This is a genomic window from Sphingosinicella terrae (genome assembly GCF_003347635.1).
Lineage (GTDB): Bacteria > Pseudomonadota > Alphaproteobacteria > Sphingomonadales > Sphingomonadaceae > Allosphingosinicella > Allosphingosinicella terrae.
In genome coordinates, this window is the sequence record NZ_QDFY01000004.1 from 1 (window position 1) to 384,849 (window position 384,849).

A 384,849-nucleotide genomic window follows, 5' to 3' on the forward strand; every position below is an offset into this window, starting at 1 on the left:
CCGCGGCTGCTCGTCGCCAAGATGGGCCAGGACGGCCATGATCGCGGCGCCAACCTCGTCGCCTCGGCCTTCGCCGACCTCGGGTTCGAGGTGGTGCCGGGGCCGCTCTTCCAGACGCCGCAGGAGACGGCGAAGCTGGCGATCGATACCGGCGTCGACATGGTCGGCGCCTCGAGCCTCGCGGCCGGTCACAAAACCTTGGTGCCCGAGCTGATCGGCCACCTGCGCGACATGGGCAGGGCCGACATCAAGGTCGTGGTCGGCGGCGTCATCCCGGCGCAGGATTATGACATGCTGCGCGAGGCCGGCGTGCAGGCGATCTTCGGACCGGGCACCAACCTCGTCGAGGCCGCCGGCGAGGTCCTGAAGCTGCTCGGACACAATATGCCGCCGCTCGAGGAGGCCGCCGAGTGATCGAGGAGGAATCGAAGCTTCCGCTCGCGGCGCCGGACGACCGCTATGGCGAGGGCCTGCTCTACGATTTCTCCAAGTTCGTGACGACCTTGTCGCTGGTCGCGCTGGGCGGCGTGCTGAGCCTCACCGAGGCCTCGCGGGCCGACGGCGCGGCACCGGTCAAGCTCGCCATCGTGCTTGCCCTGATCGCGACGAGCGGCGTGATCGCAGTGTCGATCGCAAGCTCTCTCGCGGGATCGCGCTCGACGGGAAGAGAGCCCTCGCGATGGCTGCCTCATTATCTCAAGGCGGCGACGGCCCTGCTCGGCATCGGCGTCGGCGCCTTCATACAAACCTGGTGGAAGATGCTCGGATGAACCTACGCACCGACTGGACCCGTGAGGAGATCGCCCATCTCTTCGATCTGCCCCTGCTCGACCTCCTGTTCGAAGCGCAGCAGGTCCACCGCCGCTTCCATCCGCGCAACGCCGTCCAGCTGTCGACCTTGCTGTCGATCAAGACCGGCGGCTGCCCCGAGGATTGCGGCTATTGCAGCCAGTCGGCCCATGCCGGTTCGGGTCTCAAGGCCGAGAAGCTGATGGACGCGGATGCGGTCCTCGCCGCCGCCGCCGAGGCCAAGGCCAACGGATCGGGCCGCTTCTGCATGGGCGCCGCCTGGCGCGAGCCGAAGGCGCGCGACATGGACGCGCTCTGCACCATGGTCGCCGGCGTCAAGGCGATGGGCCTGGAGACCTGCATGACATTGGGCATGCTCGACCGGGACCAGGCCGAGCGGCTGGCCGCGGCCGGCCTCGATTATTACAACCACAATCTCGATACCTCGCCCGAATATTATCGCGAGGTCATCACCACCCGCACCTATCAGGACCGGCTCGACACGCTCGATCACGTGCGCGCGGCCGGCATGGCGGTCTGCTGCGGCGGCATCGTCGGCATGGGCGAGAGCCGCGATGACCGGGTCGGCTTCCTGCACGCGCTGGCCACCCTGCCCGCCCATCCGGAGAGCGTCCCGATCAACGCGCTGGTTCCGATCCGCGGCACCGTGCTGGGCGACATGCTCGCTGATACGCCGCTCGCCCGTATCGACGATATCGAGTTCGTCCGCACCGTCGCGACGGCGCGGATCCTGATGCCGCAGTCGATGGTGCGGCTGTCGGCCGGGCGCGAGAGTATGAGCGAGGCGACACAGGCCCTCTGCTTCCTGGCCGGCGCCAATTCGATCTTCACCGGCGACAAGCTGCTCACCGCCGGCAATGCCGGGGCGGGCGCCGACGCAGCCCTGTTCGAGAAGCTCGGCATCCAGGCAATGACGGCTCCGGCTGAGGTCGTGGCGGCGTGACGCGCCCGGATCCGGCCGCCGCGAGGCGGATCATTCCCGCGCGGAGCCGCGCATGATCGTCGAGATGATGATCGCCATTCTGGTCCATTCCGCCCAGCCGGCGGACATGGCCGAGGAGGAGACGACCTTCTCGGAGCGGCAGCCGGTACGTCTCGCCCCCGTGCCGGCGGCGCGGGCCCTGGCGACATTCCGGGAGGCCTGCATGGCGACCTTTCCGGACCCTGTCGCCTTCGACCGGGCCGTGGCGGCGTCCGACCTCGGCTTCGCCCTCGTCGACGAGCCGGAGCGCGGCGCGCGCGAGTGGAGCAGCCGGCACGGACAGATCCTGCTCCGGCAGGCGGAACATCGTGAGCGCGACGCCCGCCGCGAACGGCGGCAGGGACGGACGCCGCGCCTGCGCTGGGATACAAGGTGCGATCTGTGGGTCGCGATCGAGGAGCGGATGGAGCCCGAGGCGCTCGTCGCCATCATCGGCGCGGCACTGGCGCCGCAGGCGAGGCCGGTCGAGGAAATACTGGGCGCCTCATGGGACCTGCCCTCCGATCCGGCGGCGCCGATCAAGCTCTATTATCTGCCGACGCTGGAGGATCCGCGGATCTTCACCCTGTCGCTCCAGCGCTTCGCCGCGCCGGCGCCGCGGCCCAGATGATGGTCGGGAGCCACACTTGAAAATGCACAGATGCTGGGTCATCCGGCTGCGTCCAAGCGAGGGAAGATGTTCAAGAAGATCCTGATCGCCAATCGCGGCGAGATCGCCTGCCGGGTCATCCGCACTGCGCGCAGGATGGGCATTGCCACGGTCGCCGTCTATTCCGACGCCGACGCGCGGGCGCCGCATGTCGCGATGGCGGACGAACGCGTCCGGCTGGGACCGGCGCCGGCGTCGGAATCCTATCTCGACGCCGAGCTGATCCTCGACGCCTGCCGGACCACGGGGGCCGATGCGGTCCATCCCGGCTACGGATTCCTTTCCGAGCGGGAGAGCTTCGCGCGCGCCCTCGCCGAGGCGGGGATCGCCTTCATCGGCCCGCCGCCGGAGGCGATCGCGGCGATGGGCGACAAGATCCAGTCGAAGAAGCTGGCCAAGGAGGCCGGCGTCAACGTCGTGCCCGGCTATCTCGGCGAGATCGCCGACACCGACGAGGCGGTGAGGATCGCCTCGGAGATCGGCTTTCCGGTGATGATGAAGGCCTCGGCGGGCGGCGGCGGCAAGGGCATGCGCCTCGCCTGGTCCGAAAAGGACGTCCGCGAGGGCTTCGAGGCGACCAAGCGCGAGGGCCTCGCCTCGTTCGGCGACGACCGCGTCTTCATCGAGAAGTTCATCGAGAGCCCCCGCCACATCGAGATCCAGGTGCTCGGCGACCGCCACGGCAACGTCGTCTATCTGGGCGAGCGCGAATGCTCGATCCAGCGCCGCCACCAGAAGGTGGTCGAGGAAGCCCCTTCGCCCTTCGTCACGGCGAAGATGCGCCGGGCGATGGGCGAGCAGGCGGTCGCGCTCGCCAGGGCGGTCGGCTATTACAGCGCCGGCACGGTCGAGCTCATCGTCAGCGGTTCGGACCCGACCGGGGAGAGCTTCTACTTCCTCGAGATGAACACCCGGCTCCAGGTCGAGCATCCGGTCACCGAGATGGTCACCGGTCTCGACCTCGTCGAGCAGATGATCAGGGTCGCCGCCGGCGAGCCGCTCGGCTTTGGCCAGGACGACGTCACCCTCACCGGCTGGTCGGTCGAGAACCGGGTCTATGCCGAGGATCCCTATCGCGGCTTCCTCCCCTCGACCGGGCGGCTGGTGCGCTATCGCCCGCCGCCGACGAGCGACAAGGTCCGGGTCGACGACGGCGTCGTCGAGGGCGGCGAAGTGTCGATGTTCTACGACCCGATGATCGCCAAGCTGGTCACCTATGGCGATACGCGAGAGGAGGCGATCGACCGCCAGATCGAGGCGCTCGACGCCTTCCTGATCGACGGCATCGGCCACAATATCGACTTCCTCTCCGCCCTGATGCAGCATCCTCGCTTCCGCGAGGGGGCGCTCACCACCGGGTTCATCGCCGAGGAATATCCCGAAGGCTTCGCCGGCGCGCCGGCTGACGCCGACCTGGTCCTCGACCTCGCCATCGTCGCCGCTCTGGCCGGCTATGAGACGGACCGCCGCAGCTGCGCGATCTCGGGCCAGCTGAGCGGCCCGGTGCCGGCGCCGGAGCTGCGGGTCGTGCGCATCGCCGGCGCGGAGCATCGGGTCCGCTTCGGCCCCTATGAAGGGGGCTGCCTCGCTTATGTCGACGAGGGCGAGCCGCACGACGTGATCGGCCAGTGGCGGCCCGGGCAGCTGCGCTTCCGCGGCGCGATCGACGGCCGGGTCCGCACCGTCGCCATCGCCCGCCAGGGACGCAAATGGCGGCTGACGACGCGCGGCGCCTCCCACGTCGCCGAGGTCCTGCCCGAGCATGTCGCCCTGCTCAGCCGGCACATGATCGAGAAGGTGCCGCCGGACCTCTCCAGGTTCCTGATCTGCCCGATGCCGGGCCTGCTCACCGCGCTTCGAGTCAGCGAGGGCGAGCATGTCGAGGCGGGACAGCCGCTCGCCGTCGTCGAGGCGATGAAGATGGAGAATATCCTGCGCGCGGAGAAAGCCGGCACCGTCCGCAAGGTCAATGCCAAGCCCGGCGAAAGCCTCGCCGTCGACGCCGTCATCCTCGAGTTCGAATGATCCGGATCGGGCCCTATCGCCCGGACCAGTTCGCCGGCGTCGATGCGCTTTGGCGGGAGGCGTTCCCGGACGATCCGCCTCGGAACCGGGCCGAAATCTCCATTCCGGCCAAACGCGCCGTCCAGCCGGAGCTGCTGCTGGTCGCCACCGATCATGACGATGTCGTCGGTAGCGTCATGGCCGGATATGACGGTCATCGCGGCTGGATCTACTCGCTCGCGGTGCGTTCGACCCACCGCGGCCGCGGGCTCGGCGCCTCCCTGATCGGGGAAGCCGAGGCGCGGCTGAAGGGCCTCGGCTGCCTCAAGGTGAACTTGCAGGTGCGCGTCGCAAACCAAGCGGTCGTCGGCTTCTACAGCGATCTCGGCTATCGGATCGAGGACCGGATCAGCATGGGCAAGGCTTTGGACGGATGATGCGTCGGGACGGACGATGGAGCGCATCGAAATTAATATTGCTCCCGCAACGAAGATCGGCTCAGTTCGTTCGCGCACCCATGACCCGACGCACCCCCACCCTTGCCGCCCTGATCGGCTTCGCCGCCTTCTCCCTCGCCACCCCCGCTGCCGCGCAGGACGGGGAGGAGCGTGGGTGGACCCTGACCGTCGGCGCCGGCGCCCAGGTCTATCCGAAATATCCCGGTGCCGACTCGCTTGGCGTCAATCCGCTGCCGATCATCGACTTGCGCCGCGAGGGCGACCCCCTCAGCTTCGAAGCGCCTGACGAGGGTTGGGGATTCGGCTTCCTCGGCAATGACAGCGTCTTCAATTTCGGTCCGGCTATCGCCTTCCAGAACAAGCGCAAGGATGAGGATGTCGGCGCTGCCGTCGGCAATGTCGGTTTCACCGTCGAGGCCGGCGCCTTTGCGGAAGTGAATATCAGCGAGAATTTCCGGCTGCGCGCCGAGGGCCGACGCGGCCTCGGTGGCCATGACGGCTGGATCGGCGACATCTCGGCCGACCTCGTCCTGCGCGACCGGGACACCTACGTCTTCTCGATCGGCCCGCGCGCGCGGATCTCGGACGACAATTACCAGGATTCCTATTTCAGCGTGACTCCCGCCGTCGCGACTGCGACCGGCCTGCCCGCATATGATGCGGGCGGCGGCTTCCACGCCGTCGGCGTCGTCGCGGGCCTCACCTACATGCTGAACCGCAACTGGGGCCTGTACGGATATGCCGGCTACGATCGGCTGGTCGGCGACGCGGCCGATTCGCCGATCGTGCGGACCTACGGCTCGCGCAACCAATATTCGGCCGGCCTCGGCCTCTTCTACAGCTTCAACGTCGGCAAGCTGTTCTGAGGCATTGCCGGCTCAGCGGTTGCTGCGGCCCTGCTCGGACCCGGCGCCCTGACCGAGCGACGCGTCGTTCTCGGTATCGCCTTCGACGGTATTCTCGCCGGCGATAAGATCGGAATCCTCGCTGCCGGCGCGCGCGAACAGCCCCTTGCTCTGGCCGATCCCCGGATTCTCGTCGACATCGTCGGGAAGATCCACGGGCTGGTCGGAAGGGGTGGGGTGCTTGTTGCTCATGACCATCTCCTTTCCCGCGTCAACGCGCGGCCGGCCCTTCGGTTCGGCTTGACAGAGGTCGCGGCGCCTGTGGAATGGGGCGGGTCGTCGTGAAGGAGCCCCTGATGAAGTCTTTCGTCCTGCTCGTCTTTCTCCTGCTGTTCCTGCCGGCGCCGGCGGCCGCGGAGCTTCGGACGGATGAGCGGCGAATGGCGCAGGCGGTGGAGCAGGAGCGGGAACGTTCGATCGCGCTGCTCCAGCGCCTCGTCGACCAGAATAGCGGAACGCTGAACCTGGAGGGCGTCGAAGCGGTCGGCACGATGGTCCGCGCCGAGCTCGAGCCGCTCGGCTTCGACGTCCGCTGGATCGACATGCGCGAGACCGGCCGCGCCGGCCATATCGTCGCCACGCGCCGGCCCGCCGGTGCCTCAGGCAAACGGCTGCTGCTGATCGGTCATCTCGACACCGTGTTCGAACCGGATTCTCCGTTTCAGGCCTTCGTCCGCGACGGCGCCAGGGCCACCGGTCCCGGCATCGGCGACGACAAGGGCGGAATCGTGGTCATCATCGCCGCATTGCGCGCGATGCGTGATGCCGGAATCCTCGACGGCGCCGACATCACCATCGTCCTGACCGGCGACGAGGAGCGGCCCGGCGCGCCGCTCGCCGCCGCGCGCCGGGACCTCGTCGAAGCCGGCCGCCGTGCCGACGCCGCGCTGGAGTTCGAGAATCTCGCGCGGGAGGGAGAACGCGATTACGGCACCGTCGCCCGGCGCAGCTCGACCAGCTGGACGCTCCGTACGAGCGGACGTACCGGCCATTCGAGCGGCGTTTTCGGCGAGAATCTCGGCTTCGGCGCGATCTACGAGATGGCACGGATCCTCGACCGGTTCCGGCGCGAGCTGGCGGAGCCCAATCTCACCTACAATGTCGGCGTGATCGGCGGCGGCACGCCGGCCGAGATGGACGAGCAGGGATTGCGTATCGCCGCCGCGGGAAAGACCAACATCGTCGCCGAGACGGCGATCGCCCGGGGCGATCTGCGCAGCCTGACCGCCGATCAGGACCGCCGCGCGCGGGAACGGATGCAGGCGATCGTGGTCGAGCATCTCCCAGGCACGGAGGCGGAACTGGTGTTCGCGGAGGACGGCTACCCGCCGATGGCGCCGACCGAAGGCAATCGCCGGCTGCTGGCGACGCTCAACGCCGTCAATCGCGACCTCGGCCTTCCGGAAATGCCCGAATATGATCCGGCCCGGCGCGGCGCTGCCGATTCGAGCTTCGTCGCCGCCTCTACGGACGTGCTCGCGGGACTGGGCACCGCCGGCGGCGGCGCCCACGCGCCCGGCGAGTGGATCGACCTCGACAGCCTCGTTCGCCAGGCCCAGCGGGCCGCGATCCTGATGACGCGACTAAGCCGCGAGCCGCGCGGCGAGTAGAGCGATCGCAGTCGGACATTGTCGTCTGACGACTCGAAAATCGTGGCCATCGGAGGCGCTAGGCGTGGCGCGCCCGCTTGGCCGTCACCAGATAGTTGAGCGAGACATCCTCGGTCAGGCAGAATCCGCGCGTGAGGCTCCAGCCGAGCCCGGTCACGTCGATCACCGCGAGCCCAGCCTCCGCCAGCCTCGCGCACAGTTCGTCGGGACTGAGGAACTTGTCCCAGTCGTGGGTGCCGCGTGGGATCCGGCCGGTCCCTTCGCCGATGGTGATCATGAGGAGGCGGGACCAGGCGGTACGGTTGGGAGTCGACAGGACGAGCAGGCCGTCCTCGGCCACCGCGCCGGCGAGACCGCCGACGAAAGCCGGGACGTCGGCGACATGCTCGACCACCTCGAGGCTGGTGACGAGATCGTAGCGGCCGTCGAGCGCCTCGACGCCGCCGACGCGGTAGTCGATCTCGAGCCCCTGGCCGAGCGCATGGACGCGCGCCGCCTCGATATTCTCCGGCGCCGCATCGACCGCGACGACCTCCGCGCCGAGGCGCGCGAGCGGCTCGGCGAGCAGGCCGGCACCGCAGCCGACATCGGCGGCGCGGCGGCCGGCGAGCGGCTTCAGATCGCGCTCGTCGAGTCCCCAATGCTGGTCGAGCCGATCGCGAATGTAACCGAGCCTGACCGGGTTGAGCTTGTGCAGCATGGCCGACGATCCGCGCGGGTCCCACCACTCGGCCGCCATCCGCCCGAAATGTTCGGCTTCCGCCGGATCGATCGTCGTCGCTGCTGGTCCCTGCGCCATCGCCTCGCCCTTACAGGCCGGACCCGGCCTTCCCAAGCCGAAACGGCGATCCCGCGCCGAAGTGCCGCGGCGGCTTGCATGCGGCGGGGCGCTATCCCTATCAGGGCCCGCTTCCTTTTCCGGAAGCGACCAGACCTCTCGACGGCGGAGCTCGATGGCCCGGATCGTGATGAAATTCGGCGGAACCTCGATGGCGGGCATCGAGCGCATCCGTCACGTCGCCGCCACGGTCGGTCGCGAGGCCGAGCGGGGCAATCAGGTCGCCGTCGTCGTTTCGGCCATGGCCGGGGAGACGGACCGGCTCGTCCAGCTGTGCCGCGAGGCCGCTTCGCTCTACGACCCGCGCGAATATGACGTCGTCGTCGCCAGCGGCGAACAGGTGACCAGCGGACTGCTCGCCATCACCCTCCAGGGCATGGGATTCAACGCACGCTCCTACATGGGCTGGCAGCTGCCGATCCGCGCCAGCGGCCACGCCGCCGCGCTCATCGACCATATCGAGGCGGACGTGCTCGAGCGGGTCTTCGAGCAGGGCGGGATCGCCGTCATCCCCGGCTTCCAGGGGGTCACCGCGGAAGGCGACGTCGCCACGCTCGGCCGGGGCGGCTCCGATACGTCGGCCGTGGCGCTGGCGGCGGCGATGAAGGCGGATCGCTGCGACATCTACACCGACGTCGACGGCGTCTACACCACCGATCCGCGCATCGTGCCGCGGGCGCGCAAGCTCGCGCTCGTCACCTACGAGGAGATGCTCGAGCTGGCGAGCGTCGGCGCCAAGGTGCTGCAGACCCGCTCGGTCGGCCTCGCCATGCGCTACAACATGCCGCTCCAGGTCCTGTCCTCCTTCGAGGACAAGCCGGGAACCCTGATCGTCGGAGACGACGCCATCGAGGACAGCCACATGGAACGCAATGTCATCACCGGCATCGCCCACGACAAGAACGAGGCGATGATCACCCTGACCGGGCTCCCCGACGTGCCGGGAACGGTCGCCGCGATCTTCAGCCCGCTCGCCGCGGCCAATGTCAATGTCGACATGATCGTCCAGAGCGTCCCGGTCCGCGGCGATACCAGCGGCCTCACCTTCACCGTTCCGCGGGCGGCCCTTGCGCACAGCGTCGCCGAGATCGAGAAAGTGAGGGAGAAGGTCGGCTTCCACGCGATCCAGACGGATACGAACATCGTCAAGGTCAGCGCCGTCGGGGTCGGCATGCGCTCCAATGCCGGCATCGCCGCGACGATGTTCCAGACGCTCGCCGATCGCGGCATCAACATCCTCGCCATCACCACCTCGGAGATCAAGGTTTCGGTGCTGATCCCGGAAGAATATACCGAGCTGGCCGTGCGCGTCCTCCACACCGCCTACGGGCTCGACACCGACGCGGCCGCGGAGGAAGCGGAATGACGAGCGAGGTCGTTCGCGAGGCCGCCATGGTCGCTGCCGAAGGGGTCGGCCACGATCGCCTCAAGCGATTGATGAAGCGCGGCACCGATTTTCTCGGCTGCGAATGGGCGCTGCTCGGCGGAGCGATGAGCTGGATCTCGGAGCGCAACCTCGTCTCCGCCATATCGAATGCCGGCGGCTTCGGAGTCATCGCCTGCGGGGCGATGACTCCGGATCTTCTCGATACCGAGATCGCCGAGACGAGGCTGCGCACCGACCGTCCCTTCGGCGTCAACCTGATCACCATGCACCCGGCGCTCAGCGACCTGATCGACGTCTGCGCGCGCCATGAGGTGAGCCACGTCGTCCTCGCCGGCGGCCTCCCGCCGGGCGGCGCCATCGATCGGATCAAGGGGAGCGGCGCCAGGCTCATCTGCTTTGCCCCGGCGCTGGCGCTGGCCAAGAAGCTGGTGCGTTCGGGCGTCGACGCGCTGGTGATCGAGGGAATGGAGGCCGGCGGCCATATCGGCCCCGTCTCGACCTCGGTGCTCGCCCAGGAGATCCTGCCGCCCCTCGCCGCCGACGTGCCGATCTTCGTCGCCGGCGGCATCGGCCATGGCGGGCTCGTCGCCGGCTATCTCGAAATGGGGGCGGTCGGCGTGCAGCTCGGTACGCGTTTCGTCTGCGCGCACGAATGCATCGCGCATCCGGCGTTCAAGAAGGCCTTCATCCGCGCCTCGGCCCGCGACGCCATCACCTCGGTCCAGATCGACCCCCGCCTCCCGGTCATCCCGGTACGCGCGCTCAGGAATCGGGAGATGGAATCGTTCGCGAGCAAGCAGCGCGAGGTCGCCGACCTGCTCGATCGCGGAGAGGTCGAGATGGCAGAGGCCCAGCTCCAGATCGAGCATTATTGGGCCGGCGCGCTTCGACGCGCGGTAATCGAGGGCGACGTCGAAACCGGATCGGTCATGGCCGGCCAATCGGTCGGCATGGTCAAGGAGGAGCAGGGCGTCGCGGACATCGTCCGCCAGCTCGTCGGCGAGGCCGCTCAGGCGCTCGAGCGTCGATCCGTGCACGGCTGAACCTTCGCCGATGAAGCTCAGATCTGACTGGGCCTCGATGACTGCCGGGCCGAACAGCCGACGAATCGGTCATGAAACCGCGCGAGTTGCCGGACGTCGACGAACAATGTAGCCTGCGGCTCTCCGAACGAAGATTTTCGCCGATCCTGCGACTGTTCGCGGCACAAGGGGGGCGGCATGGCGGAGAAGGCCCAGGAATCGGTCCCGCCGACAGAAAAGGCCAGACGCGGCCGCTTCGGATCGGTCATCTCGACGCGGCCGCTGCCCATCGGGGTCGAGCGGCCGCCGCCCTGGAACCGCTGGCTGTTTCGGGCCGTCCATTACTGGCGATACGGCTATTCGCATCCGGACGAGGACCTGCTCGGCGTCATCGACGCGGTCGGGGACGCCCTCCACGTCCAGGTCATTTCCGCGCGATCGGTGCTGACGGGAGAAAGCGCGCTCGAAGCGGACAGGATCAAGGCGGAGCTGGAGCTGGAGCTCGACAAGCGCCCGCCCGACTTCTCGACCCTGCTCGGCTTCGAGGCGCGAATCAATGCGCTCTACCCGCCGGCGCTGGCACGATTGCGCCGCTGGGCGATCCGTGAGCGATTCGAAAGGATCGCGCCCGCCGGGGCGCTCCAGCATTGGGGTCTGGCGCGGATGAGTCGAGCGATTGCCGGCCCGCCGCCCGGGGTCCCTGGCGAAGACGCCCCGGCGACGGGCGGCACGGGCGGCACGGGCGGCACGGGCAGCGCGGGCGGCCCCGGCGATCCCGGCGGCGGCGGCTCGGGCGGCGGCCAAGGCCAAGGCGGCGGTCCGCACGAGCCGCTCCCGGGCGAAGGCCCCGCCGCAGGAGGCGATTCCGACAGCCAGGCCCTGCTCAACTATATCCACACTCACTATCTGATGACGATCGGCCGGGAGAAGGCGGTCCGTGACCTCAAGCGCTGGCTGCTGATGCGCTTCTGGCTCTTTCTGGTCGTCCTCGTTCCGATCCTCTTCGGGATCTGGATCGTCCTCTGGCTCAACGATGTCGGCCAATATTGGGGGCTGCTGCTCGGGCTGTTCCTGATCGCGGCAGCCGGCCGGGCAGGCGCGACGACCAGCATCATCAGGCGGCTTCAGCACGCGATCTCGACCAACGTCCTCGCCGCCGATCCGATCGTCGAGCTGACGGCGCTCCGGACGGGCAAGAACGAGATCAGCATGGCGCTGACCAGCAGCTCAATCTTCGCGCTGCTGATGTGGGCGTTCTTCGCGTCCGGCGTGCCCGAGCTGATCGGATTGGAGGGCGGACTGTTCCCGCGCGCTTATGCCGCGGCGCCGGCGTCGGAAGACGCGCCGGACAACAAGGAGCCGGCCGCCGCGCCGGCACCCGGCCCCGCCCCCGTCGGTGCGATCCCGCCCAAGCTCGCGCCGGGAGCGGTCGACGAGCCGCCGGCTCCTGCCGCGACGGCGCCCGAGCCCGAGCCCGTCCTCCCGGTCGAGCCGCAAGCGTCGGCGGCCGGGCCGGTGCCTGACGGCGAGCGCGCGGCGGCGACCGTGCCTCGTCCCGTCGAGGACGAGGAACGCGTGGCGGGCGAGGAGCGCGCCTTCCGCGCCGAGGTGGCGGACCTGCGCGCCGCCACCGGGCTCGACGACTGGTTCGAGCGCCGTCGCATCCGCCAGCGGGCACGCCTCGCCATCGAGCGCGCCCTCGCCGCCCAACAGGAGGTGATCGCCTATTACGAGGCGCGCAAGCGCGCGGGCGACCCGAATGATGCCAAGGTGCAGGATGCCGAGCGCGCGCTCGAGGCGGCAACCCGCAAGCGGGACGAGCTCGAGAATCTCGCGACGAACCTCGCCCACGGCGGCATGGGACCGGAGTCTCCCGGCCTCACCTGCCCCCCGGGCAAGACCTGCAACCCGTTCGCGCCGCTGGCGACCAGCCTCCGCCTTCAGGGTGAGGCCGACTTCTTCAAGATGCTGCTCTGGGCCTTCATCGCGGGCTTCGCCGAGCGCTTCGTCCCGGACATGCTCGACCGCGTCGTCCTGCGAGGCCGGGGCGCCGCTCTGTCGGACAGCGGCATCGTGCTCGCCACCGAGGCCCGCAGCATGGCACGGGGCGGCGTGCCGCCGCCGGCCCCGCCAACGCCGCCCGCGCCGCGGGCGCGCGACCGCGGCGGGTGAGCCGGGCCGGAGCTTTTGGCTTCTCGACCACCGTCGCCCGCTCCATAGCAAGGCCATGATCACCGGGCCCGCCCCATCCGGCTACCGCGCGCTGCGCGACGTCCGGATCATGCTCGCGCCGCGAGCCGATGGCGAGCCGATCCGGCTCGATAAGGCATTGGGCGCCACCCGCGCGGCGGAAGAACCCACCCCTTCCTGGACCTGGCCCTCCCGATGACGAGACGCCCCATCACGCGTGGAAAGGAAGCTGAAATGCTGGCTCTCGGACGACGCGCCTTCATCGCCGGAGCCATCGGTTTCGGCGCAGCCGCCGGACGGGCCGCAGACGCGCCGGCCGGCCGCGCGCTCCACGGGCTGATCGGGAAGATGAGGGCCGTGCCGGGCCAACGCGACGCGCTCGTCGCGCTATTGCTCGAAGGCGTCGATGCGATGCCCGGCTGCCTGAGCTACGTCGTGGCGCGCGATCCGGCCGATCCCGACGCGATCTGGATCACCGAGGTCTGGGACAGCCGCGACAGCCATCGCGCGTCGCTGCGCCTGCCGCAGGTCAGGGAGGCGATCGCGCGGGCACGCCCGCTCATCGCCGGCTTTGACAGCAGCGTCGAGACCGAGCCGGTCAGCGGCTTCGGTCTGCGCTGACCCGCGTCCGAGCGTCCTCGGCCTCTGCTCAGCGGCGCCCGCCGGCTCCGCCAATGCCCTCGCGAAGCACCGCCGGGATCGGGCAGCCATCCACCTCGCGATGAACCGTCAGCTCGAGCCGTCCGGGCGGAAGGTCGCCCAGACGTCGAGGCTGCGCATCGTCGGCGGGACCGACCGGCCGGGGACGCAGATCCGGGCACTTGTCCGCTTGCGCGGCGGCACCGGCGAGCGCCTCGGGCACCGGGGCGGACGCGGCCGCCACCGCCGGGAGCGCAGCGAAAAGGATCGTCAACAGCATGGCATCCTCCTCCCGCCCGATAATAGCAGAGGAAGGCCATGGATGCACCCGCCGGTTGGAAGCGCACCGCCTTTCTGTTAGCCGAATTGCATGCCCGTCGCCTCCGCCACCGCCGCACGTGAAATACTCACCGGCCTCCACGAAGTGATGGCTTCGAAGGCGAGCGCACAGGCGAAGCTCAACAAGGTCGTGCGGATCATTGCCGAGGCGCTGGCGAGCGAGGTCTGCTCGATCTATTTGCTTCGCGACGGCTTGCTGGAATTGTTCGCGACCGTCGGCCTCAACCAGAATGCGGTCCACGTCACCAAGCTCGCTTTGGGGGAAGGACTGGTCGGAAGCATCGCCAAGGAGGTGGCGGTGCTCAACCTTGCCGAGGCCGCCAGCCATCCCGAATTCGCCTATCGCCCCGAGACCGGAGAGGAGCTGTTCCACAGCTTCGCCGGCGTTCCCATCGTCCGCAAGGAAAGGTCGATCGGCGTCCTGGCCGTCCAGCATGCCGAGCCGCGGGCCTATGACGAGCTGGAGATCGAGGCGCTGCAGACGGTGGCGATGGTGCTGTCGGAACTCATCGCCAATGCCGGCCTCGCCGATCGTGCCGCGGCCGGGGCCGTCGAGAGTCGCGACGCCGGCATGGCCCGGCTGACCGGGCAGCGGCTGGTCGTCGGCATGGGTCAGGGACATGCGGTCTTCCACCAGCCCCGCATCCTCATCGAGCACACCGTCGCCGAGGATATCGAGGCCGAGCGCCACCGCGTCTATGCCGCCTTCGCGCGGATGCGCGAGCAGATCGATACAATGATGGGCCATGCCGAGTTCGGCACCGTCGGCGAGCATCAGGAGGTGCTCGAGACCTACAAGATGTTCGCTTATGACGAGGGCTGGTCCCGCCGGATCAACGAGGCGATCGACAGCGGCCTCACCGCCGAGGCGGCGATCGAGCGCGTCCGCCAGCGCATGCAGACGCGAATGCGCCAGATCGACGATCCGCTGCTTCAGGACCGCATGCACGATCTGGACGATCTCTCGAACCGGCTGCTGCGGATCGTCTCGGGCCAGCTCGGCACCGCCGCTCAGGCCGGCCTTCCGCAGGACGCGGTGCTGATCGCCCGCAACCTGGGGCCCGCGGAGCTGCTCGAATATGACCGGCGCAAGCTCAAGGGCGTCATCCTCGAGGAGGGCTCGCTCACCGCGCACGTGACCATCGTCGCCCGGGCGATGGGCGTGCCCATGATCGGCCGCGCCCGCGGCGTGCGCCGAACGGTGAACGAAGGGGATCTGGTCCTCGTCGACGGCGGCGACGGCCTCGCCTTCATCCGTCCGACGGCCGCCGTCCACGAGGCCTTCGAACGCAAGCTCGATGCGAGCCAGAAAAGGCGCGCGGAATATGCGGCGCTCAGGGACGTGCCGCCCGTGACCCTGGACGGCACCCGCATCTCGCTCATGGTCAATGCGGGCCTTCGCGACGACGTCGCCGCGCTCAGCCTGACCGGCGCCGACGGCATCGGCCTGTTCCGCACCGAGTTCCAGTTCCTCGTCTCGGCTTCGCTGCCGCGGCGGGAAAGCCAGCAACGGCTCTATCGCTCGGTGCTCGAGGCGGCCGGCGACAAGCCGGTCATCTTCCGCACCGTGGATGTCGGCGGCGACAAGCAGCTGCCCTATCTGCACGCCTCCGAGAATGGCGAGGAGAATCCGGCGATGGGCTGGAGGGCGCTTCGCCTCGCGCTCGACCGGGACACGCTGATGAAGGCGCAGGCGCGCGCCCTCCTCGAGGCGGCGGCAGGCCGGGAGCTCGACATCATGTTCCCTATGGTATCGGAGCCGTGGGAGTTCGATCAGGCCAAGGCGCTGGTCGAGGAGCAGAGGGCCTGGCTCGCCGGCCGGAAGAAGAGGCTGCCCCGGCAGGTCCGTTATGGGGCGATGCTCGAGGTGCCGGCGCTCGCCGAGACGCTCGACATCCTGCTGCCCAAGCTGGACTTCATGTCGATCGGCACCAACGACCTCACCCAGTTCCTGTTCGCCGCGGACCGCTCGAACCCTCATCTCGCCGAGCGCTATGACTGGCTGTCGCCGGCCATCCTCCGCTTTCTCAAACGGGTGATCGCCGCCGCCGACGCCGCCGGGGTTCCGGTCGGCATCTGCGGCGAGATGGGTGGCCGCACGCTCGAGGCGCTGGCCTTGATCGGGATCGGCGTCAGGCGGCTGTCGATCACGCCGGTCGCGGTCGGACCCGTCAAAGCCATGATCCGGTCGCTCGACCGCGACGCGGCGATGGCCGTCCTCGAACGGCTCCTCGAGCGGCCTCCGGCCGACATGCGCGCGACGCTCGGTGCCTGGGCGCAGGAGAAAGGTGTCTCCCTTGCCTAGAATATCGGGCCGGTCGGTTGACATTGCCCGGCGACTGAGATGATGGCGGCCCCGGGGAGGGTGGCGACAGGTTCTGCGGCGAAAGGAGACTGAAAGGGCTGATGGCGGAGCAGGGTTACAGCGAACAGCCCGAATCTCTCTCGATCGGGGACCGGCTACGGCAGGCCCGCGAAGCGAAAGGCCTGACCCTCGAGGACGTGGCGAGCCGCACCCGGATCCCCATCCGGCACCTCCAGCATATCGAGCGCGAGGAATGGGACGCGCTTCCCGCGATCACCTACTGCATCGGCTTCGTGCGATCCTACGCCAACAATGTCGGCCTCGATGGCGCCGAGCTGGGCCGGGAAGTGCGCGACCGTCTCGGCGGCATACGCTCGCGCGCACCGGCGCCGGAATATTATCAACCCGCCGATCCGGCGCGCGTGCCGCCGCGATCGGTCGCGGTCGTCGTCGCCATCCTCGTCGTCGTCCTGCTGCTCGGCTATCTCTACTGGCGCAGCACGCTCGACGACGCGCCCGAGCCCACGGCAGGCGTGACCTTGCCCGTGCCTGAATCGAAGGCACCTTCCCCGCGGCCCGCCGCCCCGGCTCCGCTGCAGCCGCAGTCCGTGACCGGCCAGCCGGTGACCCTGGTGGCGAGCGAGGAGGTCTGGGTGAGGATCGAGGACGCTGCCGGCGGCGGATCGCTGTTCCAGGGCATCATGACCGCCGGCCAGCGTTTCGCGGTGCCGCCGACGGCGCAGCGCCCGGTGATCCGGACCGGCCGGCCGCAGGTGCTTCGCGTGGCGATCGGCAACCGCGAGCTCGGACCGCTCGAACCGGCGGAGCGGACCGTTTCGAACGTCAGCCTGCGGGCCGAGGACCTCGCCGCGCGCTTCCAGTCCGTCGCGCCTGCCGCTGCCCCGGCGACAGCGCCGGCGCCGGCCCGGCCGCAATGACGGGATCGTCCGCTTAAGGGTGGCGACAGGCAGCTTCGTTCAATAATGTACCCGCGATTTCAATCATGCGGGGATTTTCAATGCGTTTTCATCTGATCGGGCTGGTCCTCCTGGCGAGCGTCGCGTCCCCGGGACTGGCGCAGCGCGCCGATTCGGTGGAACGGCGGGTCGACCGTCTCGAACAGGAGCTTCGAGCGGTCCAGCGGCGGGTCTTCCCCAACGGCCGCGCTCAATTCGTGGAACCGGAGATCCAGCCCGAGGCCGGCGGCCAGCCGCGCCCTGCCGTGTCGGGCGACGCGCTGTCCAATCTCGCCGCCCGTGTGGATGCGATGGAGACCCAGCTGCGATCGCTGACCGGTCAGGTGGAGGAGCAGGGATACCGCACCCGCCAGATCGAGGAACAGATTTCCCGCTTGCGCACCGACGTGCAGGGCCGTCTCGACCGTCTCGAGCAGCCGGTGCAGCCGGTGGAGACAGCACCGCCGGCCAGTCGGCCGGCCGCACAGCCCGAACCGTCGACGGCCGAACCCGCGCCGCCCAGCGCGGCGCCGGCCGCCGACCCCGCGGAAGAGGCCTATAATGCCGGCTATCGACTGTGGGATTCCGGCCGCTTCGCCGAGGCGCAGCAGGCGCTCGAGACCGCCGCCACCACCTATCCGAACAGCCCCTGGACCAGCTGGATGCGCAATCTCCAGGGCCGCGCCTATCTCGACGACGACAAGCCGGCGACGGCTGCGCGGGTCTTCCTGGCCAATTACCAGGACAATCCTCGCGGCGCCCGAGCCGCGGACAGCCTCTATTTTCTCGGCCAGTCGCTCACCCGCCTGAACCGCCGCGCCGAAGCCTGCCGTGTCTATAACGAGCTCGAGCAGGTCTATCCGAGCATGCGCGATTTCATCCGGCAGCGGCTGCCGCAGGCGCGCACCGACGCCCGCTGCGAGTGATCGGAGGCTCGAGCCGCGGCCGAGGCGATCCTCGCTTCGGCTGGGGCGCGGGCGGTAAGTAAGCGAGAGCCTGTCCTGGCCAGGCGGAGGTGCCGGGCGACCGCCTCCGGCGGCGGGCCGACACGGCGCTTCCACCTGACCAGCACAGACTTTAGGCTGCGAGTGCGATGCGGCCGCTTCCCCCCGAACTCGTCCAGCGCTTCAGCCGCGACCTCGCGTCGCTCGCCGGGGACGTCCCGCTTCGGATAGGCGTCGCCGTTTCCGGCGGCCCCGACAGCCTCGCTTTGCTGCTGCTCGCCCACGCGGCACGTCCCGGCGCGGTCGAAGCTGCCACGGTCGATCACGGGCTCAGGCCCGAGGCTGCAGCGGAGGCCGAGCATGTTGCCGCCCTGTGCGCCCGGCTCGACATTGCTCACGAGACCCTGCGCCCCGCCTCGCCGATCCGCGGCAACGTCCAGTCCGGGGCGCGCGAAGCGCGATACCTTCTGCTCGAAACCTGGCGCGCCGGCCGCGGACTCGACTGGCTGCTTACCGGCCATCATGCCGACGATCAGGCCGAGACCCTGCTGATGCGGCTCAACCGCGGCGCAGGCATCGGCGGTCTCGGCGCCGTGCGGGCGGTGAACGAGCGGGTGCTGCGGCCACTGCTCGGCTGGCGACGCGCCGAGCTGGCCGCGATCGCGCGGACGGCAGGGGTCGATCCCGTCGAGGATCCGAGCAATTTCGATCCGCGCTTCGACCGGGCGCGGCTACGCTCGCGTCTTGCCGAGGCCGAGTGGATCGATCCGCTCGCGATGACCCGCAGCGCGCAAGCGCTGTCGGAAGCCAACGCGGCCCTCGATTGGGCGGCTGACCGGCTGATCGAGGAAAGGGTCGCCCCGGGGGACGGGGCGCTCGATCCGACAGGCCTTCCGTCGGAGTTGCGCCGTCGCCTCGTGCTGCGGATGCTGCGCCGGATCAATCCCGCCGCAGAGCCGCGCGGCGACGCGCTGACCCGTCTCCTTCAGGCGCTCGATGCCGGCAAGGTCGCGACCCTGGCCGGTGTCAGATGCCGCGGCGGCGCTCGATGGAGTTTCGCGGCGGCGCCGGCGCGGCGCAGCGGATGAGGCGATCCAGCGTCAGGCAGCCCGCAGCGGAAACCTGAGCAGCCGGTCGGCCACCGGCACGAGCGCCTCGGCAGGCCCGCCGGCGGCGCGGACGATCTCGGGATGGCCCGCATCCAGGCCGCCGGTCAGGGCCCCGAAGGCGGGGAGGATCAGCTTGTGCGGCGTCGCGACGAAGCATCGGCGTGAGACGAGGCGCCCACGATGGCTGATCCGCAGCTTCGGGTGGAAATGCCCGGACAGCTCGGGCCTCGCCTCCTCCGGCTCGGCCTCATGACGAAGCACCATGCCATCGACCACGGCTTCCGCCACGACCTCGCCGCCGCAAATATCCGGGGGCGAGGAGGCGCCGGAGGCGATGCCCGCCGCGTCCATCGGCTTCGTCAGCGGATCGTGATTGCCGACGATCCAGGTCCAGCGGGTCCGGGCGGTCAGCCCGGTCAGCAGCGTCCGGGCGCGCTCGGGAAGGCGTTCGCAGCCGTCGCGGTCATGGAAGCTGTCGCCGAGGCACCAGACCTCTTGCGCGCCGGTGCCGTCGATCAGTCCGGCCAGGTCGGTGAGGGTCGCTATCGAATCGTAGGGCGGAAGCAGCTGGCCGAGCCGGGCAAACCAGCTTGCCTTCTCGAGGTGGAGATCGGCCACCAGCAAGGCACGCCGGTCCGGCCAGAAGAGCGCGCCTTGCGGCAGCGCCACCAGCATCCGACCACAGAACGAAAAGCGAACCATGCGCCCGCTATAGAGAGCGGGAAGGTCCGCGTTCAAGCGCTCAACGCGCGGGCAACACCGACTCGACCGGATTGCCGCCCGAGGCCGAGGCCTCGAGCGAGGCGGGGTGGGTCGCGAAGAAGAGAATGCCGCCCAGCACGAAGCCCTGACCGACCAGCATGAACGGATTGAGCAGTTTCTTCCTGAGCTTCATGACACGTCTCTACTCTCGACCCTCAAACAACCCGGCCGGCGCGAAAGCGCGCCCGTTACACATCCGAAAGGAACGTGCCAAGCGGATTGCGAATGGCCGAGTGCGGGTAAATGGGGGCTGAACGAGCCTCTCGCCGGGCAGGAAGGGCAGGATCCGGCGCCGGCTGATGGGGCGCCGGATCCGCTGAGGTCAGGCGGTCTGTCCCTGTTCGACCCTGTGATCCTGCACCGCCTCGCCGGCGGACTCGGCCTCCAGCGTCGGCGCGGCGCCGGTGCTGATGTCGACCTTGCGCGGCTTCATCGCGTCGGGGATCTCCCGCACCAGGTCGATCGACAGCAGTCCGTCACGCAGCTCGGCGCCGGTGACGCGGACGAAGTCCGCCAGCTCGAACCGCCGCTCGAAGGCCCGGGTCGCGATACCGACGTGCAGGAAATTGCCGTCCCGATTGCGGCTCTCCGCGCGCCGGCCTGCGATCACGACCATGTTCTGCTGCGCCGTGATGTCGATGTCGTCGCGCCTGAAGCCGGCCACGGCGAGTGTGATCCGGTAGGAATCGTCGCTGATCTTTTCGATGTCGTAGGGTGGATAATTGTCCTGCTCGGCCCGGCTCGCATTTTCGAGATAGTCGAAAAGCCGGTCGAAGCCGACCGTGGACCGCCGATAGGGCGTGAAGTCGAGTCCTCTCATGTTCATGTCCTCCTCGAGCAACATGGAGCGGGACTCGCCCTGGAGCAGGCACGGGTCCCGCGGCGGCCGGGCCGGGAAGGCTCCGGCCATCCGGAATCTAGGAGGCGCGAATGCCCCTTCAAGGGCTTCAGGCGGTCTCCGCCGCCGGCGCTCCGCTCAAGGCGTCGCGCACCAGGTTCGAGAGCTCGTTGAAGCCGAAGGGCTTGCGCAAAACCGGCACGTCCGAACCGAGATTGTGCTCGATCTGGTCGCTCTCGGCATAGCCGGTGACGAAGACGACGGGCAGGTCGGGATGGCGCTCGCGAAGCGCGCGGGCGAGCTGCGCTCCGTTCATTCCGGGCATCGCGAAGTCGAGCAAGGCGAGATCCGGTCGGGGAAACAAGTCCCCCGCGAGCGCCTTTTCGGGCGATTCGAACAGGGTCACGCTATGGCCCATTTCCTCGAGCAGATCGCCGAGGAACTGGCGGACGTCGCCATCGTCGTCGACGATCAGGATCCGGGCCGCGGCGCCGGGCTCGGCCGCCTCGGCGGGCCCGTCCTCGGCCTGCGCGGCATCGGCCGCCGTGTCCGCCCTCGGCAGGAGCAGGCGGACGGTGGTCCCGTGCCCCTCCCGGCTGTCGATCCGCATGGTGCCACCCGATTGCCGGGCGATGCCGTAGACCTGGGCGAGGCCGAGGCCGGTGCCCTTGCCGAACGGCTTCGTGGAGAAGAACGGCTCGGCAGCACGGGCGGCAACCTCTGGAGTCATCCCGATGCCGGTGTCGGCGACGGTGAGGCAGACATAGTCGCCGTCGTTCAGGTCGGGCCCCGCCGGCTCGGTCCGCAGTTCGACCCCGATGACCAGGGTGCCCCCTTCGGGCATCGCGTCACGCGCGTTGATGGCCAGGTTGAGGATCGCATTTTCGAGCTGATTCTCATCGCACAAGGCGTGCGCCGCCTGCGGGCAGGGGCGAAGCTCGACCGCGACCCGGCTGCCGAGCGTGTGGCGCAGGATCGGCCGCAGATTGTCGAGCACCCGGTTCACCGCCACGGGCGCGATGCTGATCCGCTGCATGCGGGAGAAAGTGAGCAGCTGGCCGGTCAGCTTCGCGCCGCGGCGGCTGGATTCGAGCGCGCCCGAGGCGAGTCGCTTGAGTTTCGGATCGTCGAGACGGGAGACCAGCATCTCGAGTCCGCCGATCACCGGAGTCAGCAGATTGTTGAAATCATGCGCGATGCCGCCGGTGAGCTGACCCACCGCTTCCATCTTCTGGGCCTGGCGCAGCGCCTCCTCCGCCCGCTCGCGCTCGGCAATCTCCTGCCGAAGCCGGTCGAGCGCGGCCCTGAGATCTGCCGTCCGCTCCTCGACGCGGCGCTCGAGCGTCTCGTTGACGTCGCGGAGCGCCGCCTCCGCTTCCTTTGCGTCGGTGATGTCGATCGCGACTCCGATGAAGCCGGCATGCTCGCCGCCGGGGCCCCAGCGCGGCTGCGAGATCGACCGGACCCAGCGCCACGCCCCATCATGCCGACGATAGCGCGCTTCCAGGGTGAAAGCCTGCAACGAGGCCTCGCCGGCGATCGACTCGCGAACGACGCGGGCCTGGTCGTCGGGATGGAGGACGGTGCGCCAGTCGAAGTCGACCGCTTGCTCGTAGGTGATGCCGAGAAAATCGACATAGGCGCGGTTCACGAAGCTGCGCTTGCGGTCGAGCTTGGTCACCCACATCAGCGCCGGGGCCGAGTCCGCTATCAGCCGGAAGCGCTCCTCGCTCTCGCGCAGCCGGCGCTCGGTCCGGGCGTCGCTGCTGACCGCGGTAACGACGCCGAACAGGCCGCAGATCGCGCCGCTTTCGTCGCGCAGCGGGCTCGAGCTGAAGGTCAGCCAGGCCGTCTCGGCGCGGCCATGGCGGTGCAAGAGCCGAGGCACGGCCTCCTCATAGACGGTCTCGCCGCTCAGCACCCGCTCGACGGTGACCCCGACCACGTCCCATTGATCGGCCCAGATCTCGGCAAACGGCTTGCCCTGGGCGGGGCGGCGATCGCCAAGCAAGTCGCCATAGCTCTCATTATGGACCACCCGGAGGTCCGGGCCCCAGGCGACCAGCATCGGGATGTTGGATCCCATGACCAGGCCGGCGACCGCCTTGAGATCGGGCGGCCATCCGCCAGGCGGACCCAGCGCCGAGGCCGCCCATTCCGGGGCATCCATCCACTCGCCGGTCAGTCCGGAAGCCGCAGGCGGCGCCGCTGGATTGCTCGGCGGCGGGTCGGAAGCCATTGGACGCGAACTCCAATCCACTGTCCCCGCCCCGAATCCGAGACTAGCCGGGCCGCGGTTCGGACGGAAGCCCCCGCCGCCGACGTCCAGATCCGGTCTCAGTCCGCAGCCGCCGCCACCGCCTCGACCCGCCGAAGCACCCTCAGCAGGTTGCCGCCCATGATCTTGGCGATGTCGGCTTCGCTGAATCCTTCGCGGCGCAGGCGGGCGGTGATCCGCGGCAGCAGGCTCACATCCTCCATGCCGATGACGCCGCCGCCGCCGTCCCAATCGGCACCGAGGCCGACATGGTCGACGCCCATCACCGCGATCGCGTGCAGCAGGCTCCGCATGAACAGGTCGAAATCGGCCGTCGTATAAGGACGCCGGGCGTCCAGCGCGGCTCGGTCCCGCAGCAGCCGACGGCGCTCGTCCGCGTCGAGGCGTTCCCAATTTTCGTGCCGATCGTTGATCGCGTCGCGTTCGGGCGATCCGTCATAGGGTACCAGGAAGACACTGTTGATGAACATGACGCCGCCGGCGCGCGCCAATCGGCGCATCCGCGCGTCGTCGATGTTGCGCGGATGGTCGAAGATCGCCTTCGGCCCGGAATGAGATAGGACGATCGGAGCCCGGCTGAGCTCCAGCATCTGGTCGAAGACCGCGTCGGAGGAATGGCTGCCGTCGACGATCATGCCGAGACGGTTCATCTCCGCCACCCATCGACGACCGAGGGGCGAGAAGCCGTTCCAGCGCGCCTCGCCGGTCGTGCTGTCGGCCAGCTGGTTGGTGCGGCTGTGGACGGGGCCCGCCATCCGCACGCCGAGCCGGTGGAAGGTCTCGAGCAGCGAGAGATCCTCGCCGAGCGGCCAGCTATTCTCGATGCTGATGAAGCCGAAGCGGCGGCCTTCGGCATGCATCCGCACGGCATCCTCGGCATCGAGCGCGAGGCCGATTCGGTCCCGGTTCTCGCCGAGCACGCGATGGATGGCGGCGAGCCGAACCAGCGCGGCGTCGCGCGCCGCGCGAAAGCCCTCGGGCGTAACCTCCCCCTGAGAGGTGTAGATGACGAAGAAGCCGCCATCGAGTCCTCCGGCCGCCATTCGCGGCAGATCGGTCTGGCTTCCGTCCCACTCGTAGCGGTGCAGTTCGCCGAAATCCCATTCGCCGTCGTCCCAGCGCGCCGGAACGTCGAGGTGGGTATCGATCACGAGCATCTGTTCGTGGACGAGCCGATCCTCGGCGGTGACGTCGGTATCCGTCTGGGCCGAAGCGGGGACGGCGAGGACGAGAGGCAGAGCAAGGCAGGCGAGAAGGCGCATAAGCTGGATCCATCGGCTCGGGGAGGGTGGCCGCATTGAAGCCGCCGCTCGCGCAACGGTCAAGCAGGACGGGACCGCCGGTTCGGAACGCGGCTAGGCCGGCGGCGGATCGCCGATCCGGTCGAGCTGGTTCCGAAGCGCCTCGGCGGAATGGGCTTGGGCCTGGCCGATCATCTCCGCCTTGAGCTCGGCGACGCTGCCGAGGCGGTCCGAGCAGTCGTTGCAGACGATCGGCGCCTCGTCCGCCATCCCCGCCGGCAGGCTGTAATTGGCACTGCCGCAGGTGCCGCAGTGAACCTCGACCGATATGTCCAACGCCATAGCCGTCCGTTTCGCCATTGCCTTCCGTTTCGTCAGCCAAACGAGCCCGGGCGACGAACGATCCTGCTTCACGATCGATCCGGGACAGGTGCTTGTTCCCTCCCCTGGCCGGCAGCCATCCGGCCTTGCCTTTGGCAGCGCACGCGCGCACATCGCGCGCGCACATGAACGCCAGCCTGCACGCCATCGGCTCCAGCCGCACGCCGTCGCTCGACCCAATGGTCCAGCTCGTCGCTGCCGATCTCAACCAGGTCAATGCGGTGATCCTGGACCGGATGCAGAGCGAGGTCGCGCTCATCCCGGAACTGGCCGGCCATCTGATCGCCGGCGGGGGCAAGCGAATGCGGCCGATGCTGACGCTCGCTTGCGCGCGTCTGCTCGATTATCCCGGCATGCGCCATCACAAGCTCGCCGCCGCGGTCGAGTTCATCCACACGGCCACCCTGCTGCACGACGACGTCGTCGACGGCTCGGGGCTGCGCCGCGGCCGGCGCACCGCCAACATCATCTGGGGCAACCCGGCCAGCGTGCTGGTCGGCGACTTCCTGTTCGCCCGCGCCTTCGAGCTGATGGTCGAGGACGGCAGCCTCAAGGTCCTGCGCATCCTGTCGCGCGCATCGAGCGTCATCGCCGAGGGCGAAGTCAACCAGCTCACCGCCCAGCGGCAGGTCGAGACGAGCGAGGACCAATATCTCGACATCATCAGCGCGAAGACCGCCGCCTTGTTCGCCGCCGCCTGCCGCATCGCCGGCGTGGTCGCGGAGCGCGAGGAATCGGTCGAGGAGCATCTCGACGCTTATGGCCGCAACCTCGGAATCGCCTTCCAGCTCATCGACGACGCCATCGACTATGCCTCGGATTCGGCGACCATGGGCAAGGGCGTCGGCGACGATTTCCGCGACGGCAAGGTCACCCTGCCCGTTATCCTCGCTTATGCGAGGGGCTCCGACGCCGACCGCCGCTTCTGGCGCGAGGCGATGAGCGGAGGCCGCGTCGAGGACGAGGATCTCGCCGAGGCGACGCGCCTTCTCCGCGGCTCGGGCGCGCTCGACGACACTCTGGAGCGCGCGCGTCATTACGGTCAGCGGGCGATCGACGCGCTTGGCCCCTTCCCCGGAGGCCGGGCGAAGTCGGCGCTGATCGAAGCCGTCGAGTTCGCCATCGCGAGGGCATATTGAGCCTCCCGATCGAGAGCCTTCTTCCCGAGCTTCTCGATACCCTCTGCAGCCATAGCCGCGCCGTCCTGGTCGCGCCGCCGGGCGCCGGCAAGACGACCGCGGTCGCACCGGCCCTGCTCGACCAGAACTGGTGCACCGGCGAGATCCTGCTGCTGTCACCGCGCCGGCTCGCGGCGCGCGCGGCCGCCGAACGGATGGCCGAACTGGCGGGCGAGCGCACCGGCGGAACGATCGGCTATGCGACCCGCCTCGACAGCCGCCGATCGGCGAGGACGCGGATCCTCGTCCTCACCGAGGGCATCTTCCTCAAGCGGATCCAGGCCGATCCCGAACTGGCCGGTGTCTCCGCCGTGCTGTTCGACGAGGTGCACGAGCGCAGTCTCGATTCCGATTTCGGCCTGGCACTGGCGCTCGACGCCCAGTCGGCGCTCCGTCCGGACCTGCGGCTGATCGCCATGTCCGCGACGCTGGACGGCGGGCGCTTCTCGGAACTGATGGAAGGCGCGCCGCTGCTCGAGAGCAGCGGCCGATCCTTTCCGATCGACATCGTCCATCTCGGCCGCTCCCCGGAGAAGAGGATCGAGGAGGAGGTCGCTGCCGCCTGCCGGCGCGGGCTCGACGAGGCGGCAGGCAGCCTGCTCGCCTTCCTCCCCGGCGTCGCCGAGATCGAACGCACGGCAGAGCGGCTCGACCGGCTGCCGGCCGATGTCGACCTGCACCGGCTGCACGGAAGCCTCGACCCGGCAACCCAGCGTGCGGCGATCGCGCCGGCCGCGGCGGGCCGGCGCAAGCTCGTCCTCGCCACCTCGATCGCCGAGACCAGCCTCACCCTCGACGGGGTACGGATCGTCGTTGATTCCGGCCTGGCCCGCCGCCCCCGCTACGATCGTGCCGCCGGACTGACCCGTCTGGTGACCGAGCGGGCGAGCCAGGCGGCGGTTACCCAGCGCGCCGGCCGCGCCGGCCGGCAGGCGCCGGGGCGCGTCTATCGCCTGTGGGAGGAAGCGGCGACGCAGGCCCTGCCCCGCTTCGATCCGCCCGAGATCATCGAAGCCGACCTTTCGCCGCTCCTGCTCGATTGCGCGATCTGGGGGATCGCCGACCCGCGCCAGCTGCGCTGGCTCGATCCGCCGCCTGCGGCCGCTGTCGACGAGGCGCGCCGGAGGCTGATGGCGCTCGGCGCGCTCGGCGAGGACGGACGGCCGACGGCCCATGGCCGCCTCGTCGCGGCCCTGCCGCTGCCGCCAAGGCTCGGCCATATGCTGATCGAAGCGGACAGGAGAGGCTGGGGGACGACGGCGGCGGAAGCGGCCGTCCTGATCTCCGAGCGCGGCCTCGGCGGCAGCGACGCCGACCTGGACATCCGCCTGCAGCGCTGGAGGAGCGATCGCAGCCCGCGCGCGCAGGCGGCGCGGCGGCTGGCCGAGCGCTGGCTCGGCTTCCTTCCCTCGCCTCGCGGCGGGCACGGCGAGATCGGCGCGTGCATCGCTCTGGGATTCCCCGACCGGCTGTCGAAGCGGCGCGGCGCCGACGGCGTCGAATGGCTCAGCAGCGGTGGCCGCGGCTTCAGGCTCGACCCGGCCTCGCCGCTCGCGCGGGAGACCTGGCTCGCCGTGGCCGAGGTCAGCGGCGCGGCCGGCGGCGCGCGCATCCTCGCCGCGGCCGCGATCTCGCAGGAGCAGGTGGAGACCCTGTTCGCGGAGCGGATCGAGACCGGCGCGCAACTCGCTTTCGATCCGGCGAGTGGATCGGTCCGCGCATCGCACGGCCGCCGCCTCGGGGCGATCCTGCTTTCCGGCGGCCGCGACAGCCGGGTGGATCCGGCCGCGATCGAGGCGGCCCTGGTCCGGGCGGTGCTCGAGCATGGGCTGGACCTGCTCCCGTGGAGCGAGACCGCGCGCTCGCTGCGGGAACGCGCCGCCTTCGCCCGCCGACTCGACGAGTCGATCGCGGATCTCGGCGACGAAGCCCTGCTCGCCGACGCCGATTCCTGGCTTCCTTCGGTGCTCGGCGGCCGCCGCAGTTTTCGCGACGTCGATCCCCAGGCGCTGAACGGGACCCTCGAGGCGAGGCTCGGCTGGGAGGGACGAAAGCGGCTCGACCGGCTCGCGCCCGCGCAGCTGGAGACGCCTGCCGGCAGCCGGCACGCCATCGACTATCGCGCCGAAGCGGGACCGACGGTGACCGTCCGGGTCCAGGCCTTGTTCGGCACGACCCGGCACCCCGCAATCGGCGATGGGCGCGTGCCGCTCGTGCTTGCGCTGACCTCCCCGGCCGGGCGGCCGATCCAGACCACGCGCGACCTGCCCGGCTTCTGGCAGGGAAGCTGGGCCTCCGTCGCCAAGGAGATGCGGGGCCGTTACCCCAGGCATCCCTGGCCCGACGATCCCGCAGCGGCGGACCCGACCCTGCGCACCAAGAAGGCGGCCGCCCGCCGCTGAGCCGTCCGGGCGCGGACACTTACTGTCCGCAGGCGGACACGACGGCGCCCAACAGGTGGCGGGAATCGCCAAACCCTGGCGGCCCAGGAGCAGCGCCCGCGCCAACCCTCTAGCTAAGTATTTGAAATCGCGTCGGCGAGGTGTTTGGCACGCTTAATGCACCAATACAGCTGCGGACGGGCTCACCGCCCGCAAGTCGAGATTGATCAATGAAAGGAACCATCGAATGACCCGGACTTCTTTCCGCCTGAACCGCATCCTGGCCGCCTTCGCCGCCACTGCGCTGATGGCCGGCTCGGCCGCCCCCGCCTTCGCGGCCGCCAATAACAGCAACAGCAACAGCAGCCAGACCCAGGCGGCGAGCGCCGAGGCAGCGCCGCAATCCACTCAGGCGAGCCGCGGCGCCGGCAATCGCCGCATCTGCGTCGTCGGCGACTTCACCGGGTCTCGCCTGCAGCAGAGGGTCTGCAAGACCGAGCGGGAATGGGAAGCGGCGGGCGGCGTGCCGACCGCGGAATGACGTCGCCAGGGGGCGAATCGAACGGAGAGAAGGGAGGTGGTGCCGAGGGGATGGGCGCCACCTCCGATCGCCGTCGATCGTGACGAGGCCTTCCCGCGCAATCCTGGGTTCAGCTAGGGACCGCCACAGCCCGATGGGGGCCGGCGAAGGGAAAAGTGGATTTGACGTTCAAGGGCCGGCCGGTTCTGATTGGCTTCGTGCTGCTGGCGCTCCATCCGGCCGCAGCTTTGGCGCAGGCCGATCCTCCCGAGCGCGAGGAGAGCATCATCGTCTATGGCGACGATCCCTGTCCGCAGTCATCCGACCCGGAGGAGATCGTCGTGTGCGCGCGCAAGCCCGAGGAGGAGCGCTTCCGGATTCCGGAGCCGTTGCGCCGCTCCAGCCGCCCACCCGAGACCTCGTGGGGGACGCAGGCGGCGATGCTCGAGGACGCCCAGCGCGACACCCGCCCGAACAGCTGCTCGGTCGTCGGCAGCTACGGCCAGTCCGGCTGCACCCAGCAGATGCTGCGCGAGTGGGCCGCCGAACGGCGCGCCCGGCCCAGCCGCGGCTATTAGAGCGATCCCTCGTCGGATGGGCTCGTCCGGCGACAAGTAGGCCACATCTGGCAGTCCGAGCTTCGCCTCGGCCGGCCGAATGGCTCTGGCGCAGCCTTGCAGGACTGATGGCTGCCCCTGAGCCGGCCACCGCAGGCCGCGGCCGCCGCCGCCTGGATGTGATCAGGCGCTGAGGCGGTGCTGGATGCCGTGGACGAGCTCGCTCGCCCGGTCGAATTCCATCGGCCTGCCGAACAGATAGCCCTGGATCTGGTGACAGCCGAGATCCCGCATCCGGGTGAAGTCGTCGGCCGTCTCGACGCCCTCGGCAGTGACGGTCATTCGGAAGCTCTTCGCCAGCTGCACGATCGACTGGATGATCGCGACCGTCTCGCGATTTTCGGCCGCCTCGCGAACGAAGCTGCCGTCGATCTTGAGCTTGTGGAAAACGGCCTTGTTCAGGTAGCCGAGCGACGAATAGCCGGTGCCGAAATCGTCGAGAGCGATGCCGACGCCGAGCGCGCGCAGCCGTTTCAGGACGTCGAGGGCGTTCGCGGAATCGCCCATGAAGACCGATTCCGTCACCTCGAGCTCGAGCCGGTTGGGCTGCAGCCGGTGACGCCGGATCGATTCGTTCACGGTGTTGGGCAAGGCCGGGTAGATGAGCTGCTTGGCCGAGATGTTGACGGCGACCGTGACCTGCTCCGGCCAGCAGGCGGCGGCGCGGCAGGCCTCTTCGATCACCCAGTCGCCCAGTTCCATGATCAGACCGGATTCCTCGGCGAGCGTGATGAACTGGTTGGGCGGGACGATGCCGCGGGTCGGATGGTGCCAGCGGATCAGCGCCTCGAAGCCCATCAGGCTCTGGTCGGCGGCGCTGATCAGCGGCTGGTAGAGCAGCCGGAACTGGCCGGTCTGGATGCCCGCCTTCATGTCCTGCTCGAGGCGGAGCCGGTCCTCGGCCTCGTTCTGCATGTCGGCGTTGAAGAAGCAGCAGGTGCCGCGGCCCTTGGCCTTGGCCTGGTACAAGGCGAGGTCCGCCTTCTGGATGAGATCGTCGACGGTCTGGCCGTCGACCGGGCCGAACGCGCAGCCGATCGACACGCCGATCCGGATCTCGGCCTTGTCGAGATGATAGGGCTCGGCGATGGAGGCTATCACCCGCTCCGCAAGCGTCTCCACCGACCGCCGGCTCTGCGCATCCTTGATGACGATGGCGAACTCGTCGCCGCCCATCCGGCCGACATGGCCGAACGAGCCGACCTCGCGCACGAGCCGCTGCGACACGCTCTTGAGCACCGCGTCGCCCTTGGGATGGCCGAAGGTGTCGTTGACCGGCTTGAAGCCGTCGAGGTCGAGAAACATGATCGCGCAGGGCGTCGAGCCGCCGCTCGACCCGGACAGCGCCTCGCCGAGCAGCTGGCGCACGCGGCCGCGATTGGGCAGGCCGGAGAGCACGTCCATGTTGGCGAGGTTGGTCAGCCGCTCCTGGGTCTTCCTCACCTCGGTAATATCCTGGCCGACGCCGCGGAAGCCCTGGAACTGACCGGTGACGTCGACGATCGGATCGCCTGCCAGGCTGATCCAGCGCGTGCCGCGACGGGTCTTGAGCTCCATCTCCAGGTTAGAGAAAGGCTGGCGTGCGAGCAGGGTCCGGCCGAGGGCGCTGCTGCCGCCCAGCGCCGCCGGCAGCGAATGGCCGATCAGCTGGGTTGTCGACCGGCCGAGCAAAGCGGTCATCCGCGACGAGATGTAGACGACGCGGTTCTCGGCATCGACCTGCCACAGCCAGCCGACGCCGCGATGCTCATATTCCTTGAGCAGGAGCCGGATCGATTCGGCCTGGGTCGTGGTACGGGCGATCGCCTTCAGCTGACCGAACGTCCAGCGGGTGAGCAGCGAGACGCTGAACGCGCCGGCGCCGGCCACCAGCAGGAAGGCAAGGCCGATCTTGAGGTCGAGCGAGCCGCCGCCGAGCAGGTAGGCGACGCACAGGCAGGCGGTCAGAGTGGCGATCCAGGCGATCGCCGCGGCGGGAATGGCCGCCAGCGCGATCGCGGTCGTGATCATCGCCGCCATGGCGCCGCCGATCACCACCTGGACGAGCGCGGCCTGGGTCGCGAAGGCATAAGTGGGCAGCGCCGACCAGAGCAGAGCGAGCCCGACCGCCTCGGCGATCGCGGCCCATCGCGATCCCGGCCGGGCGGTGCGGCTGCTGCCCAAGGCGGCCGCATCGCGCGAGCGCCGGAAGCAGACCCAGTTGGCGAAGGTGACGAGCGCCACCCAGCCGACGACGAGCTCGATCCGTTCCGAGCCGATCAGCGCCCACGCTGCGATGAGCGCCGCCAGCACGGCGGTGATGGCGAAGAAAGGCGCGAACAACGCCCGCGCTTCGACCTGGCGATTGTGGAGGTGCGCCGCCCGCAGGCGCTCATTGGAAGCGTCGAAGGCGAGCGTGTCGATACCGACATCCGCCGCCTCTTCTCGAATGGGTTCGGCATCGGGGGAGACGGGGGCCTGATACATGTACATCCATGCCGATCGGGAAGTGGTGCTCCCTCGTACAGGCAGAGGTTTGATGGATCGTTAAGCAACGACCGGCGGCCACGACAAATTCGTGGCGCGTCACGGGCTTAATCTGGATCAGTCGCCGCTTGCAGGATGCGATCGACACTGGCCGTCGTCACCGGATGATAGCCCTTGCGCGCCCGCGCATAGAGCCGCTCCGCAATCGGGCGGCCCCAGTCGCCTTCGCCGACCAGGGTCTCGAACAGGGGCGACACGAACTTGCGCCGGCCCATGCCGAGCAGGAACCGCTCGGCGGCAGGCACGGCCGGCTCGTAGCGGTTGGCCAGCGCCAGCTGCAGCCAGGCGAACAGCACCTCCGAATTGCCGCTTTGCGAAAGATCGAAGGCGCGATCGAGCGCGCCCAGACGCTCGATTGAAAGGTCGCGCGGCAGGGCGTTGACGAAGCGGATCCGCTCCGCCGTGTTCCAGCCGGCATAAGGCAGATCGGTCTCGCTGCCGCCGGCGGCATAGGCGCGGACCGCGCGATCGACCTCGGCGAAGGCGGCCGGATCGGGGCGCGCGGCATTGGCGGGCAGGCCGGGCCGGTAGACCCAGTCGTCGAGGGCAAGAGCGCTTTCCAGGCCCGCATCGCCGCGAACCAGATGCTCGCGAAGATCCCCGAGGAAACGCGCCGACGTCATCGGCTGGAAGGCATGGCGGTCGAAATAGCCGCGCAGATAGGAATCGAACCGTTGCCTGCCGACTGCACGCTCGATCGTCCGCAGGAAGATGGCGCCCTTGTCGTAGACGATGCCGCTGGCGCCATCGCCTTCGTCGCCGGGATTGTGCAGTCGCGTTCCCGGCGCGTCCGGGCCGAGCTCGGCGAGCGCCCGCTCCATCTCGTCCCAGCTCAAGGCCGCCTCCTGCGCGGCGCGTTCCTCGCCGTACAGCGCCTCCATGATCCTGTTCTCGAAATAGGTGGTGAAGCCTTCGTTGAGCCAGCCGTCGGCCCAGACCGCGTTGGTGACGAGATTGCCCGACCAGCTGTGGGCAAGCTCGTGCGCGACGGTGCCGACCAGCGACTTGTCGCCGGCAATGAGGGTCGGGGTCAGGAAGGTGAGCGTCGGATTCTCCATGCCGCCATAGGGAAAGGCCGGCGGCAGGACGATCATGTCGTAGCGGCCCCAGCGATAGGGGCCGTAGAGCGCCTCGGCCGCCTCCATCATCCGCTCCGTATCGGCAAGCTCGCGCGCCGCCGCCTCCAGCATGGCGGGCTCGGTCCAGACCCCGGTACGGGGGCCGAGCGGGCGGAAGGCGAGGTCGCCGGCGGCGATCGCGATGAGATAGGGCGCGACCGGCCGGTCCATCCGGAACCGGAAGGCCCGCCGCCCCGCTCCCGCGGGCCCCTCGGCTCCGCTCGGGACGGGCTCGCCTTCCGGGGTCAGCCGCTCGCCCGACATCACCACCGTGAGCGGCTCGGGCGCGGTGATCCGGGCCTCCCACGTCTGGCGGATGCCGGGGCTGTCCTGGGTCGGGATCCAGGTCCGATTGAGGATCGATTGGCCCTGGCTGAACAGATAGGGATGGCGCTTGCCGGCGGTCTGGGCCGGGCTCAGCCATTGCAGCGCATCGGCCTCGGGCGCCGAGCGGTAGCGGATGACGATTCGGCGGGTGTCGCCGAGGCGGACGGTGAGCGGCTGCCCGCGCCTCGCGTCGCCTTCGCCCAAGCTCCAGGGCAGTGGCCGGCCGTCCGCATCGAAGATGCCCTCGATCTCGAGACCCTTGCTGTCGAGGACGATCTCTTCCGCGGCCGCTACCGCCTCGATATCGAGCGTCGCGGTTCCGCTCAGCCGCTTAGCCTCGAAATCGGCGTCGAGATCGAGCGCGACATGGACGACCCGGGCGATCTCGGGACGCGCGAAGCTGCTGTCGTCGCGAGCGTCGTCGCCGGTCAGGACCGGCGCGACCGGCCGATCGCCGGAAGCTTGGCCGAGCTCGCGCGGCCCGCTGCTGCAGGCGGCGAGGACGAGGCAGACGGCAGCGATGAGACGATGCATGAACTTGCTCCACGAGGTTGGGCCGCCGTTAGTCCAAAAGCCGTGGTGACGAAAGCCGCCGGGGTCGAAACAGCGCTCTGGATCGAGGGACGGCGCGATCCTATGTCATTACCGGCGCTTGCCTTTCCCCGTTCCATCGGCCTGGCGGGGGGAAAGTCCGGCGGCAATCCGTGGCTCCCCTGCACCGGCTCGCCATCGCGGCCGACTTCTGGCAGATTGTCGACGAAGGCAAGAATGACGATGCGCCCCCGCGTCCTCTCCCCCACCATCGCGCTCGCGGCGGCCTTGCTCGCGGGCTGCACGACCGTATCGGCCGAGTACGCCCGCGATCCCGAACTCGACCGCCAGGCGCTGGCCACGGCCGCCTCGCAGGTCCGCCGCTGCTATCGCACCCCGCGCGTGAGCTTCGCCGGCCGGCAGATCGTCACGCGATTGCGCGTCCGGGTGACCGCGGACGGTCAGGTGGCCGGTCTGCCCGCCGTCGTCGAGCAGATGGGCGTCAATCCGGACAACCAGCCTTATGCCGGACGGATGGCCGCGGCGGCGATCGGCGCCGTGATGCGCTGCGCCCCGCTCCAGCTTCCCGCCGCCTTCCTCCAGGCGGACGGCGCCGAATTCGACCTGACCTTCAGTCCGCTGGCCCGGGGCTAGCCCACCTCAAAGCGCAGGACGCCTTCCATGACGGTGACGCATCGGCCGCCGAGAATCACACGGTCGCCGGCGAGGCGGCCGGTGAGGCGGCCGCCTCGCCGGCTCGCCTGGAAAGCGGTGAGGCCGTCGCGGCCCAGCCGCTCGGCCCAATAAGGCACGATCACGGCATGGGCGGAGCCGGTAACCGGGTCCTCGTCGATCCCTGCCCCGGTGGCGAAGACGCGGCTCACCATGTCCGCGTCGCGGCCGCGGGCGGTGACGATCGTCAGGACGTCGCCTTCCTCGGCCAGTCCCCGGAAATCGGGCCGGACGGCCAGCACTTCCTCTTCGCTTTCGACGACGACGACGCCGTAGCGGTGAGGATGCCACAAGGTCTCGACGGCGCGGCAGCCGAGCGCCGCGACGATCTCCGGCAGGGGGCGCGGCTCCGGCTTCCAGGCCGGCAGCGACATCTCATAGCCCTGGCCGGCAGGATCGCGCGACACCTCCAGCAGCCCGGCACGGCGGGTGCGGAACCGCACCCGTTCGCCGCCGATCAGGACATGGCCGCTGGCGAGCGTGGCATGGCCGCACAGCACCACCTCGGTGGTCGGCGTGAACCAGCGCAGCTCGTAATCGGCATCGCCCGTGGCCGGGATGGTGAAGGCGGTCTCGCTGAGATTGTTCTCCATCGCGATCGCCTGGAGGGTCTCGTCCGGCAGCCAGTCGTCGAGCGGCATCACCGCCGCCGGATTGCCGGTGAACGGGCGGTCGGCGAAGGCGTCCACCTGGACGAGACGCAGCTCGGTCATTCTCGAAGTCCTTCCGTTTCGTCGCGTTCGGCCAGAGGATCGTCCGGCCGATCGACCTGTCCTTCCGGATCGAGGTGGATCAGCACCTCGACGCCGGGAAACTCGCGCGCGAGATCCGCCTCGATCTCCTCCATGACGTCGTGGGCGCGCGCGACCGTCATCTGCGGGTCCACCCACATGTGGAACTGGGCGAATTCGTGAGCGCCGCTGGTCCGGGTGCGGAAGTCGTGGATGCCCCGTCCCTCCGGATGGCGGGCGGCGACGGCGACGAAGGCCCGCCGGCGCGCGTCGGGCCACTCCTTGTCCATCAGCTGGTCGAGGGCATGGCTCGAGGCGCGCCAGGCGCCGATCAGCAGCCAGGCGGCGATGCCAAGGCCGAACAGCGGGTCGGCGCCGGCGAAGCCGAGAAACTGGTCGAGGACGAGCGCCGCGACGACCGCGAGGTTGAGCAGGAGATCGCTCTGATAATGAAGCCGGTCGGTGCCGATCGCCACCGAGCCGGTGCGCCGCACGACCGAGCCCTGATAGGCGACCAGCGCCAAGGTGGCGGCGATGGCGACCAGGGAGACGCCGATGCCATATTCGGCGTGGCTGGTCTCCGCGCCCTGCATCAGGCGCTCGACGGCGCGCCAGCCGATGGCGAAGGCGGATACGGTGATGATCCCGACCTGGACGAAGGCGGCGATCGATTCCGCCTTGCCGTGACCGAAGCGGTGATCGTGGTCCGCCGGCATGGCCGCCACCCGGACGCCGAACAGGGTGATGAGCGAAGCGGCGACGTCGAGTGCGGTGTCGGCGAGCGAGCCGAGCATCGCCACCGATCCGGTCTTCCACACCGCGAAGAGCTTGAGCGCGAGCAGCAGGAAGGCGACCGCGACGCTGGCGAGCGCCGCCCGCGCCGTCAGCGAGGCATGCGCGTCATGCCGCGCATCGGTCATGGATAGAGCAGGCTTTCCGCCCACCCGCCGGCGGTGCGGGTGAAAAGGCGGCGCTCGTGCAGCCGATGCGCGCGGTCGATCCAGAACTCGATCCGCTCGGGCGCGATCCGGTAGCCCCACCAATGCGGCGGCCGCGGCACATCCCGGCCCTCATAGTCGGTGACGAGCGCCTGGTAGCGGCTCTCGAAAACGCTGCGCCCGGCCATCGGGCGGGACTGATCCGACGCCCAGGCGCCGAGCTGCGATTCACGCCCGCGGGTGGCGAAATAGGCGTCGGCCTCCGTGTCCGTCACCGGCGCGACCGGCCCCTCGATGCGGACCTGCCGGCGCAGCGCCTTCCAGTGGAACAGCATGGCGGCGCGCGGGTTGGCGGCGAGCTCACCGCCCTTGCGGCTGCGGCTGTTGGTGTAGAAGACGAAGCCGCGATCGTCGTGCCCCTTCATCAGCACCATGCGCACGGAGGGCGCACCGTCGGCATCGGCGGTGGCCAATGCCACCGCCTCCGGATCATTGGGCTCGGACAGCCTCGCCTCCGCGAACCATTCGTCGAAAAGCGCGTGCGGATCGGCAGTCATGCGGCCGATCTACCGGGACGCGGGCGCCGGGTCGAGTGCCGGCCGGTCCGGCCGCCGCCATCCGAGCCCGAGCAGTGGGCGGAGCGGCCCGAGCCGCAGCGCCAGCGCATAGGCCAGCCAGCATCCGGCGGCGGTCGCCGCGATCAGCAGCGGCGCCTCAAGCCAGACCGGCAGGCGCAGCGCCTTGAGATGGTGGCCGACGACGACGATGACCGTCTGGTGGGCGATGTAGAAGGGGAAAACGGCGACGGTCAGCGTCCGCAGCAGCCGGCTGTCGCGGTTCAGGTGGAGCGCTCCGAAGCCGAGCAGGGCGACGATCGCCGCCCATTGGTCGACGGCATAGACGATCCGCATCAGCCCGCGCAGCGCCTCGGGGGGCACGGCCCCTTCGGCCCGCCAGGCCCAGGCATAGGCCGCAAAGGCGATATAGGCAGCGGCGAAGAGCCAGAGCGCCTTCCAGCGCAGCCGGACGAACGCCTGGACCGCCCGTCCGTCCTTCGCCACCAGGAAGCCGATCAGGAAGGCGGCGAAGGAGACGGCATGATTGTACCAGTCTCCGACCAGCGCGTGGGTGATCTCGAACCGCGGCAACAGGATGAGACGGGCGGCGGCGAGGTAGAGGATCGGCAGGACCATCAGCGCCCAGTCGGGCAGCGCGCCGATCCGCTCTCCGAGCCGCGAAAGCGGGGCGCGCAGGAAGGCCAGCAGCGCCGCGAGAAGGAGCGTGTAGACGAGCAGATAGACGACGAACCAGAGATGGTTCCAGGTCGGCAGGGCCAGACAGTCCTCGCCACGGCAGAAGCTACCGTCGGCGGCGAGATAGCGGCCCCAGAAATCGAGATAGCTGCCGGAATAGCCGAGTTTCTCGACGACCTCGTAATAGCTTTGCGGCGGCACGATCAGGATCATGCCGGCCAGGAGCGGCAGGAACAGGCGCAGGGTGCGCCTGCCGGCGAGGGTCGCGACTGCCATCTTGTCGGCCATGAACCGGGTCGCCGCCCCGGAAACGAGGAAAAGCAAGGTGAGCCGCCAAGGGTTGGTAAGCAGCATCAGCGGCTCGATCGCGTGGCCGGAATGATCGCTCTTCACGTGCCAGTCCCAGGTCACGTAGAACATGCCGACATGATAGAGGATCAGCAGGCCGAAGGCGCCGACGCGCAGCCAATCGAGATAGACCAGGCGGCTTGGCGAGGGGGCAGGATGGTTCATGGCTTGGGCTCCGCAGGACGGTTACGCCCGCAAGGCTGCCCGCGCCCTTCGCGGCGGCGCAACCGCCCCGGGGCGGGCGGCCGCCCTCTGGTGACGATCGGAACGAGACGGTGACGAGCGGCATCCTAGGCGGGACGAGCGGCCCGGCGCTGCCGCCGCATTGGCGGGTCGCCTATGTGATCATCGCGGTCTCGATGGTGCTGATCGGCACGGTGAACGTGCTGAGCGTGCTCGACGAGCGCAGCTGGATGGGCCGGCCGATCGACTGGTGGGAGCCCGCCGTGTGGGAGGGGTCGAGCGGGATCGTGCTGCTCGCCCTCGCCTGGATTCCCGGCCGCGCGGTGCACGCCTTTCCGCCTTATGGGCCGAAGGCCGCTCGCCATCTCGCCATCCACGTCGCGCTCACGATCGGCTTCTCGCTCGCCCATGTTGCGCTGATGATCGTGCTTCGCCACGGCGCCTACATGCTTGCCGGAGAGCGCTATGCGTTCGGGTCCGATTGGGACCCCTGGCTGTACGAGTATCGCAAGGACTTCATCTCCTACGGCCTCTATGCCGGCATCTTCTGGCTGGCCGCCCGGGTGATGGGCGACCGCCCGCCGACGCTGGCGGATCCGGGCGCCGGTCCCGCGCCCGATGAGGCGGGCATCGTCATCGACGAGGGCCAGCGGGTGCTCAAGGTCGCGCCGCCAGAGGTGCTCGCCGCCCGATCGAGCGGCAATTATGTCGAATATTGGCTGGCCGACGGCCGGCGGCCGCTGATGCGGGCGACTCTCGCCGGCGCGGAGGAGGCCCTGGCCTCGAAGGGGTTCGTGCGCACCCATCGTTCCTGGCTGGTCAATGCGCGCCACGTCGCCGCGATCGAGGCCGAAGGCTCCGGCGATTATGGCCTCACCCTCACCGACGGCAGCCGTATCCCGCTATCTCGCCGCTACCGGCCGGCGCTCGAGACGCTTCGCCGCCGCTGATCCCTTGCCGAAGCGGCGGCGCTGCACCATTTCAACGCATGTTGCCGACCGGCAACAGTGGACTTTTCGAGCAGGGTGAAGAAGGAACCGGCATGGCCGATCTCTATTCCACGCTCGGTGTGGCGCGCGGCGCGAGCGAAGCCGATATCAAGAAGGCGTATCGCAAGCTCGCCAAGGAGCTGCACCCCGACCGCAATCGCGACAATCCCAAGGCGTCGGAGCGCTTCTCCAAGGTCACCCAGGCTTACGACATCCTGACCGACAAGGACAGGCGCGCGCGCTACGACCGCGGCGAGATCGACGAGGACGGCAATCCGCGCTCGCCCTTCGGCTACGGCACCGGCGGCGAGGGGCCGCAGTCGGGTCCGGGCGGCTTCCGCCGCAGCACCAACGGCATGGATTTCGACCTCGGCAGCGGCGAGACCGCCGACCTGTCGGACCTGTTCGAAGGCCTGTTCGGCGGTAACGGCAAGCGCGGCCGAAGCGGGGGGTTCGGCGGGTTCGGCCGGCGCAGCCCGCCGCCGCAGAAGGGCGCCGACGCCGCCTATCGGCTCGAGGTGCCGTTCGAGGATGCCGCCGCCCTGAAGCCGCAGCGGGTCCAGATGGGCAGCGGCAAGACGCTCGACATCAAGCTTCCCCCCGGCGTCGAGGACGGCACCCGGATCCGTCTGGCCGGCCAGGGCCAGGCAGGGCCGGCCGGCCATGGCGACGCGATCGTCACCATCGCGATCAAGCCGCACCGCTTCTTCCGCCGCGATGGCGACCATATCCGCCTCGACCTGCCGGTAGCGATCGACGAGGCGGTGCTCGGGGCGAAGGTGCGGGTGCCGACGGTGGACGGAGCGGTCATGCTGAGCATTCCGAAGGGATCGAGCTCGGGCAAGGTCCTCCGGCTCAAGGGCAAGGGATTCACCGCCCGGGACGGCACGCGGGGGGACCAGCTCGTCACCCTGATGGTCGACCTGCCCGCCGACGATGCCGAGCTCTCGTCCTTCCTCGAAGGCTGGAGCGGCAAGGGGCGGGGAAACCCCCGCAAGGGCCTGGGAGTATAGGCTCCGCAACAGCAACGGAGACCGATCCAGCCCGTGCGTGACCTCTCACCCGAATCGCCGGAAGCCCGGCGCAAACGGCTCGCCAAGACCAAGGCGCGGCTCGGAACGTTCAGGCACTCCTTCCGGGCCGGGTCGCGATCCTGGGAAGTGACCAAGCGGGTGGCGATCGGCGTCTATTCCGACGGATTCATCCACGCCGGAAACCTCGCCTACCTCGCCTTGCTCTCGATCTTCCCGTTCGTCATCGTCGCCGCGGCGGTGGCGCGGCTGTTCGGATCGACCGCGGAGGGCATGAGCGCGGTCAATGCCCTGCTTTCGACGATGCCGCCCGACGTCGCCGACGTGTTGCGGCGGCCGATCCGGGACGTGCTCGAAGCCCGCTCCGGCAACCTGCTCTGGCTGGGCGCGCTCGTCGGCCTGTGGAGCACCGGCAGCTTCATCGAGACGATTCGCGACATCATCCGCCGCGCCTACGGCGTCACCTACAGCCGTCCTTTCTGGGAATATCGGCTGGGATCCGCCGGCATGGTCATCGCTTCGGTGATCATCGCGATGATGGCCTTCGCGCTTTCCGTCTTCCTCTCCAGCATCCAGCAATTCGCCGTCGGCCTCATCCCCGGCGCCGACGATCTGGTCGGCCTCCTCACGCTGCTGCGGGTCGTGCCGGCACTCGTCCTGTTCGGATCGCTCTACGTCCTGTTCTACGTGCTGACGCCGAAGCGCTACCGCAGCGGCTGCCCGAAATGGCCCGGGGCCGCCTTCGTCACGGGCTGGTGGGTGCTGACGACGGCGTTGCTGCCCATGGCGCTGTCGACCCTCGGCGGCTACGATCTCACCTACGGCAGCCTCGCCGGTGTGATCATCGCCTTGCTCTTCTTCTTCGTCATCGGCCTCGGCCTGGTCATCGGCGCGGAGCTGAACGCCGCGCTTGCGGAGACGCCGGAGCCCAGCCAAGAGGACGTCGTCGCGGCCGTGACCGAGGAAGCAGCCGAGGAAGCGGAGAAGAAGGCCGAAGAGAAGGTGGAACAGGAGGAAGAATGAGCGGCTTGATGCAAGGCAAGCGCGGGCTCATCATGGGCCTCGCCAACGATCGCTCGCTCGCCTGGGGCATCTCCAAGGCGCTGGCGGCGCACGGCGCGGAGCTCGCCTTCACCTATCAGGGCGACGCGCTGGAGCGACGGGTGCGGCCGCTCGCCGAGCAGCTCGGCGCCGATTTCCTGATCGAATGCGACGTCGCCGACATGGCCAATCTCGACCGGGCGTTCGAGACCCTGGCCGAGCGCTGGGAGGCGATCGACTTCCTCGTCCACGCGATCGGCTTTTCCGACAAGAACGAGCTTCGCGGCAAATTCTTCGACACCAGCCTCGACAATTTCCTGCTGACGATGAACGTCTCGGCCTACAGCCTCGTGGCGGTGACCCGGCGAGCCCGCGCGATGATGCCGAACGGCGGCAGCATCCTCACCCTGTCCTATTACGGCGCCGAGAAGGTCGTGCCCCATTACAACGTCATGGGCGTCGCCAAGGCGGCGCTCGAGACCAGCGTCAAATATCTGGCGATGGACCTGGGCCCCGAGAATATCCGGATCAACGCCATCTCAGCGGGCCCGATCAAGACGCTGGCGGCGAGCGGGATCGGCGACTTCCGCTACATCCTCAAGTGGAACGAGCTGAATTCGCCGCTGCGCCGCAACGTCACCATCGAGGATGTCGGCGGCGGCGCGCTCTATCTGCTCTCCGACCTTGCTTCCGGCGTGACCGGCGAGATCCACCATATCGACGGCGGCTACAACGTCATCGGCATGAAGGCGGAGGACGCGCCGGACATCGCGCTCGCCTGAGGCGAGCATGGCCGGTCGCGCCAAGAGGCTGCGCATCCACGGCCGGGTCCAGGGCGTCTTCTACCGCGCCTGGACGGTCGAGACGGCGCGCGGCCTCGGGCTCGCCGGATGGGTCCGCAACCGGGCGGACGGGACGGTCGAGTTGGTCGCCCGCGGCGAGGCCGAGGCGATCGAGCGGCTGATCGCTTTGTGCCGGGAAGGGCCGCCGGCGGCGCGGGTCGAGCGGATCGTAGTGGAGGCGGCGCCGGACGAGCCGGCGCCGGAGCCGTTCGAGAAGAGACCGACGGCCTGAGGCGGCGGGCGAGCGAATATAATAATCGAATCTAATCGCCTCCGGGGCGGTTCACAGCGTCTCGGACATTGAACGCTTGACTTTGTTCTCCTTTTGTGCCAGTTTCCGAAATAGTAGAGGTCCGAACCGCGCCCGGGGCTGCCCGATGGCGGGCGGTATCGGTATGCGTCCGGGAGGACATCTTCCGAGTGGGTAAGTGCGCGGGCGCTGCAGGACGTTGCGGGGCTGCCTGATGTGCGACGGCCGACGCTGCGGCCGGCTCGAGCACGGCTTTTTCCCACGCGAAGGCGCGAAGGCGCGAAGGAAGTCTCGGCCCCTTCCCCGTCATCCCAGCGAAAGCTGGGATCTCCCTGACTTTCTGAAGAAAAACGAGATCCTGGCGTTCGCCAGGATGACGAAGGGGGCGCGGGCCTAGCCCCCTCTCGGTCATTCCGGCGGAAGCCGGAACCCACGAACACGGGGCAGGCAGGCGGACACGGCGGTGCACATCCACAAAGAGCGGTGTTCGTGGGTACCGGCCCTTCGGCCCGCTCAGGACAGGCTTTCGCCGGATGACGCCTTTTTGGTGGCCCTTCGCGCCTTCGCGGCTTCGATCAAAGGGAGCGGCCGCGCGCACCTTAGGGTTCGGAAGGGCGCCCCTCGCCACACAGCATTCACGAGAAAGGACAGAGCATGGCCAAGGCACAAAGGGGGCGGCCCAAGGGGGCGCGCAACCAGGTCACCAACGAGGCGAAGGCGGCGATCCTCGAGGCGTTCGAGAAGCTCGGCGGGGTCGATCGGCTGGTGAAATGGGTGGAGAAGAGCGAGGGCAACGAGACGCTCTACTGGACGAAGATCTTCCCCAAGCTGCTGCCGCGCCAGCCGGTCGAGGCGCCGCCGGCCCCCGAGGAGCTGCCGCCGGTCAAGGGCGCCCTGATCTGGCGGACGCCGGCCTGGGCGAAGGCGGCGCAGAAGAAGAGCCAGCTTCGCGCCGGCACGGCCAAGGCGGCGGCGACGACGCCGCGCCCCAAGGCGGAGGCGCGGGCCAAGACGGCGGAGGAAAAGCTCGCCGAGATACCCTGCGGATGGGACGATTATTAGACCAAGCGAGGCAAACTCCCCCTCCGTGCTCACCGGGGATTTGGAGGAACGCGGCGGTCGCATGAATTCCTCTCATGCCTCTCCCGAAATAACGTCCTTTGCGCCTGCGCCGCACGATCTCTACCCCTCCGACACTGCCGAGCAAGCGCAAGGAGGGGCCGGGTGCGACGAGAGCTCAGGCGTGCAGCCTTGGCCGGTGCTGTCGCCTGGAGCGCGGTCGTCTCGGCCCAACCGGATGCCGGGCGACTTCCATCGCCTCCGGGCACCGAGCCCCGGAACGACGACATCGTGGTGGAGGGCCGCAGGCGAGGCACGACCAGGACGATCGAGGGCACCGTCCATGACGTCCGCGACAATCCTGCCGCCGGCGCGGGAAGCGCGGCCGACATGTTGAACACCATCCCCTCGGTCAATGTCTCGCCCGATGGCGCGGTGACGGTCCGCGGCAACGGTAATGTCCAAGTCTATATCGACGGCCGCCCCTCGGCGGCGCTGAGCGGGGAGAATCTGGCCGCGTCGCTGCAATCGATGGCCGGCGGTTCGATCGCCAGCGCCGAGGTCATCACCAATCCATCGGCCCGTTTCGATTCCAACGGCGGCGCGATCATCAACCTCGTACTGAACCGGGCGCGCGACGACGGCCTGAGCGGCACCGTCACCGCCAATGCCGGCGACCATCGCCGCGCCAACGCCGCGTTCAACGGCACCTATCGTGAAGCGGAATTGTCGGCGAGCCTGAGCGCGAGCCTGCGCGACGACGTACGCTTCACCCATATCTTCGACGTCCGGCGACGGCTCAGCGCCTCCGGATCGGAGACCGGTCGCTCCGTTTCCCGCTCCCGCTACACCCCCACCCATGCGCGCTCGGCGAATGTGCGCGCCTCGATCGGCTACCAGCCGACCGACGCGACCGAGCTCGGCGCCGACCTTGTCGTCACCGCCGGTAGCCCGACGAACCGGGTCGATGAGCGACGCCTGGATTACCGGGCTGACGGCGAGCCGCTGTCCGTCCAGAACCGTGTGCGTGGCGGGACCTATGTCCAGAACAGCAGCGAGATTTCGGCTTATTATCAGCGGCGCGGATCCCCGACGAGCGCAAGCCTGAAGCTTGCGGTCCAGCACGGCACGACCGGCCTCCGCTCCAACCGGACATTCTCGACGACCAGGCTCTTTCCGGTTCCAGACCGGACCTTCGAACGCGTCCTGAACCGGACCGAGAGCCGGACGGACCGGCTGGCGCTGGATTATGAAAGGCCGATGGGCCGCGCATTGCGCCTGAGCGTCGGTTCCGAGTGGAAGCGCGAGCGCAACCGCTACCACAACCAACGCGATCTCGAGGAAGGCTCGCGCGATACGGCGGTCGATCCGGTCGCCCCGAGCCTTTTCGAAGGCGTGCAGCGTACCGCCGCCGGCTATGTCACCCTCCAGGCGCTATCAGGCTCATGGACCCTCCAGGTCGGCGCTCGGATGGAGCAGATCGCCATCGACACCGGCCTTTCCGCCGATGCCGTCCGCCGCCTCAGACACCTTTCCGGCGTGAATCAGAGCGCCGCCATCGCGCGCACGTTCGGCGACGATCAAATGGTCGTGCGATATTCGCGGACCCTCCAGCGCATCGACACCAGGGACCTCAACCCTGCTATCGTCTATATCGATGCCCAGAACTGGCGCGCCGGCAATCCCTCTCTCCTGCCCCAGCGGGTAACGGCGATCGAGGCCGAATATGCCTTCCACCGCGGATCGATCGACGGGTCTGCGACACTCTATTACCGCCGGACCGACGACACGATCGCCCCTCGCTCCGAGTTCCTCGACGACAATGTCCTGTTGACCACAGCGCGGAACGGCGGCCGTTCGCACTCGGCCGGGATCGAGGCGACCGCGAGCCACGGCATCGGAGACGGCCTCCGATACAGCCTGACCGGCAATCTGTTTCGTGCCGATCTATCGGCCCTGGACCCGAGCGGGCTCGTCGACGCCTCGAGTCTTTCCTGGTCGCTGCAAGGCTCGCTCGACTGGGCGGTCACGCCGGCCGATCGCCTCCGCCTGGACGGGAACGTTCAGGGACCTGGCCTCGTCCCGCAGGGTCGCCGATCAGGCACCGGCGCCCTGAACCTGGTGTGGCGGCACACGCTTTCCCCCGACCTCAGCCTGTCGCTGACCGCGCAGGGCATCCTGCTGGACACCCGCGTTCGCACGTCAATCAGGACGGCAGCGGCGATCCAGCTGGTCGAGCGGCAGAGCGGCGGGCGGGCGTTCCTCGTCGGCCTCTCGTGGAAGATCAGGTAGGACATCCCGGCGTCGGGAGGAGCAGACGCGGTTCAACGCCCGCGGCGGTCCTGGACCGTCACGAAAGGATGATGGTCGCCGGCGAGGATGTTCTTCTCCTCGGCGCGGAACATGCGGTGCTGCTTGAGGACCAGCTCCTGCGGCCGCCAGTCGCGGTCGCGCTCCTTGTCGGCGAGATCGCGGTCGATGACGACGTAGCGCGCGAAGACGCCGCGCGGCAGGTTCTCGAGGACGCGCATCCGGTCACCGCGGTCGAGATTGGTGGCGTCGAGAACGGCGAGCGCGCCCGCCTCCAGGCGCGCGCGGATCAGTCCGTGGGCGAGCTTCCAGACACGGGCGAGCGCCTCGGGCGAATGGCCGAGATCGCCGTAGAGCTGCATCCTCAGGGCGTCGGTCGAGATGACCTCGTGGGACAAATAGTGCCGCTCGGCATAGGTCGACTTGCCGGCGCCGCAGGGACCGACGAGCATGTGGAGCAGGGTCTGGCCGGCATAGGGGCTCGCGCCGGGCTCGTCGGGCGCACATTGGAGGGTGACGATGCCGTGGTCTCGCCACATCTTCACCACCTGCGGGCGATCGTCGACGACGAGAACGGGCTCGTAGCCGTCGTCGAGGATGCGCTGGAGCATGTCGCGCTTGACAAGATGGTCCGAGCGCATGTCGCCCTCGGCGCGCATGTAGATCGCGCTGTAGGGGATGTCGTGGGCGGCGAGCCAGTCGAGCGTGGTCTGCCGCCAGTCCGGCCGCGCCGGGCGAGCAGTGACGATCAGCACCGCGTCGACATCGCGCCGGTCCTGGGCGTTGTGATGGAGCATCCTCGCCAGGCGGGCGATCGGCTCGACCGGGCTGTCGTCGATCATGTCGCGGAAAAAGGCGTTCCAGTCCTTCTCGCCGTCGAGATGGTGGAGGCGATGGGCGACGTCGGCCAGGGTGCCGTCGATGTCGAAGATCACGGCGCGCATGACAGGCCTTCCCGGAGCTGGTTGGCGACGACCGGTCCGTCCATCCAGTGGCGGTCTGTCTGGACATGTCCGCGCCGCACCCATTTGGCGACCGCGGCGAAGAAGCGGCCGGAATCGCCCGGTCCGTCCGGATAGGGGATGCGGTCGGCGATGCGGACGACGAAGCCCTCCTGGCAGAGCGGATCGATGGACGAGGCGATCCCGGCGAGAGCCTTCTCGCTGAAGGCGCCGTCGTAAAGGACGGGGACCGGCGGGATGTCGAGCAGCTCGAACATCTCGAGGGTCGCATCCCAGTCGAGAAGGTCGTTCGACGCGTCCCAGATGCCGAAACCGAGGAAGTAGCCGGGAAGCGCGTTCCCGAGCTCCCGCGTATAGGCGACGGAGTGACGGGCGAACATGTACTCGCCCGAGATCCGCCAGCCCTCCGGTATGTCGTGCGCCTTGCGCGCATGGTGTGCCTTCATCCAGTCGCGCGAGGGATGATGGCGCCCGTCCGGCGAGCGCGGATAAGTCCTGACGCGCGTCATCGTCGTGCCCTCGCCGTCCATCTTTTCGGTGACGACGATGCGCCGCCCGACGAACGGCTCCAGGCTGGGGAGGCGGCGATCGTCATTCTGCAGGCCGGGCGAGCCGGGCAGATGATAAGTGCGCGGATATTTGAGATCGGTCGTCATTATGCCCCCGGTCCGGGGGTTAAGGGGCGCGGCTGAACGGAGCCTGACAGGCCTCCCCCGTCCCTGCGAAGGCCGGGGCTTTCATCGGCGGGCTATCCGTGCCGCCGGCCGATCAAGGTCCCCTTGGTGCCGCTCTTGTCGAGGCGGAAGTCGAAATCGGGGCGAAGCTTGCGCCAGCGGCGGGCGACGACGCGCTCGCCGGGGCGCGCGGCATCGTCGAGCATGACCGTGCCGCCGGGGGCGATGTGGTCGAACAATGAGGCGGCGGCGCCGCGGGTGAGCGGGTGAATCGTCCAGGGCGGACCGTCGATCAGCATCAGGTCGATATTGTTGGGCAACGGGCCGTGATCGTACCACAGGCCGGGCCAGCCGTCGGGCGAGGGCGCCAGCGGCGCCGATCGCAGTTCGGCCTCAAGGCCGTAATCGTCAAGCCACTGGCGGGTCGCGTCGACGAAGTCGGGATGCTGGTCGAAGCTGATCAGGGTGCCGCCGCCGGCGAGCTTGAGGGCGCGGGCCAGCACCAGCGTCGAAGCGCCGGTGCCGAACTCGACCACCAGCCGCGGCTTGTGCTCGAGGATGTGCTCGACGAGCAGCCGCAGCAGGCCGGTATCGGCCTTCCAGCTGCCGAGATAGGGCAAGGCGTCGTGCGGCAGGTCCAGCCGGTCGAGCAGGGCATGCTTCTCGGCGAGCGTGCCGCCATGGAGGCTGCGTAGCAGCCATGGCCACTGGATGGCGCCGAAGGCCAGCACCGCCGCCCAGACGGAGGCGGAACGTGTATATTCGCCGATGACGGCCGTGTCGGCGCGTGGCAGCAGGCTGGTGGCTTCGCGTGTGGTCATGCTTCCCGTCTGTTACGCCAAGGGAACGTCAATCCGCAAACGGATCGCGAACGAGAATCGTATCTTCCCGTTCCGGGCTGGTGGACACCAAAGCGACGGGGCAAGCGATCAGTTCCTCGATGCGGCGGATGTACTTGATCGCCTGAGCGGGGAGCTGCGCCCAGCTGCGGGCGCCGGCCGTCGACTCGCGCCATCCCGGGATCGTCTCGTAGATCGGCTCGACCGATGCCTGGTCGGCGGCATGGGCGGGCAGATGATCGAGCCGCTCGCCAGCCAGGGAATAACCGGTGCAAATGCGGATCTCGTCGAGCCCGTCGAGCACGTCGAGCTTGGTCAATGCGATCCCGGTCACGCCCGACACGGCCATCGACTGGCGGACCAGAACGGCGTCGAACCAGCCGCAGCGGCGCTTGCGCCCCGTCACGGTGCCGAATTCGTGCCCGCGCTCGCCCAGGCGGCGGCCGATCTCGTCGTCGAGCTCCGTCGGAAACGGCCCCGAGCCGACGCGGGTGGTATAGGCCTTGACGATGCCGAGCACGAAACCGGCGGCGGAAGGACCGAGGCCGGTGCCGCCGGCGGCGGTTCCGGCGATGGTGTTGGACGAGGTCACGAACGGATAGGTACCGTGATCGACGTCGAGCAGGACGCCCTGCGCCCCTTCGAACAGGATCCGGTCGCCCGCGAGCCGCGACTTGTTCAGGTCGATCCAGACCGGCGCCGCGAACTGGAGGACGAAATCGGCGATCTCGCCAAGGTCCGCCTCGAGCCGCTGGCGGTCGATCGGCGGCTCGCCGAAGCCGGCGCGCAGCGCGTCATGATGGGCGCAAAGCCGGTCGAGCTGGGGACCGAGCTGGCCGAGATGGGCGAGATCGCAGACGCGGATGGCGCGGCGGCCGACCTTGTCCTCGTAAGCGGGGCCGATCCCCCGCCGGGTGGTGCCGATCTTGCCGGCACCGCTGGCATCCTCGCGAAGCGCATCGAGATCACGATGGAACGGCAGGATGAGCGGACAGGTGTCGGCGATGCGCAGGATGTCGGGCGTGATCGCCACGCCCTGCTCCCGAAGCCGGCCGACCTCGTCGCGCAGCGCCCAGGGATCCAGCACAACGCCATTGCCGATCACCGAAAGCTTGCCCCGGACGATGCCGGACGGAAGCAGCGACAATTTATAGGTCTGATCGCCGATGACCAAAGTGTGACCGGCATTGTGACCGCCCTGGAAACGGACGACGACATCGGCGCGGCTGGAGAGCCAATCGACGATCTTGCCCTTGCCCTCGTCGCCCCATTGGCCGCCGATCACGGTGACGTTCGCCAAGACGCATCCTTCTTCGATGAGACGGGCCGCCTCTAGGATGCGCCATTCTCCGCGTCCAGCGGCTTGCGGCGGCGTGAGCCGATCGTTGTTTTAGGTTAATGAAACCTCCGCTCCGGCGGGGGCGTTCAAGGTCCAAGATTCTCTCAGAGGAGGAAGTCATGCGTACACTCATTCTCGCCGCTTCGGCGACGGCGATGGCCATCCCGGTGAGCTTCGCGCTGCCGAGCATGGAGCCGGCCCAGGCGCAGAGCCGCTATTATCGCGACGGCGCCTATACCGGCCCTACCTGGCGGGGTCGCGATGGCCGGTTGCGCTGCCGCCGGCCCAACGGCACCACCGGCCTGATCATCGGCGGCGCCGCCGGCGCGCTGATCGGCCGCGAGATCGACGGCGGCCGCAACCGGGCGACCGGCACGATCCTCGGCGCCGCCGCGGGTGCCCTGATCGGCCGCGAGGTCCAGAGGGGCAGCAGCCGCCGCTGCCGCTGATCGGATACTTTCCCGATGCCTGAAGGGGCGCCGCGATGCGGCGCCCCTTTTTGCTGACCCAGATGAACCCGTCCAACTCGCCGTCGGCCGCGCCGTTTGCCTCCCGCAGGAAGAAACCGGATGAGGTCCCACCCCATCAATTGCGGCAACGATTGCCCGGCCGTCCCCCAGGGACTCGCCCCGCGCCGCCGATCAGCGGGGACGGATTCCGGCGATCGTCTCAGCTGCCGGTCGTGCCGCCTTCGCTGCCGCTGCCGTTCCCGCCCTTCGATCGGCTGCGGCCGCCCGTCGTCTTGCGGCCGCCGCTGCCGGTGGACTTGCGGCCTGTCGCTGCCTTGGCGGTGCCGCCCGAACGGGAGGCGCCGCCCGCCGACTTGGCGGCGGACCGGGTGCTGCGCGCGGCGCCCGAACCCGCCGAAGCACCGGCCGTCCTTGCGGGAATCTTCGCCGCGGAGGACTTGCCGCTCGCGTTACCGGCCTTGGCCGGCCGGGAGGCGCCGGAGCGGGAGGACTTGGCCTTGGTCGAAGTCGTTCGGCCGCCGCCCGAGGACTGGCCGCCGCCGCTGGCCGAGGCACCGCCGCCCGAGCCGCCGACGGCCATCATCCGCCGCACCGCCTCGGTCGCGGCGTTGATCATAGCCGCGCCGATATTGCTCGCGCTCTCGGCCGCCGAGTCGGCCGCGGCCTCGGCCGCGTCCTGTGCCTGGCGCGCGCTGCGCTTGGCGCTGTCGCGCACCGACTTGTTCGCCGCCAGCGCCGCCGCGGCCGCGACCAGCCCCGCGGCGAGCAGGCTCTTCGCCATCGGATTTTGGGCGAGCTCCGCGGCCCGCCGCCCCGCTTCGCGCAGCGCGTCCGGAATCGCGTCGGCCGCCGAACTCCGGCTTTGCTTGTTCTCGCCGCCGCCAGTCTGCTTGCCGGAAGATGCCTTCTTCGCCATTACGCCTCTCCTGCCATTTCGTACCTGAAACTAACAGACACTCGGCGGCGCGAACAGTTCCGTCGATCAGGCGCCGCGCGGCGCGGCGCATCGAAAATCCTGCGCATCGGAACGCTGGCTTGCCGGAGCGTCAGCGCTCCTCGACCTCTGTTTCCGCATCGCTCTGGCCGCGATCCTGGTGCGCGCGCTGGTCGCGCTCGAGATCGGCGCTCGTCACCGTGACGGAATCGGCGCCGCGGCCGCCGCCCTGCGCCTCGTCGAAGCGTTCGCCGCGACCGAGGCCCTCGTCGGCGCCGCGGACGCCGACGCCGGAATCCTGCTGGCCCTGGTGAAACTGCTGGTTCTGGGCCTTGCCATAGCCGCCGGAGCCGCTGCTGCCGCCGGGGCTCGCCATGTCGGACGCACCGGGGCCGCCGCCGACCTGGCGTCCGTGCGCCGCGGCGCCGCTTTGCTCCTGATCGCGCGGCCGTTCCCCGCCGAGATCCTCACGCGCCTTGTCCGCCATCTCATCGTCCTTTCTTGCTGGTGTCCGGCCCGCGGCCGAGATCGTCGTAGCGATAGGGCTCGCCGTCGGGGGCTACCGCCTCGCCGGCCGGCTGGACGACATCCGCGGCATCGTCACCGCGACCCTTGTCGCGTTCGAGATGCTCCGGGATCTCGCCATGCCGCGCCTCGTCGCTCCCGGGGAGCGGGTGGCCCTTGCCGCTCATGGCCGGGCCCTCCCGGCGACCGCCTGCGCGCCTTCCGCCGTGTCGTCGCCCTGAGGCGCCGAGACCGGATCGAGGCCGCCGCCGGCCATCGGGTCGCCGTCATAATCCTCATCGGGATTGCCGCCGCCGCCGGCGCCGGAACCGCTGCCGTGCACCTCGCCGGTGCGCCGGTCGAAGCTTGCCCGCTCGCCGCGTTCGTCCTTCTCGACTGCCATATCGATCCTCCTCCCGGTTGAACGAACCGGGAGCGGACGGCGTTCCTGGATGGGCTGTCCCCGAACGAGCGAAAGGCCGCCGGACATTGGTCCGACGGCCCCTCGACATGGTCAGCGGCCGGAAGTCTCCAGCCCGGAAGACATTGGAAAGCTTAGGCTTTCATCTCCCGAACGGACTTGACCGACCTCTCTGCTGAACCATGAGACATCGGATCACCTCCTTTCGCTTGTTGAACACGACTCGGAATATGAGTCCCTCCGAATCGCCGATCAAGTCTTGAAGAAATTTATTTTGACGATAGGATTCCATGCTTCGCGCGGCGCCCCGGCTCGGTTCGGCGGCGCCTTTTTCGCGCCTTCGCCGAAGTGCCGGGCTGCGCCCCCGCCCCGCAATGGACCAAGACGGGATCGTCAGGCCCGGCAATCCTCCACCACCCGCGCCGCTTCCGGCCAGGCCGGGACGATCAACAAGGGCGTGCCCGGCGCGTCGACCGCGAAGCGGCCCCGGCTGAAGGCCATCTGGTCGAGCAAGGGATCGGCCGGTGAAAGGGCGGCGGCGAGGCCGCCCTCCCCCGGCGAAGCCGGCAGGGCGCGGGCACCGTAGGTCGTGCGGACATTGAGCGCGCCGCCGGCCGCGGCGCCGCCGCGAACGAGCGATAACCGGCGCGAGGAATCGCAGCGAAGGACGAGCGCCGGCGCGCCGACGGCGCCGAACACGGCCTCGGTGGCGCCGCCCTGGGCGCGATAGCTCCAGTCGCCCGGGCTGATCGGAGCATCTTCCCAGGCGAGGGGCGGCGGGGCCGGCGGCGCCGGCCGTTCCACCGGCGGCGCCGGGGGCGGCGGCGGCGCCGGGGTCGGCGGGGTCGTGCGCGGGACGCAGCCGGCGAGAGTCACCACGACGGCGGCGAGGAGGAGGCTACGCTTCGACATGATCGGATCCTCAGCGCGGGGCGGGCGCCGCGGGCGCGACCTGGTTGGCGGGTGCCTCCGCCGGCGCGGCTTCATTGGCGGCCGAATTCCCGTTGGCAGGCTCCGGCGGCGCCGTGGTGCCGCTCTCGCACCGGCCGAGGAAGGCGGGAATGCTGGGGCTGGGCGGCAGGACCAGCGGCGGCGTGTCGCCGACACGGACGGTGATCGGAGTTTCGGCGCCCGCCAGCGTCTCGATCAGCGTGTCGCTGGGCGCCAGCGAGGCGCGGAGCATCGGCACAGTGCCGCCGACCGTGGTCACCGCCAGCCGGCGGGTCTCGCTGCCGACGGTGATGAGCATCATCGGCAGGTCACCCGTCGTGATGGTCCCGTGGCGTTGCACGTAGACGCTGCGCCGGGCGTCGCAGCGCAGGCTGAACAAGGGCGGCGTTCCGCTGGGACCGAATTCCAAGGCGGACTGATCGTCCTGAAGCGTCTCGCGCCACGCACCGATCGCGACTTCCTGGTCGTCCTGCTCGGGCGTACGCACCCTCTCCACCGGCTCGATCGAGTTGGGATCGGCGACCATGCTCGCTTCCTCGGATCGGGCACAGCCGGCGAGGAGGAGGAAGGTGACCAGAATCGCGCGTCGGGACATGGGCTGATGCATCCTTTCGGTGGCCTTTCGGCCTCCCCTTACCCCGGTCGGCCGCCGCGTGCATCCCAAAGCGCGGAAAAAACGCGCCGTCCGTGCTTCGCCCATGGCCGGCCGCGCCCGATCGCGGCGGCGGCCGCGGTGCTCGCTGCCTCTACCGAGCGTCGTGGAAAATGATGCCGAGCGTGAGGCGAAGACCCGAGCGAAGCCGGCTGACGCCGTGGCGCATCGCGCGGCGGTGCCAGGTGCGGCTGCCGCTTGCCGGCCGCTCCCTGACCGGAAAGATCACCGCATCGCCGCGGGCGAGCGACACCACTTCGGCGCGCGACTGCTGGCGCGGGCGCTGCTCGACGAGGACGAAGTCGCCGCCGGTGAAATCCTCCTCCGGTCGGGAGAGCATCACCGCGACCTGAAGCGGAAAGACATGCTCGCCATAGAGATCCTGGTGGAGCGCGTTCCAGTCGCCGGCCTCGTAACGCAGAAGCAAGGGCGTCGGCCGGACCTGGCCGGCGGCGCGGCAGCGGTCGAGGAAAGCGGCGTGATCGTCGGGATAGCGGACCGGCTCGCCGAGCCTCTCCGCCCAGAGGTTGGCGATGGCGGCCAGCGGCGGGTAGAGCGCGCCGCGCAGGCCGGCGACCGGCTCCGGGAGAGGATAGGCGAAATAGCGATAGGCGCCGCTGCCGAAGCCGTGGCGGGCCATGACGACCTCGCTTCGGAAGCGGCCGGTATCGTCCCACAGGCCGATGAGGGCGTCGCAGGTGGCGGCCTCGAGGAAGCCGGAAAGGCGGGCGCAGCCGTGGCGGTCGAGCTCGGTGGCGGCGGCGGTCCAGTCGATGGCGTCGGTCATGCGGGACTATTGCCGCGGCTCGACCGGAGCCGCAGCCCGGAACTTGCGACCGAATTTATTCGCCAGAGCCTATTCGAAGGTGTCGTGCATCGTCGCTTGCTCTTCCAGCGCCTCCTCGCGCCGGTTGTATTGCCAGAGCATCACGGAAAAGGCGATCGCACCGCCGACGACATAGGCGATCCCGCCCGGCAGCGGATTCCACGGCCCCCCATCCGCATTGCCGAAACCATAGAGGATGATGGCCAGGATGGCGGCGAACCCGACCGACAGCCCCTTTCCAAGCTCGGGGGAGTCGACGATCCGCTTGAACAAGGCCCATTCGAGCAGGCTGGCGAGAAGGTAGATGGCAAGCGTAGCGCCGACGATCATGCCGATGAGGTTCATAGCGCAATCCTCCCCGGCTCGGAACATTATACGAACACCGAACGTGAGTCGAGTCGGGCCGGCCGTGGCTGTCGCAACGTCCGCTGGCGCGTGCAGGGTCGGGATGACGGGCGGGGGCGGACCGCTCTTCGGACAACGAAACGGCAGCGGTCCAAGAAGCGGGCGTGCCAGAAATACCGAGGCCGCCTTGGGCCCGTCCTGGAGCCGCGGGGAAGCATGGCGAAGCCGCTTTGGCGTCGCGCGAAGACGCGAAGACGCAAAGGGGGAGTCTCGCCCCGGCCATCCGGGCCAAGCCTAAGTTCTTAGGGCCGGCATCGAGGCTTGGACGCCGCCTTTTTCTCACAATGGCAAGGAGGCGCCGCTACCTGTCAGGGCCCGCCGGGAAGACCTTCAGGCAGCGTAGATCGCTGGACGGTAGCGAGGCTCCGGAATTGGCCAGGCTCGTTCGCGCGCCACCGCCAGCCACCCGTCGATCGCGTCACGCACGTTGGCCAAGGCCTCAGAGGGCGTGTCGCCATGGGCGGAGCAAGGCTTCAGGTCGGGGACGTCTGCGATCCAGCAGCCATCCTCCTGAGACCAGAAGAGATTGATGTGATAGCGAGGCTCGCTCATGCCTCGATATGTAGTCCATACTCCTCCACGATATCAAGGAACTGCCTGACCTGGTAGCGCTTGGCTTCCTTTCCGCTCGGCTGCACGGGCAGCGGGCGCGGTACCGCCGGATGGACATATTGGCGATGGCTCCCCACCGTCCGATCCAACGTGAAGCCGAATGCGGCGAGCAGACGCGCAAAATCGCGGAACGACACCTCCCGCTTCGGATCGTCGAGCAGCCGCTGGTAGAGCCGAGCCGCTTTAACCACGGTCAGCGTCGCAGACCTTCGCTGGCTCCGCGTGGAAGCCGCGGGTCATGATTGATCCGACTGCTTATAGACACGAAGCGAATTGAGGCTTCGCCAGTCCTCATCGTCGGGTCGCCTCACCAGCCAGAACAGCCATCCATTCACATTGCGGCCGGTGATCGAATAGGCAGCCTGAGATGGGCTGCTTCGCGATGTGCCAGTGCTCAAATCAATCCACTGAGAGTCGGAAATCAGCGCAGAATACGTCTTCCCCTTGTATGTGGCACGAAGCTCCGTACCATTCGGCAAGAAGACACCCTTGAATAGCGCCCCTGCACCGGCATCCATGTGAAAATGAGTCGCTGAGCGGGTTCGGGGGCTCGAATCCATCGGGGTAGTTCCGGCACCCGCGAGCAGACGCTCAACGACAGCGCTATAGGTGTCGTTCTCATCAATGAGCAACGCAGTCAACGCCTTCCATATGCCGAAGGAAACATCAATCTGCATCGTTAATCCCGCCTCTGGTCGGCAGGCGTTTAGCTAGTTTCCACGCATTTGAGAAGCGAAAAGAGTACTCACCGCCCCCTGCCCCTTTGCCCCATTCGTATCGACTGCTGCTTGCCGAAGCGAGTCTTGCGCGTCCCCGGCTTGCCTTCGTTCGAATGGCCGATCAGCGGGGCGCGCTTCTCGCTGTCGGGAAGACCGAGCTCGTCGGCCTCGAGGCGGCGGATCTGGTCGCGCAGGCGGGCGGCTTCCTCGAACTCGAGGTCGCCGGCGGCCTTGCGCATCCGCCCTTCCAGATCCTCGATATAGGCCCTGAGATTGTGGCCGACGAGGTTGGGGGCGTCCTCGTCGCCGGTATCGACCATGACCGAATCGCGGTTCGAGACGTCGGCGAGAATGTCCGAGATGTTGCGCTTGATCGTCGTCGGCGTGATCCCGTGCGCCTGGTTATAGGCGACCTGCTTCTCGCGGCGGCGGCCGGTCTCGTTCAGCGCCCGCTCCATCGAGCCGGTGATCGTATCGGCATAGAGGATGACCTTGCCCTCGACGTTGCGGGCGGCGCGGCCGATCGTCTGGATGAGCGACGTCTCGGATCGAAGGAAGCCCTCCTTGTCGGCGTCGAGGATGGCGACGAGACCGCATTCCGGAATGTCGAGCCCCTCGCGCAGCAGGTTGATGCCGACCAGCACGTCATAGACTCCGAGCCGGAGGTCGCGGATAAGCTCGATGCGCTCCAGCGTCTCGACGTCGGAGTGCATGTAGCGGACGCGCAGCCCCGCCTCGTGCAGGAACTCGGTGAGGTCCTCGGCCATCCGCTTGGTCAAGGTGGTGACCAGGGTGCGATAGCCCTTTCGCGCCGTCTCCTTCGCCTCGTGGATGAGATCGTCGACCTGATCCTCCACCGGCTTGATCTCGACCGGTGGGTCGATAAGGCCGGTCGGGCGGATCACCTGCTCCACGAAGACGCCGCCGGCCTGCTCCATCTCCCACGGGCCCGGCGTCGCCGAAACGGCGACGCTCTGCGGACGCATTGCATCCCATTCGTTGAAGCGCAGTGGCCGGTTGTCGATGCAGCTCGGCAGCCGGAATCCATATTCGGCGAGGGTCAGCTTGCGGCGGTGGTCGCCGCGCGCCATCGCACCGATCTGCGGCACCGTCTGGTGGCTCTCGTCGATGAACAGCAGGGCGTTTTCGGGCAGGAACTCGAACAGCGTCGGCGGCGGCTCGCCGGGCAGGCGCCCGGTGAGGAAGCGGCTGTAATTCTCGATGCCGGCGCACGAGCCGGTCGCGGCGATCATCTCGAGGTCGAAATTGGTCCGCTGCTCGAGCCTCTGCGCCTCGAGCAATTTCCCTTCCGCGATCAGCTCCTTCAATCGCTCGGTCAGCTCGTGCCTGATCGCCTCCATCGCCTGCTTGAGCGTCGGGCCGGGCGTCACATAGTGGGAGTTGGGATAGACCTTCACATGATCGAGGCCGGCGATCTTCTTGCCGGTCAGCGGATCGAATTCGACGATCTGCTCGATCTCGTCGCCGAAGAAGGCGATCCGCCAGGCCATGTCCTCATAGTGGGAGGGGTAGATTTCGAGATTGTCGCCGCGCACGCGGAAATTACCGCGTGCGAAGGCCTGGTCGTTGCGCTTGTACTGGAGCGCGACGAGCTTTCGGACGATCTCGCGCTGGTCGACCGACTGCCCCTTCTTCAGACTGAAGGTCATCGCCGAATAGGTCTCGACCGAGCCGATGCCGTAGATGCAGGAGACCGAGGCGACGATGATGACGTCGTCGCGTTCGAGCAGCGACCGGGTGGCCGAGTGACGCATCCGGTCGATCGCCTCGTTCACGCTCGACTCCTTCTCGATATAGGTGTCGGAGCGCGGCACATAGGCTTCGGGCTGGTAATAGTCGTAATAGCTGACGAAATATTCGACCGCATTTTCCGGGAAGAAGCTCTTAAACTCTCCGTAGAGCTGAGCGGCGAGGATCTTGTTGGGCGCCAGCACCAGGGCCGGTCGCTGGGTCGCCTCTATCACCTTGGCCATGGTGAAGGTCTTGCCCGATCCGGTGACGCCGAGCAGCACCTGGGTGCGCTCGTCGGCTCCGATCTGGTCGACCAGCTCGGCGATCGCCTGCGGCTGGTCGCCCGCCGGCTGATATTCCGAGACGATGCGGAATGGCTGGCCGCCCTCGGCTTTCTCGGGTCGTTGCGGCCGGTGCGGCACGAAGGCTGCGGTCTCGGGTTCCTCGAGGCTGGTTCGGATCGCGATCGACATCCTCTTCATATGGTCATTCCCGCGGCCCTAGGCTAGCTTTGCGGAGGACCATCACGTCCGAAGCGGAAAGGGGAAATCCCATGAGAGCATTTTTCGTGCCGATGACCGCGCTTGCGCTCGTCGCCTGTGGCGGCACCGGGGGAGCCGGGAGCGCCGGCGGCGGCACTTTCGAAGCGGGCCAGTGGGAAATGACCACCGAGATGATCCGGGTGAACGCGCCCAACCTGCCGCAGGGGACGCAGATGCCGCTGCCGCCGCCGCAGACCGTCCGTCATTGCATGACCGAGCAGGAAGCATCCCGCCCGGGCGCCGACCTGCTGTCCGGCGGCCAGAGCGGCTGCAGCTCGACCAACATGCAGTTCGCCGACGGACGGATCAGCGGGACGGTTCAGTGCAGCCAGCAGGGCGCCAACATGGAGATGACCCTGAGCGGCGAATTCACGCCGACGACGATGCAGATGAACCAGCAGATCCGCACCCAGCAGGCGGGAATGTCGATCGAGATGGAGGCGAGGACGACCGGACGGCGCATCGGCGACTGCCCGAGCACGACCTGAATTCTCGGCCGCGGCCGGCGGCGCGCGACGGCATATGGCCAGGAAGCTTCCAACGCGTTACCCTTCCTCGGACAACAAAGGGGGAGGAAAGAATGCGCTTCATGGCTTTCATTCCGTTGCTACTCGTCGCCGGCTGCGGCGGCAGCCCAGCCGAGGAGAACAAGACGGCGGCAAGGGCCGCCAGCCTGGCGGAGGGTCAATGGGAGCTGGCCACCGAGGTTACCGCCTTCCGGACGGTCGACCAGGGCGAGCCGGCGATCGACACGCCCCAGGGCACCCGAGCCACGGAGAGCGTCTGCGTCCCCGCCGGATCGCAGGCGCCGACCGCCCTGTTCGCCGGTCCCGGCTACGAGTGCCGCTACGACAATTATTATGTGCGCAACGGGCGGGTGAACGTGACGCTGCAATGCACCCGCGAAGGGCTGGCCGGATCGGTGCCGATGTCCGTCAGCGGCGATTTCGAGGACGGTACGCTGGAATATGATCGCCAGATGCGGACGGTGCTCGCGGGCGACGGCGACGTCGAGCTCACCCTGCATGTCACCGGCCGCCGCACCGGCGAATGCGTGCCGGAGGCGGAGGGCGACAACCAGAGCAATGCCCAGACGGCCAACCAGGCAGGTTGAGGGCAGGAGCCGTGCGGCCGGCCGCGCCGTTCCTCATCGCCGCGCTGATTGCGACGGGTGGATGCGGGGACCGGGCCGATCCGTCGGACATGAGTGCCGAGCAAGTGGCGGACCAGCTGGCCGGCATGCGGATCGAGCCGGGCCTGTGGGAGCTGACCAGCGAGGTCGTCGAGGTCAGCGCGCCGGGCCTGCCGCGAGAAGTGCGAAACCGGATGATCGGGCCGCGCCGGCAGATGCGCCATTGCATCACCCCGGCTCAGGCCGAACGGCCGGAGGCGAACTTCCTGGCCGTCCGCGCCGACAGCGACTGCGCCTACCGGCGCTTCACGGTCGAGAACGGGCGCATGCGCGGCGAGATGACCTGCCCCGATGCACAGGCGCAGATGGACGGCCGCTACGGGCCCGAAGGCTATGACCTGCGCATGGTGATGGAGAGCCCGATGCCGGAAGGCGAGGTTCGGATGACATTGCAGATCCGGGCGCGGGGCCGGCGGATCGGCGCATGCGAGGAAGGGAGCGAGGGATGATCGGTTACGTGACGGTCGGAACCAACGACATCGACAAGGCGCGGGCCTATTACGACGCGCTGCTCGGCACGATCGGCGGCAAGCGGCTGATGGAGTTCGACAACGGCTTCACGCTCTACGGCACCGGCTGGGGCAGCCCGGGTGTCGCCGTGACCCCGCCCTACAACCGCGAGCCGGCGACCGTCGGCAATGGCTGCATGGTGGCGATCGTCATGGATGCGCGCGAGAAGGTCGATGCCTTCCATGCCAAGGCGCTGGAACTCGGCGGCAGCGACGAGGGCGGCCCCGGCGTCCGTGGCGGAGAAGGGCCGCAGGCCTTTTACGGCGCCTATTTCCGCGACCCGGAGGGCAACAAATTCTGTTGCTTCCGGATCGGTCCGGCCTAGCCCCTTCAGCGTCATCGGGGAAACGACGCGCGAGATCGTCGCGCTCGGCCGCCGCGCTCGCTATCAGGCCGCATGACCTACATTTCGGACCAGCTTGCCACCTATCTGGAACGGATCGGGTTCGGCGGCGCCCCCCGCCCCGACCGGCCGACGCTGGACGCGCTCCACCGCGCCCACCGTTTCGCCATATCCTTCGAGAATCTCGACATCCCGCTCGGCCGCGGGATCTCGCTCGAGCCGGATCGGCTGCACCGGAAGCTCGTCACCGGTCGACGTGGCGGCTATTGCTTCGAGCAGAACAGCCTGTTCCTGGAGATGGCGCGGGCGATCGGATTCGAGGCGCGGCCGGTGCTCGGCCGGGTCTGGCTGGCCGCGGAAGGCGTCCCGCCGCGCACCCACACGCTGAACCTGTTCACGCTGGACGGCGAGATCCTGCTGGTCGATGTCGGCTTCGGCGGATCGTTCGTGCCGCCGATGCGGCTCGGCGCAGGCGAGCAGGCGGAGACTGCGGACGGCGCCCGCCACCGGGTGATCGAGGATTCCGACCATGGCTGGACGCTGGAGCGCGACGGCGGCGACGGATGGCAGCGCCAGTACAGCTTCGGCCTCGAGCCGGTCTGGCCGGCGGATCTCGAGGCGGCCAACCATTTCACCGCCACCCGGCCGGGGACGCGCTTCACCACCCTGCGCATCGCCTCGGCGCCGACGCCGCAAGGCTATGTGTCGATGATCGACCGGGTGCTGACGACGAGCCGCAAGGGGCGGTCCGAGAGCCGCGAGATCGCCGACGCCGACGATTACCGGCGGGTGCTGGCAGAGATCTTCCGGCTGGACCTCGAGCCGGAGGACGTGGCCGCACTGGGACTGTTCTGAGGGCCGCGCGCGTTCGGCCGGCGATCAGCAGCAAGGCAACCACCGGAAGAGCCGGCGACGCATCTGCGCGGCTTCGATATCAGTCCGCCGCCACCAGGCCGAGCTCGGCGTCCGTCGCGTCCGTCGCCCCCTTCTCCCATTTGCCCCCCTTCCGCGGCATCGGCCGCGCCGACCAGTGCGGATCGAGGGTGAAGCTGGAGATAGTGCGACCCTCCGGGATCGCCCCGTTCCCGGCGCCGCGGCTATAATCGTAATAGAGCTTGATCAGCTCCTCGAAGCCATGGTGCCGCGCGGCCGGATGAGCGACGCAGGCGTCGCGCCAGCGCCGCGCGCGGACGCAGGCCGACGGGATCGCGTAATCCTCATAATATTCGAGGAACCAGAGCCGCTTGAACATCGGCGCGTAGCAGGCCTCGGCCCAGCCGAATTCCTCGAACAGGAAATCGCGGTCGGGGCTGTGATAGCCGAGAAACTCGTCGAGCCTGGCCCAGTGGCCGTCGACCTCGCCACGCATCGCCTCGGCCCTGGCCGGATCTCGGTTGAGGATCATCCGATAGCCGGCACCGGTGACCTGATCCATGGCCACGAGCATCCCCTCGACGGCGCCGCGATAGGGATCGGCCTGCATCACCGGCCGTTCGGGAAAGCGCCGCTCGAGATAGCGCATGATGACCAGGCTCTCCTTCAGCGTCTCTCCATTGTCGAGCTCGAGCGCGGGAAGCGCGGTGGTGCCGCGGGTCTTGGCGAGCAGCCAGTCCGGACGGGGCTTCGAGATGTCGATCTCGACATCCGCCATGATCGCGTGGAGGCCCTTCAGCTCGAGCAGGATCTCGACCCGCTCCGAGAAGGGGCAGCCCGGAATATGGTACATGGTCAGGATCGTCTCGCCCACCGCGCCTCTCCCCGCAGATTTGATATGGTGCGCTTACAATTTTCGTGGTGAATTGGCATCCGTGAATCGCGTCCCGCACGGCGAAAAGCCGGCGGCAGGGAGAGGATCGGGCGATGGCGACGATGGCGGGCGCTGGCGGCGAGATTCCGGTGGACGCGGCCCAGACGGGCGAGCCGCCGGCGCAGAGCTGGCCGTCGCGCAGGCTCGCCTAGATCGCCCTGGTCCTGCTCACGCTGGCGACGATGATGAACTTCTTCGACGTCGCCGTCTTCCAGCTCACCGCCGAGCTCATCAAGCGCGACTTCGGCTTGACCGACGCCCAGCTCGGCCTGCTGCTCGGCCCGGCGGGAATCATGTTCTACCTGGTGGTAGGAATCCCGCTGGCGCGGCTGGTCGACATCTACCGCCGCACGACCGTGCTGGGCTGCGGGTTGCTCGTCACCAGCGGCATGACCGCCGCCGGCGGCGTCGTCCAGTCCTACGGCCAGTTCTTCGCCAGCCGGATGTTCGTCGGCGTCGGCGGATCGGCCCATGCGCCGGGCACCTATTCGATGCTCGCCGACTATTTCCCGCCGAAGCGCCTCGCCCGCGCCATCGCCTTCCTCCAGCTCGGCTTCATCCTCGGCAACGGTCTCGGCGCCATCCTCGGCGGGCTCATGCTCGGCTACGTCGCCGGGTGGGATCCAACCCAATTCGGCCCGCTCGTCATCCGCAACTGGCAATGGGTTCTGATCGCGATCGGCGCGCCGGGAATGCTGCTGGCGCTGTGCATCTTCATGATTCCCGAGCCGCCGCGGCGCGGCAAGGTGAGCGAGAGCAAGGCGCTGCCGATCCGCGCCGTCCTCTCCGAGATCGGCGCCCGGCGCCGCGTCTATTTCCCCTTGTTCCTCGGCCTGGCGCTGAGCGCGCTCGAAGCCGGCGGCCTGGCCGCCTGGCGGGCGCCCTTCATGATGCGCACCTATGGCTGGACGCCCGAGCAGATCGGCGCCTGGAGCGGACTCACCTTCTTCGTGGCCATGCCCGTCGGCGTCATCTTCGGCACCTGGCTCACCGAAAGGCTGTCGAAGCGCCACAGGGACGCGCCGGTGCGGACCACCGCGATCGTCTTCGCCATCGCCGTGCCCTTCTCGGTGCTGTCGCCGTTCATGCCGACGGGCGAGCTCGCGATCGTGTTCGGATCGCTGGCCGGCGTGTTCGGGATCGCGGCGGCGGTGCCGCAGAACGTCGCCATCCAGACGGTCACGCCCAACGAGATGCGCGGCCAGGTCACCGCCCTCTACCTGTTCATGTTCACCGTCTTCGGCGCGCTCGGGGCGAGCTTCATTCCGATCGTCACCGGCCTCGTCGGCGGCGACGCCAACCTGTGGATCTCGATGGCGCTCGTCGCCGGCGGATTGCTGCCACTCGCGGTGTGGGCGATCTCGCGCGGCATGCGGCCCTATGCCGAAGAGGTGGCGCGTCTCGAACGGATCAGCGTGACGCGGGCTGCTTCCGCCCCTTGAGAATCTGCTAAGGCCGCGGCCGTGACCCTCGGCCCGTTCGACCTCAACCTGCGCCATCTGCGCGCTGCGGCGGCGATCCGCCGCTGCGGCAGCATCAGTCGCGCGGCCGCCCAGGTGGCGCTGTCGCAGCCGGCGCTCACCCAGGGCATCGCCAAGCTGGAATCGCAGCTGGGCCTCAGGCTGTTCGACCGCGGCGCATCGGGCATGAGCCCGACCGAGGCGGGTACCCGCCTCGCCGACCGGATCGACATTGCCGGCGCGGCGATGAGCTCCGCCTTCGAGGCGATCCGCAGCGCCTCGCGCAGCGGCTTCCGGGGCACCGAGAATCTGGTGACGATGAGCCAGGTCAGGGCCCTGCTCGCCCTCGCCGCCGCCGGGAGCTTCGTCGCCGCCGCCCAGGAAAGCAAGCTCACCCAGCCATCGCTCCACCGGGCCGTGCGCGACATCGAGCGGCTGAGCGGCGTCACCCTCGTTGAGCGGCGCGGACGGGGCGTCCGCCTCACCGGAGCCGGCCAACGGCTCGCGCGCGGCTTCAGCCTCGCGCTCAACGAGATCGAATCGGCGCTCGACGAGCTCCACGCGCTCGCCGGGATCGACACCGGCCGGATCCGGATCGGGGCGATGCCGCTCGCTCGCTCGCGGCTGCTGCCGCTTTCGATCGCACGTTTCCACCGGCTGCGCCCGAGCGCGCAGATCGAGGTGGTCGAGGGGCCGCACGGCGAGCTGATCGAGCGCCTGCGCGACGGCCGCCTCGACTTCCTGATCGGGGCGCTGCGCCAGCCCTTGCCCGGCCCCGACGTCGAGCAGGAGGCGTTGTTCGACGACCGCCTGGCGATCGTCGCCGGGCGTGACCATCCCCTCGCCGGCGCCGGTCGTCCGCCGATCGAACGGATGATCGAATATCCCTGGATCATCGCCCGGCCGGGCACGCCGCTTCGACAGCTGTGGCGGCGGCTGTTCGAGAGCCGCGGCCTCGCCGCCCCGCCGGCACCGGTCACCTGCGGCTCGGTCGCGACGATCCGCGTGCTGCTCGGCGAAGGCGAGTTCCTCACCTTGTTGTCCCCCAACCAGATTCGCGACGATCTCGCTGCCGGCAGCCTGGTCGCGATCAGCGGCGCGATCGAGGAGACGCGCCGGCCGATCGGACTGACGACCCGCGCCGGCTGGCGGCCGCCGCCCGCCCAGGCCGCCTTCATGGCCTTGCTTCGCGACATGGCCGTCGATTCCACACTAAGGGGAATCGAATAGCCGCTCCGACGTTCGGATTTGCCGCTCCGACGCCCTCCCCGCTAGCCGTTCGGCCATGCCGGACGAAGCCAACAGGATCAGCTTGATCGGCTTCGGCGAGGCGGGAACGGCCTTCGCCGAAGGTCTCGCCCGCACCGTCCACGTCCGCGCCTACGACATCAAGACGACCGACCCCGCCGCCGCGCCGGCCATGCGGGAAGCCTATCGCCGCCTCGGCATCGACGGCGCCGCCACGCCGGCGGAGGCGCTCGCTTCGGCCGACATCGTCATCTCGGTAGTCACCGCCGACCAGGCCATCGCCGCCGCGGCGGAGGCGGCCGGATCGATCCGGCCCGGCGCCCTCTATTGCGACTTCAACAGCGTCGCGCCCGCTACCAAGCGGCGGGCCGCGGCGGTCATCGAGGGGGCCGGCGCCGTCTATGCCGACGTCGCGGTGATGGCGCCGGTGCTGCCCAAGCGGCTGTCGGTGCCGCTGCTGGTGAGCAGCCCCGACGTCGAGGAAATCTGCGCGCGGCTGCAGGCCGTCGGTTTCTCGCCGCGCCCGGCCGGAGAAGCCGTGGGGCGCGCCTCGACGATCAAGATGCTGCGATCGGTGATGGTGAAGGGGATCGAGGCGCTGACCGCCGAGTGCTTCCTCGCCTGCGCCCGGGCCGGCGTGGCGGACGAGGTGGCGGCGTCGCTCGACGCGAGCTGGAAGGAAGGCGGCTGGCTCGATCGGACCGATTACAATCTCGACCGGATGATGGTGCACGGCGTGCGCCGCGCCGCCGAGATGGAGGAGGTCGCCCTGACCCTGGCCGATCTCGACCTGCCCAGCGACATGGCCGAGGCCATTTCGGCGAGCCAGCGGCGTATCGGCGCGCTCGGCCTCGAGGCCGCCGAGGGTTTCGATCTCAAGGCGGAGCGCCTCCTCGGCGCGCTCGCGAAACGCCAGCGGGAGGCGGCATGATCATCGACTGCCACGGCCATTACACGACCGCGCCGGCGCCGCACAACGAATGGCGCGACGCCCAGAAGGCCGCGTTCAAGGCCGGCGCGGCGCCGCCGCCCTATCCGGCGCTGTCGGACGACGAGATCAGGGAGACGCTCGAGAAGAACCAGCTGCGCCTGCTGCGCGAGCGCGGTGCCGACATGACCCTGTTCAGCCCGCGCGCCTCGGCGATGGCCCACCATATCGGCGACGAGAAGGTCTCCGCCGCCTGGGCGCGGCACAATAACGACCTCATCAGGCGCTGCATCGACCTCTATCCCGATGTCTTCGTCGGCGTCTGCATGCTGCCGCAATCGCCGGGCGTGCCGGTCGAGAACAGCATCGCCGAGCTCGAGCGCTGCGTGAACGAACTGGGATTCGTCGGGTGCAACCTCAATCCCGATCCCTCCGGCGGCCATTTCAGCGCGCCGCCGCTCACCGACCGGGCCTGGTACCCCTTCTACGAGAAGATGGTCGAGCTCGACGTGCCGGCGATGATCCACGTGTCGGGGAGCTGCAATCCCGCCTTCCACGCGACCGGCGCCTATTACATCTCCGCCGACACCACCGCCTTCATGCAGCTCATCCAGGGCAATCTGTTCGCCGACTTTCCCGAATTGCGGTTCATCATTCCCCATGGCGGCGGCGCCGTGCCTTATCATTGGGGCCGCTATCGCGGCCTGGCCGACATGCTCGGCCAGCCGCCGCTCGACGGCCACGTCATGAAGAACGTCTATTTCGACACCTGCGTGTATCACCAGCCGGGCATCGACCTGCTGTTCGAGGTGATCGACCTGGACAATATCCTGTTCGGATCGGAGATGGTCGGCGCCGTGCGCGGCATCGATCCGCAAACCGGACACTATTTCGACGACACCAAGCGTTATATCGACGCCCTCGACCTGACCGAGGCGCAGCGCCGCCAGATCTACGAGGGCAATGCCCGGCGGGTCTTCCCCCGCCTCGACCGACAGCTGAAGGAGAGAGGCCTGTGACGCCTCGGAATATCCATGAGTATCTCGCCGAGTTCGACGACATTCCGGGCACCCGCGTCTACACGGCGCGCCGGGCGCGGCAGGGCTATCATCTCAACCAGTTCGCGATGAGCCTGATGAAGGCGGAGAACAGGGAGCGGTTCAAGAAGGACGAGAACGCCTATCTCGAGGAATGGCCGCTGACCGACGACCAGAAGGAAGCGGTGCTCGCCCGCGATTACAACCGCATGCTCGACCTGGGCGGCAACATCTACTTCCTCGCCAAGCTGTTCTCGACCGACGGCAAGAGCTTCCAGTTCGCCGCGGGCTCGATGACCGGAATGACCCAAGAGGAATATGCCGCGATGATGATCGGCGGAGGCCGTTCGCCCGAAGGCAATCGTTCGATCAAGGAGGGCCGCTGAGATGGCGCGCATCACCGCCGGGGTCACCACCAGCCACATCCCCGCGGTCGGCGCGGCGATGGACCTGGGCAAGACGGCCGAGGAATATTGGAAGCCGGTCTTCGCGGGCTATGAATGGACCCGCGAGTGGGAGAAGGAGGAGAAACCGGACGTCGTCATCCTGGTCTATAACGACCACGCCTCCGCCTTCGACATGAAGATCATCCCGACCTTCGCGATCGGCGCCGCCGAGCAATTCCCGATCGCCGACGAGGGCTGGGGACCCCGGCCGATCCCGCCCGTGATCGGCCACCCCGATCTCGCCTGGCACATCGCTCAATGCTGCATCCTCGATGAGTTCGACATGACCATCATCAACGAGATGGCGGTCGATCACGGCCTCACTGTGCCGATGTCGCTGATGTTCGGCCAGGTCGAGCAATGGCCGGTCAAGGTGGTGCCCCTGGCGGTCAACGTCGTCACCTATCCGCCGCCCTCCGGCAACCGCTGCTGGATGCTCGGCGAGGCGATCGCGCGCGCGGTCGACAGCTTCCCCGAGGATCTCAACGTCCAGATCTGGGGTACGGGCGGCATGAGCCACCAGCTTCAGGGGCCGCGCGCGGGCCTGATCAACAAGGCATTCGACACCGCCTTCCTCAACGATCTCACCGCCGATCCGGAGCGGCTGCGCAGGATGCCGCACATCGAATATCTGCGCGAGGCCGGATCGGAAGGGATCGAGCTGGTCATGTGGCTGATCATGCGCGGCGCCCTCGGCGGCAAGATCAAGGAGCTGCATCGCCACTATCACGTGCCGGCGAGCAACACGGCGGTCGGCCATATGGTGCTGGAGCCGGTCGCCTGACCGGAAGCAAGGAGACTGACGTGAAGATTGCCCTGGCCGGTGCCGGCGCGTTCGGCGAGAAACATCTCGACGGCCTCAACAAGATCGACGGCGTCGAGGTCGTCTCGCTGGTCGGCCGCACGCTCGAGGCGACGCAGAAGGTCGCGGACCGATATGGCATCGGCCATGTCTCCACCGAGCTCGGCGACGCGCTCGCGCGAGACGATGTCGACGCGGTGATCCTGTGCACGCCGACCCAGATCCACGCCGCCCAGGCGCTGCAATGCCTGGAAGCGGGCAAGCACGTCCAGGTCGAGATCCCGCTCGCGGACAGCCTCGCCGACGCCGAAGCGGTGGTGGCGAAGCAGAAGGAGACGGGACTGGTGGCGATGTGCGGCCACACCCGGCGATTCAACCCGTCGCACCAGTGGGTCCACAAAAGGATCACCGCCGGCGAACTGGCCATCCAGCAGATGGACGTGCAGACCTATTTCTTCCGCCGCAAGAACATCAACGCGAAGGGCGAGCCGCGATCGTGGACCGATCACCTGCTCTGGCACCATGCCGCGCATACGGTCGACCTGTTCGCCTATCAGGCGGGATCGCCGATCGTCGCCGCCCACGCCGTCGAGGGGCCGCACCATCCGGAGCTCGGCATCGCCATGGACATGTCGATCCAGCTCAAGGCGGCGAACGGCGCGATCTGCACCCTGTCGCTGAGCTTCAACAATGACGGGCCGATCGGCACCTTCTTCCGCTACATCTGCGACAACGGCACCTACATCGCGCGCTACGACGACCTCGTCACCGGCAAGGAAGAGCCGGTCGACGTCAGCCAGGTCGACGTGTCGATGAACGGCATCGAGCTGCAGGACCGCGAGTTCATCGCCGCAATCCGCGAGGGCCGGGAGCCCAGTTCGAGCGTCGCCCAGGTGCTCCCCTGCTACCAGGTGCTGGGACAGCTCGACGAGCAGTTGAAGACGCAGCGCGATTGAAGCAGCTTCGGAACGCGACCGGACGCAAGACCAGACCGGCGCATGGGGAGGGAGGACAGGCCTGATGGATCCGCGTGAAACGATCCTTTCGCGGCCGATGGGCTGGTTCCAGATCGCGGCGGTCACCTTGTGCATCGCCCTCAACGCGCTCGACGGATTCGACGTCCTGTCGATCAGCTTCGCCTCGCCCGGGATCGCGGCGGAATGGGGAATAGACCGCGCCGCGCTCGGCATCGTCCTGGCGATGGAGCTGATCGGGATGGCGATCGGATCGGTGCTGCTCGGCAACGTCGCCGATCGGATCGGCCGCCGGCCGATGATCCTGGGCTGCCTGGTGGTGATGTCGGCCGGAATGCTGCTCGCGGCGACCGCCGACGATGTCGTGATCCTGTCGGCCTATCGCCTGTTCACCGGCCTCGGCATCGGCGGCATGCTGGCGGCGATCAACGCGATGACCGCCGAATTCTCGAGCCGCAAGCGCCGCGCGCTCGCCGTTTCGCTGATGGCGGCCGGCTACCCGATCGGCGCCGTCCTCGGCGGATCGGTCGCCTCGATGCTGCTCGCTTCCTACGACTGGCGGGCCGTCTTCGTGTTCGGCGCACTGGTGACGGTCGCCTTCATCCCGCTCGTCTGGTTCATGCTTCCGGAATCGATCGAGTTCCTGATCCACAAGAGGCCGGCGGACGCCCTCGCCCGGGTCAACCGGACGCTGGGGCGGATGGGTCATCCGCCGGTGGAGCGCCTGCCCGACCCCGAGCCCGATTCGCCCAAGGCCTCGATGGCGCGGCTTTTCGCGCCGGGCATGGCGCGGCTGACGATCCTGCTCACCATCGCCTATTTCCTCCACATCATGACCTTCTATTTCGTGCTGAAGTGGATCCCCAAGATCGTCGTCGACATGGGCTTCGCTCCCTCCTCGGCCGGCGGCGTGCTGGTCTGGGCGAATGTCGGCGGAGCGCTCGGGGCGCTGCTGTTCGGGCTGCTGACCCAGAAGATCCGGCTGCAGCCGCTGATCATCACCTTCCTGGTCATCTCCGCCATCATGGTCACCGTGTTCGGCCGGGTGCAGCCCGACCTCACCCAGCTCGCTCTGGTGACCGCGGTCGCGGGCTTCTTCACCAACGCCGTCATCGTCGGCCTCTATGCGCTGTTCGCCCAATCCTTCCCGACCGAGCTTCGCGCCGGCGGCACCGGCTTCGCGATCGGCACCGGCCGCGGCGGCGCCGCTCTGGGGCCGGTCGTCGCCGGTTTCCTGTTCGCGGCCGGCTACGGCCTGTCCGGCGTGGCGATGGCGATGGCGGCCGGATCGCTGCTCGCGGCCGTGGCCATCTTCGCGCTCCGGATGCCGCGGGCGGAGGCGGCGCGCGCCTGATCGCGGTTTCGATACGTAGCCGAAACTTCCTTTCCCCCGCCGGCTGTGGAAGAGTGGATCCCTCGAACCATCCAGCGGGGGATGACATGAGAACGATCCTGCCATGGCCGGCTCTTCTGCTGGCGCTGCCGGCCTGCGCCACCAATCCGAACGACCGATCGCCGGTGGAGAGCGCGGCGACCCAGCCGCTGCGCGACACGCGCCTCGTCGACGACCGCATCCCAGAGGCGCTCCAGCGAGCCGCCGCCGCCCCTTATTCTGCCCAAGGCCTCGGCGGCTGTGCCCCGATCGGTGCCGAAATCCGGCAGCTGGACGCCGCGCTCGGGCCGGACGCGGACGCGCCCGGCACCGAGCCGGGGCGTGGCGCCGCCGTGGCCGCCGCCGCGACGCGAGCGGCGATGAGCGCCATCATCCCGGGCCTGGGGCTGGTGCGGGTGGTGAGCGGCGCCGACCGTCAGGAGCAGCGCGTCGAGGCGGCGATCCATGCCGGATCGATCCGCCGCGCCTATCTCAAGGGCCTCGGTGCGGCGCGCGGCTGCGCGCCCCCGGCGGCGCCGGCGATCTGATCCCGGCGACCACTAGCGGCAGTGGCAGGCGATGAAGGCGCCGGCCTCGTGCTCGATCCGCCTGCCGCCGATCGACTGGCTATAGTATGAAATCCGCAGCGGAGAGGCTTTGGACGTTGTCCACGAACAGCGTGAAGTCGGCAACGCCGTCGCCGTCCACGTCGCCCTGAACAAGGCTTCGCACGCCGTCTGTCTCGTAACGGAGCTCACCGCCCGTTCCGCTGCCGCTGAACGCCGCGTCGCCGATGAAGGCAAAGGCTTGATCTCCGGCGGTGCCGGCATCGGCGTCGACGCCGGCAAGGTCGATCAGATCGCCTTCCTCCGACGAGAAATCCTGGATGGCGTCACGCAGGATGCCCTGTCCGAAATCGGCTAGGGACTGGAAGAGGAAGGTGTCGGCGCCCGTCGACCCGTAGAGATCGTCGGCACCCGCGCCGCCGGCCAACACATCGTCTCCTGCGTCGCCGAACACGAAATCGTCGCCAGTGCCGGTGACGATGACGTCGTTGCCCGTGCTGCCGGTAATGGAATAATTCTCAACGCTCGCAACCTCGAGGCCGAGATTGCTGTTTGCCGTGCCGTCGCTTTCGACGATGAAGACGATGGCGTCGGAAAGGGAGCCAGCTTCGAGAAGCAGAGTATCGGTTCCCAACCCGCCGTCGAGGTCCAGGGTGATGCCCGGAAGCAGCTCGCGGAATTCCACGGCGAATCGGCTGTCTCCGTCGCTTGCCACGACGGTCACATCCTCGAACTCGCCCATCGAGCTCTGCCCATTGATGAGGCCGGTTAGCGTCCCCAAGAAAAAGATGAACTCGGAATAGTCTTGGAATTCGTCCTGCGTGGTCCCGGAGAAATCAGCGGTGAAGCTGTCCATCCCGGCACCCCCGCCGAAGAACCCGAACGCCGCACCGCTGATGTTGACGACGTCGTCGCCCGAGCCGGTCGTGAGGCTGACCGTCTCGATATTCGTGAGTTGAGTACCGTCGGACAGGGTGCCGGAATTTCCGTCAAAGTTGAAGGTCAGCCCCTCTGAGCTCGCCGCGTCCACGATACGGGTCCAGGCGTCAAAGCCGTCACCGCCGTCGACGACATCCACGCCGCCGCTCGATATCTGGTCGTCCCCCGCGCCGCTGCTCAGGAAGTTGGTGCCGAGTCCGCTGGCAATGACATCGTTTCCTGAGGCCGTGACGATATGGTCATCGCCGTCGCCCGTCCGGACGGTGAAGCTTTCGAAGCTCCCGAAGCTGCCAACATTGCTCGTGACGTTCCCGGCGTCGTCAGCGACGAAATTGATCTGGGCGAATGTCGTGAAGTCGATGTCGAGCCAGTCGTGACCCGCTGCGCCGTTGAGCGAAAGCGTGGCGCCCGAAGCCAGCGCCGCCGGATCGACCACGAAGATATCGTCGCCGGCCGATCCGATATAGGCAAGATGCTCGACGCCGTCGAAGGCCGTGGTGGATTCGCTCGTCCAGAGGCTGCCGATGAAGCGGCCTTCCTCGCTGTCGATGTTGGCGAAGCCCTCACCCTCGCTGAGCGAATAATCCACCGTCAGCGTATCCGTGCCTTCGCCGGCAGAGACGTTCAGGCTCGCCGGGCCGGTAACGTTGATCACGTCGTTCCCGGAACCGAGCGCGATGCCCGCGATCTCGACATCGACGAAGCTGACGCCGTTCGAAATCGTCCCGGCGCCGGCGCCGACGATGACCGTGATGTCCTCGGTGACGGACGCGTAGTCGCCGCTCCAAGTGTCGTAGCCGTCGCCACCATCGATGGTGTCGAGTCCGGCGGAAAAGATGATATCGTCGCCGCCGCCTGCATCGACGAAATTCACGCCGGCGCCGGCGCGAATGAAGTCGTTGCCGTCGCCAGTCTTCAGCCGGTCGTTGCCGTCGCCGCCTTCGATCGTATCGTCGCCGGCAGCGGTGGTCACGACGTTGGCGCCGTTACCGAGAGTCAGCGAGAAGGACTCGAAGTTGCGATAGGTGCCCGGGAGGTTTCCGGAGATCGTGCCGTTCGGAGCGACGATGAACCGCGTTTCTGAAAAGGCCAGGAGGTCGAGAACCAGCGTGTCCGAACCGCCCGCCGCGTCGACCCACAGCTTTGCTCCGCCGAGCAGGGCCGCGACATCCACGAAGACCTGGTCGTGGTCATTACCGGCCGTATAGGTCAGGCGATCAATGCCGCGGAAAGCCGTGAAGCCGAGGTCGAGTCCGGCGACGTTGCCGGCGAGACCGGCCGCGTCGTCGGAACGGATGCTCGAGAAGTGGGACGGCAGGAACTCGTTCACGCCGGTGTTCCGCACGGTCAGGCTATCGACGCCGCCTCCTGCATCAATGAACGCCGAGCCTTGCACGTTGGTCAGCGTGAACCTGTCATTGCCCGAGCCTGTCTCGAGCTCGAGATTCTCGATGCCGGTGAGGTATGCCCCATTGCTGAGCGAGCCGGCGCCGGTGGCGCCGTTGAAGCTGAAGATCAGAGCCCGGCTGGAGTTGGCGAAGCTGCCGACCCAGGTGTCGTTGCCGCTGCCGCCGCGGACCGTGTCGTCGCTTGTCGAGACGAGTATGTCGTCTCCGGCGCCGCCCGCCAACAAGTTGCGGCCAAAGCCGCCGACCAGCCGGTCGTTGCCGCCGCCTCCGTCGAGATGGTCGTTGCCGCCGCCGCCAAGGACGACGTCATCGCCGGCGCCGAGCTCGACCTGGTCCGCGCCGTTCCCCAGCGTCAGCTCGAAATTCTCGAAATCGGCATAGGTGCCGCGGTTACCGACGACGATCGGGCCGGCGACGAGGCGGAAGACCGTCGCGCCGGCGAGCGCGCCGAAATCGGCGACCAAGGTGTCGACCCCGCCATTGCCATCGAGCGCGATGCTGGTCTTGCCGGCAAGCGCGGCCCCGTCGAGCCGGACGAGATTGTCGCCGTCATCGAAGCCGACCCACAGATCCTCAATATTCCGGAACGAGACCTGGTTCGCCGCGCCGCTCGACCTGATCGTGCCATCGAACGATCCGCCGGACGATTCGATCGACGACGTGGTCGGATCGCCTGGCGCGACCATACCATAGTCGACCAGCAAGGCGTCGCGGCCGCCGCGGCCGTCGACTCGATCGTGGCCGAGAAGCGGAATGAAAAGCTCGTCGCGGCCGGTGCCGACGAGTCGGTCGTCGCCGTTGCTGCCCCTGACGGTGCGCAGGCCGGCCCATGCTCCTTGACCGGAAGCGGCATTCGACTTGGACGTCGTCATTTTGAGAATCTCCCTCCCATGTACGGTTTACTTGGCAGGAGCCGATTTCATGCGCAAGCGTGAGAAGCGAGGCGGTCTCGACTTTGGCATGAGTGTGCTTGTTACCGGAAGCATGCACTATTTTGCAATACTTGACTGTCGCGCTCGCAGTCTAGATCAAAGTGTTCGTGACATGAATGCCGAAATATAAGAGACAGAGTGGTCGTTGTTTGGTTCTCTCAAGATCTATTAGCCGGGCGGATCACTGTTCTCTAACTAATGATGAAGCGGCAGGCTGCGCACATCGATACTTGGCTTTGCAAGATGATCACGCACCGATCGCTACAGCGCGTTCATCGGCCGCCGATTGCGGAGATACACGAACAATCGGGTCACAACCGCCCGGGCTGACGACCGCTGGGTCCATCCCAGCCGGCCGTCTCATCGCAAAGCCGGTGGACAGCAAGGCGCTTGCGGCGCGAAACAGACGGACCCGATTTCTCCGCGCTGGCTCATCGAGTCGGGCCTTGTGTTGCCAAAGTGCAACACTACATGCTGGGTGCATGACCAGAAGGGGCTGAGACGAGACCATGAACCTCGAGAAATTCACCGACCGCGCCCGCGGCTTCCTGCAGGCGGCGCAGACCGTGGCGCTGCGGATGAACCATCAGCGGATCGCGCCGACCCACCTGCTCAAGGCCCTGCTCGAGGACGAGCAGGGCATGGCTTCCGGCCTGATCGCCCGCGCCGGCGGCAGCGCCGAGGCGGCGCGCCGCGAAACCGACGAGGCGCTGACCAAGATTCCCGCCGTCACCGGAAGCGGCGCCAGCTCGGCGACCCCGGCGCTGGACGGCGAGACCGTCCGGGTGCTGGATCAGGCCGAGCAGATCGCGTCCAAGGCGGGCGATTCCTATGTCACCGTCGAGCGCATGCTGCTGGCGCTGGTGCTGTCGCCGAACACGGCGGCGGGCAAGGCGCTGGCCGATGCCGGGCTCAAGGCCGACGCCCTCAACGCCGCGATCAACGAGCTGCGCGGCGGGCGCAGCGCCGACACGGCGTCGGCCGAGGACCGCTACGACGCGCTCAAGAAGTTCGCGCGCGACCTCACCCAGGCGGCCCGCGACGGCAAGCTCGATCCGGTCATCGGCCGCGACGAGGAGATAAGGCGCACCGTCCAGATCCTCGCGCGCCGCACGAAGAACAATCCGGTGCTGATCGGCGAGCCGGGCGTGGGCAAGACCGCGATCGCCGAGGGATTGGCGTTGCGTATCGCCAATGGCGACGTCCCCGACAGCCTGAAGGACCGGAGGCTGATGGGGCTCGACCTGGGCTCGCTCATCGCCGGCGCGAAATATCGCGGCGAGTTCGAGGAGAGGCTCAAGGGGGTGCTCGACGAGGTCAAGCAGGCCGAGGGCGACATCATCCTGTTCATCGACGAAATGCACACGCTGATCGGCGCGGGCAAGAGCGAGGGCGCGATGGATGCGTCCAACCTGCTGAAGCCGGCCCTGGCCCGCGGCGAGCTGCACTGCATCGGCGCGACCACGCTCGACGAGTATCGCAAGCATGTCGAGAAGGACCCGGCGCTGCAGAGGCGTTTCCAGCCGGTCTTCATCGGCGAGCCGACGGTCGAGGACACGATCTCGATCCTGCGCGGGCTGAAGGAGAAATACGAGCTGCACCATGGCGTTCGGATCACCGACTCGGCGATCGTGTCGGCGGCGACCCTGTCCAACCGGTACATCACCGACCGCTTCCTGCCGGACAAGGCGATCGACCTGATGGACGAGGCGGCCTCGCGCATCCGGATGGAGGTGGAGAGCAAGCCCGAGGAGATCGAGACGCTCGACCGGCGGATCATCCAGCTCAAGATCGAGCGCGAGGCGCTGAAGAAGGAAACCGATTTGGCCTCGAAGGAGCGGCTGGCGAACCTCGAGACGGAGCTCGCCAATCTCGAGCAGCAGTCGGCGGCTCTGACGACGCGCTGGCAGGCGGAGAAGGACAAGATCAACGCCGAGGCGAAGATCAAGGAGCAGCTCGACGCGGCCCGGCTCCAGCTCGAGCAGGCCCAGCGCGGCGGCGACCTCGCCAGAGCCGGCGAGCTGTCCTACGGCGTCATTCCGGGCCTCGAGAAGCAGCTTGCCGAGGCGGCCTCCGCGAGCGGCGCGGCGATGCTCCGCGAAGAGGTGACCAGCGAAGACATTGCCGGCGTGGTCTCGCGGTGGACCGGAATCCCGGTCGACAAGATGCTCGAAGGCGAGCGCGAGAAATTGCTCGCCATGGAGGAGGCGCTCGGCAAACGCGTGATCGGGCAGAAGGAGGCGGTCGACGCGGTCAGCCGCGCCATCCGCCGCGCCCGGGCCGGACTCCAGGACCCGAACCGGCCGATGGGCTCCTTCCTCTTCCTCGGCCCGACCGGCGTCGGCAAGACCGAGCTCACCAAGGCGCTCGCCATGTTCCTGTTCGACGATCCCCAGGCGATGGTGCGGATCGACATGTCGGAATTCATGGAGAAGCACAGCGTTGCCCGGCTGATCGGCGCGCCCCCGGGCTATGTCGGCCATGAGGAAGGCGGCGTGCTGACCGAGGCGGTGCGGCGCCGGCCCTACCAGGTGGTGCTGTTCGACGAGGTCGAGAAGGCCCACAACGACGTGTTCAACGTGCTCCTCCAGGTGCTCGACGACGGCCGCCTCACCGACGGGCAGGGCCGCACCGTCGATTTCACCAACACGATCATCATCCTGACGTCGAACCTGGGCAGCCAGTTCCTCACCGGCCTTGCCGACGGCCAGCCGGTCGAGGAGGTGGAGCCGCAGGTGATGGACGTGGTCCGGGCGCATTTCCGTCCGGAATTCCTGAACCGGCTGGACGAGATCATCCTGTTCCACCGCCTCGCCGCCGAGCATATGGGCCCGATCGTCGATATCCAGGTCGGCCGGGTGCAGGGGCTGCTCAAGGACCGCAAGATCACGCTCGATCTCACCGACGGCGCGCGGGCGTGGCTCGGCCGCGTCGGCTATGATCCCGTCTACGGCGCACGGCCGCTCAAGCGGGCGGTCCAGAAATATCTGCAGGACCCGCTCGCCGACGCGATCCTTCGCGGCGACGTCCGCGACGGCCAGACGGTGCGGATCGAGGAAGGCGACGGCGCGCTGGTGCTGGGGACGGGCGAGGAGCGGCAGGCCGCCTGACGCGGCGCCCATCCCCCGCTTCTCGCCGGCGCGGGAATGACCTAGTCTCCGGGGCAATGGGGAGCGGGAGCGAGGCAGAGGACGGCTTGGAGGCCAAAGCGGCGGCTGCGATCCGCAGCGGCGATGCCGCCGGGGCGCGGGCCGCCCTCGACGCGCTGATCGCCGCCGGCCGCGCCGATCCATCGACCCGGCTGGCGCTCGCCCGCGCCTGCCGGGCGATGGGCGACGAGCCGGGCGAAGCGGCCGCCCTCGACGCGCTTCTCGCTACCGAGCCGCGTCATGTCGAGGGGCTGCTGATGCGCGCGCAAGCGCATGATCGGCGCGGCGACCAGCGGGCGGCGACAACCTTCTATCAGGCCGCACTCGCCGCCGCGCGGACATCGGGACCGGTTCCGCCTTATCTGGCAGAGCCGCTTCGTCTCGCCGCCGGCCGCGTCCAGGACGCGGGCAACGCCTATCAGCGCTATCTGGCCGACGCGCTGGTCGCCCGCGGCGCGGATCCCGAGCGCTCGGGCCCGCGCTTCCGGGAAGCGCTCGACATCCTGTTCGGCCGCAGACCCGCGTCGCTTCAGCGGCAGCGGCCGTCCGTCTTCTACCTGCCCGGCCTGCCGCAAAAGGCCTATTACGAACGCAGCGACTTCGCCTGGTCGGCAAGGCTCGAAGCCGAGACCGAGGCGATCAAGGCCGAGCTCGTCGCGCTGATCAACGACGGCGCCGACTTCCGTCCCTATGTCGAGCAGGAGAAGGGACGGCCCTTCCGCGATTTTCACGGCATGACCGGCGATCCGCGCTGGAGCGCCTTCTACCTGTGGCGCGACGGCGCGATCGTCGAGGAGAATGCCGCGCGTTGTCCTCGCACCGTCGCCGCCCTCGAATCGGTCCCGATGACGCGGATGGGCGCGCGCACGCCATCGGTCCTGTTCTCGCTGCTTCGCCCGGGCACGCGGATCCCGCCGCACCACGGCATGCTCAACACCCGGCTGATCTGCCACCTTCCGCTGGTCGTCCCGGCCGGCTGCTGGCTCCGCGTAGGCGGTGAGACCCGCCATTGGGAGGAAGGCCAGCTGCTCGTGTTCGACGACAGCATCGAGCACGAGGCCTTCAACCCGAGCGGCGACCTGCGCGTCATCCTGCTGTTCGACATCTGGCGCCCGGAGCTGAGCGAGCCCGAGCGCCGGGCGATGGATGCTCTGTTCGGAGCGATCGACGCCTACGGAAAGGAGCGGGCCAAGCCGGCTTGACCGCGCGTGCCGATCAGATCTCGTAGCCCATGCGCTCAACCCACGGCGCCAGAAGGGGGAGCACCGGCTCCATTTGCTGGCGATAGCTCTGCCAGCGGCCCACGGAGCGCTGGTAGATCGGCTCGGTCACCTGGGCGTAGCTGGCCGTGCGGATATGGTCGCGCCGCGCGGCGGCGCCCTCATTGTCGAGGACCGCGGCGTCCCAGGGCAGGCCGAGGAAATCCAGCAGCGGCCGCAACTCGGCCTCCGCATCCTCGACCAGGCGCTCGTAGCGGACCTCGTGGACCGCGAGCGGCAGCAGGGTGCGCGCCCGGGTCCAATGATCGAAGACGGCGTCATAGGTCCGCGCGGCCTCCTCGAGATCGACGAAGCTGCGCATCGCATAGTTCAGGTCGAAATTGGCCATGAAGCAGCTGAGCACCGCATCGCAGGGATGGCGCTCGCACAGGACCAGCTTCGCGTCGGGGAAGATGCGGTGGATCAGCGGCGCGCGCGCCATCGACAGCGGATATTTGTCGACGACGATTTGGCCCGGTTGCGCCGGGGATACCTCCTCGAGCGCCTCGAAATAGCGGGCGCGCAGCCTCGAAGCCTCGCCGCCGTCGAGCCCGGCCAGCCGCTCGATCTCACCGACCTCCGCCCAGACGGTGCGAAGGACCGGCATCTCCTCCAGCACGTGCAGCTGGGGCAGGTTCATCAGCAAGGTGTCGAGCAGGGTCGTTCCCGACCGCGGGAAGCCGATGATGAAGATCGGCGCCGGGCGATTGCGGTCGACGTCGGCCGGGTTCCAGCTCGCCACCCAGTCCGCGGTCAGCATCCGCGCTTCCGCGGCGACGCTTTCGCGGTAGCTGGGGCCCGGCGGCGGCGGCGTCGCCTCGGCGCCGGCCCGGTTCATCTCGGCATAGGCCCGGAAGGCGCCGTCGGTATCGCCGAGCCGGTCTCGTATCTCGGCCTGCAACTGCGCCCGGCGCCGGGGATTGACGGTCGCGGGGGTCGCGTCCGCCAGCGCCTGAGCCTCGGCGAACCGCCCGCGACGACGAAGCGCCCAGGCCTTGATGAAGCCGATCTCGGCTCCGTCGAGCCCCCGACGCCCGGCCTCCGCCACCAGCGATTCGAGGGCGTCGATGCGGTTCAGGCTGTCGAGAAGTAGGCCGAGCTCGAGATAGGCGGCGGTATGGCGCGGGTCTAGTCGGAGCGCTTCGCGAAACGCCCGTTCGCCGGAAGCGAAATCGCGGGCCGCGACTTCCGCCAGCCCGAGCTCGGTGAACAGGACGGGGTCGGGCGGCGCGGTCTCGGCGAGCGTGCGCATCAATGCCTGGCGCGACTCGTGGAGCTCGGCGCGGCCGAGCATGTCGGAGAGGTTGAGGTACATCTGGGGGACGTCGGGACGCAGCTCGATCGCCTTCTGGACGGCGGCGATCGCGCCGGAAAGGTCGCCGGCGGCGGCGCGGACATTGCCGAGATTGTTCCACGCCTCGAAGTCCGCGGGGTCGATCGCGATCGCACGATCATAGGCCGCGATCGCTTCGTCCAGCCGGTCCTGGCGATGACGCACATAGCCGAGCAGCCGCAGCAGCCGGGGATCGCCCTCGGCGTCCTCGCAGAGCGACCCGGCTTCGTCGAGATCGCCGGCGGCGGCGAGCGCATTGGCCAGGTTGAGCCGAGCCGCGGGATCGGCGGGCGAGATGGAATTGAGACGCCGGAAATAGCCGGCAGCGGCCGCGGCATCGCCGGCCTGGATCGCGAGCAGCCCGGAGAATTCGAGCAGCTCGCGCGAATCCGGCTCCGCCGAAAGCGCCGCATCGGCGGCGGAGCGCGCGCCGGCCATGTCGCCGCGGCGCAGGCAGGCAAGAGCGGGCAAGAGGGCTTCGGGTGGCTGGACGGGGACTGTGCTCAAGTCGTGAACCTCTTCGAAGGGGGAATTGGCTTCGCCGCGCTCATTGCGGCGGGCGGGCGACGTCGAAGGCGACCGTCAGCCGCTCGCCCGCCGGGAACGGGCGCGTGCCGTGCCACATGGTGGAGGGAAAGAGCACGAGGCGGCCGGGCTTGGGCTCGATCAGGCGGATCGGCGGCAGCTCCAGCCCGAGCTCGGTCGCTTCGCCGAGGGTGAGCCAGCCGGCATGCTCATCGCCGCCGAGCCCATCCGGGAGCGCGACATAGAAAGCGGAACTGATCCACCCGGCGGGATGGACGTGGTTGATGTGAAAACCTTCGCCTGTGAGGCGAACAGACCAGGAGCCGGCGAAGCCGATCGGCGCGCGTCGTGCGATCAGGAGCGGATGTCCAGGGCGCGGCGACGGCAGCTGGGCGACATGGCGCTCGACCGTCTCGACGATGATGTCCCGCAGGGCCCGGATCTCGGGTTCGATTCGAGAGAAGAGCGGACCGTCGGTCTGGGTGCCGCCACGCAGCGACTGCTCGAGCGGATGGTGGAGGGCGAGATGCAGGCCGCGCAGCCGCACGGCCAGGGCGTCCAGAGACGGGAGCCGGTCGCCGATGTCGTAGACGCCGACGAAGCGCGGATCGCCTTCAAGCCACGCCCAGCGGCGGTCGCCGGTCAGCCGCCAGGCGGCCGAGAGATAGGGAACGAGAAGATGCCCGGGATCCCGCGCGATCCATGGCTCGGCGAAAGCGGCCGCCTCGACCGGGCGGCCGGCGCGAAGCAGGTGGCGCATGTAACGCGTCGCCATCGTGACATGCTCGATCGGTCCGAGCCGGGCGAAGGCCCCGTCGGCGGCATCGGTCTCGCCTTTCTCGGCAAGGCTGACGGTCTCGAGGGCATCGAGCATAGGATGATCGCCCATACCGGCGCGGGCGCGGCCGACCGCCGCCAGCGCCGGCTCGTAGAGCTCGGCATGCATCAGCGTCTCGACCAGCGCGCGCCATAAGGCGAGGTTGCCGGGATCGCGGACCAGCGCCGTTTCGTAGCTCGCGACGAAACTATCGCGCTCGCCGCGCATCCAGCGCAACCTGGCCAGAGTGGCATGGCCTTCCATCCAGCCCGGCTCGGCGCCGAGTTGCGCCTCGAGCATCCGGATGGCGTCGTCGAGACGGCCTTCGGCGAACAGAGCGGCCGCGAGGCCTTGTCGAATGCCGCCGTCATCAGGGGCGAGCGCGTGCGCGTGCTCGAACGCGTCGATCGCCGGAAGGCCGGCCTCGAGCCGGCTGCGTGCGGCGGCATGAGCGATGGCGGGATCGGCGGGAGCGAGAACCGCTGCACGATCGAGGCCCTCGATCGCCTGCTGGAGATCCTCGGCGCCGCGATAGGCGAGGCCGAGCAGATGCCACAGGCGCGGGTCGTGCGGGTGTCGCGCCGTGCCCGCCTCCCCGATCGGGACCGCCTGCGCGGCAAGACCGCTCTTCAGCGCCGCCTGGATCGCCTTGGCCACCGCAGCGGCGTCGGATGGGTCGGCATGCTCCAGCAGCCAGTGCGCGTGCGCGTTCACAGCCCCTCCGCGGCGTCGATCGGGTCGGTCGCAGCCATCACCGCGGCGACGGCAACGCGTTCGGCCGGGGAAAGATCTGGATGCCAGGTATCGACGATGAGGATGACCCGGAGCGCGCCGCTCGGGTTGGCGGCTTCATGCTCGATGGTGTCGTCGAACACCCAAGCCTCCCCTTCCCGCCACGGCCGGGTCTCGGCGCCAACCCGAAACCAGCAGCCGTTCGGTACGATGAGCGGCAGGTGGCAGACCAAGCGCGTGTTGGCGACGCCGGTATGGGGCGGGATATGCGCCCCCGGCGCGAGCAGAGAGAACATCGCATTGGGCCCACGGCGGGGAATGTCGGGCTGCTCGAGCCGATCGAGGATGGCCATCGTCGCCGGGCAATGGCGGGCATTGGCCTCGATGACGATCCCGTTCTGGACGAGGTGGATCGCCGTCCAGTCGCGACTCCGGTTGAGGGCCGCCCACTGCCGCAAGGGCACGTCGTCGGGATATTGGATATAGGGAACGAGCTCCGCCTGCTCGGCCGTCACGACCCGCTGGAAGTCGTCGCGGATCGCCGCCGTCGAGGCCTCCAGCTCCGCCAGCCACGGAAAGGCCTCGCGCTCGTGAAACTCCCGCTCGCGAAGCCCCGGATAATGAAAGTGGGTCGGCTCGGAATGGTAGACCCGGGTCCGGCGGACGATGTTCGATTGGAAACGGTCGAGCCGCGCCTGCTCGGAAGCTGACAGCCCCGATCCGGCCGCCTCGGCCGCCTGGGCCATTCGCGCCGCGCCCTGCGCGATGTGCGCCTCATGGCGCTGGCGAGCGTGGCCGATCATCGGCTGGAGGTGCGCCGGCACCGTCGCGGGCAACTGGGCCAGGGCATAGCCGTACGTCTCGCCGGCTTCCTCCTGACGCCCGAGATTCTCGAGGATGTTCGCCCTGAGGAGCAGCGGCAGGAAGCCGAGCGGATCGACGCGCAATGCGCCGGAAACCGCCTCCAGCGCTCCCGGAAGGTCGCCGGTCGCGCGGCACATGGCGCTGAGCTTCAGCCAGGGCTCGGGGCGGTCCGGATCGAGCTCGGTCAACCGGCCGAGCAGGCGCCGAGCCGTGGGCGCATCGCCGCGCGCGGCGGCACGGTCGGCCTCCGCCTCGATCGAGCGTGTGTCGGCGCCAGGACTGACTGGGTGGTTCACGTCTGTCTTCTAGCCGGTTCGGCCGGAAAGAAAAATGGCGGGCCGAAACGGCCCGCCATCGAGTTTTTCGAGGTGTCTCCCGCGACTTAGAAGTCGAGGGTGACGCCCGCGAAGATGTACCGGCCCAGCGCGTCGTAGACGTTCGGGAAGGTGTTGCCCGAGCAGAACACGCCGGTGCAGGCGTTGATGACCGCGCTGGAGCCGTTGGCGCCGATGATCGGCGGCGCCTTGTCCAGCAGGTTGTTGACGCCGAGACGGAAGTTGAAGTTATCGCCGACCCGCGAGGTGAGCACGAGATCGAAGTAGCTCTGCGACGAGATCCGCTCGTTGACGGGCGAGAAGGCGCCCTGCAGCTCCGGATCGTCGCTGGCCCGATCCAGGGTCACGCCGCCGAAGTAGCGCCACTGGAAGGACAGGCCGTAGCCGTCCGGATGGCTCCAGGTGAGGCGCGCCTTGTGCCGCCACTCGGGGCTCGGCGTGAGGCAGACGAGACCGTAGAGTCCGGCGCAATCGTAGACCGGCGAGATGCCGGTGTCGAACTCCAGGCGATCGAGCCAGGTGCCGTTCATGTTGAAGCTCAGGCTTCCGAACGAGCCGATCTCGTGCTGGTAGCTGGCGCTGACGTCGATGCCGCGGGTCGAGAAGCCGCCGATGTTGCGGACCCGATCCTCGACATAGCCCTCGGCGGTCCGCCACAGCGACCCGGTCGGATCGCGGTTGATGAGGCCGCAGAATTCCGGATCGAGCGTGGCGCCGCAGACGTCCAGGATGGTGTCCTGGCCAATCTGCTGGATCGCGTTGTCGATCTGGATGTCGAACCAGTCGACGGTGAGGGCAAAGCGCGGCAGGAAGCTCGGCTGGAAGACGACGCCCACCGTCCAGGTGTCGGCGACTTCCGGCGTCAGATCCTGCGAGCCGCCGATCAGACCATTATACTGGCCCGCCGGGTTGCCGGCGATTCCGCCATATTGAGCAGCGGTGACGCCCTGCGCCTGGCACTGCGCGAGGCTGAAGTCCGGATCGGAACCCGCGCAGGGATCGCCATTGCCGTTGAGGACGACCACCTGCGGCGCGAACAGCTCCTGGATGTTCGGCGCGCGGACGGCGCGGTTGTAGGTGCCGCGGAAGCGGATGTCCCGGATCGGCGACAGATCGATGCCGACCTTGTACGTGTCGGTGCTGACGCTGCGCGTTCCCAGATCGTAGTCGGAGTAGCGATAGCCCGCCTCGATCGAGAAGTTGTAGATGAAGCTGTCTTCGACGATCGGGATGCGAACCTCTGCGAAGGCCTCGCGGACGTCGTAGCTGCCGTTGACCGGCAGCGTCGGCGCACCCTGGCCGGCGAGATCGCTCGACGGCAGCAGCTGGAACGCCTGATCCGTCTGCAGATCGAGGCTCTCCTTGCGATACTCCAGGCCGAGCGCGATGCCGAGGCCGTCGCTCGCCCACGGAAGCTGCACGCCCCACTGGCCGAGATTGCCGGTCAGCGACGCGCTGGCGACCGTCTGCTGGTTGGTGCCACGCTGGAAGCCAGGGGTCTGCAGATAGGCGAGCGCTTCCGGAGTCACCTGCCCCGTTGCGAAGATGTCGTAGGGGACGCAGGCGAGGTCGGTTCCGGCGAGACGCGTGCGGCAAACCGCATTGCCCGTCGCAGGATCGGTGACGACGTCGAGCGCACGGGTCAGGCGGGTGACCGAGAAATCGTTCTCGTAGGTGAGCGCATAATTGGTCTGCGCGAAGCTGTAATAAGCGTCGTACGACCAGACATCGTCGAGATCGCCGCGCATGCCGCCGACGATGCGGTAGTTGGTGTGCTGGAGGTCGGCGACACGGCCGCCGCCCTCGACGTTGCGGCGCAGGAACTGGGCGAAGCCGCGATTGTAGACGGCGCCGGTCGTCGGATCGATGAAATCCTGCGGAGCCTCGCCTTCCTCGACCAGCGGGAAACCGGTCTCGTTGACGGTGGTGACGAGATTCTCGGGGGCGCAGATGATGGCCAGCTGCTGAGCCGAGAGCAGGGGATTGTCGCAGTTGAGCGACAGCGTGTTGCCGAAGTTACCGGAGGCGGCGATCTGCGCGCGGGTCCGGTCGTCCATGAACATGACTTCGAGATAGGGCTGCAGAGCCGGGCTGATCTCGTAGTTCGCGAACGCGCCGAGCGTGTAGCGCTCGTCGGGGCGCTGGAAGTAGTTGGTCGGCGCGAAGTTGTACGGCGTGAAGCCCGGGATCAGCGTCCGGTTCGGACCGATCTGGAGCGTGTCGGACGCCCAGTTGAAGATCGTGCCGTTCGCCGAGGTGGCCGAACCGCCGCAGTCGAGGACGGTGGGGTTGGCCGCGGTCGGCTGACGCGCCTGGGAGGCGCAGGCGCTGTAGTCGCGGCGGCCCTGGAGGACCGGATCGATCTTGCGGTAGCCGGCATAAGCGACGACATGGCCGCGGCCGTCGTCGAAGCCCGCGCCCATGGCGACGGAAATGTCGAACGTGCCGCCGTCGGCGACGCTGCCCGTCGGATAGCCGAATCCGCGGCGGTCGAGCGCCTGGTTGAGATCGCGGCTGTCGTCATTGTCGTGCTGGTAGAAGCTGTACTGGGCGTCGAGACGGAAGCCCTCGAAGTCGGTGTCCATCACGAAATTGACGACGCCGGCGACGGCGTCCGAACCGTAGACCGAGGAGGCGCCGCCGGTCAGCACGTCGACCCGCTCGACGATCGAGGTCGGGATCACGTTGATGTCCGGAACCGGAACGGTGGGGTCGCCCGGGACGAGCCGGCGGCCGTTGATCAGGACCAGGGTGCGCTTCGAGCCGAGGCCGCGCAGGTTGACCGTGGCGGTGCCGGTCGCGCCGTTGGCGAGGTTGCCGCCCTGCTCGCCGAAGGATTGCGGCAGCGAGTTGATCAGGTCTTCGGTCCGCGTCGTGCCCTGGAGGCGGACTTCCTGGCTGTTGAGGACAGTGACCGGGCTGGTGGCGGTCAGGTTGGGCTGCGGAATGCGCGAGCCGGTGATGACGATCGCCTGCTCACCCTGCTGCGCGGTCTCCTGGGAAGTCGCTTCCACCGGACCGGACTGGGGCAGCGTGTCTTCTTCCTGCGCCCAAGCCGGCGCGGCGACGCTGACTGCACCACAGAAGATCGTGGTCGCAAGCAGGTTGCTCGTAAAGCGAGTCTTCGTCCTCATTGTCATCCCCTTTGAGTGGCGCACGGCCATGTGTATCGCCGGCCTGGCGCAGGCGTTAACGTGGGCCTGTTTACGGGATGAAACGAATCGGACGCAATTCCCCGCCAGGGACTTGGCCCCCCATTTTCGGCGGGCGTGGCATATTTGTCACAATAGTGCGTCCCTGCCGCAAAGCTTGCGATTCCCTCCGGGCGACCGCAATAGTCGGCCGGAAGTTGCCGGGGATCACAACATGAAGCGCCTCATTCTCTCCGTCGCCGCAGCTGCGGCCGCCGTCCCTGCCGTCGCCCTCGCCGCACAACAGAGCGAGGAGCCGCCGCGGCGGCCCGAACTGTTCGAGGCGCTCGTCAGCTGCCGCGCGGTGACCGAGGACGCGGCGCGGCTGCGCTGCTTCGACGAAGCGGCCGCGAACCTTCAGGCAGCGACGGAACGGCGCGACGTGGTCGTCGTCGACCGCGCCCAGGTGCGTGAAAGCCGGCGCCGGCTGTTCGGCCTCGCCTTGCCGCGGCTGCCGATCTTCGGCGGCAATGCGGACGAGGAGGATGAGGAGGAGGTCGCCTCGATCGACAGCCAGGTCGTCTCGGCCCGGCAGGACGGCAGCGGCCGCTGGGTAGTGACCCTAGAGGACGGCAGCATCTGGGCGCAGGTCGACGACAACATGCTGGCGCTGCGGCCACGCCAGGGCCAGCCGGTCCGCGTCAATCGCGGCGCGCTGGGCAGCTATATGATGCGGGTGAACAACCAGCCCGGCATCCGCGTTCGCCGACAAATGTAGGCAGAGGCGGGACACGGCCCCGGGCCCTGTCGCCTCAATCCTTGCGCTCGGCCTTCAGCGAAGCCTCGGCGGAGACATAGGCCTCCTGCCGATCGACGCTCCAGTAGCGCAGATCGGCGAGCGGGATCGGCGCATGGGTGACCGCGCAGACGACATGGTCCCCCGGCACCAGCACGCGAAAGGTCCCGGGCAGATAATGGAGCCTGGCGACCCGGCCCTTGTTCGACATCAGCATCGTATCGTCATCCTCACCGCCATGTAGGACGATGCGCCGCGCCCTTCAATCACAGCAGCTTGGGCTGTTGCGGCGGAGGGCGCGGGGGGCCGCGGCGCGGTCCGCCGCCGTCCCCGGTGGCGACCTCGACGGCGCCGTCGCTGAAGACCAAGCGCAGCAGCCGGGCCTGCCGCGCCGCGTCCGCAGTGATGAGCGTCTGGCCGGTCCGATCCTCGACCCGGGCATAGCCGCGCTCGAGCGGCCGGTTCGGATGGGCGAGCTGGGCCACCCTCCACAGCGCCTCGAGCCGCTCCCGGGCGCGTCGATGGGCCGCGGCCAGCAGACCCGGCCGCAAGGCGCCACCGGCATGGCCGAGCTCGCCGCGGGCGCGGTCCAGCCGTCCCTTCAGCGCGCGCGGCAGACGCTCCGCGAGATCGTCGAGGCGCTGCTGCTGCGGCGCCAGCAGGTCCTCCCGCTGCGGCCATTGGCGAAGGCAGGTCCGGAGCTGCTCGTCGGCGCGGTCGGCGTAACGCTGGGCGCAGCGCCCGGCGCGAACGGCGAGGTCTCGCACCTGGCCGATCAATTCGCGCCGCACCGGCACCGCCAGCTCCGCCGCCGCGGTCGGAGTCGGCGCCCGCATGTCGGCGGCGAAATCGCACAAGGAGGTATCGGTCTCGTGCCCGACGGCGGAAATGACCGGGATCGCCGAGGCGGCGACGGCACGAACGACCTCCTCCTCGTTGAACGCCCAGAGATCCTCGATCGAGCCGCCGCCGCGAGCGACGATGAGCAGATCGGGCGTTCGGACCGGCCCCTCCGCCGGCAGCGCATTGAAGCCCGCGACGGCGGCGGCGATCCGCGCCGCGGCGCCCTCGCCCTGCACCGGAACCGGCCACAGGATGACGTGGCAGGGGAAGCGATCCTCGAGGCGGTGAAGGATGTCGCGGATGACCGCGCCGGTCGGCGACGTCACCACGCCGATCACCTGGGGCGCGAAGGGAAGCGGCCGCTTGCGGGCGGCGTCGAAAAGGCCCTCGGCGGCGAGCTGGCGACGGCGGCGGTCGAGCAGCGCCATCAAAGCGCCCTGGCCGGCCAGCTCGAGCCGCTCGACGACGATCTGGTAGCGCGAGCGCGCGGGATAGGTGGTGAGCTTCCCCGTCGCCACCACCTCGGCGCCGTCCTCCGGCCGAAAGCGCAGGGCGGCGGCATTGCCGCGCCAGATCACCGCGTCGATGCAGGCATTCTCGTCCTTCAGGGTGAAGTAGCAGTGACCAGACCCGTGACGCTTGAATCCCGAAATCTCGCCGCGGACGCGGACATGATCGAACGCTCCCTCGACCGTGCGCTTGAGGGCGGAGGAGAGCTCGGAGACGCTGAAGGCGGGCGCGTTGTCGCCCGGCGCATCGGTTGCTAGGAGCCCCGGGTCAGTGGGAGAGTCTTCGTTCATGAATGTGTTGCTCATCGGTTCGGGCGGGCGCGAGCATGCGCTCGCCTGGAAGCTCGCGCAATCGCCGCTGATGGGCAAACTCCATGCCGCCCCTGGAAATCCGGGAATAGCCGAGCTGGCGGAGCTGGCGCCGCTGGATCCCGCGGACCATCGCGCCGTCATCGACTTCTGCCGCCGCCATTCGATCGGCCTGGTCGTGGTCGGGCCGGAAGCGCCCCTGGTCGACGGCCTTGCCGACAATCTGCGGGCGATGGGGCTGCTCGTGTTCGGACCCAGTCGAATCGCCGCCCAGCTCGAAGGCTCGAAGGGGTTCACCAAGGAATTGTGCACGCGCGCATCGATCCCGACCGCGCGTTACGCCCGCGCTTCGGACCGGCTGGCGGCCGAGGCGGCGCTCGAGGATTTCGGCTTCCCGGCGGTGATCAAGGCCGACGGTCTCGCCGCCGGCAAGGGCGTGGTCATCGCCGCCTCGCCCGAGGAAGCGGCCGAGGCGCTCGACCTGATGTTCGATGGCGGCTTCGGCGCGGCCGGCGAGGCTTTGGTGATCGAAGAATTTATGGAGGGCGAGGAAGTGAGCTTCTTCGCCCTCGTCGACGGCGAGACCGTGCTCCCGTTCGGATCGGCGCAGGACCACAAGCGGGTCGGCGACGGCGATACCGGTCCCAATACCGGCGGCATGGGCGCCTACAGCCCCGCCTCCATCTTCACGCCCGAGCTCGAGCGGCGAGCGATGGACGAGATCCTGCTGCCGACCGTGCGGGCGCTCGCGCAGGACGGAACGCCTTATTCCGGCATCCTCTATGCCGGGCTCATGCTCACCACCGAGGGGCCGAAGCTGGTGGAGTATAATGTCCGCTTCGGTGACCCCGAGTGCCAGGTGCTGATGATGCGGCTCGAAAGCGACCTGCTCGCGCTCATGCTCGCCGCCGCGAAGGGAGAGCTCGCCGATGCCGGGTCCGTCCGTTTCTCGGATGCCGCCGCGCTCACCGTCGTGATGGCGGCGCAAGGCTATCCGGGCACGCCTGCCAAGGGCGGCGCAATCGAAGGGATCGACCGTGGGATGGCCGAAGGCGCGTTCGTCTTCCACGCGGGCACCCGGGTCGAGGACGGGCGGCTGGTCGCCGCCGGCGGCCGCGTGCTCAACGTCACCGCGCTCGGCAGCACGGTGCTGGAGGCCCAGCGCACCGCCTATCGTGCCGTCGACGCCGTCGACTTCCCCACCGGTTTCAGCCGCCGGGACATCGGCTGGCGCGAAATCGCGCGGATCCGGAGACAGGGCTGAGGCGTCCTGCGGGGGAGGGATTCGAATCCAGGCCGATCACCGGCAACGGCCCCGCCTCGACCGGGTCGCCCATTGCCGGTCATGGGTCCGGACCCTAAGGACAGGCTGAGCCGGCAGGGAGAGTGATGCCTCTATTCGCCAGACTGCTGATCGGGATCGCCGCGGCGCTCCTCGCCGGATGGATCGCCCATGGTCCGGTCGGCCGGGGCGAAGCCTTCGTCGATCGCCTGGAAGCGCAGGCGCTCGCCGTGGTGCGCGAGGCAGAGATCCCCGGAGTGGAGGCGCGACTGCAAAGGAATCCGCTGGCGCGGCGTGCTCTTCTTTCGGGGCCGGCCGACGATTTCCAGCGGGAAGGCACCGGCTATTTTCCGGGTCTCAACGATCGAATCCTCGGCCTGAGCGGACTGGGCGCGATCGGCTGGGCGGACGGACGCGGCGACCGTGGCTGGGCGCTGCCCCTTCTGCTCGAGACCGAGGCGTTGGTGCTTGTCTTCTTCGGCCTCGGCCTCCTTCTCGGCTGGAGGCTGTTCCGGCCGCGCCGCGAGGGCTATCTGTGAGTCGGACGTCCGGATGCTGAGTCTGCTCCAGTTCCACTGGCCGGTGCTCGCCGCCGCCCTGCTGATCGGCATCGCCACGGGCCGCTGGATGTTCCGCCGGCGCCCCCACCAGGAAGACGAGAGGGACAAGAGCTCACCATGACCTTCGACACCACCACGATCATCATCATCATCGCCGTCCTGGCGGTACTGATCCTCGGCTTCCTGATGATGCGGCCGCGCCGCCAGCGGATCGAGCGCGAGCCGCCGCAGCAGGCCGAGACCTACGTGGCCAGCCGCGACCGCCCTTACGTGAAGGCGAAGGGAGAGGAAGGCGACTGGGTGACCGACGAGGTGGCGGCAGCGACCACCGACGTCGCCGGCGAAGTGCTCGGCGTGGATGCCCATCGCGAGCTCAACGCGTCGGCCGGACCCGCCGACGACCTCCAGCGCCTGAAGGGCGTCGGGCCCAAATTCGCCGCCATGCTCGGCCAGCAGGGCATCGTCCGTTTCGACCAGCTGGCTTCATTGAGCGACAATGAGGTCGCGATGCTCGACGACAGGCTCGGCGCCTTTCGCGGCCGCCTCGCCCGCGACCGGGTGCGGGAACAGGCCGACTATCTCGCCCGCGGCGATGTCGATGGCTTCGAGGAAAGGTTCGGCAAGCTCGGCGGCTGAACCGCCTTCAGACGCCGCGCCGGCCGGCGGCGATCTCGCTGGCGAGAAGCTTGTCGATCTTGCGCCCGTCCATGTCCACGATCTCGAAACGCCAGCCGTCGAAGGCGAAGCGTTCGCCGACCTCGGGCAGATGCTTGAGCACCGAGAGGGCGAAGCCGGCGACGGTCGCATAGTCACGCTCCTCGGGGAGCTTGATGCACAGGCGGTCCGAGAGCAGGTCGGCCGAGGCCGATCCGGATACCCACCAGGTGCCGTCGTCGCGTTCCACCAGCGGCGGATCCGTGTCGAGATCCTTGTCCGACGCGAACTCGCCGGCGAGGGCGGTCATCAGGTCCGCCGGCGTGACGATCCCCTCGAAATGACCATATTCGTCGTGGACGAAGACCATCGGCACTTCCGATTCGCGAAGCACGTTGAGCGTGTTCATCGCGTCCATCTGGTCCGGCACGACGAGCGCCGGGCGCACGAGCTCGCGCAAGTCGAGGGGCCGACCATCGATGACGGCGCGGACGACGTCCCGAGCCTGGACGACGCCGACGAGGCGGTCGACCGAGCCCTCCGCGACCGGCAGCCGGCTGTGCGGCGTGTCGAGCAGAGCCTGTCGGATGGTCGCCGGATCGGCATCGGCATCGATCCAGTCCACCTCGGTGCGCGGCGTCATCACCTCGCGGGTCGGCCGGTCGGCGAGCCGGACGACCCCGGAGATGATCGCGCGCTCGCTTTCCTCGAGCACGCCGGCGGTCGTCGCCTCGGCGACGACGAGCTGGAGGTCCTCCGCGGTCACATGGTCGCTCGATTCGCGCTTGAGGCCGAGCAGGCGGAAGATCAGGGCGCTGGTGCGATCGAGCAGCCACACGAACGGGGCCGTCGCCTTTGACAGCCACAGCATCGGCACCGCGACGGTCGCCGCAATCGGCTCGGGCGAACGCAGCGCGAATTGCTTGGGAACCAGCTCGCCGATGACGAGCGAGGCATAGGTTGTCAGGATGATGACGATGGCGAAGCCCACCGTCTCGGCAGTGTCCGGGGCAAGACCCAGGAAGCCGAGCCTTTGCCCGACCGGGCCGCCGAGACTGGCACCGGAATAGGCGCCGGCGAGGATCCCGATCAGGGTGATGCCGATCTGTACCGTCGACAGGAAGCGGCCCGGATCGGCGCCGAGATCGAGCGCGCACTGGGCGCCGCGCCTCCCGGTCTTGGCGAGCGCACGCAGCCGCGGCCGCCGCGACGAGACGATCGCCAGCTCCGACATGGCAAAGACGCCGTTGAGCGCCACCAGGAACAGGATGATGGCGACGTCGAGCCAGGGAAAGGGTTGCAGGGGGATGGGCGCGGGCATGGCGGCGCACGCTTCCTAGCCGCTATCCCGCCGCCCCGACAACTGCTTCCTCGTCCGTGCCGGCACGCCAGGGCCGGAACAATCGCCGCGAGCGCCGGGTTGAGGCTTCCGAATGGGCGTGCCCCATCCCGTTTTCCCCATCGAAAGGACTGCTTCCATGCCTGTGTCCAAACGCGTCACCGCCCTGCTGGCCGCCGCGCTCGCCACGACCACCGCGGCCTGCATCACCGACCCGAATACCGGCGAGCGCCGCATCTCGAGGGCGGCGATCGGCGCCGGGGTCGGTGCGGTCGGCGGCTATCTGCTCGGCGATCTGGTCGGCGGGCGGAGCGACCGCACCGAGCGGATCGTCGGCACCGGCATCGGCGCCCTGGCCGGCGGCGCGGTCGGTGCCTACATGGATCGCCAGGAGCAGGAATTGCGGCGGCAGACGGCGGGCACCGGCGTCGAGGTCGAGCGTCAGGGCGACGAGCTCGTGCTGACCATGCCGTCGGGCATCACCTTCGCCTTCGACCGCTACGACATCCAGCCGCAATTCCGGCCGACGCTCGATCAGATCGCGCAGACGCTGAGCGCCTATCCGCAGACGATGATCGACGTATACGGCCATACCGACAGCACCGGCAGCGACGCCTACAACCAGACGCTCTCGGAAAACCGCGCCGAATCGGTCGCGGCCTATCTGGGCACGCGCGGAGTCCAACGAGTCCGCATCGCCACGCGCGGCTTCGGCGAGAGCCAGCCGATCGCGGACAACAGCACCGAACAGGGCCGCTCCGCCAATCGGCGGGTGGAAATTCGCATCGTTCCGGTCGAGCAGCAGGGCTGACGCAGCCGGATCGAGCCTGAACCGGCTTGAAATGACGCACCGCCTGCTCGCATGAGCGGGCGGTGCCTCCCGCTTCACCCGATCCCGATCCTACCGCCCCGCTGATCGGCCCGGCACCGGATCAACTCGTCCATCAGTTCGATCCGACGAGCGACCGGATCGTGCTGCTCGAGATGAGCGAGGCGGATTATCGCCGGGCCAGCTTCCTCGACCAGCGGGCCGTGGCGCCGGGCGCCCGGATGACCGCCGCCAACTGGACGGACGTGGCCAGCGCGGTGGCGCCGGACTGGCGCCGCGATGCGCAGTTCATCTTCCATATCGGCAATGTCGGGTCGACTTTGATCTCGCGCCTGCTGGGCGAGCTCGACAGCGTCTTCGCACTGCGCGAGCCGCTGCTGCTTCGCAGCTTCGCCGAGATGCTGGGGCCGTTGCCGCCGGCGAGTCCCTGGCCCGAGGACGAGGCCGAGGCGAGGGTCGGCGCCGCCCGTGCGCTGCTCTCGCGGACGTTCCGGAGCGAGCAGCGAGCGATAGTCAAGGCGACCAGCTTCACCAGCGAGATCGCCGCGCGAATGATCCCCGCCGGCTCCCGCGCGCTGTTCCTGTTCGCCACGCCCGACCATTATATCGAGAATATCCTCGCCGGGCCCAATTCGCGCCAGACGCTGGCGATATTGGGACCCTCGCGGCTGGCGCGGCTGCAGACTCGCTGCGCGGGCCTGTCGGTCGACCTTGCGGCCATGGACGAGGCGCGCCGCGCGGCGCTCGCCTGGGCCTGCGAGGCCACGTCGCTGACCGCGAATTCCGCGGGGCTTGAACCCGACGCGGTACTCTGGTTCGATTTCGACCGTTTCCTCGAGGAGCCGACGGCGCATCTCGGGGCGATTGCGGCCCATTTCGGAATCGAGCTCGATCAGACCGGCGCGCGCCGCCTCGTCGAAGGGCCCCTGATGCGGCGTTACTCGAAGGCGCTCGAATATGAGTTCACGCCGGGCATGCGCCGCGAGATACTGGCGCAGTCGCGCCGCGAGCATGGTACCGCCATTTCCGGCGCGCTGCGCTGGCTGGAGGAACTGGCGGGCCGCTATCCTGCGGTCGCCCAGGCGATTCGACGGACCCGCACATGACGCTCTTCAAGGAAATTTCCGACCTTCTCACCTCCGCCCAGGTCGACGAGCTGACGCGGATCGCGAGCACGGCGAAATTCGTCGACGGCCGGATCAGCAATCCGCACTCGAAGGTGAAGCAGAACCTGCAGCTGCATGACGAGGCGGCCTATCAGAAATCGTCCCAGATCCTGATGCAGGCGATGTTCGGCCATGAGGATTTCCGCAATTTCGCCTTCCCGGTCGCGGCGCTGCCGCCGCTCATGACCCGCTATACGCCGAGCATGCGCTACGGGGCGCACGCCGATGCCGCCTATCTCCAGCTCGGCAATATGAGCCTTCGCTCCGATCTCAGCTGCACGATCTTCCTCAATGATCCCGCAAGCTACGAGGGCGGCGCGCTCCGAATCCAGCTCGGCACCCGTGACCTGCGCTTCCGCGGCGCGCCCGGATCGGCGATCGTCTATCCCTCGGACACGATGCACGAGGTCGAGCCGGTCACCCAGGGGGAGCGGTTCGTCGCCATCACCTTCATCCAGAGCCGGATCGCCGATCCCTGGAGGCGCGAGCTGCTCTACGAGCTGAACGAGATCGCCGCGCTCGAGGGGCTGCGCATGGCACCGGAGAATTTCACCCGAATGCAGCTCATCCAGGCGAAGCTGTTGCGGCATTGGGGCGACCGCCCGTGACGGCAGGCTGATTCAGCCCGCCGCCGGCCGCCGCTCGCGGAAGAAGCCGCGCAGCAGGTCGGCCGCCTCGCTCTCGCCGATGCCGGGATAGATTTCCGGCGCGTGATGGCAGGTCGGCTGGCCGAACAAGCGCGGCCCGTGCAGCACCGCCCCGCCTTTGGGGTCGGCGGCGCCGAAATAGAGCCGGGCGATCCGGGCAAGCGCGATGGCACCGGCGCACATCGCACAGGGCTCCAGCGTCACCCACAGGTCGCAGCCGTCGAGGCGGGAGGTACCCAGGGCAGCCGCGGCGCCCCGCAAGGCGACGATCTCGGCATGGGCGGTCGGATCGGCCGAATCGCGCATCCGGTTGCGGCCCAAGGCGAGCAGCTCGCCGCCGCGCGTGACCGCCGCCCCCACCGGCACCTCCCCGGCGAGGGCGGCCGCGCGCGCCTCTTCGAGCGCGAGCCGCATCGGATCGGGAAAGGGGAAGCCCATGGCGTCGCCGCCTAGCCGGCCCGGGCGACGGGCGGAAGGCGGACGCGAGACCTATTGCGCGTTGGCGGCGGCCGGGGCCTGCGCATTGTCTCCCGTGACACCGATGGCCGGCACCTCGACGGTGCGATTCTCCATTCGGACGACGGGAATCTCGACATTGGTGGTGGTCGTGCCCATCTCGACGTCGCGCGTCTGGATCGAGACGGTGCCGTCGCCGCCCTGGCGAAGATTGACCACGCCGAGGGACACCAGGGCGATGGCGATCACGATCAGCAGGACGATGACGAGCAGGATAGTGCGCAGCATGGGCATCCTCGCGGCGTTGGCGTTCGACGGAAGAACGAGAAGATGCGCTTTTGGTTGCCGAGGCGCAACGATCGCGGCTCGCCAAGGCGGTTGACGAATCCCGCCACGGCCTCTATTTGCGCCGGGTTTTCCGGGGCCTTGCGTGCCCCATTCCAGGAAGAGATTGAAATGTCGCGGATTTGCGAGCTGACCGGCAAGGGCCGGCAGGTGGGCCACAATGTTTCCCACGCCAACAACAAGACCAAGCGGACCTTTCTGCCCAACCTGCAGAACGTTACGCTGATCTCCGATTCGCTCGGCCGCCAGGTCAAGCTGCGGGTGTCGACGTCCGGCCTGCGCTCGGTCGAGCATGTCGGCGGCCTCGACAACTGGCTCGCCAAGACCGGCGACGACAAGCTGAGCCTGCGCGCCCGCCGGCTCAAGCGCGAGATCGTCAAGAAGCAGAGCGAGGCCGAAGCGGCCTGAACCGGGCGCGGGGTCAGTCCCGCGCCGGCGCCTCCAGCGCGAACTCGAGCAGCAATGTCCGCTGCAGGTTCATGAAATTGTCGTCGGAGGCGATTCGCACGATCGTCCGTCCGCGTTCGCGCGTCACCGTCAGCGCTTCCATATTGTCGACGGTGAGCGGCGGGGCCAGCTCCGCGATCGTCTCGCCCGCCAGCGTCCGTCCCGCCTCGAGCCGCGTCAGGTCGACGATGACGAGGCTCGCCGAAATCCCCTGGAACCAGTCGAAACGCCGGTTGAGGACCAGGACACGGCCGTCCGGAAGCAGGGCCGCTTCGGTCGGCCGGTAGCCCGGCGCGCGGCGGTAGCGCAGCACCTGCCATCCGGTCGCGGGCTCCGCCGGATCGCCGTCGAAGAGCACGACCGGGCTGAATGCGTCCTCGCTCCTACCCTCCGCGAAGATCAGGAAGCGGCCATCGGCGAGCCTGACCATCGCCTCCGGGCCGGTTTGCCATGGCCAGCGCCGCATCGGCCGCGGCCGGGCGCTCGATTCGCGCCGCCAGTCGCCGCGCCGGAAGCGCATGATCGCGTTCTGCCGCTCGAAGGCCAGCCAGGCCTGCCCGTCGGCGATCAGCAGCGCCTCGGTATCGTGCATTTGCTTGCTCGTGCCCGCGAGCGGCAGGCGCTCGACCCTCAGCCGTTGCCGCCCCTCCCGCCGCGGCAGCGGGAATCGCAGCAGCGTCCCTGAATCGCTGATCGCGGTCACGACATCCCCTTCGAGCTGCATCGAAGAGATGCCGCCGAACCGGAGATCGGGGCTGTCGAGCTCCCATCCCCGAATGAAGACGAGTTGGCCAAGGCGCCTCCGGCGGGGATCATCCTCGTCGAGCGCGACCGGCGTCGCGGTCACGAAGGTATCCGCGGCCGGCGCGAAGGGCGGCAGAGGCGGCACGGGGGCGATCGTGACGAGCAGGACCCAGGCCGGCAGGAGGATCGCCAGCCGCAGCAGGCGGTTGGGCCTGTTCATAATTCCAGCGGTTTTCATGAACGCCTGCTGACGACTCCGTTCAGCGCAAGCTCAATGCGCGCGTGCGACAACTGCCTTGCCGATGCGGTTCCGCCAAGGGGCGCCGGCGACGAGGAGTTTCGAAGATGCTGAAGAAGATCGCCCTTTCCGCCGCATTGGCCGCGACCGCCGCGACGGCGCTCCCCACCGCCGCGCAGGCGCAGGGCTACGGCTATTACGACCGCGGTTACCAAAACGACTATCGCGACCATGACCGGCGATCGTCCGATCGCTACGACCGGCGCTACGACCGTCGATACGATGACCGCTACGACCGGCGCTACAACGACCGCTACGATTCCCGCTATGACAACCGCTACGGCGAACGTCGCTGCAGCGGGACGACCGGCACCATCGTCGGCGCGATCGCCGGCGCCTTGCTCGGACGTGAGATCGACCGCAGCCCGCGCAGCCGCTGGGGTCGCCGCGACAGCGGCACGACCGGCGCCATCGTCGGCGGCGCCGCCGGCGCGCTCGCCGGCCGGGCGATCGACAAGAGCAGCTGCCGCCGCTGAGCGAATATCCTCGGGTAGCGTATCGAGGGAGGGGCCGGTCATCCTCGCGATGATCGGCCCCACGCGCGTCCGGCCGACCGCCGGACGCTCACGGCTTGTCGAAGAGCTGGGCGAGCTGCTCGATCATCGTGCCGCCGAGCTGCTCGGCATCCATGATGGTGACGGCGCGACTATAATAGCGGGTGACGTCGTGGCCGATCCCGATCGCGATCAGCTCCACCGGCGAGCGTCCCTCGATCCAGCCGATCATCTGCCTGAGGTGGCGCTCGAGATAGGTGCCCGAATTCACGGAGAGCGTCGAATCATCGACCGGCGCTCCGTCCGAGATGACCATCAGGATCTTGCGCTCCTCGACGCGGGCGATCAGCCGATTGTGCGCCCAGAGCAGCGCCTCGCCGTCGATATTCTCCTTGAGCAGCCCTTCGCGCATCATCAGCCCGAGATTGCGGCGGGCGCGGCGCCAGGGCTCGTCTGCCTCCTTGTAGACGATGTGACGGAGGTCATTGAGCCGGCCCGGATGGGCGGGCCGCCCTTCCGCCAGCCATTTCTCGCGCGACTGGCCGCCCTTCCACGCGCGGGTGGTGAAGCCGAGTATCTCGACCTTGACGCCGCAGCGCTCGAGCGTCCGTGCCAGAATGTCGGCGCTGATCGCGGCGATCGAGATCGGGCGGCCGCGCATCGATCCTGAATTGTCGAGCAGCAGGGTGACCACGGTGTCCCGGAACTCGGTGTCGCGCTCCACCTTGTAGGACAGGCTGTGCTCGGGGTTGACGACGACGCGCGCGAGCCGTGCGGCGTCGAGCAGGCCCTCCTCCTGATCGAAGTCCCAGCTGCGCGACTGCTGCGCCATCAGCCGGCGCTGGAGCCGGTTGGCGAGCTTGGTCACGGCGCCCTGCAGATGGACGAGCTGCTGGTCGAGATAGGTGCGCAGCCGCCCGAGCTCTTCCTCGTCGCACAGCTCGGCGGCGGCGACCACCTCGTCATATTGGGTGGTGAAGATGCGATAGTCGAAAGACGGGGGCAGATCGCTCAGCGGCCGGTTCGGCCGCACCGGGATCATTCCCTCATCGCCTTCCTCGCCGGGCGCGTCGGAGGCGTCCGACATCTCCTCCTCGGACCAGTCGCGCTCGGCCTGCTCGCCGTCTTCCTCCTCCTCGCCGCGGATCTCGGCTTCGCCCCGGCCGGAGCCGTCGTCCTGCTCGTCCTCCTCGCCCTCGTCGCCGCCCTCGGCCTCGTCGCCGCCTTCGCCTTCGTCGCCCTGCTCGGGCTCCGACGGCGCCTCCGGCTCGCCCTCGACCAGCTCGAGGTCGCGCAGCAACTTGCCGACCAGGGAAGCGAAGGCGCCCTGGTCGTCGAGCGCAAGCCCGAGCGCGTCCAGATCCGCGCCGGCTTTCTCCTCGATCCAGTCGGAGACGAGGTCGAGGCCGGCACGGGCCTCCTCGGGCGGCGGCTCGCCGGTCAGACGCTCGCGCACGATCAGGCCGAGCGCCGAGCCGAGCGGAACCTCGTCTCGATTGCGTGCACGGGTGAGCGGGTCGGTGCGCAGCCTCGCTTCGGTCAGCCGGGCGAGATTGTTCCGCACCCCGGCCATGGAGCGGGCCCCGAGCGCCTCGCAGCGCGCCTGCTCGGCGGCGTCGAAGACGGCGCGGGCGACGTCGTCGGCGGGCGCCGAGCGGGCATGAAGCCGGGCATTGTGGTGGCGAAGTCGCAAGGCCGCGGCGTCCGCGAAACCGCGCGCCTCGGCGACCTCGCGGGCGCCCAATGTGCGGCCCGGCATCGGCGCCTTGACGCTCTTGCCGGTCGTGGAGGGGGCGTCGCTGGTGAAGCCGACCTCTACCTCGGCATCGCCGGCGATCGCGCGGGTCGCGCCGGCAAGGGCGTGGCGGAAGGCTTCGAGGGGATTGTCCTGGTCGGCCGCCACGCGACGATCAAGCCTTCGCCGCGACGCTCTCCGGCAGGTCCTTGCCGAACACGCGCTGATAATATTCGGCGACCACCGGCCGCTCGGCCTCGTCGCATTTGTTCAGGAAGGAGAGGCGGAAGGCAAAGCCGACATCGCCGAAGATGAGCGCGTTCTGCGCCCAGCTGATCACCGTGCGCGGGCTCATCACGGTCGAGATGTCGCCGTTGACGAAGCCGCGGCGGGTGAGCTCGGCGACCTTGATCATCCGCTCGACCTCGGCGCGGCCGCCCTCATGATCATATTCGCCCGACTTGGCGAGGACGATGCGCGCCTCGGTCTCGGCCGGCAGATAGTTCAGGGTGACGACGATGTTCCAGCGGTCCATCTGGCCCTGATTGATCTGCTGGGTACCGTGATAGAGGCCGGTCGTGTCGCCGAGACCGACGGTGTTGGTGGTCGCGAACAGCCGGAAATAGGGATGGGGGCGGATCACCCGATTCTGGTCGAGCAGCGTCAGCTTGCCCTCCGTCTCGAGCACGCGCTGAATGACGAACATGACGTCGGGCCGGCCCGCATCATATTCGTCGAAGACGAGCGCGGTCGGGGTCTGCAGCGCCCAGGGCAGCAGCCCCTCGCGGAATTCCGTCACCTGCTGGCCGTCGCGAAGCACGATCGCGTCGCGGCCGATCAGGTCGATGCGGCTGATATGGGCATCGAGATTGATCCGGATGAGCGGCCAGTTGAGCCGCGCCGCGACCTGCTCGATATGGGTCGACTTGCCGGTTCCGTGATAGCCTTGGACCATGACGCGGCGGTTGCGCGCGAAGCCGGCGCAGATCGCCAGCGTCGTGTCCGGATCGAAGACGTAGGCCGGGTCGAGATCGGGCACGCGCTCGTCGGCTTCCGAGAAGGCCGGAACCTCCATGTCGCTGTCGACGCCGAACAGGTCGCGCACCTTCACCAGCCGGTCCGGCGCATCGAGCACGGTCGCCGAGCGGCTGTCGGGGTTCACGTTGGGAATGTCTGCCATCTGGTGTCTCTCGGGATTCCGGTTCAACCGCGCCGTAATTGCCTCGCCCCCGGGCTGCAACGCTTTCCGCCGTGGTTTCGAGTCGCCGCGGCCATGAATTCCGTCACGGCGGTGGCGCCGCCGTCAGGCGAAGGCGGGCCTTGCCTTGAGTGCGGTATAGGCCTCGATCACCGCCTGCAGGGCCTTTTCATGGCTTCGATCGCCGCCATTCTTGTCGGGATGGTAGCGGCGGACGAGATCGAGATAGCGCTGGCGAAGGGCGCGGCGATCGGCATCGATGCCGAGCCCGAGCACCTTCAGCCACTTGCGGTCCTCGCCGCTGAGCTCGCGGCCGTCCTTGCGTTCTTCGTCGCGCCGAGGACGGAATCGCGCGCCGATCGCATCCAGCGGATCGACGAAATCGGCCCAGCGCGGCGGCGGCGAGGCACCGCGGGTAGAGAAAGCCCGCGTCTCGCGCTCCCAGCCGCCATAGGGACCCTGGGCGTCGGCGATCTCGTCGGGGCTCATCCCCTGGAAGAAGTTGTAGCCCGTATTGAAGGCGCGGACATGGTCCAGGCACATCCAGCGCCACTCGCCGGGGCCGTCGAAGCTGGGGCGCCGAGAGCCGGGCGCGCGGAATTCGCCGGCCGCCTCGCAGCCGGGATGATCGCAGCTTCGCTCCTGATTCTCGACGCGCCCGTGAAACCGGGTCTGTCGCTTGCCCGCGCTCGCCAATCCCAACTCCCTTTCCTTCGCGCTTGGCCTATATAGGGCCGATGCCTGATGCTTTCACCGGACCGGTCGCCGCGGAAATCGAACAACGCCTGCGTGTCGCGCTCGCTCCCACGCGGCTCGCCGTGACCAACGACAGCGACCGCCATCGCGGTCATGCCGGCCATGACGGCAGCGGCGAGAGCCATTTCACCGTCGAGATCGAATCCCCCGCCTTCACGGGCAAGAGCCGCCTCGAGCGGCAGCGGGCCGTCAATGCGGCGCTCGGCGACCTGCTGCGCGAGCGCATACACGCTCTCGCCATCCGCGCCAAAGCGCCGAGCGAATGAGCGAGGGCCCGCCCTACGACCTCTGGTATTGGGCGGAAATACCCGGCCGCGGCGAGTTCGTCCGCCTCGCCCTGGAGGCAGGCGCCACCGCCTATCGCGACCGCGCCCGCGAAGAGGGCAGCGAGACGTTGGCCCGCGATCTCGAGACTCGATCCGGACAGCGCCCCTTCGCCCCGCCCTATCTGGTGGCGGGCGACCTCTGCCTTGCCCAGACCGCCAACATCCTTCTCTTCCTCGGCGAGCGGCACGGCCTCGCTCCGGCCGATCCCGGTGGACGATCGTTCGCCCATCAGCTCCAGCTCACCGTCGCCGATATCGTGGCGGAAGCCCATGACGTCCACCACCCGGTCGCCGTCGGACTCTATTATCGAGACCAGAAGGCGGAGGCGGCGCGGGCCGCAAAGGCGTTCCGTGACGAGCGCATCCCGAAATATCTCGGCTATTTCGAAGCGGTGCTGAGCGATCGGGGACCGTGGCTGCTCGGCAACGACTGGTCCTATCCGGACCTGTCGCTGTTCCAGCTCGTCGAAGGCCTGGACTACGCCTTCCCGCGCCGGATGAAGACGCTGGCCGGCGGCCTGAGCCGGGTGCTGGCGCTGCGCGACCGGGTGCGGGAGATGCCCGAGCTCGCCGACTATCTCGCCAGCGAACGCCGCATTCCGTTCAACGAGGACGGCATCTTCCGCCATTATCCGGAGCTCGACGCCGAATGACCGAAGAATTCATCTTGCAGACCCTGGTCCCGACCACCCACGATCTCGGCGGGTTCAAGGTCCATCGGACCCTGCCGCATCGCGAGCGGACGACGATCGGCCCGTTCATCTTCTTCGACCAGATGGGGCCCGCCAGGCTCGCCGCCGGCAACGGCATCGACGTGCGGCCGCACCCGCACATCAACCTCGCCACCGTCACCTATCTGTTCGCCGGGGCGATCGACCATCGCGATTCGCTCGGTACCTTCCAGACGATCGAGCCCGGTGCGGTCAACCTGATGACGGCCGGCCGAGGCATCACCCATTCCGAGCGCTCGCCCGCGGCCGTGCGGCCGCAGGGACCCGAGCTGTCGGGCATCCAGACCTGGCTCGCCTTGCCGTCGGCCAAGGAGGAGATCGATCCTGCCTTCGAGCATGTCGGCCGCGAGGCGCTGCCGACGATCGAGGGCGCGAACGCGCGGGCACGGGTGGTGATGGGCTCGCTCTGGGGCGAGACCTCGCCGGTCACCTGCCATAGCCACACCATCTATGCCGACATCCATCTCGCCGAGGGCGGCGCCATGCCGATCGACGCGGAGGCGGAAGAGCGCGGTCTCTACGTCGCCGAGGGCGAGGCCAGCCTGGATGGCCTGCGGCTGGAGCCGATGACCCTGTACGTGCTGCGGCCGGGCATCCGGGCGACCTTGCGGTCGGAGACGGGCGGTCACGTCATGCTCTGTGGCGGCGCGGCGCTGGACGGGCCGCGGCACGTCTGGTGGAACTTCGTCTCCTCCGACCGCGAGCGCATCCGGCAGGCTCGCCACGACTGGAAGGAAGGGCGCTTCGCGCTGCCGCCGGACGATGACGGCGAATTCATCCCGCTGCCCGAGGTGCCGAAGACGGTGAGCTATCCATGACGGGCCTGCTGGAGATCACCCGCATCGGGCTTCCGACCGGAGTGACGCTGACCGTGCAGCAAGGCGGGCCGGCCGAGGCCGAGCCGATCCTGCTGCTCCACGGCTTTCCCGAATCGCACCGCACCTGGCGGGCGGTGGCGCCGGCTCTTTCCCGAGACTTTCTTGTCGTCGCTCCCGACCAGCGCGGCTTCGCCGGATCCGACAAGCCGGAAGGCGTGGAGGCTTACAAGATCGACCGGATCCTGGAGGACCTGCTCGCCCTCGCAGATGCTTTAGGCTTGAAACGTTTCACCCTGGTGGGACATGATTGGGGCGGCGCCGTCGCCTGGGCGGCCGCGCTCAAGCATTCCGACCGCATCGCGCGGCTGGCGATCGTCAACGCGCCGCACCCCCTCCTCTTCCAGAAATCGCTGATCGACGATCCGGCCCAGCGCCAGGCCTCGCAATATATCAACGCGTTCCGAAACCCGCTGATGGAGAAGGGGATCGAGGCGATGGGCCTCGACACCTTCTTCGACAAGACGTTCGGCGCCCATGCCGACCTCTCGCAGGTGCCGGCGGGGGAGCGGCAGGCCTATCTCGACGATTGGGGGCAGGAGGGGGCGCTGACCGCGATGCTCAACTGGTACCGTGCCAGCGACATCGCCGTGCCCGAGCCGGGCGAGAAGGCGCACGCGCCGCTGTGGACGAACCTGCCGTTCCCGCATGTGAAGGTGCCGACCCTGGTCGTGTGGGGGATGAAGGACAAGGCGCTGCTGCCGGTCCAGATCGAAGGACTGCACGACCTGGTCGACGATCTGCGCCTCGTGATGGTGCCGGATTCCGGCCACTTCCTGCCCTGGGAGCATCCCGAGCCGCTCGTCACGGCGCTCCGCGATTTCATCGCCGAGACTCCGGCGCGGCCGGATTAGAGGCTTGGGTGCGGCCGGCGACCCGGCTATGCCCCCGCGCGATGACTTCCGCTGCCGCCCGTTCCCGATCGCGCTCCGCCGCCCGCCTCGCCGCCGTCCAGGCGCTCTACCAGCAGGAGATGGAGCAGGTGCCGGTGCCGCGGCTGCTCCACGAATTCCACCATCACCGGCTCGGCGCGACGATCGACGGGGTCGAATATGCCGATGCCGAGGTCGACTTCTTCGACGAGCTGGTGAAGGGCGTCGATGCCCGCCGCGAGGAGCTGGACAGCCTGATCGCGGCCCGCCTGGCGAAGGACTGGTCGCTCGACCGGCTCGACAAGCCGATGCGGCAGATCCTGCGCGCCGGCGCCTATGAGCTCATCGCCCGCGCCGACGTCCCCACCGGCAGCGTCATTTCCGAATATGTCGACGTCGCCAAGGCCTTTTACGACCAGCGCGAGGCGGGCTTCGTCAACGGTCTGCTCGATGCGGTGGCGAAGGATGTCCGCAGCTAGGCCGATTCCCAGGTGAAGGAAGCCGCCTTCATCGAATCGCTGCGAGGGCTGGCGACCGATGCGGCGGCGCGGGGGCTGCTCGACGATGCCGCCGTCCTCCAGGTGGGCGGCGAGGCGCTGATCCTCACCCACGACATGATCGTCGAGGGCGTCCATTACCGGGCGGATGATCCGCCCGGCGACGTCGCCTGGAAGCTGGTCGCCGTGAACCTGTCCGATCTCGCCGCCAAGGGGGCGCGGCCGATGGGCGTTCTGCTCGGCTATGGGCTGGGCGGCGACGATTGGGACCGGGCCTTCGCCGAGGGGCTGGCGACGACCCTGGGCGCCTTCGGGCTGCCGCTGCTCGGCGGCGATACCGTCGCGATGCCGCAAGGCGCCCCTCGCGCGCTCGGCATGACGGCGATCGGCCTCGGCCAGGCTCGCGTGCCGGACAGGAGCGGCGCATGTACCGGCGACGACCTCTGGGTCACCGGGACGATCGGCGATGCCGGAGCCGGGCTGCGGCTGCTCCAAACGGGGGAGGCGGACCCGTCGGACTTGGTCGAGCGCTACCGCCAACCGCGCCCGCGGATCGATGCCGGGCAGGCGCTGGCGCCGATCGTCACCGCGATGATGGACGTGTCGGACGGCCTGCTCATCGACGCGAAGCGGATGGCGACGGCAAGCCGGTGCCGGGTATCGGTCGCGCTCGACGCGATTCCGCTGTCCGACGCCCTGCTCGCCCTGGACGGCGACGGCGAGGCGGCACGGCTGCGCGCGGCGACCGCCGGCGACGATTACGAGCTGCTGTTCGCGGCGCCGGCGGACGCTGCCGAGCCGCTGCTCGCGCTGGCGGAGCGAACCGGCCTTCCCTTCACCCGCATCGGCAGGTTCGCGGGCGGACACGGCCTGGAAGCGACGGCGGCGGGCGGGGCGATCCTGCTTCCCGAGACGCTCGGCTACGAGCATCGAGCAGGCGGCGCGCAGCCTGGCGACTGACGCGGTTCATCGTCGGGTCCGGCCAGGGCCCGACTGTTGAAACCCCTAGACATCCTCCTTAAGGTCCATGACACCTACGGGCGCGCCCGGCCTTGGGCGCGAGCCCCAATCGGCTCGAAAATTCAGGGGAAGGATTTTCATGACAGTCGTGCTCATCGCCATAGGCTGCGGCCTTGTGGCCGTACTCTACGGAATCATTACCAGCATGCAGGTGCTGCGCACCTCCGCCGGCAACGAGCGGATGGTCGCCGTCGCGACGGCGATCCAGGAGGGGGCCAAGGCCTATCTATTCAGGCAGTACAGCACCATCGGGATCGTCGGCGTGGTCGTCGCCGTACTGGTCTGGGTCTTCCTCGACCGGATGGGGGCGCCGATCTCGGCCGCGGGCTTCGTCCTGGGATCACTTCTTTCCGGCGCCGCCGGCTTCATCGGCATGAACATCTCGGTGCGCGCCAACGTCCGTACCGCCGAGGCGGCCCGCACCAGCCTGCAGCGTGGCCTGACCGTCGCGTTCAGCGCCGGTGCGATCACCGGCATGCTGGTCGCCGGGCTGGCGCTGCTCGCCATCTCGGTCTTCTTCTACTTCCTGGTCGGCATCCAGGGCCATCTGCCGAACGACCGGATCGTGGTCGAGGCGCTGGTCGCCCTGGCCTTCGGCGCGTCGCTGATCTCGATCTTCGCGCGTCTCGGCGGCGGCATCTTCACCAAGGCGGCCGACGTCGGCGCCGATCTGGTCGGCAAGGTCGAGGCCGGCATTCCCGAAGACGATCCCCGCAACCCGGCCGTGATCGCGGACAATGTCGGCGACAATGTCGGCGACTGCGCCGGCATGGCCGCCGACCTGTTCGAGACCTATGTCGTCACCGTCGGCGCGACCATGGTGCTGATCGCCCTGCTCGTCGCCACCGGCCCCGAGGAGATGCTGAGCCTGATGAGCCTGCCGCTGATCATCGGCGGCGTCTGCATCCTGACCTCGATCATCGGCACCTATTTCGTTCGACTTGGCGGCAGCCAGTCGATCATGGGCGCGCTCTACAAAGGCTTCTGGGTGACCGCGGCCCTGTCGATCCCGGCCATCTATTACGTGATGACCCAGACGCTGGGCGACCTCAATGCGGTCATCGGCGGCGCCGGCGAAGCGGCCGGCCTCGACGTCGCGCCGGACGTCGCCGCGGGCGCGGTCAGCGACGGCTTCACCGGCATGGACCTGTTCTGGTGCTCTCTGGTCGGCCTCGCCGTCACCGGCCTGATCGTCTGGATCACCGAATATTATACCGGCACCAACTACCGGCCTGTCCAATCGATCGCCAAGGCCTCCGAGACCGGCCACGGCACCAACGTCATCCAGGGTCTCGCCATCAGCCTCGAATCGACGGCGCTGCCGACGGTGGTGATCTGCGCCGGCATCATCGTCTCCTATCAGCTCGCCGGCCTGATCGGCATCGCCTTCGCCGCGACCGCGATGCTCGCGCTCGCCGGAATGGTGGTGGCGCTCGACGCCTATGGCCCGGTCACCGACAATGCCGGCGGCATCGCCGAGATGTCGGGAATGGAGGACGATGTCCGTACCCGCACCGATGCGCTCGACGCGGTCGGCAACACCACCAAGGCGGTGACGAAGGGCTATGCGATCGGATCGGCCGCGCTCGGTGCGCTGGTGCTGTTCGGCGCCTATACGACGGACCTCGAACATTATGCCGCCGAGCTCGGCATCGGCGCCGCGGGAATCGATTTCTCGCTGTCCAACCCCTATGTCGTGGTCGGCCTGCTGCTCGGCGCGCTGCTGCCTTATCTGTTCGGCGCGATGGGCATGACCGCGGTCGGGCGCGCAGCGGGCAATGTCGTGCTCGACGTGCGCGAGCAGTTCCGGTCGAATCCCGGCATCATGGACGGCACGTCGCGGCCGAACTACGCCCGGACCGTCGATCTCGTCACGAAGGCGGCGATCAAGGAGATGATCATCCCGTCCTTGCTGCCGGTACTGACTCCGATCGCCGTCTATTTCGTGATCGCCTGGATCGCGGGCACGGAACAGGGGTTCGCGGCTCTGGGGGCGCTGCTGCTCGGCGTCATCGTCTCGGGCCTGTTCGTCGCCATCTCGATGACCTCGGGCGGCGGCGCCTGGGACAATGCCAAGAAGTATATCGAGGACGGCAATCACGGCGGCAAGGGTTCCGAGGCCCACAAGGCCGCCGTCACCGGCGATACGGTCGGCGACCCGTACAAGGATACGGCGGGACCGGCCGTGAACCCGATGATCAAGATCACCAACATCGTCGCCCTGCTGCTGCTCGCGGCGCTGGCCGGCGGCGCTGGCTGATCCCGCTTCGAACGACCAGGAGAGGAGCCTCGCCGGGATACCGGCGAGGCTCTTTTTCTTTGAGCCTGCCTGCCGCGCGGAGGCGTCACCTTCCCTTTTTCACCTCGGGACGTTATGGCGGCCCGATTTTTTTCGAGGGGAAATGGGATTGGCGAAAGAAGAGCTTCTCGAGATGCGCGGCCAGGTGGTCGAGCTGCTGCCGAACGCGATGTTCCGCGTGCGGCTGGAGAACGGCCATGAGATACTCGGCCACACGGCCGGCAAGATGCGCAAGAACCGCATCCGCGTCCTGACCGGCGACGAGGTGCTGGTCGAGCTGACGCCCTACGACCTGACCAAGGGTCGGATCACCTATCGTTTCAAGTAAGACGGGCCGATGCGGCTCGTCTTGGCTTCCGCCTCCCCGCGACGGCTCGAGCTGCTCGCGCGGATCGGCGTCGTGCCCGACAGGGTCATCCCCGCCGAGATCGACGAAAGCCCGGCCCGCGGGGAGCGGCCCGCCGACTATGCCTGCCGCATGGCTGCCGAGAAGGCCGCCGCCGTTGTCGAGCCCGACGCGCTCGTGCTCGCGGCCGACACCGTGGTCGCGGTAGGACGCCGGATCCTGCCCAAGGCCGAGCAGGAGAGCGAGGGGCGCGCCTGCTTGACCCTGATGTCGGGCCGCCGGCACCGCGTCCTTTCGGCCGTGACCCTGCGCGATGCGACCGGACGCACCCGTCACCGCCTGTCGACGTCGATCGTGACCTTCAAGCGCTTGTCGACGGAGGAGATCGATGCCTATCTCGCCTCCGGCGAATGGCAGGGCAAGGCCGGTGGCTATGCCATCCAAGGGCGAGCCGAAGCCCTGATCCGCGCCCTTTCCGGCTCCCATTCCGGGGTCGTCGGCCTGCCGCTCTACGAGACTCGCGCGCTCCTGCTCGCCGCCGGCTACCCGGTCCTGTGAGCGAGTGGCTCTACGAGGAGGGTATCGGCGAGAATCGCGCCATCCTCGTCGAGGGTAACGACATCATCGAGGCGGCGATCGAGCTGCCCGGAGAGCTCCGGGCCGGCGCCGTGCAGCCGGCGCGACTGACGAAGATATGGGTGCCCGGCCGCCGCGGCCTTGCCTCGCTCGATGCAGGCGGCGAGGCGCTGGTCGAGCCGCTGCCGGCAGGCCTTACCGAAGGCGCGGTCTTGCACGCCGAAATCGTCCGCGAGCCAATCCCCGAGCCCGGCCGGCCGAAGCGCGCCCGCGTCCGCGCGACCGATGCGCCGCTGCGCGAAGGAGCGAGCCTGGCGCAGCGGATCGGTCGATTCGTCCGGCCTACGGCGGCGGGTGCCGACCGGTTCGAGCAGGCCGGATGGTCGGAGCTGCTCGAACAGGCGATGAACCGGGAGATTCCCTTCGCCGGGGGGGCGCTGCGGATGAGCGTCACTCCGGCCATGACTCTTTTCGACGTCGACGGTGGGCTGCCGCCGGCGGAGCTCGCCCGCGCCGGGGCAGCGGCGGCGGCGCGAGCGATCCGGCGGCTCGGTATCGGCGGGTCGATCGGCATCGACCTGCCGACCCTGCCGGGCAAGGCGGAGCGCCAGGCGGCCGCGGCGGAGATCGACGCCTGGCTGCCCCCGCCCTTCGAGCGAACCGCGGTCAACGGCTTCGGCTTCCTGCAGATCGTGCGGCGGCGCGAACGGCCGTCGCTGCCCGAGCTCCTCCAGGCCGATCCGGCCGGGGCCGCGGCGCGGGCGCTGCTGCGCCGGGCCGAGCGAGCGCCCGGCAGCGGCCCGGTGACGATCGAGGCGGCGCCGGCGGTGATCGCGCGGATCGAGGGCGAGAGCGATTGGCGGGAGCGCCTGCGCCGCCTGGCCGGCGCCGAGCTCGTCTTGCGAGCCGAAGCGGCGCTGCCCATATCGGGTGGGCATGTCCAGCGCAGTCACTCCTGAACGCGGCGAATCCTGTCCGCTCTGCGGTCGCCCCTCGGATCCGGTGCACCGGCCCTTCTGCGGCCAGGGCTGCCGAGACCGCGACCTGTTGAACTGGCTCGGCGACGCCTATCGGGTGCCGGGAGCGCCGGCGGCGCCCGACGATTTTGCGGGCGACCAAGACGGGCTGGACAGAGCGCGCTAAGCGCCTCTATAGCCGCGCTTCCGCGGCGACGCATGCGGTAGGCCCAGGTAGCTCAGTTGGTAGAGCACGTGACTGAAAATCACGGTGTCGGTGGTTCGATCCCGCCCCTGGGCACCATCCCCTGAATCGCGGCGCGCCCAAGCAGCTTCAGAACTCGCCAGAGGCGCTTTTCTGCGTTTCATGCGCCGCCTCGGTCGGAGCGCCTGTCATCCGACAGAGCCGATACTCTCGGGGTACGTTCTCAAACCTGCTCCGGCGGACATCCCAATGCCGCTCATCGCGGCGCCGTCCAACGGTTCCGCAGCTTTGCGCACCCGGTTGCGATCTTGCCTGAAAGTTGCTCGGTCGAACCGAGATCGAGGCTGTAGGGCTCGATGATGGCCGTGCCCCGGGGAACGGGCTCAGATTGACCCTCAGGCCTCCGCGGCGGGACCTTGGAAGCCGGGTGGCGGCGTCTCGCCATCAGGATCTCGACCATGCTGCCGATCAAGCCTCCGCATGATCGGCGTCACCGTCAATCCGTGCAGCAGGACCGAGAGCAGAACCACCAGTCCCACGATCGCCCAGAGCCGCTCCGCGCCGGCAATGGTCATGTGGTTCAGGCCGTATGCCAGATAATAGAAGGAGCCGATGCCGCGGATGCCGAAGAAGGCGAGCGTCAGCTTCTCGGATCTGTCCGCCGGAAATCCGGCGAGCCCGAGCAAGCCGGTGAGCGGCCGCACCAGGAGAAGGATCAGCACGGCCGCAACCATATCCACCGCCTGCAGGGAGGCGAACAACCCGCTGACAATGGCGCCTCCGAACAGCAGCAGCACCACCATCATCGCCAGCCGCTCGATCTGTTCGGTCAGGTTGTGCATCTCAAAGTGGAAGTCATGGTCGCGGTGCGCGGCCCGCAAGGTGAGCGCGGTGACGAACACGGCGAGAAAGCCGTAGCAGTTCACGATCTCGGTGAGACCATAAGAGACGAGGGTTGCCGAGATCGCGATGAGGCCGTCGCCGGTCTTGGCGAGCTTCGTCTCCGCCGGCACTTGGAAGGTGAGCCAACCGAAAAGTCTGCCGACCAGCCATCCGCCGACCACGCCCGCGCCGATCTCCCAAAGGACGCTTTGCGTGAACCACTTGCCCGCCCACGCCTCCCCCGTGGCCGCAGCGGCGCCCAAGGCAATGGCGAGGTTGACGAAGGGAAAGGCCAGACCATCATTGAAGCCCGCCTCCGACGTGAGGCCGAAGCGAACCTCGTCCTCCGCGCCGGATTTCGGCGGCCCGACCTGTACGTCCGCCGCAAGCACGGGATCGGTCGGCGCAAGGCAGGCGCCGAGCAGCAGCGCCGCCAGCAGCGGCAAGCCGAGCAGGTAGGTCCCGAGCGCGGTGATGGCCGCGATGCCAAGCGGCATGGTTATGGCGAGCAGCCGCCACGTGACCTCCCAGCGCCGCCAGCTGAAGATTCGGTCGAGCTTGAGCCCCGCGCCCATCAAGGCGACGATGACGACGAACTCGGTGACGCGCTCCGTCAGGGCCGGCCACTCGTACGGCAACGGACTGAGAGGCACCTGTGGTAGCGAGAAGACCGCCGCGCCGATGCCTATGCATAGTATCGGCAGCGACAGCGGCAGCCGACGAATGGCAAGCGGGAGCCATGCCACCAATGCGATGAGCAGCCCGGCTCCAGTGAGGATCAGAATATAGGGATCCGGGGGCCAGGAGAATGCAGGCATCGACGTCAGAACGTCGCGGGCAGACCGGTGTTCAAAAATCGTGGAGAACATCCATACGCTCCTGAGCCCCGATCTCCTCTATTGCGGATGCGAACCGCTCGCGCGGAGCGGGCGCCGGACATCGGTCAAGTCGGGAACCGGCTGTCGCACCACGCTTTCTCGACGAGAGGAGAGCGGCCATTGGAACCGTCCGGGGCTTTGCACATACGGGCTATTCGCCTCGTCGGCGCCACACCCGAGAACCGAAGCAAGCCGCTGCTCGACTTGGCGCTTCTCCTGCTCGTCCTCCTCTTCGCCGGGGCCGGACGAAGCTCGACCGCGACCCGCCGCGAACGCCTGGCGAGGCTCGACGAGGCGGGACGCGGCATCGGCCTCGGCGACCTGCCCGATCACCGGCCTCGCCGGCTGAAGCAGGAGAGAATGGAGGCATGAGCCCCTCTTTGCTCATCATCCTGCTTACGGTCGGGCTTTTCGTCCTGATCCACGTGCTCGGCGGGCGCCTCACGATGCTTTCGACGATCCCGCGGAGCATATGGCTCTCCGGAGCGGGCGGAGTAGCCGTCGCCTATGTCTTCGTGCACCTGCTGCCGGAGCTGGCGGACCATCAGCTAACACTTGGGGCACGCGCTCGAAGGAGTGGCTTTCTCGGATCGATCGAAAGCCACGCCTATCTCATCGCCCTATTCGGCCTTGCCATTTTCTACGGCATCGAGCGTTATGCGAGGTCCGCGTCCCATCGGTCTCCCGACGAAACGGGCGAAGCCGGCTCGATGAGCATTTTCTGGGTCCATCTCGGTGCCTTCGCACTTTACAATGTGCTGATCGGCTATCTGCTCGTGCACCGCGAGGAAACCGATCTGCGAGGCCTCATCATCTACGCAGTGGCGATGGGACTTCATTTCATGGTGAACGACCACGCGCTGCGCGAGCAGCATGGCCAGACCTATCATCTCTATGGTCGCTGGGTCCTGGCGGCGGCGGCGGTTGCCGGACTGCTCATTGGGCTCGCCACGGAAATTTCCGAACTGCTGCTCGGTGCGTTTTTCGCGTTCCTCGCCGGGGGCGTGATCCTGAACGTGCTGAAGGAAGAGCTGCCGAAGGAACGGCAGAGCCGCTTCTCGGCCTTTGCAGGCGGTGCAGGCCTCTACTCGGCCCTGTTGCTGTTCACCGCATGAACGGCGGCATCCGAGCGCGCCTGCAGGCCGTCCGCGCCACCTACTGGTTCGTGCCCGGGATCATGGCGCTGCTCGCCATCCTGCTGGGCGCCGTGATGATCTGGCTCGACGTTCGGCTCGGCAGCGGCTGGATAAAGGGGATCAGCTGGTATCAGCAGATCAGGGCGGACGGTGCGCGCGAGGTCCTGTCCACCATCGCCGGATCGATGATCACCGTCGCCGGCGTCGTCTTCTCGATCACGATCGTCGCGCTCTCCTACGCCTCGAGCCAATATGGGCCGCGCGTGCTCACCAATTTCATGAGCGATCGAGGCAACAAGATCACGCTCGGCACCTTCATCGCCACGTTTCTCTACTGCTTGATGGTGCTGCGTACGATCCGCGGCGGCGATGACGATTTCGTGCCGCAATATTCGGTCGTCGTCGCGATGCTGCTGGCGGTCTGCTCGATCGGCGTGCTCATCTACTTCATTCACCACGTGCCGCAGAGCATCCACATCAACAATGTCGTGGCCCGCATTGGCGAGCAGCTGGTCGCCGACACCTGCAAGCGCTTTCCCGCAATGATCGGCTCCGCCGCAGAGGAGCCGGAGCAAGATCGGCCGCCGGCGCTCGAGGGCACCATCGTGTCCGTGCCGAGCAAGGCCACCGGCTACATCCAGTCCATCGACCAGGAACGCCTCCTGCGTCTCGCGTGCGAGGGCGGTGCTCTCATCCGACTACGATATCGCCCGGGGGATTTCGTCATGGCCGGCCTGATCGTTGCGGACGTGGCCGCGGGCGAGCGCTGGGATGATTCCTGCACGAACGCGCTCGACGGCTGCTTCACCGTTGGCCGCAAGCGCGCACCGGACAGCGACCTCATGTTCCTGGTGAGCGAGCTGGTGGAAATCGCCGCGCGCGCGCTGTCGCCGGGCATCAACGATCCGATGACGGCGGTCACCTGCCTCGACTGGTTGGGTGCGGGGGCGCTGGAAACCGCCTCGCGCAAGCTGCCCCGAGCGGTTCGCGTGGATCCCGGCGGCACGCCGCGAGTGATTGCCCGCCCCGACGATTTCGCATCGTTCATCGCCTGCAGCTTCGGTCGGGTCCGGGACTATGCCGCCCGCGATCCGATCGCGAGCCTTCATTTCCTGCGCGTCCTGGGCGAAGTCGCGACCGGCTGTCGGCTCGAGAGCCAGATCGGCACCATCAGCGCGGAGGCGGCGCGCTTCGCCGAAGTCGCCGTCGGGCAGCTTCGTGGCGCCGCGGCCCGCTCCGTTCAGGAGCGGGCGGAAGAACTGCAGGCGTTCCTCTCCCGCGGCATAGGCCGGATCGATTCGACCCATGTGGAGTGGCTCGGCGGAAGCGCCTGAACGGCCCGCACATCAACGACGATCGGCATGCATGATACGCTGCCATGGAGCGATGATCAGCGTCCAGTACGGCGCGGGGAGCAGGAGACCCCCAGACTCTGCAGCGCCTTCTGCAACTTCGCGCTCGTGTAGGGCCGCTCGACGAAGCCGATGCAGCGATCCAAGGCAAAGCGAGCACGAAGCTCCTCCAGCTCACCCGCGCTCGCGATCAGCAGGGGGAGATCGGCATGGATCGCGCGGAGCTCGGCGACCAAGCCGTCGCCCGTTCGATCCGGAAGTGAATAGTCGAGCACGACAGCGTCGAAACCGCCCTGCGCAGAGCGTATTTTGGTCAGCAACTCCGTGGTGTTCGCCGCTTCGTCGACCGTGTAGCCGGACATTGCCAGCGCCTCGCCAGCGAGGGCTCGCACCGTCGCGTCGGCCTCGGCCACGATCACGCGACCCGTCTTTCCACGGTCGAGCACGTCTCGGACCTTCTGAGCGAGGGCCTGGTATGTGAACGGCTTGGCAATGAGGTCCACGCCGGGATCGAGGCGGCCGCCATGCACAATGGCGTTGCGGGTGTAACCCGAGGTGTAGACCACCTTGAGACTCGGCTGCCGCTCCCGCGCCGCGTCGGCGAGCTCGCGTCCGGACATTCCGGGCATGACGACGTCCGTGAAGAGAAGGTCCAGCGGCTCTTCCTGACGCTCCAGCAGGCGAAGCGCGGAAGGACCGTCATGCGCCTCGATCACTCGGTAGCCGAGCTCGCGCAGGCACTCCACGGTGTAGGCGCGAACATCGTCATCATCCTCGACGACGAGGATCGTCTCACGGTCGCGGCTTACTTCCAGCCCCGGCGTGAGCGTCGCCTCGTCGTCCGCCGCATCGTCACTCATCAGGCGAGGCAGATAGATCTTGACGGTCGTGCCGTGCCCCTCCTCCGTATAGATCTTCACATGGCCGCCCGACTGCTTGACGAAGCCATAGACCATGGAGAGGCCCAGACCCGTACCCTTGCCGACCTCCTTCGTCGTGTAGAAGGGTTCGAATACCCGGGAGGCGACGTCCTTCGACATTCCGACGCCGTTGTCGGTTACCGCAATCACGACATACTGGCCCGGCGCGACCTCGGCGTGATGAGCGACATAGCTGTCGTCCAGGCGGGCATTGGCGGTCTCGATCGTGAGATCCCCGCCCTGCGGCATGGCGTCGCGCGCATTCACCGCCAGGTTCAGGATGGCGCTCTCAAGCTGGTTGGGATCGGCTTCGATCCGCCACAGACCGGGGCTGGTGACGATCTCCAACTTCACCATCTCGCCCAAGGCGCGATTGAGCATGTCCGACATCGACAAGACCAGCTTGTCGACATCGAGCGGCTTGGGGGCGAGCGGCTGGCGGCGGGAGAAAGCGAGAAGACGCTGGGTCAGGGAGGCAGCCCGCTCCGCACCTTTCATCGCATTGTCCAGCGCCCGGCGGGCGCGGGGATCGAGCGACCCCGCCGCTTCCAGAGCGCGGCCCGCCATATCGATGTTGCCCGTCACGACGGTGAGCAGGTTGTTGAAATCGTGGGCAATGCCGCCGGTCAGCTGGCCTACCGCCTCCATCTTCTGCGCCTGCCGCAATGCCTCCTCGGCCTTGCTGCGCTCGGCAATCTCCTCCGCGACACGGGATTCCAGGCGCTCGTTCAGCTCGCGCAGCTCGGCTTCCACGCGCTTTCGGTCGGTTACGTCGACGGCGGTACCGATCACGCGCGTGCAGCGGCCGCCATTGTCGAACAGACCGCGCCCCTTGGCCGCGACCCAACGAACGATTCCATCTTCCTTGCCGATCGTCCGATATTCGACGTCGTAAAGGGCACGGAGCGCCGGGTCGCATGCGGCGGCGAAAGCGGAGCCCGTCGCTTCCCGATCATCCGGGTGCATCCCAAGGTAGAAGTCGTCCATGGAGACCGGCACGTCCGACGATATGCCGAACATCGCCTTCACCCGCGGCGGCCAAATCAGGACGTCGTTGACGACATCGACGTCCCAGAAGCCGACCTCCGCCGCCTCGGTCGCCAGCCGAAGCCGCTCCTCGCTTTCAGCGCGCGCCGCCTCGGCCGCACGTCGCTCGGTCAGGTCGAGCATCGCGCCGATCATCCGCACCGCTCGTCCGTCCGCGCCGCGAAGCACATGTCCTCGGTCCAGAACCTCGGCGTAAGTGCCATCGGCGCGGCGGAATCTGTATTCCGCCATCCAAACCGTGCCTTCGCCGTCGATCACAGCGTGGATCTCGCGATCGACACGCTCCCGATCTGCGGGATGAATGTGCTCCAGCCACCACTCGGCGCGGGTCTCGGTGAACCGGTGGCCAAAGAGAGTTCGAAGGGCCTCGTTCCAGATGACGTGGCCGTCCGCCATGCGCCAGTCCCAGATAGCGTCGTTCGTCGCCTGTGCGGCCAGCCGATAGCGTTCCTCGGTTTCTCGCAGCGTCTCCTCTGCCTTGCGCCGGTCGCTAATGTCGAAGGTGACGCCGGGAAAGCGAACCGGGCGGCCATCGTCGCCGGTGAGGCACCGGCCACGCGCTATGACCCAGCGCGCTTCGCCGTCGCGGCCGATAAGGCGATATTCGGCGCGGAACTCGCTTCCGCCCTCCATGGCTTCGTCGATCAAGCGGCCGACCGCCTCTCGATCGTCAGGGTGGATGCCGTCCAGATAATCGTTGACCGAAAGACCGGCTGTCGCACGTTCAGGGTCGAGACCGTACATCTTCGCGAAGCGCGCGCTCGTATACACCCTGTCCGCCGCGACATCCCAGTCCCAGGTGCCGATGCCGCCGGCTGCATCCAGCGCGAAGCGGAAACGCTCCTCATTGTCCGCGAGCTTGGCTTCCGCCTGCTTTCGCGCCGTGATGTCGATCGACGAGCCGACAAGCCCGACCACCTCGCCCGCCGTGTCCCTCAGGGGAGCCTTGGTGGAAAGCCAGATTGCCCGTCGCCCATCGGGGAAAGTGACCTCCTCCTCGATCTGCTCGGCGATCCCGGATGCCATGACGCGTTCGTCATTCGCCATCACGGCGGCCGCTTGCGCCTCGTCGTCGAGGAACTCGGCATCGGTCCTGCCAATATAGAGCTCCGGCGGCTTTCCGATCAGTTCGGTCGTGCCGCGATTCGCGACGAGCATGCGCCCCTGCCGATCCTTGGCGTAGACGACTCCAGGCACGGCGTCGGCGAAGGTGCGCAGCAACTCGGTTGCCCTATCCCTCTCCGCCTCGACGGCTCGCCTCTCCTCGATGTCGAGAAGAACGCCCGGGAATCTCAAAGGTGTGCCGTCATCGGCTCTTTCGACCCGTCCGTTCGCTTCGATCCAATAATAATGCCCGTCCGTGCGACGCACCCGATATTGGTGAGCATAGGACCCACCTCGAGCGATCGCCTCTTCGACAGCCGCCAGCACGCCCGCTTTGTCTTCGGGATGAATGGTGGCCATCATCTGCTCGAGGTTGAGGCCCTCGCGCCCCGCCTGAGGGTCGATACCGAATGCCTTCGCAAACTGCTCGTCGACGGCGAACTGGTCTTGCTGGATGTCGTAAAACCATGTGCCGATAATCGCGCCGGCGGCCAGGGCCAGCTTCACGCGCTCGGCGTCGGCGTGCGCTCGAGCTTCGCTTTCGCGAAGCTTCCGCTGCGCCAGCACCTGTCCGGTAATCTCCTGAAGTGCGCAGAAGAAGCCAGCTATGTCGCCGTCCTCGGCTCTCACGGGCGTGTAGGAGAAGGCGAAATGCGCTTCTTCTCGGAAACCCCTGCGATTCATCCAGAGCTCGATGTCATCCATCTGGACGGGGTCGCCACCGAAAGCCTGATCGACGATCGGGACCAGATCGTCCCTGATTTCGTCCCAGACCTCCAGGAAATCGCGGCCGATCGCCGCCGGGTGCTTGGACGCGAGAATTTCGCTGTAGCCGTCGTTGTAGAGAAGCGTTCGGCCGCTTCCCCAGACGACGAACATCGGCTGGCTCGCGCCCAGCATGACAGCCATCAGCGTCTTGAACGCGGGCGGCCAAGATTCGGGTGGACCGAGCGGTGTCGAAGACCAGTCATGCGCGCGGATCAGCCGTCCCGCCTCCCCGCCCCCTGCGAGAAACAGCGGAGGTGCTTGAGTGCCGTTGCTAGAGATAGCCATTCGCCGGGAGCTGCTCATGGTGTGACGCGCCAACCCTTATTCGCATGTGCCCCCCGGCGATGGGCCCTTAGCCTTGCCTGCACTGTTTAGCCAATACAGGCTCTTAGCGCCGAATGGGCTTCCGGAAATTCGGAAGGAAGAATGGCAGGCACGGGTTTGGGCGCTCGGCCGAACGGCCGGATGGAAGCGGAAAGTTCGGCAGGGCCATTGCTTCTGCAACCAGGCATTCGGTGACAACCGGATGGCGTGAACGGCGGCCGCCGCCTCAGACAGCGATCAGCTGCCGCCGCACGCTACCAGGGTGCACCGGTTAGCGCATCGAGGGGTGCCGAGATCGACCAAGCCGACGACCGAAAGCCCCGGATCTGCTCACCGAAGGCGTGCCGCCGCCTCCGGCGGCGCAGGTGCGGCGGTCTCTGCCGACGCCGCACCGATTACCGGGATGCTGCCGTCGCCGACGATGGCGAAGGCGGACCAGTAATAAGGGTGGGAGGTGCGCGGATCGTCCATCAAGGCGAGCTGCGACGCCTGCAGCGCCCGGGCCGTCGAGGTCCCCGCCGGCGCGGTGAACAGGCCGGAGATGAGGCGCTGCGTCGCCGAGAAATCGTCCGGCACCGGCCAGTGGCTGGCGAGGACGGAGCGGCCGCCGGCCCCGACGAAGGCGCGCACCAGGCCGTCCATCGCCGTGCCGCCGCCCGACGTGACGCCCGCCGCCCGCGTCGTGGCTTCGGTGGCGCCGCCGGCGGTGTCGCAGGCCGACAGGATGACCAGGTCGGCGTCGATCCTCAGATCGAATATCTCGGCGAAGGTGAGCAGGCCGTCGGAATCGGTCTCGCCGAACGAGGTGAGCAGGGCCGGAAGTGCCGGACATTCCGGACGGGGCGCCGTGACCAGCCCATGGGTGGCGAAGTGGACGACGCGATAATCGTCGATCGAGTCCATTCGGCGGATCTGGCTATCGGTGAAGGCCGGCCCGGTGATCACCTCGCCGCCGGCGCCGCCGTAGCGCGAGATCGCGCTCTGCGCCGTCACCAACTCGTCGGCCGAGATGGGCCGCGCCCAAGTGGCGAGCGGCCATTGGCAGGTCGAGCCGAAGGCGATCGAGGACCGCGTTCCCGATGACGCCAAGATCATGTCCACGGGCTGGTTCTGGCCGAAACCGAGATAGGCGCGCCGCGCCGCCGACGGACGGGCGTTGCGGATGTCCCGGAAGCCGCTGGCCGAGACCGCCGTCGTCACGTCGACACGGCGCCCGAGCCAGCCGATTCCGGTGAAGTCGAACGGATCGCCATTTTCCGCATTCGCCCGCGCTTCATAGGCGGCGACGCTGGCGCGGTCCGTGACCAGCAGGTTGAGCGGCAGGGTCAGCATGGCGCCGTCGGGCTCGAAGATCAGGTGGCGGACCGAAGCCAGCTCGCCGTCGACGGGACCAAGCAGGCGGCCATAGAGCTCCTGCGCACGGGCGACGTCGAAGGGATAAGTGACGTTCTGGCCGTTCTCGATCCTGTTGATCGACTCCCGGATGGCCGTGACAAGGCCGTCCAGCGCCGCTTCATCGAGGCCGATGTCGAAGGCCCGAGCACTGTTCCGACTGACGAAAAGACCGTAGCTGGCGCCTTCGAGGACGACGAGCTTCAGATAGGCCTCGCCGTCGCGCAGCTCGCTCTGGAGCGCGTCGAGCTCGATCGTGGGATCGGAGACGGCGCGGTAGCGCGGATATCGGGACAGCTCGGCCTGCGTCGCGACCTGCAGCGTCTGCAGGGAGGCGAGGCGCTGCTCGAGCTCCGCGATGCGAAGGCTATCGGCGCTGCTTCGCGACTCGCGGCTGGCGAGCTCGGCCAGCACCACGCGCGTGCGCTCGACATCGCGGGCGAGGTTCAGCGAGCGCCGGAACAAGGCGGCCGCCTCGTCGCTGCCGCCGGACAATTCGCGCGCGAGCACCGCCTGGGTCTGGGCGACGCCGGGCCGCACCAGCACCTGCCCCGCCCGGAACATCTCGGCGATGGCGGCGGGATCGGCGCTGCGGCGCGAAAGGATGGCGAGATAGGGTCCGATCAGCCGCTTGAGCGCAGGCGACGGCGCCTGCTCCGCCAACTCCACGACCATCCGGTAGAGCGCCACGGCCTCGTCCTCGCGGCCGGCCCGGGCGAGGAAGCTCGCCAGGAGGGCGCGCGTGGACAGCAGCGCCGGCGAGGCCGGATAGCGGCTTTCGACGAGGGCGACGGCGCTGCGATACTGACGCTCCGCCTCGGCGGCATCGCCTTCCGCCTCTGCGATGGCGGCGAGCTCTCCCATGATCTGCGCCCGCATCCAGGCGACCGAGCCGATGCGGCCGCCGCGGACCGCGGCAAGCCGATCGAGCGCCTCGCCGAGCGCCGCGCGCGCGCCAGCGGGATCGCCGGCCAGCCGATGGACCGCGCCGCGAAGTTGCGACGCCTGGCCATCGAGGGTTTCGGCCCGCTCCGCCGGAAGCAGTCGTTCGCCGACCTGAGCCAGTCCGCCGGCGCCTTCGGCTTCGGCGTTGAGCCGCTCGGCGAGCTCCCGATCGATGGTGAGGCGCTCGAGCTCCGCGGTCTCGAGGCGCGCGGCGGCAGGAAGCGGTGCCGAAAGCACGGCCAGCGCCGCCTGTCCGTCGCCCTGGTTCAGCTGATGGATGGCCTGGTAGTTGCGGCGCATCCGGAGCAGGACCGGATCGGCGGCGATCATCGGCGCCGCCTGCTCGAACAGCTCGTCGGCGCGGGCATGATGGCCGAGATTGGATTGCTGGAGCGCGGCGTTGAGCAAGGCCTCGGCGCTTCCCGGCGTCGGCCCATCGCCGCGGCCCGCGGCGGCGAAGAATTCGGCGGCAGCGGCGAAATCCCCGGCATTGCTGCGGCGATAGGCCTCGGCCAGCGCCGCCTCCGGCGAGAGCTGCGCCGCCTGGGCACGGGCGAAGTCGGCAGCGCCGCTCCCCCGGGTCACGGCAATCTCGACCGGCTGGTCCACCGGGCGATCGAGCAGGATCGTCTGCAAGCCGACGCCGAGCGCGCTCTCATAGCCCGAGACGCCATGCGCGGCGTAAACCCTGTCGTCCCGGTCCAGCAGATAGGCGGTCCGCGCCGGCAGGGTCTCGGTCGCCGCACAATTCAGGACGCGAACCTCTCCGGCCTCCGGCAGCGTCACCGGCGCCCCCGGCGCGCATCGGGAGTCGCGCTGAATGCGCGCAAGGGCCGCCTCCGAATCGCCGCGCAGGACGAACAATTCGCCGACCGGCGCGGTCGCGTCGCGACAGACCAAGGCATAGGTGCGGTCGAACATGCCGTCACCGCGACGGGCCTGAAGCAGCTGAGCCGAGCAGAGGGCATTGGCGCCGACCTGGAAGCTGTCGTCGAGGCTGACCGGGCGCGACTGGGACCAGGCGGGCACTGCCGTCAGCAAGGCGGCGGTCGACAGGACGAAGTTCTTGAACGTCACGGTCATGGCTCCTGCTGATCCTCATCGTCTTCGTCATCCTGATCGGCGCCGGCGCGCCACAGCGCGGCATCGCCGCCGCTCGCGACCGCCTGGTCTATCGCCGCGTCGATCACGAGGTCGGCCGTGTCGATCAGGGTGGGGAAGGCGGCGCCGAAGGCCACGTCCCGATCTTCCTCGCCCGGCTCGAAGGTGACCACCTGCGCGAGCGGCCCCGAAATCACTTCCGAGCCGACGATCGCGCCGCCCTCGACCTGACCGAGCCCAGGCCGGGCCGGCAAGCCGGTGTTGACGAAGAGGCCGTTGAACTCGGAATCGTCGCTGTAGGTGATGGCCGGCGCCTCGCCGAACGCGATACCGTCGAAATAGGCTGAACCGGTGACGACGTTGCCGCTCGCGTCGAGCCCGGCGCCATAGGCGATCACGCGCAGCTGGACCGCTTCGTCATCGTCATCCTCGAGCGCGAAGACCAAGCCGGGCACCCGAGTCGCGACTCCGCCGAAGGTGGTGTCGTCGCCGCTATTCTGGATGAAGACGGCCTTCGGCGGCTCGCCCGGCTCGCCGTCGAAGCTGAAGACGATGGTGGCGGCCTGGAGATAGCCCTCGGGATTGTTCGGGCCGCTATTTTCCGCCAGCGCCTCCGCCAGGCCCTCGAAATCCGGATCCTGCCTGATCCGGGCGGCGAGCTCGGCATCGGCGACGATGGTGGTCGCCGCCTCGATCTCCAGCCGGCCGGCCAGCGTCTCGCCGTCATTGACGCTGATCGAGCCCGTCGGGGTGATCACCTCGAGGACACCGTCTGCCGCGTCGATCGACAGGGTGTCGCCAGAGCCGGCCAGATAGACCAGCGCGCCCTGGACGCTGACATTGTCGGCTTCCAGTTCGACGAAGGACGGGCCGTCATCGGGGGAGCCGGTGATGGTGAGATCGCGCACGACGATGTCGCCGCCGTTGAAGCCGATGCTCTCGCCCTCGATCCGGGCCGCCTCGGCCTGGGTGAGCGTATAGCCTGGCCCCTGTTCGTCTCCACCCAAGGTGACGACTTCGCCGGTGTCGTTGGCGTTCAAGGACAGGTCAAGCGCGCCGATCCGGGCCCCTTCGAGGATCTCGATATCGTCGGAGGCGAGGGAAAGGGTCTGCGCGCCGAGATTGATGATCTCGTCGTTGACGCCGGAAATGGTGATCGCCCCGTTGAGGCTGGAGAAGCTCACGAGGGCGGTCGGCGTGTCGATGTCGGGGCCGCCGAGAATTTGGCCGGATCCCGTCGTGCTTATCTCGATATCGCCGTCGACCGTGAATTGAGCCGTTTCAAGGAAGCTGATCAACCCGCCCGTCGAGACCTGCGAGGCCGCCGGCGTCAGCTGGCCAGGAGTATCTTCGAGAGCGGCGACCTGGATATTCGTGAAAACCGCCTCGCCGACCGGGACCACGAGGTCGACCGTGCCCGGCGTGCTCGTCGCGACGTCGCCCTGCGTGGTGATGTCGCCGTTCAGGCTCTCCACCAGCACGGTGCCGACGCTGCCGAAGGCGCCCGCCGCGGTCTCGACCAGGAGATTGCCGCCGGTCGCCGCCCCGGCGCCGCCGCTCGCCCCCGCGCCGCCCAACGTCCGGACCTGAATGTTGACATCGGCGATTTCGATCGCGCCCGCCGTCGAAAGGCCTGCCTGCAGGCCCGTCGCGTCGCCGCCCGTGCTTCCGGCCCCGCCCTGCGCGTCGGAGATCAGGTCGACATCGTTGCCGATGACGAGCCCGCCGCTCGTTGCGGTCACGTAGGCGACGCCCGAGCTGGCGTCGCCGCCCGCCCCGGCGCCGGCCGGACCTGCGCCCCCTGCGCCGCCGGTGGCGGAGGAAAGGGCGACGGCGGTGTCGAACTGCATCACCGAGCCGAGCAGGCTGCTCGTCGCATCGCCGGTGAACGATCCCAGCTGGGTCGTGCCGCCGAAGGCGGCGCCGCCGGCACCGCCCGCCTGGCCCGCTCCGCCGACACCGCCCGCGCCGCCGGTGCCGACCGCCTCGAGCCGGATGTCGGTCAGCGCGAGATTGGCCTGTTCGCGGCCGGCGAGCACGAAGGCGCCCCCCGAATTGATCGCACCGTCGAACAAGCCGGCCCGCGCTTCGCCGCCGGCTCCGGCCGCGACCGAGCCTCCGTCGCCGGCGCCGCCGGCGCCGCCGGTCGCATTGGCGGTCACCGTCGCGGCGGCGCCGATCAGCCGGCCGATGCCCGGCGACTGCGCCTGCACGTAGGCGGTGCCGCCCTCGGCCGCGCCGCCCTGGCCGCCGAAGCCCTCCGAAGCGTTGCCGCCGACGCCGTCGGCGCTCGCGACGATATCGCCGTCGACCTGGATTTCGCCGCCCAGCGTGATGATTCCCGCATTGCCCGCAATCGCGTCGCCGCCGGAGGTCCCGTTGCCGCCGGCTGCGTCCGCGCTGACGGTCGCATTGCCGAGCGTGAGGTTGCCATTCTCGGCGAAGATCTGAGCATTGCCGCCGGACCCGTTGCCACCCGTACCGGGATCCGAACCCGGGATGCCGCCGATGCCGAACCCGCCCTGGCCGGCGGCGGAGACCGCAACGTCGCCGGCGGCGAACAGGGTGCCGCCATTCACCCCGATCACGGCAAGCCCGCCGGTTCCGGATCCGCCACCGCCATAGCTGTCGGAGCCGCGCGCGTCGGCGGATGCGGTCATCGCTCCATCGATGGTGATCTGCCCGCCCGAGGAGGCAAATATCTGGGCGTCGCCGCCTGTCGCGTCGCCGGACAGGTTGCGGACGCCGTCATTCGCGGCCCGCGCGTTCGCGCTGACCTGGGCGTCTCCCCCGATGGCGATCGTGCCGCCGTCGGCAGCGGTAATGCGGGCGACGCCGCCCTGCGCGTCGAGCTGAGCGGTCACGGCCAGATTGGCCACGGTGAAGTTCTTGATGTCATCCGCCGAGACGATCGCCGACCCGCCGATCGTGATGCTTTCGCCGGCGCCGGCAACGATGCTGGCATTGGAGAAGCCGGCGATCCGGACGTCGGAGTCGAAGTTCACCGAACCTGTGGCCGATGCGTCGACCGTGAAATCGGTCGTGGCGAGGCCGGTGACGCCGGAGGAATAGCCGCCGCCGACGATGCGGACGCTGGCATTTCCCTCATTGTTGCCGGCGCCGCGGAAGGCATCGGGGAATTCCCTGCCGCTGACGTCGAACCCAGCGGAGAGAATGACCTCGCCGTTGACGATGCTGGCGCTGGTCGCCGGGTCGAAGCCGAGATTGCCGGAGAAGACGAGCTGCACCGCCTGGGCCTGGCCGACGCCGACCGCATAGATGGCCTGGTTGGCATCCGTGCCGGTGCGTGCCGGGCCGCCGGTACTGCCGCCATGCTCGATGATCGTTCCGGCAACCGTCGTGCCGGTGGTGACGACGATGTCGAAAAGGCCTTCGACGAGGGTGATGTCGACCGATTCGGCGGCGACATAAGCGGTCGAGCCGTTGATCCGGGCATTGCCGTTCATGACCACCCGCGGCGCGACCATGGCGAGGAAGCTGTTCTCCGCTGTGGCGTTGATCAGCGCACCCGGCTGCACCTCGACCCGTGCCTGGCTTCCCGGCGCCGCCGTCAGGCTGAGGGCGCCATTGCCGCTGCCGAAGTCCTGGAAGCTTCCTGGATCGAGATCGGCCGCGCTGAGGATCAGGTTGCCGACGTCGAAGACGGCGGTGCTGCCGACCAGGAGGCCGTTGGGGCTGTAGAAGGCGACGGTGCCGCCGCGCACATTCCCGGCTCCGGTCTGCAGCTGGCTGATGATATTGCCGTTGAGCTCGACCACCCCGGTGCCGGTCGGCACGATGCGGTTGAGGATGACGAATCCGCCGGCCCCGGGCGTATCCTGGAAGATCGCCGTATTCCCCGCCGGCAGGAAATCGATGAGACCGCCCGGCCCCTCGATGGGAGTCCAGTCGACGATCGCATCATCGATGACGGTGATGGTCTCCTGGCCGGGAATGGTACGATCGAAATTCACCTGGCCGGCGGTCACCGACGGGCTTCCGCTGAACGCCTGCGCAAAAGCCGCGCTCGTCCAGGTGCCGCACATCGCCGCCAAGGCGGCGGCGGCGCAGCCGGCGCGGAGGCCGAGCCTGCCGCGGGCGGACCTCCGGGAGCGGTCATGCAGCATCATCAGAAACTCCAGGGAAGAAGCTTGGTGGTAAGCGAGAAGAGCAATCGGACGTCACCGCGATCCGCCTGCAGGCCGGCGCGCTCGAGCGGGACGGCGAGGGTGACGTCGGCCTGGATGCGGTCGCCCCACAGCGCCCGAACGCCGCCGCCGATCGACATCAGCCGCCTGTCGCCGAACGCCGGATCCTCGTTCCACACCCGCGCGACGTCGAAGAAGGCGTAGGGCTGGAACCGGAAGTCCTCGCGCGTGGCCGGGACCAGGCTGCCGACCCGCACCTCGATGGTGCTGCCGACGCCGCTGTCGCCGAGGATGGTTCCGGGGTCGTAGCCCCGCCCGATGGTGAAGTTGCCGGCGGAGAATTCCTCGAAGGCGAGCAGCGGGTCTCCGGAATATTGCGCCCGCGTCTCCAGCGCGAAGGTGATCATCGGCGTTGGGCGCAGCTCGGCCGTCCCGACGAAGCGGATCAGGGTTCCGGTCGGATCAGCGAGGATCCGGCTGGGCGGCGCCGCTCCCCCGGCGAGGCAGGCGGCGGGGGCGGTGCGGCAATCGGACGAGGCGCCAAGGACGTCGAGGCCCTGGCGCAGCTCGATCAGGCCGCGGCCCGCCCAGCGCGGTTGGGCGGGGGAATAGCCGTTGCCGAACGACAGGCTGGAGGGGTCGACGCTCTCGAAGGCGAGCCGGCCGAACAGCACCCGCAGCCGATCGCGGGTGAGCGGGGCGTCGTTGAAGTCGACATCCTGGTCGACCAGGTCGAAGCCCAGGCTTCCCCTCAGGGAGACGTCCCGCCGCCGCAGGAACGGATAACTGGCCTGCAGCGTCGCAAAAAGCGTCTCCGAATCGACGTCCACGTCGGCGAGCCCCACATCGGGATCGCCCCAGCTCCCGGTGACCTGCGCCGAGACAGCGAGGCCCTCGCTGCCGATCCGGAAATCGTGGCCGAGCTGGAGGGTCTGCTGCTCGCGAAAATCCGCGGTGGTGAAGGCGGTGAGGGTGGTGCGGTCGCCGAGCCCGGTAAGGCCGTACAGCTCGGCGCTGACCAAGCCGCCGATCCGTCCGAGGGCCCGCGATCCGTAATTCTGCACGTTGGCGACAAGGACCGCCGGCGTGCGCAGCACGGCCACTTCGCCGACCAGCTCGCCGGGGCCGGTGCCCGCCGAACGGAGCGTCAGGCGAACGTCGTAGCCGGGCACATCGCCGGCGAGCAGCAGGTAGCGCTCGGCGGTGTTTCGGTTGAAGGCTTCGTCGTCGGCGAGGCGCCGCAGATAGCCGGCCAGTCGCCGTTCGGACGGCCCTGCATCGCCGCGGACCCGGACGGCGACGACGCGGCCAAGCACGACCCGGAATCGCGCTTGTCCATCGCCCAATCCCTGCTCCGGTATCTCGACCACCGCCAGATAGCCGGCGGCGTTGAGCAGCGCCGTCGCGCGGTCGCGAATCCGGCACATGATCGAAACGGGCTGCTCGGCGCCGAGCAGGCCGGAATGCGCGTCCGCCAGAAGCTCCGGCGATACCGAGCCGAGTCCTTCGAACTCGACGGCGTTCAGCGTCACCCGGATGTCCGCGTAGCGCGGGTCGTCGAGCGCGCAAGGCGCGGCTGGAAGGTCGCTTTCGACCTCCAGCCGCGCCCGCCGGTCGGGAACCGGTCGAACCGGGACGCGCTCGACCTCCTCTCGCGTCGGCGGCGCGACCGGAGTCGACTGCGCGAAGACTCCGGTCGCCTGAACCGCCAGCGCGAAAGCGAGCATCAAGCCCGCCATCCTGGGCGCCCCCCGACCCCGGCATTCGTCCCGCGATCGACCTTCGGTTGCCCCCAACATGCCTTCCCCCGCAACGGCTTCGCCGACGGGGCACCCTCGCAAGGGCCACCCCGCCTTGCGCGGCGATTCTACGGAAGACGCTCCTCGCGCCTCATCCCCTGAACAGGGTATGCGGGGGAGAAATTATGGGATTGCGCGGGTTTGCCGCTCCGATCCGAACCGAATGGCGGCACGTGCCGAGAGACCGCAGCCGATTCAGCTATGCGGCTGGAGCTTGGGCAAGGCGCCGACGATCATCACCAGCTCCGACTGACGGCTGCATCCCAGCTTGGCGAAGATCGCCTTGAGTTGAGAATGGACCGTTCCGGGCGCAACGCCACGCTCCTCGGCGATGAGAGCCGGCGGAACGCCCTCGGCAAGACGCACCGCCACATCCGCTTCGGCTGTGGTCAGTCCGTGTAGCTCCCGAAGCCGGCCGGACATGCTGAGGTCCTTTATCTCCGGATCCGCGAGGACGACCACGACCCTTCTCCGCCCCTCCTGGCAAGTGGAGAGGATCGATAGCTCGTACGGGCGCCCGGCGGCACGGTGGACGAGGATCGCCGTGGCTTCCAACTCCGACGGTGCCACAGCCATGTCGATAGCCTGCTGGAGCGCCTTCTGGTCCACGGGCCGAAGCGCGCGCAGCCGGCCCTCCCGGATCGTCAAGCCATCGGCCCGGGCCAATATCGTCTCGGCGGAGGCATTCGCGTGAAGAAGCCGACCGGTCACGTCGAGGGTCATCACGGCATGGCCGAGCACATCGAGTCCCGCTGTTGCATCGTCGGAGAGCTGCTGCGTGGCGACCAGCTTACTGCGGATCGCCACCATCCGACGAAGATGGACGAAGATGTCCTCCACCCAGGCGACCGTCTCCGCATCGAAGGCATCCTGGGTCCGGCCGCGATGGAAGCCGATCTCCGCCCTGAGGGTCTCGGTCCGCAGAACGCCGCCCAAGGCACGGAACGAATCGTCGCCCATCGGCCTGATCCACTCATTGTAGAGTCGGCCGCGGGCATATTGGGCCGGCGCCACGATCTGCTCGAGATCCCAGACCCGGTTCAGCCGATCGGGGCGGTTGACCGCAGCCGACCAGAGATCGGCATCGGCGAAATGGCGATCATAGGCCTCCATCTGCTCGGCGGTGAAATAGCCGGAATAGGAGACCTCCTCGGTCTGCTCCCGCAGGTCCTTCCAATGAAAGACTCCGGAGCGGGCGCCGATCGCCTGCGCCAGGCTCGCCGCGAGCTCGGCGAATGCCCCGTCGTCCGTCGCCGCGTCGTAGATGGATTCGGCCTTGAACGGTTTCACCATGCCTGCGCCCACTTATGCCAAGAAAGTCCTCCCCCGGCCGCCATCGGTGCAACCGTGGACCCGCGCTCCGAGCTTTTCCTTGACAGCCCCACGACCATTCTCTTTTTTTCCTTTAAGGGGCAATAGGATGACAATTGCAAGGGCTGGGGGGCGCCAGCCGAACACCCGGTCCCGTACCGGAACAGTGCCGAAGCGGCGCCGCGGCAACGCGGCGCAGGCGGTCCCGCTTGCGGTATTTGCGGTCGCCGCGGCAACGCCGCCGAGCGCTGCGCGGGCCGAAGAGGCGGATCCTTCCATCATCGTCACCGCACGGCAGATCGCGGAGCCGGTCGAGCAGGCGCCGCTCAGCGTCACGGCGTTCGACCAGCAGGGGCTCGACCGGATGGGCGCCGACACGCTGGCGGACGTGGCGCGGGCGGTTCCGAACTTCACCCTTGCTCCGACCGGCGTGCTCGGCGCCGAGACCCCGGCAATCCGAGGCATCTTCTCCTCGGGCGGCTCATCGACGGTGGGGCTCTATGTCGACGAGGTGCCGGTCCAGATCCGCTCCACCGGCTTCTCTGGAAATGCCGATTTGAGAGCGTTCGACCTTGAACGGATCGAGATATTGCGCGGCCCCCAGGGCACTTTGTTCGGTGCCAACTCGATGGGCGGCACGATCCGCTTCGTCACCCGCCAGCCCGATCTGACGGCGTTCGACGCGGCCTTTTCGGCGGAGCTCGCGGCGGTCGAGAATGGGGGGCTGAGCCACGAGCTCAACGCTGCCGCGGGTGGCCCCATCCTGTCCGGCAAGCTCGGCTTTCGCGCCGCCTTCTACCGTCGTGCCGATGCCGGTCATATCGACCGCGTGTCGCCGGGAGAGGCCGGGCGTATCCGACGCAATGTCGACGGCAGGCGAATAGACGCCTTGCGCGCCGCAATCACCGCGGCCGTGGGATCGCGGATCGAGGTCACGCCGGGACTCTTCTATCAGAGGGGGCGGCGTGACGATCTTCCCTTTTTCGACAGCGGTTCGCGCGGCCGCAGGCAGGCCAACATCCACGCCCAGCCCGGACGCGACGACCTCGTCCTGCCGAGCCTCACCGCCAGGATCGATCTGGGTTTCGCCCGGCTGACCAGCATCACCGGCTTTTTCGATCGCCGCGACCGGCAGGTGAGCGATTATTCCCGGGTTTTCGGCGAGCTGGTGCTGGGTGGCGCGTTCCCCGAGCTGGTTCCGGAGGGAGGCGCGCGCAGCCTTACCCGGGTTTCCCAGGAGAGCCTGACCCAGGAAGTCCGTCTGGCGTCGCCAGAGGGCGGCACGCGCTTCACCTGGGTGATCGGCGCATTCCTTCGCGATGCGAAGCTGGGACTGACTCAGGAGGTGGTCGAGCCGGGAATCGCCGAATTGGCGGAAACCTATCTCGGTGGATCGGTCGAGACGGTTTTCGGGGTCCCGCTCCTGCCGGGCGGAATCAGCTATCGCGGCGTGGAAACGGTACGGGCGCGGCAGGCGGCGGCCTTCGGCGAGATGGTCTGGCAGCTTTCGGAGCGGCTGGCGGCGACGGCGGGCTTGAGGGTCACCCGTTCCGAGCTCGACCTCCAAGTTCTGTCCGAGGGCCCCTATGCCGGCGGCACGCTCACCCAGCCGGCCGAGCGCAGGCAGCGGGACACGCCCGTGACGCCGCGCTTCGGCCTCAGCTATCGTGTCGGGACGAACGATCTGATCTACCTCACCGCAGCCAAGGGGTTCCGGATCGGCGGCGCCAATCCGCCGGTGCCGGCGGCGAGCTGCGCCGAGGACCTGGCGTCTTTGGGCCTCGCCGAGGCACCGGTCTCCTACCGGTCGGACCGGCTGTGGAATTACGAGGCGGGGGTGAAGGCCTCGCTGGCGCGGCAGCGGGTGGGCCTCGCTCTCTCGACCTTCCACATCGACTGGAGCGGGATCCAGCAGCCGGTGACGCTGCCCAATTGCGGCTTCTCTTATGTCGACAATCTCGGAACGGCGAGGAGTCGCGGTTTCGAGGCCGAGTTGACGGTGCGGCCGCTGACGGGGCTGCAGATCCGTGCGGCGCTCGGCTTTGTCGATGCCCGGTTCCGCCGCCGGGTCGAAGGTGGGGCCGGCGGCCCCGGTACTGCGCGCGCGATCATCGTCGACAAAGGCGACCGGGTTCCGTTCGTCCCGCGCTGGAGCGGGCGCATCGCCACCGAATATCGCCATCGCCTGGGGCGTGCCGGCCAAGGCTTCGTGCGCCTCGAATATCAGTTCGCCAGCGCCTACCGGCGGGCGCCGTCGACCGTCTCGGCGGCTTACGATCCCCGCGTCTACTTCGGTCAGTCCTACGGCATGATGATGGTTCGCTTGGGCCTGGAAGCCGGTCGCTGGCGTGTCGGCGCCTTCGTCGACAATCTCCTCGACGATCGCACGATCCTGTTCAACAGCGCCGAATTCGTGCCGGTGACGGGTGCGCCGCTGCGCCAGAGCAGCTTCCGGCCGCGGACGATCGGGCTGAGGCTGGCGCTCCGGCTGTGAGCGAGCCCTGGCAATTGTCGCCAGCGGCTGCGAGTGATAGGATTTTATAAGATAAAAGTGGGGGTGGGGATGATCCGATCGATCGCGGCGGCACTGGCTCTTCTCGCCGCCCCCGCACCGGCGGTGGCTGAGCCGATCGTCATCCGCTCGCCGGACGGTCAGGTCGAAGCGAGCCTCTCCACCGACGACGGCGGCACCGCCCGCTACCGGCTCAGCTATCGGGGCCACGAGTTGCTGGCGCCCTCGCGCCTCGGCCTTTTGTTCGAGCGCTACCAGACTCTGTCCGGTGGCATGACGATGAGGGCGGGGCCGGTGCGGGCGGGCGAGGACCGCTACGGGCTGATCGGCAAGGTCTCCTCGGTTCGCCACCCCTATCGCGAGGTCACCGTCTCGCTCGCCGAGCAGGAAGGCGAGCGCCGGCGCCTCGACATCGTCCTGCGCGCCTATGATGACGGCTTCGCCTTCCGCTATTTCGTGCCCGAGCAGCCGAATCTGACGCAGCTGCGGCTGGCGGGAGAGGTCACCGAGTTCCGCCCTGCCGGAGACTGGTCCTGCCACGGCCTCAATCTCGGCCGCCACGATACCAGCCACGAAGGCGAATATGACCCGGTGCGGATCTCGCAGATCCGGCCACACCATCTGTTCGAGCTGCCGATCGTCTGCGACGCCGGCGGCGCGGCCTTGGCCTTCGCCGAGGCGGACCTGCGCGATTATGCCGGCCTCTATCTGTCCGGGTTGGACGACGGCACCCAAGGACTGCTGGCGCGCCTCACGCCTCGGCCGGACGATCCGGGCATCGCCGTGCGCGCCGAGATCGGACCCGAAGGAATCCATTCGCCCTGGCGGGTGGTCATGCTCGGGGAGCGGGCGGGCGACCTGATCGAGTCGCCCCTGATCACCAGCCTCAATCCGCCGGCGCAGGGCGACTTCTCCTGGGTGCGGCCGGGGCGCAGCGCCTGGGACTGGTGGAACGGCCCGTCCCTGGCCGGCTCGACCCAGGCCGGAATGGACCACGCCACGATCCGGGCCTTCATCGACTTCGCCGCGGAAAGCAGGCTCGACTACATGCTGATCGACGACGGCTGGTACGCCAATAGCGGCGCCGGGGGCACGCTGCTGCCGGGCGCCGACCCGCTCAGCCCTCTGCCCCGGCTCGATCTGCCGGACCTGATACGCCACGCCGAGAGCCGCGGCGTCGGCCTGTGGCTCTGGATCCACTGGCGATTGATCGACGCCGACATGGAGCGGCTGCTCGCCACTTATTCGCGCTGGGGGATCAGGGGCATCAAGGTCGACTTCATGGACCGCTCGGACCAGGAGATGGTCGCTTTTTATCATCGCCTGCTGGAGACGGCCGCGCGGCACCGCCTTCTCGTCGACCTCCACGGCGCCTATCGCCCGACCGGCCTGATCAGGACCTATCCGAACTATCTCACCCAGGAAGGCGTTCTCGGCGCCGAATATAACAAATGGTCGCGGCGGATCACGGCACGTCACAACGTCACCCTTCCCTTCACGCGCATGTTGCTCGGCCCGATGGACTATACGCCGGGCGGTTTCCGCAACGTGGCGCCGGCGGCGTTCGAGCCGCGCAACCTGGCGCCGATGGTGATGACCACCCGCGGCCACGGCCTCGCCATGTACGTCCTCTATGACAGCCCTTTCCAGGCCGTCGCCGACAGCCCGGACGCCTATCGCGACCAGTCCGGCTTCGATTTCATCCGGGCGGTGCCGGCCGCCTGGGACGAGACCCGCTTCGTCGACGGCGAGATCGGGGAGCATGTCGTGCTCGCCCGCCGCAGCGGCCGCGACTGGTATGTCGGCGCGATGACCAACGAGGAAGCCCGGCCGATGGTCGTCCCGCTCCGCTTTCTCGGCCGCGGCCGTTATCGCGCGGCGATCTGGCGGGACGGAGCGACGCCGGCGGAGGTCGAGACCGAGCAGCGAATGGTCACGGCCGAGGACAGCCTATCGATCCGACTGGCCCCTGCGGGCGGCGCCGCGGTGCGTCTCACGCCGATCGATTGAGCGGCGAGCGATCGCCAAGCACGCTTTCTCGTCACGCTCGCTCGGTGCACAATGCGCTGAGGAGCCGAGTCGATGCGACCTTCGATCCCTCTCTTGTCCTTCCTTCTCGTGGCGGCCGGTTGCGCGGCCGGCGACGGGCCGACGACGCGCGCGGCGGAGAGCGAGCTGGCGCAGGCGCTCGCCGGCCGATCGCCGGGCGAGGCGCGGAACTGCGTTCCGATCCAGTCTGGGCGCGCGCTGCGCACGATCGACGCCCAGACCCTGCTCTACGATTCGGGCGACACGATCTGGGTCAACCGGCTGGAGGGCCGCTGCCCCGGACTTCGGCCGAGCGATCCGCTGATCGTCGAGCCGACCGGGAGCCAATATTGCCGCGGCGACCGGATACGTTCGCTCGATCCCGTCAGCCGGTTCCCGGGCCCCGTCTGCATCCTGTCCGACTTCGTGCCCTACCGGCGCTAGACGTCGCTTGCCGCCTGGTGGCGAGAACAGCCACATTCCTCGCGCTATCGATGGAGACACGAGGATGCTGACGCGCCGCCAGATGCTGGCCGGAACCGGAGCCGCGGCCTTGCTGCCCGGGCGTGCTTCGGCGCAGGCGGCGGTCGCCGCCGATTGGCAGGCCTTCGTCGCCGCCTATCGCGTGCCCGACTGGTTCCGCGACGCCAAGTTCGGGATCTGGGCGCATTGGGGGCCGCAATGCGTGCCCGAGCGAGGCGACTGGTACGGCCGCCAGATGTATATCCAGGGCAATCCCTATTACGAGCATCACGTCCGCACCTACGGCCATCCGTCCCGCGTCGGCTTCATGGAGCTGATCGGGCGTTGGCGAGCCGAGAACTGGGAGCCGGAGGCGCTGATCGCCCGCTTTCGCCGGGCCGGTGCCCGCTATTTCATGGCGATGGCCAACCATCACGACAATTTCGACAATTTCGACAGTGCCCATCATGCCTGGAACTCCGTCCGGGTCGGGCCGCGGCGCGACATCGTCGGCACCTGGGCGCGCCTCGCGCGCGAGGCGGGGCTGCGATTCGGCGTCAGCAACCATAGCGGCCACGCCTGGCACTGGTGGCAGACGGCTTACGGCTATGATGCCGAAGGGCCGATGCGCGGGCGGCGCTACGATGCCTGGGCGTTGCGCCGCGAAGATGGCGTCGGCACCTGGTGGGACGGGCTCGACCCACAGGCGCTCTATACCGGTCCGAGCATGGCCCCGCCGGAGGGCATCACGTCGGCCGAGGCGCTGCGCGCGTGGCACGACGCGCATAGCGGCCAGTGGGTCGAGCATGCGCCGCCGGGAAATCCTGCCTATGTCCGCCATTGGCTCGCGCGCCAGATGGACCTGGTCGACAGATACCGGCCCGACATGGTCTATCTGGACCATTACCGCCTCCCCTTTGGACAAGCGGGTCTCGAAGCGGTGGCGCATTATTACAACCGGAGCCACGACTGGCATGGCGACATCGACGTCGTGCTGACGGCGAACCGGCTCTCCAGCTACCAGCGCTACGGCATCGTCGAGAATGTCGAGCGGGGCTTCCTCGAGGAAGTGCGACAGCCGCCCTGGCAGACGGCGACCTGCCTCGGCAATTGGCATTACGACCGGCCGCTCTACGAACGCCGCGGTTACAGGAGCGCGAAGAACGTCATCCAGCGACTGTGCGATGCCGTCTCGAAGAACGGCAATCTGCTGCTCAGCGTGCCGATGCGCGGCGACGGGTCGATCGACGACGACGAGGTCGCCATTCTCGACGACCTGACGCGCTGGTTCGCGGCCAATGGAGAAGCCATTTACGAGACGCGGCCCTGGCGGGTCTTCGGCGAAGGACCCACCCGGACGCCGGAAGGCCATCAAGGCGAGGGGCAGGCCGGGGCGTTCAACGGCCGCGACATCCGCTTCACGACCCGCGGCGACGCGCTCCACGCCTTCTTCCTCGAATGGCCGGAGGGCGAGGCGGTGGTGGAGACGCTCGGTCGGGAGCGGCTGCCGGAAGCCGTGGTCGAGCGGGTCGAGCTGCTTGGTGGCGGCCCGCTGGAATTCACCCGTGACGAGACAGGCCTTCGCCTGAAATTGCCGCGGCCGGACGACGGAGCGTTCGTTCCGGGCGTGCGGATCCTCGGCCGCGGCCTGGTGTGATGGACGGGATCGGCCGCTACCGCAGCGCCACCGACTGCTGGCGGCCATCGTAGCGGACGGTGGCATCGGGCCGCGCGTCGAACTCGAGCGGGCGCGAGCCATCGGGCCGCATCCAGACGATGTGAAAGGTGCGGCTGGCGATCATCCCGGGAAAGCCGCCCTCGCGCGGGCCGAGCGTGAGCGTGCCGGTGCGCTCGTCGTATCGGAGCGGAATCCGCGACCAGGCGCCGTTGTGATACTGCCGACTGGTGCCGTCATCCTCGTAAAGGGAAAAGCTGCCGTCGGCGCCGGTATAGACCCTCAGCGTGATCGGCGCATCGAGCCCTTCGCCACTATGCTGGACCGCCGGCCCCATCGGCACGATGGATCCAGCGCGCACGAAGAGCGGCATATGCTCATAGGGTGCTTCGGCGCGGATGGTCTGCCCGCCCTGCCTCGAGCGACCGCTGTGGAAATCGTACCAGAGCGCGCCGGCAGGAAGGTAGACGTCGCGCTGTCGAGCCCGAAACTCGGTGACCGGCGCGACGAGGAAGGCGGGTCCGAACAGATACTGGTCGTCGATGTTCCAGGTCCGGCGATCGGCGGGGAAATCCATCACCAGCCCGCGCATGATCGTCCCGTCGCGATGATGGGCATCGCCGGCGAGCGTGTAGATATAAGGCATCAGCCGGTAGCGGAGCCGATCATACCACTCCATCGAGCGGTACATGGCCGATCCCTCGGGTGCGATCTCGTAGATTTCGCGCCGCGGCGCCTCTCCATGGCTTCGGAAGAGCGGCGAGAAGGCGCCGAACTGAAACCAGCGCAGGTTGAGCTCGCGCCATTCCTCGACATGGGCGGGATCCTGCCGGGTGAAGCGATCCTCGAGCGCGAAGCCGCCGATATCGTGGGTCCAGTTGGGAATGCCCGACATCGAGAGGTTCACGCCCGCCGAAATCTGGTCCCTGAGATCGTCCCAGCGCGAGGCGACGTCGCCCGACCACAAGGCGGAAGCGGTGCGCTGGATGCCGCCGAAGCCCGACCGGGTGAGAATGAAGGGCCGGACGTCGGGGCGGTACTCGATCATGCTGCGGTACATGCCGTCGGCGTGGACGAGCGGGTAGGAGTTGAAGAAGGCCGCGCCGGGGCCGAGCGCCGTCGGCCCCATCCGGTACGCGCGCTGCTCGATCGAGAGGTTGGAATGGAGGTCCGGCTCGGTCGCGTCCAGCCACCAGGCGTCCACCCCGAGATCGGCGAGATTCTCCCTGATCTGCCGCCAGTAGATCTCGCGGCCGCGGCGATTATAGGGATCGTAGAAGGTGCTGAGATAGCCCGGGCCGACCCAGTCGCGGTCACCCGATTCGACGTTGCGCTCGTAGACGGCGCCGACCCGCTGCAGCTCGCGATAATTTTCGGTCGTCGGGTAGAATTTCGGCCAGACCGAGATCATGAACCGCGCGTTCAGCCGGTGGACCTCGTCGATCATGCCTTGCGGATCGGGGAAGCGGGCCGGATCGAAATCGTGGCTGCCCCAGGCGTTTTCGGGCCAGTAGAACCAGTCCTGGACGATATTGTCGAGCGGCAGTCCGCGGCGGCGATATTCGCGGACCACGTCCAGCAGCTGCTCCTGCGTCTCGTAGCGCTGGCGACTCTGCCAGAAGCCATAGGCCCAGCGCGGCATCATCGGCGCCTCGCCGGTCAGCTGCCGATAGCCGGCAATGACGCCGTCCATGTCGGCGGCGCCGATGAAGTAATAGTCCAGGCCGTGACCGAGCTCCGAGGCGAAGGAGATGGAGTGACGGTCGGGGTCGGGCAGCGGGTCGTTGTGGAGCAGGGCGATATAGCCGGCATTGGGCTCCCACTCGATCCGCACCTCGGCCGGACGCCCGGCGACGAGGTCGAGGTCGAAATTGTGGTACCAGGGGTTCCAGTTCTGGCGCCACCGCTCAAGCACCTGCCGACCGTCGACGAACACCTTGACGTAGCTCGACGAATAGAGCCGGAACTTGTGCCGTCCGGTCGTCTCGGGATGGATCGTCCCGTTCCAGACGACCCGCTGCGTCTGGACGACATTGCCGGCGGTGTTCTGGCCCGAGGTGGCAGCGGCCGTTTCGGCCCGCGCCTCGGCCGGCCAACGCGCCTGGTCCTCGATATATTGATAGTCGATGCTTGCTTCCTGCCGCGTCAGGGCCAGCCGATCGCCGAGATAGTAAGAGGCGGTGAAGCCCGGTTGCCCGCCGGCGCCGGTGACCCGCAGCCGCTCGCCGACGAAGGCGTAAGGCCGCGGATCGCCGAAGCGGGTGATGGAATTATTGTCCCAGAGCAGCCCGTAATTGCGCGTCGAGACAATGAACGGGACGGCGATGTCCATATTGTGCTGGGCGAGCTCCACGTCCTCGCCATTGTAATTCATCTGCGCATTCTGGTGCTGGCCGAGACCGTACAGCCCCTCGTCGGTCCCTCGGTTGAACTGCTGGCGGACGGACAGGAAGGATCGTCCCTCGGCCGTGGCCGGCGCGAAGGCGGCGGGCGCGGTCTCGGCGAGCACGATATTGCCGGCCGCATCGCGGAAGCGGACCGCGCCGTCGGCGAGATCGACCTCGGCCGAGGCGCGAGCGGTGGTGAGGACGACCCGCCCTTCCTCTTCCGAGACGCCGAAACCCCCGGCCTGCGGCTCGGCCGTCACCATCAGGCTGGCGGGAATGTCGATATCGGCCGTCGGGACAGCGGTGACCCGGATGATGCCGTCGCCATAGACCTGAAGCCGCACCCTCCGCTCGGGGCCCCGGTCGGGGGTGACGAGGATGCCGGTGTCGATGCGGCGGTAGCTCCCCTCGGCCAGCGCCTGGCTGCCGGCGCCCGCCATCGAGGCGGCGACGCACAGGCGGAAGGTGGTGCGGCGGATCGTCAAGTCGGCTCTCCTCGTCTCGGTTGCGGCCGGATCATCGATAGCTGCCGAGCCGGACCCTGAGCAGGACCGGCTCGGTCAGGTTCAGGCCGTAATCGGTCTGATCGCCATTCCAGCGGCGGCGCATCGTCCAGCGGCCATTGTCGAACGTCCCTTCCTCGACACTCAGCCACTGGACGTTCTCGCCTTCGGCCGGCGCGGCCAAGGCGAAGCGCAAGCGAAGCGCCGTGCCTGCGAGCAGGAATTCGTCCGGCCCGAGCTGGGCAAGGACGGCGCCGCCGACCGGCCGATCGACAGTCGGGTGCGGCCGGGTCTCGATCCAGGTCCAGTCGCGCTCGCCGAACTGCCAAAGGCCGAACTGGGCGGTGACCTGCCAGCGTCCCATCACCATCGACTGGTCGGCGCCGTCGGGCCCCTTGGCGACGCCCCAGGTCGGATGCTCGAAGGCGATGCGCGCCCAGTCGGAGGCGATCGGGGCGAGCAGCCGATAAGGGCCGGCAAAGGCCTCCATCGTCTCGGCGTCGAGCCGCTCTGCGCCGAGCGGATAGTTGGAATAGCCGGTGGCATCCATGCCGAACGGGGCGAAGCCGATCGCGCCGCGGCCGAGCGCCGCCCAGAGGAAACGCGCATATTCGGCGGCATTGCCGGTTTCCGGCACCATCAAAGGATTGTCGGGCCGGGCGTAGAGATCGAGATAGCGGATATAGGCCGGGTGGCTTCGGTTATAGATGTCGGGCGCGACGAAATCGACGTGCGGCGCCGCCGCCTTCCATATCGCGATGACGTTCCAGTTGGGGCCGCCGCTGGCGGTGTTTTCGGCGCCTTCCTCGGTGAAGGGATCGCTGAGCGAAGCGTTGCAGTACATGGGCAGGTCCTTCACCGCCTGCCCCGCCGCCGCGATGTCGTCGATGTAGCGGGCGGTGTGCCAGGCGTTGAACGCCTGGTCGGCGCGGGGCCCGAAGACCTGGCTCCACGTGCCGCCCCCGCGTCCGAGCGCCCGCGCCAGCTCCGCGGGCACCGGTCCTTCGAACAGGCGCTGTGCCTCCGGCGAGAAATCGCGGGGGCTGCCGTAGCTGCCGACCTCGTTCTGCGGCTGGACCATGATGATCGTGTGCTGCGGATCGATCTCGCGGATATGCTCCATCAGCCGGACGAAGGCGCGCCGGTCGGCCGCCAGCGTCTCGCGCCCGTGGGGCGACAGCACATAATGCGTTCGGCCGTCGCGGCGGATCATGCGCGCGAAGCGGCGCGTATCCGCCTTCACCCATTCCGGCGCGTAACTGGGGCCGGTATTCTTCCAGGTCGCGAACCAGAGCAGGACCAGGCGGACATCGTTCCGGCGCGCCTGTCGGACCAACTCGTCGAGGAAGGAGAAATCGAAGCGCCCTTCCACCGGCTCGACCTGCTCCCAGGCGATCGGAACCTCGACGGTGTTGGCGTGGAGCGCACGGATCGTCGGCCAGACCATCGGCAGCATCACGGGATAGTTGCTGCTGTTGTTCACCTGGGCGCCGAGCATCAGGAAAGGCCGGCCGTCCACGGTGAGCATGTGCCGCCCATCCTGACTGACGATCCGCGGCAGCGGCGCCTGGGCAGCGGCGGGAGCGGCAAGACAGGCGAGGAGGAGCAGAAAGGCGAGCAGGCGCGGCAATGGTCCGGCGCGTCGCGTCATCGGCTCAACCTCCCCTGTCCGGCCCGGCGGCTCCGCCCGCTCGATCCCGCACCTCCATCGTGACGGCGACGGCGCATCCGTCAAGCCGGTCGCGCACATCTGCCCGTTCACGGCGCCGGCGATGCCGCGGATTGCCGTCATCGCCGTCCGCCGTCACTGTGCCTGTCGCAGCGGACGCCGCCGCGGAGGAGGGGGGACGGACATGACCTTGAACGCGATCGATGCCGCGGTCGTCATCGTCTATGCGATCGGGATCTTCGCGCTGGCGCAATATGTGTCGCGAACCCGGCGAGGCGAGGAGACGGACAGCGAGGATTATTTCCTGGCATCGCGATCGCTGCCCTGGTGGGCGATCGGCGCCTCGCTCATCGCGGCGAACATATCCGCCGAGCAGATCGTCGGCATGTCCGGCTCGGGCTACCAGATCGGCCTCGCCATCGCCTCCTACGAATGGATGTCGGCGCTGACCCTGCTCATCGTCGGCAAGTTCTTCCTGCCGATCTTCCTCAGAAACCGCATCTACACGATGCCGCAATTCCTGGCGGAGCGGTACGGCCGCAATATCCGGATCCTGATGGCGATCTTCTGGCTCGCTCTGTACGTCTTCGTGAACCTGACCTCGATCATCTGGCTGGGTTCGATCGCCGTCACCCGCGTCGCCGGCATCGACCAGGATGTCGCCCTGTTCGGCCTCGGCGCCTTCGCGCTCGCCTACCAGCTCCGCGGCGGGCTCAAGGCGGTGGCGCTGACCGACATCGTCCAGGTCACCCTGCTCGTCGCCGGGGGGCTGATGGTGACCGGTCTCACCCTCGACCGTCTCGGCGAGGGTCAGGGAATCCTCGCCGGCTTCGGCCGCCTGACCAGCGAGCTGCCCGGACATTTCGACATGATCCTGTCGCCCGACAATCCCTTCTACAAGGACCTGCCCGGCCTGTCGGTGCTGATCGGCGGCATGTGGATCGCCAATCTCAGCTATTGGGGCTTCAACCAATATATCATCCAGCGGGCGCTGGCGGCGAAGGACCTCAAGGAAGCGCAGAAGGGCGTCGTCTTCGCCGCTTACCTGAAGCTGCTCATGCCGGTGATCATCGTCCTTCCGGGTATCGCCGCGGTGCTCATCGAACCGGGCCTGGCGCGGCCGGACGAGGCCTATCCGTCGATGATGCGGCTGCTGCCGACCGGCATACTCGGCCTCGTCTTCGCCGCCTTGTGCGCGGCGATCGTCGCCTCGACCGCGTCCAAGATCAATTCGGTGGCGACCATCTTCACGCTCGATCTCTATGCCCGCTTCAGGGCCGCGCCCGGCGCCGCCGCGCCCGAAGGCGATGTCGCCGCGCCGCAAATCGATCCGGGGGCGAGCCACACCCAGGCGGCGCGCGAGCGCGAGCTCGTCCGGGTCGGCCGGATCGCGGCGGTGGTGGCGACGGCGATCGCGGTCCTCACCGCCCGGCCGCTGCTCGGCGGCTTCGACCAGGGCTTCCAATATATCCAGGAATTCACCGGGTTCATCACGCCCGGGATCGTCGTGATCTTCCTGCTCGGCCTCTTCTGGAAGCAAGCGAGCGAGGCCGGCGCGATCGCGGCGGCCATCGCCTCGGGCCTGCTGTCGCTGCTCTTCTGGAAATTCTGGCCGGACCTGCCGTTCATGGACCGGATGGGCCTGGTGTTCCTCGCTTCGCTGGCGCTCGCGGTGGCGCTGTCATTCGTCTTTCCGGCGGCAGCCGCGCGCAACCGCATCGTCACCGCCGATGTCGACTATCGAACGGGCGCCGGCTTCAACATGGCCGGGCTGGGCGTGATCCTGATCCTGATCGCGCTCTATGCCGCCTGGTGGTGAGCCTGGAGCGGCCTGAACGGCGATGTCCGGAACCAGAGCTTCTAGGCAATGACGTCGGACCCGATGTCCCCGACCGTGACGCAACCGGTGAGCGTCATCGCGACCTTCATCTCGGCCCGGATCAGCCTGAGCAAATGGCCGACCCCCACTTCGCCGCGACCGGCGAGGGCATAGGCCCAGGCGCGGCCGATCAGGACGCCCTTCGCACCCAGCGCCATCATCCGGACCACGTCGAGGCCGGAGCGGACGCCGCCGTCGGCGAGAATCGTCAGCCGGTCCCCGACCGCCTCGGCGATCGGCGGAAGCGCGCGGGCGGTGGAAAGGACGCCGTCCAGCTGCCGCCCGCCATGGTTGGAGACGACGATGCCGTCGGCGCCGACCGCGGCCGCCTCCCGGGCATCGTCGGGATCGAGAATGCCCTTGATGATCAGCGGGCCGTCCCAATGGGCGCGGATCCAGTCGAGGTCCCTCCAGGTGACGCTCGAATCGAAATTGCCGCTCATCCAGCCGAGGAAGTCCTCGAGCCCGCTCCTCGGACCGAGCAGAGGCGCGATATTGCCCAGATTGTGGGGGCGGCCGTGGAGCCCGACATCCCAGGCCCAGCGCGGGCGCGCCAGCACCTGGCCCAGCCGGCGCAGCTTGCCGCGCAGGCCCGGCGCACCGGCGAGGCCCGAATGGACGTCGCGGTAGCGCGAGCCGGGTACCGGAAGGTCGACGGTGAAGACCAAAGCGGCGCAGCCGGCGGTCTTCGCCTTGGCCAGCATGTCGGCGAGGAAGACCCGGTCGCGAACCATGTAGAGCTGGAACCAGAAGGGGGAGCCGCAGCCGGCGGCGACCTCCTCGATCGGGCAGGCCGAGACGGTAGACAGCGTGAACGGCACGCCCGCCGCCGCCGCGGCGCGCGCCGCCTGGACCTCGCCGCGCCGTGCGTTGAGACCGGCCAGCCCCACCGGCGCCAACGCCACCGGCATCGCCCAGTCCTGGCCGAACAGACGGGTCGAAAGATCGATGCGGGTGACGTCGCGAAGGACCCGCTGGCGCAGCGCTACCGCCTGGAGATCGGCGACGTTGCGGTGCAAGGTCACCTCGTCATAGGAACCGCCGTCTATATATTCGAACAGGAAATGCGGCAGCCGCGCCTTGGCGAGACGCCGATAATCGTTGCCCGATGCCGCCGTCATCCGTCCCTCCCGGTCCGCGGGCGACTATCGGACAAACCGCCGGTGCCGTCGAGACGGAGCTAAGGTCGGGCCATCTTGGGCTTCCCCTCGAGCGTCCGCCGCTGCAATTTGCCGGGAGCGCCTATCGGACGCGAACCAAGCCAACGAGGATGTCCCCGCATGGACCAGTCTATCCCAGCGCCAGACAAGCTGACGGTCCGGTCGCTACCATGAGCGGGCCCAAGCTGATCCTGCTCGACCCGCGCGACAATGTGCTGGTCTGTACCGCGCCGATCGCGGCCGGCGAGGCGCTGCCGATCGATGGCGCGGTGGTGGCCGCGCCCGAGGATGTCGCCGTCGGCCACAAGGTCGCCCGCGTGGACCTCGCCGACGGCGAGAAGGTGCTGAAATACGGCGCGCCGATCGGATCGATGAAGGCGGCGGCTGCGAAAGGCGCATGGATCCATATGCATAACATGAAGAGCGACTATATCCCGACTCATGATCGCAAGACCGCCAGCCAAAGCAGCACCGCATGATTGAAGCCTATCTCCGCGCCGACGGCCGCAAGGGCATCCGCAACGTCGTCGCGGTCGCCTATCTGGTCGAGTGCGCGCATCATGTGGCGCGGCGTATCGTCGACAAGGTCGATCATCCGGACGTCCAGCTGATCGGCTTTCCGGGCTGCTTTCCCAATGCCTATGCCGCGAAGATCATGCGCGCGATCGCGACCCACCCCAATGTCGGCGGGATGGTGATCGTGTCCCTGGGCTGCGAGAGCTTCGATCGCGAGGGGCTGAGGGAAGCAGTCCTGGCGAGCGGCCGTCCGGCCGAACTGCTCGTCATCCAGCAGGAAGGCGGCACCCGCGCGACGATCGACGCGGGGGTCGCCGCTGTCGAACGGGTCCGCGCCGCCGCCGAGGCGCCGCGCGTGGAGATGGGGATCGACGAACTGATCGTCGGCACGATCTGCGGCGGATCGGATGGGACCAGCGGTATCACCGCCAATCCCGCCGTGGGGCGCGCTTTCGACCGCCTGGTCGCGGAAGGGGCGACCTGCCTGTTCGAGGAGACGGGCGAGCTGGTCGGCTGCGAGGGCGTGATGGCGGACCGGGCGGTGACGCCCGAGCTGGCTCGCGAGATCGTCGCCTGCGTCGAGAAGGCCGAGAACTACTACCGGGTGATGGGCTTCGGCAGCTTCGCGCCGGGCAATGCCGAGGGCGGCCTGACGACGCTCGAGGAGAAATCGATGGGCGCCTATTCCAAGTCGGGGGCCTCGCCGATCAGCGGCATCGTCAAGCCCGGCGACCTGCCGCCGCAAGGCGGTCTCTATCTGCTCGACGTCGTCCCCGACGGCGAGCCTCGCTTCGGCTTTCCCAACATCTCCGACAATGCCGAGATCGTCGAGCTGATCGCCTGCGGCGCCCATCTCACCTTGTTCACGACCGGCCGCGGATCGGTGGTCGGATCGGCGATCGCGCCGGTGATCAAGATCTGCGCCAACCCGGAGACGGCCCGCCGCCTCAAGGACGATATGGACGTCAATGCCGGCCGCATCCTCGAAGGCGAAGCGACGCTCGAGGAGGTCGGCGACGAGATCTACCGCCGCGTGCTCGAGATCGCGGCGGGACGGCGCACCGTTTCAGAGGAACTCGGCCATCAGGAATTCATCCTGACCTACAAGGCGTTCGATCCGATCGGCCCCGATTGCCTGCCGCTCTCCGCACGGACGGCCGCCTGAGCGAGCGAACGTTCGCGGCCGCAAAGTCCGTCGGACAGCGAAGCGCCGCTTGGAGCGGCCGCAGGGGATGATAAGATGGGCTCGTCCAAGGGAGACTCGCCATGGCCCCGCTCGTCCGTGCTCTTTCGCTCCTGCTCCTCGCCGCCGCCTCGACAGCGCACTGGGCGCCCGCTCTGGCTCAGCGCACTTCCGAACGCCCCAATGATCTCGCGGCGCAGGTCGAGGGCACCTATCATGGCGACGTCATCTCCGACGCCCGCGGCAGCTCTCGAGAAGGGGTGACGATCACCGTCACGCGGGTCGGGCCGAACCAGGTCGAGGTGAGCAGCGATTACCGGCGCATCCCCACCGTCCGCATCCGCATCGAGCAGGCGATGAGCGCGATCGTCCAGGCGGACGGCGACTACGTCTTCCTGATCCAGCGCGACAGCGATCCCGATATGCTCAACCTGACCATCGACGACGCTTCGCTGGCGGTGCGGCGGCGGTAGGCCGTCTCCCTCAGTTCAGCACTGTCTCGCGCAGCCAATCCGTCATCGCCTCGTGATAGCCTTCGGCCGGCTGGTGCCCGGCCATCGTCAGCATCTCGCGCAGCCCGCCCGTTTCAGCCCGGTGGAGGTTGTGGTTTCCATCCGGGAACGTCCGGATCGTCAGCCTCGCTCTCGGATTGCGACCGATCGTCCTAGCGTAGAGCGCCGCGGTGCTGCGCCAGTTCACGTTGCGATCCTTCTCGCCGAACAGGGCCAGCACGGGCACGTTCACCCGGGAGAGCCTCTCGGCGAAAGCTGGCACATAGACCATCAGACCAGTGCCCGGATCGACCGTGAACGCGCCGCTGGAGAAGCGACGCTGCTCTATCGTGAAGGCGCTCTCGTCGACGGCGGCACCGCCTCCAAAGAGCGCCATGAAGGGGTCGTTTCGCAGGTTCTCCGTCGCCGCCATATAGTCTTCGAAGGTGCCGCCGCGACTGGTGATCTCGAAGCCGCGGCGCCACTCGTCGACCAGTCTCTCGGTCTCCCCCGCGCTTCGGCCTTCGATCGGAAGGTTCGATTCCAGCAAATAGGGGAAGTTCTCGAGAGCGTCCGTGCCGCTTACCGAGATCCAGAAGGCGATGCCCGGATCGCGGGTGATCGCCAGCGGCGCGATCCAGCCCGCACGGCTGATCCCCCAGAGGCCGATCCGTTCGGCGCCGGGCAGCCGGCTATCCCGCAGCTGCCGGGCGGCGTCGATCACCTCCTCGGCGCTGCTCTCGACCGGCTGATTGATGTCGAACTCACCCTCGCTGTCGCCACAACCCGGCTTGTCCCAGACCACGGTCGCGATCCCGAGACGCGTGAAGAGGCTGCGAAGATCGTGATAGGATGTGCGTCCCGCCACGTCGGTGGCGCCATAGCCATGAACGATGACGACCATCGCCCGTGCCGGCCGGCCCGCTGGAAGATCGATGAACCCGACCAGTCGCTTTCCGCCGGAGACGAACTCGAACCTCTGCGTGTCCATCGCCGCCGCACTGTCGGTTTGCGCCGCGCGCGCGGCGCTTCCCGAGCCGACGAGCAAGGCCCAGGCCAGCACCGCACACAGCAGGATCCTGTTCATGGCGCCATCCCCCGACCATCGGCAGCGCGGCGACGCGCGGTCGCCGGTACGAGAATGACCTAAGCGGGCCGGCAAGGGAAGCGGCCGCTGGGCGCAAGGCACTGCGCGTCAGGAGGCGCGGCGAACGGCTTCTCTCGACCGCTTGGACGTCATTGCAAATGCCGCCTCGCGCGCCATGATAGCGCACACAGGGGCGAGGACGGATGCGCGGACAGGTTTTGGGCGTCGACACGCGGACGGGCGACGGCATCGTCGCCGGGAACGATGGCCGCCGCTATCGCTTCCGCCCGGCCGACTGGGCGCATCGCGGCGAGCCGGCGATCGGCATGGTCGTCGATTTCGAGGCCGAGGAGAATCGGGCGCTGAGCCTTTTCCCGGTTCCGGGCGCGACGCCAGCGCCAGTGCCCGCGGCCGCGGCCGCGGCCGCGCTCGCACCGGCGCAGGGTGACCGCAACAAATATGTGGCCGCGGTGATCGCCTTCCTGCTCGGGCCGCTCGGCATCCATCGCTTCTATCTGGGCCGGATCGGAACGGGCGTGCTGATGCTGATCCTCACCTGCACGGTGTTCGGCCTGCTCCTCTCCATCCCCTGGGCCTTCGTCGACATGATCCGATACCTGATCATGTCGGACCGGGAGTTCGAGCGGCGCTACGGGCGCGGCCACGACTGACCGCTGAAGGCCATTCAGCTCGCGGCGAGGCGGCGGCGCAAGCTCTCCGCCCAGCTTTCCGCGCCGGGGCCGGTGAGGAGGTGAAGGCTGAGCGGCGAGGCGAAGGCGAAGCCGCGGGGCGCGAGCGGCGCGAGGCGCTTCCGATCCACCCCTTCGGCCGACGCGAGGGTGAGGCACAGCCTCGTCGAGAGCGCCTCGACGCCAAGGAGATTCGCGCCGCCGCCGAGCGCCTCGACCAGTTCGGCGGATGGCTCCGCCGCGGCGGGACCGGCGGCCAGGACGGCGCGTATATCGCCCGCGACCTGGTCGGCCTCCGGGCCGAGCACGACCTGGACCGCGTTTCCACCGGGCCGGACGAGACCACGTGCCCCCAACGCCTTGAGCCGGGGCTCGTCGACGAGAGCCGGGTCGCCGAGCTCGAGACGGAGGCGGGTGGTGCAGGCGTCGACGCTGCGCAGATTGGCCACCCCGCCCAAGGCGGCGACCAGGGCTGCGGCGCGCTCCGGCAGATCGAGGGCGGCGACCGGCGCCGCTTTGCCGCCAGCGGCATCACGGCCGGGTGTCTTGAGGTCGAAGCGGGCGATGCAGAAGCGGAAGGCGTAATAATAGACCGCGAAATAGAGCAGGCCGACCGGCAGGAGGAGCAACGGCCGCGTCGAGGCGGGGAAGTTGATCAGATAGTCGAACAGGCCGGCGGAGAAACTGAAGCCGAGGCGCACCCCGAGCGCATCCATCAGCACCATCGACACCCCGGTGAGGGCCGCATGGACCAGATAGAGGACCGGAGCCAGGAACATGAAGGTGAACTCGATCGGCTCGGTCACGCCGGTGAGGAAGGAGGTCAAGGCGAGCGAGAACAGCATGCCGCCGACGCTCGCCCTGCGCTCGGGCGGCGCGGCGCGATACATGGCAAGGCAGGCGGCGGGGAGGCCGAACATCATCACCGGAAAGAAACCCGCCATGAAGCCGCCGGCCGCCGGATCGCCGGCGAAGAAGCGCTGCAGATCGCCGGTCGCGCCATTGAAATCGCCAAGGATGAACCAGGCCACGTTGTTGAGGATATGATGGAGGCCGGTGACGATCAGCAGTCGGTTGAGAAGGCCGTAGACGAACAGGCCGAACGGACCCGAGGCGACGACGGCACGGCTGATCCCATCGATGCCCTGCTCGAGCCAGGGAAAGCCGAGGCCGAACAGGAGGGCGCCGACGATGCCGGCGAGGCCGGCGGCGATCGGCACGAAACGCCGGCCGCCGAAGAAGGCGAGATATTCGGGCAGGCGGATGTTCGCGTAAGCGTTGTAGAGTTGGCCGGCGACAAGCCCGGCGAGGATGCCGGCGGGGACATTGAGCTTGGCGATCTCGCGCGCCTTCCACGCGGCGGCGGCGAGGTCACGCGCCGCCTGATCGGCGAATGCAGCGGTCGCCTCCGGCGGGACCGCCATGAGCGTCTTCGCCCCTTCCACCGTGACGAGATAGGCGACTGCGCCGGCGAGGCCGGCGGCGCCATGATTCTCCCGCGCCAGACCGACGGCAACGCCGATCGCGAAGAGCAGGCCGAGATTGGCAAAGATGGCGCTGCCTGCGGCGGCGACGAAGGCAATGTCGAGCAGATCGGGCTGGCCAAGGCGCAGCAGCAGGCCGGCGACCGGAAGCACGGCGATCGGCAGCATCAACGCGCGGCCGAGCGGCTGGAGGCGATCGAGGGCGAGGCGCATCAGGCGGGCTCCTTCCGTCGCGAGTGCAGATGGGGAGCGCAGGGCCGAGCCGAGCGAGACACCGTCGCGCCGCGCCTCGCTCGAGCTGCTGTATTCTTGCACGCTAAGCCGCGAAGACGCGAAGCTATCTCGGCCCGCCACCCGTCATCCTGGCGGAAGCCAGGATCTCCCTTCCCTTCCAAAGGCGCAGGGAGATTACAGCTTTCGCTGGCATGACGCGGATGGAAACACCGCACCCTTTGCGTCTTTGCGTCTTTGCGTGAGAACGTTCGACGTTCGAGCGGGACAACGACTTCGGGCATCACGCTGCCCCCTTCATCGCAGGCTCTACAGCGCCGGCCACGAGGCCACGGACGGCGGCGGCGCTTTCCTGGCGAAGCGCCTCCGCCGCGAGAGTGCGGCAGGCGTCGAGTTTCAGCGGCCGGATGGCGGCCTTGAGCGCCGGGATGGCGGCGGGGGTCGCGGAAAGCTCGTTGGCGCCGAGGCCGATGAGGATGGCGGCAGCGAGCGGATCGGAGGCGACGCCGCCGCAGATGCCGAGCCACTTGCCACGGCGCTGCGCCGCCTCGCCGGCCAGCGCGATCAGGCGCAGGACGGCGGGATGGAGGGCGTCGATCCGTGCGGCCGTCGCCGGATTGTCGCGGTCGGCGGCGAGCGCATATTGGCTGAGATCGTTGGTGCCGACCGAAAGGAAGTCCGCCTCGGCGGCGAGGCCGTCGGCAAGCAGGGCGGCGGCCGGGGTCTCGATCATGACGCCGAGCGGCAGCGGCGCCTCACCTGTCGCGGCCGCGGCGTCCGCCAGCAATTTGCGGACGGCGCGCAGCTCGTCGGCATCGACGACCATCGGCACCATGATCCTGAGATCGCCGGAGCCGGACGCGGCAAGGATGGCGCGCAGCTGCGCCGCCAGCAGGTCCGGCCGCATGAGGCTCAGCCGGACGCCGCGAACGCCGAGTGCGGGATTCTCCTCGGCCGGGAGGGCGAGCCAGGACGCGGGCTTGTCGGCGCCGATGTCGAGGGTGCGGATGATGAGCGGCCGGCCGCCGAGGGCGCGGGCGACGTCGCGATAGACCTCGGCCTGCTCCGCCTCGTCCGGCGGTGCGGTCCGATCGTGGAACAGGAATTCGGTGCGCAGCAGGCCGCAGCCTTCGGCGCCGGCCGCCACGGCGAGGCGAGCTTCCGCGGCCGAAGCCAGATTGGCGAAGATCTCGATCCGAGTGCCGTCGGCGAGGCGGCCCTCCTCGCCGGCCGCCGCCGCCTCGGCCGCCCGCCGGGTGCGCCAGCGGTCGAGCCGCGCCGTGGCCCGGGCGAGACGCGCCGGATCGGACGCGATCTCGACGCTGCCGACATCGGCGTCGACGACCAGCATCGTCCCTTCCGCGATCGCCGCCAGCCGCTCCCCGAGCGCCACCACCATCGGCACGCCGGCGGCCGCCGCGAGCAAGGCGGCGTGCGAGGTCGGCCCGCCGCCGGCCGTGCAGACGGCGCCGAGGCGGGTGAGATCGAGCGCCATCATCTGGCTGGGCAGGATAAGGTCGGCGAGGAGGATGGCGCCTTCGGGCAGGTGGGGCGCCCGTGTTTCGCTCGCGCCGGCCAGCGCCGCCAGGACCTGATGCTCGACATCGCGCAGATCGTCGATCCGCTCGATCAGCAGCGCGTTGCCGGTTGCGCTGAGCGCGGCCTCGCTCGCCCGCACGGCCGCGCGCCAGGCGAAGCCGGCGCCGCGGCCGCTGGCGATGGCCGCCTCGGCGCCGGCGAGCAGCTGTTCGTCCTCGAGCAGCGCGAGATGCGCCTCCGCAATGTCCTGGCCGAGGGCAAGCAGGCGGCCGGCGACCGCGCGCAGCGCGGCATCGAGGGCGGCGCGCTCGGTCTCGGCACCCCGCCCCTGCTCAGGAACGTCGATGGCAGCGCGCCGGAGAGAGAAAGCGGAGCCGATCGCCAGTCCCGGCGCGGCGCAGACGCCGGCGAGGCGGAGGGGATCCGAACCGGAAGATGGCGCGGCGGCCGGCCTCACCTGAACGGATGTCGCCATTTCCTCGGCCTCGACGATCGCGGCGACCGCGGCGACCGCGGCCTCGGCATCGGCGCCTTCGGCGTGGATGGCGACGCTGTCGCCGTGAGCGAGGCCGAGCGCCATCAGTGCGACGGGGCTGCGCGCGCTGGCGCTGCCGCTCGCGACCTCGAGCCGGATCGCGGCATCGTGGCGCTTGGCCGCAGCGGCGATGCGGGCAGCCGGGCGGGCGTGGACGCCGTGCGCCGCCGCGACGATCGCCTGGCGGGTTACGCTCGTCCGGCTGCACGCCGCCTCTCCTCCCGCTCGGACGGCTTCGGCAACGGCCTTCGTGCCGGCGCTCAACTCGGCGACCGTCTCGCCCGCGGCGACCTGCCGGCCAGTACTGACGCTGAGGGCAAACCCCTCGCCGATGACCACCACCGGCGTGACCAGGCTCTTCGCCTGCGCCGCCACCGCGTCCATGTCGAAGCTGATCAGCGGATCCCCGGCCTTCACCCTCGCCCCCGGCGCCACGTGCGTGGTGAAGCCGGCGCCGGCCAGGGCGACGGTGTCGAGCCCGACATGGATGAGCAGCTGCGCGCCGTTGGAGAGGGCCAGGGTCACCGCATGGGCACTGGCGGGGATGGAGATCACCTCGGCGTCGCAGGGCGAACGGACGAGGCCGTCGAGCGGATCGATGGCGAAGCCGTCGCCCATCATCCTTTGGGCAAAGACCGGATCGGGAACCTCGTCGAGCGCGGAGAGCCAGCCGGCCATCGGCGACAGGAGGCGAATAACCGTCATTCGGCCGGCACCAGCTGGATCATGTCGACGGCCCAGAGCGGCTCGACGCCGCGCGCCGTGTAGGTGATGCACAGGTCGCTGCGGCCGGTCCGCGGCGGCAGCGGCGCGCGCAGGCGGGTGACCCCTGGATGGTCCGCTGCCGGCGCGAGCGGCAGGACGGCCATGCGTTCACCTTCGCAGCCGCCAAGACGAACCTCGAACTCGCCCGCCTGGGTCGCCGGCTCGCGGAATCGGATCCGCTCGACGTCCCGCCCGATCTGGAAGTTGAAGGGGAGCTGACCGACGTCGATCTCGATCGCCGAGACGCCGTCGAGCGGCGCATCCTCGTAGATCCAGCAGGGATTCATCACGTCGGTGAGGAACACCGCGCGATCGCCTTGCGCCGGCCAGTCGTCCTCCAGCGCCAGAGCGATATTCTCGCTGCACAGTTTCAGCTGCGTGTCGTCGCGGCGAAGCGCGGCGAGGCGGTCGACGGCGAGGTCGAGTGCGCCGGACAGGAGGCGACCCCCGCGCAAAGCGACCGCGCGCAGGCGCGCGGAACGTTGAAGCCGGATCGGCCCCGAATAGATGGCGGAGCCGGCGCCGGGATCGCTGCCGTCGAGCGTGTAACGCAGCTCGCTGGCGATCTGGTTGGAGAGGGTGGCGATCACCGTCCCGCCTTCCGCGCGGAGGTCCGCCCGTACGCGGAAAGCGCTGTCGGCGGGGCGCAGCCCGAGCGGGTCCAGCCGGTCGAGCTGGGGCAGCAGGCGATCGACGAACCCGGCAAACTCACGCGTCTCCGCGGCTGACCAACCGCGTTCGGCAATGGCGGCGGCGCGCGGAAAGAGCATGTGGGCAGCTCGCTCCTCGGTTCGGACATGCTCGGTCCAGAGATTGCCCTGAAGGCCCAGTATGTGGCGCTGCTGGTCCGGCGTCAGCGAAGCCGGCGCGGGATCGAAGGCATAGACCTCCGCCAGATCGACGAGCCGGCCGCGGCCCGGCGGCTCGGCCGAAGTGCCGCCCTGGCGGTTGTCGAAATAGAGGATGGGCGCGGGCGAGAGCACGGCATCGTGGCCGCTCTGGGCGGCGTGGACGGCGCCGTCGATGCCGCGCCACGACATGATCGCGGCGCCCTGCGGCACGCCGCCCTCCAATATCTCGTCCCAGCCGATCAGCCGGCGGCCACGCGCCTCGAGAAAGCGGCCGATGCGGGCGACGAACCATCCCTGGAGCGCCGCCTCGTCGGCGACGCCGAGTGCGCGCATCCGCGCCTGGACCGCGGGAGAGGCCCGCCACTGGTCCTTCACCGCCTCGTCGCCGCCGACATGGATGAAGGTGCCGGGGAAGAGCTCGAGCACCTCGTCGAGGACGTTCTCGAGGAAGGCGAAGGTCGGTTCCTCGACATTGTAGAGCCAGGGGAACACGCCCCAATCGGATTCCGCGCCCGGATCGAGCGGCATGCCGGTGCCGAGCTCGGGATAGGCACGGATCGCGGACAAAGCATGGCCGGGCATCTCGATCTCGGGGACGATCTCGATCCCGCGCGCGCGGGCATGAGCGACGATCGCGCGGACCTGGTCCTGCGTGTAGAAGCCGCCGATGCGCGGCAGCGGCGGAGCACCCAAGGCGCCGGCGGGAACGCGCCAGGCGCCGATCTCGGTCAGCCGCGGGTAGCGGCGTATCTCCAGCCGCCAGCCCTGATCGTCGGTCAGGTGCCAGTGCAGGCGGTTCAGCTTGTGGACCGCCATCCAGTCAATGAGCCGCATGACGAATTCCGGCGACTGGAAGTGGCGGGCGCTGTCGAGCATCAGCCCCCGCCAGGCGAAGCGCGGGGCATCGTCGATGCGGACGGCGGGAGCCGTGAGACGGCCGTCGCTTTCGCCGGGCGTGAGCAGCTGCCAGAGCGAGACGCCGCCATAGAGCAGCCCGGAAAGATCGGAGGCGGTGACGGTCGCCCCGCCGGGTGCGACTTCCAGCCGGTAGGCCTCGGCGGAGAAGCCGGGGGCGCGGCGGAAGACGATCGCACCGGAAACGGGCCGGTCGGCGAGGCGAAGTCGAATCCCGGCGGTGCGGGCGAGGAGGGCGGCGAACCGCTCGGCGGCGGCGCGGGCGCCTTCGCCCTCGGCGACGATGATCGTGTCGGCGGTGACGGCAAAGCGGCCATCGAGCGGAACGGCGGAGCGGGGCTGGGGAAGCAGAGGGAGGGCATGCGGCGGCGTCGCGGCCGCGGCCGGACTAGTCGCCAGCATCAGCAGAATTGGAGCAAGCAGGGCTCGGATCAAGAGCGACATCCTCCAATGGTTCGTACCGCCCTCCCCTTATTTCCCTCCCCCTCGAGGGGGAGGGTAGGGTGGGGGTGTTCGGCGTCAGAGGTATATCCCAGCCCGCCGAGCCCCCTCACCCCGACCCTCTCCCTCCCGGGAGAGGGGAGAGGGCGGGAGAGCGGGTCTCCAGCCTCAATAGCGCAGCCTCACGCCGAAATAGAATTGCCGGCCATTGTCGTAGATGGCACGTGGGCGGTCCGGCGTCCCGGAGAATTGGACGATCTTCTCGTTGGTGAGGTTGATCGCGTCCGCGGTGAGCGAGATGTTGTCGGTGATGCGCAGGTTGAGCGAGGCATCGAGCGATTCCGTCGCCGATTGGTTCAGCGGCGCGGCGCGATCGATGGTGATGAAGAAGCTCGACCGGTAATTGTAGGAGAGGCGCGCCGACAGCCAGTCATTCTCATAATAGCCGCTGAGGTTGAGCGTATGGCGGCTGTTGCCCGGCACCGGAGCGCCGTCGTCGAGCTTGGCGTCGGAGAAGGTGTAGTTGAGCAGTGCGCCGAAGCCGTTCCAGATGTTGCGCGAGGCCTGAAGCTCGAAACCGAGATTGCGGCCGCCGGCGCCGTTGGCGCGGCGATTCACGTCGAACAGGCAGTCGAACAGACCCGGCGTCGCGGTCGGCGTGCAGCGCGACAAGTTCGGAGTCGTCGTCTGGACCGGAAAGCTTTCCTGGGAGATCGTATCCGTGATGTAGGAGCGGATGTCCTTGTAATAGACGGCGCCGGCGAAGATCGTCTCGCGGTCCGGATACCATTCGAGCGACGCGTCGAACTGGTTGGCGCGGTAAGGGTCGATATTGGGATCGCCGCCGGCGGCGGTGAGCGCTCCGGGGTTGAGATTAACCCGGGGGACGATGTCGGTATAATCCGGCCGGGCCATCACCCGCGCCGCCGCCAGGCGCAAGGTGACGGTGGGCGTCAGGTCGAAGGCCAAGTTCAGGCTCGGCAATATGTCGGTATAGGAGCGCTCGACCGTGATCGGCCGAAAGACGCCGAACGGATTGTCGATGGTGCCAGGGCCCGGCGGCACGCCAAGCTCGTTGCCGCGCGAAGTCTGGTCGGTGGTGACCACGCGCACGCCGGCATTGCCGCGCCAGTCGTCCCCGCCGAAGCGGGCCATGACGTAGCCGCCATAGGTGCGCTCGGTGATCGAGTAGTTTTCGGGCGGATTGAGGACCCGTGCCCGAACGCTTGCAGGCTGGCTGTTGTAGATCGACTGGAGCAGGCGGCGATCGACCTGCCAGAAGCTGTCCAGCGTTCCCGGCCCGGCGACATTGCCGAGGAAGTTCCCCGGCGTCAGATCGCCGCCGAAGAAGTCGGCGCTGGTGCACGGACCGCCGCAACCCTCGCCCAGCAGCGGCAGGAAGAAGCCGCCATAGGTGGTGGCGAGGAAGCGGGTGATGCGATCATGGTCGGTATATTTGAAGCCGACCTTGAACGCATTGACCGGCCCCAGGTCCACCTCATGCTCGTAGTCGGCATAAAGATAGAATTCCCGGTCGGTATTGGTGATCTGGTGAAGCGACCCGAAGTCGAAGACGAGGTCGTCGGGATCGGTCGGATCGACGCCGATGAACGAGACCTGCGGCGTGCGGCCGGTGAGGTCGAAAGTGAAGCCGCCCGGCGCCCCGCCTTCGTAGAAAGGCTGGGACTCGGTGTCGCCATGCGCTTCGGTGTAGCCGCCCTTGAGGTGGAGGGTGCCGCGGTCGCTCGGACGCCAGACGATGTCGACGTCGCCGGACCATGTCTCGGCCAGGGCGTTGCGATCGATCGCGTCATAGACGACGGCGCGGCCGCCCGGCGTGGAGTCGATCCGGCCACCGACGACGGTGCCGTTCTGGACGACCGGGTCGGTGAGCGTGCCGCCGCCGCCCAGAGCCTGGATTCCCCAGGCGAGATAGTTCTGGTTGAAATTGTCGGCCCCGAAGCGGGAATAGAGGCCGGTGATGTTGATCTCGAGGCTGTCAGACGGCCGGAACTGGATGCCGATATTGCCGCCGTAGCGCTCGCGCTCCTGGAGGAAGAGCGCCGAGCCGATCAGCGACGGCACCAGGGCATCGCCGGTCGGATCGCCGGCCGGATTGAAATAGCCGAGCACCTCGACGCCGTCGCGGCGGATGTCGCGCCGCTGGTAGACGCCGCCGACGAGAATGCCGAAGGTGCCCGCCTCGTTGCGCCAGCTGATCAGGCCCGACGCCTGGGGATCGACGGAGTCGCGAAGCTCCGAATAGACGAGCTCGGCCGAGGCCGAGACGGTGAAAGGATCGAGATCGAGCGGATCACGGGTATGGACGTTGATCGTGCCGCCGATGCCGCCTTCCTCGACGTCCGCCTGCGGGCTCTTGTAGACGTCGAGCTGGCCGACAATCTCGGATGGGAGGGTCAGATAGTTGAAGCTGCGGGTGGCGGCGAGCTGCTCGAGCACGAACCAGTCGGCGGTGGCGATGGCGTGGCCATTGACCAGCGTGCGCGTGAGATTGGGCGCGGTGCCGCGAAGCGAGACTCTCTCGCCCTCGCCGAACTCACGGTTGATGACGATGCCGGGGACGCGTTGCAGCGCCTCGGCGACATTGCGGTCGGGGAACTGGCCGATATCCTCGGCCGAAAGGAAATCGGCGATGACGTCCGATTCCTGCTTGGCTTCGATCGAGGCGCGAACCGAACCGCGGATGCCGGTGACGACGATCTCGTCGTCCGATGCCGCGGCGCCCTCCTGGTCCTGCGCGGCGGCAGGCGCGGCAGCGGCGACGAGGGCGAAAAGGCTGGCCGAAGCCAATGCGAGTCGGCGACCGATCATTGTCTATTCTCCCCTTTGCCGGCGCTCCGTTCTCGGCTTCCCCGGCGGCCTGGAATCACCTGACCAATGTGATACCAAACGAGTACCAATATGCAGACCATCTATTACGATATTCGTTACGTCAAGAGCTTAATTGCGCTCAGGCGCAGCTTGCAAGGACGATCAGCATTCGTTACTGGTAAGCAATTGGTATTAGTCCACACGAGCGGGGGCCCCCGATGAACCTGGCCGAACAGATCGGCTTCGATCCCGAGGAGGGCCGCGGCCCCCTCTACCGCCGGCTCGAAGACCGGCTGCGCCACGCGATCGAATCGGGCGTTCTCAAGCCCGAGCAGGCGCTGCCGTCGGAGCGCGACCTTGCCGAGGACCTGGCGGTGTCCCGGATCACGCTGAGGAAGGCGCTGGACGGTCTCGTCGGCAACGGCCTGCTCCATCGGCGCCAGGGCGCCGGCACCTTCGTCGCCGGCCGCGTCGAGAAGAGCTTCTCCAAGCTCACGTCCTTTTCGGAGGACATGGCGGCGCGCGGACGCTCATCGCGCAGCGAATGGATCAACCGCGCGGAAGGGGCCGTCACGCCGGACGAGTCGCTGATGCTGGGGCTGAGCCCGGGCACGCCGGTCTATCGTTTCCACCGCATCCGCTACGCCGACGAACTCGCCATGGCCCTCGAATATTCGACGATCCCCGCCTTCGCCCTGCCGAGCGCGGGAATCGTCCGCGGGTCGCTCTACGAGGCACTCAATGCGGCGGGCACGCGGCCGGTGCGGGCCTTGCAGCGCCTGCGCGCCGTCCTGTTCGACGAACAGCAGGCCGCGCTCCTCGGGATCGAGGCCGGGGCTCCCGGGCTGCTGATCGAACGGCGCGGCTTTCTCGACGACGGGCGCGCGGTCGAAATGACCCAATCCTGGTACCGCGGCGATGCCTACGACTTCGTCGCCGAGCTGAACGCCGTCGGATGATCGATCCCACCTCCACGCGGATGTTCGCCGAGGCGGCCGAGGCCGCGGCCGTCGTCGCGGCGCAGCGGTACGCCAGCGCGGGAGCGGTCCGCGAGATCGCGGCGAGGCTCCGGGCCCGGCCGCCGGCGGCGGTGATCACCTACGGGCGGGGCAGCTCCGACCACGCCGCAACCTATGCCAAATATCTCATAGAGACCCGACTCGGCATCCCGACCGCGTCGGCGGCGCCGTCGGTCGCCTCGGTCTATGGCGCGAGCGCGCGAGCGAAGAACATGCTCTGTTTGGCTTTCTCTCAGTCCGGCCGCAGCCCCGACCTCGTCGCTGCGCTCGAGACGGCGAGAGCGGGCGGCGCGACGACCGTAGCGCTGGTCAACGCCGTCGATTCGCCGCTGGCGGACGCAGCCGAGTACCGGCTTCCGCTCGGCGCCGGCGACGAGACCAGCGTCGCCGCGACCAAGTCCTTCATCGCCTCCCTGTCGATGACGGCCTCGCTGGTTTCCGTCTGGGCGGGCGACGAGGCGCTCGGGCAGGCGCTGGACGAGGTGCCGGTGCGGCTGGCCACGGCCTGGCAGGCGGACTGGTCGCCATTGGGCGAGCGTCTGAAGTCCGTTCGCGGCCTCTATGTCGTCGGCCGCGGCCTCGGCCTGGGCATCGCCCAGGAGGCGGCGCTGAAGCTCAAGGAGACGTGCGGGCTTCATGCCGAGGCGCTCAGCGCCGCCGAACTCCGGCACGGCCCGCTCGCCTTGGTCGGTCCCGACTTTCCGCTCCTCGTCTTTCGCCAGTCGGACGAGACCGGCGACAGCGTCGACGCCCTGATCCGTGATGCGGACGGGCTCGGCGCCGACATATTGGTCGCCGGTCCGGCGGCGGCCGGGGGCCACTCGCTGCCGGTGACCACGGGCCATCCCGCGATCGAGCCGATGCTCCAGATCACGAGCTTCTATCGCGAGGCCGTCCGGCTCTCGACGGCACGCGGCTTCGACCCCGACCGCCCGCCGCATCTGTCCAAGGTGACGGAGACCCTGTGATGGCGACGGCGTTCCTCAACGCGCGGGTGCTGACCGACGGCGGTTTCGCCGAAGGGCTCGCCGTCCTGGTCGAAGGCGACCGGATCGTGGCCCTGGTCGGCGAGCGCGAGATCCCGTCCGGCGCAGGGCGCGTCGATCTCGCTGGCGAAATCCTCGCCCCCGGCTTCGTCGACGTGCAGGTCAATGGCGGCGGCGGCGTCCTGTTCAACGACGCCCCGACCGTCGAGACGATCGCCGCCATCGGCCGCGCCCACCGCGCCTTCGGCACGACGGGTTTCCTGCCGACGCTGATCAGCGACGATCTGTCGGTCGTGCGCGAAGGCATCGCGGCTGTCGATACCGCCATCGCCGCGGGCGTGCCGGGCGTGCTCGGCATCCATATCGAGGGCCCCTATCTCAACAGCAGCCGCAAGGGCATTCACGATTCGAGCAAGATTCGCGAGCTCGACGAACAGGGCCTGAAGGCGCTTACCGGCCTGCGGCATGGTCGCACCCTCGTCACCCTGGCGCCGGAGCGGACGACGGTGGCGATGATCCGGCGCCTGGCCGATGCGGGCACCATCGTCTCGGCCGGGCACAGCAATGGCCGCTACGAGGAGATCCGCGCCGCGCTCGATTCCGGCCTCGCCGGCTTCACCCACCTGTTCAACGCCATGTCGCCGCTGCGCAACCGTGAGCCGGGCGCGGTCGGTGCCGCCCTCGAAGACCGCGCCAGCTGGTGCGGCCTGATAGTCGACGGCCGCCACGTCCACCCCGCCGCGATGCGGCTGGCACTTCGTTGCAAGGGCGCCGAGAGGATCATGCTGGTGACCGATGCGATGCCCAGCGTCGGCCTGGAGGAAAAGGACTTCATGCTGCAGGGGCGGCAGATCCGGGTCGAGGACGGCGTCTGCGTCACCGAGGATGGCACGCTCGCCGGATCGGACCTCGACATGGCCATGGCGGTGCGCAACGCGATCGCGATGCTCGACGTCGACGCGCCGACGGCGCTGGCCATGGCGAGCCTTCATCCCGCCGAGTTCCTTCGCCTCGACCGGATCTACGGCCGGATCGCACCGGGACTGCGCGCAAGCCTGGTCGCACTCGACGGCGAGCTCCACGTCACCCGAACCTGGATCGACGGGGTGGAGTGCGATGCCGGCTAAGGCCCGCAGCCCTGCGTCAGAACCTGAGCGGGTAGACGGTAAGCCGTAGGTGCACGCCGCGGTCCTGGAGGTCGCGCGAGCCGGTCTGGACAGCCTCCTTGAGGGCGTGACCATAAGCGACGCGAAGCGCGATCGCGTCCGAAGGCTGCCAGGCCAGAGCGGCGCCGACGGCCACCAGGGTGCGCGGGCTCGGCTGCGGCCCCTCGGCGTTACGGCCCCAGCCGGCGTCGGCAAAGGCGGCAAGGCTGAACGCGCCCCAGTCGAAAGGGACCGAGCCGGGGGGGCGGCCGGACAGGCTGAACGGCTGGGCGATCTCGGCCGAGCCGATGACACCCTGGTCCGCGAGCAGGAGCGACTCGCGATAGCCGCGCACGCTGGCCTCACCGCCGATCGACAGGCGTTCGGCGGAATAGAGCACGCTGCTCGACCATTGGGCGGTCAGGCGGCCGCGCAGCTCGAGACCGTCTCCGGTCAGCCGACGCGCATAATTGGCCTGGACCAGCAGCGACACGAAATGCCGGTCAGGATCGAGGACGAGGGGAAGACGGGCGCGCGTCCCCCATAGACCCGTGGTGGCGGTCCCGGAAACGGCGAAGACCTGGTCGACGCTGCGCAGCACGTAGTCGGCAAGGATCCGCGCCGCGCCATATTCGGCGCGGCCGTCCACAGATCCGGGGGCGAAGGAGAAAGGCTGGCCGAGCAGGAAGCTGCGCTGGCGGCGCCAGGCGAGGCTGGTGCCGACGGTCAGCACCCGCGACGGAGACCATCGCCCTTCTCCCGCCGGGGTCAGCGGCCAATCGATGGCCCGATGGGTAAGGCTCGCCTCGAGCCCGCGGTCGCGGGTGCGGATGTCGAGCGGCACCAGCGGCCGATCGATCACGGCGGCGCGATTATAGCTTCCGCGCACCGAGAAAGTGGTCCGCGGCGTCAGCCAGGGCGTCGCATAGGCCACAGACAGGTCGAGAACGCCCTCGGTGGTACCGGCTTCGCCGCTGAGCAGGTCGCCGGACTCGATCAGGTTGCGCAGCACCCCACCGGCGGCGATCCGCTCACCGCCGACCGAGGGCGATCGGTTGTTGCCGGCTGTCAGATACAGATCGACCGGCTCGCGCGGCAGCACCGACAGCAAAAGGCTCGCCTCTCCCGGGCGGCCGCCGGGGCGGAGCTGGGCATTGACGGTGCGGATCGCCGGATCGTCGGCAAGTCGGCGAAAGTCGCGCTCGAGCGCGATCGCGTCGAGCGGCCGCCGGTCCGTCGAGGGCATTCGCTCACGAATGAAATCGGCATCAAGCCCGCGGCTGCGCCCGCCCGCCCACTCGACCGCGACTGCATCCGCGCCCGGTTCGGGCGGGACGAGCGCCCCGTGGACGATCCGGATGTCGAGCCGATTTGGATCCGCCGGATCCGCCGCCTGCACCAGCAGGCCCGAATTGACGAAGCCGGCCGAGAGGAAGGCGCGGTTGATCAGCTGCACCAGCGCCACCGCCCGGTCGATCCCCTGGCCGACGACGGCATTTGCCTGGAACTGGCGCCTCACCCATTCGGAATCGAGCGGCTGTCCGCTGATATGCTCCACCACCAGCCCGGAGAGATCGTCCTGCGGCGGCCGCCATTCGCGGGGAGGCACGCTGTCGCCCCCCACGTCGCCATCAAGGATGCGCACGCTGCCGACGACGGTATCGCCGACATCAAGCGCAACTGGAGACGGACGCCCCGACGGAGGCGTGGGAGCGATCGGCGCGGCCGGCAAGGGTTCGCCATAAGCGGGCCGGGGCGGCGGCGGCGCCTCGGGCCCGGTCCGCGGCCGCGGCGCCTCCTCAGGCTGGGCGACGACCGGGGCGGCCGCCAGCGCCAGTAATGCGCAGACGGCATTTCGGGCTCGCCGCCAGGGCCGCCGGCTCAAAGGCAGCCGCTCGGCGCGCGGGACGCCTCGCCTTCGAATGCGCCGTAGGGACCGATCGGCCGCACCACCAGCTGACTGACCTGGCCGGTCTCGCGGACCGCGGCGCACTGGCCACGCAGCACGCCGGAAGCGTCTATGATCGACAGGTTGCGCTCGACCGTGCCGCTGCTGACGTCGCCGACCTGCGCTTCGAGCAGGAAGGCACCGTCGACCGCCACCAGATTGGGCCGGTCGGCGGAACTGATGAAGAAGCGGGTCTGGATCTGGACGTTGGCGCCGCCCTGCTCGCCCAGAGCGAGGATGCTGCCGCCGTTCGAGACAATCGCCAGCGGATTGGCGATGATGATCCGCCCCCCCGTGCCCGGCCCGGACGAGGTGGTGATGAGGCCGGGCGCGCTGCGCCCCTCCAGCCGGAGCAGTCCGGCCGGCGACATGGCGATCTCGATGTCGCCCGCGGCGCCGGCGACGGAGCTCGTCGAGATCTCGGCACCGTTGGCGACGGTGAGCGCCTCCGACTTGATGAGGACGAGGCCGGCATCGCCGCCCTCGCTGGAGAGATTGGCGCTGGAGATGCTCGATCCGGAGCCGTCGAGGGTCAGGCGATCGGCGGCGACCGCGATCGCGCCCGCAGGGCTGGCGCTGCGCGAGATCGTCTCGATGCTGCCGCCGCCGACGATGTCGATCCGCTCGGCATTGACCAGCACCTCGCCGGAGATGCCGCTCGCCTCGGCCTCGCTGCTCGAGCGGACCCGGCCATTGTCGATCAGGATCGTGCCCGCGTCGATGACCACCAGTCCCGCATCGCCGGGGCCGAGGGTGGACGAGGTGATGCTGCCGGCCCGGCGCAGGACGAGTTCGTCTGCCACCAGCTCGATCACCCCGGCATTGCCGCCGGTCGAGAACGTGTCGGCCTCCGATCCGATCACGCCGCCCAGATCGAGCTCGACCCGGCCCGCCTCGATGAAGACGCCGCCGGCGTCGCCCAGCGACGATGTCGAGGAGACGATTTCCGAGAAATTTCCGACGAACAGGCTGTCGGCAGCGATGAGAACGTCGCCGCCGCCGGCGCTGCCGAGCGTCGAGGAGGAGACGAAGGCGAAATTGTCGACGCGGACGTCGCCGCCACGCAGCTCGATCGTGCCGGCCGCGGCCGCGTCGATTCCCGCGCTGGAGACGACGGAGCTGCGCCGGTCGACGCGCAGCGTGTCGGCGGTGACGGCGATCCGGCCGGCGGCGCCGGTCCCGTCCGACCGCGAGCTGAGCAGGCCGAACTCCATCGCGAAATCCCGCGCCCTGATCTCGACATTGCCGCCGTCGCCGGCGGAGCCGAAATCGGCCTGGGTCTCGATCCGGCCGCCGTCGATGCGCAGGCTGTCGGCCTCGATGTCGATCGCGCCCGCATCGCCGAAGCCGCTCGTGTTGCTCGAGATTTCGCTGTCGATGCCGAGGATGAGCGATCCGGAGGCGGCGATCCGGACGTCGCCCGCTTGGCCGAACGGCCCGCATTCCTCGCTGCAGACATAGGCCGAGCTGGTGCTGATCCGGCCATTCCGGGCGAGCGTCAGATCGCCTGATTCGATGTCGATCGTGCCGGCATTTCCGGCGCCCTGCGTCTGCGAGAAGATCTGCGAGTCGCCGACTTCGACGCGCTGGGCCCGGATGGTGATGTCGCCCGCCTCGCCATTGGTGAGGGTCGAGGAGCTGATCCTCGATGCGGCGACGCCGAACTCGTCCCTGGCCCCGGCGAGGATCAGCGTGCCGGCATCGACAATGATGTCGCCGGCATCGCCGGCGCGGCAGCCCGGATCGCCGCAGAAGCCGAGCGCTTCAGCGAAGATGAAGGCGCCGGTCAGTCTGACCTCGTCCGCGGTGATGGAGATCGGCCCGCCATTGCCCGATTCGAACGAGTCGGAGCTGATCATCGAGAATCCGTCGGCGACCAGCCGGCCGGCCATGATCTCAATCGCACCGGCGTCGCCGCTCCCGAATGACGAGGTGGTGATCTGCGATTCGCCGGTCAGCGAGATATCGTCGGCCCGGACGAGGATCGAACCGCCCGGGCCGCTGTCCAGAAAGCTCGACTGGGCGAGGATGCGGCCATTGTCGGAAGCCAGTGCCTCGGTGTCGATCCGGATCGTCCCACCGGATCCCGGGCCGAAGGCGCCGGAGGAAATCTGCGCGCTCTCGATCGTGATCGTCTCGGCATCGATATCGATGGCGCCGCCCGCACCGCTGCCGAAATTGTCCGAGCTGACGCTCGCCCCGTCCGCGAGCACGATCGAACGGACGTCCAGCATGATCTCGCCGCCGCCGCCGTCTGCCCGCGCGTCCGTCGAGATCGCCGATGAATTCCCGGCGGCGGACACTCCGGCGACGCGCAGCCGATCGGCGATGATCATGACGCCGCCCGCGTCGCCGCCGCCAGCGCCGCAATCGCCGGACAAGCAGGCGCGGGATTCGGAGCTGATGCGTCCGCCGCCGCTCACTTCGACGTCCGTCGCCTCGACGAGCACGCCGCCGGCATCACCCGACCCTTCCGTGTCGGAACTGACCGAGCCCGCCTCGGTGATGACGAGCGTGCCCGCGGCGAGGCTGATCAGGCCGGCGGCGCCCGTCGCCTCGGCCGTCGCCAGAGTGGCGATCTGCGAGCCCCCGGCGATCCGAAGCGCGTCCGCTTCGATCGCGATGATGCCGGCATCGCCGCTCGACGCCGTGTCGGAGAGAATCCGGCTGCCGCGGGAAAGCTCCACCGATCCCCCCTCGATCAAGATCCCGCCGGCATTGCCGGTCGAGCCGGGTCGAGCCGCCGAGCTGATGTTGGAGGCGTCCAGCCGGAGGCTCTCCGCCTCGATCAGGATCAGGCCGCCCTGGCCGCTGCCGAAGGCGTCGGCGAGGATGGCGCTATTCTCCGTCATCTCCATCTCGCCCGCCACGATCCCGATCACACCCGCGGCCGAATCGCCGAAGCTGTCGGCGGCGATCACCGATCCCGCCATGACCAGCCGGTCCGCCAGCAGCTGGATCGGGCCCGACACCCCGGTGCCGATGGGTGCGGCGACGATCGAGGTATCCACGAGCCGAAGGGTGCCGGCCTGGACGATGATTTCGGCGGAGGAGGCCTCGCCAGAGGCGAAGGCGGTGACGGCCGAGGCCCGGAACAGGACCGAATCGGCGGCAATTCGGATCGCAGGCGCTGAGGGCGCCTGCGACCCGGACGCGCCGTCGTTGCGATGGACGATTCCCGATTCGGCAACGGTGAAGGTCCCGGCGGCGAAGCCGAGCCCGGCGGCGCCGGTCGCGACCAGTTCGCTGCCGCCCGCGATGGCAAGCCGGCCCGCTGCGCCGGCCATCGGCGGCGCTGCCGGGTCGAAGCGGCCGGCCCCGTCGCCGATCGCCGCCGCGTTGAGGCTGGCCGTTTGCAGCGACACGGCAGAGAAAAACAGATTGGCCGCGGAATAGGAGAGGTCCGCCGTCGCCGGCGCAAAGTCGACGCCGACGCCGCGGACCGCGATGTCGCCCTCACCGCCGACGAAGCCGAACGACTCCGGCGCCGCCATCGAGAAGGTCGAGCCGCCGGGCGTCGTCACGGTGAACGCGGAACCGTCGGCGAAGCGCAGCTCCCTGGCGGTGGAGAAATGGGCCGCGGCGGGGACATCGAGGCGGGCGCCTTCGCCGAGCACGATCCCGGCCGGATTGATGAACCAGAAGTCCGCATTGGGCAAAGCGGTCGAATCGAGCGTGCCGTGGATCAGCGATGCTTCGCCGCCGGTGACCCGGCTGATCACGTTGGCGATGTCGCTGCCGCCGCTTCGGACCCATCGCGCCGTCTCGCCCGCGGCGAGATCGAAGTGCGAGAAACTGTGGAAGAGGTTGCGGCCCGCGAGGGTGCCGCCGTCTATCTCGTGCAGGCCTGCGGCGGAGCTGACGCTGGTGCCGAGGGAGCGACCCGGCAGCGTATCGGCAACGATGCGCGTGGCGACTGGATCCGGAGCGACCTGGGCGGCGGCGGCCGTCGACAGGGAAGCGCCGGCGAGGAGCAGCCGGAGCAGGGGGGTGGCCGGTCTCATCGCCAGGCTCCAAGCAGGGCGAAGGCGGCCCAGATATTCGGGTTGGCGGTCGGACCTCCGGCCCCGATCAGGGTGACCTGCGCGTCGCGCAGCGCGTCGGACCGCGATCGGCCCGAGGCATAGCGGCGGTAGAATTGGGTCATCAATTCGGCCGTGCCGGCGTCGCTTACCTGCCAGAGCGAGCCGATGACGCTGCGCGCCCCGGCCTGCACCGCGGCGCCGGCGAGGCCCATGCTCGCTTCGTCATCGCCGACCGCGGTCTCGCAGGCGCTTAGCACGATCAGGTCGAGCGGCTCGCCGCGAGACCGCGTGCGGCCGATGAGTTCGCGCAGCTCGGCAAGACGGATCACTTCGCCATTGGCGACGATGAAGGCGCGGTCGGAACGGCCGTTGAAGGTGGCGTGAGTGGCGAGATGGAGGACGTCGACCCGGCCGCCATCGAGGGCGGCCTCGAGGTCGGCGCGGGTGAAGTCCGGAACGAAGCGGCCACGATCGGCGAAACGGACGGCCACCTGCGCCTCGGCCGCCGTGCCCGCGAGCTCCGGAAAGTAGCCGACGGGCAGCGTCATCTGCCGCTGGAGCGAGGCGGCGATGACGCTGAGCCTCTCGCCGACGCGCGCTCCCTCGGGTGCCGAATAGGCCAGAGCGGGGATCAGGCTCAGCCGTGTCTGCTGGACCAGATAGCGGCCGTCGGGCGCGAGCAGGGCGGCAAAGGGAAGCGCACGCAGCGGCCCGTCGGGGACGATGGCCAGCATCGAGCCGGGCCCGAGCTGCCCGGCGATGGGAGCGATCAGCAGATCGTGAAGACGGCGTGCCGGCTCCCGCCAGGCTTCGGCGTCGCCGGCGCTCATCGCCACCACCACGTCCTCGACGAGCCGCGCGACCTGGGCGCGGTCGGCCGCGCGATTGGGCGGCAGTCGCCGATAGGTCGGCGCGGCGTCAGCCGCGTCGCCGCCCACGACGTAGATCAGCTCCAGTCGATCGGCGAGCAGCAACGGGTAGAGCAGGATCTCGCCCGGCAGCAGGTCCTCGGGCCGTGCCGCCTGGCGCGGCGGCAGGCATTCGCTTCCGAAGGCGCTCTGCAGCTCAGCCTGGCGGAAAGCCTCGACGATCGACTGGGCTTCGCGGATCCGCGCCGCCTCGTCGCCACGGTCTGCGCCGACCTCGCCAAGTCGGTCCTCGACGGCGGCGGTGAAGACGTCGCGCATGACCAGCGAGAAGAGGGTTTCCTCCGTGACCGGATCGAAGCGCGGAAGCAGCGGACGCAGATTCTCCAGCGCGGCATAAGCGGCACGGACATGCTCGGATCGGCGCCGTGGATCGGCCTCGGCCAGACCCAGATAGTGTTGCGGCAGACGTTCGGGCAGCGGCCGCCGGCTCTCCGCGGCGATCGCTGCCTGAAAGCGGCGCCGTGCCGTTGCGGCATCGCCGCTGGCCAGCGCCAACCGCCCCTCGAGCGCGGCTGCGACCGCCGCCGCCTCCTGGTCGGCGGCTTCGCCCAAGGCACGGACGGCGCCGGCCAGAAGCGGGCTTGGCCCCTCGCCCAACGACAGCGCGGTTTCGACCAGGCGGGCGACGAGGGTGGTACGTCCTTGATCCGCGGACAGCGACAGCGCCGCCGGCAGCGCCCGCGCGATTCGCGCGCGAGCAGCGCCGATCAGCATGCCCCGATCCGCGCCTGGCGACTCCGCCAGCCCCGCCTCGACCCGGCTGAGCCTCAGATTGGCGAGCGCCGTCAGCCGCGAGTCGCCGATGGCGAGCGATCGGTCCGCGGCGCATTCGAGCGCGAGCACCGAAAGATAGGGAAGGCTGACCCTGGCGAGGCGGACGTCGCGTAGCTCGGCGCAGGCGGCAACCGCGGCTGCGGCCGAAGCGGCTTGCGCCTCCGCGTCCGTCGACAAGGCACCGCCGCGCGTGCCTGCGGCGCCGACTTCCGGCCCCCCGACCAGCCCCAGCCGGTAGGCTGCGAGCGCGGCGACATCCTCGAGACCGGCCTCCTCCGCCTTGCGGAAGGCGGTGAGCAGATAGTTCACCGCCTGCGCCTGGCTGCCGTTCGCACCCAGCCGCATCGCTTCGCCCGCTGCCGTGCAATAGCGGGCGATAGCGGCGTCGGCCGGGGGCGCCGCGGCACCCGAGGGCGCGGTGAGCGGCACGCGGTCCGCCGAGGACGGATCGCCGGATCCGCGCAGGCCGGAAATGCTGCGCTCTGCCGCGTCCGCTGCGGCGAGGAGCGCGGCCCCCTCGGGATAGGGGCCCGCCGCAGGCCGGCCGGGGGTTGCGGAGCAGAGCTGCTCGGCGAGGCTCGCCGCCTGCGCTCCGGCAGTCGCAGGCAGTCCCGCGGAAAGCAGCGGCACCAGCAGGGCGCAACAGGCGAAGCGGCAGGCCCGGCGCCGGTCGCTCGCTGCGCGTCGCATGTTCATCCCCCCGAATATCGCAGCCGCGCCACCTCGCCGACCGGAGCCGGCGGCATGATAGTGGATGCGCCCGCGGCGTAAACGCGAAAGCGCTTGACGCCGCACGGGATTGGTTCACGATCGCGAAAAAATCACAACAGCGATAAGGAGGAGCGCATGTCCTGCAGGCACCTCGCATGGATCGCCTCGTCAACGAGAGCCCGGCGCCGGTCGAGACGTCACCTGCCTGCCGCCGCGCACCTACGGCATCAAGGCCGACTATCGGTTCTGAATGGTCGCCTCTCGACACCTGGCGGCAACGGAGTCCAGCCAGCGATTGTCGGGCGGCGAGCCGCAGGCTAGCTGAATCCCAGACCGATCATGTCAGGCCCCGCTCCCTCCTCTCCGGTAAAGTCCGCCTTGCGCACGCTCGACATCCTCGAGCTGCTGGCGGAGCAGCCGCGCCCGCTGACCGCGCAGGAAATATCGGTGACGCTGGGGATTCCGGTCAGCAGCCTCTCCTATCTTCTCGCCACCCTGGTCGAGCGGGCCTATCTCGAGCGCACCCGCCGCCACTACAGGCTCGGCCCGGCGATCGATCGTTTCCGTCGCGGGGACGGCGAATCCGGACTGGCCGAGCGAGTGGCCCCGATCGTGCGCGCGATCACCCGCGATCTCAACGAGACGGCGGCCTTCTTCGTGCTCCATGACTTCGAGATCGAGGCGGTGGCGCGCGAAATCGGCGAGCAGACGCTGCGCTACACCTTCGAGATCGGCCAGCGCGCGCCGCTCCATGCCTTCGCTGCCGGCAAGGCGCTGCTCGCCACCATGTCGCCGGACCAGCTCGACCGCTATTTCGCGAAGGTGGAGCGCAAGGCGTTCACCCCGAGAACGCTCCACGAGGAGAAGGCGCTTCGCGAAATGATCGACCTAGTCCGCCGCGAGGGAATCGCGCGGACCCGCGAGGAGCATACGCCGGGCATCGCCGGCATCGGGCGCGCGGCGATCGTCGACGGCAAGGCTCTCGGCGCCTTCAGCATCGCCATGCCCCTCGCCCGATTCGATCGTTCGATGGAACAGCGGGCGGTCCGGCTGCTCAACCGGGCCGTCAACATTCTTCAGGGCGATCGCGGGCGCGTCCCGACCTGACAAAGCAGCCAGCGGCGGAGCGCCTCGCTGACCTGCTCCGGCGCCTCGACCGGCGCCATGTGACCGCAATCCTCGAAGATGACGAACTCCGCGCCGGGAATGGCCGCGGCGATGGCGCGATTCTGCTCGACCGTGCTCCACGCGTCCTGCCGCCCGACCCCGACCAGGGCCGGACCGTCGAAGCTGCCGAGCAAGGGCCGCGGGTCCGGACGGGCGAGCATCGCCTCGACCTGGTCGCCGTAGCGCTCGGCGCCGCCTGCGGCCAGCATGGCACGAAGGCCGGACATGAAGGAGACGTCGCCACGGCGGCCGGGATGGACCATCGGTGGCAGCCAAGCGTCGACCATCGCCTCGATCCCCTGCTCCCGCGCCGTCGCAAGCAAGGCGTGGCGCCCGGCCGCCTCCTTGTCGCTCGGCGGGTGGACACCGGTGTCGAGCAGCGCCAGCCGCTCCACGCGCTGGGGCGCCAGCCTCACCACCTCCAGCGCCACCCGCCCGCCCATGGAATGACCCGCCAGAGAAAAACGCGGCGGGGCCAGTCTCAGGCTCTGCTCGGCCATGGCGACGAGGCTGCGCGCGCCCGGATAGCCTGGAACCGCCATGGGAGAGAAGTCGGCCAAGGACTCGACCTGGGGTGCCCAAATGGTCTCGTCGCACATCAGGCCGGGCAGGAGGAGCAGGGGCGCGGGCTTGACAGGCATGGCTAATTTTTCACGGACACGAAGCTTTCGCATAGCCGAGCGCAATGGCCGATGCTATCCCTATCGCGAGCCGTATGCCGGACAAACGAAGAAACGGCAGGGGCAAGAGTCGGGAGAGAATATGAGCGACGATCCGGACCTGGCGGGCGCGCGCGTCGACCTGGACGCCCTCGAGCGCGTCTCCGGCGAAGCGCGGCGCGCACATCCCGATCCGGTCCTGGGGGTAAGGGCGGCGCCGGCGAGGCATCAGGCATGATCCGGACCACTCATGTCGGCAGCCTGCCTCGCGGATCCGAGCTGACGCCGCTGCTGCTCGCACGAGACCATGGCGAGCCTTATGACTCCGAAGAATTCGATCGCGTCGTCCAGGAGGCGGTCGACGACGCCGTCGCCCGACAGGTCGCGGCCGGCGTGTCGATCGTCAGCGACGGCGAACTGGGCAAGGTCGGCTATTCGACCTACATGATCGAGCGCCTCGAAGGATTTGGCGGCCACATCGACCGAAAGCCGGCGCTCGACCTGGCGCCGCTGCCCGAGCTCCGCTCGAAGCTCGCCGCCATCATGGGCTCGCAGGAATTCACCCGCGCCTCCTGCATCGGTCCGGTGCGCCTGCGCACGCTCGATCCGCTGCACGACGACATCAGGCGTTTCCGGGCCGCGCTCGACCGGCGCGGCGACGGCGTCTCCGCCTTCATGAACTCGGCCTCGCCGGGGCTGATCACCGCGTTCCAGGTCAACCGCCATTATCCCAGCCACGAGGCCTATCTCGCGGACCTGGTCGACGCGATGCGTCCGGAATATGAGGCGATCGTCGAAGCCGGATTCGACCTCCAGCTCGACTGTCCCGACCTCGCCATGTCGCGCCACACCGGCTACCAGGAAGAGAGCGAAGCGGAATTCCTCAGGATCGCCGAAGCCAATGTCGAGGCGCTCAATGCCGCGACCGCCGCCATCCCACCCGAGCGGATGCGGATGCATGTCTGCTGGGGCAATTATGAAGGGCCGCACGATCACGACATCCCGCTCGAGCGTGTGATCGACGTCGTGCTTCGGGCACGGCCGTCCACCATCCTGTTCGAAGCCGCCAATCCGCGCCACGAGCATGAGTGGATCGTCTGGCGCGAAGCCCAGATCCCCGGCGACAAGCAATTGGCGCCGGGGCTCATCGACACCTGCTCCAACTATGTCGAGCATCCCGAGCTCCTCGCCCAGCGGATCGAGCGCTTCGCCGGCATCGTCGGCAAGGATCGGGTGATCGCCAGCACCGATTGCGGCTTCGGCACCTTCGCCGGCTATGGAAAGATCGATCCGGCCGTGGCGTGGAAGAAACTCGCGTCCCTCAGGGAGGGTGCGGACCGGGCGGCGGCGCGCCTCTAGCGCCGCCCGCCGGGCACGGATCAGGCGTTCGGACGTTCGGCCCCCGCCGCGCGGCCCGGTGTGTTGCGCGCATGGGACGCCCGTCCTTTTCGTCCGACTATTCCGCATGTTCCGATTCGCCGGCCGGAGCGCCGATAATGTTGCGGCAGCGATACAGTGGTCCAATTTGTGTGCCTCACACACATTTCCTCATTGTATGTCACACAAACATATGGAAGCATCCGATTCGGCTCCCCCCGCGACATAAAGAGAGACGGGTGGCCCTTAGGATGGGAGGGGATATGATGAACAGGCTCCGGCTGCGTTCGCGCGCCTCGTTGTTGGTTGCTTCCGTTTCGCTCTTCACCATTGCCGCCGCGACTCCGGCCGTCGCGCAGGACGAAAACCCGGCCGGGACCGAGACCGAGACCGCCGCCGCCCAGGACACGTCCGGGCAGGCGGAGCAGGAGATCCTGGTCACGGCCCAGTTCCGCGAGCAAAGGCTGCAGGATACGCCGCTGGCGATCACCGCCATACCCGCCGAGTTGCTCGAGGCGCGCAGCCAGGAAAGCCTCGTCGAGGTCGCGAACCAGGCGCCGAACGTCACCTTGCGGCAGCAAGGTGCGTCCTTCGGCCCCTCGATCGGCGCGTCGATCCGCGGCATCGGGCAGTTCGACTTCAGCCCCGCCTACGAACCAGGCGTCGGCCTCTATATCGACGACGTCTATTATTCGGCCCTGACCGGCGCCAATTTCGAGCTGCTCGACCTGGAGCGGATCGAGATCCTGCGCGGTCCCCAAGGCACGCTTCAGGGCCGCAACTCGGTCGGCGGCGCGATCCGCCTGATCACCCGGCGGCCGGATGCCGACGGGGGCGGCTATGTCGAGGCCACTTATGGAAGCCGCAACCATATCGGCTTCCGCGGCAGCGCCTCCTTCACCATCACCGATGGGCTCTACGCGCGCATTTCCGGGACCGCGCGGCAGCAGGAGGGCTTCGTCGACCGCATCGACTATGGCTGCGAGAACCCCGGAAGCGGCGTTCCCGCGCAACGTCCGGCCGGCGACTGCCGGGTCAGCCGCCACGGCGGCGTCGGCTACACGGCGGTGCGCGGGCAGCTGCGCTACAATCCGAGCCCCGATTTCGACCTGCTCATCGCCGCCGATTATACGCGCGATCACCGCACCATCGCCCCGGAGGTGCTCGTCGCCGCACAAGACCCGGGCAACACGCTCAACATCGGCCCCGCCTTCGGACCGCAGTTCATCTGCGGCCGCTACTGCAACTATTCCGCCTTCCAGCAGCCCGCGATCGTCTGGGCGGGGCCGGCCGCGCCGGGCGTCCCGCTGATCGCCACCTCGGCGAGCGACGAGAGCACGTTCGAAGGCTGGGGCATCTCCGCCAATCTGGACGTCGGCCTGGCCGACTGGGTTCAGCTCCAGTCGATCACGGCCTATCGCGAATGGAATAACGAGTTCGCGGCCGACGACGATCTTTCCCCGTCGAACATCGGGCTCGGCCAGAACCAGCTCGATTATTGGTTCTGGAGCCAGGAGCTGCGCTTCAACATGGAGCTCGCCGACCGGCTCGATATCACGATCGGCGGCTATTATAACGATCAGCGGACCGAATATTTCACGCTGCAGGACATCCGCTACGCCGCCATCCCGCTGCAATTCACCTACTTCCCGGGGCGGGATCCGGTGAATGCCGACAGCTGGGCGGCCTTCGGCACGGCGATCTGGAACCCGATCGACCCGCTGACGGTCACGGCCGGCATCCGCTACACCGAGGAGCACAAGGACTATACCTTCTACCGCGCCAATCCGGACGGCTCGTTCAACCCGTTCCTGGGAAGCCTCACCGGAGTCGTCGGCTCGTTCGACGGCGACCGCGTCGATTACCGGCTCAGCGTCGACTATCGCTTCTCGCCGGAAGTGCTCGTCTATGCGACCACGGCGACCGGCTTCAAGGGCGGCGGCGTCGGCCCTCGCCCGTTCAATCCGGCGCAGGCGCGCGGCTTTGGTCCCGAGGTGCTGACCAGCTACGAGCTCGGGATCAAGACGGACCTGTTCGACCGCCGCGTGCGGTTCAACGTTGCCGCCTTCTACAGCGAATATGACGGCATCCAGCTGGCCCTCCTGTCCTGTCCGCAGTTCGGCGGGCCGGGGCCCTGCGCGCTGCCGCAGAATGCCGGCGACGCGCACATCCAGGGGCTCGAGGCGGAGATCTTCGCCCGTCCGGTCGACGGTCTTCAGATCGACGGCTCGCTGAGCTGGATCGACTTCGAATATCAGTGCGTCAATATCGCCGTGGTTCGGCCGCTCAATCCGGGCGAGACCGACGAATGCTCGTCCGATCCGTCGATCCTCGGCGGCCTCGGCGAACGTCCGCCGGCCCTGCCCGAGTGGAAGTGGAGCATCGGCATCCAGTACGAGATCCCGCTTGGCGGCGGGACGCTGACGCCGCGCCTCGACATGAGCTATAACGGCGCCACGGCGGGCGGCGTCACCAGCGGCGGATTCTCGCTGCCGTCCTGGACCGTCGCCAATGCCCGCCTCACCTGGCGGGACGAGGATGACGACTGGCAGGTCGCGCTCGAGGTGACCAACCTGTTCGAGGAATATTACTATCTCACGTCGTTCGACCTGCGGGGCGCCGGCGCCGGCTTCGTCAAGGCCCAGCCGGGCCGCCCGCGCGAATGGGCGGTGACGGTGACGCGCCGCTTCTGACGGTCCGCCTTTCGCGGCCTGCGCAGACAGAGGAGGGCCCGGGGCAAGCCTGCTCCGGGCCCTCTCTCGCTTTCGCGTCCGCTGGCGCAGCGAGAGCGCGATCCGTTCAAGGCATTGGCGCCGGCGGACGAGACAAGCGCCGCGTGCCTGCGAGCGGCCGCCCTCGAAAGCCTCGGGTCGACGGCCGATCCGGGCCGCGGTCAGCCGGCGCGGCTGAAATAGGCGATGGCGCGAAATTCCAGGCTCTCGCGCACGTGCGCGCCCGGCCGGCTGGTGTCGTGGAAGGCCGTATGCGGCGCCCGCCAGGCGCGATCGTGGTCGGAATCGTGGAACTTGATGAACACGATCTCGTCGCGGACCATGTCCGGAAAATACCACCAAAGATGCGCGGGATTGTGGCGGAAGATGGTGGCGGCGGCCATGTCCTCCTCGCCCTCGATCGGGGCGAACAGCGCGTCGCCTTCCGGGATGACGTCGACGTCGACCTTGGTGTTGGGGACCCCCTCCTCGTCCCCGACGCTGCCATATTCGCACAGAGCAAGCGGCCAGTCCTGCGGCGGCGGGCTGAAGGTCCGCCAAAGGCTGAAGCAGATGAAGCGATCGAAGCCCGGCCCGCCCGGCACCGCCCGTTCATAAAGGACCTGAGCGATCCGGCGCGCGGTCTTGGTCGTGAAGTCGACATGCGCTTCTGCCGCCGGCGGCTGGACCGTGGGGCCGGTCTGGCCGGAAGAGCGGATCTGCGCGCCCATCGGCACCACGAGATCGCAGCCCGTCAGCGCCTTCGCCACCTGCGCGACTTCGTCCGGATAGAGGCGATTGACCGCCTCGGCGTCGTGGAAATCGGCGATGCCGCTGCGATGGGTCGACAGGCAGAAGCCGTGCCGGTCGAGCGTGAACGGCTCCGGCGCCGTTCGAGCATTGCGCACCGTCACCGGATAGGACTCGTAGATGCCGGTATTGAGCTCGGCGCCGGGCGCCCAGAAGCGCCGGTTCACCCGCGACGTCGGCACCAGATAGCCGATCCGGGTCTCGACGGCGTTGATAGCGCTCGTGATCGCGTCGATCCTGCCCATCATCCTCTCCTCACGCGGCCTTCAGGCCGCTTCCAACATCCTCTCCCGAAGGCGCGGAGCCGGTCCGGCACGCTCCCATCCGATGCGTGGGCGCAGGCTGAAGAAGGGAGTCAACCGGCGCTCCGGAAGCTCAAGCTGCCGCGTCGCTCGGCGAAGCGCCAGCCGTCGCCGGTGAGCACGAACCGATCGCGATAGGTGCCAACCAGCGGCGGCCCCTCGTCGCGAACCGGAAGCCCACCCTCGGGATCGAGGCTGCCGGTGAAGAGAAGGATGACGCTGGACGCCGAGGCACTCGTCTCGCTCTCCACGTCGACCACGATATTCGCGCAAACGTGGCGGCTCGCCCGCGGCGGCCGGCCCCTGAAGCTGGCGAGCAGCGCCTCGCGTCCGACGATCGGCGCATCCGGCGCCGTCGGCCGGGTCATCAGGCCGTCCTCGGCATAGAGCGCGGCGACTTCGTCCCAGCGCGCCTCGTCGTTGAGCAGCGCATAGAGGTTGACGAGGCGCGTGCATTCCCATTCGATCGCGCGGCGCTGTTCCGGGCTCATTGGTTGGCGAATCCTTCCCGGGCGCGGCTGTTGTCGACCTCGATCGGCTTACCGGTGACCGGGTGCGGATAATGGAACGGGACCGTGTCGGTCGCCGGCCACAGCCGCGGCTGCGGTTCGATCAGCGCGTCGGGTCCGAGTGGATCCTCCGGATAAAGGGTCTTCGCCATCGGGATGAAATCGATCGGCGTCTTCGCCCATCCGTCCTCGAAGCTGCCGTGCCAGAAGGGGAAGTAGCGCAGCGCCTTGATCTTCCAGACGCCGCCCTCGCGCACATATTCATTCTCGTAGATGCCTCCTTCCCACCAGGCGCGCTGCTGGCCCTTGGCGGTCTCGTGCAGGCCGGCCTGCATCATCGAGCGGCCGCGAACCTGGGCGGTGCGCCGGTCGGGAGAGACGTGGATGACCATCTGCAGCTGCGGATGATCGAGCAGCCAGCCGTAGCGGGGCCCGTTATGGCCTTCGGTGAACTGGGTCTGGAACCGCTCGATATAGAGGCGGCGCACCCCCGCCTTCCCCTTGTAGATCCCGCCGAGGAACCAGACCTCGCCGTCGTCGGCGAACAGGTCGACCACCTCGTCATATTGCGATTTGTCGATGAAATAGCCGTAGGTATATTGGAGGCGCCGGACGTCGTTGACGTCCTGCTCGATGCCGAGCTTGTGCTCGAGCTCATCGATACGCCTGGCGAGCTGTTCGAGGGTGGGCTGGTCCGACATTCTGAAGGTCTCCTGCTTGGATGAGGGTGATGGCGCGCACCGCGCCTAGCGACCGATCGCCTCGAGACGCTCCACTTCCTCGCGATAGGGGCGGATGCCCCGGTACATGAAGAAGGTCGCCGCCGGCATGAAGATCGCCGCCGTGATCAGGATGGCGAGCCACAGCCGCGCCGGATCGCCGACGACGACGTCGGCGACGAGGCCGATCACGAAGCTGCCGAGGGCGCCGAAGAAGGTGAACATGAACAGGTAGACGGCGGTGACCTGACCTCGCATCTCGTTGGGAGCGATGCGCTGGATCGCGGCATTTTGCGGCACCGCGCCCGCCAGGCCGAACATCGCCGCCCCCGCCATGCATCCCAGGGCCAGCTCTGCGGTCGGCATCAGCGGCGCGGCGATCGACAGGATGGCCGTGCAACCGAAGATCATCGCGGCCGCTCGGATATTGGCGTCCTTGTGGCGCTTGCCGAGCCAAGTCACGAACACGCCGCCGAAGGTGATGCCGAGGAGCATCGCGACGAGCAGCATCGGGGCGAGGACGTTGCCGATCTGGGCCTCGCTCCAGCCATAGGTGCGAAGGACGAAAGGCACGCGCCAGGCATTGATCCCCTGGCTCTCGGTCGCCGCCAGCGCCAAGGCGGCGAACAGAGGGTAGAAGACTCGCCCGCGCATGTTGATCGCGCGCACGGCATCGATCCCGGTGAAGGCGACCAGCTTTCGTCCGAACGAGGCATTTTCCGGGACCAGCCGCTCGACGTCGGGCGACGTCCGCCGCGGCGGCTCCTTCACGAACAGGAACAGGATGGCGACGAGCAGGCCGGGCAGGCCGACGATGATCAGGATCCACTGCCAGTTGAAGATGGTGAGGCCGAGCAGCTCGGACCGCTCCGGCCAGTCGCTCGTCCAGGCGATCAGCTGGCCGCCGCCCCAGGTGCCCAGGGTCATGCCGAGGATGAATCCGAGCTGGAGCAGAGCGAACACCATCGGGATCCGCATCGGCCGGAAGAAGTCGGCCAGCATCGAGTAGGAGCCCGGACCGTGGGCGGAGCCGCCCGCTCCGACGAACATGCGCGTCGCGACGAACTGGCCGAAATTCTGTGCCAGCCCGCCGAGGGCCGTGATCGACCCGATGACCGCGATGCCGGCGGACAGGACATATTTGCGCGGGAAGATGTCGACCAGGCGCGCTAGCGGGATGCCGATGAAGACATAGGCCAGCACCGTCGCCGGCCCGAGCAGAAAGCCCAAGGCGGTGTCGCTCAGCTGGAAGCTGATCTTGATCCGCTCCGCCAGCATCGCGAACACGGTCATGTCGAAAAAGGACAGGAAGGTCGCGAGCACGATGACGAAGAGGGCGTAATAGCCCGCTCTCTCGGACGGCCAGGGCAGAGCGTCGGTAGAAGGAGGGGCCTCGGGCGCCGCCGCCGGCAAGGGCGCCGCCGGGCTCACGCGCCCGCTCCATAGCGCTCGGAATCCATCTTCTGGCGCGCCTCGATGTAACGGGCCATCGCCTTCGCCCTCTTCTCCTGGCCCTCGAGATCGGTGTCGGGCGGCGGCAGCGCGTCGATCACCTGCCGGAACATCGCTTCCAGCATCGGCCGGGCCTCGGGATAGGGGATGATGTAGAAAAGGTCCTGCTCGATCGCGTCCTTCACATGACGGGCCAGCTCCTCGGGATCCATTCCCTGCGAATAGATTTCGTGAAGCGCCTCGATCTCGCGCTGGTCGACGTCGAAGCCGCTGTTCGACAGGTGTGCCGGCCGCGTCTTCACCGATTCCGCGATGTTCGAGCGGATATTGGCCGGGCAGAGCACCGATACGCCGATGCCATGGCCGGAGAGCGCGTCGCGCATCGCCATGCTGAGGCCGTGCACCGCGAACTTGGACGCCGAATAGATGCCGGAGCCGCTGTTCGCGACGAAGGCGCCGAGCGAGGCGGTATTGACGATATGGCCGCCCTGGCCGTGGGCGATCATGCGCGGCACGAAGGTCTGCATGCCGTTGACGACGCCGCCGACATTGACCCCGAAGATCCAGTCATAGTCGTCGTAGGTTGCCCGTTCCATCGGGCCGAAGATCGAGACGCCGGCTGTGTTGAAGAGCAGCTGGACCGGCCCGAACACCCGCACGCTCTCCTCGGCGGCAGCGGCAAACGCCTCGCGATCGGTGATGTCGAGACGGATGCCATGGACCTCGACGCCGCTATCGCGCAGCTCCACGAGCGCCGCGTCGATCGCCTCCTGCCGGATATCGGCAATGACGACGCGGCAGCCTGCGGCGCCGAAGATCTTGGCCTGGCCGAGACCGGCGCCGCTGGCGCCGCCGGTGACGAAGGCCGTCTTGCCTTGGAAGTCCCGCATCCCGCTCCCCCCTCAATAGCCGATCGTGAATCGCGCGCGGCGGTGCCGCGGCTGCTCGATCTCGTCGAGCATGGCGACGGCATAATCCTCGTAACTGATGTGGCTCTTGCCGATCTCGTCGCTCAGCAGCCGATCTGTTCCGAGCTGGAATCGGCCGGTGCGCTCGCCGGGGCCGAAGAAGACCGAGGGCGACAAATAGGTCCAATCGAGCTCGTCTTCCTGGCGAAGGCGCTCGAGCGCCGCACGAGCGGGAATGGCTTCGGGCTTGATGAACTCGGGAAAGTCAGGCGTGTCGACCAGCGCCAGACCCGGCGCGACCTCGAGCGAAGCGGCGCCTCCGACGACGAGGAGCCGCGGTGCGCCGGCACCCTTCACGGCCCGAAGCATGGCCTCCACGTCGAGGCTCCTGAACGGCACCGACAGGATCACCGCATCGTGACCGCGGAGCAGGTCCGCCATGCCGGATTCGTCGGTGAGATCGCCGACGGCAGGTCGGACGCCCGCGACGATCTCGACGTCCGCGACCTTGCGGGCGATCGCCGTCACCGCGTGGCCGCGGCGGATCGCCTCGGCGAGCAGGCGCCGGCCGACATTGCCGGTCGCGCCGATCAAGGCGAGCTTCATGCCTGTTTCCTCCTCTCCGTCGTGACGTTCTCGTTCTTCTTGTCGATTCCGTCACCTCATTTGGTCGCCGCCGGCGGCGGCTGGTCCTCCCTCGCGCCCCTATCGGCACGAGCAGGAAGATCGAGATGACCAGACCGCTCGCGCCGGGCTCGATCGCCCATTCGCGGGCGATGCCCCGCGCCGCGAAGGTGATGGCAAGGACGTCGAAGCCCGTCGAAGGCATCGAGCAGGAAGCAAAAGCCGACGCCGACAACCCGCCGTCCGCCCATCGGCCGGGCGTCATGGATCGCGCGCGGATCTCCTGGCGGCAGCGGAACCGCGCCGCGGCTCATGGCGGCGGGGTGCCGACGGCAAGGAGCGGGTCGCGCGCCACCGGCTGGACGTCAGGCGACCGGCTCGGCCAGGTCCTGCTGCGCCCGCCAGCCGCCATCGGCATAGACCTTTCGCGCCACCTCGGAATAGGGGACCGGGCTCACGATCGCGCGGAGCTCCGTCTGGACGTGGCGCTCGACGGTCGGCTTGCGGGTGCCGCCTTTCTCCTCGCCCCAGACGAAGGTCAGATCGGCGCCGGGCTCGGCATGCTCGGAATCGACCATGGCGAGGGTCAGCATCTTGCCTTCATTGTAGCTGTAGCCGACCCAAGTCGAGAGGCCGACGGTCTTGCCGTCATGGGTGACGCGATCATAGGGATGCATCGAGTAGACGGCCGAGGGGAAATCCATGAACTTCGGCCGGTCGCCTTTGCCGAGCATCGCGCTCCAGACCCGGCTGACATCCTCGTCTTCGAGCGCCAGCGTCACCTTCTTCCGGTGCGGGCCTGCCGCCACTTTCTCGAGGGCGGCGCGGCCGATGAAATCGTGGTCGAACTTGACGAAGGGACCGTAGCCGAGATCCCAGGGTGTAAGGTAGTAGTCCTCAATAGCGTCGGAAACGAAGCTGCCCCCGATCGAGGCCTTGGCGGGATAGCTGTCGGCCGGCAGCCATTCTCGGTACGTCCGCAGGCTCTCGCCCGTATAGACGGCCGGCAGCGGCGACGGGATCCAGCCGGATTCGAGCGTATTGCAGGAATAAGCGCGGCCGCCGACCAGACGCAGGCCGAAGTCCCGGCCGGCCTCCAACAGGGCCTGGCGGACCGCCTCGCCATCGTCCCAGGGGCCGAACAGCTCGAAGCCGGGCTGGCCGGCCATGCCGTGACGGAGCGCCCGAACGTCCTTCCCGGCGATCGTCATGTTCGTCATGTTGAAGAATTTGAGGTCGGGCGGCGTGCGGCCGGTGACCTTCTCGATCACCTTCATCGCATTCGGGCCCTGGACCTGGAACCGATAGGATTTGCGCCGGCTCGGATCCTTGCGCAGCGCCGTGCGCTCGTCGCGCTCGACGGTGACGTTCCAGTCGCCGGTGGCGGCGTGAAACTCGACCCATTCGATCACCGGGGCACGGCCGACGAGGTTGAACTTGTTCTCGTCCAGATAGAAAAGGATGACGTCGCCGATGACATAGCCGTCGGGCGTGACCGGCACGAACTGCTTCGCCTTGTCGACGGTGAAATTGTTGAAGCTGTTGATCCCGAGATGGTTGAGCATCGCGAAGGCGTCGGGACCTTCCACCGCCAGATCGACCATGTGGTAGGACTGGTTGAAGAGCACGCAGCTCTGCTGCCAGGCGCGAACTTCATCGCGCCAGTTGGTATATTCCGCCGGAACGCCCGGATAGACGTTCGGGCCGGTCTGTTGGTTGCGAAGCAGCTCGACGACGTTGCCTGCGGATCGCAGCACCTCCTCCAGATTGCGGGCTGTCATCTAACTCTCCACTCCTCTCGACCTCGCTCGCACGGATTGGAGCGTGGCGAACGCCCCCCTGCCCCGCGCATGATAGATCTTCACATACCCGGCAATTTCGCATTTGAGAAGTCAGTGTCGCCTACAATCGCGCTGGCTTCGCTTCCGACGCGACACCGGTTAATTTCGTCGCGACGACAAAGGAGAAGCGGCATGTTCGTCGCGGTCTATTGGTGGCGGGTGCATCCCGGCAAGGAAGCGCAGTTCCGGGAGGCGTGGCGCCGCGGCACCGAGGCGATCACCCGGATCTATGGCAGCCATGGATCGCGGCTGCACCGCGACCGGGACGGCCGCTTCGTCGGCTATGCCGAGTGGCCGGACGAGGCGAGCTGGCAGCGCGCGTTCGATGCGAAGATGGTCTATGACGATCCCGAGGCGCGGGCGATGTTCGTGGATGCGGTCGCCGAGACTCCGCCGGGCAACCGGCCGGTCTTCACGATGACGGTGACGGACGATCTGCTGACGCTGAGAGGACCGGATGCCAGTGCCGCAAGGGGTGAGCCGCCGGAAAGGGGACGAAGGTGACGGGTACCATGGGCTTCGGCCCCTGCTCCCCGATACGCTCGAATCGACGAACGCTGAAGTCCCAGCAGACGCGGCACTCCTCTTCCTGTCCAAAGATGGACGTCCCCCGACGGCAGAATGATGCGGGGGCTGCTTGACCTACTATAGAACACAACGTGAACGAAGTGTCAAGGATCCGGGCGGATCCGGCGTCAATAGTCCCGCGAATAGCGCAGGTTGACGTTGGTGCTGCTGGTCGAGCCGAACTGCGACAGCAGGCTCAGCGTTCTGGACAGCGAGATTTCGAGCTGGGTGGCGGTGAAGCCGCGTGCATCGGTGATGATCTCCACGAAGATGTCGTCGCTGAGATACATGCCGGCCGCGACGGCGGTACCCCGCCCGGTCGTCTCGTCGGCGCCGAGAACGCGGATGCTGCTGAACCCGGTCGCCGAGCGAAGCAGGCCGAGCGGATTGAGGCCGCCGCCGCCGCCGCCACGCAGGGTATTGAGCGACGCGGCGAGTTGCACCGCCTGGAGCGCCGAAATCTCGGTCACGGAGCTTCCGAACAGGATTCGCGACACGACCTCGTCCTGCGGCAGGTTCGGCGTCGAATTGAAGGCGATCTGTGGATTGGTCGAGTCGCCGGTGACCAAGATCGCCACCTCGACCCCGTCGATGTCGCTGGTCGCCTCGAGATCGAGCTGCGGGTTGATCGGCCGTCCGCCGGTGAAGGTCACGTGGCCGCGCTCGAGATCGAAGCGGCGGCCGGCGAGGCTCAGCTCGCCCCGGATCATGTCGAGCTCTCCGACGAGCCGCGGCGTGGCAGTGGTGCCGGTCACGCGCAGGTCCGCCGACCATTCGGAATCGAGACCCATGCCCGAGACGTAGATCCGATTGTCCGCGCGCAGGCGCAGGTCGAGCTCCCACAGGCTCGGCATGGCATTGTCCGCCACTTCCTGATTGGGCGGCGCGATCGGCTCGCCGCGGCGGCGCACGCCGGCCAGCTCGCGCACCTCGGTCGCCGCCTGGCGGACGAACTGGTAGCGCACCTCGCCGAGCTCCAGCTCTCCGGCAATGCGGGCACCGGCGGGGCCATTGGTGACGGCGAGCTCGCCCGTCGCCCTCGCGCCGATATCATCGCTGCGCGCCAGCTGCGCGTTGGCGAACTGGAGCCGCACGTCCATCGGGAAGCCTTCGGCGGCGGCGAGGCTGATCCGGCCGCGTCCCGAGAGCGTCCCCTCGCCGGCGCGGCCGCTCAGCTGGACGATCTCCAGATGGGAGGCGTCGAAGCGGCCGTTGAGCGCCAGGTTGGTGATGCGGGTTCCATATTGCTCGTTGACGTAGGTGAGGTTGTCGGCCCGGACGAGGCCGACGAACTGCGGCGCCTGGACCCGCCCGCGGAAATCGGCGGCGATGACGACCGGGCCGCTGAGCTGATGCCCGGCAAGGTTGGCGAAGGACATCGGCACGTCCGCCGGGCCGTTGTAGCGGATGCCGCCGTTCAGCGGCGCCGAGAAGAGCCGGGTCGCCCAGCTGCCGGCGCCCGGCGGGAGCGGCTGGAGCGTCGCTTGGGCCCGGCCGACGATGCTTTCGCCGCGTCGGATCACCGCGGCCATGCGGCCGCCCTCCGGCCGCAGACTGCCGGCGAAGGCGATGTTCACCGGCACCGAGCGCGTGGCGATGCCGGTCCGCGTGAAGCCGGCAATGTTGAGCCTGGCTTCGGCGCGCGGGAAGGAGCCGTCCGACGGCTGGGCGAAATCGAGGCTTCCGGTGGCGTTGCCGCCCAATCCCAGGCCGGGCGAGAAGGCATTGAGGATCGAGAGGTCGAAGCGATCGAGCCGCGACTGGACCACGAGCCCGTCGCCCCATTCCCCGGCCAGCCGCACACGCCCGTCGCGCACGGCCACCGTCACCGGATCGAGACGCCAGGCACCGTCGGCGAGGCGGATGCTTGCGGGCTCGGCGAAGCGGAACGGAATGTTGTTGACCTGACCCTGCACGGCGGCGCGGATCAGATCCGGATTCATCTCGGCATTGGCGCCGACGCGGAACGCGACGCCGCTATGACCTTCGGCGAACAGCTGGGCGCGGCCGCTCCCGCCGCGATAATCGACATGGACGCGCGCCCGCTGGACCGAGAGATTGCCGCTGCTGAGGCCGGCGAGCTGGGCATCGCCGACGATCGAAGGCGTCGGCGTGAGGATGGCGGTGGCGCGGATGAAACCGCGCTGGATCAAGATCGGGACATCGCCGGGCGTGCGCGCGCCATTGGCATTGGCGGCCACATCGACCCGCTGATACTGGCCGGCGGCGCTGAGCTGCACCTGTCCGGTCAGGCCCTGCCCCGCCAGGCTGAGGGTGCCGGCGAACGGCCCCGCCGGCGTCCGGACGATCCGTCCCTGGAAATCAATTCCGGCGAAGGTCAGCCGGTTGATCGCAATGGTGAGCGGCCCTCGGTTGCTCGCGATGACGACGTCGGCGGTGAAAGGCCCGTAGGCGGATTCGCCGCTCGCCTGGATCGCCCATCCCTGCGCGGTGGCCCGCACCGTCGCGGTGACGTCGCGCAAGCCGACTCCGAAGCCGGGATTGGCCGCATTCAGCCGGATCTGCGGCGCGGACGGGCTACCGGTCACGCGGACGGTGAGCGCACCATAGCTTTCGCTGATTCCGGCGAGGGTGAGATCGATGGTGCCGTCGGGCCTGTAGATGCCCGTGCCCGAGGTCACCCGCAGCAACGGCGCGGTCAGGCGGACATTGTCGACGCGGACCAGGCCCGACGGCTCTACCGCGACATTGGCCGTCGCGGTCATCGGGCCGCCCAGCAAATCGGCCACCGTGGTGTTGTCGATGCGCCGCGAGCGCGCGGCGATCCGGCCCCGCAGACCGAAGCCGCCGGCCTCGCTGGTCAAATCGAGATTGGCGTTGAGATCGAACAGGCCGACGCCGTCGACGAGATAATTGTTCACCCGTCCCTGCAGACCGGCAAGATATTGCCCGGTCGAAAAGTCGAGCGCCAAGGCGAGCGTGGCGTCGATCCGATCGGAGCGGATCCGGAGATTGTCCGAAACCAGCCGCGTTCCGGCGAGACCGAGCTCGCCGTCGAGACGGACATTGGTGAGCGTACCGCCGGCCACGGCGTCGAAGCCGACGATCCGGCGCGCCTGCGCCGAGATCGGAATGATGATGTCCTCGGCGCGAACGCGCGCGGCGCCCCGGGCGCGAAAGCCCTCAAGCGTGGTGGTGTCGAACGTCAGCCGTGCCGCCTGCAGATCGTAGGCGACCGACGGCGTTGCGAAAGCGCCGTTCAGCACCAAAGCGAGGCGCACGTCGCGCCCGCTGAGGTCGGGCGCGATCGCGCCGGGCTGGATGAGGCGGGTCGCGAGCCGCAGATTCTCGAAGCGGTTGCGGCCGAGATCGACCAGGCCCTCCGCGGCCACGGCGAGGGCCGCACTGCTCATCCGCAACCGCAGGTCGGCGCGGCGGTTCTCGAAGGTCGTGACGAGGTCCACGAGGGTCGTCGGCGCGGTCAGCCGCTCGACCGGCCCCTCCATGAGCAGGCCGGGGCGGATCGGGCCCTGGACGGTGAAGGTGCCGTCGCGGCCGCCGATGCGGAGATTGGCGAGGCCGCGGCCACCGAGCACAGCCTGAAGCCGGCCCTGCCAATTGTCCCAATCCCCCCGGCCGTTCAGCTGGAGGTCCAGCGGCTGATCTATGCCGGAAAGGCCGGCAACGAAACCATCGCCGGGCGCGCGGACGGCGAGGCCCAGCCCAAGCCGGTTCTCGGCCGGAACCGCGTCGAGGCGGAGGCGGACGCGGTCGCCGCCCGGAAGGCCGGGCGCCGCGAGCGCAGCGAGATCGAGACCCACCTGAGCCCGCCCGTCGGCGATTTGGATGGCGCTGTCGATCGAGAGCAGGTGCCGCTGCCCTGTGACTGGCGGATCCACCAGCAACCGACCGATACGAAGCCGCCCGACGTCGATGTCGATGTCGGGGAGCAGCGGCGCGTTCGGGTCGCCGGGCCGCAGTTCGGGCAGACGATGCAGCCGGGCCTGGGGGATGACCAGCGAGCGAATGTCGATATGATTGCGGAAATAAGCGAGTGGGCGATAGTCGAGCTCAGCCGTGGGCGCACGAAAGAAGATCCCGCGCGGATCGCTGAGGGCGAGATCGTGCAGCGTGAGCTCGCCGAACACCGATCCTTCGATCCGCCCGACATGCACCTGAAGGCCCGACGCGGCCTCGAAATTGTTGATCTGGGTGACGATGAAGCGGCGACCCGGATCGCTGTTCAGCCAGACGAGGAAGGCGCCTGCGAGGACCAGCACCGCGAGCAAGGCGATGCCCGCCCATTTCGCGATCGTGACCGCCGGATTGCGCCGCCGGACGATGACGACGCGGCCGTCGTCGCTGGGCGCCTGCGTCGCCATCAGAAGGCCTGACCGATCGAGATATAGACGGATATGCGCGATTCGCCCTCGCGTCGGCCGATCGGCGTGGCGACGTCGAGACGGATCGGCCCGAAATTGGTGTACAGCCGTCCGCCCACCCCGACGCCGAAGCGCATGCTGCTGAAAGTCGGGAACTGGCTCTCATAGACCTGGCCGGCGTCGACGAAGGCGACCACGCCATAATTGCCGAAGCGGTAGCGCCCTTCGAGCGCAAATTCGGCAAGGCTGCGGCCGCCGAGCGGCACGGAGATGGTGGCGGGTTCCTTGTCGGGCTCTTCCGGATCGAAGTCCGGGTTCGGCACGATTTCGCGCGGCCCGAGCTCCTGAAAACCGAAGCCGCGCACCGAGCCGCCTCCGCCGGCGTAGAAGCGGCGCGAAGGCGCCAGCTCGTCGCGCGGAATACCATAGATCGAGCCGAAGCGCGCGCGGCCCGCGATCACGAAGCTGTCGCCCGCCGGGAAGTAGGCACTGCCCTCGATCAGGTTGCGGATGTAATAAAAGTCGCCATTACCGAACGAGGCTTCCGGGTTGACCCGACTCAGCAGCCGAAAGCCCCGGGTCGGATCGAGCAGGCTGTTGGAACGGTCGTAGCCGAGCTGGCCGATCAGGCCGCCGATGAAATAGGCATCGCTGAGCGACAGCCTGGCGCGGCCGACCCGGCTTTCGTTGGTGGCAAGGATTTCGGCGCCATAGGCGTAGGTCCACCTCTTCTGCCAGATCGGCGTCGATTCGCGGGTGACGAGGCCGTGAAGCCGGGCGGTATAGCCCTGGAAGGCCTCGTAATCGCGCTGCCCCGCCTCGATCTGGAGCAGCAAGGCGCGATCGCGCTGATGCCAATTGTTGCGGCGGAAGCGAAGGCTGAGATTCTGCTCGGCGGTGCCGGCGATGGCGGCGATCCTGAGCGAGCCTTCCGGCGGGAACAGGTTGCGATGCTCCCAGGCGCCTTCGAGACGGAGCCCCTCGCCGGTGCTGTAGCCGGCATTGGCGTCGATCGAGCGTGCCGGACCCGCATCCTGGCGAACGAGGATGTTCACATATTCGGTGCCGTCGGGCGCGATCTCGCCGGTCCGAACGGTCTCGGCGGAAACGCTGTCGAAGAGGCGGGTGCTGACCATCGCTTCGCGCAGATCGTCCACCTTTCGCCGATCGTAGAGCTCGCCGCGTCGGAAACGGGCGAGCACGCCGACATGCTCGGCATCGAAAGCGAGGTCGCCTTCAGTCGTGAAGCCACCGAAGCTCGCGCGCGGCCCCAGTTCGACCGGAAGGGTGTAGAGGCCGAGCTCGGTCGCCGGATCGAGCTCGATGTCGCGCAGGCCGACCTCGGTAAAAGGATAGCCCTGTTGCGGCAGGCGCAGCAGGACATTGGCCTCGGCCGCCTCGACCTCCTCGGCAATGATCGGCTCGCCGGACTGGAGCGGCAATGCTTCGCGGGCGAGGCCGGGCGGAACGGTCTGCGCACCGGCGATCCGGATCTCGCCGAAGCGATAGACGGGACCGGGCGCGGCGGTCAGCCTGATCCGCAGGGCACCCGGCTCCTCGACGACATTCTCGATCGCCGAGGCGACGACGGCATCATAATATCCCTCGGAGCGGAGCAGCCGGACGAGAAGCAATTCGTCTTCCTCGGCCCTCGCTTCGATCATCGCGCCGTTGACGGCTTCGCCGCGTGCGTCCTCGAGCGCCGAAAGATCGCGGAAGCGGTCCTCGAGACCGGTTTCTTCCAATCCCTCGACGATGACCGTGTAGCGGATCGGAACGGGCTCCGCCGTCTGCTCGTCCTCGACAGGATCGATGGAGCGCGGCTCGACGTCGGAGACGGACAAAGGCGGTAGCGGTTCCGAGAGTGCGGGATCGCCGAGCGGCGTGTCCTCTACCGGCCCCGGGACAGGCGGAAAGGGCGACGCGTCGGGCTCGATGGCCTCGAGCGGCTCGAGCGGCTCGATGAGGGCCGGATCGAGCGGCGGCAGCGCCTCCTCGAACGCGGAGTCGGGGACGATCGGCTCGTCGTCGCGAACGGCCTGATTATCGGGTGTGGGTTGCTGTGCCTGCACCGCGTACGGCGTCGCCAGAACGCCGCCGGCGATCGCAGCCCACAAGATGCGCGCTTCCGTCAATAGCCCCCGCTCGCCCGCAGGCAGTCAAGTGTCGGGAGCGAAACGAACGATTTTCAAGAAGGTTCAATGGCCTCCGCCGGAAGCGGCGGGAGCGGCGGAAGCGGTTCTTATCACCGGCACCGCCCCATCGCCGACGATGGCGAAGCCGGACCAGTAATAAGGATGGGAGGTCGCCCGCTCGTCCATCAAGGCAAGTTGTGCCAGCCGCAGGGCGCCCGCCGTGCCCGTTCCGGGCGGTGCGGTGAAAAGGCCGGAGATGAGGCGCTGCGTCGCGTCGAAATCGACCGGAACGGGCCAATGGCTGCCGACCACGGTCCGCCCTCCGGCGCCGACGAAAGCTCGCACCAGGCCGTCCAGCGCATATTCGCCGCCGGAGATGCCGGCCGCTTCCGCCGCGGCCCGGCTCCCATGGCCGGCCGTATCGCAGGCGGACAGGATGATGAGATCGGCATCGAGCTGGAGGTCGAAAATCTCGGCGAAGCTGAGCAGGCCGTCCGATTCGCCGTCGCCGAAGCTGGTCATCAAGGCGGGCTGCGCCGGGCATTCGGGCCGCGGTCCCGAGACCAGCCCATGCGTCGCGAAATGGAGGATGCGATATTCGTCGAGGTCGGATCGGCCCTTGATGCCGGTATCGGTGAAGGCATTGCCGACCAGCACCTCCGCTTCCCCCGCCTGCGCCGAGGCGATGGCGGTGCGCGCGGTGTAGAGCTCGTCTGCCGCGATCGGCCGGTTCCACGCGAAAGGCGGCCAGATGCAATCGCCGCCGCCGCGGGTACCGCTGGTCGCCAGCGCCGCAGGCCCGGAAAGCGGGGCATTCTGGCCGAAGCCGATATATTCCGCGCGCGCGTCGGAGGGCCTCGCCTGGCGGCCGTCGCGAAAGGTGCGGGCCGAAACGGCCGTGCTGATGTCTCGGCGCCGACCGAGCCATTCGACCCCGCGGAAGTCGAAGCCGTCATCAGCCGGATCGGCAGCGCGCGCGCGATAGGAGTCGATGCCGGCCTGGTCCATCACCAGCAAGTTGGGAGGCAGCCGCAGCAGCGCGCCATCCGGTTCGAAGACAAGGTGGGATACTTCGCGGATTTCCGCGTCGATCGGCGAGAACATCTGCCGGTAGAGACTGTGCGCGAGCTCCAGATCGAACGGGTAGGTCAGGTTCTGGTTGTTCTCTACGATCGAGATGGTGGCGCGAAGCCGGTCGATCTGCCGTTCCAGCTCGGCCGGGCTGGCGTCGATCCGGAAGGCACGAGCGGCCTGCGGCGTGACGAAGATTCCGTAGGAATCGTCCTCGACCGTCATCATCTTGTAATAGGCCTCACCCGGACGCAGCAGCGCCTGCAGATCGGTGAGGGTGAGGACGCTGCCGGAGACCACCCGATAGCGCGGGAAATCGGCGAGGCGGGCCTGCGTCGCCAGCTGGTCCCGCTGCATCTGCTCGAGCGCCTCGCGCAGCTCGACGGCGCGCTCGGCCTCGACGACGCTACGCGTCTCCGCCGACTCGATCCGCGACAGAGCAGCGCGGTTGCGCTCGATGTCGCGGGTGAGCGTCACCGATTGGCGGAACAGCCGGGCGGCCTCGTCGCTGCCGCCGCTCAGCTCGCGCGCCAGGACCGCCTGGGTCTGAGCGACCCCGGGTCGCACCAGCGCCTGGCTTGCGGTGAACAGGTCGGCAACTGCGTCCGGCTCGCTGCCGCGCTGGACGAGCAGCTCGAACCAGGGTTCAAGGATCCGGCGCAGGGTCGGCGTGCTCTCGCCCCCCGAAGCGACCGCGTCGACGATTCCCCGGAACAGGGTTCCGGCTTGCTCCGGCCGGCCCGACCGGGCGTAATAGCCGGCGAGGCGTCCCTGCGCCGTCAGCAAGGCCGACGATCCCGGATGTTCCTGCTCGAGCAACGCCACGGCCGCCTGGCGAAGGCTCTCGGCCTCTCCGGCATTGCCGCTTCCCTCGGCGATCGAGGCGAGTTCCTCGAGGACCTGGGCGCGCATCCACAAGGTCGCGGCGACGCGGCCGTCACGGATCGCGACCAGCCGGTCGAGCGCTCGGCCGAGCGGCTCGACCGCTTCGGCGTCGCGCCCCTGCAGCCGCATCACCGTCCCGCGAAGCTGCAGCGCCTGCGCATCGAGTATCTGGACCTTGTCCTCGTCGGAAAGGCCCGATGTGCCGGTGAGGCGGGTGGCGCCGGGCGATTCGGCGGTGAGCAAGGCCGCGGTCGGACGGTCGATCACCAGCTGCGCTATGCTTTGCGTCGGCGGCGGCCCCGGGACCTGCCGATCGAGCTCGGCCAGGGCTTCACCGGCCAGTCCCTGATTGAGGAGGTGCATCGCGCGGTAGTTGCGCAGCCGGCGCGCCGTGACCGGCTCGGTACCGCCGAGCGCGGACGCGCGCGCGAACAGGCGCTCGGCCTCGGCGTAGCGGCCGAGGTTTGACTTCTGCAACGCCTCGTTGACGAGCGCCTCGGCCTGGTCCGCCGGGCTCCCGTCGCGGGCCGTCAGGACGGCGAAGAACTCGGCGGCCTCGGCATAGCTGCCGGCATTGTTCCGGCGATAGGCTTCCGCAAGGGCTCGTTGCGGATCCAGGCTGCCGGCCTGGGCGCGCGCGAAAGCGGCAGGATCGCCGGCGCCGGTGAGGGCGACGGAGACCTCTCCCTCGACCTCGCGATCGAGGAGGACGCTGCGCAAGCCGAGTTGAAGGGCGCTGTCATAGGCGTCCAAGCCTTCGGCGACATAGGTGACGTTGCCGCGGCGAACGACATAGACGCGATAGGGGAGATCGGCCTCGTTGAGACGGCAGGCAAACGCCTCGACACCGCCGACATCCTCGATGCCGACGCTGCCGCCGGATGCGCACGTGACGCGCCCGGCGCGCAGGCTCGCCAGCCGCTCGGCCGGATCGCCGCTTCGGTCGCGCAAGGCATAGATCTGTCCCACCGGCAAGGCGGCGTCCCGGCAGACCAGGGCATAGCCGCGGTCGAACATGTCGACGAGGGAGACGTCAGTGACCATCGCCTGGGCCGTGCACAGGACACCGCTCCCGGACCCGATCCTGAAGCTGTCTCGATAGCTCACCGGCTGGGCATGCGCCCCCGTCGCGCCGATGAAGAAAGATGCGACAACCGTCCACGCCGCGGTCCACTTTGTCCCCTTATCCATTGCGGTCGTCTCCGTCGCAGTCGCCATCCCCGTCAACGTCGCATTCCCACAGGATGCTGTCGGCGCCGCTCGTCACCGGCTCCTCGATCAGCGGCTCCCTCGCGAAGCTGGTGTCCACCAGATCGGTGGTAGTGGCCGGCGGCACCAGGAGGGTGAATTCGCCCTCGAGAGGTTCCTCGATGATGTCGGATCCTTCCGGCAGGCTCCCCTCCGGAATCCGTTTCGGACATTCGCCGGTATTGACGATGCAGCGATTGAACTCCGAATCGTCGGTAAAGCCACCCGATCCCTGTGGCCGGGCGAAATCGACCTCGGCGAAGAAATCGTCATTGGTGACGTAGCTGCCGTCCGGATTGATCCGCCGGCCAAAGGCATAGACGACGAGCGGCGAGCTGCCGGTCGGGGTGATCGAGAGGGTGTCGGTAACGGTGATGCCGGCGAAGACGGCGGCCGTTCCGCTATTCTGGACGAAGACGGTGTCCCGGGCGCTCAGCGAGACGTTGCCGGCCTCGATGTAGCCGCGCTCCGCGACGACGCCGTCATTGGCGAGCAAGGCGTCGTTCCGGCCGCTGAAATTCGGGTCTGCGGCGAGCCGATCGATGAGACTGCGGCTTCCGACCCAAATGTCGTTGGAGGCGAGCTCGAGCGACCCGGCCGGACGTCCGTCGGCACCGAGGACCCGGATGCTGCCGGTGGGCGTGATCACCTGGATCCGCTCGTCCGCGGTGATCGAGATGCCGCCGTCGGACCGGACGCCCGTCAATGAGAGGGCACCCGCAACCTCGACGATCCCGCCGGCCAGGAGCTCGAATCGGCCGATCCGCTCACCCGACAAAGAGAGGTCCCGAACGAAGACGTCGGTCGGGCTGCCGCCGGACGAGCCGATCCGCGCGTTTATCCGGAGCGTCGATCCGCTGATCCTGGCCGCCTCGGCATTGGTGAGGGTATAGCCGGGGCCCTGGCTGTCGCCGCCAAGGGTCGCATCCTCACCGTTGGCCACCACCAGAAGGGCCACCAGTTGGGTCGCCGAGTTGCCGAGCGCGCTGCCATCCGCCAGCTCGATATCCGCCGAGGCGACCCGGATCGTCGCGCCCGAGACGGCGCCGGTGAAGCGCCCATTCCCGCCCAGCGTGATCTGGACGGTCTCGCCCGCCACGTCGTTGAAAACGGCGTTTCCGCCGGCCTGGACCGTCACCGTTTCGGCGGTGATGCTCGATCCGGACGTGGTCGAGAAATCACCGGCTGCGCTCGCGACGAAGGCATCGCCCACGTCGAGCGAGCCCACTTCGATGCCGCCGCTGCTCGCGTCGAGCGTGATGTCGCGACCGGCACGGCCGTTCGCGAGCGCGATCGAAGCCGCCTCCACATCGATGTCGAGGAGCGCCTCGAGGATTCCGAGATCGGCGCCGCCGCCGGCGTCGACCGAGATGGACGCGCCGCTCTCGGCACCGGCAATGGCCGCGCCGCCCTCGGCGATCGCCAGGATGGCGCCTTCGGCGAGGAGATTGCCGGCATCGAGGTCACCGCCGGACGTGAGGGTGATCGCGCCGCCGGCCGAGGCATCGCCGATGTCGATGCCCAGCGCTCCGTCCAGGCTGACATCGGTACCGGCGACGAGATTGCCGGCATCGAGGCCACCGCCAGACGTGAGGGTGATCGCGCCGCCAGCCGAAGCATCGCCGATTTCGATGCCCAGCGCCCCGTTCAGGCTGACATCGGTACCGGCAGCGAGACTGTCCGCCCCGAGGACGGAGCCGTCCGAGGAAACGAGCTGTATCCGGGCAAAGGCGTCGCCGCTGTCGAGCCGAAGGTCGCCGGCGGCGTCCACGACGATATTGCCCGCGCCCAGCGCACCCGACGCACCATAGCCCGCCTCGCTGTCGAATCCGTCGCCCGTGGCGATGATCGTGCCGCCGGCGAAGGTGCCGCCGGCAGCGGCGATGAAATCGTCTCCTGCCTGGGCGAAGCCGACATTGATGTCGCCGCTCGCCTCGAGGAAGATGTCTCCGCCGGCGATCGCGCTGTCGATATCGATCGAGACAGGATCGATGATGATGTCGAGGGCCGCTGTCAGCGAACCCAGATCGGCCGCGCCCGCCACGTCGAGATCGATCGATCCGCCGCTGTCCGCAGAGACGATGGTCGCATTGGCCGTCGTGACCGCGACTATCGATCCACCGGCGACGAGGTCACCGGCATCGAGCGAGCCATTGGCCGCTTCGAGGGTGATGAAGCCGCCCACTTCGGCGTCGTTCATGTCGATGCCGAGCGCAGCGACGATGTCGAGATCGGTGCCGGCGACGAGCGTTCCGTCGCTGAGGACGTTGCCGGAACTCGAGCCGAGCAGAATGGCCGTGGCCGCATCGCCATTGTCGAGGCGGAGGTCGTCCACGGCAGTGACCACGATATTGCTGCCATCGGCGGCCAATGTGCTCGGACCATAGCCGTCCTCGGCATCGGCGTCCTCGCCGAGACCGGTGGTGACGACGGTGTCCGCCGTGAAGCCGGTGCCGGCTGTCGCGCGGAAGTCGTCGCCCGCCTGGGCGAAGCCGACGTCGATGGCGCCGCTCGCCGCGAGGGTGACGTCGCGGCCGGCACGGCCGTCGACCATCGCGATCGAAGCCGCATCGACGATGATGTCGACCCCGGCGGTGACCGTCCCAAGGCTGGCTTCCCCGACGGATTCGATCAGCACCGAGCCGCCGGTGCTGCCGCCACCGCCGAGTGCGAGGTCGCCGCCGGCAGTCGCGTAGAGATTCTGAGCGGCGGTGACGGTGCCGGCGACCAGATCGCCGGTCGAGTAGAGATTGGCGAAGCCACCGGCCGTGCCGCTGTCGATCGAGACCGTGGTGCCGGAGAGCGACAAGGTGCCGCCGGCCGAGATGCTGCCGAGGTCGACCTGGTCCCCGAAGGCGCCGAAGAAGCCGCCCGCATCGGCGCTGGCGAGCACGATATCGCCCGCCGCGTTCAATATGATCGCGCCGTCGCTGGAGAAGCTGTCGCCGCTGATGTCGCCATTGACTGCGGTGAGGGCGAAGTCGTTGACGGTCACGACATTGCCAAGAGCAAGGTCGAGCGCCGAAAAGAGGTTGATCTGGGGCGCTTGGAGGGTCCCGTCGCTGAGGATGCTCCCGGCCGAGGAGGTGAGCTGGATCACCCCCGTCGCTTCGCCATTGTCCAACCTGAGGTCGCCGACCGACGAGATGAAGATGTCGCTGCCGACATTGGCGGTGACCGTGCCGCCGGTGAAGCTGCCGCCGGCATCGGCGAGGAAGTCGTCTCCCGCAGCCGCGAACTGAATTCCGATGTCGCCGCTGCTGTCGAGATCGATGTTGGCTCCCGACTCCGCCGAGACGATTGTGATTGAATCGGCGACCACGAAGACATTGCCGGCGGCGCCTACTTCGCCGATGTCGACCAGCGGCGCCGTCAGCGTAGCGTCTCCCCCGGTTGCGAGGATCCGGCTCTGCGGGGAGCCGGTGATGGCCACGGCGGAGTCGAACGTCACCGACTGGCCGGCCACGGTCGCGGCATCGGCCGTCGGGTTGGTGTGCACGAGTTCGATGGTGCCGTCGGTGGCGGCGGAGACCGCTCCCCCTGCGGAGAGGCCGCCGCTGCCCGAAGCAACGAATTCGATATCGCCGGTCGCGTCGAAAGACGCGTCCCCGTCGACGATGACGGGCCCCTGATCGCTGGTGAAGGTCACCGCCGGCCCACTCGTCGCGGGCGCGCCGACCGCGTTCACCGACAGCGAGGCGAAGCGCAGGCCATCGACGACGGTGCCCACATCCTCGATGATGACCCGGCCCGCCTGGTCGCCGGGACCAGGCCCGCCGTCGCCCGTGAGTCCGGTCGCGACGAGGACGGTCTCGCCGAGCGAGGCACCACCCGAGCGATCGTTGCCGTCGGCCACCGAGATGGTCACGATGCCGCCGGTGCCGTTGCCCGCAGTCCCCGCCACCGCCGGCGGGCCGCTGAAATAGGGGCTGTCGCCGGCTCCGCCGCCATACTGCCCGATGCCACTGGCCTCCGCCGTGGTCGCCAAGGCGCTTACCGATCCGCCGGCGACGATTATCGCCACGACGCCGGCCACGCCATCGCCGCCGTCGCCGCCATTGCCACCCGGGCCGGACGCGCTTCCGGACGTTCCGCCGGTGCCACCGGTGCCGCCTGAACCTCGAGCCGCGAGATCCAGTCCCAGAGAAGAGGTGATCCCGATCGTTCCGCCGGCCGCCTCGATCAAAATGGATCCACCGGTGGCGTCGCCGCCGGCGCCGCCGGCGCCGCCCGGATTTTCGCTCTCTATCCCGTCGCTGCCGGCTCCGCCCGTTCCGCCCTGCCCCTCGGCCGAAGCGATCAGGAAGCCGGTCTCGAGCTCGCCATCGATCCCTGTCGAGATGAAGATCTCGCCGCCGGTGGCGGCACCGCCACCACCGCCGCCGACGGGCGTGCCGAAATCGAAGCCTTCGCCGCCATCGCCCCCGCGCCCGCCGGCATCGATATCGAGCCCGGCCGTCGCGAACGTGCCGCCGGCGACGACGATGGAGACGCTCCCGCCGTCACCGGCGCCGCCTGTGCTCGGCGCGCCGGCGCCGCTGCCGCCGTTGCCTAGGGCGTCGAGCTGCGCGTTGCCGTCGATCGTAATGCCGCCGCCATTACCGACCTGGACGATCACGTTCCCGCCCAGTCCGGCACCTCCGGCATAGACGCCGGATACCGAGCTGGAGCCCGAATATTTGCCCCCTGTGCCGTTGGCCGAGAGCCTGACATCGTTGGCGGCGTCGCCGCTGACCACGATGGTGCCCCCGTCGGCGACCAGCGAGGCGGTTCCGCCGGTTCCGTTGCCGGGATTGCCGCCGGCCAGGACGGCGCCGCCGGCGCCCTCGGCCCTGAGCTCGATGTCGCCGCCCACCGCGATGGCGCCTCCGGCGGTGGCCTCGGCATAAGCGGTGCCGCCGAAACCGGCGCCGCCGTCTCCGCCGCCGAAGAAATTATCGCCGCCGGTGCCGTCGGCGTTGATGCTGAGCGTGCCGCCGATCTGGATGGCGCCGCCGTCGGCCAGCACGCCGCCAGTGCCGCCGGTGCCGCTGCCGACACTGCCATAGCCGGCCTCGCCGGTGCCGGTGGCGTCGATCGACAGGGAACCGTCGATGGTCAGCGTGCCTCCGGCCGTGGCGATCGCCAGCGCCTCGCCGCCGACGACGTCGGCACCGCCGGGATCGTCCGACCGGGCGGCGGACAGGAAGACGTTGCCGCCGATATCGATATCGCCCGGACCCGCGCTCAACCGCGCGCGCTGGCCGCCGAACAGGCTGACGTCGCGCGCGAAGCTCAAGGTGCCGCCGCCGCTGGCGGCGGCGAAGGCATCGGCGACGGCATAGCCGCGCACCGACGAGGTGATGTTCGTGTCGGATGCGCCCGCCGAAACCAGGAAGCTGGCGGCGCCGGTCGACGGAGATGCGGTCTGGACCGTGTCGCCGTTGATGGTCCCGTAGCCGGCGGACAGGATGATCTCGCCGTTCGAGACGGTGACGTCGGTCGCCGGCGCGAAGCCGATATTGCCGCTCAGCAGCGCCGTCATCGCCTGGTTCTTCGGCACCGCGACCATGTAGATGCGGTGATTGTCGCCGACGCCGGTGCTGGCCGGGCCGCCGGTCGTGCCGGTGTGGACGATGCCGTTGCCGTCGGTGGTGCCGGAGCTGATGACGATGTCGAACAGGCCGTTGTTGATCGTCATCGTCGCCGCTTCGGCCGCGACGAAGGCGGCGGAGCCGTCGACGTCGATGGCACCGCCATGGACGATGCGCGGCGCGACCATGGCGACGAAGCTGCTTCCGCCGGCGGCGAGCGAGGAATTGAACTGGGACCCTGCCTCCGTGACGATCGCGGCTGCCGGGTCCCCCGTACCGAGCGTCAGGTTGAGTGCATTGGGATCGAACGTCTCGCCGTAACCATTCTCTGCGACAGTCACTGTCAGAGTCGTCAGGACGAGATTGCCGACATCGAAACTCGCGGTCGGGCCTATAAGGATGCCCCCGGGGGACGAGAAGATGATCGTCCCGCCCGGACCGCTGGGGATTCCGCCCGAAGTGACCTCGCCGACGACCTCGCCGTAGAACCGGGCGACGGCATTGGATCCAGCAGGGCCGAAGATGCGGTTGAGTACCGCAAATCCCTCGGGCCCTCGAAAGGTTGCTGTATTGCCCGCAGGCAGAAAATCCTGGCCTGGCCCTGACAATTCCCAGTTGATGATGGCGGAGGGATCGCCGTTGCCCGGCCGAGGGTCGATCGTGATAGTCTCAGTTATGCCACTCGTCAGGTCTCGGGTGACATTGCTACCAAGCTGCGGCGTGTACGTGCCTTGGAACGCCTGGGCGCGCGCTTGCTGTGGCTGGGCGAGGAGCAGGGCGGCGGCGCCCGCCGCGCAGCCGAGCAGGAGGGCGCGGCGCCGGCGGCGCAGGGCGCCGGGCCGGCGGGCGGGCATCGAAAGGGCGTGAGCCGTCATCGGCTGCTCCATGGCCAGAGGCGGGTGGTGAGCGAGACCAGGAGGCGCGGATCGCGATCCGTCTCGAAGCCGGCCCGGTCGAGCGGGAAGGCGAGCATGACCTCGAGCCGGAGGCGATCGCCCCAGGAGGCGCGCACGCCGCCGCCGACCGAGGTCAGCTCCTCATGATCGTCGGCGATGATTCGATCCTCGTTCCAGACCCAGGACTGGTCGAGGAAGATGAAGGGCTCGGCCGTGAAGCTGGTCGCCGTATCGGGAAAGATGGTGCCGTAGCGCAGCTCCGCCCGCAGGCCGAGACCGCTGTCGCCGAGAATGGCGCCGGGATCGTAGCCACGGCCGATGGTGAAGTTGCCGGCCGAGAATTCCTCGAAGCTGAACAGCGGATCGCCGCTATACTGGGCGCGGCTGGCCACCGCGATGGTGAACATAGGATCCGGCCGATATTCGCCCTCCATGGCGGCGCGCATCACCGTCGCGGTCGGATCGCCCTCAAGCCGCGTCGGCGGCACCACGCCGGGCTGCAGGCAACGGACGAAGCCGGGGCCGCATGGTTCGGTCGCGCCGAAGATGTCGAGGCCCTGGCGCAGCTCGGCCGACGCGCCGAGCCGCCAGAGCGGACGCCACGGCGCGTAGCGGGGATCGGCGCCACCCAGTCCGAGCGCCTCGTAGGCCAGCCGGGCATAGACGACGCGTAGCCGGTCCCGGCTTAGGTCGAGATCGTTGAACTGGGTATCCTGGTCGATCAGATCGAAGCCGATCGCGCCCCGCAGCGTCCGCTGCTGCGCGCGGATGAAGGGATAGCTCGCCTCGACATTGGCGATGAGCGACTCCGAGGTGATGTCCACCGCCGGATCGCCGAGGTCGGGATTGGCCCAGGAATAGGTCAGACCGCCGCCCAGGGTCAGGCCTTCGCTGCCCAGCCGGAAATCGTGCGCCACCTGGAGGGTCTGCTGCTCGTCGAAATCGGGCGTGGAGTAGAAGGCGAGGACGGTGCGGTCGCCGAGACCCGTCAGGCCGTAAAACTGGCCGCGGACGAGCGCGCCGAAGCGGCCGAGCTCGCGCGAACCATAATTCTGCACGTTGAAATCCACGAGGACGGGGGTTCGCAGGACGGTGACCTCGCCGACCACCTCGCCCCGGGCCCCGCCCGCGGATCGAAGCGAGAGGCGCACATTGTAGCCCGGCAGATCGCCCACCAGGAGAAGATAGCGTTCCGCTTCGTGGCGGTTGAACACTTCCTGCTCGGTCAGACGCTCCAGATAGCCTGCGATCAGCCGCTCGGCGCGGCCGGCATCGCCGCGCACCCGCAGGCCGACCAGCCGCGCCATCAGCACCTCGAAGCGGACCGTGCCGTCGGCTATGCGCTGCTCCGGCACCTCGACCGCGGCGACATAGCCGGCTTCGCGCAGGATCGTCGCCGCGCGATCGCGTATCTCGCAGATGATCGAGACCGGCTGTTCCTGCCCGACGAACGCAGCGAAAGCGGGGCGCAGAGCATCTGCCGGCAGGCCGCGGAGATTGTCGAACTGGACGTCGTTCAGCGTGAAGCGGACGTCGCGATATTCCGGCCGGTCGAGCGCGCAAGGAGCCCGCTCGATCTCACCCTCGACGGTCAGCCGCCCCGGCGCCTCCGTCCGCTCCGGCGTCGGTCGGACGATCTCCTCGCGGGTGGGCGCGATCGGCTGCGGGGGAGGGGGGACCTGGGCGAGGGCCGCGCTCGGGAGGAGCAAGGCCACGGCGATAGCGACTGCGGATCCGGCCGAGCCGACACGTGCGGAACGCGGCCGCGTCCCTGCGCGCGCTCGAAGCGGCGATCCGGAATCAAGTCGCTCCGGCAAGCCCATGCCACGCCCCCCTTTTTTGATGCGCCAAGACTAGCACTATTTGCCTTGGCGGGAAGTCCCTTGCTGCAAGAATGTCGATCCCTGCGACAAGCGGGGCGGGCGCGGCGCCTTCAGGGCCCGTCGCCGAGTTGCGGATTTTGGGCCCTGACATGCTGAAGGAAGGATCGGGGCCGCTTCATCAGCGATGCCGCATCCTCGACGCGCAACCCGACCGTGCGCGCGAGCTCGGCGACGAAATGGACGCAGTTGCGCCGATTGAGATTGTAGGAGGGCTGGGCGCGATCGCGCCACGCCTGAACCACCCCCAAGACGGCACGATATTGCGCATCCGAAAGGATCAGCGAGAACTGGCGGTCGCTGCGCGCGATCTGCTGACCTCCCTCGACGATGACCTCACCCGCCACCGAGCCGAACAAGATGGCCGGACTGACCGCCTTTGCGGTGAACCCGTAGCTCGTATCGACCGCCTCTCCGGTCTCGTCGACCGTGCCGCGCAGCGTGACGAAGGCATGCGGGAAATTGTTGCCGCCAAGCTCCCGCGAATAAAAGGCAATCTCGACGGCCGCCGCGGCCGGGGCAGCAAGTCCGAACAGCAGGAGCAGAGCCAGCAGCAAACGCACCCGTGAAGCGGCCAACATCCCGTCCCTGCCTAATTACTCCCTCCCGGCTAACCACAGGCGTCGACCGCTGGCAACCCGAGGGCAAGCTCAATGGCCGGCGGCGGCCGAGGCCGCGAACGAAGGCGGCTCCGCCATCGCTCCCGCCGCCCGCGCTCGCCGAACGATCTCGATCTCGGCCTCGAAACGCGCGACGCGTCCGCGCCAATGGCCATGGGTGGGACTGCCGAGGAAGTTGAGGCCGCGCCGGCCGAACCGTTCCCAGAAGCGCACCGGCGCCTCCACGTCATAGCCGGCGCGGTCGAGCAGATAGACGCTCATCCGGTCCGCCTCGGCCTCGGTCTCGCGGATCAGTCGCGCATTGCGTCCGAACCCCCGGAGCAGGCCGCGCGCGACGCCAGCAGCGTCGAGCCGAGCCCTGTGCCGCAAGATATTATGAGCCAGTTCGTGAGCAGCGATCGCCGCCAGCTCCGCATCGTCCTCGGCATAGGCCGCGATCGCCGTCGTCAGCTGCACATATCGCCCGTCGGCGAGCGCGTTCATGCGGCTGGACGGAATCAGCTGGAATCGGCTGGCGCAACCCGGTTCCGCGGCAATGTCGAGCTCGAGATCCCGATCGCCGCGACGGATGCGCAGTCGCCCGCGGCCGTCGGCAAAGGCCGCCTCGACCGCGGCCAGGATGCGTTCCATGCCGTCGAAGCTGCCGCTCGGGCCGGGGTCGAAGCGGGGCAGCACCGCGCCGTCGACCGAGACCAAGGCGTCGTCGGCTTGAAGTCCAGCGTTCTCGGCGGGACCGCCCGGCACGACCGCCAGCACGGCCGTCCCCCCGGCTAGGCCGAAGGCGCGCGTCGCCGCCTCGCGATAGGCGCCGCCATATTGAGAAAGGTCGTGGAGCGCGAAGCCGGGAAGCCATTGCCGGTCCGGGCAAAGGGCGAGATTGGCGGTGGCAAGGCGGTGACCGATCGCAGTCAGCCGCGCGTCGAGCGTGCGCATGGCGAGCAGCGACGGCTCGAGGTCGCGCTCGGCGGCGGCAGCAGGCGCGAAGCCGAACGACAGCAGCGGGAGGATGAGCCCGACGGCGAGCCTGTTGAGCAGGCGCATCAATCGGCGGCTCGATGGATCGGCGGCGGCACGCGGCGTGAAAACAATCTTAACCCTTCCAGGATAGCGAGCCCGGGCACGCCGTCACGGCCCAATCGCCGCGACTCTTGCAGAATAGCAACACTCTTGAAGTCGCGGAACCGCGCCGAAATTTGGGGGTTGTCATCTACCGGGTGGTGTGGCAGTTGCACCAAGGCCAGCTCAAAGGGGAGTTCGAAATGAGTTTCAAGAAGGCATCCATGGTGGCGATGCTCGCGGTTTCAATGGCTAGCACTCCGGTGCTGGCGCAGACCGCTGCCGCTTCGTCGTCGCCGGCCGTGACCGAGTCGGCTCGCAGCGGTGCGGCAACGGACGATGCCAGCGCGCTCAACGGCGGGTTCCTGATTCCGCTGCTCGCGATCCTGGCGGTAATCGCCGGCATCTACGTTGCGGTCGACGGCGGCGGTGATCGCCCGGTCAGCCCGTAATTCGTACGCAGTCATTGACGATAGCGGCCTTCGGGCCGCTATTTTTTTGCCTGGAGCCGATGACCGTATCCCTGGAATGGACGAATCGCCCGTGCGGCCGTCGACCCGGCCTGGGAGAATATTCGTGAAGCGGCTCATCGGCCTCGGGCTCGCCGGCATGGCTGCCCTTCTGGCGTCATGCGGCTCCGAACAAGAGACTTCGCGGGCGGAGCGACCCGCCGTGCGCCCGCCGGAACCCGCCTGCGCCCAGGCGCGAACCACGCTGCGGACCGACTATCGCGACAGCGGGTTGCTTTTCGAGGAGACCGGCGAGGCGCTGATCTCCCGCCAAAGGTGGATGCGGATGAGCGAGGGCGCGCGCGACGCCCTCATCCAGCCGCTGGCCGTGGTCGCCGCGTGCAGCGCCGATACGCCGCAGCGCGAGGTCCAGGTAACCGTTCGCGACGAAGCAGGCATGGTGCTCGAGACCCGCCATGTTCGACCCTCCACGGACTTCCGCACCCGCTGAACGGCCGATCGACTCCCGTTTGTACGATGCCGGCAGTTGTTGTAGCCGGTGCGCACAGGAACAGAATGCGAGCCATGATGAAAAGGGTGTGGATAGTCGCGGCGGCGCTGGCCGCTGCCGCATGCCAGGCCCCGGTCGAGCCGGTCGCGGAAGAGAAAAGCGACCGGCTGATGCGGGGTTGCGGCGAAGCCGATCGGCTGCTCGAGCAGATGAAGAGCGCGGAGAGCAGTTTCCAACTGGACGGGGAAGGCAATGCGACGATCCGGCGCAGTCTCTGGTCTTCCCTGCCCGACAGCATGCAGGATGGCCTGCTAAAGGCGATCGCCTACGATGCCGTGTGCAAGGCCGGTGAGCCTCGCGAGCAGGTCGTGACGATGCGCAGCAGCGAGAGTTCCGAGGTGCTCGCCCAACAGACGATCACCGAATTCGCGCGCTGAGGCCCGAAGAGCAGGTCAGGCGGCCGAGCGCGACGACTGGAGGAAGCCGCCTTGAACGGTAGCCACCGAAGGAAGTTCTTTCACGCGCACCGAAAGGCTCGTACAAACAAGATGATGAATGATTTCTCGCGTCGGGACGGGACTCTGCAAGGGGTAACTGGATGATCAACAAGCTGTCGACGCTCGGACGAGCGCGGAAGCGGGCCGTGATCATCGCGTTCGACATCGTGTCGATGAGCCTGGCACTGTGGCTCGCCTTCTGCATTCGATACGGCGAGTTCTACATCCCGATCAATATGTGGGTCCTGCCGCTGGCTGCCGCCGCGATCGCCCTTGGCGCCGGCGTCCTTCTGCTCCTCAAGGTCTATCGGGTCGTCATCCGCTACATCGACGTCAATGCGGCGCTGACCATTGCGGTCGGATCAGGAGCGGTCTCGGCCGTCTGGTTCGTGCTGGCCTATGTCTCTCGGGTGAAGGACCTGCCACGCTCGGTCGGCTTCATCTATTTCGCCCTTCTCTTCCTGTTCATGTTCTTCGGCCGCCTCGGCGCCGCGCGCTTGCTGAACGGCGACCATCCCGGCCGACTTCCGGTCGCGCGCTCCAACAAGGCGGGCGCCAGCGAGAGCAATGTCGCCATCTATGGCGCCACGCCGGCTGCCTCGGCTCTCGGCGAGGCGCTTCGCCGTCATCCGGAATACAGGCTCCGCTGCTTCGTCGACGACAATCCGGCCTGGGTGGGCAGGACGATGGGCGGGGCGCCCATCCGCTCCACCGAAGAGTTGCGCGATGCGATCCGGCGCGGAGCCGTGCAGCAGGTCTTCGTCGCCATCCAATCTTCGACGCGCACCGAGCGCGTGGCCGCGCTCGCTGCGCTGTCGAACATGGGCGTTCCGGTGATGACGATCCCCTCCTACGAGGAGATCATGAGCGGCCGCTATACGGTTTCGGACGTACGGCCTATCAATGTCGAAGACTTGCTCAAGCGCGACATCGTCCCGCCGATCGGCGAACTGATTGAAGAAGGCGTCCGCGGCAAATCCGTGCTGGTGACCGGCGCCGGCGGATCGATCGGATCGGAGATATGCAGGCAAGTGGCCCAACAGGGGCCGCGCCGGCTCGTGCTGCTCGATCACAGCGAATTCGCGCTCTTCAGCATCGAGACCGAGCTGCGCGCCCTCTGCGAATCCCTGGGCACGGCGCCGGATCTCGTCCCGATCATCGGTTCGCTGCTCAACGCGCGGCTGGTGCGCTCCCTGCTGACGGACCACGAAATCGACACGGTGTTTCACGCCGCCGCCTACAAGCACGTGCCCTTGCTCGAGTTCAACGAAGTGAGCGGCGTCGCCAACAATGTGATCGGGACCAGAATCCTGGCGGATGCCTGCGTCGAGGCCAACGTCCCGCGTCTGACGATGATCTCGACCGACAAGGCGGTGCGGCCGACAAACGTCATGGGCCGCAGCAAGCGGGTGGCGGAGCTCTACATCCAGTCGCTCGCCGCCCAGTCGGAGGTCCAGACCCGGTTCGGCATCGTCCGCTTCGGCAACGTGCTCGACTCCTCCGGATCGGTCGTCCAGCAGTTCCGCAAGCAGATCGGCGAAGGTGGCCCCGTGACCGTCACCCACCCCGACATCACCCGCTTCTTCATGTCCATCCCGGAAGCGACCCAGCTCGTCCTCCAGGCGAACAGTCTCGCGACCAAAGGCGAAGTGTTCGTCCTAGACATGGGCGAACCGGTTCGCATCGCGGACCTGGCGCGCACCATGATCGCCCTGTCCGGCATGACCGAGCGGACTCACGCCAATCCTGACGGCGACATAGAGATCATCTATATCGGCCTGCGCCCCGGGGAGAAGCTGCACGAGGAATTGTTCGTTGGCGAAGCCATCGTCGATACCGTGCATCCCCAGATCAAGATGGCTATGGAACGCTCGATGCCCTTCCAGGAATTGCAGCCGCATCTGCGCCGGCTCGAAATAGCGCTCGAGGCGCATGATGCCCGGGCGATACGAACGGTGTTGAACAAGATCGTGGAAGGGGATTTCCCGGTCGCGAGAACGGCGAAGCCGATAAGGACTCAGGGCGAGGCCTCGGCCACGGCGGTGAAGGGCTGATCATTCCATGGCGATCGACGCACCTCCGACCGGATCCGGTCCGTCCCAACAAGAAGGGCCGCGCACGTGGCAGCCGAGCCGGCGGCCGCCCCATGCCGCCACGAGCGGCCAGCCCGCCGACGAGGGCAAGATCGTCGAGCTGGGACTGCCGGAAGGCCTCGTCGCGCGCTTGCGGGCGTTATTCAGGCGTCCGTTCGTCCGACTGGTGGCCGGCCTCGCCCTCTTCATTGCGGGCGCGCTCCTCTATGACACCTATGTCAATTACGGCAGCTGGACCGAGCGTGCCGAGAAGCCGAAAGCGACCCAGCACAAGGGCTTGGCGCCGGTGAAGGAGAGGCCGGACGGCTAGGCTTCCACGCCACGATAGCAACGGCCCTGCCGTGGTTGAACGAGCCCGGCAGAGGCCATAGTCTCGTCTCGCAGAAAACAGGATTGCATCTTGTCCGACCCCGCTCACTACGTCACCAGCGACTATTATCAGCCTGGGCTCCTGAACAACGTTGCCAGCTTCGGCATCATCGTCGTCCTTGCGGTCGTGGTCTTCATCGGCCTGGTGGTCGGAGCCAGGCTGATGCTGCGCCGGAGTAAGAGGGCGAGTCCGGGGCTTCGGCGGGTCTTGAAAGCCATAGGCGGCCTCGCCAAACCGGCCTCCCCGATCAAGTTCCGGCTGCGGAGCCGTCAGGAAAAGCTCGGCAGGCGGCGCAAGAGCGAAAACCACTACAAGATGAGCCCCGCCGACGAAGCGGAAGCGAGCGAGGTGACCCAGCTTCAGCCGGGCAGGAAGCCCATGTCCGCGAGCTTCCCCCAGGTCATCGGGCGGCCCTCTCCGCACAAGCGCGCAGGCGTCGCCTATGAGCCGCTGCCGGAGGAAGCCTGGCCGCGCTTCGCCGAGGACGAGGTGGCAGCGGTCGCCGATATCCTGCGGTCCGGCAAGGTTAACCAGTGGACCGGCACGCGCGTCTTCGAGTTCGAGCAGGCCTATACGCGCTTGTTGCGGAACGGCCGCGCAATTGCCCTCGCTAACGGCTCGGTTGCGCTGGAGCTAGCGCTGCGGGCCTTCGACGTCGGGCCCGGCGACGAGGTGATCGTGACTCCCCGCAGCTTCGTGGCTTCGGCAAGCTGCGTCCGGCTGGTAGGCGCCACTCCCGTTTTCGCCGACATCGATCCTGACAGCGGCAATGTCACCGCCGCGACCATCGCCGCCGCGATCTCACCCCGAACGAAAGCGGTGATACCTGTCCATATCGCCGGATGGCCGTGCGACATGCCGGCGATCATGGAACTCGCCCGGCAGCATGGACTCAAGGTGATCGAGGATTGCGCCCAGGCGCATGGCGCGGAGATCGATGGCCTGCCGGTCGGAAGCTTCGGCGATTCAGCCTGCTTCTCCTTCTGCCAGGACAAGATAATCTCGACGGGCGGCGAAGGCGGGCTGGCGACCTTCCGCGATGACGAGGCGTTCGAATGGGCCTGGTCCTTCAAGGACCATGGCAAGAACCGGAAGCGGGCGATGGAGCGTCCGACAGGTCTCGGATTCCGCTGGCTGCATGACATTCCGGGCACCAACTGGCGGATGACCGAAATCGCGGCGATGATCGGACTTCACCAGCTCGACAAGCTCCCGCAATGGCGCGCCCGTCGCAACCGCAATGCGGAGATATGGGGCACCGCGTTGTCCGCGGTGGCGGGATTGCGCGTGCCGAGGCCGCCCCTGAACGTGACCCACGCTTACTACAAATTCTACGCTTATGTTGATGTCGATCCGCAGGCCAATCTCCGGATACGCGACCGTATCCTCGAACTGGCAGCGGAATCGGGCATCCGTGCCTTTTCCGGTTCGTGTTGCGAAGTCTACAAGGAGGCGGCGTTCACCGATCTCGCGGTCGAGCCGCTTCCCGTGGCCAGAGCGCTGGGCGAGTCGAGCCTCATGTTCGAGGTGCACCCTACGCTCGACAGCCGGCGCCTGAGCGACCGAGCAGATGCCATCGCGCAGATTGCGCGCGACGTAATCGCCGACCACGCCAAGCCGGCGCCGATGAGATCGGCTTCAGAGGCGGCGGGAGGCTGATTTTCGGAACCGCCCCTCCTCGGAGGGCGGGCGCGCCGACACCATCAGCGCCGCGCAAAGGCCGCAGAGCGCCGCAATCGCGGCGGTGCGAACGGGATAATCGACCATGGAGTGCAGCAGCACCACTCCGATGGCGATCGAGCCGGCACGGCCGAGCGCGCTGTCGGTCGAGGTCCAGCTTCGCCTGACGGCGAGCGCGTACCAGAGCAGGAAGGCGGCAAGCAGCAGCAGGCCCGGAAAACCGGTTTCGAGTAGCCATTCCAGATAGTCGTTATGGGCGTGGTTGGTGAATTCGTCGGGTCGGTCATCCGGATCCTCGTTCATCCGGTACAGCGCCACGAAGCTGCCGAGCCCGCTCCCGGCGGGTTCGAATTCCAGAGCCAGCCGACCCGTCTCGTTCCAGATGGCCTCACGCGTGCTGGCCTGGACGTTGCCCTTGGCCAAAGCATCGCGCGTGACGATGCCGCTCGCACCTACCGCCGCGATCGCGGCAAGAACGAAAAGCGCCGCCGCGACGATCCAGCTCCGCGGAACGCTGCCGGCGAGATCCTTGCGCACCATCAGGACGCAAAAGCCGATGACCAGCGGCAGGATGGCCATGCCCGCGCGCGATCCCGTCACCATTACGCCACCGGAAATCACCGCGAAGAGAACGGCGATGACCACGGCCTTGGCGGCCCCTTCCTGCCTGTACCGGCCATCCTGAAGAAGAGGCGTGGCGAGCGCGGCCACGAAGGGGAGGGTCATCAGAAGCAGGGTGGCCTGATGGTTGCGGTTCGCGAAGAAGCCCACGGTGTAGCCGCGGTTGGTCACGTCATAGAAATAGAGCGGCGAGTTGGCGCTTCCCGCCACCTGGGACAGCCCTACCAATAGGGCAACGATTCCGAAGCCGACCACGACCGGTAGAAAGAACTGGCGGTACCGGACGGATGTCGGGGCCACGAGCGCGATCATGGTGACGACCGGCAGCGTCGAGGCCAAGGCCCGCAACGTCCCGTCGGGCGAGAGTGACAGGCTCAGCCACGGCAACGACATGCCCAGTGACCTGAAGCCGTCGACGATCGAATCCCGTCCGGGCAGGGATGACCAGAGCCCCGGTGGAAGGGGCGCGAGCTGCAACGCGATCAGCAGCAGCCATCCCCCGACAAGGAGCCACAGCCCCCGCTCCCCCGGCTGCCAGTGGCGAGAGCGCCCCGTCAGGAGCAGGGCGATGGCCAGCAGCGCGCCGAGCAGCTGCAGGAACAGGTTCCCCAGGATCCCCGCGGCGCTCGCTCCTCCAAGCACGAGACAGAGCAGGAGATAGGGCACCGCCACGAAATTACGTGTCCGCGATCTCATCGGCCGAACCTCACTTCGACCTGGCGCGTCCGTGCCTCGCCGGTCACGCCGGGTTCTCGGCTCGAGCCGGAGGCGACCAACGCGATCTCCTGGAAAGGACAGCCGCCCGGCACGTCGAAGCCGCGTCCGGCCTCCTGCGGCGCGTCGGCAGCGGGGAGAGGCAGCTCGACCAGAACACGCCCCGATGGGCAGCCAACCCGCCATGTCAGGGCCGATCCTGATGGAGCGGCGCCTGCGATTGCAAGCTGGTAAGTCCCCGCCGGCAGGACGAGGGTCTGGCGGGCCAGTATCGTACCGGGCGGAGCGGCGGCCGATGCGACCAAAGCGCCCGGCCCGGATCCGTCGGCTTCGATCCGCGCTCCCGGCCCGACGCGCCACTCGAAGGGCGCGATACCGGCGACGGACCTGAACGTCCCGTCATAGACGGGCGCGACGAGGTCGACGCGCTCGCTCGGGAGGCGCGCCACCCAGGCGGCATAAGCCTCGGCGCTCACCGCGCCTGGCGCCGGATCGGGCGGCGCGGCGGCCAGATCGGCGAGAGCCTGGAGCCGGCGGCGATGGGCGGGGCTCGCCGCCCCCATGAGCTGCCGACCCCATTGGGGGAGCTCCCCGTTCGCACTCGCTTCGGCCAGTTTGCGGCCAAGGATTGCGCTGCCGCGCGGGTCGTCGAGAAGGAGAAGCATCGACTGGTGGATCGCGTCACCGACATCCGACCGCTGCCGCGCCAGCGCCAGACCCTGGTCGATCGCCTCCGACCAGCGGCCCTGCTGCCAATAGAGGGAGATCAATTGCCGGCGCGTGTCCGAATCGCGCGAGTTGCGCACGACCGCCTCTTCCAGCCAGCGGCTCCCTTGGCTCGCGTCGGCCTCGCGGGCGGCGGCTCGCGCCGCGGCGACGAAGGGCTCGGCCGAAAGCGGGGCGCGGCGGAGCGCCTCGCGGGCGAGGGCCATCTGCTCGGGCGAAGATGAGGCCCGAAGTGCAGCCGTTCCCAGTGCCTCGCCGCTCGGCGGCCAGAAGGCAAGGGCCCAGCCGGGCTGGATCGGACCGACCAGAGCGATGGCGGCGGCCCGCACGGCGCACCACATCAGGCCGAGGAGCACCAGGAGACCGAACGTGCGATAGAAGGGCAAGGATATCTCCCCCCCGTTGGCCGTCACCCTTGGCTCAGCTCAACATTCTCGTCGGGGCCCGAGCCCCGGCTGGCGCGCTTGCCGAGCAGGCCGGGAAGGACGAACCGAGTGCCGGAAGCCCCATCCTTGTCGCCGGTGCCGTAGCCATAGCCGTAGCCGTAGCCGTAGCCGTAGCCCGATGTCTTCGAGTCGAACTTCGTCAGAACGCCGCCGACGATGCGGGCGCCAGCCGCGCGAAGCCGATTGACGGTGTTCTGGGCCACCGAAAGCTTGATGCGTTCCGCTTCGAAGACGATCAACGTCCGATCGCAGAGGGCAGAGAGCAGCGGAGCGTCGGCCAGACCGAGCACCGGCGGGCCATCGAGAATGACAATGTCGAACATCCCGGACAGCTTGCGCAGGATCTCGGACAGCGATGGATCCGACAGCAGATCCGCCGGATTGGGCGGTACCTTGCCCGCCTCGAGCAGCGATAGCCCCGGAACGCTGGTGGGACGGATCACGTTCTCCAGCGTCGCCGCGCCGGTCAGCAGACCGGAGAAGCCGTGCGAGTCGCTCCCTTCCATCGAGAAGGACGGGTTCCGAAGGTCCGCATCCAGCAACAGCGTGGTGTAACCGAGCCGGGCGAAGTTCCGCGCCAGCGCGAGCGAAGTGGTCGTCTTTCCTTCCGCCGGACCGGAGCTGGTGACCAGCAAGGTCGAGGGGGCGCCCTGCGCGGTCGCGAACTGGATCGCGCTTCGCAAGGAGGCATAGGCCTCCATCATCGGCGATCGCGGATTATCCAGCAGATCCGTCATGCCGCCGGTCTTCTCGGCCTTCGGGATGACGCCGAGCGGCGGGATCTCGAGCTTCGTCTCGAGATCCTCCTGGCTCCTGATCGTGTAGGTCAGGAATTCCAGCGCGAAGGCGGTGGCGAGGCCGGCGAGAAGGCCGATGAGCGCGCCGATGATGGTGCTGCGCAGCGGCTGAGGCTCGACCGGAGTCCGAGGCGGCCGCGCCTCGTCGACGACCGAAATGAGATTCTCGCCCACGCCGCCGGCGATGCCGACTTCATTGTAGCGTTGCAGAAGCGCCGCATACATGGCGCGATTGGTGTCCACCTCGCGCTGGAGGATATTGTACTGGATGCTGCGCCCACGCAGGTTGAGCACCGCCTCGCGCAACTGGTTGACGCGAGAGATCACCTCATTTTCTCGCGCCAGAGCCGCCACATAGTTGGTCCGCAGGGTGCCGATCGCCTGCGCCTTTTCGAAATTGATCGTTTCCTGGATCGTTTCCATCTGGGTGCGCATGTCGACCATCTCGGGATGCTCGGGGCGCATCAGGTTGAGCTTGGTTTGGTACTGAGCCTGCAGCGTATTAAGCTGCTGGCGCAGGCCCTGAACGACATTGCTGTTCAGCACCTCGCTCGTCGGATCTCCCTGCGCCGCCTGGCGCCAGCGCGTTTCCGCCTGGGAACGGGCGCTTTCGGCCTCGGCCAGCTCGGAATTGGCGGCGATGAGCCGAGTGCCGTCGAGACTGTCAGACGCGTTCTGCCCCTGTCCGCCGCCTGCATCCCGAACGGTGACGATGCCCTGCTGCTGCGCATAGAGCGTCAGCTGGCGCTCCGCTTCCTCGAGACGTCCGCGAACTTCGTTGATCCGGCGCAGCAGGAAGTCACGCGCATATTCGCTGGCGCCGTATCGACGCTCGAGCACCGACTCCATGAAATTCTGCGCGAAGGAATTGGGGACCTGAGCAGCCATCTCCGGGTCCGGATGCTTGAAGCTGATCTGGACGAGCCGGCTGCTCGGAATCGGCGCCACCATGAAGGTGCTCGCCAAAGTGCTCGTCGCCTGTTCCAGCCTGCGCTCGGGCGGCGACTCCGGATTGGCGAACTGTGGATTGTCGGCCAGGTTGAGATCCCGCGCGACGCGCTGCGCGAGCGAGCGGCTGCGCAAAAGCCCGTAATTCGTCTCCAGCGACTGCACGTCGGTCATCGGAGTGGCGGAAACGGTGCCGCCAACGTCGACCATCTTCACCTGCTCCAGGCTGATCTCGAGGGTGGTCGAGGCCTGATATTGCGGCGTGGTCATCATCACTACGGTGACCGCGGACGCGATGCCGAGCAGCAGCGAGGCGAGGATCAGCCACCGGTACTTGATGATGATCCGCCAGATGTCGGTGATCCCGAAGGCCACCGGCCGCGCCGAGACGGGCGCGACCACGGTAGGCGCCACCGCTGTCGGAAAGCCGATCGGATTGGATGCGCCGGGCGGTCTCATTCCGGGAGAGTGCGGGATGGGGGTGTTCATGGGAATGAGCCTGCTGCGTTAATAGATGAAAGGCCGGAACAAGGCGACGATCGGCAAGGTGGATATCACATCCCTCAGGACCTGGCGCGTCTGGCTGCCGTCGACGATGATGATATCGGACGCATAGACCAGCGGGTCCTCGGTCTGGGCCTCCTGGATCTGCCGCAGATCGAATACCGCAACATGGCGCTGCCCCTCAATCTGCCGGAAGATGACGACCCGGCGCAGGTTGGCGGCGCCCGTGGTCCCACCCGCGCGGGCGACGGCTTCCATGAGGGTCACGCGGCCGGGAACCGGATAGACGCCGGGACTTCGCACCGACCCGTCGACCACCAGCCGCTGGCTGGTGCTTTCCTTGAGGACGACACTGACGTCCGGATTGACGTAATACGTCTGGCCGATCCGCTCACGCAAGATCACGGACGCCTCTTCGATGGTCATGCCCTGGACCGGAACGGCACCCACCAGCGGCAGCGAGATGTTGCCGGCCGAGTCGACGCGATAATCGCCGGTAAACTCGGGCGCCCTATAGACGGCGACGCCGACAAGGTCCGTCGGCCCCAGCCGATGATCATAAGGGTCGGCGAACAGGGGATCAGGCGGCTGATTGAATTCCGCCGTAGGCGGCGGCAGTTCGGCGCGCCGATAGCCGCATGCCGTCAGCAAAATTGAGCAAGCAAGCAGGAAAAAGGTGCCCGCTTTCGCCACAGCGGATGCACGACCGACATTATTCATCCGGCTTCCATTCATCTAGCGTATTCTTCCTAGCCGCCCCCGCGCCTCTTAATCCCCGAATAAACCTGCGGCGTCAATAATATGACCCGGCTGAGAGAGGGCAGCGGCTTCTCTAGAGCCGGGCGGCATGAAGTCAATGCTTGATCTCCTCCCCGCGCCGATCCTAAGGGCCGCCATCCGAACCTGGGCGCGGTCGTCGAACCGATCGCGGCTCGGCTTCAGGATAGGACGGAGAAGATGCTTCGGGTCGCGGGCTCGCGGCAAGCTCTCCGGCCGCGGAATGCGGCGGTCCGTTGCGCGATGCGGCCGCACCGAGCGAGACTTTGCCCATCCATCTCCACAGACGGAAAGTGAAAGCCAGTGAACGACAAGCCGGCATATGAGAACGTCATTCTCGACCATTATCGAAAGGAAGCCGAGCTTTTTCAGGCGGATGCTTCCTCCACCATGCGCGACCAGATCACGCGGGGCCGCGAAGTTGACGCCATCCTGAGCACGCTCGCCTATCTCGAGCAGAATGGAAGCAGAAAGCTTCGCCTGCTCGATATCGGCTGCGGTAACGGATACCTGCTGGAGCAGATAAGACAGCGTCACGCCGACATGGAGCTGATGGGGCTCGAATATACGCCCGAGCTCGTCGAGATCGCCCGGCAGCGCGGCGTCGAGGGGTGCGAGATCGTCCAGGGCGACGTGCGCGATATGCCCTTCGAAAACGCGAGCTTCGACATCATCGTCACGGAGCGGTGCATCATCAACGTGATGGACCAGCAGGACCAGGCAAAATCCATCGCCGAAGTGGCCCGCATCCTGCGACAAGGTGGCCATTATATCTGCATCGAGGCCTTTACCGACGGGCTGGAGAATCTGAACGCGGCCCGGGGCGAGCTGGGACTCGAGCCGAACGACATGCCCTATCACAATCTGTGGTTCGACAAGGGCTGGTTTCTCGATGTGATAAAGGCGCACTTCGACGTGGCGAGCCTGCCGAGCGAGACCGACCCCGCCTACGTGCCGTTCAATTTCCTCTCCTCCCATTACTTCATGAGCCGCGTCGTCTACCCGGCCGTGACCAGGGCGGACATCGTCTACAATTCGCATTTCGTGAGCTTCTTCTCCTTCCTGGAGCCGCGGGGTAATTATTGCGCGATCCAGTTCTGGCTGCTCCAGCGCAAATAGGGACGAGCCGAGGGGGGCCGACGCACCTCCCGCCGAACCTGCCTCCGCGGATGACGGGCGGCAGAGAGCGGTCTCGAGCCCCGCCCGTGCCACGGCGGCCGCTCGGGCTCGTCCCGGGCGGCCTCGGGGACGAGCCTCGGGCACGAAGGTAGCGGGCGGAGCGGAAAGCCGCTCCTCCCCGCAATGCCCGTCCCGCGACCGGGGCCGTCGGAGCTCAGCGGCCGCTTTCGCCCAGCGGTTCGTCGCCGGTCTCGCCCAGGAAGAAAGGCATCGTGGCCTCCCCTTCCGCGCTGATGCCGTGGCGGGTAAAGACGCTTGAGACGGTGCGACACAGGATCTTCATGTCGACGGCGAAGCTCAGATTATCGACATACCAGACGTCGAGCGCGAACTTCTCCGGCCAGGTGAGGGCGTTGCGGCCGTTGACCTGGGCCCAGCCGGTGATCCCGGGACGGACCTCGTGCCGCCTCGCCTGGAAAGGCGAGTAGAGCGGCAGATACTGGATCAGGAGCGGCCGCGGGCCGACGAGGCTCATCTCGCCCTTGAGCACGTTCCACAGCTCCGGCAGTTCGTCCAGGCTGGTCGAGCGCAGCCATTGGCCGAAGGGCGTGAGCCGCTCTGAATCCGGAAGGGGGCGACCCGAGGCATCGGTCTGGTCCAGCATCGTCCTGAACTTGACGAGCTTGAAGATGCTCCCGCCAAGGCCCGGCCGCGCCTGGACGAAGAGGACGGGGCCGCCGAGCTTAATGCGCACGGCGATCGCGACCGCCAGCATCACCGGAGAAAGGAGGACCAGCGCCGTCACGGCGACGCTGATGTCGAACAGGCGCTTCGGGTAGAGCCGTCGTTTGCGTCGGGACATGCGGGTATCGATCATGTTCATAGCCCGAGATGGCCCAAAATGTCCGCGGAGACCTTGCGCGCGTCGTAGCGCTGCTCCGCGATGCGACGCGATTCCATCCCCATGTGTTCGGCCAGCGCGGGATCAAGCACGAACTTCTTCATCGCGTGGTACAAGCCTTCCGCATCCTGGACGGGAACGAGATAGCCGTTGGTGCCGTCGATCACCGTCTCGCGGCAGCCCGGCGCGTCGGTGGTGATGACGGCGCGCCCCATCGCCATCGCCTCGAGCACCGAGCGCGGCGTACCTTCCCGATAACTGGGCAGCACGTAGACACGGCACCCGGCTATGGCCGGACGCACGTCGTCCAGCTTGCCCAGGAATTCGATGCCGCCGGCCTTAATCGTTTCCAGCTCCTCCGGCGTGATGGAGTCGGGCGATGGATCGAGATAGCCGACCAACGACACCCTCACCTCCGGATGCTCGCGCCTTATGCGGTTCGCGGCAATGGCGAATTCGCGGATGCCCTTGTCCTTGAGCAGGCGCGCGATCATCAGGAAGGAGGTTTCGGCCGGCAATCGCGCCAGCGCGTACTGTTCGATGTCTACTCCGGAACCGTCGACGACGGCGCTGCCGGCATGCTCCGGAAGGATGCCCAGCGAGCGGAAAGTCGCCTGGTCGTCTCGATTCTGGAAAAGCACGATGTCGGACCGCACGATCGCCTGCCGGTAGAGCGACGCCGCCACCTGGCGAACCATCCGCCGGCGCCCAACGACATTCTCGCCGGTGAAAGCGAACCCGAGGCCGGTGATCAGGGAGGCGATCCGGGCCACGCCCTCGACACGCCCGGCCAACGCGCCCAGGATCACCGGCTTGATCGTGTAGGAGAGGATCAGGTCCGGACGCCGCGCCCGCAGGAGGCGGCGCAGCGCGCGATAGGAGCGCCACATTCCGACCGGATTGAGGCTGGCATTGCTGATCTCGATCGAAACCGGCTCGACGCCGAGGCCGCGAAGCTCCGCCGCCGTGGCGGCATCAATCGCAGGCGCGGCAGCGACGACCTGGTGCCCGCGCGCTGCCATTGCCGCGAGCATCGGCCCCCGGAACTTGGTCAGCGACGGCGCATAGGATCCGAGCACGACGACGCGCTGCGATGGCGGGCGATGGCCGGGAATCGGCGTCTGTTGCGGCATTGGGACAGGCGGGATCAGCGGCGCATCAGACGTGCGTCGGCGCCGCCGCCGCAGCAGCATATTCGCGGGCCTGCGCCTCGGCGGCCTCTGCGGCCGCCGCGGCCCGGGCCGCGGCGGAGCGCTTGTACATGTAGACGGCGGCGAGCAGGAGCAGCGCCGGCGGGATCGCCATCATCTTCATCCGCTGTCCCAAGCCGACATTGTAGCTGATGAGCGCCAGCGAGAAGATCACCATCGAGGAGAAAGTGGCGCAATAAACCACGAAAAAGACGTGACGGAAAAGATAGAGAACCGTCTTCCAATTGTAGAGGAGGTAGAGGACGAAGGCCATCAGCACCGTATTCTCGGCGGAGGCCGCATAGCCCATCAGTCCCTCGGCGTCGTACCAGAAGGGCCTGAACATCAAGGTGAAGATCTTCATCGGGAGCGGCAGCGTGTTGAGCTGCGCGCCGCTGCCATAATCCTCCGAAAACCCCTGCTGAGTCTCGACGAAACTGGTGACCGAGGTGACCGACACCTCGGTCATGTTCATGCTTGCCGCGGCGCGGCCGATGAACACGACGAGGCCCGCGGCGGCGATCGGCGCCAGCATCAGGCGCACCTTCGTGTCGGCGCGCTTCGACAGGAGCAGGGCCGCCACCATGCCCGCCATGACGAAGGGGGTGATGTGCGGCCGGATACACACCATGATGGCCAGGGAAAGCGCCAGCCAAGGGAGCCTTTTTTCGATTCGCAGCGAGCACCAGGCGGCGAGGCTGATCGCCATGATCATCGGGCCGTCCTTGCCGATACCGGCCGTCCAGAAATGGAGTCCCGGCAGGAACAGGACGAAATAGACCGGGAGCGGGACCGTCATTTCCAGCGATTCCGCAATCTCGACGAACGACCGGATCATCAAGGCGATGGCGATCATTCCGAAGCATTGAAAGAAGAGGAAATGATCCAGGAATGATCCGCCAAGCGTGTTCCTGATCAGCTGGACGAAGTGGACGACGAAATACGTCCCCTCCTTGAACGGATCCTGCCTGACGAAGCCGAACGGATCGCGATAATAAGTGAAGGCATCCATCGCGGATTCGAAGCTCTGCAGCCAGTAACCGATCGCGGCGATGATGTGCAGCGCGAGCAGGGCCGCATAGACGTCGAAGCGACGAGACCGTTCCGTCGGAAAGGCGATCAGGTAGGCGAACAGGCTGATCACCAGTCCGAAGAGGGCAACGATCATGAACTGCTTACCTGTAGCCGACGCCCCGCAAGGCCTAAACCAATCGGGCAGGAGCGACAATCCATGGCTCCGCCTTCGATCCGTCGCGCCCACGCGCGGCCGGAGCCGCTCCCTCTAGCAGCTGAAAATCGTTTTACCAGAGCCAGATGGGGCAAGGCGATCGGCACGGTCGGCCGAACGAGCCTTGCCATACCGCAAAGTCGGGCCAATGAGCGGCCCACCAGCCTCAAGGCGATCGGTTTCGGACCTGTCGTCATCGGGCCGCATAAGGCAAGGCTGCCCGGCCTGCGAAGCGATGCGGGGTTGCTTCGGCGCGATACGCCCGCAATGACGATCCAAGTTCAAGGCCGATCGATACGGCCCAGGTTCATCTGCCGATACGGAGCTATTCCCATTCCCAGTCTACCCCCTGCGCCTGATCGTCGAGGCGTTCGATGAGAATCCTGTCCGTGCTGGCCTCGCCGGCGGCCGGAGGCGCCGAGATACTCGTGCGCAACATGACGCGGGAAATGGTCCGGCAGGGCCATGACTGCCACATCGTGTTCATGTCGAGCGCCGCGGGCGTCGGCAATCCGGCCGACTTCGAGGTCGAACTGCTCGCCACGCTGGACGCGGGCGGCGTCACCTACGAGGTCATGGCGCCGCGCGATTTCCGAAATCCCCTGGCAGGCGCGACGAGGCTCCGACGCTCGGTCCGGCAGTTCGGCGCCGACATCCTTCACATCCATCTCGCCCGTGGCCTGCTTTGCCGGGCGTTCAGCGGGTTGCGGGTCCCGACCGTCTACACGCATCACAACGTCACGGCGAACTTCCCACCGATCTTGTTCAAGCTGTTCGATCGTTTCGTCGATGCCTATGTCGCGATCGGCGACGCCTGCCGGGATTTCCTGAAGGCGCATGTCCGCGGCCCGATGACGATGATCCGCAACGGCGTTCCCGCCGACTTCGAGGCTTCGCCGCGGGACCGTGGCCCTGCGGTGAACCCGTTCATCCTGAGCGTCGGCAATCTCACGCCGAAGAAGGACTATGGCAACCTGATCGAGGCGGCGGCGATCGCGACCGGCCTGTTCGAATCGGCCGGCCGCCAGCCGCGATTCGCCGTCGCGGGCGAGGGAGAAGAGCGGGCGCGGCTGAAGACGCTGATCGCGGAGCGGCGGCTGGATTCCCGGTTCGAGCTGCTCGGGGCGCGCGGCGACATAGCCGAGCTGATGAGCGCGGCCGACCTGCTGGTGAACTCCTCGGAACATGAGGGACTGCCGATCACGCTGATCGAGGCGGCGATGTCCGGCGTGCCCATCGTCGCGACCGATGTCGGCGGCAATGGCGAGGTCGTGGGCGACGGGATCAACGGCTTCCTGGTACCCCCGTCCGACCCGGAAGCACTGGCCCGCCGGATCGTCGACGCGCTGACGGAAGACGAGCAGTATGAACGCTTCTCGGCGGCGGCCGTCGAACGGTCCCGCGCCTTCACGATGGAGGCCTGCGCCTCGGCACATCTCTCGCTTTATTCCGACATAGTCGCGCGCAGGTAGCGCCAATCCTCAGGCGGATGTCTTCGACCTCAGGCGTTGGCGCCAATGGGCCGCGATGGCGAAGGCGCGACGTCGGGCAAGCTCGAACCGGCTGAAATAGCGCTGCTCGGACGCCTTGCGCAGGAACTGGAGCGTCCCGCGATAGCGACGATCCGCCGAGGCGCGGGTCAGGGATCCCGGCCGGACCGTCCGCAGATAGAGCGGATCGTTGTTTCCGGCGAACAGCCCTTGCTGCCGGCCGATGCGGATCAGGAAGTCGAAATCCTCCATGATCGTCAAGGATGGATCGAGCCCGCCGGCGTCGACCGCGGCCTGCCGGCGCAGCAGATAGAGTGGCAGGCCGCCGGGAAGCCCCCCGGGCACCCCGACCAGGCGCGGTTCCAGCGGGCCGAGATGCTCGCGGAAGCTCGACCGGCCCTCCGCCCCCTCCGGCGCCCGCGCCAGGAACCCTGAATAGGCGGCGACGACGCGCTCGTCCCGCTCGATCAAGGCAAGCCGCCTCTCCAGATTCTCCGGAGCCCAACGGTCGTCGGCGTCGAGGAAGGCGATGAAGGTCCCGCTGGCCGCCTCAAGCCCATTGTTGCGGGCGGCCGACGGCCCCCGGTTCTGCTGGCGCAGCAAGAGCGTGCGGGGATGCGCTTCCAGGCCTGCCGCAATTCCGGCCAGAGCGCGATCGGACGTGGACCCGTCGTCGACGACGATCACCTGGTCGGCCGCACGGGTCTGCCTCGCGACGGAAGCCAGGCAGTCCGGCAGATACTCGCCATCATTATAGGTGGTGACGATGACGGAGACCGACATCAGCGCACCGGCACCAGCCGGCGTAGCCCGCGCGACAGACGGTAGCGACGGCGCAGGCCGAGCAGCGCGGACGCGACGCGATGCGGCAAAGAGCCCTGGTGGCCGCGAAAACCGAGCTGCCGGCTGCGGCGGAGCGCCTGGTCGCCCAACACGTCGAGCCCCCGATAATAGCAGTTGCCCGCGAGCATGTAGTAACGGCGGGCGCAGACCGCCTCGCGCGTGGCGGCATCGACCACCGGGGAATCGATCGCGAGCAGCTTTTCCGCCACGTCGAAGGGCGATTCCATATTGTCGGAACGCCGGGTGATGCGCTCCGCCGACGGATGATCGACATAGATGCCCCGGCCCTGGCTGGACAAGGCGAAGCGGCCCCCGCCCAGCACAGCGCGCAGCACGATCTCGCCGTCCTGGTTCTTGTGAATGGTCTCGTCCCAGCCGCCGATCCGTCGCACGTGGGAGGTCCGCCACAGCACGGAACAGGGCGCGACGAAGCGCGCGCGGCCGAACCAGCTTTCGAACAGATGGGCGGCGGAGCGATAATCGGGCTGAAACAGCGCCCTTCGCTCGCCGCTGCCTTCCGCCTCGACCTGCATGGGGGCGAATCCGAGATCGGCGGCTTCGGCCTGCATGGCATCGACGAGCCCCGCGAGCAGGGGTCCTTCCAGATAGTCGTCGCAGTCGAGGAACATCACATATTCGCCGCTCGCCGCGGCAAGGCCTTCGTTGCGGCTCACCTGCGCGCCCCGATTCTCTTCGCGCGCGATCACCTGCACGCGGGCCGGGTCGTAGTCGCGAAGCCGATCCGCTGTCTCGTCGAGCAAGCCGTCGATCACGACGATGACCGAAGCTTCCACGCCGGGCTGCTCGAGAACGCTGTCGACCGCGCGGCGGATCGTCGAGGCCGCCTTGTAGGCGGGAATGACCACCGACACCGTTCGGTCGCCGCCGCCCAAGGCGGCCGGGGCGATCATATCAGGCCCGGTTCGGGCGCTTGAGCTTGAGCTTGACGAGGCTGAATTCATGCGCCTCGACGAGGCCTTTGGCCCAGGCGATCAGATAGAGCGCGCTCCAGTCGCGCCAGCCCAGATTGGAGCGCTTGAACGGCAGCCGCCGCGGCGGCTTGATCCGGCCGAGCACATAGATGGGCAGCGACCGCTTGCGGTTCTGGGCGATCGAGCCGGCGACGCGGCGGCGCTTCTTGAAGATTTCCGCGAGGGTTCGGCGGGCGGGATGCGCCACCACCACCCCGGAATCGTAGCGGATCGGAACGCCCATCTTGTGCGCCCGCATGTTCCATTCCCAGTCGCCGCCCGACATGGTCTGCTCGAAGGGACCGACGCGATCGAACACGGCGCGGGAGACGAGGAGGTTGGCCGTCACGCAGACGCCATCGCGCGCATATTGCTCCTGCGGGAAGGCGGTGTGGGCGTCGAACAGATAGGCATAATAATCGGAGCCTTCCTCGCGGAAGATGCTGACCGGCCCGGTAATGCGCTCCTCGGGATGGCGTTCGAGCAGCTCGAGGCCGCGGGCCAGCCAGTCCTTGTCGGGGATGCAATCGCCGTCGGTGAAGGCGAGCCACCTGCCTTGGGACTGGCCGACGGCCGTGTTGCGCGCCGCATAGGATCCCGGGCTGGGCTCGTGGAGGATTCTGGCGTTGGGCGGCAGCCTCTCCAACGGGCAATGCCCCTCCGGCTCATTATTCGCGACTAGTATCTCGAACCGGTCGGCAGGCAGGGTCTGACGCTCGAGGGCGTCGAGACAGAGCCTGAGGCGCTCCCAATCCTTGTAGATGGGAATGATGACCGAAATCGCTGAATTCATCTCGTTCCGACTCAAGGGTCTTCACCGATAGTGGCGATCCGACCGGTTGCAGCGTGTTGCAGCGCGCTCGGCCTCAGCCCTAGTCTTCCGGCCAACCATCATCAAGGGAGCCATTCACTCCAGCGCGTTTCAATACGTTCGCGGGGTTCGCTTCCGCGTCAACTCCGGTTTGGGGACTTCCAGCCCTGGCGAACCCGAACGAACTCGAACGCGTCCGCCCACTGAAGACTCCAGTGGATGAAGAAGAGCGCGAACGCATCGACCGAGCCGAGCCGGCCGCGGCCCGACTGTAGAACATATTGCCTGAACTGCCTGAAGGGCGGGAGCATCCTTCGGGCGACATAGCGCCAAGTGGAGTAGCCCTTGCGCTGGGCCATCGCACCGGCCAACCGGCGCTTCTTGCGGACGATCGCGTCGAATGTGGAACGGGCGGGATGGGCGACAAGGAAGCCCTCTACATAGTGAAGCGGGATTCCTGCGTCCTTGGCCCGTTCACCCCAATCGGCATCGCCACCGGAGAGAAGCCGCTCGTCGAACGGGCCGACCCTGTCGAAGACCGACCGCGGGACCATAAGATTGGCCGTCGCGCACCGGCCGAGCGAGGCGATCTGCTTCTGCTTAAAGGCGGTATGAAACTCGTAGAGGAAAACGAGCCGCGGAGTGCCCTCTTCGCGGAATATTGGAACAGGCCCGGTGATTCGGGCATCGGGATTCGCCTGAAGATGGATCAGTCCCGCTTCCAGCCAGCGGGGGGCGGGGATGCAGTCGCTGTCGGTGAAAGCGAGATATTGGCCGCGCGCGACGCGCAGGGCGCTGTTGCGTGCCGCATAGGAGCCTGGCTTCGGCTCGTGGATGATCCGGCAATTAGGGGGAAGCGCGACCGGCGCAACGCGTTCCTGCGATTCATTGTTTGCGACGATCACCTCAAAGTCGGACGCAGGCAGACTCTGCTTCGCCAGCGCGCCGAGGCAAAGTTCAAGGCGCTCCCAGTCCCGATAAACGGGGATGATGACCGTGACGAGCGGCGTCATTTCGCGAAATCAGGGTGTCTGATCTGGTGGAACCGTCTTCGGCGCGTCCGAGAAGCGAGCGTGAATGAGCGAACACCCCCGGTAGAGCGGAGACGGAAGGCCATCAAGGGGCTAGCTTGCTCATGATCCGATGCCGCAAGCGCTGTTTGTGCGGGGGCCTCACCGCTGCTAAGATGGTAGCCTCACACTTCTACATCCCACCGAAATGTCCGAGAAACAAGAAGATCGCCCATCCTCCTTCGGTCGGACGGCCGCTCGCGGTGCCGCCCATATCGGCACGGCTCAGGCCGTAAAGGTCTTCCTGTCGATTGCCTCGACCATCGTCGTGGCGAGGATCCTGTCGCCGGTCGAATACGGTATTGTCGCCATGGCCGCTCCTGTGGCCGCATTTCTGATTATGTTCCAGAACCTCGGCCTCAACCATGCCACGGTTCAATCGAAGACGCTTTCGGCCTCGCAATCCAATTCGCTCTTCTGGGTTAACATGGGTGCATCCGCGGCGATCGTGGTCGCGATGCTTGCGCTCGCGCCTGTCGTTGCCTGGTTCTACGGAGATCCCCGACCGGGCTACGTCACGGCCGCTTCGGCGCTAACGGTGCTGATCAGCGGCTCGGCATTGCAGCACATGGCGCTCCTCAACCGCGCCATGCGCTTTCCCGCCATCAGCCGCATCACTATCATCAGTTCAGTCGCGACCTTTGTCGCGACGGTTGGCGCGGCCCTGCTCCTGCGAAATTATTGGGCGCTGTGGGTAGGCACGTTCATCGGGACCTTTGTCGGCGTGGTCCTCACATGGTGGAGCAGCGCCTGGCGTCCCAGCATCCGCGTTTCCTTTGCCGGGGTCGGCGAGATGGTACGCTTTGGTGGCTCCCTCACCGGCTTCAATTTCTTCGACTTCATCGCGCGACACATTGACAATGTTCTGATAGGCCGCGTCTGGGGATCCGCGGCGCTCGGCCTCTACGATCGCAGCTTTCGGCTGATGATGTTTCCGCTGCAGAACATCAATGCGCCGATTTCCAGGGTGATGGTTCCCGTACTGAGCCGTCTGCAGGACGAGCCTGAGCGCTTCCGGCGATCCTATCTGACGGCCGCCCAAGCGATCGCTCTCGCGGCCGTTCCAGGCATTGCCGTCGCGGGAGCCACGAGCGACAGGTTAATTCCTTTCCTCCTCGGCGATCAGTGGTCCGGGGCCGCTCCCATCTTCTTCTGGTTCAGCATTGCGGCTCTCACGAAGCCGCTGTCGAACACGACGGGCTGGCTCTTCATCGCTACAGGCCAAGGCCGTGCGCTGCTCAAGTGGGGGATCGTGTCAGGCATTACGACACTGCTGGCCATAGTCATCGGCGTTCAATGGGGAGCAACGGAAGTCGCGATGGCGCTGGCAATCCGATCGGTCGTCACGATGCCGGCACTGTTCGCGTGGTGCGTTCGAGGAACACCGGTCCGGACAGCCGATCTTTACGGAGTGCAACTCCCCGGGCTGGCCGCGGCTCTGGTGACATGGGCGGCCATCTCGTGGGCCTCGCCGCACCTGAATTTCGTCTCCTTGCTATGCATCGCCGTCCCCTTCGCATATGCTCTAGCGCTCGGCCTCGCAGCCTTTCGAGAAGACGGCCGCGCGGCGATTGCCAGTATATGGCACCAGGCGCGCATGTTGCTGCGGATTGGCGGTCCGATTGCTTCCGCCCGACCGTGATGCCAGCGGACTTCCCAAGTCAGACTGAATTTGATGAAACGGATGGAGGCCAAGTGACACCTGTTGAGTGGCTAAGCGAGTTCCGGAGTTTGACTGAGAAGCATGTCGAGACTGATCGGCCCCTGACCGAAGAAGACGTCTGGGGACGCGCAGACGCTCCGCTCATCTGGAAGTCAACCACATTTGCAGGCCGTCCTAGCTTCTATCCCGTCTTCGAGTGGAACGGCTTTTATTCATACTCTCCATTGGCGCTGGTGCTGAAGAAGGGGCGGTACTTGCCGACAGCCGAGTCGCATGCGTTCCGGATGCGACCCGATTTCCGATATGTGCCGGCGAACGTTCCTTTCGAACGGGAGCTTCAAAGGATAGGAGGCGCGCCGGAGCGACGCCCCTCTCTCAAGGACGAAGACGAATTCGTGGAGCAGCTGGCGACGGCGCTACAATCGGACGTTGCGGCGGTAGAAGATCGGCACCCGGGATATACGAACGTCATTGGCTGCGGCGGGAAGGACAGTCTCAACCTTCTCCTTTTGCCTTGGACCAATCCGGTGATGGTCGTGAGCGCGAGGCCCAATTTCGAACTCGTGCAGCAGTTCGTGCACAGGAACGGTCTTGGTCATGAGGTAATCGAAATGGAGGATTCCGTCGACGAGGGCTGGGATGTGATCGAGACCGCACTTGGCCTCGGCACGATAGATATGCAGCATATCCGATGGAGTCCCCATCGAAGACGGATCGCCGAATCTCTGCAGCGTCGGGCAATTTTCTGGTCCGGCGCACTTCTGGACGCTTACACCACCCCCCGCTGGAGAACGTTGGCCAATTATCCCGGACCGAGGGAGCAGCGCCTTCGAAATCTCTATGCGCGCCGCTTCGACCGCCTGCCCAGCGCTGCCGAGGTCCCGATTTCCCACGGGCTTCAACGGTTGCTCCCGGAGATTCTATGGCGCCGGTGCGCTGCCTTTCAGGGGATGCATCAGGCTCATGTGCGAGCCTTCAGCGGTGGTTTTCCACAATCGGCTTATCACGGGCCCGCTATACAACGGGTCCTGGCGCGCGCTTCATTGCCGGCGCTTTCACGCAGGGATCTGCGTGGCGACGTAGGTGCGCGCCTTGCAGGCCGAACAGTCTGGTATCCCAGTACGAACCCTGGACCGCCGCCATCTCGGCTCCGGAGGGATTTCCATGAGCCGAGCCGCGTCGACGAAGCTGTGACTTGGGCGCTCTCATCCTACGCGCCGAGCACGGATGATAGCGCGCGCTAACCTCTTAACGACCCATTCCGACTGCTGAGATCATAGAGAATGCGACAATATGAAGAATAGGGAGCTTTGGGAGCCCACCAAATTCGTCCTCGTGCGGGACGACTGGCATCCCTCATCCGATCCCCGTGAGTTGGCGGCTCCCAGCAGACATACATCCGCTCGCGCCGTTCGGGCCTACGTCTCCGCTATTCGACAGCATGCAAGAGGCCACCTCCTAGACCTTGGGAGCGGCAAGGCTCCCTTGTACGGCGCCTATCGCGCCTTTGTTTCCGACGTCACATGTGTCGACTGGCCCGGCTCGCCGCACGACACGAAGCATGTCGACGTCTTCGCCGACCTCAACGAACCATTACCGCTGGACTCCGAGGAATACGACACTTTGCTGTCGACCAGCGTCCTCGAGCATATTTGGGGACATGGAACGCTCTGGGCCGAGATGTCCCGGATCCTCCGGCCCGGCGGCCACATCATTCTCGGCACGCCCTTCATGTATTGGCTCCACGAGCAGCCACACGACTATTTTCGTTGGACGGATCACGCGCTCCGGCGAGCGGCAGAGGAGCACGGGCTCGAGGTCGTGAGCCTTGCCCCCTTCGGCACCGGTATGGACGTGCTCTGCGACGTCGCCGCCAAGCTGGCGCATGCGAAGAGCCGGCGGCTGGGCAGATTCGTGGCAAGGTGCACCGCCTGGATCATGGACCTTCGGTCCGTGCGAGAATTCTCCGACGGCAAGACGGCCAGCATGCCGCTGGGCTTCCTGATCGTCGCACGAAAGCCGCTCAAGGCAGCGAGCGACTAGAGAAGGAGAGACTCTACCTTCATTCGAGGGGGTACGGGAGGATGGAAGGCTGCGACGCCAAAGGCGACAATCGCCACCGGCTCGATAAAGTCGGGAATATCCATCTCGCGGACGAAGCCGTCGTATATTTCGCGGTTGCGCGGTCGGGATTCAATCAGGTCGCGCGAAAAGTGATTCCAGCAGACGCCATAATGGCTCGCATGTGCCGCAAGGACCATCAGCATCGTGGCCGCGCCCGCATCGATGTAGAGCCCCGCTTCCTGCTGTCCCAGGGCGCCATAGACCCTCCTGTCCGTGCCTACGAAGATGAGGCAGGGCGCTGCATAGCAATGCTCCTCCTTCAGGCCCTTCAGAAGGAGCTTGTCTTCGGGCCGGCTGATGATCTTGAATCGCCAAGGCTGCCTGTCGCCTGAATTCGGTGCCCAGCGTGCGGCGTCGATCATCTTGTAAGCGAAGGCTTCGAGGCTTTCGGCAGAGGGCTGCTCGCTCGCCCAGACGCGCGAACTGCGGCGCCTTGCCGCGAGAGCGATGATGGAATCGGCTAGATCCGGTTGCACGGGCTGAGGTTCGGTACAATGGGGGCGAATGAACTTTTCCTCCAATTCGTCGAAGGTGAGCGCGATATGCTCCGCCCACTTCAGCGTAGGCTCGGACATGTCGAACTTGCGCTCACGCAGGAGTTCGGCGGTACGGAGGACATTCGCTCGACGCTGCTCGAAATAGCTTCGCTTCGGTTCGAAGATCCGGTTGTAGAATGCCTTTTCTATCCGATGCGCATCGTGTCGGGCGAAAGCGAGGAGCTCGTCCGTGGACAAGCTCGCCTCGTCGGCATGATGGAAGGACTTGAGGCGCGGCGCGGGGGCGGCGGGTGGCGCGCGCAAAGCGTCCCGAAGGCGGGCGAGCTTCCTGCGCAGCGGCCGGGGAATGAGTTTCTTGACGCTGCCGCTCATCGCGTTCCCTCCCGCGCCGCACCGGCGACCGTCGAGGCGGACTCGCCGCGGAGCCAATCCGGAAGCCGGTCGAAATAGTCCCCATTGAAATCGGGATAGTCGAAGTCCGGCACCGCCTTCGCCTCTTCGACGGCTTCGCGAATGCGTTCGGCGGATTCACAGAAGATCACGTTGGGAATGCCGCTGAACCACTCGATCGCGGAGGTAAGCTTGTGGTCCACTGTCCGCAACACGACGGCGGGCTTGCGGCAGATGACCGCGAAGATGAGGCCATGATAGCGATCGGTAACCACCAGGTCGTGGCCCGCGAAGAGATTCAGCGTCTCGCGCAACGTGGCCCGTCGGAGCTCGGGCGGGATCGGGTCCGGCAACGTCGTGTCGAACAGCGTAGCCGAACGGCCGAGGCGATCGAATAGACGCTGACGCCCTTCCGGGTCGAACACCGACTCATTGTCGAGCCGCAGGCAGGCGAGAAGCTTGCCCGCATGGGCAGGATTTGGCTCAAGATCGAAGGCGGAAGCGCTCAGGGAAAGTACAAAATCCGGGTAGGTACCGGTCCGGGCGCGCGGGAACAGCTTTGCCGCGAGCGCACCGCTCACCGCATCGCGTCCCAGCACGGTCAGGTCGGGATGACGCCCATAGACATGCTGCGAGGTATTCAGCTCCGCCCGGCCGGAAGGCGTGTCGCTGAAATGGATCGTCTGGGGTAGGCTGACGACGGGCACATGCCGAAGGCCGGCGATCATCAGGCGGCGCCCGCCCTCGGACCAGCGCCCGCGATCGCCGAGATTCCCCCCGCTATGCAGGAATACCCTGTCGGACGGCCTGACTCTCGCACGTATCTCCTCGTGGCAGGCGATCGCCATATCCTTGTCCAGCTCCACGATTGGGCTGTCGGGATAGTGCTTTTCCAGCCAGGCGCGAATCGCGACCGCTTGGGCATGGTCGCCGATGTTGCGCAGGTCCGCCGTCGGCGTGAGCGCATAGACGGCCCGCCGCTCGGCCGCTTCCTGCCAATCCACCTGGGCGAACCGTTCCCGAGCAAGCCGCGCGCGGTCCGGGTTCAACGGCGCGGCAATCGGCGCGCGCGAAGTCAGCCTCGACAGCGCCCGTCGCAGCGGGCGCCTGACCGACCCGGGCATGAGAGACTTCAGCATGGCTTTCATGGCTTCCCCACTCGCCGCTCGCGCGTCGCGAACCCGACGCGACGATTTAGGCCCGCAGCACGACCGATGAAGATCAAAATTGAACCGGCCGGCTAGGCCTTCTAGGGCGGAGCCGACAGGCCGACCACATCCCGGAGCGGATTACGCCGATCGGCTGCATTCACGGACCCAAGTACAAGGTGAACGATGTCCGCCCCGACCGGTAAGGCCCATGATGCCCGCGCCCCATTGCGTATTGCGTTCCTGCTGGCAAGATTTCCGGAGCTTTCCCAGACATTCGTCCTCGACCAGATCGTGGCTCTGGAGGAGCAAGGTTTTGAGGTCCGGATCTTCGCAGTCCACGCCTCCGAGAGCGGCCTGCGCCACCCGGTGGGCCGGACGCTGTTGGATCGCGCCCGATTTGCGGATCGGCACATCCTCTCCCGTCTCGCCCAGCTGCGATTCCTGCCTTCGGGCATGCGCGAAACGGCGCTGCGGATCGCCAGACAGCGGCTGCGCCGGCGCGCGGCGGCCGAATCGGACCTCCTGCTCTGTCATTTCGGTCCGACGGGGCTTTCCGCGGCGAGGACGGTCCGGGGGATGAAGGAGGCAGCCCCGATCTGGACGGTCTTCCACGGATACGATCTTTCGCAGTCCCTGAAGGAGCAAGGCGAAGACCTCTACCGGCCGCTGTTCGAGGCCGGTGACCGCTTCCTCCCTATCAGCCACTTGTGGGCCGAAAAGCTTGCCAGGCTGGGCTGTCCTGCCGATCGCATCCAGATCCTGCGGATGGGCGTGGACTGCGACGAGATCGGCTTCGCGCCGGCGAACTGGTCGCCTGGCGATCCGGTACGTATCCTCTCGGTAGGCCGACTGGTCGAGAAGAAGGGCGCGGAATACTCTATTCGAGCGCTCGCGCGGGTTGCGCGCAGTTCGCCCGACCTCGACTGGCGTTTCGACATCGGCGGCGATGGCCCACTGGAGCAGCCGCTCCGCGAGCTGATCGCGGCGACGGGCCTGCAGGATCGGATCAGCCTGCTCGGGCCGCTCTCATCCGGCCAGGTGCGGGAGCGGCTGCGGGAGGCGCATCTGTTCCTTCTGCCTTCGGTCGTCGCCGCCGACGGCGACATGGAAGGCATCCCGGTTTCCCTCATGGAAGCCATGGCCGCCGGGGTGCCGGTCGTCTCAACCTTTCACAGCGGCATCCCGGAACTGGTCGAACATGAGGTGTCGGGGCTGCTTGCTCCGGAACGGGACGAGGATGTCCTCGCGCGGCATCTGGAAAGCCTCATCCGCGATCCGGACCACCGCCAGTCGCTTGCCCGCGCCGCTCGGCTCAAGGTCGAGAAGGCATTCGACCAGAAGCGGATAAACCGGGAGTTCGGCGACCGGATAAGGGCCGCCCTCGATCCCGGCCGCCAAGCCGCTCAGCCCGCCCAGGGGCGCTGACCGGTCAGCCGTCGGTCTTCGTCGCCAGGAAGATCTTCTCCCCGCGCGACAGGCGGTAGTCCACCGATTCCACCGGCCCGGCGGTGAATTCGTCGAGGGCGAAGCCGGCTGCGCGAACCCTGCCCCGGAAGTCGGCTCCATAATAGCGGACATGATCGTAGCGGCCGAAATAGGCCTGCCGCTCATCGTGCGACGTCTTGCTCGCATCCTCGAAGGTCTGATCCCACCCCTCGACCAGGGGAACCATGATCATGACCTGCCCGCCGGGGCGCAGGATCCGCCGCAATTCCGCCAGCGTCTTGCGGTCGTCGACATGCTCCAGGACGTGCGACGCGATCGCCACGTCGAACGACGCGTCGGGGAGGTCGATCTGCTCCAGGTTGAGCACCTTGTCGGCGCGCCCCGGCACGATGTCCCCGGTGACGTAGGAGGCGGGGCCGGACTTGCGCACCAGTGGCTGGATAGCCCGCTCCGGCGCGAAATGGACGACGTCCTTGCCCTTCAGGTCCAGGAAGCCTCGTTCGAAGGCGAGCGCCACGAGCCTGTGCCGTTCGTACGATTTGCACCTGGGGCAAAGCTGGCCGAGGCGCGCGTTCATCCCGGCCGGCGCGAAGCGGCCGCCGAACCCGCAGCAGGGGCAGTGGGCCGGCGGCAGGCGCTCCTCCGCCGTTATCGTGCGGAAGATCGTGTTCCGCATGTGCGAATCGGAAATGGCGCGAGCCAGCGACTTCAGGAAGGTGGTCGTTGTAGCGAGTGACATGGGCGCTCTCATAGCAGCTTGGCGATGCCTGCCTACTGGCCACGTGCGGATGCTGTGCCCTGTTCGGAACATGCAGCGCCCTTCGAGGTGCCCGTCAGATCTGCAGGATCTCCAAGCCCGTCGGCGGCTCCTGATCAACGGCCTGCTCGAGACCTGAACTTTCGATAGAAGCGCTGCGGCAAGGTTCGCCAGGACATCAGCTGGATCCTTGCCATGAACGGAAGCGGCGGGCGCAGGTAGCGATTCAATGCCTCGATGCCCGACAAGCTGGCAGTGACATCCTCATCCGGCGTGGCAATGGCCGCAACGCAGAGCGACCAGCCGCCCCCGGGATGTGGATAGGTGGTGAGCTTGCACTCCAGCAGGCGAAAGCCCGAGCGCTGCAGAAGCGTGGCGAGACTTTCGGGAATGAAGAAGTTGCAGTGGGTGACGGGCTCCCGCGCTGCCGGCATCGACTTGATCAGCTCGACCGGAACCTCGACGTAAAGGATGCCGCCTAGCCGGATGACCATCCTCAGTCTCTGCAGGACGGAATGCGGCATCGCCAAATGTTCGACGACATGGCTGCAAATGACCGCATCATAGGTCGCCGTCCGGGGCAAATCCTCTTCGGTATTCCCGATGTGGCGAACGCCTGGGACCGGCGTGCGGCAATAGTCCACGACATCGCCGCTGGCGCCGGCGGAAACGAGTTCGTCGAGCAAGCGGCCATCGCCGCCCCCGAAGTCGAGAATCCTCGACTGATCGACGGACCTGGTCAGATGAGGCGTGACGATGCGCGCCAGGCGACGCGCCCGTCGTCTCGTCCGCTCAGGCGCCTCACCTTTCGAGGGAATATAATGACCAAGCTGGGCGCCTTGTTCGTATTTCTTCCGGATGTCGTCTTCGCTGGGGCGGGGGAGGCAAGTCACGAAGGCGCAGCCCCTGCAGGCGCCGAATTTCGCGCGGAACTCGATTGTGCCGGGAAGCCACGTCTTGAATAGAATGCGGCTCGCAGCCGGACTGCGCGCCGAGAGAGCTTCAGCACGATAGATGCGCTCGCCGATGATGCTCCAATTCCGGTTTCCGCAGGCCGGGCATTCCGGGTCAGCCAGCATGATGCTATTGACCTCTCAACTTGTCAGGATCCGACGCCAGGCCGGGCGCAGCCGTAGCACGCTCACCAGATCGTCACCGAGCCCTTGTCGAGCACTTCAGAAGGTATAGTTGAACCTCGTCGCATCCATCCCGCAAATACGGCCCACTAGCTCCGCCAGTTCCAGCGTGAGGAAAACAACTCCGCTGCGTCTGGAATATGGCAGCCCAGGACTCGCCGACGGCGCGATCCTCCCAAGCGGATGCGCCAGGCAGAGAGCTGCCGGTCTCAAGGATTACGGGTGGTGCCGAATATAAGCAGGGCCTGCACGGCGGCCAGTGCCCAAAGCACAACGTCGCATGCTCGTGGATGGGCCATGCAGCGGCCATGGGGCGCGGCGTAGAAGATACTCGCCGCAGCACTTGGCACGTGGAGAAAGACGATCCCGCACCTAGTAGCGGGCGCGGCGACAGACGCGCAATGGCAGGACTAAGGTTCCTGAGGTAACTTCAGGCTTGGGGAAATCCATTCACGTTTTCCGCATCACTCACCCCGCCGATCATACTCCGTCCTCGTCATCAACCGAAAAGGAGGGCGTGCCGATCCATTGGCTATGGCCGAACGTCAACTAGCTAGATCAAGGCCTAGTTGCTCGATTCGAGCGCGCGAACCACAAAATGAGCGCCGGCGGCGCTGAGATGCTGTGCATCGCGGTAGAACAAGTGTCCATCGGCCATGACCTGACAGCCGGATTCGGCGCATAGCGTTCGCCGTAGGAGGATGACGCGGCCGCCTCCTCGCTGCCCCGCATCAAGGATGAGATCGTCGCTGCCGTCTAGCGAAAAGAAGCTCGATCGGACGCGCTCCCCGAGCATCGGTCGCCCCGTCATAAGTGAAGCGGCGTAGCGCCTGGCAGGAATTGCACTTGCAGCACGCTCGGCGGCTACGTCGAAGGAGGCAATCGGCACGTCTCCCAATATGACCACCCGCTTTCCAGCAGAAGTCAGGCGGCGTGTCAGGTCCACGAGGCCCCTGTGGAGGCGAGCGGCGCTTGTTCCGGGAAGGCCGTCTGAGCCGTCGGTCGTGACGATCGCGCGCCCGTCGTCAATAACGTACGCGCTCCAATATCCGGCGACGAACACGGTCGATATGCCGGAATCCTGGAGTACTTTCGCGAGGGCCAGCTTGTTGAAACGCCCACACTCGACCGAAAGGAAAGGCCGCTCCGGAAACAGCGGCGCGTAGCCTAGTAGCGATGGACAGGAAGCTTTGGTGAATTGGGTCACCGAAAGGCCCTGCGCTTCCGCCCAAGTCCGAATTCCGGGCGCAATCGCATTAGCGTGGCTGTCGCCCAAGATGGCCACGCCCGGACCTTCGCCATAGCAATGTCGTGGCGCAGGCAGGCCCGAGGTACCGTTGCCGCTGAAGCAAGTGTGGTCAACAATCGGCCTTGCTACGTCCGATCCCGGGTAACGGCCCGGCAATCCGTCTAAGCGGGCAGCGGCTGCGGTTGGAACCGCGACTGCGGCTACTACGATAGCATAGCGTCGGCACAAGGTACGGCGACCTGTCGCCGATCTTCGGAACGGTTTCTCGATGATATGCCATGAAAGAAAAGCGAGAATGAAGGACACGACAACTGCAGCGAGGGCCTCCATCGTGGTCAGGTCGGCGAGGTGCCCGGGCACGTTCCGGTTCGCGACTGTGCGCATAGTCGCCATGAGGGGCCAGTGCCACAAGTACCATGAGTAGGAAACCAGGCCGATCAACGCGATCGGTTTGCGGCCGAGAAGCCAACTTACTGGGCCGTGACGCGCGGCGATCAGGAGAGTCGCGCCAATCACTGGCACAGCTGCCGCGGCGCCCGGGAAGGGCGTGGAATAGTCAAATGCGAATACGGATACGGCGATGACGCTGGCACCAGTGATTCCGGCGGCGGAACGTAGCAAGGGCGAGACAATCATCGAACCCGACCGTTCTTCCCGGATCGCGAGCATGACGCCGACACCGAGCTCCCACGCCCTTGTCGGCAGCCAATAGAAAGCGAAGGATGGATCGCGCCCCGTGATCCACGCAGAGATGGCAAAGGAAGCGAGGGATGTGGCGCCGAGTATTGGCAACGTCGCCCGCCGCGGTAGTCGGGAAGTCAGGAGGAGCAAGATAGGTAGAAGAAAATAGAATTGCTCCTCGACGCCGAGCGACCACGTCATCAGCATCGGGTTTCGCTCTGCTGCCGCCGAGAAATAGTCAGTTTCCATCCAGAATAGGATGTTGGATAAGCCGAATGTAGCTGCAAATGCGCTGACGGCAAAGCTGTCTAGTTCCGTCGGTGTAAAGATGACTATGCCAACAGCCAGGAAGACGATCATAACCGTGGCCAGGGCAGGAACGATCCGCCGCATTCTTCTTGCGTAGAAATCGGAATAGATAAAGGTGCCAGCCTCGACGCTACGATATACGATGCCTCCTATCAGGAATCCCGAGATTACAAAGAACACATCGACGCCGACATAACCGCCCGAAAAGAGCGGAAATCCGGCATGGTAGAGGACCACGGGAGTGATCGCCACTGCACGGAGGCCGTCAATGTCGGGACGATGAAACCGAGTTGGAGCGGCGGAGCTCATGTACGTGAGAGTAAGGCAGTCGGGTGGTCAGTCAAGCAAGTGCGGCTCAAGCTACCCGCCGAATGCCGACTCCATTGTGGAAAGGTCGGGAATCAGACTATTCGATGATCCGAAATTCCGCTTGATTGGATGGTGAACTCGATTGTTTCTTCGCTTGGCCGGATCGCAGGGCCAAGTCCGGCTGATGAGCGGCTGTTGCTCATTCATGAGAAGCACATTCACAGGACGCGTTGAGCAATTCGCGGAGCCTGGACTCAAAGTCGTTGGATTTCGCGTGATATCAGGTTGGCAGGGGAGCTAGTATGGGGGGTTAGATGTTTGGTCCCGGAATTTGATGGGTCGAGTCTACCAGATTGGTGCTTCGCACCTCTCAGTCTGCGGGGATCTGACATCAGCGCGGGCGCAGTCGAAGCACCCCGTTCAGGATCGCTACCGAGCCTCTGCCGAAGATTTCAGAAGGCATAGCCGAACCTCGCCGCGTCTGCCTCGTAAATATGACCGACCAGATCCGCCAGTTCCGGGGTATAGAAGCGGCGATAGTCTACCGTCTCTCCAGACCGGTTCGCCTGCCTTATCTGGAGTGATACCCCGCGCACTCGGCGCACGAAGTCCAGCGTCGGCCCGAGGTCCTCCAGCGTGCCCACATGATCGACCAGCAAGTTCCCGCGCCGATCACAGAGGAACATCCACTGCGGCTGGAACACGCCGTCCAGCTTGGTCACGTCGCGCGGCGCGAGCCATTCCTTCACGAATCGCTCGAACGTCTCGAACTCCGGTATCTGGTACCTCTCGGCTTGCCACATGCCGGCACGGTAGGTCTCGCCGACGCCGCGTCCCTGGCGGGCGAATCGCCAGGCGGAGACCAGGCGGTCCCACGGATTGCGGGTGATTCCGAACATGGGCAGCTTTCCGACCGCAGCCGGCGCCCAGCGCTTGATGTCGCGCGCGTGCGGATGGCCCATGAAGCGGCCGTAGAGCGCCTCGTTGAAGCTGGTTCCCGCGGCCTTCGGGACATGGATGAAGACGATCCCCGCATCCAGCCAAAAACGGGCGCGCCGGCGAACCAGGAGCGCCCGTCGCAGACCGCCGGGCAGGCGGCGGTTCAGATTGCGCGCGACGTCGATCAGCATGAGCGTTCCGCTCCCACGATCACGCCAGCGCCGCGACGATCCGCTCGGCCGCTTCCTCGGGCGACATGGCGGTGGTGTCGATGCGGATCTCGGCCTGCTCGGGCGGCTCGTAGGGGCTGTCGATGCCGGTGAAGTTGGGTAGCTCGCCGCGTCGGGCCTTGGCGTAGAGGCCCTTGGCGTCGCGCTGCTCGGCGACCTCCAGCGGCGCATCGACGAAGACCTCGCAGAATTCGCCATCGGGGAGCATGTCGCGCACAAGGCGCCGCTCCGCCCGGAAGGGCGAGATGAAGGCGCACAGGACGATCAGGCCGGCATCCGCCATCAGCTTCGCCACCTCGCCGATGCGGCGGACATTCTCCACCCTGTCGGCATCGGTGAAGCCGAGATCGCGGTTGAGGCCATGGCGGATATTGTCGCCGTCGAGCAGGAAGGTGTGCCGCCCCATGAGGTGGAGCCTCTTTTCGACCAGGTTGGCGATGGTCGACTTGCCCGCCCCCGACAATCCAGTGAACCAGACGACCTTGGGCCTCTGCCCCTTGAGCGCGGCATGGGCCTCGCGCGTCACCTCGAGATGCTGCCAATGGACGTTCTGCGCCCGACGGAGGGCATAGCGGATCATGCCGGCGCCGACCGTCGCGTTGGTCAGCCGGTCGATCAGGATGAACCCGCCGAGGTCGCGATTCTCGTCGAACGGCGCAAATGGGACGGCCCGGCCGAATGCGAGCTTGACCTCGCCGATGCCGTTCAGCTCCAGCGTCTTCGCCGGCATCTCCTCCAGCGTGTTGACGTTGACCTGGTGCTTGATGTCGGTGACCGATGCGGAGACGGTCGCGCCGCCGATCTTCAGCCAATAGGAGCGGCCCGGGAGCATCGGCTCCTCGTCCATCCAGACCAAGGTGGCCTCGAACTGGTCGGACGATTCGAGCGGCGCGTCGGCGGCCGCGATGACGTCGCCGCGGGAAACATCCACCTCGTCGGCAAGCACCAGGGTCACCGACTGATCGGCGACGGCCAGATCGGGTTCCTCGCCGAAGGTGACGATGCGGCTCACCTGCGTAGTGCGCCCGGACGGCAGGATGCGGACACGATCGCCCGGCCGCACCGTGCCGGACGCGATCAGGCCGCAATAGCCGCGAAACTCGTGGTTCGGCCGGTTGACCCACTGCACGGGCATCCGAAACGGCGCCGCCTGAAGCGCGGATTCCTCGAGCGGAACCGCCTCGAGATGGCGCAGGAAGGTGGGGCCGTCATACCAGTCCATCTGGCCGGATGGGGCGGTGATATTGTCGCCCCTCAGCCCCGAGATCGGAATGGCGGTGAATTCCGCGATGCCGAGCCCGGCCGCGAAGGCGCGATAGTCGGCGACGATCTCGTCGAACCGGGCCTGATCGTAATCGACGAGGTCCATCTTGTTCACCGCGAGCACGATGTTGCGGATGCCGAGCAGGTGGACGAGATAGGAATGGCGGCGCGTCTGGACGAGCACGCCCCTGCGCGCATCGACCAGGATGACGGCGAGGTCAGCGGTCGAGGCGCCGGTGACCATGTTGCGGGTATATTGCTCGTGCCCCGGCGCGTCGGCGACGATGAACTTGCGCCTGTCGGTCGCGAAGAAGCGATAGGCGACGTCGATGGTGATCCCCTGCTCCCGCTCCGCGGCGAGGCCGTCGACCAAAAGGGCGAAATCGATCTCCTGTCCCTGGGTGCCGTGCCGGCGCGAATCGGCCTCGAGCGCGGCAAGCTGGTCCTCGAAGATCATCTTCGAATCGTAGAGCAGCCGGCCGATCAGGGTGGATTTGCCGTCATCGACCGAGCCGCAGGTGATCAGCCGCAGCAGGCCCTTGTCGCGATGCTGCTCGAGATAACGGACGATATCCCGCTCGATCAGCTCGGACGAGCCGTAGACCTGGAGGGACATCAGAAATATCCCTCCTGCTTCTTCTTCTCCATGCTCGCCGCCTGATCGTGGTCGATCGCGCGCCCCTGCCGCTCGGAGGTGGTGGTGAGCAGCATTTCGCGGATGATGTCCTCCAGCGTCGCCGCCTCACTCTCGACCGCGCCGGTGAGCGGGTAGCAACCCAAGGTCCGGAAACGGATAGAGCGCATGACGGGGGCCTCGCCGGGGCGCAACGGGAAGCGATCGTCGTCCACCATCAGCAGCAGGCCGTCGCGCTCCACCGTCGGCCGCGGCGCCGAAAAATAGAGGGGGACGATCGGGATCCCCTCCTGGTGGATATATTGCCAGATGTCGAGCTCGGTCCAGTTGGACAGAGGGAAGGCGCGGATGCTCTCGCCGGGATGCTTGCGGGCATTGTAGACCCGCCACAGCTCTGGGCGCTGGTTCTTCGGGTCCCACCGATGATTGGCCGAGCGGAAGCTGAAGATGCGCTCCTTCGCCCGGCTCTTCTCCTCGTCCCGGCGCGCGCCGCCGAAGGCCGCGTCGAACCGATGTTGATCGAGCGCCTGCTTGAGCCCCTCGGTCTTCCACATGTCGGTATGGCGGCCGCCATGATCGAATGGATTGATGCCGAGCCTCTCCGCCTCCGGATTGCGGTGGACGATGAGGTCCATGCCCGCCTCAGCCGCCATGCGGTCGCGCATCTCGTACATCGCCCGGAATTTCCAGGTGGTGTCGACGTGGAGCAAAGGAAAAGGCGGCGGCGCGGGATGGAATGCCTTTCGCGCCAGGTGCAGCATCACCGAGCTGTCCTTGCCGATCGAATAGAGCATGACCGGCCGCTCAGCCTCAGCGACCACCTCGCGGATGATGTGGATGCTCTCGGCCTCGAGCCGCTCGAGATGGGTCAGGCGCCGCGCCCCGGATCGCGCCGCCCCATTGATCGATTCAGGATTCATTCGTTTCTCGATTGGATAGGCACGGTTCGATGGGGCGGCTGGCGATCTGCCCGCTTGCCGGTCAACAGCCCCGGCACGAAGCGCGCGAGCAGGAGTAGCAGAGTGGGGAGGACCATAGTGTTCCACAGGTCCTTCAACCCGCCGATGACCTGCCACTCCTCGATCGGCTTTCCCGGCTCGCGCAGGTCGGCCCATTCGTTGAGGAGCAGAACAAGCAGCACGAACAGCCACGGAAACGGGCTAGCCAGCGACCGGCGCATCAGCGCCGCGGCGACGAGCTGGAGCAGGACGGCCGCATAGATGTGAAGGGCATCCTCATCGAGATCGGTTATCAGCGACAGATAGTCCTTGAATTCGGTCCAATCCATGCGGCTCCGGGGAATGCGGCGCAGCGCGCCTTCGTCCGACGATTGCGCCGCCGATAGCTCAGACCTGGCCCTGACGAAAGCGCGACACGGCCTTCACATGCACTTGCCCGTCGGCGAGTCCTATCCCTAGGGGGACGGCAATGGCCTTCCGCCCTTTCGTTTCCCGCCGTGCCTTCATGGGGCAGCTCGCAGCCCTCGGGATGGCGGGCGCCCGGGCCAGCGCAGCCGCCGGGCGGGAGTCCCGCCCTTCGAGTGAGGCAGAGGGCGCCATCACCCTGATCCGGGAGGGCCGGGCGCTGGGCCGCATCGTCCTTTCGTCCAGCGCAGGCGAAGAGGAACGTCGTGCCGCCGCCGAGCTGAATCACCATTTCCGGCGGATGGCGGGGGCCGAGCTGGAGCTGGTTGCGGATGACGGAGCGGCCCCGCCCCCGTCGCCTGCCATCGTGCTGGGGGAGCCGGCCGCCCGGCTGGGTGCGGCTCCTGCCGCCCAGAGCCCCTCGCGCGAGGGCTACCGGCTGCTCAGCCGCGGCGGGCTGCTGCTGATCGGGGGCGAGAGCGGACAGGCCGTCGAATTCGGTGCCTATCGTTTGCTCCAGCTGCTGGGGTGCGAATGGGTGATGCCGGGCGAGATCGGCGAAGTCGTCCCGCGGCGCGCGACCGTGACCGTGCCGGCACTCGACCTCAGCGAAGCGCCGGCCTTCCAGTATCGCAACCTCTGGTATGGCGGCGGCCGGCGCATCATCACGGCGCAGGACCGGCAAAGGTTCGACCAGTGGCTGCGGCGGCAGCGCGGCGCCGACCGCCTGACGCCGGCCCGGCGGACCGGCGGCCACCACTGGATCAGGTTCATCGACGCGCACAAGGCCGAGTTCGAGGCGGATTCCACCATGTACGCGCTCCGGCCGACCCGCGGAGGCGAGCTGGTCCGGCGAGGGCCGCAGATAGAGACGACGCACCCCCGCGTGATCGAGCTGATGGTGGAGGACATCGAGGCCGAATTTCGACGCCGCGGATGGCCGAAGGACCGCGCCATGGGGTTTCCGATCGGGCCGTCGGACGGGCTCGGCTTCTCTCGCTCGCCGGAAAGCGTCGCCGCCAATAGCGGGCGCGTCGATCCCGTGTCGGGCGAGCCCGACGTCACCGACCTCGTCGTCCTGCTCGGCAACACGATCCTAGAGCGGCTGGGCGCGGAATATCCCAATGTCCATGTCGGCTATTATTCCTATTCGGTGCACGGCAGCTTCCCGGCCCGCTACAGGCCCCATCTGCGGCTGGTGCCGACCTTCGCGCCGATCGGCTATTCGCGCTTCCATTCGCTGCTCGACCCGCGGTCGGAGACGCAGCGCGCCTACAAGGCCGCGCTCGACCAATGGGGGGCGCTGGCGCGGCGCCAGGGCAACAAGATGGTGTTCCGCGGCTATAGCTGGAACCTGGCCGACAATTTCCTTCCTTATTGCAAGGCGCGCATCTGGGGCGAGGAACTGCCTTATTATGCCGCGCTCGGCATCGAGGGGCTGAACGTCGAGGCGACCAAGGCGTGGAGCGTCTATGCCCTCAGCGACTGGGTCTATGCCCAGCTCGCCTGGAACCCGAACCAGGACTGGCGCGCGCTGGTGACGCGCTATTGCCGTGCCGCCTACGGCGCGGGCGCCGATCGGATGGAATCCTGTTGGCGGCAGCTGATCCAGCGTCAGCACGACGCCAACCAGGAAGCGGGATCCTATCACAGCTTCCCGCTCATTTACGATCTCGCCTTCGTCGAGGCCGCCGAGGCGGACCTCGCCGCCGCCGGCGAAGCGGCGGAGCTGGACGAAGAGAAGACGCGGATCTCCTATGCCGGGATCGGCATCAGGGCTCTTCGGCTCTATCTGGAATATTTCGGCGCAACCCAGCGCTTCGACTTCGAGACGGCGCTCGACCGCTACCGGGCTTTGCATAGGCATTGGCGTGAAGCCTATGCGACCAACCCCGATCTGGTCGCCAAGGAAGCACCGCAGCACCTGGAGCGATTCGTCGGCGCCTTCGCTGAACAGGCCGCCGGCTATAGCGGCGGCGAGCGGCGGCTGATTCGCCGGCTTCCCGATGCTCTGGCGACACTCCGGGATCCGGACCGTCGCGGCGAAGCGCTTGGCTTTCCGTCAGGCCTGCCCACGGAGGGAGCCGCGGTCACCCGCACCTACTCGACGACCTGGGCGGCGCAGGGCCTGAATCCCGTCGCTGCAGTCTGGTACGAGCATCGTTTCCGGCTCGACGGCTTGGCACGGGGCGACGCCCCGGTCGGGCTGTTCCTGGGCGGGTTCGACGACCAGGCGCGGGTGTGGCTGAACGGACGCGAGATCGGCGACAGCGGGCGTCAGTTCTCCCGCCCGGCGATATTCGATTTGGCGCCGGCGATCCGGCGGGGCGGCGAGAATCGGCTGGTGATCGAGATCTCGCGCGAGGATTCGGTCAACGAGATCGGCATTGGCGGCCTGATCCGGCCGAGCTTCCTGTTCGTGGGATCGATCGAAGCCGATCAGCCCCAGGTCGCCGAGCCCCTCATGTCACCCGGCCCCGCGCCACGAGGCGACCGTTGAGGAGCAGCTCGCCGCGCACGACGGCGCCGGTGAGCACGGCATTGCCGTCGATACGGTTGCGGCCGAGAAAGGTGCCGCGCGGATAGCTGCGCGCGCGAGAGCGCTGGGACATGGTGCAGTCGGCGAAAGTGACGGCGTTCGTGGTCCAGGGCAGGACCGCCCGGTCGGTGAGGCGGAAATCGCAGCCTTCGAAGCGCACCCCGGGATTGTCGGGGAGGTCGGCGATCGGCCGGTCCGGATTCTCGCCGCCATAGACTTGGCCGGTCGGGCTCAGGCGCGGATCGTCCCGAAAGCTGCAGCGCTCGAACCTCGTGGCCAGTTCCGGCCGCTCGGAATCGCCGAAGCAGCGGACGACCGGACCGACGAAGGTGCAGCCCTGGAAGGCGATGTTCGGCTTGTTCGGCCACACCGACCAATTGGTCGTCCCGACGAAGGTGCAGCCGACGAAGCGCGCGCCCTTGCTCGGGCCGCTGTCGGCCACCATCCCCTGGCCGACATTGTCGGCGAAGAGGCAGTCGCGGAAGAGGAGGCCGCCGACGCGCTTGCCGGCTTCCGCCTCGATGTCGACACCCGCGCCCGGCGCGCTGGAGATTCCAGCGCGGCCGGTATGGGAGAAAATGCAGCGGCGGAAGGCATAGCCTCCCCCGCCGGTGACGCTGCAGCCTTGGCGGCCATTGAACTCGGAGCGGACGTCCTCGATCAGGCGTTCCGGCCCTCCCGAACCGTCCCAGTCGGGGCCGTCGATCAGCAGCCCGTCGAGGGCGTGATGGTGGGTGTGGATCCGCCGCAGCACTTCGCCGCCGCGATTGTCGTAGAGACCGATGCCAGTCGCCGGAATCTGGTGGCCGGTGTCGCCATGTCCGCCGCCGAGAAGGTGCGCGGCGAGGTTGCCGTCCAGTTCCAGGTCGCTGATCTCGACCGGGCCGGTGCAGCCCTCGACCTTGACCATCCAGCGATAGGGGGTGGCGAGCTGATCCCAGCCGCGATGAGGCATATCGTGAAAGAACGGCTCCCCGTTATTCCGGTGGAACGTCCCGTAGCGAAGTCCGGGTGCGCAGCGGATGATCGCGCCATTGCCGCGGATGGTGAGCGGCCGAGTGCAGCCGGCGAATTCGAGCAAGGGTGCGGGTTCAAAGGCGTAGCGGGTGCGCCTTTCATAGCCGCCCTGCCGGCCGACCCGATAGGTCGTTCGGCGAAACGCCACCTCACCCCCGCCTCGTTCGTTCACCCGCGCCGCCAAGGCGGCGAAGGCCGCGCTGTCGTCGGTGACGCCGTCGCCCCGCGCGCCGAACTGCTCCGGCGTGAGCGCATCAGGGGAGGCGGGCGGCGTCACCACCGAGCCGGGGCGGCGAGGCTGCGGAACGGAAGGCGGCGGATCTGCCTGCCCTGCTTCGGCGCATCCCGTGGGGAGCAGCAGCCCGGCCGCCCCGGCCGAAGCGCCGGCGATCCATTCGCGTCGGTTCAAGGTCATGCTTGCGAAGATACGGCAGGCGTGACGGCTGTCACCCCTCCTCGGCCCAGGCCTGGAACATCAGGACGAACCACAGCGAGGCCGTCCAGTCGGCGCGGCGGGCGAGATGGGCCTGCCATCGGTCCCGGATGGGCCGGGGGTCGAGGCCGCGCTCGCGCAGGCTGTTCGGGTCGAGCAAGGCCTCGGCCCAGGATCGCAGCGGACCGCGCAGCCACTCGCCGACCGGAACGGCGAATCCGGTCTTCGGCCGCTCCAGGAGCGCCGGCGGCACATGGCGTGAGAGCAGCGTGCGCAGAACCTGCTTGCCCACGCCCCGGTCGATCTTCATCGCCAGCGGAATCCGCGCCGCGACTCCGGCCACGCGATGATCGAGCAGCGGCAGCCGCGTCTCCAGGCTCACGGCCATCGAGGCCCGGTCCAGCTTCGCCAATATGTCGCCGGGAAGATAGGTGACGGCGTCGCGATACATCATCCGCACCGTATCCGGCGCGGCGACGAGGTCGACCGGGCCAAACAGGTCGGCAAGGTCCCCGGCGCCGCCCGGGGACCGCTCGCCCTGCCATTCGTCGACGAAACTCTGATGCACTTCGTCGATGCCGCGGGCATGGCCCATGGCGCGCAGCGTCTTGCGGATCTTCGCGCCGAAATGCGGTTGCCGGCTGCGACGGCCGGCCAGGTCCGCCGCGCCGTTCCAGGCGCCGGCCGGGACGAGGCCGAGCGCGGCGCCTGCGGCCGCTCGAAGCGGCAGCGGCAGCCGGTTGAGCCGGGCCCAGAGACGCGGAGCGGCGAGATAGCGATTATAGCCGCCGAAAAGCTCGTCGCCGCCGTCACCCGAGAGCGCGACCTTCACGCCTGCGCGTGCATGGCGGCAAACGAGATAGGTCGGGATCTGCGAGGAATCGGCGAAAGGCTCGTCATAGATGGCCGCGAGCTGCGGAATGACCTGCCGGGCCTCGTCCGCGGTGACATAGGCTTCATGATGCTCGGTGCCGAGATGCTCGGCGATCGCACGGGCATAAGGCGCCTCGTCGAAGGCCGCATCCTCGAAGCCGATGGTGAAGGTCCGGACCGGGGCGTGCTGGCGGTACAAAGCGACCACGGTCGAGGAATCGATTCCGCCCGAAAGGAAGGCGCCGACCGGGACGTCGGCCATGGCCTGGCCACGGACCGACTGGAGCAGGGCCGCTTCGAGGCGCTCCAGCGCCTCCCCCTCCTGGACGATCGGGTCGGCGAGCCCGCCCACGACGACGTCCCGATAGCTCCACCAGCGTCGGACGAGGCCGCCGCCGACACGAGGGGCCGAGTCCAGCGGCGCCCGCAATTGCTCCGGTGAAGCCTCGATCAGGCAACCCGGCTCGAGTTTGTAGAGGCGCCGGTAGATGGAATGAGGTTCCGGGATGTAGCCCAGGCGGAGGAAATCGCCTTGCGCTTCGCGGCTGAGGCCGTTGTCGAAGCCGGGGAGGCGCTTCAGCGCCTTCAGCTCGGAGGCGAAGACGAAGCGGGCCGCCACCCAGCCGAAATAGAGCGGCTTCTCCCCGAACCGATCGCGGACGAGGGAGAGCCGCCGCTCCCGTCGGTCCCACAGCGCCAGAGCGAACATGCCGGTGCAGCGGGCGAGCGTCGTCTCGAGACCCCATCTCGCAATGGCTTCCAGCAGCGTCTCGGTGTCCGAATGCCCGCGAAAGGGGCCTTCCCCCTGCGCCTCGAGCTCCGCGCGTACTTCCCCATGATTGTAGATCTCGCCATTGAAGGTGAGCACCCAGCGCCCGTCGCGCGAGATCATCGGCTGATGCCCGGCGGGCGACAGGTCGACGATCGAGAGCCGGCGATGCACGAACCCGACGCCGCTTTCGCTGTCCGACCAGATCCCCTCGTCGTCCGGGCCGCGATGAGCCAGGCTTGATGCCATCGCCCGCAGCGAGGAAGGGTCCGGCGGACCAAGCGAGACCAGGCCGGCTAGGCCGCACATGGCTCAGCCCTCCTCCCTGCGGCCGGCGGCAATGTCCGCCAGCAGCTTTTCCCAGAGACCGACGATCCGTTCCGGGGCGAAGGCCTGTATCGAACCGGGCCCGGCGGCGCCGTAGCGGCGGCGCAGCTCGCCCGAGCCCATCAGCTCGGCGAGGCCCGCGGCGAGCGCGGCCGCACGATCCGCGCCGTCGACCAGCAGGCCGTTGACGCGGTCGCGCACCAGTTCGTTGGTGCCGGGGCAGTCGGCGAAGCCGATCACCGGCAGTCCGTGACCGAGCGCTTCCGCGGTGGTGAGGCCGAAGCTCTCATAGGTCGAGGACATGACGAACAGCTGCGCCGCTTCATATTCCCTTTCGATGTCCGCCGTGGCGCCCGGAATGAAGACCCGGCCCTCGAGCCCGAGCTCGCGGACCTGCCGCTCGAGCGCGCCGCGCAGCGACCCTTCGCCGACGATGCGGAGCCGCCAGTCCGGGAAGCGGTCGGCCAGAGCCGCAAAGGCCCGGATGAGCGTGGCATGATCCTTCTGCGCCTCCAGTCGGCCGACCGCCAGGAGGGTCCGGAACGGACGATCGCCGCCGCACGGGTCGGCGGGCCGGCCGCCGGAGGCGCCCACCGGATTGGGCAGCACGACCATGCGGCGGCGCAGGGAAGGCGGAAAGCCGGAGCGGATTTCGGGCGAGATGATCGTGATCGCGCGGGCGAGACGCGGCGCCAGCCGCAGCAGCGCCGCCTGCAGCGGCCGCGTCCGATAATGCTCGTAGGCGATATGCTCGCTCGCCAGCATCGGCACGCCACTGCCGAGCAGAGCCAGCCCGAGCGGGATATAGGCGCTGTGCATGAATCCGATCGCGGCATCGGGCCCGGCCTGCCGGACGGTCCGGCGCAGTGCCGCGATCCGGCCGAGCGCCTCGCCGATGCCGGTGCCGGTCCGGACTTGGCCAACACCGAGCGGCTGCCATCGGACCGCTGCATCGAGCGCGTAGAAGCTCGGCTGGCCCGGGCGATCGAAGCTCGCCACGGCCACATCGTGGCCGCGCCGGGCGAGTCCGCCGCTGACCTGCGCGAGCACCCGTTCGGCGCCGCCGCCGGGCAGCACGAGGCTCTTGACGACGAAGAGGAGCTTCATCGCCCCTGAGCGGCGATCAGCCGCTCGTAAGTCTCGCGCTCGAGCGCATGGATCCGCTCCTGGTCGGCGAATTCCAGCGCACGCGCCCGGGCCGCGCGGGCCATGCGGTCGCGAAGCGCGAGATCGTCGATCAGCGCCAGCGTCCGCTCCGCCATCGCCCGATGATCGAGGAACGGCACGACGAAGCCGTTGACCCCGTCCTCGACGAATTCGGCCTGCCAGTCGCGGTCGAACACGACCATCGGCGAAGCGCCGAGCGCCGATTCGATGAGCGCCATACCGGTCAGTGGCGAGAGGGTGATGCAATTCGGCGCCAGCCGCGCGAGCTCGGCCTGGTCGATATGGCCGAGGAAATGGATCCGCCCCCGCATGCCGAGCGCGTCGACCAGGGCTTCCAGCTCGGCTTGCATCGGACCGCTCCCGGCGAGCAGGCCCACCGCCTCGGGACGGCGCTCGATCACCCGCGCCATCGCCCGGACGGCCTCGTCCGGATGTTTCAGACGGAGCAGGCGGCCGACGAACAGCATGAGGTGCGCACCGGGCGCCACGCCGTGGCGAGCGAGCAGGAGCTCCGGCGAGCCGCGGCTTTCCGGAGCGGCGAGGTGGACCGCCTCGATGTTCTTCGCGACCGGAATGATCGCGGTTGCGCCGCGCGCGCCATTGTCGACCGCGAAGCCGAGATTATTGCGGTTGCCCGCCACCACCAGGTCCGCCCGGGACAGGACCAGCCGCGCAACCATGCGCTCGAGGAAGCGGAAGGGGAGCAGCCGCGGCATCGCCAGCGCACCGGTCGCCGCATAGAGGTCGTCCTGGTTGGCGAATACGGCGACGACCTGCGGTCGACGTGTCATCCGCTTCAGGATGAGTCCGAACAGCCCGGCATAATATGCGTCGGTCGCATAGATCAACGAGACGTCCTCGTCCTCGACGAGACGCCGAAGCCGCCGCAGCAGCCGCCATTGCGACCAGACGAAGTTGAGCGGCAGCAGGAATTTCGGGAGCGGCAGCATCTCCGCTACGCCCTCGACAACGGTCTGGCGCTCGCTGAACGGGATGAACTCGATTTCGCGGCTCGCCTTGCCCGCGATGTCGGCGATCGGATGGACGCCCCATACCCGATCGAAATACCCGCCGGCATGGCGCATCTCGAAGAATTGCGGGTGCTGCTTCTGCCGCACGATCTCCATCGTATAGGCCATGTCGATATAGACGAGGCTCCGGCTCATCGGTCGGCTCCTCGGCGACGGCCCGGCCTGGCCGGCAACGCCCGCAGCACCGCGAGAATGGATCGGAACGGGACGAGCCCGACAATGACGACCAGGCTGGCGGCCACGGCGATGATCAGCGCCTTGGCGGCGAGGCCGGGCAGCAGGCCGACAGGGCCCAGCTGCTGCCCCGCGAGCCCGAGACCGACGCCCCCCGCAGTCGCCAGCCCGATCAGCCACCAGCGGACCGGGATCGGATAAAGGCGCTGGCTGAACAGGAACCACAGGAAGAGGAAGCTTGCCCCCGAGATCAGGGTCGCCAACGCGGCGCCGACGATACCGAACAGCGGGATCAGCCAGAAATTGGCGGCAAGGCCGAGCGCGGCGCTGACGATGGACACCCACATCTGCTGCACGGTCCGCTTCGCCACCGCGAAGCCGGGCGCGAAGACGTACATCTGTGATAGGAGCAGGGCCGGGGCGAGGATCAGCACCAGCGGGCCCGCGTTCACATAGGCCGGATTGCCGACGAAATAGATAAGCTCGGGCGCGAGCAGGCCGAGGCCCAGGCAGACCACCACGGCGCTGCCGAAGAAGGCCTCGAACATCCTGGCGAGCTGCGCCGGCGTCTCCGGCTTGTGATGATTGGCCATGATCAGCGGCGTGAGGGCCGCCTGCACGCCGACGATCCCGAGCTGGGCGATGCCGCCGATCTGCGCCGCCAGCGTGTAGAGGCCGACGTCGTCGAGCGTCGAAAAGGCATTGAGGACGATCCGGCTGCCATGGACGTTGGCAAACAGGGCAAGACTCGCAGGCACGAGCGGCAGCGAGAAGCGGAGCATCTCCCCGAGCCTGGCCCGATCGATGCGCGGCTCGAAGCTGCGCCTCAGCCCGAAGGCTCCAAGGCCGGCCGCCACCGCGGCGCCGGCGAGCTGGCCCAGCACGACGCCGACCAGCGGCGGATCAAGGAGCAAGCCGAGGCCGAGCGACAGGGCCAGGGTGAAGAAGCTGAAAACGAGGCTGATGAGGACATATTCGGCGGTGCGGAACTCCCAGCGGCACTGGTTCTGGAAGAACAGGAACAGGCCGTAGAGGGCCATCTGGAAGAGGGCGACCCGGAACGCCGGAAGGAAGGCGGCGTCGCCGAGGATCAGCACGCAGAGCGGCTCCGCCAGCGCTTGTCCGACAACCAGGAAGGCGAGCAGCGCGAGCAGGAGGAAGCCGCGTGCCGAGCTCGCATAAGCCTTTTTCGCCGCGGCCGAGGCGGGCGCGTAGAAGCGGGCCAGGGCCTGCGAGATCTCCAGCGGCACGGCGATCGCCACCAGGGCGCCGACCGTGACCAGCATGCTGAGCGCGCCATAGTCGCGCGGCGTCAGGATGTAGGGCAGGACGAGCAGCGAGACGAGCAGGGTCGCGCGCGACACGATCGTCGCGGTCCCGTAGACGGCGCTCTGGCGCACCGCCTGGTCGACCATATTGCCGCTGGGCCTCGACCCGATCACGACGCGCCTGCATCCCCCTCGAGGATCCGGCACGGCGCGCCGGCGGCGCGGCTCCCGGGCGGCAGGTCGGAGAGCACGATGCTGCCCGCGCCGACGACGCAGCCGTCGCCGATCGTCACCCCCTTCGCCACCACGGTGTTGGGGCCGATATAGCAGCGGTCGCCGATCCGGGTCGCAGCGTGCTCGATCGGCGCCGCGCCTCCCGAGGTCGCCCAGGCGACCGAATCGTGGCTGTAGATCTGGACGCCGGCCGAGATCGAGCAATAGGCGCCGATGCTGAGCCCGCCAGACCCGTCCAGCACCGTGCCCGGACCGATCCAGGTCTGCGCGCCGACGGCGACGTCGCCGATCACCAGCGCGCTGTCGTAGATCGAGGCGCCCTCGCCGAAGCCCAGCGCGCGAGCCTTCTCCCACCGATCGACGACATAGTCGCCGAAGGGCAGCGTGCGCCGGAATCGCGCATTCACCTCCTCGCGCCGCGTCAGCCAGAAGGTCTTCAGCTGCTCGAGGAAGCTAGTCACGGCCCAAATTCCGAAGGAACTGTTCGAAGCTGAGGAGCGACCAGATCAGAAGGCGGCGGTTGTTGGCGCCGCTCAGATGCTCGCCGAGGAGGCGATGGACGGTGCCGCGATCCAGATAGTCGTAGATCCGCGCCTGCCCGTTCATCAGGGTTCCCCTGACGAAGTCGATGCTGTCGCCCTTGAACCAGCTTGCGTCGGGGGCGGAGAAACCCTGCTTCTCCGCCTTCGCCACATCCTCGGGAATGAAGCGGCCCATGACGTCGCGCAGGATCTGCTTGCCGTCGCGGGTCTTCTGGAAGAAGCGGGCCGGCTTGTCGCCGGACTCGTTCTCGTTGAGCCGGCTCACCTCGGCGAGATTGTTGAGCTTCAGCCGCACCGGCAGGCCCATCGCGAAGTCGACAAGGTCGTTGTCGAGGAACGGCACCCGCGTTTCCAGGCCGTGCGCCATGCTGAGCTTGTCCTCGACCACCAAGAGGCCGTGCAGGAAGGTCTTCGCCTCGAAATAGAGGGAATGGTTGATATAGCCTTCCGCATTGTTGAGCGAATCGTCGTGGTGGCGGAAGACGTCGCGGAAGATGTCGCGGGTGGACACGTCGGCGACGTCGCTCCAGATCGGCCGCATCAAGCTGGCCAGCTCCTGGTCGGTCAGCATGCGCTGCCAAAAGGCGTAATATTTGCGCGTATAATCCTCGAAGCTGTCGTTCACGACCGCCCGATAATAGCGCCACGGATAGCCGCCGAAGAGCTCGTCCCCGCCGGCCCCGCTCATCACCACCTTCACGAACTTGGAGGCGAGCTGGGCCGCGTAGAAGTTGGGATAGCTCTGGCCGACCCGCGGCTCCTCGAGGTGCCAGGCCAGCCGCTTCATCGCCCGCTCCATGTCGCCCGCCTTCAGGACCATCTCGTAATGTTCGGTCTTGAAATGGTAGGACATGGCTTCGGCCTTGGCACGCTCGTCGAAGCCGAGCTCGATCCCCGAGGCCGAGCTCAGGTCGAAGCCGCAGGTGAAGGTCTTGAGATAGGGGAAGGAGCGGGCGGCGACCGCGGTGATCGAGCCCGAATCCATGCCGCCGCTGAGATAGGAGCCGAGCTCCACGTCGCCGACGAGCTGACGCGACACGGCCTGGCGGAACAGCCGCTCCAGCTCCTCGCGATAGGCCTCGTCCTCGGCCGGCCTCTCGGGCTCGCGGAAGGCGAAATCCCAATAGCGGCTCTGGACGATCGCCGGCCGGTCCTGGCCGAGATCGAGCAGGGCGTGATGACCCGCCGGAAGCAGCGCGATCCCTTCCAGCAGGGTCCGGTCGGTGAAGATGTTCTGGAAGGTGAAATATTCGAGCAACGCCGCGCGGTCGACCACGGGCGCAAAGTCGGGAAGGGTCATGATCGCCTTCTGCTCGGAAGCGAAGGCGAGCTGCCGACCGTCGCGATAGACGTAGAGCGGCTTGATGCCGTAGCGGTCGCGGGCAAGAAGCAGCCGCCGCGCCCGGCGATCCCACAGCGCGAGGGCGAACATACCGTTGAAGCGGGTCAGCGCTTCCGCCCCCCATTCGGCGAGCGCGTTCAGCACCACCTCGCTGTCGGTCCGCGACCGGAAGGCATAGCCGCGCGCCTCCAGCTCCACCCGGAGCTCGCGGAAATTGTAGATCTCGCCATTGTAGCTCAGCAAATAGCGGCCGTCGGCGCTCGCCATCGGCTGATGTCCCGCCGGCGACAGGTCGATGATCGACAGGCGCCGATGGCCGATGCCGACATTGCCGTCGATCCACTGGCCTTCCCCATCAGGGCCGCGATGCGCGATCGCATCCGTCATCCGCTGCAGCACGGCCGGAGAGATCGGAGCACCGTCCAGCCTGACAAGACCCGCTATCCCGCACATCGACTTCAGCCGCCTCGCTTGCGCGCGATCACGGTGATGCCTGCGTCCTCGACCACCTCGCGCTCGATCGACAGGCCGGCTTCGGCGCACCAGGCGCGCACCTCCTCCGGCGTCTGACGGGCGGCATTGGCCGGCGCGTACCAGTCGTAATTGATGTGGTTCATCTCCTCGAAATCAAGGTCGGGGCGGTAGAACATCTTGGCGACGTGCCAGTAGAAGAGCCGCTGGACGTCGATCCGCCCGGCGGGAATTCCGAGCAGTTCGATCGGTTGGGGAATGTCGATCTCGGCGCCGAGCTCGCCAAGCGCGATTCCGAGCCGGGTCAGCGGCTCCAGCGCCTCCCACGCCTGCTGGGGAGTCATCGCTTGCAGCTTCTCGCGGATATGGTCGTCGGTGAACTCTCGGACCGGCCCCTTGCGGCGATAGACGTAGAAGAGGAAGCGGCCGCCCGGCTTGAGCAGGCGGGCGAGCGCCGCGAGAGCGCCTTGGGTGGAATTGGTGTGGTGCAGCACCCCTTCCGAGAAGATGAGGTCGGCCGACCCCTCCGCCAGCGGGAGCCGGCTGATGTCCGCCTGGATGAAGGCCGCTTCGATCCCGCGCTCGGCGAAGCGGTCGGCGGCGACGTCGACAGCCTCCGACACGTCGATGCCGAGATAACGGATCTGCGGGAGCGCCTCCGCGAACAGCTCGAGCGCCGACATGCCGGCGCCGCAGCCGGCGTCGACGAGAAGCGGGCGCGGCCCATGGTCCGCGAACCAGCTGGCGCGAACGACGTCGCCATAGCGCTCGATCAGCCAGGCGCGCATCCGGGCGAGCGAGGCCGGCGATTCGAATGTCTCCCTCTTCTTCCATTTGAACCCGAACGCGGCCTCCGTCTGGGCCTGGGCCTGCGAGAGCAGGGCCGGGCTGCGCGGTATGCCAGCGCGCATGACGAAGCGCTCGCCGCCGATCGAGAGCGAGTCGCTTGTCCGGCCGTCGGCGCCGAGATAATCCCATAGCCAGTCGGGAGGCATCCGCATGTCCGAAGCATCCGGCTCAGAGGGCGCAGAGGGTGCGGACGACATGGTCGTAATCCTCGGCGCTCATGCGGTTGTGGAGTGGGATCGCCATCGTGTTGGCGTCGCAGTCCCGCGCTCCGGGAAAATCATCCGCGGAAAGGCCGAACCGGTCGCGATACAGCCCGAGCATGTGCACGGCGTGCGTGCCGGGCCGCGTCGAGATGCCTGCCGCTTGCAGGTGCTCCATCAGCGCGTTGCGCGGCATCGGCGCCGTCTCCGGGTCGACATAGGTGACGAAGGCTTGCCACGCATGCTCGCTTTCCCCGAATGGCGGCATGCGCAGCCATCCGAGCCGCTGCAGGCGATCGCGATAATATTCGGCACGGCGCCGGCGCTCGGCAATGTAGCGGTCGAGCTTGCCGAGCTGGACCCGTCCGACCGCGCCCTGCAGGTCGGTCATGCGATAGTTGAAGCCTAAAAGATTGAAGTCGGGCAGCAGATAAGGGCGCGGACCGGCGTGGCGCTGTTCCTCTGAGACCGAGGCGCCATGATTGCGCAGCATGGCCATGGTTTCGGTGAGTTCGGGGTCGTTGGTGGTCACCATCCCGCCCTCGCCGGTGGTGATCGACTTGCGCGGATGGAAGGAGAAGGCGGCGGCGTCACCGAGCCCGCCGGCCGGGATGCCGCGAATTGAGGCTCCGGCGGCACAAGCCGCGTCCTCGATGATCCTGACCCCGGGCGGGACGGCGGCGCGGATCGCCGGCACGTCGGCGCACAGGCCGAACATGTGGACCGGAATGATCGCCTTGGTACGTTCCGTCACCCGTCGCGCCAGATCGGCCGGATCCACATTGTAGGTCTCGGGATCGACATCGGCGAAAACCGGGGTCGCCCCGCAATAGAGAACGACGTTGGCGGTCGCCACCCAGGTGAAGGCGGGCACGATCACCTCGTCTCCCGGGCCGATTCCCATCCCCGCGAGGATGAGGTGCAATCCGGTCGTGCAGCTGGTCGTCGCCAGCGCATGCCCGACCCGGTGGCGCTCGGCGAAGGCCTTCTCGAAGGCCGCCACCTGGGGGCCCTGCGTCAGCCAGCCCGACAAGAGCGGCTCGCGGCAGGCCTGCCACTCCTCATCCCCAGTGTCGGGAAGGGCGATGTGGATCATTGGCCGCTCGCTCATGCCTGGGCGCCCATGCGTCGGCGGCGTGCCTCGACTTCGTCCTGGTGCGCCCGGCGCCAGGCGATCAGCCGCTCGAGGCCTTCGCGAAGCCCGATTTCGGCGGTGAAACCGATCTCCTCGGCTGCACGCTCCGGATCGCCGATACGGTTGCGTACCAGCGTGGCGGTGCTGCGCGAGGCGTAGCTTATCGGGCGATCGGAGCCGGTGAGGTCGACCAGCAGCTCGGCCAGTTCCCGGAGCGAGGTTCTCCGGCCGGTGCCGACATTGTAATAGCGGTCGGTCGTTTCGGCCTGCATCGCTCGGACATTGGCGAGGGCGCAATCCTCGACAGCGACGAAGTCGAACGCTTCCGAGCCGTCGCCCAGGATGGTGGGGCTCTCGCCTCGGTCGATCGCGTCCAGCATCTTCATGATCACGGCAATATAGGCGCCCCGATAATCCTGCCGCGGCCCATAGACGTTCATGTAGCGCAAGCCGACATAATCCAGGCCGTAGCGATGGTGAAATGCCCTCAGCATCGCCTCGCCGCAGATCTTGGTGGCGCCGTAGAAATTCTGGTTGTTGAACGGATGATCCTCGGTCATCGGCTCGGTCACGGCGTCGCCGTAGACGGATGCCGACGAGGAATAGACCAGCCGCTTCACGCCCTTCTTCACGCACGCTTCCATCACGTTGAACGTGCCCGCCACGTTGACGTCGAAGGCGCTGCGGGGAAATTCATGGCACTGGAGCAACCACAAGGCGGCGAAGTGGAAGACGCCGTCGGCGCCATCCAGCGCCGCCTCGAGAATGTCCGTCTGCAGGATGTCGCCGCCAATGTCGAAGATCCGCACGCGGGGATCCTTGAGCGCCTGCTCCAGATTCTCGGCCCGGCCCCGAACGAAATTGTCATAGATCAGGATCTCGCCGACATCCTCCCGCAGCAGGCGGTCGGCCGTGTGCGACCCAATCAGGCCGGCGCCGCCGATGAGCACCAGCTTGCTGCCTTCAATCCGCATTTCGATCCTTCGGTTCGGGAGAGGGTTCTCGCACAGCTCCCGGCCGGCCCAAACAGGCCGGCGACGAGGCGCAGGACGGCATTAGGGAGCGCACTCCGGATCGTCCAGCCTCGATCCCGGCAGAGCCGGCCTCAGTTGCCAGCGGCCGCCTGCGCCACCGCGGCCACGATCCGATCCTGCTGCGCCTCATCCAGATCGGGATGCATCGGCAGGCTCAGGACGCGTTCGGCGGCCCGGCGGCTGTGCGGGAGCGCGCCCGCAAGGCAGCGGTCGCGATAGGCGGGCTGCTCGTTCAGCGGCGCCGGATAATGGACCGCCGTCGGGATACCGGCCGCTTCAAGCCTGCGGCGAACCGAATCCCGGTCGTCGACCAGGATCGTATATTGCGCGAAGACGCTCGTCCGTCCGTCCCGCTGCCGCACCCGCTCGATGCCGACCTCGTCGAACAGCCGGTTGTAGCGCGAACCGATTTCGAGGCGACGCTCGATCTCCCATTCGAAGCGCTTCAGCTTGGCGAGAATGACGGCGCACTGCAGCGTGTCCATCCGTCCGCCGAGGCCGATGCGCGTATGGTGATAACGGGCCGACTGGCCATGGACGCGGATCTCGCGAAAGGCCTGGGCCAGCCCGTCGTCGTCGGTGAACAGGGCGCCGCCGTCGCCGTAGCAGCCGAGCGGCTTCGACGGAAAGAAGCTGGTGCAACCGATCGTCGAAAGGCCGCAGCTGCGGCGATTGCCGTACAGCGCGCCGAAGCTCTGGGCGGCGTCCTCGATCACGGCGAGACCGCGACGGGCGGCGATTCCGCTGAGCCGCGCCATGTCCGCCGTCTGCCCGTATAGGGAAACCGGCATGATGGCGCGGGTCCGCTCGCCGATCAGCGCCTCGACCTGCTCCGCATCCACATTGCAGGTGTCGGGCTCGATGTCCGCCAGCACCGGCGTGGCGCCGGCCAGGATAACAACTTCGGCGGTCGCGGCGAAGGTGAAGGCAGGCAGGATGACCTCGTCGCCGGGGCCGATGTCCAAGGCCATCAGGCCGATCAGCAGGGCGTCGGTCCCGCTCCCGACCGAAACGCAGTGGCGCACCCCGGCATATTCCGCCAGCGCGCCTTCCATCTCGGCGACCTCGGGTCCGAGGATGTAGCGGCCATGGTCGAGCACCCGTGCGATACCGGCGTCGATCTCGTCCTTCAGGGCCGCATATTGGCGCTTCAGATCGATGAAGGGGATCAGTTCGCCAGGCACCTGACCTCGCCTCCGCTCAGCCTGTACCTCTCGTCGGTCGCCGGACAGGTCGCCTCGCCTTCTCCCGAAAGCGGCAGCTCCAGGCGCTCACCGTGGCGGCTCATCCAGCCGATGTGGCGGGCCGGGTTGCCGACGACGAGCGCATGGTCCGGCACGTCCCGGATGACGACCGCGCCCGCGCCGATGAAGGCATGGGCGCCGATCGTCACGCCGCACACGATCGTGCAATTGGCGCCGAGGGTGGCGCCCGAGCGCACCCTCGTCTCGCGATAGGCGCTTCGGCGGTCCACGCCGGCGCGCGGATTGACGACATTGGTGAAGACCGCGCTCGGCCCGCAGAAAACGCCGTCCTCCAGGACGACGCCATCGTAGATCGACACATTGTTCTGGATCCTGCATCCGTCGCCGATGCGGGCGCCGCCGGCGACGAACACGTTCTGGCCGAGCGTCACTTCCCGGCCGATGCGGGCGCCGGCGCAGACATGGACGAAGTGCCAGACCTTGGAGCCCTCGCCGATCTCGGCCCCGCCGTCGACGATGGCGCTTTCATGCCGGAAATAGCCCATCAGCGGCCGTCCTGCGCCGCCAGCGGGTGAAGGTCTCCCGCACGGCCGATCGGCGGTGCCGTCCGGATCGCCGCCACCGTCTCGATCGCGCAGCGGCTCGCCTCGAGCCCGAAGCCCTTCCCTGCGAGGATTGCTTCGTAACTGCGCGTGTGAAGATCGGCGAAGCCGCCGGAGAACTCGATTTCCTCGCCGTCGACGGTGATCGAGCGGAAGGTCCGCTTGCCGGCCGCCAGGGCGTCCGGGGGCAGATCGTCCGCGTCGACGGACAGGAACCAGCGGACGCGCGCCCGCTCATATTCGAGATAGCCGCTCGCGCGGGTCGGCTCGGAGAGGTGGACCCGGTTCTGCTGGAGATCGCCGAAAACGAAATGCAGCATGTCGAAGAAGTGGACACCGATATTGGTCGCGATCCCGCCCGACTTCTTCTCGTCGCCCTTCCATGAATAGAGATACCAGCGGCCGCGCGAGGTCACGTAGGTGAGGTCCACCTCATGCTTCGCGGCCGCGGCCTCGGCCGTTCGCACCCGCTCGCGCAGGGACAGGATGGCGGGATGGAGCCGGAGCTGGAGGATCGTGCTCACCTTGCGGCCCGAACCGGCTGCGGCTTCGACGAGGCCGTCTATGTTCCACGGATTGAGGACGAGAGGCTTCTCGCAGATCGCATCGGCATCGGAGCGTAGCGCGAAGCGGATGTGGGAATCGTGAAGGTAATTGGGCGAGCAGATCGAGACAAAGTCTACCCGCTCGCCGCTTCCGGAGCGACGCAGCTTGTCGACATGACGGTCGAAGCGCTCGAACTCGGTGAAGAAGGCACTGTCCGGAAAGTAGCTGTCGATGACCCCGACGCTGTCGCTCGGGTCGAGCGCCGCCACCAATCGGTTTCCGGTCGCGGCGATGGCCTGCATGTGTCGCGGGGCGATATAGCCTGCGGCACCGATCAGGGCGAAGTTGCGTGCGGCGCCGCCGGAACCTGTCTCGCTGATCGCCACCCGCTCTCTTATCCCGGAATATGGTTCGGACGAAGCGCCTGTCGCCGGCCCAGGCCTCGGCGCCTAGCATAGAATCGGTACGCTGCCAGTCCAGCGGCAGGAAAGCGAAAGCCCTTGCCAGCGCCCCTGCCCGATGCTGAGCCAGGCGACGTGCGCGGAACACTCGCCCTTTCGATCAACGCGTCCTGGAACGTGCTCAACTTCCGGCGCGGGCTGGTGTCGGCCCTGCGGGAAGCGGGCTGGCACGTGGTCGCGCTGACGCCGGCGGACAGCTATGCCGATCGCCTGGCGGAAATCGACGTCGAGCATGTCCCGGTCGCGATCGACAGCGCCGGATTGTCCCCGCTGGCGGACCTGCGTCTGCTCGCACGATATCGCCGGCTCCTGAAGCGGATCAGCCCGGCCGCCTATCTGGGCTATACCGCAAAGCCGAACGTCTACGGCTCCCTCGCCGCCCAGGCGCTCGGCATTCCGGTGATCAACAACATATCCGGGCTGGGCACCGCCTTCATCGATCGGGGACCGGCGAGCCTGGTCCTGCCGCTCCTCTATCGTCTCGCCCTGCGCCGGTCGGCGACGGTCTTCTTCCAGAATCCGGAGGATCGCGACCTGTTCATTGCCAGGAAACTGGTTCCGGAGGCGCGGGCCCGCCTGTTGCCCGGCTCTGGCATCGATCTCGCGCGCTTCGCCCCTACCGTAGCAGAGCGCGCCGCCGCCGAGCTTTTCACCTTCCTGCTTCCGGGCCGGCTCCTGTGGCAGAAGGGCGTCCGAGAATATGTCGAGGCGGCACGCCTCGTCCGCCGCGAGGCGCCCGAGACCCGCTTCCAGCTGCTCGGCTTCCTTGATGTGGCGAACGTGTCCGCCGTCGGCAGGCGCGACGTCGATTCGTGGGAAGACGAGGGGCTGGTGGAATATCTCGGACACACGGACGACGTGCGCCCCTATTTCGCCGCCGCCGACTGCATCGTCCTGCCCTCCTATCGCGAAGGCTTGCCGCGATCGTTGCTCGAGGGGGCGGCCATGGCAAAGCCGCTGATCGCGACCGATGTCCCCGGCTGCCGCCAAGCCGTGGAGCATGAGGCGAACGGCCTGTTGTGCGCAGTGCGCGATCCCCGCGCGCTTGCGGAGGCGATGCTGGCCATGATCCGGACCTCGTCCGAGCGCCGCGCCCAGATGGGTGAAGCGGGCCGCCGCCGGGTCGAACGCGATTATGGCGAGGAGACGGTGATAGAGGCCTATCTGCAGGCGCTGGACGATGCGCTGACGCACAGGCCGAGCCGGTAGGGCCCGGCTCGGCTCGCCCGGCATTACCTAGCGACCCGGAAGGTTACCGCGGCTGTCGCATCCGACACCCCCTATCCTCGGTCGAGGATCCGGTTCGGTGTGCGAAAGGCTTCAGTCGGCCGTCAGGTGGAGCGTCGGCCGCTTGGGAGGCCAGCGCTTGCCGCCCTGATCGGCCCGGATACGCACCCGGCTCATCATCGCGCAGCACGCCGCGAAGATCGCGCTGATGGCGACGGTCCTCAGCGGATAATCGACCAGGCTGTGCGCCATGATCACCGCGGAAGCGATCGTCGCGGCCCGGCCGAAATAGTCCGGTTCCGCCGCCCTCCAAATGGCGGTTGCGCGTCGTGTCCACCACAGAAGGAACAGGATCAGCAGGATGCCGCCGAACAGGCCGGTTTCGAGCAGGACCTCGATCCAGTCGCTGTGGACGTGGTTTATATAGGTCGTCGTGACCCGATCCGGATCCTCGTACATGCGGTAGATTTGCGGGAAAGTGCCGATCCCCGAACCGAAGGGAAAATGGTCCTTCGCCGCTTCGAAGCTGGTGGTGAAGGTGGTGTAGCGCGAGACGACGTCGCCCTGAGCTTCCTCGCTGATGAGATTGTTGTCGAAGCGGCCGGAGAAGACAGCGGTGACGGAAGCAACGGCCAATAGGGCGATGGCGCCCACCGCCCAGGCTGGCACCTTGCGCCGGCGCATCGCCAGCAGGGCCGTCGCGCCCACGGCAGGAATCATCAGCCCGATACCGGCCAGCGATCCGTTGATGACGATCCCGATGACGACCAGCAGCAGCAGCCCGCCGCCGACGAGCAGCAAGGCGGACGACCGCGAAGAGCGCCCGCCTTTGGGCAAGGCCGACATCAGCAGGGCGCCGATGAAGGGGACGGCGACGACCAGCAGGGTCGCCATGTGATTGGCGTTCGAGAAGAAGCCGACGGTCACGCCGTAATTGGTGATCTCATAGAAGTACCAGGAAGATTCGGGGCCGCCGGAGATCTGGAGCGCTCCCACGAGCACGGATAGGCCCATCGCCAGCACGATGGACCAGCCGATCCAGCTTTCCCGGACCTGGAATCTCAGCATGGCGAGCAGGACGGCAGAAGCGGGAAGGAGCCAAAGCGCCGACGCCGCCGTCGAATAGGGCGCCAGCGAAAGCGGCAGCCAGGGCAGTGGTCGATCGAGGAGGAGGAAGGCCTGTTGAACCGGCTCGCGGCCGGGCAGGGCGGTCCATATCGCCGGCGGAAGAGGGATGAGCTGCACCGCTACCAGCCCGCCGCCCAGGATCAGCAGGAGGATCAGGCTGCGCGCGGGCGGGGAAAGGCCGGCCCCGGTGCGGACCGCGATCGACAGGCAAAGGAGTGGAACTGCCAGCAGCTGCAGGAGCAGGTTCGCCCACAGCCCGGCAGCGCTGGCGCCGCCGAGAAGCAGGCACAGGAAGACGTAGAAGGCCAGGACGGCGGAAAGGACGCGGTCCCTCATCGGCCCCCGTCCCTTTCGATCCGCAATCCGCTGATCGTCACTCGCTGATCCTCCGGAAACTCCGCCGCCTGGCCAACCAGCCGCAGCCATTGATTGGCACATCCTTCCGCAGGCACCGTGAAGGATTCGGAGAATGGCTTGCTGGCGAAATCCACGCCGACGATCGGTACCGTCACGAGCCTCGTCCCAGCTCGATGACAAGCGAGAGTCCAGGTCAGAAGGCCATGCTCCCCGTCCGCTTCACCGTCGGCCGCGAAGCTGATCCGATAGCGGCCCGGCTCCAGCCGGATCAGCTGCGTCGCCAATTCGACATTGTCGCGGCCATAATAGAGCGCCTGCAGCTCGCCCGACTGTCCGGCGGGCTCGGCATAGCCATGAGAGCCCGAGACGAAGCTCCAGTTGAAGGGCGGCGGTCCGGGACGGTCTTCGAAGCCGGGATCGTAGACTCCGCCTGCGAGCGCCACCGCATCGGGACGGACGATCTGCCGCCAGATCCGGAAAGCATCTTCGGTCCGGCCGCGATCCACCAGATTGTCGAGCAGCAATCGCTGCCAGCGAGGCGCAACCTGGCCGGGCGCCGGGCGCGGCTCGGCCCCCGCCAGCTCGACGATCATGGCGGGATCGCTGCCGTCGCGCGCGAGCTGCTCGAGCAGGGCGGAACGGATGCCCGGATCGGACGCCATGACGTGCCGAACGGCGGGCCGGGCGGCCGGATCGACCGCCATGCGGGCGAGCTCGCTGACCAGGAAGGGCCCGATATCGCTGAACACGCGGGTCAGGACGCCCATGGTCACCGCCGCCTCGGTGACACGCCCGTTGCGGATATGCTTGTCCAGCGCGAGGAGGAGGACGTAACGGGACCGCGGATTTCGCCGCGCCGCCATGGACACCAGTCGGTCCGCGCGTCGGCCATCGCCGAGCGCATCGGCGCGGCGCGCACCGATCAGCAGCGGCACCTCCGAGAGCGGTGCCCGGCCGAAGGCCTGCATCGTCGCCTCTTCGGTCGCCGCGGTCGGATCCCCGGCGAATCGAAGCTCGTCATAGGCCCGCTCGAGCTGGACCTCGGGGTGGCCCGGCGCGACCGTCGCAGCCATTTCGGGCCCGAGCTCCAGCAGCGCGTTCGCGACCGAGTAACGGTAGATCAGGAAGACGAGACCGAGGGCCGCCAGCCCCGCCGCGATCAGCCGCGGCCAGACAGTCGTCCAGGGCAGGGCTGCCGCAGCAGCCGCCTCGGCCGACGCGGATTTCCCGGACCTGCTCCGCCGGCGCCGGCCGGACGATCGCCGACTCATGAGCCGGTGCTCTCCTTCGCCCATCCGGGCGCGCCCGCGCCGGTGGTGGAGAGATACCAGCGGGCATCGTCCTCGATCACCAGGGCCGTCAGAACGCCGGTCCGATAGGCGCCGGTGTCGAGCCCGATGCGGTTCGGCCGCTCGTCCACCTGGTCGACGATGGTGTGGCCATGGACGACGACCAGTCCGTGTTCATCCTCGAAGCTGAGGAAGGGTTCCCGGATCCAGCGAAGGTCGAATTGCTCCTGTTCGTGCAACTCGAGACCCGGCCGAATCCCGGCATGGACCAGCAGATAGTCGCCGAACCGGAATGTGTCCGCGAAGCCGTCGATGAAGTCGACATGCTCCTGCGGCACCTTGCTCCTGATGCGCTCCACCGCCTCGCCGGGGGCGATCCGGCCCAGCTCGGCCGGATCGAGGCCATAGCTTTCGAGGCATTCCGATCCACCGAACTTCAGCCAATCCGCGAGGATATCGGACTCGCCGCCGACGATCCGCTGGAAGATCTCCTCGTGATTGCCGGCGAGAAAGATCGGCGTCGCGCCTTCCGGCCGATAGGTTCTGAGCCGGTCGAGCACGCCGGCCGAAGCGGGGCCGCGATCGATCAGATCGCCGAGGAAGACGATATAGGTCTTTCGGACTTCGCGCGATGCCGCGTCCGCCTCGATCTTGGCGAGGAGCGAATCGAGTAAATCGAGGCAGCCGTGGACGTCGCCGATCGCGTAGAGCCGCGCGCCTTCCTTGCCCCGGGGTGCCGGGCGCTGCCTTGCCGTGGAACGACGGGACAATCTTCTGAAGAAGCTCATTCTTCCCTCATCCCGAATTCAGCTGGCCATGCCCCCGCGGCACGGACGTAGGTTGCGCCGGCCCGAGCGGCAAGCCGCCAGAACTCGCCTCGCCGGCAGACTGCCGGCCTTCAGCGTGCGCCATAGCCGCTGACGATCACCCGTATCGTGCCTGCCAGGATCAGCAGGTCCAGCCAGAAGGAGAAATTCCGGATGTAGTAGAAATCGTAGTGCAGCTTCTCCAGCACCTCGTCGACGTTCGCGACATGGCCCTGCCGCAACTGGGCCCAGCCGGTGATTCCCGGACGGACGATGTGGCGATAGCGGTAGAAGGGAAGCTCCGCCTCGTACCAGCGCGAGAGGGGGATCGCTTCGGGACGCGGGCCGATCCAGCTCATCTCGCCCTTGAGAACGTTGACGATCTGCGGCAGCTCGTCGAGCCGGCGCCGCCGGAGGAACCGGCCGACGCGCGTCACGCGCATATCCTCGTGATCGGTCATCGCCGCCAGACGGGGGTCTGCCGTCGGATCGGTATCGGCCCGCATCGTCCGGAACTTGATCATCCGGAAGGTCGATCCGCGATAGCCGATCCGCTCCTGCCGGAAGAAGATCGGTCCCTTGGAATCGAGCCGGATGGCCACGGCGATGGCCAGCATGAACGGAGCGAGCAACGGCAGCGCCACCACGGCGGCAAGGACGTCGCCTATGCGCTTCACGCGGCCGTAGACGATTCCCGGGATGAGCGAGCCGAGATTGTTCTCGGACAGATGCTCAATGGCGACGCGGCCGGTCAGCGATTCCTCGAGCTGCTTGACATGCATGACGAGCATGCCGTCGAGCGCGCGATCGGCCAGGAAGCGCTCCCAGCGATCGTCGAGGTCCGCGCGGAGATCGGCGACGATCATGTCAAGCTGTCCGGACGAGGTTTCCGCCTTCGTCAGATCGACCCACACCACCTCGTCGATACCGGTCAGCCGATCGGTTCCGCCGACCGGGACGAAGCCGATCCTGAGCCGCTGCCGGCGCAGGTTGAAGTAGAGCAGGTAGTACCACAGGAGGCAGAGCAGAAAGCTCACCGAGAAGTGGAGGCGGCTATAGTCGAGCCGTGCGAAGAAGAAGAGGGCGAGGACCAGGCCGTACGTGACGGCGAAGGTCGGCAGGATGTTGTAATAGGCCCGCACGCCCGGATAGCGGGAGAGCCTGCGAAAGCCATAATAGCCGACGGCGAGCGCGACGGTGGTGCCGATCAGCGAATTCTGCAGGCCCGGCCACTCCAGCTCCTCGATCGCGAAGCTGACGCGCACCGCCCAGGGCAGCAGGACGGCGAGCAGCAGCCCGACACCCATCTGGAAGGTCGGCCGGCCCCAGATGGCACGTCGCGGCACCGTGTATCTAGCGGGTGGTTCGGCCACGGCGGGGGTCATGGTTCCTCGGGACAGCATGTCGGCGGCGGAGCGTAAGGAAGACGCACGGCCAAAGTCCATGGGGATCGGCGCTGGGGCAGCTACAGGCAGACCTTGCGGTTGTCGACCCGCTACCGCTTCTGTAAGCGCGCGGGCGACCAACATCTGTCTGGGGTAGCATGACCGTTCTCGTCACCGGCGTCGCCGGCTTCATCGGTTTCCACGTCGCCGACCGCCTGATGGCGAGGGGCGAGAGCGTCGTCGGCCTGGACTGCGTCAACGACTATTACAGCGTCCAGCTCAAGCGCGACCGACTGGCCGAGCTCCAGCGGCGGCACGGCGACGCCTTTCAACACATCGAGGCCGACTTTGCCGACGACGATGCCCTGGACCGGGCGATGGCGGGCGCGGATTTCGACCGGATCGTGCATCTCGGCGCCCAGGCCGGCGTCCGCTACTCGCTCGAGAATCCGCGAGCCTATGTGCGCGCCAATCTGGCCGGGCACCTCAACCTGCTTGAGGTCGCGCGCCACCGCCGATCCTCCCACCTCGTCTATGCCTCATCCTCGTCGGTCTATGGCGGCAACGACACCCTGCCCTTTCGCGTCGAGGACCGGGTTGACCATCCGCTTTCGCTCTACGCCGCGACCAAGAAGGCGGACGAGCTGATGAGCGAAACCTATGCCCATCTCTATCGCCTTCCGCAGACGGGGTTGCGCTTCTTCACCGTCTACGGGCCGTGGGGGAGGCCGGACATGGCGATGTGGCTATTCACTCGAGCCATCCTCGCTGGCGAGCCGATCGACGTATTCGGCGAAGGCAATATGCGCCGCGACTTCACCTATATCGACGACATCGTCACGGGCGTCGTCGCCGCGCTCGACAATCCGCCGCCGGACGACGGGCAGGAGAAGGCCGGCGGCAGCGTGGCGCCGCACCGGGTCTACAATATCGGCAACAACCGCTCCGAGGAGCTGACCCGCATGATCGGGTTGATCGAGCAGGCATGCGGTCGCAAGGCCGAGAAGAGGCTGCTGGACATGCAGCCGGGCGACGTTCGCGACACCTATGCCGACATCAGCGCCATCCAGCGCGACCTTGGCTTCCAGCCGACGACGAGCATCGACGATGGCGTGCCGAGATTCGTCGCCTGGTATCGCGAGTATCACGGCTCATAGGCCGCCACGCCCTGTGCGGCGGACAGCTTCGACTTAGAGAGTCCAGCGCCCGATACGCCCCCCGAAATCGAGGCTGCGCCACATGCCTTTCAGGTCGGCAATGCAGCCGCCGTCCAGGGCGAGGCGTGCTATCGCCTCGGCCGGCATCTGACGATATTCGGCGTGCGGCACGGCGGCCACGACGAGGTCGTAGCTGCGGTCGAGCGCGTCGCCGGCAAGATCAATCCCATATTCGTGTCGTGCCTCTTCGACGTCGGCGCGGGGGTCGTGCACCGTGATTCGGTGGCCCAGCTCCTCGAGCCTCCGAATAACGTCGATCACCCGGCTGTTCCGAAGGTCGGGGACATCCTCCTTGAACGTCAGTCCCATCACGAGAACCGAGCCCGCTCGCTCGCCGGTCTCACGGTGCAGGCTGTCGGCGATCCAACGCCCCATACCGTCATTGATCGAGCGGCCGGCGAGGATGACCTGAGGATCGTGGCCGAGCTGCTGGGCTCGATAGCTCAGATAATAGGGATCGATGCCGATGCAGTGGCCCCCGACAAGCCCGGGCTGGAAGTTGAGGAAGTTCCATTTCGTCCCGGCGGCGTCGAGCACGTCCCACACCGAGATATCGAGCTTGGCGAAGATCTGGGCGATCTCGTTCATGAACGCGATATTGATGTCGCGCTGCGCATTCTCGATCACCTTGGCCGCTTCCGCGGCGCGGATCGAAGCGGCGCGGAACACGCCGGCGCTGGTCACGGCGCCGTAGATCCGGGCCAGCGTCTCCGTCACGTCGGCATTCTGCCCCGCCACCACCTTGACGATGCGATCGACCGTATGTTCGCGGTCACCGGGATTGATCCGCTCGGGAGAGTAACCCAGGAAGAAGTCGCGACCGCAGACCTTGCCGGAGGCCTGCTCCAGCAAGGGGCCGCAAATCTCCTCCGTCACGCCCGGATAGACGGTGCTTTCGTAGACGACGATGGCGCCCGGCTTGTCGAGCAGGGTACCAACGGTCCTCGACGCGCTGGTGATGGCGTCCAGATCCGGACGATTGTCCGACTGCACCGGCGTCGGCACGGTCACGATATAGAGGTCAGCTCCGCGGCAGGTGTCAGCGTCGGCCGTCAGATCCAGCGGAGATTGCGAGAGGATCTCGGTCTCCACCTCGCCCGTCCGGTCATGACCCTCCCGGAGTTCGGCGATGCGGGATTTGTTGACGTCGAGGCCGACGACGGAGAATTTACGAGCGAGTGCCACGGCCAGTGGCAGCCCGACATAACCCAGGCCGACGACGACAATCCTGATGTCCTTCACGCTTTTCCCCGGCCTGATGAAGCTCGCCTTGTCAGGCGCGCGGTTCCCCTAACGACTTGCAGGGCGGGTCGCCAAGCCGAATCGTCCCTGCCGGTTCAAAGCGAGGTCCGCAGGCTCCAGAGCTCGGGGAAGGCGCGCTTCGTCAGCGTCGCCTGGAGGTAAGGGACGCCCGGCGTTCCGCCCGTACCCCGCTTGAAGCCGATCACCCGCTCGACCGTGATCACATGCTTGTGGCGCCAGCCGGCAAGCGCGTCGTCGATGTCGACCAGCTTCTCGGCAAGTTGATAGAAAGGCCAATAGCGCTCGACGTCTCGATAGACCTGGGCCCAGCAAGCCTCGACCGCCTCGCTGGGCTGGTATGGCTGGGTCCAGTCGCGGTCGAGAACCTCGCCGGGGAGCGCGAAGCCCGATCGTGCGAGAGCGGCATTGGCCTCGTCCCAAAGGCTCGGGCGGGCAAGGGCGGCGGTCAGCGCCCGGTGCGCGTCCGAGCCTTCCTCCTGATAGCGCAGATGCGAATCCTGCTTGAGCCCGAGGAGGAATTCGAAGGTCCGGAACTGCGCGGACTGAAATCCGCTCGATGATTCGAGAACGCCGCGAAAGGTGAGATAGTCGGATGGCGTCAGCGTCGACAGGATGTTCCAGCTCGACGTCATGATCTCCTGGATGCGCGAAACCCGAGAGAGATTCTTGTGCACCTCGATGAGCTTGTCGTCGCGCACCAGCGCCAGCGCCAGCTCCAGCTCGTGGACGATCTGCTTGAGCCAAAGCTCCTTCGTCTGGTGGATGATGATGAACAGCATCTCGTCATGATGGTCGGAGAGCGGGTGCTGCGCCGACAGCAACGTCTCGAGGCCAAGATAATGGCCGTAGGTCATGGTCTGAGTCTGGGTCATCGCGGGCCCCCTATCATGGTCGCCGAAGCCCGCATATCGGCGTTTCACGGCGCGGCGGCGGACGAACCGCGTCCTCCAGCGGCTAGAGCCGCTCGGCGGTCGAGACGACGTCGGTGGCGCGAAGCGCCGCCAGGATCCGCATCAGATGCTGCAGGTCGTGGACTTCGACGTCGAGCATGAAGGTGTGGAAGCTGCCGTCGCGGGCGGTCTGGTCCATGCTGACGATGTTGGCGCCATGGCTGCCGAGAATGCCGGCAATCACCGCCAGCGAGCCCGGCTGGTTCTTGATGATGATCGACAGGCGTGCCGTGCCGCCGTCGGTCTCGTCGCCCCAGGCGAGGTCGACCCAGTCGGCGTCGATCCCGCTTGCCAGATTGTCACAACCGATGACGTGGACCTCGATACCCTCGCCCTCCCGGCGCAAGCCGACGATGCGGTCGCCGGGGATCGGATGGCAGCAGTCGGCGAGATGGAAGGCGACGCCGGGCGTCAGGCCCTTGATCGAGATGGCGGTACGCTGCGGGGGCGGCTTCACGCCCTCCTTCATCGCCGACCCCGGCATCAGGGCTTCCATGACCGCGACGTCGTCGATCCGCTTCAGCGCGATTTCCTCCATCAACGTTTCGTCATCGGGAAGATGGAGGCGACGCAATGCCTCGGTCATCGCCTCCCAGCCGAGTGGCGCCGGCAGGCGCTGGACGATCTCGTCGAAAATCTTGCGGCCGAGGGCGATCGTCTCCTCGCGCTCCTTGGATTTCACCCAGCGTCGTATCTTGGCCCGCGCCTTTCCGGTGACGACGTAGCTCAGCCAGGCAGGTTGCGGGTGCTGCGCCTTGGAGACGAGAATCTCGACCTGGTCGCCGTTGCCGAGCGGCGTCCGGAGCGGCATCACGCGTCCGTTGATCTTTGCACCGACGGTCTGGTCGCCCAGATCCGTATGGACAGCGTAAGCAAAGTCGATCGGCGTCGCGCCCTTGGGCAACTGGATGAGTTCGCCCTTTGGGGTGAAGGCGAAGATCCGGTCCTGGTACATCGCCATCCGGGTATGTTCGAGCAACTCCTCCGCGGTTGCCGCGTGCTCGAGTATCTCGACCAGATCGCTGATCCACGGGTGCTTCGTCGTGGCGGCGAGCTTGCCCTCCTTATAGGCCCAATGGGCGGCAAGACCGTGCTCGGCCTGGGCGTGCATCTCATTGGTGCGGATTTGGATCTCGATCCGCATCTGCTCGTCGTGGATGATCGTGGTGTGCAGCGAACGATAGCCGTTGCGCTTCGGCGTCGAGATGAAATCCTTGAACCGGCCGGGCACCATCGGCCAGCGCTGATGGATGAGGCCCAAGGTCCGGTAGCATTCGTCGACCGAGCCGACGATGGCACGAAAGGCCATCACGTCGGACAGCTGCTCGAAGCTGACGTGGCGCTCGGCCATCTTGCGCCAGATCGAATAGGGGTGCTTCTCGCGCCCCTGCACTTCCGCCTCGATCCCATCGGCCTCGAGATGCGCCTTGATCCCGCGTCCGATCCGCTGAATCAGGTCGCCGCCGCCTCCCCGATGAAGCCGCTCGATTCGCTTCGTGATCGACTCGTAGGCGTCGGGCTCGAGCTCGCGGAAAGCGAGCGTCTGCATCTCGGTCATGAACTCATACATGCCGATCCGCTCCGCGAGCGGCGCGTAGATGTCCATCGTCTCGCGGGCGATGCGCCGGCGCTTCTCGCCATCCTTGATGAAGTGGAGCGTGCGCATGTTGTGCAACCGGTCGGCCAGCTTGACCAGGAGCACGCGTATGTCGGTCGACATGGCAAGCAGGAACTTGCGCAGATTCTCCGCCGCGCGCTGGCTCTCGCTCTGCGCCTCGATCCTGGACAGCTTGGTGACGCCGTCCACCAGCCGCGCGACGCTGCCCCCGAACAGCTTCTCGATCTCGTCGGGGGTGGCCACCGTGTCCTCGATCGTGTCGTGGAGGATGGCGGTGACGATCGTCTCGTCGTCGAGCCGAAGGTCGGTGAGGATGCCAGCCACCTCGATCGGATGGCTGAAATAAGGGTCGCCCGAGGCCCTCTTCTGGGTACCGTGTGCCTTCATCGAGAAGACATAGGCGCGATTGATCAGCGCCTCGTCGGCGTCGGGATCGTACCCCTTGACCTTCTCGACCAGCTCATATTGGCGCAGCACGCTCACAAGATGGGGTGCGAGGCGGCTGACTTGCAACCCAAAATGCTGAGCGGGGCGCTCAGCGCGCTCGCCGGTTGCAGCTTTCCAGCGCTTCGACCGCGAAGGGCTGGCCCTCGACCGAGAAGCTCCTCAGCGCGCCGACCTCCCGGACCAGGGTGGAGCAGACAATGGCGGGACGGCTCGCCGACCGCGGCGAGACGCAGGTCCCGGCGCTGCATCGCCAGATATTCTCGCGGGCGACGAACCGCTCCCTCGTCGGCGGAGTCGCCGGCTCGGCGCTATAATAAGGACCCGAGGCCACCGGCGTCGCGAAGGCGAGAGCGAAAAGAGGGAAAAAGGCCATCGCTGAACACCCCTGTTAGTTGCGTAGCGCAACCTATATTTTTGTGAGTTTCTGCTTGCAACTGGAAATGCTGCGCGGGCATGTCTTATTCGATGGATAGCGCGTAGGATCGAACCGATGCTGGACCTGGAGCGCCATCGGGAGCTGCTGCGGCAATGCTCGATCGCCGCCGCGCTTGAGGCGGTGGGCGAACGGTGGTCGTTTCTCATCCTGCGCGGCGCCTTCAACGGCCTCCATCATTTCGAGGAATTCCAGACCACGCTTGGGATCGCGCGCAACATCCTGTCGAACCGGCTCGTGCGGCTGGTCGAGAACGGAATATTGGAGCGCGTTCCCGACGCGGCGGATCGGCGCAAGGTCTCCTACCGGCTGACCGACAAGGGCCGCGACCTGCTGCCGGTGCTGCTGTCGCTGCGGCAATGGGGTGAGCGCTGGCTCTCGGGCAAGCCGAGCAATCCGGTGCTGGTCGACCGCCTCAGCCGCCAGCCGATCCAGCCGATGAGCGTGCGCGCCGCCGACGGGCGCGTGCTCGGCCTGAACGAACTGGAATGGATCGACCGGTCGGAAGTGCCCCCCGCGCCATAAAAAAGGCGGCGCCGGAGCGCCGCCTTCATTCCTTGGCCGTCAGTCGGGCCTACGGGCTGACAGGCGTGTTGTCCGGCCCATCGCCGCCCGAGACCGCGACCATCGCGATCAGGATCACCAGGATCAGGCCGAGGAAGACCGGGGTACCGGCCCCCGCAAGCTCGCTGGCATCATCCATTCCGGCCGAAGCGCGCACATTCGCAGCCTGCGCCGGCGCCGCGTTGGGCGCCGCATAGGCGGCTGCGGGAGCAACGGCCATGGACGCAGCCACAGCTGCTGCCATCATTCTTCTCACGATCACTTATCATCCCTCCCTGTCAGCGCGAGTATTCGACCCACTGATTCGGTCTTAACACAGTTGCCGCCGCGGTCAAACGCGCCGGGGGTCGAGATTTCACCCCCATGGCATGGCCTTAGCCCTCGTAGTCGCCGCCGGCATTGTTGTTGCGCTGCGGCGCCGCCGCGGTGAGGCGCAGCGCCTCGGCCGAGGCGCTGATCGATCCAACCTCGTCGGCGACATCGTCCTCGTCGACCTGGACGCGCTGAAGGCTGCTAACCAGCGATTCCTCCAGGTCGCGCGGCATCACCGTCTCTTCGGCGACCTCGCGCAGGGCGACGACCGGATTCTTGTCGCGGTCACGATCAATGGTGAGTTCGGCTCCGCCCGAGATCTGCCGCGCCCGCTGGGCCGCGAGCAGCACCAGGTCGAAACGGTTCGGGATCTTGTCGACGCAATCTTCGACGGTTACGCGCGCCATTCGGCAGCTCCACTTTCAACAGGCCTGCGGGGAAGGCCGCGCGCCTAGCAGCGGCCTCCATTCAAGTCAATGTAGGCGCGCCCCGCGCCCTCGCCAAGACGGAGCGGATCAGACCCGCATGGGCATCAGCACGTAGAGCGCCGGTGCCTTGTCATTCTCCCTGAGGAGGGTCGGGGCGGCGGCGTCGGCGAGATGGACCTCGACCGTGTCGCCCTCGATCTGTCCAAGGATGTCGAGCAGATAGCGGGCATTGAAACCGATTTCGAATCCGTCGGCGGCATAGTCCGCCGGCACTTCCTCCGCCGCAGTGCCGTTCTCCGGAGACGTGACGGAGAGCGTCACCCGATCCCGGTCGAGCGCCATCTTGACCGCACGGGTCCGCTCGCTGGCAATCGTCGAGACGCGGTCGACGCCTTCCTCGAAGCTGCGGGCATCGATCTTGAGCAGCTTGTCGTTCGCCGTCGGAATGACGCGGCTATAGTCGGGGAAGGTTCCGTCGATGAGCTTGGAGGTGAGCACGGCGTTGCCGAGGCCGAAACGGATTTTCGAGTCCGACAGCGACAGCTGGACGGTGCCGTCGACCTCGTCGAGCAGCTTGCGCAGCTCGCCGACGCATTTGCGCGGGATGATGACGCCCGGCATGCCATTCGCGCCCTCCGGACGCGGCACCGTTACCCGGGCCAGCCGGTGCCCGTCGGTGGCCGCCGCCTTGAGCACCGGCTGCGCATCGTCCGAAACGTGGACGTAGATGCCGTTCAGATAATAGCGCGTTTCTTCGGTGGAGATGGCGAACCGCGTCTTGTCGATGATCTGGCGCAGCGTCGCCGCCGGGAGCTCGAACCGCGTCGGAAGCTCGCCTTCGGCGATGATCGGGAAATCGTCCCTGGGCAAGGTGGCCAGAGTGAAGCGGGCGCGGCCGGCATTGACCTGCATCCGACCCTCGGCGGCGATCAGTTCGACCTGCGACCCTTCGGGCAGCTTGCGGACGATCTCGAACAAGGTGTGCGCCGGCACCGTCGTGGCCCCGGGATCCTGGACGTTGGCCTCTACCCGCTCGTTGATCTGGAGGTCGAGATCGGTGGCCATGAGCCGCAGCCCGCCATCCTCCTCCGCCTCGAGAAGCACGTTCGAGAGGATCGGAATCGTGTTGCGGCGCTCGACCACCGAGTGGACATGGCCCAGTCCCTTGAGAAGCGTCGCCCGCTCGATCGTCGCCTTCATCGATTACCCCTGATGTCCCGCACGTTTCGGTCGGAAGGTTATAGCGGCCGCAGCCGCGCCCGCCAGTGGCTTGTGCGCCGGGCGCAACAGAAAAGGGCCGAAGCGCGCGGCTTCGGCCCTTCCCTTGGCTTCGCCTTAGAAGCGGAAGCCGAAGCCGGCGACGACCTGGTGGCGATCGAACCCCTGCTCGTAATTGGAGTAGCGATACTCCGTCTTGGCATAGCTGTTGGGACCGAGCGCGAATTCGAGGCCGGCGCCGACCCGGACGCCGTCGAGATTTTCGCCTTCCTCGAAGTCGAGGTCCGTGCCTGTGGTGCCATCCTCATAGTCGAGGTTGACTCGGCTGTTGGTGTAGCCGGCCTTGCCGTAGGCGAGCACGCGGCGACTGACTGGAACGCCGACGCGGCCGCCGACATACAGATCGCGCCCCGCGCCGACGCACAATTCGTCGCCGGTGCGATCCACGTCGCTGACGCATTCGTCCACGGTGGAATCGGTTACCTCGCCCTCGACGCCGAGAACCGCGCCACCGGCATTGAAGTCGTAACCGACCTGGGCGCCGTAGGCGACGCCATCGCTATTCTCACCTTCGACGTCGGTGGTATCGTAGCCGACGATGCCCTCGACGCGGAGGCCGGAGAAGGGGGCGCTGTCCTGAGCAAAGGCGGGGGAGGCGACGGTGCCCGCCAACAGGGCGGACAAAAGATACTTACGCATACCAACAAAACTCCTATTCTGTCTTCGGACCCCCTGTTTTCGGGTCCTGCAAAAGGACGTGCCTCCCACGCGCGGCTGTCGGGAATGTTTCATTAACCATGAATAAACGGGTCCTGCTGTTGCTGCGGCGCTGCATCACGAGCCACCGCCGGACCGCTGCGGCGATGATGGTATTCGCCTTCGTCTCCATGGCGTTGGCGCCACCTGCGGCGGCACAGCAACAGTCTCTCGGCATTTTCGGAATGTGGGGCGCCATTGCCGCCGGCGGCCGCTGCTACGCCATCTCCCAGCCCTACCGCGCTCCGCGCGCGGAGCAATGGCGGCCGTTCGTCGCCGTCGGTCACTGGTCCGGGCGCCGCACCGGCGGCCAGGTCCATGTCAGGCTCAGCCGGGAGAAAAGAGCGGGTTCCGCGGTGCTGTTGCGCATCGACGGCCGCAGCTTTCAGCTTCGCGGCGGCGGCCGTGATGCCTGGGCACCCGACGGCCGGGCCGATGACGAGATCAGAACGGCGATGCGAACCGGAATCGAGATGATCGTCGAGACGCGATCGGTGCGCGGCCTCTTGGTTCGCGACCAGTATCGCCTGCGCGGCGCGGCCACGGCCATGGATGCTGCGGCATTGGCCTGCGCGGGGCGCTGACCGGACGGGATCGTCGGGTCTGCGGGCCGAGCCTCGAAATGGGTGCAGTACTTGCCCGCAAGCGCTCCTTCTGGAAATTCGCGCGATTTCGCCTACATGCACCGCCTCATGACAGCCGCCATGCCCATCCCCGGTCATATCGACCCGGTTCCCGTCCCGCGTCCCCAGGTCGCGACGGACGATCCGCGCCCCGATCTCCTCGGCCTGGCGCGTCCGCAGATACGCGATCTCCTGACCGAGGCCGGCCTCGACGACCGGCAGGCGAAGCTCCGCGCCAAGCAATTGTGGCATCAGATCTACAATCGCGGCGCCCGCGACTTCCAGGACATGAGCGACATCGCCAAGCCGCAGCGCGCCTGGTTCGCGGAGCGCTTCCGGATCGGCCGGCCCGAGGTGGTGACCGAGCTGGTCTCCACCGACGGCACCCGCAAATGGCTGCTGCGCACCGGCGACGGGCATGATTTCGAGATGGTGTTCATCCCCGATGCCGATCGCGGGACATTGTGCGTCTCGAGCCAGGTCGGCTGCACGCTGAACTGCCGCTTCTGCCATACCGGGACGATGCGCCTGGTCCGCAACCTCACCGCCGGCGAGATCGTCGGACAGGTGATGCTCGCCCGGGATTCTCTCGGCGAATGGCCGTCGCAACCGGAAGGGCGGATGCTGTCGAACATCGTCATGATGGGCATGGGCGAGCCACTCTACAATTTCGACAATGTCCGGGACGCGTTGCGGATCGTCATGGACGGCGACGGCCTGGGCCTTTCGCGCCGGCGCATCACCCTCTCAACCTCGGGCGTGGTGCCGATGATGGCGCGGGCGGGCGAGGAGATCGGCGTCAACCTCGCCGTATCGCTCCATGCCGTCACGAAGGAGGTGCGAGACGAGATCGTGCCGCTCAACCGCAAATATGGAATAGACGAACTGCTCGAAGCCTGCGCCGCTTATCCCGGCGCCAATAATGCCCGCCGCATCACCTTCGAATATGTGATGCTGAAGGACAAGAATGACAGCGACGAGGATGCGCACGAGCTGGTCCGACTGATCCGCAAGTACCGGCTTCCCGCCAAGGTCAATCTGATCCCTTTCAATCCGTGGCCGGGCGCGGCCTATGAATGCTCCTCCGACGAGCGCGTTCGCCGCTTCTCCGAAATCGTGTTCGAGGCCGGGATCAGCGCCCCGGTCCGACGGCCACGCGGCCGGGACATCATGGCCGCCTGCGGACAGCTGAAATCGGCGGCCGAGAAGAAGAGCCGTGCCGAACTGGACCGCATCGCTGCGGAGAAACAGGCCGCTCTGGTTTAGTTCCGCGGCCCGTCGCGCAGCGGGACCGAGCTGCCTCGCCTAGATGCTTGCTCCTTGGCTCCACCTCGATAAGGTGAGGGCATGTGGCTACTGGACAAGATGCTCCGCCGGCTCGTCAAGAAAGGCGAGCTCATCGTCGTCGACCATGACGGCAAGACCTATCGTTATGGGGCGCCCGACCCGCAGCACGGGCCGATCACCGTCCGTCTCACCGATCGACGCGCCGCCTTCGACATCGCCAAGGATCCGCGCCTCGGGGCGGGCGAGGCCTATATGGATGGGCGGCTGGTCGTCGAGCCGCCGCACGAGGTCCGCGACCTCCTCCTGTTCGCCCGCTACAACGCCCCCTGGGAGCGGCCGGGCGCCCTCCGTCCGCGCGGCTTGCTTCGGCGCGGTGCCGCCGCCATCGCCGGCCGGCTCGACCAGGTCAATTGGAAGACTCGCTCGCGCCGCAACGCCGAGCATACCTACAACCTGACGCGGCGGCTCTACGAGCTGTTCCTCGACGAGGATCGGCAATATACCTGCGCTTATTACCGCGACACGGCGAACAGCCTCGAGCAGGCCCAGCTCGACAAGAAGGCGCACATCGCCGCCAAGCTGAACCTGAAGCCGGGCATGAGAGTGCTCGACATCGGTTGCGGCTGGGGCGGCCTCGCTCTGTATCTCAACCGTCATTACGACGTCGACGTGCTCGGCGTCGCGCTGGCACCGGACCAGATCGCCTTCGCCAACGAGCGCGCCGCCGCGGCCGGCGTCGCCGACCGGGTGAAGTTCGAGCTCAAGGACTATCGCGAAGTCGAGGGCGAGTTCGACCGCATCACCAGCGTCGGCCTGATCGAGCATCTGGGTACGCCGCATTACCCGACCTTCTTCGCGCACACCCACCGGCTGCTGAAGCTCGACGGCGTGATGTTCTCGCACTGCTGCGGGCGGATGGGAAAGCCGGCAGGCACGACCGACGCCTGGACGCGCAAGTACATTTTCCCGGGCGGCTATATCCCCGCGCTGTCGGAGCTTGTTTCCGAGGCCGAGCGCAACCGCCTCATCGTCTCCGATGTCGAGGCCGTGCGATACCATTACGCCCACACGCTCGAGGAATGGTACAACCGCACCAACGCGGCGCGGGAAGAGATCGTCGAGCTCTATGACGAGCGCTTCTTCCGGATGTGGCAATTCTATCTCGCCGGCGCCGAGGCCGCCTTCCGCTATGGCGGACTGGTCAATTGGCAGGTCCAATATCTGAAGCGGCGCGACGCCATCCCGATGACGCGGGACTTCATGTTCGAGGAGGAGGCGCGGCTGCGCGGAGCCGAGGAGGCGCCGGAATGGCACCTCAGCCGGGCGGCGGAATAGCCAGCCTCGTTCAGGCCGCTTCCATAGCCGGTCCGCGCGCGGGCTCGACGGCCTTCTCGCTCGCGACCGAGTTCGCATAGCCCGACGCTTCGAGATATCTGCCCGCGCCCCACCAGATCGCCGCCATGGCGGCCGCGGCGAGCAATCCGTCGACCGCATAATGCCAGCCGAGATGGACCGAGCCGAAGAAGATGATGGCGGCATAGACCCAGCCGCCGATCGCTCCGGCGCGGCCGAACCGGCCCAGGGCGAGCGCGTAGAGGATCGCGATAGCGTTGTGGAGCGAAGGCATGGCGCTGATCCCCATCCCGAAGCTTGGCTGGTCGTTGACGTGCGCCTGCCACAGAACGTCCTGCCATTGCACCGCACCCAGAGGGATCGTCATGTCCGAAATCTCGCGCAGCCGCGCCATCATCGGCGCGAATTCCACCGCCGAGCGGGCGCCGACCAGCTCGGCGTAGCAGGGTCCCGCCGAGGAAAACAGGTAGCCGCCGCCTACCCCGAGCAGGATCCAAGCGACGGTGAAAGCGAGGAAGAAGCGGGCGCGATCGTAGCGCGGGGCGAAAAGCGCGAAACCGAGGATGGCGATCGACAGCATCAGGATCCACAAGGTGTAGATGCGGTCGATCACCGCCGTTGCCGTCGCGCCGCCGGCGAGAGCATGGGTGAGCTCCCAGGGCTGGCTGCCGAAGAAGAGCAGCCGGTCGAGAGCCGCCAGCCGGTCGTCCCACGAGAAAGGGACGTAGTCCGGGATAGCCATCTTGAGCGCACCATAGCCCGAGAACATGATCGGCAGCAGGACGAGCGGCGCCAGTCCGGCGGCCAGCAGGAGCGGCGACCCGTAGCGCCGCGCGAGGCCATGGGCGAGATCGGCGAACGGACTGGGCGAGCTCTTCAGCACGCTCCAGATCAGCGGCGGCAGGACGAGGAGGAAGGCGAAAACGGGAAGGGTCCGCAAGGCCATCCGCACATAGCCGCGGGTGAGATCCGAGGCGGCGAGGCCGGCGCCGCTGCCGACTGCCTGGCCGGCCAGGAAGAGGACCAGGCAAGCGGCGGCGACCGGTAAGAGCCAGAGCAGCTCCTCTCGATGCGCCAATGGCCTGTCTGGATGCCGCATCCGCCCTCCCATTCGGGTATGAGCCTGTAGGAAGAATTGGTTAATCGGGCGTTGAATGGCGGGCGCAGGCCAGCTTCGGCAGGACGGCCCGGTCGTGTGCCAGACCCGGCCCGCGCAACTTCGAGCGATCGAGCAGCATCGTCAATTGGAAGGCGAGGAGCAGCGGCCCCACCGGGGTATCGACGAGATTGAGATAGAGGACGAGGATCGGAGCCAGCGCCACGATGGCGAAGGTTAATCGGCTCAGCGGTGAGCTTCCTTCCAGCGAGTGCCGGAACAGGACGAGCCCGCTTATCCCCACGACGGTCATGTCATAGGCGAAGCCGTAGGGCAGGACGAGGAAGGTGGCCGTCGCCGTGGCGAGGCAGGCTTCGGCAGGATCGCGCGGCATCGCCTTCAAGAGCGCGGTCACCGCACAGACGGCGACGGCGATCTGGACGGTCAAGGCGAGCCCGCTCGGGACGCCGAACATCGCCATGGCGGGAGTCACGGTCGGCATCATCAGCAGGAAGAAGGTCCCGAGATCGTCGACCATGGCCGCCTGGTATCCGATCGTCTCGGTCACATAGGTGAACCAGAGCGCCGGGCCGAAGAGCAGGAGGGAGAGGGAGACAAGCAGCAGGACGGTGGCGCCGGCGGCAGCGATGGCGATCCATTCCCGCCGCCAGAGCAGCACGAGGGGAGCCAGTACGGCAAGATGCGGCTTGACGATCATCAAGCCTATCAGGACGCCCGCAAGCGCCGGCCGGCGGGGAAGGAGCGACCAGGCCGACAGCCACAAGGCACCGATCAGGAACCCGTAATGGCCTGCCCAGATATTGATCAGCGAGGCCGGCGCCAGCAGTGCGAGCCATCCATTCAATCCGGCGGCACCGAGATAGGGCCTGGCCGCTCGCAGGAACAGGAAGGCCGTGCCGCCCAGCCAGACGCAGAGCGCGGCCGGGTAAGGAAGCAAGGCGAACAGCCAAGTGTAGAGGAGGGTCACCGGCGGGTAGGAATAATTGTGCTGCCTGAGGGCGTCGCCGAACAGCTCCTGCTGGACGAGACGATAGGCATCGACGTCGTAAAGGGCGTCGAGCCGCCCCTGGAGGATCAACGAGCCCGACGTGTAGACGTTGACGAAGTCGCGTCCCCAGAGCGCCTGGCCGCCGATCGAAAGCCCGTCCCGCGTCACCGCGATGTCGCGCAGCAGGAGCAGCGCTCCCAGCAGGACGACGAACATCCAGAAGATCCGCCAGGCCCCCGCCGCACGGTCATCGAGCGCGCCGGGACCGCCGGCGCCCAGATGAACAGGCCTGTGCAGGGTGGCGGTCATCGCTTTCCTCGAGAAGTCCCCAAGGAACTAGGTGCGAGCCGTTGAAGAAGGATTAACCATGGTCCCGCCGACGCTCGCTTTTTCGGTTGAACGCCGCGCCGGACTCGGGAAGGCACGATGCGGGACTTGAAGATGGCGAAGGGCGTGCAACAGGGGCATTTCCATCCACGCGGCGGCGACGAGCCGCGCCATCTGTGGGAGCATCCGGCAGCGCTCGCGGCGCTGGTGCTGCTGTCGGCGCTGCCCCTGCTTTGGCCCGACGTTCCCCCCTTGCTCGACCTCCCAGGCCATATGGGGCGCTACCGGGTCCAGCTCGATCTCGAAACCTCGGCTCATCTTCGCCGCTATTATGCCTTCGAATGGGCGCTGATCGGCAATCTCGGCGTCGACCTCCTTGTCCAGCTGCTGGCGCCGGCGATCGGGCTCGAGCCCGCGGTAAAGCTGATCATCATCCTCATCCCCGTGCTGACGGTGATCGGGCTGCTGTGGGTGGCATTCGAGGTGCACGGCCGGATCCCGCCCACATCGCTGTTCGCCCTGCCCCTCGCCTATAACTTCCCCTTCCTGTTCGGCTTCGCCAATTTCGCTTTGTCGATGGCGCTCGCCCTCATCGCGTTCGCGCTCTGGCTGCGTCTCGCCCGGCTGGATCGGCTCTGGCTCCGGGCGGCACTGTTCCCGTTGGTGGCGACGGCGGTCTGGGTTGCCCACGCCTTCGGCTGGGGCACGCTCGGCGTGCTCGCCTTCTCGGCGGAGCTCGTGCGGCAATATGACCGCGGCCACCATTTCATCGCCTCCGGCTTTCGAGCCGCTATTCACTGTCTGACGCTCACCCCGCCGGTCGCGCTCATCCTTCTCTGGCGCAGCGAGGCGTCGGGCCGCACCACCGACTGGTTCAACATGGAACGCAAGCTCGAGTGGCTGAGGATGGTGCTGCGCGACCGCTGGGAGATTTTCGACGTCGCCTCGCTCGTCATGGTATCGGCGGTGATCGCCTGGGCGATGGTCAGCAGGCGCCTCACCTATTCGCGCAACCTTGCGGCATCGGCCCTCTTCCTTTCGATCGTCTTCGTGCTGCTGCCGCGCATCGTCTTCGGGTCAGCTTATGCGGACATGCGGCTGGCGCCCTATCTGTTCGCCATCGGCCTCATCGCCATCCGATTTCCGGAAGGGGTCGCCCGCCGCCTCGCGGCCGCCATCGGCATGGCCGGCCTCGCCTTCTTCGGCGTGCGCACGGCCGGGACGACCGTCAGCATGTGGCTCTACGACCGCGTTTATGACCGCGAGCTCGCTGCGCTGGACCATGTGCCCGAGGGGGCCCGGCTGGTGAGCTTCGTCGGCCGCCCGTGTGTCGAGCCATGGGCGATGTCGCGGCTGGTGCATCTTCCGGGCCTGGCGATCGTGCGGCGCCAGGCCTTTTCCAACGACCAATGGTTCATGGCCGGCGCCCAGCTACTGCGTGTCACGTACGCCAAGGGGCTGCCCTTCGTCGGCGATCCCACCCAGATCATCACCCAGCGCCGCTGCCGGTGGGAGGTATGGCGGCCGGTGGGCCTCGCCCTCGCCACCTTCCCGCGCGAGGCCTTCGACTATGTCTGGCTGATCACGCCGCCGCCATTCGATCCGGCGCTGACCAAGGACCTCCGCCCGATCTGGCGAAGCGGCAGCAGCGTGCTCTACCGCGTCGAGCGCGAGCCGATCAGCGCGAACAGCGAGACCCCGACCGGGAACGACACCCGGCCGACGAGGTGACGTTCCAGCCCGAACACCCCCCGCAGCAGCCGGTTGAGCGGTGCAGGCGGCAGCTTGTCGTCGCTGCTCTGCTTGCCTGCCAGTCGGCCGACCAGCCGGGCCGCCGCCGCCACCGGGAAGAGCAGGCTGTTGAAATAGCCGACGCGCTCCGCTTCGAGTCCTGCCGATCGGATCACCGCCTCGAGCGTTCGCTTCGAATAGCGGCGCTTGTGATGATGGGCGGCGTCGTGCACGCTCCACATCCACTGATAAGCGGGGACTGTAACGAGGATGCGTCCGCCCGGTGCAAGCTTGGCGGCGATGCTCTCGAGCGACGCCCGATCCTCGTCGACATGCTCGAGCACGTCGAGAAGGGCGACGAGATGATAGGCGCCGTCCGCGACGCCGCTCAGCCCGGGCAGAGGCGCGTCCCCGACCGCCTGGCCGAGGCGGCGACTGGCGAGCGAGCGTGCCTGCGGATCGACCTCGATGGCGTCCAGCCGGCCGAAGCCGCGCAGCATCTCGAAATTGTGCCCGGTGCCGCAGCCAATCTCGAGGATGCGGGCCTGGTCCGGCAGGGCGACATGGCGCGCGATGAGGTCGTGCAGGATGCGTCGCCGCGCGACATACCACCAATGAACCTCGTCCTGCTCGGCCATGCGATCGAAGACAGCGCGCTCCATCAGCCGAGACTCCCGATCGACGGCGCGTCGGGGTCCGCGACGCCGATCCGCTTGCGGATCACGTAGAGCGGGCGGCGCTTGGTCTCGATGAGGATCCGGCCGACATATTCGCCGAGCACGCCCAGGGAGATGAGCTGCAGGCCGCCGAAGAACAGGATCGCCACCATCAGCGACGGATAGCCGGCGACGTCGCTGCCGAAGACGACCGTCTTCACCACCACGTAAATGGCGTAGAGCAGCGAGAAGAAGGCGATGACGACGCCGACATAGGACCAGATCCTCAGCGGCATGGTGGAGGCGGAGGTGATCCCATCCAGGGCAAGGGTCCACAGCTTCCAATAGCGGAACTTGGTTTCGCCGACGGCGCGGGGAGCGCGCTCATATTCGACGGCCGCCTGTCGGAAGCCCGACCAGGCGAACAGCCCCTTCATGAACCGGTTGCGCTCGGGCATCGAGCGGATGATCTCCACCACCGACCGGTCGAGCAGCCGGAAATCGCCGGCATGCTCGGGTATCTTGTCCGACGACAGGTAGTTGTGCGCGCGATAATAGAGATCCGCGGTCAGCCGCTTGGGCAGGCTATCGGACTGACGGTTGGTGCGCACGCCGTAGACCACTTCATGTCCGTCCCGCCATTTCGCCAGCATCGCGCCGATCACCTCGGGCGGATCCTGGAGATCGACGTCGATCGGAACGACCGCGGCACCCGCGGCGTGGTCGAGACCGGCGGTCAGCGCCGCCTCCTTGCCGAAATTGCGCGACAAAGAGAGCCCTCGGATCCGCGGATCGCGCTCGTGCGCCTGGAGGATGGCCGCGAGCGTGGCATCCTCGCTGCCGTCGTCGACGAACAATATCTCCCAGGCGGGCTCCGGACCGGCGTCGGGAAACAGACCCTCGAGGATCGCGGCGACCCGATCGATGAAGGGCGGGATCGCCGCTTCCTCGTCCTTGACGGGGACGATCAGCGACAGGGTGGGTCCCGCATCCCGGCTCATGGCGGCCGGTGTGCCATAGATTGCCGGCGAAGTGCGCATCATTTCCATCAGGCGAAGACCCAGCGGCGGTTGAGCGAGAAGGTCAATAACGGCGTCGCGAAGACGATCGGGATCACCGACCACCAGATCGGGCCATCGAGCTGCTTGACCAGCAGCCAGACGAAGAACTGATTGCACAGGAAGCCGATCACGTTGACGGTGAAGAAGCGGGCGGTGCGCGCCGGGGCATTGTCGCGCGAGCCGTGCCCGCGGAAGCTGAAGCGGCTGTGAAGCACATAGCCGAGCCCGGTGAAAAAGACGAAGTTGAGGGTGAGGGACAACATCGGCTCGACGCGCAGCGCCGTCGCGACGAGCCAGTAGCCGCCGGCAACGAGCAAAGTCAGCAGCCCTCCGGTCAAGCCGAACCGGATCAGCTGTCCGACCATTTCTCCATGCTTCTCAATGATCTTCATCCGGGGTGGTCCGAACTCCGCTTGCCCTTGCGCGACGAGCGACTAATGCCGCTGGGCAGGCTTGAAAAGGACGAAGCGGCGGCATGGCGGGACAGGCGGGGGCGGGAGAGGCCCAGGCGCGGCACTGGCGCATCGCGCTGCTGCTCTTCTGGCTGGGCTTCGCCGCCTATCTGATCTGGCTGCGCTGGGCAGCGATCAACGGCTTCGCCCTCGGCGACACCGACGACAATCTTCGGATGGCGCAGGTTCGCGCGCTGATCGAGGGCCAGGGCTGGTATGATCTGAGGCAATATCGGCTCAACCCGCCGGCGGGCGCCGACATCCACTGGTCGCGCCTCGTCGACCTGCCGATCGCCGGGCTGAAGCTCGCTCTCGCGCCCTTGCTGGGTGGGCGCACGGCCGAGCTGATCGCCGTCACCGTCGCACCGTTGCTGCCGATGATGGTGGCGACAGCGGCGCTGGCGGTGATCGCCCGCCGCCTCGTCCACCCCTGGGCCTTCGCACTCGCCCTCGCCCTCATCACCTGCGCCGGCTCCACCCGCGGCATGTGGATGCCGCTCCGGATAGACCATCACGGGTGGCAGCTGGCGATGCTGGCACTGGCAATGGCGGCGCTGACCGATGCGCGCCGGGCGCGCGGCGGCGTCCTGCTTGGGGTGTCGACAGCAGTTTCGCTGTCCATCGGCATGGAGATGCTGCTCTATCTCGCCCTGGCCGGCACGGCGACGGTGCTGCGCTGGATCTTCGATCGCGAAGAGGCGCGTCGGCTGCTCGCTTATGGGGCGGCGCTCGGCGGAGGCTGCGCGCTCGGTTTCCTTGTTTTCGCGTCGCAAGCCAATCGCGCGCCGGTCTGCGACGCGCTCTCGCCGGTCTGGCTGTCGGCCATGGTGGCGGCAGGCGCGATCGCGGTCGGGCTGGCCCTGATCAACCCCGCGGGGCGCACGGCGCGCCTCGCCGCGGCGGCGCTGCTCGGCGCCGGGCTGGCCGCCGCCTTCGCCTGGCTCTGGCCGCATTGCCTCGGCCGGCTCGAGGGCACGGATCCGGAGCTCGAGCGGCTGTGGCTGGATCGGGTACGCGAGGCGTTGCCGCTCTGGCGGCACGGTTCGCGCACCGCCGCCCTCGTCGCGACCCTGCCGGTCGCCGGCCTGATCGGCTACGGATTGATGCTCTGGCGGCACCGCCGCGCTGCCGAGCCCTTCGCCGCCTGGGCCGCGCTCACCGCCCCTGCCTTGCTCGCTGCGGCCCTTCTGCTGTGGCAGACCCGCGCCGGTCCCGCCGCGCAGCTGCTTGCGATACCGGGCGCGACCGCCCTTTCCTGGACGCTTCTCGCCTGGTTCGCCCGCCAGCGGCAGATGGCGGTCCGCGTCCTCGGGGCCGCCGCCGTCCTGCTCGCGGTCTTCGGACTCGCCAACGGCTCGCTCGGCCAGCTCTTTCCCGACAATGTCAGCGATTTCAGGAGGCGGGTGAATGCGGCCAATGCCCGCTGTCCGACGCTGGCGGCGCTGCGGCCCGTCGCGCAGCAGCCACCGGGGACCGTGCTCACTTTCGTCGATCTCGGCCCGCGCCTCATCACCGTGACCCCGCACAGCGCGATCGCTGGCCCCTATCACCGCAACGGCGAGGAGATTCTGGCGGTGATGCGGGCCTGGCGCGGCGACGAGGCCAAAGCGCGCGCGACGATCCTGCACTATCGGGTCGATTATGTCCTGATCTGCCCGGACATGTCGGAATCGACCGTCTATCAGGCGGAGGCCCCGCAGGGCTTCTATGCCCGGCTGAAGCGTGGCCAGGCGCCGGCCTGGCTGGCGCCGGTGCCGCTCCCGCAGACTTCGCCCTACCGGATGTGGCGCGTGGTCAGGTAAGGGTCGCCTCGATACCGTCAATGACGAACTGGGCGGCGAGCGCGGCGAGGATGACGCCGAGGATGCGGGTGATCATCGCCTCCAGTTTGTGACCCAGCAGTCGCATCAGCGGTCCGGCCGCGAGCAGCGCGATGAGGGTAAGCAGGAGCGTCGCGAGCAGCGCGCCGAGCACGACGGCGGATTCGCCGATCCCCTCGCTTCTGGCCATGAGCAGCATCGCCGACGCGATCGAGCCCGGCCCTGCGATCATCGGAATCGCCATCGGGAAGACAGAGATGTCCTCGGCCTCGCTCGCGGTGACCTCCTGAGCACGATTCTCGCGGCGCTCCGTTCGCTTCTCGAAGACCATGTCGATGGCGATCAGGAAGAGCATGATGCCGCCGGCGATGCGAAAGGCGCCGAGGCTGATGCCGAGAGCCCGGAGCAGGTCCTCGCCGAAGAGCGCGAAGAAGAGCAGGATGCCGGAAGCGACCATGACCGAGCGGATCGCCATCGCGCGGCGGTGGACCGGCGTCGCATTGCCCGTCAACGCAGCGAAGATCGGGGCGCATCCTGGCGGATCGATCACCACCAGGAAGGTGACGAAGGCAGAGACGAAGAGTTCGGTCACAGCCCTTCCGGCCCGGACAGCCCGGCGCGGGCATGCGCGGCGGCCAGAGTGTTGCGGAGCAGCACGGCGATGGTCATCGGGCCGACCCCGCCCGGCACCGGCGTGATCGCACCGGCCGTCCGGGAAGCGCTCTCGAAGTCGACGTCTCCAACCAGCTTGCCATCGACCCGGTTGATGCCGACATCGATGACGGTGGCGCCCGACTTCAGCCACTCGCCCTTGACCATCTCGGGGCGGCCGACAGCCGCGACGACGATATCCCCGCGGCGGACCACGTCCGGCAGATCGCGCGTGCGGCTATGGGCGACGGTGACGGTGCAATTCTCCTTGAGCAGAAGCTGCGCCATCGGCTTGCCGACGATGTTGGACCGACCGATCACGACCGCCTCCAGGCCGGAAAGGTCGCCGAGCCGATCCTTGAGGAGCATGATGCAGCCCAGCGGCGTGCAGGGGACCAGTGCCTCCTCACCGACGGAAAGCTTGCCCACATTGTCGATGTGAAAGCCGTCGACGTCCTTGGCCGGATCGATCGTGTCGATCACCGCCTTGTCGTCGATATGCGAAGGCAAGGGCAGCTGGACGAGAATGCCATCCACGCCGTCATCGCCATTGAGTTTCTGGACGAGGGCGACGAGCTCCGCCTGGCTCGTGGTCTCGGGGAGGACGTGCTCGTACGACTCCATGCCGGCTTCGACCGTCGCCTTGCCCTTGGAGCGGACGTAGACGCGGCTCGCAGGATCATCGCCGACGAGGACCACGGCGAGACCAGGCTTGCGGCCGACCCGCTTCACGAAAGCCGGCACCGCCTCGGCAATGCGAGCGCGCAGCCCTTCCGCGAAGGCCTTACCCCCGATCACCGAAGCGCTCACTGGTAGCTCGTCAGCAGCTCGATCTGGACGCCGCGCAGCAACTGGTCGACCACCATGATGAGCAGCAGGACGACCAGAGGACTGAAGTCGAGACCGCCGAAATCGGGCAGGATCCGCCGGATCGGGCGATAGAGCGGCGCCGTCAGGCGATCGAGCGCGTAGAAGAACTGGCGGACGAAGTCGTTATGGGTGTTGATGACGTTGAACGCGACCAGCCAGCTCAGGATCGCCTGTATGATGATGATCCACCACAGCACCGTCAGCAGGATCAGCACGATATTGATGAGCGAGATCAGCATGGTTTCTCCTGGAGCGTTGACTCGTCCTCTAACCGGGCGTCGCTAGGGGAGCAATGCGCAGCGGCCGCGTGACCGCTTTGCAGATCCGCGGTACGCCGGTTAACGTCGCGCGATGCTGCTCCTCGCCCCTGATCGCCGCCCAGGGGATGGCCCCCGCTCCCGCCGAGCTCAGGACGTTTCGCGACTGGATCGTCGGCTGCGACAATGGCCGGGCCTGTGAAGCCGTCGCGCTGCTTCCCGAAGATGCGGATTGGGAGCAATGGACGACGTTCAGCCTGAGCCGAGGCCCGCAGGCCGAAGCGCGCCTCGACCTGGTCTTCGCCGATCTCACGGATTCACCGGCTTCGCTTTGGGCGGACGGGAGTCGGCTCGACGTCCGTTTTGCCACGGCGAACGACGGGCTTGCCGTCGTGCCGGCCGATGAGGACGCGTTCGTCTCGGTGCTCCGGCAGGCCGGAACCCTCGAGCTGCGCGACGCCGCAGGAGAGGTCATCAAGCGCGTATCGCTATCCGGAGCGAGCGCGGCGATGCTCTACCTCGACGAGCAGCAGCGCCGCCTGGGCAGCGTCACCGCGCTCGTCGACCGCGGCCCCCGGCCGGCGGCCGCAATACCTGCACCCCCGGTCCTCCCGCGCGTGACGCTCGCCCCGGCAGCGGGCGAGGGGCCGCCGGAGATCGGCGCGAGCGAAATCGCCGAGCTGCGGGGGCAGAATGGCTGCACGATCGACGAGGTAGGCGGGCCCGACGAGCATGAGGTGGCCCAGATCGCGCCCGGCACCACCTTGATCCTGCTCGCCTGCGGGACCGGCGCGTACAATCTGAGCAGTCTTCCCTTCATCGCCCGGCGGGAAGGCGGCCGCCTCACGGCCGAGATCGCGCCGTTCGACAGCCAATGGGGCCTCTCCGATCTCGGCCGGCCGACGCTGATCAACGCTTTCTGGGACGCCGGCAGCCGCCTCCTACGCGAACTCTCGAAAGGACGCGGCATCGGCGATTGCGGCACCCATGCCACCTACGGCTGGGACGGCCGCCGTTTCCGCCTCGTCGAACAGGAAGAGATGGGCGAGTGCCGCGGGTCGATGGACTATATCTTCACCTGGCGCAGCGAGATCGTGCGGCCCTGACGGCCGTCACGGCGCAAAGCGCGGCGCCTCGGCCTCGGCGAGCAGCAGGGCGAACATGTCCTCTTCGTCCGTCCACTGCCGGACCACTTTCCATCCCGAGGCGAGCATCAGCAACCGTGCGTCCCGTTCGCCATATTTGTGGCTGTTCTCGGTATGGATGGTGTCGCCGGCCCGCATTTCGAAGCGGGTGCCCGAGACGGTGAAGGCGAGGTCCGCCTTCGCCTCAAGGTGCATCTCGACCCGGCTGCGCTCCTCGTTCCAGCGAGCGACATGCCGGAAGTCGTCCACCGCGATGTCACCGTCGAGTTCGGCGTTGATACGATGAAGCAGGTTGAGATTGAACTCGGCGGTCACGCCGGCGGCATCGTCATAAGCGCGGATCAGGACCTCCGGATCCTTCACCCGGTCGATCCCGATCAGGAGGTGAGCGCCGCAGCCCAAGGTCTCCTTCATCGCGCGAAGAAGATCCACCGCCGTGCGTGGAACCATGTTGCCGATGGTGGAGCCGGGAAAGAAGCCCAGCTTGTCCGTCGCCGACACCTCGGCCGGAAGCTCGAGCGGCCGCATGAAGTCGGCTTCTACGGGAAGGATCGGAAGATCGGGAAATTCCGCCTGCAGCGCGGCGGCAGAGTCGCGCAGGAACTCGCCACTGATGTCGATCGGCACGTAGGAGGAGGGTCCGACGGCGCGCAACAGGATCGGAGTCTTGGCCGACGACCCCGAGCCGAACTCGACCACGGCATCCCCCCGTCCGGCGATGTCTGCCACTTCGGGGCAGTGCCGCTCGAGCAGCATCGTGTCGACGCGGGTGGGGTAATATTCCGGCAGCCGGGTGATCGCCTCGAACAGCTCGGAGCCGCGCCGGTCGTAGAACCAGCGTGACGGAATCGCCCTGATCGGCGCGGCAAGGCCGGCCAAAACATCGTCGCGGAAGGCCGGATCGGCCTCGGTCCTCGTCGTCACCGCGTCCATCAACTGTCCTTGGCAAGCCTCAGGCCGGCGAACATCCAGCGCTGGTGGGGATAGAAGAAGTTCCGATAGCTGGCGCGCACATGGCCGCGGGGCGTCGCGCAGCCGCCGCCGCGGAGCACCATCTGGCCGCTCATGAACTTGCCATTATACTCGCCCACGGTCCCCTCCGCGGGTCGAAAGCCGGGATAGGGAAGGAAGGCGCTGGCGGTCCATTCCCAGACATTGCCGAAGAGATCGCGCAGACCCTCGCCGCGCGGGGCGGGGCGCGGCCGCGCAGGGCCGGCGCGATCGAGCTGGTGCCCGGACAGAGGATCCGCGCCGCGCGCGGCGCTCTCCCATTCCTGCTCCGTCGGAAGGCGCGCTCCGGCCCAGCGCGCGAAAGCGTCCGCCTCGTAATAAGAGATGTGGCAGACCGCCTCGTCGGGATCCACGAGGCGTGCCCCGTCCAATCCGAAGCGGTGCCATGCCCCCTCCTCTTCGAACCAGTAGAGGGGCGCCGCGACCGACTGTTCTTGGATCCAGCCCCAGCCGTCGGACAGCCAGAGCCGCGGATCTGCATATCCGCCCGCTTCCATGAACGCGATCCATTCGCCGTTCGTCACCGGCCGGTCCGCCAGCGCGTGCGGCGACAGGATGGCGCGGTGTGGCGGGCCCTCCGCATCGAAGGCGAAGCCGCTCCCGTCATAGCCGAACTCGACGACTCCCTCGGCACCACGGATCCAGCGCGGCGGCTCCGGCGTCGCGCCGACGGCGACCGCAGGAAGCGCTTCCCAGACCGCCGGCCGCAGCGGATTCTCGGCGAAGGTCGCGAGCAGATCCATGAGCATCAGCTCCTGATGCTGCTGCTCATGGTTGAGGCCGAGCTCGATCAGCTCGGGGGGCAGGCAATCGATCGCGGCGGCGAGGATGCCGTCGACATGAGCCCGGTAGTCCCGGATCTCGTCCAGCGACGGCCGGCTCAGCATACCGCGCCGCGGCCGCGGGTGCCGATCCCCCTCCCCGTCATAATAGGAATTGAAGAGATAGGACCAGCGTTCGTCGAACGGCGCGTAGCCGGGCAGAAAGTCCCGCAGCAGGAACGTCTCGAAGAACCAGGTGGTGTGGGCCAGGTGCCATTTCGCGGGCGACGCATCGGCCATCGGCTGGATCGTCGCGTCGGCGTCCGAAAGCGGCTCGGCGACGGCAAGGCTCAGCCCCCTGACCGCCCTGTATCGGTCGGCAAGGCTCCCATCCGCACTCGACTTAGCCAGGGTCGCCATGCTCCGCCCCTACACCGAAGGTCTATCCAGGTTAAGACCTGCGTGTCGCTCCGGGCTGCCACAAGACGTCGCCGCGGTCCCGCACGATCCAGCGCGCCAGCACGAACAGCAGATCGGACAGGCGGTTGAGATAGGCGAGCGCCAGGGGGTTGATAGGCGCGACTGCCGCCGCAGCAACCGCGGCGCGCTCGGCGCGCCGCACGATGGCGCGGGCGAGGTGGATGTGGGCTGCGCCGCCACGACCGGCCGGAAGCACGAAACTGCGCAGCGGCTCCAGGTCCGCGTTCATCCGGTCGATCTCGCGCTCGAGCCTTTGCACCTGCTCGGGAACGATACGCAGCGACATCTCCGTCGGGGCGTAGTCGTCGCCGGGCGTGGCGAGGTCGGCTCCGAGATCGAAGAGCTCGTTCTGGACACGGGCGAGCATGCGCCCGGCCCCCCCGCCGAGATGGAGCCGCGCCAGGCCGATCGCGCAATTCGCCTCGTCGACGTCGCCGATCGCCGCGAGCCGGAGATCGGCCTTCGAAACCCGTGATCCGTCGACGAGTCCGGTCATGCCGGCATCGCCGGTGCGGGTGTAGATCTTGTTGAGCCTGACCAGAGTCGCCTCAGCGGCCGGCCATGAGCAGCAGCAGGACCGCCACCAGGATCGCCGCCGCCTGGAACAAGACGCGCTTGCGCATCAGATCCTGCGACCGGCGGCCACTGAGGTCCTTCTGCTGGGCCATGCCGATCACGCCCTTGACCAGCACGAACAAGGTCGCGCCGGCGGCCAGGACGAGGAGGATGGTCAGGAGCGTCTGCATGGCGTCTCTCTACCCGTTCGAGACGGAATATCCAGCGGGCATCTGGCCGCGGCGCAAGCTCTCGACGAGATCGCGCGGGTCCGCCCCCGCCGCACGCAGGTCGGCCAAGGCAGGCGCGCCGTGGCGCTTGGCGAGACGGCGCCCCTCGGCGTCGACGAGCAGGCGATGGTGGTGATAGGCCGGCGTCGCAAGCCCGAGCAGCGCCTGGAGCAGACGGTGCACATGGGTGCTGCCGAACAGGTCCAGGCCGCGGACGATGTCGGTCACGCCCTGCGCCGCATCGTCGACGGTGACGGCGAGATGATAGCTGGCCGAGGCGTCCTTGCGAGCGATGACGACGTCGCCGAAGAGGGCGGGACGGGCGATCACCGTGCCGGCGTTGGAATCGTGCCAGCTGAGAGGCCGGAACGGGTCCGGAACCGCAGGCGCGTCTCTCTCTTCCTGGCGGGCGCACTCGACCGGGGCGGCGAGAGCCCGGAGCGCGGCCTTGACGTCAAGCCGCCACGCATGGGTTTTCTCCTCGATGAGCCTTTCCCGTTCCATTTCCGGCAACCGACGACATGTGCCCGGATAGGAAGGGCCTTCCGGGCCATGGGGCGCGGCGGCGCTGGCGGCGATCTCCGCGGCGATCTCGTTCCGGGTGCAGAAGCAGGGATAGACCAGCCGGCCTACCTTCAGGATCTCCAACGCCTCGGCGTAGAGAGGCAGGCGTTCCGACTGATAGACGATCTCGCCATCCCACTGGAGGCCGAGCCAGAGCAGGTCGCGAATGATCGCGTCGATATGCTCCGGCCGCGACCGGCCCGGATCTATATCCTCGATGCGCAGCAGGAAGGCACCGCCCTGGTCGCGCGCAAGGTCGTGCGCGAGCAGCGCCGAGTAGGCATGTCCCAAGTGCAGCCGCCCGGTCGGGCTGGGCGCGAAGCGGGTGACCGGCTGCATCGAAAGAACGCTTCCTACCTTCTGCTTTTCGCTTGACCGCGAGTCGGCGACTATGGTGTCATGATCGCGTCACGCATGGCAGCCAAAGCGTGGCGGAACATGGAGAAGAAGGCCGAGGCGCCCGATATCTCCCTCGTTCTGGGTGCGACAGGCTTCGAGGGCGGCGTTTTTCGGATTCCCTCCGAGAAACGGGAGCCGATTGAGCCTTGTACCATCCCGATCTTCTCCGGCACCCCGAGAGCTGCCCCGCCTTGGTGCTCAATGCCGATTACACGCCCCTGAGCTATTATCCACTCAGCCTGTGGCCGTGGCAGACCGCGGTCAAGGCGGTGTTCCTCGAGCGCGTCGACATCGTCGCCCAATATGAGCGCAAGGTTCACAGCCCCAGCTTCGAGATGAGCCTGCCTTCGGTGATCGCGCTTCGCCAATATGTGCGGCCCTCCGAGCACCCCGCCTTCACCCGGTTCAACCTTTTCCTGCGCGACCGCTTCGCCTGCCAATATTGCGGCGAGCCGCAGGAATTGACCTTCGACCATGTCGTGCCTCGGGCCCAAGGCGGCCGCACCACCTGGGAGAATGTCACCACGGCCTGCGCCCCCTGCAACCTCAGGAAGGGCGGGCGCACGCCGCGGGAGGCGCACATGCATCTGCGCCGGCGTCCCTACCGACCCACCAGCTGGCAGCTTCAGGAGCATGGCCGTCGATTCCCGCCCAACTACCTGCACGACAGCTGGCGTGATTATCTCTACTGGGACGTCGAGCTGGAGGCCTGATCCGGCCGCGCCCGGTCCGGGATCCGTCGGTCCCGCGCGGGGCGAATATAATATTCGTTTCTAACGCCGCCGCCGCGTCGGCGCGTGGAAGTCGGGTGCCTTGTCGGCGACCCACGACAGGAAGCGCGCGATCTCGGGATGGCTGCGAAGGGAAACAGGGTCGGCATAGCTCCTGGCCAGCGCCTTGTTGTCCAAGGTCGCATGGATGGTGCGGTGGCAGATAGGATGGACCGGCTCGGTCGCGCGGCCGCCGCGGCTCTTCGGCACGGGATGGTGCCATTCCACCCGCCGGCCGAGCGGGCGCCCGCACAGGAAGCAGCCTGACGGCGCGTCGCTTACCGCCGGAGCCATTGCCGTCGCACGAACCAGGCCAGCACCGCGGCGCCGATCGCGGCGCAGAAGGCGACCACGCCCCAGAAGGCCCATGGCGCCTGGGCGTAGGGGATGCCCTGCACGTTCATTCCGAGCAGCCCGGTGATGAAGGTGAGGGGAAGGAAGATGAAGGCGACGACGGCGATGTAGAGCGCCCTCTGGTCGACCTGCTCGGCGCGAAGATCGGTAATCTGCTCATGGAGCAAGGCGGCGCGCTCACGCACTGCCTCCAGTTCCTCGGCCATCCGGGCAAAGCGATCGGCTGCCTCGACGATGTGCAGCCGGTCATCGGCCGCAAGCCAGTCGAAGTCCATCTCGGCGAGGGTGCGCAGCGCATCGCGATCGGGGGCGACGAAGCGGCGGAAGCCGATCGCGTCGGAGCGCACGGAGGTGATGACCCGCCGCAGCCGGTAGATCTCGTTGGGCCGGAGATCGCTCTCGACATCGTCCAACGTGTCGCCGAGCGCGGCCACCTGTGGATCGAGCGCCTTGCTGATCGTCTTGGCGAAGGCAGCGACGAGATCCCCCGAATCGCGAATATGGCCGGAGTCCATCAATGCCATCACGTCCGGCGTGGCGGCGAGGCGTCGCCGACTCAGTGACGTCACCTTGCCGTCGATCACCCAGAAGCGAATCGAGACGAGCTTGTCGGAATCCGCCGGGTCAAGGTCGCCAGGGCCGCGCAGGTTGAGGATCGCGCCTTCGCCGAGCGGATCGCAGCGCGGCCGGGTCTCGGTCGCCGCCAGCGCGCCGGCGGCGACGTCAGGCAGGTCGTGCTGCGCCTTGAGGAAGGCGAGATCGATCTCGTCGCGTCCCTCGAGATGAATCCAGAGGAAGCCGGACCCGTCCCAGCCGGCCGCCTCGTCGAGGCCGAGGCGGCGCACCCCGCCGTCGCTGGCGAGATACGCGCCCTCCATGACGCCTAAAGTCCCAACTTCGAAAGATAGGCGCGGACCGCAGGCGCGACATCGTCGCGGCCGAGCGCGAGAGCCAGGTTGGCGATGACGAAGCCGGTCTTGTCGCCGCAATCGTGACGTTCCGCATCGACGGTGACGCCGTGGAAAGGCTGGCGGCCGATCAGGGCGGCCATGCCGTCGGTCAGCTGGATCTCGCCCCCGGCACCTTTGCCGATCGAGCTTAGTATCTCCATGATCTCGGGCTGGAGGATGTAGCGGCCGACGACGCCGAGCGTCGAGGGCGCCTCCTCCGGCTTCGGCTTCTCGACCAGACCCTTGACCTCGGTGAGGCGGCCATCCTGGGCGCCGGGGGTGATGATGCCGTAGCTGGCGGTGCGCTCGCGCGGGACTTCCTGCGCGCAGACGATGTTGCCCCCGACTTTCCCATAGGCCTCGACCATCTGGGCGAGGCAGCCGGGCCGGCCGACCATGAGATCGTCGGGAAGCAGAACGGCGAAAGGTTCGTCGCCGACGATCTCGCGCGCGCACCAGACGGCATGGCCGAGACCGAGCGGCTGCTGCTGACGAACCGAAACGACCGATCCCGCCGGCATCCGGGTGCTGTCGAGCGCGTCGAGCGACTTGCCGCGCGACGTCATGGTCGCCTCGAGCTCGAAGGCGATGTCGAAATGATCCTCAAGCGCGTCCTTGCCGCGGCCGGTGACGAAGATCATCTGCTCGATTCCCGCCTCGAGCGCCTCTTCCACCGCATATTGGATGAGCGGCCGGTCGACGACCGTGAGCATTTCCTTCGGTATCGCCTTGGTCGCCGGCAGAAAGCGGGTGCCGAGGCCGGCGACGGGGAAGACGGCCTTCCTGATGGACTTCATGCTTGCGGGTCACTTTCCTGTGGGTCGATCGTGTCGCCGCCGGGCGGCACTTCCGCCGGCGGCAGGTCAAAGCGGTCCTGCTCGCGCTCCTCGGAGCGGCGCAGCAGCTCGTCGACACGCTCCGGCCGGGCAATGGGCGGGGGGGTGAGCAACTCCTCGGCGGTGAGCGGACGCGCGGCCGCGGGCGGCGCCGGCGGCAGCGTCTCGCCGGGAGGCGGCTCGAGCGGCGTCCGAAGCCCGCAGCCGGCGAGCAAGAGCGGAATCCCGAGCAGCCAGAGACGCGACGTCACGACTTCATCTCCAGCACCTTCCTGGCGGCTTCGATCCGCTTCTTCACCGAAGCGGGCGCGGTGCCCCCGAAGCTGGTCCTGCTCTTCACCGATGCCTCGAGCGACAGCAGGCCGAAGACCTCTTCGCCGATCCGCGAATCCACCGCCTGGAAGACGTCCAGCGGCAGCTCCCACAAAGATGCGCCGCGCTCGTCCGCGGCCCAGACGATCCGGCCGGTGACGTGATGCGCCTCGCGGAACGGCAGACCGAGCCGACGGACCAGCCAGTCGGCGAGATCGGTCGCGGTCGGATGTCCGGCCTCGGCGGCCGCCCGCATCCGGTCCGCATTGAAGCGGCTGGTTTCGATCATCCCGGCCATCGCCGCCAGCGAAAGGCCGAGCAGGTCATGCGCCTCGAAGACCGGCTGCTTGTCGTCCTGCATGTCCTTCGAATAAGCGAGCGGCAGCCCCTTCATGACGGTCACCAGCGCCACCATGGTGCCGGCGATCCGGCCGGAATGGCCGCGGACCAGCTCGGCGGCGTCCGGATTGCGCTTCTGGGGCATGATCGACGACCCGGTCGAGAAGCTGTCGGCGAGGGTGACGAAGCCGAAGGGCTGGCTCGCCCAGAGGATGAACTCCTCGGCCAGGCGCGACAGATGAAGCGCGCACTGCGTCGCCGCCATGAGATAATCGATGGCGAAGTCGCGGTCGGAGACCGCGTCGAGCGAATTGGCGGCCGGCCGATCGAAGCCCAGCGCCAATGCGGTCGCCTCCCGATCGATCGCGAAGGAGGTGCCGGCGAGGGCGGCTGCGCCCAGGGGCGATTCGTTCATCCGGGCGCGGGCGTCGGCGAAGCGCGAGCGGTCGCGCCTCAGCATCTCGTAATAGGCCATCAGATGGTGTCCGAGCGTCACCGGCTGCGCGGCCTGCAGGTGGGTGAAGCCGGGCATGATCGTGCCGACATGCTCCTCGGCGCGGAGCACCAGGGCGCGCTGCAGCGCCTGGAGCCTCAGCTCGGTCTCGTCGATGGCGTCGCGCACCCAGAGGCGGAAATCGGTCGCGACCTGGTCGTTTCGCGAGCGGGCGGTATGGAGGCGCCCAGCCGCCGGGCCGATCAGCTCGGCCAGGCGGTGCTCGACATGCATGTGGATGTCCTCGAGCGACGGATCCTCCGGCACGCCGTCAGCCTGATATTCGTCCTCGATCCGGTCGAGCCCCTCCTCGATCGCGTCGCCATCCTCCTGGCTGACGATCTCACGAGCGCAGAGCATGGCGACATGGGCGCGCGAGGCGGCGATGTCCTGCCGCCACAGGCGCTTGTCGAAGGAGATGGAGGCATTTATCTCGCGCATCAGCGCCGAGGGACCCTCGGCGAAGCGCCCGCCCCACATCGCATTGGAGTCCTGATCCTTGCGGCTCGTGATCGCCTCTCTCCTCGCACTCGGCCTAGGCCTCCCGCTGGCGGGATGCGATAGGCAAACGGCCACGGTCCCGCAAGGCGAAGCGCCGGCGAGAACGGACGCGGCCCAGGCCGCTGAGTCGGCCCCACCCCGCTCCTATCCGACCGGGCGGCTCGATCGGTCGCACGCGGGCGCGCAGGCGCCCGACACGATATTCGAGGATCCGCAAGGCGACCCGGCCCGAATGGCCGACTTCCGCGGACGTCCCGTCCTGGTCAATCTCTGGGCGACGTGGTGCGGCCCCTGCGTCGTCGAGATGCCGTCGCTAGACGGCCTCGCCCGCCGCGAGGGCGATCGGGTGGCGGTCCTTGCGCTGAGCCAGGACATGCAAGGCCGGCAGAAGGTGACCGACTTCTTCGCGGCGCGCGACTTCGCGAAGCTCGAGCCGTATCTCGACCCGAATCTCGACTTCATGACGTCACTCAGGATCGATACGCTGCCGACGACGATCCTCTACGACGCCGAGGGCCGCGAGGTGTGGCGGATGACAGGCATGGCCGACTGGGAGAGCGACCGGGCGGTGCGGCTGCTTCGCGAGGCGGGGACCTGAGCTGGCGCGGCCAGTCGGCGTTCGAAGCTCAGTCGCAGCGCCGCAGACTTCCGGCTTTCGCAAGCGAAATGGACGTCTTCGTCACGCGGTCGTCGCGGGTCTTCTTCGGGCGAAAACCCTTCCGTCGATCGCTGCGAGGCCGAGAACGATCAGGGCGAGGCCGCCGAAATGGCGCGGCGCCAGCGTCTCCCCGAGGAAGAGGGCGCCGAGTGCGATCGCCGGGACGGGAATCAGGAAGGTGACGAGGATCGCGTTGGTCGCGCCGGCCCGTTCGATCAGCCGGAAATAGAGGATGTAGGCCAAGGCCGTGGAGATCGTGGCGAGGCCGATGATGGCGAGGATCGCACTGCCGGTCGGCGCGGAAGCCCGCCAGGGCGGCTCGAACAGCAGGACCAGCGGCAGCATCACGAGGGCGCTGGCCAGGAGCTGACCGGCCGAGACGGTCATCGGCGGCACGCCCATGGCGCGAAATCGGCGGGCATGGACCCCGGCCAGCGCGTAGCAGAGGGTTGCGCCGAGGCAGGCGAGCTGAGCGAGCAGGCTGGCGCCGCCGATGTCGAGCAGCAGATCGCCGCCGATCATCGCAGCCACCCCGGCGAAGCCGACCGCAACCCCGATTACCTTCAACGGCGTCGCTTTCTCGTCCGCCGTGAAGAAATGGGTGACGAGCACGGCCCAGAGCGGTGTGGTCGCATTGAGGATCGAGGCGAGGCCGCTGGCGATATGCTGCTGGCCCCAGGCGAAGAGGGTGAACGGGACCGCATTGTTGAACAGCGCCAGCACGAGGAAAGGCAGGGCCGTGGCACGGGCGAAGGGCAGGGGACGACCGGTCGCCTTGAGAATAGCGAGCAGGATCGCCGCGGCGATGACCACGCGCGCGAGCACCATCGACATCGGCGTGACGCTGCCGACCGCGACGTCGATGAAGAAAAAGGAGCCACCCCACAGGATGGCGAGGAGGATCAGGGTGGCCCAATCGCGGGCGCCCATGTGCAGGATGATAGGCGGCGGCATCGAGCCCGCCATAGCGGGCTATCGACCGGACGCCGTCACGGAAATTGCGGTCGAAACCATAAGCCAGGCTTGTGGCAATCGCGATCCCCCACAAGGCAAGCCGGGGTGAAGTTCAGTCCCTCAGCAGCTCGTTGATGCTCGTCTTCGATCGGGTCTGCGCGTCGACGCGCTTGACGATGACGGCGCAGTAAAGCGAAGGGCCGGGCTCGCCGCGGCCCGGGATCGCCTTGCCGGGCAGCGACCCGGGGACGACCACGGAATAAGCCGGCACGCGCCCCTGAAAGGCCTCGCCGGTGGCGCGGTCGACGATCTTGGTCGATGCGCCGATGAAGACGCCCATCGACAGGACGGCGCCCTGCTCGACGACGACGCCCTCCGCGACTTCGGCGCGCGCCCCGATGAAGCAATCGTCCTCGATGATGACCGGCCCGGCCTGGAGCGGCTCGAGGACGCCGCCAATGCCGGCGCCGCCGGAGATGTGGACGCCCTTGCCGATCTGCGCGCAGCTGCCCACCGTCGCCCAGGTGTCGACCATCGTTCCCTCGCCGACATGTGCGCCGATATTGACGAAGCTCGGCATCAGGACGGCGCCCTTGCCGATGTGGGCACCGCGCCGGACGATCGCGCCCGGGACGGCGCGGAAGCCGGCCTCGGCAAATCGCGCAGCGTCCCAGCCGAGGAATTTCGACGGAACCTTGTCCCACCACATCGCGCCGCCCGGACCGCCGGGAATTCCTTCCATCGAGTTGAGACGGAAGGAAAGCAGCACCGCCTTCTTGAGCCATTGATTGACCTGCCAGCCGTCGGAGCCCTTCTCCGCCACCCGCGCTTCGCCCGCATCCAGCCGCCTGATCGCCTCGTCGACCGCGTCGCGAACGGTCCCACGGGTTTCCGCGCCGACGCTCTCGCGCGCCTCCCACGCTTCGTCGATCGTCCGGCGAAGATCCTCGCTCATGCCCGCTCTTCCTCCAGTATCTCGGCGAGCCAGGCGCCGATATCGTTGACGGTGAAGTCGATCGCCTGCGGGTCGGCATCGTGGCCGGCCCGCTCGGAGCCGTTGTCGACCCAGACCGTTGTCATGCCAATCGCCTTGGCGGGCGTCAGGTTGCGCGCCATGTCGTCGGCGAAGAGGGCGCGGGCCGGATCGATCCCGTTGCGCTCGCAAATGGCGGCGTAAGCGTTCGGGTGGGGCTTGGGCACGTAGTTCATCGCGTGAATATCGTGCATGCCGTCGAACGCATTGGCCAGACCGAGCCGATCGAGCACGCGGCGGGCATAGGCCTCGTCCGCGTTGGTGAAGACGAACTTGCGGCCCGGCAGACGGTCGAGCGCGGCCACCAAGCCCGGATCGGCCGTCAGGCGCGCAAGATCCACGTCGTGGACGAAGTCGAGAAATTCATGCGGATCGATGCCATGTTCGCCCATCAGGCCGGCGAGAGTGGTGCCGTGGGCGAGGAAGTGCCCCTTCTGGACCCGCCGCGCCTCGACCGCATCGCAGCCGAGCAGCCGCTGGATGTACAGGCCCATGCGCTCGTCGATGAGATCGAACAGGTTGAGCGACGCCGGGTAGAGGCTGTTGTCGAGATCGAAGATCCAGCTTTCAACTTGGGCAAGGCGACGGTCCATCGCCGCCCCCCTAGAGACTGCGCACGCGAGGGGAAAGCGTGATGGCCTTTCGGGGAGACCCCGGCCTTTCGCAGCGAACATGGGCGACGAGGGGATCCGGAACTCCCGCAGCCGCTCGCAAGTCAAATCTTAAGCCTTCAGAAAGCATGTTCGCCGTACAAGCGCTGCGGATTTTTCCGCAAAACTGAATTGCTTAGGAGATCGGCATGGCCCAGTCGGCCGCCCGGACGAAGTTGATCCTGACGGCGTGCGCGGCTGCGGTCGCGCTGTCGGCCTGCGGTGGTGGCGGCGGCGGGCCGCGCCCGGAGCCGATCTCGAACCTGCCGCCGCCCCCGGCACCGCCGCCGCCGCCCCCGCCGGCACCGCCGCCGCCACCTCCCCCGCCGGCGACGACGACGATCAACTACAACACAGCGGAATATCGCAACTCGAACGGCGCCGTGAGCTCGCGCGCCATTGCCGCCTGGGAAGCGGGCGGGCGCGGCCAAGGGGTCACCGTCGGTGTCATCGATTCGGGCATCAATCCGTCCCTCGGCGAGTTTGCCGGCCGGATCCACCCGGCGAGCCGCGACGTCGCCGCCAGTCGGGGCGTCACCGACACGGAAGGGCACGGAACCGCCGTCTCCGGCGTGATCGCGATGAACCGCAACGGCTCGGGCGCGATGGGAATCGCCTTTGAATCGCAGATATTGTCGCTCAACACCGCCAATCCGAACGACTGCGACACCGACGACGGCTGCAAGCATGGCGACCGAGACATCGCCCGGGCGATCGACATCGCCCGCACCAACGGCGCGCGGGTGATCAACATCTCGCTCGGCGGCGAGGGAGTCGGCAGCAGCGTTATCGGCGCCGTCGGCCGCGCCGCCGCGGCGGGGGTCGTCGTGGTGATCTCGGCCGGCAACGACGGCACCGCCGATCCCAGCAGTTTCGCGCTGCAGACGGCACAGCAGGCCGGCAACGGCCATGTCGTCATTGCCGGAGCGATGGATTCGGCACGGAACATGGCGAGCTTCTCGAATCGCGCCGGCTCGGGCGCGGCGCATTATCTGGTGGCGCTCGGCGTCGGCGTGCGGACGGTGGACGAAGCCGGCCGCGCCACCGCCTGGTCCGGGACGTCCTTTTCGGCGCCGGTGATCAGCGGCGCCGCCGCCCTTCTCGCCAGCGCCTTCCCGAATCTCAGTGGTCGTCAGATCGTCGAGCTGCTGCTGACCACCGCCGACGATGCCGGCGCCGCCGGCCGCGATTCCCACTTCGGCAACGGCATCCTCAACATCGCCCGCGCCTTCCAGCCGCAGGGGAGCCTGGCGCTTGCCGGCAGCGGGACGCCGATCGAGGAGCTCGGCGAGGGGGGCGGCTCGGAGACGATGGGCGACGCCAGCGGCCAGATGGCCGGAATCGTCATTCTGGACGGCTATTCGCGCGCTTATGTCGCGGACATCGCCCAGCGCCTGAGCCAGGCGCCGATCCAGCGCCCGCTCGAGCAGGGGCTGCAGGCTGGCCTCACCACAGGCCATGCCGCCGCCGGCGGGACGACCGTGTCGGTGACGATGCGCCGCAACCTGAGTGGCCGGCCGGAGATCGGCCTCGCCCAGACCGGCCTGAGCTACGAGGATGCGCGCGAGGCGCGCGCGGTGGCCGGTCATGCGCTGAGCCGGCTGACACCGCGCACGGCGCTCGCACTCGGCTTCTCGGAGAGTGGACGGACGCTGCAGCAGCGGCTCGCCAGCCAGTCCGGGACACCCTTCCTGGTGGCGCGCGATCCGCTCTATCGGTCCGGCTTCCACGGCGACAGCGGCGTCGCCATCGGCCTGCGCCAGGATCTGGGGCCGGTCGCGTTGACCGTGACGGCGGAACGGGGCCGGGTGTACCGGCCGGACGAGCCGGTCGCCGGCTTCGCCGGTGCCGCGTTGCGCGAGCCCGGCTACAGCTTGGCCGCAATGACCGCCGATCGCCGGATCGGCCGCTGGAACCTGTCGCTCGGCCTGTCCCGCCTGGGTGAGGCGCAGACCGTGCTCGGCGGGCGATTCGCCTTCGCTCCGGGCGGCTCGACCAGCTATTTCGCCGATGCGGTGGCCGGCTATCGCCTCGGGGCCGATTGGGATGCCCGAGCGAGCTATCGCCGCGGCTGGACGACGATGCCCGGCGGTGCCGGTCTCGTTGCCGGCGGACGGCTCTCGACCGACGCATGGTCGCTCGACCTCGGCCGCAGTCATGCCTTCGCCGCGGGCGACCGGCTCGCCTTTCGGGTGATGCAGCCGCTGCGCGTGCGCGGCGGCGGCTATCTGCTGAACGCGCCGGTCTCCTACGATTATGGCGATCTCAGCGTCGGCTATGAGCGGCGGACCTTCGGCCTCGCGCCGACGGGCCGCGAGATCGACTTCGAGGCGGCCTATGGCGTCAGCCTGCTCGGCGGCGCCGGCTATGCGGGGGTGAACGCCTTCCTGCGGCGCGAGCCCGGCCATATCGAGGCGATGCCGAACGATCTCGGCGCCGCGATGCGGTTCAGCCTGAGCTTTTGAGGCTCCCCCGGGCGACGGGCGGGCCGGGGCCGTTCCTGGCGGACATCACTCGCTAAGGCCCGCCGGCGCGCCAAGGAACAGGATGTCGAGATTGCGGTCGGGGCGCCAGTTGGCGCGGCGCATCTCGAACCGCGTCGCGTCGAGTCGGCGCACGCCCTCGCCGCAGAAGCTGACGAGATTCGCCGGCGCGCCCTTGTCGACGACGAGCCGGAACTCGCCGATCGGCGAGCGCCAGCCGGCGCCGGTGGTGAGGATGTAGCTCACCCAGGTCTCCGGAACGAGCTGGTCCGGGCGGCGGGCAGCGAGGCGATCGACTGCGCGCAGGAATTCCGCGTCGATGCAGAAGCGCTCCATCCAGGCACGGCCCTGTTCGGAATCCCGCAGCTCCGGGATATGAAGCGCGGTGCCCACCGTCCCGCCCGCGCCGGGCGTGTAACGATGCTCGATGACGACGTCGCGGCCGGCCGGAAAGGCCTGCTCCCAATACCAGGTCTCCCTGACCGTCCACAGCGGGGAGATACTGCCGTCCGCCTCCTGCCGGACCAGCCCGAGCTCGGCCAGGCGTCGCAACTCGGCAGGCGACAGACGGCCGAGCCGTTCGAAGAGACGGACCGCCCCGGCTTCGTCGCCATGATAGGCGATCGGGATGCCGAGGCCGGCGAGGATGTCGCTTCGGTCGACGCCGGCGAGCAACGCCCGGCGCTCGACGTCTGTCGGAATGCGCCGGCCGTCCACCTCGGTGACGAAATCGGCGGGCCAGACCAGGTCTCCTTCGACGGGCTCGGCCAGGTCATGATCGGGCATCGGGAAGGCGACGGTGATCCGGACGTCGTGTGGGCTGGAATTGCGGAAGAGATAGCGGACTCGGACCAGCCGGGCGGAAATGAAGAGGTCCTCCGAAACCATGTCGATATCGTCGTTCTGGACGAAGACGAGCCCGCCCGCCGCCCGCTCGGCGGCGCCGTCATTGGCGGCAGCGGGGCCGGCCAGGACGGCGGCAAGAGCGAGGCAGATGGCAATGCGGCGCATGGACGTCCTCCCCGGGGAAGAATGCGCGTCGGAGAGGCGGTTGTGAAGGTGGCGCGGCGCTGGCTATCTGCCGAGCCAGTGACGCACCCTCCCCGCCAGAGCGGGCCATCGACGTCGGCTTGGAGCCCTGCCCCTTCGCCGCCTGCGGCGTTGCTCAGGGCAGCGCTCAGGGGCGACGGCTGGTCAGACGGTGAAGCTCTCGCCGCAGCCGCAGGCGCCCTTGGCGTTGGGATTGTCGAAGACGAAGCCGGCGGTGAAATCGTCCTCGCGCCAGTCCATCGTCGAGCCGATCAGATAGAGGACCGAGGCCCCGTCGATGTAGAAGGTGCCGCCGGGGGTCTCGATCTTCTCGTCGAAGGGCTGCTCCTCGGCGACATAATCGACCGAATAAGCAAGGCCCGAGCAGCCGCGGCGCGGGGTCGACAGCTTGACCCCGACCGATCCCGCCGGCGCACGCGCCATCAGGTCGGCGATGCGCTGCTCGGCCGCCGTCGTGAGCTGCACCGCGGCGGGACGCGGGCGTCGGCTTGTCGTGGTCGTTTCCGTCATTCCTGCTCTGTCCTCTGCCCTCCGGGGGAGAGCCAATGTCTCACAGCATCCCAAGCTCGAGCTTGGCTTCGTCGCTCATCTTCTGCGGGTCCCAGGGCGGGTCCCAGACCAGTTCGACCTCGGCATCGCCGATACCGGGGACGGCGCCGACGCGGAGCTCGACCTCGCCCGGCATCGATTCGGCGACCGGGCAATGCGGCGTCGTCAGGGTCATCAGGATGCGGGCATGATGATCGGGCGTGATCTCGACGCTGTAGATGAGGCCGAGATCGTAGATGTTCACCGGTATCTCGGGATCATAAATCTCCTTGAGCGCGCCGATGACGTCCTCGTAAAGGTCGCCGCCCGGCTCGACCGGCTCGGGCTCCGTCGGCCGCGGCGGCTGCGACAGGAAGCCTTCGAGATAGTCGCGCTTGCGGGCAAAGCTGTCCGCCGCGCTCTCTCCCGCGTCCGCGACGCGCGCCTTGGGAGGCTTGGCGGGCTCGCCAACTTCCTCGGTCTCGATCCTGCTCTGCTCGTTCATCCGAATATTCTCGTCACTCTCTCGATTCCGCGGACCAGCGCCTCGACATCCTTGTGGCCGTTATAGACGCCGAAGCTCGCTCGGGCGGTGGCGTCGACGCCGAGATGCGCCATCAGCGGCTGGGCGCAATGATGGCCGGCACGTATCGCCACCCGTCCCTCGTCCAATATGGTGCCGATGTCGTGCGGATGCACCCCCTCGAGGGCGAAGCTGACGATGCCGGCGCTGTCGTCCGGACCGAACAGGCGGACGCTGTTGAGCCCGGAAAGCGCCTCCCGGGTCTCCCGGACCAGAGCCGTCTCGTGCGCGGCGATGGCCGCGAGGCCGATGCCCTCGACATAGTCGATCGCCGCATGAAGGCCGACGACGCCGACGACGTGCGGCGTCCCGGCCTCGAACCGCGCCGGCGGCGGGGCGAAGGTGGTGCGATCAAAGGTCACCTTGTCGATCATCGCGCCGCCGCCCTGCCAGGGCGGCATCGACTCGAGCAGCTCGCCCCGCGCCCACAGCACGCCGATGCCGGTCGGGCCGTAGAGCTTGTGGCCGGAGAAGACGTAGAAGTCGCAATCGAGATCGGCGACGTCCACCGGCATGCGCGGCACCGCCTGGCAGCCGTCGAGCAGCAGCTTCGCGCCGACGCGGTGGGCGAGCGCGGCGGCGCGCCGGGCGTCGAGTACGGAGCCGAGCACGTTCGAAACGTGGGCGAGGGCGACCAGCTTGTGACGGTCGGTCAGCATCGCCTCGACCGCGTCGAGATCGATGCGGTCGTCCGGCGTGAGCGGCGCGACGTCGATTTCGGCGCCGGTGCGCTCGGCGACCAGCTGCCACGGAACGATGTTGCTGTGATGCTCGAGCACCGACAGCAGGATACGATCCCCGGCCTTCAGATTGGTGCCGCCCCAGCTCTGGGCGACGAGATTGATCCCCTCGGTGGCGCCGCGGACGAACACGACCTCGTCCGGAGCGGCGGCGCCGATGAATTCCGCGGTGCGGCGGCGGCTCGCCTCGAAGGCAAGCGTCATGTCGGCGGAGCGCTGATAGACACCGCGATGGACCGTCGCGTAGGTCTCGGAATAGGCCCGGGTGATGGCATCGATTACCGGCTGCGGTTTCTGCGCGGTGGCGGCGGTGTCGAGATAGGACCAGTCCTTCGGGATCGCCGGGAAGTCGGCGAGCCAGTCGAGCGGACGGGTGCTGAGCGCGGTGGCCATTCTACAGGCTCCCGCTCGTCGGAGACGCCGGGCGGTGGCAAAGGCTCATCGCACGCGCCCCTCGACTTCGCTCGGGACGACCCAAGCCTGGGATTGGCCGAACCAATTTTCCACATCGGCATAGAAGGCAGTGCGGACCGCTTCCTCGCCGATCCGGTCGAGGGCATCGGCGACGAAGACGCGGGTGAGCAAGGCGCGGGCCTCTTCCGGGTCGATGCCGCGGCTCTGGAGATAGAAAAGGGCGTGGCGGTCGAGCTCTCCGACGGTGGCGCCATGGGCGCATTTGACGTCGTCCGCGAAGATCTCGAGCTCGGGCTTGGCGTTGATCGTCGCCGAGCGGGCGAGGAGCAGACCCTTCAAGGACTGCTCGCCATCCGTCTTCTGGGCATGGCGGGCGACCTCGACGCGGGCGGCGACCGAGCAGGCGGAAAGATCGTCGGCGACCGAGCGCCAGACCTGGCGGCTCATGCCGCGGGCGACGTCATGCCGGATGGCGAGATTGGCGTCGTGGCGCTGCCGGCCGCGGGCGAGCAGGGCCGCGGCGGCCTCGGCATAGGCGCCTTCCCCCCTGATCTCGCAGCGGCCGTCGAGCCGGGTGTCGGCGCCGCCGGCGGCGAGCGTGGCGACGATCAGGCTGGCGCCTTCTCCGATCTCGGCCCGATCGGTGAGGCTGACGAAGCCGGACGAGCCGATCAGGCGCCGGCTCAGCATCAGCCGGGCACCCTTGAACAGGCGCATGCCCGTGAGGCGGTTGGCCCAGCCGTCGCCGACATAGGTCTCGACGATGGAGGCCTGCGCATCGACATCCAGCTCGACCTCTGCGGCGAGATGATCGGCGGCGCCGGTCGAGACGTGGACGATCTGGACGAGGCCGTGCGGGGCATGGTCGCGGCCGAGCTTCAGCTTCCAGCCCGACCGGCCGGCCAGAGCGCCGAGCGGATGGTCCGACGCCGTGACGTCGACAGGCCCGATGGCCAGCGGTCCGACTTGGCTGCGCGCCGCGTCCAGCTGTCCGTCGACGAAGACCAGGCGCGGACCCTCGCGCTCGGTCCCGATCCACTGAAAGTCGTCTGGCGCAACTCCGGTCGGCTGCCTTTGCGCAAGCTTCGGCAGCTGGGAGAGATCGCTCCAGCGCCAGCCTTCCTCGCGGTTGGACGGGAGGACGAGGGTCGTCACGCCGCCATTTCCCCATAGCCTTCGCGCTCGAGCTCGAGCGCGAGATCGGCGCCGCCGGAGCGGACGATGCGGCCGCCGGCGAGGACGTGGACGAAATCGGGCCGGACGAGGTCGAGCAGCCGCTGATAGTGGGTGATGAGCAGGACCGCCTTGTCGGGCTTGCGCATGATCCGGTTGATGCCCTCGCCGACGACACGCAGCGCGTCGATGTCAAGGCCGCTATCCGTTTCGTCGAGCACGGCAAGGCGGGGATCGATGATCCCCATCTGGACCATCTCGTTCCTCTTCTTCTCGCCGCCCGAGAAGCCGACATTCACGCCCCGCTTCATCATGTCCATGTCGAAGCCGAGCGCGCCCGCCTGCTCGCGGGCGACGCGCAGGAACTCGCCGGCCGAAAGCTCCGCCTCGCCCCGCGCCCGGCGCTGGGCGTTGACCGCGGTGCGCAGGAACTGGACATTGGAGACGCCTGGTATCTCGACCGGATACTGGAAACCGAGGAAGAGGCCCCTGGCGGACCGCTCGTGCGGCTCCAACTCCAGCAGGTCCTCGCCATCGAGCGTCATCGAGCCTTCGGTGACTTCGTAGCCGGGACGGCCGGCGAGGACGTAGGACAAAGTCGACTTGCCGGAGCCGTTCGGGCCCATGATGGCGTGAATTTCGCCGGGCCGGATGGCGAGACTGATCCCCTTCAGGATCGGCTTCTCGTCGACGGAGGCGTGAAGGTTGATGATCTTGAGCATGGTCATCCGTTTACCGAGGGCCTAGAACTTCGAGCTGACTGAGATCACCACCGTAGCGGCGATACACGGCCCGAAGCTCACGCAAGGACTCATCCGTCAGCGCTGATTGATCGATATCGAGGAACAGCTTGCGCCCCTCGCCGCGAAGTCCGCGGACCCCGGCGATTGTTTTCATCCAGGCGAAGTGAGCGTCCTCATCGCCGCTCGACCAGTAGGTCGTAGACTCAAAATAGTAGGGACTAGCCAACGCTCCCCTCCAGGCTGATCCCGAGCAGCTTCTGGGCCTCCACCGCGAATTCCATCGGCAGCTGCTGCAGCACCTCGCGGGCGAAGCCGTTGACGATGAGGGCGACCGCCTCCTCCTGCGAAAGGCCGCGGCTCATCGCGTAGAAGAGCTGGTCGTCGCTGATCTTCGAGGTGGTGGCCTCATGTTCGATCTGGGCCGAAGGGTTTCTCACCTCGATATAGGGCACGGTGTGGGCGCCGCATTGGTCGCCGAGCAGCAGGCTGTCGCACTGGGTGAAGTTGCGGACATTCTCGGCATTGCCATTGACGCGGACGAGGCCGCGATAGGTATTGTTCGACTTGCCGGCGCTGATCCCCTTGGAGACGATGGTCGACCGGCTGCCCGCGCCGATATGGATCATCTTGGTGCCGGTATCGGCCTGCTGGCGATTGTTGGTGAGCGCGACCGAATAGAATTCGCCGACGCTTCCTTCCCCCTTGAGGATGCAGGAAGGATATTTCCAGGTGATCGCCGAACCGGTCTCGACCTGGGTCCAGGAGACCTTGGAGCGGGCGCCGGCGCACAGAGCGCGCTTGGTCACGAAATTGTAGATGCCGCCCTTGCCCTCGGCATCGCCCGGATACCAGTTCTGGACGGTGCTGTACTTGATCTCGGCATCGTCGAGGGCGACGAGCTCGACCACCGCGGCGTGGAGCTGGTTCTCGTCGCGCATCGGCGCGGTGCAGCCTTCGAGATAGGAGACGTAGCTGCCCTTGTCGGCGACGATCAGGGTGCGCTCGAACTGGCCGGTATTGGCCGCGTTGATCCGGAAATAGGTGGAAAGCTCCATCGGGCAGCGTACGCCTTCCGGCACGTAGACGAAGGTGCCGTCGGAGAAGACCGCGCTGTTGAGGCAGGCGAAATAATTGTCGCGCTGGGGCACCACCGAGCCGAGATATTTCCGAACCAGATCGGGATATTCGCGGATCGCCTCGGAGATGGAGAGGAAGATGACCCCGGCCCTCTTCAGCTCCTCGCGGAAGGTGGTCGCCACCGAGACGCTGTCGAAGACGGCGTCGACCGCGACCTTGCGGGCGCCTTCGACGCCGGCCAGGACCTTCTGCTCCTCGATCGGAATGCCGAGCTTCTCGTAGGTGCGGCGGATCTCCGGATCGAGCTCGTCCAGCGAGGCCAATGTCGGCTTCTGCTTGGGCTCGGCGTAATAATAAGCGTCCTGGAAATCGATCTCGGGGATGTCGAGCTTCGCCCAGGTCACTTCCTCCATGGTCAGCCAGGCGCGATAGGCCTTGAGCCGCCATTCGAGCATCCACTCCGGCTCCGCTTTCTTCGCCGAGATGAACCGGACGGTCTCTTCGCTGAGCCCCTTGGGTGCGAACTCCTGCTCGACCTCCGAAGAGAAGCCCCATTCGTATTTGGCGGCGCGCTCAGCCGCCTCCAGCGCTTCGCGGTTACGGACTTCACTCATGCCTTCACCTCGGCCGTCTGCGCGAGGCTGGAGAGGCTGAGCCCCGCCAGCGCGCCGCGCACGGCACCATTGACCACGTTCATGTGCGGACGGACCTGACAGCAGCCCTCGAGCGCGCATTCGTGGCGCTCGGTGTCGACGCAGGTCGTCATCACGATCGGCCCCTCGACCGCTTCGACGATGTCGGCGAGGCTTATCTCGCCAGCCTGCCGCGCCAGCCGAAATCCGCCACCGGTGCCGCGCGCCGTCTCGAGCAGGCCGGCGGCGGCGAGCCGCCCGGTCAGCTTCTGCGCGGTCGGCAGCGGAAGGCGCGTTTCCTCGGCGAGCAGGGTCGCCGACAGGCGCGCGCCCGGCGGGTGCCGGGCGGCGGCGGCCATCATGACGACCGCATAATCGGCGAGGCTGGTGAGGCGCATGATCTCCAATCGGACTGATTCGTTCCGATTGGGCATTTGGGCGCGAGGGCAGTCGGAATCAAGCGGTTTCCCCCCATCCAACTGGTTCACATCTGACTGGGGAGAGCCCTGAAGTGGCCCCGGTTTGCCGGCAATCCGCTTCCCCTCGACCCGCGTCCCCGCCTTTGCCATATGCGCGGGCCATGGCGCTCTATCCCCTGATCCGGCCGTTCGCTTTCGCGCTCGACGCGGAGCGGGCTCATCGGTGGACGATCGCGGCGCTGCGGCGGCTGCCGCCCGGATCGCCGGCCCGCGACGATCCGGTGCTGGCGACCGACATAGGCGGCCTGCATTTCCCCAACCCGGTGGGACTTGCAGCGGGGTTCGACAAGGATGCCGAGGTGTTCCGGCAGATGCTCGGCTTCGGATTCGGTTTCGTCGAGATCGGCACGCTCACGCCTTTGCCGCAGGAAGGCAATCCGAGACCACGGCTGTTCCGGCTGGTCGAGGACCGCGCGGTGATCAACCGAATGGGGTTCAACAATCAGGGCCAGGTGGCGGCGCTGGCGCGGCTGCGCACGCGCCGGCGCGCCGGGATCGTCGGCGTCAATATCGGCGCCAACAAGGACAGCGGCGACCGTATCGGCGACTATGAAGCCGGCGTGCGGGCGATGGCCGGCGTCGCCGACTTTCTCACCATCAACATCTCCTCGCCCAACACCCCCGGACTGCGTGCGCTGCAGGACAAGGGTGCTCTCGAGAGCCTGCTCGACGCCGTGACCACGGCGCGCCGCGGGGCGGCCGCCGGCGCGGCGACGCGCGGCCGCCCGCCGCCCGTCTTCCTCAAGGTCGCCCCCGACCTCGAAATCATTGATGTCGACCATATCGCCAGGGCGGCGATCGACGCCGGGATCGACGGGCTGATCGTCAGCAACACGACCGTGACCCGGCCGCCGCTCCGTTCCCGCCATCGGGACGAATCGGGCGGGCTCTCCGGGGCGCCGCTCAAGGACCTGGCGCTCGAGCGGTTGCGCGATTTCCGCAAGGCGACGGGAGGAAGGCTTCCGCTGATCGCGGTCGGCGGGATCGAGAATGGAGTCGACGCTTTCCACCGCATCCGCGCCGGCGCCAGCCTGGTGCAGCTCTACAGCGCGCTCGTCTATCAGGGGCCCGAGCTCGCCGCCCTGATCGCCGCCGAACTCAAGCGCCTGTTGCTGATCGAGGGCTTCGCCCACGTTCGTGAAGCGGTCGGCAGCGAGAAACGATCAGAGTGAGCGAGATTTTCCTCTGGAACCGGTGGCGGCGGCACCTAGTTGATGCCGGGCCATGCCCCGCGATCTCATCAAGACGCTGACCTATCTCGCGATCCACCTGACGATCGGGTTCAGCGTCGCTTATCTGCTCACCGGATCGGTGGAGATTGCCGGCGGCATCGCCATATTGGAGCCTTGCGTGAATGCGGTGGCTTTCTTCTTCCACGAGAAAGCCTGGAAGAAGGGCCGGATCCCGTTCAGCGGGCTGTGGCATCGCCTGACCCACGCCTGAGCCGCCTCCCGCCGAGCAGGCCCAATTCTTTGTCATCGCACCGCCTGTCATGGAAATGAATTGACGGTGGCAGTCCGCGGGCGTGTCTGAGACGGCGCGGCTGTCTTCCGCGAATTCAAGGTTCCCACCGTTCAGCGCAATGCTTTAAGCGAGACCGATGCTCCAGCGCCTTCTCCTCGTCTTCGCCCTGCTGCTCGGCGCCTGCGCCACGCAGCCCGTCATCGCCGATCCAGCCCCGGCCTCGGCGGCCGGCGGCGCCGTCTCCGCCGCTGATCCACGCGCGGCCGAAGCCGGCATGGAAATCCTGCGGGCCGGCGGCAGCGCCTCCGATGCCGCAGCGGCCGTCATGCTCGCCTTGACCGTCGTCGAGCCGCAATCCTCGGGCATCGGCGGCGGCGGCTTCCTCGTCCATCATGACGCCCAGACCGACGAGCTCACCGGCTTCGACGGCCGGGAAACCGCGCCCGCGGCGGCAACGCCCGCCTATTTCCTCGACGGAGAGGGACGCCCGCGGAGCCGCCGCGATGCCATCCCCGGAGGCCTCAGCGTCGGCGTGCCGGGCAATTTACGGCTGATCGAGATGGCGCATGAGCGGCATGGCCGGCTGCCCTGGGCCCGCTTGTTTGCGCCGGCCATCCGGCTCGCCCGTGACGGGTTCCGGATAACGCCGCGCCTGCATCGGGGGCTCTCCAGCCCCGACGCGCGGGCACGGTTGACCGATTGGGGCCGGGCGCAATTCTATCAGCCGGACGGGCAGCCCAAGCCGGTCGGGACCGTCGTGCGAAATCCGGAGCTCGCCGACCTGCTCGAGCAGGTGGCGGCGCGCGGTCCGGAGCACTTCTACACGGGTGCCGCTGCCGAGGCGCTGGTGCGGGCGGTGCGGACGGCGGAGCGCAATCCTGCGCCGATGACTCGCGACGACCTCGCCACCTACCAGGCGCACGAGCGGCCGGTGCTGTGCGGCCGCTATCGCCAGTACCGGATCTGCGGGATGAGCCCGCCTTCGTCGGGCGGCACGACCGTCTTTGCGATCCTGAAGCAGCTCGAACGGTTCGACCTGCGCGCGCTCGGCCGTGACGATCCCCGGGCCTGGCACCTGATCGCCGAATCGATGCGGCTCGCTTATGCCGACCGCGACGCCTATGTCGGCGATCCCGACTTCGTGGAGGTGCCGTTTCGCGGTCTCATGGACGAGGCGTATCTCGCCTCGCGCTCGGCCCTGATCTCGCCCGACCGGGCGATGGACCATGCCGCGCCTGGGCGCCCCGCGGGGGCGCCGGCACGCACGCCGGGCGTTGCCGCAGAAGTGCCCTCCACTTCCCATTTCGTCGCGGTCGATGCGGCCGGCAACGTCGCCTCCTACACCTCGACGATCGAAGGCGCCTGGGGCTCGGGCCTCACCGCCAATGGGCACTTCCTCAACAATGAGCTGACCGACTTCAGCTTCGCCCCCGAGGAGGATGGAGCGCCGGTGGCGAACCGGGTCGAAGGCGGCAAGCGGCCGATGAGCTCGATGTCGCCGACCATCGTCTACGGGCCGGACGGCGAGGTCCGGATCGCCGTCGGGGCAGCCGGCGGGACAACGATCGTTGCACAGGTGGCGAAGGCTTTGATCGGGGTGCTCGACTGGGACATGTCGGCGCAGGACGCGATCGCGATGCCGCAGGTGATGGGCCTCGGCGACCGCGCCCTGATCGAGCGTGCCGCCGGATCCGAATCGCTGGCGGACGCACTTCGGGCGATGGGCCATGAGGTCGTCCTGGTCGAGCCGGGCTACAAGGCCAATGCCGTGGAGCGGGTCGGCGGACGCTGGGTCGGAGCGGCGGATCCGCGGAGTGAAGGTGTCGGCTTGGTAGAGTGAGGCGGGCCTCGGAGGTCCGACCTCCGGGGCTGCGTATCACGGCCGCTTCCGCCGCGACGGTCGTCGCGGGATCCCCGCGCATTGGGGAATCCACTTTTCCTTGCGATGCTCTAGGATGAGGCGCGGCCTGAGGGCGCAAAAGCAATGCGCTAGCGTCGCGCTTGTTCGGAGGGGTGATGCGGGAGCTCGAACATTTTCCCAATCTGGTGGCGATGTTCCTCGCCCGGGCAGCGGAGAAAGGGGAAGCGCCCTTCCTGTGGGCGAAGAAGAGCGGCCGCTGGGAATCGGTCAGCTGGCGCGAGGCGGCGGAGCAGGTCGCCCGGCTGGCCGCCGCGCTGAAGCGGCTCGGGCTGGATCGCGGCGATCGCGTGATGCTGGTTTCGGAGAATCGGCCCGAATGGCTGATCTCCGACCTCGCCATCATGGCGGCCGGCTGCGTGACCGTGCCGACGTACACGACCAATACCGAGCGGGACCATCAGCATATCATCGACGACAGCGGCGCTCGCGCGGTGATCGTCTCGACCCAGAAGCTGGCAAAGCCGCTGTTGCCGGCGGCGACGCGCAGCTCCTATTGCGAGCATGTCGTGATGATCGAGCGGACGCCCTCCGGCCTCGGCCAGACGAGCAATATCCAGCTGCATGACTGGTCGGAACTGCTCGCAGCGGAACAGGACGCCGCGCCGAGCACGATGGAATCGGGCTTCACGCGCGAGGACCTGGCCTGCATCATCTACACCTCGGGCACGGGCGGCGCGCCGCGCGGGGTGATGCAGCATCACGGCGCCATCCTCCACAATGTCGAGGGCTGCACCGCGGTCATCTCCGAGGATTTCGGCTGGGACGACGAGGTCTTCCTGTCATTCCTTCCGGCCAGCCATGCCTACGAGCATAGCGGCGGCCAGCTCTTCCCGATCGGACTGGGCGCGCAAATCTATTATTCGGAAGGGCTTGAGAAGCTCGCCTCCAACATCGAGGAGGTGCGGCCGACGATCATGGTGGTGGTGCCGCGGCTGTTCGAGGTGCTCCGCCAGCGAATCCTCAAGAATGTCGAGAAACAGGGCAAGGTTGCCAATTTCATGATGCGCCGCGCCCTCGACATCGGCGCGAAGGACTATGCCGGATCGGTGCCGCTGTGGGACAGGCCGATGGACTTCATCCTGGGCCGCGCCTTCCGACCGAAGGTGGCGGCGCGCTTCGGCGGGCGAATCAAGGCGATGGTCTCCGGCGGCGCGCCGCTCAACCCCGAGGTCGGCATCTTCTTCCATTCCCTCGGCCTCACCCTGCTACAGGGCTACGGCCAGACCGAAGCGGCGCCGGTGATCAGCTGCAACCGGCCGAGCGCAGGCCTCAAGATGGACACGGTCGGGCCGCCGCTGAAGAATACCGAGGTGAAGATCGCCGGCGACGGCGAGATCCTCGTCCGCGGCGAGCTGGTGATGCAGGGTTATTGGCGCAATCCCGCCCAGACCGAGCGCACCCTGATCGACGGCTGGCTCCATACCGGCGATGTCGGTCACATCGACGCCAAGGGCCGGATCGTCATCACCGACCGCAAGAAGGACATCATCGTCCTCGACAAAGGCGACAACGTCGCGCCGCAAAAGGTGGAGGGCATGCTCACCCTGCAGCCCGAGATCCTCCAGGCGATGGTGGTCGGCGACAAGCGCCCCTATCTGGTCGGACTCATCGTGCCCGACCCGGAATGGTCGGCGGAATGGTGCGCCGCGAACCGGCGCAGCTGCGATTTCGAGCGGATGAAGACCGACCCCGATTTCGTCCGCGCCGTCGCCGCCGCCGTCGATCGGGTCAATGCCGAGCTTTCGGTGATCGAGAAGGTGCGCCGATTCATCATCTCCGACGAGCCCTTCTCGGTCGAGAACGAGCAGCTGACGCCGTCGATCAAGATCCGGCGCCACGTCATCAAGGACATTTACGGCGAACGGCTGGACGCGCTTTACAGAAAGTAGCTTTCCCTTCGTCCCGCGGTCTCAGCCCGCGCGTCGATAAGGGACGAAGTCGCCGAGGCCGCATGAGCCGAAATCGACACCGCTGACGGGATCGACGATGGTGACGATGTCGCCGCGGCAGAGGCGTCCGCTGGTGGTGCGGGTGACGAGGGTGCGGCCGCTGTTCAGGGTGGCGCAGCCGCCCGGCGGCCGGTTGACGTAGACGACGTCGCCGGGTCCTTCGAACAGGATCGCCTCGTTGCCGACACTGCGATTGCCGCGCAGATCGCGCTGACTGACGCAGGGAAGCGGCTGGCCGGCGGTGCGGCCGGAGAGCTCGGCCGTCAGCGCCTGCGAGGGAGGCGCCGCCGCGGAGCCTAGCTCGTTCTCGGCGGTGCAACCGACCATTCCCACCGCGAGCAGGGTTGCGAGTGCAAGCTTCATCCAGGGCCTCCTTCCGGTCAAACTTCCGGCAAGCCGCTTTGCTCCGAAGCCTCAGCCGCGAAACGCGTCCTTGCCCGCGCGGCGCCGGGCGAACTCCTCGACCGTCGCCGCGCGCATGAAGGGGTTGGTGTCGCGTTCGAGCGCGATCGTCGTCGGCACGGTCGCCTCGCCGGCACCGCGCGCGGCCTCGACCGCCGCCATCCGCTCTGCGAGAGCCGCATTGTCCGGCTCGACCGTCAGCGCGAAGCGCCCGTTCGATAGCGTATATTCGTGGGCGCAATAGACCTTCGTCTCGCCCGGCAGTGCCGCCAGCCGCTGGAGATTGGCGTGCATCTGCTCCGGCTCCCCCTCGAAAAGCCGGCCGCAGCCCATCGCGAACAGCGTGTCGCCAACGAAGACGACCGCTTCGGACGGCAGATGATAGGCGATGTGACCGGCGGTGTGGGCAGGAACCTCGAGGACCTCGGCGTCGATGCCGCCGAGGCGGACCGTGTCGCCCTCGCCGACGCGGCGGTCGAGCGTCGGAATCCGCTCCGCCTCGGCTGCCGGACCGGTGACGAAGGCGCCGGTCGCTGCCTTGATGGCGGCGTTCCCGCCGGTGTGATCGCCATGCCAGTGGGTGTTCCAGATCTGGGTGATGCGCCAGCCCCGCTGCGCCGCCTCCGCAAGCACGGGATCGGCGACGGCCGGATCGATGACGGTCGTCTCGGCGGACTCGGGCTCGTGCACCAGCCAGACATAATTGTCGCTGAGAACCGGGATTCGGACGATGTCGAGCATCGGATCAGATTATCCCTTTCCGCCGAGCAGGGCCAGTGCGTCGGCGGCGAGCCTCTCGGTCAGCGCCCGCGCGGGCAGCTCCGGCGCAAGCCGCGCCGACTGGCCGGCCCACATCGGCGAGAAGCCGTCCTCGCCGCGCTCAGCGGCGGCGCGGGCGAGCGGCGCCAGCGGCGCTGCGGCGAAGGGAAAAGGCGGGACCTTCCCAGGAACGGCACCGAGCGCTTCCGTGAGGCGGGTCGGCAGGCCGCGGGCGAGCCGACCGCTATAGACATTGGTAAAGGCAGTCCGATCGGCGCCTGGACCCGCGAGGCCGGCGCGGTGGCCGGGGCCGATCAGGCTCTCGGGACAGCGCAGATAGGCCGTGCCGATCTGGACGGCGGCGGCACCCAGCATGAAAGCGGCGGCGATCCCGCGGCCGTCGGCGATCCCGCCGGCGGCGATGACCGGCAGGTCGACCGCGTCGACGATCTGGGGAAGGAGGGCGAACAGGCCCATCTGGGTCTCGGGCGGCGCGCCCAGGAAACGCCCATTGTGGCCACCCGCCTCCCATCCCTGGGCGACGATGCCGTCGACGCCGCGTTCGGCAAGCCAACGGGCTTCCTCGACGCTGGTCGCGGTCGCGAGAATGCGAGCGCCCGTGGCACGGGTCCGCTCAAGCAGCGAAGGAGCGGGCAGGCCGAAATGGAAGCTGGCCAGATCGGGCCGAGCCGCTTCCACGGCGGCGCACATGGCTTCATCGAAGGGCTTGCGCACCGATATTGCGGTGGTCGACGGCGCCACGCCGAGTTCGACGTAGAAGGGCTCGAGCAGAGCGCGCCACGCCGTATCGTCCGTCGGCTCGGGCATCTTGTGGCAGAAGAAGTTGAGGTTGATCGGCCCGCCGGCGCGCGCACGGACCTGCCTTGCCTGATCGAGCAGGGTCTCGGGGTCGAGCATCGCTCCCGGGAGCGAACCGACCGCGCCGCCGAGGATGGTGCCGACCGCCAGCTCGACTCCGCCGGCGCCGGCCATCGGCGCGCAGACGATCGGATGGCGGCTGCCGAGCAGGCCTTCCAACCGGGCGTCGGGCCAGCCGGCGTCCGTCACCAGTGGCCGACGTTCGGCATCGACGCCCAGGGCTCCTGGACCGGTAGCCTGTCGCCCTTCTGGAGCAGCTCGATCGAGATATTGTCCGGGCTGCGAACGAACGCCATCCAACCGTCGCGCGGCGGCCGGTTGATGGTCACGCCCGCGTCCATCAGGCGGCGGCAGGTCTCGTAGACATTGTCGACCTCGTAGGCGAGGTGGCCGAAATTGCGGCCCTCGCCATAGCCGTCCGGCAGGTCCGCAGCGCCCCGCGCTGCGGAGCCCTCTCCGGGGGAGAGGGCGGTCGGCGGACCGTCCCAGTTGTGGGTGAGCTCGACCTGCGCCTCCTCGTTGCCCGGGGCGGCGAGGAAGATCAGGGTGAAGCGCCCCTGCTCATTTTCCATCCGCCTGATCTCGCGAAGGCCGAGCAGCTCGAAAAAGCGGATCGTCTCCTCCGGATCGGAGACACGGAGCATCGTGTGAAGATATTTCATCGGGATCCCTGACAGGAGAGGAACGGGCGTTCCAGATAGGCCCAACCGGGCTGCTCTTCCAGCCTGGCACAGCATTCCTCCACCACCGAGTTTCCCGTTTTGTTCCGGTCGTTTCGACCCTATAATGGCACGACTCGTCGCCAAGCCGCCATGGAGAGGATGATGCTCGCTCCTGCACGCTCAAGCGTGAGGACGCTGTTCGCCTGGATCAGGCGTGACGTGGACAACGCACTTGCGGCGATCGCTGCGCCCCTACTCGTCCTGCTCTTGGCCGGCACGGTTCTTCGCAAAGGCACCGAGCCAGAGCCGGCAAAGCCGCCGTTGGCAAACTGGGTGAGACCGCAGGATGAGGCAGGGGCACAAGGACATGTCGAGCTTGAGATGGATCCCGCCAATGAAGCGGCGGAGGATGAGCCACTTAGCGATTGGAGCGAAGCGACGGATCAGCTGGCGCAGGATCCGGACTATGACCGGTCCCAAACCATCTGCCGGACGGTTCGCTCGCGGCAGGTGCCGACAGCGGATCGTCCAGGCCCAAGCCTGGCGCGATCCCTATCAGGATGCAGTGCGGTAAGCCTCTACTACGATACGGTTGAGACCCGCGATCCGGTGCGCGCGCGGCAATGTGCCCTGTCCGACCAATCGTCGGACCTGCCATTCGAGCGTCAGTTCGTCCTCATGAACGTCTATGCCAATGCAGAAGGCGTTCGTCGCGACATGGATCTGGCCATTCACCTCGCCTGCGGACTCGATACCCAGCCAGAAGAGATGCATTATCGGGTTCTCAGGCTCCACCGGCTCCGGGAAGAAGGCTGGACGGGGAACGACTTCGACTATGTCATCGATGATCGTAGCTCTTTCTCGGGCGCGTCCGGCGTCTATTACTATCTCAGGCTCGCTCGCGAACGGCGCGCGAACGAGTTGCGCGCACTCACGGGGGGCTGGCCAGCGAGTCACCGCACTGCCCTGACGGAGCTCGTGCGTGCCAAAGATGATTACGCTGACGCCCATGGCCATGCGGCACATTACCATGCGTCACCCGCGGGATGGATTTACTGGAGCGGAGTGGAGGATGTCGAAGACACCTTCATAGCGGAGCTTCGTACCTTGGTGTCGAATGGTGTTCCCGACTACTCATCGGTGGAGATCGAGGCGACTCGGCGGAGGCTTGCCTACAATCATGCTCGCTCGCAGCAACCGGGCGATAGCTTTCGGGAACGCGGCCCGGCGGATTTTGATCGCGCCGAGCGGGCGTGGCGTCGCTATCGTGACGCATTCATCGCCGTCGCCCGACTTCGGCTTCCGGGGATGAGCCGCGCTCGCCTTGCGACCTGGCTCGGACGCACCCGCCCAGACCGCTGGTCGCTGGACAGCTCCCTTGACTTGGGTTCGACCACTCTTCCCTTCGACATGGATCCCGCGGATCGCCTCGTTGGGACGACCGTCGACTGATCGTTATAAATGCACGGTTCATCGGCGCGACTCCATGGTGGTGCAGCGGGAAGCCCGCGCGCAATGGAGGGGCAGATGGCTGATGGCACGGCGCTGTATCGCAACGTCACTTTGGTCGCGGCGATCGTGCTCGCGATCGGCATCGTCCTCGGCGGCTATCTGCTCGGCGACGGGCTGAGGCGGGCACGGATGGCGGATCGGGCCGTCACCGTCCGCGGACTCGCCGAGCGCGACGTCAATGCCGACCTCGCCAACTGGACGGTCAATTTCACTGCCCAGGGCAGCGACCTTTCCGCGGTCCAGGCGGAGATCGACCGCGACGCACGGACCGTCACCGACTTCTTGCGCCGGGTCGGCTTTTCGGGCGATGCGGTGACCGACGGCGGCGGCTCGGTCAGCCAATATTTCGACAGCAATCGCGGCGAAAACAACATCACGATCAATCGTCGCATCCAGCTGCGCACCACCGACGTAGGGCGGGCGCGGCAGGCTTATGCGCGCCAGTTCGACCTGATCCGCGGCGGCGTCGCGATCCAGGAAGGCTCGGGCATCCAGTACGTCTTCACCCAATTGAACCGGATCAAGCCGGAGATGATCGCGCAGGCGACCCAGGACGCCCGCAACGGCGCCGAGCGCTTCGCCAGCGATTCGGGCACCGCCGTCGGCGGCATCCGCTCCGCCACCCAGGGCTATTTCTCGATCGGCCCGCGCGACGGCGATTCGGTCGAGGAAGGCTATGGCGGCCGCGACTCGCCCTTCCAGAAGGTCCGGGTGGTGACGACAATCGAATTCTACCTGGACTGACGCCTCGAGCGGCACGCGGCTTCCCTCGCCGAACGCAGGGTCGCATCCCGATTTTCCCAATCGTCGGCCAGCGTTCGCGCATCGGCAAACGATCTTGTGATCAGCGGCGCCTATGTCCGACCGCCGCCCGAGTTTCCTGCTTTGTTCTCGTTCGCTCAACGTCTATGATGTGACGATTCGCCGACAAGCCTGTCGAGGGAACGGCGAATTGCCCGCGGGTCCAAAGGTCGCGAAGGGGAAGCACGTGATGAACCGACTCATCCGCCGCTTTGGGTATGTCCGCGTGGCGGCGGGATTGGCGACACTCGCAGCCGTCACCCTGTTCGTCCTTGGAGCCGAGGCGGTCGCGGAGAGCGAGGCGGCACAAAGCGCCTCGAGCCGCGAAGCGCCCCGCGTCGATGCGGCGAGATCGCCCGCACCAGTCGAGGCGGACTCTTTCGGGCATCCTTCGGGGAAACTGTCCGCACCATGGACTCGTATCGTCGATACCGGCGGACGACCTTGGGACTGGGGCGATGCCGCCCGGTATGCCGTGGACCAGGACGACGATCGAACTCAGGCCATCTGTCGTTCCGTCCGCAGCCGGGAGCCGCCCACGACCGATGCGCCGGATGCGGAAATGCGAGTTTCGCTACGAGGGTGTAGATCGGAGGCCCTCTATTACGGGATCGGCATGACCGCAGATCCCGTGCGCGCACGTCTCTGCGCGTTTGTCGAGGCCGAGGCAGCCATGCCCGAAGAGCCCTTCCATGGACGCGGCATGCTGATGACGATCTACGCCAATGGGGTCGGCGCGGCGCGCGACCTGGATGTGGCGACGCATCTCGCCTGCGGCCTGAACGTCGGAACGGCGGATATGGTCGGCCGGATCGACCGACTGTCACGGCTCCAAGCCGAGAATTGGGCCGTGGACGATTTCGATTTTTGCGACGACACGGTGACCGATCCGGGAATGTTTGCCTGCGCCGCACGGGAAGCCCGGCGCAGTCGGGCGGGGCGCGAGGCGACAGTCCGGGCGATCAGCCTCGACTGGACCGTCGCGGAGCGGCAGCGACTGAGTGAGGTCGAGCGTCTTTTCGAGTCTTATCTAGAAAGCCAGGTTGCCGAGAGTTGGACGACCGGTACGCTAGACAATATGATGCAGCACGGCATCCATCAGTCGCTGCGCGACGAGCATACGAACATGCTCGGTCAGCTCGCAGCCGGCGAAGCGGTTCCCCAACTTGCCGGCCTCGCCGGTCAAGAGGAGCGGCTCCATCGTGCCCGCCTGGCGCTGGAAGCCTCCTTCCGGGAGAGGGAGTTCACGTCTCGGCCGGCTGATGCCGGCGACCAGGCCCAGCAGGCCTGGCTCGACTATCGCGATGCCTTCCTTGAGCTGGCCGAGACGAGATTTCCCGAGGCGTCGCGGGACGGACTGGCAGCCTGGCTGACCGCGCAGCGGGCGGATCTGCTGGAGGAAACGCTCCGCATGTGAGCCGATCGCGGCTCGGAGTCTGTCCGGACCCGCACGATGCCGGCCAGTAGAGGCGGAATTTACCTGGACTGGGGCGCCGAGGAGGGCGGTGGAGGCGCCGGCGTCGGCGGCACCTCGATCTCGCGCACCGTCGCAAGGCTGGCGGCGGCGGCGCGGCCGGCTTCGCTCTCCGGCGCCAGCTCGACGACGCGGCGGTAGAGACGCTCGGCCTCTGCCATGTTCCCGTTGAGGCCGGCGACCGTACCCGCGAGCAGGACGACGTTCGGGTCGTCCGGCGCAAGCTCCATGGCACGAGCGATGTCGGTGCCGGCGCGGGCAAGGTCGCCGGAACGGCGGGCCAGCGCGGCCGAGAGATACCAGCCGAAGGGGTCGGCCGGGACGAGCCGCAGCGCCTGGTCGAGATCATCGCGGGCACCGGCGGCGTTGCCGAGGGCGACCAGGGCGCGCGCGCGGTCGATATGGACCTCGCCCTTCAGCTCGTCGCTCGACCCCGGCGCTGCCAGCGCCGAATCGAGCGCCTGGATCGCTCGCGTCGGCTCGCCTGCGGCGAGCCAGGCATTGCCGGCCTGGGCCCAGAAGTCGCCGGCGCGGGCGTCGCGGGCGGCGATCGCATCCTGGGCCGCCTGCTCGTAAACGGTGGCCGCGGGTGCCCAGCGTTCCTGCGCGACATAAGCGAGGCCGAGGCATTGGCGGGCCTCGATGCCACCGCCCTGGAGGCGCCAGCCATTGGCGAAGTCCACCGCACGGTCCGCATCGGTCCGCGCGAGCTGCGCGCATTCGCGAAAACGCGCCTCGCGGCCGGCGGCATCCGCCGCAGGCGGGGCCGGCGGCAGTTCGGGCGCCGCCGCCTGGACGGCGATCGCGAGCAGGATCAGGTTCACAGCGACTCCAGCAAGGTGCCCACCGTCGCGATCAGCAAGGCGATGTCGGCAGGGCGGGACAGGCGATGATCGCCGTCCTTGACGAGCAGGGTCTGCACGTCGGCTGAACGGACGCGGTTCATGATCTCCAGCGACCAGGTCCAGGGCACGTCCTCGTCCTTCTGGCCGTGGAGCAGCCTGACCGGACAGTCGATCCCGAGCGGGCCGTGAAGGACGCGCAGCGACTCTCCGCTTTCCCAGAAGGCGCGCGTGGTGACGGACGGGGCTTCGCCATAAGGCGAGGGCTGCAAGAGCCGCCCTTCGCGCAGGATGGTGAGCTTCTCTTCTTCGGTGAAGCCCCAGCTGGTGAAATCGGGCGCGGCGGCGATGCCGACCAGGCCGGCGACCCGTTGCGGCATGGCGATCGCGGCGAGCAGCATCAGCCAGCCGCCCATCGAGGATCCGACCAGCACGACCGGCCCCTCGACCACCTCGTCGATCATCGAAAGCACGTCGGCCCGCCAGCCGTGCAGGGTCTGAGCCTCGAAATCGCCTTCGCTGGCGCCGCAGCCGGCATAGTCGAAGCGGAGCATCGCCCGCTGCTGCTCGGCGGCCCAGGCGTCGAGCGCCGTTGCCTTGCTCCCTTCCATGTCCGACATGTAGCCGGGCAGGAAGATCAGGGTCGGGCCGCGGCCAGGGCGGTGGCGAAAGGCGAGACGATGGGGCTCGCCGCTGCTGAATGGATCGCTCATGCCGTGCCTGTAGAGCGGCGCAGCGAGGGGCGGAAGCGTCGCCGCATTGCTTGACAGGCCGGGGGCCCTATCTCATGCGCCAGCCTCAGGACAGGAAAGCCGTAGCCCACGCCATGACCCAGCTCATCAGGATCTCACTCCCCGACGGTTCGGTGCGCGAGGTCGAGCCGGGCACCACGCCGGCGGATATCGCGGCGGCGATCGGGCCGGGCCTTGCCAAGGCGGCACTTGCGGCGCGCGTCAACGGCGAGGTGCGCGATCTTTCACGGCCGATCGAGGGAGATGCCGAGCTGGCCATCGTCACGGCCAAGGATGAGGCCGACGCGCTCGAGCTGGTTCGTCACGATTATGCCCATGTCCTCGCCGAGGCGGTCCAGAGACTTTTTCCCGGCACCCAGATCACGTTCGGCCCGGCGACCGAGGACGGCTTCTATTACGATTTCGCCCCAGCGCCGGAGCGCGGACCATTCACCGAGGAGGACCTGCCGGCGATCGAGGAGGAGATGCGCCGCGTCATCCGCGCCGACAAGCCGCTGGTGCGGGAGGCGTGGACGCGCGCTCAGCTGATCGACTGGTTCCAGAGCCATGGCGAGACCTTCAAGGCGGAATGGGCGGCCGAGCTTCCCGAGGGGGAGGCGCTCACCGTCTACCGTTCCGGCGAGGAATGGCTCGACATGTGCCGCGGGCCGCATCTGGCCTCGACGGGAAAGCTCGATCCCAACGCCTTCAAGCTGACGCGGGTGTCCGGCGCCTATTGGCGGGCCGATCCGAAGCGGCCGATGCTGTCACGCATCTACGGCACCGGCTGGCTCAGCAAGAAGCAGCTGGAGGAGCATCTCGTCCGCCTCGAGGAGGCGGCCAAGCGCGACCACCGCAAGATCGGGCAGGAAATGGACCTGTTCCACCTCCAGTCGGAGGCCCACGGCTCCGTCTTCTGGCATCCGAACGGCTTCGTCATCTGGCGCGCGCTCGAAGCCTATATGCGGCGGCGGCTCGATTCGGCCGGCTACGAGGAGGTCAAGACGCCCCAGCTGATGGACGCGCGCCAGTGGGAGCAGTCGGGGCACTGGGGAAAGTATCGCGAGAACATGTTCGTCGTGCCCGACGAGATACCCAGCACCGAAGACGAAGGCCCGATCGTGTCCGGCGAAGCCGACATGATGGCGCTCAAGCCGATGAACTGCCCGGCGCATGTCCTGATCTTCCGCCAGGGCATCAAATCCTATCGCGATCTGCCGATCCGCATGGCAGAATTCGGCTGCTGCCACCGCAACGAGCCGCACGGGGCGCTGCACGGCATCATGCGCGTGCGGCAGTTCACCCAGGACGACGCCCATATCTTCTGCCGCGAAGACCAGCTCATCGAGGAAATACGCGCCTTCTGCGACCTGCTCGACAGCGTCTATCGGGATCTCGGCTTCGATTCCTATGCGATCAAGCTCGCGCTGCGGCCCGAGCAGCGCTTCGGCACGGACGCGGAATGGGACAAGGCGGAGCAGATCCTTCGCGACGCCGTCCGTGCCACCGGCCGGGCCACGGCGGAATATGGGTGGGAGGAGCTGCCGGGAGAGGGCGCCTTCTATGCGCCAAAGCTCGAGTTCCACCTGCGCGATGCGATCGGCCGGACCTGGCAGGTCGGCACGATCCAGGCCGACACGGTGCTGCCCGAGCGGCTCGACGCCTCCTATGTGGGCGAGGATGGCGAGCGCCACCGTCCGGTGATGCTCCATCGCGCGATCCTCGGCACGTTCGAACGCTTCATCGGCATTCTGATCGAGCATCATGCCGGGCGTTTCCCGCTCTGGCTGGCACCGGTCCAGGCGGTCGTGGCCACGATCGTTTCCGACGCCAACGATTATGCCGAAGAGGTCGCGCGCACCCTTCGGGCCGCGGGCCTGCGCGTCGAATCGGACCTTCGCAACGAGAAGATCAACTACAAGGTGCGCGAGCATTCACTGCGCAAGGTCCCCTATCTTCTCGTCGTCGGCCGTCGCGAAGCCGAGGAGGGCACGATCGCGCTGCGCCCGCTCGGCGCCGATGCGCGGCAGGAGGTGCTGCCGGTCGAGGCTGCGGTGGAGCGGTTGAGAGCGGAGGCGCTGCCGCCCGACGCGCGCTGATCGGGCCCCACCGCCGTCGGCGACGGCAATGTGCGGCGAATCGGCGACGCTTCGCGCAAATATGTCGCCGGCCTTCCAACCGCATCTTTCAATCACTCGCCTGATTCACTAGGTGAAGGCATCGCGGCCTGCTTGCCGCATGGCAAGCTGCCCGCGACCCCGAAGGCTTTCAGGAGACTGCAACATACGTCCGCCCCTTGCCCGGCGCCCCGCCGCCCCGCCGCTCAACGGCCCCCGCTTCAACGAGTTCATCTCCGTGCCGCGCGTGCGCGTGATCGATGAAAATGGCGAAAACCTCGGAGTGCTGCTCACCGCCGAAGCGATCGAGCAGGCCGCGCAGGTCGGCCTCGACCTCGTCGAGGTTTCCCCCAACGCCGATCCGCCGGTGTGCAAGTTCCTCGACGTGGGCAAGTTCAAGTACGAGGCGCAGAAGAAGGCCAATCTCGCACGGAAGTCGCAGAAGACGCAGGAGATCAAGGAGATCAAGATGCGTCCGAACATCGACGACCATGATTATGGCGTGAAGATGCGCAAGATCCACGAGTTCATCGGCGAGGGTGACAAGGTCAAGGTGACCCTGCGCTTCCGTGGGCGCGAGCTCGCGCATGGCGAGCTCGGCATGCAGCTTCTCCAGCGCGTCCAGGGCGATGTCGCCGAGCTCGCCAAGGTCGAGCAGCATCCACGCATGGAAGGCCGCCAGATGCTGATGGTGCTGGCGCCGCGCTGATCGGCGAGAGCCGCCTTACCCGCATGTTAACGCTCCCACAGGACGCGCCCGTGATCCGGGCGCGTTCTTTGCGTTTGGGCGCGACAAAACCCCGAGGCGGATGAGGTCAGCATTCCGTAGCGGCAAGCGCGGCGTCCCGTTTCAACATGCAACTCTTATGTTGCCGATTTGCAATGAGGCGCTCAAACCTACGGGAAACTGCGGTTTTTTCGCTGGCGAAAGGGCCACAATGAGATAAGATTCGAGCCAAAGCATCCAAAACAGCTATTCCTTGGGAGGGGAATTTCCATGTCGAAGACCTTCTGGCTCGTTTCCGCCGGCCTCGCCGCCCTCGCCACGCCGGCCCATGCGCAGAACGAGGACCAAACCACCACCAGCCCCAGCGGCACCGAGGCCGCCTCGGTCGAGGAAGGCCAGGCGGAGCAGGATATCGTCATCACGGCGCAGGGCCGGCGCCAGCTGCTCCAGGACGTTCCGCTCGCGGTCCAGGCGGTCGGCGGCGAGCAACTGCAGAATTCGGGCGCCAACGACATCCGCCAGCTGAACCAGCTCGCGCCGTCGCTCCTCGTTTCCTCGACCGGATCCGAAGCGAACGGCTCGGCCCGTATCCGCGGCATCGGCACGGTCGGCGACAATCCGGGCCTCGAAAGCTCGGTCGCGGTCTTCATCGACGGCGTCTATCGCTCGCGCAGCGGCATCGGCCTCAACGAGCTGGGCGAGATCGACCGGGTCGAGGTGCTTCGCGGACCCCAGGGCACCCTGTTCGGCCGCAACGCGTCGGCCGGTCTCATCCACGTCATCACCCGCCGCCCGGAATTCCAGTTCGGCGGCATGGCCGAGCTGACCTACGGCAATTACGACAATGTCCGCGCCCAGGGTGCGGTGACCGGGCCGATCAGCGAGGCGCTCGCCTTCCGCCTCGACGCCGTCTACGCGCGCCGCGACGGCTTTCTGACGGTCGACGACCCTCAGGGCGGCACCGAATCGCACGTCAACGACCGCGATCGTCTCTTCGTCCGTGGCCAGCTGCTCTTCGAGCCCAACGACGCGCTCTCGATCCGGCTGATCGCCGACTATACCACCCGCGACGAATCCTGCTGTGGCGCGGTCTATCTCGACCGCGACACCAATCCGCTGATCGGCAACCTCAACGAGCCGGCGACCCCGATCCTCGTCGGTCCCGGACAGATCAACCCGAACGGCAACAACATCATCAACGTTCTTCGCGATCTCGGCCAGCCGCTGGCCGGGTTCAGCGACCCCTATAGCCGCCGCATCTACGTGAGCCCGGGCCGGACCTATCGCGGCGAGACCGAGGATGCCGGCATCTCGATGGAGGTGAACTGGGAGCTCGGCGGCGCGACCTTGACCTCCATCACCGCCTATCGCGACTATCAGGCCGAGCAGCCCGGCGACTTCGACTATGGCGCGGTCGACATTCTCTATCGCGATCCCGAGGGGGGTGGCCTCAATCGCGGCTTCGAGACCTTCAGCCAGGAACTTCGCCTCCAGGGCTCGGCCTTCGACGGGCGGTTCGACTGGCTGGTCGGCGCATATTACGCCAACGAGAATCTGACCGTCGCCGACAATCTGCGCTTCGGCGACGATTACGGCCGCTTCGCCACGTGCCGGATCATCTCGGGCAGCGCCCTCGCCGCGCTCTATTCACCCGGCTCGGCGGGCTGTCTCGCGGCCCGGCCGGCCCTGTTCGGCCCGGTCTCGCCGGTGATCTTCGCTGCGTTCGACCGGCTCGACGGCATCAACGATCGCGGCAGCATCCGCGACGTCTACGAGCAGGACAGCCGCAACTACGCCTTCTTCACGCACAATATCTTCCACATCACCGACCAGCTCGATTTCACGGTCGGCCTTCGCTACACGAACGAGCGGAAGCGGTTCGACGCGGCGTTCACCAACGACAACCTGGCCTGCGTGCAGAACCAGCAGGCGCTGCTGCCGCTCCGGGACCCGACCAACCCCGCGCTTGCCGGGCTCGTGCCGGTCATCGACGGTATTCTCGGCCTCTCGTGTCAGGGCAATTCGACCGCGGAGCTGAACGGCGTCAGCATCGACGACCGCCGCAGCGAGGACGAGTTCACCGGCACCGGCGTCCTGTCCTGGCGGCCGACGGACGACGTCATGTTCTATGCGAGCTACTCGCGCGGCTACAAGGCGGGCGGCTTCAATCTCGATCGCTCCGCGCTCAAGGTACCGATCATCCCCTTCGCCGCCGTGGGCGGCGCTCAGGCTCTGGTCGGCAATCTCCAGTTCGACCAGGAGATCAACGATGCCTATGAAATCGGCATCAAATATTCGCGCGGGCCGGTCACGCTCAACGTCGTCGGTTTCCGCCAGGATTTCCAGAACTTCCAGCTGAACACGTTCAACGGCACCGTCTTCCTGGTGCAGAACATCAACGGCTGCTCGAATCTGGTCGGCGGCGACGGCGCGGATGAGGATCTCAGCGCGGCAACCGGCACCTGCGCTCCCGACGACGTCGGGCCGGGCGTGCGTTCGGAGGGCGTCGAAGTCGAGGCCGTCCTCCGACCGCGCCGCGACATGAACCTCACCCTCGGCATGACCTATACCAATACCCGCTATCGCGACAATCTGGTCGGCAACGAATCAGGCGTTCCGCTCGACCCGGCGCTTCGGATCCTGCCGGGCAACCGCTTGTCCAACGCCCCGGAGCTGGTCTTCACCAGCTCGTTCGCGTGGACGCCGCGGCTCGGCAATTCCGGCCTCAGCGGCCTGTTCTACGTCGATGGCCGCGTCACCAGCGACTATAATACCGGCTCCGACCTGTTCCCGCAGAAGGCCGAGGACAGCTACGCGATCATCAACGCCCGCGTCGGCATCCGCGGCGATAACGAGCGCTGGTCGGTCGAGCTGTGGGCGCAGAACCTGTTCGACACCAATTACGCCCAGGTCGCCTTCAACTCGCCCTTCCAGGCGGGCGCGAGCTCGGCGCCCTTCGTCGACCCGCAATTTCCCGGCGGCCGGCAGATCTTCTCCGCCTATCTGGCCGAGCCGCGGACCTACGGCATCACCGGCCGCTTCCGCTTCTGATACCCAGGGAGAGGAAGCAGGGGCCCTCGCCGGCAACGGCGGGGGCCCCTTCTCATTTGGAAGGGGCGATCAGGCCGCCTGCTTGCGGGAAGAACCGCCCGACGCCGCCTTCAGCAGGCGGTTCTGGAGCATCTTGAGCCGAGGCGGGTGGTCGATCTTTCCGCCGGCGAGGTCGGTCAGGTAGAAGACGTCGACCGCGCGCTCGCCATAGGTGGCGATGTGGGCGCTGCGGATCACCGCCTTCGATTCGGTGATCGCCTGGGCCAGCTCGCACAGCAAGGCCGCGCGATCGCGCGCATTGACCTCCATCACGGTGTAGCGGTTGGACGCGAGATTATCGATGAACACGGCCGGCTGAATATCGAACGCCTCCGCCCTCCGGAGAGGCAGCGGCCGTGCCGCGAGCCGCTCACGCAGTGGCTCCTGGCCCTCGACGGCCTTCAGCACCGCTTCTTCCAGCCGCCGGAGCTGTCGCGGATCGTCCAGCGGCGCGCCGGAAATGTCCTGGATGAGGAAGTTGTCGAGCGCCATCCCGTCATCGGTGGTGTGGATGCGTGCATCGATGATGTTCCCGCCCACCAGGCTGATCGCCCCGGCTACCCGGTAGAAGAGGCCCGGCTTGTCCTTCGCGTAGACGGTGACGAGGGTGGCCCCGCGATCGGTCAGGACGCGGCACTCTATCGGCCTGACGCGCTCCGGATCCCGATCGGCGGCATCGATCAGCCGGGCGTTGCCCTCGAGGACCTCGGCGGGCTCGGCGAGCCAATAGCTGTCCGGCAGGCGCCAGACGAGCCGCCCGAAGCGGCTCTCCTCCCAACCGAGACGGCTGCCGAGCGCCTCCTGGATCGAAGCGACCCGCTCCTTGCGACCGGATTCCTTGTGGCCGAGCCGAAGCATCTCCTCCGCCGCCTCGAACAGGGCCCGGAGCAGCTGCGCCTTCCAGCTGTTCCAGGTGCCCGGACCCACCGCCCTGATGTCGACACCGGTGAGGACGTAGAGCAGCCGCAGCCGCTCGAGGCTCTTCACCTGGGCCACGAAATCCTGGACGGTCTTCGGATCGGTGACATCACGCTTGAACGCGGTGGCGGACATGAGCAGGTGCTTGGCGATGAGCCAGGCGACGGTTTCGGTCTCCGCCTCGGTGAGTCCCAGCCGAGGGCAAAGCGCCCGCGCCACGTCGGCACCGAGCAGGCTGTGATCGCCGCCGCGGCCCTTGGCGATGTCGTGGAGGAGCACCGCGGCATAAAGAACGCGGCGCGACGCGATCCGCTTCATCAGCCCGGTGGCGAGCGGATGATCCTCCTTGAGCTCGCCGCGCTCGATCCTGGACAATAGCCCGATCGCCCGGATCGAATGCTCGTCGACGGTATAATGATGGTACATGTCGAACTGCATCCGCCCGACGACGCGGCCGAAATCAGGGATGAAGCGGCCGAACACGCCGGCCTCGTTCATCCACCGGAGCACCGTCTCCGGATCGCGCGGAGAGGTCAGGACCTCCAGGAACAAGGCGTTGGCGCGCGGATCGACCCGAACGTCCGCGTCGATCAGCTTGGCCTGGCGCGCGGCGGCACGCATCGCCAGCGGATGGATTTCGAGCCCATGGCGGTCGGCGAGCGCGAAGATCTGGATCAGGCGGACCGGATCCTCCGCCAGGAAGGCGTCGTCCGGCACGGCCAGTCGGCCGCGGTCGAGCAGGAAGCCTTCGAGCTTGCGCGGGCGACGGCGCAGGATCGGCGGCAGGTGCAGGCGCTGGCCGCGGCGCGCGAATTTCTCGTCGAGATGGGCCAGGAAGGCGCCGGTAAGATCGCCCACCATTTTCGCATGCAGGAAATAGTGGCGCATGAAGCGCTCCACGGGCGACTTGCCCGGCCGGTCGGCGTAGCGCATCCGCTGCGCGATCTCGCGCTGATAGTCGAAGGTAAGCCGTTCCTCGGCGCGTCCGGCGATGATGTGAAGATGACAGCGAACGGCCCAGAGGAAACGCTCCGCCCGCTGGAACTGGCGAAGCTCGTCACGCGAGAGCAGCCCGACATCGACGAGATCCGCGCTCGAACGAAGGTGATAGGCGAACTTGCCGATCCAGAAGAGGGCGTGGAGGTCGCGCAGCCCGCCTTTGCCTTCCTTGACGTTGGGCTCGACGACGTAACGGCTGTCGCCCATGCGGCGGTGTCTTTCGTCCCGCTCGTCCAGCTTCTCCTTGGCGAAGGCGCGGACGTTGCCGGAGACGACCTTGTTCCAGAACAATCCCTGCGCCTCATCGAACAGCGCCTCGTCGCCCCAGACGTAGCGCGATTCGAGGATAGCGGTGCGTATGGTGTGGTCTTCCGCCGCCGCGCGCACGAGCTCCTCGATACTGCGCGTGGACTGACCGACCTTGAGGCCCAGGTCCCAGAGCAGATAGAGGATCGATTCGACGACGTTCTCGGTCCAGCCGGTCGGCTTCCATGGCGTGACGAAGGCGATGTCGACGTCCGAATGCAGCGCCATCTCGCCGCGGCCATAGCCCCCGACCGCCATCAGCAGCAGCCGCTCCGACGTGGTCGGGTTGGCGAGCGGATGGAGCCGCTCGACGACATAATCGTAGACCAGGCGCAAGATCTGGTCGGTCAGGAAGGCATAAGCGGAGGCGGTCTCGCTGCCGGCATAGGGCTTTTCGTCGAGGCGGCGTGCGATCTCGGCCCGGCCGGCGGTCAGCGCCTCCTTGAGCAGCCCGACGGCGGCGGCGCGGTCGGCCATCGACAGCCGCTCGGCGAGCGCGCGGCGGTCGATGATCTGGCGCCGGTGCGCGATGGTGACCGTTCTCCCGGTCATAGTCCTTCCTCCGCCTGCAGGCGCTTCAGCCGGTAGAGGGTCTCGAGCGCCTCGCGCGGACTGAGCGAATCCGGCTCGACCTCGGCAAGTGCGACGTGGAGGGCGTCGGCCTGCGGCTCTTCCCGCGCCGCAGCCGCGAACAGAGGCAAGTCGTCCAGGCCGGCGGCGATGCCGCCGGTGGCGGCGCGCCCCTCTTCCAGCTTCGCGAGCACGGAGCGGGCGCGGGCGAGCACGTCCGGCGGCATTCCGGCCAGCTTGGCGACGGCGATGCCGTAGCTGCGGTCGGCTGGCCCCGGGGCCAGCTCATGGAGCAGAACCAGCTCGCCCTTCCATTCGCGGGCGCGGACATGGTGGAGCGTCAGCGCGTCGAGCCGCTCGGCGAGCCGGGTGAGCTCGTGATAATGGGTGGCGAACAGGCAGCGGCAGCGGCTCTTGTCGTGGATCGCCTCGACCACCGCCCAGGCGATGGCGAGGCCGTCATAGGTCGAGGTGCCTCGCCCGACCTCGTCCAGGATCACGAAGCTGCGCGGGCTGGCCTGGGCGAGGATGGCCGCGGTTTCGACCATTTCGACCATGAAGGTGGAGCGGCCGCGGGCGAGATTGTCGGAGGCGCCGACCCGGCTGAACAGCCGATCGACGAGGCCGAGAGTCGCGCTCACGGCCGGCACATAGGCTCCGGCCTGTGCGAGCACGGCGATGAGGGCGTTCTGGCGCAGGAAAGTCGACTTGCCGCCCATGTTCGGGCCGGTGACCAGCCACAGCCGCGAATCCTCCAACAGGCGACAATCATTGGCGACGAAGCGGCCGCCGGCGCCGCGAACCGCGTCCTCGACGACCGGATGGCGGCCGCCTTCGATCTCGAAGCGATTGTCGTCGACGAGACGGGGTCGCGTCCAACCGCCCTCGACCGCCCGTTCGGCGAGGCCGGCGGCGACATCGAGCCGCGCGAGCGAATCGGCGGCGGCGGCGATCGCCTCCGCCCGGCCGAGCGCCTCCGCGACAAGAAGGGCGAGATGCTCGGCCTCGGCGGCGAGGGCATGGCTTCCGGCCTGGGTCACCCGCATCGCCTGCTCGTGAAGGTCGGGTGCATTGAAGCGGACGACTCCGGCGAGCGTCTGGCGATGGGTGAAACCCGATTCCGCGGCCATCAGCCGGTCCGCGTGGCGGGCCGGAACCTCGATATGGTAGCCAAGCACGGCATTGTGCCGGATCTTGAGCACCGAAATGCCGGTTTGATCGCGATATCGCGCCTCCAGCGCGGCAATCGCCCGGCGGCCCTCGCCCCCGGTCGCGCGCAACGCGTCCAGCGCGGAATCGAAGCCTTCGGCGATATAGCCGCCTTGCGCCGCATCCAGCGGCGGCGAGGGCACCAGCGCGCGCGACAGGAGATCGACCAGAGCGCCATGGCCGGTCAGGCACGGCAGCAGGCCGGCGAGGAGCACAGGCGGGTCGACGATCTCCGCCAGACGGTCGTGAAGCCGGCGCGCTTCCGACAGGCCATCGCGCAGCTGGGCGAGGTCCCGGGGCCCGCCGCGACCGGCGGCAAGGCGGCCGAGCGACCGGCCGATGTCGGGGAGCGCGCGCAGCTGTCGCCGCGCCCACTCGCGCAGGCCCGGATCGCGCTCGAACAAGCCGACGAGATCGAGCCGCGCCTCGATCCGGAGGCGCTCGAGCAGGGGCGCGCCGAGATCGGCGGCAAGCAACCGCGCGCCGGCGCCGGTGACGGTACGGTCGACGCAGGCGAGTAGGCTTCCGGCGCGGGTCCCAGAGGCCGAGATGGTGAGCTCGAGGCTCTCGCGCGTCGCGGCGTCGATCATCATGTGATCGCCAGCGCTGCGCGACACGGGCGGGCGGAGGAAGGGGAGCGACTCGCGCGCAACTTCGTCCAGATAGGCGAGCAGGCCGCCTGCGGCGCACAAGGCGGCTCGATCGAACTGGCCGAAGCCGTCGAGCGTGGCGACGGCAAACCGTTCCTTCAGCCTGCGCTCGGCGGCAAGGCTGTCGAAGCCGGTCCGGCGCTCCTGCGCGCCCGGCAGCGGCTCCGCCGCTATGATTTCGGCGGCGGCGAGCCGCGCCAGTTCGGCATCGAGCGACGCGGCCGGTACCGAACTCAGCTCGAAGCGGCCGGTGGAGATGTCGGCGGCAGCGAGCCCGTAGCGCTCTCCGGTCCGCGCGACGGCCGCGAGCCAGTTGGCAGCGCGAGAGTCGAGAAGCGCTTCCTCGGTGAGGGTGCCCGCGGTGACCACCCGGACGATGGCGCGATTGACCACCGACTTGGAGCCGCGCTTGCGCGCCTCGGCCGGGCTTTCGGTCTGCTCCGCTATGGCGACACGGTGCCCCGCCTTGATCAGGCGGGCGAGATAGGATTCGGCGGCATGGATCGGCACCCCGCACATCGGGATCGGTTCGCCTTCATGCTCGCCCCGTGCGGTGAGGGCGATGTCGAGACATTGGGCGGCGATCTTCGCGTCGTCGAAGAAGAGTTCGAAGAAATCGCCCATGCGGTAGAAGAGCAGGCAGCCCTCCGTCTCCGCCTTGAGCGTCAGATATTGCGCCATCATCGGCGTAGGGGCGGAATCGGTTCGGGCTCGGGCGGTGGCCATGCGGAATCGATAGTGGCTTTGCGGCCCCGAAGGAACCGCGCGCGATGGCCGTCGCCCCAAGCGCGCGGTGACCGCCCTTGCCGGCGACGGCGCCCTTTCACGAACTTGTCGGCGCCCACCCTTGCGAAGCCAGCGGAAGGAAGCCAAGGGATCGGGAGAAGAGGAGCGCCCGATGAGCGAAGGCAGCAACGTCAAATTCTCGGAAGCCGAAGCGCTGGAGTTCCACGCCTCAGGCCGTCCCGGGAAGATCGAGATCATCGCTTCGAAGCCGATGGCGACGCAGCGCGATCTCAGCCTCGCTTACTCGCCCGGCGTTGCCGTGCCGGTCCGGGCGATCGCGGCGAATCCGAGCTGCGCCTACGACTACACGGCCAAGGGAAACCTGGTTGCCGTCATCTCCAATGGCACGGCCATCCTCGGCCTCGGCAATCTCGGCGCGCTCGCCTCGAAGCCGGTGATGGAAGGCAAGGCCGTGCTGTTCAAGCGCTTTGCCGATGTCGACTCCATCGATCTCGAACTCGCGACCGAAGATGCCGAGCGTTTCATTTCCGCCGTCGAGCTGCTCGAGCCGAGCTTCGGCGGGATCAATCTCGAAGATATCGCCGCGCCCGACTGCTTCATCATCGAGCAGACGCTGCGCGAGCGGATGAACATTCCTGTCTTCCACGACGACCAGCACGGGACAGCGATCATCACCGCGGCGGGCCTGATCAACGCCTGCTACCTGACCGGCCGGCGTCTCGAGGACATCAGGGTGGTGGTCAATGGGGCCGGCGCCGCGGCGATCGCCTGTACCGAGCTCATCAAGGCGATGGGCGTGCGCCACGATCATGTGGTGATGTGCGACCGGAGGGGCGTCATCTACCGAGGCCGCGAGGACGGGATGGACCAGTGGAAGTCCGCTCACGCCGCCGATACCGATGCGCGGACGCTGACCGATGCGCTCAAGGGTGCCGACGTGTTTCTCGGTCTATCGGCCGCCGGAGCGCTCAAGCCCGAGATGGTCGAGGACATGGCCAAGAGCCCGATCATCTTCGCGATGGCCAATCCCGACCCGGAAATCTCGCCGCCGGAAGCGAAGGCGGCCCGACCGGACGCGATCATCGCCACTGGTCGCTCGGACTATCCCAATCAGGTCAACAACGTCCTCGGCTTCCCCTTCATCTTCCGCGGCGCGCTCGATGTGCGGGCGACGACGATCAACGATGCCATGAAGATCGCCGCCGCGCAGGCGCTGGCGAGCCTCGCCCGCCAGCAGGTGCCCGAGGAAGTGGCCGTGGCCTATGGCGGCAAGGCGCACACCTTCGGGCCGGACTATATCATTCCCGCGCCTTTCGATCCGCGGCTGATGGAAATAGTGCCGGCGGCCGTCGCCCAGGCCGCCATGGATAGCGGCGTCGCCCAGAAGCCGATCGAGGACATGGCGGGCTACCGGACCTCGCTACGGGCACGGCTCAACCCAACGACGTCCGTGCTCAGCCTCGCCTACGAGGCGGCGCGGGCCGATCCCCGCCGGGTGCTGTTCGCCGAGGGCGAGGAGGATGTCGTGCTACGCGCGGCCGTGGCCTTCCGCGACGGCGGCTACGGAATTCCGGTGCTCGTCGGGCGCGACGACGTCCACGATCGGCTGCGCCAGCTCGGCGTCGAGGATCCGGAGAGCTTCGAGGTCTATAACAGCCGCAACTATCCCGGAGTCTCGGACCTCGCCGACTATCTCTACGCGCGGCTTCAGCGGCGCGGCTATCTCCACCGGGAAGTGGAGCGGATGGTCAACCAGGACCGCAACATCTTCGCCGCCTGCCTGCTTGCAGTCGGCGAAGCCGATGCGATGATCACCGGCCTCACCCGGACCTATGCCCAGAATCTGCGCCAGATCCGCCGCGTGCTGGATCCCAAGGAAGGAACGATGCCGTTCGGCATCCATATCCTGGTCGGCCAGAGCCACACGGTGTTCATGGCGGATACCACGGTAACGGAGCGGCCGAGCGCGGAGCAGCTGGCGGAGATTGCGATCCAGACGGCGCAGGTCGCGCGGCGCATGGGCCATGAGCCCCGCGTCGCCTTCCTGTCCTATTCCAATTTCGGCAATCCGGAGGGGACTTTCCTCGAGCGGATCCGCGACGCGGTGAAGCTGCTCGACAATCGTGACGACGTCGATTTCGAATATGAAGGCGAGATGGCAGCGGACGTCGCCCTCAACCCGGCGCTGCAAAGCGTCTATCCGTTCAGCCGGCTCAAGGGGCCGGCCAACATTCTCGTCATGCCGGGCCTGCAGACGGCGAACATAGCCGCCAAGCTGCTCAAGGAGCTGGGCGGGGACGCGCTGATCGGGCCGGTCCTGGTCGGGATGAAGCAGCAGGTCCAGATCGCCTCGATGACGGCGAGCGCTTCCGATCTGGTGACGCTTGCAGTGCTGGCGGCGGGCCGGATCGTTCGCTGAGACGTCAGCGCGCGGCCTTCACGCCGGGCTTATCGGGACGCGCGGCCGATCGGTTATTGCGGATTGTCGGCCGTCTGACCGCGCTGACCACTGGCGCCGACCGCGCCGATATTGCCGAACAGCTCCTGGAACAGGCTGCGTTCGCTGCCGAGCGTCGGCGTCTTGTCGGAGGACGGCCTGATATTCTCGACCAGCTCCATGCCGGTGCGTTCGACGCCCTGGACATTGCCGGCTTCGTCGAAGCGGACGTGCAGCACCGTCTGCCCGGTGGGGCGCGGGCTGTTGAAAGCGAGCTGCCGGGTATCGCGGGAGACATAATACCAGTCGCGATCGCTGAATTGGCTGACGAAGGTCGGCCGGCCGAGCGTGCCGACCACCGAATCGCGATTGTCGACGCCCGGCTGGATCGCGGCGACCAGCGTCTCATCGAGCACGTAGCCCTGATGCGTTCGGATAGGCGTGCAGCCGGCGGCAAGGATCGCACCGCCGACAATGGCGGCCAGGGCGGCGCGGGATCCAATCGGCAGGCTCATCTCGATCAACACTCCTGGGGACAGTCCGCCGGCGGACTTGACTAGCTCCTCCAATATGAACATCGCCCAACCGGCGCAAGCATCGCATCATTGAAGGAAAACCTTGTCTTTCCTGCACCGAATCTTTGGGCGACCGGATAGCCGCCGCGCATTGGAGCCGCTCTACCGCGCGGTCGTCACGGCTGCCCGCGACCCGGCCTGGTACCGGGAAGGCGGCGTTCCCGACACGGTCGACGGTCGGTTCAATCTGGTCGCCGCGGTCACCGCCCTGGTGCTGCTACGGATGGAAGCGGAGGGGAATGCCGGCAAGGAGCCGTCGGTGCTGCTCACCGAATCCTTCATCGACGACATGGATGCCAGCCTCAGGCAAATCGGGATCGGCGACTATGTGGTCGGCAAGCATGTCGGCCGGCTGATGGGGGCGCTCGGCGGACGGCTGCACGCCTTCCGTTCTGCTCGAGCGGCCGGCCAAGGCTTCGAGACTGCTGTCCGACGCAACGTCTTCCACGATTCCCCGCCGTCCGAACCGGCGCTCGGCTGGACCGCCGCCCGGCTCGAAGCCCTCGCGACAGCGCTCGACGGGGCGTCGCTCGCCGATCTGACCGCCGCCAGGCTGCCAGCGCCGTGACGGCGCCGGAGTTCAGCCGGCCCGTCCGCGTCGACACGATTGGGGCCGAGCCGCGGCGCCTGGAGATCGAGGCGCGAGCGGAGGAGGCCGCGGCCCTCGCGCGACGGTTCGGCCTGGTCGAGATCCGGCGTCTGGCCGCCGATCTCCGTCTCAGCCGGAAAGGCATGGAAGCGAGGGCCGACGGCCGGTTGAAGGCCGAGGTGGTGCAGAGCTGCGTCGCCACCGCGGCGCCGATCGAGGCGCGGCTCGACGAGCCATTCGAGATCCTGTTCCGACCGCTGCCGGACGCCGCGCGCGCGGAAGACGAGGTCGAGCTCAACGAGACCGACATGGACGTCGTCTTCTATGACGGCGCGTCGATCGATCTGGGCGAAGCGGTCGCCGAGACGCTTTCGCTAGCCCTGGACCCCTATCCTCGCGCACCGGACGCCGGGGAGGCTCTCAAGGCCGCGGGAGTCAGGAGCGAGGAGGAAGCCGGTCCGTTCGGAGCGCTGGCGGCCCTTCGCGACAAGATGCGGAAATAAAGCGGGGCGGCGATGCCATCGAGGAACGGGCTGCGCCCGACCTTCGGATCATTCGCGCGACGTCCCCCCGGACGTCGCGGCGGGGCCGCGCCCGGCTTCCGAAAATGAACAAGGGGCGAAGCGCCCCGCGCTCCGCAGCCATGCCCTGGGGCATGGCGACCTGTTCATGGTGCGGTCGAGAAGACTCGAACTTCCACGGCCTTTCGGCCACAGCGACCTCAACGCTGCGCGTCTACCAGTTCCGCCACGACCGCACATTTGAGAACCGCCGACCCAGGGGCCGGCTTGGCAGGCGGGTGCCTCTAGCAAGGCTTTGTTCCCCTTGCAATGGCGCCCGCAACCGTCGCTGGAAAGGCGGCTGGACGCCACCGGGTGAACCTTGCCGGGCGCGCAAGAGGTGCTCCCAGAGATTCGAACCGTTGAATATTAATACCGGACTTTCAGAGGCTTGCGGCATGTCTAGTACAGAAACATCGGCATGCCCTCGACCCGCATCAGCCGCGCTCGATAGGTGGCGCGGTCATAGAGGGCGCTGACATCGACCGACTTGGTCCCATGCAAGAGGGTATCGATCGGGACATGGCCGTAATTGCCGTCGGTCAGCGTCACCATGCGGGCCTTCTCGCCGCGATGGAGCAACTGCACGGCGAGGCCGCCGAAGGCGAAGCCGACCATGCGGTCCATCGCGTCCGGTTCGCCGGCGCGCATCAGATAAGCGAGTTCCTGGACGACCGCGCCGCTGCCGAGACGGGTGCCGATCACCTTGCCGAGTCGATGGCCGACGCCGACATCCTCGCGCAGGATCGCGGACTTGGCGATGTCGCCTTCGTCCTCGGCATCGCCGGCGATCTTCGCGCCCTCCGAGATGACGCACATCGCATAATGGGCCGGGTTCGACGCCTTGTCCTCGGCGAGCAACGGCAGCAGCACGTCGAGGTCGGCCGGAACCTCGGCGATGATCGTGCGGTCGACCTGAGCAAGAAAGCCCGCGAGCAAGGCGGTCTCGCCGCTGCGCCGGCCGAAAAGCTCGACGACGCCGATGCGCTCGTGGCTTTCCACCGTCGTCCGAAGCGCGTTGATCGCCTCGACCGACCGGCTGATCGCCGTCGAGAAGCCGATGCAATAGTCGGTGCCGAAGACGTCATTGTCCATCGTCTTGGGCACCGAGACGACCGGAATGCCCTGGGCCGCCAGATGGGCGGAGAAGCGCAGGGTCCCATCGCCGCCAAGGGTGATCATCGCTTCGACGCCGAGCCGATCGAGCACGTCGAGGACGTGGCGCGTCTGGTCGCCAGCCTTGTTCGTCCTCGGATCGGTGCGTGACGTGTGGAGGATGGTGCCTCCCATCCTGTCGATCCCGCGCACCGCCTCGCGGCTGAGCGGCAAGGTGCAGCTGTCGATACTGTCCGGATCCGACGGGTCGATGCCCATCACCCCTTCCCAGCCCCGGCGGAAGCCGATCACCTCCCAGCCGAGATCGTCGGCGGAAAGAACCACGGATCTTATGCAGGCATTGAGTCCGGGAACGTCGCCCCCTCCCGTCAGGATACCGATCCGCATCGTGCCCCTTCCTCGGCTTGGCTGTTTCGCGGCAGAGGTCTATCGGCGCGAAGGGCGGGCGACAACCGGGCTGGGAAGCACCGCCGGCACCCTTGACGCCGGCACCGGCTAACTGATCGGGCCGAAATTGAGGCTGAGCTCGCGTCCGCCCCGCGGCACCCCGACATTGGCATTGCTGAAAGCCACCCGCCCGCGCGGCTGCAGCTCGGACACGGGCGGGGCGAATGACCATGAATAGACGACCCGCCCCTGGGAATCCTTGAGCGCGGCCTGGATCTGCGGGACGCGCTGGACCTCGTCGGTCTGGTTGACGATCGTTCCCGACACTTCGAGGATGTCGTTGCCTCGCTCGAGCTGACGCGTCTGGGCAGTACCGTCGACGATGCTCAGCCGGTCTCCCGACTGGACCGGTATGCCCATGCGCGAGCCGAGCTGCGGAAGATCCAGGAACATGATCGCCGCCGTCGCCGCGATCGCCAGAGCGGCGAAGACGATCGCCGCAATCGTCCACAGGCGCGCGGGATTGCGCCGAGGACGTGCAGGCGGCGCTTCATCGACGGCCTCCTCGCCCTGCTCCCAGCTGGGCGGCGGCTGGACCGGCTCCGCCTGCTCGACCGGGGGCGGGGATGTGGAAGACGAAGTCGGCGTAGCCGCCGGGGCCGGGGAAGACCGGGCGGGGACGGCGAGATCGAGCGGCGGCGGCTCCTGGTACCAGCTGTGCCGGCAGCTTGCGCAGCGCACCTTCCGTCCGGTCGAGCCGATCGCGCTGTCCGGAACGACATAGCGTGTCTGGCAGGACGGACAGGTGAGGATCATCGATTGCGCGCGCCCTGGTTTTTCTTGGCGCGTCTAAGCATGGCGAGGGTGCGGCGCGCAAGCAAATGCCGGAATTGGCAGGATTCGGACGCTTGAAGCCACAGCGGCGGCCGTGCCATGGCTTGCCTGAATGCCGCGGAGCGGCGGGGAGGCGGCGTCTGAACGCGACCGGGTCGATCGTGCAGTTCGAGAATGTTGGACTTCGCTACGGCACCGGAGCGGAGACGCTCTCCGATCTGACCTTCTCTCTCAAGGAAGGCGGCTTCTACTTCCTCACCGGGCCTTCGGGTGCCGGCAAGACCTCCCTGCTCAAGCTTCTCTATCTTGCCCTGCGGCCGAGCCGCGGCCTGATCCGGCTGTTCGGCGAGGACATCGTGACGATGGCGCGGGGGCGGCTGCCCGGATTTCGACGACGGATCGGGGTGGTCTTCCAGGAGTTCAGGCTCGTCCCGCATCTGTCGACCTTCGACAATGTCGCTTTGCCGCTGCGGGTGGCCGGTGTCGAGGAGCGGGACCTCGAGAAACCGGTCAGCGAGATGCTCGCCTGGGTGGGTCTCGCCGATCGGGCGAGCGCCCGGCCGGCGACGCTTTCCGGAGGCGAGCAGCAGCGGGTCGCGATCGCCCGCGCCGTGATCGGGCGACCGGAACTGCTGGTGGCGGACGAGCCGACCGGCAATGTCGATCCGGAGATGGCCCTGCGGCTGCTCCACCTGTTCGACGCCCTCAACAAGCTGGGGACGACCGTCATCGTCGCCACGCATGACCTCCATCTCCTTGCCCGGATCCAGCGCGCGGAGATGCTGCGTCTCGATCGCGGCCAAATCGCGGACCCCACCGGGGCGCTGCGCCATCCGCCGCGCCGGCCCGAACCGTGAAGGGCGGAGTCCGACGTTTCGGCGCCGCGGAGCGGGGCCTGCTTCCCGAGGGTCGGGTGGCGGGACCGATGCCGTGGGTGATTGCGATCATGATGTTCCTGACCGTGCTCGCCGCCGCCGCCGGGATCGGACTGGCAGGCGCGGCGTCCCGGCTGGACGACCAGATAGGCGGCCGGGTCACCATCCAGATCGTCGAAGCGAATTCCGACCTGCGCGACCGTCAGGCCGCGGCCGCCGCCGAAGCGGCACGCGCCGTGCCCGGAGTGGTGGCGGTCGATCCGGTCTCCCGGGAGGAGATCGAGCGGCTGCTGGAGCCGTGGATCGGGCCGGCCTCACTCGGCAGCGACATCCCCGTACCGGCCCTCATCGATGTCGACCTGTCGCCGCAGGCGCGTGGGCGGCTGGACGCCCTGCGCGCCGCCGTCGTGGGGGCGGCGCCCGCGGCGCGGGTCGATGACAATGCGCAATGGCTGGCGCCGCTCGCCAGTCTCATCGTCGCGCTGCAATGGCTCGCCGGCGGGCTGGTCCTGCTGATGGTCGGCGCCACGGCGGCGACGGTTGTTCTCGCCGCGCGTGCGGCGCTGGACACGCATCGGGGGACGATCGAGATCCTTCATCTGATGGGAGCGACCGACCTACAGGTCGCTCGTCTGTTTCAGCGGCGGATCGCGCTCGATGCCCTGTTCGGGGGGCTGGTCGGCTTCCTCCTCGCCGGAGCGGTGCTGCTGACGATCGGGCGGCGGCTGACCGCGCTCGGCTCCGAGCTGCTCGGATCGGCCGCCATCGCGCCGGAAGGCTGGGCCCTGCTCTTCGCCCTGCCGGTGTTCGGGGTCCTGCTCGCTTTGCTGGTGGCGCGCATCACCATCCTTCGTGCGTTGGGGCGATTGCTGTGATCCGCTTCCTGTTCCGCCTCGTCGCATTGGCGCTCTTGCTCTACGCGCTCGGCTATGCCGTCTTCGCCGTCCTGCTGCCGCGGCCGGCCGGCGACGAGCGGACCGAGGCCGTCGTCGTCCTGACCGGCGGCAGCGGGCGGCTCGAACGAGGCTTCGACCTCGTCCAGCGGGGGGTCGCGCCGCATATGCTCATTTCCGGCGTCGATCGGACGGTGCGGCCGGTCGAGCTCGCCGCGGCCTATGACGTCGATCCGCAGCTGATCGAATGCTGCGTCTCGCTCGGGCGCGAATCGTTCGACACCCGCTCCAATGCCGACGAGGTCGCCCGGTGGGTAGAGCGCCGGAACGTCCGGTCGATCCGGCTCGTCACCAACGACCTGCACATGCCCCGCGCGTACTACGAGCTGCGCAAGCGGATGGGGAATGATTTCGACATCCTCGTCGACGCGGTCCCCACCGAGCCGAGCTTCGGTGCCATCTACCTTGAATATAACAAATATCTTCTCGGCCGCGCGGCCGACCTGATCGGCATATGAGGCGGGTGCGTTGAACTGGCTCCGCTCGGCGCTTTTCGCCTTCTTCTTCTACGGCTGGACCGTCTTTGCCGTGCTCCTGTCCTTCCCGATAAGCCTGCTCGGGACAGCCGCGATCCGTGGCTGGGCTCACGGCTGGGTGCGTTATCATCGTGTCTGCGCCGCGATCTTTCTCGGTATCCGGACCCGGATCGAAGGCGCTCCTCCATCCGGGCCGGTTCTCGTCGCCGCCAAGCATCAGTCGATGTTCGAGACTTTCGAGATCATGCTGATGCTCCGCGAGCCGGCGGTGGTGCTGAAGCGCGAGCTCGCGGACATTCCCTTCTGGGGTTGGGTGGTCCGCCGCTATGGCGTCATCCCGGTCGACCGCGCGGGAGGCGCGCCCGCGCTGCGGCGGATGATGCGCGCTGCCGAGGCCGCGATCGGCGAAGGGCGACCGATCGTCATCTTCCCCGAAGGGACGCGCGTGCCCCCGGGCCAGAAGCCGCCGCTCCAGTCGGGTTTTGCCGGCCTCTATCGTGCGCTGCGCCTGCCCGTCTGTCCCGTGGCCATCGACAGCGGGCGGCTGTGGCCCCGCCATCGCTTCATCAAGCGGCCGGGAATCATCACCTTCCGTTTCGGCGAACCGCTGCCGCCCGGTCTGCCGCGGGGCGAGATCGAGGCGAAGGTCCATGAAGCCATCAACGTTCTGGAACCTTCCTCATGACCCCGCCGCTGGGCGTGATCGAAGGCTTTTTCGGCCTGCCGTGGAGCTGGCCGGAGCGCCGGGACGTGGTCGCCTTCCTCGGTCGGCGCGGCTACGGCTTCTATCTCTACGCGCCGAAGGCGGATCCCTGGCTGCGGCGGCACTGGCAGCAGCCTTATCCGCAGGAGATGCTCGGCGAGCTCGCCGCCTTCGGCCAAGCCTGCCGCGCCATGGACGTGCGGCTCGGTGTCGGACTCAGTCCGTTCGAGCTCCATCTTCACCCGGACACGGACTGGCGGGCGCCGCTCGCCGCGAAGCTTGCGGAGCTCGACACTGCCGAAATCCAGGATCTCGCCATCCTGTTCGACGACATGCGCGGCGACATCCCTGAGCTCGCCGAGCGGCAGGCGGCGATCGTCCATTTCGCCGCGGAGCGCAGCCGGGCCACCCGTATCATCTGCTGCCCTTCTTATTATTCGGACGACCCCATCCTCGATCTCGCCTTCGGGACCCGCCCTCCTTCCTACCTCGAGGCGCTGGGACGCCGGCTCGACCCCGCCATCGAGATCATGTGGACGGGGGAGGAAGTCGTGAGCCGGGAAATCTCGCCTGGCCATCTCGTGCGGATCGGCGAGGCGATCGGCCGCAAGCCGTTCCTCTGGGACAATTATCCGGTCAATGACGGCGCCCGCATGTCGCAGCATCTCCATCTGCGAGGATTTTCCGGCCGCCCGGCGGCGATCGGGGCCCATCTGTCGGCGCACGGCATCAATCTCGCCTCGCAGCCGCGGTTGAGCCGGATACCCGCCTTGACCCTGGTGGAAAGCTACGCCCGCGGCGAAGCCTATGAATATGGCGCCGCGTTCGATCGTGCCGCCGCCGAGGTGCTGGGCGAGGAACTCGCCGCGCGGCTGCGGCGCGACCTGCTCAGCCTGCAGGATCGGGGCCGAGACCGGCTGGGCGAGCGGCGGGTGACGCTGCGCGAGCGTTATGCCGCCTTCGACCATCCCGCCGCCGCCGAGGTCGTCGCCTGGTTGGACGGGCAGTGGGAGGTCACGGACGAGCTCGTCCAGACCCAGTGAGCCTCAGCCGAGCCATTTCACCCAGGCGCCGTGGGGATGGGTCCAGGCGAGCAGGCGATCCTCACCCGGCCACGTCCGCAGCCTGAGGCTGAATTCGGGCTCTTCCGGCATCTTCTCCATCCGAAGCCAGGCGACCGGAGCCTCGACGCTGGCCTGACGCCCCGCCGCTTCGAGGCGAGCGACGATGCGCGCCTGACTCTCCGGGGGGAAATAGACGAAGGCGACCGAGTGGAGGACGACGCGCAGACAGCCGGGTTCAGGGGCGGCCTCGAGATTCTGCTCGATCCACAAGGCGGCATCGCCCTGCTCGACCGGCGGCCGATCATGCCGCGCCACCTCGAGCGCCGCCGTGAGTGCGGAGAGCCGGTCCTGCTGATCGGGCCAGACGTAAGCGAGCAAACGCTCGCCACCCGTCGTCGGGTCGACGGGGGAAAGGTCGACCCCCGCACGGGCGGTGACGGCGATGGCGGTCGCGGGTGGCGGCGCACCCGTCCACGTCGGCCGAATTCGAACGGGCGAGGCTTGATCGCCGACCAAGGTACCGCCGAGGTCGTAGGCGTAACGGTCCAGCTGCAGGTTGAGCCCCGCGCTGGCGCCGAGCTCGAGCAGGCGGAGGGGCAAGCCGAAATGGGCCAAGGCGCTGAGCAGGCCGCCCATCAGGGGGGCCGAGCGGCCGATCTCGTTCGTCTGCGGTGGCTGATCGAGCCAGGAGTCGAGCCGCTCCCCCTGCTCGGCCAACGCCCGCTGCAGCGCCTCCGCGAGAACCGCCCGATCCGGCAGTGGAGCCGGCGGATAAAGAAGGCCGAGCTCCGGGACGATTCCCGCACGGACGAGGAAATGCAGGCCTCCGCAAAGCCGCAACGCCGGCGCGTCCTTCTCCGGGTCGCCGGGCCAAGCCAGGAGGCGGCGGCCTATCGCCGTCCCGCCGTCGATAAGCTCGCCGAGCACCCGGCAAAGCCGCGCCGTGAACGATGATCCCAGCCGATCGCACCATTCGGCCTGCAGCTCGAAAGCCCGGCGCACCGGGTGGGCCGAAGCCCCTTCAGGCACGCAGCGTCGCGCCGAGCTTCCTCGCCGCGGCAATGATCCGCTCGGAGATAGCCTTCAATTCCTCCTCGGTGAAGCTCCGCTCGGCGGGCTGCAGCGTCACCTCGACGGCGATCGACTTGAGGCCCTCGCCTATTCCCGGACCGGCGAAGACGTCGAACAGGCCGACGGCCGCGATTGCCGCCTTGTCGGCCCCACGGACGGCGCGCACCAGCCGATCCGCCGGAAGATCCTCCGCGACGACGAAGGCGAAGTCGCGCTTCACCGCCTGGAGGGCCGGAGGCGCATAGGCGCTGCGCCTGTGGCCGCTGCCGCGCCTCGGGGGGACGGCGTCGAGATAGACCTCGGCGGCGACGACCGGACCTTCGATGTCGAAAGCACGCAGCAGCCGCGGATGAAGCGCGCCGAACTCGGCGAGCACGTTCTTCGGTCCGAGCGCGAGGCGGCCCGACCGGCCGGGATGATAGATTCCGGCCGCGTCGCCGAGTACTTGCAGATTTTCGACGGGGGCGCCGGCGGCGGCGAGCAGGGCGATCGCCTCAGCCTTGGCATCGAAGGCGTCGAAAGGCTGGACCTTGCCCGTCCGCCAGTGGCGTCCGCTACGGGTGCCGGCCAGGACGAGTCCAAGCGTGGGATGCTCGCTCGCGCCGAGATAGCGCCGGCCGACCTCGAACAGCCGGATGCCCTCGGCGCCGCGGGCGAGGTTGCGCCGGGCGGCGGCGAGCAGGCCCGGCAACAGCGACGGGCGCATCGCCTTCATGTCCTCGCTGATGGGATTGGCGAGGACCCAGGCCGAGCCGCCGAACGGTTCCGCCTCCGCCTCCGAGATGAAGCTCCAGGTGACGGCCTCGTTGAGGCCGCGCGACGCGGCGGTACGGCGGACGCTGCGTTCCAGCTTCTGCTCTGGCGTGGCCGTCGGCCGGGCAACGCCGGGGGCTCGGCGAAGCGGTGTCGACGGCACCTTGTCGAAGCCATGGATCCGCGCGACCTCCTCGACGATATCGGCAGCGCCGTCGACATCGCGACGCCATGACGGCACCCGGATTTCCCACGGTTGGCCCCGGCTGACGACGAAGCCGAGCCGACCGAGTATCTCCGCCTGCCGATCCTCCTCGACGTCGACCCCGGCCAGCTCGGCGCAGCGCTCGGGCCGGTAGGTGACGATCCGTTCCGCGCGCGGTGGCTCGCCGGCCAGGATCGGCTCCGAGGCCTCGCCGCCGGCAAGCTCCAGCGCCATGGCGGTAGCCAGAGCGAGGCCTTCGTCGAGGAAGCACGGATCGACGCCGCGCTCGAATCGGCTTCGGGCGTCCGAGGTCAGCGCCAGCTTCTGCCCGGTGCGCGCGATATGAGCTGGATCGAAATAGGCGCACTCGATGACGATGTCGGTGGTTGCGTCGGTGACGCCGCTATGCTCGCCGCCCATGATCCCGCCAATGTCGTGAACGCCGCGATCGTCGGCGATCACCGTCATGGTCTCGTCGAGGCGGTAGGTCTTGCCGTTGAGGGCGAGCATTTCCTCCCCGTCGCAGGCGCGGCGTGCCACCAGCGCCCCCTTGAGCTTGGCGAGGTCGTAGACGTGGAGCGGCCGGCCGTAGCTCAGCATGATGTAATTGGTCATGTCGACCAACGCGCTGATCGGACGCTGCCCGGCCGCCTTGAGGCGCTGCTGGAGCCAGTCCGGCGAAGGTCCGTTGCGAACGCGCTTTATCACCCGCCCGTAGAAAGCGGGGCACCCTTCGGGATCGTCGGTGCGGATCTCGATCGGGCAGGGGAAGGTGCCGACGATGTCGGGCACCTGCACCGGCCTCAACGTGCCGAGCCCCGCCGCGGCGAGGTCGCGGGCGATGCCGTGCACACCCATCGCGTCCTGGCGATTGGGCGTGATCGCGACGTCGATGACCGGATCGTCGAGGCCGGCATAGTCGGCGAAGCTGGCGCCGACCGGCGCGTCCGCCGCCAGCTCGATGATCCCTTCATGGGCATCGCCAAGTTCGAGCTCGCGGATCGAGCACATCATGCCGCGGCTCTCGACGCCGCGGATCGCGGCGACCTTCAAGGTGAGATCGCTGCCGGGAACATAGGCGCCCGGCGCGCCGAACACGCCCTTGAGCCCCGCCCGGGCATTGGGCGCGCCGCAGACGACCTGGATCGCCTCGCCGGTGCCGGCATCCACGCTGAGCACCTGGAGCTTGTCGGCCTGGGGATGCGGCGCCGCCGTCAGGACTTCGGCGACGACGAAAGGGCGGAGCCTGTCGGCCGGGTTCTCGACCCCTTCGACCTCGAGCCCGACCGCGGTGAGCGTCTCGACGATCTGCTCGACGCCCGCATCGGTGTCGAGATGCTCCTTCAGCCAGGAGAGGGTGAACTTCATGCCCCCACTCCCCCGCTGAGCGTCGGCACGTCGAGCGCCGAGAAGCCGTAATGTCGGAGCCAGCGTATGTCGCCGTCGAAGAAGGCGCGCAGATCGTCCATGCCATATTTGAGCATGGCGAGCCGATCGATGCCGCAGCCGAAGGCGAAGCCCTGCCATTCGTCGGGATCGAGGCCGCAATTGGCGATGACCTTCGGATGGACCATGCCCGAGCCGAGCAGCTCCATCCATTTCTCGGTGCCGCCGAGGACGCGGCGCCCCTTCTCCATATGGTAGCCGACGTCGACCTCGGCCGACGGCTCGGTGAAGGGGAAGTAGCTCGGCCGCATCCTGAGAACGATGTCGTCGCGCTCGAAGAAGGCGGTGAGGAAGGTCTCCAGCGTCCATTTGAGATGGCCGAGGGTGATGCCGCGATCGATCACCAGCCCCTCGACTTGGTGGAACATCGGCGTGTGGGTGGCATCGCTGTCGGACCGGTAGGTGCGGCCCGGCATGATCGCGTAGATGGGCAGTTCCTGGCGCTGCATGAGCCGGATCTGCACCGGCGACGTATGCGTGCGCAGCAGCATGCGCCGATCGCCTTCCGCGCCAGCGCCGGCCGGCCCGGCAGTCTCGCCCTGCTCGAAATAGAAGGTGTCGTGCATCGCCCGCGCCGGGTGGCTTTCGGGGATGTTGAGCGCGGTGAAATTGTGCCAGTCGTCCTCGATCTCGGGGCCAGTGGCGACCGAGAAGCCGAGGTCGGAGAAGATCTCGGCCAACTCGTCCATCACCTGGCTGACCGGATGGATCGTGCCCTGCGCTCCCGTGTCGACCGGCAGCGTCATGTCGAGCGTCTCGGTGGCGAGACGCCGGTCGAGCTCGGCCGCCTCGAGCGCGGCCTTGCGGGCGGCGAGCGCCTCGGTGACCGCCTCGCGCAGCGCGTGGATCCGGGGCCCCTCGGTCTGGCGCTGCTCGGGGGTCATCGCGCCGAGCGTCTTCAGGAGCTGGGTCACCGCGCCCTGCTTGCCGAGCGCGGCGACGCGCTCCGTTTCGAGGGCCGGCAGGTCCGCCGCCGCGCCGATCCGGCCGAGCCACTCGCCGCGCAGCGTGTCCAGTTGATGTGTATCGCTTGCCATGTTGCGCCCCTATGGAGAAGGAAGGCGGATGAAAAGCCCCGGCTCAGGGCATGCCGGGCGCGAGACTCAGGTCCGCCTCCTCCATGGCCCTCATCCGGCGAGTGTTGCAGATCGTCATCTTGTCGAAGAGGGGGTGCCCGGCGAACAGGTCCGCGGATCGGGACATCACCGCCTGGTTGAATTCCTCGAATGGATAATTGCGCGCGATCGACGCGAGCTCCGCCCGCTCGCTTTCGCTCAGGGCGCGGGCGCCGCCCTCGCGCTCGGTGAGTGCCCGCGTCCGCTCGAAGTCCGCGCTCTCGTAGAAAGCGACGAGCCGCCCCAGCGTTTCCTCTCCCAGGCTGCGGGCGATCTCTCGCAAGGTTGTCCGCGACAGTTCGGCCTGAATCGGGGCGACGCAGGCGGCCTCCATCTCCATCAGCCGTCGGACCTCCGCCTCGCGACCCGGATTGGCCGCCTCGAGAGCGGCGACGATCGCGGCGTCCGGTCCTTCCCGCGGTTCCCGGTCGGCGGGAACCACCGCCATGAAACGGTCGACCAGGGCGTCATCGGCCAAAGCGGCGGGTTCGGTCTGAAAGACGAACAGGGCACCGAGCAGAATCGGAAAAATCGTCATCGGGGCTTTCCGGGGATCAGGAAGGCGCAGACCCTGCGCATCCGCCGGGTGATTGTCTAGCGGGGCAGCGGCGGATAGGCTGCCGCCATGACCGGATCGGAGTCGAGCTGGCCGCCCTTGTCGGCGGCGCAGGACGGAGCGACGATCGCGACGCTGCACCGCTTCAGCCAGATCGTCGGCAAGGTGCCGACCGCCCTGCTACCCTGGCGCAACCACGGCTGGCACCTGACCCTGCACCTCACCCCGCGGGGTCTGCGGACGGAGCCGATCCATGATGCCAGCGGCACCTTCGAGCTGGCGCTTGACCTGATCGATCACCGTCTCGAGCTCGTCCAATCCAGCGGTCGACACGAGATCCCGTTGCGCGCGATGTCGGTGGCGGACTTTCACGCCAAAGTCATGGAGATGCTTGCCCAGGCGGGTCACTCCATCCGCATCCATGGCGCGCCCAACGAGCTTCCGGACGCGACACCGTTCGATCGCGATTCGGAGATACGGCCCTATGAGCCGGCCAGCGCCGGCCGCCTGCACGCCGCCTTGCTCTCCGCCGACCGAGTGTTCCGCCTGTTCCGGAGCGGCTTCCTCGGCAAGGTCAGCCCGGTTCATTTCTTCTGGGGGAGCTTCGACCTTGCCGTCACGCGCTTCTCCGGTCGCCCGGCGCCCCTGCACCCCGGCGGCATTCCTCATCTTCCCGACGCGGTGACGCGCGAGGCCTACAGCCATGAAGTGTCGAGCGCCGGATTCTGGCCGGGTGGCGCCGGCGCGCCGGGCGAGCCGTTCTTCTATTCCTACGCCTACCCGGCCCCAGCCGGCTTCGCGGAGGCTGAAGTGGCCCCGGATCAGGCGCGCTTTGAGCCCGAGCTGGGCGAGTTCGTCCTCGATTATGCCGCGGTCCGGTCGGCGGCGGATCCCGATGCCGCTTTGCTCGATTTTCTGCGGAGCAGCTACGCCGCCGCCGCCGATATCGGTGAATGGGACCGTGACGCGCTGGAATGTCCCATGGGGCAGCCGAGCCTGCCGCGCGAGGTCGGCCCCTAGCCACCCAGGAACGGGTAAGGCGAGATGGTCTTGCGCGACTCGTTCACGGTCAAAGTGCGGCCGGCGGGCGCCGCGGCGCGCTGGGGGCAGCGGATGCGCGGGCAGATGGCGCAGGCGGGGCCGATCGGCGTGACGAGCGGGTCGGCGAGGTCGAGCCCGTCGGCATAGGCGATGCGCCCCGCATGGCGGACGTCGCAGCCCAGGCCGATGGCGAGGGCGCTGTCCTCGCGAGGATCGAGCCGAACCGAGCGCTCGACGGTCCGCCCGATTGTGAAGAAGCGGGCGCCATCGGGCGTCTCGACGATCTGGGTAACGATGCGACCCGGCGTCTGGAAGGCGGCGTGGAGATTCCAGCGCGGACAGGTGCCGCCGAAGCGCGAGAAGGGAAAGCTCTCCCCGGCGAAGCGCTTGGAGATGTTTCCGGCCGCGTCCACCCGCAGCATGAAGAAGGGGATGCCACGCGCGCCGGTGCGGCCGAGCGTGGTCAGGCGATGCGCGACCTGCTCGACGCTGGCGCCGAACTCGGCGCACAACCGATCGATCTCGTAACGGTGACGCTCGGCGGCGGCGAGGAAGGCGGCATAAGGCATCAGAATGGCGCCGGCGGCATAATTGGCGAGGCTCATATGGAGCAGGTGTCGGGTCGGCGGATCCGGCGGCGCCGCCGATTCGATCATCCGCAGGAGGAGAGGCCGAAACTCCATCAGGGCAAGCTGATAGGCGATGGCGAAGGTGCGGCTCTCCGGTCGCAGCAGTGCCGAGAGCATCAGCCGCTTGCGATGCAGGTCGTAATGCTGGCTCGATCCGTCGAGCAGCTCGGGCGGAACGATGCGGGCCTCGACGCCGAAGCCTTCCCGCAGCCGGCGTCGCAGGGGCTCGGCGATCGTCAGCGGATCGCCGAGCGCACCGGCCAGCGTCTCCGCGGCTTCCTCCAGATAGGGAAAGTGGTTGCGCTGCGCCTGGATGAAGTCGCGGACCCATGATTCCGGCGTCAGCGGCGACCGCGCCGGCGTGCCACTCTCGTCGCGGCCGGAATCGGCGGGCGGCCGGCGACGCATCTCGCTGACCGCGGCATAGAGTCGCGACACCGCATCGGCGACGGCAGGGGCATTGTCGGCGACTTCGATGAGTTCGTAGCGGGGGACCCCGATGTCGGCGAACATCGGATCGGCGAAGATCTCGGCGAGCTGATCGGGGCCGGTGCCCTCCGCGCCCTCAGCGGCGAAGCTCTTGAGATCGACGTCATAGGCTTCGGCGAGGCGAAGCAGCACCTGCGCGGTCATTGGTCGCTGGTTGCGCTCGAGGTGATTGAGGTAGGAGGGAGAGACGCCGATCTCTGCTGCCATCGCGCTTTGATTGAGGCCGAGCTCGCGTCTCAGCCGCCGCAGCCTTCCGCCGAGAAAGAGTTTCCGATCGCCCGGCATTCAGTCATTCTGTCAAAGATTTACAACGGTCGCAAGACTTGTCGTGACAAGCCGACCCTTTTCGCTGGTGCGTTTGAACCCGTTCCGCGGTTCAAGGGGCGCGAAAGCGAGGTGCAGCATGGAAGATTTCGACAGCCTGGTTCCCGCGCCCCGGGGGCGATTCGAGGGCATCACGCGCCCTTATGATGCCGCCACGGTCACAAGGCTGCGCGGCTCCGTCACGATCGAGCACAGTCTTGCCCGCCGCGGTGCCGAGCGCCTGTGGGACCTGCTCCACAGCGAGGATTATGTCCACGCGCTCGGCGCCGTCACCGGCAACCAGGCGATGCAGATGGTCCGCGCCGGCCTCAAGGCGATCTACCTCTCCGGCTGGCAGGTCGCTGCCGACGCCAACACCGCCGGCGCCATGTATCCCGACCAGTCGCTCTACCCGGCGAATGCGGGACCGGAATTGTGCCGGCGGATCAACCGGACGCTGCAGCGGGCCGATCAGATCGAGACGTCGGAAGGGGGTTCGCAGCGCGACTGGTTCGCGCCGATCGTGGCTGACGCCGAGGCGGGCTTCGGCGGACCGCTCAACTGCTTCGAGATCATGAAGGCCTATATCGAGGCGGGAGCAGCCGGGGTCCATTTCGAGGACCAGCTCGCGGCGGAGAAGAAATGCGGCCATCTCGGCGGCAAGGTCCTGATCCCGACCCAGGCCCATATCCGCAATCTCGACGCGGCCCGGCTCGCCGCCGACGTCTGCGGCGTGCCGACATTGCTTGTCGCCCGCACCGACGCCGAAAGCGCCCGACTGATCACGTCGGACGTGGATCCGCGCGACCACGAGTTCCTGTCCGGGGAGCGGACCGCCGAAGGCTTTTTCCGCCTCAAGGAGGGGACGGGGCTTGCCCATTGCATCAAGCGCGGGCTGGCCTTCGCGCCTCATGCAGACCTGCTCTGGTGGGAGACCAGCCATCCCGACCTCGAGGAGGCGCGCATCTTCGCCGAGGCGATCCAGCGCGAACATCCGGGCAAGCTGATGGCGTATAATTGCTCGCCCAGCTTCAACTGGGAGAAGAAGCTCGACCGCGAGACGATCGCGAAGTTCCAGCGGGAGCTCGGCGCGATGGGCTACAAGTTCCAGTTCGTCACCCTGGCCGGCTTCCACAGCCTGAACCACGGCATGTTCTCACTGGCGAGCGGCTACCGCGACCGCGGCATGGCGGCCTATTCGGAGCTTCAGCAGGCCGAGTTTGCCGCCGAGGCGCAGGGCTACAGCGCCACCCGGCACCAGCGGGAAGTCGGCACCGGCTATTTCGACCTCGTCGCCCAGGCCGTCGCCGACGGCGAGGCTTCGACGGTGGCGCTCGCCGAATCCACCGAGACGGCGCAGTTCCACGAGAAGGTCGCGGCATGAGCCGGACATCGCAGAAGAGGAGAACCGACATGACCAGACTCTACTGGGTCGTCGGGGGGGAATATGAGGGTCCGGATTTTCGTGCCCTCGTTCCGGGGACCGAAAAGATGGTGGGACCGTTCGAGGACGAGCGCAAGGCGCGCAACGAGTGGATCCGGCTGACTTACTGCCCCAGCACCAGCTCCGCTACCACCCGCTACAGCATCGCCGCGGAGGCGCTGCACTGAGCGTGGCTGGAAGGCGACGTCCGAATTCGGAAACGACGAACAAAAAAGGCGCCGGGATGACCGGCGCCTTTTTCGTGTCTGGAGGAAGCGCTTCTCAGGCCTGCTGGGGCAGAGCTCCGCGGGCCTGGGCGACGATCGCCTTGAACGCCTCGCCCTCGTGCATCGCGATATCGGCCAGGACCTTGCGGTCGAGGTCGACGCCGGCGAGCTTGAGGCCGTGCATGAATTGGCCGTAGGTCAGGCCCTCGGCGCGAACCGCGGCGTTGATGCGCTGGATCCACAGGGCGCGGAACGAGCGCTTCTTTACCTTGCGATCGCGATAGGCGTACTGGCCGGCCTTCTCGACCGCCTGACGGGCGATGCGGATCGTGTTCTTGCGACGGCCATAATAGCCCTTCGCCTGATCGAGGATCCGCTTGTGCTTGGCGCGGGTCGTGGTGCCGCGCTTGATGCGTGCCATGCTATATCCTCCTTATCTCAGGCCGTAGGGCGCCCAGAGCTTCACCCGCGCCGTGTCGGCGTCGGCGAGCACTTCGGTGCCGCGATTCTGGCGGATATATTTGGCATTGTGGCTGATCAGGCGGTGGCGCTTGCCGGCGACGCCGTGCTTCACCTTGCCGGTGGCGGTGAGCTTGAAGCGCTTCTTGACGCCGCTCTTCGTCTTGAGCTTGGGCATTTCGTCTCCTTCGGGACTATCTTGAACGGCCACGGCAGCCCTGACGAGCCGGGCCGTTCGATGTTTTCCAACAGGCTGGAAAGCAGGCGCCTATATGGGGAGCGGCCTGAAAAGACAAGGGAGTCGCTGCCGGCGACTGGCCGTGCGCCGGCTCGCAGCGTAAGCTCGGCCGATGGAGCGCCGCATCCTTTCCCGTCGCGTCCATGACGACGGCGTCGACCGCTGGGAGATGATCGATGCCGCGCCGGCGCCGAGGCTCGGCGCGTTCGTCGATCGCTACAGCGACTATCGCGAAGCCACGACGAGCTTCACCGCCCGCCGCGAGCTCGCCGCCACGAGCGGCGTCCTCATCTATGTTTTGGGCGAGCCGCTCGAAGTCGTCGGTGCCGACGGACAGTCGGTGACGGTCTCCGACGGCGAGGCTTTCGTCGGCGGGATCGCGGACGCGACCTCGATCACCCGTGCCTATGGCGCGCAGGCCGGAATCCACGTCTTCCTGCCCCTGCGCAGCCTCGCGCTCGTTGCCGGGGTGCCGGTCTCAGAAATCGCGAATCGCGTCGTACCTTTGCGCGACCTGATCGGCGGCCCGGCGGACGATCTCGGCGGCCGGCTGTGCGAGGCCAGTTCCCCGGAGACTCGCTTCGGGCTGCTCGACGAATTCATCGCGCGCCGATTCGCCGAAGGCGGGGCGCCGGATCCGATGATCGATCACGCCTTGTGCCGGCTCGCCGGCGAATGCGCGCCGAGGGTAGAGCGGCTGGCGGATGAATATGGCTGGAGCCGCCGGCACTTCACCCGTCGCTTCTGCGACGCCGTCGGTCTTCCGCCCGACCGCTTCCGCCGGCTGGCGCGATTCGAGCACTTCGTCCGTCGGCTGACCGAGGCACCCGACGACAGCTTCGCCGGTCTCGCCGCTGAGTGTGGCTATGTCGACCAGGCCCATCTCCACCGCAACGTGCGGGACTTTGCCGCCATGACGCCGGGCGAGCTGAGGAAGCGGCTCATTCCCCATGGCGGCGGCGTTCGCGAGGACTGAGGTCCCGATCATACAAGGCACTGGCCGGCGGCTGACCTATTCGTTCCGCGCCACTGTCCGAAGGAGCCTCTCATGACCGTTCGATCCGCGATCATCCCTACCTTGCGCTACGAGGACGCGCCGGCCGCGATCGACTTCCTGTGCGCCGCCTTCGGCTTCGAGCGGCGTGCCGTCCATGCCGATCCCGAAGACCTGCGCACGATCCATCACGCCCAACTCGCCCTCGACGGCAACATGATCATGCTGAGCAGCGTGCGCGAATCGCCTTATGCGTCGGCGGCGCCAATGCTGACCGCTCGGCAGGCCGGCGGCTGCACGATGGCAAGCTACATCGTCCTCGAGGACGTCGACGGCCATGCCGCACAGGCGAAGGCTGCGGGCGCCGACATCTTCATGCCTCCCGAAGACCAGGATTATGGCGGCCGAGTCTATTCCTGCCGCGATCCGGAGCGAAACGTGTGGAGCTTCGGCAGCTACGATCCGTGGGCGAAAGGATCAGGCTGATCCGCCGCTCGGCTCGTTCAATCGAACAGGCTCGAGACAGAGGCTTCGTCGGCGATACGGCGGATCGCTTCGGCAAGAAGGGGGGCGATCGTCAGGAATCGGATCTTCGAGCCCGCTTCGGCCGCCTCATAGGCGCCGATCGAATCGGTGATGACCAACTCGCTGAGCACCGAATTCTGGACCCTGGCGACCGCGCCGCCCGAAAGTACCCCATGGGTGCAATAAGCGACGACGTCCTCGGCGCCGCCTTCGCGCAGCGCCGCGGCGGCGTTGCACAGGGTGCCTGCCGAATCGACGATGTCGTCGATCAGCACGCAGAAGCGGCCCGAGACGTCGCCGATGATGTTCATGACTTCGGACTCGCCCGGCCGCTCGCGCCGCTTGTCGACGATCGCCAGCGGCGCGTTGTCGAGCCGCTTGGCGAGCGCGCGCGCCCGAACGACGCCGCCCACGTCCGGCGAGACGACGGTGATGGGCCGTCCCGAGAAGCGTGCCTGGATGTCGGCCGACATGACCGGCGCGGCGTAGAGATTGTCCGTTGGGATGTCGAAGAAGCCCTGGATCTGGCCGGCATGAAGATCGACGGAGAGCACCCGGTTCGCCCCGGCAACCGTGATCAGGTTCGCGACCAGCTTGGCCGATATCGGTGTGCGCGGGCCGGGCTTCCGATCCTGGCGGGCATAGCCGAAATAGGGAAGCACGGCGGTGATCCGCTTGGCCGAGGCGCGGCGGAGCGCGTCGATGCAGATCAACAGCTCCATCAGATTGTCGTTGGCCGGATAAGAAGTCGACTGGACGATGAAGACGTCCTCGCCGCGAACATTCTCGAGGATTTCGACGAAAATTTCCTCGTCCGCGAAGCGGCGCACGCTCGCCTGCGTAACCGGGATCTCGAGATAATCGGCAATCGCCTTGACGAGGGGCGGGTTGGAATTGCCGGACATCAATTTCATTGTGGGAACCCTGGCGGCGATCGGCTGGGCCCCTCTTAGGCCGGCGAGGCACGAAGGCAAGAGCGTTGCCCGAAGCCCGGTGGGACAATAGAGCCGCCGCCATGTCCGTCGTCACTCGCTTCGCCCCATCGCCGACCGGACGGCTCCACGTCGGAAATCTGCGCACCGCCATCCACAACTGGCTGTGGGCGCGCCGCAACGGCGGCCGGTTCATCCTGCGCATCGACGACACCGACCGAGAGCGCTCCAACGAAGCCCATGTCGACGCGATCCGGGACGATCTCGCCTGGCTCGGCCTCGATGTCGACGAGGTCCACCGGCAATCGGCGCGCTTCGATCGCTACGAGGCGGCGCTCGAGCGGCTGGCGGCGGACGGGCGAGCTTATCGGGCCTATGAGACGGCGCAGGAGCTGGAACTTAAGCGAAAGGTCCTGCTCGGCCGCGGCATGCCGCCCGTCTACGACCGGGCGGCGCTCGCGCTCGGCGAGGCCGAGCACCGGCGGCTGGAGGCGGAAGGACGTCGGCCGCACTGGCGCTTTCGGCTGGACCATGACCGGCCGATCGAATGGCAGGACCTCGTCCGGGGGCCGCAGCATCTCGACCCGGGCTTGCTCAGCGACCCCGTCATCCGCCGCGAGGATGGCAGCTGGCTCTACATGCTGCCGAGCGTCATCGACGACATCGACATGGCGGTATCCCATGTCGTTCGCGGTGAGGATCATGTCACCAATACCGGGCTGCAACTGCAGATGTTCGAAGCCCTGGGCGCGCGGCCGCCTGATTTCGCCCATGAGGCGCTTCTGGTCGGATCCGAGGGGAAATTGTCGAAGCGCCTCGGCTCGCTCGGAGTCGATGCGATGCGCGAGTCCGGCACCGAGCCGATCGCGCTGATGGCGAAGCTGGCGCGGATCGGCACGAGCCTTCCCGTCGATCCGGTGATCGATCCCACGCCCCTGATCGAGAGCTTCGACTTCGCGACCTTCGGCCGCGCGCCTGCGCGATTCGATCTCGACGAGCTCGAATCCCTCAATGCCCGAATCGTCCACCTTCTCCCATGGGAACGGGTCCGAGAGCGGCTGCCCGTCGGGATGGGGGCGGCCGACTGGGAGGCGATCCGACCGAACCTGCGTCGCGTGGCCGATGCGGCCGACTGGTGGGACATCCTCCACGGCCATGTCGAGAAGGCCGCCCAGGAGGAAGACCGGCCCCTGCTCGTCGCCGCGGCCGAAGCGACGGCAGCGATCGACTGGGCGGATCCGCCCTGGCCGCAGCTCGTTTCGCGCCTCAAGTCGGAAACGGGCCGGACCGGCAAGGCTCTCTTCCTGCCGCTCAGACGCGCGCTGACCGGCCGCGACAGCGGCCCGGAAATGGCGGCCTTGCTGCCGCTGATCGGCCGCGAGGAGACGATCGCCCGCTTCCGCGCCGCCGCCGGCTGACTCCAGCCGAGCGGGTCCCGATCTACTCGCCGAAATGGTATGGTATAACATGGTGTGATGTTGTATCATCATTGCACCCGGCCGAGACCGGGGCCTCGCGGGGAGGCAGTGAGGAGAGGAGTGATGACAGCAACAGGCGGATTTTACGAGCAACGCACGGTGCGGCCGAGCAGTCTCGCCGTGGTCATTGGACTGCATGCAGCGGCGCTGGCAGCGGTGATGCTGGCCAAGCCGACCATCTTCGTTCTTCCCGACGAGGGCCCGCTCATCGCCACGAACATTCCGATCGACGATGATCCACCGCCCGTTCCGCCGCCTTCGCCGCGAATCGAACAGGTACAGGTGCAACCGCCCATCTCCAGGCCGACGACGACCCCTACGGTCATCGACCTGCCGCCGCTGGGCCGGACGGTGGATGGGCCGCCGGTGCCGGCGCCTCCGTTGCCGGGTCCCGTCGGCACGGCGGGCACGGCTTCCCTGGGCGAAGCGGCGCCGAGGCTAACGCCGTTGCGGATCGACGCCGAGTTCGACCCGCGCTTTGCCGACGCGCTGCAACCGCCTTATCCTGCATCAGAGCAGCGCGCGGAGCGTGAAGGCACCGTTCGGGTCCGGGTGACGATCGGCCCGGACGGCCGAGTGAAGGCCATTCAGCGCCTGGGCGCGACCAGCGATGCCTTCTGGGCAGCGACCGAGCGCCATGCGCGATCGCGCTGGCGCTTCCGGCCGGCGACCCTCGACGGCGTGCCGGTGGAGAGCACCAAGACCCTGACGCTCCATTTCCGGCTGGAGGCCTGATGCGAACTCCGGGCGGCAGCCTGACGGCGGTCGCCCGCCCGGGGGTGGCGGCAGGGGCAGGGGCGCATTATCTTGCCCCCATGCCCCTGCCCCGACCCGCCCGACCGAGCGTCCTGTGGAACGACCTGCGCGCCTTCTGGCGCGAGCGGCCGCGGCATCAGTGGCTCGCCGGCACGCTGGCGGTTGCCATCCCGATCGGGATCATCGTCGCCTTCTACCTCGACTCCAACACCAATCTTCGGCCTCGGGCCACGATCGTCTATGTCGACAGCTGGCGCGCCGATCGCAGCGACGACGCGATCAAGGCGAAGCAGAAGACCGATCTCGAGCAGCGGCGCGCCGCCGAGGCCGAACGGCAGCGCCAGTTCAAGCAGCTCGACGACCGGCTGAATCGGCTCGGCATTTGAACGATACGGATTGGATGGCGAGGGCGATCGCGCTTGGCGAGCGCGCGCGCGGTTCGACCGCACCCAATCCCAATGTCGGCTGCGTCATCGTCAAGGACGGACAGGCGATCGGACAGGGCCACACGCAGCCAGGCGGCCGGCCCCATGCCGAGTCGGTTGCGCTTGCAGAGGCCGGCGAGGCGGCGCGCGGCGCCACGCTCTACGTGACGCTCGAGCCCTGCGCGCACGTAAGCGCGCGCGGCCCCGCCTGCGCCGATCTGATCGCCGCCGCGCGGCCTGCACGCGTGGTGATTGCGGCGGCCGATCCCGATCCGCGGACCAATGGGCAAGGCGTCGAACGGCTCCGCGCCGCCGGCATCGCGGTGGAGACCGAACTCTGCCGAGCAGAAGCGGAGCGATCCTTTGCCGGCTTCCTTGCCCGTCTCCGCCTCGGCCGGCCGCTGATCACGCTCAAGCTCGCCATGTCGATCGACGGCAAGATTGCGTTGCCGTCTGGCGAAAGCAAATGGATCACGGGCGAGGATGCCCGGGCGCATGTCCATGCCGAGCGGGCGCGAGCCGACATGATCCTGGTCGGCCGCGGCACTTATCTCGCCGACCGGCCGCGGCTCGACGTCCGCCTGCCTGGCCTGGAGGGCCGATCGCCGCACCGCGCGCTGCTGACCCGCGGCGAAGCAGTCGAGGGTTGGACGCGCCTCGGCGCACCGGAAGAGGTGACGCGGCTTCATGACGTCAACGATCTCCTGGTCGAGGGCGGATCCGCCACTGCCACCGCCTTTCTCGCCGCCGACCTCGTCGACCGCATGCTGATCTACCGCGCTCCGATCCTGATCGGCGAAGGGAAGTCCTCTGTCGGCTATGTCGGGCTCGACCGCATCGCCGACGCGCATCGACGCTGGACGCTGGTCGAGACCCGCGCGCTTGGCATCGATCGGCTCGAAGTCTACGAGCGGGTTCGAGACTGAGGGGACGCATGTTCACTGGCATCATTACCGACATCGGCAGGATCGATCGTGTCGACGCGCGCGGCGATCTGCGGGTGCGCGTCGCCTGCGGATACGACGTTGAGAGCGTCGACCTCGGCGCCTCGATCGCCTGCTCCGGCGTCTGCCTGACCGTCGTCGACAAGGGGGAGGCCTGGTTCGCCGTCGACGTCTCGCAGGAGACCCAGAACCGCACCGCCTCAGGCCAGTGGAGTGTCGACCGTCGGCTCAACCTGGAACGGGCGCTGAAGCTGGGCGACGAGCTCGGAGGCCATATCGTCACCGGCCATGTCGATGCGATCGCGGCTGTCACCGGCGTCGCTCGCGAAGGCGATTCGATCCGGTTGACGTTGGAAGCCGGGGCCGAAGTGGCGCCCTTCATCGCCGAGAAGGGATCGGTGGCGCTGGACGGCGTCTCGCTGACGGTGAACGGGGTGGAGAGCCTCGCCGCCGGCGGGGTCCGGTTCGGCGTCAACATCATCCCCCATACCGCCGAACAGACGACTTTGGGCGCACTCGCGTCCGGCGACACCGTCAATGTCGAGATCGACATCCTTGCGCGCTATCTCGGCAGGATGATGCAGGTACGCGCCACGCAGATGTGATTTGGGATTGTCACATCACATTGTGGTGTGATAGCCGACGCGCATGAGCACCGTCCTGATCGATCGCTTGTGCGAGATCGTCTCCGCCGGAGAGATGAGCCGCGCCGGGCTGGCCCGCGCGGCCGGCCTCCATCCAAACTCCCTGCGCAAGCTTGGCGACTCGGACTGGAATCCGACCGCCGACACCTTGCTGAAGCTCGAGAAATTTCTTGCCGGCGGCAGCCGTGGGGTCATGGCGACGGCCGAGCAGATCATCGACGAGGCGCGCAACGGACGCATGTTCATCCTCGTCGATGACGAGGACCGGGAGAATGAGGGGGATCTGGTCATCCCCGCCCAGATGGCCACGCCGGACGCGATCAACTTCATGGCCAAGCATGGTCGGGGTCTGATCTGCCTGTCGATGACCCGCGAGCGGATCGAACAGCTCGGGCTGCCGCTGATGCCGCGTCACAATGACAGCCGCCTCGAGACGGCCTTCACCATTTCGATCGAGGCGAAGGAAGGGGTCACGACCGGCATCTCCGCCGCCGATCGCGCCCGGACGATATCGGTCGCGATCGACGCGTCGAAGGGGCCGGAGCATCTCGTCACTCCCGGCCATGTCTTCCCGCTGGTCGCGCGCGACGGCGGGGTGCTCGTCCGAGCCGGTCATACCGAGGCGGCGGTCGACGTCTCCCGCCTTGCGGGCCTCAACCCTTCCGGAGTGATCTGCGAGATCATGTCGGAAGACGGGACGATGGCGCGGATGGACGACCTTTTCGCCTTCGCGCAGCTCCACAACCTCCGCATCGGCACCATCCGCGACCTCATCGCCTACCGGCTCAAGAAGGACCGGCAGGTGATCGAAACCGCCGAGGCGCGGTTCGACAGCCGGTGGGGCGGGACGTGGACGGCCAAGACCTTCCTCGACAAGGCGACGGGGCTCGAGCAGATCGCCTTGGTCAAGGGCCATGTCGATCCCGAGCGGCCGACGCTGGTGCGGATGCACGCCCTCAGCCTGTTCGCCGACGCTTTCGCGGAAGCCGGAGAACGCGGCGGACTTCTCGAAGGCGCGATGAAGGCGATCGCGGCGGAAGGCTCGGGCGTGATCGTCGGCATCAATCGGCCCATGGCGGATGGTCTCAGCCGCGCGCTCAAGGTCCGCTCCGGCGAGGTCGCGCCGCGCGACAGCGATCAGCTGCGCGACTATGGCATCGGCGCGCAGATCCTGGCGGCGCTCGGAGTCCACGACATGGTCCTTCTCACCAACAGCCACCATACTCCGGTGGCGCTCGCCGGCTACGGCCTCGCCATCGTCGGCGAGCGACCGATCCCGCGCGCGGACCGGGGCTGAACATGGCGCGCATCCTCATCGTCGAAGCCCGCTTCTACGCTCATCTCAACGACCTTTTGCTCGAAGGCGCTTGCGCCGCGATCGAGGCGGCGGGTCACAAACACGAGACCGTCACCGTGCCCGGCGCGCTGGAGATACCCGGCGCCGTCGCGCTGGCGGCCGAGACCGGCCGCTATGACGGCTATGTCGCGCTCGGCGTGGTGATACGGGGCGAGACCTACCATTTCGAGATCGTCGCCGGCGAGAGCGCGCGGGGCCTGATGGCACTTTCGATGGACGGCGTCGCGCTCGGCAACGGCATCCTGACCGTCGAGGACGAAGCCCAGGCGCTCGCCCGTGCGCGTCCGGACGAGAAGGACAAAGGCGGCGAGGCGGCCAAGGCGGCGATCGCCATGCTCGCGCTGCGCGAGCGCTTCGCACGAGCCTGAGGACCGAGCATCGGCCTGAGCCGGTTGACGGCCCCCCTTGGCGCGCCCAAGCGCGGCGGCGATGCCGCGCAGCCTCTCTTTCGCCTTTCCCGCCGTCCTGCTCGCCAATCTCTTCCTGGCGGCGGGCCCATGGCTGGTCCGCCTCTCGCAGAGCGAGGCGGGGATCGGCCCGGTCGCGGCGGGCTTCTGGAGGCTTGCTCTCGCCATCCCCTTCCTCGCCTTCGTCGCGTGGCGCCAGAGCCGCGGTCGCGCTCACCCCGGCTGGCCGATAGTCCTGGCGGTCATCGTCGGCGGCCTGTTCTTCGCGGCCGATCTTGCCGCCTGGCACGAAGGCATACTGCGCACCAAGCTCGCCAACGCCACCCTGTTCGGCAATTTCGCCAGCTTCCTGTTCGCCATATACGGCTTCATGCTGTTGCGCCGTCTGCCCGGCGTTACCCAGTCCGGCGCGCTGCTCCTCGCCGCGATCGGCACGTTCCTCCTGCTCGGCGAGAGTTTCCGACTTTCTCCACAGCAACTGACGGGAGACCTGCTCGCGATCCTGGCCGGCCTCTTCTATACCTTCTACCTCATCGCCGTTGATCGGGCGCGGCGAGTGATGGCGCCTTGGCCCGTGCTTGCCGTCGCCACCGCCGCCGGCGCCGTGCCGCTGCTGGTTTTCGCCCTCGCCTTGGGAGAAACGGTCATGCCCGGCGACTGGACGCCGGTGATCGCGCTTTCCGTCAGCAGCCAGCTGATCGGTCAAGGTCTGCTCGTCTACGCGATGGGCCATCTTTCCCCCGTGGTGGTGGGCCTGTGCTTTCTGACGCAGCCGATCGCCTCGGCCGCGATCGGCTGGGTCGTCTATGACGAGCGTCTCTCCGCCGGCGACGGGATCGGGGCGCTGCTCATCTGCGCGGCCCTCGTGCTGATCCGGTTGCCTACTCGGACCCGGCCGGCGCTCCCGCCGGAGGTCTGAGCCTTGCAACCGAGACGCAGGCGGATCATTGACGTCCCATGATCGCGCCCGCCGACATGAACCTGGACGAGTTGCGCGCCGCGCTCGCCCCGCTTCTTCCGGAACACGCCGCCTTCGACGGCTGGACCGAAGAGGCGCTCGCCATGGCCGCGGCTCAGCTAGGAATTCCTGCCGATCGGGCGCGCCTCGCCTTTCCGGGCGGTCAGGCACAGATGATCGATGCCTGGTTCGACTGGATAGACAAAGCGATGCTGGAGGCCTTTCCGCCGGAGCGCATCGCCGCGATGAAGATTCGCGACCGTATCCGGGAGCTCATCCTGTTTCGCTTCGACGCGCTGAAGGCGCATCGCGAAGCGCTCCGGCGCTCGCTCGCCATCCTCTCGCTCCCGCAGAATCTGGCGGATTCGGCTCGACTGGCGTGGCGCTCGGCCGACCGGATCTGGCGTGTCGCCGGCGATACGGCCACGGACCTGAACCACTATAGCAAACGGGCCATCCTCGTCGGCGTCTATGGTTCGACCACGCTCGTCTTCCTGGACGATCAGGCGGAGGACCTGGCCGAAACTCGCGCCTTTCTGAGCCGGCGTATCGACGACGTCATGCGGTTCGAGAGGTTGAAGGCAAGCTGGCGCGGCACGCGCGAGCGACTGCCGTCGCTCAGTCGCTTCCTCGGCAGGTTGCGCTATCCGAGCGTCTGATCGCGCTATTGATAATCACTCGCAGCTTGGTTAGTCCGCTGACGTGCCAATCTTCTTGCGGGGAATCATGTCCGATCGGTTGCGTGGAGTCGGGAGCCTCTGGCTCTGCCTGTTGCTGGTGGCGGCCATGGCCTTCCCCTCCGTCGCGCGCGCCGACGACGCGGCGGTTCAGACCACGTGGCGGCTGCTCGATTATATCGCGGTCGACTATCGCGGCGCGGTCGAGAACGGGCAGATCATCAGCCAGCTCGAATATGACGAGATGCTGGAATTCACCGCGACCGTGGTCGAGCGCCTCGCCGCCCTGCCGCAACACCAAGCCCAGCCGGACCTGATCGCGAGGGCCCGCGCGCTGCAGGCGGCGGTGACCCGCCGCGCGCCGCCGCCCGAAGTCGAACGGGATGCCCGCGCCCTCGCCGGCGATCTTCTCGCCGCCTATCCGGTACCGCTCGCGCCAACGGCCGTCCCCGATCTCGCGCGGGGGCAAGCGGTCTATGCGGAGCAGTGTGTCGCCTGCCACGGCTCGGACGGCTCTGCGCGGGTTCCCGCCGCCGCGCAGATGGATCCGCCGCCGATCGACTTCACCGATCGCAGCCGGGCCCGGGATCGCAGCCTTTTCGCGCTCTATCAGGTGACCAGCCAGGGGCTGGAGGAAACGGCGATGCAGAGCTTCGCCCATCTTCCCGAGGCGGACCGCTGGGCGCTTGCCTTCCACGCCGGCCGTTTCGCCTATCCCCCCGGGCTGGCGGTCGAGGGAGAGCGTATCTGGCGGTCGGAAGCGGGCGTCCGTTCGGAAGTGCCGGATCTCCAGGCCCTGGTGTCGCTGACTCCGGCCGCCTTGTCCGCCAAGATCGGGGAAGACAAGGCGACGGCTGTGATGGCCTATCTTCGGGCCAATCCTTCAGTCCTGGTGGAGAGCGCCGGCGCCGGGACTCTGGGATTAGGACGCGACCTGCTCGCGCGCAGCCTTGAAGCCTATCGGGCTGGGGAGCGCCAACGCGCCGCCGAGCACGCCCTTGCCGCCTATCTCGAAGGCTTCGAGCCGGTCGAGGCCCTGCTCGGCGCCCGCGACGGCAATCTCGTCGTCGAGGTCGAGCGCGAAATGGGCGCGCTTCGTGCCGCGATCAGCCGAGGGGTGCCGGAGAACGAGGTTGCCGAGCGCATCGGCCGCCTGCAGACGCTGTTCGAGCAGGCCGAGGCCGCCGTCTCGCCCGACGCGGCGAGCGCGACCTCCACCTTCCTCGGCGCGTTCGCGATCCTGCTTCGCGAAGGTCTCGAGGCCCTGCTCATCGTCATCGCGATGATCACATTCCTCGTGCGGGCCGAGCGCCGCGACCTGCTTCGCTGGGTCCATGCCGGCTGGATTGCGGCGCTCGTCGCCGGCGTCGCCACCTGGTGGATTGCGACGCATCTGATCACGATCAGCGGCGCCAACCGCGAGCTGACCGAAGGCTTCGGCTCGGTGCTGGCCGCGATCATTCTCCTGTTCGTCGGCATCTGGATGCACGACAAGGCCCAGGCGGGGGCGTGGCAGGCCTATGTGAAGGACAAGCTCGACCGCGCCCTTGGCCGGGGTTCCCTGTGGCTGCTTTTCGGCCTCTCCTTCATTGCCGTCTATCGTGAGGTGTTCGAGACGATCATCTTCTTTGCGGCGATCGGTGCGCAGGGAGAGAATGGCGCGATGATCGGCGGAATCGCAGTCGCGGCGGTGCTGCTGGCCGTGATCGCCTGGGCAATGTTGCGATTCGGCCGCCGCCTCCCGATCACGAAATTCTTCCAGTACAGTTCGGCTCTGATCGCGGTCATTGCCGTCGTGCTGGCGGGGAAGGGCTTCGCCGCGCTTCAGGAGGCGGGGATGATCGGGGTGACGCCGCTCGACGGGCTGCCGCGCAGCCCGATTCTGGGTCTGTACCCGACGGTCGAGACGCTGGCTGCCCAGGCCGTCACGATCCTCCTGCTGGTGCTAGGTTTCCGGCGCTCGCGCCGCCCCGTACCCGCCCTCGCCGAATGACAGGAGCCTGACGCTTGCAGGCCAAGCTTGTTCCGGATATGTTCAATCCATCAAGCTCTGCTTGGGTTGAGCAGTGGGCGTGCCGACAGTCGGCAGCCTGGGCCCGGCGCCGCGCTGGAACCGACTTGTCGTCAAGCTTGGCGGGAGGGTCGTTCTTTTCTATGCCGGTGCTCCAGCGAAGGAGACGAAAATGGCGGGCGTGAACAAGGTTATCCTGGTCGGCAATCTCGGCGACGACCCCGAGGCCCGCTCGCTCAACAATGGCGGTGAGGTGGTCAATCTACGCGTTGCCACGTCGGAGCAGTGGAAGGACCGGGACGGCAACCGCCAGGAGCGGACGGAATGGCACCGTGTCGTCATCTTCAACGAAAATCTCGGCCGCGTCGCCAAGCAGTATCTGCGCAAGGGTTCTCAGGTCTATCTCGAGGGGCAGCTCCAGACCCGCAAGTGGACCGACCAGTCCGGGCAGGACCGCTATTCGACCGAAGTCGTCCTCCAGCGCTTCCGCGGCGAGCTGGTCCTGCTCGGCCGCCGCGACGGCGGCGGCGGTGGCGACGATTTCGGCGGCGGCTATGGCGGCTCCAGCGACTTCGGTGGGGGCAGCAGCAGCACCGGCAGCAGCGGATCGCGGCCTGCCTCTCGGCCGCAGCCGGCTTTCGATAGCGATCTCGACGACGACGTTCCGTTCTGACCGGCGCCGGCATGCCTGTCAGGCGCGCCGGATGATTTGACCAAGGCGGCACACCGGCGCATCAATCGGCGCGATGCCGCTCCCTTCCGCACTGCCGACGGACGAACCCGGCTCGACCCGGCCGTTGCTCGGTTTCTGGATGTGCCTGGCGCTGGTCGTCGGCAACATGATCGGTTCGGGCATCTTCCTGCTGCCGGCCGCGCTCGCGCCTTACGGCCTCAACGCGCTCGTCGGCTGGGGAGTGACGATCAGCGGATCCCTGTGCCTCGCCGCCGTGCTGGCTGCACTGGCTCGAGCCCTCCCCGATGCCGCCGGGCCCTATGACTATGTCCGGATCGGGCTCGGCGCGCCGGCCGCCTTTTTCGTCATGTGGGCCTACTGGATCTCGCTCTGGGTCACCAATGCCGCCTTGTCGATCGCCGCCGTCAGCTATCTCAGCACGCTTTCTCCCGCCACCTTCGCGGTGAGCGGCGCTCCCGCCCTCGCGGCCATCGGCTTCGTGATCCTGTTCATCGCCGTTTCGTGCGGCGGCGTGCGCGCGACCGGATCGGTCCAGGTCGTCACCAGCTTTCTCAAGGTCCTGCCGCTCGTGGCCGCGGTCGTGATCGCCTTGCTCGTCATCGGCGGTGGCGGCGAGCCGGCTCAAGCCGCGCAAGTCTCGATCTCTCCCGGTGGGGTGGCCGGAGCCGCGGCCCTGACCCTGTGGGCGATGCTGGGATTCGAATCGGCGACCGTGCCGGCGGGCAAGGTGCGCGACCCGGAACGCAATGTCCCACTGACCACCCTGCTGGGCACACTCATCGCCGGACTCTTCTATGTCGCCGCCTCCGGCGCCGTCTTCCTGCTTCTTCCGGCGGAAACTGCCGCTCGCTCCAATGCGCCGTTCGCCGACCTGATCGGCCTGTTCTGGGGGCCGTGGGCGGCCAGCCTCGTCGTCCTGTTCGCTGCGATCAGCTGCCTGGGCGCCCTCAACGGCTGGGTCTTCCTCCAGGCGGAGGTTCCGCTGACGCTCGCCCGTCGTGGCATCTTCCCGGGCTTCTTCCGCAAGGTGAACCGGCGCGGCATTCCCGTGCGCGGCCAGATCTTCGGCGGTGTGCTCACCATCCTTCTGATCGCCGCCAACTACACGCGCGGCATGACCGAATTGTTCGCGTTCATGGCCCTGCTCGCCACCGCGGCCACGCTCGTCCTCTATCTCCTGGCGTCGATAACGGCGCTCGTGCTGACCATGCGCCGGACGCTGAAGCTGGGGCCGATCACCGTCCTCGCGCTGATCGGCGGTGCCTATTCGGTCTGGACCTTGTGGGGCGCCGGCGCCGAGGCGACCGGCTGGGGCGCGGTACTGCTCGCGACCGGAATTCCGGTCTATCTGATCATGCGCTTCGGGCGCTCCAGCCCGGCGCCGGTGGGCGGTCCAGTCGCGCCTCCGGGATCAGCCGCCGAAGCTTTGCCGCGAAGCTCCTGAGACAGACCTCGCTCTCGCCGAGCGGACCCGGCACATAAAGACGCGATTCCATGCCGCGTTGGACCCGGGCGATCAGGGCAGTGTCCTCGAGGTTGACGCGGCGATTGATCCGCCAGTTGAGATAGCGTGCCGCCTTCATCTCGCGGCGCTGGTCGGGCAGCGCGTAGCTGATCTCGCGAATCAGGGTCTCGGTCGGTCCGACCGGCACGAAATGCATGAAGTCGATCTGGTCGGGGTAGAGATCGAAGGCGAGGTTCGGCCACAGCTTGAAATAGAGCCAGCTCCGCCCGGCGTCCTGCGGCAGCAGCTTCTGATAGGCACGCTCAGAGAGGTTTGCCGAAGGCCGCTCGACCAGATCCCCGGACATCCGGTCGACATGATCGCCAGCCTCGATCCGATAGTCGCCGCCGAATAGCCGGGTCAGTCCGGGATGGGCGACGGGGATGTGCAGCCCATCCGAATAATTGTCCGCGACGTTCTTCCAGTTCACCTGCCGCGGCCGCAGCGTGATCCGGCCCAGCGCCCTCACTTCATCCAGGCGGTGAGGCGCGATCTCGGCTTCGTAGGGGGCCATCATCTCCGCAACGCCTGGCCCGCCGCCCTCGAGCCGCACGAACAGGAAACCGTGCCAGCGGTCCAGCTCGACGGGCAGCAGGCCCCAATGCCGGGGCTCCAGCCCCCGATAATCTTCCTTGTGCGGGACGCCGATCAGCCGCCCGTCGGCGGCATAGGTCCAGCCGTGATAGGGGCAGGTAAGGCGCCGTGCGCAACCCTGCTCGCCGTCGACGAGGCGCGAGCCACGGTGCCGGCAGACATTGGCGAACGCCCGGATCTCCCCGTCGGTCCCGCGGATGACGATGACGCTTTCGCCGAGATAATCCAGGCTGCGCCATTCCCCCGGCTCCGCAATCTCGCTTTCGTGGCATACGATCTGCCAGGCCGGGCGGATGACGCGCTCCATCTCGACTCCGAAGAATTCGGGATCGCGGTAGATCCAGCCCGGAAGGCTGAGATCCTGTTTCGGATCGCGTTCGACAAGCGAGAGGCGGGCGGCTTCCGACATGGGTCTTGCACCTTCGGGCGAATTCGGCTCCGCCCTAGCATCGCCGCGCGGCAATGTCGCGCCAGACGACTTTCCCGGGCGCTTGATCCAAGCGCCGGCCGGTCCCACATCGGCGACATGGACCGGCCTTCCCATCCCCCGCCATTCGATGGCGCTCGCGCCGAAGTAAGCGCCCGTTAAGGCGTCTCGCGCTTCTGCTTGCCGCCATGACTCGCCGCCCCTATCGCTGACCCCTGATGGCAAGCGCCCCCCCTTCCCGCCTGAAGCGGGTCTTCGTCGCGAGCTTCAAGATCGGGGCCTATCTGCTGGTCGTGGGTCTCGTGGCACTCGGCGTTGCCGTCTCGGTGGCGGTGAGCCAGCTTCCCAGCTATCCTGAGCTGATCAGACGCGACGATCTCGGCCAGATGATCCGCGTCCGCGCCGCCGACGGCAGCATCATCCATTCGATGGGGCCGAGTTTCGGCGAATGGCTGCGCCACGACGAGATACCGCCCATCATGCGGGACGCCATGGTCGCCGTCGAGGATCGCCGTTTCCGTTCCCATCCCGGCGTCGATCCGATCGGCATCGTCCGGGCACTGATGGTTCGCGCCCAGGAAGGACGTTGGCGCCAGGGCGGGTCGACCATCACCCAGCAGCTCGCCCGGAACATCTTCCTCACCAACGACCGCAGCTTCGCCCGCAAGGTCCGCGAAGCGATCCTGGCATTGGCTTTGGAATGGCGCTTCACCAAGGAGCAGATCCTCGAACTCTATCTCAATCGCGTCTATTTCGGCGGCGGCGCGTATGGCATCGACGCGGCCTCCCGCACCTTCTTCGACCATAGCGCCACCGAGCTCAGCACGGCCGAGGCCGCGATCATTGCCGGCCTGGTCAAGGCGCCGTCCAATTATTCGCCTACGGCAGACATGGAGGCGGCGCGCGGCCGCGCCGGCGTCGTCCTGGGCCTGATGGTCGAGAACAGCACGATCAGCGCGGCGGAAGCCGCGGCCGCCGATCCCGAGGACGTCACGTTCGTGCGGCCGCGGGGCTCGCAGAACATCACCCGCTACTTCACCGACTGGGTGCTGCCGCAACTCGACATGCTGATCGACGAGACCGTGCAGCCGCTCGACGTGTGGACGACGATCGACATCGGCATGCAGCGCGCCGCCGCCCAGACGATCAATGCCAATGCGCCTGGCGGTGCCCAAGGCGCCCTGGTCTCGCTCGATCGGGACGGGGCGGTGCGCGCGATGGTCGGCGGCCGGGACTACGCGACGTCGATCTACAATCGCGCGACCCAAGCGACCCGTCAGCCCGGATCCTCGTTCAAGCTGTTCGTCTATCTCGCCGCGCTCGAATCCGGCTATCGGTCCGACTCGACCGTCCAGGATGCCCCGATCACGATCGGCAATTGGAGCCCGCGCAATGACAATGGCCGCTATGCCGGCCCGGTCGCGTTGCGGACCGCCTTCACCTTCTCGATCAACACCGTCGCCGTACGCCTCGCCCAGGACGTCGGCACACGCGCCGTGGCCGACATGGCTCAACGGTTTGGGATTACCACCCGGATCGCCACCAACCCGTCTATGGCGCTGGGTTCGTCCGAGGTCCGACTGATCGACATGACCCGGGCCTATGCCGCCGTCGCACGAGGCGGGGTGGCAGTGACCCCTTATGGCATCAGGCGGGTGACCACGGCCGACGGCACCCTTCTCTACCAGCATGAGGCAGAGGAGGGCCGGGTGCTCGTCCAGCCGTGGGTCGCCGCCCAGATGACCGACCTGCTGCAGAGCGTCGTCGATCACGGCACCGGCCGCGCCGCCCAGCTCGGTCGACCGACGGCGGGCAAGACCGGGACCACCACCTCGAACAAGGACGGCTGGTTCGTCGGCTTCTCGAGCGGGATCACCACCGGCGTGTGGATGGGCCGGGACGACAACCGGGCCCTCCCCGGGCTGGCGGGCGGGCGGGCGCCTGCCCGCGCCTTCCACGATTACATGGTACGCGCGGTCGCCGGCCGCCCTGCCGAGCCTTTCGTCACAGAGGCCGCCGCTCCCGATTGGCACATCGAGCAGACAGAGGAATTCTGGTTCGCCCCGCCGCAGGACGACCCCATGCTCGACGCCGATGGCAGCCCGATCGAGGAGACGCCGCCGCCGTTCGACCGAAAAGTGGACCCCGACGGGATGCCGATCGAGGAGGAGGAGCAGGATGACGGCGCGCCGCCGCGGCTGGACCGGGAATGGCTCGACCGGGCGCTCGAGCGGCCGCGCCCGCCCGAACGCGGCCCGCCGCCGGTCCGGCGCACGCCCGAAGAGGGCTATAGGGAAGGCATATATTAGCGCTTGCCGAAGGGTGAGCCGCCGCCCTGTCCGCGGACGGGAACGAAGAGAGCGGCGGTTCGCTCAGGTCCTCGCACCGATGCGATGGAGCGCGGCCCCTTCCCGGCGCAGCCACAGGCGCGCCGGCTTCGGGTCCTCTCCGAGCAGGGTCTCGACCAGCGCGTGGAAGCGGGGGCTGTGGTCCATATGGACCAGGTGGGCGACTTCGTGCGCGACGGTTGCGCGACGAACGAAGTCTGGCGCCAGGATGAGGCGCCAGCTATAGCGTATGTTGCCTGAGCTGGAGCAGCTGCCCCAGCGCGAACGAGGGTCGCCTATACTGACCCGCGCCACCTCGAGGTCGCCGGCCACGCAAAATTCCCGGGTCTCCCGCTCGAGCAGGGTCAGCGCTTCCGACTTCAGCCAGCGCAACAGCCGACTCTCCACGCTCTCGGCCGGACCGCCGAGGCTGATAGCCCCATCCGCCACGACCACACGCCGGGAATGCTCGGGCTGCCAGTCGATCCGGTGCGGTCGGCCGAACAGGGGAATTGTCTCGCCGGGATCGATCCGGGCCTGGGCCGGCATCGCGGCGAGCGTGGCCTCGATCCATTTCTGATGCTCTGCGGCCCAGGCGAGCGCCCGGCGCGGCGACGTTCGACTCGGTATGGTCAGCAGCACCTCGCGGGTCCGCGGATCGACCCGGAGCCGGAGTCGGCGCGCGCGCGTCGAAACCTGCAAGGTTACCGGGACGTCGCCGATCCGCGGTCGTACGCACGGATCAGAGCTCACGATCCACCATGTGGTGCTCGAGCTCGCCGGCCTCGTCTTCCGAAACCGTCCATCCGCGCACCGACATTCCAGCCTCGTGCACGGCCTCGCGGTCGCCGCAGATCAGATAATGCCATTCGGGAAGCGGCTTGCCTTCCGCGCGACGTCGATAGGCACAGGTTGAAGGCAACCAGTCGATCTCCTTCAGGCTGGCGGCGTCCAGCCGAACGCAATCGGGCACGAAGACGCGCCGCAGCTTGTAATTGCTGCATCGGCAGGTGGCGCGATCGAGCAGCCGGCAGGCAACGTTGGTCGGGAAGAGCTCGCCCGTGACTTCGTCTTCGAGCTTGTGCAGGCAGCATTTGCCGCAGCCGTCGCACAGCGCTTCCCATTCCTGGCGGTTGAGTGCGTCGAGCGGCAGCTCCCAGAACCGGTCCTTCATCGCACCCACCGGTCCAGCTCTTGTGCAACGCCTTCGGGACCCTGGTCGTGAGGAATGATCGCGACCGGTTCGCCCCGAGGTCCGTACAGCACCGCCATGCGGGCGTGGTCGACCAGATAGGAGTTCGGGTCGGCCGGATTGGCCGGCTCGCCGATGCGGTAATAGACCGCATAGCGCCGCGCGACTTCGGCAAGCGTTTCGGCGCTGCCGGTGAGACCGATCAGGCGCGGATGGAAGTTGCGGACATATTCGCGCAGAACGTCCGGCGTGTCGCGCGCCGGATCGACGCTGATGAAGACGGGCTGGACCCGCGCCGCCCGCTCCGGATCCTGCGATTCGAACGCGCGCAGGCCGGCGCCGATCGTCTGGAGGTCGACCGGACAGACGTCAGGGCAGCTCGCAAAGCCGAAATAGACGATCCGATACCGGCCCGCGAAATCGGTATCGCTGACGCGGCGGCCATTCTGGTCCGTCAGGGTGAAGGCACCACCCATCGTCGCTCCTTCGAGGGGCGGAGCGTCGGTCTGGCCGCGACACCCGCCCAGCACCAGGGCGAGCAGGAGGGGCAGCAGGACGATCAGGCGGCAAGAGGCGCTTTCATTCATGACAGGGGCAGCCTTGCTTTGCTAAGAGGCATCAATCAAGCCGAATAGATGCGGGGAAAATCAATACGATGCGCAGGATGAACCTTCACGCCCTCGCGGTGGCCGTGCTGGCGGCCCTGGCCGTGCCGGTCGCTGCCCAGAACTTCTCCGAAAGCTTCAACTTCCTCAAGGGCGTGCGGGAACGTGATGGCAATGTCGTTCAGGGAATGCTCGCCAATCCCAATCCGGCAGTGGTCAACGCCCGCGAGGCCTCTTCGGGAGAAGGTGCCCTTCACATCCTCGTCCGAGGCCGCGATTATGATTGGGTGAGCTATCTGCTTGCCCGCGGGGCTAGGCCCGATCTTCCCAACAATGACGGCTCCACGCCGCTGATGCTCGCCGCCCAGCTCGGCTGGGTGGAGGGTGCTGAGCTCCTCCTCCAGCGGGGCGCCAACCCAAATCAGGCCAATAATCGCGGCGAGACTGCGCTCATACTGGCCGTCCAGGCGCGCGAGCTGCCGATGGTCCGGCTGCTCCGCAGCCGAGGCGGCGACCCCAACCTCACCGACAGCGTCGCCGGCTATTCGGCCCTCGATTATGCCCGTCAGGACCGACGCGCCGCCGCCATCCTGCGCGAGCTGGAGCGGCAATAGCGCCTGGGCGTTCAGTCAAGGCCGGCAAGACCGGGATCCAGGTCGCCGGCGAGCCGGCGGGCCGCCCGCCGGGCAAAACGAAGCGTCTCCGCCTTGCGCCGCGCCGCTGCAAGCGGCCGGCTCGGTGCCTCACGCAATATCTCCGCATCGTAGCGGTCTGCGACGATCAGGCCGGCGCAGTCGCTGCCAAGGCCATCGCCCTGGAATGGATCGAGCGCGAACCCGGTGGGAACCGCCCAATAAAAAATGTCGCAATAATCGAGATAGTCGGTCCATTTCTGGTCGCCGAGCAGGTCGGCACGCGAAACCTTGATCTCGACGATGACCAGCTCACCGCGCGGTCCGATCGCCATCATATCGGCCCGCCGGCCGTTGGGCAGCGGTACCTCGCACAGGGCGAAAAGTTCGGAACGGAAGAAGAGACGCGTGACGCCGCGCGCGACGTCCTGCGCCACCAGGGGCAGTTCGGCGAAACAGGAATCCGGTCGCGACTCGATCAGGCTGGCCATCGGCAGAGCCTAGAATGAAACGGGAACAGGCGAAAGGTTCGCGGTCCGAACGAACGCGAAGAGGCCCGCTCCCGGGGCACTCGGGAGCGGGCCCAAGCCCCTTTCAGAGGCTTAGCGATAGAAAATGTGATTGCCGACGGTGGCGACGCGGGTCAGGCGCCAGCCCGGACGAACGTGACGGGCATGGAAAAACAGGGCGCGCGGCGCGGCGCCATCAGCCAGACCGCGGATAGCCACCTGGGCGACGCCCACCGCCACGCGCCAGTCGCGCGAGCTCGCGGGCGGCGTCGGGATGCTGCCACGGCGGACGAAGGAGAATTGGCCAGGCTGGCGAACGACGCCGCAGATGGTCGACGGGAAGCGGCCTGAGCGGGCGCGATTAATGATCACCTCGGCGACGGTGAGCTGACCGGTCAGGGGCTCGCCCTTGGATTCGTAGTAGACCGCCCGCGCCAGGCAGTCCGTCTCGGCATCGGGTGTCTGGGTGCCGGACAGCTCGGCGACGAGCGCGTCGAGCGGTAGGGCCTCGAGATCCGCGCCGGTCGCCGGGGCTTCCTCGCTATCGGCTGAAGGCAAAGCGGGGGCCATGGCATGGACGGCGACGGGCTGCGTGCCGAACGCGTCGTCGGTCGGGATCTGTTGCTGGGGAAGATCGTTGAGGCCGATATTGTCGACCATCAGCGCCGAATCGGCGTGGGCGAGGTAAGAGATTGCGGGCGCGGCCTCCACCTCGGTGGCAAAGGAAGGCGCCGTGAAACCGGCGACCGCGCAAAGGCAAGTGGCACCCGCGGCGACAGCCGCGGTGCGGAAGGAAACTCGCAATGGAAGCTCTATTCTGGGCGGTGGGACGATCCCGGGCCGGATGCGAAGCATCACCCTGACCGCGCCCCCCGACTCGCGTGGCCGCCTGCTCCCCCCTTGGTGAGTCGGACAGCCCCCGCTCTTGCGCTTGAAGTGCGAAGCCGGGCTAGCCGCCGCGGCCGGTAAGCGTCAACCGAGCAGGTTCATTTCAGCGGCGAACCGTTCGGCCGATGCGATATCCAGTTCGACGATCCAGAGGTCGGGGTCGAAGCGGCGTCGGCGCTCGATCGCGGCCGCCACCTCGGCTTCGTCGGTGCCCGTCGATCGCTGCCAGGAATACGTCCCGTCAGGTTGCAGCAACCGCTCGAAGAACGAGGGCTTTTCTCCGCGCTCCAGCAGAACCACCCCGATCGCTCCGGCAGTCGGGTCGCCCTTGGCCAGGACGGTCCCGAATCCACCCTCCGCCTGTGCGCGACGCAGCAGCGCACCCACCAGCATAGAGCTGACGAGCCGGGCCTGCGTCACGAAACGGGAATTGCCCGAGGGCTCATGATCGATACCCCTCGAGGCTGGAAAGCGGGATGTGCGAGCGCATGAAGGTGCCGGTGCCTCGCGCCGCTTCCTCGCCGTCCTCGGCAAGCAAGCGCGCCTCGCCGACGAAAACGCGTCGCTTGCCGCTTATCCAGCGCCCTTCCGCCGTTACCGGACCGGCGCGAATCGGGCGGGTAAAGACCAGGTTGAAGGCCGTGGTCAGGAGGAAACGATCGCTGACGAGGGAGTTGCAAGCGTAGAAGGCAGCATCGTCCATCATCTTGAAATAGAGAGTGCCATGGGCCGCACCCGCGGCATGATAGACCGATCGATCGATTTCGAAACGGATGCGGGCCAGCCCCGCTTCCTCGACGCTCAACTCAGAGCGGAACAGGTCGTTGATCGGGGCGCTGCGATAAAGCGATTCGAGCGCCCGGAAATGAGCGTCGGCGCCGCTCGCCGAGCGTGACTCGCTATGCGGCATCCCGGGTTTCCCCGCCGGCAAGGAGGGCGAACAGCGCATCCTTGGACCGGGCGCCCCGCAGCTTGGCCAGAGTCTGACGATCGCGGAAGGTCCTGCTGACGGCGGCAAGTGCCTTGAGATGGTCGGCGCCGGCGTCGGGCGGCGAGAGCAAAAGGAACACCAGATCCACGGGAAGTCCGTCAACGGCGCCGAATTCGATGGGCGCCGGCAGGCGCGCGAAATAGCCGAAGACGCCGGCCAGCCCCTCGACCTTTCCGTGCGGGATAGCCGCGCCTGCGCCGAAACCGGTGGAGCCGATCTTCTCACGGTCGTTCAACGCGGCGAGGATTCGCTTGGCCGGCAGTCCGGTCAGGCGGGCGGCCGCCGACGCCAGGTGCTGGAACAGCGCCTTCTTGTTGGCTGCGGCAAATCCCGTCTCGACGGCATCGTCAGCCACTAGGTCTGAAAGGTCAGTCATCGAAGCACCGGAAGGGCCCTGCGGCCTTGGTTGGAATTCGGAATGTCGGCCAGCGCCGCGTCAGTCTTGCTGCGGCTCCACCCAACCGATCGTCCCGTCCCCTCGCCGGTAGACCATGTTGAAGCTGCCAGTGCCTCCGTTGCGGAACAGCAGCGCATTGGTGTTCCGAAGGTCGAGCAGCATGACGGCATCGGACACGCTTGCCGTCGGCACGTCCACCCGCATCTCCGCCACGACAGGCGGATTGTCCACCGGCTCCTCATCCTCGCTGGGCGGCGCGAACACGGTGTAGCCTGCATCGATCGCGCCGGCCACCGCCTCGGCATGCTGACTCTGCGCATGCCGGTCCTTCAGCCGCTGCTTGTAGCGCCTGAGCTGCTTTTCGATGCGGTCCGCCGACTGGTCGAAGGCGGCATGAGCGTCGGCGGCGCCGCCGTGGCCTTTCAGGACCACGCCCGGCGGTACATGGGCGACGATGTCGCAGGTAAAGCTGTGGTCGTAGGGGCCCTTGCCGAACGTCACTTGCGCCGAAATGGCCCTGGAGAAATATTTGTCCGCGATGCCGTTCAGCCGGGTGTCGACGTGCTGCCGGAGCGCCTCGCCGGTGTCGATCTGATGACCGGAGACACGGATGTCCATCTTGAGCTCCCGACGGGTTCGGCGCGGGACTTAGGCCTGCCCCTTGCCTGCCGTCAACCGCGGCTGTCCAGGCGATTCCAGATCGGATCGCTCATCTTCGCCAGGAAAGCGGCATGGCGCTCGAGCTCTTCCTCGCTCGGGGCATGCGGACGCGGCGGACGGATGGTCGCGACGAGCATTGCGGGCTCGAGCGTCCGAGGGTCCAGCGTCTGATTCTCTCTCGGCTCGATCACCTCCGCGACCAGGCCTAGGCCGATCTGCCTGCCGCCGGTCAGCTCGACATAGACTTGGGCAAGCAGTTGAGCGTCAATCAATGCCCCATGCTTGATCCGGATCGAGCGATCGACCCCGAAACGCGTGCACAGTGCATCGAGACTGTGCTTCGCGCCGGGAAACCGCTGCCGAGCCAGGACAATCGTATCGACCATTCTGGACATGCACACGGTCGGTCGGCCGCAATGCCCGAGCTCGTGATTGAGGAAGCCGAAATCGAATGCCGCATTGTGGGCGACGAGCGGCGAATCTCCGATGAACTCGAGCAGATCCTCGCACAAGTCGTGGAACAGGGGCTTGTCGGCGAGAAAGCGGTCGGAAAGCCCGTGGACGGCTTCCGCCTCGCTGGGCATCGGCCGGCCGGGGTTGAAATAGGCGTGAAAGCTGCGCCCCGTCTCGACCCGGTTGTAGAGCTCGACGCAGCCGATCTCGACCAGGCGGTCGCCATTGTGCGGATTGAGCCCCGTTGTCTCGGTGTCGAAGACGATCTCTCGCATAGCTAGCGCTATGAATCGGCCCGAGCCTCGAGACAAGCGATGATGCGGCGAACCGAGTCGCGAGTCTCTTCGAGCGGTCCTCCAGTCGGGATCACATAGTCCGCGCGCGCACGTTTCTCGGAGTCCGGCATCTGCAGCGCGAGGATATGGTCGAGCTTCGCTTCCGTCATTCCCGGCCGTGCCAGGACTCGCGCCCTTTGTACCTCGGGCGCTGCGGAGACGACGACGATGCGATCGACAAGGCTCCAGCTGCCCTTCTCGAACAAAAGGGGGATGTCGAGAAGGACAAGCGGCTGTTCGCGATGGGCGACGAGGAACGCCTCCCGTTCGCGAGCCACGGCAGGGTGGACCAGGGCTTCGAGGCGACGCATTGCCTCGCCATCGCCAAGGACCCGCTCGGCGAGCGCGCCCCGCATGACGCCGCGCTCCCCGGTCGTTCCGGGAAAGGCCGCCTCGATTTCCGCGACGAGCATCCCCTCCGGCCCCTGCAGCCGATGCACGACGGCGTCGGCGTCGAAGACCGGGACGCCCTCCTCTGCGAACATGGCAGCGACGGTGGATTTTCCCATGCCGATCGATCCGGTGAGGCCGAGGACGATCATCAGCGCGGAAGCATGTCCTGGTCGCGCAGGAAGCGCAGCAGCGGCAGAAGCGGCAGGCCCAATATCGCGAAGTGGCTGCCCTCGATCGCGTCGAACAATTGGACTCCGCGGCCTTCGATCCGATAACCGCCGACGCTCCAGCGGATCGCCTCATATTCCGCGTCGAGATAGGCTTCGAGAAAGGCCGAGCCGAGCGGGCGCACGGCGAGGACAACAGTCTCGGTCTCCCCCCAGATCCTGGTTCCGTCGCGAACGGCGACCGCCGCGGAGTGAAGCCAGTGGCTACGTCCGGACAAGGAGCGAAGCTGATCAAGCGCCTCTTCGCGCGAATTGGGCTTGCTGAGCATGGAGCCATCTTCGCGCTCGAGCACCTGATCGGCGCCGATGACGATCGCTCCGCCGGCCTCCGAGACACCGAGGGCTTTCATCTCGGCGAGCATTTCGGCGAGATCGCGGGGTTCGAAACCCGCCGCTGCAAGTCCGTGTTTCGCCTCATCCTCGTCGAGGTCCGACTCGACTGCCCGGAACAGAATCCCGGCGGCCTCGAGCATCTTCCGGCGCGCTTCGCTGCGTGATGCAAGCAGCAATTCTGGGGACGCGTTGCTCATCCGGCCGCCCGCTCCAGCCGCTCCGCGTGGAGCTTGACGATGGCCAGCGCCGTCTCCTCAATCGAACGTCGAGTGACGTCGATCACGGGCCAGCCATTATCGGCGAACAGGCGCCGCGCGAAGGCGAGCTCGGCATTGACCGCCTCCATGTCGACATAGTCGGTCTCGGGCGCCTGGTTGAGCGAGAGCAGGCGATTGCGGCGAATCTGGATCAGCCGCTCCGGGTTGGTGGTGAGGCCTACGACGAGCGGGTGCCTCAATCCGAACAGCACTGAAGGCGGCGGCGATTCAGGGACAAGTGGAATGTTCGCTACCTTGTAGCCGCGATTGGCGAGGTAGATGCTGGTCGGCGTCTTCGAGGTGCGCGAGACACCGGCAAGGATGATGTCCGCTTCTTCCCAATTCTCCGTGCCGATCCCGTCGTCATGCGCGATCGTGAACTGAATCGCGTCGACCCGCGCGAAATAGGCCGCATCGAGCGCATGCTGGCGGCCGGAGCGCCCTTTCGCCTGCTCGCCGCTGACGGCGGCGAGCGCGTCGAGGACCGGATCGAGGACCGAGACAGCATGAATCGCTCTCCGACGGCATTTCTGCTCGAGCTCGCGCCGGATCATCGGATTGACGACGGTATAGAGGACGAGTCCGGGACGCCGCTCGACATCGTCGAGAACCCGGTCGAGATGACCCTCCGAGCGAACCATCGGCCAGAGATGCGGGATCGCCTCGACATTGTCGAATTGCGCGAGGCAGGCCTTGGCCAGCATGTCGAGGGTCTCTCCGGTCGAATCCGAGAGGAGATGAAGATGCAGTTGCTTCATATCCCACCGCGCCGGGCGCCCGATATCCCACCGCGCCGGGCGCCCGATTCGGGCCATGGATCGGGCCTGTGGAAAAGCATGGGGAAATCGCTAGCGGAAGGCTGAGAGCGAGTTCAAGGAAAGGATTCGTCCCCGAACCGCGTCGATCCATCCACAGCTCGGCAAACAGTGGGCAGGAATCGCCCCCAGGCTGTGGATCGCGGGGATGGCAGCGGCGACTCCGCGGAAGCCCGGCCTTTGCGACGAGTCAAGCTGTTGGCAAATGCGGTGCGAAGCCATAAACCCCGCTCTGCCCACGCCTACTAACCTCATCAGACTCTTAGAATCTCTCTTATTAGATAGAGAGAAGGAAGCCCGGCCGCCCTGCATGACGAGCGCGAACAAGCCCCTCCTTACCGTCCTAAGTGGCGGGAATTCAGGGTTTATCCCGATATGGCTGATGAGGCAGGCGGGGCGTTATCTGCCCGAGTATCGCGCGCTTAGGTCGGCCAAGGGCGGCTTTCTCGAGCTGGTGTTCGACAGCGATGCCGCAGCCGAGATCACGCTCCAGCCGATACGCCGCTTCGGATTCGATGGTGCGATCCTTTTCTCCGACATCCTCATCGTTCCTCATGCCTTGGGACAGGATTTGGCATTCGAGGCAGGCGAGGGACCGCGCTTGTCGCCGCCTCTGGTTGATACCGCCTTGGCCTCGCTCGAGCGCGTTCAGGCCCGTCTGGAGCCGATTTACCAAACTGTGGAGAAGGTGTCGGCGAAGCTGCCGGAAAGCACCACGTTTCTGGGCTTTGCCGGAAGTCCCTGGACGGTGGCCACCTATATGGTAGCCGGCCAGGGAAGCCGGGAGCAGGCTGCGGCGCGTGATTATGCCTATCGCGATCCGGTCGGCTTCGGCGCCATCGTCGATGCGATCGCCGAGATGACCGTGGACTATCTTTCGGGTCAGGTCTCGGCCGGGGTCGACGCCGTCCAGTTGTTCGACAGCTGGTCGGGAAGTCTGGCGCCCATCGAGTTCGAGCGCTGGGTGATCGCTCCTACCGCGCGCATCGTCGCCGATTTCAAGGCCCGCCATCCCGGCGTTCCAGTGATCGGCTTTCCCAAGGGCGCCGGCGGCAAGCTTCCTGCCTACGCGCGCGAGACCGAAGTCGATGCCATCGGCCTGGACGAGACGGTGGACCCTGCCTGGGCGGCGGCCGAACTGCCGCGCGGTCTGCCCGTGCAAGGCAATCTCGATCCGCTCGCGCTTCTCGCCGGCGGGGAAGCTCTTGAAAGAGCGGTGGCGCATATCCTATCTACATTCGAGGGGCGGCCGCACATCTTCAATCTCGGCCACGGCATCATCAAGGAAACGCCGATCGCGCATGTCGAACGACTGGTTGCGATGATACGCGGGTCCAGCGGAGGCCGGGTTTGATCGATGGGCTGGAGACAGCGTTGACCCTCACTTACGCCTGGCTCAAGGCCGGGCACATCATCTTCGTGATCTTCTGGATGGCAGGCCTGTTCCTGCTGCCGCGCTATTATATCTATCATCAGGAAGCGCCGGCGGGATCCGAGGAAGAAGCGAAGTGGATCGACCGCGAGCGCAAGCTTCGGGCGATCATCCTGACGCCGGCTATCGGTGCGGTCTGGCTGCTGGGCCTCAGCCTGGCGTGGATCACGCAGGCCTGGACCGAGGGGTGGTTTCACGCCAAGCTCCTTCTGGTGCTGGCCCTGTCCGCCTATCAGGGTTGGATGATCGGCTACGGGCGCAAGCTTGCCGCCGGGGTACGGCCGGTCAGCGGCCGGGCGCTTCGGATGATGAACGAAGTGCCTGGCATCGCGGTCGTGCTGATCGTGATCCTGGTCATCGTACGACCGTTCTGAGCCGGCTCTCCCACCCTCGCTTGACTTGAAATCGGGCGGAGCATAACGCGGAGTTCAGTCGTTAGCCCGCCGTCCGCGCGGGTATCCTGCTGCCCCACAACGCAACATTCTGAGCAGTCAATGCCCAGACTCTCTTCTCAAAATGAGAATATCCAATGCATCTCAATGATTTGAAGCAAAAAACCCCGGCCGAGCTGGTCGCCATGGCTGAAGAGCTCGGCGTCGAGAGCGCGTCCACGCTGCGCAAGCAGGAGCTGATGTTCTCGATCCTCAAGGTCCGCGCCGAACGTGGCGATGAGATCATGGGCCAGGGCACGATCGAGGTCCTGCAGGACGGCTTCGGCTTCCTGCGATCGGCCGATTCAAACTATCTCGCCGGTCCCGACGACATCTATGTGTCGCCCAATCAGGTCCGCAAGTTCGGCCTGCGCACCGGCGACACGATAGAAGGCGAGATTCGCGGGCCCAAGGACGGCGAGCGCTATTTCTCGCTGGTCCGCGTCGTCCAGGTGAATTTCGACGATCCCGAGGCGGTTCGCCACCGAGTCAATTTCGACAATCTCACGCCGCTCTATCCCGACGAGAAGCTTCGGCTCGACACCCTCGATCCGACCGTCAAGGACAAGTCGGCGCGGGTGATCGACATCATCTCGCCGCAAGGCAAGGGCCAGCGCGCACTCATCGTCGCGCCGCCGCGCACCGGCAAGACGGTGCTGCTCCAGAACATCGCCAAGGCGATCACCGACAATCATCCCGAGGTCTTCCTGATCGTGCTGCTGATCGACGAGCGGCCGGAGGAAGTCACCGACATGCAGCGCTCGGTGAAGGGCGAGGTGATCTCCTCGACCTTCGACGAGCCTGCCAGCCGTCACGTCCAGGTCGCCGAAATGGTGATCGAGAAGGCGAAGCGACTGGTCGAGCACAAGAAGGACGTCGTCATCCTTCTCGATTCGATCACCCGACTGGGCCGCGCCTACAACACGGTCGTTCCGAGCTCGGGCAAGGTGCTCACCGGCGGCGTCGACGCCAATGCGCTGCAGCGGCCGAAGCGCTTCTTCGGCGCCGCGCGCAACATCGAGGAGGGCGGATCGCTCTCGATCATCGCCACCGCCTTGATCGATACCGGATCCAAGATGGACGAGGTGATCTTCGAGGAGTTCAAGGGCACCGGCAATTCCGAGATCGTGCTGGACCGCAAGGTCTCCGACAAGCGCATCTTCCCCTCGCTGGACGTCGGCAAGTCCGGCACCCGCAAGGAGGAGCTGCTCGTCGAGCAGGGCACCTTGTCTAAGATGTGGGTGCTCCGGCGGATCCTCATGCAGATGGGCACGGTCGACGCGATGCAGTTCCTCCTCGACAAGATGAAGGATTCGAAGACCAACGAGGACTTCTTCGCCTCGATGAACCAGTAGGGCGAGTGGGGCGTTCGCCTCATTCATCACGGCCTCGCAGGCTCGGCCGGCGACGGACGACCGATTGATCTTCTGCAACCGGAGTGGACGGACCGCCGATGCTCGAATTTCTGATGAACGTGTCGGCGAGCGCTCAAGGGATGGGTGGTATCTGGAACGCCATCGTCCATGACTTCTCCAATCTTGGCGAACCGGCCGCGCTCGCTGCGTTCGGCCAGGTGCTGATGATCGACATCATGCTCGCCGGCGACAATGCGATCGTGGTCGGCGCGCTTGCCGCCGGGCTCCCTGCTCATCAGCGGCGCCAGGTGATCCTGATCGGCATCATTGCCGCTCTCGTGCTGCGCATCATCTTCGCCTTGCTGGTCACGCAGCTGATGCAGATCGTCGGCCTGATCCTGGCCGGTGGCGTGCTTCTGCTCTGGGTCTCCTGGAAGATGTACCGCGAGATCCGTCACAGCGGAGAATCGGCTGGCTCTTCTGAAGTCGATGGCGACGAGCATAGTGGCCTGAGGCCGGCCAAGAGCTTCGCCGGCGCAGCCTGGGCGGTCGCCCTGGCCGACGTCTCGATGAGCCTCGACAACGTGCTCGCGGTCGCCGGGGCGGCGCGCGACCATCCGGGCATCCTGATCATCGGCCTGCTGCTGTCGGTGGCGCTGATGGGCCTCGCGGCGAACTTCATCGCCAAATATATCGATCGGTACCGCTGGATCGCCTGGATCGGCCTCGTCGTCATCGTGTGGGTGGCCTTCAGGATGATCTACGACGGCTTCGTCGACCACGAGGTCGGGGTGCTGCAATTCTTCTGGCCGGGATCGGTGGAGGCTCCGGCGGCGACCTAGAGCATGATCATGCTTATGTGAATCCGGTTGGGATTCCCAAGCGGTTCGGTTCGTGATTCAAGATGCTGGCTGGGAGGAGGTCAGCATTCGATGACGCGACCTTATTCGAACGATCTTCGTGAGCGTGTGGTGGCGGTGGCGGAGAGCTCTCCGAACCGCGAGGCGGGGGCACTGCTGGGGGTGAGTGCTGCGAGCGTCTCGCGTTGGTGTACTCGCAAGCGTCAGACGGGGAGCGTGGCACCGGCCAAGATGGGCGGATACCGCAAGCCGATCCTCCTGTCAGAGCACGCTTGGCTGGTGGCCCGACTTGAAGGCGAGCCTGACCTGACGCTGAGAGCTTTGCTGGCCGAGCTGCACGATCGTGGGGTGGAAGTGAGCTACGGGG

337 protein-coding genes, 2 tRNA genes and 2 pseudogenes are annotated in these 384,849 nt (G+C 67.7%); 154 read left to right on the forward strand and 187 right to left on the reverse strand.

What is annotated here, in order from left to right; all coding sequences use genetic code 11:
- From DDE10_RS10295 to DDE10_RS10325, 7 genes are all read left to right on the forward strand, one after another.
- Positions 1 to 414 (forward strand): cobalamin-dependent protein (locus DDE10_RS10295; RefSeq protein WP_284734576.1); only part of this gene is annotated, 414 nt, incomplete at its 5' end.
- On the forward strand, positions 411 to 770 hold the full coding sequence (locus DDE10_RS10300) for a hypothetical protein (RefSeq protein WP_114952699.1): 360 nt from the start codon (positions 411 to 413) through the stop codon (positions 768 to 770). The genes DDE10_RS10295 and DDE10_RS10300, both read left to right, overlap by 4 nt.
- Positions 767 to 1,753, forward strand: a complete 987-nt coding sequence (bioB, locus tag DDE10_RS10305) for a biotin synthase BioB (RefSeq protein ID WP_114952700.1) — start codon at positions 767 to 769, stop codon at positions 1,751 to 1,753. The genes DDE10_RS10300 and bioB overlap by 4 nt, the downstream gene beginning before the upstream one ends.
- 52 nt (positions 1,754 to 1,805) lie before the next feature.
- Positions 1,806 to 2,402 carry a hypothetical protein gene (locus DDE10_RS10310; RefSeq protein ID WP_114952701.1) on the forward strand — a complete coding sequence of 199 codons (597 nt, stop codon included), beginning with the start codon at positions 1,806 to 1,808 and terminating at the stop codon, positions 2,400 to 2,402.
- A gap of 66 nt (positions 2,403 to 2,468) precedes the next feature.
- Positions 2,469 to 4,466 (forward strand): acetyl-CoA carboxylase biotin carboxylase subunit, encoded by a 1,998-nt coding sequence (locus DDE10_RS10315; protein WP_114952702.1) that lies wholly within the window; start codon positions 2,469 to 2,471, stop codon positions 4,464 to 4,466.
- Complete coding sequence (locus tag DDE10_RS10320) at positions 4,463 to 4,882, forward strand: GNAT family acetyltransferase (protein ID WP_114952703.1); 420 nt, start codon at positions 4,463 to 4,465, stop codon at positions 4,880 to 4,882. The genes DDE10_RS10315 and DDE10_RS10320 overlap by 4 nt, the downstream gene beginning before the upstream one ends.
- An 80-nt stretch (positions 4,883 to 4,962) precedes the next feature.
- Positions 4,963 to 5,769 (forward strand): MipA/OmpV family protein, encoded by an 807-nt coding sequence (locus DDE10_RS10325; RefSeq protein WP_162806536.1) that lies wholly within the window; start codon positions 4,963 to 4,965, stop codon positions 5,767 to 5,769.
- A 12-nt stretch (positions 5,770 to 5,781) separates the two neighbouring features.
- On the opposite strand, the gene DDE10_RS10330 is transcribed toward DDE10_RS10325, so the two are convergent.
- On the reverse strand, positions 5,782 to 6,000 hold the full coding sequence (locus DDE10_RS10330; RefSeq protein WP_114952705.1) for a hypothetical protein: 219 nt from the start codon (positions 5,998 to 6,000) through the stop codon (positions 5,782 to 5,784).
- A 104-nt stretch (positions 6,001 to 6,104) separates the two neighbouring features.
- On the opposite strand from DDE10_RS10330, the gene DDE10_RS10335 reads away from it, so the two are divergent.
- Entirely contained in the window at positions 6,105 to 7,418 is a 1,314-nt protein-coding gene (locus DDE10_RS10335; RefSeq protein ID WP_114952706.1) for a M20/M25/M40 family metallo-hydrolase, read from the forward strand.
- 58 nt (positions 7,419 to 7,476) lie between these two features.
- On the opposite strand, the gene ubiG is transcribed toward DDE10_RS10335, so the two are convergent.
- Positions 7,477 to 8,217, reverse strand: a complete 741-nt coding sequence (gene ubiG, locus DDE10_RS10340; protein ID WP_114952707.1) for a bifunctional 2-polyprenyl-6-hydroxyphenol methylase/3-demethylubiquinol 3-O-methyltransferase UbiG — start codon at positions 8,215 to 8,217, stop codon at positions 7,477 to 7,479.
- Positions 8,218 to 8,371: 154 nt separating this feature from the next.
- Here ubiG and DDE10_RS10345 point away from each other — a divergent pair, with 154 nt between their 5' ends.
- From DDE10_RS10345 to DDE10_RS10360, 4 genes are all read left to right on the forward strand, one after another.
- On the forward strand, positions 8,372 to 9,622 hold the full coding sequence (locus tag DDE10_RS10345; RefSeq protein WP_114952708.1) for an aspartate kinase: 1,251 nt from the start codon (positions 8,372 to 8,374) through the stop codon (positions 9,620 to 9,622).
- Positions 9,619 to 10,686, forward strand: coding sequence for an NAD(P)H-dependent flavin oxidoreductase (locus tag DDE10_RS10350; RefSeq protein WP_432653727.1), 1,068 nt, complete (start codon positions 9,619 to 9,621; stop codon positions 10,684 to 10,686). The genes DDE10_RS10345 and DDE10_RS10350 overlap by 4 nt, the downstream gene beginning before the upstream one ends.
- 177 nt (positions 10,687 to 10,863) lie before the next feature.
- Positions 10,864 to 12,837, forward strand: a complete 1,974-nt coding sequence (locus tag DDE10_RS10355; protein ID WP_114952709.1) for a hypothetical protein — start codon at positions 10,864 to 10,866, stop codon at positions 12,835 to 12,837.
- A gap of 252 nt (positions 12,838 to 13,089) precedes the next feature.
- Positions 13,090 to 13,476 (forward strand): putative quinol monooxygenase, encoded by a 387-nt coding sequence (locus DDE10_RS10360; RefSeq protein ID WP_114952710.1) that lies wholly within the window; start codon positions 13,090 to 13,092, stop codon positions 13,474 to 13,476.
- 28 nt (positions 13,477 to 13,504) lie between these two features.
- Here the strand turns inward: DDE10_RS10360 and DDE10_RS10365 are convergent, their stop codons facing one another.
- Entirely contained in the window at positions 13,505 to 13,774 is a 270-nt protein-coding gene (locus tag DDE10_RS10365; RefSeq protein WP_114952711.1) for a hypothetical protein, read from the reverse strand.
- Between the two features lie 90 nt (positions 13,775 to 13,864).
- On the opposite strand from DDE10_RS10365, the gene ptsP (DDE10_RS10370) reads away from it, so the two are divergent.
- The 4 genes from ptsP (DDE10_RS10370) to tilS all read left to right on the forward strand — a co-directional run bounded on the left by ptsP (DDE10_RS10370) (position 13,865) and on the right by tilS (position 19,126).
- Positions 13,865 to 16,138, forward strand: a complete 2,274-nt coding sequence (ptsP, locus tag DDE10_RS10370) for a phosphoenolpyruvate--protein phosphotransferase (protein ID WP_114952712.1) — start codon at positions 13,865 to 13,867, stop codon at positions 16,136 to 16,138.
- Positions 16,139 to 16,239: 101 nt separating this feature from the next.
- A complete protein-coding gene (locus tag DDE10_RS10375) occupies positions 16,240 to 17,076 on the forward strand; it encodes a helix-turn-helix domain-containing protein (RefSeq protein WP_114952713.1) in 837 nt (278 codons plus the stop codon).
- Between the two features lie 80 nt (positions 17,077 to 17,156).
- A complete protein-coding gene (locus DDE10_RS10380) occupies positions 17,157 to 18,020 on the forward strand; it encodes a YbgF trimerization domain-containing protein (protein WP_162806537.1) in 864 nt (287 codons plus the stop codon).
- A 167-nt stretch (positions 18,021 to 18,187) separates the two neighbouring features.
- Positions 18,188 to 19,126 carry a tRNA lysidine(34) synthetase TilS gene (tilS, locus tag DDE10_RS10385; RefSeq protein WP_114952715.1) on the forward strand — a complete coding sequence of 313 codons (939 nt, stop codon included), beginning with the start codon at positions 18,188 to 18,190 and terminating at the stop codon, positions 19,124 to 19,126.
- A gap of 12 nt (positions 19,127 to 19,138) precedes the next feature.
- On the opposite strand, the gene pdeM is transcribed toward tilS, so the two are convergent.
- From pdeM to DDE10_RS10410, 6 genes are all read right to left on the reverse strand, one after another.
- Complete coding sequence (gene pdeM / locus DDE10_RS10390; RefSeq protein WP_114952716.1) at positions 19,139 to 19,849, reverse strand: ligase-associated DNA damage response endonuclease PdeM; 711 nt, start codon at positions 19,847 to 19,849, stop codon at positions 19,139 to 19,141.
- Between the two features lie 40 nt (positions 19,850 to 19,889).
- The gene (locus tag DDE10_RS23440; protein ID WP_162806538.1) at positions 19,890 to 20,042 is read right to left on the reverse strand and encodes a hypothetical protein; all 153 of its coding nucleotides are present in this window, start codon (positions 20,040 to 20,042) and stop codon (positions 19,890 to 19,892) included.
- 189 nt (positions 20,043 to 20,231) lie between these two features.
- Positions 20,232 to 20,735 carry an Hsp20 family protein gene (locus tag DDE10_RS10395; protein ID WP_284734618.1) on the reverse strand — a complete coding sequence of 168 codons (504 nt, stop codon included), beginning with the start codon at positions 20,733 to 20,735 and terminating at the stop codon, positions 20,232 to 20,234.
- 121 nt (positions 20,736 to 20,856) lie between these two features.
- Complete coding sequence (locus DDE10_RS10400) at positions 20,857 to 22,986, reverse strand: hybrid sensor histidine kinase/response regulator (protein WP_114952717.1); 2,130 nt, start codon at positions 22,984 to 22,986, stop codon at positions 20,857 to 20,859.
- Positions 22,987 to 23,084: 98 nt separating this feature from the next.
- Complete coding sequence (locus tag DDE10_RS10405) at positions 23,085 to 24,287, reverse strand: dipeptidase (RefSeq protein ID WP_114952718.1); 1,203 nt, start codon at positions 24,285 to 24,287, stop codon at positions 23,085 to 23,087.
- Positions 24,288 to 24,380: 93 nt separating this feature from the next.
- On the reverse strand, positions 24,381 to 24,626 hold the full coding sequence (locus DDE10_RS10410; RefSeq protein ID WP_162806539.1) for a hypothetical protein: 246 nt from the start codon (positions 24,624 to 24,626) through the stop codon (positions 24,381 to 24,383).
- A 146-nt stretch (positions 24,627 to 24,772) separates the two neighbouring features.
- Here DDE10_RS10410 and DDE10_RS23785 point away from each other — a divergent pair, with 146 nt between their 5' ends.
- The 4 genes from DDE10_RS23785 (at position 24,773) to DDE10_RS10425 (ending at position 29,304) form a co-directional block, all read left to right on the forward strand.
- Positions 24,773 to 25,786 carry a polyprenyl synthetase family protein gene (locus tag DDE10_RS23785; protein WP_284734577.1) on the forward strand — a complete coding sequence of 338 codons (1,014 nt, stop codon included), beginning with the start codon at positions 24,773 to 24,775 and terminating at the stop codon, positions 25,784 to 25,786.
- On the forward strand, positions 25,780 to 28,227 hold the full coding sequence (hrpB, locus tag DDE10_RS10415) for an ATP-dependent helicase HrpB (RefSeq protein WP_284734619.1): 2,448 nt from the start codon (positions 25,780 to 25,782) through the stop codon (positions 28,225 to 28,227). Before DDE10_RS23785 ends, hrpB begins: the two co-directional genes overlap by 7 nt.
- A 226-nt stretch (positions 28,228 to 28,453) precedes the next feature.
- Positions 28,454 to 28,747 carry a hypothetical protein gene (locus tag DDE10_RS10420; RefSeq protein WP_114952720.1) on the forward strand — a complete coding sequence of 98 codons (294 nt, stop codon included), beginning with the start codon at positions 28,454 to 28,456 and terminating at the stop codon, positions 28,745 to 28,747.
- Between the two features lie 161 nt (positions 28,748 to 28,908).
- Positions 28,909 to 29,304 carry a hypothetical protein gene (locus DDE10_RS10425; protein WP_284734578.1) on the forward strand — a complete coding sequence of 132 codons (396 nt, stop codon included), beginning with the start codon at positions 28,909 to 28,911 and terminating at the stop codon, positions 29,302 to 29,304.
- A gap of 162 nt (positions 29,305 to 29,466) precedes the next feature.
- On the opposite strand, the gene DDE10_RS10430 is transcribed toward DDE10_RS10425, so the two are convergent.
- Both DDE10_RS10430 and DDE10_RS10435 read right to left on the reverse strand, forming a co-directional pair.
- Positions 29,467 to 31,809 carry a putative bifunctional diguanylate cyclase/phosphodiesterase gene (locus tag DDE10_RS10430; protein ID WP_162806540.1) on the reverse strand — a complete coding sequence of 781 codons (2,343 nt, stop codon included), beginning with the start codon at positions 31,807 to 31,809 and terminating at the stop codon, positions 29,467 to 29,469.
- A 107-nt stretch (positions 31,810 to 31,916) separates the two neighbouring features.
- Positions 31,917 to 33,848, reverse strand: a complete 1,932-nt coding sequence (locus DDE10_RS10435; RefSeq protein ID WP_114952723.1) for a M1 family metallopeptidase — start codon at positions 33,846 to 33,848, stop codon at positions 31,917 to 31,919.
- Positions 33,849 to 34,082: 234 nt separating this feature from the next.
- Here DDE10_RS10435 and DDE10_RS10440 point away from each other — a divergent pair, with 234 nt between their 5' ends.
- The gene (locus DDE10_RS10440) at positions 34,083 to 34,499 is read left to right on the forward strand and encodes a hypothetical protein (RefSeq protein ID WP_114952724.1); all 417 of its coding nucleotides are present in this window, start codon (positions 34,083 to 34,085) and stop codon (positions 34,497 to 34,499) included.
- Here DDE10_RS10440 and DDE10_RS10445 read toward each other — a convergent pair.
- From DDE10_RS10445 to DDE10_RS10460, 4 genes are read right to left on the reverse strand one after another with little or no spacing between them, the layout of a single operon-like run.
- Positions 34,496 to 35,290 carry a PhzF family phenazine biosynthesis protein gene (locus tag DDE10_RS10445; RefSeq protein WP_114952725.1) on the reverse strand — a complete coding sequence of 265 codons (795 nt, stop codon included), beginning with the start codon at positions 35,288 to 35,290 and terminating at the stop codon, positions 34,496 to 34,498. The two genes, DDE10_RS10440 and DDE10_RS10445, sit on opposite strands and share 4 nt — an antisense overlap.
- Positions 35,287 to 36,228, reverse strand: coding sequence for a cation diffusion facilitator family transporter (locus DDE10_RS10450; protein ID WP_114952726.1), 942 nt, complete (start codon positions 36,226 to 36,228; stop codon positions 35,287 to 35,289). Before DDE10_RS10450 ends, DDE10_RS10445 begins: the two co-directional genes overlap by 4 nt.
- Entirely contained in the window at positions 36,225 to 36,803 is a 579-nt protein-coding gene (pdxH, locus tag DDE10_RS10455) for a pyridoxamine 5'-phosphate oxidase (protein ID WP_114952727.1), read from the reverse strand. Before pdxH ends, DDE10_RS10450 begins: the two co-directional genes overlap by 4 nt.
- Before the next feature lie 9 nt (positions 36,804 to 36,812).
- The gene (locus tag DDE10_RS10460) at positions 36,813 to 38,012 is read right to left on the reverse strand and encodes an acyltransferase family protein (protein WP_114952728.1); all 1,200 of its coding nucleotides are present in this window, start codon (positions 38,010 to 38,012) and stop codon (positions 36,813 to 36,815) included.
- A 110-nt stretch (positions 38,013 to 38,122) separates the two neighbouring features.
- Here DDE10_RS10460 and DDE10_RS10465 point away from each other — a divergent pair, with 110 nt between their 5' ends.
- The 7 genes from DDE10_RS10465 (at position 38,123) to DDE10_RS10495 (ending at position 45,534) form a co-directional block, all read left to right on the forward strand.
- The gene (locus tag DDE10_RS10465; protein ID WP_114952729.1) at positions 38,123 to 38,980 is read left to right on the forward strand and encodes a LytTR family DNA-binding domain-containing protein; all 858 of its coding nucleotides are present in this window, start codon (positions 38,123 to 38,125) and stop codon (positions 38,978 to 38,980) included.
- A gap of 92 nt (positions 38,981 to 39,072) precedes the next feature.
- Positions 39,073 to 40,032: a DnaJ C-terminal domain-containing protein gene (locus DDE10_RS10470; RefSeq protein ID WP_114952730.1), complete on the forward strand. Its 960-nt coding sequence runs from the start codon at positions 39,073 to 39,075 to the stop codon at positions 40,030 to 40,032.
- Positions 40,033 to 40,065: 33 nt separating this feature from the next.
- Positions 40,066 to 41,073, forward strand: coding sequence for a YihY/virulence factor BrkB family protein (locus tag DDE10_RS10475; RefSeq protein WP_114952731.1), 1,008 nt, complete (start codon positions 40,066 to 40,068; stop codon positions 41,071 to 41,073).
- The gene (fabI, locus tag DDE10_RS10480) at positions 41,070 to 41,873 is read left to right on the forward strand and encodes an enoyl-ACP reductase FabI (RefSeq protein ID WP_114952732.1); all 804 of its coding nucleotides are present in this window, start codon (positions 41,070 to 41,072) and stop codon (positions 41,871 to 41,873) included. The genes DDE10_RS10475 and fabI overlap by 4 nt, the downstream gene beginning before the upstream one ends.
- Positions 41,874 to 41,880: 7 nt before the next feature.
- Entirely contained in the window at positions 41,881 to 42,165 is a 285-nt protein-coding gene (locus DDE10_RS10485) for an acylphosphatase (RefSeq protein WP_114952733.1), read from the forward strand.
- A gap of 672 nt (positions 42,166 to 42,837) precedes the next feature.
- Positions 42,838 to 43,245, forward strand: coding sequence for a hypothetical protein (locus DDE10_RS10490; protein ID WP_114952734.1), 408 nt, complete (start codon positions 42,838 to 42,840; stop codon positions 43,243 to 43,245).
- Between the two features lie 189 nt (positions 43,246 to 43,434).
- Positions 43,435 to 45,534 carry a TonB-dependent receptor gene (locus DDE10_RS10495; RefSeq protein ID WP_114952735.1) on the forward strand — a complete coding sequence of 700 codons (2,100 nt, stop codon included), beginning with the start codon at positions 43,435 to 43,437 and terminating at the stop codon, positions 45,532 to 45,534.
- Between the two features lie 32 nt (positions 45,535 to 45,566).
- Here DDE10_RS10495 and DDE10_RS10500 read toward each other — a convergent pair whose 3' ends face one another.
- The 4 genes from DDE10_RS10500 to DDE10_RS10515 all read right to left on the reverse strand — a co-directional run bounded on the left by DDE10_RS10500 (position 45,567) and on the right by DDE10_RS10515 (position 49,327).
- Positions 45,567 to 46,496 (reverse strand): phosphatase domain-containing protein, encoded by a 930-nt coding sequence (locus tag DDE10_RS10500; RefSeq protein ID WP_162806541.1) that lies wholly within the window; start codon positions 46,494 to 46,496, stop codon positions 45,567 to 45,569.
- Positions 46,484 to 47,170, reverse strand: a complete 687-nt coding sequence (locus tag DDE10_RS10505; RefSeq protein ID WP_114952737.1) for an RNA ligase family protein — start codon at positions 47,168 to 47,170, stop codon at positions 46,484 to 46,486. Before DDE10_RS10505 ends, DDE10_RS10500 begins: the two co-directional genes overlap by 13 nt.
- A 92-nt stretch (positions 47,171 to 47,262) precedes the next feature.
- Entirely contained in the window at positions 47,263 to 48,009 is a 747-nt protein-coding gene (locus DDE10_RS10510) for a class I SAM-dependent methyltransferase (RefSeq protein WP_114952738.1), read from the reverse strand.
- Between the two features lie 28 nt (positions 48,010 to 48,037).
- Positions 48,038 to 49,327 carry an adenylosuccinate synthase gene (locus DDE10_RS10515; RefSeq protein ID WP_114952739.1) on the reverse strand — a complete coding sequence of 430 codons (1,290 nt, stop codon included), beginning with the start codon at positions 49,325 to 49,327 and terminating at the stop codon, positions 48,038 to 48,040.
- Positions 49,328 to 49,485: 158 nt separating this feature from the next.
- Here DDE10_RS10515 and DDE10_RS10520 point away from each other — a divergent pair, with 158 nt between their 5' ends.
- Complete coding sequence (locus tag DDE10_RS10520) at positions 49,486 to 49,815, forward strand: glycine zipper 2TM domain-containing protein (RefSeq protein WP_114952740.1); 330 nt, start codon at positions 49,486 to 49,488, stop codon at positions 49,813 to 49,815.
- Between the two features lie 220 nt (positions 49,816 to 50,035).
- Here DDE10_RS10520 and DDE10_RS10525 read toward each other — a convergent pair whose 3' ends face one another.
- The 12 genes from DDE10_RS10525 to uvrB form a co-directional block, all read right to left on the reverse strand.
- A complete protein-coding gene (locus DDE10_RS10525; RefSeq protein ID WP_114952741.1) occupies positions 50,036 to 50,752 on the reverse strand; it encodes a hypothetical protein in 717 nt (238 codons plus the stop codon).
- A gap of 130 nt (positions 50,753 to 50,882) precedes the next feature.
- Positions 50,883 to 51,257, reverse strand: coding sequence for a hypothetical protein (locus DDE10_RS10530; RefSeq protein ID WP_114952742.1), 375 nt, complete (start codon positions 51,255 to 51,257; stop codon positions 50,883 to 50,885).
- A gap of 1 nt (position 51,258) precedes the next feature.
- A complete protein-coding gene (locus DDE10_RS10535) occupies positions 51,259 to 51,462 on the reverse strand; it encodes a hypothetical protein (protein ID WP_114952743.1) in 204 nt (67 codons plus the stop codon).
- On the reverse strand, positions 51,459 to 51,677 hold the full coding sequence (locus DDE10_RS10540; protein WP_114952744.1) for a hypothetical protein: 219 nt from the start codon (positions 51,675 to 51,677) through the stop codon (positions 51,459 to 51,461). Before DDE10_RS10540 ends, DDE10_RS10535 begins: the two co-directional genes overlap by 4 nt.
- A 411-nt stretch (positions 51,678 to 52,088) precedes the next feature.
- The gene (locus tag DDE10_RS10545; RefSeq protein ID WP_114952745.1) at positions 52,089 to 52,607 is read right to left on the reverse strand and encodes a hypothetical protein; all 519 of its coding nucleotides are present in this window, start codon (positions 52,605 to 52,607) and stop codon (positions 52,089 to 52,091) included.
- A gap of 10 nt (positions 52,608 to 52,617) precedes the next feature.
- The gene (locus tag DDE10_RS10550; protein ID WP_114952746.1) at positions 52,618 to 53,241 is read right to left on the reverse strand and encodes a hypothetical protein; all 624 of its coding nucleotides are present in this window, start codon (positions 53,239 to 53,241) and stop codon (positions 52,618 to 52,620) included.
- Between the two features lie 151 nt (positions 53,242 to 53,392).
- Complete coding sequence (locus DDE10_RS10555; RefSeq protein WP_114952747.1) at positions 53,393 to 54,085, reverse strand: 2OG-Fe(II) oxygenase; 693 nt, start codon at positions 54,083 to 54,085, stop codon at positions 53,393 to 53,395.
- A 69-nt stretch (positions 54,086 to 54,154) separates the two neighbouring features.
- Positions 54,155 to 54,469, reverse strand: a complete 315-nt coding sequence (locus DDE10_RS10560) for a hypothetical protein (RefSeq protein WP_114952748.1) — start codon at positions 54,467 to 54,469, stop codon at positions 54,155 to 54,157.
- A gap of 390 nt (positions 54,470 to 54,859) precedes the next feature.
- Complete coding sequence (locus tag DDE10_RS10565) at positions 54,860 to 55,081, reverse strand: type II toxin-antitoxin system HicB family antitoxin (protein WP_114952749.1); 222 nt, start codon at positions 55,079 to 55,081, stop codon at positions 54,860 to 54,862.
- Positions 55,078 to 55,332: a type II toxin-antitoxin system HicA family toxin gene (locus tag DDE10_RS10570; RefSeq protein WP_114952750.1), complete on the reverse strand. Its 255-nt coding sequence runs from the start codon at positions 55,330 to 55,332 to the stop codon at positions 55,078 to 55,080. Before DDE10_RS10570 ends, DDE10_RS10565 begins: the two co-directional genes overlap by 4 nt.
- A 45-nt stretch (positions 55,333 to 55,377) precedes the next feature.
- The gene (locus DDE10_RS23445; protein WP_162806542.1) at positions 55,378 to 55,818 is read right to left on the reverse strand and encodes a DUF4357 domain-containing protein; all 441 of its coding nucleotides are present in this window, start codon (positions 55,816 to 55,818) and stop codon (positions 55,378 to 55,380) included.
- A 68-nt stretch (positions 55,819 to 55,886) separates the two neighbouring features.
- Positions 55,887 to 58,085 carry an excinuclease ABC subunit UvrB gene (gene uvrB, locus DDE10_RS10575; protein WP_114952995.1) on the reverse strand — a complete coding sequence of 733 codons (2,199 nt, stop codon included), beginning with the start codon at positions 58,083 to 58,085 and terminating at the stop codon, positions 55,887 to 55,889.
- An 80-nt stretch (positions 58,086 to 58,165) separates the two neighbouring features.
- On the opposite strand from uvrB, the gene DDE10_RS10580 reads away from it, so the two are divergent.
- The 5 genes from DDE10_RS10580 (at position 58,166) to DDE10_RS10600 (ending at position 61,054) form a co-directional block, all read left to right on the forward strand.
- Positions 58,166 to 58,642: a DUF3617 domain-containing protein gene (locus DDE10_RS10580; protein ID WP_162806543.1), complete on the forward strand. Its 477-nt coding sequence runs from the start codon at positions 58,166 to 58,168 to the stop codon at positions 58,640 to 58,642.
- A gap of 92 nt (positions 58,643 to 58,734) precedes the next feature.
- Positions 58,735 to 59,268: a DUF3617 domain-containing protein gene (locus DDE10_RS10585; protein ID WP_114952751.1), complete on the forward strand. Its 534-nt coding sequence runs from the start codon at positions 58,735 to 58,737 to the stop codon at positions 59,266 to 59,268.
- Positions 59,269 to 59,279: 11 nt separating this feature from the next.
- Positions 59,280 to 59,795: a DUF3617 domain-containing protein gene (locus tag DDE10_RS10590; RefSeq protein ID WP_162806544.1), complete on the forward strand. Its 516-nt coding sequence runs from the start codon at positions 59,280 to 59,282 to the stop codon at positions 59,793 to 59,795.
- Complete coding sequence (locus tag DDE10_RS10595) at positions 59,792 to 60,181, forward strand: VOC family protein (protein WP_114952753.1); 390 nt, start codon at positions 59,792 to 59,794, stop codon at positions 60,179 to 60,181. Before DDE10_RS10590 ends, DDE10_RS10595 begins: the two co-directional genes overlap by 4 nt.
- A gap of 72 nt (positions 60,182 to 60,253) precedes the next feature.
- Positions 60,254 to 61,054 (forward strand): arylamine N-acetyltransferase family protein, encoded by an 801-nt coding sequence (locus DDE10_RS10600; RefSeq protein WP_114952754.1) that lies wholly within the window; start codon positions 60,254 to 60,256, stop codon positions 61,052 to 61,054.
- Between the two features lie 79 nt (positions 61,055 to 61,133).
- On the opposite strand, the gene DDE10_RS10605 is transcribed toward DDE10_RS10600, so the two are convergent.
- Positions 61,134 to 61,946: a glutathione S-transferase family protein gene (locus DDE10_RS10605; protein ID WP_284734579.1), complete on the reverse strand. Its 813-nt coding sequence runs from the start codon at positions 61,944 to 61,946 to the stop codon at positions 61,134 to 61,136.
- A gap of 233 nt (positions 61,947 to 62,179) precedes the next feature.
- On the opposite strand from DDE10_RS10605, the gene DDE10_RS10610 reads away from it, so the two are divergent.
- From DDE10_RS10610 to DDE10_RS10650, 9 genes are all read left to right on the forward strand, one after another.
- The gene (locus DDE10_RS10610; protein WP_349356540.1) at positions 62,180 to 63,448 is read left to right on the forward strand and encodes an MFS transporter; all 1,269 of its coding nucleotides are present in this window, start codon (positions 62,180 to 62,182) and stop codon (positions 63,446 to 63,448) included.
- A 21-nt stretch (positions 63,449 to 63,469) separates the two neighbouring features.
- Entirely contained in the window at positions 63,470 to 64,696 is a 1,227-nt protein-coding gene (locus tag DDE10_RS10615; RefSeq protein WP_114952756.1) for a LysR family transcriptional regulator, read from the forward strand.
- 55 nt (positions 64,697 to 64,751) lie between these two features.
- Entirely contained in the window at positions 64,752 to 65,645 is an 894-nt protein-coding gene (locus DDE10_RS10620) for an NAD(P)-dependent oxidoreductase (protein ID WP_114952757.1), read from the forward strand.
- Complete coding sequence (locus tag DDE10_RS10625) at positions 65,642 to 66,661, forward strand: amidohydrolase family protein (protein WP_114952758.1); 1,020 nt, start codon at positions 65,642 to 65,644, stop codon at positions 66,659 to 66,661. Before DDE10_RS10620 ends, DDE10_RS10625 begins: the two co-directional genes overlap by 4 nt.
- Positions 66,658 to 67,065: a protocatechuate 4,5-dioxygenase subunit alpha gene (ligA, locus tag DDE10_RS10630; protein WP_114952759.1), complete on the forward strand. Its 408-nt coding sequence runs from the start codon at positions 66,658 to 66,660 to the stop codon at positions 67,063 to 67,065. The genes DDE10_RS10625 and ligA overlap by 4 nt, the downstream gene beginning before the upstream one ends.
- 1 nt (position 67,066) lies before the next feature.
- Positions 67,067 to 67,909 carry a class III extradiol dioxygenase subunit beta gene (locus DDE10_RS10635; protein WP_114952760.1) on the forward strand — a complete coding sequence of 281 codons (843 nt, stop codon included), beginning with the start codon at positions 67,067 to 67,069 and terminating at the stop codon, positions 67,907 to 67,909.
- Between the two features lie 20 nt (positions 67,910 to 67,929).
- Positions 67,930 to 68,883: a Gfo/Idh/MocA family oxidoreductase gene (locus DDE10_RS10640; RefSeq protein WP_114952761.1), complete on the forward strand. Its 954-nt coding sequence runs from the start codon at positions 67,930 to 67,932 to the stop codon at positions 68,881 to 68,883.
- Between the two features lie 64 nt (positions 68,884 to 68,947).
- Positions 68,948 to 70,255, forward strand: a complete 1,308-nt coding sequence (locus DDE10_RS10645; protein ID WP_114952762.1) for an MFS transporter — start codon at positions 68,948 to 68,950, stop codon at positions 70,253 to 70,255.
- An 86-nt stretch (positions 70,256 to 70,341) separates the two neighbouring features.
- Positions 70,342 to 70,821, forward strand: a complete 480-nt coding sequence (locus DDE10_RS10650; RefSeq protein WP_114952763.1) for a hypothetical protein — start codon at positions 70,342 to 70,344, stop codon at positions 70,819 to 70,821.
- Positions 70,822 to 70,900: 79 nt separating this feature from the next.
- On the opposite strand, the gene DDE10_RS10655 is transcribed toward DDE10_RS10650, so the two are convergent.
- Both DDE10_RS10655 and DDE10_RS24060 read right to left on the reverse strand, forming a co-directional pair.
- A complete protein-coding gene (locus DDE10_RS10655) occupies positions 70,901 to 73,174 on the reverse strand; it encodes a calcium-binding protein (RefSeq protein ID WP_284734580.1) in 2,274 nt (757 codons plus the stop codon).
- 240 nt (positions 73,175 to 73,414) lie between these two features.
- Positions 73,415 to 74,059, reverse strand: a pseudogene (locus DDE10_RS24060) (hypothetical protein); the annotation flags it as partial.
- 569 nt (positions 74,060 to 74,628) lie between these two features.
- Here DDE10_RS24060 and clpB point away from each other — a divergent pair.
- Complete coding sequence (gene clpB, locus DDE10_RS10660) at positions 74,629 to 77,229, forward strand: ATP-dependent chaperone ClpB (protein WP_114952765.1); 2,601 nt, start codon at positions 74,629 to 74,631, stop codon at positions 77,227 to 77,229.
- Positions 77,230 to 77,315: 86 nt separating this feature from the next.
- Positions 77,316 to 78,470, forward strand: coding sequence for an aspartyl/asparaginyl beta-hydroxylase domain-containing protein (locus tag DDE10_RS10665; RefSeq protein ID WP_162806546.1), 1,155 nt, complete (start codon positions 77,316 to 77,318; stop codon positions 78,468 to 78,470).
- 13 nt (positions 78,471 to 78,483) lie between these two features.
- Here the strand turns inward: DDE10_RS10665 and DDE10_RS10670 are convergent, their stop codons facing one another.
- The 4 genes from DDE10_RS10670 to DDE10_RS10685 all read right to left on the reverse strand — a co-directional run bounded on the left by DDE10_RS10670 (position 78,484) and on the right by DDE10_RS10685 (position 86,267).
- Positions 78,484 to 80,367 carry a tetratricopeptide repeat-containing sulfotransferase family protein gene (locus tag DDE10_RS10670; protein ID WP_284734582.1) on the reverse strand — a complete coding sequence of 628 codons (1,884 nt, stop codon included), beginning with the start codon at positions 80,365 to 80,367 and terminating at the stop codon, positions 78,484 to 78,486.
- Between the two features lie 40 nt (positions 80,368 to 80,407).
- The gene (locus tag DDE10_RS10675) at positions 80,408 to 81,916 is read right to left on the reverse strand and encodes a putative 2OG-Fe(II) oxygenase (protein WP_114952767.1); all 1,509 of its coding nucleotides are present in this window, start codon (positions 81,914 to 81,916) and stop codon (positions 80,408 to 80,410) included.
- Complete coding sequence (locus DDE10_RS10680) at positions 81,913 to 83,094, reverse strand: aspartyl/asparaginyl beta-hydroxylase domain-containing protein (protein ID WP_284734583.1); 1,182 nt, start codon at positions 83,092 to 83,094, stop codon at positions 81,913 to 81,915. The genes DDE10_RS10675 and DDE10_RS10680 overlap by 4 nt, the downstream gene beginning before the upstream one ends.
- An 86-nt stretch (positions 83,095 to 83,180) precedes the next feature.
- Positions 83,181 to 86,267: a TonB-dependent receptor domain-containing protein gene (locus DDE10_RS10685; RefSeq protein WP_284734584.1), complete on the reverse strand. Its 3,087-nt coding sequence runs from the start codon at positions 86,265 to 86,267 to the stop codon at positions 83,181 to 83,183.
- A gap of 232 nt (positions 86,268 to 86,499) precedes the next feature.
- On the opposite strand from DDE10_RS10685, the gene DDE10_RS10690 reads away from it, so the two are divergent.
- Complete coding sequence (locus tag DDE10_RS10690; RefSeq protein ID WP_114952769.1) at positions 86,500 to 87,042, forward strand: hypothetical protein; 543 nt, start codon at positions 86,500 to 86,502, stop codon at positions 87,040 to 87,042.
- Positions 87,043 to 87,076: 34 nt separating this feature from the next.
- Here DDE10_RS10690 and DDE10_RS10695 read toward each other — a convergent pair whose 3' ends face one another.
- Together DDE10_RS10695 and xseA are read right to left on the reverse strand one after the other, a co-directional pair.
- Positions 87,077 to 87,277 (reverse strand): DUF2093 domain-containing protein, encoded by a 201-nt coding sequence (locus DDE10_RS10695; RefSeq protein ID WP_114952770.1) that lies wholly within the window; start codon positions 87,275 to 87,277, stop codon positions 87,077 to 87,079.
- A gap of 49 nt (positions 87,278 to 87,326) precedes the next feature.
- A complete protein-coding gene (xseA, locus tag DDE10_RS10700; RefSeq protein ID WP_114952771.1) occupies positions 87,327 to 88,703 on the reverse strand; it encodes an exodeoxyribonuclease VII large subunit in 1,377 nt (458 codons plus the stop codon).
- Between xseA and purD the strand changes: the two genes are divergently transcribed.
- The 4 genes from purD to DDE10_RS10715 all read left to right on the forward strand — a co-directional run bounded on the left by purD (position 88,702) and on the right by DDE10_RS10715 (position 91,199).
- Positions 88,702 to 89,985, forward strand: coding sequence for a phosphoribosylamine--glycine ligase (purD, locus tag DDE10_RS10705; protein WP_114952772.1), 1,284 nt, complete (start codon positions 88,702 to 88,704; stop codon positions 89,983 to 89,985). The two genes, xseA and purD, sit on opposite strands and share 2 nt — an antisense overlap.
- Before the next feature lie 125 nt (positions 89,986 to 90,110).
- Positions 90,111 to 90,542, forward strand: a complete 432-nt coding sequence (locus tag DDE10_RS10710) for a hypothetical protein (RefSeq protein ID WP_114952773.1) — start codon at positions 90,111 to 90,113, stop codon at positions 90,540 to 90,542.
- A gap of 13 nt (positions 90,543 to 90,555) precedes the next feature.
- Positions 90,556 to 90,684, forward strand: coding sequence for a hypothetical protein (locus tag DDE10_RS23795; protein WP_284734585.1), 129 nt, complete (start codon positions 90,556 to 90,558; stop codon positions 90,682 to 90,684).
- A complete protein-coding gene (locus DDE10_RS10715) occupies positions 90,681 to 91,199 on the forward strand; it encodes a helix-hairpin-helix domain-containing protein (RefSeq protein ID WP_114952774.1) in 519 nt (172 codons plus the stop codon). The genes DDE10_RS23795 and DDE10_RS10715 overlap by 4 nt, the downstream gene beginning before the upstream one ends.
- Positions 91,200 to 91,206: 7 nt before the next feature.
- Here the strand turns inward: DDE10_RS10715 and DDE10_RS10720 are convergent, their stop codons facing one another.
- Complete coding sequence (locus DDE10_RS10720) at positions 91,207 to 92,538, reverse strand: hemolysin family protein (protein ID WP_114952775.1); 1,332 nt, start codon at positions 92,536 to 92,538, stop codon at positions 91,207 to 91,209.
- 157 nt (positions 92,539 to 92,695) lie between these two features.
- Here DDE10_RS10720 and DDE10_RS10725 point away from each other — a divergent pair, with 157 nt between their 5' ends.
- The 3 genes from DDE10_RS10725 to DDE10_RS10735 all read left to right on the forward strand — a co-directional run bounded on the left by DDE10_RS10725 (position 92,696) and on the right by DDE10_RS10735 (position 95,159).
- Positions 92,696 to 93,367, forward strand: a complete 672-nt coding sequence (locus DDE10_RS10725) for a YiaD family glycine zipper/OmpA-like lipoprotein (RefSeq protein WP_114952776.1) — start codon at positions 92,696 to 92,698, stop codon at positions 93,365 to 93,367.
- A gap of 62 nt (positions 93,368 to 93,429) precedes the next feature.
- On the forward strand, positions 93,430 to 94,491 hold the full coding sequence (locus tag DDE10_RS10730) for a hypothetical protein (RefSeq protein WP_114952777.1): 1,062 nt from the start codon (positions 93,430 to 93,432) through the stop codon (positions 94,489 to 94,491).
- Positions 94,488 to 95,159, forward strand: coding sequence for a Fe2+-dependent dioxygenase (locus tag DDE10_RS10735; RefSeq protein WP_114952778.1), 672 nt, complete (start codon positions 94,488 to 94,490; stop codon positions 95,157 to 95,159). Before DDE10_RS10730 ends, DDE10_RS10735 begins: the two co-directional genes overlap by 4 nt.
- A 12-nt stretch (positions 95,160 to 95,171) precedes the next feature.
- Here the strand turns inward: DDE10_RS10735 and DDE10_RS10740 are convergent, their stop codons facing one another.
- Together DDE10_RS10740 and DDE10_RS10745 are read right to left on the reverse strand one after the other, a co-directional pair.
- Positions 95,172 to 95,636: a nucleoside deaminase gene (locus tag DDE10_RS10740; protein ID WP_114952779.1), complete on the reverse strand. Its 465-nt coding sequence runs from the start codon at positions 95,634 to 95,636 to the stop codon at positions 95,172 to 95,174.
- 51 nt (positions 95,637 to 95,687) lie between these two features.
- Positions 95,688 to 95,942 (reverse strand): hypothetical protein, encoded by a 255-nt coding sequence (locus tag DDE10_RS10745; RefSeq protein WP_114952780.1) that lies wholly within the window; start codon positions 95,940 to 95,942, stop codon positions 95,688 to 95,690.
- A gap of 168 nt (positions 95,943 to 96,110) precedes the next feature.
- On the opposite strand from DDE10_RS10745, the gene rpmB reads away from it, so the two are divergent.
- Positions 96,111 to 96,407 (forward strand): 50S ribosomal protein L28, encoded by a 297-nt coding sequence (rpmB, locus tag DDE10_RS10750; protein WP_114952781.1) that lies wholly within the window; start codon positions 96,111 to 96,113, stop codon positions 96,405 to 96,407.
- A 13-nt stretch (positions 96,408 to 96,420) separates the two neighbouring features.
- On the opposite strand, the gene DDE10_RS10755 is transcribed toward rpmB, so the two are convergent.
- Positions 96,421 to 97,410 carry an esterase-like activity of phytase family protein gene (locus DDE10_RS10755; protein ID WP_162806547.1) on the reverse strand — a complete coding sequence of 330 codons (990 nt, stop codon included), beginning with the start codon at positions 97,408 to 97,410 and terminating at the stop codon, positions 96,421 to 96,423.
- Positions 97,411 to 97,535: 125 nt separating this feature from the next.
- On the opposite strand from DDE10_RS10755, the gene DDE10_RS10760 reads away from it, so the two are divergent.
- A complete protein-coding gene (locus DDE10_RS10760) occupies positions 97,536 to 97,964 on the forward strand; it encodes a glycine zipper 2TM domain-containing protein (RefSeq protein ID WP_114952783.1) in 429 nt (142 codons plus the stop codon).
- Between the two features lie 88 nt (positions 97,965 to 98,052).
- Here DDE10_RS10760 and cobT read toward each other — a convergent pair whose 3' ends face one another.
- The 3 genes from cobT to DDE10_RS10775 all read right to left on the reverse strand — a co-directional run bounded on the left by cobT (position 98,053) and on the right by DDE10_RS10775 (position 101,611).
- The gene (cobT, locus tag DDE10_RS10765; protein WP_114952784.1) at positions 98,053 to 99,885 is read right to left on the reverse strand and encodes a cobaltochelatase subunit CobT; all 1,833 of its coding nucleotides are present in this window, start codon (positions 99,883 to 99,885) and stop codon (positions 98,053 to 98,055) included.
- 7 nt (positions 99,886 to 99,892) lie between these two features.
- Positions 99,893 to 100,897: a cobaltochelatase subunit CobS gene (cobS, locus tag DDE10_RS10770; protein WP_114952785.1), complete on the reverse strand. Its 1,005-nt coding sequence runs from the start codon at positions 100,895 to 100,897 to the stop codon at positions 99,893 to 99,895.
- A gap of 123 nt (positions 100,898 to 101,020) precedes the next feature.
- Positions 101,021 to 101,611 (reverse strand): J domain-containing protein, encoded by a 591-nt coding sequence (locus tag DDE10_RS10775; RefSeq protein ID WP_114952786.1) that lies wholly within the window; start codon positions 101,609 to 101,611, stop codon positions 101,021 to 101,023.
- Positions 101,612 to 101,652: 41 nt separating this feature from the next.
- Between DDE10_RS10775 and DDE10_RS10780 the strand changes: the two genes are divergently transcribed.
- From DDE10_RS10780 to DDE10_RS10835, 12 genes are all read left to right on the forward strand, one after another.
- Complete coding sequence (locus DDE10_RS10780; RefSeq protein ID WP_114952787.1) at positions 101,653 to 101,937, forward strand: BolA family protein; 285 nt, start codon at positions 101,653 to 101,655, stop codon at positions 101,935 to 101,937.
- Positions 101,934 to 102,650: a glutathione S-transferase gene (locus DDE10_RS10785; protein ID WP_114952788.1), complete on the forward strand. Its 717-nt coding sequence runs from the start codon at positions 101,934 to 101,936 to the stop codon at positions 102,648 to 102,650. The genes DDE10_RS10780 and DDE10_RS10785 overlap by 4 nt, the downstream gene beginning before the upstream one ends.
- Positions 102,647 to 103,546, forward strand: coding sequence for a pirin family protein (locus tag DDE10_RS10790; protein ID WP_114952789.1), 900 nt, complete (start codon positions 102,647 to 102,649; stop codon positions 103,544 to 103,546). Before DDE10_RS10785 ends, DDE10_RS10790 begins: the two co-directional genes overlap by 4 nt.
- Positions 103,543 to 104,457, forward strand: a complete 915-nt coding sequence (locus DDE10_RS10795) for an alpha/beta fold hydrolase (RefSeq protein ID WP_114952790.1) — start codon at positions 103,543 to 103,545, stop codon at positions 104,455 to 104,457. Before DDE10_RS10790 ends, DDE10_RS10795 begins: the two co-directional genes overlap by 4 nt.
- A gap of 41 nt (positions 104,458 to 104,498) precedes the next feature.
- Positions 104,499 to 104,954: a transcription antitermination factor NusB gene (gene nusB / locus DDE10_RS10800; protein ID WP_114952791.1), complete on the forward strand. Its 456-nt coding sequence runs from the start codon at positions 104,499 to 104,501 to the stop codon at positions 104,952 to 104,954.
- Between the two features lie 12 nt (positions 104,955 to 104,966).
- Complete coding sequence (gene thiL / locus DDE10_RS10805; protein WP_114952792.1) at positions 104,967 to 105,932, forward strand: thiamine-phosphate kinase; 966 nt, start codon at positions 104,967 to 104,969, stop codon at positions 105,930 to 105,932.
- 139 nt (positions 105,933 to 106,071) lie between these two features.
- Positions 106,072 to 108,252 carry a sodium-translocating pyrophosphatase gene (locus tag DDE10_RS10810; protein ID WP_114952793.1) on the forward strand — a complete coding sequence of 727 codons (2,181 nt, stop codon included), beginning with the start codon at positions 106,072 to 106,074 and terminating at the stop codon, positions 108,250 to 108,252.
- A 148-nt stretch (positions 108,253 to 108,400) separates the two neighbouring features.
- The gene (infA, locus tag DDE10_RS10815; RefSeq protein WP_114952794.1) at positions 108,401 to 108,619 is read left to right on the forward strand and encodes a translation initiation factor IF-1; all 219 of its coding nucleotides are present in this window, start codon (positions 108,401 to 108,403) and stop codon (positions 108,617 to 108,619) included.
- A 9-nt stretch (positions 108,620 to 108,628) separates the two neighbouring features.
- A complete protein-coding gene (locus DDE10_RS10820) occupies positions 108,629 to 109,195 on the forward strand; it encodes a Maf family protein (protein WP_114952795.1) in 567 nt (188 codons plus the stop codon).
- Entirely contained in the window at positions 109,192 to 110,172 is a 981-nt protein-coding gene (locus DDE10_RS10825; RefSeq protein WP_114952796.1) for a ribonuclease, read from the forward strand. The genes DDE10_RS10820 and DDE10_RS10825 overlap by 4 nt, the downstream gene beginning before the upstream one ends.
- Positions 110,150 to 110,356 (forward strand): DNA gyrase inhibitor YacG, encoded by a 207-nt coding sequence (locus tag DDE10_RS10830; protein ID WP_114952797.1) that lies wholly within the window; start codon positions 110,150 to 110,152, stop codon positions 110,354 to 110,356. Before DDE10_RS10825 ends, DDE10_RS10830 begins: the two co-directional genes overlap by 23 nt.
- Positions 110,357 to 110,397: 41 nt before the next feature.
- Positions 110,398 to 110,473: transfer RNA gene (locus DDE10_RS10835), tRNA-Phe, on the forward strand.
- A gap of 296 nt (positions 110,474 to 110,769) precedes the next feature.
- On the opposite strand, the gene DDE10_RS10840 is transcribed toward DDE10_RS10835, so the two are convergent.
- A complete protein-coding gene (locus DDE10_RS10840; RefSeq protein ID WP_114953000.1) occupies positions 110,770 to 112,074 on the reverse strand; it encodes a cation:proton antiporter in 1,305 nt (434 codons plus the stop codon).
- A gap of 180 nt (positions 112,075 to 112,254) precedes the next feature.
- Between DDE10_RS10840 and DDE10_RS10845 the strand changes: the two genes are divergently transcribed.
- Genes DDE10_RS10845 through DDE10_RS10855 form a run of 3 tightly spaced genes read left to right on the forward strand, consistent with a single transcriptional unit; the run spans position 112,255 to position 114,604 of the window.
- Positions 112,255 to 112,506: a hypothetical protein gene (locus DDE10_RS10845; protein WP_162806548.1), complete on the forward strand. Its 252-nt coding sequence runs from the start codon at positions 112,255 to 112,257 to the stop codon at positions 112,504 to 112,506.
- An 8-nt stretch (positions 112,507 to 112,514) separates the two neighbouring features.
- Positions 112,515 to 113,249, forward strand: a complete 735-nt coding sequence (locus DDE10_RS10850; RefSeq protein WP_284734586.1) for a hypothetical protein — start codon at positions 112,515 to 112,517, stop codon at positions 113,247 to 113,249.
- On the forward strand, positions 113,246 to 114,604 hold the full coding sequence (locus tag DDE10_RS10855; protein WP_114952800.1) for a DUF2254 domain-containing protein: 1,359 nt from the start codon (positions 113,246 to 113,248) through the stop codon (positions 114,602 to 114,604). Before DDE10_RS10850 ends, DDE10_RS10855 begins: the two co-directional genes overlap by 4 nt.
- A gap of 56 nt (positions 114,605 to 114,660) precedes the next feature.
- Here DDE10_RS10855 and DDE10_RS23800 read toward each other — a convergent pair whose 3' ends face one another.
- The 5 genes from DDE10_RS23800 to DDE10_RS10890 all read right to left on the reverse strand — a co-directional run bounded on the left by DDE10_RS23800 (position 114,661) and on the right by DDE10_RS10890 (position 129,463).
- Positions 114,661 to 118,602, reverse strand: a complete 3,942-nt coding sequence (locus DDE10_RS23800) for a hybrid sensor histidine kinase/response regulator (protein WP_284734587.1) — start codon at positions 118,600 to 118,602, stop codon at positions 114,661 to 114,663.
- A 513-nt stretch (positions 118,603 to 119,115) separates the two neighbouring features.
- Complete coding sequence (locus tag DDE10_RS10875; protein ID WP_114952801.1) at positions 119,116 to 122,205, reverse strand: CHAT domain-containing protein; 3,090 nt, start codon at positions 122,203 to 122,205, stop codon at positions 119,116 to 119,118.
- A complete protein-coding gene (locus DDE10_RS10880) occupies positions 122,202 to 126,353 on the reverse strand; it encodes a beta strand repeat-containing protein (protein WP_114952802.1) in 4,152 nt (1,383 codons plus the stop codon). Before DDE10_RS10880 ends, DDE10_RS10875 begins: the two co-directional genes overlap by 4 nt.
- Positions 126,353 to 128,110 carry a ShlB/FhaC/HecB family hemolysin secretion/activation protein gene (locus DDE10_RS10885; RefSeq protein ID WP_162806550.1) on the reverse strand — a complete coding sequence of 586 codons (1,758 nt, stop codon included), beginning with the start codon at positions 128,108 to 128,110 and terminating at the stop codon, positions 126,353 to 126,355. The genes DDE10_RS10880 and DDE10_RS10885 overlap by 1 nt, the downstream gene beginning before the upstream one ends.
- A 255-nt stretch (positions 128,111 to 128,365) precedes the next feature.
- Entirely contained in the window at positions 128,366 to 129,463 is a 1,098-nt protein-coding gene (locus DDE10_RS10890) for a helix-turn-helix transcriptional regulator (RefSeq protein ID WP_114952804.1), read from the reverse strand.
- A gap of 127 nt (positions 129,464 to 129,590) precedes the next feature.
- Between DDE10_RS10890 and DDE10_RS10895 the strand changes: the two genes are divergently transcribed.
- The 4 genes from DDE10_RS10895 (at position 129,591) to DDE10_RS10910 (ending at position 136,140) form a co-directional block, all read left to right on the forward strand.
- Positions 129,591 to 131,975: a TonB-dependent receptor gene (locus DDE10_RS10895; protein WP_114952805.1), complete on the forward strand. Its 2,385-nt coding sequence runs from the start codon at positions 129,591 to 129,593 to the stop codon at positions 131,973 to 131,975.
- Between the two features lie 69 nt (positions 131,976 to 132,044).
- Positions 132,045 to 134,003: a glycoside hydrolase family 97 protein gene (locus DDE10_RS10900; protein ID WP_114952806.1), complete on the forward strand. Its 1,959-nt coding sequence runs from the start codon at positions 132,045 to 132,047 to the stop codon at positions 134,001 to 134,003.
- Between the two features lie 72 nt (positions 134,004 to 134,075).
- Positions 134,076 to 134,465, forward strand: coding sequence for a hypothetical protein (locus DDE10_RS10905; protein WP_114952807.1), 390 nt, complete (start codon positions 134,076 to 134,078; stop codon positions 134,463 to 134,465).
- 64 nt (positions 134,466 to 134,529) lie between these two features.
- A complete protein-coding gene (locus tag DDE10_RS10910; RefSeq protein WP_114952808.1) occupies positions 134,530 to 136,140 on the forward strand; it encodes an alpha-L-fucosidase in 1,611 nt (536 codons plus the stop codon).
- Positions 136,141 to 136,156: 16 nt separating this feature from the next.
- Here the strand turns inward: DDE10_RS10910 and DDE10_RS10915 are convergent, their stop codons facing one another.
- Together DDE10_RS10915 and DDE10_RS10920 are read right to left on the reverse strand one after the other, a co-directional pair.
- A complete protein-coding gene (locus DDE10_RS10915; protein ID WP_284734588.1) occupies positions 136,157 to 139,030 on the reverse strand; it encodes a glycoside hydrolase family 31 protein in 2,874 nt (957 codons plus the stop codon).
- 31 nt (positions 139,031 to 139,061) lie between these two features.
- A complete protein-coding gene (locus DDE10_RS10920) occupies positions 139,062 to 140,699 on the reverse strand; it encodes a DUF5597 domain-containing protein (RefSeq protein ID WP_284734589.1) in 1,638 nt (545 codons plus the stop codon).
- 202 nt (positions 140,700 to 140,901) lie between these two features.
- On the opposite strand from DDE10_RS10920, the gene DDE10_RS10925 reads away from it, so the two are divergent.
- Entirely contained in the window at positions 140,902 to 142,536 is a 1,635-nt protein-coding gene (locus DDE10_RS10925; RefSeq protein WP_114952810.1) for a sodium/sugar symporter, read from the forward strand.
- 41 nt (positions 142,537 to 142,577) lie between these two features.
- On the opposite strand, the gene lldD is transcribed toward DDE10_RS10925, so the two are convergent.
- On the reverse strand, positions 142,578 to 143,717 hold the full coding sequence (lldD, locus tag DDE10_RS10930; RefSeq protein ID WP_114952811.1) for an FMN-dependent L-lactate dehydrogenase LldD: 1,140 nt from the start codon (positions 143,715 to 143,717) through the stop codon (positions 142,578 to 142,580).
- Between the two features lie 209 nt (positions 143,718 to 143,926).
- Between lldD and DDE10_RS10935 the strand changes: the two genes are divergently transcribed.
- From DDE10_RS10935 to DDE10_RS10945, 3 genes are all read left to right on the forward strand, one after another.
- On the forward strand, positions 143,927 to 144,235 hold the full coding sequence (locus DDE10_RS10935; protein ID WP_114952812.1) for a UxaA family hydrolase: 309 nt from the start codon (positions 143,927 to 143,929) through the stop codon (positions 144,233 to 144,235).
- Positions 144,232 to 145,437 (forward strand): UxaA family hydrolase, encoded by a 1,206-nt coding sequence (locus DDE10_RS10940; protein ID WP_114952813.1) that lies wholly within the window; start codon positions 144,232 to 144,234, stop codon positions 145,435 to 145,437. Before DDE10_RS10935 ends, DDE10_RS10940 begins: the two co-directional genes overlap by 4 nt.
- 101 nt (positions 145,438 to 145,538) lie before the next feature.
- Complete coding sequence (locus DDE10_RS10945) at positions 145,539 to 145,928, forward strand: hypothetical protein (protein ID WP_114952814.1); 390 nt, start codon at positions 145,539 to 145,541, stop codon at positions 145,926 to 145,928.
- Between the two features lie 10 nt (positions 145,929 to 145,938).
- On the opposite strand, the gene DDE10_RS10950 is transcribed toward DDE10_RS10945, so the two are convergent.
- Entirely contained in the window at positions 145,939 to 147,033 is a 1,095-nt protein-coding gene (locus DDE10_RS10950) for an alpha/beta hydrolase family protein (protein WP_114952815.1), read from the reverse strand.
- Positions 147,034 to 147,236: 203 nt separating this feature from the next.
- Between DDE10_RS10950 and DDE10_RS10955 the strand changes: the two genes are divergently transcribed.
- Positions 147,237 to 147,704 (forward strand): TM2 domain-containing protein, encoded by a 468-nt coding sequence (locus DDE10_RS10955; protein ID WP_114952816.1) that lies wholly within the window; start codon positions 147,237 to 147,239, stop codon positions 147,702 to 147,704.
- A gap of 14 nt (positions 147,705 to 147,718) precedes the next feature.
- On the opposite strand, the gene nagE is transcribed toward DDE10_RS10955, so the two are convergent.
- From nagE to DDE10_RS10975, 4 genes are all read right to left on the reverse strand, one after another.
- Positions 147,719 to 149,419 (reverse strand): N-acetylglucosamine-specific PTS transporter subunit IIBC, encoded by a 1,701-nt coding sequence (nagE, locus tag DDE10_RS10960; protein WP_114952817.1) that lies wholly within the window; start codon positions 149,417 to 149,419, stop codon positions 147,719 to 147,721.
- A 301-nt stretch (positions 149,420 to 149,720) separates the two neighbouring features.
- On the reverse strand, positions 149,721 to 152,216 hold the full coding sequence (gene ptsP, locus DDE10_RS10965; RefSeq protein WP_114952818.1) for a phosphoenolpyruvate--protein phosphotransferase: 2,496 nt from the start codon (positions 152,214 to 152,216) through the stop codon (positions 149,721 to 149,723).
- Positions 152,213 to 154,477, reverse strand: a complete 2,265-nt coding sequence (locus DDE10_RS10970) for a beta-N-acetylhexosaminidase (protein WP_114953002.1) — start codon at positions 154,475 to 154,477, stop codon at positions 152,213 to 152,215. The genes ptsP (DDE10_RS10965) and DDE10_RS10970 overlap by 4 nt, the downstream gene beginning before the upstream one ends.
- Positions 154,478 to 154,651: 174 nt before the next feature.
- Positions 154,652 to 157,315, reverse strand: coding sequence for a TonB-dependent receptor (locus DDE10_RS10975; RefSeq protein WP_114952819.1), 2,664 nt, complete (start codon positions 157,313 to 157,315; stop codon positions 154,652 to 154,654).
- Positions 157,316 to 157,533: 218 nt separating this feature from the next.
- On the opposite strand from DDE10_RS10975, the gene DDE10_RS10980 reads away from it, so the two are divergent.
- Genes DDE10_RS10980 through nagA form a run of 3 tightly spaced genes read left to right on the forward strand, consistent with a single transcriptional unit; the run spans position 157,534 to position 160,447 of the window.
- Positions 157,534 to 158,274, forward strand: a complete 741-nt coding sequence (locus tag DDE10_RS10980) for a GntR family transcriptional regulator (RefSeq protein WP_114952820.1) — start codon at positions 157,534 to 157,536, stop codon at positions 158,272 to 158,274.
- Positions 158,271 to 159,302, forward strand: coding sequence for an SIS domain-containing protein (locus DDE10_RS10985; RefSeq protein ID WP_114952821.1), 1,032 nt, complete (start codon positions 158,271 to 158,273; stop codon positions 159,300 to 159,302). The genes DDE10_RS10980 and DDE10_RS10985 overlap by 4 nt, the downstream gene beginning before the upstream one ends.
- A complete protein-coding gene (nagA, locus tag DDE10_RS10990) occupies positions 159,302 to 160,447 on the forward strand; it encodes an N-acetylglucosamine-6-phosphate deacetylase (protein WP_114952822.1) in 1,146 nt (381 codons plus the stop codon). The genes DDE10_RS10985 and nagA overlap by 1 nt, the downstream gene beginning before the upstream one ends.
- 16 nt (positions 160,448 to 160,463) lie before the next feature.
- Here the strand turns inward: nagA and DDE10_RS10995 are convergent, their stop codons facing one another.
- The 3 genes from DDE10_RS10995 to DDE10_RS11005 form a co-directional block, all read right to left on the reverse strand.
- A complete protein-coding gene (locus DDE10_RS10995) occupies positions 160,464 to 162,089 on the reverse strand; it encodes a ShlB/FhaC/HecB family hemolysin secretion/activation protein (protein WP_162806551.1) in 1,626 nt (541 codons plus the stop codon).
- 257 nt (positions 162,090 to 162,346) lie between these two features.
- Positions 162,347 to 166,417, reverse strand: coding sequence for a two-partner secretion domain-containing protein (locus DDE10_RS11000; protein WP_114952824.1), 4,071 nt, complete (start codon positions 166,415 to 166,417; stop codon positions 162,347 to 162,349).
- Positions 166,414 to 168,831, reverse strand: a complete 2,418-nt coding sequence (locus DDE10_RS11005) for a CHAT domain-containing protein (protein ID WP_162806552.1) — start codon at positions 168,829 to 168,831, stop codon at positions 166,414 to 166,416. The genes DDE10_RS11000 and DDE10_RS11005 overlap by 4 nt, the downstream gene beginning before the upstream one ends.
- Positions 168,832 to 169,230: 399 nt before the next feature.
- On the opposite strand from DDE10_RS11005, the gene DDE10_RS11010 reads away from it, so the two are divergent.
- Positions 169,231 to 169,959, forward strand: coding sequence for an IclR family transcriptional regulator (locus DDE10_RS11010; RefSeq protein ID WP_284734590.1), 729 nt, complete (start codon positions 169,231 to 169,233; stop codon positions 169,957 to 169,959).
- Here DDE10_RS11010 and DDE10_RS11015 read toward each other — a convergent pair.
- Complete coding sequence (locus tag DDE10_RS11015; protein WP_162806553.1) at positions 169,929 to 170,660, reverse strand: alpha/beta fold hydrolase; 732 nt, start codon at positions 170,658 to 170,660, stop codon at positions 169,929 to 169,931. The two genes, DDE10_RS11010 and DDE10_RS11015, sit on opposite strands and share 31 nt — an antisense overlap.
- 121 nt (positions 170,661 to 170,781) lie before the next feature.
- Between DDE10_RS11015 and DDE10_RS23805 the strand changes: the two genes are divergently transcribed.
- The 3 genes from DDE10_RS23805 (at position 170,782) to DDE10_RS11025 (ending at position 174,748) form a co-directional block, all read left to right on the forward strand.
- A complete protein-coding gene (locus DDE10_RS23805; RefSeq protein ID WP_284734591.1) occupies positions 170,782 to 170,916 on the forward strand; it encodes a hypothetical protein in 135 nt (44 codons plus the stop codon).
- Positions 170,913 to 172,037 (forward strand): cobalamin-independent methionine synthase II family protein, encoded by a 1,125-nt coding sequence (locus DDE10_RS11020; protein ID WP_114952828.1) that lies wholly within the window; start codon positions 170,913 to 170,915, stop codon positions 172,035 to 172,037. Before DDE10_RS23805 ends, DDE10_RS11020 begins: the two co-directional genes overlap by 4 nt.
- Before the next feature lie 281 nt (positions 172,038 to 172,318).
- On the forward strand, positions 172,319 to 174,748 hold the full coding sequence (locus tag DDE10_RS11025) for a TonB-dependent receptor (protein WP_284734592.1): 2,430 nt from the start codon (positions 172,319 to 172,321) through the stop codon (positions 174,746 to 174,748).
- Positions 174,749 to 174,948: 200 nt separating this feature from the next.
- Here the strand turns inward: DDE10_RS11025 and DDE10_RS11030 are convergent, their stop codons facing one another.
- The 7 genes from DDE10_RS11030 to desA all read right to left on the reverse strand — a co-directional run bounded on the left by DDE10_RS11030 (position 174,949) and on the right by desA (position 181,871).
- A complete protein-coding gene (locus DDE10_RS11030) occupies positions 174,949 to 175,821 on the reverse strand; it encodes a CmcJ/NvfI family oxidoreductase (protein WP_284734593.1) in 873 nt (290 codons plus the stop codon).
- Between the two features lie 110 nt (positions 175,822 to 175,931).
- Positions 175,932 to 176,369 carry a nuclear transport factor 2 family protein gene (locus tag DDE10_RS11035; RefSeq protein ID WP_114952830.1) on the reverse strand — a complete coding sequence of 146 codons (438 nt, stop codon included), beginning with the start codon at positions 176,367 to 176,369 and terminating at the stop codon, positions 175,932 to 175,934.
- The gene (locus tag DDE10_RS11040; protein ID WP_114952831.1) at positions 176,366 to 177,088 is read right to left on the reverse strand and encodes a nuclear transport factor 2 family protein; all 723 of its coding nucleotides are present in this window, start codon (positions 177,086 to 177,088) and stop codon (positions 176,366 to 176,368) included. The genes DDE10_RS11035 and DDE10_RS11040 overlap by 4 nt, the downstream gene beginning before the upstream one ends.
- A gap of 45 nt (positions 177,089 to 177,133) precedes the next feature.
- Complete coding sequence (locus tag DDE10_RS11045) at positions 177,134 to 178,537, reverse strand: MFS transporter (protein ID WP_284734594.1); 1,404 nt, start codon at positions 178,535 to 178,537, stop codon at positions 177,134 to 177,136.
- A complete protein-coding gene (locus DDE10_RS11050) occupies positions 178,534 to 179,448 on the reverse strand; it encodes an SDR family NAD(P)-dependent oxidoreductase (protein WP_114952832.1) in 915 nt (304 codons plus the stop codon). The genes DDE10_RS11045 and DDE10_RS11050 overlap by 4 nt, the downstream gene beginning before the upstream one ends.
- 12 nt (positions 179,449 to 179,460) lie before the next feature.
- Positions 179,461 to 180,072 (reverse strand): NAD(P)-dependent oxidoreductase, encoded by a 612-nt coding sequence (locus DDE10_RS11055; protein ID WP_114952833.1) that lies wholly within the window; start codon positions 180,070 to 180,072, stop codon positions 179,461 to 179,463.
- Between the two features lie 383 nt (positions 180,073 to 180,455).
- A complete protein-coding gene (desA, locus tag DDE10_RS11060) occupies positions 180,456 to 181,871 on the reverse strand; it encodes a syringate O-demethylase (RefSeq protein WP_114952834.1) in 1,416 nt (471 codons plus the stop codon).
- 192 nt (positions 181,872 to 182,063) lie between these two features.
- On the opposite strand from desA, the gene DDE10_RS11065 reads away from it, so the two are divergent.
- Complete coding sequence (locus tag DDE10_RS11065) at positions 182,064 to 182,435, forward strand: antibiotic biosynthesis monooxygenase family protein (RefSeq protein WP_114952835.1); 372 nt, start codon at positions 182,064 to 182,066, stop codon at positions 182,433 to 182,435.
- Between the two features lie 191 nt (positions 182,436 to 182,626).
- Here DDE10_RS11065 and DDE10_RS11070 read toward each other — a convergent pair whose 3' ends face one another.
- The 7 genes from DDE10_RS11070 to DDE10_RS11100 form a co-directional block, all read right to left on the reverse strand.
- Positions 182,627 to 186,841: a translocation/assembly module TamB domain-containing protein gene (locus tag DDE10_RS11070; RefSeq protein WP_114952836.1), complete on the reverse strand. Its 4,215-nt coding sequence runs from the start codon at positions 186,839 to 186,841 to the stop codon at positions 182,627 to 182,629.
- A complete protein-coding gene (locus DDE10_RS11075; protein WP_284734595.1) occupies positions 186,841 to 188,958 on the reverse strand; it encodes an autotransporter assembly complex protein TamA in 2,118 nt (705 codons plus the stop codon). Before DDE10_RS11075 ends, DDE10_RS11070 begins: the two co-directional genes overlap by 1 nt.
- Positions 188,959 to 189,039: 81 nt before the next feature.
- Positions 189,040 to 192,123: a CHAT domain-containing tetratricopeptide repeat protein gene (locus DDE10_RS11080; protein WP_114952837.1), complete on the reverse strand. Its 3,084-nt coding sequence runs from the start codon at positions 192,121 to 192,123 to the stop codon at positions 189,040 to 189,042.
- Positions 192,116 to 198,628, reverse strand: a complete 6,513-nt coding sequence (locus DDE10_RS11085; protein ID WP_114952838.1) for a beta strand repeat-containing protein — start codon at positions 198,626 to 198,628, stop codon at positions 192,116 to 192,118. The genes DDE10_RS11080 and DDE10_RS11085 overlap by 8 nt, the downstream gene beginning before the upstream one ends.
- The gene (locus DDE10_RS11090) at positions 198,625 to 200,364 is read right to left on the reverse strand and encodes a ShlB/FhaC/HecB family hemolysin secretion/activation protein (protein WP_284734596.1); all 1,740 of its coding nucleotides are present in this window, start codon (positions 200,362 to 200,364) and stop codon (positions 198,625 to 198,627) included. The genes DDE10_RS11085 and DDE10_RS11090 overlap by 4 nt, the downstream gene beginning before the upstream one ends.
- A 218-nt stretch (positions 200,365 to 200,582) precedes the next feature.
- Positions 200,583 to 201,110 (reverse strand): hypothetical protein, encoded by a 528-nt coding sequence (locus DDE10_RS11095; RefSeq protein ID WP_114952840.1) that lies wholly within the window; start codon positions 201,108 to 201,110, stop codon positions 200,583 to 200,585.
- Positions 201,111 to 201,179: 69 nt separating this feature from the next.
- Positions 201,180 to 202,190, reverse strand: coding sequence for a M48 family metallopeptidase (locus tag DDE10_RS11100; protein ID WP_114952841.1), 1,011 nt, complete (start codon positions 202,188 to 202,190; stop codon positions 201,180 to 201,182).
- Positions 202,191 to 202,408: 218 nt separating this feature from the next.
- On the opposite strand from DDE10_RS11100, the gene DDE10_RS11105 reads away from it, so the two are divergent.
- The 6 genes from DDE10_RS11105 (at position 202,409) to DDE10_RS11130 (ending at position 207,784) form a co-directional block, all read left to right on the forward strand.
- The gene (locus DDE10_RS11105) at positions 202,409 to 202,657 is read left to right on the forward strand and encodes a hypothetical protein (protein ID WP_162806554.1); all 249 of its coding nucleotides are present in this window, start codon (positions 202,409 to 202,411) and stop codon (positions 202,655 to 202,657) included.
- 124 nt (positions 202,658 to 202,781) lie between these two features.
- Positions 202,782 to 203,165 (forward strand): hypothetical protein, encoded by a 384-nt coding sequence (locus tag DDE10_RS11110; protein WP_162806555.1) that lies wholly within the window; start codon positions 202,782 to 202,784, stop codon positions 203,163 to 203,165.
- Between the two features lie 65 nt (positions 203,166 to 203,230).
- The gene (locus tag DDE10_RS11115; RefSeq protein ID WP_162806556.1) at positions 203,231 to 203,602 is read left to right on the forward strand and encodes a hypothetical protein; all 372 of its coding nucleotides are present in this window, start codon (positions 203,231 to 203,233) and stop codon (positions 203,600 to 203,602) included.
- A gap of 161 nt (positions 203,603 to 203,763) precedes the next feature.
- Positions 203,764 to 205,716 (forward strand): polysaccharide biosynthesis protein, encoded by a 1,953-nt coding sequence (locus DDE10_RS11120; protein ID WP_114952845.1) that lies wholly within the window; start codon positions 203,764 to 203,766, stop codon positions 205,714 to 205,716.
- A gap of 7 nt (positions 205,717 to 205,723) precedes the next feature.
- The gene (locus DDE10_RS11125; RefSeq protein WP_114952846.1) at positions 205,724 to 206,065 is read left to right on the forward strand and encodes a hypothetical protein; all 342 of its coding nucleotides are present in this window, start codon (positions 205,724 to 205,726) and stop codon (positions 206,063 to 206,065) included.
- A gap of 90 nt (positions 206,066 to 206,155) precedes the next feature.
- On the forward strand, positions 206,156 to 207,784 hold the full coding sequence (locus DDE10_RS11130) for a DegT/DnrJ/EryC1/StrS family aminotransferase (protein WP_284734597.1): 1,629 nt from the start codon (positions 206,156 to 206,158) through the stop codon (positions 207,782 to 207,784).
- Here DDE10_RS11130 and DDE10_RS11135 read toward each other — a convergent pair.
- The 4 genes from DDE10_RS11135 to DDE10_RS11145 form a co-directional block, all read right to left on the reverse strand.
- Positions 207,764 to 209,098, reverse strand: a complete 1,335-nt coding sequence (locus DDE10_RS11135) for an O-antigen ligase family protein (RefSeq protein WP_162806557.1) — start codon at positions 209,096 to 209,098, stop codon at positions 207,764 to 207,766. The two genes, DDE10_RS11130 and DDE10_RS11135, sit on opposite strands and share 21 nt — an antisense overlap.
- Before the next feature lie 20 nt (positions 209,099 to 209,118).
- The gene (locus DDE10_RS23450) at positions 209,119 to 210,252 is read right to left on the reverse strand and encodes a hypothetical protein (RefSeq protein WP_162806558.1); all 1,134 of its coding nucleotides are present in this window, start codon (positions 210,250 to 210,252) and stop codon (positions 209,119 to 209,121) included.
- A gap of 23 nt (positions 210,253 to 210,275) precedes the next feature.
- Positions 210,276 to 212,459: a GumC family protein gene (locus DDE10_RS11140; RefSeq protein ID WP_162806559.1), complete on the reverse strand. Its 2,184-nt coding sequence runs from the start codon at positions 212,457 to 212,459 to the stop codon at positions 210,276 to 210,278.
- Between the two features lie 105 nt (positions 212,460 to 212,564).
- Complete coding sequence (locus DDE10_RS11145) at positions 212,565 to 213,212, reverse strand: polysaccharide biosynthesis/export family protein (protein ID WP_162806560.1); 648 nt, start codon at positions 213,210 to 213,212, stop codon at positions 212,565 to 212,567.
- 429 nt (positions 213,213 to 213,641) lie between these two features.
- Between DDE10_RS11145 and DDE10_RS11150 the strand changes: the two genes are divergently transcribed.
- Entirely contained in the window at positions 213,642 to 214,457 is an 816-nt protein-coding gene (locus DDE10_RS11150; RefSeq protein WP_114952850.1) for a class I SAM-dependent methyltransferase, read from the forward strand.
- Between the two features lie 214 nt (positions 214,458 to 214,671).
- On the opposite strand, the gene DDE10_RS11155 is transcribed toward DDE10_RS11150, so the two are convergent.
- Genes DDE10_RS11155 through DDE10_RS11165 form a run of 3 tightly spaced genes read right to left on the reverse strand, consistent with a single transcriptional unit; the run spans position 214,672 to position 217,716 of the window.
- Entirely contained in the window at positions 214,672 to 215,319 is a 648-nt protein-coding gene (locus tag DDE10_RS11155; RefSeq protein ID WP_114953007.1) for a sugar transferase, read from the reverse strand.
- 17 nt (positions 215,320 to 215,336) lie between these two features.
- The gene (locus DDE10_RS11160) at positions 215,337 to 216,491 is read right to left on the reverse strand and encodes a glycosyltransferase family 4 protein (protein WP_114953008.1); all 1,155 of its coding nucleotides are present in this window, start codon (positions 216,489 to 216,491) and stop codon (positions 215,337 to 215,339) included.
- Between the two features lie 25 nt (positions 216,492 to 216,516).
- Positions 216,517 to 217,716 (reverse strand): hypothetical protein, encoded by a 1,200-nt coding sequence (locus DDE10_RS11165; RefSeq protein ID WP_114952851.1) that lies wholly within the window; start codon positions 217,714 to 217,716, stop codon positions 216,517 to 216,519.
- Positions 217,717 to 218,150: 434 nt separating this feature from the next.
- Here DDE10_RS11165 and DDE10_RS11170 point away from each other — a divergent pair, with 434 nt between their 5' ends.
- Complete coding sequence (locus tag DDE10_RS11170) at positions 218,151 to 219,248, forward strand: glycosyltransferase (RefSeq protein WP_114952852.1); 1,098 nt, start codon at positions 218,151 to 218,153, stop codon at positions 219,246 to 219,248.
- Between the two features lie 9 nt (positions 219,249 to 219,257).
- On the opposite strand, the gene DDE10_RS11175 is transcribed toward DDE10_RS11170, so the two are convergent.
- The 4 genes from DDE10_RS11175 to DDE10_RS11190 all read right to left on the reverse strand — a co-directional run bounded on the left by DDE10_RS11175 (position 219,258) and on the right by DDE10_RS11190 (position 222,904).
- Positions 219,258 to 220,049 carry a glycosyltransferase family 2 protein gene (locus DDE10_RS11175; protein ID WP_114952853.1) on the reverse strand — a complete coding sequence of 264 codons (792 nt, stop codon included), beginning with the start codon at positions 220,047 to 220,049 and terminating at the stop codon, positions 219,258 to 219,260.
- Positions 220,049 to 221,020 carry a glycosyltransferase family 2 protein gene (locus DDE10_RS11180; protein WP_162806561.1) on the reverse strand — a complete coding sequence of 324 codons (972 nt, stop codon included), beginning with the start codon at positions 221,018 to 221,020 and terminating at the stop codon, positions 220,049 to 220,051. The genes DDE10_RS11175 and DDE10_RS11180 overlap by 1 nt, the downstream gene beginning before the upstream one ends.
- 1 nt (position 221,021) lies before the next feature.
- Positions 221,022 to 221,873, reverse strand: coding sequence for a glycosyltransferase family 2 protein (locus tag DDE10_RS11185; protein WP_114952855.1), 852 nt, complete (start codon positions 221,871 to 221,873; stop codon positions 221,022 to 221,024).
- Between the two features lie 158 nt (positions 221,874 to 222,031).
- Positions 222,032 to 222,904: a glycosyltransferase family 2 protein gene (locus tag DDE10_RS11190; protein ID WP_114952856.1), complete on the reverse strand. Its 873-nt coding sequence runs from the start codon at positions 222,902 to 222,904 to the stop codon at positions 222,032 to 222,034.
- A 205-nt stretch (positions 222,905 to 223,109) separates the two neighbouring features.
- Here DDE10_RS11190 and DDE10_RS11195 point away from each other — a divergent pair, with 205 nt between their 5' ends.
- The 3 genes from DDE10_RS11195 to DDE10_RS11205 are packed head-to-tail and all read left to right on the forward strand — an operon-like array spanning position 223,110 to position 226,667.
- Entirely contained in the window at positions 223,110 to 224,603 is a 1,494-nt protein-coding gene (locus DDE10_RS11195) for a lipopolysaccharide biosynthesis protein (RefSeq protein ID WP_114952857.1), read from the forward strand.
- 53 nt (positions 224,604 to 224,656) lie between these two features.
- Complete coding sequence (locus DDE10_RS23455) at positions 224,657 to 225,868, forward strand: hypothetical protein (protein WP_162806562.1); 1,212 nt, start codon at positions 224,657 to 224,659, stop codon at positions 225,866 to 225,868.
- 49 nt (positions 225,869 to 225,917) lie between these two features.
- Positions 225,918 to 226,667: a methyltransferase domain-containing protein gene (locus DDE10_RS11205; RefSeq protein ID WP_114952859.1), complete on the forward strand. Its 750-nt coding sequence runs from the start codon at positions 225,918 to 225,920 to the stop codon at positions 226,665 to 226,667.
- On the opposite strand, the gene DDE10_RS11210 is transcribed toward DDE10_RS11205, so the two are convergent.
- Positions 226,664 to 227,617: a nitroreductase family protein gene (locus DDE10_RS11210; RefSeq protein WP_114952860.1), complete on the reverse strand. Its 954-nt coding sequence runs from the start codon at positions 227,615 to 227,617 to the stop codon at positions 226,664 to 226,666. The two genes, DDE10_RS11205 and DDE10_RS11210, sit on opposite strands and share 4 nt — an antisense overlap.
- Entirely contained in the window at positions 227,614 to 228,783 is a 1,170-nt protein-coding gene (locus tag DDE10_RS11215) for a polysaccharide pyruvyl transferase family protein (RefSeq protein ID WP_114952861.1), read from the reverse strand. The genes DDE10_RS11210 and DDE10_RS11215 overlap by 4 nt, the downstream gene beginning before the upstream one ends.
- A gap of 228 nt (positions 228,784 to 229,011) precedes the next feature.
- Here DDE10_RS11215 and DDE10_RS11220 point away from each other — a divergent pair, with 228 nt between their 5' ends.
- A complete protein-coding gene (locus DDE10_RS11220; RefSeq protein WP_162806563.1) occupies positions 229,012 to 230,211 on the forward strand; it encodes a glycosyltransferase in 1,200 nt (399 codons plus the stop codon).
- A gap of 4 nt (positions 230,212 to 230,215) precedes the next feature.
- Here the strand turns inward: DDE10_RS11220 and DDE10_RS11225 are convergent, their stop codons facing one another.
- From DDE10_RS11225 to DDE10_RS11255, 7 genes are all read right to left on the reverse strand, one after another.
- Positions 230,216 to 230,971 (reverse strand): methyltransferase domain-containing protein, encoded by a 756-nt coding sequence (locus tag DDE10_RS11225; RefSeq protein ID WP_162806564.1) that lies wholly within the window; start codon positions 230,969 to 230,971, stop codon positions 230,216 to 230,218.
- 134 nt (positions 230,972 to 231,105) lie between these two features.
- Complete coding sequence (locus tag DDE10_RS11230; protein WP_114952864.1) at positions 231,106 to 232,068, reverse strand: class I SAM-dependent methyltransferase; 963 nt, start codon at positions 232,066 to 232,068, stop codon at positions 231,106 to 231,108.
- A 622-nt stretch (positions 232,069 to 232,690) separates the two neighbouring features.
- Positions 232,691 to 234,673, reverse strand: coding sequence for an acyltransferase family protein (locus DDE10_RS11235; protein ID WP_114952865.1), 1,983 nt, complete (start codon positions 234,671 to 234,673; stop codon positions 232,691 to 232,693).
- 452 nt (positions 234,674 to 235,125) lie between these two features.
- On the reverse strand, positions 235,126 to 235,803 hold the full coding sequence (locus DDE10_RS11240) for a sulfotransferase family 2 domain-containing protein (protein ID WP_114952866.1): 678 nt from the start codon (positions 235,801 to 235,803) through the stop codon (positions 235,126 to 235,128).
- 19 nt (positions 235,804 to 235,822) lie between these two features.
- A complete protein-coding gene (cysN, locus tag DDE10_RS11245) occupies positions 235,823 to 237,721 on the reverse strand; it encodes a sulfate adenylyltransferase subunit CysN (RefSeq protein ID WP_114952867.1) in 1,899 nt (632 codons plus the stop codon).
- On the reverse strand, positions 237,721 to 238,659 hold the full coding sequence (gene cysD / locus DDE10_RS11250) for a sulfate adenylyltransferase subunit CysD (RefSeq protein WP_114952868.1): 939 nt from the start codon (positions 238,657 to 238,659) through the stop codon (positions 237,721 to 237,723). Before cysD ends, cysN begins: the two co-directional genes overlap by 1 nt.
- The gene (locus tag DDE10_RS11255) at positions 238,656 to 239,027 is read right to left on the reverse strand and encodes a hypothetical protein (protein WP_114952869.1); all 372 of its coding nucleotides are present in this window, start codon (positions 239,025 to 239,027) and stop codon (positions 238,656 to 238,658) included. The genes cysD and DDE10_RS11255 overlap by 4 nt, the downstream gene beginning before the upstream one ends.
- 140 nt (positions 239,028 to 239,167) lie before the next feature.
- Here DDE10_RS11255 and DDE10_RS11260 point away from each other — a divergent pair, with 140 nt between their 5' ends.
- The gene (locus DDE10_RS11260; protein ID WP_114952870.1) at positions 239,168 to 241,603 is read left to right on the forward strand and encodes a DUF4838 domain-containing protein; all 2,436 of its coding nucleotides are present in this window, start codon (positions 239,168 to 239,170) and stop codon (positions 241,601 to 241,603) included.
- On the opposite strand, the gene DDE10_RS11265 is transcribed toward DDE10_RS11260, so the two are convergent.
- From DDE10_RS11265 to DDE10_RS11325, 13 genes are all read right to left on the reverse strand, one after another.
- On the reverse strand, positions 241,566 to 243,068 hold the full coding sequence (locus DDE10_RS11265) for a right-handed parallel beta-helix repeat-containing protein (RefSeq protein ID WP_162806566.1): 1,503 nt from the start codon (positions 243,066 to 243,068) through the stop codon (positions 241,566 to 241,568). The genes DDE10_RS11260 and DDE10_RS11265 overlap by 38 nt on opposite strands.
- A gap of 37 nt (positions 243,069 to 243,105) precedes the next feature.
- Positions 243,106 to 245,043, reverse strand: a complete 1,938-nt coding sequence (gene asnB / locus DDE10_RS11270) for an asparagine synthase (glutamine-hydrolyzing) (protein ID WP_114952872.1) — start codon at positions 245,041 to 245,043, stop codon at positions 243,106 to 243,108.
- 3 nt (positions 245,044 to 245,046) lie between these two features.
- Positions 245,047 to 246,168: a glycosyltransferase family 4 protein gene (locus tag DDE10_RS11275; RefSeq protein ID WP_114952873.1), complete on the reverse strand. Its 1,122-nt coding sequence runs from the start codon at positions 246,166 to 246,168 to the stop codon at positions 245,047 to 245,049.
- Complete coding sequence (locus tag DDE10_RS11280; RefSeq protein ID WP_114952874.1) at positions 246,165 to 247,394, reverse strand: glycosyltransferase; 1,230 nt, start codon at positions 247,392 to 247,394, stop codon at positions 246,165 to 246,167. The genes DDE10_RS11275 and DDE10_RS11280 overlap by 4 nt, the downstream gene beginning before the upstream one ends.
- Positions 247,391 to 248,875 carry a lipopolysaccharide biosynthesis protein gene (locus DDE10_RS11285; protein WP_114952875.1) on the reverse strand — a complete coding sequence of 495 codons (1,485 nt, stop codon included), beginning with the start codon at positions 248,873 to 248,875 and terminating at the stop codon, positions 247,391 to 247,393. Before DDE10_RS11285 ends, DDE10_RS11280 begins: the two co-directional genes overlap by 4 nt.
- The gene (locus DDE10_RS11290) at positions 248,872 to 249,396 is read right to left on the reverse strand and encodes an acyltransferase (RefSeq protein WP_114952876.1); all 525 of its coding nucleotides are present in this window, start codon (positions 249,394 to 249,396) and stop codon (positions 248,872 to 248,874) included. The genes DDE10_RS11285 and DDE10_RS11290 overlap by 4 nt, the downstream gene beginning before the upstream one ends.
- Positions 249,389 to 251,272, reverse strand: a complete 1,884-nt coding sequence (gene asnB, locus DDE10_RS11295) for an asparagine synthase (glutamine-hydrolyzing) (protein ID WP_114952877.1) — start codon at positions 251,270 to 251,272, stop codon at positions 249,389 to 249,391. Before asnB (DDE10_RS11295) ends, DDE10_RS11290 begins: the two co-directional genes overlap by 8 nt.
- Positions 251,273 to 251,277: 5 nt before the next feature.
- The gene (locus DDE10_RS11300; RefSeq protein ID WP_284734598.1) at positions 251,278 to 252,291 is read right to left on the reverse strand and encodes a class I SAM-dependent methyltransferase; all 1,014 of its coding nucleotides are present in this window, start codon (positions 252,289 to 252,291) and stop codon (positions 251,278 to 251,280) included.
- A gap of 16 nt (positions 252,292 to 252,307) precedes the next feature.
- Positions 252,308 to 253,450 carry a DegT/DnrJ/EryC1/StrS family aminotransferase gene (locus DDE10_RS11305; protein WP_114952878.1) on the reverse strand — a complete coding sequence of 381 codons (1,143 nt, stop codon included), beginning with the start codon at positions 253,448 to 253,450 and terminating at the stop codon, positions 252,308 to 252,310.
- Positions 253,447 to 254,448: an NAD-dependent epimerase/dehydratase family protein gene (locus DDE10_RS11310; protein ID WP_114952879.1), complete on the reverse strand. Its 1,002-nt coding sequence runs from the start codon at positions 254,446 to 254,448 to the stop codon at positions 253,447 to 253,449. Before DDE10_RS11310 ends, DDE10_RS11305 begins: the two co-directional genes overlap by 4 nt.
- 131 nt (positions 254,449 to 254,579) lie before the next feature.
- Entirely contained in the window at positions 254,580 to 255,692 is a 1,113-nt protein-coding gene (locus DDE10_RS11315) for a DegT/DnrJ/EryC1/StrS family aminotransferase (RefSeq protein WP_284734599.1), read from the reverse strand.
- Positions 255,677 to 256,258, reverse strand: a complete 582-nt coding sequence (locus tag DDE10_RS11320) for an acyltransferase (RefSeq protein WP_114952880.1) — start codon at positions 256,256 to 256,258, stop codon at positions 255,677 to 255,679. Before DDE10_RS11320 ends, DDE10_RS11315 begins: the two co-directional genes overlap by 16 nt.
- On the reverse strand, positions 256,258 to 257,247 hold the full coding sequence (locus DDE10_RS11325; protein ID WP_284734600.1) for a Gfo/Idh/MocA family oxidoreductase: 990 nt from the start codon (positions 257,245 to 257,247) through the stop codon (positions 256,258 to 256,260). Before DDE10_RS11325 ends, DDE10_RS11320 begins: the two co-directional genes overlap by 1 nt.
- A gap of 150 nt (positions 257,248 to 257,397) precedes the next feature.
- Between DDE10_RS11325 and DDE10_RS11330 the strand changes: the two genes are divergently transcribed.
- A complete protein-coding gene (locus DDE10_RS11330; RefSeq protein ID WP_114952881.1) occupies positions 257,398 to 258,531 on the forward strand; it encodes a glycosyltransferase family 4 protein in 1,134 nt (377 codons plus the stop codon).
- Between the two features lie 111 nt (positions 258,532 to 258,642).
- Here DDE10_RS11330 and DDE10_RS11335 read toward each other — a convergent pair whose 3' ends face one another.
- The 4 genes from DDE10_RS11335 to DDE10_RS11350 form a co-directional block, all read right to left on the reverse strand.
- Positions 258,643 to 260,013, reverse strand: coding sequence for an O-antigen ligase family protein (locus DDE10_RS11335; RefSeq protein ID WP_162806567.1), 1,371 nt, complete (start codon positions 260,011 to 260,013; stop codon positions 258,643 to 258,645).
- The gene (locus DDE10_RS11340; protein WP_114952883.1) at positions 260,010 to 261,305 is read right to left on the reverse strand and encodes a hypothetical protein; all 1,296 of its coding nucleotides are present in this window, start codon (positions 261,303 to 261,305) and stop codon (positions 260,010 to 260,012) included. Before DDE10_RS11340 ends, DDE10_RS11335 begins: the two co-directional genes overlap by 4 nt.
- Positions 261,302 to 262,111 carry a metallophosphoesterase family protein gene (locus DDE10_RS11345; protein WP_114952884.1) on the reverse strand — a complete coding sequence of 270 codons (810 nt, stop codon included), beginning with the start codon at positions 262,109 to 262,111 and terminating at the stop codon, positions 261,302 to 261,304. Before DDE10_RS11345 ends, DDE10_RS11340 begins: the two co-directional genes overlap by 4 nt.
- A gap of 110 nt (positions 262,112 to 262,221) precedes the next feature.
- Positions 262,222 to 263,514: a sugar transferase gene (locus DDE10_RS11350; RefSeq protein WP_114952885.1), complete on the reverse strand. Its 1,293-nt coding sequence runs from the start codon at positions 263,512 to 263,514 to the stop codon at positions 262,222 to 262,224.
- Positions 263,515 to 263,672: 158 nt separating this feature from the next.
- Between DDE10_RS11350 and DDE10_RS11355 the strand changes: the two genes are divergently transcribed.
- Positions 263,673 to 264,671 (forward strand): SDR family NAD(P)-dependent oxidoreductase, encoded by a 999-nt coding sequence (locus DDE10_RS11355; protein WP_114952886.1) that lies wholly within the window; start codon positions 263,673 to 263,675, stop codon positions 264,669 to 264,671.
- A gap of 33 nt (positions 264,672 to 264,704) precedes the next feature.
- On the opposite strand, the gene DDE10_RS11360 is transcribed toward DDE10_RS11355, so the two are convergent.
- The 4 genes from DDE10_RS11360 to DDE10_RS11375 form a co-directional block, all read right to left on the reverse strand.
- On the reverse strand, positions 264,705 to 265,973 hold the full coding sequence (locus tag DDE10_RS11360) for a nucleotide sugar dehydrogenase (RefSeq protein WP_284734601.1): 1,269 nt from the start codon (positions 265,971 to 265,973) through the stop codon (positions 264,705 to 264,707).
- Positions 265,974 to 266,068: 95 nt separating this feature from the next.
- Positions 266,069 to 266,866, reverse strand: a complete 798-nt coding sequence (locus DDE10_RS11365; protein WP_114952888.1) for a tryptophan 2,3-dioxygenase — start codon at positions 266,864 to 266,866, stop codon at positions 266,069 to 266,071.
- Between the two features lie 82 nt (positions 266,867 to 266,948).
- Complete coding sequence (locus DDE10_RS11370) at positions 266,949 to 269,039, reverse strand: RelA/SpoT family protein (protein WP_114953012.1); 2,091 nt, start codon at positions 269,037 to 269,039, stop codon at positions 266,949 to 266,951.
- A 58-nt stretch (positions 269,040 to 269,097) separates the two neighbouring features.
- Positions 269,098 to 269,382 carry a CC_3452 family protein gene (locus DDE10_RS11375; protein WP_114952889.1) on the reverse strand — a complete coding sequence of 95 codons (285 nt, stop codon included), beginning with the start codon at positions 269,380 to 269,382 and terminating at the stop codon, positions 269,098 to 269,100.
- A 117-nt stretch (positions 269,383 to 269,499) separates the two neighbouring features.
- On the opposite strand from DDE10_RS11375, the gene DDE10_RS11380 reads away from it, so the two are divergent.
- Entirely contained in the window at positions 269,500 to 269,967 is a 468-nt protein-coding gene (locus DDE10_RS11380) for a winged helix-turn-helix transcriptional regulator (RefSeq protein WP_284734602.1), read from the forward strand.
- Positions 269,968 to 270,016: 49 nt separating this feature from the next.
- Here DDE10_RS11380 and DDE10_RS11385 read toward each other — a convergent pair whose 3' ends face one another.
- The 4 genes from DDE10_RS11385 to DDE10_RS11400 all read right to left on the reverse strand — a co-directional run bounded on the left by DDE10_RS11385 (position 270,017) and on the right by DDE10_RS11400 (position 272,663).
- The gene (locus DDE10_RS11385; RefSeq protein ID WP_114952890.1) at positions 270,017 to 270,226 is read right to left on the reverse strand and encodes a hypothetical protein; all 210 of its coding nucleotides are present in this window, start codon (positions 270,224 to 270,226) and stop codon (positions 270,017 to 270,019) included.
- A 154-nt stretch (positions 270,227 to 270,380) separates the two neighbouring features.
- Entirely contained in the window at positions 270,381 to 270,725 is a 345-nt protein-coding gene (gene rpoZ, locus DDE10_RS11390; RefSeq protein WP_114952891.1) for a DNA-directed RNA polymerase subunit omega, read from the reverse strand.
- Between the two features lie 108 nt (positions 270,726 to 270,833).
- Positions 270,834 to 271,946, reverse strand: a complete 1,113-nt coding sequence (gene dnaN / locus DDE10_RS11395) for a DNA polymerase III subunit beta (RefSeq protein WP_114952892.1) — start codon at positions 271,944 to 271,946, stop codon at positions 270,834 to 270,836.
- Positions 271,947 to 272,081: 135 nt separating this feature from the next.
- Positions 272,082 to 272,663: an outer membrane beta-barrel protein gene (locus DDE10_RS11400; RefSeq protein WP_114952893.1), complete on the reverse strand. Its 582-nt coding sequence runs from the start codon at positions 272,661 to 272,663 to the stop codon at positions 272,082 to 272,084.
- A gap of 98 nt (positions 272,664 to 272,761) precedes the next feature.
- Here DDE10_RS11400 and DDE10_RS11405 point away from each other — a divergent pair, with 98 nt between their 5' ends.
- The 3 genes from DDE10_RS11405 (at position 272,762) to DDE10_RS11415 (ending at position 275,965) form a co-directional block, all read left to right on the forward strand.
- A complete protein-coding gene (locus tag DDE10_RS11405) occupies positions 272,762 to 273,304 on the forward strand; it encodes a hypothetical protein (protein ID WP_284734603.1) in 543 nt (180 codons plus the stop codon).
- Between the two features lie 120 nt (positions 273,305 to 273,424).
- The gene (rlmN, locus tag DDE10_RS11410; protein WP_114953015.1) at positions 273,425 to 274,609 is read left to right on the forward strand and encodes a dual-specificity RNA methyltransferase RlmN; all 1,185 of its coding nucleotides are present in this window, start codon (positions 273,425 to 273,427) and stop codon (positions 274,607 to 274,609) included.
- Positions 274,610 to 274,690: 81 nt separating this feature from the next.
- On the forward strand, positions 274,691 to 275,965 hold the full coding sequence (locus tag DDE10_RS11415) for an SAM-dependent methyltransferase (RefSeq protein ID WP_114952894.1): 1,275 nt from the start codon (positions 274,691 to 274,693) through the stop codon (positions 275,963 to 275,965).
- A gap of 10 nt (positions 275,966 to 275,975) precedes the next feature.
- Here DDE10_RS11415 and DDE10_RS11420 read toward each other — a convergent pair whose 3' ends face one another.
- Together DDE10_RS11420 and DDE10_RS11425 are read right to left on the reverse strand one after the other, a co-directional pair.
- Complete coding sequence (locus tag DDE10_RS11420; protein ID WP_162806568.1) at positions 275,976 to 277,082, reverse strand: phosphatase PAP2 family protein; 1,107 nt, start codon at positions 277,080 to 277,082, stop codon at positions 275,976 to 275,978.
- A gap of 40 nt (positions 277,083 to 277,122) precedes the next feature.
- Complete coding sequence (locus DDE10_RS11425) at positions 277,123 to 278,397, reverse strand: glycosyltransferase family 87 protein (RefSeq protein WP_114952896.1); 1,275 nt, start codon at positions 278,395 to 278,397, stop codon at positions 277,123 to 277,125.
- 117 nt (positions 278,398 to 278,514) lie between these two features.
- Between DDE10_RS11425 and DDE10_RS11430 the strand changes: the two genes are divergently transcribed.
- A complete protein-coding gene (locus tag DDE10_RS11430) occupies positions 278,515 to 280,146 on the forward strand; it encodes a hypothetical protein (protein WP_114952897.1) in 1,632 nt (543 codons plus the stop codon).
- Here the strand turns inward: DDE10_RS11430 and DDE10_RS11435 are convergent.
- From DDE10_RS11435 to DDE10_RS11445, 3 genes are read right to left on the reverse strand one after another with little or no spacing between them, the layout of a single operon-like run.
- Positions 280,071 to 280,808: a class I SAM-dependent methyltransferase gene (locus DDE10_RS11435; RefSeq protein ID WP_114952898.1), complete on the reverse strand. Its 738-nt coding sequence runs from the start codon at positions 280,806 to 280,808 to the stop codon at positions 280,071 to 280,073. The two genes, DDE10_RS11430 and DDE10_RS11435, sit on opposite strands and share 76 nt — an antisense overlap.
- On the reverse strand, positions 280,808 to 281,803 hold the full coding sequence (locus DDE10_RS11440; RefSeq protein ID WP_114953016.1) for a glycosyltransferase family 2 protein: 996 nt from the start codon (positions 281,801 to 281,803) through the stop codon (positions 280,808 to 280,810). Before DDE10_RS11440 ends, DDE10_RS11435 begins: the two co-directional genes overlap by 1 nt.
- Positions 281,804 to 281,850: 47 nt before the next feature.
- Positions 281,851 to 282,255: a GtrA family protein gene (locus DDE10_RS11445; RefSeq protein WP_114952899.1), complete on the reverse strand. Its 405-nt coding sequence runs from the start codon at positions 282,253 to 282,255 to the stop codon at positions 281,851 to 281,853.
- 83 nt (positions 282,256 to 282,338) lie between these two features.
- On the opposite strand from DDE10_RS11445, the gene DDE10_RS11450 reads away from it, so the two are divergent.
- Complete coding sequence (locus DDE10_RS11450; protein ID WP_114952900.1) at positions 282,339 to 284,117, forward strand: AcrB/AcrD/AcrF family protein; 1,779 nt, start codon at positions 282,339 to 282,341, stop codon at positions 284,115 to 284,117.
- Here the strand turns inward: DDE10_RS11450 and DDE10_RS11455 are convergent.
- The 3 genes from DDE10_RS11455 to DDE10_RS11465 are packed head-to-tail and all read right to left on the reverse strand — an operon-like array spanning position 284,110 to position 285,895.
- Positions 284,110 to 284,727, reverse strand: a complete 618-nt coding sequence (locus tag DDE10_RS11455; protein WP_114952901.1) for a MarC family protein — start codon at positions 284,725 to 284,727, stop codon at positions 284,110 to 284,112. The genes DDE10_RS11450 and DDE10_RS11455 overlap by 8 nt on opposite strands.
- Positions 284,724 to 285,596, reverse strand: coding sequence for a bifunctional methylenetetrahydrofolate dehydrogenase/methenyltetrahydrofolate cyclohydrolase FolD (gene folD / locus DDE10_RS11460; RefSeq protein WP_114952902.1), 873 nt, complete (start codon positions 285,594 to 285,596; stop codon positions 284,724 to 284,726). Before folD ends, DDE10_RS11455 begins: the two co-directional genes overlap by 4 nt.
- A complete protein-coding gene (locus tag DDE10_RS11465; protein WP_114952903.1) occupies positions 285,593 to 285,895 on the reverse strand; it encodes a YggT family protein in 303 nt (100 codons plus the stop codon). The genes folD and DDE10_RS11465 overlap by 4 nt, the downstream gene beginning before the upstream one ends.
- A 53-nt stretch (positions 285,896 to 285,948) precedes the next feature.
- On the opposite strand from DDE10_RS11465, the gene DDE10_RS11470 reads away from it, so the two are divergent.
- On the forward strand, positions 285,949 to 287,019 hold the full coding sequence (locus DDE10_RS11470) for a DUF1176 domain-containing protein (protein ID WP_114952904.1): 1,071 nt from the start codon (positions 285,949 to 285,951) through the stop codon (positions 287,017 to 287,019).
- 6 nt (positions 287,020 to 287,025) lie between these two features.
- Here the strand turns inward: DDE10_RS11470 and egtD are convergent, their stop codons facing one another.
- Genes egtD through gluQRS form a run of 5 tightly spaced genes read right to left on the reverse strand, consistent with a single transcriptional unit; the run spans position 287,026 to position 290,998 of the window.
- Positions 287,026 to 287,991 carry an L-histidine N(alpha)-methyltransferase gene (egtD, locus tag DDE10_RS11475; protein ID WP_114952905.1) on the reverse strand — a complete coding sequence of 322 codons (966 nt, stop codon included), beginning with the start codon at positions 287,989 to 287,991 and terminating at the stop codon, positions 287,026 to 287,028.
- Positions 287,991 to 289,250, reverse strand: a complete 1,260-nt coding sequence (gene egtB, locus DDE10_RS11480; RefSeq protein WP_114952906.1) for an ergothioneine biosynthesis protein EgtB — start codon at positions 289,248 to 289,250, stop codon at positions 287,991 to 287,993. Before egtB ends, egtD begins: the two co-directional genes overlap by 1 nt.
- A gap of 31 nt (positions 289,251 to 289,281) precedes the next feature.
- Positions 289,282 to 289,851, reverse strand: a complete 570-nt coding sequence (locus tag DDE10_RS11485) for a cob(I)yrinic acid a,c-diamide adenosyltransferase (protein WP_114952907.1) — start codon at positions 289,849 to 289,851, stop codon at positions 289,282 to 289,284.
- 7 nt (positions 289,852 to 289,858) lie between these two features.
- The gene (locus DDE10_RS11490) at positions 289,859 to 290,056 is read right to left on the reverse strand and encodes an HIG1 domain-containing protein (protein ID WP_114952908.1); all 198 of its coding nucleotides are present in this window, start codon (positions 290,054 to 290,056) and stop codon (positions 289,859 to 289,861) included.
- A 9-nt stretch (positions 290,057 to 290,065) separates the two neighbouring features.
- Positions 290,066 to 290,998, reverse strand: a complete 933-nt coding sequence (gluQRS, locus tag DDE10_RS11495; protein ID WP_114952909.1) for a tRNA glutamyl-Q(34) synthetase GluQRS — start codon at positions 290,996 to 290,998, stop codon at positions 290,066 to 290,068.
- A 206-nt stretch (positions 290,999 to 291,204) separates the two neighbouring features.
- Here gluQRS and DDE10_RS11500 point away from each other — a divergent pair, with 206 nt between their 5' ends.
- Entirely contained in the window at positions 291,205 to 291,771 is a 567-nt protein-coding gene (locus tag DDE10_RS11500) for an HNH endonuclease (RefSeq protein WP_114952910.1), read from the forward strand.
- Positions 291,772 to 291,831: 60 nt separating this feature from the next.
- On the opposite strand, the gene DDE10_RS11505 is transcribed toward DDE10_RS11500, so the two are convergent.
- From DDE10_RS11505 to argH, 5 genes are read right to left on the reverse strand one after another with little or no spacing between them, the layout of a single operon-like run.
- Complete coding sequence (locus DDE10_RS11505; RefSeq protein WP_114952911.1) at positions 291,832 to 292,122, reverse strand: HNH endonuclease; 291 nt, start codon at positions 292,120 to 292,122, stop codon at positions 291,832 to 291,834.
- Positions 292,107 to 293,060 carry a CorA family divalent cation transporter gene (locus DDE10_RS11510; protein WP_114952912.1) on the reverse strand — a complete coding sequence of 318 codons (954 nt, stop codon included), beginning with the start codon at positions 293,058 to 293,060 and terminating at the stop codon, positions 292,107 to 292,109. The genes DDE10_RS11505 and DDE10_RS11510 overlap by 16 nt, the downstream gene beginning before the upstream one ends.
- Positions 293,061 to 293,065: 5 nt before the next feature.
- Positions 293,066 to 293,929 carry a UTP--glucose-1-phosphate uridylyltransferase GalU gene (gene galU, locus DDE10_RS11515; protein WP_114952913.1) on the reverse strand — a complete coding sequence of 288 codons (864 nt, stop codon included), beginning with the start codon at positions 293,927 to 293,929 and terminating at the stop codon, positions 293,066 to 293,068.
- Complete coding sequence (locus DDE10_RS11520) at positions 293,926 to 294,219, reverse strand: hypothetical protein (RefSeq protein ID WP_284734604.1); 294 nt, start codon at positions 294,217 to 294,219, stop codon at positions 293,926 to 293,928. The genes galU and DDE10_RS11520 overlap by 4 nt, the downstream gene beginning before the upstream one ends.
- Entirely contained in the window at positions 294,216 to 295,592 is a 1,377-nt protein-coding gene (argH, locus tag DDE10_RS11525; protein ID WP_114952914.1) for an argininosuccinate lyase, read from the reverse strand. The genes DDE10_RS11520 and argH overlap by 4 nt, the downstream gene beginning before the upstream one ends.
- 28 nt (positions 295,593 to 295,620) lie before the next feature.
- Here argH and DDE10_RS11530 point away from each other — a divergent pair, with 28 nt between their 5' ends.
- The gene (locus DDE10_RS11530) at positions 295,621 to 296,211 is read left to right on the forward strand and encodes a TlpA family protein disulfide reductase (protein WP_284734620.1); all 591 of its coding nucleotides are present in this window, start codon (positions 295,621 to 295,623) and stop codon (positions 296,209 to 296,211) included.
- Between the two features lie 81 nt (positions 296,212 to 296,292).
- Here DDE10_RS11530 and DDE10_RS11535 read toward each other — a convergent pair whose 3' ends face one another.
- The 3 genes from DDE10_RS11535 to DDE10_RS11545 form a co-directional block, all read right to left on the reverse strand.
- The gene (locus tag DDE10_RS11535; RefSeq protein WP_284734605.1) at positions 296,293 to 297,225 is read right to left on the reverse strand and encodes a DMT family transporter; all 933 of its coding nucleotides are present in this window, start codon (positions 297,223 to 297,225) and stop codon (positions 296,293 to 296,295) included.
- Between the two features lie 112 nt (positions 297,226 to 297,337).
- Positions 297,338 to 298,180, reverse strand: a complete 843-nt coding sequence (dapD, locus tag DDE10_RS11540) for a 2,3,4,5-tetrahydropyridine-2,6-dicarboxylate N-succinyltransferase (protein WP_114952915.1) — start codon at positions 298,178 to 298,180, stop codon at positions 297,338 to 297,340.
- Complete coding sequence (locus tag DDE10_RS11545) at positions 298,177 to 298,851, reverse strand: pyrimidine 5'-nucleotidase (protein WP_114952916.1); 675 nt, start codon at positions 298,849 to 298,851, stop codon at positions 298,177 to 298,179. The genes dapD and DDE10_RS11545 overlap by 4 nt, the downstream gene beginning before the upstream one ends.
- Positions 298,852 to 299,057: 206 nt before the next feature.
- On the opposite strand from DDE10_RS11545, the gene DDE10_RS11550 reads away from it, so the two are divergent.
- Positions 299,058 to 301,373 (forward strand): S8 family peptidase, encoded by a 2,316-nt coding sequence (locus tag DDE10_RS11550; protein WP_114952917.1) that lies wholly within the window; start codon positions 299,058 to 299,060, stop codon positions 301,371 to 301,373.
- A gap of 45 nt (positions 301,374 to 301,418) precedes the next feature.
- Here DDE10_RS11550 and DDE10_RS11555 read toward each other — a convergent pair whose 3' ends face one another.
- The 8 genes from DDE10_RS11555 to DDE10_RS11595 form a co-directional block, all read right to left on the reverse strand.
- A complete protein-coding gene (locus tag DDE10_RS11555; RefSeq protein WP_114952918.1) occupies positions 301,419 to 302,402 on the reverse strand; it encodes a DUF4424 family protein in 984 nt (327 codons plus the stop codon).
- Between the two features lie 183 nt (positions 302,403 to 302,585).
- On the reverse strand, positions 302,586 to 302,951 hold the full coding sequence (locus DDE10_RS11560; RefSeq protein ID WP_114952919.1) for a HesB/IscA family protein: 366 nt from the start codon (positions 302,949 to 302,951) through the stop codon (positions 302,586 to 302,588).
- Between the two features lie 40 nt (positions 302,952 to 302,991).
- Positions 302,992 to 303,474, reverse strand: a complete 483-nt coding sequence (locus DDE10_RS11565) for an SUF system Fe-S cluster assembly protein (RefSeq protein WP_114952920.1) — start codon at positions 303,472 to 303,474, stop codon at positions 302,992 to 302,994.
- Positions 303,471 to 304,685 (reverse strand): cysteine desulfurase, encoded by a 1,215-nt coding sequence (locus DDE10_RS11570; protein WP_114952921.1) that lies wholly within the window; start codon positions 304,683 to 304,685, stop codon positions 303,471 to 303,473. Before DDE10_RS11570 ends, DDE10_RS11565 begins: the two co-directional genes overlap by 4 nt.
- Before the next feature lie 45 nt (positions 304,686 to 304,730).
- Positions 304,731 to 305,861: a SufD family Fe-S cluster assembly protein gene (locus DDE10_RS11575; protein ID WP_114952922.1), complete on the reverse strand. Its 1,131-nt coding sequence runs from the start codon at positions 305,859 to 305,861 to the stop codon at positions 304,731 to 304,733.
- Positions 305,858 to 306,601 (reverse strand): Fe-S cluster assembly ATPase SufC, encoded by a 744-nt coding sequence (sufC, locus tag DDE10_RS11580; RefSeq protein WP_114952923.1) that lies wholly within the window; start codon positions 306,599 to 306,601, stop codon positions 305,858 to 305,860. The genes DDE10_RS11575 and sufC overlap by 4 nt, the downstream gene beginning before the upstream one ends.
- A gap of 239 nt (positions 306,602 to 306,840) precedes the next feature.
- Entirely contained in the window at positions 306,841 to 308,313 is a 1,473-nt protein-coding gene (gene sufB, locus DDE10_RS11590) for a Fe-S cluster assembly protein SufB (RefSeq protein ID WP_114952925.1), read from the reverse strand.
- Positions 308,310 to 308,729: an RrF2 family transcriptional regulator gene (locus DDE10_RS11595; RefSeq protein ID WP_114953019.1), complete on the reverse strand. Its 420-nt coding sequence runs from the start codon at positions 308,727 to 308,729 to the stop codon at positions 308,310 to 308,312. The genes sufB and DDE10_RS11595 overlap by 4 nt, the downstream gene beginning before the upstream one ends.
- 182 nt (positions 308,730 to 308,911) lie before the next feature.
- Here DDE10_RS11595 and DDE10_RS11600 point away from each other — a divergent pair, with 182 nt between their 5' ends.
- From DDE10_RS11600 to DDE10_RS11615, 4 genes are all read left to right on the forward strand, one after another.
- Positions 308,912 to 309,982: a quinone-dependent dihydroorotate dehydrogenase gene (locus DDE10_RS11600; protein ID WP_114952926.1), complete on the forward strand. Its 1,071-nt coding sequence runs from the start codon at positions 308,912 to 308,914 to the stop codon at positions 309,980 to 309,982.
- Between the two features lie 52 nt (positions 309,983 to 310,034).
- Positions 310,035 to 310,253 (forward strand): DUF2061 domain-containing protein, encoded by a 219-nt coding sequence (locus DDE10_RS11605; protein ID WP_114952927.1) that lies wholly within the window; start codon positions 310,035 to 310,037, stop codon positions 310,251 to 310,253.
- Positions 310,254 to 310,410: 157 nt separating this feature from the next.
- Complete coding sequence (gene ggt / locus DDE10_RS11610; RefSeq protein WP_114952928.1) at positions 310,411 to 312,114, forward strand: gamma-glutamyltransferase; 1,704 nt, start codon at positions 310,411 to 310,413, stop codon at positions 312,112 to 312,114.
- A gap of 176 nt (positions 312,115 to 312,290) precedes the next feature.
- A complete protein-coding gene (locus DDE10_RS11615) occupies positions 312,291 to 314,084 on the forward strand; it encodes an AMP-dependent synthetase/ligase (protein WP_114952929.1) in 1,794 nt (597 codons plus the stop codon).
- 21 nt (positions 314,085 to 314,105) lie between these two features.
- On the opposite strand, the gene DDE10_RS11620 is transcribed toward DDE10_RS11615, so the two are convergent.
- Genes DDE10_RS11620 through DDE10_RS11635 form a run of 4 tightly spaced genes read right to left on the reverse strand, consistent with a single transcriptional unit; the run spans position 314,106 to position 316,846 of the window.
- Positions 314,106 to 314,507 (reverse strand): hypothetical protein, encoded by a 402-nt coding sequence (locus DDE10_RS11620; RefSeq protein ID WP_114952930.1) that lies wholly within the window; start codon positions 314,505 to 314,507, stop codon positions 314,106 to 314,108.
- A gap of 51 nt (positions 314,508 to 314,558) precedes the next feature.
- Complete coding sequence (gene gloB / locus DDE10_RS11625) at positions 314,559 to 315,287, reverse strand: hydroxyacylglutathione hydrolase (RefSeq protein ID WP_114952931.1); 729 nt, start codon at positions 315,285 to 315,287, stop codon at positions 314,559 to 314,561.
- Positions 315,288 to 315,296: 9 nt separating this feature from the next.
- Positions 315,297 to 316,373, reverse strand: a complete 1,077-nt coding sequence (locus DDE10_RS11630; RefSeq protein ID WP_284734606.1) for an NAD(P)H-dependent flavin oxidoreductase — start codon at positions 316,371 to 316,373, stop codon at positions 315,297 to 315,299.
- On the reverse strand, positions 316,370 to 316,846 hold the full coding sequence (locus DDE10_RS11635) for a VOC family protein (RefSeq protein ID WP_114952932.1): 477 nt from the start codon (positions 316,844 to 316,846) through the stop codon (positions 316,370 to 316,372). The genes DDE10_RS11630 and DDE10_RS11635 overlap by 4 nt, the downstream gene beginning before the upstream one ends.
- Before the next feature lie 162 nt (positions 316,847 to 317,008).
- Between DDE10_RS11635 and DDE10_RS11645 the strand changes: the two genes are divergently transcribed.
- The 3 genes from DDE10_RS11645 (at position 317,009) to DDE10_RS23460 (ending at position 320,576) form a co-directional block, all read left to right on the forward strand.
- Positions 317,009 to 318,298 (forward strand): hypothetical protein, encoded by a 1,290-nt coding sequence (locus DDE10_RS11645; protein WP_162806569.1) that lies wholly within the window; start codon positions 317,009 to 317,011, stop codon positions 318,296 to 318,298.
- A gap of 75 nt (positions 318,299 to 318,373) precedes the next feature.
- On the forward strand, positions 318,374 to 319,102 hold the full coding sequence (locus tag DDE10_RS11650; protein WP_114953021.1) for an SIMPL domain-containing protein: 729 nt from the start codon (positions 318,374 to 318,376) through the stop codon (positions 319,100 to 319,102).
- Between the two features lie 112 nt (positions 319,103 to 319,214).
- Positions 319,215 to 320,576, forward strand: a complete 1,362-nt coding sequence (locus tag DDE10_RS23460; RefSeq protein ID WP_162806570.1) for a hypothetical protein — start codon at positions 319,215 to 319,217, stop codon at positions 320,574 to 320,576.
- Positions 320,577 to 320,635: 59 nt separating this feature from the next.
- Here the strand turns inward: DDE10_RS23460 and DDE10_RS11660 are convergent, their stop codons facing one another.
- Together DDE10_RS11660 and DDE10_RS11665 are read right to left on the reverse strand one after the other, a co-directional pair.
- Positions 320,636 to 321,457 (reverse strand): tetratricopeptide repeat protein, encoded by an 822-nt coding sequence (locus tag DDE10_RS11660; protein WP_284734607.1) that lies wholly within the window; start codon positions 321,455 to 321,457, stop codon positions 320,636 to 320,638.
- Complete coding sequence (locus tag DDE10_RS11665) at positions 321,454 to 322,188, reverse strand: alpha/beta hydrolase (RefSeq protein ID WP_114952936.1); 735 nt, start codon at positions 322,186 to 322,188, stop codon at positions 321,454 to 321,456. The genes DDE10_RS11660 and DDE10_RS11665 overlap by 4 nt, the downstream gene beginning before the upstream one ends.
- Positions 322,189 to 322,301: 113 nt before the next feature.
- Here DDE10_RS11665 and thrS point away from each other — a divergent pair, with 113 nt between their 5' ends.
- The 3 genes from thrS (at position 322,302) to DDE10_RS11680 (ending at position 328,101) form a co-directional block, all read left to right on the forward strand.
- Complete coding sequence (gene thrS, locus DDE10_RS11670; RefSeq protein WP_114952937.1) at positions 322,302 to 324,305, forward strand: threonine--tRNA ligase; 2,004 nt, start codon at positions 322,302 to 322,304, stop codon at positions 324,303 to 324,305.
- Between the two features lie 139 nt (positions 324,306 to 324,444).
- Positions 324,445 to 325,032 (forward strand): translation initiation factor IF-3, encoded by a 588-nt coding sequence (gene infC / locus DDE10_RS11675; protein ID WP_114952938.1) that lies wholly within the window; start codon positions 324,445 to 324,447, stop codon positions 325,030 to 325,032.
- A 288-nt stretch (positions 325,033 to 325,320) separates the two neighbouring features.
- Entirely contained in the window at positions 325,321 to 328,101 is a 2,781-nt protein-coding gene (locus tag DDE10_RS11680; protein WP_114952939.1) for a TonB-dependent receptor, read from the forward strand.
- A 69-nt stretch (positions 328,102 to 328,170) separates the two neighbouring features.
- Here DDE10_RS11680 and DDE10_RS11685 read toward each other — a convergent pair whose 3' ends face one another.
- Together DDE10_RS11685 and mutS are read right to left on the reverse strand one after the other, a co-directional pair.
- The gene (locus DDE10_RS11685) at positions 328,171 to 330,915 is read right to left on the reverse strand and encodes a [protein-PII] uridylyltransferase (protein WP_114952940.1); all 2,745 of its coding nucleotides are present in this window, start codon (positions 330,913 to 330,915) and stop codon (positions 328,171 to 328,173) included.
- Positions 330,912 to 333,518, reverse strand: a complete 2,607-nt coding sequence (mutS, locus tag DDE10_RS11690; RefSeq protein ID WP_432653728.1) for a DNA mismatch repair protein MutS — start codon at positions 333,516 to 333,518, stop codon at positions 330,912 to 330,914. Before mutS ends, DDE10_RS11685 begins: the two co-directional genes overlap by 4 nt.
- A gap of 172 nt (positions 333,519 to 333,690) precedes the next feature.
- Between mutS and DDE10_RS11695 the strand changes: the two genes are divergently transcribed.
- Positions 333,691 to 335,958: an NADP-dependent malic enzyme gene (locus DDE10_RS11695; RefSeq protein ID WP_114952942.1), complete on the forward strand. Its 2,268-nt coding sequence runs from the start codon at positions 333,691 to 333,693 to the stop codon at positions 335,956 to 335,958.
- Between the two features lie 53 nt (positions 335,959 to 336,011).
- On the opposite strand, the gene DDE10_RS11700 is transcribed toward DDE10_RS11695, so the two are convergent.
- A complete protein-coding gene (locus DDE10_RS11700) occupies positions 336,012 to 336,491 on the reverse strand; it encodes an outer membrane protein assembly factor BamE (RefSeq protein ID WP_284734608.1) in 480 nt (159 codons plus the stop codon).
- A 151-nt stretch (positions 336,492 to 336,642) separates the two neighbouring features.
- Between DDE10_RS11700 and DDE10_RS11705 the strand changes: the two genes are divergently transcribed.
- Both DDE10_RS11705 and DDE10_RS11710 read left to right on the forward strand, forming a co-directional pair.
- The gene (locus DDE10_RS11705; protein ID WP_284734609.1) at positions 336,643 to 337,119 is read left to right on the forward strand and encodes a ubiquinol-cytochrome C chaperone family protein; all 477 of its coding nucleotides are present in this window, start codon (positions 336,643 to 336,645) and stop codon (positions 337,117 to 337,119) included.
- A complete protein-coding gene (locus DDE10_RS11710; RefSeq protein ID WP_114952945.1) occupies positions 337,116 to 337,643 on the forward strand; it encodes a YceD family protein in 528 nt (175 codons plus the stop codon). Before DDE10_RS11705 ends, DDE10_RS11710 begins: the two co-directional genes overlap by 4 nt.
- A gap of 167 nt (positions 337,644 to 337,810) precedes the next feature.
- Here DDE10_RS11710 and DDE10_RS11715 read toward each other — a convergent pair.
- The 3 genes from DDE10_RS11715 to DDE10_RS11725 all read right to left on the reverse strand — a co-directional run bounded on the left by DDE10_RS11715 (position 337,811) and on the right by DDE10_RS11725 (position 340,019).
- Positions 337,811 to 337,897: transfer RNA gene (locus DDE10_RS11715), tRNA-Leu, on the reverse strand.
- 205 nt (positions 337,898 to 338,102) lie between these two features.
- A complete protein-coding gene (locus DDE10_RS11720) occupies positions 338,103 to 339,203 on the reverse strand; it encodes a 6-phosphofructokinase (RefSeq protein WP_114952946.1) in 1,101 nt (366 codons plus the stop codon).
- Positions 339,204 to 339,311: 108 nt separating this feature from the next.
- Positions 339,312 to 340,019 carry a DUF3426 domain-containing protein gene (locus DDE10_RS11725; RefSeq protein WP_114952947.1) on the reverse strand — a complete coding sequence of 236 codons (708 nt, stop codon included), beginning with the start codon at positions 340,017 to 340,019 and terminating at the stop codon, positions 339,312 to 339,314.
- Positions 340,020 to 340,195: 176 nt separating this feature from the next.
- Between DDE10_RS11725 and ftsE the strand changes: the two genes are divergently transcribed.
- From ftsE to DDE10_RS11750, 5 genes are all read left to right on the forward strand, one after another.
- Positions 340,196 to 340,894, forward strand: a complete 699-nt coding sequence (gene ftsE, locus DDE10_RS11730; protein ID WP_284734621.1) for a cell division ATP-binding protein FtsE — start codon at positions 340,196 to 340,198, stop codon at positions 340,892 to 340,894.
- Positions 340,895 to 340,962: 68 nt separating this feature from the next.
- Positions 340,963 to 341,787, forward strand: coding sequence for a cell division protein FtsX (locus tag DDE10_RS11735; protein WP_284734610.1), 825 nt, complete (start codon positions 340,963 to 340,965; stop codon positions 341,785 to 341,787).
- Positions 341,784 to 342,323 carry a YdcF family protein gene (locus DDE10_RS11740; RefSeq protein ID WP_284734611.1) on the forward strand — a complete coding sequence of 180 codons (540 nt, stop codon included), beginning with the start codon at positions 341,784 to 341,786 and terminating at the stop codon, positions 342,321 to 342,323. Before DDE10_RS11735 ends, DDE10_RS11740 begins: the two co-directional genes overlap by 4 nt.
- Before the next feature lie 10 nt (positions 342,324 to 342,333).
- Entirely contained in the window at positions 342,334 to 343,026 is a 693-nt protein-coding gene (locus tag DDE10_RS11745; RefSeq protein WP_114952950.1) for a lysophospholipid acyltransferase family protein, read from the forward strand.
- Positions 343,023 to 344,087 (forward strand): beta-N-acetylglucosaminidase domain-containing protein, encoded by a 1,065-nt coding sequence (locus DDE10_RS11750; RefSeq protein WP_114952951.1) that lies wholly within the window; start codon positions 343,023 to 343,025, stop codon positions 344,085 to 344,087. The genes DDE10_RS11745 and DDE10_RS11750 overlap by 4 nt, the downstream gene beginning before the upstream one ends.
- A 3-nt stretch (positions 344,088 to 344,090) precedes the next feature.
- On the opposite strand, the gene DDE10_RS11755 is transcribed toward DDE10_RS11750, so the two are convergent.
- From DDE10_RS11755 to DDE10_RS11770, 4 genes are read right to left on the reverse strand one after another with little or no spacing between them, the layout of a single operon-like run.
- Positions 344,091 to 345,110, reverse strand: a complete 1,020-nt coding sequence (locus DDE10_RS11755) for a DUF2332 domain-containing protein (protein WP_114953023.1) — start codon at positions 345,108 to 345,110, stop codon at positions 344,091 to 344,093.
- A gap of 19 nt (positions 345,111 to 345,129) precedes the next feature.
- Positions 345,130 to 347,505: a phenylalanine--tRNA ligase subunit beta gene (gene pheT / locus DDE10_RS11760; RefSeq protein ID WP_114952952.1), complete on the reverse strand. Its 2,376-nt coding sequence runs from the start codon at positions 347,503 to 347,505 to the stop codon at positions 345,130 to 345,132.
- Positions 347,502 to 348,620, reverse strand: coding sequence for a phenylalanine--tRNA ligase subunit alpha (gene pheS / locus DDE10_RS11765; protein WP_114952953.1), 1,119 nt, complete (start codon positions 348,618 to 348,620; stop codon positions 347,502 to 347,504). Before pheS ends, pheT begins: the two co-directional genes overlap by 4 nt.
- Before the next feature lie 43 nt (positions 348,621 to 348,663).
- Positions 348,664 to 349,236, reverse strand: coding sequence for a hypothetical protein (locus DDE10_RS11770; RefSeq protein ID WP_114952954.1), 573 nt, complete (start codon positions 349,234 to 349,236; stop codon positions 348,664 to 348,666).
- Positions 349,237 to 349,323: 87 nt separating this feature from the next.
- Between DDE10_RS11770 and DDE10_RS11775 the strand changes: the two genes are divergently transcribed.
- The gene (locus DDE10_RS11775; protein WP_114952955.1) at positions 349,324 to 350,274 is read left to right on the forward strand and encodes a DUF5996 family protein; all 951 of its coding nucleotides are present in this window, start codon (positions 349,324 to 349,326) and stop codon (positions 350,272 to 350,274) included.
- Here DDE10_RS11775 and DDE10_RS11780 read toward each other — a convergent pair.
- Positions 350,271 to 351,698, reverse strand: coding sequence for a helix-turn-helix domain-containing protein (locus DDE10_RS11780; protein ID WP_114952956.1), 1,428 nt, complete (start codon positions 351,696 to 351,698; stop codon positions 350,271 to 350,273). The genes DDE10_RS11775 and DDE10_RS11780 overlap by 4 nt on opposite strands.
- A 118-nt stretch (positions 351,699 to 351,816) precedes the next feature.
- Here DDE10_RS11780 and aceA point away from each other — a divergent pair, with 118 nt between their 5' ends.
- Positions 351,817 to 353,100 (forward strand): isocitrate lyase, encoded by a 1,284-nt coding sequence (gene aceA / locus DDE10_RS11785; RefSeq protein WP_114952957.1) that lies wholly within the window; start codon positions 351,817 to 351,819, stop codon positions 353,098 to 353,100.
- Between the two features lie 29 nt (positions 353,101 to 353,129).
- Positions 353,130 to 353,327: a DUF4170 domain-containing protein gene (locus DDE10_RS11790; protein ID WP_114952958.1), complete on the forward strand. Its 198-nt coding sequence runs from the start codon at positions 353,130 to 353,132 to the stop codon at positions 353,325 to 353,327.
- Positions 353,328 to 353,421: 94 nt separating this feature from the next.
- Here DDE10_RS11790 and rplT read toward each other — a convergent pair whose 3' ends face one another.
- Together rplT and rpmI are read right to left on the reverse strand one after the other, a co-directional pair.
- Positions 353,422 to 353,787, reverse strand: coding sequence for a 50S ribosomal protein L20 (rplT, locus tag DDE10_RS11795; RefSeq protein WP_114952959.1), 366 nt, complete (start codon positions 353,785 to 353,787; stop codon positions 353,422 to 353,424).
- Between the two features lie 12 nt (positions 353,788 to 353,799).
- Positions 353,800 to 354,003: a 50S ribosomal protein L35 gene (rpmI, locus tag DDE10_RS11800; protein ID WP_106640468.1), complete on the reverse strand. Its 204-nt coding sequence runs from the start codon at positions 354,001 to 354,003 to the stop codon at positions 353,800 to 353,802.
- Between the two features lie 172 nt (positions 354,004 to 354,175).
- Here rpmI and DDE10_RS11805 point away from each other — a divergent pair, with 172 nt between their 5' ends.
- Both DDE10_RS11805 and DDE10_RS11810 read left to right on the forward strand, forming a co-directional pair.
- Positions 354,176 to 355,039: an AraC family transcriptional regulator gene (locus tag DDE10_RS11805; RefSeq protein WP_114952960.1), complete on the forward strand. Its 864-nt coding sequence runs from the start codon at positions 354,176 to 354,178 to the stop codon at positions 355,037 to 355,039.
- Positions 355,040 to 355,111: 72 nt separating this feature from the next.
- Positions 355,112 to 355,543: a VOC family protein gene (locus tag DDE10_RS11810; protein ID WP_114952961.1), complete on the forward strand. Its 432-nt coding sequence runs from the start codon at positions 355,112 to 355,114 to the stop codon at positions 355,541 to 355,543.
- A gap of 17 nt (positions 355,544 to 355,560) precedes the next feature.
- On the opposite strand, the gene DDE10_RS11815 is transcribed toward DDE10_RS11810, so the two are convergent.
- Positions 355,561 to 356,496 carry a ribose-phosphate pyrophosphokinase gene (locus DDE10_RS11815; protein ID WP_114952962.1) on the reverse strand — a complete coding sequence of 312 codons (936 nt, stop codon included), beginning with the start codon at positions 356,494 to 356,496 and terminating at the stop codon, positions 355,561 to 355,563.
- 101 nt (positions 356,497 to 356,597) lie between these two features.
- Between DDE10_RS11815 and gltX the strand changes: the two genes are divergently transcribed.
- The 12 genes from gltX to DDE10_RS11875 all read left to right on the forward strand — a co-directional run bounded on the left by gltX (position 356,598) and on the right by DDE10_RS11875 (position 368,309).
- Entirely contained in the window at positions 356,598 to 357,932 is a 1,335-nt protein-coding gene (gene gltX / locus DDE10_RS11820; RefSeq protein WP_114952963.1) for a glutamate--tRNA ligase, read from the forward strand.
- A gap of 123 nt (positions 357,933 to 358,055) precedes the next feature.
- The gene (locus tag DDE10_RS11825) at positions 358,056 to 358,727 is read left to right on the forward strand and encodes an energy transducer TonB (protein WP_162806571.1); all 672 of its coding nucleotides are present in this window, start codon (positions 358,056 to 358,058) and stop codon (positions 358,725 to 358,727) included.
- Complete coding sequence (locus DDE10_RS11830) at positions 358,727 to 359,134, forward strand: hypothetical protein (protein WP_162806572.1); 408 nt, start codon at positions 358,727 to 358,729, stop codon at positions 359,132 to 359,134. The genes DDE10_RS11825 and DDE10_RS11830 overlap by 1 nt, the downstream gene beginning before the upstream one ends.
- 14 nt (positions 359,135 to 359,148) lie before the next feature.
- Complete coding sequence (ribD, locus tag DDE10_RS11835; RefSeq protein WP_114952966.1) at positions 359,149 to 360,099, forward strand: bifunctional diaminohydroxyphosphoribosylaminopyrimidine deaminase/5-amino-6-(5-phosphoribosylamino)uracil reductase RibD; 951 nt, start codon at positions 359,149 to 359,151, stop codon at positions 360,097 to 360,099.
- Between the two features lie 8 nt (positions 360,100 to 360,107).
- Positions 360,108 to 360,722, forward strand: a complete 615-nt coding sequence (locus DDE10_RS11840; RefSeq protein ID WP_114952967.1) for a riboflavin synthase — start codon at positions 360,108 to 360,110, stop codon at positions 360,720 to 360,722.
- Positions 360,723 to 360,765: 43 nt separating this feature from the next.
- Positions 360,766 to 362,058, forward strand: a complete 1,293-nt coding sequence (ribB, locus tag DDE10_RS11845; RefSeq protein ID WP_114952968.1) for a 3,4-dihydroxy-2-butanone-4-phosphate synthase — start codon at positions 360,766 to 360,768, stop codon at positions 362,056 to 362,058.
- Between the two features lie 2 nt (positions 362,059 to 362,060).
- On the forward strand, positions 362,061 to 362,486 hold the full coding sequence (gene ribH, locus DDE10_RS11850; RefSeq protein ID WP_114952969.1) for a 6,7-dimethyl-8-ribityllumazine synthase: 426 nt from the start codon (positions 362,061 to 362,063) through the stop codon (positions 362,484 to 362,486).
- Between the two features lie 61 nt (positions 362,487 to 362,547).
- Complete coding sequence (locus DDE10_RS11855) at positions 362,548 to 363,444, forward strand: DMT family transporter (protein ID WP_114952970.1); 897 nt, start codon at positions 362,548 to 362,550, stop codon at positions 363,442 to 363,444.
- A 38-nt stretch (positions 363,445 to 363,482) separates the two neighbouring features.
- Positions 363,483 to 364,142 (forward strand): COQ9 family protein, encoded by a 660-nt coding sequence (locus tag DDE10_RS11860; RefSeq protein ID WP_284734612.1) that lies wholly within the window; start codon positions 363,483 to 363,485, stop codon positions 364,140 to 364,142.
- Between the two features lie 67 nt (positions 364,143 to 364,209).
- Positions 364,210 to 366,153, forward strand: coding sequence for a cytochrome c/FTR1 family iron permease (locus DDE10_RS11865; RefSeq protein WP_114952971.1), 1,944 nt, complete (start codon positions 364,210 to 364,212; stop codon positions 366,151 to 366,153).
- Positions 366,154 to 366,343: 190 nt separating this feature from the next.
- Complete coding sequence (gene ssb / locus DDE10_RS11870) at positions 366,344 to 366,844, forward strand: single-stranded DNA-binding protein (protein WP_114952972.1); 501 nt, start codon at positions 366,344 to 366,346, stop codon at positions 366,842 to 366,844.
- 73 nt (positions 366,845 to 366,917) lie between these two features.
- Positions 366,918 to 368,309, forward strand: a complete 1,392-nt coding sequence (locus tag DDE10_RS11875; protein ID WP_114952973.1) for an amino acid permease — start codon at positions 366,918 to 366,920, stop codon at positions 368,307 to 368,309.
- On the opposite strand, the gene DDE10_RS11880 is transcribed toward DDE10_RS11875, so the two are convergent.
- Complete coding sequence (locus tag DDE10_RS11880; RefSeq protein ID WP_114952974.1) at positions 368,218 to 369,372, reverse strand: aromatic ring-hydroxylating oxygenase subunit alpha; 1,155 nt, start codon at positions 369,370 to 369,372, stop codon at positions 368,218 to 368,220. The genes DDE10_RS11875 and DDE10_RS11880 overlap by 92 nt on opposite strands.
- Before the next feature lie 236 nt (positions 369,373 to 369,608).
- On the opposite strand from DDE10_RS11880, the gene DDE10_RS11885 reads away from it, so the two are divergent.
- Positions 369,609 to 371,699 (forward strand): transglycosylase domain-containing protein, encoded by a 2,091-nt coding sequence (locus DDE10_RS11885; protein WP_114952975.1) that lies wholly within the window; start codon positions 369,609 to 369,611, stop codon positions 371,697 to 371,699.
- Between the two features lie 63 nt (positions 371,700 to 371,762).
- Here DDE10_RS11885 and DDE10_RS11890 read toward each other — a convergent pair whose 3' ends face one another.
- The 3 genes from DDE10_RS11890 to DDE10_RS11900 are packed head-to-tail and all read right to left on the reverse strand — an operon-like array spanning position 371,763 to position 373,496.
- The gene (locus tag DDE10_RS11890; RefSeq protein ID WP_284734613.1) at positions 371,763 to 372,470 is read right to left on the reverse strand and encodes a M48 family metallopeptidase; all 708 of its coding nucleotides are present in this window, start codon (positions 372,468 to 372,470) and stop codon (positions 371,763 to 371,765) included.
- On the reverse strand, positions 372,460 to 372,891 hold the full coding sequence (locus tag DDE10_RS11895; RefSeq protein ID WP_114952977.1) for a YcgN family cysteine cluster protein: 432 nt from the start codon (positions 372,889 to 372,891) through the stop codon (positions 372,460 to 372,462). Before DDE10_RS11895 ends, DDE10_RS11890 begins: the two co-directional genes overlap by 11 nt.
- A complete protein-coding gene (locus DDE10_RS11900) occupies positions 372,888 to 373,496 on the reverse strand; it encodes an SCO family protein (protein ID WP_114952978.1) in 609 nt (202 codons plus the stop codon). Before DDE10_RS11900 ends, DDE10_RS11895 begins: the two co-directional genes overlap by 4 nt.
- 68 nt (positions 373,497 to 373,564) lie before the next feature.
- Here DDE10_RS11900 and DDE10_RS11905 point away from each other — a divergent pair, with 68 nt between their 5' ends.
- Positions 373,565 to 374,128 (forward strand): ankyrin repeat domain-containing protein, encoded by a 564-nt coding sequence (locus tag DDE10_RS11905; RefSeq protein WP_114952979.1) that lies wholly within the window; start codon positions 373,565 to 373,567, stop codon positions 374,126 to 374,128.
- 11 nt (positions 374,129 to 374,139) lie between these two features.
- Here DDE10_RS11905 and DDE10_RS11910 read toward each other — a convergent pair whose 3' ends face one another.
- From DDE10_RS11910 to DDE10_RS11955, 10 genes are all read right to left on the reverse strand, one after another.
- Positions 374,140 to 374,637, reverse strand: a complete 498-nt coding sequence (locus DDE10_RS11910) for an MmcB family DNA repair protein (protein ID WP_114952980.1) — start codon at positions 374,635 to 374,637, stop codon at positions 374,140 to 374,142.
- A 111-nt stretch (positions 374,638 to 374,748) separates the two neighbouring features.
- Positions 374,749 to 375,459 carry a cell wall hydrolase gene (locus DDE10_RS11915; protein ID WP_284734614.1) on the reverse strand — a complete coding sequence of 237 codons (711 nt, stop codon included), beginning with the start codon at positions 375,457 to 375,459 and terminating at the stop codon, positions 374,749 to 374,751.
- 168 nt (positions 375,460 to 375,627) lie between these two features.
- Positions 375,628 to 375,963 (reverse strand): DUF1491 family protein, encoded by a 336-nt coding sequence (locus DDE10_RS11920; protein WP_432653729.1) that lies wholly within the window; start codon positions 375,961 to 375,963, stop codon positions 375,628 to 375,630.
- 22 nt (positions 375,964 to 375,985) lie between these two features.
- Positions 375,986 to 376,453 carry a PaaI family thioesterase gene (locus DDE10_RS11925; protein ID WP_284734615.1) on the reverse strand — a complete coding sequence of 156 codons (468 nt, stop codon included), beginning with the start codon at positions 376,451 to 376,453 and terminating at the stop codon, positions 375,986 to 375,988.
- Positions 376,443 to 376,910 (reverse strand): PTS sugar transporter subunit IIA, encoded by a 468-nt coding sequence (locus tag DDE10_RS11930; protein WP_114952983.1) that lies wholly within the window; start codon positions 376,908 to 376,910, stop codon positions 376,443 to 376,445. The genes DDE10_RS11925 and DDE10_RS11930 overlap by 11 nt, the downstream gene beginning before the upstream one ends.
- Before the next feature lie 60 nt (positions 376,911 to 376,970).
- Positions 376,971 to 377,549 carry a ribosome hibernation-promoting factor, HPF/YfiA family gene (gene hpf, locus DDE10_RS11935; protein ID WP_114952984.1) on the reverse strand — a complete coding sequence of 193 codons (579 nt, stop codon included), beginning with the start codon at positions 377,547 to 377,549 and terminating at the stop codon, positions 376,971 to 376,973.
- 53 nt (positions 377,550 to 377,602) lie between these two features.
- The gene (dnaQ, locus tag DDE10_RS11940; RefSeq protein ID WP_114952985.1) at positions 377,603 to 378,319 is read right to left on the reverse strand and encodes a DNA polymerase III subunit epsilon; all 717 of its coding nucleotides are present in this window, start codon (positions 378,317 to 378,319) and stop codon (positions 377,603 to 377,605) included.
- Positions 378,320 to 378,327: 8 nt separating this feature from the next.
- Positions 378,328 to 378,921 (reverse strand): dephospho-CoA kinase, encoded by a 594-nt coding sequence (gene coaE, locus DDE10_RS11945; protein ID WP_114952986.1) that lies wholly within the window; start codon positions 378,919 to 378,921, stop codon positions 378,328 to 378,330.
- Positions 378,921 to 379,529, reverse strand: coding sequence for a Maf family protein (locus DDE10_RS11950; protein WP_114952987.1), 609 nt, complete (start codon positions 379,527 to 379,529; stop codon positions 378,921 to 378,923). Before DDE10_RS11950 ends, coaE begins: the two co-directional genes overlap by 1 nt.
- Positions 379,526 to 380,347, reverse strand: coding sequence for a pyruvate, water dikinase regulatory protein (locus DDE10_RS11955; protein ID WP_114952988.1), 822 nt, complete (start codon positions 380,345 to 380,347; stop codon positions 379,526 to 379,528). The genes DDE10_RS11950 and DDE10_RS11955 overlap by 4 nt, the downstream gene beginning before the upstream one ends.
- A gap of 367 nt (positions 380,348 to 380,714) precedes the next feature.
- Between DDE10_RS11955 and hemE the strand changes: the two genes are divergently transcribed.
- From hemE to DDE10_RS11980, 5 genes and pseudogenes are all read left to right on the forward strand, one after another.
- Positions 380,715 to 381,758, forward strand: a complete 1,044-nt coding sequence (gene hemE, locus DDE10_RS11960) for a uroporphyrinogen decarboxylase (protein ID WP_114952989.1) — start codon at positions 380,715 to 380,717, stop codon at positions 381,756 to 381,758.
- A gap of 8 nt (positions 381,759 to 381,766) precedes the next feature.
- On the forward strand, positions 381,767 to 382,210 hold the full coding sequence (locus DDE10_RS11965; protein ID WP_114953026.1) for a CopD family protein: 444 nt from the start codon (positions 381,767 to 381,769) through the stop codon (positions 382,208 to 382,210).
- 155 nt (positions 382,211 to 382,365) lie between these two features.
- The gene (gene rho / locus DDE10_RS11970) at positions 382,366 to 383,622 is read left to right on the forward strand and encodes a transcription termination factor Rho (protein ID WP_114952990.1); all 1,257 of its coding nucleotides are present in this window, start codon (positions 382,366 to 382,368) and stop codon (positions 383,620 to 383,622) included.
- 98 nt (positions 383,623 to 383,720) lie between these two features.
- On the forward strand, positions 383,721 to 384,464 hold the full coding sequence (locus DDE10_RS11975; RefSeq protein WP_114952991.1) for a TerC family protein: 744 nt from the start codon (positions 383,721 to 383,723) through the stop codon (positions 384,462 to 384,464).
- A gap of 90 nt (positions 384,465 to 384,554) precedes the next feature.
- A pseudogene (locus DDE10_RS11980) lies at positions 384,555 to 384,849 on the forward strand (IS630 family transposase); the annotation flags it as partial.

Coding starts and splice junctions, on each gene's coding strand:
- bioB (WP_114952700.1), top strand. CDS start 767: ATGAACCTACGCACCGACTGGACCCGTGAGGAGATCGCCCATCTCTTC.
- DDE10_RS10310 (WP_114952701.1), top strand. CDS start 1,806: ATGATCGTCGAGATGATGATCGCCATTCTGGTCCATTCCGCCCAGCCG.
- DDE10_RS10315 (WP_114952702.1), top strand. CDS start 2,469: ATGTTCAAGAAGATCCTGATCGCCAATCGCGGCGAGATCGCCTGCCGG.
- DDE10_RS10320 (WP_114952703.1), top strand. CDS start 4,463: ATGATCCGGATCGGGCCCTATCGCCCGGACCAGTTCGCCGGCGTCGAT.
- DDE10_RS10325 (WP_162806536.1), top strand. CDS start 4,963: ATGACCCGACGCACCCCCACCCTTGCCGCCCTGATCGGCTTCGCCGCC.
- DDE10_RS10330 (WP_114952705.1), bottom strand. CDS start 6,000: ATGAGCAACAAGCACCCCACCCCTTCCGACCAGCCCGTGGATCTTCCC.
- DDE10_RS10335 (WP_114952706.1), top strand. CDS start 6,105: ATGAAGTCTTTCGTCCTGCTCGTCTTTCTCCTGCTGTTCCTGCCGGCG.
- ubiG (WP_114952707.1), bottom strand. CDS start 8,217: ATGGCGCAGGGACCAGCAGCGACGACGATCGATCCGGCGGAAGCCGAA.
- DDE10_RS10345 (WP_114952708.1), top strand. CDS start 8,372: ATGGCCCGGATCGTGATGAAATTCGGCGGAACCTCGATGGCGGGCATC.
- DDE10_RS10350 (WP_432653727.1), top strand. CDS start 9,619: ATGACGAGCGAGGTCGTTCGCGAGGCCGCCATGGTCGCTGCCGAAGGG.
- DDE10_RS10355 (WP_114952709.1), top strand. CDS start 10,864: ATGGCGGAGAAGGCCCAGGAATCGGTCCCGCCGACAGAAAAGGCCAGA.
- DDE10_RS10360 (WP_114952710.1), top strand. CDS start 13,090: ATGCTGGCTCTCGGACGACGCGCCTTCATCGCCGGAGCCATCGGTTTC.
- DDE10_RS10365 (WP_114952711.1), bottom strand. CDS start 13,774: ATGCTGTTGACGATCCTTTTCGCTGCGCTCCCGGCGGTGGCGGCCGCG.
- ptsP (WP_114952712.1), top strand. CDS start 13,865: ATGCCCGTCGCCTCCGCCACCGCCGCACGTGAAATACTCACCGGCCTC.
- DDE10_RS10375 (WP_114952713.1), top strand. CDS start 16,240: ATGGCGGAGCAGGGTTACAGCGAACAGCCCGAATCTCTCTCGATCGGG.
- DDE10_RS10380 (WP_162806537.1), top strand. CDS start 17,157: ATGCGTTTTCATCTGATCGGGCTGGTCCTCCTGGCGAGCGTCGCGTCC.
- tilS (WP_114952715.1), top strand. CDS start 18,188: ATGCGGCCGCTTCCCCCCGAACTCGTCCAGCGCTTCAGCCGCGACCTC.
- pdeM (WP_114952716.1), bottom strand. CDS start 19,849: ATGGTTCGCTTTTCGTTCTGTGGTCGGATGCTGGTGGCGCTGCCGCAA.
- DDE10_RS23440 (WP_162806538.1), bottom strand. CDS start 20,042: ATGAAGCTCAGGAAGAAACTGCTCAATCCGTTCATGCTGGTCGGTCAG.
- DDE10_RS10395 (WP_284734618.1), bottom strand. CDS start 20,735: ATGAACATGAGAGGACTCGACTTCACGCCCTATCGGCGGTCCACGGTC.
- DDE10_RS10400 (WP_114952717.1), bottom strand. CDS start 22,986: ATGGCTTCCGACCCGCCGCCGAGCAATCCAGCGGCGCCGCCTGCGGCT.
- DDE10_RS10405 (WP_114952718.1), bottom strand. CDS start 24,287: ATGCGCCTTCTCGCCTGCCTTGCTCTGCCTCTCGTCCTCGCCGTCCCC.
- DDE10_RS10410 (WP_162806539.1), bottom strand. CDS start 24,626: ATGGCGAAACGGACGGCTATGGCGTTGGACATATCGGTCGAGGTTCAC.
- DDE10_RS23785 (WP_284734577.1), top strand. CDS start 24,773: ATGAACGCCAGCCTGCACGCCATCGGCTCCAGCCGCACGCCGTCGCTC.
- DDE10_RS10420 (WP_114952720.1), top strand. CDS start 28,454: ATGACCCGGACTTCTTTCCGCCTGAACCGCATCCTGGCCGCCTTCGCC.
- DDE10_RS10430 (WP_162806540.1), bottom strand. CDS start 31,809: ATGTATCAGGCCCCCGTCTCCCCCGATGCCGAACCCATTCGAGAAGAG.
- DDE10_RS10435 (WP_114952723.1), bottom strand. CDS start 33,848: ATGCATCGTCTCATCGCTGCCGTCTGCCTCGTCCTCGCCGCCTGCAGC.
- DDE10_RS10440 (WP_114952724.1), top strand. CDS start 34,083: ATGACGATGCGCCCCCGCGTCCTCTCCCCCACCATCGCGCTCGCGGCG.
- DDE10_RS10445 (WP_114952725.1), bottom strand. CDS start 35,290: ATGACCGAGCTGCGTCTCGTCCAGGTGGACGCCTTCGCCGACCGCCCG.
- DDE10_RS10450 (WP_114952726.1), bottom strand. CDS start 36,228: ATGACCGATGCGCGGCATGACGCGCATGCCTCGCTGACGGCGCGGGCG.
- pdxH (WP_114952727.1), bottom strand. CDS start 36,803: ATGACTGCCGATCCGCACGCGCTTTTCGACGAATGGTTCGCGGAGGCG.
- DDE10_RS10460 (WP_114952728.1), bottom strand. CDS start 38,012: ATGAACCATCCTGCCCCCTCGCCAAGCCGCCTGGTCTATCTCGATTGG.
- DDE10_RS10470 (WP_114952730.1), top strand. CDS start 39,073: ATGGCCGATCTCTATTCCACGCTCGGTGTGGCGCGCGGCGCGAGCGAA.
- fabI (WP_114952732.1), top strand. CDS start 41,070: ATGAGCGGCTTGATGCAAGGCAAGCGCGGGCTCATCATGGGCCTCGCC.
- DDE10_RS10485 (WP_114952733.1), top strand. CDS start 41,881: ATGGCCGGTCGCGCCAAGAGGCTGCGCATCCACGGCCGGGTCCAGGGC.
- DDE10_RS10490 (WP_114952734.1), top strand. CDS start 42,838: ATGGCCAAGGCACAAAGGGGGCGGCCCAAGGGGGCGCGCAACCAGGTC.
- DDE10_RS10500 (WP_162806541.1), bottom strand. CDS start 46,496: ATGCGCGCCGTGATCTTCGACATCGACGGCACCCTGGCCGACGTCGCC.
- DDE10_RS10505 (WP_114952737.1), bottom strand. CDS start 47,170: ATGACGACCGATCTCAAATATCCGCGCACTTATCATCTGCCCGGCTCG.
- DDE10_RS10510 (WP_114952738.1), bottom strand. CDS start 48,009: ATGACCACACGCGAAGCCACCAGCCTGCTGCCACGCGCCGACACGGCC.
- DDE10_RS10520 (WP_114952740.1), top strand. CDS start 49,486: ATGCGTACACTCATTCTCGCCGCTTCGGCGACGGCGATGGCCATCCCG.
- DDE10_RS10525 (WP_114952741.1), bottom strand. CDS start 50,752: ATGGCGAAGAAGGCATCTTCCGGCAAGCAGACTGGCGGCGGCGAGAAC.
- DDE10_RS10530 (WP_114952742.1), bottom strand. CDS start 51,257: ATGGCGGACAAGGCGCGTGAGGATCTCGGCGGGGAACGGCCGCGCGAT.
- DDE10_RS10535 (WP_114952743.1), bottom strand. CDS start 51,462: ATGAGCGGCAAGGGCCACCCGCTCCCCGGGAGCGACGAGGCGCGGCAT.
- DDE10_RS10540 (WP_114952744.1), bottom strand. CDS start 51,677: ATGGCAGTCGAGAAGGACGAACGCGGCGAGCGGGCAAGCTTCGACCGG.
- DDE10_RS10545 (WP_114952745.1), bottom strand. CDS start 52,607: ATGTCGAAGCGTAGCCTCCTCCTCGCCGCCGTCGTGGTGACTCTCGCC.
- DDE10_RS10550 (WP_114952746.1), bottom strand. CDS start 53,241: ATGTCCCGACGCGCGATTCTGGTCACCTTCCTCCTCCTCGCCGGCTGT.
- DDE10_RS10555 (WP_114952747.1), bottom strand. CDS start 54,085: ATGACCGACGCCATCGACTGGACCGCCGCCGCCACCGAGCTCGACCGC.
- DDE10_RS10560 (WP_114952748.1), bottom strand. CDS start 54,469: ATGAACCTCATCGGCATGATCGTCGGCGCTACGCTTGCCATCTACCTT.
- DDE10_RS10565 (WP_114952749.1), bottom strand. CDS start 55,081: ATGAGCGAGCCTCGCTATCACATCAATCTCTTCTGGTCTCAGGAGGAT.
- DDE10_RS23445 (WP_162806542.1), bottom strand. CDS start 55,818: ATGCAGATTGATGTTTCCTTCGGCATATGGAAGGCGTTGACTGCGTTG.
- uvrB (WP_114952995.1), bottom strand. CDS start 58,085: ATGTCGATCGCGATCCGAACCAGCCTCGAGGAACCCGAGACCGCAGCC.
- DDE10_RS10580 (WP_162806543.1), top strand. CDS start 58,166: ATGAGAGCATTTTTCGTGCCGATGACCGCGCTTGCGCTCGTCGCCTGT.
- DDE10_RS10585 (WP_114952751.1), top strand. CDS start 58,735: ATGCGCTTCATGGCTTTCATTCCGTTGCTACTCGTCGCCGGCTGCGGC.
- DDE10_RS10595 (WP_114952753.1), top strand. CDS start 59,792: ATGATCGGTTACGTGACGGTCGGAACCAACGACATCGACAAGGCGCGG.
- DDE10_RS10600 (WP_114952754.1), top strand. CDS start 60,254: ATGACCTACATTTCGGACCAGCTTGCCACCTATCTGGAACGGATCGGG.
- DDE10_RS10620 (WP_114952757.1), top strand. CDS start 64,752: ATGCCGGACGAAGCCAACAGGATCAGCTTGATCGGCTTCGGCGAGGCG.
- DDE10_RS10625 (WP_114952758.1), top strand. CDS start 65,642: ATGATCATCGACTGCCACGGCCATTACACGACCGCGCCGGCGCCGCAC.
- DDE10_RS10635 (WP_114952760.1), top strand. CDS start 67,067: ATGGCGCGCATCACCGCCGGGGTCACCACCAGCCACATCCCCGCGGTC.
- DDE10_RS10645 (WP_114952762.1), top strand. CDS start 68,948: ATGGATCCGCGTGAAACGATCCTTTCGCGGCCGATGGGCTGGTTCCAG.
- DDE10_RS10650 (WP_114952763.1), top strand. CDS start 70,342: ATGAGAACGATCCTGCCATGGCCGGCTCTTCTGCTGGCGCTGCCGGCC.
- clpB (WP_114952765.1), top strand. CDS start 74,629: ATGAACCTCGAGAAATTCACCGACCGCGCCCGCGGCTTCCTGCAGGCG.
- DDE10_RS10685 (WP_284734584.1), bottom strand. CDS start 86,267: ATGAGGACGAAGACTCGCTTTACGAGCAACCTGCTTGCGACCACGATC.
- DDE10_RS10690 (WP_114952769.1), top strand. CDS start 86,500: ATGAAGCGCCTCATTCTCTCCGTCGCCGCAGCTGCGGCCGCCGTCCCT.
- DDE10_RS10695 (WP_114952770.1), bottom strand. CDS start 87,277: ATGCTGATGTCGAACAAGGGCCGGGTCGCCAGGCTCCATTATCTGCCC.
- purD (WP_114952772.1), top strand. CDS start 88,702: ATGAATGTGTTGCTCATCGGTTCGGGCGGGCGCGAGCATGCGCTCGCC.
- xseA (WP_114952771.1), bottom strand. CDS start 88,703: ATGAACGAAGACTCTCCCACTGACCCGGGGCTCCTAGCAACCGATGCG.
- DDE10_RS10710 (WP_114952773.1), top strand. CDS start 90,111: ATGCCTCTATTCGCCAGACTGCTGATCGGGATCGCCGCGGCGCTCCTC.
- DDE10_RS23795 (WP_284734585.1), top strand. CDS start 90,556: ATGCTGAGTCTGCTCCAGTTCCACTGGCCGGTGCTCGCCGCCGCCCTG.
- DDE10_RS10715 (WP_114952774.1), top strand. CDS start 90,681: ATGACCTTCGACACCACCACGATCATCATCATCATCGCCGTCCTGGCG.
- DDE10_RS10720 (WP_114952775.1), bottom strand. CDS start 92,538: ATGCCCGCGCCCATCCCCCTGCAACCCTTTCCCTGGCTCGACGTCGCC.
- DDE10_RS10725 (WP_114952776.1), top strand. CDS start 92,696: ATGCCTGTGTCCAAACGCGTCACCGCCCTGCTGGCCGCCGCGCTCGCC.
- DDE10_RS10735 (WP_114952778.1), top strand. CDS start 94,488: ATGACGCTCTTCAAGGAAATTTCCGACCTTCTCACCTCCGCCCAGGTC.
- DDE10_RS10740 (WP_114952779.1), bottom strand. CDS start 95,636: ATGGGCTTCCCCTTTCCCGATCCGATGCGGCTCGCGCTCGAAGAGGCG.
- DDE10_RS10745 (WP_114952780.1), bottom strand. CDS start 95,942: ATGCTGCGCACTATCCTGCTCGTCATCGTCCTGCTGATCGTGATCGCC.
- rpmB (WP_114952781.1), top strand. CDS start 96,111: ATGTCGCGGATTTGCGAGCTGACCGGCAAGGGCCGGCAGGTGGGCCAC.
- DDE10_RS10755 (WP_162806547.1), bottom strand. CDS start 97,410: ATGAACAGGCCCAACCGCCTGCTGCGGCTGGCGATCCTCCTGCCGGCC.
- DDE10_RS10760 (WP_114952783.1), top strand. CDS start 97,536: ATGCTGAAGAAGATCGCCCTTTCCGCCGCATTGGCCGCGACCGCCGCG.
- cobS (WP_114952785.1), bottom strand. CDS start 100,897: ATGGCAGACATTCCCAACGTGAACCCCGACAGCCGCTCGGCGACCGTG.
- DDE10_RS10780 (WP_114952787.1), top strand. CDS start 101,653: ATGCCTGATGCTTTCACCGGACCGGTCGCCGCGGAAATCGAACAACGC.
- DDE10_RS10785 (WP_114952788.1), top strand. CDS start 101,934: ATGAGCGAGGGCCCGCCCTACGACCTCTGGTATTGGGCGGAAATACCC.
- DDE10_RS10790 (WP_114952789.1), top strand. CDS start 102,647: ATGACCGAAGAATTCATCTTGCAGACCCTGGTCCCGACCACCCACGAT.
- DDE10_RS10795 (WP_114952790.1), top strand. CDS start 103,543: ATGACGGGCCTGCTGGAGATCACCCGCATCGGGCTTCCGACCGGAGTG.
- nusB (WP_114952791.1), top strand. CDS start 104,499: ATGACTTCCGCTGCCGCCCGTTCCCGATCGCGCTCCGCCGCCCGCCTC.
- DDE10_RS10810 (WP_114952793.1), top strand. CDS start 106,072: ATGACAGTCGTGCTCATCGCCATAGGCTGCGGCCTTGTGGCCGTACTC.
- DDE10_RS10820 (WP_114952795.1), top strand. CDS start 108,629: ATGCGGCTCGTCTTGGCTTCCGCCTCCCCGCGACGGCTCGAGCTGCTC.
- DDE10_RS10830 (WP_114952797.1), top strand. CDS start 110,150: ATGTCCAGCGCAGTCACTCCTGAACGCGGCGAATCCTGTCCGCTCTGC.
- DDE10_RS10840 (WP_114953000.1), bottom strand. CDS start 112,074: ATGCCTGCATTCTCCTGGCCCCCGGATCCCTATATTCTGATCCTCACT.
- DDE10_RS10855 (WP_114952800.1), top strand. CDS start 113,246: ATGAACGGCGGCATCCGAGCGCGCCTGCAGGCCGTCCGCGCCACCTAC.
- DDE10_RS23800 (WP_284734587.1), bottom strand. CDS start 118,602: ATGGCTGTCATGCTGGGCGCGAGCCAGCCGATGTTCGTCGTCTGGGGA.
- DDE10_RS10875 (WP_114952801.1), bottom strand. CDS start 122,205: ATGACCGTGACGTTCAAGAACTTCGTCCTGTCGACCGCCGCCTTGCTG.
- DDE10_RS10880 (WP_114952802.1), bottom strand. CDS start 126,353: ATGATGCTGCATGACCGCTCCCGGAGGTCCGCCCGCGGCAGGCTCGGC.
- DDE10_RS10885 (WP_162806550.1), bottom strand. CDS start 128,110: ATGGCGGGCTTGATGCTCGCTTTCGCGCTGGCGGTTCAGGCGACCGGA.
- DDE10_RS10890 (WP_114952804.1), bottom strand. CDS start 129,463: ATGGTGAAACCGTTCAAGGCCGAATCCATCTACGACGCGGCGACGGAC.
- DDE10_RS10895 (WP_114952805.1), top strand. CDS start 129,591: ATGACAATTGCAAGGGCTGGGGGGCGCCAGCCGAACACCCGGTCCCGT.
- DDE10_RS10900 (WP_114952806.1), top strand. CDS start 132,045: ATGATCCGATCGATCGCGGCGGCACTGGCTCTTCTCGCCGCCCCCGCA.
- DDE10_RS10905 (WP_114952807.1), top strand. CDS start 134,076: ATGCGACCTTCGATCCCTCTCTTGTCCTTCCTTCTCGTGGCGGCCGGT.
- DDE10_RS10910 (WP_114952808.1), top strand. CDS start 134,530: ATGCTGACGCGCCGCCAGATGCTGGCCGGAACCGGAGCCGCGGCCTTG.
- DDE10_RS10920 (WP_284734589.1), bottom strand. CDS start 140,699: ATGACGCGACGCGCCGGACCATTGCCGCGCCTGCTCGCCTTTCTGCTC.
- DDE10_RS10925 (WP_114952810.1), top strand. CDS start 140,902: ATGACCTTGAACGCGATCGATGCCGCGGTCGTCATCGTCTATGCGATC.
- lldD (WP_114952811.1), bottom strand. CDS start 143,717: ATGACGGCGGCATCGGGCAACGATTATCGGCGTCTCGCCAAGGCGCGG.
- DDE10_RS10935 (WP_114952812.1), top strand. CDS start 143,927: ATGAGCGGGCCCAAGCTGATCCTGCTCGACCCGCGCGACAATGTGCTG.
- DDE10_RS10940 (WP_114952813.1), top strand. CDS start 144,232: ATGATTGAAGCCTATCTCCGCGCCGACGGCCGCAAGGGCATCCGCAAC.
- DDE10_RS10945 (WP_114952814.1), top strand. CDS start 145,539: ATGGCCCCGCTCGTCCGTGCTCTTTCGCTCCTGCTCCTCGCCGCCGCC.
- DDE10_RS10950 (WP_114952815.1), bottom strand. CDS start 147,033: ATGAACAGGATCCTGCTGTGTGCGGTGCTGGCCTGGGCCTTGCTCGTC.
- DDE10_RS10955 (WP_114952816.1), top strand. CDS start 147,237: ATGCGCGGACAGGTTTTGGGCGTCGACACGCGGACGGGCGACGGCATC.
- nagE (WP_114952817.1), bottom strand. CDS start 149,419: ATGCGCCTCGCCCTCGATCGCCTCCAGCCGCTCGGCCGCGCGTTGATG.
- ptsP (WP_114952818.1), bottom strand. CDS start 152,216: ATGACGGTTATTCGCCTCCTGTCGCCGATGGCCGGCTGGCTCTCCGCG.
- DDE10_RS10975 (WP_114952819.1), bottom strand. CDS start 157,315: ATGATCGGTCGCCGACTCGCATTGGCTTCGGCCAGCCTTTTCGCCCTC.
- DDE10_RS10980 (WP_114952820.1), top strand. CDS start 157,534: ATGAACCTGGCCGAACAGATCGGCTTCGATCCCGAGGAGGGCCGCGGC.
- DDE10_RS10985 (WP_114952821.1), top strand. CDS start 158,271: ATGATCGATCCCACCTCCACGCGGATGTTCGCCGAGGCGGCCGAGGCC.
- nagA (WP_114952822.1), top strand. CDS start 159,302: ATGGCGACGGCGTTCCTCAACGCGCGGGTGCTGACCGACGGCGGTTTC.
- DDE10_RS11000 (WP_114952824.1), bottom strand. CDS start 166,417: ATGAGACCGGCCACCCCCCTGCTCCGGCTGCTCCTCGCCGGCGCTTCC.
- DDE10_RS11005 (WP_162806552.1), bottom strand. CDS start 168,831: ATGCGACGCGCAGCGAGCGACCGGCGCCGGGCCTGCCGCTTCGCCTGT.
- DDE10_RS11015 (WP_162806553.1), bottom strand. CDS start 170,660: ATGCCTGTCAAGCCCGCGCCCCTGCTCCTCCTGCCCGGCCTGATGTGC.
- DDE10_RS23805 (WP_284734591.1), top strand. CDS start 170,782: ATGAGCGACGATCCGGACCTGGCGGGCGCGCGCGTCGACCTGGACGCC.
- DDE10_RS11020 (WP_114952828.1), top strand. CDS start 170,913: ATGATCCGGACCACTCATGTCGGCAGCCTGCCTCGCGGATCCGAGCTG.
- DDE10_RS11025 (WP_284734592.1), top strand. CDS start 172,319: ATGATGAACAGGCTCCGGCTGCGTTCGCGCGCCTCGTTGTTGGTTGCT.
- DDE10_RS11030 (WP_284734593.1), bottom strand. CDS start 175,821: ATGGGCAGGATCGACGCGATCACGAGCGCTATCAACGCCGTCGAGACC.
- DDE10_RS11035 (WP_114952830.1), bottom strand. CDS start 176,369: ATGAGCCCGGAACAGCGCCGCGCGATCGAATGGGAATGCACGCGCCTC.
- DDE10_RS11040 (WP_114952831.1), bottom strand. CDS start 177,088: ATGTCGGACCAGCCCACCCTCGAACAGCTCGCCAGGCGTATCGATGAG.
- DDE10_RS11050 (WP_114952832.1), bottom strand. CDS start 179,448: ATGCGGGACTTCCAAGGCAAGACGGCCTTCGTCACCGGCGGCGCCAGC.
- DDE10_RS11055 (WP_114952833.1), bottom strand. CDS start 180,072: ATGAAGCTCGCCTTGATCGGCGCGACCGGCAATGTCGGCCGGCGCCTG.
- desA (WP_114952834.1), bottom strand. CDS start 181,871: ATGACAGCCCGCAATCTGGAGGAGGTGCTGCGATCCGCAGGCAACGTC.
- DDE10_RS11065 (WP_114952835.1), top strand. CDS start 182,064: ATGTTCGTCGCGGTCTATTGGTGGCGGGTGCATCCCGGCAAGGAAGCG.
- DDE10_RS11070 (WP_114952836.1), bottom strand. CDS start 186,841: ATGGCGACGCAGGCGCCCAGCGACGACGGCCGCGTCGTCATCGTCCGG.
- DDE10_RS11080 (WP_114952837.1), bottom strand. CDS start 192,123: ATGGATAAGGGGACAAAGTGGACCGCGGCGTGGACGGTTGTCGCATCT.
- DDE10_RS11085 (WP_114952838.1), bottom strand. CDS start 198,628: ATGACGGCTCACGCCCTTTCGATGCCCGCCCGCCGGCCCGGCGCCCTG.
- DDE10_RS11095 (WP_114952840.1), bottom strand. CDS start 201,110: ATGTTGGCCGCTTCACGGGTGCGTTTGCTGCTGGCTCTGCTCCTGCTG.
- DDE10_RS11100 (WP_114952841.1), bottom strand. CDS start 202,190: ATGCGCCTGCTCAACAGGCTCGCCGTCGGGCTCATCCTCCCGCTGCTG.
- DDE10_RS11105 (WP_162806554.1), top strand. CDS start 202,409: ATGAGTTTCAAGAAGGCATCCATGGTGGCGATGCTCGCGGTTTCAATG.
- DDE10_RS11115 (WP_162806556.1), top strand. CDS start 203,231: ATGCGAGCCATGATGAAAAGGGTGTGGATAGTCGCGGCGGCGCTGGCC.
- DDE10_RS11120 (WP_114952845.1), top strand. CDS start 203,764: ATGATCAACAAGCTGTCGACGCTCGGACGAGCGCGGAAGCGGGCCGTG.
- DDE10_RS11125 (WP_114952846.1), top strand. CDS start 205,724: ATGGCGATCGACGCACCTCCGACCGGATCCGGTCCGTCCCAACAAGAA.
- DDE10_RS11155 (WP_114953007.1), bottom strand. CDS start 215,319: ATGTCCCGACGCAAACGACGGCTCTACCCGAAGCGCCTGTTCGACATC.
- DDE10_RS11160 (WP_114953008.1), bottom strand. CDS start 216,491: ATGCCGCAACAGACGCCGATTCCCGGCCATCGCCCGCCATCGCAGCGC.
- DDE10_RS11165 (WP_114952851.1), bottom strand. CDS start 217,716: ATGATCGTTGCCCTCTTCGGACTGGTGATCAGCCTGTTCGCCTACCTG.
- DDE10_RS11170 (WP_114952852.1), top strand. CDS start 218,151: ATGAGAATCCTGTCCGTGCTGGCCTCGCCGGCGGCCGGAGGCGCCGAG.
- DDE10_RS11175 (WP_114952853.1), bottom strand. CDS start 220,049: ATGTCGGTCTCCGTCATCGTCACCACCTATAATGATGGCGAGTATCTG.
- DDE10_RS11180 (WP_162806561.1), bottom strand. CDS start 221,020: ATGATCGCCCCGGCCGCCTTGGGCGGCGGCGACCGAACGGTGTCGGTG.
- DDE10_RS11185 (WP_114952855.1), bottom strand. CDS start 221,873: ATGAATTCAGCGATTTCGGTCATCATTCCCATCTACAAGGATTGGGAG.
- DDE10_RS11190 (WP_114952856.1), bottom strand. CDS start 222,904: ATGACGCCGCTCGTCACGGTCATCATCCCCGTTTATCGGGACTGGGAG.
- DDE10_RS11195 (WP_114952857.1), top strand. CDS start 223,110: ATGTCCGAGAAACAAGAAGATCGCCCATCCTCCTTCGGTCGGACGGCC.
- DDE10_RS11205 (WP_114952859.1), top strand. CDS start 225,918: ATGAAGAATAGGGAGCTTTGGGAGCCCACCAAATTCGTCCTCGTGCGG.
- DDE10_RS11210 (WP_114952860.1), bottom strand. CDS start 227,617: ATGAGCGGCAGCGTCAAGAAACTCATTCCCCGGCCGCTGCGCAGGAAG.
- DDE10_RS11215 (WP_114952861.1), bottom strand. CDS start 228,783: ATGAAAGCCATGCTGAAGTCTCTCATGCCCGGGTCGGTCAGGCGCCCG.
- DDE10_RS11225 (WP_162806564.1), bottom strand. CDS start 230,971: ATGTCACTCGCTACAACGACCACCTTCCTGAAGTCGCTGGCTCGCGCC.
- DDE10_RS11230 (WP_114952864.1), bottom strand. CDS start 232,068: ATGCTGGCTGACCCGGAATGCCCGGCCTGCGGAAACCGGAATTGGAGC.
- DDE10_RS11235 (WP_114952865.1), bottom strand. CDS start 234,673: ATGAGCTCCGCCGCTCCAACTCGGTTTCATCGTCCCGACATTGACGGC.
- DDE10_RS11240 (WP_114952866.1), bottom strand. CDS start 235,803: ATGCTGATCGACGTCGCGCGCAATCTGAACCGCCGCCTGCCCGGCGGT.
- cysN (WP_114952867.1), bottom strand. CDS start 237,721: ATGTCCCTCCAGGTCTACGGCTCGTCCGAGCTGATCGAGCGGGATATC.
- cysD (WP_114952868.1), bottom strand. CDS start 238,659: ATGAATCCTGAATCGATCAATGGGGCGGCGCGATCCGGGGCGCGGCGC.
- DDE10_RS11255 (WP_114952869.1), bottom strand. CDS start 239,027: ATGGATTGGACCGAATTCAAGGACTATCTGTCGCTGATAACCGATCTC.
- DDE10_RS11260 (WP_114952870.1), top strand. CDS start 239,168: ATGGCCTTCCGCCCTTTCGTTTCCCGCCGTGCCTTCATGGGGCAGCTC.
- asnB (WP_114952872.1), bottom strand. CDS start 245,043: ATGTGCGGCCTAGCCGGCCTGGTCTCGCTTGGTCCGCCGGACCCTTCC.
- DDE10_RS11275 (WP_114952873.1), bottom strand. CDS start 246,168: ATGAAGCTCCTCTTCGTCGTCAAGAGCCTCGTGCTGCCCGGCGGCGGC.
- DDE10_RS11280 (WP_114952874.1), bottom strand. CDS start 247,394: ATGAGCCGGAGCCTCGTCTATATCGACATGGCCTATACGATGGAGATC.
- asnB (WP_114952877.1), bottom strand. CDS start 251,272: ATGTGCGGGATAGCGGGTCTTGTCAGGCTGGACGGTGCTCCGATCTCT.
- DDE10_RS11300 (WP_284734598.1), bottom strand. CDS start 252,291: ATGCGGATGCCTCCCGACTGGCTATGGGATTATCTCGGCGCCGACGGC.
- DDE10_RS11305 (WP_114952878.1), bottom strand. CDS start 253,450: ATGAGCGAGCGGCCAATGATCCACATCGCCCTTCCCGACACTGGGGAT.
- DDE10_RS11310 (WP_114952879.1), bottom strand. CDS start 254,448: ATGCGGATTGAAGGCAGCAAGCTGGTGCTCATCGGCGGCGCCGGCCTG.
- DDE10_RS11320 (WP_114952880.1), bottom strand. CDS start 256,258: ATGGGCTATTTCCGGCATGAAAGCGCCATCGTCGACGGCGGGGCCGAG.
- DDE10_RS11335 (WP_162806567.1), bottom strand. CDS start 260,013: ATGAGGGACCGCGTCCTTTCCGCCGTCCTGGCCTTCTACGTCTTCCTG.
- DDE10_RS11340 (WP_114952883.1), bottom strand. CDS start 261,305: ATGAGTCGGCGATCGTCCGGCCGGCGCCGGCGGAGCAGGTCCGGGAAA.
- DDE10_RS11345 (WP_114952884.1), bottom strand. CDS start 262,111: ATGAGCTTCTTCAGAAGATTGTCCCGTCGTTCCACGGCAAGGCAGCGC.
- DDE10_RS11350 (WP_114952885.1), bottom strand. CDS start 263,514: ATGACCCCCGCCGTGGCCGAACCACCCGCTAGATACACGGTGCCGCGA.
- DDE10_RS11355 (WP_114952886.1), top strand. CDS start 263,673: ATGACCGTTCTCGTCACCGGCGTCGCCGGCTTCATCGGTTTCCACGTC.
- DDE10_RS11365 (WP_114952888.1), bottom strand. CDS start 266,866: ATGACCCAGACTCAGACCATGACCTACGGCCATTATCTTGGCCTCGAG.
- DDE10_RS11375 (WP_114952889.1), bottom strand. CDS start 269,382: ATGGCCTTTTTCCCTCTTTTCGCTCTCGCCTTCGCGACGCCGGTGGCC.
- DDE10_RS11380 (WP_284734602.1), top strand. CDS start 269,500: ATGCTGGACCTGGAGCGCCATCGGGAGCTGCTGCGGCAATGCTCGATC.
- DDE10_RS11385 (WP_114952890.1), bottom strand. CDS start 270,226: ATGGCCGTTGCTCCCGCAGCCGCCTATGCGGCGCCCAACGCGGCGCCG.
- rpoZ (WP_114952891.1), bottom strand. CDS start 270,725: ATGGCGCGCGTAACCGTCGAAGATTGCGTCGACAAGATCCCGAACCGT.
- dnaN (WP_114952892.1), bottom strand. CDS start 271,946: ATGAAGGCGACGATCGAGCGGGCGACGCTTCTCAAGGGACTGGGCCAT.
- DDE10_RS11400 (WP_114952893.1), bottom strand. CDS start 272,663: ATGCGTAAGTATCTTTTGTCCGCCCTGTTGGCGGGCACCGTCGCCTCC.
- DDE10_RS11405 (WP_284734603.1), top strand. CDS start 272,762: ATGAATAAACGGGTCCTGCTGTTGCTGCGGCGCTGCATCACGAGCCAC.
- rlmN (WP_114953015.1), top strand. CDS start 273,425: ATGCCCATCCCCGGTCATATCGACCCGGTTCCCGTCCCGCGTCCCCAG.
- DDE10_RS11415 (WP_114952894.1), top strand. CDS start 274,691: ATGTGGCTACTGGACAAGATGCTCCGCCGGCTCGTCAAGAAAGGCGAG.
- DDE10_RS11420 (WP_162806568.1), bottom strand. CDS start 277,082: ATGCGGCATCCAGACAGGCCATTGGCGCATCGAGAGGAGCTGCTCTGG.
- DDE10_RS11425 (WP_114952896.1), bottom strand. CDS start 278,397: ATGACCGCCACCCTGCACAGGCCTGTTCATCTGGGCGCCGGCGGTCCC.
- DDE10_RS11430 (WP_114952897.1), top strand. CDS start 278,515: ATGCGGGACTTGAAGATGGCGAAGGGCGTGCAACAGGGGCATTTCCAT.
- DDE10_RS11435 (WP_114952898.1), bottom strand. CDS start 280,808: ATGGAGCGCGCTGTCTTCGATCGCATGGCCGAGCAGGACGAGGTTCAT.
- DDE10_RS11440 (WP_114953016.1), bottom strand. CDS start 281,803: ATGAGCCGGGATGCGGGACCCACCCTGTCGCTGATCGTCCCCGTCAAG.
- DDE10_RS11445 (WP_114952899.1), bottom strand. CDS start 282,255: ATGAAGATCATTGAGAAGCATGGAGAAATGGTCGGACAGCTGATCCGG.
- DDE10_RS11450 (WP_114952900.1), top strand. CDS start 282,339: ATGGCGGGACAGGCGGGGGCGGGAGAGGCCCAGGCGCGGCACTGGCGC.
- DDE10_RS11465 (WP_114952903.1), bottom strand. CDS start 285,895: ATGCTGATCTCGCTCATCAATATCGTGCTGATCCTGCTGACGGTGCTG.
- DDE10_RS11470 (WP_114952904.1), top strand. CDS start 285,949: ATGCGCAGCGGCCGCGTGACCGCTTTGCAGATCCGCGGTACGCCGGTT.
- egtD (WP_114952905.1), bottom strand. CDS start 287,991: ATGGACGCGGTGACGACGAGGACCGAGGCCGATCCGGCCTTCCGCGAC.
- egtB (WP_114952906.1), bottom strand. CDS start 289,250: ATGGCGACCCTGGCTAAGTCGAGTGCGGATGGGAGCCTTGCCGACCGA.
- DDE10_RS11490 (WP_114952908.1), bottom strand. CDS start 290,056: ATGCAGACGCTCCTGACCATCCTCCTCGTCCTGGCCGCCGGCGCGACC.
- gluQRS (WP_114952909.1), bottom strand. CDS start 290,998: ATGCAGCCGGTCACCCGCTTCGCGCCCAGCCCGACCGGGCGGCTGCAC.
- DDE10_RS11505 (WP_114952911.1), bottom strand. CDS start 292,122: ATGGCTCCGGCGGTAAGCGACGCGCCGTCAGGCTGCTTCCTGTGCGGG.
- DDE10_RS11510 (WP_114952912.1), bottom strand. CDS start 293,060: ATGGAGGGCGCGTATCTCGCCAGCGACGGCGGGGTGCGCCGCCTCGGC.
- galU (WP_114952913.1), bottom strand. CDS start 293,929: ATGAAGTCCATCAGGAAGGCCGTCTTCCCCGTCGCCGGCCTCGGCACC.
- argH (WP_114952914.1), bottom strand. CDS start 295,592: ATGTGGGGCGGGCGCTTCGCCGAGGGTCCCTCGGCGCTGATGCGCGAG.
- DDE10_RS11535 (WP_284734605.1), bottom strand. CDS start 297,225: ATGCCGCCGCCTATCATCCTGCACATGGGCGCCCGCGATTGGGCCACC.
- dapD (WP_114952915.1), bottom strand. CDS start 298,180: ATGAGCGAGGATCTTCGCCGGACGATCGACGAAGCGTGGGAGGCGCGC.
- DDE10_RS11545 (WP_114952916.1), bottom strand. CDS start 298,851: ATGGACCGTCGCCTTGCCCAAGTTGAAAGCTGGATCTTCGATCTCGAC.
- DDE10_RS11550 (WP_114952917.1), top strand. CDS start 299,058: ATGGCCCAGTCGGCCGCCCGGACGAAGTTGATCCTGACGGCGTGCGCG.
- DDE10_RS11555 (WP_114952918.1), bottom strand. CDS start 302,402: ATGCGCCGCATTGCCATCTGCCTCGCTCTTGCCGCCGTCCTGGCCGGC.
- DDE10_RS11560 (WP_114952919.1), bottom strand. CDS start 302,951: ATGACGGAAACGACCACGACAAGCCGACGCCCGCGTCCCGCCGCGGTG.
- DDE10_RS11565 (WP_114952920.1), bottom strand. CDS start 303,474: ATGAACGAGCAGAGCAGGATCGAGACCGAGGAAGTTGGCGAGCCCGCC.
- DDE10_RS11570 (WP_114952921.1), bottom strand. CDS start 304,685: ATGGCCACCGCGCTCAGCACCCGTCCGCTCGACTGGCTCGCCGACTTC.
- sufC (WP_114952923.1), bottom strand. CDS start 306,601: ATGCTCAAGATCATCAACCTTCACGCCTCCGTCGACGAGAAGCCGATC.
- sufB (WP_114952925.1), bottom strand. CDS start 308,313: ATGAGTGAAGTCCGTAACCGCGAAGCGCTGGAGGCGGCTGAGCGCGCC.
- DDE10_RS11595 (WP_114953019.1), bottom strand. CDS start 308,729: ATGCGCCTCACCAGCCTCGCCGATTATGCGGTCGTCATGATGGCCGCC.
- DDE10_RS11600 (WP_114952926.1), top strand. CDS start 308,912: ATGGCGCTCTATCCCCTGATCCGGCCGTTCGCTTTCGCGCTCGACGCG.
- DDE10_RS11605 (WP_114952927.1), top strand. CDS start 310,035: ATGCCCCGCGATCTCATCAAGACGCTGACCTATCTCGCGATCCACCTG.
- ggt (WP_114952928.1), top strand. CDS start 310,411: ATGCTCCAGCGCCTTCTCCTCGTCTTCGCCCTGCTGCTCGGCGCCTGC.
- DDE10_RS11615 (WP_114952929.1), top strand. CDS start 312,291: ATGCGGGAGCTCGAACATTTTCCCAATCTGGTGGCGATGTTCCTCGCC.
- DDE10_RS11620 (WP_114952930.1), bottom strand. CDS start 314,507: ATGAAGCTTGCACTCGCAACCCTGCTCGCGGTGGGAATGGTCGGTTGC.
- gloB (WP_114952931.1), bottom strand. CDS start 315,287: ATGCTCGACATCGTCCGAATCCCGGTTCTCAGCGACAATTATGTCTGG.
- DDE10_RS11635 (WP_114952932.1), bottom strand. CDS start 316,846: ATGAAATATCTTCACACGATGCTCCGTGTCTCCGATCCGGAGGAGACG.
- DDE10_RS11645 (WP_162806569.1), top strand. CDS start 317,009: ATGCTCGCTCCTGCACGCTCAAGCGTGAGGACGCTGTTCGCCTGGATC.
- DDE10_RS11650 (WP_114953021.1), top strand. CDS start 318,374: ATGGCTGATGGCACGGCGCTGTATCGCAACGTCACTTTGGTCGCGGCG.
- DDE10_RS23460 (WP_162806570.1), top strand. CDS start 319,215: ATGTCCGACCGCCGCCCGAGTTTCCTGCTTTGTTCTCGTTCGCTCAAC.
- DDE10_RS11665 (WP_114952936.1), bottom strand. CDS start 322,188: ATGAGCGATCCATTCAGCAGCGGCGAGCCCCATCGTCTCGCCTTTCGC.
- thrS (WP_114952937.1), top strand. CDS start 322,302: ATGACCCAGCTCATCAGGATCTCACTCCCCGACGGTTCGGTGCGCGAG.
- infC (WP_114952938.1), top strand. CDS start 324,445: ATGGCAAGCTGCCCGCGACCCCGAAGGCTTTCAGGAGACTGCAACATA.
- DDE10_RS11680 (WP_114952939.1), top strand. CDS start 325,321: ATGTCGAAGACCTTCTGGCTCGTTTCCGCCGGCCTCGCCGCCCTCGCC.
- DDE10_RS11685 (WP_114952940.1), bottom strand. CDS start 330,915: ATGACCGGGAGAACGGTCACCATCGCGCACCGGCGCCAGATCATCGAC.
- mutS (WP_432653728.1), bottom strand. CDS start 333,518: ATGGCCACCGCCCGAGCCCGAACCGATTCCGCCCCTACGCCGATGATG.
- DDE10_RS11695 (WP_114952942.1), top strand. CDS start 333,691: ATGAGCGAAGGCAGCAACGTCAAATTCTCGGAAGCCGAAGCGCTGGAG.
- DDE10_RS11700 (WP_284734608.1), bottom strand. CDS start 336,491: ATGAGCCTGCCGATTGGATCCCGCGCCGCCCTGGCCGCCATTGTCGGC.
- DDE10_RS11720 (WP_114952946.1), bottom strand. CDS start 339,203: ATGCGGATCGGTATCCTGACGGGAGGGGGCGACGTTCCCGGACTCAAT.
- DDE10_RS11725 (WP_114952947.1), bottom strand. CDS start 340,019: ATGATCCTCACCTGTCCGTCCTGCCAGACACGCTATGTCGTTCCGGAC.
- DDE10_RS11735 (WP_284734610.1), top strand. CDS start 340,963: ATGCCGTGGGTGATTGCGATCATGATGTTCCTGACCGTGCTCGCCGCC.
- DDE10_RS11750 (WP_114952951.1), top strand. CDS start 343,023: ATGACCCCGCCGCTGGGCGTGATCGAAGGCTTTTTCGGCCTGCCGTGG.
- pheT (WP_114952952.1), bottom strand. CDS start 347,505: ATGAAGTTCACCCTCTCCTGGCTGAAGGAGCATCTCGACACCGATGCG.
- pheS (WP_114952953.1), bottom strand. CDS start 348,620: ATGGCAAGCGATACACATCAACTGGACACGCTGCGCGGCGAGTGGCTC.
- DDE10_RS11770 (WP_114952954.1), bottom strand. CDS start 349,236: ATGACGATTTTTCCGATTCTGCTCGGTGCCCTGTTCGTCTTTCAGACC.
- DDE10_RS11775 (WP_114952955.1), top strand. CDS start 349,324: ATGACCGGATCGGAGTCGAGCTGGCCGCCCTTGTCGGCGGCGCAGGAC.
- DDE10_RS11780 (WP_114952956.1), bottom strand. CDS start 351,698: ATGCCGGGCGATCGGAAACTCTTTCTCGGCGGAAGGCTGCGGCGGCTG.
- aceA (WP_114952957.1), top strand. CDS start 351,817: ATGGAAGATTTCGACAGCCTGGTTCCCGCGCCCCGGGGGCGATTCGAG.
- DDE10_RS11790 (WP_114952958.1), top strand. CDS start 353,130: ATGACCAGACTCTACTGGGTCGTCGGGGGGGAATATGAGGGTCCGGAT.
- rplT (WP_114952959.1), bottom strand. CDS start 353,787: ATGGCACGCATCAAGCGCGGCACCACGACCCGCGCCAAGCACAAGCGG.
- rpmI (WP_106640468.1), bottom strand. CDS start 354,003: ATGCCCAAGCTCAAGACGAAGAGCGGCGTCAAGAAGCGCTTCAAGCTC.
- DDE10_RS11805 (WP_114952960.1), top strand. CDS start 354,176: ATGGAGCGCCGCATCCTTTCCCGTCGCGTCCATGACGACGGCGTCGAC.
- DDE10_RS11810 (WP_114952961.1), top strand. CDS start 355,112: ATGACCGTTCGATCCGCGATCATCCCTACCTTGCGCTACGAGGACGCG.
- DDE10_RS11815 (WP_114952962.1), bottom strand. CDS start 356,496: ATGAAATTGATGTCCGGCAATTCCAACCCGCCCCTCGTCAAGGCGATT.
- gltX (WP_114952963.1), top strand. CDS start 356,598: ATGTCCGTCGTCACTCGCTTCGCCCCATCGCCGACCGGACGGCTCCAC.
- DDE10_RS11825 (WP_162806571.1), top strand. CDS start 358,056: ATGACAGCAACAGGCGGATTTTACGAGCAACGCACGGTGCGGCCGAGC.
- DDE10_RS11830 (WP_162806572.1), top strand. CDS start 358,727: ATGCGAACTCCGGGCGGCAGCCTGACGGCGGTCGCCCGCCCGGGGGTG.
- ribD (WP_114952966.1), top strand. CDS start 359,149: ATGGCGAGGGCGATCGCGCTTGGCGAGCGCGCGCGCGGTTCGACCGCA.
- DDE10_RS11840 (WP_114952967.1), top strand. CDS start 360,108: ATGTTCACTGGCATCATTACCGACATCGGCAGGATCGATCGTGTCGAC.
- ribB (WP_114952968.1), top strand. CDS start 360,766: ATGAGCACCGTCCTGATCGATCGCTTGTGCGAGATCGTCTCCGCCGGA.
- ribH (WP_114952969.1), top strand. CDS start 362,061: ATGGCGCGCATCCTCATCGTCGAAGCCCGCTTCTACGCTCATCTCAAC.
- DDE10_RS11855 (WP_114952970.1), top strand. CDS start 362,548: ATGCCGCGCAGCCTCTCTTTCGCCTTTCCCGCCGTCCTGCTCGCCAAT.
- DDE10_RS11860 (WP_284734612.1), top strand. CDS start 363,483: ATGATCGCGCCCGCCGACATGAACCTGGACGAGTTGCGCGCCGCGCTC.
- DDE10_RS11865 (WP_114952971.1), top strand. CDS start 364,210: ATGTCCGATCGGTTGCGTGGAGTCGGGAGCCTCTGGCTCTGCCTGTTG.
- ssb (WP_114952972.1), top strand. CDS start 366,344: ATGGCGGGCGTGAACAAGGTTATCCTGGTCGGCAATCTCGGCGACGAC.
- DDE10_RS11875 (WP_114952973.1), top strand. CDS start 366,918: ATGCCGCTCCCTTCCGCACTGCCGACGGACGAACCCGGCTCGACCCGG.
- DDE10_RS11880 (WP_114952974.1), bottom strand. CDS start 369,372: ATGTCGGAAGCCGCCCGCCTCTCGCTTGTCGAACGCGATCCGAAACAG.
- DDE10_RS11885 (WP_114952975.1), top strand. CDS start 369,609: ATGGCAAGCGCCCCCCCTTCCCGCCTGAAGCGGGTCTTCGTCGCGAGC.
- DDE10_RS11895 (WP_114952977.1), bottom strand. CDS start 372,891: ATGAAGGACCGGTTCTGGGAGCTGCCGCTCGACGCACTCAACCGCCAG.
- DDE10_RS11900 (WP_114952978.1), bottom strand. CDS start 373,496: ATGAATGAAAGCGCCTCTTGCCGCCTGATCGTCCTGCTGCCCCTCCTG.
- DDE10_RS11905 (WP_114952979.1), top strand. CDS start 373,565: ATGCGCAGGATGAACCTTCACGCCCTCGCGGTGGCCGTGCTGGCGGCC.
- DDE10_RS11910 (WP_114952980.1), bottom strand. CDS start 374,637: ATGGCCAGCCTGATCGAGTCGCGACCGGATTCCTGTTTCGCCGAACTG.
- DDE10_RS11925 (WP_284734615.1), bottom strand. CDS start 376,453: ATGCCGCATAGCGAGTCACGCTCGGCGAGCGGCGCCGACGCTCATTTC.
- DDE10_RS11930 (WP_114952983.1), bottom strand. CDS start 376,910: ATGACTGACCTTTCAGACCTAGTGGCTGACGATGCCGTCGAGACGGGA.
- hpf (WP_114952984.1), bottom strand. CDS start 377,549: ATGGACATCCGTGTCTCCGGTCATCAGATCGACACCGGCGAGGCGCTC.
- dnaQ (WP_114952985.1), bottom strand. CDS start 378,319: ATGCGAGAGATCGTCTTCGACACCGAGACAACGGGGCTCAATCCGCAC.
- coaE (WP_114952986.1), bottom strand. CDS start 378,921: ATGATCGTCCTCGGCCTCACCGGATCGATCGGCATGGGAAAATCCACC.
- DDE10_RS11950 (WP_114952987.1), bottom strand. CDS start 379,529: ATGAGCAACGCGTCCCCAGAATTGCTGCTTGCATCACGCAGCGAAGCG.
- DDE10_RS11955 (WP_114952988.1), bottom strand. CDS start 380,347: ATGAAGCAACTGCATCTTCATCTCCTCTCGGATTCGACCGGAGAGACC.
- hemE (WP_114952989.1), top strand. CDS start 380,715: ATGACGAGCGCGAACAAGCCCCTCCTTACCGTCCTAAGTGGCGGGAAT.
- rho (WP_114952990.1), top strand. CDS start 382,366: ATGCATCTCAATGATTTGAAGCAAAAAACCCCGGCCGAGCTGGTCGCC.
- DDE10_RS11975 (WP_114952991.1), top strand. CDS start 383,721: ATGCTCGAATTTCTGATGAACGTGTCGGCGAGCGCTCAAGGGATGGGT.